275 protein-coding genes, 16 tRNA genes, 1 other RNA gene and 4 pseudogenes (1 of these 296 cut by a window edge) are annotated in these 331,133 nt (G+C 33.9%); 107 read left to right on the top strand and 189 right to left on the bottom strand.

Features of this window, described 5'->3' with window-relative positions; translation table 11 throughout:
* The 3 genes from LKV13_RS04295 to uvrB are packed head-to-tail and all read right to left on the bottom strand — an operon-like array spanning position 1 to position 8,268.
* Positions 1–3,477 (bottom strand): LPS-assembly protein LptD, encoded by a 3,477-nt coding sequence (locus tag LKV13_RS04295; RefSeq protein ID WP_229089636.1) that lies wholly within the window; start codon positions 3,475–3,477, stop codon positions 1–3.
* Positions 3,432–6,275 (bottom strand): excinuclease ABC subunit UvrA, encoded by a 2,844-nt coding sequence (gene uvrA / locus LKV13_RS04290; RefSeq protein WP_229089635.1) that lies wholly within the window; start codon positions 6,273–6,275, stop codon positions 3,432–3,434. The genes LKV13_RS04295 and uvrA overlap by 46 nt, the downstream gene beginning before the upstream one ends.
* 28 nt (positions 6,276–6,303) lie before the next feature.
* On the bottom strand, positions 6,304–8,268 hold the full coding sequence (uvrB, locus tag LKV13_RS04285) for an excinuclease ABC subunit UvrB (RefSeq protein WP_229089634.1): 1,965 nt from the start codon (positions 8,266–8,268) through the stop codon (positions 6,304–6,306).
* A 102-nt stretch (positions 8,269–8,370) separates the two neighbouring features.
* Here uvrB and LKV13_RS04280 point away from each other — a divergent pair, with 102 nt between their 5' ends.
* The 4 genes from LKV13_RS04280 to LKV13_RS04265 all read left to right on the top strand — a co-directional run bounded on the left by LKV13_RS04280 (position 8,371) and on the right by LKV13_RS04265 (position 16,273).
* Complete coding sequence (locus LKV13_RS04280; protein ID WP_229089633.1) at positions 8,371–10,080, top strand: phospho-sugar mutase; 1,710 nt, start codon at positions 8,371–8,373, stop codon at positions 10,078–10,080.
* 94 nt (positions 10,081–10,174) lie between these two features.
* Positions 10,175–12,301: an AAA family ATPase gene (locus tag LKV13_RS04275; RefSeq protein WP_229089632.1), complete on the top strand. Its 2,127-nt coding sequence runs from the start codon at positions 10,175–10,177 to the stop codon at positions 12,299–12,301.
* Between the two features lie 16 nt (positions 12,302–12,317).
* Positions 12,318–15,458: an isoleucine--tRNA ligase gene (ileS, locus tag LKV13_RS04270; protein ID WP_229089631.1), complete on the top strand. Its 3,141-nt coding sequence runs from the start codon at positions 12,318–12,320 to the stop codon at positions 15,456–15,458.
* A complete protein-coding gene (locus LKV13_RS04265) occupies positions 15,446–16,273 on the top strand; it encodes a hypothetical protein (protein WP_229089630.1) in 828 nt (275 codons plus the stop codon). The genes ileS and LKV13_RS04265 overlap by 13 nt, the downstream gene beginning before the upstream one ends.
* Here LKV13_RS04265 and LKV13_RS04260 read toward each other — a convergent pair.
* The 5 genes from LKV13_RS04260 to sbcD are packed head-to-tail and all read right to left on the bottom strand — an operon-like array spanning position 16,270 to position 24,413.
* Entirely contained in the window at positions 16,270–18,720 is a 2,451-nt protein-coding gene (locus LKV13_RS04260) for a glycogen/starch/alpha-glucan phosphorylase (RefSeq protein ID WP_229089629.1), read from the bottom strand. The genes LKV13_RS04265 and LKV13_RS04260 overlap by 4 nt on opposite strands.
* 25 nt (positions 18,721–18,745) lie before the next feature.
* Complete coding sequence (locus tag LKV13_RS04255) at positions 18,746–19,366, bottom strand: copper homeostasis protein CutC (protein WP_229089628.1); 621 nt, start codon at positions 19,364–19,366, stop codon at positions 18,746–18,748.
* A gap of 1 nt (position 19,367) precedes the next feature.
* On the bottom strand, positions 19,368–20,306 hold the full coding sequence (locus LKV13_RS04250) for an ROK family protein (protein ID WP_229089627.1): 939 nt from the start codon (positions 20,304–20,306) through the stop codon (positions 19,368–19,370).
* 47 nt (positions 20,307–20,353) lie between these two features.
* Entirely contained in the window at positions 20,354–23,284 is a 2,931-nt protein-coding gene (locus LKV13_RS04245; protein WP_229089626.1) for an AAA family ATPase, read from the bottom strand.
* The gene (gene sbcD / locus LKV13_RS04240) at positions 23,184–24,413 is read right to left on the bottom strand and encodes an exonuclease subunit SbcD (RefSeq protein WP_229089625.1); all 1,230 of its coding nucleotides are present in this window, start codon (positions 24,411–24,413) and stop codon (positions 23,184–23,186) included. Before sbcD ends, LKV13_RS04245 begins: the two co-directional genes overlap by 101 nt.
* A 73-nt stretch (positions 24,414–24,486) precedes the next feature.
* Between sbcD and topA the strand changes: the two genes are divergently transcribed.
* The 5 genes from topA to LKV13_RS04215 all read left to right on the top strand — a co-directional run bounded on the left by topA (position 24,487) and on the right by LKV13_RS04215 (position 32,463).
* On the top strand, positions 24,487–27,024 hold the full coding sequence (gene topA, locus LKV13_RS04235; RefSeq protein WP_229089624.1) for a type I DNA topoisomerase: 2,538 nt from the start codon (positions 24,487–24,489) through the stop codon (positions 27,022–27,024).
* A 3-nt stretch (positions 27,025–27,027) separates the two neighbouring features.
* Entirely contained in the window at positions 27,028–29,520 is a 2,493-nt protein-coding gene (locus LKV13_RS04230) for an ATP-dependent RNA helicase (RefSeq protein ID WP_229089623.1), read from the top strand.
* Positions 29,521–29,641: 121 nt separating this feature from the next.
* A complete protein-coding gene (locus tag LKV13_RS04225) occupies positions 29,642–31,081 on the top strand; it encodes a PTS transporter subunit EIIC (RefSeq protein WP_229089622.1) in 1,440 nt (479 codons plus the stop codon).
* An 88-nt stretch (positions 31,082–31,169) separates the two neighbouring features.
* Positions 31,170–31,682, top strand: a complete 513-nt coding sequence (locus tag LKV13_RS04220; protein WP_229089621.1) for a hypothetical protein — start codon at positions 31,170–31,172, stop codon at positions 31,680–31,682.
* Entirely contained in the window at positions 31,675–32,463 is a 789-nt protein-coding gene (locus LKV13_RS04215) for a phosphodiester glycosidase family protein (RefSeq protein ID WP_229089620.1), read from the top strand. Before LKV13_RS04220 ends, LKV13_RS04215 begins: the two co-directional genes overlap by 8 nt.
* Here the strand turns inward: LKV13_RS04215 and LKV13_RS04210 are convergent.
* The gene (locus tag LKV13_RS04210) at positions 32,456–32,995 is read right to left on the bottom strand and encodes a hypothetical protein (protein ID WP_229089619.1); all 540 of its coding nucleotides are present in this window, start codon (positions 32,993–32,995) and stop codon (positions 32,456–32,458) included. The genes LKV13_RS04215 and LKV13_RS04210 overlap by 8 nt on opposite strands.
* Positions 32,996–33,076: 81 nt before the next feature.
* Between LKV13_RS04210 and LKV13_RS04205 the strand changes: the two genes are divergently transcribed.
* Positions 33,077–33,436 carry a hypothetical protein gene (locus LKV13_RS04205; protein ID WP_229089618.1) on the top strand — a complete coding sequence of 120 codons (360 nt, stop codon included), beginning with the start codon at positions 33,077–33,079 and terminating at the stop codon, positions 33,434–33,436.
* 170 nt (positions 33,437–33,606) lie between these two features.
* Here LKV13_RS04205 and miaA read toward each other — a convergent pair whose 3' ends face one another.
* Genes miaA through panF form a run of 8 tightly spaced genes read right to left on the bottom strand, consistent with a single transcriptional unit; the run spans position 33,607 to position 40,795 of the window.
* A complete protein-coding gene (gene miaA, locus LKV13_RS04200) occupies positions 33,607–34,509 on the bottom strand; it encodes a tRNA (adenosine(37)-N6)-dimethylallyltransferase MiaA (protein ID WP_229089617.1) in 903 nt (300 codons plus the stop codon).
* Positions 34,496–34,693, bottom strand: a complete 198-nt coding sequence (locus tag LKV13_RS04195; protein WP_229089616.1) for a DNA-directed RNA polymerase subunit omega — start codon at positions 34,691–34,693, stop codon at positions 34,496–34,498. Before LKV13_RS04195 ends, miaA begins: the two co-directional genes overlap by 14 nt.
* A 31-nt stretch (positions 34,694–34,724) precedes the next feature.
* Entirely contained in the window at positions 34,725–35,258 is a 534-nt protein-coding gene (gene cmk, locus LKV13_RS04190; RefSeq protein ID WP_229089615.1) for a (d)CMP kinase, read from the bottom strand.
* A complete protein-coding gene (locus tag LKV13_RS04185) occupies positions 35,255–36,130 on the bottom strand; it encodes a YicC/YloC family endoribonuclease (RefSeq protein ID WP_229089614.1) in 876 nt (291 codons plus the stop codon). The genes cmk and LKV13_RS04185 overlap by 4 nt, the downstream gene beginning before the upstream one ends.
* A gap of 12 nt (positions 36,131–36,142) precedes the next feature.
* Positions 36,143–37,549, bottom strand: a complete 1,407-nt coding sequence (gene murC / locus LKV13_RS04180; protein WP_229089613.1) for a UDP-N-acetylmuramate--L-alanine ligase — start codon at positions 37,547–37,549, stop codon at positions 36,143–36,145.
* Entirely contained in the window at positions 37,539–38,477 is a 939-nt protein-coding gene (locus LKV13_RS04175) for a P-loop NTPase family protein (protein WP_229089612.1), read from the bottom strand. Before LKV13_RS04175 ends, murC begins: the two co-directional genes overlap by 11 nt.
* Positions 38,455–39,408 carry an RluA family pseudouridine synthase gene (locus LKV13_RS04170; RefSeq protein WP_229089611.1) on the bottom strand — a complete coding sequence of 318 codons (954 nt, stop codon included), beginning with the start codon at positions 39,406–39,408 and terminating at the stop codon, positions 38,455–38,457. Before LKV13_RS04170 ends, LKV13_RS04175 begins: the two co-directional genes overlap by 23 nt.
* A gap of 4 nt (positions 39,409–39,412) precedes the next feature.
* Entirely contained in the window at positions 39,413–40,795 is a 1,383-nt protein-coding gene (gene panF, locus LKV13_RS04165) for a sodium/pantothenate symporter (RefSeq protein ID WP_476390610.1), read from the bottom strand.
* 289 nt (positions 40,796–41,084) lie between these two features.
* On the opposite strand from panF, the gene coaBC reads away from it, so the two are divergent.
* Positions 41,085–42,254, top strand: a complete 1,170-nt coding sequence (coaBC, locus tag LKV13_RS04160; RefSeq protein ID WP_229089610.1) for a bifunctional phosphopantothenoylcysteine decarboxylase/phosphopantothenate--cysteine ligase CoaBC — start codon at positions 41,085–41,087, stop codon at positions 42,252–42,254.
* Here the strand turns inward: coaBC and LKV13_RS04155 are convergent.
* From LKV13_RS04155 to mutS, 15 genes are all read right to left on the bottom strand, one after another.
* Entirely contained in the window at positions 42,251–43,660 is a 1,410-nt protein-coding gene (locus LKV13_RS04155) for a HEAT repeat domain-containing protein (protein ID WP_229089609.1), read from the bottom strand. The genes coaBC and LKV13_RS04155 overlap by 4 nt on opposite strands.
* On the bottom strand, positions 43,657–45,177 hold the full coding sequence (gene murJ, locus LKV13_RS04150) for a murein biosynthesis integral membrane protein MurJ (protein ID WP_229089608.1): 1,521 nt from the start codon (positions 45,175–45,177) through the stop codon (positions 43,657–43,659). The genes LKV13_RS04155 and murJ overlap by 4 nt, the downstream gene beginning before the upstream one ends.
* Entirely contained in the window at positions 45,170–46,297 is a 1,128-nt protein-coding gene (gene tgt / locus LKV13_RS04145; protein WP_229089607.1) for a tRNA guanosine(34) transglycosylase Tgt, read from the bottom strand. Before tgt ends, murJ begins: the two co-directional genes overlap by 8 nt.
* 16 nt (positions 46,298–46,313) lie before the next feature.
* Positions 46,314–47,375 (bottom strand): LptF/LptG family permease, encoded by a 1,062-nt coding sequence (locus tag LKV13_RS04140; RefSeq protein WP_229089606.1) that lies wholly within the window; start codon positions 47,373–47,375, stop codon positions 46,314–46,316.
* A complete protein-coding gene (locus tag LKV13_RS04135) occupies positions 47,372–48,661 on the bottom strand; it encodes an LptF/LptG family permease (RefSeq protein ID WP_229089605.1) in 1,290 nt (429 codons plus the stop codon). The genes LKV13_RS04140 and LKV13_RS04135 overlap by 4 nt, the downstream gene beginning before the upstream one ends.
* Positions 48,636–50,120: a ligand-binding sensor domain-containing protein gene (locus tag LKV13_RS04130; protein ID WP_229089604.1), complete on the bottom strand. Its 1,485-nt coding sequence runs from the start codon at positions 50,118–50,120 to the stop codon at positions 48,636–48,638. The genes LKV13_RS04135 and LKV13_RS04130 overlap by 26 nt, the downstream gene beginning before the upstream one ends.
* Positions 50,121–50,129: 9 nt before the next feature.
* Positions 50,130–52,271, bottom strand: a complete 2,142-nt coding sequence (gene pnp / locus LKV13_RS04125; RefSeq protein WP_229089603.1) for a polyribonucleotide nucleotidyltransferase — start codon at positions 52,269–52,271, stop codon at positions 50,130–50,132.
* Positions 52,272–52,284: 13 nt separating this feature from the next.
* Positions 52,285–52,551 carry a 30S ribosomal protein S15 gene (gene rpsO, locus LKV13_RS04120; RefSeq protein ID WP_229089602.1) on the bottom strand — a complete coding sequence of 89 codons (267 nt, stop codon included), beginning with the start codon at positions 52,549–52,551 and terminating at the stop codon, positions 52,285–52,287.
* Positions 52,552–52,694: 143 nt separating this feature from the next.
* Positions 52,695–53,540, bottom strand: coding sequence for a tRNA pseudouridine(55) synthase TruB (gene truB / locus LKV13_RS04115; RefSeq protein WP_229089601.1), 846 nt, complete (start codon positions 53,538–53,540; stop codon positions 52,695–52,697).
* Between the two features lie 8 nt (positions 53,541–53,548).
* On the bottom strand, positions 53,549–53,908 hold the full coding sequence (gene rbfA, locus LKV13_RS04110; protein WP_229089600.1) for a 30S ribosome-binding factor RbfA: 360 nt from the start codon (positions 53,906–53,908) through the stop codon (positions 53,549–53,551).
* A gap of 8 nt (positions 53,909–53,916) precedes the next feature.
* On the bottom strand, positions 53,917–56,265 hold the full coding sequence (gene infB, locus LKV13_RS04105; protein WP_229089599.1) for a translation initiation factor IF-2: 2,349 nt from the start codon (positions 56,263–56,265) through the stop codon (positions 53,917–53,919).
* A gap of 4 nt (positions 56,266–56,269) precedes the next feature.
* A complete protein-coding gene (gene nusA / locus LKV13_RS04100; RefSeq protein WP_229089598.1) occupies positions 56,270–57,715 on the bottom strand; it encodes a transcription termination factor NusA in 1,446 nt (481 codons plus the stop codon).
* A gap of 13 nt (positions 57,716–57,728) precedes the next feature.
* Positions 57,729–58,160 (bottom strand): ribosome maturation factor RimP, encoded by a 432-nt coding sequence (gene rimP, locus LKV13_RS04095; protein WP_229089597.1) that lies wholly within the window; start codon positions 58,158–58,160, stop codon positions 57,729–57,731.
* 113 nt (positions 58,161–58,273) lie between these two features.
* Positions 58,274–58,876 (bottom strand): type I phosphoribosyltransferase, encoded by a 603-nt coding sequence (locus LKV13_RS04090; protein ID WP_229089596.1) that lies wholly within the window; start codon positions 58,874–58,876, stop codon positions 58,274–58,276.
* A gap of 3 nt (positions 58,877–58,879) precedes the next feature.
* Complete coding sequence (mutS, locus tag LKV13_RS04085) at positions 58,880–61,459, bottom strand: DNA mismatch repair protein MutS (RefSeq protein ID WP_229089595.1); 2,580 nt, start codon at positions 61,457–61,459, stop codon at positions 58,880–58,882.
* A gap of 71 nt (positions 61,460–61,530) precedes the next feature.
* Here mutS and LKV13_RS04080 point away from each other — a divergent pair, with 71 nt between their 5' ends.
* Entirely contained in the window at positions 61,531–62,040 is a 510-nt protein-coding gene (locus LKV13_RS04080; protein ID WP_229089594.1) for an STAS domain-containing protein, read from the top strand.
* Positions 62,041–62,054: 14 nt separating this feature from the next.
* Here LKV13_RS04080 and LKV13_RS04075 read toward each other — a convergent pair whose 3' ends face one another.
* The 3 genes from LKV13_RS04075 to LKV13_RS04065 are packed head-to-tail and all read right to left on the bottom strand — an operon-like array spanning position 62,055 to position 69,466.
* Positions 62,055–62,573 (bottom strand): OmpH/Skp family outer membrane protein, encoded by a 519-nt coding sequence (locus tag LKV13_RS04075; RefSeq protein ID WP_229089593.1) that lies wholly within the window; start codon positions 62,571–62,573, stop codon positions 62,055–62,057.
* A 33-nt stretch (positions 62,574–62,606) separates the two neighbouring features.
* Positions 62,607–65,057, bottom strand: a complete 2,451-nt coding sequence (gene bamA / locus LKV13_RS04070) for an outer membrane protein assembly factor BamA (protein WP_229089592.1) — start codon at positions 65,055–65,057, stop codon at positions 62,607–62,609.
* Between the two features lie 17 nt (positions 65,058–65,074).
* Positions 65,075–69,466 carry a translocation/assembly module TamB domain-containing protein gene (locus LKV13_RS04065; RefSeq protein ID WP_229089591.1) on the bottom strand — a complete coding sequence of 1,464 codons (4,392 nt, stop codon included), beginning with the start codon at positions 69,464–69,466 and terminating at the stop codon, positions 65,075–65,077.
* Between the two features lie 67 nt (positions 69,467–69,533).
* On the opposite strand from LKV13_RS04065, the gene tmk reads away from it, so the two are divergent.
* The gene (gene tmk, locus LKV13_RS04060) at positions 69,534–70,142 is read left to right on the top strand and encodes a dTMP kinase (protein WP_229089590.1); all 609 of its coding nucleotides are present in this window, start codon (positions 69,534–69,536) and stop codon (positions 70,140–70,142) included.
* Between the two features lie 26 nt (positions 70,143–70,168).
* On the top strand, positions 70,169–70,786 hold the full coding sequence (locus tag LKV13_RS04055; protein WP_229089589.1) for a hypothetical protein: 618 nt from the start codon (positions 70,169–70,171) through the stop codon (positions 70,784–70,786).
* Here the strand turns inward: LKV13_RS04055 and LKV13_RS04050 are convergent.
* From LKV13_RS04050 to LKV13_RS03965, 18 genes are all read right to left on the bottom strand, one after another.
* A complete protein-coding gene (locus LKV13_RS04050) occupies positions 70,783–71,898 on the bottom strand; it encodes a thymidine kinase (RefSeq protein WP_229089588.1) in 1,116 nt (371 codons plus the stop codon). The genes LKV13_RS04055 and LKV13_RS04050 overlap by 4 nt on opposite strands.
* 24 nt (positions 71,899–71,922) lie before the next feature.
* Entirely contained in the window at positions 71,923–73,560 is a 1,638-nt protein-coding gene (locus tag LKV13_RS04045; protein ID WP_229089587.1) for a S1C family serine protease, read from the bottom strand.
* A 16-nt stretch (positions 73,561–73,576) separates the two neighbouring features.
* A complete protein-coding gene (locus LKV13_RS04040) occupies positions 73,577–75,052 on the bottom strand; it encodes a hypothetical protein (protein ID WP_229089586.1) in 1,476 nt (491 codons plus the stop codon).
* Positions 75,053–75,074: 22 nt separating this feature from the next.
* Positions 75,075–76,979: an ATP-dependent zinc metalloprotease FtsH gene (gene ftsH / locus LKV13_RS04035; protein ID WP_229089585.1), complete on the bottom strand. Its 1,905-nt coding sequence runs from the start codon at positions 76,977–76,979 to the stop codon at positions 75,075–75,077.
* A complete protein-coding gene (gene tilS, locus LKV13_RS04030) occupies positions 76,976–78,292 on the bottom strand; it encodes a tRNA lysidine(34) synthetase TilS (protein ID WP_229089584.1) in 1,317 nt (438 codons plus the stop codon). The genes ftsH and tilS overlap by 4 nt, the downstream gene beginning before the upstream one ends.
* On the bottom strand, positions 78,292–78,861 hold the full coding sequence (pth, locus tag LKV13_RS04025) for an aminoacyl-tRNA hydrolase (protein ID WP_229089583.1): 570 nt from the start codon (positions 78,859–78,861) through the stop codon (positions 78,292–78,294). Before pth ends, tilS begins: the two co-directional genes overlap by 1 nt.
* Before the next feature lie 6 nt (positions 78,862–78,867).
* Positions 78,868–79,413 carry a 50S ribosomal protein L25/general stress protein Ctc gene (locus LKV13_RS04020; protein ID WP_229089582.1) on the bottom strand — a complete coding sequence of 182 codons (546 nt, stop codon included), beginning with the start codon at positions 79,411–79,413 and terminating at the stop codon, positions 78,868–78,870.
* 15 nt (positions 79,414–79,428) lie between these two features.
* A tRNA-Gln gene (locus tag LKV13_RS04015) sits at positions 79,429–79,500 on the bottom strand.
* 65 nt (positions 79,501–79,565) lie between these two features.
* Entirely contained in the window at positions 79,566–79,856 is a 291-nt protein-coding gene (gene spoVG / locus LKV13_RS04010; RefSeq protein WP_229089581.1) for a septation regulator SpoVG, read from the bottom strand.
* 98 nt (positions 79,857–79,954) lie between these two features.
* Positions 79,955–80,305 (bottom strand): ribosome silencing factor, encoded by a 351-nt coding sequence (gene rsfS / locus LKV13_RS04005; protein WP_229089745.1) that lies wholly within the window; start codon positions 80,303–80,305, stop codon positions 79,955–79,957.
* Positions 80,280–81,464, bottom strand: a complete 1,185-nt coding sequence (locus LKV13_RS04000; protein ID WP_229089580.1) for an LCP family protein — start codon at positions 81,462–81,464, stop codon at positions 80,280–80,282. The genes rsfS and LKV13_RS04000 overlap by 26 nt, the downstream gene beginning before the upstream one ends.
* Positions 81,465–81,473: 9 nt before the next feature.
* Positions 81,474–82,040, bottom strand: coding sequence for a nicotinate (nicotinamide) nucleotide adenylyltransferase (nadD, locus tag LKV13_RS03995; RefSeq protein ID WP_229089579.1), 567 nt, complete (start codon positions 82,038–82,040; stop codon positions 81,474–81,476).
* Positions 82,041–82,103: 63 nt separating this feature from the next.
* A complete protein-coding gene (obgE, locus tag LKV13_RS03990) occupies positions 82,104–83,096 on the bottom strand; it encodes a GTPase ObgE (RefSeq protein ID WP_229089578.1) in 993 nt (330 codons plus the stop codon).
* A 24-nt stretch (positions 83,097–83,120) separates the two neighbouring features.
* A complete protein-coding gene (rpmA, locus tag LKV13_RS03985; RefSeq protein WP_229089577.1) occupies positions 83,121–83,366 on the bottom strand; it encodes a 50S ribosomal protein L27 in 246 nt (81 codons plus the stop codon).
* Entirely contained in the window at positions 83,353–83,685 is a 333-nt protein-coding gene (locus LKV13_RS03980) for a ribosomal-processing cysteine protease Prp (protein ID WP_306701186.1), read from the bottom strand. Before LKV13_RS03980 ends, rpmA begins: the two co-directional genes overlap by 14 nt.
* Positions 83,686–83,997, bottom strand: coding sequence for a 50S ribosomal protein L21 (rplU, locus tag LKV13_RS03975; RefSeq protein WP_229089575.1), 312 nt, complete (start codon positions 83,995–83,997; stop codon positions 83,686–83,688).
* Positions 83,998–84,124: 127 nt separating this feature from the next.
* The gene (locus LKV13_RS03970) at positions 84,125–84,655 is read right to left on the bottom strand and encodes an adenine phosphoribosyltransferase (protein WP_229089574.1); all 531 of its coding nucleotides are present in this window, start codon (positions 84,653–84,655) and stop codon (positions 84,125–84,127) included.
* 36 nt (positions 84,656–84,691) lie between these two features.
* Positions 84,692–85,225: a DUF2147 domain-containing protein gene (locus tag LKV13_RS03965; protein WP_373464045.1), complete on the bottom strand. Its 534-nt coding sequence runs from the start codon at positions 85,223–85,225 to the stop codon at positions 84,692–84,694.
* A gap of 224 nt (positions 85,226–85,449) precedes the next feature.
* On the opposite strand from LKV13_RS03965, the gene flgF reads away from it, so the two are divergent.
* From flgF to LKV13_RS03895, 14 genes and pseudogenes are all read left to right on the top strand, one after another.
* Positions 85,450–86,298: a flagellar basal-body rod protein FlgF gene (gene flgF, locus LKV13_RS03960; protein ID WP_229089573.1), complete on the top strand. Its 849-nt coding sequence runs from the start codon at positions 85,450–85,452 to the stop codon at positions 86,296–86,298.
* A 12-nt stretch (positions 86,299–86,310) separates the two neighbouring features.
* Entirely contained in the window at positions 86,311–87,108 is a 798-nt protein-coding gene (gene flgG / locus LKV13_RS03955; RefSeq protein ID WP_229089571.1) for a flagellar basal-body rod protein FlgG, read from the top strand.
* Entirely contained in the window at positions 87,105–87,749 is a 645-nt protein-coding gene (locus LKV13_RS03950) for a hypothetical protein (protein ID WP_229089568.1), read from the top strand. Before flgG ends, LKV13_RS03950 begins: the two co-directional genes overlap by 4 nt.
* Positions 87,750–87,875: 126 nt before the next feature.
* Positions 87,876–88,886, top strand: a complete 1,011-nt coding sequence (locus tag LKV13_RS03945; protein ID WP_229089564.1) for a flagellar basal body P-ring protein FlgI — start codon at positions 87,876–87,878, stop codon at positions 88,884–88,886.
* Complete coding sequence (locus LKV13_RS03940; RefSeq protein ID WP_229089560.1) at positions 88,883–89,218, top strand: rod-binding protein; 336 nt, start codon at positions 88,883–88,885, stop codon at positions 89,216–89,218. Before LKV13_RS03945 ends, LKV13_RS03940 begins: the two co-directional genes overlap by 4 nt.
* 98 nt (positions 89,219–89,316) lie before the next feature.
* Positions 89,317–90,120, top strand: a complete 804-nt coding sequence (locus tag LKV13_RS03935) for a sigma-70 family RNA polymerase sigma factor (protein WP_229089559.1) — start codon at positions 89,317–89,319, stop codon at positions 90,118–90,120.
* 44 nt (positions 90,121–90,164) lie between these two features.
* Positions 90,165–91,091 (top strand): divergent polysaccharide deacetylase family protein, encoded by a 927-nt coding sequence (locus tag LKV13_RS03930; RefSeq protein ID WP_229089558.1) that lies wholly within the window; start codon positions 90,165–90,167, stop codon positions 91,089–91,091.
* Positions 91,057–92,095 (top strand): annotated as a pseudogene (gene tsaD, locus LKV13_RS03925) (tRNA (adenosine(37)-N6)-threonylcarbamoyltransferase complex transferase subunit TsaD). Before LKV13_RS03930 ends, tsaD begins: the two are co-directional and overlap by 35 nt.
* Positions 92,070–92,873 (top strand): pyridoxamine kinase, encoded by an 804-nt coding sequence (locus LKV13_RS03920; protein ID WP_229089555.1) that lies wholly within the window; start codon positions 92,070–92,072, stop codon positions 92,871–92,873. The pseudogene tsaD and the gene LKV13_RS03920 overlap by 26 nt, the downstream one beginning before the upstream one ends.
* A 202-nt stretch (positions 92,874–93,075) precedes the next feature.
* Positions 93,076–94,161: an undecaprenyldiphospho-muramoylpentapeptide beta-N-acetylglucosaminyltransferase gene (murG, locus tag LKV13_RS03915; RefSeq protein ID WP_229089552.1), complete on the top strand. Its 1,086-nt coding sequence runs from the start codon at positions 93,076–93,078 to the stop codon at positions 94,159–94,161.
* Positions 94,155–94,643 carry a CvpA family protein gene (locus tag LKV13_RS03910; protein WP_229089550.1) on the top strand — a complete coding sequence of 163 codons (489 nt, stop codon included), beginning with the start codon at positions 94,155–94,157 and terminating at the stop codon, positions 94,641–94,643. Before murG ends, LKV13_RS03910 begins: the two co-directional genes overlap by 7 nt.
* A 13-nt stretch (positions 94,644–94,656) precedes the next feature.
* Complete coding sequence (locus LKV13_RS03905) at positions 94,657–95,700, top strand: hypothetical protein (protein WP_229089548.1); 1,044 nt, start codon at positions 94,657–94,659, stop codon at positions 95,698–95,700.
* Positions 95,700–96,860 (top strand): two-component system sensor histidine kinase NtrB, encoded by a 1,161-nt coding sequence (locus tag LKV13_RS03900; RefSeq protein WP_229089547.1) that lies wholly within the window; start codon positions 95,700–95,702, stop codon positions 96,858–96,860. The genes LKV13_RS03905 and LKV13_RS03900 overlap by 1 nt, the downstream gene beginning before the upstream one ends.
* Entirely contained in the window at positions 96,853–98,217 is a 1,365-nt protein-coding gene (locus LKV13_RS03895; RefSeq protein ID WP_229089543.1) for a sigma-54-dependent transcriptional regulator, read from the top strand. The genes LKV13_RS03900 and LKV13_RS03895 overlap by 8 nt, the downstream gene beginning before the upstream one ends.
* A gap of 122 nt (positions 98,218–98,339) precedes the next feature.
* Here the strand turns inward: LKV13_RS03895 and LKV13_RS03890 are convergent, their stop codons facing one another.
* Entirely contained in the window at positions 98,340–99,248 is a 909-nt protein-coding gene (locus LKV13_RS03890) for a LysM peptidoglycan-binding domain-containing M23 family metallopeptidase (protein ID WP_229089537.1), read from the bottom strand.
* Positions 99,249–99,336: 88 nt separating this feature from the next.
* On the opposite strand from LKV13_RS03890, the pseudogene LKV13_RS03885 reads away from it, so the two are divergent.
* From LKV13_RS03885 to LKV13_RS03875, 3 genes and pseudogenes are all read left to right on the top strand, one after another.
* Positions 99,337–99,642 (top strand): annotated as a pseudogene (locus LKV13_RS03885) (nucleoside triphosphate pyrophosphohydrolase family protein); the annotation flags it as partial.
* On the top strand, positions 99,640–99,969 hold the full coding sequence (locus tag LKV13_RS03880) for a nucleoside triphosphate pyrophosphohydrolase family protein (RefSeq protein WP_306701199.1): 330 nt from the start codon (positions 99,640–99,642) through the stop codon (positions 99,967–99,969). The pseudogene LKV13_RS03885 and the gene LKV13_RS03880, both read left to right, overlap by 3 nt.
* Complete coding sequence (locus tag LKV13_RS03875; protein WP_229089534.1) at positions 99,959–100,885, top strand: undecaprenyl phosphate translocase family protein; 927 nt, start codon at positions 99,959–99,961, stop codon at positions 100,883–100,885. The genes LKV13_RS03880 and LKV13_RS03875 overlap by 11 nt, the downstream gene beginning before the upstream one ends.
* Here LKV13_RS03875 and LKV13_RS03870 read toward each other — a convergent pair.
* The 3 genes from LKV13_RS03870 to LKV13_RS03860 form a co-directional block, all read right to left on the bottom strand.
* Positions 100,867–100,950 (bottom strand) — tRNA-Leu (locus LKV13_RS03870). The genes LKV13_RS03875 and LKV13_RS03870 overlap by 19 nt on opposite strands.
* A 60-nt stretch (positions 100,951–101,010) precedes the next feature.
* Positions 101,011–101,736 (bottom strand): hypothetical protein, encoded by a 726-nt coding sequence (locus LKV13_RS03865; RefSeq protein WP_229089532.1) that lies wholly within the window; start codon positions 101,734–101,736, stop codon positions 101,011–101,013.
* Entirely contained in the window at positions 101,717–102,307 is a 591-nt protein-coding gene (locus LKV13_RS03860) for an ATP-dependent Clp protease proteolytic subunit (protein WP_229089529.1), read from the bottom strand. The genes LKV13_RS03865 and LKV13_RS03860 overlap by 20 nt, the downstream gene beginning before the upstream one ends.
* 196 nt (positions 102,308–102,503) lie before the next feature.
* Between LKV13_RS03860 and LKV13_RS03855 the strand changes: the two genes are divergently transcribed.
* From LKV13_RS03855 to LKV13_RS03830, 6 genes are all read left to right on the top strand, one after another.
* Positions 102,504–103,601 (top strand): NAD(P)/FAD-dependent oxidoreductase, encoded by a 1,098-nt coding sequence (locus LKV13_RS03855; RefSeq protein ID WP_229089527.1) that lies wholly within the window; start codon positions 102,504–102,506, stop codon positions 103,599–103,601.
* A 227-nt stretch (positions 103,602–103,828) separates the two neighbouring features.
* Positions 103,829–104,791 (top strand): ribonuclease Z, encoded by a 963-nt coding sequence (locus LKV13_RS03850; RefSeq protein ID WP_229089526.1) that lies wholly within the window; start codon positions 103,829–103,831, stop codon positions 104,789–104,791.
* Between the two features lie 18 nt (positions 104,792–104,809).
* Positions 104,810–105,733: an ABC transporter ATP-binding protein gene (locus LKV13_RS03845; protein WP_229089525.1), complete on the top strand. Its 924-nt coding sequence runs from the start codon at positions 104,810–104,812 to the stop codon at positions 105,731–105,733.
* Positions 105,733–106,467 carry an ABC transporter permease gene (locus tag LKV13_RS03840; RefSeq protein ID WP_229089524.1) on the top strand — a complete coding sequence of 245 codons (735 nt, stop codon included), beginning with the start codon at positions 105,733–105,735 and terminating at the stop codon, positions 106,465–106,467. The genes LKV13_RS03845 and LKV13_RS03840 overlap by 1 nt, the downstream gene beginning before the upstream one ends.
* A 6-nt stretch (positions 106,468–106,473) precedes the next feature.
* A complete protein-coding gene (locus LKV13_RS03835; protein WP_229089518.1) occupies positions 106,474–107,973 on the top strand; it encodes a GldG family protein in 1,500 nt (499 codons plus the stop codon).
* A 12-nt stretch (positions 107,974–107,985) separates the two neighbouring features.
* On the top strand, positions 107,986–109,008 hold the full coding sequence (locus LKV13_RS03830) for a DUF4340 domain-containing protein (RefSeq protein WP_229089513.1): 1,023 nt from the start codon (positions 107,986–107,988) through the stop codon (positions 109,006–109,008).
* Here LKV13_RS03830 and LKV13_RS03825 read toward each other — a convergent pair.
* Both LKV13_RS03825 and LKV13_RS03820 read right to left on the bottom strand, forming a co-directional pair.
* Positions 108,944–109,426 carry a hypothetical protein gene (locus LKV13_RS03825; protein WP_229089512.1) on the bottom strand — a complete coding sequence of 161 codons (483 nt, stop codon included), beginning with the start codon at positions 109,424–109,426 and terminating at the stop codon, positions 108,944–108,946. The two genes, LKV13_RS03830 and LKV13_RS03825, sit on opposite strands and share 65 nt — an antisense overlap.
* 91 nt (positions 109,427–109,517) lie before the next feature.
* Positions 109,518–110,933 carry a hypothetical protein gene (locus tag LKV13_RS03820; RefSeq protein WP_229089511.1) on the bottom strand — a complete coding sequence of 472 codons (1,416 nt, stop codon included), beginning with the start codon at positions 110,931–110,933 and terminating at the stop codon, positions 109,518–109,520.
* Between the two features lie 113 nt (positions 110,934–111,046).
* Here LKV13_RS03820 and LKV13_RS03815 point away from each other — a divergent pair, with 113 nt between their 5' ends.
* The 3 genes from LKV13_RS03815 to LKV13_RS03805 are packed head-to-tail and all read left to right on the top strand — an operon-like array spanning position 111,047 to position 113,327.
* Positions 111,047–111,496 (top strand): septum formation initiator family protein, encoded by a 450-nt coding sequence (locus LKV13_RS03815; RefSeq protein WP_229089510.1) that lies wholly within the window; start codon positions 111,047–111,049, stop codon positions 111,494–111,496.
* Positions 111,493–112,473 (top strand): ABC transporter permease subunit, encoded by a 981-nt coding sequence (locus LKV13_RS03810; RefSeq protein ID WP_229089740.1) that lies wholly within the window; start codon positions 111,493–111,495, stop codon positions 112,471–112,473. The genes LKV13_RS03815 and LKV13_RS03810 overlap by 4 nt, the downstream gene beginning before the upstream one ends.
* Positions 112,473–113,327, top strand: a complete 855-nt coding sequence (locus LKV13_RS03805; RefSeq protein ID WP_229089738.1) for an ABC transporter permease subunit — start codon at positions 112,473–112,475, stop codon at positions 113,325–113,327. The genes LKV13_RS03810 and LKV13_RS03805 overlap by 1 nt, the downstream gene beginning before the upstream one ends.
* Here the strand turns inward: LKV13_RS03805 and LKV13_RS03800 are convergent.
* The gene (locus LKV13_RS03800) at positions 113,314–113,961 is read right to left on the bottom strand and encodes an endonuclease III domain-containing protein (RefSeq protein ID WP_229089509.1); all 648 of its coding nucleotides are present in this window, start codon (positions 113,959–113,961) and stop codon (positions 113,314–113,316) included. The genes LKV13_RS03805 and LKV13_RS03800 overlap by 14 nt on opposite strands.
* Before the next feature lie 64 nt (positions 113,962–114,025).
* On the opposite strand from LKV13_RS03800, the gene LKV13_RS03795 reads away from it, so the two are divergent.
* Positions 114,026–114,099, top strand: a tRNA-Arg gene (locus LKV13_RS03795).
* A gap of 6 nt (positions 114,100–114,105) precedes the next feature.
* Positions 114,106–114,178, top strand: a tRNA-Pro gene (locus LKV13_RS03790).
* Positions 114,179–114,219: 41 nt separating this feature from the next.
* Here the strand turns inward: LKV13_RS03790 and LKV13_RS03785 are convergent.
* The 3 genes from LKV13_RS03785 to LKV13_RS03775 all read right to left on the bottom strand — a co-directional run bounded on the left by LKV13_RS03785 (position 114,220) and on the right by LKV13_RS03775 (position 119,656).
* Complete coding sequence (locus LKV13_RS03785; protein WP_229089508.1) at positions 114,220–116,196, bottom strand: P83/100 family protein; 1,977 nt, start codon at positions 116,194–116,196, stop codon at positions 114,220–114,222.
* A 120-nt stretch (positions 116,197–116,316) separates the two neighbouring features.
* On the bottom strand, positions 116,317–117,990 hold the full coding sequence (locus tag LKV13_RS03780; protein ID WP_229089506.1) for an outer membrane protein assembly factor BamB family protein: 1,674 nt from the start codon (positions 117,988–117,990) through the stop codon (positions 116,317–116,319).
* 34 nt (positions 117,991–118,024) lie between these two features.
* Positions 118,025–119,656: an ABC-F family ATP-binding cassette domain-containing protein gene (locus LKV13_RS03775; protein ID WP_229089504.1), complete on the bottom strand. Its 1,632-nt coding sequence runs from the start codon at positions 119,654–119,656 to the stop codon at positions 118,025–118,027.
* A gap of 141 nt (positions 119,657–119,797) precedes the next feature.
* On the opposite strand from LKV13_RS03775, the gene groES reads away from it, so the two are divergent.
* Together groES and mnmC2 are read left to right on the top strand one after the other, a co-directional pair.
* Positions 119,798–120,070, top strand: coding sequence for a co-chaperone GroES (gene groES / locus LKV13_RS03770; RefSeq protein ID WP_229089502.1), 273 nt, complete (start codon positions 119,798–119,800; stop codon positions 120,068–120,070).
* A 170-nt stretch (positions 120,071–120,240) separates the two neighbouring features.
* Entirely contained in the window at positions 120,241–120,918 is a 678-nt protein-coding gene (mnmC2, locus tag LKV13_RS03765; protein ID WP_229089735.1) for a tRNA (5-methylaminomethyl-2-thiouridine)(34)-methyltransferase MnmC2, read from the top strand.
* 114 nt (positions 120,919–121,032) lie between these two features.
* Here mnmC2 and valS read toward each other — a convergent pair whose 3' ends face one another.
* Positions 121,033–123,654, bottom strand: a complete 2,622-nt coding sequence (valS, locus tag LKV13_RS03760) for a valine--tRNA ligase (protein ID WP_229089500.1) — start codon at positions 123,652–123,654, stop codon at positions 121,033–121,035.
* Between the two features lie 9 nt (positions 123,655–123,663).
* Positions 123,664–124,653, bottom strand: a complete 990-nt coding sequence (locus tag LKV13_RS03755) for a tRNA dihydrouridine synthase (RefSeq protein WP_229089498.1) — start codon at positions 124,651–124,653, stop codon at positions 123,664–123,666.
* Between the two features lie 49 nt (positions 124,654–124,702).
* Here LKV13_RS03755 and LKV13_RS03750 point away from each other — a divergent pair, with 49 nt between their 5' ends.
* Both LKV13_RS03750 and LKV13_RS03745 read left to right on the top strand, forming a co-directional pair.
* Positions 124,703–125,533: a purine-nucleoside phosphorylase gene (locus LKV13_RS03750; RefSeq protein ID WP_229089496.1), complete on the top strand. Its 831-nt coding sequence runs from the start codon at positions 124,703–124,705 to the stop codon at positions 125,531–125,533.
* Positions 125,520–127,583, top strand: a complete 2,064-nt coding sequence (locus LKV13_RS03745) for an ATP-dependent DNA helicase (RefSeq protein WP_229089495.1) — start codon at positions 125,520–125,522, stop codon at positions 127,581–127,583. Before LKV13_RS03750 ends, LKV13_RS03745 begins: the two co-directional genes overlap by 14 nt.
* Here the strand turns inward: LKV13_RS03745 and LKV13_RS03740 are convergent.
* Positions 127,573–128,358, bottom strand: a complete 786-nt coding sequence (locus tag LKV13_RS03740; RefSeq protein WP_229089492.1) for a septal ring lytic transglycosylase RlpA family protein — start codon at positions 128,356–128,358, stop codon at positions 127,573–127,575. The genes LKV13_RS03745 and LKV13_RS03740 overlap by 11 nt on opposite strands.
* Before the next feature lie 139 nt (positions 128,359–128,497).
* Here LKV13_RS03740 and LKV13_RS03735 point away from each other — a divergent pair, with 139 nt between their 5' ends.
* Positions 128,498–129,502 (top strand): L-threonylcarbamoyladenylate synthase, encoded by a 1,005-nt coding sequence (locus LKV13_RS03735; protein ID WP_229089490.1) that lies wholly within the window; start codon positions 128,498–128,500, stop codon positions 129,500–129,502.
* A 202-nt stretch (positions 129,503–129,704) separates the two neighbouring features.
* Here the strand turns inward: LKV13_RS03735 and plzA are convergent, their stop codons facing one another.
* Positions 129,705–130,490 carry a c-di-GMP-binding receptor PlzA gene (plzA, locus tag LKV13_RS03730; protein ID WP_229089489.1) on the bottom strand — a complete coding sequence of 262 codons (786 nt, stop codon included), beginning with the start codon at positions 130,488–130,490 and terminating at the stop codon, positions 129,705–129,707.
* Between the two features lie 402 nt (positions 130,491–130,892).
* Here plzA and LKV13_RS03725 point away from each other — a divergent pair, with 402 nt between their 5' ends.
* The 6 genes from LKV13_RS03725 (at position 130,893) to LKV13_RS03700 (ending at position 139,098) form a co-directional block, all read left to right on the top strand.
* Positions 130,893–133,580 (top strand): penicillin-binding protein 1A, encoded by a 2,688-nt coding sequence (locus LKV13_RS03725; protein WP_229089487.1) that lies wholly within the window; start codon positions 130,893–130,895, stop codon positions 133,578–133,580.
* A 5-nt stretch (positions 133,581–133,585) separates the two neighbouring features.
* Complete coding sequence (locus LKV13_RS03720; RefSeq protein ID WP_229089486.1) at positions 133,586–133,984, top strand: ParB N-terminal domain-containing protein; 399 nt, start codon at positions 133,586–133,588, stop codon at positions 133,982–133,984.
* A gap of 35 nt (positions 133,985–134,019) precedes the next feature.
* Entirely contained in the window at positions 134,020–135,597 is a 1,578-nt protein-coding gene (locus tag LKV13_RS03715; RefSeq protein ID WP_229089485.1) for a glucose-6-phosphate isomerase, read from the top strand.
* An 80-nt stretch (positions 135,598–135,677) separates the two neighbouring features.
* Positions 135,678–137,075, top strand: a complete 1,398-nt coding sequence (locus LKV13_RS03710; RefSeq protein ID WP_229089484.1) for an L-cystine transporter — start codon at positions 135,678–135,680, stop codon at positions 137,073–137,075.
* Complete coding sequence (locus LKV13_RS03705) at positions 137,076–138,407, top strand: CoA-disulfide reductase (RefSeq protein WP_229089482.1); 1,332 nt, start codon at positions 137,076–137,078, stop codon at positions 138,405–138,407.
* Positions 138,408–138,552: 145 nt separating this feature from the next.
* A complete protein-coding gene (locus LKV13_RS03700) occupies positions 138,553–139,098 on the top strand; it encodes a hypothetical protein (protein ID WP_229089480.1) in 546 nt (181 codons plus the stop codon).
* A gap of 167 nt (positions 139,099–139,265) precedes the next feature.
* On the opposite strand, the gene LKV13_RS03695 is transcribed toward LKV13_RS03700, so the two are convergent.
* From LKV13_RS03695 to LKV13_RS03680, 4 genes are read right to left on the bottom strand one after another with little or no spacing between them, the layout of a single operon-like run.
* On the bottom strand, positions 139,266–140,609 hold the full coding sequence (locus LKV13_RS03695; protein WP_229089479.1) for an ATP-dependent 6-phosphofructokinase: 1,344 nt from the start codon (positions 140,607–140,609) through the stop codon (positions 139,266–139,268).
* Between the two features lie 36 nt (positions 140,610–140,645).
* Positions 140,646–141,617: a MinD/ParA family protein gene (locus LKV13_RS03690; protein WP_229089478.1), complete on the bottom strand. Its 972-nt coding sequence runs from the start codon at positions 141,615–141,617 to the stop codon at positions 140,646–140,648.
* 10 nt (positions 141,618–141,627) lie between these two features.
* Entirely contained in the window at positions 141,628–142,410 is a 783-nt protein-coding gene (locus LKV13_RS03685; protein ID WP_229089477.1) for a potassium channel family protein, read from the bottom strand.
* Between the two features lie 6 nt (positions 142,411–142,416).
* On the bottom strand, positions 142,417–143,736 hold the full coding sequence (locus tag LKV13_RS03680) for a TrkH family potassium uptake protein (RefSeq protein ID WP_229089475.1): 1,320 nt from the start codon (positions 143,734–143,736) through the stop codon (positions 142,417–142,419).
* Between the two features lie 73 nt (positions 143,737–143,809).
* Here LKV13_RS03680 and cyaB point away from each other — a divergent pair, with 73 nt between their 5' ends.
* Positions 143,810–144,331: a class IV adenylate cyclase gene (gene cyaB / locus LKV13_RS03675; protein ID WP_255643255.1), complete on the top strand. Its 522-nt coding sequence runs from the start codon at positions 143,810–143,812 to the stop codon at positions 144,329–144,331.
* On the opposite strand, the gene LKV13_RS03670 is transcribed toward cyaB, so the two are convergent.
* The 18 genes from LKV13_RS03670 to LKV13_RS03585 all read right to left on the bottom strand — a co-directional run bounded on the left by LKV13_RS03670 (position 144,308) and on the right by LKV13_RS03585 (position 162,995).
* Positions 144,308–145,744, bottom strand: coding sequence for a hypothetical protein (locus LKV13_RS03670; RefSeq protein WP_229089473.1), 1,437 nt, complete (start codon positions 145,742–145,744; stop codon positions 144,308–144,310). The two genes, cyaB and LKV13_RS03670, sit on opposite strands and share 24 nt — an antisense overlap.
* Positions 145,734–146,354, bottom strand: a complete 621-nt coding sequence (pgsA, locus tag LKV13_RS03665; protein ID WP_229089472.1) for a CDP-diacylglycerol--glycerol-3-phosphate 3-phosphatidyltransferase — start codon at positions 146,352–146,354, stop codon at positions 145,734–145,736. Before pgsA ends, LKV13_RS03670 begins: the two co-directional genes overlap by 11 nt.
* Position 146,355: 1 nt before the next feature.
* Positions 146,356–148,107 carry a threonine--tRNA ligase gene (gene thrS, locus LKV13_RS03660; RefSeq protein ID WP_229089471.1) on the bottom strand — a complete coding sequence of 584 codons (1,752 nt, stop codon included), beginning with the start codon at positions 148,105–148,107 and terminating at the stop codon, positions 146,356–146,358.
* Positions 148,108–148,242: 135 nt separating this feature from the next.
* Complete coding sequence (gene rodA / locus LKV13_RS03655; protein WP_229089470.1) at positions 148,243–149,556, bottom strand: rod shape-determining protein RodA; 1,314 nt, start codon at positions 149,554–149,556, stop codon at positions 148,243–148,245.
* 6 nt (positions 149,557–149,562) lie between these two features.
* Positions 149,563–151,362, bottom strand: a complete 1,800-nt coding sequence (gene mrdA / locus LKV13_RS03650) for a penicillin-binding protein 2 (RefSeq protein ID WP_229089468.1) — start codon at positions 151,360–151,362, stop codon at positions 149,563–149,565.
* A gap of 1 nt (position 151,363) precedes the next feature.
* The gene (locus LKV13_RS03645; protein WP_229089467.1) at positions 151,364–151,846 is read right to left on the bottom strand and encodes a rod shape-determining protein MreD; all 483 of its coding nucleotides are present in this window, start codon (positions 151,844–151,846) and stop codon (positions 151,364–151,366) included.
* Entirely contained in the window at positions 151,843–152,688 is an 846-nt protein-coding gene (gene mreC, locus LKV13_RS03640; protein ID WP_229089465.1) for a rod shape-determining protein MreC, read from the bottom strand. Before mreC ends, LKV13_RS03645 begins: the two co-directional genes overlap by 4 nt.
* 2 nt (positions 152,689–152,690) lie before the next feature.
* Positions 152,691–153,740 carry a rod shape-determining protein gene (locus LKV13_RS03635; protein ID WP_229089462.1) on the bottom strand — a complete coding sequence of 350 codons (1,050 nt, stop codon included), beginning with the start codon at positions 153,738–153,740 and terminating at the stop codon, positions 152,691–152,693.
* A 10-nt stretch (positions 153,741–153,750) separates the two neighbouring features.
* Positions 153,751–154,719 carry a tetratricopeptide repeat protein gene (locus LKV13_RS03630; RefSeq protein WP_229089461.1) on the bottom strand — a complete coding sequence of 323 codons (969 nt, stop codon included), beginning with the start codon at positions 154,717–154,719 and terminating at the stop codon, positions 153,751–153,753.
* Between the two features lie 16 nt (positions 154,720–154,735).
* Positions 154,736–155,077, bottom strand: an RNA gene (gene rnpB / locus LKV13_RS03625) — RNase P RNA component class A.
* Positions 155,078–155,089: 12 nt separating this feature from the next.
* On the bottom strand, positions 155,090–155,848 hold the full coding sequence (locus LKV13_RS03620) for a zinc ribbon domain-containing protein (protein ID WP_229089459.1): 759 nt from the start codon (positions 155,846–155,848) through the stop codon (positions 155,090–155,092).
* A gap of 8 nt (positions 155,849–155,856) precedes the next feature.
* A complete protein-coding gene (rpoD, locus tag LKV13_RS03615; RefSeq protein WP_229089456.1) occupies positions 155,857–157,740 on the bottom strand; it encodes an RNA polymerase sigma factor RpoD in 1,884 nt (627 codons plus the stop codon).
* On the bottom strand, positions 157,733–159,508 hold the full coding sequence (gene dnaG, locus LKV13_RS03610; RefSeq protein WP_229089452.1) for a DNA primase: 1,776 nt from the start codon (positions 159,506–159,508) through the stop codon (positions 157,733–157,735). The genes rpoD and dnaG overlap by 8 nt, the downstream gene beginning before the upstream one ends.
* Before the next feature lie 5 nt (positions 159,509–159,513).
* Positions 159,514–160,548 (bottom strand): endolytic transglycosylase MltG, encoded by a 1,035-nt coding sequence (mltG, locus tag LKV13_RS03605; protein ID WP_229089450.1) that lies wholly within the window; start codon positions 160,546–160,548, stop codon positions 159,514–159,516.
* 129 nt (positions 160,549–160,677) lie between these two features.
* Positions 160,678–160,759, bottom strand: a tRNA-Tyr gene (locus LKV13_RS03600).
* Positions 160,760–160,762: 3 nt separating this feature from the next.
* A tRNA-Thr gene (locus LKV13_RS03595) sits at positions 160,763–160,836 on the bottom strand.
* A gap of 69 nt (positions 160,837–160,905) precedes the next feature.
* Positions 160,906–161,229: a hypothetical protein gene (locus LKV13_RS03590; RefSeq protein ID WP_229089449.1), complete on the bottom strand. Its 324-nt coding sequence runs from the start codon at positions 161,227–161,229 to the stop codon at positions 160,906–160,908.
* A 5-nt stretch (positions 161,230–161,234) separates the two neighbouring features.
* A complete protein-coding gene (locus LKV13_RS03585) occupies positions 161,235–162,995 on the bottom strand; it encodes a DUF5312 domain-containing protein (protein ID WP_229089448.1) in 1,761 nt (586 codons plus the stop codon).
* A gap of 118 nt (positions 162,996–163,113) precedes the next feature.
* On the opposite strand from LKV13_RS03585, the gene LKV13_RS03580 reads away from it, so the two are divergent.
* Entirely contained in the window at positions 163,114–164,346 is a 1,233-nt protein-coding gene (locus LKV13_RS03580) for a CCA tRNA nucleotidyltransferase (RefSeq protein WP_306701198.1), read from the top strand.
* Here the strand turns inward: LKV13_RS03580 and rnc are convergent.
* From rnc to LKV13_RS03505, 15 genes are all read right to left on the bottom strand, one after another.
* Positions 164,318–165,034, bottom strand: coding sequence for a ribonuclease III (gene rnc / locus LKV13_RS03575; RefSeq protein WP_229089442.1), 717 nt, complete (start codon positions 165,032–165,034; stop codon positions 164,318–164,320). The two genes, LKV13_RS03580 and rnc, sit on opposite strands and share 29 nt — an antisense overlap.
* Positions 165,035–165,054: 20 nt before the next feature.
* A complete protein-coding gene (gene acpP / locus LKV13_RS03570) occupies positions 165,055–165,297 on the bottom strand; it encodes an acyl carrier protein (protein ID WP_229089441.1) in 243 nt (80 codons plus the stop codon).
* A gap of 22 nt (positions 165,298–165,319) precedes the next feature.
* Positions 165,320–165,502 carry a 50S ribosomal protein L32 gene (gene rpmF / locus LKV13_RS03565; protein WP_229089439.1) on the bottom strand — a complete coding sequence of 61 codons (183 nt, stop codon included), beginning with the start codon at positions 165,500–165,502 and terminating at the stop codon, positions 165,320–165,322.
* 50 nt (positions 165,503–165,552) lie between these two features.
* Entirely contained in the window at positions 165,553–166,050 is a 498-nt protein-coding gene (gene coaD, locus LKV13_RS03560) for a pantetheine-phosphate adenylyltransferase (RefSeq protein ID WP_229089436.1), read from the bottom strand.
* Positions 166,051–166,052: 2 nt separating this feature from the next.
* Positions 166,053–166,583, bottom strand: a complete 531-nt coding sequence (locus LKV13_RS03555) for a hypothetical protein (protein ID WP_229089434.1) — start codon at positions 166,581–166,583, stop codon at positions 166,053–166,055.
* Between the two features lie 287 nt (positions 166,584–166,870).
* Positions 166,871–167,230 carry a 50S ribosomal protein L19 gene (rplS, locus tag LKV13_RS03550; protein ID WP_229089733.1) on the bottom strand — a complete coding sequence of 120 codons (360 nt, stop codon included), beginning with the start codon at positions 167,228–167,230 and terminating at the stop codon, positions 166,871–166,873.
* Positions 167,208–167,927 (bottom strand): tRNA (guanosine(37)-N1)-methyltransferase TrmD, encoded by a 720-nt coding sequence (gene trmD / locus LKV13_RS03545; protein ID WP_229089432.1) that lies wholly within the window; start codon positions 167,925–167,927, stop codon positions 167,208–167,210. The genes rplS and trmD overlap by 23 nt, the downstream gene beginning before the upstream one ends.
* Positions 167,924–168,424, bottom strand: a complete 501-nt coding sequence (gene rimM / locus LKV13_RS03540) for a ribosome maturation factor RimM (protein ID WP_229089430.1) — start codon at positions 168,422–168,424, stop codon at positions 167,924–167,926. Before rimM ends, trmD begins: the two co-directional genes overlap by 4 nt.
* A 3-nt stretch (positions 168,425–168,427) precedes the next feature.
* On the bottom strand, positions 168,428–168,676 hold the full coding sequence (locus tag LKV13_RS03535) for a KH domain-containing protein (RefSeq protein WP_229089428.1): 249 nt from the start codon (positions 168,674–168,676) through the stop codon (positions 168,428–168,430).
* Between the two features lie 9 nt (positions 168,677–168,685).
* Positions 168,686–168,937 (bottom strand): 30S ribosomal protein S16, encoded by a 252-nt coding sequence (rpsP, locus tag LKV13_RS03530; protein ID WP_229089422.1) that lies wholly within the window; start codon positions 168,935–168,937, stop codon positions 168,686–168,688.
* Positions 168,934–170,283 carry a signal recognition particle protein gene (gene ffh / locus LKV13_RS03525; protein WP_229089420.1) on the bottom strand — a complete coding sequence of 450 codons (1,350 nt, stop codon included), beginning with the start codon at positions 170,281–170,283 and terminating at the stop codon, positions 168,934–168,936. The genes rpsP and ffh overlap by 4 nt, the downstream gene beginning before the upstream one ends.
* Before the next feature lie 58 nt (positions 170,284–170,341).
* On the bottom strand, positions 170,342–171,550 hold the full coding sequence (badR, locus tag LKV13_RS03520; protein ID WP_229089419.1) for a host adaptation transcriptional regulator BadR: 1,209 nt from the start codon (positions 171,548–171,550) through the stop codon (positions 170,342–170,344).
* 331 nt (positions 171,551–171,881) lie between these two features.
* On the bottom strand, positions 171,882–172,190 hold the full coding sequence (locus LKV13_RS03515) for a DUF898 domain-containing protein (protein WP_229089418.1): 309 nt from the start codon (positions 172,188–172,190) through the stop codon (positions 171,882–171,884).
* Positions 172,191–172,269: 79 nt separating this feature from the next.
* Complete coding sequence (gene fusA / locus LKV13_RS03510) at positions 172,270–174,279, bottom strand: elongation factor G (protein WP_229089415.1); 2,010 nt, start codon at positions 174,277–174,279, stop codon at positions 172,270–172,272.
* Between the two features lie 125 nt (positions 174,280–174,404).
* Positions 174,405–174,929 (bottom strand): Dps family protein, encoded by a 525-nt coding sequence (locus tag LKV13_RS03505; RefSeq protein ID WP_229089413.1) that lies wholly within the window; start codon positions 174,927–174,929, stop codon positions 174,405–174,407.
* A 69-nt stretch (positions 174,930–174,998) separates the two neighbouring features.
* Between LKV13_RS03505 and LKV13_RS03500 the strand changes: the two genes are divergently transcribed.
* Both LKV13_RS03500 and LKV13_RS03495 read left to right on the top strand, forming a co-directional pair.
* Positions 174,999–175,451: a CAP domain-containing protein gene (locus tag LKV13_RS03500; RefSeq protein WP_229089412.1), complete on the top strand. Its 453-nt coding sequence runs from the start codon at positions 174,999–175,001 to the stop codon at positions 175,449–175,451.
* 42 nt (positions 175,452–175,493) lie between these two features.
* Positions 175,494–175,567 (top strand) — tRNA-Val (locus LKV13_RS03495).
* Between the two features lie 54 nt (positions 175,568–175,621).
* On the opposite strand, the gene mvk is transcribed toward LKV13_RS03495, so the two are convergent.
* Genes mvk through LKV13_RS03465 form a run of 6 tightly spaced genes read right to left on the bottom strand, consistent with a single transcriptional unit; the run spans position 175,622 to position 181,901 of the window.
* Positions 175,622–176,515, bottom strand: coding sequence for a mevalonate kinase (mvk, locus tag LKV13_RS03490; protein WP_229089410.1), 894 nt, complete (start codon positions 176,513–176,515; stop codon positions 175,622–175,624).
* 6 nt (positions 176,516–176,521) lie between these two features.
* A complete protein-coding gene (locus LKV13_RS03485; protein ID WP_229089409.1) occupies positions 176,522–177,460 on the bottom strand; it encodes a GHMP family kinase ATP-binding protein in 939 nt (312 codons plus the stop codon).
* Positions 177,451–178,389: a diphosphomevalonate decarboxylase gene (mvaD, locus tag LKV13_RS03480; RefSeq protein ID WP_229089404.1), complete on the bottom strand. Its 939-nt coding sequence runs from the start codon at positions 178,387–178,389 to the stop codon at positions 177,451–177,453. The genes LKV13_RS03485 and mvaD overlap by 10 nt, the downstream gene beginning before the upstream one ends.
* A complete protein-coding gene (locus LKV13_RS03475; protein WP_229089400.1) occupies positions 178,386–179,639 on the bottom strand; it encodes a hydroxymethylglutaryl-CoA reductase, degradative in 1,254 nt (417 codons plus the stop codon). The genes mvaD and LKV13_RS03475 overlap by 4 nt, the downstream gene beginning before the upstream one ends.
* Complete coding sequence (fni, locus tag LKV13_RS03470; RefSeq protein WP_229089398.1) at positions 179,636–180,694, bottom strand: type 2 isopentenyl-diphosphate Delta-isomerase; 1,059 nt, start codon at positions 180,692–180,694, stop codon at positions 179,636–179,638. The genes LKV13_RS03475 and fni overlap by 4 nt, the downstream gene beginning before the upstream one ends.
* On the bottom strand, positions 180,678–181,901 hold the full coding sequence (locus tag LKV13_RS03465; protein WP_229089396.1) for a hydroxymethylglutaryl-CoA synthase: 1,224 nt from the start codon (positions 181,899–181,901) through the stop codon (positions 180,678–180,680). Before LKV13_RS03465 ends, fni begins: the two co-directional genes overlap by 17 nt.
* A 92-nt stretch (positions 181,902–181,993) precedes the next feature.
* Here LKV13_RS03465 and mnmA point away from each other — a divergent pair, with 92 nt between their 5' ends.
* Positions 181,994–183,073, top strand: a complete 1,080-nt coding sequence (gene mnmA, locus LKV13_RS03460; RefSeq protein ID WP_229089394.1) for a tRNA 2-thiouridine(34) synthase MnmA — start codon at positions 181,994–181,996, stop codon at positions 183,071–183,073.
* A gap of 24 nt (positions 183,074–183,097) precedes the next feature.
* On the opposite strand, the gene LKV13_RS03455 is transcribed toward mnmA, so the two are convergent.
* From LKV13_RS03455 to LKV13_RS03435, 5 genes are all read right to left on the bottom strand, one after another.
* Positions 183,098–184,996, bottom strand: coding sequence for a methyl-accepting chemotaxis protein (locus tag LKV13_RS03455; RefSeq protein WP_229089393.1), 1,899 nt, complete (start codon positions 184,994–184,996; stop codon positions 183,098–183,100).
* A gap of 27 nt (positions 184,997–185,023) precedes the next feature.
* Positions 185,024–187,258 carry a methyl-accepting chemotaxis protein gene (locus tag LKV13_RS03450; protein WP_229089391.1) on the bottom strand — a complete coding sequence of 745 codons (2,235 nt, stop codon included), beginning with the start codon at positions 187,256–187,258 and terminating at the stop codon, positions 185,024–185,026.
* A gap of 160 nt (positions 187,259–187,418) precedes the next feature.
* Positions 187,419–188,345: an ABC transporter permease gene (locus tag LKV13_RS03445; RefSeq protein WP_229089389.1), complete on the bottom strand. Its 927-nt coding sequence runs from the start codon at positions 188,343–188,345 to the stop codon at positions 187,419–187,421.
* Entirely contained in the window at positions 188,317–189,468 is a 1,152-nt protein-coding gene (locus LKV13_RS03440; protein WP_229089388.1) for an ABC transporter permease, read from the bottom strand. The genes LKV13_RS03445 and LKV13_RS03440 overlap by 29 nt, the downstream gene beginning before the upstream one ends.
* The gene (locus tag LKV13_RS03435; protein ID WP_229089387.1) at positions 189,469–191,049 is read right to left on the bottom strand and encodes an ABC transporter ATP-binding protein; all 1,581 of its coding nucleotides are present in this window, start codon (positions 191,047–191,049) and stop codon (positions 189,469–189,471) included. It abuts the gene before it with no gap.
* 219 nt (positions 191,050–191,268) lie between these two features.
* Here LKV13_RS03435 and LKV13_RS03430 point away from each other — a divergent pair, with 219 nt between their 5' ends.
* The 4 genes from LKV13_RS03430 to LKV13_RS03415 are packed head-to-tail and all read left to right on the top strand — an operon-like array spanning position 191,269 to position 194,343.
* The gene (locus LKV13_RS03430; protein ID WP_229089385.1) at positions 191,269–191,931 is read left to right on the top strand and encodes an HAD family hydrolase; all 663 of its coding nucleotides are present in this window, start codon (positions 191,269–191,271) and stop codon (positions 191,929–191,931) included.
* Positions 191,928–192,791, top strand: a complete 864-nt coding sequence (locus LKV13_RS03425; protein ID WP_229089383.1) for a hypothetical protein — start codon at positions 191,928–191,930, stop codon at positions 192,789–192,791. The genes LKV13_RS03430 and LKV13_RS03425 overlap by 4 nt, the downstream gene beginning before the upstream one ends.
* Positions 192,785–193,831, top strand: a complete 1,047-nt coding sequence (locus LKV13_RS03420) for a hypothetical protein (RefSeq protein WP_229089381.1) — start codon at positions 192,785–192,787, stop codon at positions 193,829–193,831. The genes LKV13_RS03425 and LKV13_RS03420 overlap by 7 nt, the downstream gene beginning before the upstream one ends.
* Positions 193,828–194,343 carry a hypothetical protein gene (locus LKV13_RS03415; protein WP_229089379.1) on the top strand — a complete coding sequence of 172 codons (516 nt, stop codon included), beginning with the start codon at positions 193,828–193,830 and terminating at the stop codon, positions 194,341–194,343. Before LKV13_RS03420 ends, LKV13_RS03415 begins: the two co-directional genes overlap by 4 nt.
* A 26-nt stretch (positions 194,344–194,369) precedes the next feature.
* On the opposite strand, the gene LKV13_RS03410 is transcribed toward LKV13_RS03415, so the two are convergent.
* The 8 genes from LKV13_RS03410 to LKV13_RS03375 all read right to left on the bottom strand — a co-directional run bounded on the left by LKV13_RS03410 (position 194,370) and on the right by LKV13_RS03375 (position 202,932).
* On the bottom strand, positions 194,370–194,810 hold the full coding sequence (locus LKV13_RS03410) for a response regulator (protein WP_229089377.1): 441 nt from the start codon (positions 194,808–194,810) through the stop codon (positions 194,370–194,372).
* A gap of 48 nt (positions 194,811–194,858) precedes the next feature.
* Entirely contained in the window at positions 194,859–195,344 is a 486-nt protein-coding gene (locus tag LKV13_RS03405) for a chemotaxis protein CheX (protein ID WP_229089376.1), read from the bottom strand.
* A gap of 11 nt (positions 195,345–195,355) precedes the next feature.
* Positions 195,356–196,690: a CheR family methyltransferase gene (locus LKV13_RS03400; RefSeq protein ID WP_373464044.1), complete on the bottom strand. Its 1,335-nt coding sequence runs from the start codon at positions 196,688–196,690 to the stop codon at positions 195,356–195,358.
* A gap of 7 nt (positions 196,691–196,697) precedes the next feature.
* Positions 196,698–199,274 (bottom strand): chemotaxis protein CheA, encoded by a 2,577-nt coding sequence (locus tag LKV13_RS03395; RefSeq protein WP_229089373.1) that lies wholly within the window; start codon positions 199,272–199,274, stop codon positions 196,698–196,700.
* A 64-nt stretch (positions 199,275–199,338) separates the two neighbouring features.
* The gene (locus LKV13_RS03390) at positions 199,339–200,367 is read right to left on the bottom strand and encodes a flagellar filament outer layer protein FlaA (RefSeq protein ID WP_229089372.1); all 1,029 of its coding nucleotides are present in this window, start codon (positions 200,365–200,367) and stop codon (positions 199,339–199,341) included.
* A gap of 43 nt (positions 200,368–200,410) precedes the next feature.
* Entirely contained in the window at positions 200,411–200,983 is a 573-nt protein-coding gene (locus LKV13_RS03385) for a flagellar filament outsheath protein (RefSeq protein ID WP_229089371.1), read from the bottom strand.
* Position 200,984: 1 nt separating this feature from the next.
* Entirely contained in the window at positions 200,985–202,010 is a 1,026-nt protein-coding gene (locus tag LKV13_RS03380; RefSeq protein WP_229089370.1) for an N-acetylmuramoyl-L-alanine amidase family protein, read from the bottom strand.
* Positions 201,973–202,932, bottom strand: coding sequence for a hypothetical protein (locus LKV13_RS03375; protein ID WP_229089369.1), 960 nt, complete (start codon positions 202,930–202,932; stop codon positions 201,973–201,975). Before LKV13_RS03375 ends, LKV13_RS03380 begins: the two co-directional genes overlap by 38 nt.
* Positions 202,933–202,990: 58 nt before the next feature.
* Here LKV13_RS03375 and LKV13_RS03370 point away from each other — a divergent pair, with 58 nt between their 5' ends.
* Complete coding sequence (locus LKV13_RS03370; protein WP_229089368.1) at positions 202,991–203,626, top strand: hypothetical protein; 636 nt, start codon at positions 202,991–202,993, stop codon at positions 203,624–203,626.
* Here LKV13_RS03370 and LKV13_RS03365 read toward each other — a convergent pair whose 3' ends face one another.
* Genes LKV13_RS03365 through LKV13_RS03355 form a run of 3 tightly spaced genes read right to left on the bottom strand, consistent with a single transcriptional unit; the run spans position 203,627 to position 204,840 of the window.
* The gene (locus LKV13_RS03365; RefSeq protein WP_229089731.1) at positions 203,627–204,034 is read right to left on the bottom strand and encodes a DUF192 domain-containing protein; all 408 of its coding nucleotides are present in this window, start codon (positions 204,032–204,034) and stop codon (positions 203,627–203,629) included.
* 23 nt (positions 204,035–204,057) lie between these two features.
* Positions 204,058–204,471, bottom strand: a complete 414-nt coding sequence (locus LKV13_RS03360; protein ID WP_229089367.1) for a hypothetical protein — start codon at positions 204,469–204,471, stop codon at positions 204,058–204,060.
* A 12-nt stretch (positions 204,472–204,483) separates the two neighbouring features.
* Positions 204,484–204,840 (bottom strand): hypothetical protein, encoded by a 357-nt coding sequence (locus LKV13_RS03355; protein ID WP_229089366.1) that lies wholly within the window; start codon positions 204,838–204,840, stop codon positions 204,484–204,486.
* 101 nt (positions 204,841–204,941) lie between these two features.
* Here LKV13_RS03355 and era point away from each other — a divergent pair, with 101 nt between their 5' ends.
* Positions 204,942–205,814, top strand: a complete 873-nt coding sequence (era, locus tag LKV13_RS03350; RefSeq protein WP_229089365.1) for a GTPase Era — start codon at positions 204,942–204,944, stop codon at positions 205,812–205,814.
* 74 nt (positions 205,815–205,888) lie between these two features.
* Entirely contained in the window at positions 205,889–207,460 is a 1,572-nt protein-coding gene (gene lysS / locus LKV13_RS03345; RefSeq protein ID WP_229089364.1) for a lysine--tRNA ligase, read from the top strand.
* Positions 207,461–207,548: 88 nt separating this feature from the next.
* On the opposite strand, the gene gpmA is transcribed toward lysS, so the two are convergent.
* Positions 207,549–208,295 (bottom strand): 2,3-diphosphoglycerate-dependent phosphoglycerate mutase, encoded by a 747-nt coding sequence (gpmA, locus tag LKV13_RS03340; RefSeq protein WP_229089363.1) that lies wholly within the window; start codon positions 208,293–208,295, stop codon positions 207,549–207,551.
* Between the two features lie 206 nt (positions 208,296–208,501).
* Here gpmA and rpiA point away from each other — a divergent pair, with 206 nt between their 5' ends.
* Positions 208,502–209,188: a ribose 5-phosphate isomerase A gene (gene rpiA, locus LKV13_RS03335; RefSeq protein ID WP_229089728.1), complete on the top strand. Its 687-nt coding sequence runs from the start codon at positions 208,502–208,504 to the stop codon at positions 209,186–209,188.
* Here the strand turns inward: rpiA and psgB are convergent.
* From psgB to groL, 7 genes are all read right to left on the bottom strand, one after another.
* Entirely contained in the window at positions 209,175–210,323 is a 1,149-nt protein-coding gene (gene psgB, locus LKV13_RS03330) for a HemN-related non-iron pseudo-SAM protein PsgB (protein WP_229089361.1), read from the bottom strand. The two genes, rpiA and psgB, sit on opposite strands and share 14 nt — an antisense overlap.
* Before the next feature lie 320 nt (positions 210,324–210,643).
* Entirely contained in the window at positions 210,644–211,804 is a 1,161-nt protein-coding gene (locus LKV13_RS03325) for a hypothetical protein (protein WP_229089359.1), read from the bottom strand.
* A 23-nt stretch (positions 211,805–211,827) separates the two neighbouring features.
* Positions 211,828–212,727, bottom strand: coding sequence for a protein translocase subunit SecF (secF, locus tag LKV13_RS03320; protein ID WP_229089357.1), 900 nt, complete (start codon positions 212,725–212,727; stop codon positions 211,828–211,830).
* Positions 212,711–214,471 carry a protein translocase subunit SecD gene (gene secD / locus LKV13_RS03315; RefSeq protein ID WP_229089355.1) on the bottom strand — a complete coding sequence of 587 codons (1,761 nt, stop codon included), beginning with the start codon at positions 214,469–214,471 and terminating at the stop codon, positions 212,711–212,713. The genes secF and secD overlap by 17 nt, the downstream gene beginning before the upstream one ends.
* A 55-nt stretch (positions 214,472–214,526) precedes the next feature.
* Complete coding sequence (gene yajC, locus LKV13_RS03310; protein WP_229089353.1) at positions 214,527–214,835, bottom strand: preprotein translocase subunit YajC; 309 nt, start codon at positions 214,833–214,835, stop codon at positions 214,527–214,529.
* Positions 214,836–214,850: 15 nt separating this feature from the next.
* Positions 214,851–215,147: a hypothetical protein gene (locus tag LKV13_RS03305; RefSeq protein WP_229089351.1), complete on the bottom strand. Its 297-nt coding sequence runs from the start codon at positions 215,145–215,147 to the stop codon at positions 214,851–214,853.
* A gap of 45 nt (positions 215,148–215,192) precedes the next feature.
* Positions 215,193–216,827 (bottom strand): chaperonin GroEL, encoded by a 1,635-nt coding sequence (gene groL / locus LKV13_RS03300; protein WP_229089349.1) that lies wholly within the window; start codon positions 216,825–216,827, stop codon positions 215,193–215,195.
* Between the two features lie 200 nt (positions 216,828–217,027).
* Here groL and LKV13_RS03295 point away from each other — a divergent pair, with 200 nt between their 5' ends.
* The 3 genes from LKV13_RS03295 (at position 217,028) to LKV13_RS03285 (ending at position 220,324) form a co-directional block, all read left to right on the top strand.
* Complete coding sequence (locus LKV13_RS03295) at positions 217,028–218,707, top strand: histidine kinase (RefSeq protein ID WP_229089348.1); 1,680 nt, start codon at positions 217,028–217,030, stop codon at positions 218,705–218,707.
* A 100-nt stretch (positions 218,708–218,807) separates the two neighbouring features.
* Positions 218,808–219,344, top strand: a complete 537-nt coding sequence (locus LKV13_RS03290) for a ferric uptake regulation protein (RefSeq protein WP_229089346.1) — start codon at positions 218,808–218,810, stop codon at positions 219,342–219,344.
* Entirely contained in the window at positions 219,341–220,324 is a 984-nt protein-coding gene (locus tag LKV13_RS03285) for an alpha/beta hydrolase (RefSeq protein ID WP_229089345.1), read from the top strand. Before LKV13_RS03290 ends, LKV13_RS03285 begins: the two co-directional genes overlap by 4 nt.
* Positions 220,325–220,348: 24 nt before the next feature.
* On the opposite strand, the gene LKV13_RS03280 is transcribed toward LKV13_RS03285, so the two are convergent.
* Together LKV13_RS03280 and LKV13_RS03275 are read right to left on the bottom strand one after the other, a co-directional pair.
* Complete coding sequence (locus LKV13_RS03280) at positions 220,349–221,893, bottom strand: PTS transporter subunit EIIC (RefSeq protein ID WP_229089343.1); 1,545 nt, start codon at positions 221,891–221,893, stop codon at positions 220,349–220,351.
* A gap of 56 nt (positions 221,894–221,949) precedes the next feature.
* On the bottom strand, positions 221,950–222,645 hold the full coding sequence (locus LKV13_RS03275; RefSeq protein ID WP_373464043.1) for an N-acetylmannosamine-6-phosphate 2-epimerase: 696 nt from the start codon (positions 222,643–222,645) through the stop codon (positions 221,950–221,952).
* Positions 222,646–222,788: 143 nt separating this feature from the next.
* Here LKV13_RS03275 and ylqF point away from each other — a divergent pair, with 143 nt between their 5' ends.
* The 5 genes from ylqF (at position 222,789) to LKV13_RS03250 (ending at position 227,444) form a co-directional block, all read left to right on the top strand.
* The gene (ylqF, locus tag LKV13_RS03270; RefSeq protein ID WP_229089726.1) at positions 222,789–223,637 is read left to right on the top strand and encodes a ribosome biogenesis GTPase YlqF; all 849 of its coding nucleotides are present in this window, start codon (positions 222,789–222,791) and stop codon (positions 223,635–223,637) included.
* Between the two features lie 89 nt (positions 223,638–223,726).
* Positions 223,727–224,773, top strand: coding sequence for an ABC transporter ATP-binding protein (locus LKV13_RS03265; protein WP_229089340.1), 1,047 nt, complete (start codon positions 223,727–223,729; stop codon positions 224,771–224,773).
* Between the two features lie 2 nt (positions 224,774–224,775).
* The gene (locus tag LKV13_RS03260) at positions 224,776–225,579 is read left to right on the top strand and encodes an ABC transporter permease (protein WP_229089338.1); all 804 of its coding nucleotides are present in this window, start codon (positions 224,776–224,778) and stop codon (positions 225,577–225,579) included.
* 9 nt (positions 225,580–225,588) lie between these two features.
* Complete coding sequence (locus LKV13_RS03255) at positions 225,589–226,380, top strand: ABC transporter permease (protein ID WP_229089337.1); 792 nt, start codon at positions 225,589–225,591, stop codon at positions 226,378–226,380.
* Positions 226,381–226,406: 26 nt separating this feature from the next.
* On the top strand, positions 226,407–227,444 hold the full coding sequence (locus LKV13_RS03250) for an ABC transporter substrate-binding protein (protein WP_373464042.1): 1,038 nt from the start codon (positions 226,407–226,409) through the stop codon (positions 227,442–227,444).
* A 41-nt stretch (positions 227,445–227,485) separates the two neighbouring features.
* Here the strand turns inward: LKV13_RS03250 and LKV13_RS03245 are convergent, their stop codons facing one another.
* The 3 genes from LKV13_RS03245 to zwf form a co-directional block, all read right to left on the bottom strand.
* Positions 227,486–228,823: a Na+/H+ antiporter NhaC family protein gene (locus LKV13_RS03245; RefSeq protein WP_229089335.1), complete on the bottom strand. Its 1,338-nt coding sequence runs from the start codon at positions 228,821–228,823 to the stop codon at positions 227,486–227,488.
* 29 nt (positions 228,824–228,852) lie between these two features.
* The gene (locus LKV13_RS03240; RefSeq protein ID WP_229089334.1) at positions 228,853–230,187 is read right to left on the bottom strand and encodes a Na+/H+ antiporter NhaC family protein; all 1,335 of its coding nucleotides are present in this window, start codon (positions 230,185–230,187) and stop codon (positions 228,853–228,855) included.
* A gap of 215 nt (positions 230,188–230,402) precedes the next feature.
* Positions 230,403–231,839, bottom strand: coding sequence for a glucose-6-phosphate dehydrogenase (zwf, locus tag LKV13_RS03235; protein WP_373464041.1), 1,437 nt, complete (start codon positions 231,837–231,839; stop codon positions 230,403–230,405).
* A gap of 163 nt (positions 231,840–232,002) precedes the next feature.
* On the opposite strand from zwf, the gene LKV13_RS03230 reads away from it, so the two are divergent.
* From LKV13_RS03230 to LKV13_RS03210, 5 genes are all read left to right on the top strand, one after another.
* A complete protein-coding gene (locus tag LKV13_RS03230; RefSeq protein ID WP_229089332.1) occupies positions 232,003–233,448 on the top strand; it encodes a nicotinate phosphoribosyltransferase in 1,446 nt (481 codons plus the stop codon).
* Between the two features lie 8 nt (positions 233,449–233,456).
* Entirely contained in the window at positions 233,457–236,681 is a 3,225-nt protein-coding gene (locus LKV13_RS03225; RefSeq protein ID WP_229089329.1) for a PD-(D/E)XK nuclease family protein, read from the top strand.
* Positions 236,682–236,686: 5 nt separating this feature from the next.
* Positions 236,687–240,133: an exodeoxyribonuclease V subunit beta gene (gene recB / locus LKV13_RS03220; protein ID WP_229089327.1), complete on the top strand. Its 3,447-nt coding sequence runs from the start codon at positions 236,687–236,689 to the stop codon at positions 240,131–240,133.
* Between the two features lie 16 nt (positions 240,134–240,149).
* On the top strand, positions 240,150–241,976 hold the full coding sequence (gene recD, locus LKV13_RS03215; RefSeq protein ID WP_229089325.1) for an exodeoxyribonuclease V subunit alpha: 1,827 nt from the start codon (positions 240,150–240,152) through the stop codon (positions 241,974–241,976).
* A 47-nt stretch (positions 241,977–242,023) separates the two neighbouring features.
* Positions 242,024–242,097, top strand: a tRNA-Asp gene (locus LKV13_RS03210).
* A gap of 94 nt (positions 242,098–242,191) precedes the next feature.
* Here LKV13_RS03210 and pfkB read toward each other — a convergent pair.
* Positions 242,192–243,109, bottom strand: coding sequence for a 1-phosphofructokinase (pfkB, locus tag LKV13_RS03205; RefSeq protein WP_229089323.1), 918 nt, complete (start codon positions 243,107–243,109; stop codon positions 242,192–242,194).
* A 91-nt stretch (positions 243,110–243,200) separates the two neighbouring features.
* Here pfkB and LKV13_RS03200 point away from each other — a divergent pair, with 91 nt between their 5' ends.
* Positions 243,201–245,045: a fructose-specific PTS transporter subunit EIIC gene (locus LKV13_RS03200; protein ID WP_229089321.1), complete on the top strand. Its 1,845-nt coding sequence runs from the start codon at positions 243,201–243,203 to the stop codon at positions 245,043–245,045.
* A 26-nt stretch (positions 245,046–245,071) separates the two neighbouring features.
* Here LKV13_RS03200 and LKV13_RS03195 read toward each other — a convergent pair whose 3' ends face one another.
* Positions 245,072–245,797 (bottom strand): hypothetical protein, encoded by a 726-nt coding sequence (locus LKV13_RS03195; protein ID WP_229089319.1) that lies wholly within the window; start codon positions 245,795–245,797, stop codon positions 245,072–245,074.
* A gap of 94 nt (positions 245,798–245,891) precedes the next feature.
* Here LKV13_RS03195 and LKV13_RS03190 point away from each other — a divergent pair, with 94 nt between their 5' ends.
* Entirely contained in the window at positions 245,892–247,160 is a 1,269-nt protein-coding gene (locus LKV13_RS03190) for a M18 family aminopeptidase (protein WP_229089317.1), read from the top strand.
* Positions 247,161–247,733, top strand: a complete 573-nt coding sequence (gene rnmV / locus LKV13_RS03185) for a ribonuclease M5 (RefSeq protein WP_306701197.1) — start codon at positions 247,161–247,163, stop codon at positions 247,731–247,733.
* Here rnmV and LKV13_RS03180 read toward each other — a convergent pair.
* The 3 genes from LKV13_RS03180 to LKV13_RS03170 form a co-directional block, all read right to left on the bottom strand.
* A tRNA-Asn gene (locus tag LKV13_RS03180) sits at positions 247,702–247,774 on the bottom strand. The two genes, rnmV and LKV13_RS03180, sit on opposite strands and share 32 nt — an antisense overlap.
* Positions 247,775–247,854: 80 nt before the next feature.
* A complete protein-coding gene (locus LKV13_RS03175; protein ID WP_229089316.1) occupies positions 247,855–249,918 on the bottom strand; it encodes a LysM peptidoglycan-binding domain-containing protein in 2,064 nt (687 codons plus the stop codon).
* Entirely contained in the window at positions 249,875–250,837 is a 963-nt protein-coding gene (locus tag LKV13_RS03170; protein ID WP_229089313.1) for a hypothetical protein, read from the bottom strand. Before LKV13_RS03170 ends, LKV13_RS03175 begins: the two co-directional genes overlap by 44 nt.
* A 94-nt stretch (positions 250,838–250,931) precedes the next feature.
* Between LKV13_RS03170 and mfd the strand changes: the two genes are divergently transcribed.
* Positions 250,932–254,297, top strand: a complete 3,366-nt coding sequence (gene mfd, locus LKV13_RS03165; protein WP_229089309.1) for a transcription-repair coupling factor — start codon at positions 250,932–250,934, stop codon at positions 254,295–254,297.
* Between the two features lie 12 nt (positions 254,298–254,309).
* Positions 254,310–255,503, top strand: coding sequence for an acetate kinase (locus tag LKV13_RS03160; RefSeq protein WP_229089305.1), 1,194 nt, complete (start codon positions 254,310–254,312; stop codon positions 255,501–255,503).
* Positions 255,504–255,552: 49 nt separating this feature from the next.
* Here the strand turns inward: LKV13_RS03160 and LKV13_RS03155 are convergent, their stop codons facing one another.
* Complete coding sequence (locus tag LKV13_RS03155) at positions 255,553–256,098, bottom strand: DJ-1 family glyoxalase III (RefSeq protein ID WP_229089303.1); 546 nt, start codon at positions 256,096–256,098, stop codon at positions 255,553–255,555.
* A 19-nt stretch (positions 256,099–256,117) separates the two neighbouring features.
* Positions 256,118–256,191: transfer RNA gene (locus LKV13_RS03150), tRNA-Met, on the bottom strand.
* 413 nt (positions 256,192–256,604) lie between these two features.
* Between LKV13_RS03150 and LKV13_RS03145 the strand changes: the two genes are divergently transcribed.
* Complete coding sequence (locus LKV13_RS03145; protein ID WP_229089722.1) at positions 256,605–258,149, top strand: glycoside hydrolase family 3 N-terminal domain-containing protein; 1,545 nt, start codon at positions 256,605–256,607, stop codon at positions 258,147–258,149.
* Here the strand turns inward: LKV13_RS03145 and LKV13_RS03140 are convergent.
* Positions 258,139–259,098, bottom strand: coding sequence for a DHH family phosphoesterase (locus tag LKV13_RS03140; RefSeq protein WP_229089301.1), 960 nt, complete (start codon positions 259,096–259,098; stop codon positions 258,139–258,141). The genes LKV13_RS03145 and LKV13_RS03140 overlap by 11 nt on opposite strands.
* A 130-nt stretch (positions 259,099–259,228) precedes the next feature.
* Between LKV13_RS03140 and cdd the strand changes: the two genes are divergently transcribed.
* Positions 259,229–259,690: a cytidine deaminase gene (cdd, locus tag LKV13_RS03135; RefSeq protein WP_255643251.1), complete on the top strand. Its 462-nt coding sequence runs from the start codon at positions 259,229–259,231 to the stop codon at positions 259,688–259,690.
* 5 nt (positions 259,691–259,695) lie between these two features.
* Here cdd and LKV13_RS03130 read toward each other — a convergent pair whose 3' ends face one another.
* Positions 259,696–260,070, bottom strand: a complete 375-nt coding sequence (locus LKV13_RS03130) for a hypothetical protein (protein WP_229089299.1) — start codon at positions 260,068–260,070, stop codon at positions 259,696–259,698.
* Positions 260,071–260,173: 103 nt separating this feature from the next.
* On the opposite strand from LKV13_RS03130, the gene LKV13_RS03125 reads away from it, so the two are divergent.
* The 3 genes from LKV13_RS03125 (at position 260,174) to rpsD (ending at position 262,314) form a co-directional block, all read left to right on the top strand.
* Complete coding sequence (locus LKV13_RS03125; protein WP_229089295.1) at positions 260,174–261,532, top strand: cation diffusion facilitator family transporter; 1,359 nt, start codon at positions 260,174–260,176, stop codon at positions 261,530–261,532.
* 57 nt (positions 261,533–261,589) lie between these two features.
* Positions 261,590–261,662, top strand: a tRNA-Met gene (locus LKV13_RS03120).
* Between the two features lie 25 nt (positions 261,663–261,687).
* Complete coding sequence (gene rpsD, locus LKV13_RS03115) at positions 261,688–262,314, top strand: 30S ribosomal protein S4 (RefSeq protein WP_229089292.1); 627 nt, start codon at positions 261,688–261,690, stop codon at positions 262,312–262,314.
* Between the two features lie 30 nt (positions 262,315–262,344).
* On the opposite strand, the gene LKV13_RS03110 is transcribed toward rpsD, so the two are convergent.
* The 12 genes from LKV13_RS03110 to LKV13_RS03055 form a co-directional block, all read right to left on the bottom strand.
* A complete protein-coding gene (locus LKV13_RS03110; RefSeq protein WP_229089290.1) occupies positions 262,345–262,494 on the bottom strand; it encodes a hypothetical protein in 150 nt (49 codons plus the stop codon).
* 60 nt (positions 262,495–262,554) lie between these two features.
* Positions 262,555–264,963, bottom strand: a complete 2,409-nt coding sequence (gene lon, locus LKV13_RS03105) for an endopeptidase La (RefSeq protein WP_229089284.1) — start codon at positions 264,961–264,963, stop codon at positions 262,555–262,557.
* Positions 264,938–266,215, bottom strand: a complete 1,278-nt coding sequence (gene clpX, locus LKV13_RS03100) for an ATP-dependent protease ATP-binding subunit ClpX (protein WP_229089718.1) — start codon at positions 266,213–266,215, stop codon at positions 264,938–264,940. Before clpX ends, lon begins: the two co-directional genes overlap by 26 nt.
* Before the next feature lie 22 nt (positions 266,216–266,237).
* Complete coding sequence (gene clpP / locus LKV13_RS03095; protein ID WP_229089716.1) at positions 266,238–266,822, bottom strand: ATP-dependent Clp endopeptidase proteolytic subunit ClpP; 585 nt, start codon at positions 266,820–266,822, stop codon at positions 266,238–266,240.
* Positions 266,823–266,836: 14 nt separating this feature from the next.
* The gene (gene tig, locus LKV13_RS03090) at positions 266,837–268,186 is read right to left on the bottom strand and encodes a trigger factor (protein WP_229089281.1); all 1,350 of its coding nucleotides are present in this window, start codon (positions 268,184–268,186) and stop codon (positions 266,837–266,839) included.
* Between the two features lie 38 nt (positions 268,187–268,224).
* Positions 268,225–268,296: transfer RNA gene (locus LKV13_RS03085), tRNA-Gly, on the bottom strand.
* A gap of 6 nt (positions 268,297–268,302) precedes the next feature.
* Positions 268,303–268,383: transfer RNA gene (locus LKV13_RS03080), tRNA-Leu, on the bottom strand.
* A 58-nt stretch (positions 268,384–268,441) separates the two neighbouring features.
* Positions 268,442–268,515, bottom strand: a tRNA-Arg gene (locus LKV13_RS03075).
* Between the two features lie 17 nt (positions 268,516–268,532).
* Positions 268,533–268,607, bottom strand: a tRNA-His gene (locus LKV13_RS03070).
* A gap of 105 nt (positions 268,608–268,712) precedes the next feature.
* On the bottom strand, positions 268,713–270,134 hold the full coding sequence (pepD, locus tag LKV13_RS03065) for a beta-Ala-His dipeptidase (protein WP_229089279.1): 1,422 nt from the start codon (positions 270,132–270,134) through the stop codon (positions 268,713–268,715).
* A 509-nt stretch (positions 270,135–270,643) separates the two neighbouring features.
* A complete protein-coding gene (locus LKV13_RS03060; RefSeq protein ID WP_229089277.1) occupies positions 270,644–271,135 on the bottom strand; it encodes a chemotaxis protein CheD in 492 nt (163 codons plus the stop codon).
* Positions 271,136–271,143: 8 nt separating this feature from the next.
* On the bottom strand, positions 271,144–272,337 hold the full coding sequence (locus LKV13_RS03055; protein ID WP_229089272.1) for a D-alanyl-D-alanine carboxypeptidase family protein: 1,194 nt from the start codon (positions 272,335–272,337) through the stop codon (positions 271,144–271,146).
* A gap of 92 nt (positions 272,338–272,429) precedes the next feature.
* Between LKV13_RS03055 and LKV13_RS03050 the strand changes: the two genes are divergently transcribed.
* Together LKV13_RS03050 and LKV13_RS03045 are read left to right on the top strand one after the other, a co-directional pair.
* Positions 272,430–273,932, top strand: coding sequence for a lactate permease LctP family transporter (locus LKV13_RS03050; protein WP_229089269.1), 1,503 nt, complete (start codon positions 272,430–272,432; stop codon positions 273,930–273,932).
* Positions 273,933–274,194: 262 nt separating this feature from the next.
* On the top strand, positions 274,195–275,985 hold the full coding sequence (locus LKV13_RS03045; RefSeq protein WP_373464034.1) for an integrin-binding adhesin P66 family protein: 1,791 nt from the start codon (positions 274,195–274,197) through the stop codon (positions 275,983–275,985).
* A 67-nt stretch (positions 275,986–276,052) separates the two neighbouring features.
* Here LKV13_RS03045 and LKV13_RS03040 read toward each other — a convergent pair whose 3' ends face one another.
* Genes LKV13_RS03040 through LKV13_RS03025 form a run of 4 tightly spaced genes read right to left on the bottom strand, consistent with a single transcriptional unit; the run spans position 276,053 to position 281,080 of the window.
* Positions 276,053–276,805 carry a J domain-containing protein gene (locus tag LKV13_RS03040; protein ID WP_306701183.1) on the bottom strand — a complete coding sequence of 251 codons (753 nt, stop codon included), beginning with the start codon at positions 276,803–276,805 and terminating at the stop codon, positions 276,053–276,055.
* A 23-nt stretch (positions 276,806–276,828) separates the two neighbouring features.
* Positions 276,829–278,082, bottom strand: coding sequence for a serine hydroxymethyltransferase (gene glyA / locus LKV13_RS03035; RefSeq protein WP_229089265.1), 1,254 nt, complete (start codon positions 278,080–278,082; stop codon positions 276,829–276,831).
* Positions 278,072–279,634 carry a DNA-binding protein gene (locus LKV13_RS03030; RefSeq protein WP_229089262.1) on the bottom strand — a complete coding sequence of 521 codons (1,563 nt, stop codon included), beginning with the start codon at positions 279,632–279,634 and terminating at the stop codon, positions 278,072–278,074. The genes glyA and LKV13_RS03030 overlap by 11 nt, the downstream gene beginning before the upstream one ends.
* Positions 279,635–279,637: 3 nt before the next feature.
* Positions 279,638–281,080 carry a cysteine--tRNA ligase gene (locus LKV13_RS03025; RefSeq protein WP_229089261.1) on the bottom strand — a complete coding sequence of 481 codons (1,443 nt, stop codon included), beginning with the start codon at positions 281,078–281,080 and terminating at the stop codon, positions 279,638–279,640.
* 210 nt (positions 281,081–281,290) lie between these two features.
* On the opposite strand from LKV13_RS03025, the gene murB reads away from it, so the two are divergent.
* The gene (gene murB, locus LKV13_RS03020) at positions 281,291–282,211 is read left to right on the top strand and encodes a UDP-N-acetylmuramate dehydrogenase (protein WP_229089259.1); all 921 of its coding nucleotides are present in this window, start codon (positions 281,291–281,293) and stop codon (positions 282,209–282,211) included.
* Here the strand turns inward: murB and LKV13_RS03015 are convergent.
* Positions 282,208–284,415, bottom strand: coding sequence for a methyl-accepting chemotaxis protein (locus LKV13_RS03015; RefSeq protein WP_229089257.1), 2,208 nt, complete (start codon positions 284,413–284,415; stop codon positions 282,208–282,210). The genes murB and LKV13_RS03015 overlap by 4 nt on opposite strands.
* A gap of 174 nt (positions 284,416–284,589) precedes the next feature.
* Here LKV13_RS03015 and LKV13_RS03010 point away from each other — a divergent pair, with 174 nt between their 5' ends.
* Genes LKV13_RS03010 through argS form a run of 3 tightly spaced genes read left to right on the top strand, consistent with a single transcriptional unit; the run spans position 284,590 to position 289,109 of the window.
* Positions 284,590–286,758: a methyl-accepting chemotaxis protein gene (locus LKV13_RS03010; protein WP_306701193.1), complete on the top strand. Its 2,169-nt coding sequence runs from the start codon at positions 284,590–284,592 to the stop codon at positions 286,756–286,758.
* Positions 286,759–286,777: 19 nt separating this feature from the next.
* Positions 286,778–287,368, top strand: coding sequence for a hypothetical protein (locus LKV13_RS03005; RefSeq protein ID WP_229089251.1), 591 nt, complete (start codon positions 286,778–286,780; stop codon positions 287,366–287,368).
* Positions 287,361–289,109: an arginine--tRNA ligase gene (gene argS, locus LKV13_RS03000; RefSeq protein ID WP_229089247.1), complete on the top strand. Its 1,749-nt coding sequence runs from the start codon at positions 287,361–287,363 to the stop codon at positions 289,107–289,109. Before LKV13_RS03005 ends, argS begins: the two co-directional genes overlap by 8 nt.
* A 20-nt stretch (positions 289,110–289,129) precedes the next feature.
* Here argS and LKV13_RS02995 read toward each other — a convergent pair whose 3' ends face one another.
* Both LKV13_RS02995 and LKV13_RS02990 read right to left on the bottom strand, forming a co-directional pair.
* Complete coding sequence (locus tag LKV13_RS02995) at positions 289,130–291,061, bottom strand: AMP-binding protein (RefSeq protein ID WP_229089233.1); 1,932 nt, start codon at positions 291,059–291,061, stop codon at positions 289,130–289,132.
* A 13-nt stretch (positions 291,062–291,074) separates the two neighbouring features.
* Positions 291,075–291,785: a CPBP family intramembrane glutamic endopeptidase gene (locus LKV13_RS02990; RefSeq protein ID WP_229089231.1), complete on the bottom strand. Its 711-nt coding sequence runs from the start codon at positions 291,783–291,785 to the stop codon at positions 291,075–291,077.
* A gap of 89 nt (positions 291,786–291,874) precedes the next feature.
* Between LKV13_RS02990 and LKV13_RS02985 the strand changes: the two genes are divergently transcribed.
* Together LKV13_RS02985 and rsmA are read left to right on the top strand one after the other, a co-directional pair.
* On the top strand, positions 291,875–293,146 hold the full coding sequence (locus tag LKV13_RS02985) for a ComEC/Rec2 family competence protein (protein ID WP_229089227.1): 1,272 nt from the start codon (positions 291,875–291,877) through the stop codon (positions 293,144–293,146).
* 28 nt (positions 293,147–293,174) lie between these two features.
* Positions 293,175–294,011, top strand: a complete 837-nt coding sequence (gene rsmA / locus LKV13_RS02980; RefSeq protein WP_229089714.1) for a 16S rRNA (adenine(1518)-N(6)/adenine(1519)-N(6))-dimethyltransferase RsmA — start codon at positions 293,175–293,177, stop codon at positions 294,009–294,011.
* Here the strand turns inward: rsmA and pta are convergent.
* Positions 293,982–295,040 carry a phosphate acetyltransferase gene (gene pta, locus LKV13_RS02975; protein ID WP_229089226.1) on the bottom strand — a complete coding sequence of 353 codons (1,059 nt, stop codon included), beginning with the start codon at positions 295,038–295,040 and terminating at the stop codon, positions 293,982–293,984. The genes rsmA and pta overlap by 30 nt on opposite strands.
* 118 nt (positions 295,041–295,158) lie before the next feature.
* Here pta and metG point away from each other — a divergent pair, with 118 nt between their 5' ends.
* Both metG and LKV13_RS02965 read left to right on the top strand, forming a co-directional pair.
* Entirely contained in the window at positions 295,159–297,339 is a 2,181-nt protein-coding gene (metG, locus tag LKV13_RS02970; protein ID WP_229089224.1) for a methionine--tRNA ligase, read from the top strand.
* A gap of 19 nt (positions 297,340–297,358) precedes the next feature.
* Complete coding sequence (locus LKV13_RS02965; protein ID WP_229089222.1) at positions 297,359–298,408, top strand: lipid II:glycine glycyltransferase FemX; 1,050 nt, start codon at positions 297,359–297,361, stop codon at positions 298,406–298,408.
* Here the strand turns inward: LKV13_RS02965 and murD are convergent.
* From murD to LKV13_RS02950, 3 genes are all read right to left on the bottom strand, one after another.
* Positions 298,405–299,760: a UDP-N-acetylmuramoyl-L-alanine--D-glutamate ligase gene (gene murD / locus LKV13_RS02960; RefSeq protein ID WP_229089218.1), complete on the bottom strand. Its 1,356-nt coding sequence runs from the start codon at positions 299,758–299,760 to the stop codon at positions 298,405–298,407. The genes LKV13_RS02965 and murD overlap by 4 nt on opposite strands.
* A 25-nt stretch (positions 299,761–299,785) precedes the next feature.
* Positions 299,786–301,129 carry an MATE family efflux transporter gene (locus LKV13_RS02955; protein WP_229089215.1) on the bottom strand — a complete coding sequence of 448 codons (1,344 nt, stop codon included), beginning with the start codon at positions 301,127–301,129 and terminating at the stop codon, positions 299,786–299,788.
* Positions 301,130–301,319: 190 nt separating this feature from the next.
* On the bottom strand, positions 301,320–302,660 hold the full coding sequence (locus tag LKV13_RS02950; protein WP_229089211.1) for an MATE family efflux transporter: 1,341 nt from the start codon (positions 302,658–302,660) through the stop codon (positions 301,320–301,322).
* 112 nt (positions 302,661–302,772) lie between these two features.
* Between LKV13_RS02950 and LKV13_RS02945 the strand changes: the two genes are divergently transcribed.
* Complete coding sequence (locus tag LKV13_RS02945) at positions 302,773–303,564, top strand: M15 family metallopeptidase (RefSeq protein WP_229089195.1); 792 nt, start codon at positions 302,773–302,775, stop codon at positions 303,562–303,564.
* 4 nt (positions 303,565–303,568) lie between these two features.
* Here the strand turns inward: LKV13_RS02945 and recG are convergent, their stop codons facing one another.
* From recG to LKV13_RS02900, 9 genes are all read right to left on the bottom strand, one after another.
* A complete protein-coding gene (recG, locus tag LKV13_RS02940) occupies positions 303,569–305,629 on the bottom strand; it encodes an ATP-dependent DNA helicase RecG (protein ID WP_229089190.1) in 2,061 nt (686 codons plus the stop codon).
* A gap of 8 nt (positions 305,630–305,637) precedes the next feature.
* Entirely contained in the window at positions 305,638–306,207 is a 570-nt protein-coding gene (locus LKV13_RS02935) for a YggT family protein (protein WP_229089712.1), read from the bottom strand.
* 14 nt (positions 306,208–306,221) lie between these two features.
* Entirely contained in the window at positions 306,222–309,665 is a 3,444-nt protein-coding gene (gene dnaE / locus LKV13_RS02930; protein ID WP_229089186.1) for a DNA polymerase III subunit alpha, read from the bottom strand.
* A gap of 109 nt (positions 309,666–309,774) precedes the next feature.
* Positions 309,775–310,950, bottom strand: coding sequence for a methyl-accepting chemotaxis protein (locus LKV13_RS02925; RefSeq protein WP_229089179.1), 1,176 nt, complete (start codon positions 310,948–310,950; stop codon positions 309,775–309,777).
* Positions 310,951–311,132: 182 nt separating this feature from the next.
* A complete protein-coding gene (locus tag LKV13_RS02920; protein WP_229089171.1) occupies positions 311,133–311,720 on the bottom strand; it encodes a hypothetical protein in 588 nt (195 codons plus the stop codon).
* A gap of 134 nt (positions 311,721–311,854) precedes the next feature.
* Positions 311,855–313,453, bottom strand: a complete 1,599-nt coding sequence (gene pyrG / locus LKV13_RS02915; protein WP_229089166.1) for a glutamine hydrolyzing CTP synthase — start codon at positions 313,451–313,453, stop codon at positions 311,855–311,857.
* A 123-nt stretch (positions 313,454–313,576) separates the two neighbouring features.
* Positions 313,577–314,422: an ABC transporter permease gene (locus tag LKV13_RS02910; RefSeq protein WP_229089158.1), complete on the bottom strand. Its 846-nt coding sequence runs from the start codon at positions 314,420–314,422 to the stop codon at positions 313,577–313,579.
* Positions 314,415–315,230: an ATP-binding cassette domain-containing protein gene (locus LKV13_RS02905; RefSeq protein ID WP_229089156.1), complete on the bottom strand. Its 816-nt coding sequence runs from the start codon at positions 315,228–315,230 to the stop codon at positions 314,415–314,417. The genes LKV13_RS02910 and LKV13_RS02905 overlap by 8 nt, the downstream gene beginning before the upstream one ends.
* Before the next feature lie 52 nt (positions 315,231–315,282).
* The gene (locus tag LKV13_RS02900) at positions 315,283–316,350 is read right to left on the bottom strand and encodes a glycosyltransferase family 2 protein (protein ID WP_229089152.1); all 1,068 of its coding nucleotides are present in this window, start codon (positions 316,348–316,350) and stop codon (positions 315,283–315,285) included.
* Between the two features lie 214 nt (positions 316,351–316,564).
* Here LKV13_RS02900 and pyrH point away from each other — a divergent pair, with 214 nt between their 5' ends.
* Positions 316,565–317,254, top strand: coding sequence for a UMP kinase (gene pyrH, locus LKV13_RS02895; RefSeq protein WP_229089142.1), 690 nt, complete (start codon positions 316,565–316,567; stop codon positions 317,252–317,254).
* Between the two features lie 8 nt (positions 317,255–317,262).
* Positions 317,263–317,345 (top strand) — tRNA-Leu (locus tag LKV13_RS02890).
* 66 nt (positions 317,346–317,411) lie between these two features.
* On the opposite strand, the gene LKV13_RS02885 is transcribed toward LKV13_RS02890, so the two are convergent.
* The 8 genes and pseudogenes from LKV13_RS02885 to LKV13_RS02855 all read right to left on the bottom strand — a co-directional run bounded on the left by LKV13_RS02885 (position 317,412) and on the right by LKV13_RS02855 (position 325,362).
* Entirely contained in the window at positions 317,412–318,755 is a 1,344-nt protein-coding gene (locus LKV13_RS02885; protein WP_229089137.1) for a Sapep family Mn(2+)-dependent dipeptidase, read from the bottom strand.
* A 111-nt stretch (positions 318,756–318,866) separates the two neighbouring features.
* On the bottom strand, positions 318,867–319,241 hold the full coding sequence (locus tag LKV13_RS02880) for a response regulator (RefSeq protein ID WP_229089131.1): 375 nt from the start codon (positions 319,239–319,241) through the stop codon (positions 318,867–318,869).
* A gap of 85 nt (positions 319,242–319,326) precedes the next feature.
* On the bottom strand, positions 319,327–321,096 hold the full coding sequence (locus LKV13_RS02875; protein ID WP_229089126.1) for a BB0569 family chemotaxis protein: 1,770 nt from the start codon (positions 321,094–321,096) through the stop codon (positions 319,327–319,329).
* Positions 321,096–322,247 (bottom strand): chemotaxis protein CheB, encoded by a 1,152-nt coding sequence (locus LKV13_RS02870; RefSeq protein ID WP_229089124.1) that lies wholly within the window; start codon positions 322,245–322,247, stop codon positions 321,096–321,098. The genes LKV13_RS02875 and LKV13_RS02870 overlap by 1 nt, the downstream gene beginning before the upstream one ends.
* 59 nt (positions 322,248–322,306) lie before the next feature.
* A pseudogene (locus tag LKV13_RS04310) lies at positions 322,307–323,962 on the bottom strand (chemotaxis protein CheA); the annotation flags it as partial.
* A 164-nt stretch (positions 323,963–324,126) separates the two neighbouring features.
* Positions 324,127–324,472, bottom strand: a pseudogene (locus LKV13_RS04315) (Hpt domain-containing protein); the annotation flags it as partial.
* Positions 324,473–324,496: 24 nt separating this feature from the next.
* Positions 324,497–324,808, bottom strand: coding sequence for an STAS domain-containing protein (locus LKV13_RS02860; protein WP_229089116.1), 312 nt, complete (start codon positions 324,806–324,808; stop codon positions 324,497–324,499).
* Positions 324,809–324,822: 14 nt separating this feature from the next.
* The gene (locus LKV13_RS02855; RefSeq protein WP_229089114.1) at positions 324,823–325,362 is read right to left on the bottom strand and encodes a chemotaxis protein CheW; all 540 of its coding nucleotides are present in this window, start codon (positions 325,360–325,362) and stop codon (positions 324,823–324,825) included.
* Between the two features lie 208 nt (positions 325,363–325,570).
* On the opposite strand from LKV13_RS02855, the gene LKV13_RS02850 reads away from it, so the two are divergent.
* The 4 genes from LKV13_RS02850 to LKV13_RS02835 all read left to right on the top strand — a co-directional run bounded on the left by LKV13_RS02850 (position 325,571) and on the right by LKV13_RS02835 (position 328,182).
* Entirely contained in the window at positions 325,571–326,146 is a 576-nt protein-coding gene (locus LKV13_RS02850) for a BAPKO_0422 family outer member beta-barrel protein (protein ID WP_229089111.1), read from the top strand.
* Between the two features lie 81 nt (positions 326,147–326,227).
* Positions 326,228–326,743 carry a DUF3996 domain-containing protein gene (locus tag LKV13_RS02845; RefSeq protein ID WP_229089109.1) on the top strand — a complete coding sequence of 172 codons (516 nt, stop codon included), beginning with the start codon at positions 326,228–326,230 and terminating at the stop codon, positions 326,741–326,743.
* Positions 326,744–326,902: 159 nt separating this feature from the next.
* The gene (locus tag LKV13_RS02840) at positions 326,903–327,439 is read left to right on the top strand and encodes a BAPKO_0422 family outer member beta-barrel protein (protein ID WP_229089102.1); all 537 of its coding nucleotides are present in this window, start codon (positions 326,903–326,905) and stop codon (positions 327,437–327,439) included.
* Positions 327,440–327,642: 203 nt separating this feature from the next.
* Positions 327,643–328,182: a BAPKO_0422 family outer member beta-barrel protein gene (locus tag LKV13_RS02835; RefSeq protein WP_229089099.1), complete on the top strand. Its 540-nt coding sequence runs from the start codon at positions 327,643–327,645 to the stop codon at positions 328,180–328,182.
* A gap of 13 nt (positions 328,183–328,195) precedes the next feature.
* Here LKV13_RS02835 and gnd read toward each other — a convergent pair whose 3' ends face one another.
* A complete protein-coding gene (gene gnd, locus LKV13_RS02830; RefSeq protein WP_229089097.1) occupies positions 328,196–329,590 on the bottom strand; it encodes a decarboxylating NADP(+)-dependent phosphogluconate dehydrogenase in 1,395 nt (464 codons plus the stop codon).
* A gap of 119 nt (positions 329,591–329,709) precedes the next feature.
* Between gnd and htpG the strand changes: the two genes are divergently transcribed.
* Positions 329,710–331,133, top strand: partial view of a molecular chaperone HtpG gene (gene htpG / locus LKV13_RS02825; RefSeq protein ID WP_229089095.1) — the 5' portion only. It continues 424 nt past the right edge of the window; only the first 1,424 of its 1,848 coding nucleotides appear in the window; the start codon lies at positions 329,710–329,712; its stop codon lies beyond the right edge, outside the window.

The raw sequence follows: 331,133 nt of genomic DNA, 5'->3' as shown, positions 1-331,133 counted from the left end.
CTACTTCTTAGTATCACGATTAATTAAAAGTTCATAATCCGTGCTTGAATTACTTTCAAATGAAGCCTTAACAGGCTCAAAGAAATTCCATGAAATATAAATTGAAAAATTATTCCTCCATATAGAAGAATACTTACCACTGCTAGCATCTTTTAAAATATCCGGATTTAAATCATATTCTCCTACAAACTTCCAATCATAAAAATTAAACTTGAAGCCTGTGCTAACCTTCTTAATTTTAAATAATGAATCTTTCCTGTCTTGTAACTTAAAGAAATTGAACGATTTAAATAAATCTGAAAAGACATTAACTGCCTCAAGGCCAACCTGATTCATATATCCTCCAAAATACTTAAAAGTCTTTGTATTAATAGAACGTGTAGAAAAGTACAACTCAAAAAATTCAGTATGTTTAAACCTAAGACTAAACTCTGCCCAAAGTTCATTATCATCGATAAACTTTTGCAAATTCATTTTCCATCCAACATCTACTCCTAATCCCACTGAAAATTTCTCATCAAAAAATTTGAAAGTATATAAATCTCTTTTATATCGAGAATTTAGAAGATATGGTACAAGCTTAGTAGTAGTTCCTACCTTTAAAAAATCACCTAGTGCTTTATCATACTTGCACTCAAACTCATCCTTCATTGAAAACGTGAGCTCAAAATCATAAGCATTTAGTTTAAAGGAAAGTTCAGAAACTCTGTTGATCAAAGGATCATAGGCCGCCAACAAGGCAATCTTAAAATAATCTAAATATTTTGGCTCTATTTTATAATACAAAGCAGGATTCATTTCCAAGCCTTTATAAGGAGAAATTGGCCTTGATGATCCTTCTGTACTAACAACCGTCTTAGTAAGTCTAGACTTGTCATTTTCCTTAAATTTTCTATCGTACTTTACCCCAATGCCTACTTCTTGCAACAAATAAGGAAATTCTAAAGAAAATTTAAGTTCAGAAGAAGCATATACATTCTCAAAGGTATTTTTCAACAAACTTGAAAGACTAGTAGTAAAATATCTGTAGTCATAAATCAAATTAATGCCTACCTCCTGATAAAGAGTTTCAGGACTTCTCCAAAAAATACTACTACTCCTTCCATCCAGTACTTTAGCTTCTCTATCGTACTTTTTATCAAATAAATAAAGAGTAATTTTATTCTCGAGCTTAATACTACTTCTAGAAAAAGCAGGATACATAATAAAAGGCAGTAAATCCAAATTTATCTTATTAATAACCGCATGTTCCCCTTTCTTTTCTTTATCTAGCAAATTATAGTCTTTGTCTAGGGGATTATACTCAGCAGTATCCAGATACACAACTTCTTCAAAGGTAATAAGTCGATTATACAAATCAGCATGAAGCTTTAAATCTATTTTATTTTTAATATCAAATAAATAGCTTTTTACATCATATTTAAACTCCTGGGGAGACTTGAAGTTAGAGTCATCAAAAAATATATTATTTTTAAAATAGGGATTAATTCCAAGTCTAATGTAAAAAGAATCTGAATGATTAACCTCATTTGATGCAATTACTTCAGGAGAGATATGTAAATCTTTACTTAAATCATTCTTTTCCTTAAGTTTTTTGGCATTATCTTTATTTTCTTTATCCCCTGCATAGTCACCCTTCTCGTCAATGTTTGTGACTTTGGGAGTTATAATCATTTCTTTTTCTTTATCCCTATTATCAAAAAAAGAACTCCAGTTGTTATTATAAAGATCTTTCTGAAAATTAATGTCAACATAGGGAACGTGAACCCTCTCTAAATAAAACCACTTTCTGGTTGGATCCATAATATCTTTTGGTTTTACTAAAGGGTTCTTACTATAAATATTATCAGAATCTGCCAATTTAAAACTAAACCCGAGGTTATTTAGCTTATAATCAACGATGGTATTATCATCAAAAGTTCGATTATAAAAGGAAGACAAATTCCAATCAAATGTCTTTATCATGTTGTCTACTTCTGAATACTCTTTCTGAGACCCAATGAGGGAGAGAAGAGTTGAGCTTTCCAATCTATTTTTAAAGTCAATCACCACATAAGGGTCTGAATAATGCTCAAAACCCACTGAAAGCAGCGCATCACTTATTAGAAATTCCGCTTTAGTTCTAAATAAATATCTAAAAGGAACCTCAAATCCGAATATATCACCCTTGTTCAAATTATCAAAATTAAAAATAGAATAATTAATACTTTTTTCTTTAAAAGGCCGATAAATCCCAGTACTACTATGTTTGTATAAAGTCCTTGTAAACCCCAAACCAAAACTACCTTCAAAAGTCTTAAAACTACCTAAAGTGGTACTAACATCAAAATCAAGCCCCAAATAAAATCCCAAATTGGAATAGATATCGAAAATCAACTTAACATGGTCTTTACCAACTTTAGAGTCAGAACCCTTAGCAAAAAAATAAGTCAAATAACCATTTCTAATATAAGGATCTTTATTTGAGTTATATACTGAATTAAAGTCAAAATCCAAAAAAGAAGCTTCTTCATTACTAACAGACCTTTTCCCAAATAAATAGACAGTATTAAAAAGAGTAAGCCCTTTCCTTGAAGAATACCCCAAAGACGGACTAAAAAATAAACTATCGCCTGGTTTAAAAAAGAACGGAATATATAGTATGGGTACTTTTCCCATATAAAATAAAGCATTTACAACTCCAAAATCTCCAGAAGGCAAAACCCATATTTTGGAAGCCTTAATAGAATAATAAGGGTCTGGGATTTTACTAGTTGTAATAAAAGCCTCTTCTAGTATATTCGTATCATTATCTAGCCTCTTTAACACCTTTCCACCAAATGAAACAATATGATTAATTAAATTTTTGTACATTTTCTTCTGAATAATTCCATTTTTTAGAATAAAATTCTGGGAATCAAAATCAACAAACAATTCGCTGCCGTAAAAATACAACTTCTCATCAAGGGTTAAATCAAGTGTATAATCAACATTTCCACTGGCAAAAAGCTTTTTAGTATTTCTATTAAAAATGATTTGATCACCCTTGATATTGTGCTTTTTATTATCTTTAACATCCTCAATGGTAAGACTCACTTTCCCTTTAAATACAATATTCTCATCCTTAGTAAGCCCGTAGGTAAAATTCTCAAGATTATCCGTACTTTTAATTATTATTTTATATCTGCCCTTATCTTTGTCTCCATCTTTTGAAAGAAAACTAGAAGACAAACCAAATTTTTTCAAAAGTAACTCTCTTATCCTGTAAACATCTTCCTCTTCAATACCCTCTTTTAAAGCCCATTTTCTTAAATCCTCATCACTAGAAAGCTCAAGTTCCTTTAAGTTAGCTTTTTGCATTAAAGTTAGCTCTCTATCCCCCTCGGATTTACCCCCTCTCTCTTTATCACCCTGAGCAGACAGGACAAAATAATTAACAATAATTAGTAGTATTACAAAAGATTTTTTAAAAACATTCCTGTATAGGAACTCTTGCATTTTGAAACCTCTTCAGGGGTTCCAGATACAACGATACCCCCACCAGACAAACCACCTTCAGGTCCTAAATCTATTATATAATCCGCTTGTTTTATCACATCCAGATTATGCTCTATAAGAACTACCGTATTTCCATTTTCAACAAGAAGCTGCAACACCTCTAATAATTTTCTTATGTCATCAAAATGCAAACCCGTTGTGGGCTCGTCAATAATATAAAAAGTTTTACCCGTACTTCGCTTAACAAGCTCAAAAGCCAATTTGACACGCTGAGCCTCCCCTCCCGAAAGAGTTGTTGATGACTGACCTAATTTAATATACTCAAGCCCAACTTCCTTTAAAATTTTTAAATAGTGTTCTATTTTTGGAATATTTTCAAAAAAATCTTTAGCCTCAATTACGCTCATTTCTAAAACATCATAAATATTTTTGCCCTTATATCTTATTTCTAGGGTTTCTTCATTAAACTTTCTACCCTTACACAAATCGCAAGGAATAAAAACATCTGGCAAAAAGTGCATCTGAATGTTTAAAGAACCAGCTCCTTGACATTTTTCACACCTACCCCCCTTAACATTGAAAGAAAATCTCCCAGCCTTAAATCCCCTTGCCTTGGATTCTGGAAGCCTTGCAAAAAGTTCTCTTATTTCTGTGAAAAACCCAACATAGGTTGAAGGGTTCGATCTTGGAGTTTTACCTATTGGTTTTTGATTCACCTGAATGATCTTATCGACCTGTTCATACCCGATAATATCCTTAAATCCATCAAAATAATTCATATTACCTTTTAACCTACTATCAAGAGCCGGATATAATACCCCATTTAAAAGAGTACTCTTTCCACTACCGGAAACCCCTGTTATTACAGTAAAAAGGCCTAAAGGAATCGTAACATCAATATTTCTTAAATTGTTTCTATTGGCTCCCAAAAGTAAAATTTCCCCCCTACCCGCCTTGCGCCTTATCTTTGGAACATCTATTTTAAGCAGACCACCCAAATACTTCCCAGTAAGACTATTTTTATTGTTTAAAATGTCGGACAAAACCCCCTTAGCAACTATTTCCCCACCATGAATACCAGCTCCAAGGCCAATGTCGACAATATAATCAGCAGTCCGCAAAGTTTGTTCATCATGCTCTACAACAATTACCGTATTTCCAAGCTTTTTTAAATTGATAAGGGTATTTATCAACTTTTCATTGTCTCTTTGGTGTAATCCAATACTAGGCTCATCGAGTACATAAAGCACCCCAGCTAGTGCTGAGCCTATCTGAGTGGCAAGTCTAATTCTCTGGGCTTCCCCACCCGAAAGAGTTCCAGATATCCTATCCAAATACAAATATGAAAGCCCCACATCCATCAAAAATTTAAGCCTATTCTTAATTTCTTTTAAAATTTCCTTAGAAATCTTTGTATCAACTGCATCAAGGTTGATCTTATCAAAAAACGAAAAAGAATCTACCACAGAAAGATTACTAAGCTCCTGAATGTCTTTTCCACATAATTTAACAGATAATGCTGCAATACTCAATCTCTTACCTTTGCAAGAGTTGCACATCTTGCGAGACATTAAACCCTCATAAAACAGCCTAGCACTTTCAGATTCTGTTGTAAGATAACGTCTCTTTAAAATAGGAAGGAGACCTTCAAACTCTTTAGAATAATGGAACCCCGCCTCTACTTCCCTACTATCCATTTCTCTGGACTGATAGATAAACTCTATTTTTTCATTTGATCCATACAAAATCTTTCTAAGCACATCTTCTGGAATATCCTTCACAGGAGTATCTAGACTAAACCCGTAATGATTAGCAAGCCCCCTAAAAATTGCCACAGCCCAGGAAGAACTAGTTTTAAATGTAATAAATGCATCATCATTGAAAGAAAGCCCTAAATTAGGACAAACCTTTTCAAAGTCGAACTCAAGCGTAACGCCAAGACCAGAACACTCACTACAAGCCCCGAAAGGACTGTTAAAAGAAAAAAGTCTTGGCTCTATTATGGGTAGAGAAAATCCACACAAAGGACAACTATTATGCTCCGTAAAAATCTTGTCTACCTTTTCTAAACTATTTTCAATTTCCACACGTAAATACCCATTGGAGACAGACAAAGCAGTTTCAATGGACTCTGAAAGTCTAGTTCTTAAATCTCCAGCCAACTTTATCCTATCTACTATGATTTCGATATTGTGCTTCCTATTTTTATCCAAACTCAAATTAATTGCATCATCTATTAAATAATCTTTAGAATCCACTCTTACCCTATTAAATCCCTGATTTAATATTCTATCAAGCTCCTTTTTGTGAGTGCCCTTTGCCCCCATAACAACGGGAGCAAATAAAACAATTTTAGAACCCTCGATAGCACAACTTAAAACAGTATTAATTATTTTATCTAAAGACTGCTCTTCTATAAGACTCCCATCATTCGGACAATATGGCTTCCCGACTTTTGCGAATAAAAGTCTATAATAATCGTAAATTTCAGTAATTGTCCCAACCGTTGATCTTGGATTATTGCTTATCGTCCTCTGTTCAATCGAAATAGCCGGTGAAAGTCCTCCTATATAGTCAACATTAGGCTTTTTCATGACTCCCAAAAATTGCCTTGCGTAAGCTGAAACAGACTCCATATACCTTCTCTGTCCTTCTGCAAAAATTGTATCAAAAGCCAAAGAAGATTTGCCAGAACCACTCTTTCCAGATATTACTACCAAGCTATTTCTCGGAATATCAATATCAACATTCTTCAAATTATGTTCCCTTGCGCCTCTGACAGTTATCTTTTCACTCAAAAACTCACACTCCTTGTGTACACAAATTTTAGCCCCTAGTCAGCTCTTTTATTTTATCCCTTAAAAAGATGGCATCTTCAAACCTCTCCTCACTAACTGCCTCTTCAAGCTTAAATTTAAGTTTACTGATAAGATTCTTTTTGGACAATTTTTCATCCGAAACAATTTTTTTAATATCATCATTAACCGTTTTGATTTTTAACTCTTTCTCCAAAATATTTTGCACTTTTTTAACAACAGTCCTTGGAACGATATTATTCCTTCTATTGTACTCAACTTGGATCTTTCGTCTTCTATTGGTTTCATCAATAGCCTCTTGCATTGAAAAGCTTACCTGATTATGGTACATGATAACACATCCATTAGAGTTTCTAGCGGCTCTCCCTATTATCTGAATTAGAGAAGTAGAAGATCTTAAAAATCCCACTTTATCAGCATCCAGTATAGCAACAAGAGATACTTCCGGAATATCTAACCCCTCCCTTAATAAATTAATTCCCACAATAACATCAATCTCCGATTTCCTAAGCGAAGTAATAACACCTACTCTCTCAATAGCATTAAGCTCCGCATGTAAATACCTGGCCTTAACATCAAGACTTAACAAATAATCAGTTAAATCCTCTGACATTTTTTTAGTCAAAGTCGTGACTAAAACTTTTTCATTCAAAGCAACTCTTTTTTGTATTTCATTGTAAAGATCCTCTATTTGTCCATCCGAATTCTTAAGAATAATTTTTGGATCCACAAGTCCTGTAGGGCGAATTATCTGCTCAACAACAACGCTACTCTTTTCACGTTCTTCAGATCCGGGAGTAGCTGAAATGAAAACAACTTGATTAATAAGAGACTCAAACTCAGGGTATCTAAGTGGTCTATTCTCAAGTGCTGATGGCAACCTAAATCCAAAATTCACAAGATTCAATTTCCTTGCATAATCTCCATTATACATTCCTCTAATCTGTGGCAGGGTAACATGTGACTCGTCAACAAAAAGCAAATAATCTTTGGGAAAAAAATCAAAAAGACAATAGGGTCTATCTGTTTCACTCCCACTAAAATATTTAGAATAATTTTCTATACCTTGACACGTTCCAGTTTCCCTTAACATTTCAATATCATATTCCACCCTTTGCCTAAGCCTCTCAGCTTCAACAAGCTTGCCGTTTTCTTTAAAATAATGATATTGAATCTTCAAATCAGCATATATTTCAGGAAGAACGTCTAATATACTCTGATAGGGGATAACAAAATAAGACTTGGCAAAAAGAGTAAACTCATCTACAGTTCCTAAAACCTTCTTTGTAAGAGGACTAATTCTGTTGATCTTGACAACCTCGTCAAAGTCCAAATAAATTCTATAAGCAAAGTTATCGCGCTCATTGCTGGGCCATACCTCAACAATATCTCCTTTAATAGAAAATTTATCATGCTCAAGATTCATAAGAGTCCTTGAATACTGCAATCTTACAAAAATGTCGGCCATCTCCTTAATAGAAATCTTTTGTCCTACAAAAAAAGCATGAGCTGAACTTTTAAAAAATTCTGGAGAACCAAGGGCATAGATTGAAGCTACTGTAGCAACGACAATAACATCTCTTCTTCTAGAAAGAGATGTTACCGCTCTTATCTTCTTTATCTCAATCTCTTCATTAATAGTAGCTTCCTTTTCTATGTACAAATCTCTCGAAGCAATATAAGATTCAGGCTGATAATAGTCGTAATAAGAAACAAAATACTCAACTGCATTCTCTGAAAAAAAATCCTTAAATTCTCTATAAAGCTGTGCTGCCAAGGTTTTATTATGACTAATTACCAAAGAAGGTCTATTTAAGTCCCTAATAATATTGGCTATTGTAAAAGTTTTACCACTCCCTGTCACTCCCTTTAAAGTCTGATACTTATTATTAGATAAAATGGACTCTTTAATTTCTTTAATAGCCCTTGGCTGATCACCAGCAGGAGAATAATCAGACTTTAAAAAAAATTTCATTAAAACCTCAAAAAAAACTAACAGATTATTTTACATTTAAACTGTAAAATACTTATGTATAATTTTATATGAAATTCTCTGATATAAAAGAAAGGAAATGGTATGGAAAAAAATAAACTCTTAAGAAAGGTAGAGGAGTACATCTTTCTTGAGAGCAACGAATATTTTAGAGATGAAGCAGTTAAGTTGCTCAATGAAAACAATGAAAGCGAATTACTCAATAGATTTTATAAAGACCTAGAATTTGGCACCGCTGGCATGAGAGGAGTTGTTGGAGCCGGTACTTGTTATATGAATACCTACAATATCAGAAAGGCAAGCCAAGGAATTGCTAACTATATTCTTAAAATAACTGCAAGCCCCAAAGTTGCAATAAGCTATGATTCAAGATATTTTTCAAGAGAGTTTGCATACGAAACTGCTGAAGCTTTTGCATCAAACGGTTTTAAAGTCTATATATATAAACAGCAAAGATCAACACCTCAACTGTCCTATACAGTTAGAGAATTAGGATGTGATGCTGGAATAATGATAACGGCAAGTCATAATTCAAAAGAGTACAATGGATATAAAGTTTATTGGAAAGGGGGTGCTCAGATAATACCTCCTCATGACTCATCTATAATATCCGAAATTCAAAAGATATCAACTATTGAGCCTCTGATTACAAGGGAAGAGTGGACAAACAAGCAATTAATAAAAGAACTTGAAAATGAGATTGATGCTCTGTACATAGAAAAAATAAATGAAGAATTTCCTGACTTCAATGAAAAAAGCAAGAAAACGAAATTAAGAATAGCATACACTCCTTTGCACGGAGTAGGAGGAACAATAATAGAAGAATTATTTAAAGGTAGCAAAGTAGAACTATTGTCTGAACCAAGCCAAACAATCACTGATCCGGAATTTCCTACAGTAAAATATCCCAACCCCGAAGAACAAGCTGCTATGTCCAAAGTGATAGAATTCGCAAAGGCAGAGAAATGCGATGTTGCATTTGCAACCGATCCAGATGCCGATAGAATCGGCATTGCCTTTAAAGAAGGCTCAGAATGGAAAATTTTAGACGGTAATCAAATCGCATGCATTCTAATGAATTACTTATTGTCTAAAGAAAGTAACCCTCAATACACATTTACAATAGCATCTTTTGTTACAACTCCAATGCTGGATAAAATAGTGCAAAAATACAATTCAACATTATTTAGAACATATACAGGATTTAAATGGATAGGGAACTTGGTCAACGAAATGACAATCAAAGAACCAAACAAAAAATTTATTTTTGGCTGTGAAGAAAGTCATGGATATCTAATCGGAAATGGAGCCAGAGACAAAGACGCCTTTTCAGCCATCAAGGGATTTTGTGATCTAATGCTTACCCTCAAAGAAAAGAAAATCACAATAGAAGGTTATCTTCAGGAAATGTACGAAGAATTTGGATATTATGAAGAGGTTACAATCACTAAAACACTTAAAGGAGCGGAAGGAGCTTGTTTGAGAGAGAAATTGATGGCAAGGCTTAGAAATGAAGAACAAAAAATATTTGCAGGCATTAAGGTGATTAAAAAACTAGATTATAAAACACTGAAAGAGAAAGATACTAAAGGAAATATCAATGAAATTTCAGATTACAAACATCCCACAAATGCAATAAGGTTCTTATTAGAAAATGAAATAGCAATAACTGTTAGGCCTTCTGGGACAGAACCAAAAATTAAATTTTACATATCTATACACTCAAGATACAAACAAAAAGGCAATATTTCTGGTATAATTAGCAGCATAAATATGGAGATAGAAGAGTATTAACATAGCAGAGAACCTAGTAAATTTAGTTGAAGTATCCGCTAAAGAAGTTGCTAGAAAAAACAACAATAGGGAAGTTTCGATTTGGCATCTGTTAATGTCTATACTCATTCGTCCTAAAAGATCTGAACTAGAGAACATAGACGCTAAGACCCTGAAAAATATTAAACAAGATGCGTTATATGAAATAGAAAAGCTGGAAAAAATTCTGGCAAATCCCAATGAGATTATAATTCCGAAAATAAGTAAGGAGGTTTTCGTCCTTATTGAAAAAGGGAAAAAGGAATTTAAACCCAAAACTTCAATGGGAATAAAGGAGATTTTTTATTTAATACTGAAGACAAAAAAACTACTAAAAAAGTATAAACTCAATAGATTGAGTTTCGGCTTTCATGAAGAGAGTATAATAACAAACACAGATAAAATAAGATTGATTGAAACATATAAAGAGTTTGAAGACGAAATAAGACTTGAGAGTGACCACTTTGAAATTGGAAAATATGTTAAAAATTTGACAACGCTTGCAAAGGAAAATAAGCTTGAACCATTAATTGGTCGTGAGAAAGAAATTCAGGCGCTAATCAACATACTTGAAAGGCGGAATAAAAATAGCACAATCTTGCTAGGAGAACCTGGTGTTGGAAAGACGGCAATAGTTGAAGGGCTTGCAATCAAAATTGCAAATAAGGAAATAAAAAGTAAACTACAAAACAAGACGATACTAAAGGTTGATACCTCTGACTTGGTGTCGGGGACAAAATATAGAGGAGAATTCGAAGAGAGACTAAATAATATAATCAAATCCATTAAAAACAATAAAGATACAATAGTGTTTATTGACGAAATACATACGCTAATGGGAGCTGGAAATTCCGAAGGCGCTCTTGACGCATCAAATATTTTGAAGCCTGCCCTATCTCGCTCCGAAATACAAATTATAGGAGCTACGACCCATGATGAATATAGGAGACACATCTCCAAAGACAAAGCATTTGTACGCAGATTTCAAACAATATCAATAAAAGAACCCAATGAAGAAGAAACTCTGAATATTCTAAATAACGTAATAAAAAATTTTGAAGACTACCACGGTGTCACTTACAGGAAAGAAGCCATCCAGAATGTCGTCACATTATCGTCAAAATATATAATTAACAAAAGATTCCCTGACAAAGCAATCGATCTGATTGATATTGCTGGTGCTCGTAAAAAGCAAGAGACAATATCTGGGATAATCAATTCTGAAGACATTAAAAATGTAACCGATGAACTGTTAGACATTAAAACAAAGTCTAACATTAGAGAAGAAATTGATAAGCTTAAAGAGGCAGAAATATTAGTCAAAGAAAAAATAATTGGACAAGAATGTGCTATAAGTGAAATGTTTAAAGAAATAGTTAAAACAAAGCTTGAAATTAACGAAAGTGGTAAACCTTTAACGTCAATGTTGCTTATAGGTTCAAGCGGATGCGGGAAGACAATGTTGGCAAACGAAGTATCTTCCATTATTATGGAAGATAAAAATTCGATATTAAGGGCAGACATGTCAGAATATAGAGAAGAAAATTCTATTTCAAAATTGATAGGAACAAACCCTGGATATGTAGGATACACTGATGGGGGTCTGATAACAAATAGATTAAAACACAACCCCAGATCCTTCATCATCTTTGAAAATATCGAAAATGCTCATAATTCAGTTCTCAATATAATCGAACAGATAATTGAGAATGGTGAGCTTGTTGACAGCCAAGAGAACAAAATATCTTTCAGAAATGCTATCATAGTTCTTATTACATCTATTGGCTCTAAAATACTCCTTGGGAAGGGGAGCATTGGGTTTAGTAGGGCAGATGGTAGTATAAATATCAAAAGCGAGATCGGCCATGAACTTAAAAAAAGATTTAAGTCGACGTTATTAGATAAAATACAAAAAAAAGTGATATTTAAGGCCTTGCAAGAAGAAGATGTAAAAATAATCTGCGATAACTACTGTAGGGAACTTGTTGCGAAGTTTTGTTCCAAAAATATTACAGTAGAAATTGATGAAGCTCTTAAGGATCATATAGTTAAAAGTTTTTATGATAAGATCTCTGGGGTAAGAAGTATCTTAAATGCAATAAAAGAAGAGATAGAAGAAAGGATTATCAGCAAAATCTTTAATAACCCCACTATTAATCTAATAAGGCTATATCTAGAGAAGGGCAATATAAAAATAAAATAAAATAAAAGGGAACTTTATGTTTAAAAATGTAGATAGCAAAGTGAATTTTCCTAGTATAGAAGAGAAGATATTAAAGTTTTGGAATGATAATAAAATTTTTGAGAAATCTGTTCAGCAGAGAGAAGGCTGCGAAGAATTCACATTTTATGATGGCCCTCCTTTCGCAACAGGGCTTCCCCACTTCGGTCATTTTGTTCCAAATACAATCAAGGACATAATTCCAAGATATAAAACAATGAAAGGAAAATATGTTAAGAGAAATTTTGGATGGGATACTCACGGCTTACCTGTAGAGTATGAAGTGGAGAAATCTTTAGGAATCTCTGGAAGACATGAAATAGAACAATATGGAATCGAAAGATTTAACGCAGAATGCAGAAATACGGTTCTTAAATATACAAAGGAGTGGGAAAAGACTATTTTAAGATTAGGTAGATGGGTGGACTTTGAAAGAAATTATAAAACAATGGACACAAGCTTCATGGAATCTGTGTGGTGGGTGTTTAAGGCTCTTTATGATAAAGGACTGATTTATGAGAGCTACTATGTATTGCCATACTCTCCAAAACTCGCAACCCCTCTATCAAACTTCGAGGTAAATCTTGGTGAATACAAAGATGTTAATGACCCGTCACTCACTATTAAGTTTAAAATAAAAGATAGGAATGAATACTTACTTGCATGGACAACGACCCCTTGGACACTGCCCACGAACCTTGGAATTTCCGTTGGTAGTAACATAGAATATTCTAAAATATTTGATAAAGAAAGAGGCGAGACTCTAATAATTGGAACAGAAAGATTGAATCACTATTACAAGCGTGAAGAAGCATATACAGTACTGGAACGCTTTAGAGGAGAACATATTGTTGGCATTGAATATGAGCCAGTATTTGACTATTTTTTAAAACAACGCAACAAAGGCGCTTTCAGAATTCACACAGCAGAATATGTTACAACTGATGACGGGACAGGGATAGTGCATATTGCACCCTTTGGAGAAGAAGATTATCAAGTGCTTAAACGCAACACAAAAGTTGATATAGTAACTCCCATAGACGCTGAATGCAGATTTACAAATGAGGTAAAAGATTTTGAAGGCTTGTTTGTCAAAGACGCAGACAAAAAAATAATAGATAAACTAAAATCAATGAATCTAATCTTTAAAAGAGAAAATTTTGTACACAGATATCCATTTTGTTATAGAACAAACTCACCTTTAATTTATAGACCTATAAATTCATGGTTTGTAAATATTGAAGCAATAAAGGAAAAACTCATGGAGTCAAATGAAAAGATCAACTGGATGCCTGCTCATTTAAAAAAGGGAAGATTTGGCAAATGGCTGAAAAATGCGAGAGACTGGGCAATAAGCAGGAATAGATTCTGGGGAAACCCGATACCAGTTTGGGTTTGTTCAAAGACAGGAAACAAGATATGTATAGGCTCTAAAGAAGAACTTGAAAGGTATTCAGGGCAGAAGGTAAGTGACCTACACAAGGACAAAATTGATAAAATAACTTGGCCCAGCGAACACGGTGGGACTTATGTTAGGACAAGTGAAATTCTAGACTGTTGGTTTGAATCTGGTGCAATGCCTTATGCAAGTAATCACTACCCATTCACAAGTGCGGGCAAAGATAATTTAAGTAAAATTTTCCCTGCGGACTTTGTTGCAGAAGGGCTAGATCAAACAAGAGGATGGTTTTATACATTAACTATATTAGGAACTGCCCTTTTTGAAAACACAGCATTTAAAAATGTAATAGTCAATGGCCTTGTGCTATCTGGCGATGGGAAAAAGATGTCAAAATCTCTCAGAAATTACACAGATCCAATGGAAGTGATAAATACATTTGGAGCCGATGCTTTAAGACTTTACCTAATAATGAGTCCCGTAGTAAGAGCAGACGATTTAAAATACAGTGATGATGGGGTTAAAGATGTGCTTAAGAACATTATCATACCTATTTGGAATGCTTACTCATTTTTTACAACTTATGCTACAATCGACAGGTTCGAGGTTAATGGTAACATCAATTTATTTAAGACTAATACCCTTGATCAATGGATAATTAGCGAAATTGAAAGTTTAAAGAAAACGCTAAATGAAGAAATAGATAAGTATAATTTAACAAAAGCAATAGAAGAACTTCTTGAGTTTATTGACCAATTAAATAATTGGTACATAAGACGATCAAGGAGAAGATTTTGGAAATCTGAGAATGATACTGATAAACGGGATGCTTATGAAACTCTATACTATGCACTGAAAAGCTTGATTCTAATGCTTGCACCATTTATTCCTTTCTTAACAGAAAACATTTATCAAAATTTAAAGGAAAAAGACGAAAAAGAATCCATTCACCTAAACGAATACCCAAGAGAAATTAAAGAACTTATAAAACAAGATCTTGAAGACAAAATGCACTTCACAAGGAAAGTTGTGTCAATTGCAAGAGCACTTAGAGCCTCGCATGGCATCAAAATACGAAGACCTATCAGTACGATCTATGTTGTAACTAGGGATCGAAAAGAGAAAGAAATACTAAAAGAAATGCAAGAAATAATACTTGAGGAAATAAATGCAAGAGAAATAAAAATAAAATCAAACGAAGAAGAACTTGTTACTTATAAAGCGAAAGCCAATTTTAAAGAACTTGGAAGCAAGCTTGCAAAAGACATGAAATCTATGTCATTAGAAATAATGAAGCTAGATAATAAGGATATATTACAAATAATAAACGGCAATACGCACACAATTAAAATAGAGGAAAATACGTATGATATCACGATAAAAGACATAATACTGGAGAGAAAAGAAAAGGACAATCTGAGAGTAATAAATGAAGATTCTATCACAATTGCGTTAGACGCACTGATAACAGAAGAGTTATATCTGGAGGGCTTATCAAGAGAACTTGTAAGAAAAGTTCAGAATTTAAGAAAAGAAAATAAATTCAATGTTAGTGACCGAATAATATTGTACACAGGACGCAATGAAAAATTAGCCAAAATAGTAGATAAATTTGAAGACTATATTAAAGCTGAGACACTTGCTTTAGAAATAGAGACAAACGAAGAAAAAGCAACAACGAAGGTAGATCTTGATGATGGCATAGAAATAATGATAGGCATTAAAAAATGCATAAATTAATTACTCAGATCTTCATAATCTTTTTTTTTCTAGGATGTTCAACATTAACTTATTACTCACCCAGAAACAAGGTATCCTCAATCATGTTGCTGGATCCATCCTCAGATGTTTACGCATACGTAAACCTATCCAAGAACAGATTTATATATGACGACCTAGACTTTAAATACAAAATCGGAGTTAATTCCGTCGGAAATCTATACTTCAGTTACACTAAAGATCCGGAAAGCTTTTCATCAGTAATAACAGGAAATTTTCCCAAAAATATCTTCTGGGGAATGCAAAATAATTCAAACTTTAAATCTAAAGGTAACATACTGACGAATCCAAAATGGCAGGTTAAAAACTCAAACGTGTATATAACCCCCACTAAAGACAAAACCGGAATTCTAATAAATCAAAGAGAAATAACACACAAAAACGAAAATATATTGACAACACAAATTGATACGCTTGAAAAGAATGAGATGTTCCTCTGGATAAGGGATGTTGCTTTATTATTGCCAAATAACATAAGCAAAAAAAATCTAATTCCATTCAATAGCGCAACTCTTGTTGTAAATAGCACAAATGCCGTTGATTATCATTTAAAAGCTTATTTAACAACTAATAATCCAACAATATCGTCTATTCTATCAAAAAAATTAATACCGATACTTCTAGAGAACACAACAAAAATAATAATCTCAAGTCCCATAAAATCTAGAGTACAAGACAGAAGCACCGTAGAACTTGAATTTAGCGTTGAAAAAACAAGTGTTAAAGAATTTGTATCAACCCTATTGTATCAAGAAAGCAAGAAGAACAACTGCTAGTGGAGTCGTTCCAACTTCCATATATCTTGAACATAATCCTCAATAGTCCTATCGGATGAAAATATGGAGCTCCTAGCTATGTTAACTAAAGATGAAGAGAACCAAGAATCTGAGTCTCTATATTTAGACTCAACTAATCTCTGAGCGCATACATAACTTCTGAAATCTTTTAATACAAAGTATCTATCTGGAGAACCCCCATAAGACTCATACAGCAAACTATCGTGTATCTCCTTATAAACCTCATAATGCCCCTTAAAAAATTTCCCATCAACCATACTGCTAATAATTTCAAAAAGCTCAGGATCACCCTCTAAAATAGAACTGGGCACGTAAGAATGATTTTTATCATATGCTATAACTTCATCTTTTCTTAAACCAAACATAAACATATGCTCATCCCCTACCTGCTCATAAATCTCGACATTAGCCCCATCCATAGTTCCTATAGTCAAAGCTCCATTCATCATAAACTTCATATTGCTTGTCCCTGAAGCTTCTTTTCCTGCCAAAGAAATCTGTTCAGAAACATCAGACGTTGCAATAATTTTTTCCGCCCAAGAAACATTATAATTTGGGATAAAAATAACCTTAATTTTGTCATTAACATCAGGATCATTATTGACCTTATTTGATATATCATTGATGAATTTAATAATATTTTTGGCCATCCTATAGCCTGGTGCAGCCTTTGCTCCAAAAATAAAGGTTCTAGGATAAACACAAAAATTTTTATCTTTTTTTAACTTATTATAAAGATACAATATATGCAAAGCATTTAAAACTTGTCTCTTATACTCATGCAGTCTTTTTATTTGAACATCAAAAATTGAACCTGGGTCTATTTTAACTCCCAATTCACGATAAATAAGATTGGAAAAATCCACCTTATTTTCATGTCTTATATTTCTAAGGGAAGAAATTACATCCTTGTTGTCCTTAAAAACTAAAAATTTTTCAATATCGTCAAAATTTTTAATCCAAGAATCACCTATTCTAGAACTTATAAACCTTGAAAGTCTAGGATTTGAAAGTAATAGCCATCTTCTCTGCGTTACACCATTAGTTTTATTATTAAATTTTTCAGGATAAAGGTCATACCAGTGTTTAAGTTCGTTCTTTGTCAATATTTCTGTGTGTAATTTGGCAACTCCATTAACAGAAAAACATGAATGAATTGCAAGCCATGCCATATTAATTACGCCATTATTTATTATTAAATAATCATCATAAACAAAATTAAAGCCCTTTTTGTTCTCAGCTTCTATTTCTTCAAAAAATCTTTTATTTATTTCTTGAATTATCTGATAAATTCGAGGCAAAAGTTCTGAAAACATACGCAAAGGCCACTTCTCAAGCGCCTCTGCCAAAATTGTATGATTAGTATAGGCGAAGCACTGCCTTGTAATCTTCCATGCCAATTTCCAATCAAATTTTTCCCTGTCAATCAAAATTCTCATTAATTCAGGAATTGCAACAACAGGATGAGTATCATTAAGCTGAAAAACTACATACTCCGGCAGCCTCTTAAGATCACTGCTGTAGTGCTGCTTAAAATCATGTATTACATCCTGAATTGAAGCACTACAAAAAAAGTATTGTTGACGAAGCCTTAAAAATTTACCTGTAAGGTCTTCATCATTTGGATAAAGTATTTTGGTAATATTTGATACTTCCATTTCCTTTTTAGATGCATCAAAATACTGCATATTGTTAAACAAGTTCAAGTCAAATCCATCCTTAGCATAAGCCTCCCATAATCTTAAAGTATTTATAGTCTTTGAATCATACCCAACTATAGGCGCGTCATAAGCTATAGCATTTACAATGTACGGATTTTTGTGCGTAAAAATCTCATTTCCAGCAGAGTCACGCTCAATTTCAATATGGCCTCCAAAACTAATATCATAAACTCTACTTATATTTTTAATAACCCAAGGATACTCATACTCGCTCCACTTGTCAGGTTCCTCAACCTGATATCCATCAACAAAACTCTGTTTAAAAATTCCATACCTATACTTTATTCCATACCCCAAAGCAGGATAATCAAGTGTTGATAGAGATTCTAAAAAACATGCTGCAAGTCTCCCAAGACCACCATTCCCCAAGCCCGCATCAATTTCTATATTCTCAAGGTCGTTAAAATCAATACCAAGCTCCCTTGCCAATGACTCTACCACATCAAAATAGCCCATGTTAATTAAAGTATTACTTAAAAATCTACCTACCAAAAACTCAGCAGAAAGGTAACACACCTTTTTTTTTCGTTTTTTATCAAAATCCAACTTAGTGTCAGCCCACTTTTCTAAAAAGTAATCAATCACCGTTTTTGAAAAACAATTATAACGTTCGATGCCAGATAAATTTTTAACACTTTCAACCTGATAATAACACTTCAAATTTTTATTAAAATTTACCTTAAAATCTTCCTTATCAATATGCATAAGCAACCTAACCTCCACCTTAAAATTACAAATTTAAATTACCAACAATGAGTCTCCCGTGATAAGCTCTAGCCCCTAAAATAGAATCAAGTCCATCAATATTTTGATCAGTTACCCCTCCTGAGACAATAATCTCTAGCCTATCTCCTGCAATCAATATCAAGTCTTTCAATAAGTCAAGAGCATCCTCCGCCCTCAAAGCCCCACCTGAAGTTAATATTCTATGAACACCAATATCCATGAGTTTTAATACGGAAGCCTTAATATTACAAGTAATATCAATTGCCTTATGAAAGGTTACCCTTAAAGGTTCAGACAAACTTAATAGCTCCCTAGTTCTAGCCATATCAATCTCATCGCCATCTAAAATTCCAAAAACAACACCCTCTACCCCAAGCGCCTTGCAAACCTTAATATCTTCTTTCATAACTTGAAATTCCAAATCAGAATACACAAAATTCCCACACCTTGGTCTAATCATTACCGCAATAGGAATATTCAAATTCTCCTTTAAAATCTTTATGGTACCATAAGAAGGTGTAGTCCCCCCGCAAGTTGTATTTTCACAAAGCTCAATTCTGTTAGCACCAAGTTTGGAAGAATTTATAGCCTCCGATACATTGAAAACGCACGCCTCCCTTGTCATGCTAAACGCCCAAACTGCATAGCAACTTATTTTCAACAAAATAATGGTATAACGCTCCAATTTTGCCAGAATCATTATTAAATCTAGTTGTTTCAATTTTCACAAGATTCCTAATATCATTACCATAGATATTAGCCAATTCCAAAGACCATAAGTTTTCCAATTTTTTATATATGTTATTTAATAAATCGGGTCTTGCGCTCACTCCTCCTCCGATTAAAATTTTCTCAGGGTTTAAAATGAAAGTTAAATTAAAAATTCCGAACGATAGAGTTTCAAAAAAATTTTCAACCTCGTTCCTAGCATGAATATTGCCATTACCAGCCAATTCAAAAATATATTCCCCAGAAACTTCATTCAAATCCATTTCTAAACGCGCAGCTACTCTTTTCCTTAAGGCCGAAACAGAGGCTATAGACTCCCACCTACAGTTAAAAGGAATATTATTGTCAAGACCCCTAGTAATCATAAATCCGATCTCACCAGACATAAAGGAATGTCCTCTTAACAGTTTTCCATTGACAAATATTCCAGCACCAATGCCTGTTCCAAGTGTCAGAGCAATAAAATCATTAGAATGAATAGCATTACCTCTGAATTTTTCAGCTAAAGCCACACAATTAGCATCATTTTCAATCTCAACATTAACACCTGTTAAAGCTTCAAGCTTTTCTTTTAAAGGATAATTAATGAATCCCCTAATGGCATTTACTCTAATCACAATTCCCCTAGGATCAACAAATCCAGGCATGCAAACCGCCACACCTTTAACATTTTTCTCTTTTTTATAAAAATTAATCACATTAACTAAAATATCAACCTGTTCATCAGGAGTAACACCCGAACCAATTTCATGCTTGTCAAGTAAATTGCCGCTACTATCCGCTAAAGAATACTTAGTACTAGTACCTCCAACATCAATTGCCACGTAGTATTCCATATAAACTCCATATTTTTAAAAACTTAAAATAAGTATATAATAAAATTTTAGGAACTTTCTATAACAATACTAGAAATTTTTAAAATTTTACTTACAATTATTCTCGCCTTAATTTCTTCCTTCAAATAAGCAACATGAGAGATTATACCTATCTGACGCCCATCAATACGTTGAAATTCGGAAATTTTTGAAATAACCATTTTTAGAGTATCCTCATCAAGACTCCCAAACCCCTCATCAAGAAAAAATGCCTCTATTTTAAGTTCACTATCTCTTATCATGTCTGAGAGCGCTAAAGAAAGTGATAACGACACAAGAAATTTCTCACCCCCAGAAAGGGTCTTTACATTACGAGTCATGTTTCCATCTCTTTTGCTTTTGACCAAAAAGTCAAAATCTCTACTCTCCGTATTAATCTGAAGCTCAAATTCAGGAAGAATAACGCTTAAATATCTTTTATTGGATATACCTAGAATTTCTTCAATCAAAAAACTCTGAACATAATATTTTAAACTAGGAGAAACGGTAATAACCTTCTTTAAAATTTCAAGCTTTTCATTCCGTTCGTTTACACTGCTTAATTCTCTTTGAATATTCTCTAAATTAGTCTTTTGTTCAATGAGCTCATCTTTTAAAACCTGCAAACTTGAAAAAGCTGACTCATACTTACTAATATCTTTGGATAAAAGTTCAATTTTAGCTATAAAATTGGGTTTCAGATCTAAAAAATAGTCCAGGCTATCTCTGCTGGGTTTTAAAGAATCAAAAGAAAATATATCTCCTTGGACATCAAAATTATCCTCCATTGATCCCTTAAGATCTGAAAAATTAGTATCAAATTTTGTTAATTCATCTTCAAGTTCCCTACTCAAGTTTGCCTTTCTTTGATCCATAAGCTCAATTTGACTTTCAAGTTTCAGCTTTGAGTTGTTTATATCACTCAAAACTGAATCCAATTTTAAATACTCATTCTCTAATTTCTTCTTATTCCTTAAAAAGTTTTCAAATTCTTCCTGCAATAAAACAGGATTTTCTAGGCTTAAATTTAACTTGTTATTGGATGACAAGATTCTTACCTTATCTAAATTTTCCTTAAGTTCTAAATCTTTTAAAGCAATTTTAGAATTCAAATCACTTGAAGCTGTTTTTAAAATCTCAACCTTCCTAAGCTTGTTCTCAAAAATCAAAATCTTATTTTTATCAGAATAATCTATGTACCTGCCAAATAAATCGTTACCAATTCTTTTTAAAATCTCTGCGTTCTTCTTATTAAATTCTAAAATTTGATTTTCCCACCTGATTTTATTTTCCCTTTCCTCTGATATGCATGTCTTAACCGTATCCAATTTATCCTGTAGAACCTGAATCTTTGTATTCAATTCTAAAAGACAATCTAAACTGTTAGTTTTTAAATGCTTCTTTCTTTGATGTGCCCTGTACTCATCTTCCAAAGACTTAAGCCCTTCTATATCTTTTTCAATAGATTCTTTATTATCACCTAAATCCTTTAAGAACTTCTTGTAAAGATCTATTTTCACATTGAGCCCAGCATTCTGCAGCATATCTTTTGACTTTAATAGTAGATCTAATTCACTTCCATATTTTAATATCAACTCCTCATTAAAGCACCTAAATAAATTTAACGCCTTATAATAAACATACTTATCAAGATCAAATGACTCATCGCCCAAAGTAACACTTTTAAGCTCCACACTTTTCCTATCCCGCTCCGTTGATAACTCTTTTATACCTTTCTCCATTTGTCTTTTTTCTACATTCAATTTCTCATAAGCATTTCCGTCAAAACCTATCTCAGAAAAAAGAACATTTTCATAATACAATTCCTTTATATAATCAAAATTAAGCCTGTCTAGATTTAAATATTCTAATTCTCCTAAATCCGTTTGTACAATTGAAAGCTCTGATGAAAATCTACTCTTATCGCTAAGAAGCTCGCTTTGTTTTTTGACACAATCTCCCAAATAAAAAAATTCACAGGAATTGTAAAATTTAAGTCTCTCTTCTACCTTAGCTCTATCGTTTTCATGCAAATAATACTCATAGTCTAGTCTCTTTTTACTCTGAATTTTAGAAAACACTTCCGATTCTAAATTATCTATCCCGTTCTTTATATCCAAATACTTTTGATTTATCGTTATTGTCTTGTCGCACATAAGTATTAGTTTATGAACCTTTTTAAGACTCATCCTTAATCTTTCGATATCAACCGAATTTAAAAAATTAGTTAATTCGTCTAATTTTTTGCTATTAATGTCTATTCTATTTTTTTCTTCTGTCTCTAAAATTTTCAATTTATTTCTATTCAAATTTGTAAATTCAAATTCTCTCTTTAAAAAGATTTCTATATCGTCATACTTTTTTAAATTAAAAATATTATCAATTATCGCTGTCTTACTCTTTGGTTTCGAGGTTAAAAATTCCTGAAAGTTACCTTGAGGCAATATAACTGTTTGACAAAACTGCTCAAAATTTAATCTACAAAGACTATTTATATAAGCTAAAGCATCTTCCCTATTCTCAATATAACCATCAGCCTTAAGATCCTTTAGTATCATATTTGAAGGAGTCTTCTTTTGCTTTGTACTGAGCTCAACAAATGATTCATAAACCTTATCAGAAACAGTGAAAGTAAGCCTAACATATGCATTATCAAACCCTTTAGAAATTGCATCTGAGATGTTCCCACCAAGCCTATACACCCGTGCGTAAAGTGCAAGAGTTATGCAGTCAAGAATGGTACTCTTCCCAGATCCCGTATTCCCAGAGATCAAAAAAATGCCAGAATTTTTTAAAACAGGAACATCAAAATCTATCTCATATTCCCCCTTATAAGAAGCGATATTTTTAAATACAAGCTTATTTATCCTCATATTCCCCTGCTCTTCCCTTAAGTAATACCTCTTCGAAAAGAGCAACGAGTTCTTCTTCTTTAAATCTGATCTCCCTCCTAAAACCATTAATAGTATCTCTTTTTAATTTTTCTTGGAAAAAGTACTTTTCATCCCTACTTAATACCTCATCTTTGCTAACTATCTTACCTTGCTCGTAAAAGTTTTGATCTAGACTCGGAAGATGGTAGTCAATGTCAAATATTTTAATCAAATCCGATCTTGCCAAACCATAGATCTGTTCTTCCAATTCAACGTCTACTCTCTCATTAAGCTCAATTTTTAAGTAACAAATACATGAAAGCTTTTTTTTAATACTATACAAATCATTCATAATCTCTTTAAAAGAACCCTTTAAAGAACGTAACTCACCAAACACAGGAAGCAGATCCTTTTTTTGCAATACTAATTTGCCATCATTAAAAAGCAAAACATTAATATATTTTTTAATACCCTCATCAAATGAATACTGAATCGGCGATCCTGAGTAAACAACATTGCTCTTCAACTTTTTAAAATCATGTACATGACCAAGTGCAACATAGGAGAAACTATCTCCAAAAACACTAACAGGAAGAATAAAACTGCTTCCAATAATATTAACACTTCTGCCACTACAAAAAAAAGAATGCGCAATCAAAATCTTGGGAACAAAGCGGTACTGATCATCAACAGAATTCACAATGTTTGCTATTTTATATCGATAAGCATTCTCAAGTTTTTCAAGAAATATATCATCATTAAGCTCTCCATCTCCATATTTTTGATTTAAAATAAGCCTTTCATTAACATAAGGAACACAAACAACGACAAACTCAACAACGTCACGGTTTTTTAAAAACACTACCTGATCAGTAGATTCCTCCTCCGTGACCAGAAAAAAATTAAACCTTGAGAATATCTTTTTATTAATACTTAAATAGTCCTTCTTATCATGGTTTCCAGAAATAACTACGCACCATTTACAGGAAGTAAAAGATAATTCGTAAAAAAAATCATTTATTAACTTTTGTTCTTCAAGCCCCGGTCTCCTTGAATCGTAAATATCACCTGCAACAAGCAAAAGATCAATCTTCTCATTTCTAATAAATTCCAACAAAAAACCCAAAAACCTTCGTTGCTCCTCAATTCTGGAAAAATGCCCAATCTTCTTCCCAATATGCCAATCAGAAGTATGCAACGCCCTATAGCTACCCATAAATATCAAACTATTTTTACTCAAAATTATAAAATATGCACATTGTATTATACTATGAAAATATAAGGGATTTATGCAAGAAGAAAAATTGATAATAGTAGAGTCGCCTACAAAGGCAATAACAATAAGGAAATACCTTGATAGCTCATTTATAGTAGAAGCGTGTATGGGACACATAAGAGATTTACCAAATAGTGCTAAAGAAATACCCGAAAAGTATAAAAAGTTCGAATGGGCTACACTATCCATAGATTATGAACATGATTTTAAGCCTCTTTACATCATTCCAAACAATAAAAAAGTAGTAATTGAGAAGCTTAAAAATCTCATAAAAGGAAAAGGTGAGATTTATCTTGCCACCGACCAAGATAGAGAAGGAGAAACAATTGCATTTCATCTGAAAGAAGTTTTAAAAATCAAAAATTATAAAAGAATGGTATTTCATGAAATTACAAAGAGTGCGATAATTGATTCACTTCAAAATACAAGAAAAATTGATATGGATCTTGTTAACGCTGGAGAAACAAGAAGAATATTGGACAGACTTTATGGATATACAATATCTCCTTTACTCTGGAAAAAAATTGCTTATGGACTCTCTGCAGGTAGAGTGCAGTCTGTTGGTCTTAAACTAATCATAGAAAAGGAAACGACGAGAATCAATTTCAAGAAGGCCGATTATTACTCAATTTCACTTGAATGTAGACATAGCAAAAATGATATACAGATTAAAACTTTAATAGACAAAATTGAAAATAAGAAAGTAGCTGAAAGCAAGGATTTTGTAAATGATACAGGATTCTTGCAGGATCCTGTTAGAACAACTTTAATAGACAAAGCGTTAATGAGTAAACTTGTAGGAGAGCTAAAGCAGGCAAAAGAAATAGAAGTAATTTCAATTGAAAAAAAAGAGTTAAGACAAGTCCCTCCTAGACCATTCATCACGTCTTCACTCCAGCAAGAGGTAAATAGGCGTCTTAAAATAAGCACGAAACAAATTATGAGTTACGCCCAAAAGCTGTATGAGAATGGATACATAACATATATGAGAACTGATTCCTTTAATATTGCAAAAAGTGCAAGGGAAAAAATAAAAAACATCATAAAAGAAAAATATGGGGAAAAATACGTAGAGATGAATGATAGAATGTACTCTAAAGCAAAAATGGCTCAAGATGCACATGAGGCTATAAGGCCTTCTGAACTATTCACTCCCCCTCAAAACATAAAAGCAGAGAGCGAAACTGCTAGAGAGATATACAAAATAATATGGGACAGAACCATTGAATCGATGATGCCAGATGCCGTAAAGGAAGTTATTAAAATAACATTTCAGTACAAAAATCTAACTTTTAAATCAAGTTTTACAAAAATAATTTTTGACGGCTTTCTTAAAAACAGCAGAGAGCATTACGAAAACAGCACTATAGATTTTTCTCTAATTGATAAAGGGGACAAGTTTGTGATACTAGATATAAAATCAGAAGAACATGAAACAAAGCCCCCATTCAGGTACACAGAAGCATCACTTGTGCAAAAACTTGAAAAAGAAGGGATAGGGCGCCCTTCAACATATTCCACTATCATTTCAACTCTTCTTGAAAGAGAATATGTATTTAGACAAAACAACACACTAATACCAACTATAAAAGGAGCCGCGGTTGTCAATCTTTTGGAGAAATATTTTCCATTGTTAATCGAATTAAAGTTCACATCCCGAATGGAAGAAAACCTAGATAAAATCGCAGTGGGTCAACTAGACAAAGTAAGATATTTAAGTCAGTTCTATAATGGGGAGAGGGGGCTTAAGAATACAATAGATAAAATAGAACCTATCATTAGCGCCGGAGAATTTAGAACAGTTTATGAATATAAAAATGACAAAGAATTCAATTATGCAATAAACATCGGAAAATTTGGCCCTTACTTAATTTCTAAGGGAAATAATTATTCCATCAATATCACAACTCCTCTGGAAAGTCTTTATAAGGAAGAAGAAATCAGAAGAATAATAGAGGAGAAAGAAACCCAGCCCAACATTCTGGGAGTTGATTCTGAAACAGGACTTAATGTAATATACAAAAATTCAAAATATGGAGGTCTTATCCAACTTGGAGAAGACGTTTATGCTCCACAAGAATTCACAAAGACTGGAAAGCCCAAAAAGCCTAAAATAATTAAAGCTAAGAAGGTATCAACCAAAAACATAGAATATGAAAACATAAATTTAACTCTAGCACTTAAGCTACTCTCACTTCCAAAAGTGATCGGTGAGTATCCAAAAACCAGTGAAAAAATAATTGCTGCAACTGGCATTTTTGGGGATTATATTAAGACTGAGAACAACAGCATAATATGCCCACTAAAAAAAAACACAAGAGCATATGAGATAACGCTAGAGGAATCCATAAAACTTTTGGACGCAAAATTAGAAAAGAGCGGACTTATTGTGAAAGCAATATCCTTATCAAAAAATAAAGTTGGCAGCAAAATCTACATTTACAAAAAAAACGATAAATTCTATGCTAAAATTAAGGGAAGGAAGGTTGATTTACCCGCTGATGTTGATCTTGGGCAAGTGGACGCACCTTATGTTTTTGGACTAATGTAGAGAATGGACGATCTTAAGCTTCCTATTTACAAATATAAAGACGAATTGATTCTACTGTTAAGGTCAAACAGCGTTTTGATAGTGGAAAGCCCAACGGGAAGTGGTAAAACAACACAAATACCAAGAATAATATACGAGGCGGGCTTTGCAAAGGTTGGCAGAATTGGTATAACTCAACCAAGAAGAATAGCAACTGTGTCAATAGCGGAGTATATTGCTAGACACATTGGGGTGGAACTTGGGGAAGAGGTAGGTTACAAGATAAGATTTCAGGATGTTGTAAGCCCTAAAACCAAAATTAAATTAATGACTGATGGTGTGCTCTTGCAAGAGCTTAAAAAAGACACCTTACTTTATGAATATGATGTAATCATAATAGATGAGGCACATGAGAGAAGTTTAAACATAGATTTTATATTAGGCCTTATTAAAGATATTTTAAGTAAAAGAAGTGATTTTAAGGTTATAATTTCGTCCGCTACAATAAATACGCAGATATTCTCAAATTACTTTAATAACGCCCCGATACTTAACATAGAAACGATTACTTATCCTGTACAGATAATCTACAACCCTCCTTTACTTAACACATCGAAGGGGATGATACTTAAAATCAAGGAAATAGTTGGCAACATAATTAAAGACAGACAAGAGGGTGACATACTTATTTTCTTATCTGGAGAAAAGGAAATAAAGGAAACAATAAAAGAACTCCATGACTTGAACTTAAAGAAAGACTTGATCATTTTGCCCTTGTACGGACGGATGGCAAAAGAAGCACAGGAACAAATCTTTATGCCCACACCCAAAAATAGAAGAAAAATCATAGTATCAACAAACATTGCAGAGACTTCGATTACGATTGAAAATATCAAAATAGTAATTGATAGCGGAAAAGTAAAAACAAACAAATTTCAGATGAAAACACATACTTACTCACTTCAGGAGGTACCAATTTCAAAATCATCTGCAACGCAGAGGGCAGGTAGAGCGGGGCGGCTTTCTAAGGGGACATGTTACAGATTATACAGAAGAGACGAGTATCAGTTGAGGGACGAATATCAAAAGGAAGAAATATATAGAACAGATCTATCTGAAGTAGTACTGAGGATGGCAGATATTGGAATTAAAAATTTCACAAAGTTTGACTTCATCTCAAGGCCTTCAATTAAATCTATTCAAACAGCAAGTGATATACTGAAGTCTTTGGATGCAATAAATAACAAAAATGAGCTTACAGAAATTGGGAAATATATGATTATATTCCCTTTAGTACCAATACATTCAAGGGCTTTAGTTGAGGCGATGATTAACTATCAGCAGGCCATATATCCAACTACAATTGGTTTGGCATTCCTATCTACAAGTGGAATCTTTTTATTACCTCAGGATAAAGAAATAGAGGCTAGGCAAGCTCATTTAAAATATAAAAACCCGTTGGGAGACTTAATAGGCTTTATTAAAATATTTGAAGACTATAAAAAAGCGTCTAATAAGGAAGACTTCGCTAAAGAGAATTATTTGGATTTACAAGGCCTTGAAGAAATTGTTAATGTACAAAAACAACTTGAAAATATTGTAAGTAGCTTTAACATTCCGATAATACGTAAACCTGAAATTGACAACGGTGAGGGCTATCTAAAATCTATAATGAGAGGTATGAAGGACTATATTTGCTTTAAAACTTCGAGGAATAAGTATAAAACAATAAAAGCGCAAAATGTAGTAATACATCCTGGATCACTTATTAACACAGACTCTGTGAGATACTTTGTTGCAGGTGAAATAATAGAAACGAGTAAAAGATATGCTAGGTCTATTGGAGTGCTTAAAAAAGAATGGATAGATGACGTTGGAGTTGATGAAAATATGCGAAAAAGCCATTCCCAGGAAAACAAAACTTTAAACAAAGCTCACAAGCCTTTACCAAAAAAAGAGGAGAAACCTTTAACAGAAAAAGAAGTCTTTATTGGAGGAAAGAAATTTAGCGTTCAGAATGAAAACAACATTCGCTACATAGAACTTAGCCTAGAGGAAGCTAGGGAGCTAGTATTAAAAGGCCTAACAAATGCAGAAGAACAAATGACTAAAAAAATTCATTTCAAATTAACACACAAAGATTTAATAATATTTAAAAGTAAAAAATTGATAGAAATAATCAACATAGTGGCCAATATGGGACCCGATTGGACCCTTGTGGAGAAGTACGAAAATACTAATGTTAACATTAATGAAGTTCTTCTTATTAAAGACATCCTAGAGCGCACCATGCATTTTGTTAAACATCCAAATAAAAAATCCGTACTCTTTTTATCACTCAGATATGATCACTCTGACAATTTTTGGTTGAAACCTCAAAAAAGCTTCATAATAGCAATTGAAGAATCAATGGATAGCATAAAAAGCCTCATCGATAACCAATCCCATATTAACAAACTTTCTACAATCAAAAAGACAATAAACAAAATCTATAAAAAACTTAATGTTTTTTTCTAAAAAAGACTAGCACATTCTTTATATTGGTTTACCCGTGAATAAGATATTGTAAACACTAGCATCACGTTTAAGATTAGACTAAACTTTACCTAGCAAAGGATACAAAACTAAGGAGAATAATATGATCAACGTAACGAAAAATTTACAAAACCTTGGAAAAGCAGTGCAAACCCCTGCAGCTGTCTTACCAATTGCTGGGATTTTACTTGGATTTGGATATTTAATAATAGAAGCTACGGATCCCTCCGGGCTCTTTAGGCAAATTGGAAAATTGATGGAACAATCAGGAGGAGCCATTCTTGGAAATTTACCAATACTATTTGCAATTGGAACTGGTATGGGTTTATCTAGAGATAATAAAGCTGCTGCTGCCCTTGGGGGAGCGGTTGGATACTTAATTCTGAATGCAGGCTTGGCTACATTTACAATAACAATTAACGGGAAATTAGAACCTGTCAACATGTCTGTATTGGGAGGTATCATTGCAGGTACAACTTCAGCCGCGCTCAGCGATAAAGTGGTAGACTGGAAAATCCCACAATTTTTAGGATTTTTCTCAGGCCAAAGATTAGTACCAATAACAAATGGATTACTTTCAGCATTACTTGCAGTAGTGTTTGGGTTTTTATGGGCACCTTTACAGATAGCAATTAATCAAGTCGGGAATTGGATGGTAGAAGCTGGTCATTTAGGTTTATTTGTATTCGGCTTCCTAAATAGATTACTAATAATAACAGGCCTACATCAACTCCTTAACACTTTGGTATATTTTGTATTTGGGGAATACACTGCACATGATGGAAGCATAGTTCAAGGAGAAATTACAAGATATTTAAATGGAGACCCAAATGCTGGAACATTTACAGCAGGGATGTATCCTATGATGTTATTTGGACTACCCGGTGCTTCTCTTGCCATGTATTTGACATCCAAAAAAGAGCGAAGAGGAGAAGTAGGGGGACTTCTACTCTCAGCATCGCTTACTGCATTCCTTACAGGAATTACAGAACCAGTAGAATATACGTTTATGTTAATAGCACCTTTACTCTACCTAATACATGCTGCCCTAACCGGCCTATCACTAATCATTACTAATATCTTCGGGGTGCACATAGCGTTCGCACTCTCAGCAGGCATAATAGACTATCTCTTAATGTTTCCAAAATCAACAAAAGCTCTCTTAATATTCCCAATAGGACTCGGTATTGGAATACTTTACTTTACTATTTTCCTAGCACTAATAAAAATATTTAAAATCAAAACACCCGGACGCGAAGATGATAATGAAGAAGAAATAGTATCCTACAAGCACTCAAATATCCTTGATGATGAAACCTTTGATTTAATTATTAAGGCACTTGGGGGTCTTGACAATATAAAAAATGTTGATTCATGCTTCACAAGGCTTCGAGTCGACGTGGAAAATCCCAAATTAATAAACAAAGATTTAATGAAAAATCTTGGAGCTAGCGGAACAATACTTGCATCAGGAAACCAAGCCCAGGTAATATTCGGAGCTAAATCTGAAAAAACCGCAACTTATATAAAGTCTAAACTTTAGGTTTTAAAAAGTAAGGATAGGGAGTCAACCTTTTACTTATAACTTCTTATTCTTACGAAAAAATTATATATCGTCTATAATAACCAGGATGAATAAAATCTCATTTAATCTTTCTTTAGCCCTCTTCCTAGTGTCCTCTCTTACGTCAAGTTATAGTACAGATGAAGAACAACTTGAAAAACTAAATAAACTATACATGCTTTATGACTTGAGTAATAATTTAGCAAAAGAATTTGAAGTGATAAATGAAATCAAGAATCTCAATTTAGAGCTATACCACTTACTTATGACAAAATACCTACTTAAAATAAAAAAATACGAAGAGGCTAGTCTTTTTTTTGAAAAAATAAAAGAATCAAAAAACAAAAAAATAACAAACGAAGTTATACTATTGAAACTTAGACTCAACGAAGACAAGATAGGAGAGAAAGAAATTAACGAAACTTTAGAAAAGTATCAAAAAATAGACGCAAAGGTGCTGTATCAATTATATCTTATTGCAAGAAAAAAAATCAAAGCAGTGTCTTTAAAGATTAAAAACGTAATTTTAACAAACTATCCTAAAAGCATTTATTCCTATAAAATAAAGGGAAATGAATAAAAAATTTTCGTATCTAACACTATTGATTCTATCGCTAGGTGCCCTGTATACATCAAAATTTCTCAACTCGAAAGAAGATACATCTAAATACGAAATAATTCAGGGCTCTTTTATGGAAAGCAACTATTTCATTGTCAAGGTTAAAAATAAAAATTTAAAGTTTATAATTTCAAAGCCTATCTTCGATAAAAAAATAAATAATTATTACTTTGAAGGACAAACAACAAGTCAATTTTTAGTTTCAAACGAAGTAGATATTGCAATTAACACCAGCCCATTTGGAATAAAAAAAAACGTGTTCTATCCTCGTGGATTATATATATACGAAAAAAAAATAATATCTAATCCAAGAAAAACCTACGGAGCAATTGTAATTAGGAACAACCAAATAATATTAAATCCTAAAATAGATGAAATAAAAACATCTGATTACGGATTTAGTGGCTTCTTCTCCTTAATCAAAAATGGAAAGTACACTAAAAATTTTAAAAAAAACAAACATCCAAGAACGATAATAGGGACTGACCAAGGAGATAAACATCTATATCTAATAACAATCGAGGGACGAGGCATTAACAAAAGCAAGGGAATTTCCTTAAACGATGCAATAGAATTATCCTTGCAATATGGCATTACCAATTCCATTAACCTAGATGGAGGTGGTTCAAGCACGCTCGTCATAAGATCAAACAACTCACCACACAAACTCAACGCAACACCTAATCTCTTCGGGCAAGAGAGAGTAGTACCATTTCACCTAGGTATCAAGCTACCTAATTGAGAAACTTCCAACCAATATTAACCCCAAGCGTAATTTCCGTTGTCAAGGAAGAATAACCAACAGAGGTAGAAGTTGGCGAAATCGCAAGCATCAACAAAGGCCTGACGTAGAGCCCCCTAACCTCAGGTATAGAAAGGTCTGTAGCAAGTCCTAAAGATAAAAAAAACAGGTCTTGCTTCGCATGACTCAAATCAACTGCATACTTGACCCCAAGAAGAGGAAATAATACCCTAACATATTCTTTAAAAACAATTGGATAAATCCCGTAAAGCTCAATACCAAAATATCTGCTGTTATTTTCAGCCACAAAAGCGTCCTTATAAGACATATTAAAAATGAAATAGTTAGCATCAAAAAATAAATTCAAATTTATTCCGTTATCTACTCTATTAGAATTTTGTGCAAATTTATTTGCATCGCTTTTAATGGTATAATTGGTAAATTGGTAAGAAAAACCTCCCCCAAAAGACAATGGATAGGCTAACAAATTGTTAAAACAAAAAAATAACAACAAGCACACATACTTTTTCATTAATGTTCCTTAAACTTCATAAAAGTATTATATTATATACAACTGTATATCAAGTAAGTTATACAATAAATTAATGAGATTATGAAAAAACAATTATTTTGCGCGGTCTGCATGATGCTCTTGTCGTGTAGTAAAAGGCTGGAGGTTTCATTGGTAGAAGACTTCAAGCTACCCAAAAGTAGCATTTTAGGCTTCTCAAAAAAAGTAGGAATAGTTGTAAAGGACTATGCTCTCTTAACTAGCGAAATCAAAAAGAGCAGTACTGATTATGACTACTTGACAATAATTAAAAAGGACGAAACAGTACGAATTGAAAAAATAATGCACTCGACAGAAAAATACGGACTCAAGGGAAATTGGATACTAGTAAGCTACAAAGGGAAAACGGGCTACATCTTCAGCGGAGACATAAACATAATAGACAACATAATAATTGACTGAAACAACCTACTACCGGAATACCATCCAGGCGAAATACCGTTCCAACATTATTTATTCTTCTTCTTGTGTCTATTCTTTCTCCTCTTCTTCTTTCTCTTATGTGTAGATATTTTCTTCAGTTTTCTTTTTCTTCCACAAGGCACGGCCCCAAATCTCCTTACTAACCAAAATTAATCAAAAATTAAACTCAGAATACTCCCCAAATCATCCTCCGGATGATACCACAAAACACCAGGAATCTTACCAAAAAAAGTCATTTGCCTCTTTACATATGAAAACGAATTCCTAATCACCAAGTTTATTATATCATTTAACATGTAATAGGGTCTACTTTTCCATAACAAAAACTCACGATACCCTATTCCCTTAAAGGCCGGAGTTGACTCATTGTATCCCTTTCCCAACAACCTTTTAATTTCTTCAAGTAATCCACAATCAATCATATTATTAACTCTATCCACTATTCTAGCCCTAATCTCCTCCAAAGGTCTTTTTAAACCAATAAGCAAAATATTTTCAAGCCTCTCCCCCCTTTGTAAAAACTGACTAATAGGAATACCTGTTTGATAATAAACCTCAAGAGATCTTTTAATTCTATAAATATCATTTTCATTTATTGTAATATATCTTTTAAAGTCCACCTTTTTAAGTTTCTCCAGTAGATAATTCTTCCCCTTAACCCTTAAAAGATCTTCCACGTAATGTCTTATCTCAGAAGAAATAGCTGGAGTGCTAGGTAGCCCACATTGTAAATGTTTAAAATAAAACACAGACCCACCTACAAATATAGGAAGCTTTAATTGCTCTTTCAATTTTTTTATTATTTTCAATGATTCTTTATAAAAAATTCCAAGGGTATATTCTCTAACCGGATCCAAGAAATCCACTAAATGATGCCTTATGTGAGTCCTCAATTGCATGCTCGGCTTACAAGAAGCAACATCGAACTCCTTATACACTTGAATGGAATCAACATTAATCACCTCGGCCACGCCTTGAGGAAAATTGAATAGAATATCACTCTTACCCACAGCCGTAGGTCCAAATATAAAAACTATCTTATCTCTCTTCAATTGAATACGTAAACTTACCAGTTAAAATATCATTAAAAGCTTGCCCCACCACCTTTTCATCAGAAACGGCATGCTCCACTATAGAAATTTTATCAATAATCTGCTCTGTACGCATTATGACAGCCGTAACAAGCTCATAATAATTACCATCAAAATCCTGTATCTTCTTCAAAGGCACTTTCATCCTCTAAAGCCTCCTTATTTTATTTTATTTTCTAGATCAAACCCCTCTTTTCTATTTCACCCCTTATTAACTCAAAAACTCTACTTGCAGACTTATCTGTTGAATCAACTATCAAGTCGGCCACACACGAATAATTATCAATATCCACATTATACAGCGACAAGTACCTTTTTGAATCATTAAAATCCCTACTAAAAGTAGCACTTAAAATATCAGAGTATATCCCACCCTCTCTATTAATTATCCTCTCTGCCCTGACCTCTATTTTAGCATAAAGATATATTTTCAAATCAGCATTATCTGAAAGCCAAATTGCAAGACGAGAGGCAAGAACCGTATTATCCTCTTTCGAAAATTCCAATAACTTATTATCAAGATATCCATCCCAATAATAATCAGTTCTACCAACGACTTCCTTCTCATAAAATAAATCAAAGGGCATGCCTTTTTCTCTGGCTATGTCATGAAAGGTATAATTAATAAGTTTTAACCCATAATGCCTTGCAAGCATCCCACTAACAGTCGTATTTCCACAACCACTCTTACCAGACACAGCTATTCTCACTCAATATTCCTTATCTGTTCTTTTATTTTTTCCAAATTTAATTTCATATTTAAAACCAAATTTCTAACATCAAGATCAATCGCTTTACTACTCATTGTTGTAATTTCTCTTTGCATCTCCTGAGCAATAAATTCCAAAACTTTGCCACACATCTCATTTTCAAGGTTTTTATAAAAATTATCTATGTGTGAATATAGTCTAACTATTTCCTCATTAATATCTAGCCGAATAGCCATTTTCGCCGCTTCTTCTGCAATATTGACATCACTAAAATCGTCCATTAATTTCAATAAATTTTCCTTTAGTCTTAAGAAAAGCTTATTATTCATGCTACTTTGAGACTTTTTCAAAAAGTCCAAATCACCCCGTAACAAAAAAAGAGTTGAAATTATATCCTGTTTTGTGTTTTCACCTTCAAAGATCCTACTCTTATCATAACTAAGTAAAACCTCTTCCAATACACTCTTAAAAGCCCCATAAATCATTTCTTGCTTTTCAACGCCACTCCCACCCTCATCAACAATCAAAGCTCCTCTGAAAGACAAAAAATCAGCAAGACTTACCTCATCATTAATCTTTAAATTACAATCTAATAAGCTATCTTTAAGGCGAATCATAGCCTCAATATAGTTAGGGTTTAAAACAAAGTCAATTGTCGGAACTAGTTCTTTATACCCCACAGTTAGAAAGACATTCCCCCTACTAACATAGCTTGAAATGAGCTTCCTTATCTCAAATTCATAAGCACATAAAATCTCAGGCAATTTAAACTTAAAATCCAAAAATTTACCATTATAAGATTTCAAATTAACACTAAACATATAATTAGCCACGATTTTTTCTAAATGAAAAAACCCAGTCATGCTTTTCATCAAAAACTACCTTCACAAGAGGTCATGCAGAATAAAATTATTACCAGCCCCCATGGTAATAAATAAATCATTTTCCTCCAATAAACCCCTTATAAATTCAACAGAATCAATCACATCTTTAAAAAAATAAACATTTGGATTTAAATCCTTAAGAGCCAAAAATAATTTCCCAGAAAGTTCATCGGGATCAAGATCCTCTCTAACCGAAAGATATATATTATGCAAAATCAGTATGTCAACACCAGTTAAAGCCTTAACAAAATCATTAAAAAGAACTTCTGTCCTTGTAACTGTATGTGGCATAAAATCCAAAACAATTCGCCTGTCCTTATAAAAACTCTTAAGTCCTAAAAGCGTGTTTTCAATCTCCTTTGGATGATGTGCGTAATCATCAAGGTATACAACTCCATTCTTACTTTTAATAAATTCTATCCTTCTTTTTATTCCCATATATTCTTTAGCTATCATCTTTATTTTCTCTTCAAAGTTAGAGATCAATTTTTCTTTTTTTTCTAGAGTTAGTTTTAAAGCTAAAAAAGCAGATGCAAAATTTAAAACATTATGAGTCAGAGGAGTCTTTATCATAATATCGGAAATTCCCAAAAAATCAAACCTTAAAAACTCATCCATCACCCCAAGGTTTTGAATCTTAAAATCAGCTAAAGAATTAATACCAAAGCTAAAAATTCGAATATCCTTCCTTACAATCTTATCTTTAAGTTTAATTAAATTAAACTCATCAGAATTTATGATTAACATTCCATTCTGCTTCAAATTATTAATATACTTTAAGAAAACGATTTCAACTGCTTCATAGTTTGAAAAAAAATCGACATGTTCGTAGTCGATATTGGTTAAGACAATGACATCCGGATAAAAATGTAAAAAATGATTCCTGTACTCACAAGTCTCTGCAATAAGTATATTGCTCTTTCCAACAAGACTAGACCTATCTCCAAAATCCTTAACACTTGCGCCAAGGATCACATTAGGTTCAAGACCTAATCCATTAAACAATATACCCAAGAATGCTGCTGTAGTAGTCTTACCATGGGAACCTGCAACTCCGATACTATAATATCTTTTTGATATCTCTCCAAGAAATTCAGGATAGGATAGAACGGGAATTCCAAGTTCACAAGCCTCTTGTAAAACTAACAACTGATCCTTGTCATAAGCGGGCGAATATATCAAAGCATCATACGACTTCTTATTTTCTTTTAATGAAAACTCATAAATATTTTCATAATAAGTTATGCGATTACTGTCAAGTAGATCATCTGTATAAAACTTAGAAGGAACATCAACCCCCTCCACCAACCCTCCTTTAGAATGCAAAAAGCAAGCAAGAGAACAAAGACCAGAACCCTTAATTCCCACTAAAAAGAATCTGCCTAAATTATTCAAATCAAGCTTCATTAATTTCTTCTAACTCACCTTTGTCATAAAATTTATGTATGATAACATCAACGGTAGACATATTAATTACAGTGTATTTTAGTACATTTGCCATAATGTAGTTCCTGAGCATTTCTGCATTGTTAAGTAGGTTGTTCCCAAGAGGAATATCTAGAAAAAGCTTAAAAGAATAACTTCCCTTATTTTTTTTAATCTTTAAATCATAAACAACATAACTTCTATCATATTCAGACACACAGTGTTCAATAATTTGCCGTACGGCACTCTTAGAAACAGACAAAACCCCCTCTTCATGGAAATGGGGTCTCACAATAGAACGAATATAGTTCTTTTTCCTGGAAAAAAACCATTTACTTTTAAAAAAAACTCGAATGGAATCTAATAATAGGCTTGGTTTAACAGATGTTATCTCAAAAGCTGCTGCTGGAACAACATGTTCCCCCATTTGCCTTGAAATTCTAGCCTTTTCCATTTCCTGTCTAGTAGAAACATCTGTTATATAAATAATCTTAAAAGGGCTAGGCAAAAAAAGTCTGGCCACTATTTTATCTATCATTCGAATACTTGTTCCCAATATCAGTATCCTATGAAAATCCTCCCTACGTAGAACTTCAACAACCTCATTTCTATGAAGATCATCCTCAAAAACAGAACGCCTTATTGCATTAAACACATTATCCTCAAATTTGGCAGAACTACCCGCAATAATCTTCATATTCTTTATCAGGACACCATCATCAACTATTAAAGGAATAGCATATTTATCTGCTATTAAGTGAGATCTAAAACTTTTCCCAGTACCAGCTGCTCCTACCAAAGCATAAACCCTTATCTTAACAAACTTATGCCTAATAGCAACCGATAAACCCCTAACAGTATTTAAGATATTACCAAATACGAATCCACTAAATAAACTCTTTAAACCCATACACACCAAAAACGTCAACTATCTGCTGCAAAAAATCCGAACTAGGCTCAACAAAAAATTCATCTTTTAAAAATAATGACTCACTAAATTCTATCAAAAAAGAATGTAAAAAGTAATTAGCTTTTCTGTATTTAGAATGATACTTTTTATCACCGACCAAAGCATGATTGTTAAAAGCACACTGCGCTCTTATTTGATGGGTAAAGCCAGTCTCTATTGAAATTTCAGCAAGAGTAAAAAATTTGGAAATTAAAATTGGTTTAACATGAGTTACAGCATTTACTTTATCCGCTTTTTCGAGCACCAAAGTTTTTCTTGCAACCTTATCTCTATACAAAAAATTTCTATAAACTACAGCCATTTTAACCTCACCTTCTAGCAAGGCTACATACTTTTTAATAACGGTACCACTACTAAACGCACTGCTTAAAATCCTTGCAGAACTCACATTTTTTGCAAAAATAATAATCCCTGAAGTATTTCTATCAATTCTATGCACAGCCGAGGGTTTAAAACTAATAGATTTAAGATTTTCATTTAAGAGATAAAAATTAACCAAAGTATCAAGCGAATTATCTCCATGAACCAAAACCCCCCTCCTCTTATTAATTACAAGCAAATCCTCATCCTCATAAATAATTCTTTCCCTAACCTCCTTTGTTACCGCACTTTCTTCAATCTTGGCCACTCCCAAATCAGCACTTAATTTTTGCATCAAAGGCTTGTATAAATAGATCTCATCACCCTGAAAAACTCTATGGGAAAAAGGAACTTTTGATTTATTTAAAAGGATATCTCCATTTCTAATATGCTTCATTATCCTAGATTTAGGAAATTTCAAAAACTTTATTAATACCGAATCCAATCTCTTCCCATTATCATTCTTAAGAACCTCGACAATGCTATATTTTTGAGAATTTAAGGATCTCATACTATTAAATACTACTATATCGCCTACAAACAAAATTAACTATCAAAAATGAAAGCACAGAGATAGCGAATGAAGGAACAACAGGATGAAAAGAATAAATATCAACTTCACAAAAAATTATGATTAAGTAACTTAAAAGCCCTGAAAACTGAGAAACAAAAGCCGAGACTTTACTTACAAACTTGAAGTAAAGCCCAAAAACAATAACAGAAAAAAATGAAACTTCTAAAGCTCCAATTGCAAAAATATTTATAAAAAGCAAAAAATCAGGTGGTTTTAGAGAGAAAAAAACTATTACTACAATAAAGCAAACATTAGAAACGGTGATAAATAAATTGATCTTGGCTTTATCTTCTATTTTTTTGCTTAACGTCATCGCTGCCTTTACCCAAATCGATGAGATGAAAAGAAAACCCGTGTCTATTGTAGACATTATTGCCGATAGAAGCCCTATGAAAAACAAGAGAAAGACCCCAGGACTTAACACCTCTAATGCTACGCCTACGATAACCTTATCATTTGGTTCAAAATTAGGAAAAATAATAAGAGAAAAAAACCCTATTAAATGCATAATGAGAACTAAAAATCCTATTAAAAAAGTAGCAATAGGGAGGGCCAGTCTAATATCTCTGCTATGTTTGAATGCTATAAAGTTGTTAACAAACTGTGGAAACCCCAATGTTCCAACTCCTGTTAATATCCAGAAAGAAACTATATACTCAATTTTTAAATCCGAATTTGAAGGCGAGAGTAAATTACTCTTAAGATTCAAGATTGATTCCTTGAAGATATTTTCAATCCCACCACCCAAATTAACTAATCTTAAAAATAAAATCACAGACGCTATGATCATAAAAGTTCCCTGAATTAAATCCGTATACGCTACCATTTTAAAGCCCCCTAGACAGACGTATAGGAAAACAAATAAAGAGAAAAAAATAAGAGAATCACGATAATCGACTTTTAAAAAAAACTCTAAAAGCTTAGCCCCCCCAATAAGTTGGGCTGAAATCAAGAATAAAGAGAAAAAAATTATTACAAAACTACTAACAAGTGCTAAAGAATTACTAGCATACCTATATCTAATGTAGTCGATAATATTTATTGCATTAATTTTCCTAGCTTCCGCATTCAATCTCTCTCCAACAATAGTAAACGAAATTATACCCGCAGGAATTTGAATAACCGCTAGGAAGATAAAAGACATTCCATACTTATAGACAGCCGAAGGCCCTGAAATAAAACTACTAGCACTAATATAACTAGAAGCAATAAACAGTGCCATTACAAAAAAATTTATACCCTGATTGGCAAGAAAATAATCACGTAAAAATAAAATCCCTTCTCTTTTTTTCTTAAAAAAAATGCCAAAAATACAGTAAAGAATTAAAAAAAAAGTAAAAAAAATCCTCTATTCATCTTTTGAAAAATAAACAAAAATACAAACCGATAACAAACTTAAAACAGGAAACAAGATGCATGACAAAAAAAACCAAAGAGGGATATTGAATACTACGGTAGAGGAAGCAAAAAAACAATACGACGAAACCCACAAAAAAAACAAAAACAAATATATCAAACTTGAAAAAAATACATTACTCATCACATAAAATCCTGTTTAGGATATAAGATAGAGTTATATAATATCATTGATAATATCATTGCGTGAAGTTAATATGAACAAAAATGTACTAGTAGGTGTATGTGGCGGTATTGCGGCCTATAAATCGGCCTATGTTATTTCAAGTTTGGTAAAAATGGGGTATTCCGTTAAGGTCGTCATGACAAAAAACGCCACTAAATTTATTACTCCACTGACACTAGAGACTGTTTCAAAAAATAGTGTAGTCCATAGCCTATGGAACACAGCTCATGAAGAAGTAGAACACATTAATCTAGCAAGATGGGCAAACTTAATATTGGTTATCCCTGCTACCTACAATATTATTTCTAAAATCGCAGCAGGCATTGCCGATGACGCTTTAAGCACAATAATATCCGCAAGTAACGCCCCCACTTATTTTGCAATAGCAATGAACAATGTAATGTATGCAAATCCTATTCTAGAAGAGAATATTAAAAAGTTAAAAAAGTACAATTATAAATTCATTGAACCTGATGAAGGATTTCTAGCTTGCTCTTTAAATGCTATTGGACGCCTTAAGAATGAGAATGACATTTTAAAAATGATATTGGCAGAGATGAAGGCACATTTGCCATTACAAAACAAAAAAATATTAATAACTGCTTCCAGAACCGAAGAAACACTAGATCCAATTCGCTACTTTTCAAACAAATCAACAGGACAGATGGGATTTAACCTAGGAATTGAGGCAAAAAACCTCGGTGCTAATGTAACAATAGTTTCAGGCCCCAGTAATGAAAGAACGCCCATCGGAATAAATGTCATCAGAGTAAGAACAGCAATGGAAATGTATGAACAAACAACAAAAATATATCAAAAATTTGATGTAATCATCGGAGCTGCCGCTGTTGCTGATTTTAGACCTGAAAAAATTTATGCCAACAAAATTAAAAAAAATGAACTAGAAAATTTTCACATTAAGCTCACAAAAAATCCAGACATAATAGAGTGTATAGGTAAAAATAAAATTAAAAACCAAATTATTATTGGATTTTGCGCTCAAGAACCTGAAAATCTAATAGATAAAGCCAAAGAAAAACTTAAAACAAAGAATTTAGACTATATTATTGCAAATGATTTAAAATATTTCGGATCAACCCTTAATAAGATCTACATAATAGACAGTAAAAACAATATTCAAAAAATTCCTGAAATGTCAAAAAAAGAAATAGCGATAGAGATTTTAAAAATCTTATACTAATAATCTCTTAAAAGTTTTCTTAAATACTCTGAAGTTGTCATCTCTTTTATCTCTTTAAGCCTACCCCTGAGTGCAGAAGATTTGTTGTAAACAGCCCCCTTAATTGCAAGATTTCTTAAATCAACATCTTTGCTATTAATAATCTTGGAATAAAAATCATCAAAATTACCCTTTCTGGCTGCTAGAAGTACAGCAACATCGGTTAAAATTTTTGAAGGTTTATTAATATTTTCCCTTTTCAAAAGATCTAATGCAACCAAAAATGCAAAACCCTTATTTTTGTCCAAAAGATAACTAAACATAGTGAGTTTAAAATTATTTTCAATAGTAGGTTCTAGTATTATATTTTTTATCTCCTGATAACCAGAGCTCATATCAATTAACGCTTTACCTGACGCTTCCCTAACCTTAAAAGAAGGATCGCCCCTAACCTTATAAACCAATGCTTCCTTTGCAGAAACATCACCATGACCCTTAATGGCATTAACAGCCCTAACCCTCAGTGTTTCATCGGAATCTCTTAAAAAATCTTGCAATACCTCTTTTGATTTCAAAGATACATCCCTTGAAAGTGCTTCAATAATGGCAATCTTAATGTTAGAATTGTTATTGCTCCCTTGAAGATAAAGCTCAGCATTCTCTGTCACTTTTTCGGGCACGAGGTACGATAACGCTCTGATTGCAGAAGCCTTGATTGTTGGAGTTTCATGACTGTCCATAGAGATCTCATAAATCTTGTTCTCATACTCAAAAGCATTAGACTTGCCAAGTGCAATAAGTATTGCAGATCTAACACCATCATTACCAGAATATTTATTATAGACGCCCATTATATTCTTCGAATATTCAATGGCAGAAAGTTCACCAAGATAATGCGCAGCCATAGCTACAATGTTTCCTTCTTTATTCTCAAGGATGTCAACAAGAATTTTCTTCAAGTCATCTTTGCTTCCAAGTTCCTTAAGATATAAAATTGCTCCATTAATTAGATTGGTAGGGTATCTCATGGCTTCATAATTGGTAAGAATATAATTAGCAACATCAGCACCGCCTTTATGCTTAAGAGATAAAAATAAATCAAGAATTGCTACCTTGAGATCAATATTGAACGTTTTCTGTAATCTGTTCTCAAGTAAGGAATTGTACTCACCATCCCCCGACCTCTTAAGTCTCTTAACAATCTCAATCACTTGAACATCAAGCCCATAAGAAATACTATCTCTTACTTGATTAACATCTTGGGTAGTAGCACTGCTGTTTAAACTATTTTCTGCATCTTTATTATAATTAAACTCAGGCAGATTAGGTTCTATAGGCTCTAAAGGTTCTGTTGGCAGCAGGGGGTCGTCAACAGCAAAAGCACTAAACACAAAAAAGTACAAAAGAATTAATACCAAACACTTCATACAATCTCCCTATTAACAAGTTTAAAAAAGCTACCAATTCCAAGAAAATAATAACACACCACTAGAATAACAATACTAATGCTACCTGCAAAACCTAGGAGATAAAAATTACTGAAACTAAACCCCATATCCCACTTAAAATCTTTAAAAGCCATATAAACTAAATACAAAGGAATAAGAGATATACATACCTTAAGAAGCACTACAAGAGACCTAACGATTTCAAATCTCATACCTCTCCTTAACCCAACAAAATAAAAAACAATCACACAAAAGGCAAAAGAAATTGATTGTGCCATAGGTAAAATGTTTACCTTAAAGCTGCTAATACCAAAAAATGATATAACGATATCAATAACGGAAAAAAGAAGATTAAAATAAAGAGGGGTTTTTTGGTCACGAATAGAAAAATAATATTTCTGAAAGAATCCAAAAATAGAAGAAAACGTCAAACCAACCAAAAAATACTGTAATACACTAACTGTCCTTTGTGTATCATATATGGAAAATTCACCTCCTGTAAGCAATAAGTTTAAAATGGGACCAGCCCAGATATACATTAAAAATGATATTGGAACTAGAAGCAAAATTAAAATCTCTATTCCCTGATTTAAAATATCATTTAACTTTCCTCTATGACCCAAATAAGCATGTTCTATCATTTTAGGAAAAATAACTGTGGAGATAGAAACATAAAAAATACCAACAGGAAGTTGATAATAAACAATCGCATTGCTTAAAACAGAAACACTCCCAACCTCTAGCGTTGAAGCTAGTGCAAATGAAATCTGCTGCGTAGCTATAGAAAGCAAAGCTGATAAAACCATACATGACCATCTTTTTAAAAACCTCAAAAAGGCATAATCATTAAAGCTAAAAACTGGTATGTATGTAACTCCGATAAAAATACAATTTATTAATTGAACTAAAAATTGAAAAACGCCGCCAACAAGCACTCCAATAACAGCACTGTATATACCATACTGTCCATAAAGGAAAAATATGCTTAATATAGTACCAATGGAAAGCATAACAGGTGAGATGGATGGTATGAAGAAGACCTTATACGAATTAAGCACTGATGCAAATATCGACGCCAGACTTATAAGCAAAATATAGAGTATTAAGTAATTAAACATATGACTTGCCAGTGCTAAATCTTCATTCCTATAGGAAGACACATAATATATAATCTGCTTCGAAAAAATAATCATAATAAGGCTAATAAAACCAATACTTATTATATTAAAGGTAGCAACACTCCTAAAAAAAGAAATAGCATGTCTACTAGATTTATTTCTCTCATAAGTAAACTCGGGCATAAAAGCCGAGGTCATTGCGCCTTCTGAAATAATTTTTCTTAAATTGTTTGGAATATTGAAAACATAATTAAAAATATCTGCTTCAAGATTTGCTCCAAAATAGTAAGAAAATACCTTTACTTTCACAAAACCCATTATTCTTGATAAGAAGACAGAAATCATAACAACAATTGTTGAGATAATATCTTTATTCATGAAAATTACCCTCATCATACCTTTTTAAATAAAGTGTTCTAAATCTTGCAAAATCATCATTAATGATTGCACTCCTAGCCTTTTCAATAAGCCTGAACATATAATACATATTATGTTCACTGGCCAGCATTATTCCAAGAGTTTCTTCTGATTTTATTAAATGCCTTAAATATCCTCTTGAATACCTCTTACATAAAGTACATACACAATCTTTCTCAACAGGAGAAGCATCGTTGCTAAATTCTGATCTCTTAATCCGCAATATTCCGTTATCAGTCAGAAGTGCACCATGCCTAGCAATTCTTGCAGGATGAACACAATCAAAGATATCAATACCATAATATATTGCGTCCAATATATAGTGAGGTGTACCAATCCCCATTACATACTTCGGCTTATCTTTCGGTATTGAAAAAGAATTGTATTCAAGAATTTCTAAATATTTATCCCTTGGTTCTCCAACAGAAATCCCACCTATCGCAATACCTGGGCTATTTAATTCTAAAATCTCTTCTGTACTCCTTTTTCTTAAATCTTTAAAAAAATTACCCTGAGTGATTAAAAACAAAAGACCATCATATCCTTCTTTTCTACTCTCATAAGCACTAAATGTGCGCCGAGCCCAGGAAGTCGTAATATTCGTATATAAATTTGCCTCATTGTAATCAATACCATAAGAACTACAAATGTCAAGCGACATAATAATATCGCTCTCAAAAATTTCTTGCATTCTAAATACACTCTCAGGTGTAAAATAATGCCTAGAGCCATCAATATGAGATTGAAAATGCACTCCCTCAGCTTCAATCTTTCGAAGCCTAGACAAAGAAAAAACTTGAAACCCACCAGAATCTGTTAAAAAATTTTTATCCCAAGAAGTAAATTTATGTAAACTTCCGTATTTCTTTATTACGTCCATTCCAGGTCTTAAATAAAGATGGTAAGTGTTTGCAAGAATTAAATTACATCCCAATTTCTCAAGTACACCATGCTTTAATGCCTTCATCGCTCCCAAAGTGCCAACGGGCATGAAACACGGAGTACTTACCTTTCCATGGGGAAGATCAAGCACCCCAAGCCGCGCATTAGAATTACTATCGTTTTTAGTGATACTAAACATAAATTCCTAAAACCTGCTACTTACGCACAAAACTATAAATAACGACATTGATGACAAGAAACAAAACAGTAGTAAATGAACTTGCAACTGTTATTGGCAAATAACCAAGATCAGCTAGAAAATTAAAAATCACAATTGAAATAACATATATAACTGCAAATGCAATGCTGTTTAACAGGCTGAGTATAAAAATATTTTTTCTTAAAGCAAGACTTATGAAACCAACAGTGAAACTCAGAAGGATTAATCTAAACGAAAAAAATATCCTATTTAAAAAATCAAATAAAGCCTCAGAATAATCCAAATTTTCTATCTTAAGAGATCTAATCCAGTCAGTAAGTCTGGAGAAATTCAATGTTTTTGAAGACAACATCACTATCTTAACATATTCAGGATCTAGGTTAACAACCCCCCTACCATCAAGAATCTCATAAAAATTTTCTATAATCTCCCTGCCAACCCTAGTAAATTCTCTTACATCATAAAGATTCCACTTATTATCAACCCACTCAGCCTTACCCACATCATACCTTTTACTAAAAACATCATTACTATCTCTTAAAATAATTATCAAATTAGAAATGGTATCATTATCAATATTATAATATCTAATATTGTAAATTTCTCTTGCAAAATCCCTTATTATTACAGTTCTATCATTGGAGCCTTTCCCCATATTTTTAAGAAAAGCATCCCTTTGGGTAAGGGTATCTATAACCAAATAATTATCAAAAAAAAAGAGAATTATCGATATTAAAACACTAATTAAAATTATTGGCCTTAATATCCTAGACAAAGAAATCCCACAACTAAAAAGCCCTATTATTTCGTTTCTCATAGAAAGATTGCCAATAAGATTAGAAACAGAAAAAAGAAAAGATAAAGCAACACCATCTGAGAAGGATTTCGGCAAGTAGAGATAATAAATATAAACAATATCACTAACACTAAATTTATTATCAAGGTAACTTAAAAGATTTACAAATAAATCGCCAAGGACAATTAAGATCATGAAAAGAAAGTTCATAAACAGAAAAGTCAATGTTATATTCTTTACGAAAAGTTTATCTACTCTCATTTCTTTAAAAGTCTCAAAAAAAGTATTGCCCCTGAAACAATTAATAATACATTTGGAAAAACAGCAACAAGAAAAGGATTTGGGGCATTCTGAACAGTGTATACTTTTCCACCAATAAACATTACCCAATAGGCAACGCAAATAAGAATTGAAATTACAAGTTCAAGAATAATAGAATATTTTTTATTTGAATACATTCCCATTCCAAAAGCCAAAAAAATAAAAAATAAAACAGACAATGGCAGGCTGATTTTTTGATAAAGCTCCAACGCAAAAAGAGTATAACTTCTCCGAACCGTCATATCCTCATAAGGGCTGTAATTTAAATTTAGATTATACATGTATTCCACATTATCAAGAATAGACATTTCATCTAATATCCTACTCTTATCATACAAATAACTTAAGTAGCTATTTGAAAAATTTAAATTCAAAAAATCCTCTTCTAAATCATTTTGTACATTCAAATCTTCAATTAACTTGGTTTGCTTATCAACAAGTTTAAGAACATCTCTTATACTCATCTGAGAAGGAGTTATGTAGTTTAACAAAACCCCATCGCTAAATGATACCTGATCAATTGAATATTTCATCCGATCCGCATAAAAATAATCATAAAATCCAACCTCATCATCTGTTAAAGCAATTGAGAATACATCATTTAAAATAAAATACACCTGATAATTCTCTTTCTGGATATTAAGATTTTTAGCCATAAATACCCTATCGTAACCTTTAAGTCTAGTATTATCAAAAAAGGTAACATTCTTGTATCCTGTCTCCGCCTTTTCCCCAGATACAAATATCAAATCTCCATACTGTTTGCTTGAATAAGGCTTTAACACTAAATGAGGAACCTCTTCTTTTATTTCATTAAAAATCTTCAACCTACCTATAGACCCAAGAGGAAGTAAAAAATCATTTGAAATAAAAGAAATAAACGCAATAACTATCCCCAATTTTAGAAAAGGAAATAATAAATCTAGAATAGATATTCCAATTGATCTGAAAGCCAGTATTTCATTATTAAGTTTAAACCTATGGACAGTAAGAACCACTGAAATTAAAGCTGCAAAGGGAGGAGAGAGCGCAACCACCATTGGAAGAGAATATATGACAAAAATAAAAGCTTTCAAGAATGGAACGTAATTTTGAAGGAGTATTCTCATAAAAAAAAGTATTTGATTTATGAAAAACACGAAGAAAAAAAATAAAAAAGTAATTAAAAAATACTTAAAAAACTCAGCGATTATATAAGATTCATAATTGTTTTTTGATACTTTCATCCACAAAAACCAAACCATCATTGAGAGTACCAAGTACTACATAGTTATCGAAATTTAAAACTTTAACCAAATTTAAATTGAGAAGTCCATCACGAGGCCCCAGATAATCCCAACTACCACTCACAGTATCATGAACTACCAAACCATGCCCAAAAGTAGCAAACAATAACTTATTGCCTCTAACCTCCATATCAAGGAAATACTCAACGCTAAAATTATTGTCAACCTCACATTTAATATATGTCCTATTTTCCAAATTTAACATGAAAAGACCATGCCCATACGTCCCTACATAATAACGACCATTGTAGCTCTTTATAAAATTAATATTCCTCTCACTATCTTTACTACCAAAAAAGTTTAAATGCCTAATATCTTTAAAATCGGCAAGATTGACAGTATAAATGCTATTGTCAGTCGTTCCCACAAGCAATACATCTTTTCCCTCGTCTAGGTACATCGAAGAGATCCTGTTAGAACCAAGCCCTATGTAAGTCCATTCCCCTAGGTCAGAACAAAACCATAATCCAGAATCCAGAGTCCCAACAAATATTCCATCCCTAACGCCCATTAAAACCTGTATGTTATTAAACCCAATTCCCAAAGGCATCTTAACCTGCTTGATAGAACCTTCAAAATCTTCAATATAATAAAGAACACTACCACCGCCAACGTATATAATACCCTTATGCTCAGTAAATCCCTTAAGTCCATTTAAAACAATACTTTTCTTATCCTTAATAAAAACTCTATAAGAGTTGTTCTTAATATCGTATCTTAAAAGACCACCAAATATATTTGAAACAAAAACATTATTTTTAAAAATAAACATATCAAATATGCTATTATCCAGAAACCCCAAAGTCTCCAGATTTAAATAATTTACCCCAAACTTGTTATTTAAGAAATTATAAATCCCCGCATCGTACTCTAGTAAAATAGAAGATTCAACAACATCTCTTAACGCAGAGACTGCCCCTATTCTATCTCCGGAAAAATACCTCAATTCAGAAGCTCTCAGGCTGGCATGAGAGTATCTGTAATACCTCAAAAAACAATCAAAATTATGTTCAGAAAGATCATAAGCGCCTCTACTGTAGTTCACATAGCCAAAAAACAAACTGGCCTTAGAAAACAACTCCCTACTATAGCTCTTCTTGTCAGCTAATATTTTATTCAAATAAAAACTAGCCATCTCAAGATCTTTTCGAGCGTAACTCTCCCTGGCACTAACAAAATAAGGATTATCTTCCTTTAAAAAAGCACCACTTAAAAAAAAGGACTCATCATCCCTCAACCCTAATAAATAGCCCCTACTCCTAGCACTTAACTCTTCCTCATCTCCTAAAAGACCAGAGTGAGAGCTAGTGTCCCTGCCGGCCGTATGACAAGAGAGCAGCAGAAGCAAACCTAAAAAGATAAGTTTACTTCTGCTAACACTACTTAATATAGGCTCCATAACTACCCATTAATCTCTGACGAATTCAAGTTCAATCTTGCCAAATTTGTCTATCTCAGATACCCTAACCTTAACTTTTTGCCCTTCATCTAATCTCGGAGGACGGACACCCACCCCCCTTTTGCTATCACCATATCTAGCATTTCTACTATCACCATATCTAGGGCTCCTATCGCCAACATCCCTAGTTCTTGGCCGAGTACTTAAAAAACCTTCCTTTGCAGGAGTAAGCTCAATGAAAGCCCCAAAACTGTTGATCTTTTTAACAACTCCCTCATAAATTTCACCAACCTTGGGCTCCCTAACGATACTCTCTATCCTCTCTTTCGCCTTCTGCATCTTTACACTATCAGCTCCAAAAAGGATAATCCTTCCATCTTGCTCAATTTGCACCCTAACCTCAAATTCGTCCGTGATTGCTTTAACTGTCTTGCCAGTAGACCCAATAACGAGAGAAATTTTATCGATATCAATTTGTAATTGAAGAATCTTAGGGGCATTATCGGATATATCCACCCTTGACTTCGAAATTACAGAATCCATAATGGACAAAATATGCATCCTGCCCTCACGAGCCTGCTCAAGAGCATCCCTCATCAACTGTCTCGTAACATTTAAAATTTTAATATCCATTTGAAAACCAGTAATTCCTTTTTTAGTTCCTGCCACCTTAAAATCCATATCACCCAAATGGTCTTCTTCACCCAAAATATCACTTAAAATAACATACTTATCACCCTCACTAATAAGCCCCATAGCAATTCCTGCAACCTGATCCCTAGCGGGCACCCCAGCAGCCATCAAAGACATACTACTAGAACATACCGTAGCCATTGACGATGACCCATTTGATTCAAGCACCTCAGATACAACCCTAATAGTGTATGGGAAATCGTCCTTCTTGGGCAACATAGCCTCCAAAGACCTTTGAGCCAAATGACCATGCCCAATCTCACGCCTCCCAGTCATGAGTCTACCCGTTTCCCCAACAGAAAAGGGAGGAAAATTATAATGAAGCATAAAATTAAGACGCTTATCTCCATCAATATCGTCCATTATCTGCTCATCGATACTTGTTCCTAAAGTAGTCACAGCTAAAGCCTGAGTTTCACCCCTTGTAAAAAGAGCAGATCCGTGTGTCCTATTTAAAAGATCCACCTCTGCAGAAATATTCCTTATCTCCCTAGGAGCACGACCATCCGTCCTAAGGTTATTTTCAAGAATCGACTTCCTAACAATCTCTTGCTCAAAATCATCAAAAGCTTTAAGGAAAAGACGTTCATTCTCATCATTTAACTTATCAATAGAAGAAAAATGATCATGAGCCTTCTTCTTAACCAGCTTAATAGCTTTATCTCTATTAAGCTTCCCCAAAACAAAGCATGCATCCTTAAGCTCAGAATAAATCAAATCTTTAAGCTCATCCCTAAATTCAAACACCCTCTCTTCATAAGCAAGGGGCAACTTTTCTTTATACCCAACAATAGACACGAACTCCCCTTGCATATTGCATATTTGCTTAATGTATTCATACGCTTTATCTATTGCAACAAGCAATATCTCCTCACTGACCTCATTAGCACCACCCTCAACCATAGTAATACCATCTAGACTCCCCGCAACAACGATATCAAGCAAGGAACCTTGAATCTCTTCAAAAGAAGGATTAACCACAAATTCGTCATTCAAATAAGCTATCCTAACAGCCGCAATCGGGCCATTAAATGGAATATCCGATAAAAAAACTGCCGTAAAAGCAGCATTCATACCCACAATATCAGGAGGATTCATCTGATCCGTAGACAAAGTAGTCGGAACAACCTGAATATCCCTGCCAAATCTCTTATCAAAAAGGGGCCTCATAGGCCTGTCTATTAGCCTAGAAACAAGCACCTCCTTATCCTTAGGCTTACCCTCTCTTTTAATAAATCCCCCAGGTATTTTCCCAGCGGCATAATACTTCTCGTTATACTCAACCGAAAGAGGCACAAAATCTAAATCCTCGCGTACCGAATCTGAACAACAAACCGTAGCAAGCACAGCAGACCCACCATAAGTAGCAAGTACCGCACCATTAGCCTGCCTAGCAAGCACTCCCGTTTCCAAAACCAACTCCTCTCTTCCTATTTTCAACCTCAAAACTTTTCTCAAAATTAACCCCTTATTATTTCCTAAGCCCAAGCCTAGCTATCAAGGTTCTGTAAGCTTCCAAATCCTTGCCCTGATAATATCTTAACAAGCTTCTCCTCTGTCCAACTAGCTTCAATAAACCTCTCTTCGAGCTATGATCCTTCTTATTAACCCTCAAATGTTCTGTTAAATATTTTATCCTATTCGTAATCAAGGCTACCTGAACCTCAACAGAACCAGTATCATCCGCATTCCTGCCAAATTCTGAAACTATCATTTGTTTCTGTTCCTTACTAACCACAACCGACTCCTAACACCATCATAGCAAGGCACAAAGACCACTTGCTACAACTAAAATCCTCAAACTAAATTATAATATTTTTTCATCAAAATAACAAAAATGGACCAATAATTTATCAAACAGTAAATAATATTTACAACTTACTAGAATATAATGAGATATTTATATTTGCCCAACCCAATACCACACACGACCGCTAACATCTCTTCTTCTCTGGTCTTAACTATCTTAAATTCATTTAACTTAATAACGATATTAATATAAACACCATTCTTAACAGATTTAACCATATTAGAGTCAACATAAATTACTTCAAAAAGGCTTAAGGAGTCTAAACTTATCAAAGAATTATCATCTAGATTTTCACAAAAGCAAGCATCTTCCAACTTAAAAACTCCAACACCTACTCTTTCAAGGCTCTTAACATAAGCACACGAATTCAAGGCTAAAGCTAAGTCTCTTGCAATACTTCTAACGTAGGTCCCCTTAGAACATTTTATTTTCAATTTTAAAATACGAGAATCGGTATTATAGTTTAAGACCTGCATATAATATATTTCAACTTTTCTAGATTGAAGTTCAAAATCCTCTCCTCTGAGAGCCAATTTGTAAGCTCTATTTCCGTTAACATGCACTGAAGAAAATTTAGGAGGAATTTGATAAATCTCACCCACAAAAGACATAAGCCCAAGATTCAACTCCTCCAAACTTGGAATGTAATCTCTTTTATTCGTTACTCTGCCACCAGGATCAAGAGTATCTGTCTGGATTCCAAATTCAAACTCTGCCACATATTCCTTACTCAAAGATGTAATATAACCCGAAAGACTAGTATACTTTCCAACAAGAACCACCAAAAGTCCACTGGCAAACCTATCAAGAGTCCCCGTATGCCCAACACGACTTCCCGCATAATACTTCCTCAGAGGAGACAGAGCCTCAAAAGAAGTCACACCACTTCTTTTTTTTAATAAAACAATTCCATTCATTAAATCTGCTATTCTTTACCAATACCCAAATTATCAATTATTTTGTTGACATAAAAAGACCTTGCAACAGTGTCATCTTTTAAAAAACTCAATTTCGGAGTATTTCTAACCCTAATCCTCTTTACAATCTCCCCCTGAATAAAGCCCTTAGCATTATTTAACGCTTTAATAGCATTATCAAGAGACGCACCTTCCTTAATAGAGCCAACAAACACCTTGGCATTTATCAAATCACTTGAAACCTCAACCCTTACAACAGTTAAAAACTCATGAACCCTAGGATCCTTAATGCCTTTTGTTACTATCAAATTACCAATTTCTTGAACTAGCAAACTTTCAAGCTTTGTCTTTCTTATCTCTTTTTCCATATCCAAATTCAAGACCCCAAACGTCTTTTTATCTTTTTAATCTCAAATGCTTCAATGATATCTCCTTCCTTAATATTAGAATAATTATCAATTATAATTCCACACTCATACTGTGCGCCGACTTCCTTAACATCATCCTTAAACCTCTTAAGTGAAGATATCTTACCAGAATGTATCTGAAACCCTTCTCTCATAACATTAGTTACAGCATCTCTTTTTATTAATCCTTGTGAAACATAACAACCAGCAACCACTCCGACCCTAGGAACACTAATAACAGCACGAACCTCGGCAAATCCAATAAACTTTTGCTCAATATCAGGTTCAAGCATTCCCTCAAGTACAGACTTAATATCATTTATTGCATCATAAATTATATTATATTTTCTAATTTCAACTTTTTCCTGGTCAGCTAACATTTGAGCCTTCGCCGTAGGCCTTACATGAAAACCAATGATAATAGCCTCACTTGCAGCTGCAAAACTAATATCTGTCTCTGTTATTGCCCCTGCTGACGAATGAATGACCCTAACCCTGAGTTCATCATTAGTCAACTTTTCAAGAGAATACTTTAAAGCCTCAACGGAGCCCTGCACATCAGCTTTTAAGATTATCTTAAGCTCTTTCAATTCTCCATCTTTAATTGAATCATAAAGATTTGATATAGTAATTTTTTTAACATTTTGAGCATTTTCATATTTCTTAAGATCTTGTCTCCTAGAACTAATCAACTTAGCTTCCTTCTCCGTCTTCGTTGCCTGAAACGGATCTCCAGCCTGGGGAATAGAAGAAAAACCTAAAACGCTAATAGCCTTTGCAGGTCCAATGCTCTTTACAGAAACCCCTCTCTCATTTATCAATGCCCTAACCTTACCATGATATATTCCACCTACAAAAGAATCTCCTACAGAAAGAGTCCCATCTTCAATAATTACAGAACAAATGATTCCACGTCCCAAATCAACCCTAGCATCAAGTATCCTACCAATGGCTCTCTTGTTTGGGTTCGCCTTCAACGCCATTAATTCAGCTTGTAAAATAATCATATCAAGAAGTTCTGAAATGCCAATGTTCTTAAGAGCTGAAATCGAAACAAAAATTGTATTTCCTCCCCATTCTTCAGGAATGAGCTCATACTCTGCAAGCTGATGCTTAACCCTATCCAAATTAGCATCTGGTAAATCTATTTTATTAATAGCAACTATAATTGGCACCTTCGCTTCCCTAGCATGATTAATAGCCTCAACAGTCTGAGGCATCACACCATCCACAGATGAGACAACAAGAACTACAATGTCTGTAACCCTAGCTCCCCGACTTCTCATCATAGTAAAAGCCTCATGCCCTGGAGTATCTAAAAACGTTATTTCATGATTATTATAACTAATGGTATAAGCACCAATATGCTGAGTAATGCCCCCCGTTTCTGTTCGATTTATATCAATATTTTGCAAAACCGACAAAAGTCTAGTTTTCCCGTGGTCAACATGCCCCATTATGGTAATAACAGGAGGTTTTTCAACCCTTTGACTCTCGTCCTCTTTCTCTGCCTCTATCATCGTTTCATCATAAATCGACACCAAATTAACCCTAGACCCATATTCTTCAACCAAAATAGTGGCCGTATCAGAATCAAGCTTCTCATTAATAGTTGCCATTACGCCCAAAGACATCAATTTAGCAATCAAGGCTGAAGATTTTAAATTCATCTTCTTTGCAAGCTCCGCTACAGTGATAGTTCCCATAATATCAACTGATTTAGGAATCGGATTTGCCAAATTTTCTTTCTTTTTCTTCTGAAGCTGTTCAAAGACTTTTTGTTCTATTGTCTTAATCTCAGTCTCTTCCTTTTTTCTCTTATAGCTTTTTTGACTCTCCTGCTGTTGCTTCTTCTTCTCTCCAAGCTTCCTATTAATTCCCTTGTTATCAGAATCAACAGGAGCGGATGCAATATTGGGCGCAACCCTAGCTCTTATGACTCTCCTGAAAGTCTGAGGCCCACCGCTAGAGTCCCTACCATGAGTATAATTCCTACCAGGATATCTACTCCTACCTCCTTGCTGCTGACTCCCCAAATTATCTCTATCTCTACCAAAAGCCCCCCTTACATTAGAAGACCTCTCCCCTCCTACATTTCCACTTCCGTAAAAATGCCCACCGCTAGAGTCCCTACCATGAGTATAATTCCTACCAGAACCTTGTCTCCTGTATGAATTTGAAGGACTAACAAAACCACTTCCAGATTCAGCTGGATTCACATTCCTGTCCAATCGAGCTACAACCTTTACCACCTTCTTACGCAACTTGACTACTTTAATTTTTTTCTCATCTTCTTGATCATCGATATTATCTGACAAACTATCACTCCTCTTCAAACTCAAAGCTGAGTCCTATCTTACAGCCTGGGCAGAAAGTCATATCCTCATTAATGACACTTCCACACTCAGGGCAAAGCAACTCTTCTTCCTCTCTTATTCTCTCAATGGACTCATTATCGTTAGAAATTATTACCATTCCCTCCTTCAATATCCTATTAATCTCATCCTGCTTCTCATAACTTATCCCAAGACTTAAAAGCTTTTCCTCATTGGCTCCCAAAAAGTCATCAATACCGTCAAGACCCGATTCAACTATCCTGGAAACAACGTCTTCATCAAGAATCTTGAGTTCGCTAATCTTATTCACCTCCTCAAATTCATCTTCCTGAACAGTCTCCTGAATAATTTTATCAAACATCTCAAAAGTCTCTTTTTTGAACTCCCCACTTGCCTTCATTTCCGCAAATTGACTACTAGTCTTGACATCAATCGCCCAATCGAGCATCCTATTTGCAAGTCTAACATTTTGTCCCATTTTCCCTATCGCAAGGGACAGTTGATCATCGCTAACAACTACTAAAGCTTTATGCAAATCTTCATCAATAAGATACACACTATCTACTTTTGCGGGAGTTAAAGCATCTTTAATAAACTCTTTAACATCTCTGGAATAAGGTATAACATCTATCTTCTCCCCCTCAAGCTCTTTAATTATTGATTGGATTCTCACACCTTTCTGGCCAATACAAGGTCCCACAGGATCAATCTCCTCCTTATCAGTATAAACAGCAATCTTGGTCCTGTAACCTGGATCTCTGACTATCTTGTAAATCTTAATAATACCTTCTTCAACCTCGGGAATCTCAAGAGTAAGAAGTTCTTCAATAAATTTAGGATGAGTCCTTGATAAAACCACTTCTATCCCATTTCTGCCCTTCTTTACACTATGAACAAGCACTCGAATCTTCTCATTAAGCCCATAAACTTCCCTTGGAGATTGATATTTCCTAGGCATAACACCATCTGTGCTGCCTAGGTTAACATAAAGATCTCCATTCCTATTCTGCTGCACATAGCCAATAATGATTTTATTTAACTTGCTTTTAAACTCCAAGTAAAGCTCATTATCTTCGATTCCTTGTAAATCACTTTTGGTTCTCTGCTTGGCAACTTGAATCGAAAGCCTATCGAAAATCCTAGGATCAATCTCAACATATGCATATCCATCCTCTACTACCTTCAACTCCCTAGCATCATCTTCCAATATTTCAAACACATCATCTTGAACTTCTTCCACAATCTTTTTTTTTGAATAAACCACCAAATCCCCAGTGTCTTCATCAAACTTAATTAAAGCATTTTCACTCGTTCCAAAGTACTTCTTATAAGCTACCGCTATAGATTCCTTAACCGTCTTCCGAATAGCGTCAACACTCATACCTCGTTCATTCGCAATATTGCATATCATTTGGCCAGTACCCTTTATCATTGCCAAGACTCCTTTATAATAATCTAGCCTTTCTTACGTCACCATAGAAAACCTTCATCTCTTTACTACCTGTTTTAAAAATAAAACTATCTTCCTCGGCCTTTAAAATAAGTCCTTCCTCAAATTCATTATCCAACATCAACTTAATCTCTTTACCCTCAAAAATCTTAAACTCCCTCTTACTCTTAATTTTCCTATTCACCCCAGGTGTAGACAACTCCAAACTGAACTTACACTTAAGAGCAGACCCTAAACTCAACAAAATCATTTTATGTAAATCACAAAGCTTATCAACTCCAAAATCTCCCTGCCCACAAAGAACCACCCGAACCCTGCCTTGATCCCTTTTTCTAAAAGTGTTAATTTCTAAAATCTCAATCCCCAATCGATCCGTCAGACTCTTTACTAAACTATAAACCTCATCCTCTGCAAAACTTTTACTCAACCAAACCCCTAAAAACAAAAAGGTCCCCAAAAAAGAACCTTATTAAATAAAACAATCCATACACCACAAGGATAGCATCAATGGCAATGGATGTCAATTCTAGGGCTTTCAAACTAAACTTTAGAAATTGACATCTTTACCACACTCCGGGCTCCATGCAGCATCAATACATTCTCACAAAAAAACATAGATGCCCCCGTAGTAACAACGTCGTCAATGAGAACAATCTTCTTGTCCCTAACAATTCTATATTTCAATTTAATCTTATTTTCTAAATTACCAAGCCTCAATCGTCCACTTAAAAACTTCTGGCTCTTTCCCCACCCTCGCTCCAGGACGTTAATGTAGCATATTCCATCCTTTTTTAATAGATTTCCAATATACTCCATATGATCAAATCCGTAAAAAATCTTTCTTTTAATACTACAGGGAATACTAACCACCATATCAAAATCAATTCCTGTCAAAAATTTGGAAATTCCATCCTTAAAAAATTGACCAAAAGCCTTTTGTCCTTCTTTCTTATAAGAAAGAATAATTTTTTTATACCCAAACCTATATTTAAAGAAATAAAAAATACTATCATCAGATTTAATCTTAAAATCTAAAAGTCCAATGCAGCTTTTACAAAGCGCATGAGAGTAAACATAACGCCTTTGGCAACAAACACAAAAAGGGAGAAATATACTTTTAAATATGTTAACCTCAAACGCCAATATCTAAACCCTAGTCTTTAAAATTACTTGATTAAGCAAATCCATTGCTTGATAAGGAGTAGTATTGTTGATATCTATTTTAGAAATTAATTCCTTAATCTCTAGGTAAGCATTGATTTCAGCTTCATAACTTAAAGATTCCTCCATCTCCGACCCTACTTCATCGACAGAAACGTCTAAAGATAGAAGTTCCGCTATACAAACTCTCTCTCTGCTCGTTAAGCTTTTAAGAATAACATTAGCCCTCTCGATAACTTTTAAAGGTATGCCAGCCATTCGTGCAACATAAATCCCATAAGAATTAAGCGACGGCTTTTCCTCCACTTCCCTTAAAAAAATAAGCTCACTACCTTGCCTCTCAATTTTCATTGACAGATTGACAAAAGACTCATGTTTAATAGTTGAAAGCTCATGAAAATGAGTAGCAAACAAACTTCTAGATTTAATATACCCTAAAATGTATTCAACAATGGAACATGCAATGGCAAGTCCATCATTAGTACTAGTACCCCTTCCTACTTCATCCATAATTATTAGACTATTAGAAGTTGCATTCCTTAAAATATTAGCCGTTTCATTCATCTCAACTAGGAAAGTAGACTCTCCTTTAGCAATATTATCACTTGCACCTATCCTACAAAAAATCTTATCCGTAATTCCTATTATAGCTTTAGAAGCAGGCACAAAAGATCCAATATGCCCCATTAGAACAACTAAAGCAGTTTGACGCAAATAAGTTGACTTGCCTGCCATATTAGGGCCAGTAATTAGACAAAAATATTTTTCATTATCTATCCTTACGGAATTTCTAGTAAAAGCTTCCATTCCCTTCATATAGTGCTCAACAACAGGATGTCTTGCCCCCTCAAGAATAATTTCTTTATTGTTAGTAAGCATAGGCCTCACATATTCATTTTTCCTAGCTAAATAAGCGAAGTTGGATATTATATCACTGTATGCACAAAACTCAGATACTTTCTTAATCACCGCACTATGTTTGGCTATCTTTAAAGCTATTCCATCAAATACTTCTTGTTCAAGAGCTGATAAATTATCTTCAGCATCATTAATATCTCTTTCAAGCTCAATAAGCTTGCTTGTCTTATATCTCTTTGAAGTATTTAGAGCTTGACTTTCAATAAAATGAGAGGGTACTTGCCCATAATAACTCTTTGTAACCTCAAAAAACAAACCTCTAGCATTAGTTTTTTTTACCCTAAGACTGTTAATCTTACTAAAATTCCTCTCAAAATTAAGGTAGTCGTCGACATATTTACTTGCATTATTTTTAATTCCTCTTAAGCGATCAATGTTAGGATCATATCCTTGCTTTATAAGTTCATCTTGTTCTCTTGAGATTGAACCATTAATTAAGGAATAAATACCTCTTATGCTATTCTCATCACTAGTATCAAATATCCAATATCCAAAAGAGTACTCGTTAAATAATTTCTTTACTAAAAAAAACGCTATTAAAGCTTCCCTTATAAACAAAAAATCTTTCTTTGCATACTTTCTCATCTGAAGCCTTGAAACTATCCTCTCAATATCCCAAACATTACTGAGAATGTCTCTTAATTTCATAGTCAAATTAACATTATTGTTTAAAAACTCTACATGAGCCAGCCTACCGTTAATTCCGGAAATATCCAGAAGAGGATTTAATATGTACTCTCTTAAAAGTCTTTTACCCATAGGTGTTTTACAATCATTTAAAACTGAATAAAGAGAATAATTAGAAGTTAGATCATTACTATTCTTAACAAGCTCAAGATTTATTTGAGTAACATCATCAAGAAACATATAAGCAGAGTCGTTGTTAATATGAATCGTGTCAATATTACTCAACAAATTCTTTAAATTATTTTTTATATAATCTATTATCAAAAAAGAAGAGATATAATAAGGCTCATCCTCCTTAAAGCCAAGCGCGCTCAAACTAGCCATACCAAAATGTTCTTTCAATGACTTTACTGCAATTTCTTTATCCAAGTGCCAGTCAGGAACCTTATTTACTAAAAACCTATCAAGAACAAGCTTTTCCAGGTATTTATAATAAAAATTTTCTGAAACTATTATTTCCTTTGGAAAATACTTTTCAATATCCCGCCTTAAATTTTCCAAAAAACTATCCTCATAAAAGATTATCCCAAGTCTAGATGTTGACAACTCTATATATGAAAAAGAATAACAACCTTTATAATCGCTAATAGCAACCAAATAATTATTAACATCATCTTCTAAAAAATCCTCATCAACAACAACCCCAGGACTTATAACTTCAACAACCTCTCTATCCAAAGGTCCCCTAGAATCTGACTGTAAACCCTGCTCACAGATTGCAACCCTTTTACCCAGTAAAATTAACTTTTTTATATACTCCCTACTAGTATGGCAAGGCATTCCACACATAGGAACACCTTCCCGTTTAGTCAAAGCTAGACCTAAAAGCCTACTTCCCTCAAGAGCATCATTGAAGAACATTTCATAAAAAGTCCCCACCCTAAAAAACACAATGGCATCTTTATAATTGTTCTTGATTTTTAAATATTGCTTCATCATCGGTGTGACATTTTTTTCCATAAAACAACACTGAATTATAATTGATATTATTAACGTTTTACAATACACTTATTGATGAAAAAGAATGGAATATGAAGGAAAGTGATTCCAGGAGTAATGTTTTTTATTTATTCAAAGATGCATCTGTTTTTATAAGGCTAGTTGATAGATTTACTGCATTGCACGGTGTTAATTTTAAGACATTTGTTGAGAGTATACTGCTGAATAATAGCAGAATTCGGGCGGTGTGCCTAGATCTATCAGAAACGCAATATTTAGATTCAACATTCATGGGGACGTTGGTACATGTTAAGAACATGTGCAGTGGGTTCAAAAAAACTTTTAAAGTGATAAATCCTAGCGAGAAGGTTTTTGAGAATTTAAAATCTCTTGGTCTTGAAAAGATATTAAAGATAGAAAATAGAGAAGAAACATTTAAAAAAAGCGAGATGAGGGGTTTTTTTTGTTATAACGAACAAAAACATAAAATATTTAAATCAGTTTTAGAATCACACATTTTACTCTCAAGCATTAACAAAGAAAATAAAAAAGAATTCTGCAAATTGATCAAAAGATTAAAAAAAGAAGGTCATAAGCCATAAACTGAGGTTCTGTTCTATTGTCTGTTTAAATGCTTAATAACATCGTCTGTCATATCAACAGTGCTATTGTAATAAAGAATGTAAGGATTGTCCTTTTTCATAACCAAAGAAACACCATTGGTCTCTGCGATATACTGGACACCGCTCAGTATTTTACTCCAAAGTGCTCCATCGCTATTTATGCTGTTTATATTAATCTGTTTTTGTTGATCAATATTACTTTTGGCTAAAGTTGTAAGTTTCTTAAGATCATCTATCTTCAAATTATACTGATTACCATAAGATCTTGCATTATCTAAATCATGAACACTAACAGCTTCATCATACATTCTCCTTAAATCTTTAATCTCAGAATTTAAAGCATCTATTTTTTCTTGATAATGCTTTCTTAACTGCTCAAGATTAGACTTTAACTGCGGATTCAAAAATTCAATCACAATCTTTTCAAAATCTACAATCCCCACCTTTGTGACATCTATCGCAAAAACATTTAACCGAAATAAACACACCAACAAAAGAATAATCAAAGGCATACTCTTCCCCTTATAAAAACAAAGACAATTATATCAATATCTCATGTCAATTGCTAAGAAAAATTTAAATCCCGCATAGTAATTGTAGTGCTTATTAATGCCCTTATTATCAAAATAAAATGGATAAGCTACAACCAAAGATAAAGGCAACTGAGGCAACAAACTCCTAACCCCAAATCCCCAACTAAACATAAAACTACCAAATGGAACAAACAAAGCATTTTCTTGCCCTTCCAAAGAACACGCTGCTATGTCTAGAAACAAAACATCCCAAACCAAAATATTCTTAATTAAAGGAATTGATAACTGAATAGTATTAACAAATGAACTATAAATATTTTTTAAAGTTCCCCATCCTCTTGCCATCATAAAGTTTTCACTAATAGTTATAAAGTGATTTGGCTGTATTTCCATCTCAAAACCGTTTCCAAGCGGCGGTAAAATATTTGTATAAATACTTCTTAAAGTCAAGATTAAGTCAAAAAAAGGAGTAAAAACATCTTGATACCCTAAAAGAGAGATATACCTTTCAAACGTAGTAGTGGATTTTGTAAAATGACTCTGGCCAAATAAAAACCCACCAAAGAAATCAAATTGCTGCTTAAGCAAAAAACCATCATTGGATAATGATTGGGAGTTTCTCGTATCCCATGCTACGCTAAGGCCAAGGGAATTTTCAAACCTGATAGTATGATAATTATCCCTTAAATAATAGCTTGAAGGCCTATTAACACTGTCATCATAATGTACATACTTTAAAGCAGATTGTACAGTCCCAGTAAATATTTGCTTTCCAAGGTAATTGGAAAAAGTATATCCAGTAACCAAAGCTAAACTCAATTTTATTAAGGAATAATTCATGATATTAAAATCTGAAAAATTTTTTGTATTATGATATTCTTCCCAACTCTCAAAAGGATCTGGAACTTCTTTTTTACCCGTAAAAATAGGTCCATTAATATCTTGATAGGCAGTGTTTATAGAATGTGAGAAATCAAGAAACCCGCCAACAGTCCATCTAGTCTGCATAAACCAATAATCCTCAAATGAGAATCGCAAACTTTGCTCAGAGAAAGCAAGATTAAGCTTTGTTGACAAAGAATATCCCTCACCCAAAAAATTAGATTGCTCCCATTGACCAAACAACGAAAATGGAAACCAAGAATTACTGAATCCACCAAAATTCAAACCAAACCTGAAACTTGCTGTTTCTCTTTCCTCAACGGAAAAATTTATTTTCATTAAACCATCAATATTGCTCTGTACAATATCAGGAACAACATTGCCAAAATAACCAAGCCTTTGCAAGTTAAGCATTCCCATTCTAAACTTCTCCAGACTAAAAACGTCTCCTTCCATTAGCGGTATTTCCCTAAGTATTACATGAGGAGCCGTCTTTTTGTTACCCGAAACAGTAATAGATTCAATATGAGCCTTATCTTTTTCTACTATATTAATTAAATAATCTACAAATTCTCCTCTCATTTTTCTAGAAGGCACAATATCCGTAAATATGTATCCATCCGAATAATACTTTTCTCGAATTTTTGAAAAATCCTGCTCAAATCTTGAATCATTAAAAATATCCCCTTCCTTAAGAGTAACTAAAGACTGTAATTCCTCTTTGCTAAAAACCAAATTACCAGAGATCTCAAGCTTACCAAACTTAAAAACATCACCCTCTGAAATAAAATATTTCAAAAAAATCTCTTTTAATTTATCAGAATCACTAGGGTCTCGTATATCTACAGTATTATTTACAACCTTAACGTTAATATATCCATTATTCTTATAAAAAGACTCAAGTTGAGCCTTATCCTTATCAACATTTGAACTTAAATACTTGCCATCAGAGAACAAAGATGCTGTTCTTGATGCTAAATATTTTCTGAGAGTACTACTCTTAAAGTTCAAATTCCCCTCAAAATCGACTTCTTTAACAACATACTTAGGCCCTGCATTTATTTCAAATACAATATCTACTAAATTGTTCTCTTCCCTAGTCTCGTATTTAACAGAAACATCAAGATACCCAGCCTCTTTATACATCTCTTCAAGTTTAATAACACTTCTTTTAACATTTGCAATATTTAAAGATTCATTTACCTTAAGATTTGACTTATCACGAAGCTCACTATTCCAAAAAACTTTACTACTATCAACAAAAGAAATAGTCTTTACTATAGACTTTTCCTTTACAAAGAATGTAATAAGAAGCTTTTCGTCCTCTATCCTAAATTCAGGTCTAATAAACCCATCAAAATAATCAAGGGCGTAAAGATCAACTTGTAACTTATCAAAAACTTCATTGGAATAAATCTTCCCCAAATAAGAATTTAAAATGGAAGCAAGATCCCTTTCCTTGATATTTTTAAGTCCATTAAAATCAATGCTTTTGATCATCTTGCCCTCATAATTAGTTTGGGCATAGACCAAACCAACAGAAAACACGAAAAAAAACACAAAAATCTTAAAAGACTTCATCTAAAACCCCTTAGTCCCTAATACTTAAATTTCCAAGAAATAGATATATTATTTCCTATACCGTACAGCCCATTTTTCGTGAAATCATAATCGAAAACATAGTCAACGAAGAAAAACGGCGAATCAAGCTCAATACCAAAATTGACGCTAAAATTTAAATTCTGAGTGAATAGATTCACTTGCTCTTTTAAGAAACCAAAACCCGCTTTACCGAAAACACCATTAGTAAAATACTTACCCACCTCAACACTCGTATTATCAAGAAAACTTGCAAAAGTTGGGTTCCCCGAGACACCAACAACATTCCTCAATATATCCGTCTTTATACTCAACAGGTCTAATTTTAATACGGAACGCACATAATCTTCAATAGGCTGTACTACCAAATCCACAAGAATATCATTAGCTAATCCAATTGCAATCTCGGCCGTGTTGGTACCCGCGGATTGCAATCCACGCTCACCTCCAATTATTGAACTTGACAGAAGGTATTTTATCTCTTGCTCCGTTCGAACAGGGTAAGATATAAACTTAAAATCCCACAAGCTTAAAGGACCATCCATACCCATAGTTACAAGCAATTTCTCACTACCGTCTTTAATTGTATTTGTTGCTTCAATTCTTACCCATGGATCAAATTTAGTCTTATTCTCATTAAAAGAGATATATGAACTACTTTTGAATACAAATTTCTTGTTATTATAATTAACGGAACCACTTGCTATATTTAAATCTCCCTTAAGTATAAAATCATCCGTTCTAGTATCAGACTTAATTGCAAGCTCATTGCCTTTAGCAACAGTAACATTTAAAAATGAAATCTTATTATCCGGCCAATGAAAAGCAACATTGCTATCAAAGTTTATTTTAAGATCTGTAACAATGGCAAAATCTTTAAAATCAATGTCTGCTAGTTTAGATCCCTTTTTTCTCTTAAAAGGATCCATTAAAAAATCAAAAATTGAATTTTCGAGCAAGTAAACCCAAGAGTTTGAAATACTTAAATCTCCACTAAACACAATCTCTTCGACATTACCTTCAATAAAAAAACTACCCGAGACATAACCAATAAAATTTATGGTTACCTTATCAAATTTAATAGGGACTCCAGAACCGCTAGGAACATCAATGTCTATCTTATAATAATCAACAATGGTGTCACTTAAAAAATTAACGTTAAGACTAGCAGAAACATTAACATCAGAATAATAGCCTAAATTAAAACTATTATCTAAAACTATCCTATTGTCCTGAATCAGGATTGGGACGTTAACTAATTCCAAAATTCTGCTCTTCCCATGCTGTCTAGAAGATTTCAAATATTCAGTACTAATTGATCCATTTAATACGTTAATCTCTCCATTAAGATTTGGATTATACAGATCACCATCAATACTCAGCTCCCCTCCCAAATTAATATCATGCAAAACAAAATGCTCCTCAATATTAAAAAGAGCTTCTGAGCCTAGGAAATCTTTTGTAATTAACTCTGAATTAAACTTAATGTCTTGGACAATCCCATTAACTTTATTCTTTAAAATCTTACCCGATGCTTTAAAACTGAGGGGCAAATAATCACCAATCCTAACATTAAAATTACCATCAACATATTCATATAAAACATTAATAAGGTCATATTCAATTGATGCTGCACTAAATTCTTCAAGATTATTTCTAAATTCAATCGTAATATTAGAAAGATTATTACCTTTGTACATTACGTCCCTGAAAGAAACCTCTCCATCGGTCTCTCCCTTTAAAACACCAAGTTCTTCTTCGTCTTTATTCTCAAATTTTTGAAAACTTGCGTCAACTCTTGAAGAGAAAAGATCACTATTAATATTTAAATTAGAAACTCCAATAGAATTTTTAATATCATATCTAAAACTACCTGCAAGAATTTCTCTCTCATTCTGCTTTGCTTTTATGTTATAGATATTAAAATTATTATCGACCAACCCTAACTTAAAAGAAAAATAAGTAGGAATGCCCATTAAAGACATTCCATCTGTTTCAAGGTGTGCACTAAGAGAATAATTGAATAAATCATTTTCCTTAAAATTAAGGATAAAATTGCCATTGGCTTTCCCATTCAAGAAAGATAAAAACTTAAAATTATCAAAATCTAAACCCTGAAACCTTCCCAAAACATAATTGCCATCCTCGTTAGAATTAACTCCTAAAAAATAACGCTCTGTAGTCTCATTTGAAAATAAGTTTATCTCACCTCTAAGTTTATCATTTAAGCTAAAACGACCCTGTCCTTGTAAATTTGAGTACTTATTCACAAATCTAATATTTGAAATATTAACTTCTTTATTCTTATATAAACCATTAAAGCTCATATTAAGGTTATAAGCCGGATTGTCAGAAATCTTATCCAATCTAAATTTGTTGATTGTAACACTTAAATCATCATTTGTTTGGTCATAATTCCCATAAGAACTAATATTTAACAAAATGTCAGATTCTTTATTATGAAAACGGAAATCACCAATGTTTAAGGAGTAGATTATCATAGAATTAGCATAATTTAAATTGGCTTTCGCCCCAGGTGAAAATTCAAGATTAACGTTCCTATCCTTAAAATTAAACTCGATATAAAGAGGATAGTTCTTACTCAAGTAACTAAAATCCGTAGTAATCTTTAGTCTGTCATCAAGCAAATGTATTAAAAAAACAGAATTTACGATAAAATCGTCACTCTTGTAAGTGAAATTCCTTATCTTATAAATACCTTTTTCTCCAACAGCATTAAACATCAAATTAAAATCATCTAACTTTGAATAGATAGAAAAATTAAGACCATTCAGCCTGGACTTATCATGACTTGAGGTGTTTAAATAAAAATCTGAATCTAGGTTAAAATACTTACCAGATAATAAATGTTCGGGAATAAATTTAGTAATCATAGATTCTGGGAGGACATCATTTAAGAAAAGCAAAGGAAATTCTTTAACACCTAAATTAAAACTCAAATTTTCCTTATCAAAATCTCCTTGTAGTAGAACCATAGATCTATTGTTTTTAAAATTTAGCAAATAGTTAACGTGAGTTTTATCTTGCTCGAAAAGAGTTTTAAAGCTCAAATTTTGAACTTCCAGTCTACCAATTCTAAAATCATCAGATTTTACCAAAAAACTTTTATTGTCTTTACCAAAATCTAAATACCCATTAAGATCTTTAAAATTCAGTACTCTTGCAGATCTAAAATCAAGCCTTCCTACTGGCAATAAATCTTTCAAAGAATAGTAACCCTTATAGTTGATAAAACCTCTCTTAAGTTTCAAAAAGGCATTTTGTATTTTTACAACTCTATCATTACCTTTAAGTTGTACTCTTATTCCTTGGATCTCTTTATTTATTGTACTGTCTTTTGAGGATGAATTTAGTAAAAACGAATACCTTAAATCCTCATCTTGAAAATCATAAGAAAATGCCAATTGACCATTCAAAGCTATGTCAAAATAATCTTTATACTCGTTAAAATCTTCATTAAGTCTTATCCAATTTAAAAGATTGATATCGAAAAATAAAGCATCCAATCTTAAAAAATTTTTATTAACATCATAGCTTAAATTAAAATCTAAATTTTCCCTTCTGAGATTGAAAACCTCAAGATTCCCTTTTGAATAATTTATTTGAAAGCCCTGCTCAAGTAGAGAAAAATAATTTGCATTAAATTCTAAAAAACTGACATTAACATACCCATCTTCAAGATCCTTTTTAAACTTACCCTCAAGATAAAACGTAGAACTTAAAGAACTCTCATTACCAACATTTTCCCTAAAATCCGAAAAGGAATTAAAATCGATGATGGATCTAAATAAAAAATCATCATCGATGGTTTTTAATGCAAAACTTTTGACTTTAAATTCTAGGAATTTGTTTGAGCCTAATTTAAGCTTAATATTGATATCTTCTAAATTGATATGAAGCCTATCTAGATAATCAGAAATTTTACCAACGATTGCATGGCTGTTGTATTTATCATCATTTAATTCAAACCTAGTAAACCCTGCACCTGCGGGTTTCAAAAAGCTTAAATCATTTATATCAAAGTTTAGGGTACTACCTTCAATAAAAATATTTAAAATAATGTTTTTATCTCCTAATATTAGCTTAAACAAGTCCAAATTTATCTTAACCGTACTCATTAGTACTTTATCTTGGTCATTTAAACTCAATTCCAAATTATCTACTTTTATTGAAGAGAAAAAATAGGGCGCAATTCGACCATATTTTATTTTAAATCCCGATTTAGATTCAAGATAGCTTATGACCAAATATCTTGCAGAATAAACCTGAACTTGAATAAATAAAACAAAAACTACAAGAATCAATACAAAGGCCAAAACTGAGCAAAAAAATGCTAAAGGAACCCTACTTCTTAAAAAAAACAAATTCATATATTTATGCGTATATTATATAATAGTTCACCGATATCTAGTTGCTCAAAAAGGGAGATAAACATTTGTGGATGAGGTTCTAAAAAATTTCTATTGTATAGAAGGTATCGATGGGAGCGGGAAAACAACCATAATCCAAAGATTACAAAGACTTTGTAATAATGAACTAAAATACTACTTCACAAAAGAACCCTCAGAAGGAGTTGTTGGCGAGTTTATCAGGAAACAATTAACCACTTTTAAAAATCCCATGAAAGAGGCATCATTGGCTTACCTGTATGCCGCAGATAGATATGAACATTTGTACAATCCAAAAAACGGAATAATCAAAATATTAAAAAAATCTAGAATAAAAGTAATAACTGATAGATATTTATTCTCATCCATAGCATACCAAGGAGAATTGGGACGCGAACTAAACAAAGATTTTCCACTTCCTGAAATACTTTTCTTCATACAAACAGATCCTAGGATTGCATATAAACGTATTCAAAAAAATAGAAGACAACCTGACCTCTTTGAGCTTGAAGCAAAAAATCTTAAAAATATCAATTTTAGATACACAGAATTACTTAAAGATTTTGAGCAACTCCTTGATATAGTGTACATTAAAAATTTAAACGAAGAAGACTTGGAAATAGGTGCGAGAAAAATCTTTAATTTGATCAAATTTTAATATAATTAAAAAGAAAGGAATCAGGAATGTATTACAAAAGTTTTTTCACCTTAAGCTTATTTATATTTTTAATGTTCTTTACGGTCAGTGCGAATGCATCATCAAAATTTTTCTACGCCGAACAGTGGTATGTCATACTTAACACACAAATGAAAAACAAACCCCAAAATTTTAAAAGGAATATATTCTTTTTAAAAAATGCGCTAAAGTCTCCATTCGGAAATCCAATATACTCTCTAGCAAAAGTGGAAACAAGAGAAGAATGGGAAAAATACAAACTCTTATTTAAAATGCACGTAAACCTACTTCTTGTTAAGCAATATCTGCATTTGGGTGACTTATTTGACACAAGATATGTTCATTTTTATAAAACCCCAAAAAAGGATGGAATTCTTGAAAACTTAAATAAAGCCACTAATTTTTACAAAATATCTGTCGCTTATTACGAAGATGCTTTAAAACTCCATAAAGAGCTAAAAAAATATAAATCTATCAAAATACAAGGTGATGGGATAACAAACTGGGAAGAAGAGCATCACAGAATTGAAACTAAAAAACTTGACTACCACGACATAATTAAAAAAGAACTGTTGCGGATTGAAAAAACAAAGAATTTCTTCAAATCAAGACCAAATTACTACTAGGTGATATTAAAATTCCCTTTATGTTCTTTTGAAGCTAATATTTTTTGAATATAGCCCCTATTGAGAGAGAACGTGTCAACAAGTTCTTTAAAGTCACCCTTACTGAGGATATTATATTCCAATGCAAGCGTAATTAAAGCCCTTTCAGCCAAAAAAGGTAGTTTAAATAAGTTCTTTAAAACTTCAACCTCGCTTTTACCTCTAGATTCAATTAAAAGCGAATTTTCAAAGTTTGGACTACATTTACCGCTATTTAAACACAATATTTCTTTTTCAAGTGATTCTTTATCACCTTGAGCATATAGCAATGCAAAAGGCTTAAGAACCGTGAAAAAATATTCTCTACCCACGAGATAATGATGTTTAGCGCACCTTGTAGCATAATTTGGATAAATAGCAGACTCAACAATCTCATCTCCACCAACAATCAACAGAGGATCGAAGTAAGGAGCAGCTATTTCTTGTCCTCTGTAAAAATAATATCTGTATGTTAAAAAAGATTCATCCATGCAGTTATCATGCTCACAATAAGCACCAATACTACAAATTCTGTTCGCGTATTCTATTAAAAGTTTAGCAGTATTATTAAAAATCTCTTTTCTAAAATTATAAATTAACGTAGGCAACACAAATAAAATATCCAGGTTTAGGGCGAGCCTATTTAAAACAAAAACCAAGCGTTCTTCGTAAAAACAAGCCTCATCGATAATAAAAGTCCCATGCTGAAAGTTGTCCTCTATTATTTTTTCAACATCAAAAGAGTTGCTAGAACACCCAATGTTACTAATACTATCAATCACACCTCCTCTATAAGGAATAACATTCTCTGGATAATCTTTAAACCTTTTCCTATCAAGGATATTTCTGATAAAAAACACATTAGCTCTATTCCTATTCCCTTTAGTTATAGAATCTAAAATTTTTAAAGATTTACTCTTAATAATAAGAGAGTCCTTATAAATTCTGGCCGCATATTCTGTCTTTCCACTACCCATAGGCCCAATTACAAGCATAAGATTTAGATTACTTCTAAAATCAAAATGACTAACAGAGATCATATTATCCAGCCTGGAATCCCTTTCCCCACTAGCAAAATTCGGATAAAAATTCATCACCAACTACTTTAAAAAAGATTTTCATACAAATGCAAGAGAATCAAATGGAATAATAAGCTGTAAGGGGGATCCTAAATACCCCGCAAATAGCTTTTTAGTATAAAGCAATAAAACAAACACTCTCTTATTTTTAATATATTTAAAATCGTAAATAAAAATCTCATCATTTACCTTAAAATTAAGCTCGCTTCCTATTTTATTGGAAAACACTTTAGTAACTCTATACTTTCTTTGAGAAACTAAATTCAAACCTAACCCCAAAAAAGCTCCCATTAAATTCTTTAAAGAATCTAACTTTAAAATACATTCAATAATATCCTCTGGTCTTTCCTGCGGATAAAGATAAACTTCATAATTTTTATTATCTCTTGTGTAAGAAACTTTTACCATAGATTTTCTTTGTAAGATATAATACTGAAGTTCTCTTAAACTTTCAAACTTTAAAGAATCAACACCAAGGATGGAATCTCCAATTCTTATTCCACCAATATCTGCAGGAGAATTAGGTGCTACATATGATACTTCCAATTTTCCTAAACTTTCAGAAAATATCAAACCCAACCATTGATTTCTTAAGCGCCCCCCCTCATACATAAAGGGCAACACCTTTAAAACCCATTTTGAAGGTATAACGAAATTAAGACCTTGAGTATGCAAAATTCCAGCAAATGTAATCCCAATAAATTCTCCAGATTCATTTACCACAGGGCCACCAGAATTCCCCTGATTAATAGCAGCATCAATTTGATAAGAGTCACCAACAGGCAATAAATCCCTATTCTTCCCAGATATTATCCCTGATGTAATAGTCTTCTCAAATCCCATAGGAGAACCCATTGCATAAATCTTATCTCCAATATTAATATCTAAAGGGTAATTTAAATTAAATTGATTCTCTACTTTAAAAGCAACCTCAATTAAAGCCAGATCCATCTCATGAGAATACGCAACCACCCTTGCAGGGAGCTTCTCTCCCCTACCCCTGGGAAGTCTGACATAAAGACTTGAAACTCCACTATGATCCTTATCAACCTGAGAACTAATTACATGATAATTAGTCAAAGCATAGCCTTTAAGTTTATCAATAACAAAAGCTGTTCCCAAAGCAACATTTGGAATCATGTTTCCATTTAGCAGTTTGGCGCCCATATCGACCCAGACTGTTAAAACAGATGTATTAAGTAATACATTTCTTGAAGGAGATTCTTCCTTAACAATAAAATCTTTTAAAGAACCAAAAGTATTGTCAAACAAATAATGCTTTGCAAAAAAACTTGCAAGCATTGGATCTCTATGCTCCACACTTTCAAGATGTCTTAAAATTAGTCGTTCCTTATTCTCATTAAGCATAATCCCAAAAGAATTTAAAGTTTCAAGCTTATAAAGCGCCTTATCGTACTCTCCTTTTTGATAGAGACTCAAATATTCGCTCTCAATCCCAGATAAAGCCTTGTCCTTCAAGTCTAAAATATCTTGATCAATTTCAAAGCCACCGTTCTTCAGATTATAAAAACTAGAAAGCGCAATCTCAAAATCCTTATTCTTAATATGATTATTTATATTTTCAGATGGTAGATAATAAATCTGCTTATCATCTATTTCCCTTATTAACTTGCACGAAAAAATTAACATGATAACAAGAAAAAATTTCTTATGCATTAATAGTTCTTAAAAGCTAATCAATATAACGGTACACAGCATGACTATCATCTGGAATAACCCTTTTAGCTTTTATTTCCCCTCCATCGTAAATTTCAACATAGTTAAACTTCCTAGACCCATTAACTTTCCTATGAATTGAAATCAAATCACCAACTCTATAACGCCTAACTTCAACAACCTCATTATTACTCAATATTTGCTTCTCTATCAAATTTTCCTTAAACCTTGCAACAGAAACTCTCCTGAGATTTAGATTCAAAATACTGGGAAGAAAAATTTCTAAAACATCAGTCATCAAAAATTCATTAATCCCTATATAATCTACGTTATAAATAAAATTATTAAAAATTTCATATTTAAAGGAATTTAAAGCAAAGGTATATATCTCTTTTTTGTCGGAATAATCAAACTCAATCATGCTTACATAAGGATAAACAGAATAGATAATCTTGTAACCAAATAAATTATTTTCATAATAAACAGGAGCCTTATTCTTAAAATAAACTTTATTAAAGTACTCTTCTTCCTTACTCAATTTCGAAGAATAATCTACTATTTTTGAAAAAAAGCCTACCAAAGTACCACTATCAAACACAGCAGCACCGTTCTTATTGTCAACAAAATACATACCAGATAAATTTTGATAATGACTCAAGAATTCCTTTCTGATCTCAGGATCCGACAATAGTTCATAAAACATCTTGTATTCATCTATAGTCTTTGGGGGATCTTCCTTAAAGTGTAAGTAAGCCTCATCAGAAGTCAAAAGCCTATATTTTAATAAATAAATACTCTGGACCCCATTTAATTTCTTACTCCTAGCCTTCAAAAGAGAAAACAAAGCAACAGAATTAGATTCATTCAGCTCTACGTTCCTGCAAATGTAGTCAATATTATCACGATCAAAAAAAGAATCTTCTTTTGATTTTAGTTTATTAAACAGACTTGGGAAAAATTTATTTTCCTTTAAAAACCATTTAAAAAACTTAAAATCATCACTATATGCCGCAAAAGAAGTTACTAAAATTTCATCAAAACTCTCATCAAAATCACCAAGCCTGCTTGAAGCTTCAAGTCTCATATAAATCAAATCTCTATCATTCTTTAAATCACTATCCAGCTTATCGTATAGAACAATAATTTCTCTATTCCTAGAAATATCTTCATTCTGCCGTAGAATCAGGGAAAAATATTGATAATACAAATCCTTAGATTTAACAGATTCAAAATTATTAATATCCATCGCAGACTTTAGTAAATAAATTCTATCTAGCAATGCAATATCATCCCTCAATGAAAGTTCATAAAGAGCATCCGAGTTTCTCAAATCAAAATCAAGTGAACCATACACCATATCAATCCCTCTTTGAGTACCTGCAAAACTTTTAGCCTCATTAAGAAGGATTCTTGACACATCCCTATCTCCTTTACTTAAGAAAGCATTTAAGTTTACTAGAGGCAAAAGAAGAAAAATCTTCAAGAAATTCATACGAACACCTTAAAAATCCTATTTATCCATTAGCTATCTCAAGTTGAGTCTTTTCTAAACTTTGTTCTTGACTATCTTCAGCCATATCAAATCCCAAAAGCTCCCTTACTTCAATATCTGTCAAAGTCTCTCTTAAAACCAAAGCCTCTGCTAGTTTAACTAACTGATCTTTATGTTTAATCAAAATATCTGAAGCTTCTCTTAAACACCCCTCTAAAATCTTCTTAACTTCCCTGTCTACCCTATCCGCAGTATTCTCAGAATATGCTTTTGATTTAGAAAATTCTTTCGGAAGAAAAATAGGTGCATCGTCATCAACTAAAAATATTGGACCTACATCTTCCCCCATCCCCCATTCCGTAACCATCTTTTTTGCCAAATTAGTGGCTTGCATTAAGTCATTTTGTACGCCAGCCGTAGTAAAACCTAAATTAATCTGCTCACTGGCATAACCACCATAACATATCTTGATTTTGTCAAGGATTTGATGCTTATTAATTGAAAGCCTATCCTCTTTAGGAAGAGAAAAAGCTACACCAAGTGCTCTACCTCTAGGAATAATAGTAACCTTATGTAGGGGATCGGCATGTTCAAGATAATAATGAAGCAATGCATGCCCCGCCTCGTGATAAGCCGTCTCAAGTTTTTGTCTATCAGTAATGGTCATAGATTTCTTAGCAACACCCATTAATATCTTATCCCTAGCTTCCTCTAAATCCTTCATTAAAATTTCAGATTGATTATTCCTTGCAGCAATTAAAGCCCCTTCATTAATCAAATTTGCAAGATCAGCACCACTAGCCCCAGGAGTTGCTCTTGCTATTACCTGTAAATTAATATCATTTGAAAGCTTAGTCTTCTGAGCATGAATATTTAGTATCGCTTCCCTTTCCTTAATATCCGGGAGAGTAACCGTTACCTGTCTGTCAAATCTTCCAGGTCTCAGCAGAGCAGAATCAAGCACATCAGGTCTATTTGTTGCCGCCATTACAATCACATTAGTATATGTTCCAAATCCATCCATTTCAACCAATAGCTGGTTAAGAGTCTGCTCCCTCTCATCATGTCCACCACCAAGACCCGCCCCCCGGCTCCTCCCAACAGCATCAAGCTCATCAATAAATATGATACAGGGGGAATTCTTTCTAGCATTATCAAACAAATCTCTGACACGACTTGCTCCAACACCCACAAACATTTCAACAAAATCAGAACCCGACATATGGAAAAAATTTACACCAGCCTCCCCAGCAACAGCCTTAGCAAGCAAAGTCTTCCCCGTCCCGGGAGACCCAACCAAAAGGACGCCCTTTGGTATTCTTGCACCTATCTTTTCAAACTTTTTAGGGTTCTTAAGGAATTCTACAACCTCATTAAGCTCCTGCTTGGCTTCCTCTTGTCCAGCCACATCCTTAAAAGTAACCTTGTTTTTGCCTGCCTCATATTTTTGGGCATTGCTCTTCCCAAATGAAAAAACCTTTCCCCCTCCTCCTTGAGTTTGACGAAAAATAAAGAAGAAAAAGATAAAAAACAACACCCATGGCAAAGCTTGAAGAAGCACACTAATTAAGGATGCTTGACTCTTACCAGAACTCACCTCAACCTTTTTATTCCTAAGTTCGGCAAGCAAATTTATGTCCAAATAAGGTATGCTAGTCGAGAAGTAAGATTTTCCCAAGTTCGAATTCTTGACAACAAACTGAATCTGACTCTTATCAATTATAATAACAGATTCAATTAACCCACTATCTAGATAAGTCTGGAATGTACTATAAGGAACATTCCTGTATGTTTCCCCTCCTCTCATAAAGTAAGACATGAATATAGCTAAAATTAAGAAGACTATAACAAGACCCAATATCCAATTTTTATTTTTCTTTTTATTATTAGATTTGCCATTGTTCAAATTGTTATTGTTAATATTCATTCTTCTAAAAATCCTCCAATCAAAGATATATTAATTTTCTTAAGAATACTCTTGTCACTCCACACTAAGTCTAAAGTATTTAAATTAATAATTCCAACTACCTTACTTTTTAATACCAATAACATTAAATAGAGAGGATTATATCTTACAAACCTAGAAAAGAACCTCTTTGCACAAAGCTTATTCTTAAAAAATCTATACTTAAATTCATAAGAGCAGAATCTCAATTCCAATATGGAACTATCTTCACACTCTAAGCATTCTAACAAAATCTTACCCAAAGATAAACTATAATGCTCATTAAGTTTCAAGATAAAATCAAAAGGTTCATACAAATCTTCAACCCGTCTAAACACGAGATTGACCCTGTCTTTACGCTTTTCCAAAAAAAAATAACTATTTCTTAACAAGATTACACTCTTCTTTTTAAGGAAATCTACTTTAAAAATCTCTCCAAGGGCTCCATATGATACATTTAAGACAATTCCTTCTAAATTTAAAATCTTAAAAATAGTCCTAAAAACTAAATACCTAGGTAACTCAAAGAACACAACAGCATCAAAAGAATAATAATAATTACCCTTGCTGAAGGGCAAAAAGTTACTTTTGTCAAAAAAAGACACAAATTCGATCGAAAATTCAGATACCCTCTTCAAACTTTTCTGGTATCCTTCAAAAATCTCATCAACAACGGGAATTAGCTTATTTCTAATCTTGTTCCTTAAATGTAAATCCTCACCATTGGTGCTATCAACGGAACAAACAATCTTATTTAAGGAAAGAAACTCCTCGATCTCTTCTCTGGACACATCAAGCAAAGGCCTAATGATACTTCCATTAACGATTGGAATGCCAGCAAGCCCATCTAGGAAAGAACCTTGAAAAAACCTCATAACTAAAGTTTCGAATTGATCCCCCCTATTATGTGCAAGAGCAACATAGATAGCCTCATTTTCTCTTAAAGCTTCCAGGAAAGCATCATACCTATACTTTCTAGCAAGCTCCTCAACAGACATACGAAGCCCTCTGGCTTCCTTCTTTATATCAACACTGCAGTGTTTTATTTGAAAAGAAATGCCGTAAAAATTACAAAACCTTTCTATGTGATCTAATTCCCTACTCTGTTCCCACTCCGGCCTTATGTAATGCGCAAAATAAAGCGCCACGATATCATTATTCAAATACTCTCTCAAGTTTAACAACAAAGCAGTAGAGTCTGCGCCTCCCGAGAAAGCAACAATCACCCTCCCTCTATTCAGCTTATTCTTTGCATAAAAACTTTCTATCCTTTCCTTTATATTGTTCCAAAACATCAAAAACTACTGGAATTAATCCTTCTAACTTTATCTTCAAAATTAAACTCATCAATACTTAATATCTCTTCGCCTAAAAAACTAAATACGTTCTCAACGCATTTTATTTCATTATCGCTAAATTTTGAAAGTACAAAATCCCTCAGACTACCACCCTCACTATTATTCCCGACACCAATGTAAAGCCTGCTATATCTTGTGCTTCCAAGTCTCTCAGAAATAGATCTAAGCCCATTATGGGTGGAAACTCCTCCCACTCTCCTAAGCTTACACCTCCCCAAAGGCAAATCAACATTATCAACTATGACTAACAAATCAGATATCTTTGCAGAAAACCTGGAAAGAACAGAAGGAAAGACACTACCACTTAAATTCATATAAGTCAGAGGCTTAACAAAAACCACCCTCCTGCCTTCGCAATTAAAAACAGAATACCCATACCCCTCAGCTCTACTCAACGAAAGGCGGTGCTTTAAAACTAACCTATCCACAAGATCAGAACCAACATTGTGTCTAGTACGAAAAAAATCAGGCCCAGGGTTCCCCAGTCCAACTACTAACAAACCCACAATTCCCTATTTCACAAGCAAAACAACCAAACTATCATTCTCCTCAGAAAGCTTAACCTTATCAGGGAGTGCAATATCCCCAAAAGTTATCTGATCTCCTCTCTTAACAGGGGATAAATCCACCTCAATAAATTGAGGCAACTCCAAAGGTAAAGATCTAACTCTAACCCTGTTCTTAACCACACTCAAAACCCCACCTTCTTTAACACCAATAGAGGCTCCAACAAATCTAATCTCAACATCCCTCTCAACATCAAGCTCCCTATCAACCTCATAAAAATCAATATGATAGATAAGCTTCCCAGTAAGATTTTCATCAACACTCTTAATAAAAACACACCTATCAACATCTCCATCTCTTAAAATTAAAACAGTATTATCCGTAAACTTACCAAACTTCTTGCCAAACTCAATACTCTTAACCTTTATATGAACAACACCACTCCTCCCCCCATAAACAACAGCCGGTATCTCATGCTTTAATCTCAACCTACGAGCACAAGAAGAACCAAAATCTAACCGTCTCTCGCAATTTAAAACTCTGCTATCCACAAAAACTCCTAAACACTGGGACGGAAGGATTCGAACCCTCGAATGACTGGACCAAAACCAGTTGACTTACCACTTGTCGACGTCCCAAATACTCAAATTAACAACAAGTCAAAAGCATACAAAATACAATACTCTTTGTCAATAAGGTTACATTAACTCAATTCAAGTTCAAGATTTGAAGGATTTTCCTTCACATATTCTTTAAAAATAGAAGTTTGCAAAATTTCTCTAAAATTTTGATTAATAGGGTGTACAATATCCTTGTATTCTCCCACTTTAGTTCTTCTGTTAGGCATGACAATAAAAACACCTTTCTGTCCCCTAATAACCCTAATGTTGTGAAGGACCAAACAATCGTCAAAAGTAACTGTAACATAAGCCAATAACTTAGAACCGGGATTTTTATTATCAACTTTCCTAATTCTTATATCTGTGATATTCACCTCTAAGCCTCCCTAAAATACATGTTCTAAATCTAGAATATTTTTAATTTTTTGTAAATAATTTTTGCGATATTTTTATCTTTTTTAATTAAATACCCTTATGAGTAGACAACCCTCCCACCACTCCATAGCTTTTCAAGCTCATAATACGCCCTAGCCTTATCGCTCATCAAATGCACGATTAAATTTTCGCATGAAACAATCGTCCAATCATAAATAAAACCCTTACCCTGAATACAATAATTAAAACCTTTTTCATCAAAAAAATTAACTAACCCCTCAGAATACAAGGACTCCATATGTTTGAACGACGGACACGACACAATAATAAAAAAATCTGCCCAATTACAAACAGAACTAACATCAATACCTAACACATCAATGCCATCAAAATCAGATATTACTCTGCATAGCCCCTTAACATCATCTATGCTTAACATACCTCCCATCAAAATCATCCCCCAAAATAACTATTACATCAGGACTTATAGCAGATCCATCAAGCCCCAATATATCTGTACGAAATTCAGAAATCGGTTTAACATTCATTGCTCTAATTACATCTCCTACCTTCATAGCTAATTCCAAATTATCTGAATTGTTTATCACTAACGTGTTAGAATAACTGTCTCTATCTGCATTTGCAAACTTTATAGTATTAAATCCCAAAGACTGAAAAATATTAGCCGCCTTTCTTGCAAGACCAGAAATTCTAGTACCATTTAATACAATAATTTTTATTGACTCTTCATTTCTATTTTCACTTATTAAGTCCTTATTCAATTTATCTATTGATTCTTTAAGAACCGCCCCCCCATAATAGGGAAAAACAACCTTTATTGTACTATTATCATCGCTCCTAAATGTTTCTTCTTGTCCCTTAATGTTAACAAAGATAAATTTTTCACTGTTTATTTTGTAATTGGTAAAAATGTACTTAAATACAGTCTCGGAAAGATTGGTATCTAACATAAAATACATTCTAGAAAGATCTTCGTGAGGCTCTTCCAATTCTTCAAATTGTAAAATCACCTTCTTGAAAAACTCTTTAAAGAACTCAAATCTTTCACCAAAATAACTAATATCCTTAAAATAACTCAAATAATCATACGCTTTATCCCCATCAAAAACAGAATTACCAGAGGGTATTAAAATAGAACTCTTCGCACTGTATACCTTAACAGGTCTTTGAACAAGAAGACGCACCCCGCCAAGATAGTCAACAAATTTTACAAAAGCATCCTTTTTAAAACGAATATAATAATCAGGCTCATGATTTAACTGTCTACATACTTTAGCCAAAAATTCATCAAGTCTGTTTGTTTCATATAAATTTTCAAACCAAGATACATTACCTTTTAAATCTTCGTAGCCTGTATAAATAGGGATATCTAAAAATCCAACATTTCCGGTTTTTATATTAATAAAAATCCCCTGCATACTTAAAAGATTGCCTACATCATTTTCTACCAAGAGGAAAAAACTAATATTACTCTTAGTGTTTAACTCAAAATACACCTGTTCTTTTTTAGAACTATCAATAAAAAAAATTACAACACCAAGAACCACTAAAAAGATCAAAATCAAAAAAAACAGTTCTTTTTTCAATTAACTACCTTAAACATATAAGCTGTTATCTTTAATATACCTTAAAACATCAAAGGGAAGCAAATAATCAACAGGCAAACGATTTTTAATCCTATCTCTAATCTCCGAGGAAGAAATAGGAAAAATTTTATTATCGATATAGGTATGTTTAAAAAGGCTAACAATCTCTTCTTTATATATCCTGTGAACCACTACAAGATTAATAGATTCTGTTATTTCCTTTGGATTTTTCCATAAAGCAAAATTTTCGAAAAGATCATCACCAATAACTAAATAAATCTCATCATGAACATATTTCTTTTTAATACAATTAATAGTATCAATAGTATAGGTTATCCCCCCATTTACTATGTCACATTCATCTATAAGCATATTACTCTCGTTTTGTATTGCCAATTCAAGCATTGCAACTCTGTCTTTGATACTCACATTTCCTGCCACAATCTTGTGAACGGGCTTATGCGCGGGAATAAACACCACTTTATTGACATTCAAGCAATGTTCTATCTCCTTTGCTAGGAACATATGCCCAATATGTACAGGATTATAGGTACCGCCCAACACCGCTATCTTCATAGATCTCCAACTAAATAATCAATTTTGAAAAGGATGGAAATTAATTCCTAAAACAAATAAGAATCAACTATGCTTACTTTCTATCAAAACAAAAAATTCCTTAATAAGTTCTTCTATACCTTTGTTTTCATAGATAGAAATCCCCAAAATTTTTTCGCCATCCAAATTTTTTTTCAACTGCTCAAACTTTTCGCCTGCACCCTCTAAATCAAGTTTATTGGCAACAATCATGCGTCTTTTTTCTAAAAGACCTGCTCCATATGCCTCAAGTTCTTTAACAAGAATACGATAGTCATTCAAAAGGTCATCTCTAGATGCATCAATCAAAAAAACCAAGCCAGCCGTTTTTGAAATATGTCTTAAAAACTTAGATCCAAGCCCCGCGCCTCGACTTGCGCCTTCAATGATTCCAGGGACATCGGCTATCACCAAATCATAAAACGCATCCTTAAGAACGCCAAGATGCGGCACTTTAGTAGTAAAAGGATAATCCGCAACCTTTGATCCTGAAGAAGTTACTCTAGTAATAAGCGAAGACTTGCCCGAGTTAGGAAGCCCGACAAGCCCAATATCAGCTACTAAAGATAATTCAAGACTAAGTCTTAAAGTAGAACCCACTTCTCCAGGTTGAGCGTACCTCGGCGCTCGTCTTGCAGAACTCTTAAAATTTGAATTCCCAAGTCCCCCCCTGCCACCCTTTAAAACAATAAATTCATCATCAAAATTTCGAAGCTCATATAAGACAGATCCCGTGGCAGAATCCCGGATACAAGTATTTGGAGGAACAAAAAAAATCAAATCCTCCCCTGCCGCTCCATTCTTCTGAGATCCCATCCCAGGCCTACCATCCCCGGCAGCAAATCTCTGTCCATTCTTGTAAAGAGATAAGGCCTTAAGGTTATCTTTAGTCCTAAAAACTACATCACCCCCTCTTCCTCCATCTCCTCCATCAGGACCCCCCTTAGCCCTAAATCTCTCACGCAAAAAAGAAACACAACCAGCCCCCCCATTACCCGAAGAAACGGTTATACATAGAGAATCCCTAAACGTACGCAAAATTAGCCCCAAATCACTTAAACATCAAACAACATTTACATACTTCCGGCCTCTAGATGTCTTAAACTCTACCACTCCATCCCTTAACGCAAATATTGTATAATCCCTACCTAGTCCAGAATTCTTTCCCTTATGGAACCTAGTGCCCCGCTGCCTTACAATGATCTCTCCCGCTCTAACAAATTGTCCACCGCTCTTCTTAACACCAAGTCTTTTAGATACAGAATCTCTTCCATTCTTGGAACTACCACCACTTTTACTTGTTGCCATCAATTTCCTCCAAAACTAACCTAATATCACAAGGATATTCGACACACAAATCCCCTACTCCCCTAATCAAAAAAGAGGAATAATAGAAAAGGCTCATCCTACTTAAATCCTTAAAAGAAGACCTAAATTCCAAATAACCCTTTAAAGCATTATCAACAACAAAGTCCTCTTTCCCGCAATCAAGAACACTCAAAAACGTTCTTAAAATAAAAGAAAAAGACGAGCAAACCACATTAACACATTCAACCCTCTCAGCATGACCATTAGCCAAAATGTAAACAACCACACCATTCCGAGTCCTGATTAAAACATTAATCACCTAACAAATAATATCATTAACCAATACATAAGAATAAACTTGCCTATGCCCAACCTTCCGCTCACTAGACTTTCTCCTTCTATATCTGTAAGAAACAACCTTCTTATCCTTCCTATCTTCCAGATAAGTGCATTTAACACAAGAACCCAAAATATAAGGCCTCCCTATCTTCACATCCCCATCTATACTTACAAGCATCACACCTTCAAAGTCCACTCTCCCCCCCTCACCGGACTCAATTCTATCTATCTTTAAAACCTCACCCACAACAGCCTTATACTGCTTCCCCTTTATGTCTAACAATGCATACATCGCAACCACCCCTTGATACCCAGGTGGGTATTATAAAATTAACAAAAATTAAAGTCAATCACCTTCAGAGCAAACCAATTAAATACCCAACGTAGATACAGAATACAGATTCTCTGCATCAAATAAATCAGGGATACCTGACAAGAGAATTGATATTATATTCTCTTAAAGCACCCCTACCATTAATCCCCATAAGTTCAATGAAACAAAATATGTCAGACACTACCCCACCAGCTTTTTCAAGTAACATGGCCGCCGCTTTCAATGTACCCCCAGTAGCCAAAATATCATCTACCAGCAAAATATTTGAATGCTTTTTAACATCACCCTTATGTATCTCAATGCTACTAGATCCATATTCAAGCTCATATTCCTCTCTTAAAACTTCCCTTGGAAGTTTACCCCCCTTTCTAATCAGCAAAAGAGGCACCCTCATTCTTAGGGCTAAGGGAGACCCAACAAGATACCCCCTCGATTCAATAGCCGCAACACAATCAATCCGTCTTAACGAATAAAAGGCATACGCATCCTCAATCAAAGACTCATAAGCCTCAGTCTTTAATAAAACACCAGTAATGTCATAAAAAAGTATACCCTGCCTCGGAAAGTCGGGCACTCTTAAAATAAACCTATCATAGTATCCAGTCCTATCTTTCACTTAAGTCTTCCTAAAGATTAAACTAAAATCCCAATATCACTGCCCTACTACAGGAGGATTTGGCACCAATTCCCCCACATCCGATCTCGGTATTTCATTCTCCACAGCTCTTTTCCAAACCTTAGTCCTACCAAAAACCCAAACCTTACCCCTGGTAACAAGATCACCTGTCTTCGGATCTACCCTCATCTCAGAACCGTAAACCTTGCCATTTTTAGGGTCAATTATCTTGCCTCGATCCCATTTTTCATGGTTGGGAAAATATTCAAGCCCCCACATAAAATCAAGACCCTCAATCCCCAAATGATCAAACCCCACAACCCTAGTACCTGAAGGATTATTAACATCATACACCCTCCCCTCCCTTACAACGTTCATTATTCTACCGTACACCTTACCATCGTACTTATACACATAAATTACAGAGTTTTTAACGTTCGTAACCTCATCATACCCAACCCAATATCCCAAAACCTCTCCGCCACCTTTCACATTTTCAGCGTCTCCAGGCTCTGAGAATGCGAAAGACAGAAGACAAAACAAAAAAGCAACCGATAAAGCTTTTCCAATCACACACCAACCCCCAAATCGAACAGACAGCTAAGGGAATTATACATACTATTTTACACTTTTTCAAAAATTTATGACTCCAAGCGATAAACAATAAAACCCGCTTGTTCAACCCTGCTCAAAGCAAATTAGTTATTAAATACCATAGGTCAAAAATTAAATTGATATATCTGGGTTTTGATGATAAAATTGGTTCCAAGGAATATAAGTCAGGGGGGTTTGATGTGGTGAGGGGTATTTACACTGCCGCTAGTGGGATGGTGGCGCAAAGGCACAGGCTTGAGGTTGTTGCTAACAACTTGGCGAACGTTGACCTTGTAGGATACAAGGGAGATTTATCTGTCCAAAAGGCTTTCCCTGAAATGTTGATTAGAAGACTGAACGATGATGGTCTTTACAGATTTTCTAAAGGCTACCTCGAGACAGCTCCAGTTGTTGGAAAGCTTGGAACGGGAGTTGAAGAAAATGAAACATATACCTCTTTCGAGCAGGGTCCGTTAAAGACAACGGGTAACCCCCTTGATATGGCTTTGACTGGTGAAGGATTTTTTGTGGTTCAAACTCCGGAGGGAGAAAGATATACAAGGAATGGTTCTTTTACGCTTGGAAAGGAGGGTATACTTGTTACAAAGGACGGCTACCCTGTTATTGGTGAGAAAGGATATATTCGTCTAAAAGACAACAACTTCAAAATAACAGATCAAGGTCAAATATTTCATAATGGAACGTTTCATGCTAACCCTAAAAGGCTTGTGAGCGAACATGAAAACTCTTGGGAAAATTACGAGCTTCTCGATAGCCTAAAAGTTGTAAGTTTTGAAAAGACAAGGTTTTTGAAAAAGCAGGGTGATTCTCTCTGGAATAGCACAGAAATATCGGGACCTCCTGAAGCCATTGCTCCGGAGTTAAGGCCCAAGATTGAAGTTGGTACCCTGGAGGGGTCTAATGTAAATGCTGTTAACGAAATGGTGTCGATGATTGAGGTTAATAGGGCTTATGAAGCGAATCAGAAGACAATACAAACTGAAGACTTGCTCCTTGGCAAGTTGATTAATGAAATTGGAAAATTTTAAGGAAGTTATTTTATGATGAGATCACTATGGATAGCAGCCAGTGGCATGAGGGCACAGCAATATAACATAGACACGGTTGCTAATAATATTTCAAATGTTAACACTACGGGATTTAAGAAAACGAGAGCCGAGTTTGAAGATTTGATATACCAAACGCAAAAAAGAGCTGGAACCCCTGCTACCGAGGACACGGTAAGGCCTCTTGGGAATCAAATTGGGCATGGGACGAGGGTATCAGCGACACATAGAATGTTTGAACAAGGGAAGTTCAAGACCACCAATTTGAACACTGATGTTGCAATTGAGGGCGACGGTTTTTATAAGATGCTTCTCCCAGACGGAACTTATGGGTACACTAGAGACGGTTCTTTTAGGATAGACGCAAACGGTGATCTTGTAACAAGTCAAGGGTATAGATTGTTACCCGAAATATCTTTTCCTGAAGAATATATTCAGGACTCTCTTACAATATCTCAAGAGGGGATAATATCGGTAAAGATTGATGGTGATTTGGATCCGGTTGAGCTTGGGCAAATAGAAATTTCAAGATTTGTAAATCCAGCAGGTCTTACTGCAATTGGAAGTAATGTGTTTAAAGAAACGATTGGTTCTGGAGAAGAAATATCGGGAACTCCTGGAAGCAACGGAATGGGTCGAATAAGGCAGGGAATCCTTGAGATGTCAAATGTATCAGTTGCAGAAGAAATGGTAACAATGATTGTAGCGCAAAGGGCTTATGAGATAAACTCAAAGGCAATTCAAACCTCAGATAACATGCTGGGTATTGCTAATAACCTGAAAAGGCAGTGAGGACATACGTAAGTAAAATTGTATTTGTCTATTTTTTTACGGCGAATTTGGCGCAAGCAGCAGTCCCTTACGGCACATGTTTTGAAATATCCCCCAGCAGTGTGTATTTCTTGTCGAGGGGGTATTCAAAGATTTGTAGTGGCAGCAATGCATCACAAGTGTATGTGGGTTCGCGTGTTAAGCAAAAGCAAATAATATCTGCAATGATTAGCCATATTACAAAAAATTTAAAAAATAAAAATATTTACATACTTCAGTTCAGTTTTGACGAATCAGAGATTCGTATAGAGAACAGGTTCTCTATAAATGCCAAGTTTAGAGTAATAAAGAGTAAGTCATACAAAAACATACCCATTCAGAAGACTTTGGTCTATTATGCAAAAAAATTCGAAGATTACAAAAGGCATAATAAGATAAATTTATACATCGACATAATAGAACCAATTGTATTTGCAAAAAAAAATCTAAAGGCTGGAAAATATCTAAATGAAGACAATGTTTACTTTAAATACAAAGTAAACACAGCTAGACCTAATGAATTCTTAAGCTTAAACGAGCTAAATAGAGCCAGATATGTAGTCTTGTATGAAACAAACAAGCACGACGGAATAAAATTAGATAAAATACAAAAACAGAAATAACCCTAGAAAGGAAAAAGAGCTAATAAACCCGCCACCTGTCTTGGGTAAGAGTTGAAAAGCTATCGGGATTTGCAATAATATTAAAATAAGGGTAGACTATATTTCCTGTACGAGAGGAACTAAAGCATGGTGAAGTTGGTGGTGTTCGTTGTATTGAGCTTGAAGGCGGTTCTCATTTCATTCTCGCAAGAAGATCGGTCTTTCCTCAAGGGATCTGGTGAAAGCAGAATTCCTAGCCAACCAGTCGGAAGGATAAGGCTAAAAGAAATTGCGAAAATACAGCCTGCACATTCATCTGTCTTAACAGGGGTCGGCATAGTAGCGGGACTTACTGGAAAAGGAGATACCCTAAAGAGGGGTAAAGAGGGTCTAGTCAAGATCCTAGCTCAGATTGGAATAAAGGAAGAAGAAATAGATTTAGACGACATAAGAAGCAGAAATATCGCATTAGTAAACGTAACACTCAGGATAAGTGGCAATATGGCTCAGGGCACAAATCAAAGTGTTTATGTAGCGTCTGTACTAGATTCGAAAGATTTAACAGATGGTATTCTCTTAAGGACAGAATTGAAGGACAAGGAAGGAAGGGTAATAGCAATCGCGGCAGGCCCAATCACCACGCACGAAAAATCAAGAGGGGCAGGGTTCGTAGCAAAAGGAGCCACAGTATATGAGAGCAGGAATTATTCTCAGTACAATATCATTCTAAAGAAAGAGAGTTACACCCTAGTGAATGAAATAAGTGAAAAGCTTAAACAAAAGGATATTAAAAACAACATAAGATCTGGAGACATAATAGAAATCGAGACGGAAGAGGTTAGGCTTCTGAGTGAAATTGAACAGATAGAGATAGAAAATTCTCCCGTTGTTTTAATAAATGAGACAAATAAGGTCATAATGGCAGGCGAAAATGCTAAAATAGGGCCTCTTATGTTTTTAGTTGAAAGGAGTAATGACAACTCATTTAACAGCAAGAATAACGAAAAGTTAAAGATAGAAATACAAAAAATGAATCTAAATGAATTCATATCAAAAAATTCAGACTCACTCACCATAGAAGAACTGATAACAATAATTAAGAAGTCTAAAAAAATTAATAAATTACATGGGGAGCTAATTTTGGAGGAGCAAGGATGACAGGCGAGATTAATCTACAACATTTGGAAACAAAAAGTCAGATAAATCAGATAAAAAATCTAAAGGATAGAGTAAGGCAGGCAGACAAGCACAATAATGAACTCTATGAAGCCTCTTTGGAATTTGAGGCAATATTTATCAATCAAATGCTTAAGAGCATGAGGAGCTCTTTGAAGAAAGAAAATAACTTAATAAGCGAAGGGCAAACGGAAGAAATCTTTGAAGATATGCTTTATTTAGAAAGAGCAAAACAAATAGCAAAATCCAAAAGCTTTGGCCTTGCTGATTTAATTTACAATCAAATAGCAGAAATAAATAGTTTTAGCCGATAATTGATGCTTTTTATTGATCATTGGCATGCTTTTTGCTCTACATTTTAAACGGGGTGCTTACAAGATACGGGCAAATTTAAAAGATAGGGAGAAGTTTTGTGAATATATTTAGTAACGAGGATTTAAATATCTATTTAAAGTCAGTAAGGGAGCACAGACTAATAACCCATGAGGAAGAAATTGAACTTGCTGCACAAATAAAGCGCGGGGACATGAAGGCCAAAAATAAAATGATCAATGCTAATTTGCGTCTCGTCTTGAAAATAATTAAGAGATACGCTGGGAAGGGCTTAAAAATTGAAGACTTGATTCAAGAGGGGAACCTGGGTCTAATAAGGGCTGCTGAGAAATACGATCCGAGTAAAAATACCAAATTTTCAACCTACGCTTCCTTTTGGATTAAGCAATCTCTTCAAAGAGCATTAAACACCAAGACTAGGCTTGTAAAGGTTCCTTATAGGAAAGAGAACTTAATACTGCAAATAAATAAGTATCTCATGGAGGAAGAGAAATATCCTAAAAAAGAGGATATAATGGAAAAATTTCATTTAACTCCTGCTCAGTACATAAAAATCATTCCATACCTTGAAAAAGAATATTCCCTTGATAAAGAAATTGAAGGATCAGAAAATTCTACACTTTTAAACCTTTATGAGGACAACTCCTTTAATCCGGAAAGCACTCTTGAACAAAACTCTACTTTAAAACACTTAAATCATATATTGGACACCAAATTAAACTATAAAGAAAGATATATAATAAGGAAAAGATATAACCTAGACAACAATGATAAAAAAAGCACTCTGAAGGACATTTCCAATGAGCTTGGCATATCTTCAGAAACTGTAAGACAGATTGAAAAAAGGGTGCTGAAAAAACTTAGAGAAGAACTTTATCAATAGACATTGACATTAATGTTGGGTTTTGTTTTACTTAATCATCAAGCATGGGTGTTAAGGGCGTTTCTGCTCTAACGAAGGAGCGTAGAACAAAAATCGCGATATTATTTGTTGCAATTACTTTCATTATCGCAGCAGTCTTACTGTTCTTCAGCCTTATGTACGTTAAAAAAAATGAGGGAATAGTTAACTTGGACCTGCGGAAAAAATTGGAAAAAATTAAAAAAGAGAATTTCGTGAGGGCCAAAGAAAAACTCAAGACTCAAACTTTAAAGCCTAAGTTTTATCTCATCATTGATGATGTTGGATACGATGAGGCAATGTTAGAAAAATTCATAAAAATTAACCTAAAGATAAACTTTGCAATTATTCCTTTTCTGTCTAAATCAATGCATGCCTACAACAGATTAGCAAGCAAAAACAAAATTACAATGATTCATTTTCCAATGCAATCAAGGTACAAAAATCCGATAGAAAAATTTCACATCAACATCAATGACAACAAACATACGGTACGAACGAAAATTGAGAGAACATTTAAAGAATATCCTAATGCAAGAATAATGAATAATCATATGGGAAGTCTCATTACCTCAAATGAAAAAATAATGGAAACCATATTAATTAAACTTAAGGAAGAAAACAGATATTTTTTTGACAGCTTTACTACAAAAGAAAGCGTATCCATAAAAGTCGGAGAAAAAATTGGAATCAGAGTAGAGAAAAGAGATATCTTTTTGGATAATAAAGATAATGAAAGAGATGTCACTGATTCACTTGAGAAAGCAAAACAGATAGCAAGAACAAAGGGATTTGTAAAAGTAATAGGACATATCTGGTCGAAAAATACCCTCAAAATACTCAGAAAAGAATCAGAAAGCTTAAATGAAGAATTTGAATTTAAAAATTTATTGAACCTTTATGAGAAAGAGGAAGGCAATGAAAGTGCTTGGCATAGAGAGCTCATGCGATGACTGCTGTGCAGCCGTCGTAGAAGATGGAAATAAAATCTTAAGCAATGTTAAACTCAGTCAAGACGAGCACAAGAGGTACTATGGTGTGGTACCAGAAATTGCTTCAAGATTGCATACAGAATTTATTATGTCTGTTTGTAAAAAGGCCCTAAAGGATGCCCAAATGAGTGCACCAGATATCGATTTAATTGCAGTCACATCTAGACCAGGACTTATTGGGTCTTTGATTGTTGGAATAAATTTTGCAAAAGGCCTGTCTATTGCACTTAACAAACCCTTAATTTGCATTGATCATATTTTAGGACATCTTTACTCTCCCTTAATGACTGAAAAGATAGAATACCCATTTCTATCCTTAATATTAAGTGGAGGGCATACAATAATTGCAAAACAAGACAATTTTGACTATGTTCAAATACTTGGCCGCACTCTTGATGACGCTTGTGGAGAAGCATTTGATAAGGTAGCAAAATACTACGACATGGGTTTTCCAGGAGGCCCCAATATAGAAAAGCTAGCTAAAAGTGGAAATGAATATGCATTTAATTTCCCAGTTACAAAATTTGAGAAAGAGGAAAATTGGTATGATTTTTCATATTCAGGGCTTAAAACAGCATGCACACACCAAATGAAAAAATTTAAAGACAAATATGGAAAAATAACAAAAAACAACATCGCTGCAAGCTTCCAAAGAGCAGCTTTTGAAATCCTACTCAATCCAATCAAAAGAGCAATAAAGAATACCAATATTAAAAAATTAGTAGTATCTGGAGGAGTTGCTAGCAATCTTTACTTAAGAGAAAAAATTAAAAATCTTGAAATAGAAGCTTACTACCCCCCAATAGAACTTTGTACAGACAACGGGGCAATGATTGCAGGAATTGGATATCATATGTACTTAAAATACGGAGCAAGCCCAATTGAAACCGATGCAAGTTCAAGAATAAAAACATACAAATACATGAAGGAAGGAAAATCATGAAAAAAGTATTGGCAATGCATGATATTTCAACCATGGGGCGCACTTCACTTACAATGTGCATACCAGTTATATCATCGTTTAACATGCAAGTTTGTCCGTTTGTAACCGCTGTTCTCTCAGCAACAACAGCTTATGAAAAATTTGAAATAGTAGATTTAACAAATGAATTAGAAAGATTTATTTTGTCCTGGAAAAAGCAAAATGCAAGCTTTAACATATTCTATAGCGGATTTCTTGGAAGCAATAATCAACAAAAAATAATAAAGAAAATGTTCAAGCTATTAAAATTTGAAAAAATAATAATTGATCCTGTATTTGCAGACAACGGGCTTCTCTACCCTATTTTTGATCAAAAAATTGTAAGTGGATTTCGCAGTCTAATAAAACATGCAGACATCATAACACCCAATATTACAGAACTTAAGATGCTAACTAATACTGAAGAGATAAACAATAAAGATGAAATAATTAAGGCTATATTAAGCCTTAAAATAAATGCAATAACCGTGGTTACCAGCGTAGAAAAGGACGATCTTATTGGCACTGTTGCCTATAACCCAAAAAAAAGGGAATATTCAGAATTCTTCCTAGAAAAATTGGAACAAAATTTTAGCGGGACAGGAGATTTGTTTGCCAGTTTGCTAATAGGGTATCTAGAAAAATTAGAGATAACACATGCTTTGGAAAAAGCAACTCAAGTTATTCATAAGATAATAAAATCCTCAATTGCAGATGGTATTTCAAAAAGAGAAGGCGTGCAAATTGAACAATTCTTAAAAAACAATTTCCATACTATTTAAATGATTCCTATGCTCAATTCAAATAGTATTTTTAAAAATTATAAATTCAATGAAACAGACACCCATTCCTTAAAAGTTTGAACCCATTTCTTATTTTATGAAAGAAATATTTAATATTTGCATTAGAGTGTGATATTGGATAGAATATGGATATAATACGGCTTAAGCTTCCAGAGGTTTAATCGGTACATTAAAGAGGTATATGAGAAACGGAAGGACAATGTTTTTTGCGGGAGGAGGTACGGGGGGGCATGTTTTCCCAGGAGTAGCGATAATTGAAAGCTTAAGGGCGATGGACAAGAATATTGAATTCTTCTGGCTTGGGCAAAAAGAATCAATGGAGGCCAGGATTGTAGGAAAGTACTCTTACATCAGGTTTATTGAAATTCCATCTGGAAAACTTAGAAGATATTTCTCATTACGAAATTTCAGTGATTTTTTGAAAGTTATACTTGGGGTAATCAAAAGTTTCCTTATTATAAAAAAGTATAACCCCCAGATTATATATTCAACTGGGGGTTTTGTATCAAGTCCTCCAATTATTGCAGCATGTCTTTTTAGAATAAAAAAGATAACTCATGAAATGGATCTTGACCCTGGGCTTGCAACAAAAATTAATTCGAAATTTGCAGACACAATACACATAAGCTTTAAGGAAAGCAGAAAGTATTTTAAAAACAAAGATGTTGTATATACGGGATCACCAATAAGACCAGAATTTAAAAACCCAAACCCGAACATCATAAGAGAACTATCTTGCAATACAGACAAACCCATTATTAGCTTGCTAGGCGGCTCTCTCGGGGCGGAGGTTTTAAATAGACTAGCTATCAATATCAGAAACAAAATTGACGCATATTTTATACACCAGTGCGGCGCAAATCTAGACGAAACTAGAGAAAATAACTATCTGAGACGTCAATTCTTTAATGCAGAAGAAATGTCAAGCATAGTCAAATTTTCAAACATCATAATCAGTAGAGCTGGGGCTGGGGCTATTAAAGAATTTGCGAGTGCCGGTGCGTGCGTGATACTTATTCCATTTGAAAAAGGATCAAGAGGAGATCAAGTTAGGAATGCAAAACTACTAGAAGAACATAATGCATGTTTAAAAGTAAAGGAGGGGGATCTAAATGAAAGTGTTGTCACGGATACCATACGAGAAATACTGGAAAACAAAGAAAAATCAGAAGTACTAAGACACAATATAAAAAAGTTCCATGAACAAGATTCATCAAATTTAATAGCAAGTATGTTATTGAAAGAATTTGAGGCAATGGAATGCTAGAACATGATCCTGTTAAAATAACGGGAATAGCTGACATATTAATAATAATAATTTTTATCTCACTAGGTTTTAGGGGCTTTTTAAGGGGGTTCATTAAAGAAATAGGTGGGTTTGTTGAAGTCTTCGCTTTAATATTTTTGCTTTATAATAAAACGCATGATTTTCAAGTCTTCATATCTCCCATTCTTGAACTATCATACATTCAAGCGTTACTGGTATTTTTCTTATTAATACATATAGGTTTTTTGGTATTGCAATCACTAATTGAATCAGTAATAAGTCACCTACAACTGCTGTTCTTTAACAGAATACTTGGCCTAATACTTGGCTTGTTTGAAGCATTTGGAATAATCGCAATTGTAGTTTATATAATTCATTCACAACAAATCTTTAAGCCTTCATACTTTTTAGAGGGAAGTGCACTACTTGAATATCTAAATCCTGGAATTAACTACTTTTTCAAATTATCAAAAATACGGTAAAGAGAAGTGGAACATGGAAATAATACCTAAAATTACTAAAGAAATACTTAATGAATATGAAAGGGGCTGCCTCCCCAATGCAATTCTTTTTTGGGGGGAGAGATTCTCTTACAAAAAGCTAAGTGCCCTTGTGCTTGCAAAAAAAATACTAAAATCACAAATTTTAACAAATCCGAATCTACTGATCTCCTCAAGTCTTAATATAGTAGAAGCAAAGGCATATCTTAATACAGAATCAAAAGAAGTTGTAAATCAGTACCTAAAGTATGTTAAGAATATCATTTTCACTAAATACAATTTCAGTAGCGACAAGAACTTCAAAAAAATAGAAAAGAATATTAATTTCATCAATTACATTTACTACAAAAACGAGTATAGCAAAGCTGTCAAGGAAGAACTTATTAAAAAAATTGAAGAGATAATTAAACACATAAATTTCAACCCTACTATCAATGAGATTAGAAAAATTAGATCTTGGGCATTCTCGGAAAAGAACAAGAAAAAGGTGATCTACATCAACGAAATCGAAAATTTATCCTTTAATGTTTACAACGCTCTTCTTAAGATATTAGAAGAACCACCTTTAAATATTTATTTGATTTTATCCACAAGAAACAAAAGTAAAATTCCTAAAACGATACTGTCAAGACTTAGATGCTATAGGTTTCCAAGAGAAAATAGGGACTTTGAAGTTAAGATCTTTAAGGCAATCTTTAATAAAAATGATGAACTTACAACCGAAGAATACTTAAGTTCATTCTACAGTGAAGAAAGTGAGATATTAAGAGAAGAAGCAAGAAGAATTTTGAATATAATAAAAGAGAAACAGGGATTATTTAACCTTGATACATTTAGTTTCTTAAAAGATGAACTTACATTTGAATCATTTCTGAAAGAACTTGCCACTCAACTCAGATATGATTTCTTGGATCAATCCTTGGATATTAATACTTATCTAGGAAGACTAGAATACCTAAAACATATGTTAAGATACATGCCCTATAATCAAAGCAGAAAGCGAATAATAGAAAATCTAATGCTAACTTATGAGGATTAATGAGTAAGTTCTTTAAAAAAACCTTATCCAAGTTAAATAAACTATCAGGTGAGCAAAAATTTAAATTTATTCAGGATCTGTATAAAAAAATAGAAATATACGAGGGAATCTTTGCATCCATTAATGAAGGGATTCTTGTGCTTGATAAACTTAACAACATAATTTATTTAAACAAAATGTTATTCCAAATACTAACTCTTAATATTGAGTCTAAACTAGAGACCCTTAAAGATATTCAAATTCCAACCCTAACAAACTTGATAGAAGAACTAACCATAAATGAGGACAAAATAATAGGCTATGAATTTCAAATTTCAACAAATATGTTCATTAAAATATCATTTATGCCATATGTTAAAGACCAAAAGCTTGAAGGAAACATTATTTTAATAGAGGACATTAAAGACAGGAAACACAAGGAAGAACTTTTCAAAAGAGCAGAGGCTTTAGCTGCTTTTACAAGACATGCAAGAAATATTGCGCACGAGATTAAAAACCCACTGGGAGCAATCGACATAAACTTACAGCTACTTAAAAAAGAAATAGATAGACAGGAACTTAAAAGCACTAAAGCAGATAATTACTTTAAAATAATAAAAGAAGAAATAAACAGAATGGACAAAACTGTAACAGATTTTCTATTAACAGTAAGACCTATTAAGATAATGGCTGAAAAGAGGAATATCACCGACATCGTAAAGAGTGTGTATAATTTGTTAAATCCAGAGTTAGAAAACAAAGATATTAAACTTCTACTCCATCTCAAAAAAGTAAGCCCTGTTTTAGTTGACGAAAAACTTTTAAGACAAGTAATAATCAACATAATAAAAAACGCAGAAGAAGCCCTACTTGAATCAAGTAAAAGAACAAAAAAAATAGATTTTTCTATCCATGAAAGTAAAGATAAAATATACATCAGCATAAAAGACAACGGAGACGGAATCAAGGACGATACGAAGGATGAAATATTTAAGCCTCAGTTTAGCTCAAAAGAGAAAGGAAGTGGAATAGGACTTACTATTTCTTATAAAATAGTAAAAGAACACGGAGGTGAAATTTTTGTAGAGAGCAAGAATATGAAGGGAACAACTTTTACAATCACCCTTCCAAAATTAAACACAGACAAAATTTTAATTGAAGGATGTTTAGAAAGTGAGTAAGGTGCTTATAGCAGATGATGAGAAAAACATAAGAGAAGGGATAGCAACCTATCTGGAAGAAGAGGGTTTTTTTGTATTTACTGCTAGTGATGGAGAAGAAGCACTTGAAACAATTGAAAATGAAAAAATTGATGCTGTAATATCTGACCTCAGAATGCCCCAATTATCAGGAGAACAGTTATTAAAAATCGTAAAAGATAAAAATTCAGACATACCTTTCATTATTCTTACAGCGCACGGAACAGTTGATTCAGCAGTTGATGCTATGAGAGAAGGTGCCTATGACTTTTTAACAAAACCAGTTGACCTTGAAAGGCTATTACTCATAATAAAGAGAGCCTTAAATGGCCAAAAAGATAAGATTCACGAAAGTATATCCTCAAAGAGTGTTATTATCAGAAAGGATTTAAACTACTACGGGCGTATACTTGGTAAATCTCTTGTTATGCAAAAGACATTGGAACTTGTCAATAAAATTGCTAAATCGAAAGCGTCCGTGCTAATAACAGGGGAAAGCGGTGTTGGGAAAGAAGTAATAGCAGATGCTATTTTTGACCTATCAAATAGAAATGACAAGCCTTTTATTAAGGTAAATTGTGCTGCCCTCTCTGAGAGTATACTTGAAAGCGAACTTTTTGGTCACGAAAAGGGAGCGTTCACAGGTGCCATCTGTCAAAAAAAAGGCAGATTTGAACTTGCCGATAAGGGAACGATATTTTTAGATGAAATAGTAGAAACATCACCTGAAGTTCAAGTAAAACTGCTAAGAGTGCTTCAAAATAAAACATTTGAACGAGTGGGTGGAGAATCCACTATGAAAGTTGACATCAGGCTATTAACAGCAACAAATAAAGATATTGAAGAAGAAATCAGGAAAGGAAGGTTTAGGGAAGATTTATTCTATAGGCTAAACATAATAAATATCAACATCCCACCCTTAAGAGAGAGAAAAGATGACATACAAAATTTAACAAACATATTAATTAAAAGCGTTGCTAATGAAAACAACAGAGAAGAAAAAAGCCTGTCTAGTGATGCAATAAAGGCACTTTATGCCTATGATTGGCCAGGAAATATCAGAGAGTTAAAAAATGTACTTGAAAGCGCCTTAATACTGTCTAGGGGAAAACAAATCGTAAAAGACGACTTGCCTCCAAGAATTAAGAATAACACAAGTCAAATATTTAAAATAACATTACCAATAGGCATAAGCTTAAAGGAAGCAGAAAGGGAAATCATTAAACAAACACTTCTATATTCCAAACACAACAAAAGCAAATGTGCCGAGATACTTAAAATAGGAAGAAAAACCCTTCATAATAAAATAACAGAATACGAAGCATATGATATTCACTAAACAAAGCTTTATTAAAGTAAAATTTTAATTAGCATGTAGTAGAGTTATCTTATTATCCTGCCCCTGTTTATTATCAAATTAGAATTACCATAATGTGGTATCGTATGTTAAAACTTGCTCATCTATTTTAAAATTTTAACAGGATTGATGGGAGTATCTTTCTTTAGTATTTCAAAGTGTAGATGAGGACCTGTTGATCGTCCCGTTTGACCTACTCTACCAATAACGTCTCCTGTTTTTAAAATATCTCCCCTGCTCACAGCATAGGAACTAAGGTGTCCATAAAGAGACTTGATATTGTTTTTATGTTCAACAACAACAAAATTCCCATAAATATCGTTATAACCAACTACAGCCACAATACCATAAGAAGAACAAAAGACTAAAGAATTCATCGGCGCTGCAAGATCTATACCGGTATGAAAACTATCCACACCAGTAAAGGGATCTGCCCTAAAACCAAAATCAGAAGTGACAATAAATTTCTTTAAAGGGAAAATAAAATCAGAATTTAGAAAAAAAAGCATTTCTGTACTTGAGAAAAAACTCAAATTTGGTTGTCTAGCAGAATCAAAAAAATAGAACTCATAAATTTTATTGTCTCTTCTAACCTTTATCTTTTCTGCTTTTGTTAAGTCTCTTGTGGCTAAAAGCAGATTATTAAATCTATGCTTCTTATTATCAAGAATATAAAGACCCTTCTTGCTAGGAATTAAAATTTCTTGCCCCTCTCTTAAGGAAGGAGAGTCCAGTAAATTAACTGTAGCTATACTGGCCTGCCACCCATTCACTTTATTTGCAATCTTAAAAAAAGTATCTCTCTTTTTTACCCTGTATGAATAAATAAACAAGGGAACACCTTCCCTTTTATTGTACTTAGAAATTTTCGTCTTAAGGTCAAAAAAAACGGGATCCTTGTTTGAGAAATTTTCTATCTCAGGATAAGAATAAATACAATTAAAACATAAAAAGAAAAAACAACCCTTAATGCGAGAACTACTCTGTTTACATATAAAACTCCAAAAAAACATTGAGCTAAATATAGTAAAATTTTAAAAAAAAAGATACAACGGGATAAACTTGTAAATAATAAAAAACTGTATTAGACTGGTTCTGGTTATGAAATTGAACGAGTACCAATTACAGGCACGGGAAACTGCTAGATATAGGAGCCGCGGAGAAGAGTTAATTTTAACAACGCTTGGCCTTGCCGGAGAGACGGGAGAGGTCGTAGGAAAAATAAAAAAAGTGATTCGCAATAAGGACTATTTACTCGATGATGAGTATTTATTATCCATTAAGAAAGAGCTTGGTGATGTATTGTGGTATGTTTCAAGCTTAAGTGGTTATCTTGGGGCAACACTTGAAGATATTGCTATTGGCAATTTGGACAAATTGAATAAAAGACATGAAGATGATATTGTGGGATTGAACGAATACCAAGTACGGTCGCGAAAGACTGACAGACATGAGAGCGATAGGGAAAAATTGATATTAACTTCTTTTGACCTTGTCGAGGAGGCAGGGGGGGTTGTAGAAAAACTAAAAAAATTGATTCGTGACAAGGACTATGTACTTGATGATGAATATTCGTTATCCATTAGGCAGGGACTTGGTAATGTGCTGTGGCATATTTCAAGATTAGGTGGCTATCTTGGAGTAACACTTGAAGATGTTGCTATTACTAATTTGGATAAATTAAAGAAAAGGTGCGAAAATAACACTATTAATGGTGAGGGAGATGATCGATGAAAAATCAAGTTACGCATACAGTGAGAATTTGCTGAGCGCTTATCTAAAGGGCTTGTTGATTGGTGTTGCCAACGTGATACCTGGTGTCTCGGGCGGGACATTGGCATTAACTCTGGGGATTTATTATAGAGTGGTCTATTCGTGCTCAGCCCTCATGAAAGCAAGAGGGAGAGGAGATGTGACTTTTCTTACTGTGCTTTCTCTTGGTGTGCTAACCACGGCGGTGGTGCTTTCAAAGCTACTTAAGGTCTACATCTTGGATGGCAAGACGGGAGAGGCGTGCTTAAGTATGTTGATTACGGGGTTGATCACAGAAAGTGTATTTAGCATAAGAAAAGAAATCAAAACAAAAGAGATGAGTGATAAAGGCAGCAAGGCTGTGGCGTATTGCCTTACCTTGTTAGGTCTTTTCTCTGTGTTGTCTGTTTTAATCATAGGAAACCATGGATTATCTATCGATAACAAGTACCAAGACAGGAAATCAATGGAATACTTTCTTTTAATTACAAGCTCAGGTGTAATAAGCGGATCCGCCATGGTTATACCAGGACTTTCAGGCTCATTACTACTACTAAGCCTTGGGACTTACAAAGAAATCATACACATCGTCTCCAGTCTGAGCATTATACCATGTTTAATATTTGGAATATCAGCGGCAACAGGTGCAGGAACTACAACTCTACTAATCAAAAAGGCTATAGACAAACATCTGATTAAATTTCTTCATCTAGCAATAGGACTAATAGCAGGCTCAATACTACAAATATTATCCAGAATGTCAAAACTCAACCTCGAGCCCTCCTTACCATTACTTGTAGCCTCCACAATTCTATTCGGCACAGGATTCTACATAAACAAAAAGCTTAAAGAGACGCAGGACACATCTGAAGTATTTTATACCGAAGACCGGACTTGAACCGGTACGGAGCTTCCTCCTCAGGATTTTAAGTCCTGTGTGTCTACCACTTCCACCACTTCGGCACAGGTAATAGAATCATATAATAATCAAATTACGATGTCAATGACCAAATATTTAAAAGTTTATTTAATAACAATGCTTTTCGGGAAATTGTCCAAATGAAATTCATCATTTAAATAGCTTAAAAGCGTATAAAATAAATAATGAGGGGATAAATGGGCTACAAAATTAGAATAAACCATATAATTAACAATGTTAATTATATGTATAGGAATGCTCGAGTCTTGAATCAAGCTAAAAAACCCTTTTTTAACGATTATATCTAATATAACGAGTTCCGTCTTATCTAGGATAAAAACCAAGTTTTCATATTGAGAATTCAAGTATGCTATCTGTCCATCAACAACAGAAATATCTAAATTATTAATTACCTCATCACTAAAATTAAAAATAACTACCCCATAATTATTCCCTTTAAATATAAAATCAACAACAACGCCTATTTTTTGCCCATAAAACCCTTCAACAAAACTTAAAATTTTAACCCTAACCGTTTCTTTAGCAAGAACACTAATGGAATATCTCTTGTTTTGACTAATAAAATATGCTTTTTTAAAATTTCCAAATGAAACCCTATTATTAATTAAATCCAACTCCTCCTGACCATTTAAGTTCTTAAGAATAACTAGGTCAAAATCCGACAAAAAAACATTGTAGGAAACATCTAACAATGAATTCAGAGCAGCAAGGTTTTGATCAAAACTAGCAACACTAAACTCCAAAATACTAAACTCCGTTCTCGATGTTCTACAAGATAAAATTAGAAGACTAATTAATAAACTTCTCAAGCTCAAGTCTAGTTTCAACAACCTTAAAGACAAGACCATATTTAATTGCATCTTCACTACTTAACCAAAAATCTCTATCAGTATCCTTTTCTACTCTAGAAAGCTTCTGCCCCGTTTCCCTTGCAATAATATCATTAAGCTCTCTCTTAATCTTATTAAGCTCATTTGTATAAATCTCAATATCAGTAGCAACGCCCTTGAAACCACTTAAAGGCTGGTGCAACAGATACCTTGCACGAGGCAAAGAAAATCTACGCTTCGAGTCTGACGCTAGTAATATTAAAGCGCCCGCACTAGCTACAAGCCCAACTCCAATTGTAAAAACTTTAGGCTTCACAAATCGTATCATATTAAAAATAGCAAACCCAGCGTCAATATCACCACCCTCTGAGTCAATATAGACAAATATAGGTTTCTTATAATCTGATGCTTCCAAAAACAATATCTTTTCCTGAAATAACTTTGAAGTATCCTTATTGATCTCCCCTGTAATAACTATTGCCCTACTCTTTAACGCAAACTCCAATACTTGATGCATTCCAGTTTGCACCCCAATATCTTTACAGTTCATATTCTTACCTTTCCAACAAATATAACGTTACATATTATAATTTAAAATTAAAGGTTTTCAAATGTCTAAAATATCAAAAATTGATCGGAAAACCCATACAGAGATAGTCATAAATAACAGAATAGATATCCTGGTAAATAATGCATCAATCTTTTAAACAAAACGCTGTAAAAAATTAAATAAAGGAGCATTATTAATGGAATTTGAATTTGCAGTCATTGGTGGGGGCATTGCCGGAAGTACTTTAACTTACGAGCTAATTAAAAGAAAGAAAAGTGTAATTTTGTTTGATAATGAAAACGAAAAAGCTACAACTATAGCTGGAGGCCTTATTAACCCTATTATGGGAAGAAAAATGAACATTGCCTGGAGGGAACCTGAAGTTTTCAAATTCGCCGTTCAATACTACAAAGATATTGAAGAAAATATTAACTGTAATTTTCTAGAAGAAAAACCTATTTTCAGACCATTTACTACAAAGACACAGAAGGAAGAGCTTATTCTGAGGATGAAAAAAGATAAGAATATAAGAAGCTTCATCCTATCAATAAAAGAAGGAAAAATTTACGATTTTTCCTTCGATAATGATGGAGGTATGCTAACCAAGGGCGCCATAATTAACACGAATTTGTACATAGAAACCATCAAAGAATACTTCATAAAAAAAAATGCATACATTAAAGCAGAAATCGATGACGATACAATTCAAATAAGTGATAAATCATTTAGATTAGAAAAATTTAAATTCGAAAAATTAATATTTACAAGGGGATATAAAGAAATGACCACAGGCCTTTTTTCATATCTCCCATTCAAACCAGCAAAAGGAGAGATGCTAATATTGGAAATCGAGGGATTAAAACTTAAAGAAGTTTATAACAGATACGTGTCATTAATACCTTTACAAGATAATAAGTTCTACCTTGGTGGTACCTATGAATGGGAAAATTTAGACACAAGTACAAATGAATGGGCAAAAGAGGAGCTTGTAGGCAAACTTAAAAAAATTACAAAATTAAGTTACAAAATCATCCAGCACAAAGCACACGTAAGGCCCTCTACCCTTGACAGAGAACCTTTTCTTGGAGAGCATCCAAAATACAAAAATATATTCATATTAAATGGACTGGGAACAAGAGGCATATCAATGACGCCATATTTATCTAAAAGTATCCTAGATTACATTGAAAAAAAATCTAGCCTTCCAACTTATTACGATATTTACAGATACTTAAGTTTTTATAAAGAAACAAGCAATTTTTTTTGCAATATTTCTAAATTTAGAAAAAAATAATATAATACTTAAATGCAAAATAAATCAGATTTTCAAAGACGGAGTGGTGTCTACTTGTGTGTTAATGAAATAAGTATTTTCACTAAAATGCTAAGGAGTATTCACTATTAGAGTCAAAAACAGAAAAAAACTGAGCGCCTACACAAATCATCCGTTCATTTTTGATTCAAGATTTCAATCTTATTGCCGTGCCTTAAAAGCAACAGAGGAGAGATGGGAGAGTATTTTTGAGTTTTAATATTAATATTCTTGGCACAGGGGGAACAAGGCCACTACATAACAGATACCTAACTTCTGTCTTAATAGAATACTGTGGAGATAATTTTCTTTTTGATTGTGGAGAAGCTACACAAATGTCTCTCAGAAAACAAAAAATATCATGGCAAAAAATTAAATTCATTTGCATAACGCATCTGCATGCCGACCACATCACAGGATTACTTGGGATAGTAATGCTTATGGCACAAAGTGGAGAAACAAGAAAAGAACCTCTAACTATCATTGGCCCCGTTGGGATTAAAAGGTATTTAGAAACAAATATCGAACTTTTAAAAGTACATAAAAATTATGAAATAATGTATCAGGAAATTATAGTTAATAAAACAGAAGAGATTTTGTATGAGGACAAGAGGAAGCGAATTGAGTATAGAAAATTAAGACATTCTGTAGAATGTGTTGGATATCTGTTTATAGAAAAAGATAAGCCTGGAAAATTTGACAACCAAAAAGCAGAAATCCTTAATATTCCCAAAGAACATGTTAGAAAGAGGTTACAGGACGGACACGAGGTTATCCTTGATGGAAGAAGAATATTGCCCTCTGAAGTTCTAGGAAAACCCCAAAAAGGTTTGAAATTTGCCTACATTACAGATACAGGCTATTTTGAAGACCTAATCACGCATATTAAAAACTTTAATTTAGTCATAATTGAAAGCACATTTAAAAACGAATTGAAAAGGGAAGCCGAAAAGAAATTGCACCTAACCGCTCAAGCAGCAGCAACAATTGTAAAAAGAGCAGGGGTTAGCCAGACTGGGCTAATTCATTTCAGTGAAAGATATACACTGAATAAAGACTTGTGCGAATTACTAAACGAAGCGAGGCAAGAATACCCAAATGGAGAAATATTTTTAACAAAGGATGGGATGAGGCTTGAAGCAGATAAAAACAGGTTTATCATAAAACATTAGTATCTAAAGGAGGAGTACATGATAAATGTAAAAAATGTCACTAAAACATATGGTTCATTCACGGCTCTCTTTGATGTTAGCTTTAAGGTTAACGAAGGGGAGGTACTTGGCATACTTGGTCCAAATGGAGCAGGAAAATCTACATTGATCAAAATTTTAACATCGTTTCACTACCCCAGCAAGGGAGATGTAAAAATCTTTAAAAAAGATATTACAGAAAGTTCAAAAGAAATACTACAAAATGTAGGATACGTACCCGAAAAACTAGCTCTTTATCCCGAACTATCTGTTAGTGAATATTTAAACTTTATCTCAGAAATTAAATGCATTCAAACTCCTAAAAAAGAAATAGAGAAAGCTATTAGTATTTTTAAACTCGACAGTGTTAAAAACAAATTAATATCTAATCTGTCAAAAGGATTTAAGCAAAGAGTAGGAATAGCTGGGGCCTTATTAAACAATCCCAAGCTTGTAATTCTTGATGAGCCTACAAACGGACTTGACCCAAATCAAATTATAGAGTTTAAAGAATTTCTAAAAGAACTGGCAAAGAATAGTACAATACTCTTCTCATCTCACATCTTAAGCGAGGTGGAGTCCATTTGCAAGAGAATAATTATTATTAATAACGGAGAGGTTATTGCTGATGATACTAAAGAAAACATAGCTAAAAATAGACTAAAAGAAACTGAACTGGATCTAATTCTTTATAAAGATTCTCTAACAAATAAAGAGTGTTTTAGCAGTAATGATATATTTACATTAATAAAAACAGAGGAACATGAAAATGAAATCAATATTTCATTGAAACTTGCACCCGAAAAAACGGAAAAAGAATTATTCAATTACATTGTAAGCAAAGGCGTAATATTGAAGGCAATGATTCCTAAACATGAAAGTTTAGAAAAAATCTTTAGCAAGTTAACAAAGGAGAGAGTATAATGGAGATTAACTTAAAGCAATCTTTGGCTTTGTCAAAAAAAGAATTAAAGGTTTTATTCGGCACGCCAACCGCGTATGTTGTGATCCTATTTTTCTTAATTTTTATAAACTTTTCTTTTATTTTTTTCTCTGGGTTTTTTATTAAAGATAACGCCTCTTTAGTATCTTACTTCTCCTCAATGCCCCTTATTTTAATGCTAGTTTTGCCAGCACTTAGTATGGGAGTTTTCTCAGAAGAACATAAAACGGGAAGCATTGAATTACTTTATGCACTTCCAATAAACCCACAAGAAATAGTAATTGGGAAATTCATTACACTTAAAATATTCACATTAATACTCTTCGCCCTCACGCTGCCCCTTACAACAATGACAATTTCTATGGGCGAATTTGACCTTGGTATCGTATTTCTACAATATCTAGGAATAATTCTTTATTCTTATTCCGTTCTCAGTATGGGGTTATTTATATCTTCCATTACTAAAAGTCAGATAGTATCCTATATATTAACCGTGTTTGTCTTAATACTGATAATATTTTCAGGAAAGTTGGTAATGATATTTGGAAAAGAGAACGTATTTGGAGAAATACTCAACTTCATCTCAATTGCTAATCACTTTAGTTACTTTAATATGGGAATACTAAATCTATCGGATCTTATTTACTTCATCACATTTTCAGCTACGTTCCTTATATTAAGTTCATATAGCATAAGATTGAAAAAATGGAGATAATTACTTATGAAGAAAAAAAATAACGAAATTTTAAATCTAATTTTAAACTTTGCAATAATATTGCTAATTCTTAGTAATATATCTATTTTCGTTTTCAAAATAGATTTTACTAAAAATAAAGCTTTCACAATTTCTTCAGTTACAAAGGATTTATTTTCAAATGCAAATGAAAAGATATACATTACCTACTACAACTCTTCAAGTCTTGGTAATTATTTTGCATTTCCAGAACAAATAAAAAACTTCCTAACAAGTTTTTCTGATGCCTCAAGTGGACAAGTGATTTACAGGGAAATAGATGCTGATAAAGTATCCTCTCCTTTGGAACAAATCGGAATTCCATCTCAACAAATTGACCTCAGAGACATCAATCAACTCTCTATACTTAAGATATATTCAGGAATCGAAATAACTTATGAAGGGAAACGAGAGGTTCTTCCTATTGTCACTGAGATTGGGAATCTAGAATATGAACTTGCAAGTAGTCTAGATAAATTAATCAACAACACAAAAAAGGTTTTAGGACTTGTTTTTGGGGATACAACTTTAAGAGAGACACACAAAAGCTTCACAGAAATAATGAAGAAGGCTTTTAAAACGGATATTCAAGAAGTGGATCTCAATAAGGAACAACTAAAAGATATCAATGGATTATTTATAATTGGTGCTAAGGAAATAAACAATGACTCAATGAAAAAAATTGATGAATTTGTTGTAAACAACGGAAAAGTATTATTTGCTGCAAGTAAAATTGACTACAATCCTCAAAATCCATATGCAACAGCTCCCATTAAATCTCCACTTTTCGATTTAATTGAAAGTTATGGAATTAAATATAATGAAAATATTATACTTGACAAAAGAGCTCCAAATCTTTTCTTGGGAGGATATTTTCAGATTTACCACCCATGGATATTAATCGATAAAAGTAATATTATTGATCCGAAAAATCCTTTATTTAAAAATTTTTATGACACTTTAATACCCTGGAGTAATTCCCTAGAACTTGTAGAAAATAGAGAGAGCGAAACAAAGTACTTGCCTCTGTTTGCAAGCTCTAAAGAATCTTGGCAAGTCAAAGATGAAAATATCTCAAGCATAGCGATGCATTCATTTGATGTGCCAAAAACTTTTGACAAAGAAAACACTCATAAAATTCTTGGGTATTATGTTGAAGGACAAGTTAAAAGCTTATATAATGACAAAAAATCCGAAAATTCGAGATTGATTTTTCTAGGCTCAAGTATGGTATTTAGTGATTATATGTATAACAGTTCACCCTCAAACTTTGAACTTGCCGGTCGAATTTCAGATTACTTAATGCAAAAGGAATCATTTTTTAGCATTAAATCAAGAGAAGTGCGCTCTAAGCTAAAATTTGTAAATTCTTCGCAAGAAATGCTAAATGCAAAATTTTCACTAATAATCGTAAATTTGTTATTATTGCCAATAGCAGTGATAGCATTTGGAATTATCAGATTCACCAAAAAAAGAAGAGTCAACTAATAAGGAGATTTTATGGATAAAAAAGGTATATTTTTAGGGAAAAGAGAATACATGAAGATAGCAATAATTCTTATATTGCTATCTTTGTTTTTGTTGGGAATAATATTTTCAAATAAAAATCAGGTTAACAGACTTTTACAGGAAAAATTAGTTGAAATTGACTTTGGTCAAATTGCAAAAATTGAGACAGAGCTTGAGGGAATTCTTACAAAAACAGAAAAAGGATGGGAACTTAAATATAATGATTTCAATCTTCCAATTGATGAGAGAAGAGTAACCTCCATGATTCAGGCCTTAGAAGATTTACAAAAAAATAAACTTGTTAGTAGAGATCCCAAAAAGCACAAAGAACTGGGTATCAAAGAAAAGCCAGATTTTAAATTTTTTGATGACAAAAATAATTTGATGACAGAAATATTTATTGGAAACTCAGGAGAAGGGGATTCAAGACTATCATATATAAAAAAAAGTGATAATAACGTATACTTAACAAACAACATTTTCCTATCATACAAAGGCAATTCTTACAATACATTTGCAAATACTAAACTTTTCAGAGAAGAGAACTCAAACCTGGAAAAGTTATCTCTGGTAGTAATTAATAAACCAAACAAAGATGAGGAAGATGCAATACAAAATAATTACAATGTATCTAGAAAAGATGGCCTTTATTTTTTTAACGAAGAGCTTTTAAAGAAAGAAAAACCCTTGCAAATTATTAAAGAATACACAACAGATGGATTTGAAATAGATAAAACTAAAATCAATGAGCACAATCTTCAATACAACATTGAAGTCACATGGAGCAACAAAAGTGTAAATAACATCGATGTTTATTTTAGCAAAAATGAAAAAGACAGGGACATTTTGCTTAAAAAAGACACAGATGATTACTACTATATCACCAATAAGTGGACTTTCTTTGATGTATTCAATTTAGAAAAAAATATAAAGACAGGCGATACTCACTCTAATGATGACCATACACACGAGTATAATGATCATCCTCATTCCCATCATGACCACCACCATTAGCATTTCGATGTATGCAGTACAGAACAAAAAGAGAAAAATGAAGATAAAAAAGAGAAATTAGAACAAGATAAGAGTTTAAAACGTACAATATCCTGCTCTTTGGCAGGATATTGTAATATACAACTAAACTAATTAATTCATTACTCAATTCAAAGTTAGCTTTAAACTTCTTTATAAAAACGCTACTCTGTAAAAGCACTGGCTCCAATTTGTCTGAAGATTTATAAATCAAACCATCTTTTGTCTTATAAACCAAAATTCCATTGACCGACGAGAATAAATAGTAAGAACTAACAAGCCCATGTTCTCCCAAAGCCTTATCGAAATACTGTTCCAAATCTAAATCTTTAAAAAACCCCGTATTATAGTTTTTAACCTCATCTATTAAATAAGTAAGGTCAAAATCAATCTGGCTCATAAACTTGCTAATAAAATAAAAAAAAGTCAAAAACAAAAGCAAAACTGCAGTAATAAAAAATAAAAAATAGTACTTTATTAAACAAATAATTCTACTCTCTTATTAACAAACGCTTAATTTTCTGCAAAATCTCATACTCTCGCCTACTCTTAAAGCTACTACCCTTCCTAGAATCAACTTCAATATCCCCTCCAAGCTTATTGATAAACCTAACTAAAACCTCCCTCTCCTCAGAACTTAACTCAAGCTTGCTTAAATAAGCATCATCATCAAACTTGTTTATAACCTTTTCAACCTCAGTAAAGTTAAAACCAGATAAATCACCCCCTTCATTCTGCCTCAATTTCTCCCCCGCTCCCAAACTCTCCGACTGGCTATTATTATAAAGGTTTTTTTCTTCAAAATCTCCAATACAGCCTTGTAAATCCGAACAATCTAAATCTGCCTTTAAAACATCCTCAAAATCATCAAGTTCCTTAAAGTCAGCAGGAGCACCAACTTTCTGTTCCTGAACAAGAGCACTCTCATCTCTTACATTCAAAGTCGAATCACAATCAGCTATACCATCACAAGCCCCATCAAAAATAGCCTCTTGCTCCCCTCCCTTATGCTTCTCATTATTTAAAAGCTTTAAATCACTATCAGAAAACACCATTTCTTCGCCAACGCCCTCTCCTGGATAGCAATCAAGTCCCCCCGCGCTATCCTCTTGATTCCCAACAGCCTTCTCGCTAACAGAAGAAACAACATCGCTATTTATCCCTATATCAAGATCAGCATCATTCTCAGCTACACTAGTTAAACCAAAAGAAGAAACTTCATCCAGCAAACTCTCTTCACTTTTTACGTCAAAATTAACACCTAAGTGCCCCACACCTTCCTCAGTATCTACACATGCAGTGCTCTCCTCTAAAGATCCATTACAAGCATCTTCAACACCCAATCTGTCAAACTTCATATCAAAAAGTTCTTCAACAGAGCCGTCTCTATTTAAACCCTTCTCCAACTCATTACCACTTAACTCATTACCACTTAAAGTTTCCCTACCATCCTTTGAAATATCATTCAGGCCTTCAAGTAAAGCATCTAACTCTTCCTGATCAATTGCAATATTTGGCAAACTACTTTCTTTTCTTAAAGGAACCTCACCTAGTTCATTCTCTGATTTGGTACTAGCCCAGTCGAAAGAGGCCATGCTTTCAGCAGTTTTTAAACTAGATCTACTAAGTTCTTGAGAAAATTCTAAACCACTGCGTATTTCATCCTCAACTCTTGAAATACGAACATCAACTTCTCTTAAATAAGAGACCAACTCAGCATGCCTCTCCCTCAAAGAATCATCCAATTTTAACAGCTTTTCATCCAAAAGCCCTTCAATCCCATCAGAGCGCAAAGCATCAGTACCACCAACAACCGAAGAACGTAAAAAAACACGCTCCATATCAAAATCAACTTCCCCAGGCCCTTCTTTAATAAAAAAAGCACCCCTATAACCTGTCGCACTCATCTATTCTCCAACCTCTACTTGACAAAACTAAAATCGGGCACATCACACAGCCCCCATAGCAAAGTTCACACACTTGTAAATATAGTATATTAGGAATACAATTACAAGGTGATATGTTTTTGGTGAAGAAAATTGTGTTGTCGGTCTATGTGGGTCTGGTGAGTTACTTCATAATCACCCCAGTGTTCGGAGAGAGGGGGGTTGTTAATTACAGGAAGTTGCACAATAGTTCAATCCTGATGAGTAAACACATTACAGAGTTGAAGGAAATACAGAAGAAATTAAAGGCGAAGTACATTAGTTTACAGGTATCTAAACCCGCAATCATAAAAGAAGCAGGAAAGATTGGGTATTATCCCAGGAATTCGGTAGTGATAAAAAATACGGATTATGATGGCAGCTACAGCCAAGGAAAAATTCTATACCTAAAGAATGCACCCGAAGATGGTAACGTAAACAATAATTTTTACCTAATTTCAACATTGATATCTCTCATTTTCTATTTCGTATTAAGTTACCTAGAAACACTCAATATTTTTAACAAAGAAAGGTGGATTTTATAGCTTCGTTTATCTTAAAGAATATACTCCTTACAATAGTCAATATCGCTATGTCAACTTTTTTTTGTGTGTCGTTGCTAGCCGCATTTTCAAATAACGACAGCCCCAGCGTTCCCTTTGTTGAAAAGAATGCATTTAGAGAATATTTGGAATACATTGGATTTCTTGAAAGCATTGTAAGTTATAAGGTGGTGCATGACTTTGATTCTAACATACCTTTGGGCAGAAATTGCTTTGCCAAGCATATTGCAGGCAATTCATACATTGTTTATAGAACAAAATATAGAGGACTTATATGGGGAACGCCTCATTACTCACCACTAACAAAAGGAAAATCAACGATAAGGGTAATTCTCAGCAAGATAAAAAACACATTGAGAATATCAATCCCAGGAATTGTGTTTGCTTACGTAATTTCAATCTCTTTCGTTATCGCTTGTACTTTACTTGTAAAAAATGACGGCTTGAATAATGCTCTTGATTATATAATGTTATTTCTAAATTCAATACCGAGGAATCTGGTTATAATGCTGCTAGTCTCTTCGCTTTACTATCTCAACCTAGATCCAAAGAATTCAATAATGGGGGGTTTCGGATGGTTTTTTTCATTTTTCTTATTTAATGCCGTCATTTTCAAACAATCCCTACACAAAAATCTGTCTGAATGTTATATCACAACCGCAAAATCAAAAGGACTCAGAAGCATAAAGATAATACTGTATCATGCGTTAATTCCCTCATTAATCCCAATAGTTACCAATCTCAGATCTACTCTTGCGACAGCCTTCTTTGGAACATCTATAATTGAAACAATGTTTGGAATCGATGGAATAGGCTCCTTAACAATTAATGCTATCAAAAGTAACGATTATGTTGTTTATAAAGACTTAGTATTCGTTGGGGTTTTCACTATGCTTATAGCAAACCTGGTAAGCGATGTATTGGTATATAAAATCAACCCTTACAGGGGGATTCTGTGATGACAGGAAAATTAAAGAAATTATATCCTATGTTGCTAGGAACCTTCACTTTGATTTTAATAGCACTCCCCCTCTTCGTTAACGAAACTTCGAAATTTGCAATATACAGAAAAGATCCAAATAAGATATACGTTGAGCCAACAGATAAGCTTCCCAAACCACCAACCGTTAACAATCCTTTAGGAACGGATAAGATGGGAAGAGACATAATGGCAAGGCTAGTACTTGCTACTAGGAATTCAATCCTACTTGCGTTCAGCTACTCATCCATCTCTGCGGCAATTGGAATTTTTATAGGAATAATAATTGGAAGCTTTAACTTTAGCACTTGCATGTTAATATCGAAATTAATAGAATCACTGCAAACATTGCCATTTTCTTATATATTGATATTGATTTTTTACTATTTCTCAAAACAAGGAAATTATAACATATTAGAAGTAGCAATTACCTTGGCTTTAATACACGGATGGATTCCGTTCTCATTTTTGACAAGGAACAGCACCATGGTGATCAAAAACCTTGATTATGTTAAGGCAAGTCAGACTATGGGATCAAGCAACTTTAGAATAGCAACACGCCACATATTCCCGGAAATCTTCTCATCAATATCATCATTAATTCCTATGCGGATATCAAAAAGCCTAACCACGTTCGAGGTAGTAAACTACTTGCAAAAAGAAAATAGAAGATTTTATCCAAGCCTTGGGGAACTCTTAAGCTATATGGAAATGGGAAGAGAGTACCTTTGGGTATGGGGAAAACCTCTATTTGTATTGCTAGCAATTAATATAATACTGGCTTTAATAAGCTTAAAACTTAAGAAACACATGAAATATTTCATTTCATCGTAACGTCAAGCCTTGGTGTATACTTTTCCAAAAAACAGTTCTTGCAGTCCTTACCACGAGATGTGCAAATGTCCCTCCCGTGTTTATTGATGGCCATGGAGAATTTATATTGTTTATCAGGCGATATTTTATTTTTCAAATCCAACTCAATTTTCAAAGGTGTCCTCTCAAGTGTAATTCCATGCTTAATGACAACTCTACTAAAATGAGTATCCACGATTATTGCAGGTTTATTATAAACAACTCCAAGAATAACATTGGCTGTCTTTCTACCTACTCCCGGAAGAGATACAAGATCTAAAATATTATTTGGGATGACACCTTTGAAATTCTTTAAAAGCATTCGTGCACAATTTATTATATTCCTGGATTTATTTGCATAAAACCCCAAGCTATAAATTAATTTTTCCACCTCGATCAAATTGGCGTTAGCCAAGCTTTCAAAATCTCCATACCTTTTAAAAAGACTAGGCGCAATTTTATTGACCATATTATCGGTTGTTCTTGCGCTCAAAATTACCATCACTAAAAGTTCATAGTTATTTTTAAAATTTAAAAAAGGCTTAACATCCGGATATCTGGATAAAGTTTCATTTACAATTAAATCAATATCAAGCATAGGAAAATTATAAAACATTAGGCAATAACTACTTTATTGACAAGGATTTTTCAAAATGATATACTCGGCTTTAGTTCTAAAAGCGCTAATAGCTCAATTGGATAGAGCAACAGACTTCTAATCTGTAGGTTTTAGGTTCGAGTCCTAATTGGCGCGTATTGCCGGGACGTGGCCTAGTGGCTAAGGCACCTGCTTTGGGAGCAGGGGATCGTGAGTTCGAATCCCACCGTCCCGATTTTTGTGTCTTCTGCTTGGAAGTCCTCGGTAGGGGGTGCTTTACGGAGCTCTTTTCAGAGTCCCTAAGTGTAGGGTGACAACCTTTCCAGATGAGTTTTGCAAATAGACGTACTCGTCACCAACAGTAAAGCTTGTAAACGGCAAAACCTCGTCTTCTGATAGTATAAAGTCGCTCAAGTCCTTTGAAGAAAACTTTGCTAATTTCCAAACATTATTGTCTCTAACGACTACTAAAATCATTTTTGAATCGACAAAAAGAGAGGAATCTCTACTCAACTCAAATTGTGACTCAGATTCAACTTTTAGATCTTCTGTTTTATCAATTAGCTGAAGTTTTGCAATACCCGAACAGAGCTTTATAACTACCAAATCATCTTCCCTCTCATAAACCCCATACCGTCTAATTCCATACTGAGAAGGCTCCTCTAGTTTATTCCCATCAGGATCAATAAACTGCAACACTCCCAAATTAGTACTAGGATCAAGTACCTCTAGAAAAACGGACTTGTTCTCAGCCCCCCCTCCGGATGCTTTATCTAACGCAGCCTGCTCCCCAGACTGCATTTTAGAATCTAGCAATTTTGTATCCGATTTACCCTCCGCATTATCATTTCCTCTATTATTACCCTCAATTCCCCTGCCCTGCTCATTCAATTCTTCCTTTTCATCTACACTAGGGGAGCCTATATCTCCCGGCTTTGGTAAATTCTTATCCTTATTCTCATCATCAATACCTTCCTGTAATTTATCCTTGACCACACCTCTTTGAGCATCTATCCTATCCTGATCCTTGTCCAATTTCTCCTGAGAACCCTTGAGATCACTCCCCTTTTTCTCCAAAGCATCTCTTTCTTCTCTTTTCTCTTTAATCTGCCTCTCTATTTTATCCCTATCCTCCTCACTAGTGGATTTCTCCAACTGTTCTCTTAAATCTTCTATAGTCTCATTCAATTCTTCCTTTTCATCTACACTAGGGGAGCCTATATCTCCCGGCTTTGGTAAATTCTTATCCTTATTCTCATCATCAATACCTTCCTGTAATTTATCCTTGACCACACCTCTTTGAGCATCTATCCTATCCTGATCCTTGTCCAATTTCTCCTGAGAACCCTTGAGATCACTCCCCTTTTTCTCCAAAGCATCTCTTTCTTCTCTTTTCTCTTTAATCTGCCTCTCTATTTTATCCCTATCCTCCTCACTAGTGGATTTCTCCAACTGTTCTCTTAAATCTTCTATAGTCTCATTCAATTCTTCCTCGATACTCTTTAAAGAATCGGTCTCAATATCAACTCTTTCTTGGTCCATATCATGAATTTCATCCTGGACATCCGTAATATCCCTCGCAAAATCTGTCCCCCCACTATCATTCTCATCTAAAAGAGATGCTATTACCCTCTCTGTGACTATTCTGTCAAGATCAACCTCTGATCCAACATCTCCCGATAAAATATCTCTCCTGAGGGGTATAAAAATAAGGGTTTTCCCGGCCCATTGACTATAAACTCTTGAAAGCCCAACATTATCTTTAGTTGCATCTTTAAGTGAAGGCTCAATATAAGCCTCTCCATAATAACCCAAATCTCCTCGGTAAACAGCGTTGTATATAGTAATAGCCTTAGCCAATAATTCTGCACTATCTCGACTATAACCAAAAGCCTCCATTAAATATCCCATAAGTATTCTTCTAAGGTTTAATATACTATCAAGCACAGACCTATCACCAATAAGAAAAACATCAGCACTACTCTTAACATCCTGATCGTCAATATATCTATTAACGTAATATTTGTTGTAATAATTAGATCTGTCTTTAACCAAATTTCTGGCTAAAAACTCGCCAATTCCCACGATCTGTTCATATGTGTTAGTACTATCATAGGAACCTCGATAATTCACGAATTCAAGATCCATATCAACAAAATCTTTCAATCTCTGCTCATCGATCTCCCTAGAATGAAGAGCAAAGAAATTCAAGAAAGCAAAAAAGGAAACAAACACCACCCATATTCTTTTCATAACAAAAATTCTCCTACAGTTAATTATAACTCTATAATTATCGACTAAATCAGAATAAATTTAAACCTACATTCTAGCGCAACAACAACATTAAAAGTATTCCCAAAACAGCAAAACAGGTCAAAAAATTCCAATAATTTCATCAATGTATTTATTAATTTTTTCAGAAAAATTTTGCCGTTTTATAAACTTTAACAAAGTTAAGCACTTGCCCTTATAAATTTTAAGGCTCTCCTCTGTGGAGTTTAAAATTATCCTCCTCAAATTTAAAAGAACGGCATAAGCTATATCTAAACTTCCCTGATAATTTAATATAACGTACTGTATGTAGTTATATATAAGATCGTACTGCTCATGGTAATACTCAAACCTAGAAACATTTTTAAGTATCTCAGTTATGTTACTAATATCCTTTTCTTCAATCGCTAACCTTATAAGACTCTTAATCGAAGACTCGTCATTAACATAAATAAAATACTTATAAAGCCCCCCCCTTTGTGTTATTCTATCGATTCCACCCCTAGGGAAAAGCCACCTGCTAAAAGCTTTTCTATACAAATCTAAATACTTTTTTGGAAAACTACCACGATTGGCCGCCAGGGAGTCTAAAGTATTTATAAATTCATTATAAGCACCCTTACTATATTCAGAATCTAACATTTTATCAAGAGACGAATAAATCTCATCATCGTCCACTAAAGATCTTGCTTTAAAATCTATTCTATTTTGATGATATCTATTACCTAATGGATGGTTCCAAATCTTAACATTAAGCTCATCCTCATATTCGTAATAATAAGTAGTTAACACCCAATTAAGTCCACCCGTAGCAATAACTCCAAAATTAGCACTAAGCCCGGACACCTCTTTAACGCTATCATACCTGTTAACTGGTCTGAAATGTTCATCAAGTGATAAAACTCCATTCGGATTTAAAGCAATAAAAAGATTCCGATTATTGTAAAGAACAGCTTCTTTAATGCTAAAGCTTAAATCTTTAGTGAATCTGAGCCCAAGATCTCTACTTAAATTAAACAAGGCTCCAACATTCGATATAGCAACATATTCTCCATTAAACTTTTCAAACAAAAAATTAATAGGATAGTTTAAATTAATAGAACCTAAAACTTTTCCAATCTCACCATCATAAATAACAACATCACCAGACTGATACCCAACAATAATGTTATTATTGGTATTTACCATAAACACATTTGGGCAAGACACAAGAGGAACGCTCCATATAATCTCCCCTAACGAACTAAAAGAAAGCATAATATAACTTTCATTTGCAATATAAAAATTGCCATTTTCAAGAACAACAGCAGAAGTTAAGGCCTTTCCTTCTGTATTTACCTCAAAAACTTTCCGACCATCTCCAAGCCTTAGTGCAACAACCCTTGAATCACCCTGAGGAATTAAAATATAGCCATCCCCTATTGAGGGAGCTTTTACAGGAGGAGAGCCTAATCTATGCTTCCAAACAAGCCTACCCCTACTGATCTTTTGAACTTCATCACGTACTGTAATAATATAATATCCGTTATCAAAATCCTTTAAAAGAAAAGGATAAGGAGTCCTATCTATTCTGTAAGAATATTTTTTTTCCAAAGACATGTTATATGTCACTAACCACCTATCCTTAGTCAATACTGTAATCGTATTACGCCTCTCATCCAGAATAGGGTTTCCTACCACTTTCCCTGTCAAAGCTCTTTGAAAATAAAGATTAACATCCGCTGAAAGATAAGAACAAGAAATAAAAAACACAAAGACACAAAAACTCTTATTCAAAATTATAAATTCCCTAAAACAATTACCCCCCCAATTAAAGTTTTAAATTAGCCTGTCCCTCATAAAGCTTATTTCTTAATTCTTTAACTTTAAAATCATCAACATATTCTGAAAAACTCATATGACGATCAATTATCCCATTTGGTGTAAACTCAATAATTCTGTTAGCAATAGTATCAATAAACTGATGGTCATGGGATGTAAACAATACAACCCCTTTAAATCCTTGAAGTCCCGCATTCAAGGCTGTAATAGCTTCAAGATCCAAATGATTAGTCGGTTGGTCTAGCAATAATACATTAGCTCCACTAAGCATTATTTTTGATAGCATACACCTAACTCTTTCTCCTCCCGATAACACGCTAACCTTTTTCAAAGCCTCATCTTGACTAAAAAGCATTCTTCCCAAAAACCCTCTAATATAGGTCTCATCCTGTTCCTTTGAATACTGCCTCAACCAATCTACCAGATTTAAATCCAAACTAAAATACTTCTCATTGTCTTTATTAAAATAGGCAAATTTAACCGTAGACCCCCATTCATAATGTCCTTTATAGTCTCTATCTTCATTAGTAATTATGTTGAAAAGAAAACTTGCTGAAATCGGACTACCCAAAAACACAACCTTTTGTCCAGGTTCCACCACAATGTTAAACTTATTTAGAATATATCGTCCTTCAAATTCTCTAGTTAAATTTTTAATTGCAAGAACATTTTTTCCAAGCTCTCTATCGCTCTTAAAGTTAACGTAAGGAAATTTTCTAGAAGAAGGCTTTAAATCTTCAACCTTAATCTTTTCAATCAACTTTTTCCTTGAAGTAGCTTGCCTAGACTTTGATGCATTACTTGAAAATCTCTGGATAAAAGTTTTAAGTTCTGCAATTTTTTCTTCAGACCTTTTCTTAGCGTCTTTTAATTGTTTATTCAAAATCTGACTAGTTTCGTACCAAAAATCATAGTTGCCAAGGTAGACCTGTATTTTCCCATAATCAATATCAACGATATGAGTACATACTTGATTCAAAAAATGCCTATCGTGCGATACAACAATGACAGTATTTTCAAAGTCAATCAAAAATTCTTCTAACCACTTAATTGATTGAATATCAAGATTATTAGTAGGCTCATCAAGCAGTAATATATCAGGATCACCAAAAAGAGCCTGTGCCAAGAGCACTCTCACCTTTAAAGCTCCCTCAATATCTTTCATTAAGCTGCCATGCATTGATTCCTCTATACCCAATCCTTTAAGAAGAACCGCCGCACCAGACTCAGCCTCATAACCACCAAGTTCAGCAAATTCGGCCTCAAGCTCTCCAGCCTTAATGCCATCCTCTTCACTAAAATCAGTCTTCTCATAAATCTCGTCCTTTTCCTTTTGAACGGCATAAAGCTTCTTATGCCCCATGATCACAGTATCGATTACCTTGAAATCGTCATATGAAAATTGATTTTGTTCAAGTACAGCTATCCTTTGGTCTTTAGGGATAAAAATATCCCCCTTATTAGCCTCAATAGCCCCTCCTAAAACTTTTAAAAAAGTACTCTTTCCCGCCCCATTAGCCCCAATTATTCCGTAACAATTTCCAGGAGAAAACTTAATATTCACATCTTTAAATAAAATTCTCTCTCCAAATGCAACCTCTAAATTACTTACTGTTATCAACCTATTTCCCCGCCTAAACTTGTATTTTTACTAAAAGAATTATCTTTAAAATTAGAAGAAGTTTCAAGCTTATATAAACATATTGACTTAATAACTCATTTTTTCGTAGTATTATACTATCAAATCAAGGAGATGTTTTAAATGAAAAATATTAAACCTTTAGCTGATAGAGTTTTGATCAAGGTGAAAGAAGCTGAAAGCAAGACGATCTCGGGTTTGTATATACCGGAGAATGCGAAAGAGAAGACAAATATCGGAACAGTTATGGCTATTGGCTCTAGTAAGGAAGAGATTACTGTTAAGGTTGGTGATACTGTACTTTATGAGAAATACGCTGGGGCTGCTGTGAAAATTGAGAATAAGGAACACCTGATTTTGAAGGCAAAAGAGATTGTAGCTATTATAGAAGAGTAAGCAGAGAAACTAAGTTTTTGTCTTAGTTTCTCTTAAGGCGAAATTTTGTAACTTGTTTGGGTGATGTCAAGTTAATCCATATTATTCTAGTCAAACAATTCGATGTGGGTGTGGTTTGTGTTGATGTCTTTTAGGTTTGAGTACTCGGAATCGGGGGCTGGTTGAGGTTCATGTCTGAGCTTCTGTTTAGAGGGCAAACTCTATATTCGGATAGATTTAATGATATTTACTATAATCCGTGGCATGGGCTTGAGGAGAGTGTGCACGTATTCATTAAGGGTTGTGGCTTGGATGTGGAGCTTTCGAGTTTAGAAACCGCAAATATTGCAGAGTTGGGCTTTGGCACGGGGCTTAACTTCGTGGCGCTTTTGAAATTCTTGGGTGAAAATTCTATAAGAACAGGGATTAATTATTACTCGATTGAGAAGTTCCCGTTAAAGAAGGAAAAGATCAGGCAGGTATCTAGGTTTTTTGGTAAAGAGGTAGGTTATTTTAGGCTGTTCCTTAGCAGGTATCCGAATACTCCCAAAAGAGATGTAAAGATGAAGGTAACAGATAATGTTAATCTAAAGATATTGGTCGGAGACGCCAGGAAGAGGATTAATGAGATTCCCGGATACATGGACTACTGGTTTCTGGACGGATTCAGTCCAAGCAAAAACCCAGAAATGTGGAGCAAGGAAGTGTTCGACTTAATTCTACAAAAAAGTAAGGTCGGTGCGAAACTTTCAACGTTCTCTTCGGCTAGGGTCGTAAAAGATGGTCTAAAGCTTGCAAATTTTGACTATGCTAGAGTGAAAGGATTTGGCGACAAAAGGCATATGATAAAAGCAGAGAAGAAGGAATAAAGAGAGATAATCTTGAATCAAGCCTTATTATTTTAGGCAACAATCAAACCGGACACGATCTCCCCTGGTAATCACCGTCGTGGGAGTTTCTGCATAAAAATATCTTCTCTCAAATTACCCAAGTTTTTCAATATAACTGGCAATTTTTGAAATAAAGGAATCGAATTCTTCTAATTTTGACTCCTCGGACTCGACAACACTGCTAGGCGCGTTCGATAAGAAATTTTCATTTTTAAGCTTCGCTAAAGTCGAGGATCTAAGCTTCTCATACTTATCCAATTGCCTAGAAAGCCTCAAAAGTTCCTTATCAATATCTATTAAACCCTTAATGTCTGCAAAACTCTCAAAGCCAACATTGGGTACACCTATCATATTTTCATAATTCTCGTCATAAAAAATTAAATCAAAATTAATGAGTTTACTTGCAATATGCTCATGCTCCCTAAAATATCTCTCATATCTGAAAGTATTATCAAATTTTAGGGCAACATTCATCTTAATGTTTGGTACTATGTTAAATTCACTTCTAAGTGTTCTAACAGATGTAATGAAATCCTTAAATGAATTAAAGCTTTCAAACTCTTTCTTAAAATCCCCCTGACCTGCAGCCTCAGGATAATTTGCTAAAGCCAATGTACCCTTTGAAGATGGAAGCTTGGAATAAATCTCCTCAGTAATAAAAGGCAGGAAAGGATGCATCAAAAGTAAAGACTTTTTAAGAAAAAAAATTAACTTAAAAATAGCCATACTTTGAACTTTACTATCTCCACTGTTCAAACTAATTTTACTAATTTCAATATACCAATCACAAAAATCATTCCAGAAGAATTCATATATAGCCTTCGCCGCATCATTATACTTATAATTTTTAAGTGACCAATCTATAGAAACGATAGTAGAATTTAAACTTTCAAGCAGCCACTTATCAATATCGTCTAGGTCTAATTTATCTGGCATAACCTTGCCATCCAAATTTGATAAAATGAATCTGGACGCATTGAATACCTTATTTACAAACTTGGCACCAAACATAAAATCTTTAGTATCAATATTTAAATCATGCCCCTGAACAGATAAAAATGAAATAGTGAAGCGTAAAGCATCGCTCCCGTATTCACTGACAATTTTAAGAGGATCTATTCCATTGCCTAAAGATTTTGACATCTTTCTGCCCTGTTTATCTCTTAAAAGAGGTGTTATGTATATATCCCTAAAGGGAACTTGGCCTGTAAACTCAAGTCCTGCCATTACCATCCTTGCCACCCAAAAAAATATTATGTCATAAGCAGTAATTAATGTATCTGTGGGATAATAATTCTTAAAGTCAATGTTAGACTCCGGCCACCCAAGGGAAGCAAATGGCCACAACCATGAAGAAAACCAAGTATCAAGCACATCGGATTCTCTGGTGAAACGCCTATCTTTATACTCCTCGCTCAATGATGGATTAAGCGCACTAACAATAACTTCTCCTGTATCACAATCATACCAAGCAGGAATTCTATGTCCCCAAACCAACTGTCTAGAAATGCACCAATCCTTAATATTTAATAACCAATGCCTATACGTATTTTCCCACCTCTTGGGGTAAAACCTAATCTCACCCTTCTCTAAAGCCTCTAAAGCACTATCAGCTAAAGGCTTCATTTTAACAAACCACTGATTTGACAAATAAGGTTCAATAATCTCCCCAGACCTATGACAATGCCCAACTTGATGCTTATGATTCCTAACATCTATTAATAAGTCTTTATCCTTTAAGTCTTTTTCTATCCTAGATCTTGCATCAGCTACACTTAATCCCTGATATTCAATGGGAACATTCTCATTGAGTTTTCCTCTCTGAGTTAAAATATTTATTCTAGGAATATAGTGCCTTTTTGCAATTTCAAAATCATTAGGATCATGTGCGGGAGTTATCTTTAAAGCACCGCTTCCAAATTCCATGTCAACATAACTATCCCCTATTATCTTAACCCTCCTATTTACAATAGGAACTCTAACATATCTGCCAATTAAGGCCTTATATCTATTGTCGATGGGATTAACAGCGACAGCCACATCTGCAAACATAGTCTCAGGCCTCGTAGTCGCAACCTCAATAAAATCATCATCATCTAGTAAATATTTGATAAAATAAATTTTTCCAAAAACTTCCTTATACTCAACCTCTTCATCACTAACAACGCTCCCAGATCCAGGATCAAGATTTACAAGATATTCCCCTTTGTAAATTAAGCCCTTATTATATAAATCTACAAAAGCCTTATTAACAGCGCTACAAAACCCGTCATCAAGAGTGAATCTTTCTCGAGAATGATCATAAGAAGCTCCAAGCTTTCTTATCTGGCTAATAATTATCTCTCTATGCTTGTCCTTTAATTTAAAAATTTCATCAACAAATTCTTCACGAGTAAAATTATCTTTATTTTTTCCAAGATCTTTAAGTTGTTTTTCAAAAACCGATTGGGTCGCAATTCCAGCATGATCTGTGCCAAAAAGCCAAAGGGTATCATTTCCCTTCATTCTCTTATAGCGAATCAGGATATCCTGCAAAGCAAAATTAAGAGCATGTCCCATATGAAGAATACCTGTAACGTTCGGGGGAGGCGCTACCATGCTAAATTTAGGCTTAAAGCTACAATTAGGTTTAAATACCCCATTTTCTATCCATTTCTTATAAATTTCATCTTCAAAAATGTTAAAATCATATTTCTTTGAAACATTGCTATTCATTGCTTAACCTCAACATAACCCCCCAGAATCTGTTCGCTCCAGATTTTCAAAAAGCTCCTCATAATTAGTTGAACCCATAATATTGCGAAAATATTCACTATCCCTCTCAAACTCACTAAAATAAATCTTGAAGTACTTCTTAAGTTTATTAAAATCCTTAGTAAAGCCCCAAGTAGAGTAAAAATCTTTCACATGAAATTTTAATATATTTAATCTAAAATCCAAACTATTACTCAAAAAGTTAGGAGAACATCTTTTAAATAAATTTAAATTCTTAAAAATTCCACGCCCATACATTATCCCATCAACAGAATAATTTTTTACAATTTGACCAGCCTGTTTTAAACTTAAAATGTCCCCATTCCCAATAATTAATGTAGAAGAATTGATTTTATTTCTCAGTTTAATAACCTCATCAAAAACGTCAAAATCTAGGTCACCCTCACTCTGATTAATAGCAAGCCTTGGATGAACTGTCAGCATATCAATACCCAATTTCAATAAAAATCCTAACCAATCCTCAACTTCAGAACGAAAAAATCCATGTCTTGTCTTTATACTGAGGGGTAATCCAAATTTTAAACAAGCTTCCCTACTTGCCATAACTATTTCATAAGCCAAAGTTTTATTCTCAATTAAAGCAGAGCACACTCCTTTTTTAATTATCTTTTTCCTAGGACAACCCATATTAAGGTCAATCCCCCAAAACCCTAACCCGCCTAGAATTTTTATGGCATTAAAAAAGTCATCGGGATTCTTGCCCCAAATTTGAGCAATTAAGGGTCGACTCAATTCATCATTTTTTGTTAAAACATGTTGCATTGATTGCCTAGAGCCACTTACAAGCCCCGCAGCAGAAATAAATTCGGTGAAGTAAATATCGGGTTCATCCTTTCCATCACCTATTAAATGAATCAAATTTCTAAAAACAGTATCCGTTACATCTTCCATTGGAGCCAATATCATAATTGGCCGACTAATATTGTTTAAAAAACTCATAAAATAAATATATAATGAGAAAACATCACGGTAAAGAAGGTTATGAGAAATGAATTTCAAAGAAATTAATAAAAGGATAAATAAGGCTTATTCTTCACTCAAGGAAATATCGGCACTTAAGCCCAAAACAGCAATAATACTTGGTTCTGGCCTGAGCGATTTGAGTATAATATGCAACAATGGTATTGAGATCCCTTATAGAAACATAAAAGAATTTCCAGTATCAACTGTGGATGGCCATAAGGGTACATTAAATATTAGTAATGATATAGTTATTTTTTCTGGAAGGTTCCATTATTATGAAGGCTACCATCCTAAAGAAACAATAATGCCTATACTACTTGCAAAAAAAATTGGAGTTAGAAATTTGATCATCACAAATTCCTCCGGAGCAATTAATGGTCAATTTAGAGTAGAAGATCTTATTTTAATAAATAATCACATAAACTTTATGGGAGTCAATCCATTAATAGGAGAAAATGATGATAATTTAGGATCAAGATTCCAAGAATTAAACTCAATTTATAGTAATTCAAATTTAATGGAATTGACAAGAAGTGTTTATAGAAAGATTTTTAAGGAAGATATTAAGGAGGGAACTTATCTTGCTGTTTCAGGCCCCTGCTATGAGACAACAGCTGAAACACATTTTTTTAAAACAATAGGCGCAGACCTAGTTGGTATGTCAACGGTACCTGAAATAATTATTGCAGCATATCTTAAAATGAATACAGTAGCAATTTCAAATGTCACAAACCTAGCATCAGGAATGCAAAATGGTTCTTTAAGTCACGAAGAAGTTAAAATAAACTCAGCAAAAATATCTAGTAAATTCGAAAAATTGTTAAGAGGGATAATTAATAAACTTGAATCTGATTGATTACATACTTAAAAAAACTGAATTAAATATCAAAGGATTTGCAAAAAGAGATCCACAACTCAAAATGATAGAGAAAGTAAGTAAAGCCTTTGAAAATGAAAATTTTTTAATTATTGAAGCTCCAACCGGAACTGGTAAAAGTCTTGCTTATCTAATCTCTGCAATTGACTTCGTCCAAAAGACACAAGAAAAGGTCATAATCTCAACAGCCTCCATTAATCTTCAAGAACAACTAATTAAAAAAGACATTAAATCTTTAGAAAAAATCATTCCCTTCAAAATAAAATTTGGCCTCATCAAAGGGATGAGAAACTACCTGTGCCTTCGTCGACTTGAAGAACTTGAAAGAAGTCTACTGGTATATACACTTAATAAACAAAATTTAGAATCATTACTTTATTGGGTAAAAAATACAAAAACTGGTGATAAAGATGAACTTAATTTCATTGATGATAAAATATGGGAAGAAGTATCAGCTAGTCCTGAAACATGTTCCGGCATTACTTGCCCTGATGAAAATAAATGTTTTTTTAAAAAAGCAAGAAGAAAAACACTAGAATGTGATATCATAATCACCAATCATCATTTACTCCTTAATGATCTTTATATAAGAAATGAAGTACTAACACAGAAGGAAGATTATGAGGATAGCTCTGAAAAGGAAGAGATAGAAGAGGCTCTCAACTTAATCCTACCTAATATAAAAAACATAATAATTGATGAGGCTCATTACCTAGAGGAAGCAGCAAGAACTCTATTTAGCAAAAACTTTTCAAGAGTCGGGATAAAACAACTTTTTACAAAAATAGATAAAATAATCAAAAGACAAAATATAAGAGGCGCATACAAGAAAAATTTTGAAATTGCAACAATGCTGAGTTTTGAAAACATAGATTATGTAGTAAGAACAAAAAAAGATTTCTCTTCCGTTTACAGAATAACCAATAGTACATATGAAACCGATTTTTATACACGAATTAAAACACACTTGAAAGACATCGTTTATAATCTAGAAAATTATCGAACAGCTATGGTGTCAATAACACAAGAACTTGAAAATAAAACAGCAAAAATTGAACTTGAAAGACTAATTAAAAATATAGAAGAAAAAGAAGCATTAATTAAAAACTTTCTATCCAAAAACAAAAATGAGAATCTTTGTTTTTGGATAGAAAATAAAAAAAATACAGCAACATTTAAAGCATCAGAGATTAATTTAGGTCCTGGTCTAAATAGAATTATGCACACAAGAGCAAGAAGAGCAGTTTTTACATCCGCTACCCTACTCATAAATCAATCATTTTCATATTTTATAAATCAAATAGGGCTAAACTTGAGTGACAAAAACATAGAAATAGAAAAACTTCCGTATTCTTTTTCTTACAAAGAAAGATCAATGCTAACAGTTACATCTGACATTGAAAACCCCAATAACGAAGAAAAATTTTTAAGTCAATCAATAAAATATATTAAAGAGCTTGTACTACTCAATAAGGGTGGAACTTTAATTCTTTTAACATCATTTAAAAGCTTAAAATATGCAGAAAAAACGATTAAAAATTTTCTACTTGAAAACGATATAGATCCCTTCATACAAGGATATTTGCCAAAACATGAACTAGTAAACTCTTTTAAAAAATCACAAAAAAAAAGCGTGCTTATAGGTATTAAGAATTTCTGGGAAGGAATCGACATCAAGGGTGACAAACTGACAATGGTAATAATGCCTAAACTTCCATTTCAAACCCCCTCAGATCCTGTCCTAACAGCAAAGAGTGAGTTGGCAGCCAAAACAGGAGAAAACTTTTTCAGAAAAGAAACACTGCCGCAAGCAATAATGAAATTCAAACAAGGATTTGGGAGACTGATCAGAGACCCAAAAGATTACGGAATCATAGTATGCCTAGACAAAAGAATCTTCGAGAAAACCTACGGAAAACTTTTCCTACGCTCCCTACCCAACATCGAAACACACTACTCAAAACTTGAAAACATAAAACTAAAAATAGATGCGTTCTTTCAAAAAATAGAACAAAATACTAATCTATAGTTAAACTCTCCCCTAAAATCCTTGTCTTTCTTACCAAAACATCCTTATACCCTGTAGATTTAATAAGTTCGACATTTTTCTGTACATCATCCGCAGCAGTAGGTATAAAAACTGTAAAAAAAGACCCATGTACATTTATTAAAACATTTAAACCAACTTTCCGCAGCGTCTTATAAGCTCTTTCAGCGTAATCTCTCATTTTATAAGAACCAACCTGTATATAAAAATCAGGCTCAATATCAGATTTATCTAAAGGATTATCTGCAACAACAGCCTCCTTTTTTCCCGCAAGAGCGTCTTTATCCGATTTCGAACTGGACTCAGAAGGCTCTACCCTAGAAGAATCTACCATACCAAAAGATCCATCATTATTCTTTGCTAAAACCTTCTCTTCATCCAATTTTTCCAATATCTCAATTTTTACAGGCGCAACTCCTATTCCCAGAAAATCTAGCTTTTCGGCAGCCGACTTTGACAAATCAATTACTCTATCCTTCCTAAAAGGCCCCCTATCATTAATCCTTACAACAACAGTTCTATTATTTAATAAATTAGTAACCCGAACGACAGTATTAAATGGAAGCTCCTTGTGCGCAGCAGTAAGTGCCGTCATATCAAACCTCTCGCCATTAGCAGTAGTCTTACCATGAAAAGCCTCCCCGTACCAAGAAGCAAGACCCACAGTAGCGCTATCCAACCTAACGATAACAAGAAACAAGAAAGAGAAAATGAAAACAAGGCCACTGGGATTAAGAAAATTCCTCATAATGCTCATTATAATATAAAACCCAAGATTTTCAACAGGAAAATTAAGCTGGGCTTTAACACAAATTGTTTATTTTCAAATTTTTTGTTTTAATGAAAAATATTTAAAGCGTAAAAAAGTTGCAAAAAGAAGTAAACAAAACGGTACAATGAAGACAGAGTTAATAGGGCGTGGAGAAATAGAAAGAGCAGCCTCTTTTATAAAAGAGGGAGGGTTGGTAGCATTTCCCACAGAAACGGTATACGGACTTGGGGCTAATGCATGCGATGATAATGCTGTTAGGCTGATCTTTGCCGTTAAGAGACGTCCCATTGTAAACCCATTAATCGTACATGTTGATTCAATAGAGAAAGCAAGAGAACTTACAAGTTACATTGGCAGAAGTGCACTGCGTTTAATGCAAAAATTTACTCCAGGTCCCATAACATTTGTGCTTAAAAGCGCCGGTAGGGTGTCTAGATTTGCATGTGGGGGTCTTGACAGTGTTGCAATAAGAATACCAAAGAATCCCGTAGCATTGGATTTGATTAAGATGAGTGGGGTTCCAATAGCAGCGCCCTCAGCCAATCTGTCAAGACGCCCTAGTGCTACCAATTTTGAAATGGCATACAGAGAACTTAATGGACTAGTTAAGGGAATAATTAAGTATGATGTGAGTTTAAATATTGGAATAGAATCAACTGTTGTAAGCTTCACCGAATCAGATGATGTATTAATATTGCGTCCAGGAGCAGTTACAAGAGAGGCAATACAGGAATCACTTGGAAAAGAAGTTAGTGTAGACTACGCTTTAGGAAAAGCAGCAGCTGCATCGCCTGGTAATTTACTACAACATTACAGACCACGCATACCTGTTTATTTGTTCAATGGGCAAGATAATATAAGGAAATACATGACTAACAGATACACAAAAGTACTCATTACACGAGATACTCTTAATTCATATTGGTTTAATAAATTTTACAGTATGGTACATAATATTTGTGTATACAACACACTTGAAGAGTATGCTGCCAGCATATACAGGGAATTTGTAGACTCTGAAAAAAGATATAAACAAATACTTGCAGAGTACACACACAACAGCGGGCTTGGTTATTCGATTAATAACAGACTTATGAAAGCTAGCTTGAACAAATTCATTAGCAACTAAATCATCTTTTGTTTGTCCTTTGCTAACCACAACCTGCATCTGCTAGAACAAACATTTCAATGTGATCCTTGATTACAATTTAAAACTTATTCAACTCTTAAAATTCGCCTAACCTACGTCTACCGACAAAACACCCGGCTTCAATTTTCTGTAGGATCAATGCAGAACAACACTCCCAAACACAAGTTTTCAATTAAAAAATCTAATTAAAATAATCATGGATTAGCATAGTATATTCAAGAGGTATTTCCTCCTCACAAAATGCAACCCCTAAAGCCAAAACTTTGCCGTTAGGAGTCTGAATAACACTTAAATTTCTTGACTTTCCCTTAATAAAGACTTCCTTATCTGCAATATTAAAATTCAAAGTCAAATCAATTTCCTTTTCTCCCGCTTCTTCATAATCAAAATAAGAAATCAACAATGCCCCTCCATAAGATAAGTCCTTAATCAAACACTTATGTCTCATCCCATTAAATTCAAGAAAAGTCTTCTCCAAGTTAAGGTTAAGCCTTCTAAGTGAATCTTTATCAACGACAATACGCTCATGTATTCTTTGATTCTGCCCAAGCTTTAAGTCAAGAAGCTTGCCAACCTTAATAGCAAACTCTTCTGGCATAGAAGATAAAAAATCCAGAGTTAGCAAATTATAATTCCTCTCCTGAGAAGGATAATCAGACATGTTTGCTAATCTAACAGCCAAGGGTGGGATAAAAAAAGAATTGTCCTCAAAATCATCAAATCTTCTGAGTTGAATATTTCCCATATTTCTATTTTTAGCTAAATTCGGTAAAACTGTATCATCCTGAAAAATAATCTTAATACAATTCATAGAAATAGAATAAATCACTCCATGCACCATATAACCGCCAACCTTCATCTCAACGGTATTTCTGACATTAAGGAAACTGCTTATCTCAGTACTCATCTTAATTTCTTTACCTTTATACTTAGACTCATAATCTCTTATTTTCCTAGACAAAAGCATAAACTTCTCCTTTCAACCTAACAAACAACAAAAACACAGAATAATCAAAACCGACATCTGACACTTAAGAACCTTACTGAAACACAACTCCAAACCCTTCGGGCTATCACAAATCACCTAAAAATAATTTCATTCAAGACACCAAATACAATCAGCATCCTACAAGTTAATACAACAAACCCAAAAATAAAACTTTTACTCCAAGAATTTGGTCGCATTAAACAAAAATAACAACACAAACACCTCTAAATTCAATACTTTCGCTTATCTCTAACTCGCACTACGGAACCCGCACAACACATATGGGAAGAAAGTATAACAACATTTTCGTGTTATCACAACTAAAGAAAAACATTATTAATTCTATTTTATTTATAGTATAATTGCATATGAGGATACAGCTTGAAAGATCTTAATTTAGATAGTAGAGGCGTCACACTCCTTTATTTGACATGCTTTATTGCCAGTCTTTCCGTTATTATGCTCTCGATTGCGGTGGTTCAAACTATTAACACACAAAAAGACAAAAATTTTGGGGACTCAAACCCCGCTGTACCTTCAAAACTTTTTGATGCTAACGGTAGAATTATTACGCAATTCATATCTGATGAGAACAGAGAATTACTTTCTTTGAAAGAAATGCCTGATAATCTAATAAACACTCTTTTGATACGTGAAGACACTGAATTTTACTCTCACAGAGGTTTCTCACTAATGGGAATGCTTCGTGCTGCTTTTAATATCGCACTTGGTAGATACTTTTCGGGAGGAAGTACTTTAACGCAACAACTGGCAAAGCTTCTTTATACCAATCAAGCAAAAAGATCCGTCTTGAGGAAACTAAATGAGATTTGGTGGGCTATACAACTTGAGAAAAAACTATCAAAGTACGAAATACTTGAGAGGTATTTAAACAAAGTCTATTTTGGGAATGGAAATTATGGAGTAGTAGCAGCCGCCTCTTTCTTTTTTAACAAAAGTGTCAAAGACATTAACACTGCAGAGGCTGTTTTAATGCTTATACAATTGCCAAATGCGAAGCTTTATTCTCCGTTCTACAATCCGGAGTTCTCCAAAAAAATACAAAAAGCGGTTTTAAATCAGGTTGTAGCCAATGGAATAATAAGTTCTGAACTAGCTGAGAGGGAGTTTAATGAATATTGGGAAAACTACGATTGGACTCGTATGGCAGACACATCTGCTATCTCTTACAAGGAGGATAATGCCCCTTACTTCTCAGAATATGTAAGACAGAGAATCATTAAACATCTTCCAGCTGGAGCAAACATATACAAAGATGGATACTCAATCTACACAACGCTTGATCTTGATGCACAAAAATGCGCAGATGAGGTTACCCATGATATGATCTTGAAGGCTCGCAAAATGTACAACTCCACCAAATCGTCTGAAACATTAATAATTAATTCGGAAATAGTTCCTGTAATTGACACAATATCTGATCTGTTTGGGATAACAAGTACTAGAGTAAACGGCAGGCAATACAAAAAGCTTAGAACAAGAAAATTTTATGAGGATAATATTGACTTAATTGCAAGCTTTGCAGCAGTATTGGGCGCCGATTCAATAGATAAGGCAACAAAAGAATACACTATGAAAAATAAAATAAACCCAAGCTCCGTAATTCAACCAGAAGGTGCATTCATAGCAATAGACACCACAACGGGAGCAATAAAGGCAATGGTTGGTGGTAGCGGATATAATAAGGGGAGTGAGTTTAATAGAGCAACACAGGCAAAAATACAACCTGGAAGTGCCTTTAAGTCTTTATACTTTTCAGCTGCCATTGATCTTAAAAAGATTACCCCTGCTACAATGTTCTCAGATTCTCCAGTAGCTTTTTTTAACGAAACAGGAGATGTTTATGCTCCTGAAAATTACGGAGGAAAGTGGAGAGGCAGTGTATTAACACGTAGGGTGTTAGCTTTATCTTTGAATATACCATCCCTTAGGGTATTAGACACATTAGGGTTTGATGATGCAATTAGCTACTCTGCTAAACTACTTGGAATAAAAGATCAAAATGAGATTAATAAAACATTTCCCAAAGTTTATCCCCTTGCTCTTGGTGTTATCTCAACATCTCCAATACAAATGGCAAGAGCGTTCGCAATTTTGGGAAACAATGGTAAAGAGGTAGAGCCTTACGGAATAAGACATATTGAAGATAGGAATGGCAAAATAGTAGCAAACGTGGAATCAAACATTTTAGCTGAAATAAAAAACAGGGGAGCTAGCGCGCAAATAATGTCTCCTCAGGCTGCATACATTATGACAGACATGATGAAATCAACAATTCAATACGGAACTCTAGCAAACCAGAGATATACGAACCTTAAAGATTTCAATTCTGATATTGCAGGAAAATCGGGAACCACACAAAACTGGGCAGATGGATGGGCAATAGGATATTCACCCTACGTAACAGCGGCTCTTTGGGTTGGTTTTGACAAGAAGGGATATTCACTAGGGACTGCCGGTACGGGAACAGGCCTGGCAGGTCCTAGTTGGGGTAAGTTTATGGCAAAATATCATAAGAATTTACCCAAAAAAGTTTTCATAAGACCCACCGGAATAATCAATGTAGCTGTACAAGCAGAGACGGGCTTATTGCCGGAAGGAGTACCAAACGAAAAAGTAATAAATGAAATATTCATAGAAGGTACTCAACCACTTGAGAGATCAAAGTATTACGAAAATAAATCTGATCTTTTAAATAAAATGGAATTTAATGTTTACGGAATTGACAACATCAACAGCAATGATGACTTAAATATTGAAACACAAGAATTTGAGTACATAAATTACGATTTTGATAAGCCTGATGGAGCATACATCAAAAATCAAAGCAGCCCAGATAAGGACAATAGTGATTTGGAAAAAACTTATGATAATAAAGTCGAGCCTCAGGATATAGAAGATAAAATGATGAATGACAATGTTGATTCGGATAAGATAGAGGAAAAAAATGGCTCGGATATTAAAGAAAATGAGACAGAAAAAGAGGGTCCTCTTACTTATGAAAATGAAAACAAAGATGTCAATGGGGAAAACATTCAGTTGGATTAATAACAATGTTAATAGATATAGAGCAAATAAGAATAAAGGATAGAATCAGACAGAATACGGGAGATGTGGCAGCTCTTAAAGAAAGCATAAGAAAACATGGCTTGATTTATCCAATAATAATAGACAAGAACAAAAATTTAGTAGCAGGATTTAGAAGATATCAAGTTTTAAAGGAACTTGGCTACAAAGAAGTTGAGGTCAAGGTGATACCCGTAGAAGATAAAAAAGTTCTGCTTGAGATAGAACTCGATGAAAATAATACTAGAAAATCATTAACAAGAAGTGAATCAAGTGCTGGAGAAGAACAACTAAAAATTTACTTAGAAAAAAATAGAATAATAAAAGTTTTAAAATTTATTATTCTAAAACTAAAAAAATTCTTTAAAAGAATAAAAACACGCTAGAATTTAAGTTATGTAACATTTATTGGAGGAAATTTGTGCTCAATTATCAAAATCTTAATAAGCTTAAAAATTTTCAAGAATTAGCGAAAATTGAACCTGAAGCATTAAAAAAGGCTATAACTTCAGAAAGAATAAAGGAATACGATATCAAAATAGACGGTGATGCTGTAAATTACAACTATGCCACAAAACAAATTAACGAGACTCATCTAAAAATATTTCAACACTTAAGCGATGAAGCAAATCTAGTAGAAAAACATAGAGAGACTGTTAATGGAGTAGATGTTAATATCAGTGAAAAAAGGAAAGTTTTACACCATTTAACTAGAGGCCTTTTGGGTACAGAAGTAACAGAGAATGGTGAAAATATGCGAGAATTCTTCGAAAAAGAGCTTAAAAGAATTTTAGAATTTGCAAAACAAGTCCAAAATGGGACAATTAAAAGCGTAAAAGGCAAATCATTTAAAAACGTAGTACAAATTGGCATTGGTGGCTCGAGTCTTGGTCCTAGGGCATTGTATACCGCAATAAAAAATTATGCTAGGAAGAAAAATTTATATCTGATGAAAGCTTATTTTATTTCAAATATTGATCCAGACGAAGCTGGAGAAGTTTTAAGCGACATAGATCTTAATGAGACCCTTTTTATTGTAGTGTCAAAAAGCGGAACTACACTAGAGACCGCCTCCAATATGCAATTTTTAATCAAAAAATTAAAAGATAATGGGATTGAAGACTATCGGAAACAAATTACAATTATTACTTCAAAGGGAAGCATACTAGCACTTGAAAGGGAATATCTTGAATGTTTCTTTATGCACGATTCAATTGGTGGAAGATTTTCACCAACATCCGCTGTTGGGATTGCTCTTATTACTCTTTGCTTTACAGAACATGTTACAAAAGAAATACTGAAGGGTGCTCATGAAGTTGATAGAAGGGCATTAAACAGGAACGTAAAAGAAAACGCTCCACTCTTGGCTGCATTGATTAGTATATACGAAAGCAACGTGCTCAATTATAGTAGTAATTGCATTATCGCATATTCAAAAGCAATGGAAGATTTCTACCTTCACTTACAACAGCTCGAAATGGAAAGTAATGGGAAAAGTGTAAACCGATTTGGAGAAAAAATAAATTACAAAACGGTCAGAATAATTTGGGGAGGAATTGGAACTGATGTACAACACTCATTTTTTCAAATGCTTCATCAGGGAACAGAGATAGTGCCAATGGATTTAATAGGATTTAGTGAATCTCAACTAAAGCAAGATGTAATAACGGAGGAAACATCAAACAACGACAAGTTAAAGGCAAATTTAGTAGCTCAAATTATTGCATTCTCTCGGGGTAAAGAGGACAAAAATAGAAATAAAAACTTTGAAGGTAATAGGCCTTCCTCATTAATATATTCAAAAGAACTTACGCCTTATGTGGTAGGTGCAATACTAGCTCACTATGAAAACAAAGTAATGTTTGAGGGGTTTTTACTTAACATAAATTCATTTGACCAAGAAGGGGTTCAACTTGGAAAAATAATTGCAACTCAAATCCTAAAGAAAGATGGTGTTGAAAACGAAATAATTAAATCTTATGAAAGATTACTGCAATGAAAAAATTTAGAAAGATTTTAAAAAATATGATAATATCATGATTATTAAATAATTATTTAAGTTTCAACTTGAGAGGCAAAATGAATATAACAGTAATATACACACTATCAAACATAGCGATTATGTTTGGGCTGGTGGGGCTATTGTATTTTTTCCATAAAAAACGTATCTCATTTACAAAAAGGATATTTACAGCGCTAGGACTAGGAGTGATCTTTGGTGTATCTATGAAATACTTTTATGGCTCAGAATCTTTGGTTATAGAGGAAAGCATTAAATGGATTAACATTTTAGGAATAGGCTACATAAGGTTTCTTAAAATGATTGTAATGCCCCTTATAATTGTCTCGATAATATCTGCGATAGTGAAATTAACAAACACCGAAGATGTTTGGAAAATGAGCCTATCTGTAATATTGGTGCTTGTGTTTACAGCAGGGATTGCATCGATAATTGGAATTTACACATCTTTGTTCTTTAATTTAACAGCAGAGTCACTTCAACCCGGTGAAGATGAGATTGCGTATGGAAGGAATTTAAACCAAGGTCTTGACAATCTACACCAAACTCCAATTACACAAAGACTGGCAGAACTTATTCCTGAAAATATATTTGAAGATATGGCAGGAATGAGGCCAAGCTCAACAATTGGAGTGGTAATATTTGCTGCCCTTATAGGAATAGCTGCTCTTAAAGTTTCAAGGAAAAAACCAGAATCAATAGAATTTTTCAAACAAATAATGGCAACAGCACAAGATTTAACTGCAGGAATGCTAATTTTAATTTTAAAGTTAACTCCCTATGCCATATTAGCAATGATTACAAAAATAACGGCGACAAGCGACACTTCAAGCATACTAAAACTTGGAAAATTCGTATTTGCTTCCTATATTGCCATTAGCATTACAATTTTGATGCATATGGTCTTAATTGCACTTAATAGACTAAATCCAATTACTTTTATTCAAAAAGCGTTTCCTGTTCTAACATTTGCATTCATATCTCGTTCTAGCTCGGCAACAATACCTGTTAATATAGAAGTGCAAACTGAACAACTAGGAGTTAGCGAGGGCATTGCAAATATCTCCAGCTCGTTTGGAGCTTCAATCGGACAAAATGGGTGTGCGGCTCTCCATCCTGCTATGTTGGCAATAATGATTGCCCCTACTCAAGGAATTAACCCAACAGATCCCTCATTTATACTCCAACTCATAGGAATAATAATAATAACCTCCTTTGGAGTAGCTGGAGCTGGGGGGGGAGCAACGATGGCATCTTTAATGGTTCTCTCATCAATGAATCTACCTGTGGAACTAGTTGGATTACTAATATCTATTGAACCACTAATTGATATGGGGAGAACGTCTGCTAATGTAAGTGACTCAATGGTGGCGGGCGTAATTACCGCTAAAAATCTTAATCAATTAGATCTCAATATATACAATAGTAGGAATAAAATAGAAAAGGAACTCGTTTGAATGAAAATAATAATTATAGGAGGTACCGCTGCGGGTACCAGCGCTGCTGCTAAGGCAAAGAGAATAAATAAAGAACTAAATATTACTATTTATGAAAAAACTAATACTACGTCCTTTGGCGCTTGTGGACTACCGTACTTCATCGGGGGTTTTTTCGATGATGAAAACAAAATGATAGCCAGAACCCCCAGTGAATTTGAGCAAAATGGAATATCTGTACGTACTGAGCATGAAGTTATTCAATTAAACGCCGAAAGTAGTACTGTTAAAGTAAGAAATCTAAAAACGGAAGAAATATTTATTGACACATATGATAAATTGTTGATTGCAACGGGAGGAAAGCCTATTATTCCCCCTATTGATAATATCAAGCTGAAAAATTTTTACACCTTAAGAAACATGCAAGACGGAATAGAAATAAGAGAACTTTTTAAAAAAGAGGAAATAAATGACATAGTGATCATTGGGGCTGGATACATTGGAATTGAAATGGTAGAAGCCGCTAAGAATAGGGGGAAAAATGTAAGAGTTATTCAGCTGGATAAGCGAATACTTACCGAGTCATTTGACGAAGAAATTACTGATATGATGGAGGCAGAATTAACCAAAAACAATGTTTTACTTCATACAAATGAATTTGTAAAAAGTTTAGTAGGGAAAGAAAGAGTTGAGGGAATAATTACAAACAAAGGCGAATATAAGGCTGACCTTGTAATTCTTTCTACGGGGATACGTCCCGCTACTGAATTTTTAGAAGGGCAACTTGAAACCTTAAAAAACGGTGCCATCGTTGTAAACGAGTACGGTGAGACTAGCATGAGGGGTGTTTATTCCGCAGGGGATTGTGCTACGGTGTACAATATTGTAAGCAAGCAGCATGATTACATTCCCCTTGCCACAACGGCTAGTAAACTGGGGAAAATAGTAGGTGAAAATTTAGCAGGACAGCGCGTCCCTTTTCGGGGAACTCTGGGATCTGCATCCATTAAGGTTTTATCCCTTGAAGCAGCAAGAACTGGTCTAACGGAGGAGAGTGCTTTAAGGCTTGGGATGAAGTGTAAGTCGGTGTTTATAAAGGATAAAAATCACACAAGCTATTACCCATCTCAGGAAGACTTATACATTAAATTGATCTACAATGAAGCAACAGGGGTAATCGTAGGAGCGCAAATAATCGGAAAAAACGGAGCCGCAATAAGAATGCATGCACTATCTCTTGCAATTTATTCGAAACTTACAACAAGGGAACTCGGAACAATGGATTTTGCATATTCCCCACCCTTCTCAAAAACTTGGGACGCGCTAAATATTGCAGGCAATGCAGCAAAGTAGATCAACTAAATAACCACCATCAATACAGAAAAAGAAGTCTAGAGAAATTATGTTATAATTAACCTGTGTCGATTGATGCGATGTCTGTTGAGATTGCAGTAAAAATTGGGATGTCGCGTTAACAGAGACATAAAGGAGAATTTTAGTGAATAAAATGGTTAATGGTGTGTTAGCTTTGCTGGCTTTCGCGGTTCTGTCTTGTGATCTTTTAAATCAGGTCGGGTCGGGTGCATCTGGGGGTTCAGTACCGGTTAAAGGCAATGAGGAACCAAACAGCAATGAGGTATCATCGGACAGAAATGATGAATCAGACAAAAGTGATGCTGTAACAACAGATGATAAGGTAGTAGGTGCGAAAAAGAAGGTGGATGTAGTAGCGGACGAGACCCAGGAACTTCAAAATTCGCCAAAAGGAAATAAACAAGAAGAAGAATCTGAAAGCAATACAAACCCGACTCTGGGTGTTCCCAGTGCAGCTGGTGACGATGGCTCTACAAGAAATGTAGATGAATCCGGTTTTGGTATTTCAATGGATGAATTTATAAGGGTGGATGTACTTCCCCCCCCAAAAGAAGAGAAAAAACAAGGGGAATCTGTAGATCCTTTTACGCGTGTTGTAAGCGGTGGTTCTTTCCTAGTTACGGAAGACCTACACGATCCAGACACAACAGAGACAGAAGAAGAAAATTAGCCTTTGGCAACGGAGAGGTCTTGAGAAAGTCAAGGCCTTTCTCTTTTTACAACGAACAAGGCAACTCCCTGCCACACTCAACCAAGTAGAGGCAACTTGCTGCACGAACACACAAAACCCTTGCCCAAACAAAAATTTCTGTCTTTAGGTTTGTTAGATTTTATATTCTAGTTCTTCATACTAAATGGCTGCCCAGTACTTGCAAGAACATCTCTCCAAAAGGAACCATTGATATTTACCTTATTTCTATCAATTACTGCCATTTCTATTGGGATGTGTACAAACTTCGTACTCCATAAGCTAATCAACAACTTTGTTTTACCAACCATCGCAGCATGAACAGCGTTTGAGCCAAGACGAGCACAATAAAGAGAATCGCTAGCATTAGCCGGCGAACTTCTAATGATATAGCTAGGATCAATGTACTTAAGAGTAATTGGAATTTTCTTAATGTTAAAATATTCTGTAATCTTATCTTTAAGATAAAGTCCAATGTCCTCGTAAAGCAAATTACCAGAATCATCTCTCCTACGGCTGCTAGGATCAAAGTACTTTTGCCCTGCTCCTTCTGCTATCAATATTACCGCATGAGGGATTTCATCTAAACTCTCTTTAGCCAAAAGCCTTCTCTCAAGATGAGTAAGAAAACCATTGGGTCCTTCAATGTCAAAGTCCAGCTCTGGTATTAAACAAAAGTTAACATCATTGGACGATAAAGCAGTATAAGCAGCAATAAAACCAGAATCCCTGCCCATAACCTTAACAAGACCAATTCCATTATAAGCGCTGTTTGCCTCAAAATGCGCCCCCGCAACAGCTGCCACTGCCTGCTCCACTGCCGTTTCAAATCCAAAAGATTTTTGAACAAACATAAAATCATTATCAACTGTTTTAGGTATTCCAACAACAGCTATCTTTAAATTTCTCCTAGCTATCTCCTCAGCAATCAAAATAGAACCCTTCTGAGTCCCATCTCCACCTATATTGAAGATCATATTAATATTCATTCTCTCTAAAGTATCAACTATTTCAACAGGTCTAATCCCTCCCCTTGAAGATCCAAGTATCGTACCACCAAACTGGTTAATATCATCCACCATATCTGGATTAAGTTGAATAAAAGGTGAGTTAGACTCTGGCAAAAGACCCTGATATCCAAATTTAACACCATAAATATTACGAACTCCATATACTTTCCAAAGAGTTCTTACAATCGAACGAATAACATCATTAAACCCTGGGCAAAGCCCCCCGCAAGTAGTAATCGCCGCCTTGACATGCTTTGGAGTAAAATATATCTTATCCCTAGGACCAGCTTTCTCTAAAAGGATATCCTCATACTTATCACAGATCTCTTCATTTTTATAAACACTAAACCTAATTTTATTGACCTCGCTGGCAAAATGTACATGACTCTCACTGGCATAAAAATCAATTAAAGGATTATTTTGCTTACATTCCCCCAAGCTCTCTATCCTGAAATCTAATTCCTTATCTCTAATCCTATACATTATCTCATTCCTCCATCGTAACTCATTATAATCCAACTAATTTCTAATAAACTGACTTTGATCTTTAATCATATCGTATATGTCATCGTAGATATAGGGCGATCCTTCAAGAGGAGACTTAATCAAATTGTGGGAAATAAACTCGAAATACTTATTAAGTTTTGAATTTTTATCAAAATCAATAAACGGAATCCTACTATTAACAGATTCTCTAAAACTCCTTGCAAACGGAACAAATCCAATAAATTCTATTGGTATATTAATATTGTTCTTAACAACATTAATCAAACTTTCACACATACCTATTTCTTCACTAGATTCTATCCTATTAAGTACAACCCTAGGATAAAAATTATTCATCATCTTTTTTACCTTAAGAGATGAACTTAAAGATATAAGCTCAATTCCTGTAACTAAATCTTTAAACTTAACACTAGCGCCCTCTATTCGTTCCTTAAAGAAATTACTAATATATTCGCGTTCAGCACTTTTTGAGGGAAAGCCTAAATACAAAAGACGATAAAGTGCATTTTTTAAAAACGAATACGCATTAAGTATAGAAGGAGTCTCTGGTACAGTAACAACAATACCACTGTAAGCTGCCAAATAAAAATCTACAGTATTATATGACGTACCCGAACCTAGATCTATGAAAACAAAATCCGCAACAAGATCTCTTTGAATTGAGTCAATTATCTTCTTCTTTATAGGAAAAGGAAGATTGGCCGTCCCCGCGTAAAGAGCGTCACCTGGTATTAAATAAAGTTTACTGTAAGGCGTTTCAACAATTAAATTTGAAAAATTCTTTTCGCGCTTATTAATAAAAGAACCTATACCAACCCCCGTATTTTTAACCCCTAAACATGTATGTAGGTTAGAACCACCAAGATCAAGATCAACCAGTATTACGGTCTTTCCTAAACTTGAAAGTTTATAGCCAATATTAGCAACAAAAGAGGTCTTGCCAACACCACCTTTTCCGCTCGCAACAGGAATAATCTTAGTCATCCTAAATCCTCTAATCGCTTTTCTTATCTTTATTAAACTTTTTCATGAAATCAAAAAATCTTAAAAAACCCAACTTCCTAGCCTCTTCCTTAAGCGAAGCCTCTTCTTCCTTAGAAGCCGCAATTAAGTCTTTAATCAAATCTTTGTTGTTTGTAAAACTTTCAATACTATCGGGTTTACCACAGATCACAACCTTATCGTCTTTTAAGAAAAAATAATCCCCATCTACAAACTCATACCTAGAATTACTTAAATTCCTAACAGCAATCACCGTAATGCCCCTTTCCCTTCTCAAATCAGCCTCAAGAAGGGTCTTTCCCACATACTCATTAGGAATGACAGTTTCAGCGACAATAATATCATACCCAATAATACTATATGTTGAAAGATTGGGAGAAACTAATAGTGGAGTCAATCTTCTTGCCGCATCCTTACTCGGAAATATAATTCTCGTAGCTCCAAGGGTTTTCAATATCTCAGCATCATCCCTATCCTCAGTCTTAACACATATTTCCCTTACGCCTAAAAGATTACAATAATGCGTAACAAGAGCACTCTTTCCAAGGTCATCATCAAAATCAATAACTACAGCATCCGTGTCTGCAGGAATTACCTTCTTTAAAGCATTTTTAGTAAATTGATCAAGAATAAAACTTTCTGTAGCAATAACATCATATTCTTCAACCAACTCCTTTGATGTATCAACAATAATAATTTGACAATCAAGTTTGCTCAAGTCCTCAAGAAGATGCACGCCTAAATTACTAAGACCAATAATAACAAACGTCTTCACTTTTATTTAACCCACTAAGATATCCTGTCTTGGTCTTGTAAACTCTTCAAAACGAGATCTCCGTGAAACAAAAATCGCCATAGAAAAAAGACCTATTCTACCCGCAAACATAGTAAAAATTATAATTATTTTACCCAAATATGACAATTCTTGAGTAACGCCTACCGAAAGCCCAACAGTACCAAAAGCAGAAAAAACCTCATATCCCAAGTCAATTACTTTCCAATTACCTCCGCCCTCAGTTGCAAGAAGCATGAAAAATGAAAAACACAGAATAAAAACAGCCCTTGTGAAAAATAAAAGAGCGAACCTAATGCTATCAATTGATACCTTATACGATCCTATAATATAGCCATTACCATCTTGGGTCTTTATTACCGCAAGAATAATTAAAAAAAATGTAGTTATCTTGATTCCTCCAGCGGTGGAGCCCGGAGCACCCCCAATAAACATGAAAGGCAAGGTAATCATCTGAGTCCTACTTGTAATAACAGAATTTTCAAGATAACTAAATCCTGCTGTTCGAGTACTTATTGAATAAAATATTGAATTTAATATGAGAGTTCCAAGCGAATAACCTTCATCCAACTTATGAATTTCAGACAAAAAAAACACGACCGCTCCAAAAAAAATCAAAAAGAAACTAAAACTAAACACGACCTTAGCATGAAGAGATAGTTTTTTTTTGTCTCTGACGGTATTAGTAACATCCCGATATACCATAAATCCAAGTCCCCCACAAATAACCAAAACAGCAACGACAACTATCGCCTCAGGTACCTCCCGCCAAGCATAAATACTCTCAGAATGCATAGAAAACCCCGCATTACAAAATGCTGAAACCACAGTAAACAGAACTTCAAACAACGAAATCCTAACACCTCGAAATTTAAAACAAACTAATATCAATATTAGTCCAATCAGCTCAATTAAAAAAGTTACAAGAAGTATACTTTTCAAAATCTTAATGGGATTATACTCAATATTTGAAAGAGAATATTGCTTAATGATTCTAGCATCCGTCATTTTCAACTTGCGCTTAGGGATAAGTAAATAAAAGGTAGTAATAGTTATAAACCCAAGACCCCCAAATTGAATTAACAACATTATAACAACAAACCCAAAAGTAGAAAAATTTTCTATCCTAACAGTAGCAAGTCCCGTAATACTAACAGCGGATACAGACGTAAACAGAGCATCGATGTATTCCAGTTTTTGGTCTCCCTTCCAAGAGATAGGCAACGACAACAAAAGAAATCCAAAGAATATAATTAATACAAAATAACTAAAAAGGAGGAATCTATCACTAAACCCAAACTTTAACATAGGATACAAAGACACTACTTAAATCTAACTGCAAAACATTGAAATACTATCACAATTTTACTATTTTTAATACATGTTAGAAATCGAGTCTAAAGCCTTCATTCCAAAAGGAAAAGTTAAGAGGATTTTAAAATTGGCCAATCAGAAATTCAAATTTATCAAGAAAGAACTTAAAGAAGATGTGTATTATTGTAACAAAAAAAAAACAATTAGAATAAGAAAGTTTAATTCCTTAACAGACGTTGTAACATTTAAGACCAAATATTTAGACAATGATACAGAAGTTAATAAAGAGATTGAATTTAGAGTTGATAACACAAACGATTTTGTACGGCTTTTAGAAGAAATGGAATTTAAAATTCTGTACAAAAAAATAAAAAAAAGTATAGTTTATAAAAAGGAAAACTTAACTATCGAAATCAATGAAATTGAAAACCTTGGATTCTTCCTAGAAGTAGAAAAAATTATTAAAAATAGAAGCGAACTTGCCTTGGCCAAGGCAGAGATTCACGAAATAATAGAGGATTTTCAATTAGAAAACAATATTGAAAAAAAATCGTATTTTGAACTATTAGGTGATCAATTTAAGATATAAAGTTTTAAGATCTGAGCTCAGATATGACAATATGAATCCTTCTCTTCCGTAGTGTTCAATTTGAGGTCTGACAGCGGATTTCTGAAAAATCTCAGCTCCATTTACAAAATACCAATTATTATCATCAAAATAAATGAGTCTAACATCACTATCATCTTCATAAACCAAGAACAAATTATTTCGATATTCTATAATATCACTACTTATGCCATCTTTTACCTTAATATTTGGACTTATGTTATGCCACTTATCAAATTTCAAGGTAGATACACTAACAATGGGCCTACCTTTTGTCACATAACTTAAAACAACTTGGTTAGAATCAACGTTGGAAAGAATTTTTATAAAATTTGCCTCAATGGCGGATTGCGTATTCGTATTTGCCCAAGACTTACCCTTATCAATAACAAACTCAGACTTCATATGCCCATCTATTTGATAATTATAAAAAATTCCCAAGAAAGGTTCAGAAATAATACCAATGTTTGCAACATCAACATCAGAATTTCCTTTGGAAACGTAAGCACCGTCGGCATTATTCCAAATGCGTCCATATCCTTCATTTGTAATAAAATTTACTTTATATTCTTTTCCAACCTCCCTCAAGTAAGCCAAATACAAATTATCTCTTCTGTCAATACTAATATTTACCAAAAACCCAATGTTATCCTTAAACCTAGGACTAATATCAATCCACTTCCTGCTATTAAATTTCTTAACTATAAGTTCCCTAGAAAAATTATTAGTTCCCCTAGTAGTAAAGGCAACATACAATTCCCCCCCAGAATTGATTGCAAAATCAAAACAAGCAACACCAGTAATATTCTCATTAACGGCAGAATTAATATCAAACCAACCAATATTTTCAATAAATGCAGATATTTTGATATTATCACCCGTTTCCATCTGATAAGCAATGTAAATATTGTTTTTGTGTATTCTTAAAATATACCTTTTAATCTTCGAGTCTAATTTGAAGATTGGAAACTCCCTTAATAAAAAAGTTTTATCTTGCGTTTTTATATTAGATGGATTCGCTTTCAAAGAATTATCACTTATGATTGATAAATCAAGGTCTGTAAGATAAAAATCAATGTCTGAATTCTCAGAAGTAATGTAAATCACCGCATAAAGAACATCTTTCTCTAATTTAATTCTAATATCCCTCTTTTTTACCTTATCTGTTATATAGCTCTTCTTTGCAACATCATAAATCATATAAACAAAATCTGACTTTAAGGAATTATTAAAAGTTAGGATGTAATTGGAAGATTTACCAACTCTTAAATAAACACTTCCCTTTCCACTCTTGCTTGAAATACTTAAAGGAGTTATTTCCGTTAATATCTGCTTCTCTTGAGCATAAGAATAAAAAACAATTAATAATAAAACCAATAGTATTTTAATTTTCATATTTATTAAGATCCAAAAATACCAACACGTAATCAATAAAAGATACAATAACTAAAACGGTAGATACAACGTATATTATTCCGATAAAAAAAGAAAAATTAAAGTTCACATTTAAAACAGACCCTAAATATTTTTCAATCAACACAGTGACTTTTAATTTATCTAGGCTATAAAGAAAAAGACTGGCAAATGTTGCAACAGCATAAAATAACGATTTTAATTTACCCGAAATTTTAGCTTGTTGTACTATGTTAAATTGAATAATTAAATTTCGGATAAAACCAATAGAAATCTCACGATACACAAATACAACAAAAAAATAATAAGGAGTAATACCTTTATAAAAGAAAAAAACAAAATATGTTAAATGTTGCAACACATCTGCATAAGGATCTAGAACCTTTCCCATATTACTAATCAACCCATATTTTCTAGCAATATACCCGTCGACAATATCTGTCATTTCATTCAAAATAATTAAAACCCAAATCAAAATTAAAAATGGATAAGGATCCCAAAAATCCTCAAGGAAAAATATAAACAGTATAATGAAAGACAAAACAATCCGAAAAAAAGTTATTTTATTTGGACTAATTCCAGCATGATTCAACTTACAAAAGCTCCTTGCACTTGATTTTTGATTTCACAAATTCAAAAGCTTCCTCAAGGCCAAGACCATTAATCTGTTCATTAGTTCTAGTTCTAATGGAAACTCCCTTTGCTTTTACTTCCCTATCCCCTATTATAAACATATAAGGAACCTTTTTAACTTGATATTCTCTAATCTTAGCATTCATTCTTGTATTGCAATCATTATCAAGTTTTATCCTAATGCCTTCTTCCTTAAATAAAGAAAAAACCTTTAGTGCATATTCTTCCACAATGTTATTCACAGGGATAATGACTACTTGAAGAGGAGCTAGCCATACAGGAAACGCACCCCCATAATGTTCTACTAAAATTCCAAAAAATCTTTCAATAGAACCAAGAAGAGCGCGATGAATCACAAAAGGTCTCTTTTCCCTACCCTCTTCCGTCGTATAAGTCATTTTAAATTTTTCAGGAAGATTAAAATCAAACTGAATTGTACTCACCTGCCATTCTCTTTCAAGAGAATCTACTATTTTAAGATCAATCTTAGGGCCATAAAAAGCCCCACCTCCATCATCAACCTCATAAGAAATATTAAAATCAATCAAAGCCTCCTCTAATTCCCTTACAGCCATGTCCCAATCATCCACACTCCCAACAGATTTTTCCGGTTTTGTAGAAAGATATGCCTTTAAATTTGTAAAACCAAATTTATTCCACATATAAAGTGCAAATCTTAAGACTTCTTTGACCTCTGTCCTAACCTGTTCATAAGTACATATAATGTGCGCATCGTCTTGAGTAAACCCCCTAACACGCATAGTGCCATGAAGAGCACCTATTCTCTCATAACGATACACTGTGCCAAGCTCAGCCCACCGGAAAGGTAAATCCCTATAAGAATGCCTCCCCTCATTATAAATTGCAATATGAAACGGACAATTCATAGGCTTAACATAATAACTACTCTTATCCATTTCGATCTTCTCAAACATATTCTCCTTATAGAAATCCAAATGTCCAGAAGTTTCCCAAAGCCAAGATTTACCCAAATGAGGCGTAAAAAGGATATCATACCCATTCTTTAGATGTTCTTCTCTCCAAAAATCTTCTACTGAAGCTCTTACTCTGGCGCCATTAGGATGAAACAGTACAAGGCCAGGACCTATATCTTCATGAATGGAAAACAAATCGAGATCTCGCCCAAGCTTTCTGTGGTCTCTTCTTTTTATCTCTTCCCTCAATTTAAGATGCGCCTTAAGCTCTCCCTCATTATTCCACAAAGTCCCATAAATACGAGTAAGCATTTTATTTTTTTCATTACCACGCCAATAAGCACCGGCAATACTGGTCAACTTAAATGCGCTTGGATCAATTTCACTCATATTATCTACATGAGGGCCCTTACAAAGATCAACGAAATTGTGGCTCCTATATATCGAAACCTCTTCTTCAAACCCGAAGTTATTAATTAAATCCGTTTTGTAAGGCTGTTCTTTAAATAAAGAGAAAGCAAGCTCCCTCGTAATCACTTCCCTTACAAAAGAACTACCCGTCTTTAAAATTTCTCGCATTTTTTGCTCTATTAACAAAAGAACATCTTCAGTAATATGATTTTCAAAATCAAAATCATAGTAAAATCCATCTTTAATTGGAGGTCCTATCGCGAGTTTGGTACCTGGAAATAAATCCAGCACCGCTTCTGCCATAACATGAGCGATTGAATGTCTTTTTTTATACAAAATACCATCACTGTCTAAATCTTTACCCATAAATACCTTCTTAAGGCTCAACCTTCTGTGCACGACACACCAAACACCTAACAAAAATACACACAAGGAACCCCCAGATAAAATATACAAAAAAACTTACTAAAAAAATAGACAAAACAAAAAGTACAAAAGCATTTAGTCTACAGTCACTATAGACTCAATGTTAAAATAAAGGGCCATAGCCAGAAAGAAAGTAATACTAGAGGAACCCCCATAGGAGAGAAAAGGCAAAGGTATTCCTGTAATTGGTAAAAGCCCCAAGCACATCCCAACATTAAAAGAAGTATGAAAAAATAAAAGACCCAACACACCCGATAGAACCAAAGACATATATCTATCCCTACTCTTATTCATTATTATTAAAATCCTGAAAAAAATAAGGAAAAACAATATTAAAACTACACCAACCCCCAAAAATCCAAATTCCTCAGCAAGAATTGAAAAAATAAAATCTGTACTCTGAGATGGCACATAATTTGCGTGTGTGTAAGGTCCCTTCAAAAACCCCTTGCCAAAAACACCGCCAGAACCAATAGCAATCTTTACTTGATTTAAATTCCACCCAGCCCCCTTAAGATCAATATTTGGATCCAGGAAGACCAAAAATCTCTTAATTTGATAAGGCTTCATCATCCTAGAAAGAAACCTAGACGAAAGAGCAGCAATTATCAAAATTGAACTCACAAACATAATATAAAAATAAGTAAGTCTAATGTTTAAATTGTATTTTGAAATAAAAAAACCTATAACGGAAGATACAAATACTGAAATTAATACCAAAAAAGCTACTTGAAAATAAAAGTTATTTGAAAAAATTAAATACACTATATTTCCCATCTCTGTCTTATATTCATACCAAACAGGTAAAATTACGAAAAGGAATGAAAGAAAACCCACCAAAGTAAAATACAAGATATAATGCACGCCCACACCAGCAAAAAAGGAAACGAATACAAATATACTCAGGTAAACCACAGCAGTTCCAAAATCAGGCTGTAAAAATACAAGCAAAACAACAGGAAAAATTAAAAGAAAAGCAAAAATAAACCCGCTACCATTATCTCTCCTACTACTGTAAAACTTAGCAAGAGCTAGGATAGTAACGATTTTGCCAAATTCTGAAGGCTGCCCACCCAACCTCCAAATCCCAATCCAAGACCTAGCCCCGTTAACAGTAACACCAAAAAGGGCAGTAAAAATCAAGGAAGCTATCAACAAAAAATATAAAGGGTAAATCATCCCCTGTATGATCTTAAGATCATATCTTCCCATTACAAAGATTAAAAAAAATCCAATAAGAACCCATATAGTTTGTTTAAAATATTCGATTTTAACCAAAGAACCGTTAGAAGCATAATCACTAGAATATATAAGCAATATCCCAACAAAAGATATAACCGCTAAACTAATTAATGCCAAAAAGTCATACCCTTTTCTAAAAACCGCCACTTTACCCTACCTAATGTACCATGGTCTGTATACTTTAAGAATATCCTCATAACTTTGATTAGCAAAAATACCCTGCATGACTAAATCCACCGCTTTAGCAGGCCACATATCAGCGTTACTCCTTCCTTCAACCAGACTAAAAACAATAACTTGTTCACCCGGCGTACCATTGTAAGGCGCAAGCCCTACAAAAGAACTATTCTCAAACCCAATAACACCGGTCTGGCCTGTCCCTGTTTTTCCTCCAACTGCCACTACCCTAGTAAGAACTGAATTTCTTGCAGTGCCATAAGTTATAACACTTCTCATATATTTTTTTAAAAGCTTAAAAGTACTCTTACTAATAAGATTAGTCTTTCTGAGAACCTCTGGGGCATTTTCAAGAACAACCTCATTAGTATTTCCATCCAAAATCCTATTAACAACTCTTGGCTTATAAACGACACCTTCATTTGCAATCATAGCTATCATGTTAGCAATCTGAACAGGAGTGGCATTTAAAAATCCTTGCCCTATTGAAAAATTTACAGTATCTCCACCAACCCAAGGTTGCTTAAAAATTTTTTCCTTCCACGCTGGACTTGGCAGAAGACCTGGCACCTCATTTGGCAAATCAATACCCGTTTTCTCTCCAAATCCATATTCCCTTGCATATTTAAAAATCTTCTCGGCCCCAAGATACTTAAGCCCTAATGTGTAAAAATAAACATTACAAGAATGTGCAACAGCTTCCTCTAAATTGACATAACCATGCCCACCACGCTGCCAGCAATGAAAAGTTCTATTGCCCACCTTAAAATACCCCGGACAATGTATCTTTCTGTCTTTATCTAAAACTTTTTCTTCCAGTAATGCGGTAGCCATGACCAATTTAAAAATAGAAGCCGGAGGATAAACTGACTGCACCGCCCTATTTAGAAAGGAATAATCTTCTCTGGAATACTTATTATAAATATCTCTCATTGAATAATAAGGATAATTATGAAGAGCCAATACACCCCCTGTTGAAGGCTTTAATACCACTACAGTCCCATACCTCTCTCCTAGGGTATTTTTGGCAAGCATTTGAACATCCCTAATAATATTTAACACAATATTATTACCAGGAGTCATATTCTCTATAATAGAGCCACTGTCTATCCTCCTTTCCCTAGAATCCACCCTGTATTTAATCAAGCCTTCCTTCCCCCTAATATAGATATCATAAATTTGCTCAATACCCGACTTGCCTATTGTAGAGTTATTATCATATCCCTTAACATTATAAAACGCACGAAGTTCTCTTTGATTGATCCTGCCAACATACCCAATAGGATGAGAATAGGAATCATCCCCCAAATAATTTCTTTTAAAAGAATATGACCATAAAAGTGCAGGATAATAATTCCTTTTCTCAGATATTCTAAACAACATTTCAGGACTAAGCTCAATTATCTCTACATCTTTAAGATATCCCCTAGGAGCTTCAATTTTAGAAAGAATAAGCCCCCGATCTATTCTTAAAGTCCTTGATAAAAACTCTAGCATCTCTTCTCTATCTTCAAGAGGCATTTCATAGTATTGCTCCAAGCTAATTTTTAAAACAAACGCTGTAAGGTTATTTGCAATAACATTCAGATTTGAATCTAAAATTTCACCCCTTGAGGCATTAATTTTTTCAACCCTAGATAAAAGCACTATTGCTTCTCTATCGTAAAATAAGTGCTTCCCAATTTGCATCTTAAATAAAGTAAAAAGGTAAATAAAAAATACCAAAGATACAAACAATAATCCAAATCTATATCTTTCTTTCAAAATAACCCTCATCTTAATATTCCTCCCTGAAAGCATAAAGATTTCGAGTAAAATAACTTAAAATTGGATACAAAAAATTTATAAATACTATGTTTACAACAATATTAAGATTAAATATTTCGTAATTAAATCCTTTAAGATCCACAAAATCTGATAACACCATTGCAACAAAACAAATTATGAACTTTGAAAAAACAAAAAATAACGTTATACTAAGCATACTTTTGGGAACTAAAATTTTAATTTTTCCAAGTATATAAAATATTAAGACATAATTGAAGACAAAAAATCCAAGCGGCAATCCAGTAAAATAATCCATAATAAGTCCATGCAACACGCTCGAGAACAGGCTTACATTAAAAACAAAATTCAGAGAATTAAAAATTAAAATTATTAGAAATATATCTATCGAAAAGGAAAAATTAACCGCAAAATAATATTGAAAAACTTGACCCAAAAGTACGCTGCTAATATAATACAGAACGAAAGATATCAATCTTGTATCCTCCCTCCTCCCTTCACCAAAAAAACATACTCCAATTTATCCAGGACTATCATAGGTTCCACTTTAATACTTAAAAGAGAATTATATTCAAGAATATTAAAACTAGTAATCTTACCTATGTAAATCCCACCAGGATCTTCGCCAAAACCCGCAGTAACCACAGAATCCCCTATCTTTAAATCGCTTTCAGCCAATTTGTTAACATAATTCATCTCAAGAAACTCCCCATACCCTTTACCCTCCACAAGACCAATAAATTTGCTATTTTGAATTCTTGCAGAAACAAAATTCTCGTAACTGGTCAGGGGCAAAACCCTAGCGGTATGTGCGTAAACCTTAACAACCTTGCCAACCAAACCACTAAACCCATCCTGATAGGCAACAGCCACCATATCTTTTTGAACACCATCATTGTAGCCCTTGTTAATTGCCATTAAAGAAGAAACATTTGAATAATTCAAATAAATTATTTCGGCCGAAACAAACTCGCTAGAATTCGACGAATAAAATCCAAGCTGTTCCTTAAGTCTAGAATTCTCCTGTCTCAGCATCTGAACATTTTGGGTAACTACCTCAAGTTGCTGTATTTTCTTCCTATACTCCTCTATCTTCTCGCCATAGTCCCTATATTCATTCATTGCCTTAAAAACACTGGCAACAAAACAAAAAAAACCATGAATATTATCTTGAACATAAGAAGTCAAGGTAAAAACAAAAAAGTCATCCTTCCCCTTACCTCCATAACCACCCGAATCGTACACCATAAGAACAACTGAAACTACCAGTATACCCAATACCTTAATAAAATTCTTGAACCTAACAAGAAGCTTCATACCTACTCATTAATAAAGCTATATATGTTCTTACTAATATCTATTCTGTTAGCATAATCATAAAACAAGCCCGCCCCAACAGCCACAGAAAGAAGAGGATTATCTGCAACATAAACCGGAACCCCTGTTTCTTTTGATAAAAGTCTATTAAGCCCCTTAAGAAGCGCTCCGCCTCCTGTTAGTATAATACCACGCTCAACAATATCTGTCGCAAGTTCTGGAGGAGTCGCCCCAAGGGTTCTTTTAACCTCATCAACAACAGTACTAATAGGCTCCTTTAAAGATTCCCTTACTTCCATAGAATCAACAATCTGCTTCCTAGGAAGACCTGTAACAGCATCCGTTCCCTTAATATCTATTGTCTCCACCTTCAAATTATGTGTATCCGGATAAACATTACCTATCCTGATCTTTAATCTTTCCGCAGTCTGCTGCCCAATAATGATGTTATGGGCATTTCTCATATACTTTATTATACTCTCGTCAAACTCATCTCCACCGGTTCTAATGGCTCTGCTCACCACCATACCACCAAGCGAGATAACAGATATCTCAGTAGTGCCCCCCCCAATATCACATACCATATGACCTGTCGGCTCGAAAATGGGAATATCAGACCCAATCGCAGCGGCAAGAGATTCCTCAATAACCTTAACCTCACGAGCACCAGCATTCATTGCGCTCTCTTTAACGGCTCTCCTTTCAACTTCCGTAATACAAGTAGGCACACCGATTACCATTCTAGGCTTAAAAAACAACTTCTTTCGAGAAAAAATATAATTTATAAAATACTTAATCATCTTCTCTGTATTTTCAATATCAGCAATAACACCATCGCGAAGAGGCCTCACTGCCTTAATATTCTCCGGAGTCTTCCAAAGCATCTTTTTAGCGTTTCGTCCAACAGCAACAACTCTACCACCCTTAGTAACATCAATAGCTACAACCGAAGGCTCACTCATCACTACACCATAATCCTTGATGTAAACCAAAGTATTACACGTACCAAGATCGATGCCAATATCTATCAAAAAAGACTTAAATAAATTCAAACCAAGCCCCCTAAAAATCTTCTAGGCCAATTCCAAGCCTCTCCCTCGCCTCCTCTAAATAAGGATTAATACTCAACGCTTCTCTCCAATATTTTCGAGCCTTAGGGTAATCTCTATCTCTCCTTCTATATATGTCTCCCATTCTAACATAAACATTAGGATTTAACCTATTAATTTTTAAGACTTTATCATAGCAACTAAAGGCCATACCGTAAGCACCCTGATCCAAGTATATATCCCCATACAACAAATACACCTTCTGCATTAAATTATCATCGTTTTTTTCATTCCTAAACGACTCATCTTCTCCTTTTACAAATTTGTTTATATATTCAACACTCTTGTCAATGTTTCCTATTTTGTAATTAATATATGCCAAGTTCCAAAGAACAAGATCTGACTTATTTTCCTTATAAGCTCTAGTAAAAAACGTCAAACTGGATTTATAGTCTTTTAAAAGCTGGTAAGAGTACCCTAAATATTCAAAAATATCTTCCTTTATGCTCATAAAATCAAAACTATTTAAATGTAAGGCCTTATTTAAATACTTAACAGAAAGCTCACTGTAATACTCGCCCTTATGAGAATAAGCTTTACCCAAAATATAATAGAGTGAACTCATAGGAATATCGTCATTTATTGACATCAAAAACCTTAGCCGCTCTATTGAATTATCCAAAAAACGGGTTCTCAAAGAGCTATCATTTAGCATTAAGGAGTAGTAAAAATACGAGAACCCAAGAAGCAAATTCAAATTAAAATCAAACTTGTTTGCCTTAAGACCATTCTCAGCATAATCAATTATTTCCTTATACTCTTTATTCTCCCAAAGGGCAAGCAAATTTACCTCAGTGGGCCCTGCTCTTAAATAAGAATTGGAGAAAGCCTTAAAATAAGACAGGACGTGAAAAATAAATAAAGAAAGCATTAGAACTACAAAAAAACAAAAAGCAACACGCCTTACATACCCTACTACCATAAAACTCCCTACAAAAATTAAGTTAATACCCATAAGCCGAGTTCTGTACTACGTCATCATCTATCTTGTTTTTCCATCACTGGAAAAATCATGCAATCCACCCGCAAGTTCCCAAGAGCAAGGAAAACCTGCATACTTGATTTTGCTCCTAATGAGGTTTGTCCTGACCTTATTTATCACTAAATAAGCGGTGAGCTCTTACCTCACCTTTTCACCCTTACCCTAAGGCGGTAATTTTCTGTGACACTCTCTTAAGTCTAAAACCCCTAGGCATTACCTAGCATCATGCTCTTATCGGAGCTCGGACTTTCCTCCTAAAACACCTCAACGTAAATTAGGCGATGACTGGGTATTAACTTAATATAAATTCTTACTCAATAAGATCCGCTAAACTTCCAGGCATCATTCCCAAGCCAACCTCAAACGCCTCCTGATAATAAAGTATTCTACTACAATAAGGACAAAACTTAACATCATCGGGCTCACGCCTCACCTTGTTTGCGAACTCAACAGGAAGTATCATGTTACACCCCTTACAAACATTTTCAACCAGAGGAACAACCCCACTAGATTTGTTCCTAATAATCCTCTGGAATTTAAACAAAAAATCCTCATCCATTCTAGAAGCATACTTCCCCTCCTCATCTGTAATATCAAGAAGTTTTTGTTTAACACTTAAAAGCTCCTCCTCAAGATTAGCACTTTCAGTGGCATAAATACTTTGCTCACCCTCAAGCTTACCCTTTAACTCTGTTATTTCTCTATCCACCCTTGTCTTAAGGCCAGTAACATGTGTCATCTTTTTCCTAATAGCAACCTCATCATCAATAATAGCCTGCAACTCTTTCTCAAGAGCCTCATATTCTCTTTGAGTCTTAATACTATCTATTTTTTCCTCTGCTTTAGTTTTTCTCATATTAATGTCCTGAATGCCCAATTTCAAAGACGAATCTTCTTTCTGACACTCTTTAAACTTGACCTGTAACTCATTAAGTACTCCAATAAGCTCATCAATTTGAGATTTCTTAACCTGTAAATACCTAGGAATACTCTTTTGCCTTTCTTCAAGGCTAAACTTAGCCTTGTATATGCCTTCAAGGTTTTTTAATATATCAATATTACTTTCCACACCCCCCCCTAATTTAAATCTTCTAAATAATCTTTAAGTTTCTGAGTCTTCTTAGGATTTTTAAGTCTCCTTAAAGCCTTAGATTCAATCTGCCTAATCCTTTCCCTTGTAACATTAAAATGAAGCCCAACTTCTTCAAGAGTCAAAGAATAACCATCCTCAAGCCCAAATCTCATCTTAACGACTTCCTGTTCCCTCTCCGGAAGAGTACCAAGAATTGATCTTATTTGATCTTGTAATACTACAAAAGACGTATGCTTTGCTGGATTTTTTATTGCCTTGTCCTCAATGAAATCGCTCAGAACAGAATCTTCTTCTTCCCCGATTGGAGTTTCAAGCGATACAGGTTCCCTTGAAACATTCTTAACAGTCTTAACCTTTTTCAGTTCCCACCCAAGTCTAACCGCAAGCTCCTCGTCTGTTGGATCTTTACCTAAAACCTGCACCAAATATCTTGTTTCTCTATTTAACCTATTTATTTGCTCAATCATATGTACAGGAACACGTATCGTACGTGCCTGATCCGAGATTGACCTTGTTATCGCTTGTCTAATCCACCACGTAGCATAGGTCGAAAATTTAAATCCCCTCTTATACTCAAATTTTTCAACAGCTTTAATTAAACCAATATTGCCTTCCTGCACAAGATCGAAAAAATGCAGTCCCCTATTAGCATACTTTTTAGCTATACTTACCACAAGTCTCAAATTAGCCTTAATCAACTGATCCTTCGCATGTTGCATCATCTGCTTCCCCTTAATAATCTCTTCCGACATCCGTATTATCCTATCTACTGGGTACTCATAATACATCTCAATTCTTTCAAGCTCCTTTTGCGTAAGCTGAGCTTCTGTAATCTGCTCTTTAATAAGATCTTCTCGCATATTTAAACATTTTTCTATCTTCTCCCGTCTCTCAGGGATAGCCAAATCCCTGCCAAGAATCCTAAGATTCCTAATTTTATCCACCTTCAATCGATCTAATATGGACTTCTGCTGTCTCTTTAGATCCCTTATCTTACTGGCAGAATCAATATAATCATCTGAAAAAACCCTCAATTCTTCCTGATACAAAGGAACAGATTTAAGAATTTCTTTTATATCAAGTCTTTCATTATTAACGCTTTCCTCAAAGATATCCTCCCCAAGCTCGTACAATTTATGCTTATTTTCAATATAACTTACTATACGATCCTGAAAAGGTTTTAATGCGGCTTTATAAAAAGAAGTGATTCTTTTTTTTTTGTTATAGTAATCCGCATTATTATCCTTCTCCCTTTCCTTTTCCCTTTTAAAAAACTCTTCCCTATCTCCTCTTGAATAAATAGCATTAATCAAATTATAGTAGTTCTCTATAACAAGGCCCTCGCTCTTAAGAATGTTTTCAATTATAGACTCCCCAGAATCCATTTGTTTTGCAAGTTCAACTTCCTGATTTCCGGTTAATAAAAATTCCTTTCCTATTTCCTTTAAATAAAGCCTTATTGGATCCTCAGTGTTGTTATCTTTTAACAATCCGCTTCTAATACACCCTGAAAAATCTTCCTTTTCTAAAATATCGTCAAATTCTTCTAACTTATCATCAGCCTCATCATCACAATCACTTAAAACCATAAATTGACTATCCATTTTACTCACTTCTTCTAACTCAGAATCACTGGCATCAGAGCTTCCAGATTCCACTCTTTTATCAATCAAGCTTACTCCCTCATCTTCAAGTATCTCATAAATAAAATCAATGTTTTCAGGTTCCAACATATCTCCTGAGAGTAAGGTAGACAAATCCGAAAAAGTAACCTCTTTCCTATCCCCCAAATACTCTAATATGCCCCTTATTACTTTCGCATTCTTTTTCCTAAAACACTGCAATTCTTTGCTCTCCATGCTATCCATCCAAATATATCCTTAAACTCTCTCTTTGCATATTCAAAAACATTAATTCCCTTATTTGAGTCCTAGCATCTACCAAAGAATTAGGCCCGATCATCTCCTTAAAGGCCAAAACACGATCTTCCAATTTTCTTTTCTTGATTGCAAATAAAATCTGCATAACCATCTCATTATCTACTTCAAATTCTATCCCCAACATATCTTCAAAAAAAGTTTCACTGACGCCATACTTATCCTTTAAAAGCTCTTTTAAATTAAGCAATGAAAAAATCTCATCATTGTCAAACAAGTTTTCAAAGCACACAAAAACCTTCCTCACATCAACGTCATGCAAGTCGCTATCACTAATATTGCGCCTCATTATATTAAAATAATTAAAGTCTTTCAATAAGGCGATCACTAAATACCTCTCATATGTATTTGGTTGATAAGAAGATGCACTTTTCCTAGAATTCTCAATTGCATTTCTTTCTCTAACATCATAGTAATCCTGTCTTAAGGTCTCCAATCTAATACCAACCTTACCTTCTAGTTTCTCTAAAAGAATATCTCTTTGCGTATTAGTGCTTGACAGGCTTATTAACTTAATAAAGATACTAATCATAATATTTAAACTCGACGTTTTACTCAAATCATACTTAAGAGAATATCTTTCCAAAAGATATTCAAACGCATCACACTCATTACCAACTAAATCTCCCAGATAAGACATCCCTCTACTTTTTAAAACATCTGCAGGGTCAAACCCATATTCCATCTTAATCACACTCACATCAATACCAAAGGGCAAACAAACTTGATATGCCTTAAAAGTAGCTACAAGTCCAGCATCATCACCATCAAAACATATTGTTATTTTATCAGCATACCTCCTAATTAAAGCAAGATGCTCCCTCGAAAAAGATGTACCGAGCGTAGACACCGCAATCTTCACGCCGGCTGTAAAAAAAGAAAGAACATCCATATACCCCTCTGTTAGTATCACCGACCTACTTTCCTTAATCGCAGAGAAACCCTCATAAAACCCATAAAGTAACTCTCTCTTCTTAAAAAGATCCGTTTCGCTCAAATTGATGTATTTGGGCCCGTTACCCACACCCAAACTCCGCCCCCCAAAACCCACCACATTCCCCTTAAAATCTCTGATCGGGAAAATCAGTCTACCAGACAAAATAGAAAACCTTTTCCTTTTCTTTGAAAAGAAACCACTTTTGACTAACAGCTCAGCAGAATATCCTTCTGAAATCAAAAAATTATAAAAACTAAATCCACCCTCCACATCACATTGCAAATACCCAATATTGAATAAATTAACGACTCTCCTTGATATACTCCTCTCTTTAAGAATATAATTCAAAACTTTCTTATTATTACAAAAAGAAGATAAAAAAAAACTAACCAACCTAGAATTTAAGCTGTATATTTTCGAAACTATTTCCCTATTTTGAGCTCTGTCCTTAACATAACCATCGGGTCTCTTAATATCCTCATACAAAATTCCCACTCTGCTACACAAAGACTTAACAGCATCATTGTAGCTAAATTTCTCAATATCCACCAAAAACTTTATAACATCCCCACCTTTTTTACACCCGAAACAATAAAAAAAACCTTGAGAAGGATTCACAAAAAAAGAGGCTGTTTTCTCTGCATGAAAGGGACAAAGACCCTTATAAGACGATCCTGATCTGACTAGCCTAACACGCTCCCCTATAAAATCGACGATATCTACTCTACTTTTAATCAAATCTATAACTTTAGCATGCTCCATGTTCTTTAATCCTTGGTAACAAAATTGTGCATATAACTACTTGCCGATAATAGATGGTCACTATAATCTGAAGAGAATTTATGAGCTCCAGTCTTGGGATTTTTTAAAACAAAAAACAAGTAGTCCGTATTATCGGGGAAAAAGGCCGCACACAAAGACACAGCACCAGCATTAGAGATTGGAGTTGGAGGATAACCCCTATTAACATAAGTATTATAGGGGGACTTAATCTCTAAATCTGAAAAATAAATCCTCCTAGGATGAGGCTTTTTCAATTCTTCAGTGATAACATACTCGATTGTAGCACAAGATTGCAACGCCATATTAAACTCTATCCTATTGTAAAAAACAGATGCCATTACCGCTGCTTCGCTCTTAACCCTATACTCTCTCTCTACAATAGAAGCAATAATTACCCTACTATAAAGATCCTCACTAGAATAAGACTTATAATCTATTCCCATTGAAACGAGTCTGCTAAAAAAATTACCAACAAATGCTTTAATTATCTCCCTCATATCCATCCCCTCATAAAATTTATAAGTATCTGGAAATAAAAATCCTTCAAGAGAATAATAATCAAGCCCAAGCTCACTGATAAATCTAGCATCATTTATCAAATCAATAAAACTTTGAGCATCACCAATAATACCAAATTCATTAAGTTTTAAAGCTATTCTTCTAACCGTATACCCTTCCGGTATAGTAACGCTAATATCAAGGGCGGGGTTACCCTTCAAGAGCTTCTTATACACCTCAAAAGTTGAAAAATTTTTACCAATTAAATGTTTGCCTTCTTTAAAATTCCCATCACTACCAAAAACATAGGAAATAACCATCAACAGTTTTTCAGACCTAATAAAGCCTTGTTTTTTAAGCTCTCCAGCTATTCTCTTGACCCCCCATCCTCTTTGCACCTCAAATTCACACAACGCCTCAGACGCGGAAGGAGAAGAGTTTAGAAAACAGACAAAAAACAACAAAACACAAACCACAGCAACAAAGATGATAGAGGAAACAAAAACTTTTTTTATCTTCATAAGAACTCAAATCCTACCCAAGAGAGAGTAACATCAACAAGCCCTGCTCAAAATTCAAAAAAACCCACCGCCTCTTTGCGAAAAGGACACCACCTCCAAGAAAAACAAATCCCCCATAAGACCCTCTACTGGGGAGGGTGGGATTCGAACCCACGTAGGCAATGCCAACAGATTTACAGTCTGCCCCGGTTAACCACTTCGGTACCGCCCCAAAAGCCGACTGTCGGATTCGAACCGACGACCTGCGGTTTACAAGACCGCTGCTCTGGCCAGCTGAGCTAAGTCGGCATAGCACTAACGGCTAGTCTATAATAAACAAAGTATATTAGTCAATAGTGATTTTTAAAAATCAATAACTTACATGCCAATAGAAAGAAAAATTTTTATAAAAAAAGAAAAAAAACAAACCAAAAAACTAGAAACCAAAACTAAATAATACTTAGTCTTTTTCCCAATAATCAGATAAAGAAATACTAATCTAGTAGCCTCTATCCCAAAAGAAACAGAGCTTAATGCAATTGCAAAATCAAGAGAAAATTGCTGAAAGGAGTGCATAAAAACATTGTAAGCTCCCGCTAAAAACATTAACAGACTGAGCAAAGAATTGAGAAATAGCGTTATTACTAAACCTCTAACAAAAACTGACAATAATCTAAATTTATATACATTAAAAGACCTCATAATAATTACAAACTCCCAAGTATAAAAAGAGTTTGATCTATAAGAGGTACTACATTACTAATAACGTGAGCTAGACTAATTTTTTCGTTATCTCCTATAGACAATTTATAAGAAACGCCTAGAGCACTCTGTATGAAAGCATTATTATTCTCCAAGAGGAGAATATATTTTTTTCTGAGGTCAGTAAAAAAATCTACAAAATTAAGAACTAATTTTTCAAGATAGCAACTTTCATTCAAGCACCACTCCAAAATCTCGCTTCTACAAGAATCGTCAATTCCTTCTTGCATACATCTCTCATACTCTTCATTTTTATTATTAATTTTAAAATAAAAATCACAGACCTCTCTTCTTAAAGCATCAATACCCTTCTCAAGAGCGACGTAGGAGCTTCTTATCTCAACACTAGTTACTAGTACCACGTTATTCACGGCTTTTAACACCTCAATCATTCTTACGTCATAAACAGTTTTAAAAAACTCATTAAGAAAGTAAAGTTTCTTGAAATTAGAATATCCAATTTCAAGACCTACAAAGATTGCACTACTTAACTCCGTAATGACGCTATGATTCTTAATTAAATTTTTAATTTCTTTATTAGCAAGATTCTTTAAATCCATAACATGATTTCTAACAATTTGACCACTAACGTTTAAGAACAAAATATTTTCATAAAAACTTTTCAAATCTAGAGAAGAAACACACTTATTAGGCTGTAAAATCGGATTTTTATAATAAAGTTTAAATATTTCCAAATAAGGCAAAGATTTTGCCAGACTTATAACCTTTGACATAATGCTTAAAACATTTTTATAAATTATATCAAACTTTAAAACCCCCTCTTCCCCAAAAACATTAACCTTATTTGAATCTATTGTTAAAAAATAATTTCTAACAATAATCTTCAAGATTTCTTCATTTACCTCAATACGTCCTAAAGTATGCAAAAGGTCAAAGAAACAATTAAAATACTTATCAACACTTTCAAAACTAGCACTGCCTGAACCATTAAAGTTAGTAATGTTTAAATTTGCATCATCTAAAAACTCTATATCAAAGAAAGAAAAAAAAGACTTGTAAGGAAAAAATGCAACGCTGTTTAGTACATAAAAAAACTCAAATATATCTTCCACAGTTTTATAGGTTTGCAGAGGAATTGAGTTAAGGTAAGCATTAATTTTTGTTTTAATGCTATCCTCTAGTTCATTCAGACTTTTGTTTTTTTTCAAATACTTCTCATATTCTTCTTCATCCACAAAATCCTTGATTTTATGCTCAAAATTAGGGATTTTACTATTAATAACTTCAAAAATTGCCTGTTCAACAACATTTCTATCATCTAAAATCTTAAAAAATTTCTTAAGCTTCACAGAATAACGATAAAATCCAAAAAACATTTCTACAAAACCCATATACAGAATGCCCCTCTTAAAATCTATTACAGGATTTTTGCAACTCTTATTTACTTTATTTTCTAAATTTTTTAGAAAATAAGTCTTATAGATCTCTTCTCTACTAACTTCTCTTTGGAAAAAGTGTAAAACATATATCCATATCCTTATCAAAAAAGGCTCTCCCACCAAGTGATCTGATAGAAAACTTTCAGCCCGTGATACAGAATCTGAATCCAAACGATCGAAATTATTTATGAATAATCCAGAAGAATTTAAGCTTAGGTTTTTTTTAATTTCTTTTATTAGCCTCATCCTCGTTTCCTTAGAAAGCTTATCAATGGAATCATGTATATCAATCTCAATCTTACTCATAAAACCTCATTTATAAAAACTAAATCAAAATCCAACAAATACTTCTTATAACTTTAAAGATAAATTAGAATTGCAGTCTGCTCTCGAAAAGTAGTATCTCAACATGGTATATTTTGATATGAATTTAGGTTCCAATAGCAAAGACATAATAAGAATTGGTAAAATTTTTAGTAATAACAACTATGAATTTTTCCTAGTAGGAGGGGCCTTAAGAGATCTGCTTCTTAAGAGGACACCTTATGATTTTGATTTTACAACTAATGCAACCCCGGAAGAAATAATGAAACTATTTCCAAACAACATAAAAACAGGTGTTAAGCATGGAACAATAAGTATAATCTTTAATAAAAAAATTTTTGAAGTTACAACCTATAGAATAGATAAAGAATATAAAAATAAAAGATCTCCCCACAAAATAGAATTTACAAAAAACTTAAACGAAGACCTAAAAAGAAGAGATTTTACAATAAACTCAATTGCAATGAACATACTCAACAAACAAGTAATAGATCGTTACAATGGTAAAAGAGATATTAACAAAAAAATAATCAAGTGCATAGGTGACCCTAACAGAAGGTTTGAAGAAGATGCTCTCAGAATATTAAGAGCATCAAGATTTGCATCTACTCTTGGCTTTAAGATAGATAAGCAAACATTAATATCTATGAAATACAAAAAAGAAAACGTTTTATTCTTATCGAAGGAAAGAATAAACAACGAATTTATTAAACTTTTAGAAGGAAAAAATCCAATAAAGGGCATTAACTACCTACAAAAAGTAAATTTTTTCAAGTACTTCTTTAATATGGAAATAAATAAAAAATTAAAAAATAAAATTAAACTTTTAGACAAAAAAAATTTTTATCTAAAAGCAATAGTTGTTCTTACGATCAAAAAAGACATCTCATCCTTAAGAGAAACTTTAAGATTCTTAAAATTCTCAAACAAAGATATAAAATTAATCTTGTTCTATAAATGCATCTTTAATGAAATTCAAACTCTTAAAATAAAAACGCCAGGAGATATCAGAATACTCTTAAGCAAAGCAACCAAAGAAAGCTACAAAGAAATACTTGATATATACAAAGCTCTTAGGGGTAAGAACCATAAGCTTAAACTCATATTGAGTAAAATAAAAAGCAAAAACCTAACAAACAACCCTCTATCTATTAAAGAACTAGCAATAAATGGCCACGAAATCAAAAAACTCAAAACAACAGACGACAAAAACATCGGTCAAATCTTAAACGACCTATTAAAAAAAGTGTTAAACAACCCTGAGCTAAACAGAAAAGAAACTCTAATAAAATATGTAAAAAAAGTTAAAGATCAATACTATCAACATTCTTAAGCGCCATCTCAGCAGCTCTCATCTCAGCTTCTTTTTTAGATTTCCCTCTGCCATTTGATATAAACTTATCGTTGACGTAAAGCTCCACGCAAAAAACCTTATTATGGTCTGGTCCCACTTCTTTAGCTAATTTGTAACTGGGTGAAATTTTATATTTTTTTTGAACATATTCCTGAAGAAGACTTTTATAGTCCTTAAAATCCCCACGATTAAACATCAACTTTATATGAATATCAAAAAGCCCTACAACAAAAGCTGAAGCTTTTAAAAACCCACCATCAAGATAAAGAGCACCAACAAAAGCCTCAATAGCATCAGCAAGAATACCCTTCTTATTACGCCCATCATTGCTCTCCTCCCCTCTGCCAAGCAATATATAACTTCCAAGATCAAGCTCCCTAGCAATACTAGAAAGAGACTCCTCACTGACAATGTAAGACCTAGCTTTACTAAGCTCCCCCTCGCTCTTATCGGGGTATAACCTATATAAGTAATCCGTGATAATAAGGTTGAGAACAGAATCCCCCAAAAATTCCAATCTTTCATTATTAATGGATCTTTGATCTAGCTCATTAGCATATGACGAATGACTTAAAGCCGTATTTAGCAAACCAAAATCACTAAAGTCAATATGCAAACTTACCAAAAATTCATCTAATTGCTTCCTCCGCCCCTCCTCAAACTTCATCTTAACAGAACCCCTTTTAGTCAATCCTTCCTCTTCTCGATAAAGGTGACAACATCACCTACCGTCTCAAATTCACTGGCCTCATTTTCTGGAATCTTATCATCAAACGCTTCCTCTAGTAAATACAAAAGCTCATAAATGTCAAGACTATCCGCCCCAAGATCTTCAACAAATCTAGACTCCATATTGATCTCATCTTCTCTCTTATCAAGCTGCTCAGATATAATAGACCTAATCTTCTTAAAAATTTCACTTTGTTCCATAAATATACAATCCTCGTCCTACCTATAAACCCAACTCTAGGTACTGATTATTTCTGTAATAACCACACTTCAAGCAAAGTCTATGCCTCACCCCAAGGTTGCCACAGTTCGAACATTCCTGCAGCTGTGGCACTTTTTTTCTCATATTTATACTACGCCTCGTCCTACTTCTAGACTTTGAAGGCTTAAACTTCGGAACGGCCATTTTCTTGTCTCCTCACAAACAACAAATTTATCTTAATAATATATATATTATTAAGACCATTTGTCAACAAACTTGAATTTTAACTTATTTTGGACTAGCTCCGGAACAAAGCTAGAAAGATCAAAATTTTTATTTTTTATTAATTCTTTAACAAAATCCGATCTCACAAATAAATACTTAGTGCTGCTTGGCAAAAAAACTGTATCCACCGCAGAGCTAAGTTTGCTATTAATAACATATCTCTCAAACTCACACTCAAAATCATGAAAAGCCCTAATACCTCTTACAATAAAACCAACACCATTCCTTAGAGCATAATCAACAACCAATCCATCGTGTCTATCCACAAATACCTTCGAAATGGATAAAGATCTCATAACCTCACAAGTAAGCTCATACCTCTCAGCATCGCTAAACAAATAACTTTTATTACTATTTTTAGCGACAAGAACAATAACCTCATCGAAAATAAACGATGCCCTTTTGACTAAATCAATATGCCCCCAAGTAATGGGATCAAATGAGCCAGGAAACACTGCTATTCTCATAATCAATAAAATCTAAATCCTTTACTCATCTCCTCAAAGACTTTTTTTCGCCAAACAGGACGATCCTCCAAATTTTCAAAATCAATTTCCCTAATTATTTTAAAAGGTAAATTATTCCCTCTAATAAGCCTGTTTACAACAAAAAACTTACCAATACCCCTGTATACCAAATCTTCACCCTTTAAGAGGTTATTATCCGTTCTTATCTTATTAACAGCACAATTAAAATGTATAGGCTTGCATTCATTGTCAAAACTCACAGACATACAAGAAGCAATATCCTTGATTTGCTTCTCACACATAGGACAAACCTTTTTATCAACTAATCGAGTTCTAAATCTCTTTTCTAACGGCCTATTAGTCTTGTGATTTCCCATTTTGTTAAAATGAGCACTACCAGACTTGTCACTATCACCAAAAGACCTACTCTTTTGTTTCTTAACACCAGACTCGGATCTTTTTCTCTTCCAGTATGGGATCCTACTGGTTTTTCGAAAATCTGCCCGATTTCCCTTAATTCCCTCAGACTTCAACTACTATCTCCTAAATCACCACAGCAGAACAAGCACCCTTCTTATTAAGACCGACTAGGGCAGCATAAAATCAATACACCATGAACCAGAGCCACCACTCCCTTCCTATCACTCAAACACGACATCCCAGTCTAACACAATCCCAAAAACCTCGAACAAGAACAAACCCAAGCACAAGTGAAAAATGACCCGCAACTAACCCCATAAGACAAACTGAATCAAATCAAGAATGAAAGAAAACCAAGGTACTTATTCCACAAAAATTCAATAGTATCTTTTATCAATTTTTATATGTTCTTAACATAAGTACGCTCCTTTACCTTCATAGCAGCCTTACCAATCCTACCCCTCATATAGTAAAGTTTAGCTTTTCTCACCTTCCCTCGCTTTAAAACTTGAACCTTCTCTATAATAGGAGAATGAATCGGAAACATCTTTTCAACTCCAATCCCCGAGGAAATCTTTCTAACTAAAAAAGTCCTCCCAATACCCTTGTTTTGAATAGAAATAACAAGACCTTCAAAATTCTGTGTCCTCTCATTACTTCCCTCAATAATCCTATAAACAACACGTACAGTGTCTCCTACTCTGAAACCAAAAACTTCCGTTCTCTTCCCTCTAGCCTCAATTTGCCTTATTAGATCCATCATCTTCTCCCCTAATTTCTAAATACTTAAGGTACAAATCATACCGATTCTTCCTCGTCTTTTCGACAGCCTTACCAAACCTCCACCTCTTTATTTCCTCATGATGCCCCGAAAGAAGAACGACAGGGACCTCCAGTCCCCTAAATTCATAAGGCCTAGTATAATGAGGGTATTCAAGCAAACCATATACACCGCCAAAAGACTCCTCAACCAAGGATTTCGGGTTTATTACACCATCCAACAACCTATATATGCTATCTATTAAAACAAGAGCAGCAACTTCACCCGAAGAAAGCACATAATCTCCAACTGAAATTTCAAGATCAACATACAAATCAACCACACGCTGATCAAGTCCCTCATACCTCCCACAGATTATAACAAGTTCCTTTTCTCTTGACAAGTCATATGCCAATTTCTGACTATATTTTACCCCAGACGGAGTTAAAAATATCGTAGTTTTTTCCCTTGAATTCACATAATCAAGAGCATCCGATACAGGCTGAGCCTTTAAAACCATCCCCGCCCCACCGCCATAAGAGGTGTCATCACATCTTTTATGCTTATCATTAGAAAAATCACGAATAGAGACAAGCTCGTACCTCAAAATACCCCTATCCACAACTTTCCTCATTATTGAACTTTCAAAGAACGGAGTAATTATCGACGGAAACAAAGAAAGAATTGTAATTTTCATTCTAAAAGTTCTAACACTTTAAGCTCGATAGTTTTCAACCCCATATCAATCTCACCAAGGTAAACATCTAAAAAAGGTATAAAAAACAGTCTAACTCCTGTATTAACTTCAAGAAGAGCGCAGTTCCCGCACTCCAAAAAAGAAACAACAACCCCCAACTCTTTCCCATCGTTGACAACGCTATAGCCAATAAGTTTTCCAAAATAATACTCACCTTCCTCCAATTGAGATGCAAGCTCATCACCCACCCACAACTCAAAACCAACCAAATTCCTAACGCTCTCAGGAGAATCAAATCCCTCAAACTTTAACAACGGCACACCATTAGCTAGAGTCACATTTTCAACCCTAACCTCGATTGAAGAACAAAACCCCTTCCTCAAAACTAAACTATTCCCCTTTAATCCTAAAAACTCCTCAAAACCATTGGACACATTCTTAACCTTGACATAACCATTAATTCCATAAGACGACATTATTACGCCTTTTACAAACATAAATTAGTCCAAAATTTCTAGCTGAACTCTCCTATTTGTCTTTGCAGCACATGCACTGAGTAGCGTCCTTATAGCCCTTGCAATGCGACCCCTTCTTCCTATTATCTTTCCAACATCACTCGTAGCAACCCTTAATTCCAAAATAGTTGACTTCTCGCCTTCGACCACATTCAGCTTAACCTCATCCCGCTTATCCACAAGAGATTTTACAACAAAATCTATAAGTTCTATTTCATTACCGTACTCTTTCATCAAGTCCTCCTAATCCTCCACCTTAAATCTATTTTTATTTAAAAGTCTCTTAACTGTATCGCTTGGAATAGCCCCCTTACTCACCCAATCTTTAAATCTATCCTCGTTTATTTTAGTCTGATTTTGCTTTTCAACAGGATGATAGTAACCAAGTTCCTCAATAGCCCGTCCATCTCTGGGCGAAGCAGAATCCATCACTACAATCCTATAATAAGGCCTCTTCTTTGCGCCCATCCTCTTCAATCTTATCCTAACACTCAATTTATCATTCCTCCTTTTCCTCCCAAAAGAGATGCTATCTTATTCTGAAAGCTTTTATTTTTCATTTTTTTCATCGCCAAAGTTGTCTGACTAAACTTTTTAATAAGTCTATTTACCTCAAAAACTGTAGTCCCACTTCCTAAAGCTACTCTCCTCTTCCTCGAAGGATTATTTAAAAAAACAGGATTCAATCTCTCCTTCCTAGTCATAGAATAAATAATAGCCTCCTCCCTCTTAAGCTCCCCTTCACTAATCCTAGAACCCAATATTTCAGAAGAAACACCCGGAAGCATCCCCATCAAACTAGAAACACCCCCCATATTTCTTAAGTATTTAAATTGACTCAAGTAATCCTCAAAATTAAATCCAGATTTTCTAATTTTCTCTTCAAGCTCTAAAGCTTCTTCTCTATCTATAACAGACTGGGCTTTCTCCACAAGACTCACAACATCTCCCATACCCAAAATTCGTGAAGCAACCCTATCTGGATAAAAAATATCAAGATCTTCTGGCCTCTCCCCAACACCCACAAATTTGATAGGAGCCCCACAAATAGTCTTAAGAGACATAACCGCCCCACCCCTAGAATCAGAATCAAACTTTGTAAAAATTACACCCGTAATCCCTACACTATCATTAAACTCCTTTGCAACATTTGCAGCAACCTGACCCGTCATAGCATCCGCCACCAAAACTGTCTCCACAGGAAGCAGCATTTCCTTAATTTCTTTCACTTCCCTTAACAACAGCTCTTCAACCTCAAGACGACCCCGAGTATCTACTATAACAGTATCAAAAAGCTTCACTTTAGCATATCTAATAGCTCCTCTTACAACCCTAACAGGATCCGTCTCTCCTTCAAGAGAAAAAACAGAAACACCAATCTGATCTCCCAAAATCCTTAACTGGCTAGCTGCGGCTGCCCTAAAAGTATCCCCAGCCACAAGAAGAACCTTCCTATTTTCTTTCTTAAGTCGCATCGCAAGTTTCACACAAGTTGTAGTCTTCCCAGACCCCTGAAGCCCAACCATCAAAATACACGATTGCCTGTTAACAGGATTTAAAATAAGTTCAGAATGCCTATCCCCCAAAAAATCTACAAGCCTATCATTAACAATCTTAACAAACTGAGACCCAGGATCAACATTCCTTAAAACCTTAATTCCCCTCGCCTCTTCGGCAATGGAATTTATAAAACGCCTCACCACCCTCAAATTGACATCCGCATCAACCAGAGCATTCTTAATAGTGCGTACCGCCTCCTCAATATTCCTCTCACCTATTACAGATCTTCCAGAGATATACCCTACAAAATTCTTAAAACCTATCCCTAGCTCACCAAACACTAAAAACTATCCTCATTCGCAAAATGTCACAAGGTATAAGATACAAAAAAAGAAAACATTAATCAATATCTCCTCCTGTTAAATAAAACTTATTAAAAATAACGCTAGACGCGGGCCCAATAACTGACACTTCTGTATCAAGAGAGCTAAGCTTTAATACAATACTCTCTTTATTTAACTTCTTTATTTCCTCCTTTAATAAGTCAAAAAAACTTTTAAGCTTAAAACTTTGTCCATAAAGCACCAAATAATTAAAATCAAGAATCCTTTGAATATTGATTATAACTATCGCTAAATACTTTACTGTATCCTCCATTATTTTCCGCACAAATTCATATTTTTCATGAAGAGAAAAAATATCATATATAGTAACTTTCTTAAGTCTGCCTTCATACTTGTCATAAAGTTCAGGGATCTCTCCATTCATAAACTCTTTCGATATTAAACGCTGGAGAGCAAAATTGGATATTAACATATTAACACACCCCTTATTTCCACAAGTAGGACAATTTTTCTCACCCCCATAATCAATGACCATGTGACTAACCATACCAGATTTATTATTAAATCCAGAGTAAACATTACCCTCAGACCAAATGGAGAGCTCAGCAGTATCCGTATAATCAAAAAACATGATATTATCAACATTTTTGCCCATAAATTCAGCAAGAGAAAGGTTTTTAACATAACTTTCAAGATATACTGTGAGTGAAAAATATTCCTCCAGTATAGCTTTAACAGGGACATCTCTTTCAATCCATGCTCCATGGCTATCATTAACAATCCCAGATTCCCTATCCTTAATTATTCCAGTAATACTAAACCCTAATCCAATAAACTTATCTCTTGAAAAATTATGCTTCCATATAATCTCGATCATGTGATCTTTAATTTTTTCTAAAATTTCATAAGCACTGACCGGCGGTTCAAAAGAATAAGTTTCGCTTATCAAAACTTCACACTTAAGATTTGCAATTCCTATTTGAAAATAATTACTCGAGATAATTACTCCCATCGAATATGCAAAATCCTTGTTAATATCAAGAAGTATTTCTTTTCGCCCATGTTTTTTAATATCCGTTTCCTTTGAACCAACCTCAACTAAAATATTCTCCTTAATCATCTGATTAGTAAGAATTGTAACAGCAGCATTCGTTAATGATAACCTACGGGCTAAATCTGTTCTTGAATACTGCATATTCTTCAAGCTAAGGAGTATTTTTTTCCTATTTCCACCTCTGATTGAAACCATGTTCTCACCTTGCATAACATAACCTCCTTTATTTTTAAAATAAAAAAATATTAATAATAAGACATGATATCAAAAAATCACCATAATATTCTAGTAGAACTTAAAAGACAAAAAATCTCTTTTTTAAAGACTAAAATTATATTCTAATTAATTATTAATCCCGGCAAAATACTCAAACACTAAAGCCCACTATCAAGCATAAAGTCCTAGTGCTCCAAAAAATAAAAAACGAGTACACAAAAAAACACGAACCGTGCACACTAATTTGGGCACACACGGAACATACCTTAAACAATAAAACCAAAACTAAAATGGAAAACTAAACCTACATTTTTGCAATTAAAAATCAATCTGCAAAACGTGTATGTTCAACTTTCCATTTTTCAACCTTAACTCCCATCCACAAAGCATAAATCCCAAGAGTAATAACACAAAAAACCCACCAGATGATCCAATGCCCCAAAAGATTTGCACCATCTTCTTCAAACTTCAAACGACGTCCTTCAATAACAGTGTGATCAACATGAAACTTGCACACCATACAATAAGCCCAAGGAAAACAAAATCCGAGGGTAAAACAAGTAATAACGGCCGCACCAACATATACACAAATTGATTCACAAACGCCCCCATCAAAATAAGACTTACTTGACATACTAAAACGCTCCTTAATTGATTATTTTTAATAAAAACAAAATGTTTTACCCTAATAGATACAACATTTTCAACAATAATCAATCCCACTTCTCCCTAAAGTAAGAAAATTCCATAGTAAAGGTTCCCCTTCCCTTAGTAGAGCTTCTGAGAGTAGAAGTATATCCAAAAAGTTTTTCAAAAGCTGCCTCGGCCTTTATTATCTCACAATCCTCAGTACTACTAATGGCATGAATAATTCCACCAACATAATTTAATGTAGAAACCACTTCTCCGGTATATTCAACGGGAACTCTAATCTCCAGCATCATTATAGGTTCTAGCTTAATAGGACTCGCTTTTTTAAAAAATTCATGAAACGCAAGCCCTGCTATTGACTCAATAGCAAACTCACTAATCTTACCCTTATCACAATTTAATGAAGTAATCTTAACTTCTGTGTCTATAATAGGATATCCAATAACGCCACTTGAAAGGGAAGAAGTAATCCCTTTAAGTATTGCGGCCCTGAACAAAGGCTCAATATCACATTCAAAATCAATTCTATTACCCGAGCCCCTGTCTAGAGGCGCAACAGCTATGCCAATTTTTAAATCAAGCTCTTTACCTGCAAAAATATTGCTAAACTCAAATACATCATCAATCTTTAAACTCAAACTCTCCCTATAACTCACCTGAGGTTTTCCCATATAAACGTTAAGTTTAAACTCATCTCTAATTCTTGTAATAATGATATCAAGATGTAATTCACCCATCCCGGATATAAGCAACTGCCCTGTTTCCTTGCTTTCTCTATAACTAAAAGTAGGATCTTCCCTGGCTATTATCTCAAGAACTTCTTTAAGCCTGCAATCATCAGATGTCCTTTCTGGCTCAATAGAGATTAATACAACTGGCTCTGGAAACACTAAAGGCTCAAGTAAAATTTCGTTCCCTTCCTCAACAAGAGTATCTCCTGTTACAGAGTGCTTGAGTCCAATAACTGCTCCAATATCCCCTGCTCTCACCCCATCAATCTGCTCATTTTTGTTTGAAAAAACCCTAAAAATTCTTGTAAACTTTTCGATCTTATTCCTAACAGCATTAATAACCTTTTTCGATGAATTAATTTCTCCTGCATACACCCTAATGAAATAAAGATGTGCAGCAATCGCACTAAAATATTGAACTTTAAATACGAGAGCCGATAACCTTTCCTCATTCCTAGGATCAATTAGTATATCTTTCTTCTCTTTTAAAGAATACGCATTAAAACTTTTCTCGAAAGGACCTGGAAGATAATCCACAATCGCATCCATTAAAGGCTCTATTCCAATATTCTTAAGGCTAGTTCCTATTAAAACAGGAATAATGGATCCATTAATAGTGTTCTTTCTGATCTCTTCTACTATAATAGAATCGTCAATCTCACAATTTTCAAGGAAAAGATCAGCAATCCTTTCACTAAAATCACCAAGGGAATCTATTAACCTCTCTTTAAAAACTCTAACATCTTCCGTAAGCTCTCCGCGAATTTTACTCTCAATAACAACCGGCCTACCTTCTTCAAACTCAAAGCGTAATTCCCTATTTCGAATAATATCTATTATCCCTTCAAAATTATTTTCACTTCCAATTGGAATCTGCAAAATTATTGGAATAATATTAAACTTGCTTTTTATATCTTCGACAACTTTTAAAAAATCAGCACCTACCCTGTCCATTTTATTAATATAAGCAAGTCTCGGGATATTATATTTTGAAGCTTGCTTCCACACCGTTTCCGTTTGTGCCTGTACCCCATCAACAGCACTAAAAATAACAACCCCTCCATCAAGCACACGAAGAGATCTTTCTACCTCAGCCGTAAAATCAACATGTCCAGGAGTATCAATAATATTTATCTGATGCTGCCGCCAATAACAAGTAATAGCAGCAGAGCTGATTGTAATACCCCTATCTTGCTCCTGTGCCATCCAGTCAGTAATGGTATTGCCAGAATCAACATTTCCTATCTTATGAGTTTTTCCAGTATAATATATTATCCTCTCCGTAGTAGTAGTTTTCCCAGCATCAATATGCGCCATAATCCCAATATTCCTAATTTCCATAACGACCTCGAACAAAAGACTAAAGCTATAGACTTACTATAGCTTTACATAAATTAAATACGATTATACTACCAATCAACACATATAAAACAATTCTAAACTTACCCCCGTATCATACCACAAGACTAATGCTTTTCCTTACAACATTTATCCTCACAGCATGAACATCCACAATGCCCCAGCAAAGATCTATACATCCATAAATATTTTTCAAGAGCGGCCATAATATCATCTAAAATATTAGCCGATCCATAATCAGATGCATCTTCAACAATACCTCTTATCTCAAAGATAGTTCCAAGAATGACTTCAAGATCATTAACAATGCTCTTTACTGAAAGATCAAAATTTGAGGTTGATTCTATGCTAAGTTCCTTAATAAAAGAGCTTTTAGCAAATTCAGAGTATCTAAATTCAGAATCACAACCCAATGCTCTAGATCTCTCAGCTAAAACATCAATAACCTCTGCAATGTACTCATAAAGCTTTTGTGTCCTCTTATGCATAACAAAAAAATTAACACCCTTTATATTCCAATGAATACCCCTTAAATTAGAATAAAAAACATGAAGACCCGATGACAGTTCTTGAAGCTTCCGGTTTATCTTTTTCAAGTAATCTTCTTTTAAATAATCTAAATGATTTAACATGTTGTCCCCCTATTAAGATCAGTTAGATATATGGTATGATAGTACCATTTTAGTATAGGTAGGGTAATTATGCAAAGAAAATTTATTTTAATTGTTTTAACCCTTGCAACCCAATCTATACCATTAAGTGCGGATAAAAACCTACAATTTCTGTACTCTTCAATTCATGAATTAAGGGACAGTCTAGACTTGAAAAAATTAGAAATAGATAAAACTCTTGAGATAGTCGCAAAAGAATACGTGACAAACCTTAGCAAACATAATGTATTAACCCACACTCTTTTTAGCACAACTCCATTGCAAAGAGTTAAAAAATACGACAAACATTTTTGCAGGACAAAAGAAATCCTAGCGGCGGGTATGGGTGTTAGAGATATAATAGATGCTTGGCTTAGCAGCCCACCCCACAAAGAAGCTCTTCTAAATAAGGATACAAGCAGAATGGGTGGCCACATTGTAAGTACGCAAAACAATAAAAACATATTCATAATCATCTTTGGAGAAAAATTTCAAACAAATTGACATGAATAAAACATATCCTTTATAATGTCTATTAATGTAGAGGGGTTCATAGCTCAGTTGGTCAGAGCGCCTGCCTTACAAGCAGGATGTCGGGGGTTCGACTCCCTCTGAACCCAAAGTTCCCTTTTAAGACTTGTTTTGATGGCGGCTGGGGTACCCTTGGCTGGGGCTTAAAACTTAAAAACTCTGAGCTTTAAAATTGGACTAATGTTGTTTTTCTCTAGGTCCTTGCCTAGTTCTTTTAAGGCCGTTCTAGTGTCGTGTTCATCTTTAAAGGCCAAAATAAAAGCTCCGCCTCGCCCTGCACCGCTCAACTTGCCAGCGAGAGCTTTAAATTCTTTCCCTCTTTTTATTATATAATCAAGAATATCTGAGGATACACCCAAAGACGTTAAGCAATCATTTGCAGTATTTATGTTATTTACTAATGAAGAAAAATCTCGCCTACAAAAAGCAGAATAAGAATCCCTAGCAACAGATCCTAATTCTTCAATAATCTCAAATAGCCTGTTATTAAGAGCTATTTTATGATTTAAATCAGATATTATTCTACTCGTTTCAACCTCTCTTCTTACTGCTCCTACTAGAAAGTAGAAATTACAAGGTTCTATTTTTTCAGTAATCAAAGTATTATTCTCATTTTCTAAATAAAAGGATCCATTTGACTCAATTAGCAAAATATCCATACCAGAAGACCTGCCATGGAAAACATTTTCAATTTCACGTGCCAACAAAATTTTATCGCACTTCCTATATTCATCATGCGTTAAAACATACTCGGCAAAGCATAAACTAAGACTAGCAGAAGACCCAAGACCAACTCCAACTGGAATCTCTGAAAATATTAAAAATTCAATGGGTTTAACTTTACTAAATCTATTTTTAATAAAATGCACTACCTTATCTATTTTTAAAGAAGAAACCCCTAAATACTTCCAAGAATTAGAAAAGGTATATACTAAATGCATATAAAGAGGTATTGTTGTGCCAATAACTGGAAAACCATAAACAGCACTATGTTCGCCTATTAACAATATTTTAGAAGGTTTTTTTATTACAAACATTCACTTTTAAAGTCTTACACCATCCAAATCTAAATTTATTGAACTGAGATTGAATTGATCAAAAACTTCAAAATTTGGTTTGTGAACTAAAAAAGTTTCGTTACCAGCTCCCAAAGCCTTAATTAAAGCACACTCATTTTCAAGATAAGCAAGATTTAATGGTAAATCAGCTGAAACTCCTATCCTTTTGCCAATTTCTAATCCTATTTTCTTTGCTTTCTCTAAACTAGACAGAAAACAAGAATAAGAATTACTAGAGCTAGGGACAATTTCCCTCATCACATTATTCATACTTTCTATAAAATCAATCAAAGAGGCTCTATGCTCGCCGTATTTAATAATCGCACTGGTGGTTTTCACTCCCTTACTGCCCTGCATTAAATAAAAATCACTAAGGTCCATCTTCTTTAAAAACTTATATGTGGGAATATTCCCTCCTTTAAATTGAACAACACCACCAAAGATGCTAGTGACAATATCGTATCCACTGCCCATACCCCCTTGGGCATATCTATAAGCTTCTAGACAACAAGTAAAAATTTTATCCTTTTTGGGATAAATAACGTCACCCGTCAGTAAAAAAATACCACAAACAACTCCAACAGCAACAACGGCACTAGACCCAAATCCCTTCTTCACGCCACCAGCTAAAAAAAAAACACTAGTGTCAATGTAAACATCACAAGGAACATCTTCTAGGTCAATAAAATACCTTTGTTTTAAATATCTAAACATTTTAAAAACGAAATCATCTTCATTTTCTACTAGAACAAAATCCTCTGCTTTGGTTTTTTTGCTAAAAAAGCGCCACTTATTACTCCTTTTAAGAGTAAAATAAGCCCTCTCACTAATCGCTATTGAGAGACCCAGACCACCCTCTTCCAAAATAGAATACTCACCCATTAAGAGTAAATTACCAGGTACAGAGAAATTAATTAAATCCATTTTAAACCACTGCCAACTCTTGAGACAATGAAATCAACATCTCTAAAATTTTTACTAAGTCCATCTAAAATCAATTCTAAATCTTTTTTCAAGCAAAATATCTTCACCTGTGGTCCAGCATCCATTGTCTCAAAAACAGGAATACCACTATTCCTAAGAGCATTAACATATTTTATCAACTCTATAGTATTACTTTTAAAATAAATGATAGAGGATGACAACATTAAAGCAAACATACATTGATAACTCTTCACAATATTGGGTCCAAGTCTGCAAAAGTCACCTTTTAAAAAAAAATACAAGGCTTCCTTAAATATCTCCCGGCTAGACTCAATCCAGGCATCCCAATAAAACTTGTTCTGCATGCAAAGCTTCATGGCAGCTCTTGAGGAAATCTCCTTTTCGCTCCTATCAACTATAGAAAATATTATACACAAATCATCAAAATGGTTTGAACTATTTACATGAAATGCACTTCTAGCTCCTTCCTTAAAAATCGTAAATCCACCATAAATAGCCCTGGCTCCTGAAGCCGACCCTATTCTTGCAAGTTCTGAAGCTTTTTGATGAGAATATTGATTAAAATACTTTAAAATACAGGCAGAAATAGACGCAAACCCAGAACTTGAACTTGCAAGCCCCGCGGCTGTTGGGAAATTATTTTCACTACTAACCTTAAAACCAACAGACGGCTCATTTAAGATTTTTCTTGCATAATTGAAAAATCTCTTCTCCCTCTCTTGTAAGACAACCATCTTTGAATTTAAAACTATCTCATCCCTATTTGAAATCTCAAGCTCACTTGTTGAATAAAATTTATCAACACTCACAGCAATACTGGACGTAGCTGGCAAATTAAAGAAATTATCCCTTTTCCCCCAATACTTAATTAATGCTAAACTAGCATTAACCCTACACCCAACCTTCATATTCCCCTTAGTTCCTTCAAAATCTTAAGACCAAAATCAAGAGAATAAATCTCACTACGCTTCATCCTCAATAATATTTTTTCTCTCTCATCACTGGAGATATTATAATCCCTTTCAATCATATATAAAATTTTATTAACATGTAATCTCATATGCCCACTTTGAATTCCATCAAGAGCAAGAGCCTTTAAGGCTGCAAAATTACTTGCAAGCCCTACACAAGAGAGAACCCCCATAAACTCCTTTTTACAATCTATTCCCATAATCTTAAAGCTCAGCACACCCGCTTCATGGGTACTTACAGCTCCTCCCTTAACCCCAACTTGCAAAGGAAGTTCAATCTCACCAACCAAATTATCACCCGAAACATAAAATTTACTAAGAGGTAGATACTTGCCGCTCTTTGATGCAAACTTATGTATGCAAGCCTCAAGAGCTCTTGTATCATTAAGCGTTGCCATACACAAACCCGTAATGCCATTCATAACACCCTTATTGTTAGTAACAGCACGTTCTTCTTCAAAAAAGCCTATCCTGGAAATAAGAGAAATATTTTGAGCCAAAATTAAAGACTTTTGCCTATCTTCAAGCAACTCCCCAATATTTAACCTGAAATTAGCCTTTACAGTAAAATCATCTAAATCATTGCTTAAAATTTTTAAAATACACTCATATCCAAACTCTAAAGTAAGATGATAAGCCACCCTCTCAGCTACTGAATTAAGCAAATTTGAACCCATACTATCGCAAACATCAACGTAAATATTTAACTTTTGAATACCAATTTCACCAATAAACCTAGTTGAAATCCTTCTAAATCCTCCACCCCTCTCATTCATATTGCGTAAAATAGAGCTAGACCAGGCATCAACTTTATCAAAAAGGGCAAGCATTGCATTGCTTAAATCTTTATCTGTCTTGATATAAATTTGAGCAATTCCTAATACCTCACCCACAGAATACTCCAAATTAGCATTTCTGAACACTTTAGCTGCTCCATTTAATGCAGCTATAACTGAAGATTCTTCTGTGGCAATGGGGATAGCGTAACATTTACTATTTATCCTTAAATTCTTAACAATACCAACGGGCAGGGATAAATAGCCAACATAATTCTCTATCATGCTGAAAAGAAAATCTTCATCAACAGAATCATAGAAAAAATCACCCCCACCTATCTTTAAAAGGCTTTTTATTTCTTCTTTTTTTTCTGTAGTACTTTTCTTCCTAAAATTTTCACTAAGTCTCATATAAAATCTTTGAATTGTTTTAAATTCAGTGATAAGGGATAACTTAAATAATATTTGTTTGCCCTAAGCTCTGTTGTATTTTTGCTATTACTTAAAAGCATGGCCATTTTTAAAACATATTCATAATCTCTTAAAAGCTTATACAAACCATCTTCACCACCAGCACAAAAAGCTCTAAGGATAGCAGATGCGACTCCCACTAATTTAGCTCCAAGGGCAATTCCCTTTGCAATATCTATTCCAGATTCATACCCACCCGACGCAAAAACTTTATCCTTATGGGAGTCATTAATACTCATTAATGTTAAAACTGAAGCTATGCCCCAATTAGAGAAACAAGAAGAAACACCTAAATTTTCTTCTTTAATCCCCTCAACCAAAACCCAATTAGTTCCACCGCTACCCGCAAGATCTACATAAGACACTCCAAGGTTTAACAAGCTAACAACTGATTCAGGTAACATTCCAAAACCCGTTTCCTTAACAATTACTGGTAAATTTGATGAAGAACAAAGCCTAGCAATCGCATCCTTTATTCCCTTAAAACTCCTCTCTCCCATAGAATTCATTAATTCTTGTCCCGTATTCAAGTGGACAACCACAGCGTCAACCTCAAGCCTCTTATTCATTTCAGTTATTTTCAAAGTTCCAAATTCTCTTACCTGAGTGGCACCAATATTTGAAAATAACGGAATATCATCAGCATATTTTCTTAAAGTAAAATCTTTAATATATTCGGGATATTTAAACAAAAGTTTAAAAGAGCCTAAACTCATTGGAATTTTTAAATCATTTGAAATTTTAACAAGAGACCTATTCAGTATATTTCCTTCTCTAACGCCTCCTGTCATCGATGACACAAAAACGGGCATGGCAATCTTATAGCCAAATATGCTCTCACTAGTATCTATCTCGTCAAAATCAAGCTCACTAAGCGCATCATGTTTCAAATTAACAAGACCCAAAAGGCTATCACTTTTGCTAACATCTAACTTATTTAAACAAATCCCAATATGTCTTCTCTTATTCTTTAATATATTAGGCTCGATACCCATAAACTCGGTATCCATCTTCTCTAATTTCTTTTAAATAAAACCCATCAGATTCGCTGGGAACCATCTTATTTTCCAAAAAATCCTTATATTCATCAAAATTCGCATCGTGCCTTATGGACAAAATTTTATCGACATTCCAAGTCTTAACAACAGAATAAGCATCTTCCTCAACCATAAGCTCATAAACAACCATAATATTACCAGAACCATAGGAACAAAGGAGTATTTTTCCTCCACTAATATCTTTCTTTGAAAACACTCTATTTAAATAAGAAACCAAAGATAAGAATATTGAACCTGTATACAAATTTCCAACTTCTCTGGAAGCCTCAATAGAATCATAAAAATCTATCGAATCCAAATAAGCATTACATATAGACTCATCCTCACTATAATATTTCCTCAAAATATAGTGCATTGAATCTATAGGCATCTTTGCAAAAGGCACATGTAAAATAAATCTATACCTAGAAAATAGGTCTTTAATACTCATATTTTTCTTATACGCAAAATTCGCCAAGGCCTCTTCATTTGCTCTATTGTAGCATTCAATAGAATAACGCCCTTTTACTCTTGCCTCAAGGCTTCCAAAAGGCCTAAAAAAATCATCGACATCATCCGTATAAACCCCAAATTCGGACAAATTAATAGATAACACCCTAGGATTCTGTTCAACAAGAACAGCCACAGCCCCAGCTCCCTGAGTAATCTCAGCTGTAGTAAGCCTACTGTAATGTGCAATATCACTAGAAAATATCACCCCATATTCAGACTTGTCTAGATGACTTAAAATACTTGCAGCGCTGTGCAAAGAAAGCACGGCACCTGCACACGCATGCTGTACTTGATAGCTTAAAAAATTATTCTTCAAGTAAATACCAGCAGACTCAAGAGACCCCTGAACGTAAGACGAAATTGATTTTGAATAATCTACTCCCGTTTCAGTTCCACCCAAAAACACCCTTAGCTTTTCCAAATCAAGATCATTATTGTCAAAAATAAGTTTAACAGCAGAACTAGCCATAGTAACACTATCTTCATTAGGACTTGTAAATCTAAATCCTCTCTGAAGGGTCGAATCTATTGCCATATTGAATTTTCTAAAAAAATTACTATCAGCCCTATATAGGGGATTCTCTAAAAGAACAGAAAACCCCAAATAATTAAGAGGCAAAAAAACTCTAATATCACTTATCCCTACTCGCATCGCCCCCCCTAACAAAGTGGATTTGCAGACATTATACTATAGATCATAAAAACATCAAAATCAATGTGATATAATTCGAAAAGAAATACATTATGAGAATAGCAGTACTTTTGTCTGGCGGAGTAGACAGCTCTGTGGCTCTTTATGAAATGATAAAAAGAGGGTGTAAGCATGTGACATGCTTTTATATAAAAGTATGGCTTGAGGATGAACTTTCCTACATCGGAGAATGTCCTTGGAAGGAAGACATTGATTATGTGGAGGCCGTGTGCAAAAAATTTAATGTACCGTACGACGTTATCAATCTACAAGATGAGTATTACAAAAGGGTAGTAACTTATGCTATCGAAGAATTAAGAATCGGAAACACACCTAGTCCGGACATATTTTGTAATACGAGAATCAAATTCGGTGCTTTTTTTGATAAAATCAATAAGAGTTATGATTTGGTGGTCACAGGTCATTATGCCAAAATTGAGAATAAGAACAATCATTACATACTTAAACAGGCCAAAGACAAAATAAAAGATCAAAGTTACTTTTTATCTAACCTATCCGGAGAACAGCTATCAAGACTACACTTCCCCCTAGGAGATCTGACAAAGACTGAGGTAAGGGAGTTAGCACAAAGAATAGACCTTCCCAATAAAAACAGAAAAGATAGTCAAGGGATTTGTTTTCTAGGAAAAATAAAATACGATGAATTTGTCAAATATCATTTAGGAGAACTTGAGGGTGACATCATCGAACAGGAAACGGGTAAAATACTTGGAACTCACAGTGGTTATTGGTTCTTTACGATCGGACAAAGAAAAGGTATAAAGCTGGGCAACGGTCCATGGTTCGTGACGGAAAAGGATATTAAAAACAATATCATTTACATATCCAACAGTAAAAATCACCCAAAGCAGGGGAAAAAAAATTTTCTGATCCACAGAACGAACTGGATAAATAAACCACCAGATTTTGAAAATTTGAGCGTCAAAATAAGACACGGAGAGAACAAAACGAAATGCAGAGTAAACATGCTGGAGGACGATATCATACAAGTATCCCTACAAGAAGAAGACCACGGAATCTCTCCAGGGCAGTTCTGTATATTTTATCAAGAAGACGAGTGCCTGGGGGGAGGCAAAATCCTTAAAGTTTTAAAAACACACTCCCCCACGTAGCAGATAGCAGCACCAAAACAAACCCTATTTATCAACCTTAAAGTAATCAACAGATTCTTTCAAGTCTTTAACACTTTCTAGCATCTTTTCAGACATTGCTGACAATTCCTCACTACTTGATGCTGTTGTTTGTACCAATTGACTAACCTGCTCTATCGCATTCTTAAATTGTCCTATCTGATTACTCTGATTAGAACTCTCTTTAGTAATATTCTTAACAAGTCTGGCTGTCTCTTCCATGCCAGGAACAATCTGCTCAAAATTGTTGCCTGCTTTACTTGCAATAGTCAAGCTCCTGTTTGCTATATCAATAATTTCCCTAGCAGAATCTTTGCTCTGGTCGGCAAGCTTCCTAACCTCTGCGGCAACAACTTCAAAGCCCTTACCCTTCTCTCCTACCCTAGCAGCCTCAATAGAAGCATTTAAAGCAAGCAAATTAGTTTGTCTTGTTATCTCATCTATAATCCCTATCTTATCTGTAATAACCTCCATTGCTTTAATGGCTTTCACAACAGATTTATGCCCACTCTTTGTCCTTTCATTGGTATTAACAGCAATATTCTCCGTAGTAGATGCACTCTCAGTATTCTCAGAAACACCTTGAGATATTTGTTCAATGTTTGCCGTCATTTCTTCCAATGTAGAAGCTTGTTCTACCGCCCCGGAACTTAAATTTTGACTTGCATTTGCTATCTGAATTGCATTCTCATAAAGATAGTCAAGATTTTCAATAACTCCCTTTGCTATAGATGAAAAACTAGTTCTTAAAAGCTCTAGGTTCTCATATAGCCTATGAAGCTCTAAAGTTTCCCATTTTAAAGGATTATCTGTGGCAGTAAAATCTCCAGAAGCCAACCTTTCAGAATAGCTCAAAACCCCATTTAAAGAGGAACTAAGTTTAGATACAAGATAAATTGTAACCAGGCCAAGCGTCAACAAAGTCACTACAAAACCCACTCCCAAAATCAAAGTAGTCAGTCTACTCATATAGTAAAAATCATCAGAGGTAACCCGTAAAAATATTATAAAGGGTAAATGAGACAGCCGGCCTTTCAACTTTTGAGCAAGCCCAACAAACGGCCTCCCATTATTAGGATCAAAATAATGCATAACAACAAGCTCTTTATTCTTCTGAATTAAATCATCAGCCGTACCCTTAACCACATTACCATAATAAGGATTAACGGTGGTCAAATTATCACCCGGAAGCCAAGTATGATGCATGAGAAACACACCTGTCCTATCGTACACCATTGCTCTCCCGGTTCCCAATGCTCCAAAACTAATCCCTTTAAAAGAGTTATAGACATAATCGGTTGCATAAAAAAGCATGAAGTAACCAAGGATGTCACTGGTTTCATAATCCCTCAAAGGAACTCCTATCATTAAGTAAGGGATTTGACCCACCTTGTTCCTTATTTTGGAAACACCTTTAACCAAACCTTCCTCAATAGAACCAGGTTCTGCTAAAAGCACAGAGGAGTTATAAACAGAACTGGATTCCTTTAACTTAATAAAGTATTCCCTATCGGCAACAGAAATGCCATAATCACTATTATCTTTAACAGCAGTAGTAAAAACTATGGCGCCCTTCTTATCAGTTATCATCATGTTGCTACCTGTTTTAACCAACATCTCAGTCTGTTCCATAATGAATTCCATTCTCTTCGACTTGAGCGCAGAAATTGATTCAAATCTAGAAGAGGAGTTTAAGTACGTTGAATTAATTTTCACTCTCTCTTCCATTGAAGAAATATAAATTGCTAAAGAATTCCTTACATTTCCAATCAGATTCTTCATAAGATTCAGCTGTTGATCCGTCAAGTTATTACTAATCAACATTCCAAATACAAAAAACAATACAGAAATAAAAATTGATATAAGAACACTAACAAGAAGCAATATCCTAGCTCTCAGTTTCATACATTACCACCTCTTACAAAAATAATTCTAAAAGTCTGAAAAATCTTCATCAAAATTTAGTTTCTTACCGACCACATCAATAGCCTTATTCGGATCCACTCTCTTGTTAATAGACTTATCGCCTACAGTTAAGTTACCATGTACATCATCCTGCCTATCTCCCAAAGACAAACTATCATCCTTACTCAAAGAAGTAACACCCTCAGACATAAGACCGCTATCTTCCTCAGCAAAACCAAAATAGTCTTCAGAACCAGAAACATCCATATCTTTAACTTTGAAAAAAGAAACTGCACTTTTGAGCTCTTTGGACTTTTCAAGCATTTTCTCAGCCATACTTGAAAGTTCCTCACTACTTGATGCTGAAGCCTGGACAACTTCTCCAACCTGATCAAGAGCCATCTTAAACTGAGTGATCTGCTCGTCCTGGTTAGAGCTTTCATCAGAAATTTTCTTAACAAGATTAGTGGTTTCCTCTATCTCAGGCAACATATCCCTAAATATTAAACCCGCTTCCGTAGCAACTCTAGAGTTTTCTTCAACTAGCTCACCAATCTCAAGAGCAGAAATCTTGCTCAAATCTGCAAGCTTCCTGATCTCACTTGCCACAACGGCAAAACCTTTACCCTCATCCCCAGCTCTCGCAGCTTCAATTGCTGCATTTAAAGCAAGCAAATTGGTCTTCCTAGCTATTTCCTCGATAACACTGACCTTCTCAACAATATCCTGCATAGCTATAACAGATTCCTCAACAGCTTTGCCCCCTATCTGTGAATTCTCATTAGTCTTTAAGGCAATTTGCTCCGTTTGACGAGAATTATTGGCACTCATTTTGACCCCAGCAGATATCTGTTCAATGTTTGCTGACATCTCTTCGAGCGTTGAAGCCTGTTGTAGTGCACTAGAACTTAAATTTTGACTCGAATTGGCAACCTCAACACTTGCCTTATTAACATAACTAATGTTGCGAAGAACACTCCTAATGGCACCTGCGATATTATCCCTCATTTTAACAATTTGCATACCCAAAGAAGCAAGCTCATCAGAATATTTCTCATCAAGATTATGTTCTTTATTCAAATTCCCCTGAACTATCTCACCTACTAAATTTCTAATCAAATCCAGTCTGTGACTAATAATTACATCTATCCTCATAGCCAAAACAGCTACTATTGCAACAATACCCAAAATAGAAGCTATAACAAATCTTAAAGACAAACTTTCAATAACGCCATAAATATCCTCATATGGAATTCTTGCAAGCAAAAGCCCACTTTCCTCTCCAAGCTTACTGTCAATCGGCAACATAGCATAATAATTATCCAATCCCATCTCTGGAAAGTAAGTCCTCTCAATCTCGTAAACTGGAACCTCAGTTGCCACAACGGCTGGCCTTGGGGGCTTAGACAAAGAGCTCTTTATAGCGCTAATAAACCGAGAGCTCATCTTCGAGCCCTCATTGTACTCCATTAAGGGGTTAACACCATGATTACTTGGGTCTAGGTAAAGTAAATTTCCCCTATTGTAAAAACCAAATCTAGATCTATCCAAAATATTACTTATAACATCGTTAACTAAATAACCCACCAAATAACCAAGAACCACTTTATCCTCCGCTGAGTATACAGGAACCACCACTGCAAAAGCCCTTTTCTCATTTTGACGAGACCTTAAGGCCACCTCCCCCGCTATACCCTCAGTAAGACCTGTATACCAACCAACAAAATTCAACTTATCCCTTTTATAACCTTCTAAAGTTCTTTTAAAATATCTGGTTCCCGACTCAGATTGTCCAAAGTCCATATTATTTTCATGTCTTGTAGTAACAATTACCCTCCCCTCAAAGTCAAGAAATGCAAATTCCTCATAAACGGTATCTATCTTCAAATCCGCCAACGTCCTATACACCCGCTCACGGTATCTCTTATTTAACTTAACAGTATCAAGCACTACTTTAGAATAATCCCTCATTTTAACTATCTCGGCTCCCGAAAAAACACGACCACCATTTTTCAAAAAAGAATACTCATAAAGAGCATCAAGGGCTAGGGTAGATCCCGTACCATCGACAATAATGTAAAATGTGTCCAACAAAGCTTGAATAGCAAAGGCAGCTCTTCTAACTTGACCCCTTGTAAGTTGCTTGTAATAGCTTTCAACGTAATTACCCAAAACAAATTTAAAAATCCAAGAAAAGAACAGTATAATCACCACCAGAAACACGAATAAAAATCCCACAAACTTGTATTTAATTTTCAACATAAAACTACCTCGCAAAACAACCGGTTATTTAATAACTTTAACAAACTTAAGATCAACAGACACCATCCATAACTCTAGATCAAAAAATATAATTCCCAAATAAACCTTAAATAATTTCAACAGCGTTTCAAAAAGGATTCAAATCAATGCAATAATAAAATTAATCTCGTTTGTAAGGCAAACCTAAAGACCTAGGAGCGTAATTCTTTTTTGAAAAAAACATAAGACTTAAAATCACAACAACATAAGGCAATATGATCAATAATTTAGGAGGTATAATTGAGGGGAAAAAAGAAACCTGAGACATTAGAACGACTAAAGTTCTTACAAAAGAAAATAAAAAACTACCCATTAAAATGCCAAAAGGCTGCCACTTCCCAAAAATTAGCATAACAATAGCCATAAAACCTTGCCCACCAATAATTCCTTGCATATAGCTTGATGTAATTACAGTAGAAATCACAGCTCCCGAAACTCCAGCAAACAAGCCGCTTAAAAGTACGCAAAAAACCCTAATCATAACCACATTTACCCCAAGGGATTCTAAAACCTCTGGATCTTCACCGCTAGCTTTAATCCTGAGTCCAATTTTAGTACGTTCAAATACAATATGAAAAATAACAACACACATCATTGCCACATAAAGTGAATATCTTTTCCCAAAAATTTGAAACATAAGAGATTTTTTATCTAAAATTCCATCAAAAAGTATGGGCAACTTAGTGTCTATCGGAGGGGTTGAGGAAGAACCAAAAATAAAAACACCAAACAACATAGCAATGGCTGGTCCTAAAAAATTAATAGCCATTCCAGTTATTATCTGATTCGATTTAAGAAAAATGGTAAAAACCATATGAAGACTTGAAAGAATAATTCCAGAAAACCCTCCAACAAAAATTGCAATTAATGGATAGCCATAAAAATATGCGACCGTAGCACCAACAAATGCACCAAGAGCCATTGTTCCCTCAAGGCCAACATTTATTATTCCACTTTTCTCACTTATAAGCCCCCCCAACCCTGCTAAAATTAAAGCCTGAGAATTCACTAAAGTTTCACTAATTAGAAATACTATCGCGCCCAACACCCTTTATACCCTCCAAAACCATCTTATTTAAAAAATGACTAGCAGAAATTACAAGTACTACTATTCCTACCATCAAAGATACAATCGAGGAAGATAGCCCCATTAAACTCTGAACCCTACTACTCCCATAAAGCAAAATCGAGAATAAAATACTTGAAAATATTATTCCAATTGGTGAATTATTTGCCATTAAAGACACAGCTATCCCATTAAGACCAGTCCCTTCCATGTAAGAGAGCTTAAATATTGCCTTATTGACACCCATAACTTGCACAGCTCCCGCAAGCCCTGAAAGGGCTCCTGCAAGGAACATAGAAAATAGCAAAACTTTTCTAATGTCAATCCCTACACGATAAGACGCCTCTATATTATGACCTACAGAGCTAATCTTAAATCCAAGTATTGTCTTACTTAATAAAATCCATATTAAAATGGCAAAAAAAATTCCAATGATTATCCCAAAATTAAGAGGAGCTTTTAGCAAATCATTAATAAATGGGTTCTCAGCTCTATAAGCAAGTCCCTCAGGTGACAACTTCCAAGAACCAAAAAAATCAATAAAAGCACTCTCTCTGATTGACCTAGATAAATCACTATTTTCTTTCTTGATGAAAGATAAATCTAAAATTATGTTATTCATATGAAATATGATCCAATTAAACATAATTCCCGAAATTACTTCACTTATATTAAATTTAACCTTCAAATATCCAATTAAAATTCCCAAACTCCCTGAGACAACGAAAGATACAAGAAAAACACAAATCACATGCAACAAAGGAGGCAATTCTAAAAAAACCCCAGCTATTAAAGCTACAATTGAACCAAGTATAAATTGACTTTCAACTCCAATATTAAAAAGTCCCGCTTTTAAAGCAATGCCCACAGAAAGACCCGTAAAAACCAACGGAGTCGCATAACTTAAAATGTAACCTAAATGTTTAGGAGAAGAAAACATAATTTCTATTATTATGTAATACATTCTAAAGGGGGAATAACCAAGAAAAGATACCACTAAACCAAGAACCAAAAATCCCAAACACAATGCAAGAAAGTTAATAAAAGCTGGCGTATTTAAAAATTTCAGTGCTACCTTCTTGCACTTACAGCTACCAAATTCCATCTAGACCATACCACCCGTCATCATTTTACCAATAACATTAACATCGAAATTGTCCTCCAAAATACCCACAATTTGCCCATCATACATCACAGCTATTCTATCACAAACACTCATAAGTTCTTCAAGCTCAAGAGAGACAAGAAGAACGGCCGTCCCTGCATCTCTTTGCTCCAATATCTTCTTATAAATGTTTTCAACTGCGCCAATATCAAGTCCTCTTGTGGGTTGCACCGCCAGGAGAACCTCAGGCTCCAAATTGATCTCACGAGCAACAATTACTTTTTGCTGATTACCTCCAGATAAATTTTTAACTTTACATAAAATGTCTCTTGGCCTAATATCAAACGAATTCGTAAGTTGTCTACTTACTCTTTTAAGAAAACCTAAATTAAATCCAACAAACTGTTTTTTAATGGTATCTAATATCTTAAAACTTAAGCCACCACTCTTGCTTTTATTTTTAATGTTTAAATACTTAACATCATCAAAGCTCTTAATCCCAATATTTTGCAAAACATTGAAGTCCAAAATAAGACCGTGTTTTTGTCTATCAGATGGAATATTGCCAATTTTTCTGTCTATTATTTGCTTTACACTAAGTCCCTTTATAGATTCAAGATCACCACCCGTCTTCTTAAATATATCCCCACTATATATTTCTCTTACACCAAGAATCGCTTCAACTAATTCCTCCTGCCCACTCCCTTCAATCCCAGCTATCCCCAAAATTTCACTATCTCTAATATTGAAACTAACATTTCTAACCTTAAGTAAACCCCGCTCATCTTTAACATTTAAATCCTTAATCTCAAGAACATTTGCACTGTTAACACACTGTCTTCTAGATACATCAAAAACCGTTTCCTTGCCTATCATTAACCTGGTAAGGAATTTTTCATCAACTTCAGAAACATCAAAAGTTCCCATAACCGTCCCAAGACGCATAATTGTACACCTTTGCGCCACAGCCTTTATTTCCCTTATTTTATGTGTAATAAGTATCACAGTATGTCCCTCTGAAACCAACATTTTTAAAATCTTCATAAATTCATCAATTTCACTCGGAGCAAGTACTGCCGTAGGCTCGTCAAAAATAATAATGTCCGCATTCCTATATAAAACCTTGATTATCTCTATTTTTTGCCCCATTCCAACACTCAAGTCTTGAACCTGCTTGTCAGTATCTATTTCCAAGCCATATTTTTCAGAAATACTGAGTATCTTCTTTAATGCTTTTCGATAGTTAATAAACCCAAACACTGAATCCTCATATCCTAAAATGATGTTCTGTACAGCTGTAAACTTTGGTATTAACATAAAATGTTGAAAAACCATCCCAATACCGTTACGAATAGACTCACTTGAATCTTTAAGTTTTAATTCCCTTCCCCTTAAAAAAATTCGCCCACTAGTAGGCCTATGCACCCCATAAATGGTTTTCATTAAAGTGGTTTTGCCGGCACCATTCTCACCAAGAATTGCATGTATCTCACCTCTTTTAAAATTTATAGAGACTTCATCGTTAGCTACAAAATCTCCATACCGCTTAGTTACCCTGTCCAAAATTAGCACATCTTGCACAAACTAAAACCTATCCTGAAAATAAACAAGAGAGAAATACTGCTCAATCATAACTATTACAAGATATAATAAAACTTAAATAGGAACATTGGCAAGAACATTGAGAAAAAATTAAAAGACAACTTAAAATGTTTCAAATCGTGAAATAGAATTAATGAAAGACAAGAAATAATGATAAAATGGGAGCGTGGTACGCAACTAATTTTGAGGGATTAAATCATGGGAATAAGGGCTTGCATTTTTGACATGGACGGGACTTTAGTAAACAGTATTAAAGATATTGCGTTTTCGATGAATTCTGCGTTAAAAAATTTAGGTTACAAAGAAATCAAAGCAGAAAAATTTAGTAGCTTTGTTGGAAGAGGATTCGATAAATTCGTAGAGAAAACCCTAGACTATCTTAGTATTAACTTTAATGACAAAAGCCTTAAGTATGATCTTTATAAAGAATTTGTAAGAGAATATAATCAAAATCTTTCCTCTCAGACAAGAGCATACGACGGCATACCGGAACTTCTGGCAGAACTCAACAAGCTTAATATTCCTATTGGAATTTTAAGCAATAAAAACCATGAAGAACTCCTAGCATTAACAAAGAATATGTTTGGGGATATAAAATTTTTTGAAATTAGAGGCTACTCTTCAAGGTTTGAAGCAAAACCAGATCCTGCAAACGCCCTTGATATGATAGTAGAGCTTAATGTAAAAGCTGAAGAGGTCGCATATATAGGAGACAGTGATGTTGACATGATAACTGCTAGAAATGCTGGGTTTTTGCCAATTGGAGTTTCATGGGGGTTTAGAACAATAGAGGAATTGAAAGCAAATGGAGCAAAATACATCATAAACGCACCCTTTGAACTTTTGAGCATAATAAAATGAATACAAAGATGTATTTTCCTCACTTGTATCACTACTTATTCAATCATGAGCACATAAAGAGCCTTTCCGTCTTTGAAAAAGAAGTCGAGATAATTAAGTATTTGGAAGAAAATAGTAGAACTATTTCAACGTTTATAGATGAAAATTTTAAATCCGATATTAACTTGCTCATTAAATACGTTAAAGAAAAAACAGATACGATAGTTACTCCCCTGGTTTTGTCAAGCATTGAATCCATTGATTTCAACATTATAAGAGAACTTTTTGGAAAAGAATTTGGTAAAAATGATTTGGAATCAACATTCCACTGCATAAAAAATAATTCATGTCTCAGAAAAGAATTTTTATACAATTTTAATGCTATAAGTAGTGGTCTTATCACATTTTACATAAATAAACTTTTTGAAGACAAAAATTCTTACACAATACATCTAATTAAAAAAGAAAATAATCTTCTTGATTCCTCAAAAATTATAAAAAACTACATAAAAGTTTTACTCTTATTAAGAGCTTTAATAATTAAGATTTGCTTTAAGAAGGCTATAGACTTGAGTTCGAACAATATCAAGGATATAGTGAGCTTGGTAAGCCTAGAAGTTGATTTTTTGGACGAAAATACGGCTAACCTAGTAACTCAAAGCCTATTTAAGTATGAGAACTTGGGCAATATGTCACCAGTTGCGACATTAGTATCCATTTTTTCAAATAGAACAAGAATTCCAAACATTAAAAACAATAAAACAAAAGGGTTTTTAGGATATGATGAAAGCTGGTTCTCAATAAAACAATCAAGCTCAAGGGATTATGATCCAAGAGTTATTAAAGAACTTCTAGAAATAGCTAGGAAAAATAAATGGTGAAGATATTTGCAAATGTTTTAAAAGCTACTTTGATTGTCTCACTACTTGCATTCTTAATAGAAGAGTTGTCAATAGTACTCTTCCTACCCTATAAAATCCGATTTGGTCTTATATCCATCGGATTCTTGTTCGATTTGATTTTTATATTAATTTTTTTATGTAAAATTTCAAAGGCCTACTTTTCACGAAAACTACAGGTATATGTAAGGAATAACTTATTTTTTGATATATTTCATTGCTTAATTCCTCTTATATTCTACAGTTTGAGTCAAATTGAAAATATAATTGACCCCCATGAAACTATCTTAAATCCAATCATACTTTCTCTTTTTAAATTAAGATTTCTAAGGCTCCTTAGATTCAATGATTTAATGATTGAAATTTACTATAACGAAAAAGAAAAAAATCTAATAATAATAGCATTCGCTAGAACATTTTCAATAAGTCTTCTAATTCCATTCATATTTTTTATAATATTTTCAAGTTTAAGCTTTGCAAATACAATTCCAGAAAAACAAGAATTTAATATCATAAAGAACATCTCGATAACAACTGAGAAAAATTATATAAAAGAAAAATATCCCTTTATATTAATGATTAAGGATATGGAAAATACAATATATTCCAAATCCAACGACATGTTCCTTTACTATAGCCCCAGTGAATATAAAATTATTGAAATGGATCAAACAAAATTTTATATAGATAAGTATTTACAAAGAAAAAATGATTCCATTCTTGGAATATTTTTATTTTCTCTCTTTATCTCGTTTGCCGTTTTTTTAATGAATTTTTACAAATTCTTCAAGGCAAGCTTTCTAAATCCAATCATACTGATGCAAAAAGTATTACAAGACCCAATTGAATATAGAAAAATTCAAATCCCATTTCTGTTCAGCGAAGAAAAGATATATGAGCTGGCAAAAAAATTTAACAACATTTTGCTAAAAGACAAGCTAAGTACAAAAAGAAGGACTAGAATACCCCTAGAAATAGAGAAAGTTAAAAAAATAATGAATATTAACAGAGAACAGACATGATAAGAAGGATATTTCTCTTACTGCTTGCTAATATTCAAATAATTAATGCACGATTAATAACAACTTCAATTGAAATGCGATCCTCTGAGAGGATGAGAGAATATTCCGCTTTTAATTTAATTTCGGAAGAAGAATACTACCTCAAATATCCTAAAGATCAAAATGAAGTGCAAGCGTACGAATTAACAGAAAGTTTTGTAAAAAGCATCATGGAGAACAGAATTAACTATGCCAAGCTAACTCCAACCCACAGAGAAATCAATAAATACCTGCTTAAAAGCGAAATTGTTGACAAAAGCTTCTCCAAATATAAAATATTTAAAATCAAACCCATAGACACTGCTTTCAAAAGCACGGCACTGCTCTACACGAAAAGGGGTTTCTATAAAACTGAATTATACATAGGAAACAATAAGGAAGACAAATTGGAAATCTTTAACCTAAACATAACCTACTCCACCAAAGCCATGGGCGAGATAAAAAACGACATGATTTTCTATAAAGCGAACTAAAATTCTGTATTTCTCAACCAAACAAATTATTTAACAAATACAGACATAACTCTCTGGAGAACTTTAGTTCTATCGAGAGGCTTCACAATAAACGTCTTCGCACCCTTAATTAAACAATCCTTAACCAACTGCTCTTTGCCCAATGCAGAAATCATTATCACTCTAGCATTCTTATCAAATTCCATAATACTAGAAAGACAAGTTATCCCATCCATCTTAGGCATAGTAATGTCAAGAGTAACAATATCAACATTAGGATAATGATTCTTATACTTAATCACAGCCTCTTCGCCATCAGCAGCGGTATCAATAACATTAAACCCTTCAGAAGTAAAAATTTGAGTAAGCTGCTTGACGGTAAAAACCGAATCATCAACAATCAAAACATTAAAAGGAATCCCAGTATCATAGTTAATGCCCTTTGGTTTAACCGAAGAATCCATAGAAATAGTAGTCTTTTGGATCATATCAAACCCTCTCTTCTAGTAATAAATAAGTTTAACTCTGTAATCATATCAAACCCTCTCTCTTATTGCAATATTAACTTCTATAATTTTGCCGTCTGGCAAGGTAAAAGGCACAATCAAAGCCTCAGAACCTTTATTGCTTATTTTAATATTCTCCCCATAAATAAAGGCCGGTGGAGTTATATCGAATATGAACCCCTTAGCATGCAGCGTAGTAACAAAATTGCCGGCAATAATATTGCCAACCTCAGTAAGAGTAGCAGCAACCATCTCCTTAGTCTCTTCATCCTCAAAATCAACATACTCCTCAAAATTCAACTTAGAAGCAACAAAAAGAGCTGTACTAACATCCATATCAATGGCAATACTACCCTCAACAGACCCCGCAAGTCCTACAATTACAGAAACCCCTTTTATTTTCTGATTGATTGATTTAAGCCCTGGACTTCCCATCTTGATATCTTCAACAAGTAACATATCTCTTAAAACCGAAGAAGCAGCATCCAAAAATGGCTCTATGTAATCTATTCTCATTCGTTTCTCCTTTAGACCTTTTTATACAAGTTAAAATGTTCCACAGATCTATCCTTTACAAAAATATCATTATTCTTAAGCTCCTCATTATCTCCCAAAATCAAAAGAGCCCCACTAACGGTCTTTTTTGCAATTGTATCCAAAATCAAAGCTTGCTCCTCGCTCTTCAAAAAACATAAAACATCCCTTAAGAAAACAATCCCCAAATCCTCAGGAAACTCCGACAAAATGGCATCCGAGTACTCAAACAAAATATTATCCATAATCTCTGCCTTAAACTTGTAAATCCCTTGGCTTTGTTCAAATGAATTCTTTCTATAAATCCCGCTCAAACTAATCTCAGATTCCGAGAAAACCAAACCAGAGGTACCAATCACCCTAGTCAAATCATTATCAATGGCTATCACTCTAAACAGTTTTTTACAAGATTCACACAAGGCATTCACAAAAGATACTGTCTCCTTTCCATCTCCACACCCAACCTCAAAAACATTTAAAATAGAACCAACACCGCCAATGCCATTAACATGCCTCCCAATAACCTCATCCTGAAACTCCCTTAAATACTCACCATCCCACAAGCACCCCGATGACCTTGAATAAAACTCACCCAAAAAACGCCCGTAAGACCCATCATTAACATTGATTAAATCCAATTTTATCCCAACTTCTCTTAAAAACTCATCATTTACCAAAGACGTGTTGAAAGAATATTGAAAAAGATTATCCCCAATGCTCTTCAGCACCTCTGCAGAATCATTAGATGGCGCATTAAGCTCAGTCAGATTCTGCTCTGCAGAAGGCAAATCAATATTTGTGTCATTTTTTAATAAACCCTCATCCTCCCCCTCCTCGTAACTAAAAACCTTATCTATATCAAGAAGTATGTACAACTTACCCTCATGCTCAACTACTCCCTTTATGTACTTTATAAGCGTATCCTGAGCTAAAACGGGATGAGGATCTTGTATCAAAGAAGAGTCAATTGAGAAAACATTATTAACCCTGTCAACAATAATGCCAATTAATAAATCTTCATTCCTGAGCACCATGATATCCTCAAGTTCCTTTTCACTAGTCTTTAAATTAAACATTATTCTTAAATCAATAATAGATATTATTTCTCCTCTCAAATTATCAAGCCCAACCACGTACCTCCTAGCATTTGGGACATACGTAAAATTACTAGATTTCCTTATTTCTTTGACTTTCATAATATCTATTAAGTAATTATCATCACCAATATTAAAAGACACTACTTTAAAATCCAAGTTAATAAAATTAGACTCTCTAACCTTATACCCACCCAACTCGTCATCTCCCAAATGAATCTCTTTTATGTCCATCATAAGTCTATCCCTTCATATCCCTCAGCTCAAAAAGCCTAAAAACATCAATAATTAAAACAACCTTACCATCTCCAAGTGTAGTAGCCCCAACTATCCCAGGGCTTGAAGCATACCTATCCTTAATAGGCTTTACAACAAAATCCTCTTCTCCAAGAATGAAATCTACAACTATTCCCGCTTTTTTGTCATCAACGTTAATAACTATTAAAAATTTCTCGGATAAGTCCTCACGACTCTCTATATTAAAGAGCTTATCAAGTCTAAGCACGGATACAATTTCTTCCCTTAAATTGTAAACTTCGTGTTCATTTTCAAGCAGTTTGACGTTTTCTTCGCTAATCCTGTGCGTCTCAAGGACACTATTTAAAGGAATAACATAAATTTCACTTCCTGATTTCACAAGAAGCCCTTGAACAATTACCAATGTTAAGGGTAACTTGATTTTAAAAGTTGTACCAACATCAATTTTTGAATCTATTAAAATGGTTCCATTTAACTTTTCAATACTCTTTCTTACAACATCAAGGCCTACTCCTCTACCAGAAACATCTGTAATCCGACTAGCCGTTGAAAATCCAGGAGAAAAAATCAAGTTAAGAACCTCGCTCTCGGAAAGAAGCTCATCCTTTTTAATTATCCCCTTTTCAATTGATTTTTGTCTAATAATATTTGGGTCTATCCCCTTTCCATCATCTACAATGTCTATTGATATTATATTGCCTTCATTCCTAGCACGCAAAAGTATATGACCAACCCTATCCTTACCCTTCCTAAGTCTCTCATCAGCAGTTTCAAGCCCATGATCCATAGAGTTTCTAACACAGTGCATCAAAGGTTCTACAAGATCATCTATAACGGATTTATCGACCTCAGTATCCCCCCCTTCAGTATCAAGCTCTACAACCTTTCCCAATTTCCTTGATAAATCCCTTACAACTCTCGAAAATCTCGAAAAAATACCAGAAACTGGCAACATTCTTGTCCTTAAAACACTCTCATGCAATTCAGTAATTATCCTTGAAAGTCTACCGGAAGCAAATTTTGAATCTTGAAGAATTTTAAGGAAAGAATCCCTTAATTCCCCCATATCATGTAAAGTTCTCTCAATTTTATGGTTCATCAAATTTTTTATTTGAGTTTCAACATCATTTTCCAACTCCAATCCCATATCTTTAAAAACAACTTTCAAATCTATTAAAAAATTCCTCTGAAAACTCTCTTGATAATCATAAAAATAATTAAAACTGTAAAGCAAAGATGCCATATCGGAATTTATTTGATTATAAGCCGACTTATTTATAACAGCCTCACTTACGAGATTTAATATAGAATCTATCCTTTTGCTATCAATCCTAATCAAATTTACGTTTAAAGGAGCTCCCCTCTTAAAATGCTTAACAGCTACATCTTCATCGCCTTCCGCATCCAAAACCAGGCCCTTAGCACTTTCTAGGACTACCTCTTTAATCTCAAAACTAACAATAACATCTTCTAAATTTACCTTTCTAGCAATGCTATCCGTTGAAGTATTTGCTACTAAATAATATACAACCACATCAAAAAATTTATCCGCCAATAAATCAACATCGTCAGGAATAGACTTATAAACCTCTCCCAAGCTTTTCAATGCTTGCATCATCTGTATTCCAGAGATTGTAGCCATAGGGTTATCCCTGTTAAAATTCAATTTCACTTCAAACAACTTAGCATCCCCAATACGATCTCTTAAGGTTACAAGCTCATCGCCGGAAAGCTGCACTTCATCTTTAGATACAATACCAGACCCAGCAATATTTCTTCTCTCCCTTGTCTCTGCTTCTTCCAACTCATTATCAACGTCAAGCTCCTCAATCTTGTAACTTAAAACGACATCGGATATATTTATTTTCCTCTCAACATTATCGGTATCTGAATATATCAGATAATAATCCACCCTGGGCAAATATTCATCGGCAACAATTTGCTCATAACTGGGAACAGTATGAAGTATTGGTGCCAAATCTTTTAAAGCTTGAAACATTTGTATGCCAGAGATTGTAGCCATAGGATTATCCTCGTTAAAATTGATAACAACTCTTAAAACCTTCTGGCCGGGTCCTAAGCTTTCTCGTATGTCATGAAGGTCAAAAGACGAAAGCAAAAATCCATCATCACTAGCCCCCTTTAAAGGCATCATAGATGTTTTTTGATCACTCTTGCCCAAAAACCCCATTAACTTTCCTTTAAGTTCACTTACATCCTCTAGATAAACATTTCCATTAAGGCGTGCATCCAGCATACCCTTCACAACATCAAGTGAATTTAAAAGCAAATCAACAAGATTACGACAAATTTTCAGCCCATTGCCTCTAATAGCATCAAACACATCCTCGACAACATGAGTAAATTCTGAAAGTTCCATCATATCAACCGAGGCCGAACTACCCTTAAGAGTATGCGCTGCCCTAAATATCTCATCAATAGTCCCAGCATTATCAGGGTCATCTTCCAATGACATAATATTCTCTTCAAGGGTATCTACAAGATTTTGAGCCTCCTCAAAAAAAATACCCAACAGCTCCTCATTCTCTGCATCTAGCATCAGTCTATTTTCCCCATCTTAAGATTAATAGGGCTAATTCAAGATTAGCCCTCCATAATCAAATTTATCTTGCTTGTGTGCCTGCCTCAGGCTTTTTATTATCTTTTTCTAAAAAATCTTGGAAAGAACCTTCTGGCATTGACACATTTTCCCTAATTCTTAAAACCCTTTTAAAAGTCTCCTGTGCTTTTAACTTCCGAAGAGACTCTGCACCCTGTTCCTCATAAACCTTAAAAACAGCCTCATTATCAATATCGGAGTCAAGTGAAACATTCAACTTATCATAAAGAACCCTTACATCTTTAACATAAAAAATAAAATTCTGATTCCTTGAACTATGTGACTTTGATACCCTAAAGGCCTTGAATCTCATTTTACTTGAGGCAATAGGATAATTTGGAACATCATCCCTAACTATTCTAGAGTTTATATTTGGAATATAGGTAGGATTTGACCACACCAAGTCAGCCCAACCCTTAAATTTCAAAGTCCCCAAAGGATAGGCATATTCCATACCGCTCATATCTTCAAATAAAACTTCAAGATCCACTTCGTAACCCAAGCTATATACGGTTACCTTAACTTCTTTCATAGTCTTAACGTTGTCAATAACCCCCTTACCTAAAAATTGATTTCCATCCTCCCCAGAGTAAAAGGGAATCTTAAATGGAGGTAAAACCATGGCAGAAGACTGAGAATAACTAGGAAATAAAACTCTAACTCCCAATACAGTATCACCTGAATATCTCCTAGAATCACTCTTAACAACAGCTGGTGCCACAAGAGAGTTTCTCACATAAGCCTGCATTCTTGCAGAAGGAGCCAAAAGAACGCTCCAATTACTTATTCCGAGGTCTACAACCATATCCTCCGGTTTAACAATGCCTGAAGCCCCAGAATAAACATAATCAACATAGTTTGAAAGATCTAGCTTGGTTGAACTTGGATCTTTTTCAAGTTCTGTAAAGTCAAGAACCAAAACACCAGGCTCACTCCCCTGACGATCTCCTGCCTCAAAGGTAGCCTCCTGTCCAAAAACAGAACCGAAAAGCAAAAAAAACAATAAAACAAAAACAAATCTTAATTTTGTCATAATACACAACTCCTTCCCTAAAAATCACTTAAATTCCTCTTTTTTAATTATTCCCTAATAAAACAACTCCCAAATCTGAAGAATCATCGCTCCCATCATTTAGGACATATCCTTCAATAAAAACGACAAGCTCTCCTACACAACCAGGATAGTTAAAATCAATCGTTTCTTTCAAAGATTTAATAAATAAACCTACCCCAAGCTTACCAGAACCATAATAACCACTACCCAAAGAATCGTAAAATTCCTTTGATATGTTTACGAAATATACACCATCACCCATAAAAGAGTGTAAAAACCTGGCAGTTCTCGTGTCCAACAACAGAGAAAACCCCTTGCTATTACCCAACAAAAAATCTTTAACTAAAAAGTCCAAATTTTCCTTGAGAGTCTTCCTTTCTCTTAAATACCTTAAATCAGAAATCAACTCACGATCAGAGTAAAAATAAAAAACCTTTCTAAAAAAGATATTATCATAATTTAAAAAAATCATACATGAAGAATAAAAAAAACTTAAAAACAGGAATAGACAAAATACAAAAACCGACCACCCCCCCTTTTTAAGATTAAGACGTCTAAAATAAAAAGATCTACATCTTACGAGTATACCCAACACACTACTTTTCATAAAATTCAATAAATTTAATTAAAGACTTGAGTATCAATATATTCACCTTACTCATGTAATTGTAATCCAAAATTAAACTAGCGTCAGAAATGTTCGATAAAAATCCAATCTCAATTAACACAGCTGGCATACTACTATTTTTTATAACAAACCACTGCTCTTCCCTAATCGACCGCACCCTAGTTTCATCTACAACATCGACAAAAGTTTTATATAAAATCTCAGCCAATTTTTTTGACTCAAATTTATACTTAACATCCAGTATATCATTAAGTTCTCTTAAGTACCTATTACCTTTAATATCGTATCCCTTAAGATTTTTAACAACTTCCCTCTTTGAATTCTCGGGAAGATACCAAAACTCAATTCCCCTAGCCACAGGATTTGGAGCATTATTCGCATGTATTGACAAAAAGATTACATTGTGAGGAAAATCTGGTTTAATTGCATTTGCAAACTCAGCTCTATCCTTTAGTGGGACAAAAACATCATCAACACGAGTTAACAAAATATTTCTATCCAAAAAATAATTACTCAACACCTTATAAAGATGTATGGAATAAATTAAGGCAAAATCCTTCTCTAAAAGGGTAACATCATTTCCATCTATCTTGTGAGTAACAACAGCTCCTCTATCATGCCCGCCATGGCCAGGATCAATCACTATCGACATTATCCTTGGCTTACTATAATCTTTCAAGGACTTAAAGTAATTTTCAATGCGCCTCAAAGCCCTTAAAGTTATTAAAACCTCCCCCTTCCTTAAAAGGATAGGATCGACTTGAATATAGTATCCAGTGGAGGAAAGACAATACTCAAATCCTATCTTAAACTTAAGATATCCCCTCTCGTGCTTAACAGTCAAAATATCACTTTCAATATTAAAATCAAATCTAAATCTCTTCTTGTTAAGTGCATCAAGTATGTTAATGTAGGAAACTTCTTGTGCTTCCACGTGCACACAAACAAAAATCAAATTAATAAATGATATTATTTTCCCAAAGTTCAACTGCACTCTTTAAGTCACCCTTAAACCTTAAGCTATTTTTAATGGTTTCGTTCTTTATCTCTCTAAATTCTCTGCTAAACCTCAAAGGATTGATGCCATGTCTTAAACAAACTGTAAAAAATCTTAAAAACGAAAACTTAATTCCATTCCCAATAAAAATAGGGACGTGATTTTTAAGCAAAAAAATCAAAAAACTTCTATTTTTTGTTAAATCTTCTGGAGAATTTAAAGCGGTATACTGTATTCTAAGCTTTCTGTAAATAAAAATATTTTCTCCAAAATAAACGGCTCTGAGACCAAAATCTAGTCTTTGAAAATATTCATTCTCAATTCTCCTATCGAAACCCCCAAGCTGGATAAACTTTTCCCTGGAGTAAAGACCACAATAGTCCGTAGTAATCAAGGTCTTCTCATAATCTTTCTCAGAATTTACTAAAATAATATTTAATTTTTGATGTTTATCAATAGTGGGAAGAAAAACTGAGGGAACAATCTCTTCCTCCTTATCAAAAAATTCACCACCGACGAGAAGCACATTCTTTTTAACTATCTCGTTGAATATATTGGGAATCCAAAAGGGATTTAGTAAATACATGTCACTTTGCAAAACAAAAACAAAACTACAAATGGATTCCTTCATTGCCAAGTTAACCTTTTCCCCAGAATTCAAATCTTCGGAGAGCAATACAAACTTTAACTTGTCATAGGTATCTGAAATAGACTGAAGAGAGACTCTATTACTCTGCCTTTCAATAGAAATAATCTCCCTTATGAAATCAAAATTAGAGAGAAACTCAAACAAATCCTCCCTAAAAATTTTTGTACCCCTATTTAAAATCACAAAAGAGATCCCAAAAGTAGATCTTTGTACATAATTACTCTTAGACCGAATAACCGTATAAGAATAGTCACTACCTGTAAAGTACATAAGCCTACTTCAAAAATCCCCACAATTAAACTATAATGATCACATGATAAGCACTAGAATGTTAAAAACAAGCGTCCCAGGCATCAGTGTCCTAAAATATACCATAATTTTTGTTATTTTAATACTTATGAGTTGTAAAGATAAGAGCATAACCTACGATAGGAGAATAAAAAAGATACTTGATAGCAATAAAATCGAATACAGGATAGACAAGGAAGGTGATTTTATTGTATTGAAACCTTTAGGTGAAACTACGGTAGAGATAATAGTTAGGTCGAAATTAAATTCATATCAAAATTCAAAAATAAGAGAAGTGTTTGGAGTTGTTGAAACTTTTGATGTAAATTCAAACAGGATTAGCGAAATATCGGAATCCTTGATGAGTGATAGCCACAATAACCGAGTTTTCGGGTCATGGGAAATCATTAATGACCCTGAAAGAGGTAATAACTCTTTAGTGTACATTGTAAAAACTGAAGAGAACGCCAAAGAAGTTTTTCTGTTTGACGTGTTCGAGGAAGTTGCGTCAACAATATCTATTTTTAAAAAAGTAATCAAATCCAATGGCGCAGAAACTAGTAATATTAATAATGACCCCGGTGAGCTTGACGATGATTTGCAAGAAGAGACAAAAAAAGACAGCATGAAGAACAAGATTGTCGAGGAAGAACTTCAAAAAATAAAGGCAAGGTAGTTATTCTATTCTTACAGAATCAATATCAAAACCGAATTTAACCCTGTCACCCACCTTGATGTCGAATTTGGCAAAAGAACCCTCAGGAACCTCAAGGGCATATTTAACCTTATACATAGATCTTACGCTCTTTTCTGAAAACGGAATAAGACTATAAATTTCCTTGATAATGCCCTCAGTATTAATATAGGCAATTTCAAGTGGAACAGGAGTGTTTTTCATCCAAAAAGATAAATTTTTCTCTTTATTAAACATAAAAAGGATGCCGTTGTTTTCATTTACAAATTTTGTCCCCATGTAACCCTTGGCTCTACTAGACTCATCAAAGGCAAGCTTAACAAAAAATTTAACATCTTTAATGACAATTCCTTTATCGTAAGCATGTTCTACACAGGATATATAAAAAATCAAAACAAAAAATAAAAAAGCTTTCAGGGTTTCTTATCTCCACCCACATAAGACGTTAGTGTCATTCTTAAGACATTACCATTTAAAGCAATAACAAAATCACCAATATTCCAAATATAATTAAAAGGAGTTACAACACTAGCCTCTCCAAATTTTTCTTTAACACTGAGGAAGATAGCATATTGAGAAATCAACTTCTTATCAAAAACAAAAGTATATGAGTAGAGCTTATTTCCATCAAAATTAAAATAAGCATACCTTATGTGCGTTTTGCCCTCAAATTTCAAAGTCTGTGTTTTGGCATAAAAAAATTCAATCTCTTCAACATCATAATAAAAGATAGAGTGTCGCCGAACATTCTCTTCCACAGACGCAACACTATCTCCCAACTGAAAAGATAAAAAAACGGAAAACAAATAAAAGACTGTAATTCCCATATTAAGTTATCCTTAACAAAAGAAGACATACACAAAGAACAAAACTATTAAAAAACTTGAGAACAAATAAAGCATAACATTAACTGTAAGCTCAAAATTAAATATTGGCCTAAAAAGGACAACATTGTTCCAAGAACGCCTGACACTCACCCTCTGTTTTCTTTTAAAAGGCGCTTCTTTAAGTTCTTCAAAAGGACTATAATTACATTTCGGGCACCCCTCCCCAAATTCAGAGACGATCCCAACATACCCACAATTAGGACACTCAATATCTCCCAACTTGGAGCGGCAATTAGGACACTCAGATCTATTAAGTCCAACTTTCTCTCCACACTGCTCACAAAAAACCTCAAAACCGCCCTTTTTCAAAAAAAACCCTTTAAAACAAAGTCTTAAACAAAATAGCTTAAGGATAAGTATACATTAATTGTAATAAAAAATATATTATTGTATCTAATAGGAATGTTAAAATGAAATCAGGCTTTGTAGCAATAATAGGTAGACCCTCAACAGGAAAGTCTACTCTTTTAAATTCAATATGTGGGAAGCAAATATCAATTGTTTCACACAACCCACAAACTACTAGAAATAAGATAAAGGGAATATTTACAGATGCAAGGGGTCAAATTGTTTTTATAGACACGCCCGGTTTTCACTTAAGTAAAAAAAAGTTCAATATAGCTTTGATGAATAATGTGTATTCTTCAATCACAGAGGCAGAATTAATCCTTTACGTAATTGACATTCAAGACACGCCTGCTGATGAAGAAAATGAGATATTAAAAATCATTGTCAAATCCAAAGTCAATTTTTTAGTGGTGATAAACAAAATTGACATTAAGAAAACAAAGATAGAGGAGATAATGCTATTTTTGGAAAAAGAAGGTATTAAGAGAGAAAACATTATCAAAATATCCGCTGAGAAAAAAATTAATATTGAAGAGCTAAAAAGTAAGATTTATGAAAATTTCAAAGAAGGGCCTCTTTATTATCCAGAAGAATATTATACAGATCAAGAAATGAATTTAAGAATTAGCGAAATAATCAGAGGAGTGACAATTAAAAATCTTAAAGAAGAATTACCATATTCTTTATATATAGATATTGACACTTTAGAAGAAAGAAGACGAAGTCTTTTTATCAGAGCAAATATCATTGTAGCCGGAGAGAGTCAAAAGGGAATAATAGTCGGTAAGGAAGGGAAAGGAATAAAAAAAATCGGAGAAGAAGCTAGAACAAAAATATCAGAAATATTTGAAAGGAGATGCAGTCTCTTCTTGCAAGTCAAATTAAAGAAAAACTGGAACAAAGAAACTAAGCTAATTCAAAGGTTAATAAATTAGGAGAATGGTATTTTTAAAAACTTGAAACAAAAAAAACAGAATGATAGAATTAGTGTCCAGGCAGGAGTGATATTATGAAAACAGCTCACTGGGCGGATTTTTATGCAAGAAAGATCGTAGAGGAAAAGGGCGGGAAGGAGCACTACACGGTTGCATCAGGTATTACTCCGTCAGGAACTGTGCATATTGGAAACTTTAGGGAAGTTATTTCTGTTGATCTTGTAGCAAGAGCTCTGGAAGATATGGGACAAAATGTTAGATTTATCTATTCTTGGGATAATTACGATGTGTTTAGAAAAGTACCCAAGAACATGCCGAATCAGGAATTACTTGCTTCTTATTTAAGACAGGCTATCACTAGAGTTCCTGATACTAGAACTAATGAGTCAAGCTATGCGAAAGCAAACGAAGTTGAATTTTCACATTACTTACCCATAGTGGGAATTAATCCAGAATTCATAGATCAATCCCTGAAGTATATGTCAGGCGACTATGCGAGTCAGATTAAGTTTGCTCTGGACCATAGAGATGAAATAGCGAATGCTTTAAATGAACACAGAACAACAAACCTTGATGACAATTGGTATCCTGTTAGCATCTTTTGCACTAGATGTAACAGGGATACTACAAGCGTAGAAGGTTATGATTGCTGCTATTCTATTGAATATCGCTGCGAATGCGGGAATAGCGAATCTCTTGACTTAAGAAAAACATGGGCTGTAAAGCTTCCGTGGAGGGTTGACTGGCCAATGCGATGGAAATATGAGGATGTTGATTTTGAACCTGCCGGCAAAGACCATCATAGTAGTGGAGGAAGTTTTGATACCTCGATAAAGATTGTAAAAATTTTTGGGGGAACTACGCCTATAACATTTCAATATGATTTCATATCAATTAAGGGACGAGGGGGTAAAATATCTTCATCTTCTGGTGACGTTGTGTCTTTAAAAGACGTACTTGAAATATATACTCCTGAGGTAACGCGATTTCTATTTGCATCAACAAAACCTAACATAGAGTTTTCAATATCGTTTGATCTTGATGTAATAAAAATATATGAGGACTATGACAAATTTGAAAGGGTATACTATGGAATTGAGACCATTAAGGAAAGCAAGCAAAAAGCTTTTAGAAGAATTTACGAGCTATCTCAACCAAAATTACCAGATAAGAGAACCCCTTATCAAATTGGCTTCAGACATTTAAGCGTTCTTTGCCAAATTTTTGAAGGAGATAAAGAAAGAATTTTAAAATATTTAAAAGACGTACAAGATTATCAAAAAGAAAAACTCACCAACAAAATTGATTGTGCCTTAAACTGGATAAGAGACTACGCCCCCGAAGATTTTAAGTTTTCATTGAGGTCTAATTTCGATAGTATCTCGCCACTGGAACATGAAAACAGACAAGCAGTAGAACAATTACTAGAATTCCTAAAAAATGATTTCAAAAATATAACTGAAAAAGATATTCAAAACGAAATTTATAAAATTGCACGTAGCAATAACATCGAGCCTCCCTTACTATTCAAACAGATTTACAATATATTAATTAACAAAGATAAGGGTCCAAAACTAGCAGCATTTATCAAAATTATTGGTCTTGGGAAATTCGAAGAAATTGTAAGACAATTTACTGACCCTTAATAAGAATTTTACAAAGAAACACAAAAAGAAATACAAGAGGCAACCAAACTGTCAACCCCTTACATTAGCTATAAGTACAATGAATTCTTTATTTTGCCTTCCCCTGGTTAGCCACAGACTCCATAGCAGCTTTGATCCTATCTTCATCTCCCAAGTAGTAGTGTTTAATAGGCTTTAAATCCTTATCAAGTTTATATACTAAAGGAATACCGGTGGGGATATTGAGCTTTAAAATATCGTCCTCACTCATATTATCAAGATATTTAACAAGCGCCCTTAAAGAATTCCCATGAGCAGCAATAATAACCCTCTTTCCCTCAAGAATAGCCTTGGCAATTTTATCTGTCCAATAAGGAATAACTCTTGCAACAGTATCTTTTAAACACTCCGTTGAAGGAAGTTCACTCCTGGGAATACTCTTGTATCTTAAATCATGAACCGGATGTCGCTTATCGGACTCTTCCAAAGGCATAGGAGGGACATTATAACTACGTCTCCAGATCAACACCTTATCTTCTCCATATCTAGCAGCTGTTTCAGCTTTATTTAATCCCTGTAGGGCTCCATAGTGTCTCTCGTTAAGTCTCCAAGATTTCTCAATATCAATGTAAGATCGACCCAATTCACCTAAAATAATGTTTAAAGTATCGTTTGCTCTTACTAACACTGAACTAAAAGCGATATCGAAAGAATAGCCCTCTCGTTTAAGGATTCTACCACCATCCAAAGCTTCAGCGACACCTTTTTCAGAAAGTTTAACATCAGTCCAACCTGTAAAAAGGTTTTCCCTATTCCACTCACTCTCCCCATGCCGAACTAAAACTAATTCACACATAAAATCTCCTACGAAATGTTTTTATTTTTAACAAACCTTTAAGCTATAAGCTATCACAAAATGAAACTAATGTTAATATCAAGCAGTACTGACCACATACAAGTGTGGAGTAAAACATTGAATGCTTATATTCTATGATGCAAATTACCCTTAACCAAATGATATAATTAATACCATATCATTTGGTTAAGAGTAATTTGATGAAAGTGGAAGAGCAAAAAAAATTGGTTGCGCAATACGCCGTTGAACATTATGTGAAAAACGATATGCATTTAGGAATTGGAACTGGTACAACTGTTTTTTATGCAATTAAGTACTTAAGCAAAAAAATAAAATCTGGGTCTTTAAAGGGTTTAAAACTTTATCCAACAAGTAGTGACACTAAATATTTACTTGCAAGAGAAGAAATTTCATATGTATCTGAATTTACGAAATTTAAAAAAAATATAGATATCACAATTGATGGAGCTGATGAAATCCTACTAGAAAAGAAAGCTTTAATAAAGGGCGGCGGGGCGGCTCATTTGATGGAGAAGGTAATAGCTTATAATTCTGATGAGTTGTTAATTATTGCAGATGAAACAAAGATTGTAAAATCTTTAGGAGAAAAAACTTCCGTACCAATTGAAGTGGCTCCGAATTCTATTGAATTTATTATGGCAAGACTAGAAAAAATGAACTTTAATCCTATATTGAGAACTTGCAAACTCAAAGCGGGAGCAGTAATAACTGATAACAATAACTATATCCTGGACGTAGCAATGGATGTTGAAAATCCTGAGGGAGTAGAAAAATATTTCAAACTATTTCCGGGAATACTTGAAATCGGTATTTTTAATCACAAAAACACCAAAGTTATATGTTACCAAAATGGACAAATTAAAGAAATTTAAGGCTCACTTTAAAAGAGGTGTCAATCAAATATTCTCTAATTAATCGAAGGTAAAAATCCAACTTGAACCTTTCGTGTCCATCTAAATAGAGGAAATTATTTTTGAGAACAACTGCCTTATTTAGATTTAAAAGATAGTCAATAAATTGAGCAAAATCTTCTTGCTCATAGTTAAACTTAAGCTCTAAAAGAGAGACGTCAAGCCCTTTCTTAATACCGAAATTTGTCATAAAATGGTAGACGAAAAAATCTAGACCACTCAATATCTCAAAGGTAGCAAAAGATACTTCTCCGCTTAAGAAGTTGTTACCCTTCCTTATGATAGCCTTAAGCCCACTCCTATAAATTCCAGAAAGCAAACTCACGGAATTTATCCCAACGCCTAAATATGGCTTCAGTTCCCAATATCTTAAATTATGCTTACTTTCATATCCCTTTAAGGCAAAATTTGAAATTTCATAATTTATATATCCACTAGCTTCTAAAAGATCAAGAGCATAAAACCAAAAATCCTCAGCTTTGTCCCTGCTATTATCACAAACATCATCTTTGAAAACATCATTACTAATAAAATTACTCTCATCAATCGTAATTTCTGAAAGACATATATGCTCGGGTGCACATCCCACCAAGCTCATTAAATCAAGCTTTAGATGCCTTTTTTCTTGATAAGGAATATTAATATTTAAATCAATATTTAAATCAAAATTAAATTTACGAATATTGTCTATTGCCAAATTTATATTCTTAAGGGATACGTTGGACACACCCATAATCCCTAAAAATTTTGGAGAAAAACTTTTTACATCAAGGCTCACTCTGCTAACAAAAAAATCATTTAAAATTCCCAAAAGCAAAGGCGTAATATCTTTGGGATTAACTTCAAAGGTAAACTCATCCAATTCAATAAAATTAAGTCTCTCGGACAAAGATGTTAAAAAAGACTTTAAATAAATATTATTTCTAATTGTCAAAACTTCATATTTAAAATAACTTGTCTTAATTTTCGGGTATCCTAAATTTTTTAAATAACAACACAATTCACACAATACTTTAGCAAAGTGTGAAGACTTATAGCAGTTGGTAAGGTCAACGTAAATACTTAACTCATCTAGAGGCAAAAGCTTAACTACCATATAAATCATACTTAAAGACTTTAAGCTTGATTATAACATCTAAAAACACCAAAATGAGTTACAATGAACTTAAATAACTTCAAGATAAAGAGAGCAAAGAACAGGCTTTTTAGCGACTGAATACCGCTGATATATACTTGCATGGGAAAGAAAATTTGTAAGTAGCAATCAACGAAAAAATTGAAGTTGATATTCCAATATTAAAAACATAAAATTAATCCAATTTTGAAAACTGGAGGCAACCCTGTTTCGAAGTTTAAAGTGACCGTTTGTCAATAAAGATCCAAAAATAGAAGATGAAATAAAAATTTATGAAAGACTTAAAAAGTATAACCAAATAAATGTCCGAATTTTTTCAAATTTTTTTCACACTCAAGCTTAAAATTTTTCAGTCTGTTTATCTTAAGCTCATACTCTTTAATACCCTCTTCAAAGTTAACAAAACTTTTATTAATATCTATTGAACACTGAACAATATCTCCCTGACGAGGAGCAAGAGTAAAAAATGTAAACTTCCATCCTCCAGAATTTATCGTAGATACTATTCTTTTCTGAAAAACATAATCTGAAATCAAAACAAGTTTTTGAAATTCTTTCCTACGCAAATAAATAAACTCATTCCAATCATTAAAAATAGCATCTGGCAACTCGTCTAATCCAATTTCAATAATATTATTTATTGACAACAGTATGTGAAGTGTTTCTAGTAAATTTAAATAATAAGTCTCAAAACACTGAATAGTAATGTCTAGCAAAGAAATCTTAACAAGCAATTTAGATATGTCAAGACTATGCTCCTTCATAATTTTTGATATTTTCTCTTTGGTATGCTCTATTATAAACTTTTTGTGTGTTTCTTTAATATTTTCACTTACTTTAATCTGCTCTACTTTTTCATAGTAATTACCAATTTCCTTGTTAATTAAATTCAAATTATTGTTATTAGCTTCATTAGAAAAGAAATCAAGTGTACTTGCAAGCCTTTCTAAAAATTCTTGCTGAATAAAAAAAGTGGCAATCCTTATGCAAGAACATGGGGTCTTGCTTTTCTTGTCAAATTCTTCAATTTTTTGCCTAATATCTACTCTAAAATTCAAATATCTAAGCCTACCTAAAAACTCGTTAAAAATATCTTCGTTACTTAAAAGCGCCTCACATCCTAACTCTAAAAACTCTAATTCCGGATAATATTTTTTTATTAAACTTTTAGTAAGATCTAAAGCATCATGAAAGATTTCCTTATTAAAATCCAGGCTCTCATTTGATTTTGAAGAATTGTTAACAGTCTTAATTATATCTTTATATATCTTATCCAAAAATACAATCTTATCTTTAAGTAAATTAGCATCATTAATAAGACTTGACTGCTCCCTATAAGAGTAATAGTTTATTAAACTGTACCTAAAAATACTGAAATTTAAATGTTTTTGAAAATCGAAAAACCGATAAAACCCCAATGATCCAAAATCAAAAAACTTCATATCACCATATTATAACAAAAACGTTATTTAATCTTCTTGTAAAGAGTTAAAAGAACAGGAGACGCTATAAAAATTGAAGAATACGTGCCAACAATCACACCCACCATAAATATTAAAGAAAAATCTCTTATGGCTCCCTCGGTAAATATATAAATAGACAGAACAGCAACGAAAGTGGTAATAGAAGTCAAAATAGTCCTTGACAAGGTTTGCCCGATACTCACGTTTAAAACACTCAAAAATGAAGTACCAGAAAGCTTCCTAGAATTTTCCCTAATTCTGTCAAAGATAATTATAGTATCGTTCAGAGAATATCCAATAATAGTTAATATTGAAACAACTATTGAACTGTTTATTTCTATCCTAAATACCCCCAAAAAAGCAACTACAAAAAATATGTCATGCATTGTTGCAAATATTGATGCAACAGCATAGCTCAATCTAAACCTTAGCGCCACATAAACCAAAACAAGCGCAAACGTCAGACAAACCAACAAAGTTGACTTCGTCCTTAAAGTAGCCGAAAAACTTGAATCGATAAAATAAGAATCAAGAATCTCAACATCAACTTCATACTCCGCCTCTAATTTTTCAAGCAAGGCGTCTCGTATGTCCTTATTAAGAGCATAATCAGTAACATCTGATTTTATTGTAACGGAAAAATGACTCCTAGACTCATCGCTTGATATAATCTCACTAACTTCAAATGTCTTATAAGCAGATGCTAATACCTTCTTAATCTCATTATCCTTAACCCCCCCTTTACCTATGGAAAAATTGATATTAACCCCTGAAGAAAAATCTATTCCCCAATTATAGCCCCCATGATACATAAAGGTATAAACAAGACCAAAAAAAATCACAAGAATACTAATCACCATCAATCTATTCCCGTATCTCAAAAAATTAAACACTTTTTGCATAACGTGAACTCCAAGAAATACTTACAAACTTGCTCTTATTGTAAGAAACTATAACTTCCAAAATAAACCTTGAAAAAATTAAACTACTAAAAAGAGATGCTACAATACCTACAGACAAAGACCAAGCAAATCCCTGGATAACTCCCGTTCCAAGTAGAGTTAAAAATAAAACAGCGATAAAGGTTGTAACATTTGAATCCATTATTGTCCAAAAAGCCTTTTTAAATCCATCCTCAAAAGCCCTTTCAAACTTACGGCCATTCCTCATTTCTTCTTTAATTCGTTCATAAATAATTATGTTAATGTCAACAGCCATACCCATAGTCAACACAAGACCTGCAATACTTGTAAGAGTTAAAGTGAAATTAAAAGCAGACAGAATTGCCAAGATTAGAAACAAATTATAAAAAACCAGAGAAAATCCCGCAACAAGACCACTAACCTTGTAATAAACCAACATAAATAGGAAAATTAAAACAAGAGCAAGTAGAAATGCCTTTATTCCAAGCTCAACTGTCCTCTGCCCGATAGTAGGGCCAATAACCCTGAGATCATCTACTTTTATTTCAACCGGAAAAGCCGCAGTCTTAAAAACAAGCGCAAGCTCATTAGCTTCTTTCTTATCAAAAGAATCTCCCTGAATTGAAACATTTCCACCAGCAATAGCATAACTAATACCCGCTACAGATTTAATTTTGCCTTCCATAACCACAGCCAAAGCCTTCCCAATGTTCCTTTGGGTAAACCCAAAAAACTTTTCGCTTCCCTCATTATCTAGGCTAAATGTAACCATATCCTTACCGGTCCTGTGGTCACTTGAAACACCAGCATCACGAATATGTGCACCATCAAAAGAATTTCCAACACCAGAATCAACAACATAATAACGAACACTGGATTTATCATCAACACCATAAGAATCCTTAACATACCAGGGAAAAATTTTCTTACCTTCTCCAAGATTTATACTACCCTCAATCTCAGAAACGGAAAAAAGAGGCCCAGCTTCCAATATTTTAGCATGAAGCACAGAAGTACTTTCATCGTCAACAACATAAAATGTCAAATTACCTTTGCCACTCAAAAGAGAATCAACACGGCTCTCATCCCTTTCCCCAGGAATGTCTAGGAAAATTTTACTCCCACCTGCCTCTCTCGCAATTTTAGGCTCTGTAAGTCCAAAGGTATCTACTCTCTCTTTCAATATCTGCATTGTACGCTCGACGGATTCTTCTTTTTCCAAAGAACTCAAGCTACGTCCTAACTTTTTCTCAAGACTTGAATAATCAAGAGAGATAGTAACACTCATCCCCCCAGATAGATCAAGACCAAGCTGTATTATTCTACTCTTATCTCTCTTTATATTCTCATAATGCCCGTAGATCTCAAGGCCAAGTTCTTCAATGTCAGAATCGGTTAAGAACCCATCTCGCAAAGATTTAACATCCAAAGGCACAGGCAAAGTCTTTCCATAAACCTTATAATTCTTCTTTGCAACCGGAATTAAATACCTTAAATCATCAGGGATCTGCGCATCTGGATCCTTTAGATACAACTCCTTAAGCCTAACAAGAGCCCCAAAGGCCTCCTTCCTAGAATAATCCTTCAAGGCTTCTTTTGAATACGAACTGACTATTTTATCCCTATCTCCAGTAAAGAAATACCACTTCAAAGTAGGGGACACCAAAAGATAAGAAAAAAAAGTCACCAACACTATCAATACAAACTTAGAAAGCTTATTCATTTCAACACACCTTATACCTTAAGCTAGAAGGCAACATCGAATCGACTCTACCATCTTAATTTTTATCCTCAACCTTCTCAGAAATAACCTTCTCGATCGAAGTTTTTACAAATCTAACATCGGAAGCTGAACCCAGTTCAAGCACAACATCAGTATCACCAATCTTTTTAACGACGCCAAAAATCCCACCCACCGTTAAAACCCTATCACCCTTTTTAAGATTTTGTATCATTTCCTTCTTCTTCTTCTCTTCCTTACGCTGAGGAGATATTACTAAAAACCAAAATATGGCAACCACAGGAACAAAAACCAACAAGCTTCTAAAAAAACTACCGCTATGGCTAAATTCTTGCAATATAAACATACGATCTCCTACACTTTAAACGTAAACAACTCTTATCTTGGAAATGTCATCCGGATAAACCACTCCGTAGAGGAGACTGAACTCCTCTACTTTACTGTAGTTAGATCCACTAATTTTATTATACCCTTCAATCAAATATTTAATAAGAGCATCATCTTTCCTGTAAAGAGCCTTACCGAAAGCACTCCTATAAAGACCAAGCTCAAAAAGCTCCCCAACGCCTTTGTCTCTATGCTGCCTTAAAAGCTCCCCGTCTATTATTGCCCTAGAGCCATCATAGCCAATGCAAAAAACAAACTCACTTTCACTCAAATTCAGCCCCTCAACATCATGCTCTTACTAGAGAAACACAAGCCCCTACATCATCCCCATTCCAGGATCCATAGGATACCCACCGCCAGCGCCACTCTTCTCTTCCTTAACCTCAGTAATAGCGCATTCAGTTGTTAACAGTAGCCCTGCAATTGAGGCTGCATTCTGAAGAGCACTTCTTGTGACCTTAGCAGGATCAATTATTCCACTCTCAATCATATCCACCCATTTAAACCCAGCTGCATCAAAACCAAGTCCCTTCTTTTCCGTCTTAATCTGATGAATATAAATAGATCCTTCAAATCCAGCATTAGAAATTATCTGTCTCATTGGCTCTTCAAGGCTTCTCTTCACAATCTCAAACCCCTGCTTCTCCTCATAACTAAGCTTGCTTGTATCAATAGTATCAAGATACATAGCCACCTCAATAAGAGTTGCACCACCTCCAGGAACAACACCCTCCTCAACAGCAGCACGAGTAGCAGACAAAGCATCCTCAACTCTATGCTTCTTCTCCTTAAGTTCTACCTCAGTAACAGCCCCCACATTAATAACAGCAACACCACCAACAAGTTTTGCAAGGCGCTCCTGAAGCTTCTCCTTGTCATATTCAGAACTTGTTTCCTCTATTTGCTTCTTAATAAGCTCTGCTCGCTCCCTTATTTGCTCTTTATTCCCAATATTAATGATAGTAGTATTGTCCTTATCCACCTTCACAGACTTAGCCTGACCAAGCTGCTCAAGCTCGACATTCTCCAAAGTAAGCCCCAATTCTTCACTAACAAGCACCCCTCCAGTAAGTATAGCAATATCCTCAAGCATAGCCTTACGTCTATCGCCAAACCCAGGAGATTTAATTGCACAAACTTTCAATGCCCCACGTACACTATTTAAAACAAGAGCAGCAAGAGCATCCCCCTCAATATCCTCCGCAATAATTAACAAAGGTTTATTCGTATTTAAAACTTTTTCAAGAACAGGTAAAAGTTCCTTAATAGTGCTAATCTTCTTCTCGCATATCAAAATAAGAGCATCATCAAAGCTAACACTCATGTTTTCCTTATTTGTAGAGAAGTAAGGGGAGAGATACCCTCTATCAAACTGCATCCCCTCAACGTAAGAAATTGTAGTATCAAAAGTCTTTGATTCCTCAACAGTAATAACTCCATCTTTTCCAACTCTATCCATAGCCTCAGCAATCTTTTCACCTATCGAAGTATCATTGTTAGCAGAAATAGATGCAACCTGAGCAATTTCCTCCTTAGTGGTAATTTTCTTCGCAGCTTTACGGATCTTATCAGCAGCCAAAGACACAGCATGATCTATACCTTTCTTTATTCCAATCGGATTAATTCCAGAAGAAACATTCTTAAGTCCCTCTCTAGCTATTGCATAAGCAAGTACAGTAGCAGTAGTAGTCCCATCCCCAGCCACATCATTTGTCTTAATAGCAACCTCTTTTAAAAGCTGTGCCCCCATATTCTCAAATGCATTTTCAAGCTCAATCTCGCGAGCAACACTAACCCCATCCTTAGTAACCGTAGGAGACCCAAACTTCTTATCAATTAAAACATTCCTACCCTTAGGCCCAAGAGTCACCTTTACAGCATTCGACAATTTTTCAATGCCGCTGAGCAAACCCTTCCTAGCATCTTCACTAAAATACATTTCTTTAGCCATAAACTTCACCCCTCTTAAGTATCAAAATTAAATTTAAGCCTAACACCGTAAATGTTAGCATAAACCTCATACATATCAATATAAGAATATAAAATTTTTTATTCATTAATCAAGACTCAAATCACAGAATCTACCCAATAATCTACTGTAAAACAAATACCATTTATGCCAATCTCATATATACTTGTATATGGTTCTTTATGTTGTTTAGAAAGTTTAAGGGTCCAACTACCTACATTGTCATTATCTCGATAACCGCGTTCGCTGAGAACAAATTACATTCTATCTTATCAAATACAAAATACTTGATTGAAAATAAGAGGCTATATTACAAGATACATTGGACGTTTCCGACATACTTTTTTGAAATTATGAAATTGAATCCGGAGTTAAATGAATGGTTTTTTAAAAGACTTAAAAATAATGAAGATATATATATCCCAAGCACTTACAGCGGAAATCCTCATGAATACATGCTACACGATGAGATCCATGTAGACCTATATTGGGCTTTAAAGAATCCATTTGGTAGTGGATATAAAGATTTATTCAAAGATAACCCTCCTATGTTTTATATATACAAGATGGAAAAACTGAGGAAGAAGGTGCTTGAACTATACAGAAAACTTAATTTCAACTACATAGAAGGAATAAGATATGCAAAAAATAAAAAGAAGTATTTGGTTTTTTATAAAAACAATTGTCAGTTCCTATCCGAAATTCAAGATCCCGAAATACACAAAAAAAATATAAATACACTTCTTTACTTTCACGAAATTAAAGAAGTGTATAATAATCAGGAGTTGAAAAATTTCTTACTCTCCTTGAAGGAGTTAGATACGAACCTTTATAGCATCAAGTTACAAAATCTAGAAGGAACCAAAATAGCTACAGATTTTCTGGAAATCCCAGAGTTTAATTCATTAAAAGAGCAAGCACTGATTTTACAGTTTCAAAACAAGAGACTAAAGGAATACCAAATAAATGAAAATTCCTTAAAAGAATTTTTAACAAGTAAAAACTTTGAAAAATATTCAAACAATCCAGAATCTATTACAGGCAAAAATCTTGAATACAACATGGAGGGTAATTTCACGCTATCCCACTTGAAATATAATGTGAGGTTTGAAAAAGGAAAACTCAGCAAAATAAAACACAAGGAAAGGCATGCTGAATTTTTAGGCTCTTGCAGAACTTACCTTAAAGTTTTATCAAAAAAGAATGTTATTATAGAACCAACTATTGAAAGCTCATTCTCGTTTTCAAATGACAAAATTTTGGGGGTCAGACAGTACTTAAATTTCAATACAAAAGAAAAGTCGATAATTGATTTCTTCCTAGATGAAAATCTTGCAAGCTTTTTTATATCAATCAAAATAGTGTGGCCTTCCGATTTAGCGTTGGATAGCAAAACTCTAAAGACAGTCGAAACAAATTATTTGCTTGAATATTCAAGTTTAGAAATACCCATCTTTGAAGTTGATAAAGAAACAAACCTGAAGATTACTGCAAGATACAGCGACTATGACACTTACGAAAAAATTATTGAAACAAAAAGAGATATTAAGGGGTACATTAACGGCACAGAATTTTTAATCTCTAAAGGAAGTGATCAAAACAGCAATTTCTTTATTAGTTTTCTACATATCGAAAAGTACATCATATACACAATTAATTACAAAATCGAGAAAAGAAGCAACAAGAGATGGTTCATTTTAAACATAGGGGGCTCTTACAATATGGTAAAAACTGAAGATTTGAGTAATTACTCTTTGAGCCTGAATTTATTATTACTCCCAATGAACAACAACTTTGATAACAAAATAAAGATAAATTCAAAAATAAAAAATCTGCTCTTTTATCCAAGCATAAAAATATGAAAATAAATAATTGACAGTAGTAAAATATCAATAAATCGTTATAAAATTATTCCATAAGGACGTTAAAGTACTTAATCTTAAATAATAAAAGGTTTATTATATGAATAATGACATAATGGAAGTGCATTCCGCCTTGGAAAAGGTAGGAATTACTAATGACCCTGTCTTGTTGAAGGCGTTAACAACGGAGTTGGGAATGAAAGCTTCTCATTCAAGGAATAGAATAATTTTACATATAGCATCAAATCCAAGGGAATATTTCACAGCAAAGGAAATTTATAATAAATTAATAGCGGAAATACCAAGTTTATCAAAAGCAACAGTGTACAATACCCTGAACATTCTGAAAGAACGAAATATCTTGAAAGACATAAAAACAACTGACCAGAAAGAAACAAGATTTTATCTGAGTTTGTCTTCTACAATAGCTCACTTTAAATGTAATAAATGCAACCAAGTATATCCTATAGAACTTGATGAGATTAAAGATATTCTGAAAGACAAACTTGGGGAAGAATGGAGAACTAAATCTATTGAAATCATTTATTCAGGATCCTGTAACAACTGCTCCCAAGAATTGAGTGAAGAAGATGAGGATATTATTTGCGCCTCCAGCCATGAGGAAAACAAGTTATGACCATAAAGAATGCTATTTTCATTTCTGTATTCTTGCTTCTTTTAGTACTGGTCGGCCCAAGAGTGAGGTTTAGGAATGAATTTATAAAAATCAAAATTCCTAATAGAATTGAAGAAATAGACCAATACTTGTTGATTGAAGAATCCAAATTCAATTTAGAAGAAAATACAAGAAAAGAGATCATATGGAACAAAAAGAAGGAAAAGACGGGATATTCCGTTGTTTATTTTCATGGATTTGGATCATCCAAAAACGAAATCTATCCCGTTCCGCACAACATAGCTAAGGCTTTAAATGCAAATACTTTTTTTACAAGATTTAAGGGGCACGGAATTGAGGATAAAGATGCGCTCAAAGGCATTAAAACTCAAGACTGGTTAAGGGATATTGATGAGGCTATTCAAATTGGAAAATTAATAGGAGAAAAATTAATAATCATTGGAACCTCAAACGGTGGGGCTGCCGCTATTTGGGCGCTAGAGAACTATCCAAACGATATAAATTCTGCCGTCCTAATATCTCCCAATATTTATCCTAAAGACAAGAGAACAAGCTTAATTTACTATCCCTGGGGACGACAAATTGCATATCTCGCAACGGGCGGGTACAATAAATTTGGAACAAAAGAAAGCAAAAGGATAGAACACGAGGTGATTAAAACCTTCCATTCAAAGTTGCAACAAGTAGATTCAATAATTGCAATGATGGGACTTGTTAAGTTAATAAACTCATATGGATTTGACAGGATAAAAACACCTATGATAACAATTTATCCCACCAAGGATCCAACGGTAGATTCTAGTAGAATAAATAGGTTTATAAGCGAGTACGGAGGAGATAAAGAGGCGATACCTATGATCCTCATTGAAAGTCGTCACTCTCACGTTCCGGTCGGAAATCACAGCCATAGGAGCGCTCAAAACACATCCTATTTTACAAAATACGCCGTTGACTTCATTAAAGGCATAAAAAGCAAGTGACAACACTTGCCTTCCATTTAAACTCTAATTACCAAGAATTTCTTCTATCTCATTCTTAAGAACACTAACCCCAGGGCCGTAAACCACCTGAATTCCGTTGTTCTTAATGATCACTTTCTTTGCTCCAGTGTTATCCAGAGTAGTCTGTAAAACTTTCATAGAATCTTTTACAGTAACCCTAAGCCTTGTAGCACAACAATCAAGCTCAATAATGTTCTCAGCACCGCCAAGCCCTGCAATCACTTCAGTTGCAGCAGTTGTACCCCCTGATTCTTTCAAGGAGAGGGATGAATCACTAGAATCTGGACTCTCTTCCCTTCCTGGAGTCTTATAATCAAATCTAGATATAAAGAAAGCAAAAGCAAAATAATACAAGAAAAACCAGAAAAAACCTACCATTGGAACTAATATCCAATTAGTTCTTGAATTCCCTTGCAAAATCCCAAAAAGAATAAAATCAATAAATCCCCCAGAGAAAGTCTGCCCTATTGTAATTTGTAAAACATGTGAAAGCATGAATGCAAAACCATCGAATACAGCATGCATAACATAAAGAAATGGTGCTACAAAAAGGAAAGAAAACTCAAGAGGCTCCGTAATCCCTGTTAAAAACGAAGTTAAAGCTGAAGACAGCAAAAGACCAAAAACTTTTGTCTTTTGACTAGGTTTTGCAAGTCGATAAAGTGCAAAAGCAGCCCCAGGCAATCCAAACATCATGGTAATAAACCTTCCACTCATAAAACGACTTGTTCCGACAAAAAATCTATTAGTATTTTGAGCTGCAAGTTCAGCAAAAAAAATGTTCTGAGTTCCCTCAACTAATTTACCATTAACAATCTCAGATCCACCAAGACCAGTTGTCCAAAAGGGTAAATAAAATATATGATGCAAGCCAAAAGGACCAAGCATTCTTAAAAACACACCATAAATCAGCGTCCCAACATAACCTGTTGAATCTACTAAACCACCCATTTTACTAATTCCAGACTGCATAAATGGCCAAAAGACGAACATAAACACAGCAAGAAGAATACTTGAAAAAGAAACCACTATCGGTATAAACCTAGAACCTGAAAAAAAACCAAGAACTCTTGGTAGCTCAACCTTATTTAACCTGTCATGAAGACAGTAAGTTAATATACCAACAACAACTCCTCCAAAAACGCCCGTTTCTAAAGTTCTAATCCCAAGTATTGACCCAACAGCTCCACTTGAAAGAACTTCAGCCTTTCCTGACATATCAACCAAAATACCAATGGTGGCATTCATAACAAGATATCCAATAAAAGCCGCAAGCCCCGCCGTTCCCTTGTCTGATTTTGCAAGTCCAACAGCAACCCCAATTGCAAAGATCGGAGCCAAATTAACAAAAATTATAGCACCCGCTGTACTCATTATTTTAAAGGCTGACTGCAAGAAAAATATATCCAGAAAAGAATATGCATTAACAGTCGCCGGATTAGATAAAGCCCCCCCAATCCCTAAAAACAATCCTGATGCAGGCAGAATGGCAATAGGCAACATGAAAGAGCGCCCAAATTTTTGAGCATTTTCAAAAAATTTTCCCATAAAAACTCCTATTTGTCCAAAAGGACAAAATAAACATTGCAAAGTTACAAATATTTTTAAACTTTCCCCACTTCTTCTATCCTCTCAACAAAACTTTTTGTAATTTCCATAGGCCTTGTAATAGCGCTACCCACAACAACAAAAGAAACTCCTAACTCAAAGCATCTTTTAGCCTTAAGAGGCGTATCAATCTTGCCCTCAACTACCAATTTTGATTTAAGATTACATCCAAGCAACTTCTTTAAGAAAGAAAAATCGTCATCTGCAATATTTAGCCCCTCAGTATCCTTTGTATAGCCATGCAAAGTTGTACCAATAAAATCAAACCCAAGTTTATCCGCAATAATAGCTTCTTCCAAAGAGCCAATATCCGCCATTAAGAGCTGATTGGGATATTTTTCTCTAATCTTATTAAAAAATTCAGATAGCAAGATCCCATCGGGACGCTCCCCTAAAGTAGCATCAAGGGCAATAACATCAACCCCTTCCCCATGTAGTTCATCAACTTCCCTAATGGTAGGTGTAATAAAAACGGAAGAATTACCATAAACCTTCTTAATAATGCCTATTATTGGTAAATCAACTTCTGATTTTATCTTGCTAATATCTGAAATCCCATTGGCTCTAATTCCAACTGCCCCCCCCATCTTTGCCGCTAATGCCATCCTAGACATAATAAAACTGCTATACAACGGCTCACCCTCAAGCGCCTGACAAGAAACAATTAAACCTCTTTCAATCCCTTTACTAATACGCAAACCTCCTACACCAACTTTTTATAAAAATCTTAAATGTTAAGATGTACAATTCTCTAGTAGACACTCCATTATAGATTTAAGAATACAAAAATACAAAAATTTTATTTGGCATGCGTAAGTTAAACTATAATTTAGGTATGCCAAATAAAATAAACTGGTTTCCCGGCCACATGAAAAGAGCTTTAGACCTAATCAATGAAAATCTTAAAAGAACAAACATTGTATTAGAAATCCTTGACGCCAGAGCACCACTCAGCACTAGAAATCCACTAACCGAAAAAATAATTAAAGATGCAAAAAAAGAACAAATAATACTTCTAAATAAATCAGACCTCACAATTGAACGAGAAATTTTAAAATGGAAAGCATATTTCGATTCTGTTGGGAATAATGTAATAATTGGCAATATTTATAAAAAAGGAATGAGAAAACAAATTATAGACAAAATCAAGAAAGCAGCGAACGTGAAAAAAATTAAAACTTATACAGAAAAAATAAAGGTGTTAGTAATTGGAGTACCAAACGTTGGAAAATCATCAATAATGAACCTATTGGTAGGAAAAAAAAGTGCAAGCGTTGCAAATAAACCGGGGCACACAAAAAATATACAAATCGTTAAAATAAACGAGGAAATTAATATTTTTGATACGCCGGGTCTGTTATGGCACAACCTAGAGGATCAAGAGATTGCAAAGAAGCTTGCAATCCTAGACATGATAAAAGAGAAAATAATAGACAATACGGAACTTTCTCTCTATTTACTTAAACAAATGCACAACAATAACAAAAAAAAATTATTGGACAAGTGTAACATAGTCTCAACGGATTCACTTCAAATTTTGAAAGAATTTGCAAAAATGAGGGGATTTATAAACAAAAACTGCGAAATAGACATCGAAAGAACATCAAAAACACTAATAAAAGAATATAGAGAATGTAAATTTGGAAAAATAATACTTGACCTTAAAATACCAAAACAACACTAAATTAAAATTATTTACATAGAAATTAATATAAAGTATAATCTACTCCTGTGCATTCTATGGATGCTCGCATGAAAGGGGGGTTCCATTAGTTGAATAGTTTTATCCTGGAGATTAAAGACTTAAGTCATTACTACACTGATAGTAGTAATAAAACTCTGGATGCGATTAATTTAAAAGTTAAAAAAAATGAATTTATCACGCTGCTTGGTCCTTCGGGTTGTGGAAAGACCACGCTTATTAAAATATTGGGGGGCTTTTTAAATCAAAAGGAAGGCGATGTTTACTTCCTGTCAAGAGAGATTTCAAGAATCAGCCCTGATAAGAGAGAACTCAATACTGTATTTCAAAATTATGCGCTATTCCCACACATGAACGTTTTTGACAATATTTCATTCGGACTTAGAATAAAGAAAATGAGCAAGGACTTGATTAAAGAAAAAGTAAAATCATCTCTTTCTTTAATTGGAATGCAAAAATACGCTTATAGAAACATCAATGAATTATCTGGGGGGCAGAAGCAAAGAGTTGCTATTGCAAGGGCAATAGTTATGGAGCCCAAACTTTTACTATTAGATGAACCACTCTCCGCGCTCGACTTAAAGATGAGACAAGAAATGCAAAGAGAGCTTAAGAACATACAAAGAAAGCTCGGAATCACTTTTATTTATGTAACTCATGATCAGGAAGAAGCCTTAACAATGAGCGACAGAATAGTCGTAATGAACGAGGGTATAATTCTTCAGATTGGAACACCTGAGGAAATATACAACGAACCTAATACGAAATTTGTAGCTGATTTTATTGGAGAGAGTAATATTTTTGATGGAATATACGAAAAAGAGTTTGTTGTTAGCATGTTTGGCAAAAATTTTGAGTGTCTTGATAGGGGGTTTCAAAATAAAGAACCTGTTGACCTTGTAATACGACCGGAGGATGTAAAGATACTCCCCAAAGGAAGAGGACACTTGAGTGGAGTTATAACCTCGGCAATATTTCAGGGCGTTCACTACGAAATGACACTAGAGATTGAAAAATCTAACTGGCTAATCCAGAGTACGAAGCTTACAAAGGTCGGCGAAGAGGTTGATATATTCCTAGAACCTAACGACATCCATGTAATGGGTAAAAAACAATAATGATGAATAAAGTGACGTTGATTTTATATGTTCTATTTTTGTCAATTTTTGTTGTAATCCCACTTCTCATAGTGATAACCCTCGGCTTCCTTAATGAGAATAACGAATTTACATTTGCGAATTTTAACAGGCTGCTGGAACCAAGTTACTTAAGAATTTTCTCAAGAAGCACCAAACTCGCATTAATTGCAACCATTTTCTGTATTCTAATTGGGTATCCTACAGCATGGTTCATATCGATATCGAAAAAAAGTATTCAGAACATACTCATAATAATGATAATACTTCCCATGTGGGTTAATACCCTACTCAGAACTTACGCTTGGATAAGAATATTAGGGAAAAATGGAATTATTAATAACTTGCTTGAAACAATAGGGCTTTCAAGTATAGATTTAATCTACAACGAACGGGCTGTTACAATCGGCATGGTATACAATTTTCTACCATTTATGGTGTTGCCCGTATATACGGGACTTCTAAAAATTAAGCCTGAATACATTGAAGGAGCAAGAGACCTTGGGGCAAGAATGTGGCAGATTTTGCTATACATAAAGATACCATTAACATTATCCTACCTTGCAACAGGAATAATAATGGTATTTATTCCCTCAATTACGGTATTTATTATCTCAGACTTGTTAGGCGGCTCTAAACAGATTTTGATTGGAAATTTAATCGAAAAACAATTCTTATTTGTAGAAGATTGGAATACTGGAGCTGCTATTTCCTTTATTGTCATGATAGTAATACTAATGTTTAATCTAACAATACTTAAGTTGATGCATAAAAACCATTTGGAATAAGGACTCAATATGCTTAACATACTAAAAAACACTTTTTTGTTCTTCACATTTGCATTTATCTATGCACCCATAATAATTTTAGTAGTTTACTCTTTCAATGCAGGTGATCATGGCTTTTTTTGGCAAGGATTTAGCTTAAGATGGTACAAAGAAGTTTTCGAATCACAGCAAATAAAAATCGTGATATACAATACTTTATCTGTGGCAATACTATCATCTTTGGTTTCTGTTACAATTGGCGTTCTGGGTGCTTATGGTATCTATAAAACTAAAAATAAAAGAATAAAAACAGTTTTGTTATCAATCAATAAAATACCAATAATTAATCCTGACATAGTAACTGGCATTAGCCTGATGACATTTTACTCAGCTATAAAAATACAACTAGGATTTCCCACTATGCTAATGTCGCACATCATGTTCTCAACGCCCTATATAGTGATAACGATCCTACCCAAGCTATATTCACTTTCAGAAAATATCATTGATGCAGCTCGTGACCTTGGAGCATCAGAGAGTCAAATATTTAAAAACATAATATTCCCAGAAATAATTGGGGGAGTGGCAACAGGCGGGCTTATTGCATTTACATTATCCGTTGATGACTTTTTAATATCCTTTTTTACCACAGGACAAGGTGTTAACAATTTATCAATACTTATAAATTCTTTAACAAAGAGAGGAATAAAACCTATAATAAATGCAATTTCTTCTATTTTATTTTTCGTAATACTTGGTCTTTTATTCATAATCAATAAATTTGTAGGAATTAAAAAATTAACAACAGACACAGAAATTTAGATAAAAGGAGTTTAATTTTGAAAAAAATATTAACAATATTAATTTTAATAATTCTATCTTGTTCTTCCGGAGAGAGAAAAGACACCCTTAATATTCTTAATTGGGCAGAATATATTGATGAAAACTTGTTGGCTCAATTTGAAAGAGAAAATAATATAAAAATAAACTATGAAATTTTTAATAACAACGAAGAAATGATGGCAAAGTTTAATAGCACAAAAAAGTACTATGACATAATAGTACCCTCAGAATATTTAATTGGTGAATTAGCAAGTGAGAATAGAATTGAAAAAATAGATCATTCAAGGTTGCCAAATGTAAGAGATAATATCTTGAAAGAACTTACAAACCTAGAGTATGATCCTGGAAATACTTATTCTGTACCTATGTTTTGGGGAGTAATGGGGATACTTTATAACAAAACAAAAGTTGATATGCAAGATATGAATGGATTTGATGTACTGTTTAATGAAAAATACGGCAAAGAAATTGCAATGTTAGATTCTCCAAAAGAAAATATTGGAGTTGCGCTTAAGCAACTTGGTTATATGTTTAATGAACACGACATATCTAGAATAAGGGAAGCGGGAAAGATATTGAAAAAACAAAACCCCTTGCTAGTAGGTTACTTCTCAGATATTGCTGCAAAATCGCTAATACTTAGCGGGGAGGCATCTATTCAGTTAACATGGAGTGGAGAAGCCCAAGACGCTATGATAAAAGATGCAAATCTAGATTTTTACGCCCCGGAGGATACAAATCTTTGGGTTGATGTAATGGCAATCCCATCAGATGCACCTCACAAAGAACTTGCCTATAAATTCATAAACTTTCTTTATGAGAACGATGCATCTTATGCAAACTTTCAAGAGACAAGATATAATTCACCAAACAAAAATACGCTGGATCGCTTAAAAGAGGAAACAAAGAGTAACCCTGAAATGAAAATATATTTGGAAGAAAAATTTGTTCCAAAAGATTTCTCAAAATTAGAAGTATTTAAAACAGTACCTAAAGAAGTAAAAGAGGAACAACTAAGGATATATGTAGAATTAGCTTCATAAGATCGTCTAAAAGGAAACAATCATTTAAGAAAGATTGTTTCCTAGGTTTTAGCAAAACTAAAAATATAATTTTTCAAACTAATGCCAACTATAGACAGAATAATGATGATACCCAAAAAGGCTTGGTAGAACAAAAAGGAGATTATTTCAATTGGAGATATAGTTCCCTTGGCAAGATTTATCACACTTATCATGTGCATACCATACGGCAAAACCCCGATTAAAGCACAGGAAGAAACAGAAAGCAAGGCCGCGCATCGTTTAGGACATACCGAATTATTCTCAGATATTCCCCTAGTCACAGTCCCATTAACTAAAATCGCAAGACCACTATTTGCAAGAAATCCTGTCACTATAACTATCAAAAAAGTAATTGTAAACTCAGCGCTCCTCTTACACCTAGCGAACCGCTTCATCTTATTTAAGACCCACTCAAATCCTCCGTGCCTAATGGTCATATAAGACACGCCTCCTGTAAAAACAACAAGAATAATCATATCACTTAAACCCAGTAAACCTCCATTAATACTTTTAGAAACTGAAAGTAAAGTTAATTCACCATATAAAATACCAATACCACCGGCAATCAATATCCCAATGAATAAAACCAAAAAAACATCTACACCCAGGAACGCAAAAATTATAACAAAAAGGTAAGGAAAAACCTTTAAATAACTAATCTCATCAAGCTCACCAAAATTAATACTTTCAACAGATGAACCCACAACAGCGAATGCCACAGTTGCTAAAGCAGCAGCCGGAATTGCAAAACAGGCTCCACCCTTAAAAACGTCTCTAATCTTAACTCCCTGAGTACGACTTGCAATAATAGTTGTATCTGATATTAAAGACATACTATCTCCAAAAGCACCACCCCCAAGTACAGCGCCTGCAACCATTGCCAAAGGAATTCCACTTTTATTTGCTATCTCAAGTCCAATTGGAGTAATAGCTACAACAGTACCCATAAAACTACCAGTTGAAGTAGAAAGAAAAAGGCATATTAAAAATATACCTGCTACCAACAAATTAGAAGGTATATATTTAAGTCCAATGTTTGCTACAGTTTCAACACTACCTATCTCCCTACAAACGGAAGAAAAAGCACCTGAAATCATAAATATTAAATAAATAAACGCGATATCAAACTGCGCGCATCCCCTAATAAATTCATTTATTTTATCTGTAAATGAACCCTTAAACAAAAGAAATGCTGAAACAGCGCCTAGCAGCATAGCAACTATAGGTGGCATCTGATAAAAAGCCATCTTAACACCTTGAACTTCTAAAACTATCCCCGTTCCAATATAGACAGCAATAAAAACAAGGAAGGGAACGAGTCCTAAAAAATTCGGTGTCACGCATTTATTCGTATCCATTTAAAACCTCCTTTATAAGCCAAATAAACTCAATTTCTAGAAAAAGCCCAAGAAAATCTCTTAATATCAAGACCAACCATAGATAAAATCACAAAAAGTAACAAAAATAAATGATAAATTAAAAATGACATAACACCCATAGGAGAAACAAGTCCATCAAAAAATCCTATCAGGATGATCATTTGAGCCCCATATGGAATAAAGCCCTGGAAAACACAAGAAAAAATATCCAAAAGTGAAGCACTTCTACAGGGAGATATCTTATTCTTAAGAGATATTTCCTTTGCAAATTTGCCACAAATAAGAATAGCAATCGTATTATTAGCCAGAAAAACATCAACTACAGATGCAAGAGATGCTATTGCAAATTCTCCAGAACGCCTGCCTCGTATTAAATACTTAAGCTTAACTAAAACCCACTTAAACCCTCCATTTTTAATCACAATAAAAGACACCCCTCCCGTAAGTATTGAGAGAAAAATTAAGTCACCCATACCAAGAAATCCCTCGCTAATTTTTTTCATCACATATAGAAATTGCAAATTTTCATAAAAAATACTAATAACGCTTACAAATAAAATGCCTACAAATAAAACAAAAAAAACATTTAACCCTAGAAGAGATAAAACAATAATGGCAAAATAAGGTACTACCTTAACTAAATCTATTGAACTGTCAACCAAAGATTCCAGATTAACCAAGTCGTTTGATAGGAAATAAAATCCAAAGAAAGCAAATACAGCTGATGGGAATGCATAAACAAAACTGGCCTTAAAAACATCTACAATACTGCTCCCCTGAGTACGACTTGAAACAATAGTTGTATCTGATATTAAAGAAAGGTTATCGCCAAAAACAGAACCACACATCACGGAGGCCGCCATTAAACTTAAATTAACGCCAGCTCTACTTGCAATCTCAAAAGCAATAGGAGCAACTGCTACAATCGCCCCAACAGAAGTCCCTGCTGAAAAAGAAATAAAACAAGTAACCAAAAATATGCCCGAAACGACCCATCTGGATCCTATGTATTTAAGGCCAACATTAGCAACAGCTTCAACACTTCCTATTTCTTTACAAAGAGAGGAAAAAGCACCCGCTAATAAAAAAATAAGACACATCAAAATAATGTCATACTGAGAAGCCCCTTCAACAAAACTGTGAATTTTATCCTCTAGCTTTCCCCGAAAACCCAAAAACCCCGTAACAGATGCAACAAACATCGCAACACTTGCAGGAAACTGATAAAAAGCCATCTCCACACCCCTAAACTCCAAATAAACCCCAGTCCCTAAATAAACCATTACAAAAACAACAAAGGGCAACAGCCCTAAAACACTCGGTTTAACTTCAATATTCCCCATACAAAACATCCCCAAACACAAAAGAGCAAGCTAAAAGACACTAACCAATTATGCCCCCCAATAGGCATATTGCTGTAAGTCTACCACAAATAAACCAATATCTCGGTATTCCATTAAGAAATAACAAATCTTGGTTCAACACAAAGAAAAAACCACAACCATGTTTTCTTAAGTTAGTCTCCATTGTTAAATTAATAGGCGCATAAATTTACTGTTTACATACTTCGCCAAAAATGACCCTTCTCTAAAATCATATTTGCCTCTTGTGGCCCCTCGGATCCATAAAAATAGTCCCAATTCTTAACCTCCCCCCACTTATTAAGAATATCTGATACAAATTCCCAAGAACTATCAATCTCGTCATTACGGGCGTATAAAGTCCTATCCCCTAAAAAAGCATCAAGGAGTAAACGCTCATAAGATTCTCCAAAAAATTTACTAAATGAAGAATGATAAGAAAATTCCATATTAGCTTTCTGAATCTCATAATTATATCCTGGTCGCTTAGTATTAAACTTAAACTCAATCCCATCTCTTGGTTGAATTCTGAAAATCAAAGCATTTGACATATCGTTCAAAGCGGTGTTAAAAAGAGTAAAATCAGGCTTTTTAAACTGAATATATATTTCCGAAAATTTCCTTGCAAGTGCTTTTCCCGTTCTTATATAGAATGGGGTGCCAGACCAACGCCAATTATTAATAAAAACCTTCATTGCCAAATAAGTTTCGGTATTTGAAGCCTCTAAAAATTTCGCTTCTTCTCTGTATCCTTTTCTTAAAAACCCCTGTACTCTAGAACTTACATATTGCCCTTTAATAACATGAGTTCCAATTTCCTCCTTATTGAATTTCTTCAAGCTCTTTAAAACCTTGACCTTTTCATCATGAATAAAGTCCGAATTAAATCCGATAGGTGAATCCATTGCAACAAGACTTAAAAGTTGCAAAATATGATTTTGAAACATATCTCTTAAGGCGCCAGCAGAGTCATAATACTCAAACCTACCATCAATACCCATCTCCTCAGCAACCGTAATTTGAACAAAATCTACATAACGATTATTCCAAATACTCTCAAAAACAGAATTCCCAAATCTGAATGTAAAAATATTTTGAACCGCTTCCTTGCCCAAATAATGATCTATCCTATAGATTTGATCCTCTTTGAAAACAGAGTAAAGAAGCGCATTTAGACACCTAGCCGTATCAAGACTGCTGCCAAATGGCTTCTCAAGAACGATCTTAGAACGTGAAAGAGTATCCGTTGATGAATATGGCTTTAAATTTTCAATTATTGCCCCATAAAACTCAGGAGCAGTAGAGAGATAATATAATCTCTCTCCTGTTTCGCCCAGTAGATTAAAGAGTCTAACGTAGGCTTCCTTTTCTTTAAAATCTCCTGACAAATAAACGAAAAACCTTAAAAAATTTTCTACTAAAGCCAGTTCCTCTTCTTGCCACAAAGCATCTTTAATATGAAGTCTGAACTCTTCTTCGTCATTAAAAATCCTACGTGAAAATCCAATAACCCTAAAATTGCTAATATAGCCATCTTTATACAGACTAAAAAGGGAAGGAATAAGCTTCCTTCTTGATAGATTTCCAGTAACCCCAAATATTACAATATCGAAACCAGATACATTCTTTTGCATCACAAAATATCTCCAGTGAACAATTATACTATTATCATTAAGTCAAAACCTATGGAGCAATTTTCATAAAAACAGCTTCCCTTATTTTAAGTTCACTTTAAGCACATAAAAAGAGTATTTCTGGATTAGAAATCAAATATTGAAATAATGTATAATGTGGTAAATGGATAATATGTCCTTGTTTACAGACTTTTATGAACTTTCAATGATGAATGCCTATTTTGTTAAAGATATCAACCCGAAGACAAAATTTGAAATGTTTTTCAGGAAAACTCCCTTTAAAAACGGCTATATAATTTTGGCAGGGATGCAAACATTGGTTAGCATTCTAAAAGAACTTCATTTTGAAGAAGAAGAAATTGAGTACCTGGAAACACTGAAATACTTTGATAGGGGATTTTTAAAATACCTAAAAACACTCAAGCTAAACATAAAAATAACATCAATAGAAGAAGGAAGAATTGTTTTCCCCTTTGAACCCATATTAATTATTGAAGGAAAACTCATCGAACTTTTACTCATAGAGGGATTGGTACTAAACATAATAAATTTTGAAAGTCTAATTGCCACCAAGACGGCAAGAATCAAGGAAGCAGGAGCTAAAACTATAGCTGAATTTGGCCTCAGAAGAGCTCAGGGGATTAATGGAGCTCTCTCGGCAAGTAAAGCCGCCTACATAGGAGGGGCTGACTTTACAAGCAATGTACTTGCAGGATACAAATACAACATACCTGTTACTGGCACAATGGCTCACAGCTGGGTGATGAGTTTTGAAAGCGAAGAAGAAGCTTTTTGGGAATACGCAAAGACATATCCAAATAATGTAAGCCTACTTATTGACACTTATGACACGCTTAATAGCGGACTTAGGAACGCAATCAAAGTTTTTAAATCACTGAAAACAAATGGAAATCAAAATTTTTCTGTCAGAATTGACAGCGGAGATCTTGAATACTTAAGTAAGGAAGTAAGGAAAGAGCTTAATAGGAATGGACTATTTGAGGTCAAAATAATTGTATCTAACGAACTCGACGAAGATATTATTATTTACCTAAACTCAATTAATGCTCCCATTGATTATTGGGGAGTGGGCACACATTTAGTTACTGCAAAAGGAGACCCTAATCTTTCAGGAGTATATAAAATGATATCAATTAAAAAAAATGGCGAATTTATTCCTAAAATGAAAATATCAAATAATATCGAAAAATCAACCCTACCCTCTCATAAAAGAATTGTTAGAGTGTACTCTGACGAGCAAATGATTTTTGACCTCATCTTTTTAAAGGAAGAAGAAGAGGAGGTAAAGAAAATATTAAATTCAAGAAAAAAATTCACAATTTACCATCCTTTACAAGAAAACGTATTTAAAACAATAGCGTCCTATGAGACTTTCGAGTTTTTAATGGACACCACCTTTGAAACCAACAAAATTGATCAAGCTTCAGATAGAAGCTTGGAAAAACTAAGGTACAGAGTTCAAAGTGATCTTAAAAAGATTGATCACACATACAAGAGAATAATAAACCCTCACATATACAAAGTAAGCATCACAGAAAACTTAAGAAGCTTAAGGAACAAACTAATTAAGGAAAGCAAAATTGTGTAAACTAATTTATGTATAAAATATATAAAACGAACAAGGTTTGTGCAATTTATAATAAAATCCAAGAATTGATTAAAGACGATAGTGTCTTTAAAAAAGAAACCATCCTGGTTTTAAATAGCAATGTTCTGGAAGATGCAATTAAAAAATATTTAGCAACTCTAAATGGGGTTTCATACAACCTCAATGTAAAAAAAAACATAATGAAGGTGATATACGACCTTTTAGTAGAAAACCAGAATATAAAATACTTTCTAGAAAACAACACATTACTTCTTTATTCGGGAACAGAAAAGTTTATTCTCTACAACATACTAAAAGAAAACAAAATCAAAAGCATTAAACAATTCAAATCGACAAAAAACAGATATATTTTCGCATCAAAAATAGTAATCTTATTTCACGAATATTACGATAAATTTTTTAAAATTATTGAAAATTGGAAACAGGATAGAGTCCTATTTCAAGGCAAAATCAACTCTCGATACGAATCAATGCAAAAGGAGATGTTTAAAAAACTATTTAAGAACCGAGTCAATATCCTCGACCTACATAAACAGATAGAAAATGAAATAAAAGATAATCCCGAAAGTATTGAAACGAAAAGACTAATCATTATTGGAAAAACAAGAGAAGTTGACAAAAAAATACTGTACTATTTGCAAAAAATTTTCAAACTGGATGTGCATGAACTGGTTTTAGAAGACATTACTCAATACAAATCTATCTTAATAGAAGAGCTTCTTCCAATAAAAATAGAGAACCACGATTTAGGAATACAAACAGAGGAGGAAATTGACACTAAATTATTTAGAGAAAAAAATTTTCTAGCAAGCTTTAAAAACAGCATAATAGCAAAGACCTCTCCATTAAGCCTAGATAACAGTTTTAAAATAATAGAATCAACAATACAAAAGCGAGAAGTAGAAATCCTAGTAAACAATATTTTACACTCAACACAAAATAGTAATTTAAAACTAAGTGACATTATAATAACCTGTCTTCCAAATGAAATAGATGTATACCTACCATACATAGAAGAATTTTTAAACAAACACGATCTTGATTTTGATGTACTAGATTCCAAAGACATTTCAAAAAATAAAAGCGTAATTGCCTTAAAAAAATTAATGGAGCTGTTCACCTCAAACAGGGGTAATATTAGCAACTTTAATAGAAAAGAAATAATAGACTTTTTAAGTAATACTAGGGTCATGAATAAATTCAATATCTCAATGAATGAATTGCAAAATCTAATAACATTTAGCGACATTATGAATATTAACTTTGGAATGAATGATACTCACAAAGAAAACCTATCATACGACAAAAACTTTTTAAACTCATGGGAAGACGGGTTTAACAGATTCCTAACGTCTGAAATTTTTGATGAAAAATATGAAAACGAAACCTTTCAAGAAAACATAAGCTTTCAGGATCCAGACTCAATAATACAACTGACAACCATAATAAAAAGTTTGTATGAAGATATAATTTACTTTAAAGGAAGAGAATACACAATATATGAATGGGCAGAAATAATAGAAATGTTTATAAATAAATACATTAAACTTGAAGACGATGACAAAATTGACGAGTATATAAAAACAAGAGTGCAATATCTCAAAAATTTTTCAAGAGATTTTAATGAGAATCTTCACAAAGACTACATGAAAAAAGTAAAAGATACAAAAGTCGAATTTGCACTTTTTAAAATAATGTTTGAAGAAAGTTTAGAACAACAATCATCTCAATTAATGAACCAAAACATAGGAATACTTGTTGCAAGCTCTGATAGAATTGAGTATTTACAAAAATCTGAAATCCACTTTCTGGGAGCTGACAAATTAAACTCAAACATCTCCTTCGATAACATGAATTTATTAAATGAATATTATGATTATGCCAATGTAGAGCAAAAAAAGATCTCAAACTTAATTAATATAATCTTTGCAGCATCAAATAAATTTTATCTTTATTATTCACTAGGCAAATCTTTAAATACTGACATTAACAGACCCAAAGTAATACACAAGTTAATAAATTACATAAAAGATATGGGACAAGAGATAGAAATTGAAACACACCCAATAGAAAACTATGATTTTGAATATTTTAAAGAGCGAAAAGCTAATCACCTAATAAGTTATGACACAAATGCCTTCAACATTGCAGAATCACTAAAAAATGGCAACCATAAAAAGTTTACACAAAAAAGAATAAAATTGAGAGGACCAATCCCATTAGAAATAAAAGATATCAATAAAGCCATCACCAATCCGTACAAGCACTTTTATGAAAAAACATTAAATATATATATTAAAGACATAAGTCACATTAATGAAATAAAGGAAAAACAAGAAGAACAGATTATAGATGTTATTAACTTTAACTATAATCTGATGAATAATTTCTTTCCAATACACAAGTATATAAAAGATGAAATTAGTGAACATCAAATAATTGAAAGAATAGATAGAATAATTGAGCACAAAATTCAGAGGGGAATGGTTCCCCTTAATTTCAAAAAAGAGATGATTAAGGAAGAATTCATGTCAAAATTTAATGAAATAAAAAATAACATTGAAATAAATTTTAAAGAATTTTCCAAAATGAAAAACGCCGATATCAAATTAAATAAAATAATACCTATTAACTTTGAAGATGAAACACTAGAATTTAAATTAAATGGAAAACTTGAAAACATATACAAAATCGATAATAGGTATTATTACTTCCATTTAGAAAAAAAAGAATATAGCACAAACACTATCACTAGGAAAATAGATCTATACATAATGGGATTAATTTTAAAGAGCGAAGTCGAGAACATGCACTCAATTCAGGAAATAAAAATCTCTTATGAAACTGCTCAATTATCATTTGAAAATGCCTATGAGGACACAGAGATAAACCCTTTAGGGCTTGAAAATCTACTAAAACAAATCGCGTATATTTCAAGCTACCCCACCCCCATTTACAAAGACTTAATAAGTAAAAGCTTAACCAAAATAAAAGACATCAACGAATTTTCTACCGCACTAAAAGCACAAATAAAATGCCCTCAAAAAAGCATTGCCACCACAAAAAATATGGAGTATTTTCTTACACAAAAAGACATCACATGGTGTCCTTACTACAATAGATTTAACGACACCAATGAGCTAGAAATAGACGAAGGTCTAGAAAAGCTACTAAAAGACTTTTATAATAAATTTGTTAAAATGCAAAGCTAATTTTTATGCAAGAAATAATAGACAAAATTGAACGCAATGGAAAAATACTAATTGAGGCATCAGCAGGTACTGGGAAGACATATGCGCTAGAGCAGACCATTACAGGCCTACTCATAAACAAAATATACTCCCCAGGAGAGGTATTGGCACTGACGTTCACAAAAAAAGCAACAGAAGAAATGAATGTCAGAATATTAAAATCAATTGAGAATACATACAATAATTCAAAAACAGACAAATCACTAAAAGAAATTTACGCACAATCAAATAAAATTTTCATATCAACTATACATAAATTTGCACTATATTCCCTGAATAATTTTCAAATTGAAACAGAAAATTTCTCTCAACACAGGGTAAAAGAAAATTTCACATCAGAAATAGACGAAATAGTCTATGAACTTTTAAGAAAAACAGAAGTACTTAAAAAAGAATTAAAAATAAATAATTATGAATTTGATATCTTTAAATCCAATTTCGGAAACACAGAAGAGATGCTTAGAAACATAAGAAACGCTTATAAAAGAGACAAGACAGAAGAGCTTGGAGATTGGATAAAAAAACAAACCATTTTTCAAAAAATAATTACCAATAAAGACAGACTAATTCACGAATACAACCTAATAATAAAAACACTAGACACTATGAATATGGAAGAAAAAAGAACCTTCATTAACAAACATAATCAAGGAACTAAAATCTCAGAAATCAAATACAGACATGAAGAGGACATAGTAAAGATAACAGAAATACTTATAAGCAATCAATTCTTACGCAAAATAATAACATCTAATATTAACAAAAACACTATCCTTTCGGATAAGGAAATACGGATTAAAAACTCTTTAATAGAGCTCAGCCGCAAGACAAGCACAGACAGGGACATAACCTCTGACAAAAAAAGCAACCTTAGAAAATATATCAAATTAAGTGTAGAACATAAAATTCTTAAATACATAGAAAAAGAGATTGAAAACTTTATTAATGCAACAAATACAATAGACCAAAGGCACGTGGTATTAAACTTTAGAAAACACCTGAAATCTCACGACGGAAACCTATTAAATTCAATAAAAAGTAGATATAAAATAATACTAATTGATGAAGCACAAGATTTAGACCTTGTACAAATGGAAATATTTGAAATTCTGAACTCCTGTGGCATAAAGTTAGTGTTTATAGCCGACCCCAAACAAATAATTTATGCATTCAGAAATGCCGATGTCTCATTTTATAACCAGGGAATGAGTCATAAAATAAAGGATGATGCAAGGATAACTTTAGGGACAAACTATAGATCAAATAAAAAATTAGTTAAACCTTTAAATGTTATCTTTAGCAACATCTATAGCAAGACTTGGACATCAAAAATCGAACAGATTGAATTTAGTAGCTCAAAAACAGAGCCCAAAAATGACAGCAATATCATTTTTATAAATGATAAAGAAATAGAGGGAATAAACATAATAGAGGATGAAGAGAACAAAAATATTATACAAAAAACAGCACTTACAATTAAATATTTACTAACAAATGGCAAAATATACGAAAATGACAAACCTAGAAAAATTAAAGAATCCGATATTGCAATACTCTGCAGAACATCAAAAGAAATAAATTTAATAGATGAGGCTCTTAAACGCCAAGATATCAAAACAAACAAAATTGAAAAATCATTCTTTAAAACGAAAGAATTTAACGAAATATTTTATTTAGTAAAATGTCTAGACAGAAATCAAGAATTTAAAACCTTAAACTATATATTAACAAGCCAAATAATAAATCTTCCATGGGAATCGCATATAAGTTTCATGGAAAAAAATGAGATGCACTACATAGAAGAATCCATTAGCGACATCATATATTTACTTGAAAATAAAGAAATAACACTAACGAAAGCAATAGATATGATTATATCAAACAAAGATTTTTGGATAAAACTGGCAAAAAACTTTAATAATCCAACTTTTACTGAATTTGCAATCACAAAAAAGAGCTATAGAGAAACGCTAATAAATGAGAAAAAATTTGAAGAACTTAATAATCATGAGGCAAGCCTAGACCTTATTTCCAAAATTTACTACCAAGAAAAGGATGTAGCATCGGTAATATCTACCCTAGAGAATCTCATAATCAACAAAGATTTTGAAGAAGATGAAGATAATAGAAATGGTAAAGACAGCAAATCAATAGAAATACTCACAATCCACAAATCAAAAGGACTAGGCTTTAATATCGTCTTCTTAATAGGGGATCTTCAAGATAACAAAAATAAAACCTTACTCAAACCATCTGAGCCATTTTATAAATTTTGTTCGGAAGACAAAATAGAATATGACTTTCTAAAATTAAAAGAAAATCAAGAATTTGCTACACTTAAATTCTTAAACGAAGAGAAAAACCTTTTTTATGTAGGAGCAACAAGAGCTCGATTTGCTCTCTTTATTATCAATAAAGGGAAAATAACAAAAATAATGCTTGCGTTAGCAGAAATAAAAACAATCCTGGGTATAAATTTAGATTTCAATGTATACAACTTACTACAAACCCATCAATTCAATGAATGGGATACAGATCCCAACGCAAATGTGACTCTAGTACCCCCATCACCAATAAATAAAAATCTATTCAAAAAAGAATATACACACAGCTATACGAGCCTTGCAGCAATTCATAAGTCTATATACCGTACAAATGAAGAAATAAGAAATGAGGCAGATTATGATGATGATGACTCTGGCAAAGAAACACTTCCAAGAGGTAAAGATATCGGAAATATTTTGCACTCTATTATGGAAGATATAAATTTTAGCTATGCAAAAGGTACTTTTGAAAATTTTCAAGAAATGAACATCAATCTTATACAAAAAAAAATAAGATATTTTAACTCAAATCTAAACACGTCTGAGATACAAGAAGCACTTGCACAGATGATTTACAATATACTAAATATAAAAATTGAATTTATTAACGCAAGATTATGCGATGTCCAAGAATTACAAAAGGAAATGGAATTTTTAATTAAAATAGATAGAAAAACTAGCGGAGAAAGGAATCTTCTTTTGAATTGTAAAGAACCCAATGTAAGTTTAAAAGACGGATACGTCAAGGGTATAATCGATCTTACATTTAAAATTGACAATAAGGTATACATTCTAGATTACAAAACAAATTATCTTGGACAAAGCATACAAGACTATAGCCCAGAAAACTTAAAAAAAATAATGAAACAAGAACGCTATGACTTACAATACAAAATTTATGCACTAGGAATAAAAAAAATACTCTTTAAAAACATGGACAAGTACAATAAAAGCTTTGGAGGAATAATCTACCTTTTTACAAGGGCTTTTAGGAAAGGAACAAAAAATCAATCTGGCGCTCAGAATGGAATCTACACAGCCCTACCAAACTTTAAAGAATTGGATCTAGAACAAATAGTTACAAATTGAATATTGAAGGGAAAATATGAGAAATTATTTAGTCTTAAGAGAATTCTTAAAAGATGATAAAAGAAATTACTTATCTCCCGAAATCAAAATTTACGAACTACTTGAAACGTTGAATATAAACATAGAAAATTATTGTAAATCTCATCTCCTTGTAGGTAAAATCAGAGACAAAAAACATAAAGAGCTTACCATATTCTTAATATTTTTGTTCGATTATTTTTCTAAAGGACATTTAAGAGCTAATATTGACTTACTAACAGAAAATATTAGAAAGACAATAGAGGGTGCCTACCTTGGTCTTGAAGAAGAGGATGAATTTCATAGAAAATCAATAAAAATACTAGAAGAGCTTAAACAATTTACAAGAATAACTAAAATCAACGAAATGGTGTCATTGTTAAAGCAACGTAATGTAATAAGAGATTTTAAGTTAGGTGAAAAAATAACAACCCCATTAATACTGGAAAATAATATTAATATCTACACTCAAAAAAATTTCAGGGAAGAAGAAGAATTAATTAAAAAGATAGACGAAAGACTTAAAAATAGCAGAAGTAAAATTAGCGAACAAAGAGTACAAAATATAATGACAAATTTAAATACTGAAGGCTTAAGTAAAGAGCAAGTAAGCTCAATTGAAAAAGCTTTAAAAAGTAACTTTTTTATACTCAGCGGCGGTCCTGGCACAGGAAAAACAACAACTATCAATTATATTCTAAAAGCAATTGATATTAATTTAGAAGCTAGACAAAAAGTAGCCTTGATGGCGCCAACGGGGAAAGCAATTCAAAAGCTAAAATCAAGCTTAAAATCTATATTTAAAAACCTTGAAACAGAACATGGTACGGTGCAAAAATTACTAAAAATTTCATTTATCAACAAAGGTTACAAATACAATGAAGAGAATCCTTTAGAATTCGACATAATCATAATTGACGAGACATCTATGATAGACGCAAGCACTTTCTTAAAATTACTCAAGGCAATCAATATAAAAACAAAACTTATAATAACGGGAGATAAAAATCAACTTCCATCAATATCTGGAGGTAATGTATATGAAAGCCTTGTTAAAATAAAAGACATAAGCAATGAAGCTGTAGAAATACTTAAAAAGAATTTCAGAAGCAATCGTGAGATTGTCTTACTAGCAGAAGCAATATACAAAGAAAATGAAGACTTAATCTTTAATCAAATTAATAATAGTAACAGCATAGTCTTAAAGGAAATAAACAAAATAAGCATTGAAAATGAACTGCTAAATTACACAAAAACCCTATACAAAAATACTTACAGTTTTAACCTTAACTTATTAACAGATGACAAAATAGAATCAATTCTTGATGTTCTAACTAAAAAAACCATCTTATGTTCAAGAAATTTTGGAAAATTTGGGACAAAAAGGGTAAACGAAAGCATAAAAATGTATTTAAAAAGAATTCATGGTAATTTAGTTGGACAAATCATTCTTATTACTCAAAATGACTATAAAAATGATTTATTTAACGGAGAAAGGGGTATTCTATTTAAGAAAAATTCCAAAATTTACGCCTTGTTTAAAAGAGAAAATGAACAATATAAAAAAATAAATTTTAACTTGTTAAATAAATATGAACTCAGCTTTGCCACAACAATACACAAAAGCCAAGGCTCTGAGTATGAAAATGTAGTAACCATAATAGAGGATCATCCTTTCTTAACAAAAGAGCTGCTCTATACCGCAATAACAAGAGCTAGGAAAAGCATAGAAATAATATCAAGCGAAGGTATCATTAAGAATGTTAGTCGAAAAACAATAGATAGAGATTCAAAAATATGGGCACAACTATACGCATTAAAATAAATTGACAAAGAAAAATAAAAACAATATACTTCTAGAGTGTTGTTTTTGGGGGTGTAGTTCAGATGGTTAGAACGCCTGCCTGTCACGCAGGAGGTCGCGGGTTCGAGACCCGTCGCTCCCGGTATTTGAAGATGCTTGCTCTTGTGTTTGTTTTTGTGTTGGTGAAAGCGCGTGTGTGTGATCTGCCGCACAGCGCTCTTGTGAGTCTGATGTTTTTACGGTAAGATCTGCTCGACTTTAACGTTAGCCAGAATTTTTTTGACATCCTCAAGGCTACAGAGTTGCCCCTTAAGTGCTGTCGCAGTACCCGATGTAACCCCGAACTTAAAAGAATGATAGAGGGACTCCCCGTTACAGTAGGCATATACAAACCCTGCAACAACAGAATCTCCTGCCCCAACTGTACTAGGTGAGGCAAATATTGGAACAGTAGCCAAATAGGAATCTTGAGCCCTTAAAAGAACAGCTCCTTTATTTCCCATTGATACTATGATATTTTCAACACCCTTATCTATCAACCCATATCCAGCCCTGATTATATCCCCAACAGAACTTAACTTGATACCTAAAAGCCCCTCAAATTCCTTAATATTCGGCTTTATTAAAAAAGGTTTAAGCTCCAAAGCTTCCTGCAAGGCCATACCACTGGTGTCAACAATTAAACTAACATTGTCAGAAATATGCTTACCTATTTCGTTATACGCCCTATGACCAAGTGAATCTGGAACACTACCAGACATTATCAATATGTCATTATTATTTAATTGCTCCAGTTTTGAAATCAAAAGCTGAAAATCACTCTCAAGTATTACAGGTGAATTTCCGTTGATTTCTGTTTCTTCTTTATTAGACATCATTTTGATATTTACTCTAGTATGCTCAGCTATTCTAACAAAGTCATGTTTTATTCCTTTCAAATCAAGAAAATGTTCTATATAACTACCGGTAAATCCACCCAAAAACCCACACGCTATACTTTCCGTATCAAAATTCTTAAGTACACTACTGACATTTATACCCTTACCACCAGCAAAAAAGCTGCTCATAAGAGTGTTATTAAGACGCCCCTCCTGAAATCCATCTACAACTATCTTATAATCAACAGCAGGATTAAGAGTTAAAGTATATATCAAGCCAGCCTCCTCATAATTAGATAAAATCATTAAATAATTATATGGTTTACCATCATGTATTATATACTGTTTATGACAAGGAGTCTTTTCTATGAAACATTTATTCTTTGAAAACCTAATTTTATTGGACTATGAGACTAAAAACAAGGATGATGTAATTGAAAGAATGGCAACTATGCTTAGTGAAAACGGATATCTGAACGACAAAGAAACTTTTATAAAGAGTGTAAAAAAACGAGAAGAAACAAATGGAACAGGCCTTGAGGAACACATTGCGATGCCGCATGCAAGGGGCAGTTTTGTCAAAAAACATGGCATCGCTATATTGCGAGTTAAGGGAGAGGGATTTGACTTTAATGCTTCTGACGCGAAGCGTTCAAAATTATTCTTTATGATGGCTGTTCCTGAAGAGGTTACAGGAAATGCACATATTAAAGTAATTTCTGCTCTTAACAGCATATTTAGTAACAGAATATTAAGAGAAGAAATTATGAACACAAGCGATAAAAGTAGGCTCACAGAAATTCTTTTAAGTAATAAAATAGACGAGGCAATCAATAAATCTAACTCTACAGACTTTATCCTCGCCGTAACGGCTTGTCCTGTGGGCATTGCCCACACATACATGGCAGCCGAAAGCCTAAGGCGTGCTGCTGATGAACTAAATGTAGAGATAAAAGTGGAAACTAATGGTTCCAGTGGAATTGATAACCCAATAACAACAGAAGACATAATAAGAGCAAGGGGTATAATAATTGCTTCTGGAAAAACTGTCCAAAAGGAAAGGTTTAATGGCAAACCATTAATTGAAGTTGACGTAAAAGATGGCATACACAAGGCAAAGGAGCTTATTCAAAATATCCTTGAAAACAAAGCACAAATTTATAAAAACAAAACTGTAGGCACAAAAAACGAACAAGTCACAAAAACAATTGGAGCATATAAACATTTAATGAATGGTGTTTCCTTTATGCTTCCTTTTGTAGTATCAGGAGGAATAATAATTGCAATATCATTCATGTTTGGAATTAAAGCATTTGATAAAAATGATCCAAACTATAATAAAATAGCAGATATTTTGATGAAAATCGGGGGCGAAAATGCCTTTTTCTTAATGATTCCAATGCTCGCCGGCTACATTTCATTCAGCATAGCAGAGCGTCCCGGTCTTGCTCCTGGAATGATTACAGGGCTCATGCTGAGCAAAGAAAACGCCGGTTTCCTTGGTGGAATATTGGCGGGATTTATTGCAGGATATATAACTTTGGGCGTAAAGTCAGTAAGCCGTAAGGCCATACCTCAAACTTTAAGCGGAATAAACCCTGTTTTAATCTATCCCTTTTTTTCAGTACTTATATCAGGGTTTCTGGTGCATATCCTACTAGCACCAATTTCGTTTATCAACATATCAATAACCAATATGTTAAACACACTCAGTGGGACAAATATGGCATTGCTTGGTGCCCTGCTAGGAGGAATGATGGCAATAGATATGGGAGGGCCTGTAAACAAAGCGGCATACGCATTTGGAATCGCAATGATAACTGCCCACAACTATATCCCCCACGCAAGCATAATGGCAGGTGGAATGATTCCTCCACTTGGGGTAGCGATTGCGACCAGTATTTTCAGCAATAAGTTTTCAAAAGAAGAGAAAGAAACTGGTAAAATTTGCTATTTTCTGGGGGCATGTTTTATTACAGAAGGCGTAATACCCCTAGCAGCAGCAGACCCCTTAAAGGTAATACCTGCCTGCATACTAGGATCATCAATAGGGGGCTTTTTGTCTGCATTATTTGAGGTAAAACTCATGGCTCCACATGGAGGAATTTTCATCCTTCCAATAGTAACCAACCCCCTAATGTGGATAACATCCATACTAATAGGAAGCGTGGTAACAGCAATATCACTGGGACTTATGAAAAGGGAGAATTGACTACTACTTCTTTTAATATGGAAGCCTTAATAGACCAATCTTAATTTTATTGGATTTTCTAGGCTCAAGCCCTCAACCATATTCAATTCAAATTCTAGATTATTTAAATTAGTTTGCTTAAAGCCAAATTGTTCCTGAATTTTCCTTGAAGTTTTTATCTTAATCTTAAGATTAGAACCATCTATGAGCTCACCTGCCCTGCTAGTAAAATCTGATAAAAAGTAAACCAGAACATCTCTATATTCCTTTCCAGTCATTGGGACTTCCTCTGATGGAAGAAGAGCTGCAAGGACGTCGTTTATTGATTCTTTATTCTCATTAATAATCTTTGTAACGTTTTCTATATTAATATCAATATCAATAATATTTTTGCCATTCTTGTTCTCTACCTTTAATAGTGGCATTTTTTCCTTTTCTAAATAATTCTTCAGAACCTTAACCAAACTATCAAACCCAATAACAAGTTTAAGAGAATCACCCTTCTCCTCAATCTCCAAAAGACTGAGGCCTGATTCTTTTCCCATATCTTTAAAATATTTTCTTATCTCATCGACAGGAAAAAGAGGCATCCTGGCTACTTCCTCCCCTCCAAGAGTAGCCACAAGCTCTCTCTTTATCCTTTCAAACTCCGGGTTAACATTAAACACCACTGAAACTGTTCCGCTCATATTATCCCTTAAAGCAACTGTTGTACTGGCTGTACAAGCAATAAAAGTTAAAGACGCGAACCACAATTTACAAAAATTCTTCATTAAATCTCCTTACCAATATATACACATATCGACTATTATAATAGTATATAAGTTATAAAAACAATAAAAACAAAACATCAGGAGGACACTGACAGTGAACGAGCGAACTCTAGATATATCGCATTTCCAGAACCTATTAGATGCAAGCCTAACTCCTTACCATCTAGTAAATTACATTGAGCAGAAATTGGTACATTACCTTAATGCTCAGGAATTAAAGCTTACTGAGAAATGGAAATTAGAAGCAGGATATTACTATATTAAAAAAGAAGGCACTTCTCTTATTGCATTTAACATAAATACCGATAAGATACACGAGCCGTTTTTGATAGCAGGTGCGCACTCTGACAGCCCCGGATTAAAACTTAAAATAGAGTCTATAAAGAACAAAGGAAATGTTTTTTCAAATCATATCGAAGTTTATGGAGGTCCAATTATTTCGACTTGGACTGACAGAGATTTAACTTTGGCAGGTATTGTGTACTTTAATAAAGATGGAATTATTAATTCGGAACTAATAACAATTGAAAACATTGGAATTATACCAAATGTTGCAATTCATTTAAACCGAAAGATTAATGAGGGATTTGCATATGATACCCATGAAAATGTTGTAGTTATTACCAGTCTCAAAAAAAGCATTAAAGAAATAATTCTGAATAAACTCAACATATTGGAGAAAGATTTTCTATCCTGCGACTTAATCTTTACAGCATCCGAGGTTTCTAAAATAATTGGTAGCGAGGGTGAATTTTTAGCATCAAAAAATCTTGATAACAAATCTGGATGTCACGCCATCATGAATGCATTTGTGCACACAAACAACGACAAGAATAAAGTAGCTGTGTTTTTCGACAATGAGGAAATTGGATCTTTAACTTCAAGAGGAGCTGATTCACAACTATTGACAGAAGTATTGGAAAGAATTAATGAGGCTTTAAATTTAAAGAGAGAGGAACACTTAATAAAGCTAAACAAATCTTTCCACATTTCAATGGATGGTGCACATGGGGTTCATCCAGGATATATAGACAAACATGACCCAAAATACGAAGTAAGCCTAGGAAAAGGTGTAACTATTAAAAGTAATGCCAATTTCAAATATGCAACAACAGCACACGGATATGCAAGACTTAAGTCATTGGCTATGAAAAACGACATTCAAGTCCAGGAAATAATATTGAAAGCAAATGTCAATGCTGGAACGACAATTGGACCTATTACTAACGCCCAAACGGGTATTGAAACCATAGATATTGGGACTCCAATGTGGGCAATGCACTCTTTAAGAGAAACAATCGCGATATCAGACCACAGAGATGCAATCAAATTGCTTAGATCATTTTTTGAAAATTGGGACTAAATTCTGGAAATAATAAAAGAAATCATTGTAGTTGAAGGCAAGGACGATGCTAGGAGGATAAAAGAATTATTTAGGTGTGCCGTAATTGAAACTGGAGGTTTTTATCTCAAATCAGAAACTATCAATGTGCTAAGGCGCGCTGTGGCGACGCATGGAATAATTATTTTCACTGACAGTGATAGAGCTGGGAGCTTAATTAGAAAACAAATAGTTAAGAGACTAAAGTGTTCAAATAAAGACAGCATTAAGCATGCTCATCTTGAAAGTAAAAATAAAGAAGTTGAAATGTCCTCTAGACTTGAAGTAACAAAAGTGTTAGCAAATGTAGCAACTTTTTCAGACAGAAGAGACAAAGAAGATCTAACCTTAAATGATTTAATAGAACTTGGTCTTACGGGACTACAATCCAGAGAAAGAAGGGAAAAGGTACAGAAACATTTTCAACTGGGTAACGGCAATAACAAAAGGCTACTTGAAAGGATCAACTACTTTAAAATAAAACGGAAAGAGATAGAAGAGCTAACCAACACAGAAAACAGAACTCCCCCAGAAGGACTTGAACCTCCGACCTAGTGGTTAACAGCCACCCGCTCTACCGACTGAGCTATAGGGGAAATACACTAAAGGTATTATCCTAAATTGATTTTTTTTTGTCAATTAAATCGCAATCTTTCCTGGGAAGTAATTGATCTTTTCAAGACAAGATTTTCAAAATAGTATCAGCAAGTATCATAGAATCTTGATCTCTCAGCCTAGCAAACCTAATCGCCCAAGCTTCCTCATCAAACGCCAAATTCCTAACTTCAACCAAAAATTTGGTCTTAACAATATTATTTTTTAGCACATAAAGATTTTGTCCCTTAACGTAAACACTCCTTTTAAAACCCTTTGTAATTTTTTCAAGAACAGCCCTAGAATGTGAATCTGAATTCTTTCCATCTTCATGTTGGTAATAAAACCCCATACTCCTGGGTGCCCCTACACTATTGTCGGCATGCAAGCTAATATAAAGCATGTCTTTCTCGTCAATATTTTTATACTTGTTTACAAATTTACGGACAACGGCTAATCTTTTTTTTAAACCTTCTTGGGTTCCACTTATCCAAGAATCAACTGTATCATTTTTGTTTAAACTATAGTCGTTGTAAACTTCATTCTTAACATTAACAAATGTATTATTGGCGGATACGCTATCTCTGATCAGATGATCGGGAGCCAAAATGGTAAGCTCAACATTGGCTCCATACTCTTTAAGATAAACATAAAGCCTTAAGGCAATATCATAAACGTATTCATCTTCAACAACAAAAATTTCATTTCCAAGGCCATCTCTGGCTTTAACAATAGCACCAGGATCAAGGCCCCCATGACCAGGGTCAATAATTACTAATTTATTCTTAAGCCTATTATTCTTAACTGGTCTAGATCTGACAAGACTTTCAAAACTTTTAAAAAGCTGACTTGCCTTCTTGTAAGCATTAAGAGGTGAGCGCCAATCCTCTGAATAAAATTCACTCGGTTGGCTTATCTTTTTAGGTTTATACCAATAATAAAAATCTCCATTAACTTCAAATATCGGTATTCTAGGATCCAGAACAACTAGGGCACTTATATCAAAAGAATCCCCCCTCCCTAAAACACTGGAAACGTTTAAATCCAACTTTTTATTCTTAGCAGAATTAACATTTGCAAGAGCTCTAACCTTACTCCCAGAGTTACTGACCTTCTCCGCAGGAGCTCTTAAATCTTTACTAGCAATATCAGAATCTTTTGGTTTGTCATAAATTTTAAGTTCTTGCTTATAGGAAATATTATTTCCACCTAACTTATTCCATCTCTTAAGTTCTTCAATCAAAACCCCATATTTACGAGCAATACTATATAGGGTCTCTCCAACAGACACCTTGTGCAGAAGAAAACCTTTACCACTACTCTTTTCTACCTTTGGGCTCGCATTCCCAAGGCTTAACAAACTCCCTTCAACAATCTTTGAAACCTCTAAAATCGAATCTGCTTTCAAATTTATCGCCTTCTCGCCATTAAGATTAACAAGATGCTTTGAGGTCACACCGTAAATATATGCAATCTTACCAAGAGTTTCACCCCTCTTTACATAATGAAAATTGATATCATTGGAGGCCTTCTTTAAATACAATTTCTGACCAACAATTAAATTTTCGCCCACCAAAGAATTTAACCTTATAATATCTTTATTACTAATATCAAAATCCGAAGCTAACCTAGAAAGCGAATCACCCTTCCTAACCACATATGGCTTTAAAAAATCGGGCTCATCCACCTTTAGTTTAGAGTCAACTTTCAAACGCCTAGAACTTAAATTATTCCAAGCAAGCAATTCCTTGTCTTTAATCCCATACTGCTTTGCTATCCCCTCAATAGTATCATTTGCTTTAACAATATGAACCTTTGAGTTAGAACCATTATCGCTAATCCCAGTCCTTTCAAGGCTCTTCTTCTTGCCGATTTCACGTCCACCAGAGGCTTTTGGAATAATCAACGCACGTCCCAATTTAATATTATCAGAACTCAGCTTATTTATCCTTTTAAGATCCCCTATTGGAACCTTGTACTTAAGAGAAATAGAATACAGGGTATCCCCTTTAACCACCTCATGTTTAAAATCTGCATACAAACTTAAGGAACTTACGATCCCAAAAAAAATACTAATTCCTTTAATCGCAAAAATTAAGCAACTAATATTTCTCCTTAACTCCGGTATTCTGAACAGCATAATCATAAATTATCCAATAAAAATCATACTTTTTAAAGAAAAAGGTATAGCGTTTAACTATATAGAAATGACTATCATCAAAATACAAGTCAGCAATAACTTTCCCTGTAGAGTCTGTGTAAGTTGTTTCAACAATAGAAAATTTACTAGGAATTTTTGAAATATCAGCACCACTACCGCTCCATAAATATTCCTTATACTCCTCCAACATATTACTAGAACCTGATTTTAGTTCTTGTTCATAAAGGTATGCCTTATTTTGATCATTTAAGATGAAACTCTCAATATCGATATACAAGAAAAACTTCTCTTTCTCCCCAAGACGCAATGCCTCAAATAAATACTCAACAATCTTATCAGGAGACAAATTTACTCTTTTTAAAACGCCCTGTATCTCACTATTGGATGCAATATTGGAAAAATCTACCTTCTCAGCAATATCATCCATCCTAGGTTTTAAAAACAATGTGATAACATTAGACTCTATACGTTTTTGCAAATCCGAAATATCTGGGAAAAATACACCCTTTACAAAATAAACTCCATCCTTATCAAACTGTACAAATTGATTTAAACTCATAACTACAGAAAATTTCTCATTAGGTCTTAAAGTCAGCGTTCTGACAGGAATTGCAACATTTTTTGATCTATCCTTGACATACTCAATAGGTCTCTTAACTCTCATATTGGTAGTACCTGTAACATCAAAATCGAACCCAAAAGTATTAATGTCCCCCATCTCAAGTGCAATCAAATCATCAGATGAGTTGGCAAGTGAAACTTCAACAGAAATATTACTATTAATACGATAAATTGACTGATTGAAAAATCTTATCTTAAAATCAAGACCTTTGTAATCTCTAGAAAAAAGAATAACAGGAACAAACACAAGCAACAAAAACAAAAATAACCTTCTAAATTCCATAAACTCCTCAAAACCCTTACATTATGCGTAAAGAAACCGATGGTAACTATAATATATAATATTATACTAAACTACAGAAACAAAAAGGTAAAAGATGGATATTGAAAAAGAATTAACTGCCAGACTAGGGGGTAGTAGTGATTTAAAAAAAATCAAACAACTGGTAGAACAAAAAGTACCGTATACATTATTGGGATGTGAAGGATTTTTCAAGGCTTTCTTAATAAATAAAATCAAGGAATACAGCAAGCACAAAAGTGTTATTCTAATAGTTAAAAATGAACACATATCAGACGAAATCAAAGCCGATTTAATGCAAATCACAGATCAAATATACGAATTCAATTACTTCAGTTCTCTTGCATATAAAGGAATCAGTTCAAAAAGCAAAGTCTTTAATGAACGAGTAAAATTCTTGGTCAACTTTTATGAAAATAATCCTGGCATCTATCTTGTTGAAATAAAATCTCTTCTTGGCAAAATTCCTAATAAGAAACAACTGTTCAAAAACATCTATAAAATTCAGAAAGGAAAGACAATCAACGTAAAGGAGTTGGGGAAAAGCCTCATAAAGCTAGGCTATGAACAAACAACAAGAGTTACACTACCCGGAGAGTTTACCATAAAGGGAGAGGTGATAGATATATACTCGTTTGTTAAAACAGATCCAATAAGAATCACATTAGAAGTTGACAAAATAGATGAGATAAAAGCATTTAATCCCCTTACTCAACTAAAAGAAGGCAATGAAATTTCTGAGTTTGAAATCATACCTAGGAAGGAAATTATATGGAACGATTCAAACATGAACAGACTAGGGCAAAAAATAAAAGAAAATGAATATAAAGAATTATTTGAAGATCTTAAGACAAGACATGCTGCAAAAGCAGAGGAACTTTTTTATTCATTAACAGGAGATACGTATCTGGGCCAAGAAATCAATCAAGATATCCCCATTATCAATTTCGAGATCTCAAACTTGCAAGAAGAGATAAAAAAAATTCATAAAGAGCATGAAAAGCTTTACAGTCAAGCAATAGAGACAGGAAGAAAGACAATTACACCAAAAGAAATTTTCACAAATTCAAAAGACTTAAAGTTGGAAACTAATGTCTTCTTTTCAAAACCCAAACACATTCAAACGGAAGAAGTTATAGAATTTCAAATTGAAAGCAAATCTAGCTTTTTTTCAAACATTATACTCGCGAAAAAAGAAATGACTAACTGGTTAAGGGAAGGATTTAGCGTAATAATCGCATCAGAATCTAGTTCACAAAAAGAAAAACTCAAATATCTCTTCAAAGATCTTCCGGAAATAAAAATTAAAGTTCTGAAAATATCTAGCTCACTTATAATAAACAAGGAAAAAGTAGCCATTATTCTTGAATCTGACATATTTGATAGAAAACAAAAAATAAATAAAGATTTTGAATCGTCAAAAACAAAAATTATTGACTCATTTATTGAAGTTGAAAAAAATAGTTATGTTGTTCATATAAATCACGGAATTGGAATATTTAGACAGGTAAAAAGAGTCAAAACAAGCTTCCTTGAAAAGGACTATATTGAGATTGAATATGCTGACAATGAAAAATTATTTATTCCAATTGAACAAACACATCTTATCCAGAAATATATTGGGAATAACATAGAAAACATAAAACTGGACAAAATTAGTTCAAAAACATGGGAAAAGAAAAAAGCTTATGCAAAAAAAAGGATTGAAGATATAGCGGATAAACTTGTTTCACTTTATTCAGAAAGAGAAAGCATTAAAGGATTTAAATATCCTAAAGACAACGAGTGGCAATTGTTATTCGAGTCAGAATTTCCATATGATGAAACACCGGATCAGTTAACTGCAATAGCAGAAATTAAAAAAGACATGATGAGCTTTAAGGTAATGGATAGACTTTTGTGCGGTGATGTTGGATTTGGTAAAACCGAAGTAGCAATGAGAGCCGCATTTAAAGCTGTAATGGGCAAAAAACAGGTAGCAATACTTGCTCCAACAACAATTTTGGCAGAACAACACTTTAATACGTTTAAACGAAGATTTAAAAATTTTCCAATCAAAATTGCAATGCTGAGCAGATTTATAAAAAAATCAACAGAAAGAGAAATTATTAAAAACCTAGCAATAGGAAAGATTGACATAATGATTGGAACACACAAAATACTATCTAGGAATCTTGTATATCAAAACCTAGGACTCATAATAATTGATGAGGAGCAAAGATTTGGAGTAAGAGAAAAGGAAAAATTAAAAGAAATAAAGGTATCTGTTGATTGCCTTGCACTATCAGCAACTCCAATTCCAAGATCTCTCCATATGTCGTTAATCAAACTCAGGGACATATCCGTCTTAAAAATCCCACCCAAAAACAGGATTAAAATAGAAACTTATGTAGAAGAATTTAACGAAGCTTTAATTAAGCATGCCATTGAAAACGAGCTTTCTCGCAATGGACAGGTCTTTTTTGTACATCATAACATTAAAGAGCTAGACTCAATAAAAGCAATCCTGGAGAAAATAATTCCCTATGCAAGAATTGCAACCGTTCATGCAAAGCTTACAGGTGATCAAATTGAAAACATTATGCACGATTTCATAAATAAATCGTATCAAATACTCCTAGCTACAACAATAATTGAAAATGGAATAGACATTGAAAATGTAAACACAATAATAATTAACAATGCTAATAGATTCGGACTTTCGCAGCTATACCAACTAAAGGGAAGAGTCGGTAGAAGCTCACAAAAAGCTTTTGCTTATCTTTTGTACAAAGAAGGCTCATGTTTAAATGAAAGTGCTGTTGAAAGACTGAGGTCAATATCTGAATTTTCCGAACTTGGAGCTGGCTTTAAGGTTGCAATGAAGGATATGGAAATAAGGGGTGTTGGAAATTTACTTGGAAGAGAACAACATGGAGAAATTGAATCTATTGGATTAGATTATTATCTAACGATGTTAAACAGGGCGATTGAAGTTCGCATGGGAAAAAATACCCAGGAAAATGAAATCACAGTTGAAATCAACTACAATGGGTTTATCCCCGATAGCTATGTGGATAACGAACAAGACAAAATGTTGATATATAAGAAAATCTCAGAAATTCAGAGTGAAGAGGAAAATAAAAAAATAAGAGCTGAAATTTATGACCGATTTGGCTCCATTCCCAAAGAGCTAAACGTTCTACTTACACTAGCAGAAATGAAAATACTTGCAAAAAAACTCAATATATTAAGCCTTAAAGAAAGAAATAAATTACTGGAAATCGAATACTTAAATACAGAACTCATTCCTGTCAGAAAAATAATGGAAATAATAAAAGACAATCCTACCACACTAAAAATAAATCCGGAATGTAAAAACTCAGTTTTCTTAAACCTACAAAATACTGAAGAATCAAATAAAATTAATTACATCTATAAGAGTCTTAACTTATTGCTTTAGAACAGGGAAAATATGAAAATATTAATACTTAATACAGGAAGTTCATCATTAAAGTTTACGCTTTGCGAGTACGCAGAGGGGCAAGTTTTAGTATCTGGAGCAATTGAGAAAATAAAAGAAAGTGAGTCAATAGTTAGGATTAAAACTAGCAGTCTGGAGGAGAAAAGAGAGGCTGGTATTAAATCGCATAGGGAGGCATTAAAAAGATTGGTTAAGATTTTAACCGAGTTAAAGGCCAACCCGGATGAAATCCAGGCAATAGGGCACAGGATTGTACACGGAGGTTCACATTTTAAAAACTCATTACTACTGGATAAAAATGTTTTATCTAAATTAAAGGAAATATCTCAACTTGCTCCTCTTCATAACCCAGTTGCAATTAGAGTCATAGAAGCAGCAATTAAGATATTCCCAAATGCAAGACAAGTTTTATGTTTTGATACATCATGGCACCAAAGCATGAATGCAAATGCATTCATGTATGCCACCCCATATTCCTGGTACAAAGACTATAACATTAGAAAATACGGATTTCATGGCTTATCCTATTCATATATAACAAAAAGAGTTGCAAGAATACTTAAAAAGCAGTGTAGGGATTTAAATTTAATCATATTACACCTGGGCAATGGGTCAAGCATTAATGCGGTTAAAGGAGGCTTTTCGTATGACACAAGTATGGGTCTTACTCCACTTGAAGGGCTGGTTATGGGAACAAGATGTGGGGACATTGATCCTTCAATTATTCCTTTAATGAGTAGGTTACTTAAAAAAACAACAAGGGAAATAGAAAATATTTTAAATAATGAAAGTGGGATGCTTGGAATCTCTTGTAAATCAAATGACTTAAGAGATATTTGGAAAGAAGTAGAGGCTAATGACTATAATTCTAAACTTGCAGTTGAATTAATGGCCTACAGAATAAAAAAATACATCGGATCATACCTTGCAGTTTTGGACTTTAACGTTGATGCCATCGTTTTTACAGCTGGTGTTGGCGTTACAGACTATGGAATAAGAGAACTAGCATTGAAGGGATTTGAAAAAATAGGAATAGAAATAGACACTGAAAGAAACAACAGAGCGTGCATAAAAGACGTAGAGTCTGACATCTCAGCAAAGGGAAGTAGGATAAAAGTACTTGTAATACCAACAAACGAAGAGCTGTCTATCCTTGAAGACACCTATAACCTGTGCCGAGACTAACCGGAGAATCCCAAATCTAGAGCAACGTTCTTGTTTTAACAGATTAACCTTAAAACAAAGCTTTCTGCCTAACATCCTCAACCACTTTAGATCCCTTAACAAGTCCAAGTAAAGCAAAAGCAAATTCAAAAGCTGTACCAACTCCCCTAGAAGTAATAAAATTATCGCTAATAACAACATTTTCATCCACAAACCTACCGTCCGTAGTACCATCTTCGAAACCTGGATAGCATGTAAATCTATTCGCCCCCAAAAGCCCTTTGGCAGAAAGTACAACAGCCGGAGAGGCACAAATAGCTGCAATAAACTTGCCCCCCAAGTTCATATCTCTTAAAATCTTATCCAAATCCCTAGACTCAAAAAGATTGCTAGCGCCAGGCATTCCCCCAGGAAGTATTATTAAATCAAAATCAGCTGCACTACAAGCCGTTATTTTCTCGTCCGCCAAAAAAGCAACTCCCCTGGAACCTGAGACAACTCTATCACCATTTATACTAATAAGCCTAACATCAACACCGCCCCGTCTTAAAATATCAACAGGAACAATAGCCTCGATTTCCTCAAAACCATCTGCAAGCACAACAGCCACTCTCACAACAAAACTCCTCGACCGATGCTGATGGAGGGACTTGAACCCACGACAACTCGGATATGAGCCGAGTGCTCTAACCAACTGAGCTACATCAGCTTGTAGCCCTTAAAGTGTATAAATTCAAAAATATTTTGTCAATACAAAATTCATATACCCCCAGGCTAACCTTGTCACCCTTAATAAAATAATTATTTTTCATTTTTTTAAAAATATAGTAGAATTGTAGCTGATGGCAGATTTAAAACCTTGCCGGAAACATGTATTGGGGTCATACGTAAAAGGTCTAGAAACCGCCCGTTTTTTTATTTAAGCGTTACTGAGTCAGTAAGAATACTGTCTTAACTGGGCGACTTGATGAACTTACGCACCATGAAAGGCAAAAGATCAGCGCGACCTGGATGAAAAAGATTATTTGTTTTTATCTCATTTTTGCCAATAGTAATTGCTTCTCGTACGATTTTTGGTATGCAGAAGACAGAGAAAAATTAATAAACAAAATAGTCCACCAAATGAGCGACAAAGAACTACTGGGACAAATGTTTATGATAAGTTATCCAGGAGAAAAAATAACAAATTTTACTCTTGACTTTATTAGAGAGAAAAACTTAGGAGGAATAAAAATTTTTGGGTGGAATTCTGAAAGTCTATCCTCGTTAATAGAGAGCATAAATAAAGCACAGACAATGTCTCAAAAAAATAGATTTAAAATCCCCCTATTCATTGCTACAGATCAGGAAGGCGGATGGACACAGCATATAAAACTAAAAACATCAAGAACAATAGGAAATCTTGGTCTCACAGCTACTCTCTCGCCAAACGACTCTTACCTTACGGGATATCACATAGCAAATGAGTTAAATCGCCTTGGAATCAATCTTAATTTCGCACCCATAGTAGACATCTACACCCATGAAGATAATTTCACAATAGGCCCAAGGGCATATTCTAACAATCCACAAATAGTAGCTTTATTTGCTCTGGCATTTTATAAGGGACAAAAACAAGCCGGGGTAATCTCAACAGCAAAACATTTCCCAGGACATGGAAACACAGTTGTTGATTCTCATATAAAAATGCCAATAATAAATTCAAATTTAAAAGAGGTACTTGAAAATGAACTATTACCTTACAAAGTATTAATACAAGAAAATATTCCAGTCATTATGAGTGGACATCTAGCATATCCAATGCTCACAGATGGCGAAGCGATACCTGCCTCATCATCAATTAAAATTTTAAAAAAGATTCTCAGAGAAAAGCTAAAATATAATAATTTGATCATAACAGATGATTTATTAATGAACGCCGTAACGCATAAAGATGAAAGTATTTATGACACAATTGAAAGAATCATCAGAACAGATACGGATGTCTTACTAATATCATTAAACGAAAACTTACAAGAAAACGCTTACAATAGACTATTAGCTCTCATGCAAAAAGATAATGAAATAAGAGAAAATATTATTAGATCCAATAAAAGAATACTTAGAATCAAGTTGCAATATTTAAAGGAGAGAAAAAATAAGGTAGAAATTTATCCAAACTATAAAAAGGCGCAAGAAATACCCACAAGGGAAGCTAAAAGGTTTTTTGAGCAAAGCACATTAAGAGGGATAACAAAAATTAGATTAGAGAGAAAAGTTTCAAGGAATAAGAAAACACTTCTAATATCACCTTATTACCAAATGATTTCAGAAGGAAGAAAATTATTTCAAAACAGCTCCGGTTATTACTACGATTACTATCCTTTAAATGGTATCAATTCCAAAAAACTTCAAGAAATCAAGAAACTAATCGAAAATCATGAACAAGTTATTTTTAACCTTTCGACCCCCGGGAGCCTTAAATACATAGAAAATTTAAAAAAATACAAAGATAAAATAAGCATTATCGTATCTCTTACACCCCAACACATCAAAAAGCTAGACTGGATAGGAAATATAGCAATAGTCTATGGAACAACGACACTAGCATTTAAATCGGGTTTCTTAACTCTAACAGAAAGATTTAATCCAAAAGGAACAATTCCTTTAGTAAATTTCAAGTCTTAATATGTTCCCTTATATATGAGATTACCTGATTCTCTAAAAGGTTTAAAGAGCTCATCTTGATTTTAAATCCACTAGCATGCTTATGCCCCCCTCCGCCAAAAGCTTTAGCAAGCTCACCAACATCAAAATATTCCCTTGACCGAAAACCTGCTAAAATAGAACCATCTTCAGCTTCCTTTAAAATGACCAATACTTCATTATTTTCAACATTATTAAGAAGTGCATAAAATAGTTCATTAACGCCACTAATATTATTGTCCCTCCTGGAATCGAAAGGCAAAACAGTAACCAACACTTTTCCATCAAAATAAGATTTAAGGTTATTCAACATTAATCTGAGAACATCTATTGAAGATAGAGTCTTAACAGCCTCAATATAACTATAAACATCCTTAAGGCTTAAACCCTTAGAAACAAGTCTAGCTATCATTTCAAAAGGCTCAGGATCACTGTGTGATAAAAACCTAAAAAACCCCGTATCTGTGCAAAACCCAACCAGAATATACCAAGCCTCTTCTTTTGTAACATCATACCCAAATTCCCTAATTAATTTCTCAATTAAAAAAGTGGTCGAGGGGGCCAAAGAATCGATATAACTAGGAACATCAAGTTTATCACCCGATGCATGATGATCAATAACAAGAATAGGCATATCCTTTACATAAAAAACAAATTCATCTCCTATTCTATCAAAAATGGAACAGTCCAGAATGATTACAGCATAATCTGAAGAGTCAATATTAGGCCATTGAGCCAAAAACCTGTCCTTAAAAGGAATTATTTCTCTTCTAACGAAAGGCCCCTCATTGAGCATGATAGACCCCTTACCCATTCTAGCTAAAAAAGAAGCCAACGCTAGGGATGAGCCAATACAATCAAAATCAGGATCCTTATGTCCGATGATAATAAAATTATCGTATTTTCTAATAAATTCAACAGCAACTATCATAGAAGAATATTAACAAACTTTCATAGAAAAGTATTAACAAACTTTTGACACAACTAAAAATTGAAAAGTTTTTGTTCAAAAGCATAAGCAAGTGTTATAATTGAGCAAGACCATGAAATAGGGATTTTGTTTGAAAAATATCGATCTGGCTCAGATTAAGCAGGCGTTTCAGATGGCCGAAAATGCGAGGAACAATTCGTATTCACCTTACTCAAACTTTAAAGTAGGGGCTTGTCTTAAAACTAGGGAAAATTTATTTTTTCAAGGCTCAAATGTTGAAAACGCGAGCTTTGGTGCCACCCGATGCGCAGAGCAGGGTGCTATTATGAATATGGTAACTTCTGTTGGTATACAAAAGATAGATTTTATTCTACTCACGACAATTCCGGAAACTATTCCATGCGCAATATGCCTTCAAGTAATGTCAGAGTTTTTTGATAAATACACTAGAATACTCATAACAAATCCCCTCAGATTCAGCTCTAGCCAGACAATCTTAAAGACTTATATGCTTAAGGATTTACTTAAAATTCCATTTGACAAAGAAGAAATGCTAAGGATTTCTATTAAAGGAAAGGGAGAGCCAAACTAGAGGGCTCAATTTAGAATACCAAAAGAAACAATAGCACTGGCGAGGGCTTTCAATTTGCTGGCCTCCAGAGTACCCGCGGAGGAGTCAAAAACTTCCAGTATAAGCTTTTTCTCGCAAGGATTAAACTCATAACCTACATCCTCGCTATCTAAAGACAAAAAGCTGATAATTGGTAAAAACTTATCGATAAAAGCATATATTCCCTCATCAAAATCAAAGTTTTCATAATAATAGCTAAACACACTCTCTAAAGATTTCTTATTAAAGACTTTAAAAAAATCATAAAAAACACTCTCAACGGCTTTCACATCATTGATTAAAACTTCATCCCCAGAAATCGCTCTTTTACATTTTTTAACAAAAAACTGAGCTTGTAACATAAATCTCCCAATTTAAAACATTATTAAATTCATTGAACATAAAAAAAAATACTGTTATACTCACAGGTAAAATTATGCAACAAAAGCAAGGGAAGGTGCAAGTATGGTTAAGGTCATTAATAATAAAAATATTAACAGATATGTAAATTTAAATCTTGAAGGCCTAACACAAGATGAGTTCTACATAGCTTATATAGAAAGTCATGACAAAGCCATTTCATACATTAAAGCAAAAACGAAAGACAGGGAAATCGAAGTTAACGATTTTTATATCGATCCAAATTTTAAAGCAGAAGGAATAGAAAAAATAACATTTAACAATTTGATTTACTATGGGAAAAAAAACAAACTACAGGGAATTTCCTGCGAAATTACTGAAGTAAAGGAAGAGCTTAAAAGCCTAGGATTTATCAATAACAACGGGATATACAAAAAAGACTTAACACCTGAAATCAGAAAAGATAAGTTCATAATGGGAATTGGACTTGCATCAGTATTAGCAGAGGTAGTATCAATCGCTTCCAAACTTACCGTAGGAATACTTTTCAATTCATTTGCACTCATAGCAGACGCATTTCATGTGCTCTCAGATTTTGTATTATCATCAATTACCTATTTTAGCCTCAAAATCACAAATAAACCCGAAACAATTTATTATCCTTATGGATACAAAAAAATGGAAAATTTAATATCATTTATCATAGGAATAATTATAATAGCAGCAGGTTTTACAATATTTCTAAACTCAACAGGATTGAATAAGTTAATTAGCCTTGGCGGCGAATCTGGATTTCACATTCATTACCATCCCAATCAACCTAGCGGTCATGAACATGACCATGATCATTTTCATGACCACGAACACAGCCATTCTAATTCACATTCACACAATCATCAAGAAGATGATAAAAACAATATTCTTGAAATATTTTCCAATAAATCTTTCAAAAAAAGTATTTGGATACCATTAATACCCTTCATATTTTTCATAGTAAAGATGATTGAATATCTAGTAAAGTTTCAAATTGGGAAAAGGTATAACAACTACTTACTTCTAGCGCTATCGTCTGCTGATAAAAACTGCATATTCTCCCATGGGGGTACTACGTTAAGTTTATTACTTGCAAATTACGTATGGACAGGTTTTGATAAGATCATATCTATATTTATTAGTTTTATAATTATTAAAGAAGGTCTGCATGTAATACTAAAAAATGCCAATAACCTTCTTTCAAAACAAGACATAGACTTAAAAAGAGAGATAAAAGATACACTGAAAAGTATTGACATAAACTTGAAAGAGCTTAATTTGTCTCATGAGGGAAACCATCTAAATCTTTATGCAAAATTAGATTTAAATCATGAAAGTGACTTAAAGAGTTTGATACGACAAATAGAAACAACAAAAGAAATTATTAAAAAACAACACAAGGAAATATATGAAATGTATATTTTAATATGAGGAAATAAAATAATTGACACTTCCAACAAAGTTGTGTTAATATGCTAGACTGTAAGGCGCAGGGTAGAGCAGTTGGTAGCTCGTCGGGCTCATAACCCGAAGGTCATAGGTTCGAGTCCTATCCCTGCTATATCGCTTTAACGGATGGAGAATGGATGAATAGGAAAAGTATAGCTAAAGGTAAAATGGTTAGAAGGTTTGGTGTCAATATTTTTGAACAGCCAAAGTATGATAGGCTGCTTAAGAAGAAGCCCAACCCACCCGGAATGCATGGGAGATCTAGGAAGGGTAAGGTTACGGAATATGGAAAACAGTTGGTGGAAAAGCAGAAGGTGAAATTCACTTATGGTGTGAATGAGAGACAGCTGACCAATATTTTTAAAGAGGCAAGAAGGCATCATGGAGTTACTGGTCACAACCTTTTGGCTTTGCTTGAGAGAAGAATCGATAATATTGTGTACCGAGCTGGATTTGCGATTTCAAGAGCCCACGCGAGGCAAATAGTTTCGCACGGAATGATCGTACTTAATGGAAGAAGGGTTACGATTCCGTCCATTACTCTGAGGGCGAATGACGAGTTGTGGGTAAAGGAGAAGGATAGCTTGAAAAAAATGGTCCGGTTCAACATAGAAAGGACATCGGCTCTTAGGAAGCTTCCGACATGGATAGAAGTGAACGCTGATGCTTTAAAAGTGAAGGTGGCTCGCACCCCAGCAAGGGAAGAGATACCTACTCTTGCTAACGAACAAATGGTTGTTGAGTACTATTCTAAGAGAGCTTGAGGTGGGTGTGGCTTGCACACACCGCCGTTGCTACTTGCCCTTCTTTTTTCCCTTGTTAAAGTTTTTCCCAAGACTAGCCTTGGTGAAGGAAGGAAAGCTACTCCTAGGCGAGTTTTTAGCAAGGCTCTGAGAATTGAACGAAGCCCTACTACCTGAAGGCTTCCTGACCCCATCTTTCATACTACTCCTCCTTAGTTTGATATTATTAGACCTGCTAAGCAGGTCTAATAATATCAAATTCTAAATAATATTTAAATAGTCAAAAACCTCTTCCAAATGTGACACGTACTTAACGGACATACTATCCCTAATCTCTTCAGGTAGTCTAGCGTAATCTCTTTTATTGTCTTTTGGAATTATGACCCTGTTTATACCATTTCTGTAAGCCGCAAGTACCTTTTCTTTAATACCTCCCACAGGAAGAATAGAACCCTTAAGAGTAACTTCTCCCGTCATTGCGAGATCCAAAGGAACTTTTTTCTCAGATAATATAGAAGCTATTGCCGTTGCAATAGTAATTCCAGCAGAGGGCCCATCTTTTGGAGTAGCACCTTCTGGAAAATGTAAATGAATTTCAGGACTTTCATTTATATCAAAATTAAGCTTAGACGAATAAGCCTTAACCACAGAATAAGCAAGTTGAACGCTCTCCTTCATAACAGCCCCAAGACTACCCGTTAAAATAACATCCCCCTTCTTTGCAAACTTAATAGCTTCAACAGGGAGTATATCACCACCATAGTTTGTCCAAGCAAGGCCATAAACAAAACCAGAAGAATCAATCTTAATTAGGTTGGAGATATGCTCACAATCCATATAAACATGAAAATTATCCATACTAATTATTTTATAAATACCAGGAACATCGGGGTCATGGGTAAAAATTGAATTATTCCCATGTATCAAGGAACTAGGAAAATAAAAATTACCCTCAATTATATCTTCTTTAGAATAAACATGAAGTAATTCCCTTACAATCATTCTGACCAAATTTGTTAGAACTCTTTTCAAATCTCTAACTCCAGATTCCATAGTATATTTCTTGATTATGTGCAAAATAACATCATCTTCTATCTTTATATAAATCTTGTTCAAAAAACTCTCTCTAATTATGCTGGGGATTAAGAATTTTTTTGCAATCTCCAACTTTTCGATATAAGAATACCCCTCTACTTTAATGATCTCCATTCTATCAAGAAGAGGTTTAGAAATTCCATGAAGCGAATTAGCCGTTGCAATAAACAATACGTTGGAAAGATTGTAAGGAATTTCCAAATAATGATCAACAAATTTGGAATTCTGCTCAGCATCCAAAACCTCTAAAAGCGCTGCTTCTGGATTCCCCCTATGAGAGTTATCAATCTTATCTATTTCGTCAAGCAGAATCACAGGATTGGATTTCCCCGCCACTCTAATAGCATTAATAAAAACACCTGGAAGCGCACCAACATAACTCCTCCTATGCCCTCTAATCTCTGCTCCATCCCTTATTCCCCCAAGAGAAATTTTTGCAAACTTCCTTGAAAGAGAAGTGGCAATTGAGGAGGCAATAGAAGTTTTACCAGTTCCAGGTGGCCCCACAAGACATAAAACAGGCGCCTGAATTCTAGAATTAATGTGATAAACAGCCAAAAAGTTCATTATTTTCTCTTTAGCTTCATTCATCCCATGATGAGCATTTTTTAAAATAAACTCAATATCATCTAAAGAATTCTCCATAACAGTATTTTCATTCCAAGGCAATTCAAGCAATAACTCAACGTAATTTCTAATAATATTGGCATCTGGAGAACTTGTGTTCATAAAAGACAGTCTAGATATTTCTTTCTCAATTCTTGGCCTAATATCATCAGGTATTTCCTTGGAGTTTAATCTATCAAGATAATCGGCCTCATCCTTTCCCAGTCTTTTCTGTATTTCTTTTATTTGTTCATTTAAAAAATACTCTCTCTGCCCCTTATTAAGCCTATCTTTGACTTTAGATTTAATGTCCTTCTTAAGGCTTAAAAGGTCAATCTCAATATTTAAATTTACAATTAGCTTCTCTATCCTAATTTGAACATCCAATTCTTGTAAAAGCTCCAACTTTACGACATATTCCAATTTAACATTAGATGCTAATACATCAACAAGTTTAGTGGGTTTATCAAGAAAATTGATATTCTCATCACTACCCTCCAATTCTTTGGTAGACAAACAAGACTTATAAGTCTCATAAGCTTCTCTTAAGAACTTAGAATAAATAAAAAGCTTACTACTAAACTCATTCTCATCAGGTATAAAATCAACTTTTGCCCTAAAACAAACACTTCTTTTAAGAATACTTTTTACAATAACTCTATCTTGACATTCAACCAAGACTTTTACTAGACCTTTAGTAACATTTACAACCTGAACAACTTTACTATAAGTACCAACAGGATATACATTTTTTAAACTAATTCTTCCAGAAGTAACAGAGCTAGCACTGTTGACATAGACAAACAAAACCAACCTACTCTCCAACATAGACTGATAGATTGCATTGATGGCATTAATATCATCAAAAACAGTCCATAAAGTTACACCTGGAAAGAAAACATTTTGTCCTAAAAAAACAACTGGAACATCATCTTTTCTGGCACTAATTAGATTCAGAATTGATTTCATAAAGTTCTTTTGACCAAATATTGTTAACCTGCTTCCCCGTCAAAATCAAGGGCTCAATATCTTTATTCAAAACAGACTCCCTTGTAACAATAACCTTTTTTACCTGGTTAATCGAAGGTATTTCAAACATCGTATGCTTAAGCAACTCTTCCAAAATAGAGCGTAAGCCCCTCGCACCTGTATTTTTATTCATTGCCTCTTCCGCAATAGCATCAATTGCATCCTTTTCAAACACAAGCTCAACATTATCCATCTTAAACATATGATGATACTGCCTCAAAACAGAATTATCCGGCTCAATTAATACTCTAACTAAATCCTGCTTCCCTAGTCTCTCAAGATAAGAATGTACAGGAAGTCTACCCACAAATTCTGGAATTAATCCAAATTTAACTAAATCCTCCATCTCTAAATATTTTAGAAAATTATCATCTCTCATCTCTTTTTTAGCATCAGAAGAAAAACCAATGGAACTCTTGCTAATTCTCTTCTGAATAATCTTTTCAAGTCCCACAAACGCCCCACCACATATAAAAAGTATATCTTGCGTATTAATTTCAACAGTATCTTCATGAGGATGCTTCCTGCCACCCCTTGGTGGTACATTAGCAACAGTGCCCTCAATGATTTTCAACAAGGCTTGCTGAACTCCCTCTCCAGATACATCTCTAGTGATTGAAACATTCTCACCCTTTTTTGCAATCTTATCTATCTCATCTATATAAATAATACCCCTCTCCGCAAATCCTATATCCCCATTAGCAGCATGAATCAACTTAAGTAAAATATTTTCAACATCCTCACCCACGTAACCAGCCTCAGTAAGCGTCGTAGCGTCCGCAATCGTAAAAGGAACATTCATCTCGTCGGCCAATTTCTTAGCAAGCAAAGTCTTGCCACTGCCAGTAGGCCCCACAATCAATATGTTAGCTTTTTCAAGCTCAATTCCCCCACCTCTAAATATCCTCTTATAATGATTATAAACAGCAACAGACAACACCTTCTTCGCATCTTCTTGCCCAACAACATATCTATCTAGGTGGCTTTTAAGTTGCCTAGGAGACGGAAGGCCCCCAGAAGGCTTGCCACTTACAGACCTTTCCGCTTCTTCTTGAAAAAGATTGTAACAGATCCTAGAGCACTCAAAACAAATAGCAACAGACTTTGCTGTAATCATTTTCCCCTCAACCTCAGACCTAACACGACCACAAAAAGAACATGCCTCATGTTTTTGATTCTTACTTCTTGCCATACAAAACACTATCCAAATTAAATCAACTCCTCTCCAAGATATTATCAATAACACCATAAACAAGCGCATCACTGGGCGTCATAAAATAATCTCTTTCAATATCAAGAGATAGTTTCTCCCTAGAAACCCCTAGCCTCCCAGACATAATATCTATTATCAACCTCTTAAGTCTCATGATTTCGTTTGCCTGTATGCTAATATCACTAGCCTGCCCTCCTATCCCGCCCCAAGGCTGATGGATCATTATTCTTGAACAAGACAATGATCCCCTTTTGCCCTTAGTGCCTCCTGCAAGCAAAAACGCAGCCATCGAAGCCGCCTGCCCAATACAAATGGTCCTCACATCCGGTTTGATGTACTGCATAGTATCATAAATTGCAAGCCCCGCAGTAATACTACCTCCCGGAGAATTTATATAAACATGAACATCCTTATCAGAACTCTCAGATTCAAGGAAAAGAAGCTGTGCAACAACCGTATCCGCCTTAACATCATTAATCTCACCGCTTAAAAAAATTATCCTATCCCTTAATAATCTTGAATATATATCAAAGACCCGTTCGTAATTTCCTGTATGCTCTACAACAGTAGGCACCAAATTATGCATGTACTCTCCTAGCATTAACCACCTATTTCACGGTTGAAAAAATCTCTAAAAGGAATCTTTTCAACTCTAACTTCCTTAACATCTTTTAAAATCCTACTCTTAACCTTTCGACTCTTAATTTCATTTCTTAAAACATGCAACAAATCTCTTTCTTCATAGAATTTTCGAATCTCTGCAAGTTCCATCCTAGCACTCTCAGCCTGTCTGGCCAGCTCTTGATCCAAATCAACGTCCGTAACTTCCTCGCCATCATTAGCCACCATCTTTTGTAAAATTAACCTAGACTTCAAGTTCTTAAGTACTTCTCCCTTAAAAACGTCATCCACACCAACTTCCAAATCATTCAAAGAACCTCCAAACTGATTAGCACCAATCTTATTCTGCTCTGAAAATCTACTTAACGCACTATCAAGCTCAGCTTTAAACATAGAAGGTGGCACCTCTATGTTTAACCTTTCTGCAATACCAGATAACAGTTTTGAAAGTTTTAAAGCTTCTTCCTTTTCCTTAACAAGTTCCAACATATCTAATTTTATACGATCCTTGAGTTCCTCTAAAGTATTCAAGCTATCGCTAATATCCTTCGCAAAATCATCATCAAGCTTAGGAACATCCCGTCTTTTAATGTCTGTAACAGCAATCTTCAACCTTTTGTCAGAACCGGCTAACTCCTTAAACCTATAATCCTCTTTGTAACTCTTCTCCACTACCCTCTCTTCGCCCTTACCCATTCCAACAATATCTTCATCAAATCCATAATAATTATTGGACTCACCAACAGTGAAAACAAAATCTTGCCTTCTAGTTGACGAAATCTCACTCAAAGAATCATCAAGTTCAACAAAATCGACCCTAACAATACTACCCCTCTCAACACTCCCCTTATCCTCAACAACAATCGAGTTTTCAGCCTGCAATTGCTTAAGCCTATCCTCAACATCAAAATCATCGATAATAACTTCAGGCATTTCCACAACAACATCATCAATATCCGGTATTTCAAATTCAGGATAAGCCTCGTACAAGACAGTAAATTCAAAATCTTTCTCAAAGTCTATTTCCAACTTCTCTTCCAGTATCCTAGGAACAGCATAACTTAAGGGCTTATAAACAGCACTCTTGAAAAAATTCTCTAAAGACTCATGGATAACCTTTTCAACAGTCAGAGCCCTCAAATTGCCAGAATATTTGCTCTCAATAACAGCCAACGGAACCTTTCCCACCCTAAATCCTTGAACCTTGAGTCGAGAAGAATAATCCTTTAAGAATTCATCATACTTACACTTAACAAAATCCCTCGAAATCCTAATAGCAGCCTCAACCCTAGAGCCCGAAAGCAACTTCACACTATCACTTAATATCACGCTATCCCTCTAACGAAAACAAACTAAAGCAACAACTAAGCGAAAGACGGGATTTGAACCCGCGACTTTCACCTTGGCAAGGTGACACTCTACCCCTGAGTTACTTTCGCATTTCTTGCAGAAGGTGGGAGTCGAACCCACACGCCAAAGGCACTAGATCCTAAGTCTAGCGTGTCTGCCAGTTCCACCACTCCTGCATTCCTAGGTAGTATACAAAACTTAAAAAGCTTTTTCAAGCATACACACCCGGTATTTCGCACCCAGCAGGACTCGAACCTGCAACCTCTGGATTCGAAGTCCACTGCTCTATCCAATTGAGCTATGGGTGCATCATAAAACAAAACCAAGGTGATTGACGGGGCTCGAACCCGCGACAGCCGGAACCACAACCCGGAGCTCTACCAACTGAGCTACAACCACCAATTACATCCAAATTGTAAGTAAGTTCATTTTATATACATTTAAAAAGTATGTCAACAAAACTGTACGTCCAAAATAAGCAAAAATAAGCAAAACAAATAGAGATTTACAAGCTCTCTAAACTAGTTTTTAAAAAATTATAAACTCTAACAGTTGACTCAATATTGACTCTCTCTCTTGGCGTATGGGGTGCCTCTATCCAGGGGCCAATTGTAACTGAATCTATTCCCCCAAACTTTGAGGATATTATTCCAGTCTCAAGGCCAGCATGAATCACTATAGTTTTGGGCTCCTTTAAATACATATCTTTGTAAACCGCCTTAAGATGATTTAAAAGCTTACTATCCCCAGCTGGACTCCAAGAAGGATAATCATAAATTACTTCAAAATTAGCTCCTACAAGTCTACTAATTGCCCTTAAATGGCAGGAAACATATTCCTTCTCCACATCTGACAACGATCTTATTGTAAAAACAAACTGATATTCATTATTTAATTTCAACAAGCTAGCAAAATTCAAAGAGGTCCTGACAAGCTGCTCATCATAATCTTCAACCTTCTGAACCCCATGTAAAAATGCCATACCCATATTTAAAATCACATCTTGATCCACACTTTCTAAGGCAATTCCAGAAGAATCTACCCTCTTCAGCTCAATCTCAAAATCACAATCAAGAGTATACATTCCCTTTGCCTTAAGCTTAAATGATCTCAACTCTTCCTCTAGAAAAGCATAATTCTCAGTATTAATCAATATGAAAGCCTTTGCTTCCCTAGGAATCGCATTGCTTTTGTCTCCACCAGATATATGTTCAATCTCAAATTTCATCTTGGAGTTAAGTTCGCTTAAGGCAAAAAACATCAACTTTAAGGAATTGCCTAAATCAATATGAATATCTGCACCAGAATGCCCCCCTTTAAGTCCTGTAAACAGGATCTCAACCCCCATACTTTTTTTGCTTACTCTGTATTTCGGCGTAAAGCTAACATTAACAAGACGAGAACCAGCACATCCAACCAAGAAATAACCCTCCTCTTCTCCATCAAGATTAATTAACATCTTTCCAACACATAAATTGGGATCAAGCCCAGTGGCTCCTATCAAACCTATCTCCTCATCAACAGTAAATAGAAGCTCTAATTCAGGATGTCGAAAATTATTGGACTCACGCATAATGGAAAGCATCATAGCAACTCCAATTCCATTGTCAGCGCCAAGAGTAGTACCCGATGCATACAAATACCCATCATTTTCAATTATACGAATGGGATCTTTCTTAAAATCATAAACAACTGATTCATTTTTCTCACAAACCATATCTGTGTGAGCCTGGATAATAATAGGTTCTGAATTTTCAGAGCCATTAGCCCCAATCCTGACCACTATATTACCCACACTGTCTTCCTTGAAAGAATAACCAAATTTTTTGGCCTCATTTTTGATATAGTTACTAATACCTTCCATATTCCCTGAACATCTAGGTACTTGAGATATTCTTCTAAAATAATCAATTACAACATGTTGCATACTCACCCCCTAATCAAATTAACAAAAATTAAAATTGACTGCGCCCAATAGGCCACATAATACCAAAAATGCAGTCTAGAATGCAAAATATCAAATTATAAATATTACCCTTGCTTAATTAAATCATCACCACCCAGTCTTAAATGGTCTCTCGAAAGCTGTGAAATAAAGCTATAAGGAACCTGCTTAACCATTTATTCCGCTTCCTATCAGAAATAATCGAATTATAATAGGGTTTCTAGTTATAGGAACATACAAGGTAGTAATTGTAAAGCTACTCTGAGCCCCCAGTCTTTCGTTTCATTGACAGCCCCACTGCCAGATATGTTTTAAAATTCACTTTCGTGCAACGTCATTCACAAGAAGATAAAATAAACCATCCTATAAGTAACAACCCCCCTTCATCTTCCCAGCTTCAACACCAGCAATTATTAGAAATAGTCCATCAATGAATAACAGTTTTATATTAAAACTCATCAAAACCGCTTAAAAATCAATCTTAAGCAAGACTAAAAAATCTTAGCCCCATCCGGATATTCAACCACAACCTTAAAGTTTTCAGGATAAGCAAAAATCTTCCTAGACTTAGATTGATCAAAATCTTTACTCAAAATCGGAATACCATACCTAGATAGTGTATTAACTGCAAAATCTGCATTCTCAGATCCTACTTTTACCGCTCCCTTCGCCATGAAATTAGCACCCCCAAAAAGTTTCGCCTTAAGATTATTTTTCAAGGAACCGCTATCCAACATGGCATCGATTAGCATGGGAATAGCGTAAACACCATACCTGCCCTTTTGGGAAGAAGCCACAACTGAATCAGACTTCACTAAAACGTAATGATTCACCCCAATAACATTACGCATCCCATCATGAAGCACGACAGAAACACAAGATCCAAGTATTGTAGAAATAACTCTATTGCTTGACACAAAGGCCTCACCTGGCACTATTATTGTAACATCTCTTTTTAACTTAAAATTAAAATGATTTAACATAGATCCTATCACTCTCTTTTAAAAAAACTTGCAACAAACTTATAAAGGCTACTGAAAAATCCTAATCTCTTAACACACTGACTAAACAAACTCAACTCACCCAACTTACTGTTACCCAAAAAAAATTCGACTTTCCCGACTGCGTCATCCTCACTAAGCGGCGCAACCAAATCCCTTATGTGGGACGCCACTCTTACTCTGCTCACCTCATCTCCTGAAAAAACGTATCCAAAAGGCTCTCTAGATGCAATATCAACCGTATCCCTCTCCCCATTGTAAACTTTCTCTTTCGATTTTACCACGAAAGAAAATTTATAATAATTACCAAACCCATATTCAAATAATTTTTCAGCAATTAAAGCACGCCTCTTCTCTCCTTCATTGCCAATTCCCTTACCAACTCCCAAAACAACAGCTATTAGCCTCATTTCATCCCTTTTGGCTGTGGCAACCAAATTTAAACCTGATTTTCCAATATAACCAGTCTTAAGACCATCAGCATAAGGATAACTGTGTATCAAAAGATTCTTATTACGCTGCTTCAAATTTAGCATCTTTGAAGAGGATGTACTTCCCAAATTTTCGGGTCTTGGATAACTAAAACTGTCAAGAGAATGTATACTGAGCATAAATTTAAATTTTTCTATGTAAGATCTTGCAAAAAGTGCCATTTCCATCGCTGTAATTTCATTAGCATCGCTATGCCCTGATGTATCAACAAAATGCATATTCAAAAGACCCAAGTTTAAAACATTAATATTCATCAAATTAATAAAATTGCTTAAATCTCCCCCCGCCACAAATTCGGCAATAGCAACAGCAGCATCATTCCCCGAGGCAATCACAAGTCCTTTGAGCAATTCTTCAAAATTCACTCTCTGACCTTCTTCTAAAAACATCAAAGAAGAATTTGGTGGCGCATTACGATATGAAGCAGCTCTACTGATTGGAACAACACTCTTAAAATCCATATTCTTTTTCCTTGCCTCAATTAAGGCAGTATAGATCGTGACAAGCTTGGTAAGAGATGCTGGTGGAAAAACTAGATCAGGGTTCCTTGCATAAAGGACACGCCTGGTATCATAATCAAGAAGAACAACCGACTTTGCGTTCTTTGCTACCCTTTCAACTTCAATCAGACCAATCGAGAAAAGTTCGCCAGATAAAATTAAAATTTGCAGCACAGTAGAGACAACTTTCATGCAGTAACATTATATATTATTGTTGCATTGAAATTTATTATAGAATTGAAAGGTAAATTGTAAATGGCAAACTTTAAAGGAGCGAATATACTATGAATTCTTACGATTTCATGAAGGCCCTGACGCCAATCATACTAATAATCTTTGGACTTGGGGTGTTAAAAAAACCAGCTTATTGCGTGGTACTAACATGCCTAGCGGTAACTGTTGCAATAGTTCTATTTGATAAAAACTTAGGAATAACCAATACAAGTCTTGCAATACTTGAGGGAGCAATAATGGGGGTATGGCCAATAGTTACTGTGATTATTGCTGCTATTTTTACCTACAAAATGTCTGAACACCAGAATGACATGAAAATTATAAAGTCTATGCTATCAAACGTATCCTCTGATAAGAGGATCATTGTTTTACTTGTAGCATGGGGATTTGGAAACTTTTTAGAGGGCGTTGCGGGTTACGGTACTGCTGTTGCAATCCCAGTCTCAATATTAATAGCAATAGGATTTGAGCCACTCTTTGCCTGTCTTATATGCCTAATTATGAATACATCCTCAACAGCATATGGCTCTGTAGGCATACCTATCATATCTCTGGCTCAGTCAACAGGATTGGATGTTAAGGTAGTATCATCCAATATTGCACTGCAATTAGTGCTTCCAACTATTCTCATACCATTCATATTGGTAATGCTAGTGGGGGGGGGAATTGCCGGCCTTAAGGGTATATTTACACTCACACTCCTATCGGGGCTATCAGTGGCGTTGTCTCAGATTTATGTATCAAGGGCATTAGGGCCAGAGCTTCCCGCAATACTTGGAAGTATGTTTTCAATGATAATAACTATGATTTATATAAAATTTTTTGAAAAAAAAGATACAACTCGTAACACCGCAAAAGTATCCTTAAAACAAGGTTTCTTCGCATGCCTCCCCTACATTTTAATAGTTTCATTCATAATAATCGTTTCACCACTTTTCCACAGCATAAATAAGTACCTGTCAAGCTTTAAAACTATTCTTGAAATTTATCCAGGTGCATCTCCCCTGTATTTTAAATGGATAACCTCACCAGGAGTACTAATTTTCCTTGCAACAATATTATCATACTCAATAAGAAGCGTTCCTCTGATTGAACAATTAAAGGTATTTATGCTCACTGTAAAAAAAATGGCATTATCTTCATTCGTAATCATTTGCATAGTATCAATATCAAGGCTAATGACACATAGTGGAATGATAAAAGACATCGCAGACGGCATCTCAATTCTAACAGGTACACTCTACCCACTATTTAGCCCACTAATAGGGGCCCTTGGAACCTTCTTAACAGGAAGCGATACTGTGTCAAACATTTTATTTGGACCCTTGCAGACACAAATTGCAGAAAACATCAATGCTAACCCTTATTGGCTTGCAGCTGCAAACACAACAGGAGCAACAGGAGGGAAAATGATTTCACCTCAAAACATTACAATAGCAACCACTACTGCAGGACTTATTGGACAGGAAGGAAAACTACTATCAAAAACTATCACGTATGCTATTTGTTACATCGCCATATCAGGAGTGTTGGTTTATCTTATTGTAAGATAAATATTAAATTAAAAATTTAAATAAATGAAATTAACAAAATATTAATGAAGGAAAATATTTTCAAATAAGGCTGAAAAGGTGTTAATTTTTTGGTCTTATTTGAAAAATGAGCAGCGCAAACTAAAAAATACTTGAATTTTGGTTCAAATATTAATATTATAAGTGCAGAGATGCTTGATTTTTACTTACATTCTGGTGTCTCAGGATGAGGTATTATTTAAAACTTATAACAAACCTAAGTCTTGCAATAAAGGAGATACAGATGAATAAAAAGTTGATATTATGCGTTTTTGGTCTGTTGCTGGCCGCCTCCATGTCGGGTTTTGCGCAGGAGACGACACAAAACACAGAAGAAGAAAAGGATGCATTTGACTTAAACCCATGGAAGCCTAAATTTAGCTTTGAAAATATCAGTGAGTTTAGGCTAGACATGGATGAACAAGTTCCTGGCTTGGAAAATAAAAGTAAAATAGGAATTAAGTTTTTACCATTTAAAAAACATGCGGAAGTGGGGAAAGACGATCCTTTTTCGGCTTACATTAAAGTGGAAGATTTAGCTTTAAAAGTTGAAGGACAAAAGGATGCCACTTTTAAACTTGATGTAGGCGACATAATAGCAAAGATAAATGTATATGATTTTTACATTAAAATGAACTCAATGACCGACTTTGACTTTAATCAAGAATCACTGTTTAGCTTTGCTCCAATGACCAGCATTAAGAGTGATTACTATGGTTTTCCAAGTGATGACAGAGCTTTGAGAAAAACAATTCTTGCAAGAGGTACGGATAAAAAGGTAGGAACACTTCAATTTGGATACAACATCCCTCAATTGGAGCTTGTACTCGCAGTTGGCGCAACAGGAACGGGTAATAGAAATCATGCAAAATTTAATGACAAAAATAAACCTTATAATAATACCTATACTGGTATGCTTTACGGTACCCAATTAAAATGGAAGCCAATAAAAAATGAACTGGAAAAAGACAGTACTACCGTAATAGCAGAAACTCCAATTGAATTAAATTTAGGGATCTCAGGAGCATTCGGTAATAGAAGGTTCAACAAATCATCTATAACATACGGATTGAAAGACAAGGCTACTATTGGATCAGATCTAGTTGTTCCAACCTTATCAAATACATCTGTTATGGCCTCTCTGGGTTTTCAGTATAAACTTGGACTTACAAAGATAAACAATAAAAATACCTATTTAATCTTACAGACAGGATCTGATTTCGGAATAGATCTTTTTGCTAGTGATTTCTCTACATTCGGACACATTTCCAAAAAGGCAAATACGCCAGATGATAAGGATGCTGTGTTTAATCCAGCAGAAAATAAGCTTGGATTTAATCAAGACAAAAAAACCAATTTTGCATTCTCTGTAGGTGCTAACATAGGGTTTGCTTGGAATAAAGATGAGGGTGAAAAGGAATCATTGTCCATTAAGGGAAAAGATTCTTACAGCACAAGAGTATTTGGAGAGCAAGATAAAAAATCCGGAATTGGAATTGGGGTCAATTATGGTCAAAATTTATACAGACCCAACTCTGAAAAGAAACTAGTAAAGGACATTGCAAATAAGTCGTTTAAAACTTTAAATGTTGAAATATCAACCTATGAGGACAATAAAAAAGGAATTCTTCCTGGCCTTGGTTGGATAATTTCAGGGGGAATTTATGACTTATTAAAGGAAAAACCTAATGTAGATGACATAATTACTGTTCTCAACCACACTAATCCTGAAGAATCTGCTCCTTCTGTAGCATTTGTAGACGCTGCTAAAATCGGAGCTGCCTTGTATGTTGACTACGCAATACCTTTGGCGTCCATATCACCAAAGACATACATAACTCCATATGTAGGTACTCACATTTTAGGATCATTTAAGGGTTCAGATAAAAAACTATACTTAAAAGCTGGACTTGATCTAGAAAAGATAGTAAAGTTTACAACAATTACGCTTGGTTGGGACTCCAACGACATTCTTGCCAAAAAAGACAAAATGGGAAGTGTATTCCTAGCATTTAAGGTAGCTTTTGAAGAATAAAAGCAAAGTACAAATCCTTCTGAGTAATCAATTATATTCAGAAGGATTCTTTAAAATCTAATAATCTTTACTTCAAATTTCTCTCTTTACATATCTTCTCATAAGCGTCTCGAATCCTAATGAATTTCTCACTGGCCTCCTTTTGCTTAACGGGTTCGTTCGTGAATCTATCTGGATGAAATTGAATAACCAATTTTTTATACGCTCTCTTTATATCATCGTCGCTAGAATTGTATTTTAAACCCAATACATCATAAGGATTAATAATCTCTATATTGACATTTTTGTATGTATTGTAACTTTCAAACTCAAGCTCAAGAAAAGAAATGACATAAAAAATAAATTTATCTCCCTCTGGATTTTTATATCTAGCCAAATTGTTTATTTCTTTAAGCACTGAAACAAGCCAAACAAAAAGATCTTTATGCTGAAAATACCCAAGCTTTAATGTATACAATATCTTGTCTGCATTTCTGTTCTTATTAATGGAAAAATGAAATATGTTATAAAGCTCTGTTTTATGTCTCTCAGATAAATTTAAAGAGTTGATAATAAAGTTAATATAATTTAACTGCTCCCCAGCCATTGACCCTAAAATAGAAATCAACTTAGCCATCAGCAAAAAAGACAGCCTATAAAACTCAAACTCTCTTGCCCTAGAATAAGCGTAATCCCTTGTTGTATACACCCTAAATCCACCCGAAAGACTGGAAGCTATTAAAAAAACAATAAACATGAAAAATGCACTTAAAATAAAAGGATTGAAAACAAAAAGAAACAATATCAACAAAAAGAAAACTCGAAATAAATTGGATAGCAAAACAAATAACCTGTAAATTAAAATCAAGGCATATTAAAACTACTAATAAATTCTATAACTTCTTTCTTTATGCCCATAAGCTCACTCTCTGATTTAGTCTTTAAAGCTCTGTTAATAAAACTTGCAACCCTAAAAGAATCATCTTTATTTAAGCCTCTTGAAGTAATAGCTGCTCCTCCTATTCTAATTCCAGAGGCTACAGAAGGGATTTTTGAATCGAAAGGAATAGCGTTTTTATTAAGCGTAATGTTTACTCCCTCAAGGATTTTTTCAGCTTCAGCCCCTGTCATACCCAAAACACCAAGATCAAGCAAAAATAAATGATTGTCTGTCCCCCCACTCACTATTCTAAATCCCTCTGCACTAAAATAGTCAGCCATCGCTTTAGTATTTTCTATGACTTTAGAAATATAATCTTTAAATTCTGCTCTTAAAGCCTCTCCAAAGGCCACTGCTTTACCCGCAATAACATGCATCAAAGGCCCCCCCTGTGTTCCTGGAAAAACACAAGAATTAATAGCACTCTCCAAAGCCCTCTCCTTCTTATTAGACTTAACTATTTTTCCAGATTCCTTACCTGAAAGAATTAGCCCCCCTCTAGGTCCTCTTAATGTCTTATGAGTAGTGCTAGTAGTAATATGGGCAACATTAATAGGAGAGTTATGCAACTCTGCAGCAACAAGACCCGCTGTATGCGCAATATCACATAAAAGATAGGCAGAAACCTCATCAGCTATTTGTCGAAACTTCTTAAAATCAATTTCCCTTGAGTAAGAAGAAGCCCCCGCTATTATTAAATTGGGCCTACATTCCCTAGCTATCTTTCTAACCTCATCGTAATCAATAGTCTCAGTGTCCCTCGATACTCCATAGGCATACGCGTCAAAAAATATCCCAGAAAAACTAACTTTACTTCCATGAGTCAAATGACCACCATGGGACAACTCCATTCCAAGAACTCTATCTCCAGGATTAATAAGCGACATTATTGCAGCCATGTTTGCCTGAGAGCCGCTATGAGGCTGCACATTGGCATAATTTGCACCAAAAAGCTCCTTCACTCTTGCTATGGCTAAATTTTCAACCTCATCAACAACAAAACACCCCCCGTAGTACCTCTTTAAAGGATACCCTTCAGCATATTTATTAGTCAAAATGCTCCCAACAGCTTTTCTTACATTTGACGATACAAAATTTTCTGAAGCAATAAGCCCAATATTTTCCTTCTCCCTCGTATACTCTTTTTCAATTAAATCAAATAGATCCTTATCTAACATTAATACCTTCCTCCAAAGCAAAACTATAGTTCAGAGAATAACTACGATTTGTTAAGCTTTTATATCTTAACAACCCCAAATCTATATATTCATTAAGGGGCAGATGGTCTTCAAAATCTTCCTTGTATCCATAATGAATATAATTCTCTGACATATTCAAAAAATATTTAGCACTATTTTTAAATGACACCGCCTTTATTATATCAAAATAAATAAACCCAATGGGGGCTAAAAAAAACTCAAACCAAGTATGTCTCTTAAGGCTAGAAGATCCAGAATCGAAATAAAACCCAATCGCCGTTTTTAACGGTATCCCTTTTCTTAAAAACAATAAATTAGTAAGCGTAATCAGATTATCTTCCGAAATCTCTTTTTTCCTAATGGACTCACTCAAACTCAAACTGTTATCTGTAATCGTAAAATACAATACTAAAGCATCAATAACAGACTTGGCCAACTTATAAGCTGACTCATCATCTGTCTCGTTGGTCCTTACAGTAATTGGACTTAAATCGAGTAATTCGTACGATAAATACCTGTTCCTTTTGTCTGAAACATATCTCTTAAACTCATACATATCATTATGTTTATTTATCCTAGTACCATACAAAAACTGTTCGTTATCCAAAATCTCTAAATTCAACCCATAAGCTTCAACATCAAACTTCAAATAATATTTATCAACTTTCAAACTTTCGAAAAATAAATTATTCAACCCAAGACCAGTGCCACTATTACTTAAAAACTTAATCTTTTGCCTTTCATTCTCAATTGGACCCAAATAAAAAACATTAAAATTAATGTCATCCAACTTAAACCTAGAATCTTTATCAGAATTTTGCACAAAATAAATTTCTTGAGATATCTTAAAATTTTTAATCTTGCCTAAAGTCCACTTAAAAAAATTTGATTTAAAATCAAAAGAAATCTTATTGCTCTTGACGCCATCAACCAACAAGAAGATCTCACCTTTGTGATTTAAGGTTCTTGGGGGAATGAATTCGATCTCATCTCTGGATAACCTTAATATATTTTGAGGAAGAACTTTATGAAGTCGTTGCTTCGTTTGCACAAATACCTCAACAACAGAAAAATCTGATGCCAAATTTCTGCCTCTTAATGTAACGGGAACATTGGTCATTAAAACCAAACTCTCGGTATCAAAAATCAAGGGCTTATTATCCCGTCCAAGTCTAACTGGAACTTGCCTACTAATTACAAGAAAAAGTTCGTTACTAAGTCCCTGTTCACTTCTTATGAAAAGAAGTCCCGAATTTATCTCATCTGTAATCCTAAAAATTATTTCCTCATCCCTCCAGCTAATAATGCTACTCTTCGTCAAATAGTGATCATTAATATTAACATCTCCCACTTTATTGCCTAAATTGTACCCCCTAATTACAATTACATTTTCATGTGAGGCAGGGATTGGGGATATTGAATAAATTACAGGTTTTAAATAGAACAAGAACCCAGAAAAAATGAATAAACCTAAAAAAACTATGAAAATCAAGACTAAAACAAAATATTTACCACTAAAAAATTTTGCCAATACCTAGCCTCTTTTAACTCTAGTCCCCTCTTTAGTATCAATCAAGACGAACCCTTTAGAAGCAAAATACTCCCTAATCTCATCAGCACGACTAAAATCCTTTCTTAATTTTGCAATTCGTCTCTCTTCCAGCAAAAAATTCATCCAATCATCAATGTGTACATTATCTCTCTTAATAGCTTTCATTACTTCCTCTCTTAAACTTAAAGAAAAAATTTCATCAAACCTAAATGCAAGCCTAAGTTTTAAAAGAGCCTCTAACCTAGAGTCTTTCATAACATCCCAAAGCAAAGCCAAACCTTGAGGAATGTTTAAATCAAAAGCTATTTTTTCTAAGAAATTATTATAATATTTACTCCCCAAGGAGGAATCAATATTTTCATTAATCTCATCTAGCAATGAGATGTCAGATTGAGTTAAGGAAGAATAGAGAGACGTTAACTTACTAATCATATTTACTCTGGTGATCCTACAAGCTTCCAGACTATTTAATGTGAACTTAAGTTGTGTTCTATAATGCGTCGTTAAACAAAGATATCTGAAATCTAGAGGAGAAAATCCACCATCTTCTAAATCCTTAACAGTAATAAAACCCTTCCCTGATTTTGACATCTTTTCGTCTCCCATAATCAGAAACTCACCATGAACAAATATTTCACACCAATCCTTCTTCAAATAAGATTCCATTATAGCTATCTCATTTATGTGATGAACTCCAATATGATCAACGCCTCCTAAATGGATACCAAGAGTGTCGTTGAAACAATCTAAATTCATAGCAGCACATTCTAGATGCCAACTTGGATAACCAAATCCCCAAGGCGAATCCCATTTCATTTCCTGATCTTTGAATTTCGAATTCGTAAACCACAAAACGAAGTCTGTTTTATTCTTCTTTGATGTATCTGCCTCAATTCTGGAAACAGAATTACAAGCATTAACCAGATTAATTCCAGCCATTTGCCCATAATTCTTAAAACGAGAAGTATCAAAATAAACATTACCATTAATAAAGTAAGTAAAATTATTCTTTTCAAGAACTTTGATAATTTTTATCATGTTAGCTATATATTCGCTTGCAACAAGCACATTGTCAGGGCGCACTATATTCAATTTCTCACAATCACAAAAAAATGCTTTCGTGAAAAACTTGCTAATCTCATAAACTGTAAGACCCCTCTCTCTTGCAGCCCTAACTACCTTATCTTCACCCTCGTCAGAATCACCCGTTAAGTGGCCAATATCGGTAATATTCATCGCATAATTAACACTGTAACCTAAAAGCCTTAAAGACTTAATAAGTAAGTCTTCAAAAATATATGTCCTAAGGTTGCCGATATGTGCATAATTGTAAACAGTAGGACCACATGCATAGACTCTGGTTTCTCCCGCTCTCTTTACCTCAGATAAATCCCTTGTCCTTGTATTATATAACGTAAGAATCATACACCCTGTGAGAAGCCAATTTACGCACAAACAAATCAAAAACTCTCGCTTAAAAATCTCAAATCAGCTTAACGTACAAAGTCTATTATAAAAACCCAAATTTGACAAACTTATAAATAACGAAATCCAAAAAATTCTTATAAATCATTTATTCCAAAATTTTCAGTTTAAATTTGTAAAAAGCAATTATTTAATGTAAAATCGGGGAGAATGTTCAAGGAAAGTATCAATAATTTTCTCAGTAGGATTAATTCCCCTCCTACTTCAGTAAGCCTCGCAGACTATACTACCTACAAGATAGGGGGAGGCTCTAGATTATTTTTAACACCCACAACAACTAAAGAAGCGGAATATATATTTAGGACGGCACTAGGAGAGAATATCAAAATATTTGTTCTGGGGGGCGGCTCAAATTTATTAATAAACGACGAAGAAGACATTAATTTTCCCATAATGTACACTGGTTATCTGGATAAAATCACACTTCAGGACAACAAGATTACTGCTGAATGTGGAACTAATTTTGAAAATTTATGTAGTTTTGCGTTAGAAAATGAATTAAGCGGTCTGGAGTTCATATACGGAATCCCTGGTACGCTTGGGGGCGCCATTTGGATGAACGCTAGATGTTTTGGAAGCGAAATCTCTGAAGTACTAGATTTAATCGTTTTTGTAGATGAAAACGGCCAAACCATCTGCAAAAAATTCGAGAAAAATGAATTTTCATACAAGATTTCGCCATTTCAAAGAAAAAATATTTTGATATTAAAAGCAACTCTAAACCTATCAAAGGGAAATAAGACACACATCTTAAACGCTATGAAGAAAAATAAACAAAATAGGATAGACAGGGGTCACTATCTCTTCCCAAGTAGTGGAAGCACATTTAAAAACAATAAAAAATTTCTCAAACCCACCGGAAAAATAATTGAAGAATGCATGTTAAAAGGTCTCGAAATCGGAGGGGCATCTGTCTCTCCCCACCATGGAAACTTTATAGTAAACAAAAACAACGCCCGAGCCAAGGACATTAAAGCCCTAATTGAAAAGGTAAAAAATGAAGTAAGGGCAAAAACAGGATTTTTACTAGAGGAAGAAGTACTCTATATCGGATTTCAAAACAAAACTTAAAACCAAACATCCTCAAGCTCATTATTAATGCTTTCAATAATATTTTTTATTCTAATAACTTTTTCTCTAGACTCACCAACTAAAGCAATGTGCTCACGCAAAGGTTCTAATACCTCCAAACTCATCTTAGAAACCTCGAACTCGCCTAAATCATTGTTTAAATTGTTAAACTTTCCATTAATGAAAAAGTAACTATTGAATATCTCCTTATACATATTCTTAGTATCTTTAATCTTAATATCATTAGACAAATATTTATCTTTAAAAGCTCCAATTTCTTTTACATGTCTAGAAAGAGTAGAACTTATCCTTTCGTGCTGAGCAGAATTGTTATTAACGCTGTCCTGAATATCCATAAAATTTTTATAAACGGTGTCTATCTCTGTGCTTATAGACGAAATAATGCTATTTACTATCTTAAGCTCGTCTTTGATGGTTGTTGAATATTTACCAGAATTTATGGCGAGTTTCCTAATCTCCTCCGCAACCACAGCAAAACTTTTGCCAGCTTCACCGGCCTTTGCAGCCTCAATAGCCGCATTCATTGCAAGCATATTTGTCTGACTTGATATTGAAACTAAAAGCTTATTTGCACTCTGAAGATTATTTGTCTGAGACAAGAGCTCGGAAAAATTCATATTTACATTTTCAAAAACAGAATTTAACTCAAAAACCTTACTCCTTATACTTTCAATATTTGCAGAATTTGCTCCAACCACCTTATTGAAAATCTCCAAATTCTTATCTATACCATAAAAAGCAGTAGCATTCTCCTCAAACCTAGTAGCAATGTCTGATATATTCTTATTGTGCTCACTAATTGGCTCAGATATCGACCCAAAATCTTTTAAAATATCGATGATTGCCTTTTCAAACCTAGAAAAAGTATCTCCTATCCTTTCATAAGTAAAAAGGCTATTATTGACCCTCTCTATTCCCTCCTCAGTTATATTTACCTCATTTAAATGCCGACCCAACTCCTTTGCGTAGCCCCTAATACTGCTTAAAGCATTGGTAGCCTTCAAAAAAAGGCCATCAAACTCAGAATTAACATAAGAAAAAATAAAAGACTTATATTGAACTCCTGCAGGAGAATCAATACCTAAAACATCCTCCTTCACCTTTTTGTGGTTAAGCATCATCCCAACATCCTCCATAACGGGTAAAACCAGGTGATTACAAAGGTAGAATATAAAGATCAGCGAGACGAACAAGAAACCCAGGAAAAATACGGCACCTGATTGAAACATAAGTGGAAGGGAGTGCATATCCAAAATAATACCCTGAACCACATTTCCATCAATCTGGGCAGAATTTAGTAAATAAGAGGAACTTTTATTTTTGAAAACATATTTTGAAACATTAGGATCTGTTTTAATGTAGCTTACAGCTCTCCTTAACGCGCTGCCCTCATAAGTTTCCGAAAAATTTGCAATATTTATGTCATTAAGGCTTAAAAGCAGAGGATTAGAGTCTCTATCAATAATGAAAAATTCATAATTCTTGTTGATAGACTTAAGATGGGAATTAACTTGATATGCTATATCGTTCAGTAGATCGTCAAAACAAACCACAAAGCAAAGCACACCCAAAGTAGTGGAATCACTGCTGACAGCTGGAATGCTGACAATAGAATAAAACTTGTTCTTAATTCTTTTATAGCTTGAATAGTAGGCAACATTATTCCTTGCAGGAACAAAATAAATCGGGTCTTCCATGATATTGTTTATACCCAAGAACGAAAAACTTTTATCGGAAATTAAAACATTTTGCCCAACAGGAACGTAAAAAATTCCCTCTAACGAATTCTCCGTGAAAGATATGCCCCGCAAAATCTTACTTACCTCATCAAACCCCTTCGAATTTAAAAATAAAGTACTACTCGTATTCAAATCATGCATAGACCTTAATTCTATACCTGAAATGAAACTGCTTGAAGCAGCATGCAAAACACCTAAAAAGTCATCGTCCCTAACAAAATCATCAAGAACACCTCTAGCATATTCGTACCTACTCTTAAACCTGGAAGCTACACTACTTGAAAACAGCACAAAATCAGACTCCACACGAGCCACGTACTCATTTTTGTAATTCAAATAGGCCTGTCCCACGAGCAACGCACCGAAGCAGACAAAAACAAAAAGCATCAGATAGAGAAACAAACTCATCTTTTTTAACTTAACGCTTACTAAATCACCATCCATAAATTCTCCAAAACTAAACCCATAAAAAAAGCTCCCTACCTTATTACAAACCGCACGAACACCCGAATAAAAACAACTATTTTATTATTCAGATATATGTATATAATTATATAGTAAAACATATATAATACTAGTTGGTTGTGATGTTTTGTGAGAAGTTTTGTGAGGATTTGCGTGAAAAGAAAAAGTTCCAGTTTCACTCTTTTTTATAAGTTTAATATTGCTGTTTTGCTGTACACGATAATTATCGCCACGACTACTTTTTTGCTACTAAATTACGGGTACAGGAGAGTAATAACTAAAGAGCTTAAAAATTTTACAAAATTCGTCAATCATGCCATGACAAAAGGCTTCGTTGATGACACAAAGAACGTGTTGCTGGTTATCGACGAGTTTATCATAAATTACAATAACTCATCTGGTGCGCAAAGAAATCAACGACTCAAGGGTATAGTATCTGTTAATAACTCTAATTTATTCCCTTCCTACATAAGATTAATAGAATATGTAAATCGAGACGGGGAGATCTTGCACTCAAGTGATGGAAGAAGAGTGGGTTCCCAGGTAAACTTGAGAGGATTAAAGGCAGAGAATTTCATAAACAAAACCCAGATCATCTCACTGCATAAGAACTTAATGAAGATAAACAACAAGCACTACATACCCATGGTTTACAAGGTTTCCGCAGGAGGTAGGGAGAACGCTAGCAGTACTGGATATGTCATTTTATACCTAGACATAATAGAGCAAATAAGACAATTAAGAAAGGGCATATTTATGCTTTTGGAAAGATCCTTGCTAGAGGCAGGGGGTCAACACAAAAGCAACCATTATTTCAAAATATATGCTATTAACAACCAAGGTGAAGTTTTTGGAGAACAAAACGAAGACACATTCGAGCATATTAAATTATCTGTAAATAATTTATTCGAGGACGACCCAAAGATAGCGAACCAGTTGCTAAACTCGATATCTAGGAAACAAAACAATATTATTACCAACCACAATAATAACATAATCTCTTTAGCAAGACTTGCAACTTCATCTTGGTATCTAGCCATACAAATGAACTATGACAATATATTTTCAAATGAACTGCGCAATATTAAGTTAATGTCAATATCAGTAATAACAGCACTTTTAATAGTATTTATTTTAATAATGATAGGCATCATTAAAAGACTGATAGTAACGAAAATAGAACATTTAAAAGAAGTCATTCCAAAAGTGAAATACGGTGATTTGACAGTCAAGATTGAGTCAAAAGGAAAAGACTCAATCAGCTCTACAATAAACCACTTTGGGTGTTTCGTTGAAAACTTGAAGAATGTAATAAACTCACTACAAGACAGAGTTAGGTTGTTAAAGGACAATGGAGACCTGCTATTCAATGAGATAAACAAAGCCCATGATACGATAACGAATTCGAACAAGTATATAGAGAAAACACAGGGAGAGGTAGAGAAACAGGTTGAATTTATTTCAAACACGACAAACACGATAGAAAGTTTATCTAAAAACATTGCGTCACTTGACAACTCCATTGAAACTCAGGCTGCCAGCGTCGAAGAGTCGTCCTCTGCTATTGAAGAGATGATAGGAAGTATACAATCAGTCACAGAGATAACACAAAAAGCTGCAAAGAGCACGGAAGAACTTAAAGTGTTCTCAGACGATGGCCGGAAGAAGCAAGAAGAAGTTATTATGCAGATTAAAGACATTTATAAAAACTCAACAAGGCTTCAGGAAGCAAATGCTTTAATATCGTCCATTGCTAGTCAAACGAACCTGCTTTCAATGAATGCCGCTATTGAAGCATCTCATGCTGGGGAAGCTGGAAAGGGATTTGCAATTGTTGCAGAAGAGATCAAAGACCTTGCAGAACAGGTTACTTCACAATCAGAATCGGTTGCGGCCTCAATAAATGAAATAATGGATTCTATTAACAAAACAGTAAAAACATCCGAACTAACGAATAAGGCGTTCAACCAAATATTTGATTCAATAAACCTAGTGGTTCAAGTTATAGAAGAAATAAACCATACCATGCAGGAACAGTCAATTGGTAGCCAAGAAATTTTAAAGGCTTTAAACACAATGAGAGAAATAACATATGAGGTGAAAATCGGTTCAAATGAGATGTTTAGAGGAAATAAAGAGATTATTAATACCGTTTCTCTTTTAGAAGAGATTAACATGACAGTCTCAAATTCAATGAGAGGCCTTAAGGAAGAAATCAGAAAATTAATGGGAGCAATTGAGAGTATTAAAACTTTTGGAACAGTAAATTCAAATCACATTGTAGATATCAATACAGACACAAATCAATTTAAAACAAAATAAAACGGTTAAAGGGGCGCTTATGCAAAAGAAAACATTTTATGTTACAGAAATGTACTTAAGGTCTCATTTAATGCTTTTCCCCATTTTTGCTTATACAAAAACTTTCCTAGAGGGGGTTGTGATATCGGGTTGGATATCCCTTTGCATATTGTTACCTGCGATAATCATTAACCAAATAGAATTAAGAAATCAAATATTGGGGATTTACTTGCTTGTAATCGGAATTTTTGTTAGTTTGACTTACCTCTTCATGTGTTATGCAACTCCTAGGATTTATGATAGCTTAAAATTTTCAATTCCTATTTTAATAGTTATGATAATATCATTTCACAGAAATGAACCTTTTAAAAACCTAAAAGACCCGCTTAGAATATTGCAATATTCTAGACTGCCAATAATAACATTCATATCATTAAGCTCAATAATTTCGCTTTTTAGAGAAGTACTAAATACTGGAAACTTACAATTTTTCAATACAAAAATATCAATAATTAAAGAGATCAACATAAGCAAAACACCGGCTTATAGCTCGAATGTTTTCCTAGTAGCATCTTTACTCTTTTTATTGATTAATACATTAACAAATATTAAAGGGAAAAAGAATGATTAGTAAAATAAAAAGAGATCTAGAAGATAGAATTTGTGAAACGATAAAAAAACTCGCCTTAAGAGAGAATATTAAGCTGAACAAAGTGACTACGGTAATTCAAAAACCTCCAAAGAGCGAACTAGGCGATTTATCGATCTTGATATTCGAATTTAGCAAAATACTGGGGCTTGACGCATCTGTCATTGCTGAAGAGATAATAAAAGGGATTGGAGTGGAGTATGACGCCAAGCCAATGGGACCTTATTTAAACATTAAGCTTAAGAGAAAAAGATTCGTTCGAGATACAATTACGAAAGTCAATGAAGAAAAGGAAAAATATGGGACGAATAATTCCCTTAATAATAAAAAAATAGTTATAGAATTCTCAGCTCCAAACACAAATAAGCCACTTCATGTAGGTCACCTTAGAAATGACATTATTGGGGAGAGTTTATCAAGGATATTAAAAGCTTCTGGTGGCCAGATAATAAAAATAAACCTAATAAATGATAGGGGAGTACATATTTGCAAATCCATGCTTGCTTACAAAAAATTTGGGAATAACATCACTCCAGAGCTTTCTTTAAAAAAAGGAGACCATTTAATCGGCGACTTCTATGTAAAATACGGTGAATACGCTAAAGATAATGCTATAGCAGAAGAAGAAATACAAGAATTGCTGTGTAGATGGGAAGAAGGGGAGACAGAAACGGTTCAACTCTGGAAAAAGCTCAATCAATGGGCAATTGAGGGGATAAAGGAAACTTATGATCTTACAAATATCACATTCGATAAGATTTATCTTGAAAGTGAAATATTTGAAATTGGACGCGATGTTGTACTTAAGGGATTAAAAGACGGTTTATGTTACAGAAGAGAAGATGGGGCAATATGCATAAAAATACCCACAAATGAAAACGCAGATGAAGAACTTAAAGAGAAAGTCCTCTTAAGGGCCAATGGAACGTCTATCTATCTTACTCAAGATTTAGGGAATATAGTAGCCAGAAAAAATGAATACAATTTTGATGAAATGATTTACGTCGTAGGTAGCGAACAGATCCACCACTTTAAAATTTTGTTTTTCGTCGCAGATAAATTAGGCATTGCAGAAGAAAACAATTTAATACATTTGTCTTACGGGATGGTAAATCTACCTGAAGGAAAAATGAAATCGAGGGAGGGGAATGTGGTTGACGCCGACAATCTAATTAATGATTTAGTAAATTCAACAATGGTGGAAATGAAAGAAAGAAATTCGGATGAGAAAGACTTAAAAAAGACTGCCCTGGACATATCACTGGGAGCTATTCACTACTATCTATTAAAAACGGCCATACAGAAGGATATTTTATTCAATAAAAAAGAAAGCTTGTCATTTATCGGCAACTCGGGTCCTTATATTCAATATGTGGGAGCAAGAATAAACAGTATACTTAAGAAATACAACACATTAAACTTATCAAGAGAAACCTCTAATCTAGATCTATTGAATCAGGAAAAAGAATGGGAAATAACTAAGGTTGTCTCTGAATTTGGAGAACATGTAATGAAAGCCGCAAGAGACTTGAATCCCTCATTAATAACTCAGTACTCATATTCTCTTGCGAAAAGCTTTAGCGCATACTACCAAGATACGAAAATAATAGACATAAATAACCTCGAGCTCACAAATGCAAGAATAAGTCTATCCAGAGCAGTCCTACAAACAATAAAAAACTGCATGAATTTGTTAAACATTCCCTACATGAAAAAGATGTAAAGTTAAGAACCATCTCTACATCATACCAATTCAAAATCGTCCTTACTGAATATCGACATTATCTTTTTGTGATACTTTTCAAATATGTAGTACCTTTTAAGCTTCAAAGTACTGGTAAGTTCCTCACCAACAACAAAAGAATCTTTTAATAAAACGAACCCCACTATTCTCTCAAAACTCTTAAAACCAGACCTAGGATTAACTATATCCGAAATACATTTGGAATAAAGCTTGTTAACAGCGTCACTAGACAACAAATCATCCCGAGAAGAAAAGATTGTTCCATTAGACTTCGCCCATTGCTCAAGTGATTCAAAATTAGGGACAATAACAGCTCCCAAAAATTTCTGGTCTTGCCCAACAATCATAACATTTTCAATGAGTAAAGATTTCGATAAAGCCCTTTCAATGGGCTCAGGTTCAATATTTTCCCCGCCCCTCAGCACAATCGTATCTTTACTTCTACCAACAATTGAAACCTCATGATTAATTGTTACACGAACCAAATCGCCCGTATTAAACCACCCTTCCCAAGTTAAAACATCTTTTGTAACCAATTCATTTTTAAAGTACCCACTCATAACTTGAGGAGATCTTACCCAAAGCTCTCCTTTCTCACCAGGGGGCAAACAATTCCCATCACTATCAACCACTCTGTACTCAACGTCTGGAAGGAAAGACCCAACAGTCTTGGCAACAGGATGTCTTAAACGCCTGACACTTAAAACAGGACCTGTCTCTGTAAGTCCATACCCTTCAAGAACCACAATACCCAACGCTTTGAAAAAATAATCTACATACTCTACCAAAGCTCCCCCACCAGAAACACCAAACTCAAACCTTTTCCCTAGTGCTTTCCTTATTTTTCTGAAAACCAAAAGATCTCCCAAAAATTTAAAAGGGAAAATCAAAATCAATCCTGAAAGAAAAATAAATTTCATAAAAAAGGAAACCAACAAATTTGATTTCCTATAAACAGGGATAAGACCTAAAAATTTCTCCTTAAGCTTTACATAAAAAATTCCAATCCTCAGGAAAACGCCAAATAAAGCCCTCTTTAAAAGGGATTCCGATGCTTTTTTAATGATACCAATCCTTATTCCTTCCCAAATTCTTGGAACAGAAATTATTGCATGGGGATTTAAAGCTGCAAAATCCTTAAGCAAAACAGGCCCAATAGGTTTAGAATAAGCAATTGACATTCCTCCAAGAGCAATTATGTACTCACAAGCCCTCTCAAAAGAATGCCAAAGTGGTAGAATGGATATCATTATCTTACCCGGTTTAAGCGATGGAATATAATCGTAAATCCTATCTATTTGAAAAATAAAAGATTCATGCCTAAGCATTACACCCTTTGGAAACCCAGTTGTTCCTGATGTGTATATTATAGTAGCAATATCCTTCCCCGCCCCCTGCTCAAGCTCGGCATTAAATACCATAGGATTATTATTTAAATAAACATTCCCCCTACTTAACAATTTCTTATAAGAGATTACCGTAATAAACCCCAGCTTTTCCTCATAAAGTTTATCGTCATCTATAACAAAGATACACTTAACAAATCTAAGCTCTTGTTTTTTAGCAAGCACCTTTTGAAGCTGCTTATCGTTCTCTACAAAGACGAAAACAGACTCAGAGTGATTAATGATATATGATATTTCATCTTCAGGCGAATCATTCCCCCTTGGAACATCAACACAACCCAAACTCATAACAGCAAGGTCAACAATGATCCACTCCCTTCTTGAATCAGAAACAAGTGCCACCTTCTCTCCCCTCTTAATGCCATAATGCAGTAACCCGGATGCAACTCCCTTAACCTCATTCCAAAAATCAGAATATATTTGCTTCTTATACTCTCTAGATTCATTCTCCCTATAAATAAAAATATCAAGATCACCATAAAGTTTCACAACTTCATTAAAACGCTTAGGTATAGTATCCAGCATAAACCCTCCTTAACTAACTTAACACAAAGATTACAGCACTAACAGCAGTATTATAAATACTATGAACTAAACTCACGTAATATACATTGTTATATCTTAAATAGATAAAAGCCAGCAAAAGGCCAAGGATAAACGTAATAAATGCGCCAACAAATCCATAATAAACGTGTCCAAAGGCAAAAATAATACTACTGAAAATAGCGGAAACAAACGAACCAAACCCCACCTGTTTAAGCTTAGTAATAACGAAAGATCTATATAACAACTCCTCAACTGCTCCCGTAAAAAGAGAAGTAATAGCCATCAAATAAAGCGATTCCTTACTACTCATGTTCCATCTAAAACTACCAACATCTGCCTCAACCCAAGATCTCCATGACTTTGGGAAAAAATATTTAAAACATAAATAAAGAATAAGTAACAGAACAACAATAAAAATGACTAGCTTAATAAAAATTAAAAATGATTCCCAAATAAAAATTAACCTAAATTTAGGTATACAAAATTCATCTCTAAAGTAAGTAGCACTTGTTAATCTGGCAAAATGTAGGATAAAAACAATCAAGAAAGCACTATACAACCAATAAACATAATGATTTCCACTAAAATTCCAAAGATTCTCATCAACACTTACAAAAGGAGACACGTGCGTACAGACAAAGCAAGCCAAAAAAAGCTCTAAAAGAGCGTACCTGGCAGGATATTTATTATTCAATAATTTCATAGTAAATTATTAAACATATATGCAATATTGTCAAATCTTGTCTGATTTACCTAAAGATGATCTTATATATACTTAAAAAGAGATTACTGGTGATTTTGTTATTTATTATAGGCTCATTAAACTTATTGATACGATATTACTTTAAATTTAACCTAATACATTTAAATTTAGCTTTAATATTGATTTTTTTAGCAAAAAAAAATTATCATCTCTTGCTTACATTTGTTCTTAACATAATATTATTATCGGCCTTTGAAATTAGTCTAGACTTTAAAAGACTTGAAGATGATTCCTATAAAATAACAAATATTACTTATTTGCCCAAATATTCAAAAATCAAGATTGAATCGATAGATGGCTTTGGCATACAACATGAATTTATGTTTAAAAATATTAAAAATCATCACGAAATCGGAGACATATTTAAAATTGAAACAGGCAGAATAAAACTTATTAAAAGACCGATACTCGTAAAAATCAGAGAGCAATACGGTAAATTATTAGACCCATTTTTCAATGCCATAAATCCCTATTACTCCCATTTTTCAAAAGCAATTTTAGCAAACAACAAATCAGAAATAACAAAATATGAGCGTAACTTATTTCAAAAAGCAGGCCTATTTCACATACTAGTGATATCTGGGCTACACTTTTACCTAATTTACACTATATTTTATCACCTACTCTTATTGATAACAAAAAACGAAATGCTAAAGTTATTAATTATGAGTGCAATAATGCTCAATTATTTAATCTTAACAGGATGCTCTCCCTCCGCCCTGAGAGCATTTATCATGACAGAAGTACTTATATTGTACAGATTAATTTATGGAAAAATTAATTTATTAAGTGCATTATCTATTAGTTTCATAACAAATGCTATGATTTTACCACACACACTAAATTCAACAGGATTTAAACTATCTTATCTTTCAGTACTTGGTATATCAATTGCCCTTTTTATTAAAGACAGATATAACCTAAATGGATTCATATCCTCTGTTCTTGCAACACTTTTGATTCAAATTACTACAGCTCCCATTGTTTATGCTAACAATTTCAACCTATCGCCTATCTCAATCTTGTCAAACCTAATAGTTGCCCCTCTTATGCTATTATTCCTAATAATGAAAATATTAAGTTTGGTATTTTACACCCTGAACACACATTTATTTTTATTATTTGACCTAATAAATACCTATATTTTTAAGGCAATAAAGGAGACAGCAATTATTTGCAGCAAATTCCCGATAATTCAAAACCATAATATAGGTATTTTTGCGATCCTAGGCATACTAACAATACTTTACATAATTTTCAAACTAGAAAAAGAGACAATAGAAAAGCAAAAATACTCTTAAGATCGTCTATATGCTATTATTAGTGTCTATGGGGATAAATTATAATAGCATAAACAGTATAAAAACTGAACTTGAACGAAAAAATATAGCTCCAAGAAAAATATGGGGGCAGCATTACTTAATAAATGGACACATAAGAGAAGCAATAATAGATGCTCTTGGGGCAAAGGAAAATGAAAAAGTCTGGGAAATAGGGCCAGGTCTTGGTGCAATGACAGTTATTTTACTCAAAAAAATAAATTTTCTAACCGCTTTTGAAATTGACCCCAAGTACTCAGAAATTTTAAACGAACAATTTGGAAAATTTGAAAACTTTAAGTTAATAGAAGGGGATTTTTTAAAGACATATAAGAGAGAAAAAACAAATGTTAATAAAATATTTTCAAATCTACCCTATAACATTGCATCGAAAGTAATATACACGCTTATTGAAAGCAAAATTTTAAAGCAAATGGTATTTACAGTACAAAAAGAACTGGCAGATAGAATGCTTGCAACAAATGGAAACAAAAATTACTCTTCATTCACAGTTTTAGTACAATCACACTTTAATGTAACTAAAATCATGAACATCGACAAGGGTAATTTTTATCCAACTCCTAAAGTGGAATCTACAACCCTCAAGCTTGTCCCTAAACGGCAAGAAATTAAAGATTTTAAGGAATTTAATAAATTAGTTAGAATAGTGTTTACAAGCCGAAGAAAAAAACTAAAGAATACAATCATAAACTTTGTTAAAAACGAAAAGATCCTTGAAAAAGGATTTTTAAAAATTTTTCTAGATAAAAGACCGGAAGAGATTTCTATTCAAGAATTCATTGAAATTTCAAACAAATTAACCACCTATCATCAGAGCACTTATTAATACAATATCATCCACAGAGCAACCCCTTGAAAGATCGCTAACAGGCATTTGAAATCCTTGCAAAAAGGGTCCATAGGCCTTGGCAAAGGCCAATCTCTCAACAAGTTTATATCCAATGTTTCCAGCCGCCAAATTAGGAAAAATCAATATATTTGCGGCGCCGGCAACTAAAGAATCACTACATTTTCTATCTGCAATACTTTTAATTAAAGCTGCATCAACTTGAAGTTCTCCATCAATGAGCAAATCTTTATACCTACTCTTAGCAATTTCTAAAGCATGCTGTACCTTTTCAACTTCCGTTGAATAAGCGGATCCTTTTGTAGAAAAACTTAATAGGGCCACTTTTGGCTCTATCCCAAAAATATTCTTAAAAGAACTTGCACTCTGTATCGCAATTTCTGCAAGCTCTGTAGAGGTAGGATCAACAACTACGGCACAATCAGCAAAAAGTAGAATACCCTCATGCCCAAAACAAGTTTTATTCATGCCGCAACTATAACCAGTATCCATAATAGTAAAAGACGATACAAGTTTAGTATCCTTAAGCATAGGAAGAATGGTTAAAGCACTTCGTAATACCCTACTTGAAGATAACAAAGATCCGCATACACAGGTCTTAACATCCCCAAGTCTTACCATCATCATAGAAAAACAAACATCGTCTAAAATCTCCATCATAGCTTTACTTAAAGCCAATCCCTTATTTTGCTTCAAAGTAAAATATTCATCCAAGTATCTATTTAAACCATCAAACGAATTAGGATCTATAACTCTTATCATTTCTAAAATATCCTCCCCAAATCCTACAAGTTCTCTTAATTTTTTAAAAATCTTATCTCTTTCTCCAATAAGAACCACAGAACCCGCCAACCTCTCCTTTAATATTTCAATCGCTGCCTTTAAGATTCTTACATCACTACTCTCAGGGAAAACTATGCTAGCTCTGTCTCCAATTCTTAACACCTCTTCTCTTGCCTTACAAAACACATAATCTTTAAAATTAAAAGAGCTCACAACAACCCCCATATATTCATCCTCAATGAATACATATACATTTATTAAAATTTATAATCAATGTATAATATACACAACTTGCATTAGCATTAAAATATAGACATCTTATAGTAAGAGGTAAGTAGTACGAGTGAAAAAGAGAAACCTAGTTACAGCTGCACTGCCCTATGTTAATAACATACCTCACCTTGGCAATCTGGTACAAGTTATATCAGCGGATGCTTTCGCAAGATATTCAAGAATGGTTGGAATAGAAACACTTTATGTCTGTGGTACGGACGAATACGGAACAGCTACAGAAATTAGAGCTTTGATTGAAAAAGTTAGCCCCGAAGAACTCTGCAATAAATATTATGAAATACACAGATCAATCTATGAATGGTTTAATATTAAATTTGACATCTTCGGACGTACAACTAATAAACATCACAATGAAACTGTACAAAATCTATTCTTGAAGCTGGAAGAAAATGGTTATGTTACAGAAAAAGAAAGTGAAAATTTTTTTTGTAATCATGACCTTATATTTTTGGCAGATAGATACGTAACAGGAGAATGCCCAAATTGCGGAAATAACGCAAAAGGAGATCAATGCGAAAACTGTTCTAGGCTACTAGCTCCCTCTGATTTAATAAATCCAAAATGCATGATTTGCAAAAGTGTACCCACTTTAAAAAAAACTAAGCATTGCTATCTTGACCTACCAAAAATAAAAGACGAACTTAAAAATTGGATACAAACAAGCTCAAGAAATGCTAATTGGAATACCAATGCTATCAAAATGACAAACGCGTTTTTAAGAGATGGCCTTAAAGAGAGAGCAATAACGAGGGATTTAAAATGGGGTGTGCCGGTACCCAAAAGGGGATATGAGAATAAAGTATTTTATGTGTGGTTTGATGCGCCGATTGGATATGTTTCAATTACAAAAGGAATCGTAAAAAACTGGGAATCTTGGTGGAAAAACAACGAGGAAACAAGTTTAGTGCAATTTATTGGGAAAGATAATATCTTATTCCATACCGTTGTCTTTCCTGCTGTAGAGCTTGCAAGCAGGGAAAATTGGACAATGCTCAGCAAAATATCTGCAAGCGAGTATTTAAACTATGAAAACCTCAAATTTTCAAAATCCGAGAGTACTGGAATATTTGGCAATGACGCTATTACTACTGGAATACCTGCTGATGTTTGGAGATTTTATATATATTACAATAGGCCTGAAAAATCTGACTTTCAATTTATGTGGGACGATCTCTTGGAGAGAACGAATACTGAGCTCATAGGTAATTTTTCAAATTTTGTCAATCGAGTTTTAGCATTTTACAGAAAATTTTTTGGAGACAAAATAGATAAAATAGACATAAAAAATGATTTTTGGGAAGAAATAAATCTCAAATATGAGAAAATTCTAGACTTTTTTAATAAAACGGAGCTAAAAGCAGCATTAAAGGAAATTCTTAATATCTCAAGCATGGGCAATAAAATATTTCAAGACAGAGAGCCATGGAAAACAAAGGATATTGACCCTGGGGCAACAAAAGAGCTCTTGTTAAATCTAGTATACCTAATAAGAGATTTGTCAATTTTAATATCACCGTTTATGCCCCAAACAAGCGACAAGATAAGAAAATTTTTTGGAGATAGCTACGATATTTCCAAAAAATTTTTAGGAACAAATTTAGGATTAAGCACAATTAATACTACTGAGGTTTTATTTACAAAGCTAGAAAAAGAATTAATCGATAACTTAAAATTAAAATATTCAGGAGGTAAAAGGGTGCAAGAAAAACAAACAGAAGATCCAGTAAAATTATTTAGTGAAAAAGTGTTTTTAAAAGTTGTAAAAGTAAAGGCAATAGAGCGAAACCCAGATGCAGAGAAATTATTCATTTTAAAACTTGACGATGGAACTATGGATGGCAAACAAATTGTAAGCAGCCTTGCAGACCATTATAGGGAAGAAGAGTTAATTGGAAAACACATAATAATAGTTGACAATCTAAAACCTGCTAAATTTAGAGGAATAAAATCTGAGGGAATGTTAATTTCAACCGAGGATAGGAATAAAAACTTTAAAGTAATAATCATGGAACATTTTAAAGATAATCCTATTCCTGGCAAGCGAATCATACTTGAAAGCGATATTGACAAAGACTTAAATTATCCAGCAAAGATTAGTATAGATAAATTTATGCAAACTCAAATTGTGGCAGAAAACGGAGAGCTTAAAATAAATGGTATTAACCTAGTACTGGAACGATCTAAAGACAAAATACTATCTAGAGAAATTCTGAATGGAATAGTGTATTGACTCCATTGTGGAACAATAAGTGAATATTAAAAAAACTGAAATAGAAAGTCTAAACGATAGCTATCTTCAAAGTAGGTTGTGGACGTTTGTAAAAAAAGTTTCAAGAGAAAAGAGCCCATGGGAAGCAATAGCAGTAAGCAGTGAAAACTTTAATAAAGTTCTTGTGATGCAAAGAAGGATATTTGGAAATTTTTACCTAGGATATATTGCCCATCCAGAATTTTCAAACAAAAAAATTGAAGAGATTAACATAAACGAAATTAATGCTCAACTTAAACAATTTAGTGAGATCATAAAGAAACATTTACACAAGAACACCATCTTTTTAAGATTTGACCTAATGTACTACACCGCAAGAAGCTTAAAAGAAAGCTATATTCCATTAAAGATCAAATTGAAAGGATTTGAAAAATCATTTAATGATATACAACCTTCAAATACAACAATAATAGCCTTAAACGATCCATTAGATGTTATTCAATCTAAAATGAAAAAGAAAACAAGATATAATATCCGGCTTAGTACTAGAAAAAATATCAAAGTAATCATAGATGATGAGTTTAAGTATTTTGACGAGTTTTACAAACTTTATCAGGAAACGGCTAAAAGAGACAAATTTGCCATTCATTCAAAAGATTACATAAAAGATCTAATAAAAGAATTTAGGAGAGATACAAACTCAAGCATAAAACTAATAATCTCACTATATAATGAAAAACTCATATCAGGAATAATCGTTGGACTCTACAAAGACAGAGCTACTTATCTTTATGGTGCTTCAAGCAGAAAAAATAGACATTTAATGCCCAATTACGCAGTACAGTTTACTGCAATACAAATGCTTAAAAGTTATTCAATTAAAGAATATGACCTTTTAGGTATCCCCCCTACCGCTGATGAGAAACACCCTCTATTTGGGCTTTTTCAATTTAAAACCGGATTTGGGGGCAAGATCATTCACAGAATTGGGTGCTATGACTTCGTTTATAAAAGGTTTTTATATAAAATTTATAAAATTCTTGAAATGATAAGATACTTGTACTACAAAATCATAAAAAAAAGGTATTAAATCATATTATTTACTAATTTCTTAAATTGAAAACCCCTATCAAACTCATTCTTAAAAAGCTCAAATGAGGCGCTAGCCGGTGAGAACAAGACTATATCATTTTGAACAGAAATCTTTCTCGCATGAGAAACACATTCCTCTATTGAAGAGAAGATAAAGTAATCAACATTATTATCTTCAAAAAATTTAATAATCTTTAAAGTAGCACTACCCCTTAGTAAAATCCAAGTTTTCACCATGTTTAAAATCTCACCAAAAATCATAAAATTAAGTTCCTTATCAGTTCCACCCACAATAAGATTAATACAAACTTCTTCTTTCTTTAAACTCTTAACGGATAGGACTGTAGAGTCAGGAATCGTTGATGTTGTATCGTTGTAATATCTAACACCATCAATTTCCCTTACAAGCTCCAGCCTATGCTCAATGCCGTCAAACCTATCCACAATATCGGATACAAGCTTCAAGTCTAATTTTAAGTAATTTGCAACAAAAACAGCTACTAACTTACTTATTAGTAAAACAAGCCTCGTTTCACAAAGAGTAGTAATTAAATCCTTGTTTAAATAAACTTTTCCATTCTTTAAATAAAGGATATCATTTTCAAAGTTTAACGGGACATCTTCTGAGAATAAAACAACTTCTGATTTGGTCTTAAATCTATAAAAATAATCATAGTAAGACTTATCTTGAGATATAAAAATTCCCGAATCCTGATTTATAAAAATTCTTGATTTATCCTCTATGTAATCATCAAAACTTGAATAGTAATTTTGGTGATCATGATAAACATTAGTAATAATGCTAATAATGGGATTTAAATTTTCAAGATCATGAAGTTGCCAAGAAGAAAGCTCCAAAACAATAGGCGAATTAGAATCAAGATCGTCTAAAAAGCTTAAAGGAGATATACCAATATTCCCTCCGATTCTAGTCCTTGGATACCTGGTAACCAAAGTTTGATGCAAAAGAGATACCAGGGTTGATTTCCCCTTAGTCCCTGTAACGGCGATTATCGGATTCTTATTAAACATTAAAAACAAACTCAGATCGGTCTCAATTCTTTTTGCAAGCTTTAAATATTTATTATTAAAGTTCACTCCTGGATTCTTAATAACAATATCTGCTTCCCTAAAATCATCTTCACTATGACAACCTAAAACATATCGAATCCTATTCCTAAACTCTTCTAAAGACTTTATGCTTGAAGCCAATTCTAATTCACTCTTCAAATCGGTAATCACTAGACTAGCCCCATGTCTTAATAAGAACTTTGCAACGGCTAGACCTCCTCCGTGAAGCCCCAAGCCCATAATCAAAAACTTTTTACTGCCTATCTCATCCAACCGCACAACACAGCCAATTATAACAAAACAACTAGCCCGTTTTAACAGATTTAATCCACTTGGTGCTATAAAAATAAGGCAAAGAAATGCTGAGCTTAATTACATCCTCAAGAGATGGAACGAAAACAATAATTTCAAATGGAAACTGAGTATAATTCGCTAAAAAGTATGCGACAGGTATTGTGTAAATCAAAGTTACAGAACCTTCCATGATGGCACCAAAGTTTGGTGATGCACCCGCACGGAAAAATCCAAATAAATATTGAAACGCAAGTGATGTAAAAAAAGCCGAAATAGCATAATACCTGAGAATAACTCCCGTAAGATCTGCATACTCTAACTCATAAAAAACATAAGGTGAGATGAAAGATAGAGCTAATAATATAAAAGCTGTAAGAACAGCAAGAACAAAGCCTATTTTTTCCAAATAAACTGCAACAGCCATTATTTCCCTCTTATCATTGTGCATCTCATGACCCATTACAATATTGACAGAAAAACAAAACGCATTAATTACATTAAATCCCATAAAATAAGTAGAAAAAGTTATGCTATATGCAGCATATTTAGCAGTGTCAATTCTTGCAAAAATAGCAATTAAACCAAAATATCCCAAATACCAAACAAACTCATTTAAGAATATCGGAATAAAAAATTTAATTAACTGAGAAAATATTACAGGATTGATTTTCAAATTTTTAGCATTGAGGTAAAAATGAGAATTTTTGTTAAAAACGGTATACAAGAGGTAAAAAACAAGCTCAATACCACGAACCAATGTAGTTGCAATAGCAGCTCCCGTTACCCCCATGGCAAACTTAAAAATAAACAAGTAGTTAAATACTACATTTAAAATAACTGAAATGGTAGCAGTAATAACCTGAATCCTGGTAATCTTAACAACCTTTAGCGAATTTGCAATAATCCCCTTAACTACTGCAAATACAAAAGAATAAACAGCAACATCAAGATAAGATACCCCGTAAGAGATAGCCCTCGGATCATCGGACAATAATCCAAGGAAAAAATACGGATAAAAAAACGAAACAAATATAAACACAAAGGAAAACAATAGAAGAATTAAGATGCTAATAAAAAACGTATTTTTAAAATCTTCAGTATCTCCCCTAGCATATTGTCTTGTTGCCAATATGTTATATGCCCCCATCACCGCAAAGGCAATAGTAGTAAAGAGCTCAAAAAATTTATTAGCAAGAGAAACCCCAGCGACGGGATAATCTCCAAGATAAGATACCATAATATTGTCTGTAAATGAAATAACATTAAATAGGAAAAACTCAATAACCGTTGGGATTGCAATATTTAAAAGATCTCGATAAACCTCACTCCTTTTAGTTTTGTTTAACAAGTACATGACACCTCCTCAGCGCAAAAACAACAAACTTTAAGATCCTAAATACAGAAGTATTTAATTAAAACAAAACCACTACAACAACGCGAAAGGAATTCCTTTATTAAATAAAATCAAAATGAACCTGAAACCCGTACTGTTCATAAATACCCAATCACTGGTAATTATAATATATTTTTATAACACGAATCTGTTATTCATATTGAATTTCCCTTATCCAATCATCTTTAAAAAACTCTATTAAAATAAATATATTCTTAATAACCTCCTCAAGATTTACAATAAAAACTATCAACGGGAACTTAAACTCTGTAAAAAAAACCAAAAAATAGGCGACAGGTAATGTATAAAAAACTATTACTCCCACCTCAATATAAAAACAAACATTGGGTATTCCACTAGTTCTAAAGACACCAACAAGTACCTGTGATGTAAGCCCTTTAAAAACAACAATGCTAGCAAAGACGGAAATAAATACACCAACAAGCTCAGGAGAATCTAGATTGCCAAAAATAATAGGAGCAACTCTGGCCATTAAAAGAAGAATCAAGGCTACAAAAAATCCCGAAATAACTCCAATAACCGATAAAAAAATTCCAATCGACCTAACATGATCTTTATCATTCACCATCAAATGTCCAACAACAACACCAGTCGCAACTCCCATCCCATGCATTAAAACAAAACACAAGTCCAATATATTAGATGCAACTGCAAAAGATGAATATTCACTGCTTCCAAGTCGAGCATAAAAAGCATGTAAAATGGTTATACTTAAAACCCAGCCAACCTCATGTAACAGTACAGGAATAAGTATCCTTAAATTGGCTACTTTTACACCCTTTGAAACAAAAAAATCATTCAGCCTGAGGTGATAATAAGACTTTATGTTAAAGAAGTTGTAAAACAAATAAAACAGAAATTCAATAACTCTGGAAAGCAGGGTAGCATATGCTGCTCCACTTATTCCCATACCAAGAACAAAAATGAATGTGTAATTAAAAACAATGTTAATTAACACAACAATTGTGGTCACAATCAAGGGTATTCTTACATCCTTAGAACTCTTAAAACCCATCGCAGATAGGAAAGAATAAGTCATAAAGATGTAGGAAGAAGAGATAACTTTTAAGTACTCTATTCCAAAGTTTAAAGAATCCTTCTCCTCTATGAAGAAACTAATAATCTCTTTTGAAAAAATAAAAGACACAAAAAAGAAAATAATCCCAATGGTTGTGCCTATCATTAAGGCATACGCAAATGCTTGTCTTACATGACCAAACTTGCTCTTAGAAAATGCCTGAGAAGCATATGCGCTAAGGGTAGTACCAAGTCCAAATACTACAATAAAGAAAAGAAAATTTATTCTACTTGCAAGAGAAACCCCAGTCACCTGAGAAGATCCTAAATAAGCAATCATATAATTATCAAAAAACGTCACCAACTGAAACAAGAAGGACTCGAAGGCCGTAGGAATAGCCAATACAAACAGCTCTTTTAGCACAGAATTATAATTACCAAACTTCTTAAGCATATTCCACCTATTTTACCATTTTTATAAACAAAAAAATAACTTAAACTAAAACTCATACAGGCGACAATGTTAATATAACAACTAAAACAAAGTATATTATAATTGCACTTATATGAGTTTGTTATGTATTTTTTTGTTACTCTTGACACAAGGATTAAATTTACAAGCAAGTAGCATGTCAAACAAGGATCTAGCAAGCTTGCTTAATATTGTCCAAGATATGGAGTTAAATTATCGAAAACAAATTAAGACAAATCCCATTCAATTTCTAGAAGAAATAAAACCACTCCTTGTAGCGGAAAAGAATAGCCTTTTAATACATGTGAATAAAAAAATCCCAATTCCTAGGGGATACAGTCCACCCGACTTGGTCTATTTGAAAGATTTTAAAGAGCTGAAGGACATAGGGAAAAAAGGCTTACAATTAAGAAAAATATTAATAGACGATCTAATTAGCTTTGTAAAGAAAGCAAGGGAAAATGGGCTTACTATTAAAATAGTATCAGCTTACAGAACAGAAGAGTATCAAAGATTTTTATTTGAACATAATGTTCAAAACTATGGATTAAAGATCGCAGAAAAACAATCGGCTGTGCCCAATCATTCCCAACATCAATTAGGAACAGCCATTGATTTTATAAAAATAGACGATAATTTACTTGACACAAAACCCGGAAAGTGGATTTATGAGAATTCGTTAAAATATGGATTTTCTTTATCATACCCAAAGGGCTATGAAAAAGAAACCGGATACAAGTCAGAACCTTGGCATTACATGTATATTGGAAAACAAGCATGCCGTATTCAAGAAAAATATTTTAATAATCTGCAGCATAAATTTCTTAAATTTTGGAATGAACATAAAACAGAAATTTCAAATTTAATTAAAAAATATACAAGTTGAACACCTATTCTTTACCAACAGACTTTAAGTATGAAGACAAAAGCCTATCAAGCAACACAACATCTGACACATCATACAAAGATTTATTTAAAAAAAAGAAATTAAGTTCTTCCCTCATCAAGCTCATGATATCTTTATGTTCAGCAAAATCAGCCATCTTAAGCTTTAAATAACCGGTCTGCTCAAGTCCAAACAAATTGCCAGGACCTCTTAATTTAAGGTCTTCCTCTGCTATTTTAAACCCATCCACGTTCTCTTTTATGGTCTTAAGTCTAAACTTTCCTGCTTTTGTTAGAGGCTCTTTGTAAAGTAAAAATAAAAAAGATTTCAAGCTACCTCTACCAACACGCCCCCTTATTTGATGTAAAGTAGAAAGTCCAAAACGCTCAGCGTGCTCTATTACCATACAAGTTGCATTTGGACAATCAATACCTACTTCAATAACGCTTGTGGCAACTAAAATATCTACCTTCTTTGAGTAAAAATCATTCATGATATCTTCTTTAACACGTGCCTCAAGCTTGGAATGAATCATTTCAACAGAGTATTCGGTAAAAATATTCTTAAGCTCCAAGCACATACTGGTTGCATCTTTTAGATCAAACTTTTCAGAAGATGTTATTAATGGATAAACAAAATAAACTTGATGCCCTCTAGCAAGTTCATTCTTTAAAAACTCATAAACCTTTTCTTCATTGCCATGTCTGGCCAAATAAGTAGTAACAGGAACTCTACCTGAAGGACCTCTTTTAATTAAAGACACTTCAAGATCGCCAAATAGAGTTAAAGCTAGGCTTCTGGGTATAGGAGTTGCTGACATTAAAAGAACATCTACTTCTTCTCCTTTATTTTTAAGCTCTTCTCTCTGTTCAACACCAAATTTATGTTGTTCATCAATAATAACATAAGCTAATTTTTTAAATTCTGTCCCTTGAGAAAAAATAGCATGAGTGCCAACCACTAGGCTTGCCGTTCCATTTCTAATTTTCTCCAAAATATCTTCCCTGTCTCTCTTTTTCAATCCGCCCGTTAAAAGAACTATTGAAACACTAAAGTTGCTTAATATTTTTGCCAAATTATTATAATGCTGCCTTGCCAAAAGATCAGTCGGAACCATAAATGCCACTTGATATCCAGCCTCGATTAAAGGAATGCTTGAAAGAAAGGCAACAAGGGTTTTCCCACTTCCAACATCGCCCTGAAGTAATCTACTCATTGGTCTACTGCTTGCAAGATCACTAATTATCTCATCAATTGCAAATCTTTGATCCCTTGTAAGCTTAAACGGAAGAACTGAAACAATTCGATCAAGCAAATTTCTTGACAACTGTTTTCTATTTCTCTTAAAATCCCCAATATTTTTCCCTCTTGAAAAAAACTGGAGCAAGAAAACTTCCCTATAAATTAAAGTTTTCTTTGCCTTATCAAGCATTTCCAAAGAACTTGGGAAATGGATCTCATTTAAAGCCTCATGAAGTGTTAACAATGAATATTTCTTTATTAAAAATTCAGGAATGTCTGAATGCCCAAACTTCACAAAATAAATAATAGCTTCCTTTACGTAGGAAGATATCTTCCTAGAGGTAAGACCTTCACCAAGAGAATAAATCGGCATAATCTTTTTAAATCTCTCAGGATTGTAGCTAAAAGGTTCACTATCAAAATTAGAACAACTCCACATTTGACTATAGTCGCTGTAATTAAATTTAGAGTAAATATAAAATTTTTGACCTACTTTAAATACCCCTTCTAGAAATCCTCTATTAAACAGAAGGATTTCAAATATCTCGTCATTTTCACTTTGAGCAATGAGTTTTAAATTTTTTTTAAAATTACCTCCAAGATTTCTATGCTCTAAAACAGTAAAAATTGTCATAAGTTCACAATTTCTAACTTCCAAAGGATCAGGAAAAGTCTGTACATTTTGACGATCTTCATATTTTTTCGGGAAATATTCTATGAGCTCTTTAATATTCGTAACATGAAGACTATTTAACTTATCAATCCCCTTCTCGCCAAGCCCGTTTATGCCCTTCAAGTCATACTGGAATTCATGCAAAAACATCAAAATTCCTAAAAAGGCAAATAAGAGGCTAGAATACTAACAGCAAATATGGCTTGCTCAAAAATAATTATAAATGCCACAAGTAACGAGGGCGCTACCACTAGATTAAGAACATAAGACATATGCTTGTCTGTAACTATATTATTTATCTTAACAGATAAGGGAATTAACAACGAATCAACACTTCTCATGAAATCGGTGCCATCAAAGAGATGAAGAAGCAAAAAGACTAATCGCAAAAGAAAGAAAAAAATAAGAGCAAAGAAAATGCTTCTAAATATTCCCCAAACCTCAATAATGAACAATATAATAAATGTGGAAAGTTTATAATCACCATAAGACAACATTCTCTCAATTATCGTAAGAGTAATTAAAGCCGCAATTGGTGAAAAATCATGCATCCCGAGCCTGAAAAATTTAATTCTCCTAAAGATAGACAAAAATGGCTCTGTTGCATTATACACGAATCTAAAAAATGCATTAGTGTTAATTCCTGAGGACACAAGCCAACTGAGAATAATTCTAATTAAAATCAAAATTCTATAAATGTTTAAAAAGATAGTTAAAGTTTCCACCATCAAAATCAATCCTCCTAATCAAACCAAACATCCTCTACTATCTCATGACTCTTCAACTCATTAATCATAACTTCATCCGGCTTAAAATTTAAGATTGAACTCATTTTTAGCTTCAAATCTCTATCATTACTGCCCAGATGAAGATAAATCTGCACAAATCCAGTATTATTTTCAAACTCAAAGAGCCTATCCTTTAAGGAATAAAGGAGACCAGAATTACTTAATCTTTCATTAAAAAATTTAATATGAAGACTATTAATCCTATTAACAGACAGTTCTTCAATCCCTAACACTTTCTCAGCAATTATTGAAAATTTATCTCTACTAAAATTAAGCTTACCTACAACCCCAACCACACTACCTTCAATAAGCAAATGCTTGTACCTTTCATAGTTTTCAGCAAAAATCACAATTTCCATTACACCTTTAAAATCTTCAATAGCTCCAAAGGCCATCCTAGCATTACTCCTCTTGGTATGTATAACCTTTATTGAATTTAAAGCGCCAGCAAATTGGACAATGCTATTTTTTTTAACAGCAAGTTCCTCTAACACATTTAAGGTTGTAAAATTTTCTATTTCAACTTTATAGGGATCAAGAGGATGTCCAGATACATAAAAACCTAAAAGTTCCTTCTCAAATCTTAAAAGATCAGAATAAGAATATTCCTCAAATAAATCATAATGAAAAACCTCCTGAACAGCCTTATGAACTCCAAAAGATCCAAATAAACTACTCTGCCCCATTTTCTTATCAATCTTATCTTTAGACACAACCTCCAACAATCTATCAAGATTTTCAATAAGCGTTCTTCTGTTTTGGTCAAGACTATCAAAAAGGCCAGACTTTATTCCAGACTCAAGAAATTTTCTGTTTATAACCTTGTCATCCACCCTTCTGATAAAATCTTCAAAAGATTGATACCTGCCATTTTTATCTCTCTCAGCAACAACAAAATCAACCATAATCCCCCCAATGTTCTTAATTCCATTAAGACCATAAGATATGCTTGACTCTGTTACACGAAACTCTTTAAAAGATTGATTTACATCAGGTTTTAAAACATTGATCCCCATAGATTTTGCTTCTTCAATATAATACGAAAGCTTTTCACTATTATTAATCTCATTTGTTAAGTTGGCTGCCATAAAGCTTTCAGGGTAATTAGCCTTAAGATATGCTGTCTGATATGCTATTAAGGAATACGCAGCTGCATGCGATTTATTAAAACCATAGCCTGCAAAGGGTTTTAAAAGTTCAAATATATTACTTGCAATATCCTCACCATAGCCCTTAAGAAGTGCTCCTTTTAAAAAGTCGACCTTCATCTTATTCATTTCATCTTCTTTCTTCTTTCCCATTGCGCGCCTTAAAATATCTGCTTTTCCAAGAGAAAACCCCCCAATAATCCTTGCAACCTCCATTACCTGTTCCTGATAAACAATAACCCCGTAAGTTGGTTGTAGTACTTCCTTTAAATCTGGATGAGGATACTTAATCCTCCTAGCTCCCGTCTTGGCCGCAATAAATTGAGGTATAAACTGCATAGGACCCGGTCGATAAAGTGCATTTAAAGCTATTAAATCCTCAATACTGTCAGGCTTAGCCTCCCTTAAAACCTGTTGCATACCCTCCGACTCAAATTGAAAAACAGAAGCGCTACGCCCTTCAGAAAGCATACTAAAGGTCTTAGCATCACTGTCAGAAATAGTATCTATTTTAAAATCAGGATTAACAATCCTGATCAGATTCTCTGCGTTTTTTATCAAAGTTAACGTTTTAAGTCCAAGAAAGTCCATCTTCACAAGCCCACAATCTTCCAACAAATCCATTGTATACTGCGTAGAAACAGTATTTTGTTTATAATCTTTGTAAAGCGGTACATACTCTGTTAAAGGCGCTCTTGAAATCACAATACCTGCCGCATGAGTTGAAACATGCCTATTCATGCCCTCAAGAACAAGAGCTGCATCCATCATTTCCTTGTATAAAGGATTCTTATTAAAAAGTCCCTTTAAAGCCTTGTCTGCCAAGACCTCTTTTAAAGAAACCTTTGGTCCATCGGGTATAAGCTTGGTAAGCTCATTGGACTCAGCAAAGGGTATATCCAGCACCCTTCCAACATCTTTAACTACAGCCTTGGGTTTTAAGGTTCCAAATGTAATTATTTGAGCAACTCTGTCCTCCCCATATTTTCTTGTAACATACTTTATGACTTCGTCTCTGCGCTCAAAACAAAAGTCAATATCAAAATCAGGCATAGACACACGCTCAGGATTTAGGAATCTTTCAAAAAGAAGATTATATTTCAAAGGGTCAATATCTGTAATTCTTAAAGCATAAGCGACAATTGAACCCGCCCCAGACCCGCGTCCAGGCCCGACGGGGATATCGTTATCATGTGCAAACTTGATAAAATCCCAAACAATTAAAAAATAAGTCTCAAATCCCATCCTAATTATTGTTGATAGCTCGTACAAAGCACGCTCTTTAATACTCTTCGTTAGGCTTCCATATCTAAACTCTAGCCCTTCAATGGTTAAGCTCTCCAAATATTGACCTAACGTATTAAACCCATCAGGCACCCCATACTCAGGAAAAATAGGGCCCGGGAACGTTATCTCAAAATAATTACATTTTTCCGCAATTCTGACAGTATTCTCCAAAGCTTCTGGTAAATCTTTAAAAAGTTCACACATCTCTTCCTGAGACTTAAGATAAAACTCATTGGTCTCCATCTTGAGTCTATTAGAATCGCTTCTTTTAGCCCCTGTACCAATGCAAACAATAATATCCTGAGCAGTTGATTCCTCCTTATTCACATAATGAGAATCATTAGACACAGTCAGCGCAACATTAAGTTCCCTAGAAAAAGCAATCAATTTTTCATTAACAATGTCCTGCTGCCTAATCCCATGTCGCTGAAGTTCTAGATAAAAATCATCCCCAAAAACGCTTTTAAACCAAAGAATTTCATTCTTTGCATCTTCAAATCTATTTGCCATAATTAACTGAGGAATAATCCCACCAATACAAGCAGATGTACAAACAAGGCCTTCAGAATACTTCTCAATGTCACCCTTATCTATCCTGGGACGATAATAAAATCCCTCCAGATAAGAAATACTTGTAAGTTTTAATAAATTCCTATAGCCTATCTCATTTTTAGCAAGAAGAATTAAATGGTAAGAAGGCTTTCCTAAATCATCGTTCTTTCTTATATGCTTCGACATGCTAGACATATACGCCTCAATACCAATTATAGGTTTTATCCCCACCTTCCTTGCTTCTTTGTAAAACCTAACAGCACCAAAAAGATTGCCATGATCCGTTAATGCAATATGCGACATACCATGTTCTTTTGCCTTTGCAACGATACCCGTAACATGAGCAGCACCATCTAAAAGAGAATAATCCGAATGAACATGCAAATGAACAAATTTAGCCCTCAAACTCATACCCAACTCATTCCACAAAAATCTAACCTTTAATAGATTATACTCTAACCCGAAAAAACATCAACTAAATTACCCAACACATTCATGCAGGAACATTAAGGAAACCAAATTATATAAAAATATTAATGCCTCTGTTATCCAATTCAAATACTTTATTTTTAACATACTCAAGTTTCTTAATAATTTCCTCTGAGATACCCTCCGCTTGAGATAAAAATTCTCCCGCTTTCTTCAAATCATCATCGTCAAAATCATCTCTTGTAAATATCTTCAGTATATCAACGGCCAACTTATGCATATTTAAATAATAAGAATAAACATCCCCCCAAATTACCTTAATATCGGCATGTTTAGGCGAAAGTCCCTTATAAAATAACCCAAACCCATGCTTCATGGGTTCTGTTTGAATAGCCATACACCTCCTATTTTCTACAATCAGCTTTAAAACATCAATCCAGGACATCTGTTCTGAAACTATAAATTCCAACTCCTTCAAAAATTCGTCATTAGAATACATAAAAGTATCAGAACAAGACAAAGAATCACAGCTTCTTGTTAAGCAATAAATACTAGCTTCAATACTTTCAAGGTCATCAACCAATGTTGAAAACTGAACCTTCTGCTCAACAAAATGCTTAAACAAACTATTAAGGGAACCAAGTTCTTCAAGAAAACTTGAGAAAAATTTATCGATATCCAACTGTAGATCCCTAACATTCTCAGAAATTAAATCTCTGGAAACCGTCTCAATTTCCTTAACAGAAATCATATTCACAAGGCTCTTTGCTTGATCTGATAGACGCTTAATCTCATCAGCAACAACGGCAAAGCCCTTACCATACTCCTTTGCTCTAGCTGCTTCAAGCTTAGCATTAAGAGAAATCATATTGGTTGCCCCCAAAAAGCTATTTATTGTCTCCAAGCTTTCCTGAACACCCACAATAATAGCAGTAATCTTTTTCAACTTCTCCTTGCTGATATCCTCGATACTGCTAAAAACAAGACTCACCTGACTACGTGCTTCGTTAGTCATTTTAATAAGCACCTCAAACATTTCATCAAGATTATCAAAATTAGCAAAGATATTTTTGTATAAAAACCCCATACCAAGCACCACACTACTAACAGAAGCCTTAGTATGATAAAATCCCTTTACTAACTCTTTAACCGGAGCCTTGTACTCATATACATGAAGATCTTTCTTCTTGTCCGCAATACCTCCTGAAGAACCAGGCTCCTCAACTGAACTAGCTTTTTTTTTATTAAAAAACGAAAATTTTTGCATAAAAGAAATTCTACCGCAAAAACAATTTTTTCCTACAAATGCTAAAATAGCTCACCCCAACGATTTTTAAATAACACAGCAACCTCACAAGCTAGCCACACCGACCAACTCATGAAGCAATATCCATCCAAAACATATGATAATATTCTGCAAAAAACTTTATCCTCGTTAAGTAAGATATCTCAGTTATTCTTGGCTAAAGAATATTTGCCCTTAACTTTATTAAATTCAAACAAAACATCTTCATAGGAAAAAAACCGCATAAAAACACCAATGAAATCCTCTAGCTTCGCTTTCACTTCTGGTAAATAAAAATCGTTATCAAATCTAAAAATATCATCTGATTCTAACGTAATCAATTCCTCATTCTGCTTCAAGACAACTCTTTTTGGCTGCCAAAAAAGGACATTAACTTTATTGCCCTGAAGGAAAAATCTCTCAAGATCATAGTCAAGGTCACTCTGATCCGTTTTGGCTTCAACAACACCAATAATAACGCACCTTTCATAATCCAATCTCTTAATAAGAGCTGCGTCAGTCTGCACTATTTTCCCAGCAATATCAAGAGGAAGCTGTTCTTCAATTTCATATTTTTTATTAAACGGAAGATTTGCTATCTTCCTGAAAAGGTTAAGAAGTATGTATTTTGTACTCATCTCTTTATTGATCTGCCTCAAGCAGGGTATTTTCATTCTATATTTAAGCTCATCAAAAAAGTATTTGACTAATCTTTTCACTGCGATTGCCTTCTTGATATCTTCCTCTTTCACACTACCCCCTAATAAATATTCTCTGAAAACATATCCTACAGATTATATTAAATCTCTGCAATATATTAAAGGAATAAATGAGTATCATACTTACCCTAAATTGCAAGTACTTTACAATGAATTGTTAAAGATCATTAAAGACAAGCTTCAACTAATCCCAAAAAGAGCTTCGAAGGACTTTCCAACCTTGTAATAAGCTCAGGATGAAACTGACAGGCCACAAAAAACTTATTCTTTTGTATTTCCACTATTTTTACCATTTTAAAATCCTCAGAAAATCCAGAGACAATAAGTCCATTACTCCTAAACACATCAAGATAGTCATTATTGACTTCATATCTGTGTCTAAACCTTTCAATAATTTTATCCTTTCCATAAAGTTTAAAAGCTATCGTATCCTTTTCCAAAACCACAGGATAACCTCCAAGCCGCATCGTAGCTCCTTTATCTTTTAATGCTTTTTGTTCAGGCAACAGGTGAATAACAGGACTTCCTGTAAAATTACCCTCAAAATTTTCCTCAGTATCAGCATCAAGTATTCCACAAACATTCCTAGCAAATTCAATAACTGCAAGCTGCATGCCAAGACAAATACCAAGAAAAGGAATATTGTGTTCTCTTGCATATCTAATTGCAAGAATTTTACCATCATACCCCCTACTCCCAAAACCACCAGGAACCACAAGACCATCTACGCCTCTTAAAACTTCTTCATCAAAATTGGTACTATCAATTATAGTTGTTTTAATCAAAACATCTAAATTCGCAGATACATGAGTTAAAGATTCAAATATTGATGCATAAGAATCCCCAAGTTCGGCATATTTGCCACAAATAGCAATCTTGATTATTCTACTAGGAGATACAAGATTTCCCTTTATTACACCCACCAATCTATCAAGCTCTTCTATCTTAGGATTAATATTGATTTTAAACCTAGCCCCCAAAATTTCATGTAATCCCTGTTTATAAAAAGAGAGAGGAATTTCATAGATAGTTGCAACATCTGTATTGTCAATAATAGAGGTAGTATCTACGTTACAAAACATAGCTATTTTTTGTCTTATTTGCTTTGTCAAAAGCTGAGAACTTCTTGCAATAATTAAATCTGGAAAAATTCCAGCTTTGTTAAGTGTCTTTACACTTTGTTGAGTAGGTTTAGATTTTTGCTCATTAATCCCCACAGGACTTGGCACATAAGTTAAATGAATGAAAGCAATACTATCGCTCCCAAGTTCATATCTTATTTGTCTCATAGCCTCAATAAACAAAATATTTTCCATATCTCCTACGGTGCCACCTATTTCGATAACTAAAAGTTCACTGCACTCCTCTTTGGCAATTGTAAAAATTGTATCCTTTATTTCATCAGTAACATGGGGAATAAGCTGTACAGTTCGCCCCAAATATTTGCCACGTCTCTCATTCTCAATAATATTTTTATATATTTTGCCCATCGTAATGTTCCAATTAGACCTAGCATTCAAATTCAAAAATCTCTCATAATGTCCAAAATCCATGTCAACCTCTCCGCCATCATCAAGAACAAAAACCTCTCCATGTTCAACAGGATTAATAGTGCCAGGATCCGTATTTAAATACCCATCACATTTAATTGGTGTTATCTTTAAATTGTCCCTAAACAACCTTGCAATACTTGCCGAGGTAACCCCCTTCCCTATACCAGAGATCACGCCCCCTGTTATCACTAAAATCTTTAGATTATTTTTCATTAAAACTCCCCCTAAAAAAATTAAAACGCTAAGTTCTCATGTAACACCTTGACGTAGCACATTTTTGAGTATATATAATCGTAAAAGATTATATATATACTCAAAGATTAACGAGTTGGGCATCTAGTGTAGTAGTGCTAGAGACGCCACTATTAAAAGGGATAACAAGAAGAAAAGAGAAATTAATCCCAACAAAATTACCAAACTGGTTTTACTGTTTGGATTTCCCAAATTATTGAGCACGAAATACGCAAGGAAGTATAACAAAACTGAAAAAAACATGGAACTAACCCTAAACAAAAATAGATAGCCCCCCTTATTTGAAACACTAAACTTATATGCTACTTTAAACAAATTTTTGTCCGTAAAAAATATAACAAAACTGAAAAAAGCTTCCAATAAGATATAAAACAAGACACTTATAACTACAGCCCTTAAAAAGGGATAACTTTTAAATAAAAGCCTGGACATTAAAAATATAGGAAAAGCCATTAAATAATTGACATAAGTTATTCTTAAAAATCCAAAAAGAAAACCTAAAGAAAAAAAATCCGCCTTAATCTCTTTAAAAAAAACATTATCCAGTAACACAGCAAAATTGAGACTTAAGTAATAACAAAGAATTAAAAACAACGGAAACGCAAATAAAAACTTAAACAAAACAAAAAAATACCTCTCTGGAGTTGATACGGGCAGAGATAAATAAAACACACTTGAGAGTGGATCATGAATCAACCTATAATGATCAAACATCATATATATAGACACAACGTAGGAGGAGGCAAAAAATAAAAACATGATTCCATCAATAGTCGGAATATCAGTTAAACTAAAATCATAATAAAACCTTAAAAAGAGATGTATCAAATTGAAGACACAAAAGATTGACATAGAGTAGTAAAGATATAGTCTTTTGTTATAAACAAAATCCATATTAACAAGCATAGAAAATCTTTTCAAACTAAACATCTGCCAACCCCTTACTACTGGTCACGTATAGAAAGAAAAACTCAAGGTCAACCTCATTATTAGTACAAGTCTCACTTTCAAAATAAAGTGCTTTAAATCCATCCCTTATTTCCTCATAATAAAGCTCTTCCCCACTTAACTTATCCACGCTCTTAACCCTATAGTTCTCATTGATATAAGAAACTGAATTTGAAAAAAGAACATTTTTATCATCAATAATAGTTAAATGGTCTACTATATCAACCAAATCTCTGACATTATGTCCTGTAATAAAGACCATCCTATTTTTTAAACCACCTATAACACTTCTGAAAACATTCTTCGAAGCGATATCAAGCCCATTTGTGGGCTCGTCAAATATCAAAACAGGAACATTGGTAGCAATAGCTAAAGCAATAATGCTCTTTTTCTTCTGGCCATATGAAGAAGATGAAAACTGAAGATTAATGTCTAGCTCAAATTTCAATAGACATTCCCTAAAACTTTCTTCTTCAAAGTTTGGATAAAATCTATGTAAAGAACTACGATAGTCATCCAAAGAAACATTTGGTAACTTAAATTCTTCAGGAACAAAAAATAAATTTTCTAAGTTTAAAGGATTTCTTGGAAAAACATTTAAAGAATTAAACATAATACTTCCTTTAGTCGGATTTAAAAGGCCACTAATAAGTTTTAGCAGAGTAGTCTTACCCACTCCATTTTTACCTAGAATTAAATAAGTCTGCGGCTTTGAAAAAGCCAAATTCAAATCTGAGTAAACCTCACACCTGTCATAAGAAAAGCATACATCCAAACACTCCAGCATCACCTAAATTCTCCTACCATTAATCAAGACAAATTGAAGCTGACTACAAGAAACATTAATTTTTTAAAAAAACTCTATAGACAAATATAGCAAAATTAACATAGAATGCTGAGCTAACATCCCACACCCTCAGCATAACTCTTGGCAAGATTTGAATACCGTTCAATCCTGAAGAACTCTGAAGGCTTGCATAATACTCCCTAAACTCTTCATGACATTTGACTTCATTAAGAACAGAGACAAGTTTTGCCTTATAGGCTCTATATACAAGCCGATCCTTAATGCTCCAGACCACAATGTAAATCTGTTTAAAGGAAATAAAATAATAAAGCTGTAAATAAAATTTTTTATAAAGCTCAAAATATTTTTCAAAAATTTTCTCATCTCTTAGTAAAGTTTCTATCGCCTCAAAAGTACTACCAGCTCTACTTATTACACTAATTGAAGAACTGGCACTTCCTATCCTTTGAAAATTAGTGTAGAAATAATTATTAACAAAAGAAACCCTACCCGCCTTTAAAAAAACATGAACCAAAAACACTATATCTTCTAACACTACGCTGTGTAGTCTAATATTATTATTTAAAATCAAATCCCTTCTGATGAGTTTATCCCACAAGGTACCCACAACGAAATTTTTCCTAGAAAAACTAGCAAAGACAGTCGATAATAAATTTTCAAAAGCTTCTCTCCCAGTTATTGGATAATTGGGAAAGGGTAGTAAAGATTTTCTTTTAATATTTCTGGCAAGAAAATAAATGTAGAATTGAGAACAAACAACATCTGAATTATCTGCCTTAGCCCTATTGTATAATACTTCAAGCATGGTACTTTCAACTGAATCGTCACTATCCCAATAAACTACATATTCTCCTTGAGCATTTTCAAACCCATTATTCCTAGAGGCAGCTATTCCCATATTTTTTTGATTAACAATTTTTATAAAATCATACCTGTCTGTATACTTTTGAGCTATTTGTAAACTATTATCGTAAGAACCATCGTTTACCAATATAATCTCTTTATCCCTTAATGTTTGATTAACGGCATCTTTGATTATCGATTCAAGAGTTTTATCTGAATTAAAAAAGCAAATAATCACAGAGACCTTGTACTTATGCATAACATCCTCCCAAACAAACACTACCCTACAGAAGCCTGCATAGAATGACTTACCATTATTAAATAACATTCCACATCACAAGTTCAAACAAATATTGTACAGTATAGTTAATGAATTTACATTATTTTAACCCTATTTTCAAATAAACCCAAAAATAATATATAATACAGGTTAAAATGGAAAGGCGAATTCCTATCGGAAACAAGGAGTTTAAATGCTTAAAATAATTAGCCTTGGGGGCGGGGTAATTAATCCGGATAAAATCAACATAGAATATATTAAAAACCTTAGAAATCTTATTTTTAAGTGGATAAAAGAAGACAATAGAAGAAAAATAATATTAATAACAGGTGGGGGTAAAACAGCAAGAGAATATCAAGACTCTTACAAAAAGATCAACCCCGAATTCGAAAATGACGACCTTGATGAGATTGGAATACTGGCAACTAAACTAAATGCCATTTTTATTAGCAAGTCAATGAAGCCAGTTTGTATTGATGCGATTGTTAGTGATCCATCTAAAGATTTTCATTTCAAGGGAAATATACTAGTTGCATCGGGATGGAAACCAGGCTTTTCAACGGACTATATTGCCGTAAAATTTGCTGAGAAATTCAAATCGAATGAGATAATTAACCTAACGAACATAAACCAGATTCATGATAAAGATCCAAAAAAATTTAAAGATGCAAAGGGACTGAGCAAAATCACTTGGGGCGAATTACAAGACATTGTTGGAAACGACTGGGAACCTGGCTCAAATTTACCGTTTGACCCAATAGCGACCAAATTAGCTCTAAATCTTGGTCTTAAAGCTTATGTTCTAAATGGACTTGACATCAAAAACCTAGAAAAAGTTTTCAATAAAAATGATGATTTTTTAGGAACTATTATAGTAAAATAGAACTCGTTGCCGGTATGGCGGAATTGGTAGACGCGTCAGTCTCAAAACCTGATGAGGTAACCTCGTGTCGGTTCGACCCCGACTACCGGTATTTGCAGTGTTTGTAAAGCGTTGCGGTCTTACTGAACGGTAAAAAGGGGTCAGGCTTGAGCTCTCTCTACCCGTTGAGCCTGCTGATGGCCTCCTTGTAGATTGAAACAAGCCTTAAAAGATCGGTTTCCTTCATGTGCTCATTGGTCTGATGAGCAGTGTTATTTGCCCCCTTAAACAAAGGACCAAAGGCAACGCAGTTCTTCAAAGCCCTCGAATAAGTTGCGCCGCCAATAGCAATGGGTCTAGCATCAGATTCTCCTGTAAAGTCTTTATAAACTTCAACTAAAGTCTTAACAAAATCAGAATCGGAATTAACATAAATAGGGTCAAGATAAGAGACTTCACTGTAGTTTAAAGAATATGAATCCAGCACATCCCTTATTAAACTTACCAAGTCCTCTCTCTTAAAGTCCACAGGATATCTCATATCAAAAGACAAAACTTGATTAGAAGTTTTAGACAAACTAACCTTTGTCAAACAAAGGGTGAGCTTTCCAGATTTTGAATCTTCCAAAACTTTGTCAAACAACTTTTCACCATTAACAGTAAACCCAATCTTTTCCTCAAAAAAGTTAATAAAATTAGCCTCCATCCCCAAGCTCTTAATTATACTTAACGCATAAGGAGCAACATTAACTCCAGCCTCAGGCAATGAAGCATGCGCCGAAACACCCTGAATTAAAACATCATTTTCGTGAAATTTATACCTAATCCTATCCCCAAACCCATCAAGTAAAATTCTAAATTCATCCCTATTAGAGTTCCCCAATTCAAAAGAACATTCCCCAGGGATCACATTATATCCAATCCCAAGATTGAAATCCATAAAACCCTTCTCACCACTAACAACATCAAACTGTAACAAGCCCTTCTCAGCATTAACAACCGGAAAATCAGCATCAGGAGTAAAAGAAAAATCAGGAATTACCTCCCTTTTTTTATACTGCTCAATGCACCGCCACAAAGTTTCCTCATCCGTTCCAAAAATCATCCTAAATCTCTTCTTAAAAGAAAATCCATCTAAAACTAAAGATTTAAAAGCATAAAGAACAGCCATCAAAGGCCCCTTATCATCTAAAACGCCCCTACCATAAACATTTCCATCCCTCAAACTAAGGGTAAAGGGATCCGAATGCCACTGAGATAAATTTCCAACATCAACAACATCAACATGCCCCAAAATGCCTATAAGCTCAGATCCTCTACCTATCTCAGCAAAACCATAATACCCATCCCCAGCCTTGTAAACTTCAAAACCAATGTCTCCAGCCACTTTCAAAACTTTATCCAAACACAAATCAATCTGCTCTCCAAAAGGCTTATCCCTTAGAGGAGAAACAGCCACACTATTAAACCTGATCAGTTCCCCTAGATCAGAATAAAATTGTTCCTTCAACTTAAGATCCATAAAGAGCCCCCCTCTAGAATCAAATCTCTATGTTTCACATCCTGGAATACAAAACATAAACAACCGATTGTACCCAAAAGCAACTTTCAATCGCAACTTTAAAAACACAAGTTAGAATATTTTCGATATCGTTTGCATAAGAGTATCGGGATTAAAAGGCTTAACAAGCCACCCAGTAGCACCCGCCTTACGACCCTCATCAACTTTTGACTGCTCAGACTCAGTTGTAAGAACAAGTATTGGAACAAAACTCCCAAATTCTCTTATCTGTTTAATTACCCCTATTCCATCCAAATTGGGCATATTTATATCAGTAATAATAAGATCAAAATCCCTGTCACTTTGCCCAACAGCCTCCTTAAACTTGGTCACACCATCCAGCCCATCCTCTGCCTCAGAAACCCCAAAACCATTTTGCTCCAAAATATAAGCGACACTCTGTCTGATGGCTCTATTATCATCTATAACTAAAATTCTCTTCTTCATCAAACTCTCCTGAATCCATCACTCTCACATAAACCCCCTCAAGACTATTTCAAAATTTAAGAATTACTCGATAATTATATAAAAATTAAAATAAAATTACACTACCCTCATCCAATGATTGGACATCTTTTTCGTCCTCAATAAGAGATAACAAATGCTTTTTGTGTATAAACAAAGTAAATCTATTAGCAATTCTTCTAACAAATTCCTTGTCTTCAATCTCAACAGAGTCAACACCACTCCTAGATAACTCCAAATCAAGCGCACGGTCGACATCACCTCCCATACTAGCTATAAGCTCTTCAATATCCAAAAGTTTACCTTTTAAATTTTTAATATTGTAAACTTCCATTTTTATCTCTTCAAATATTTCTAAAAAATCAACCGAAAACATCTCGTAGGACAAAATATTATTAACGGCAATATTTTTTATCTCATAAATGTTATTCTTTATCTCCATAAACAACTTTTTAAATTTTTTAAAATAATTCTTCTCAAGATAAAACCTATTGTCATAATCCTTTACAACTTTCTCAAAGAAAAATATTATTTGATCTAAAAACTCTCGACCTTTATTAATGTTTAAATCAATATTACCAATAATCTTTGACATTTCAGAAATATTACCTTCCATATCTTCAAGTTCAATTCTTTTTACAACCTCTATTTTAGAAGCTATATTGATATTTTGGAACCTAGCGGAGATAGCTGAAATATTTGAGAACATAAACTCCAAAGACTTAACAAACTTAATCTGTTCATAGTAAAGGCCTAAAAAATTAGAATTATTCTTCTCTACATCGTCTATTCTTTTAAGTAAATTCAATAAAATAACTGAAAAAGACTCCACTGTTCTTGCAATATCGATGTATAAAGAGTTTTCCGCTTTCAAACCATTAATAGTCTGAATAGACGAAATAGACGTATCAACAAACTTTTCAAACACAGTCAAATTTTCATCTAATTTATCAATAACGTCCCTAACTATCATTCTGGACGTACCTGTAAAAATAGACAAAAATTTCAATCGCTGAAGCTCACTTATGTCCCTAAATTTAAAAACATCAACATTTGAATACATAATGTTTAAATGATACAAGGATTGAGTAAGCCTGTCCTGAAATTGAAGATAGGAAACGGCATTCACAAATTTGAATTTAAACTCATTCAGCATATCCAATATGCTGTCATAAAAGGCAATAACCTCACCGATCTCTCCCGAAAATTCATCTATATTTTTCATCAAATTATCTTTAAATTCTTCAAGGATTTTATTCTCGGCGGTATTATTTTCACGCACCTGTTCCTTAGCGCGATCAAGTCCAACCTTAATGTCCCTTCCTCTACTAGTAAGCTGATCTGCTTGCTTAATCATAGATTGAGTCAAAATTTTAATCTCATTTGTAATATAAGAAAAAGCTCCCCCTGCTCTCCCAGCCCTTAAGGCAACTGTTAATGTATTAATAGACATTATTTCCATATCAAGAGAGCTTTTCTTCATCTTCTCAATGACATCTTCAAGTATTTCTATGTCCTTAACCTTATCCTTTATAATGCTAAACTGAGTTTCAAGTGAATCGGTTGAAGCATTAAAATAAGACACAAAATCATTCAATACTCTTATTGCCTTATAGATGAAATTATTCAAAGAATAATCATTTTCAATATCAAGATCGGAAATAATCCCGACACTAAAAGACAAATCTTTAATATCTTTTGAAAGTTTCTCTATTAATTTAGGAATTGATTTGCTTAGATTCGAATAAATTTGCCTCGATCGAGCATCAAAATTTCCAAGCTCAGCAAACAATCTACCAATGTAAAGGTCAAAGTCAAAACGCTTATCTTCGCTCATTAAGATCTCCTTAAAACAAACTCTGATATTTTATTTAAAGGAAGAACCTTGTCCACAGCACCTATTTTTATTGCCTCCATAGGCATTCCAAAAACCACAGATGTAGCCTGGTCTTGAGCAATATTATACGCGCCATTGCTCTTCATCTCAAGCATACAAGCAGCACCATCATCCCCCATTCCCGTAAGCATAACCCCGATAGCATTCTCCGCAGCATACATAGCAGCAGAACGAAATAACACGTTAACAGACGGCTTGTGCCTACTAACCAAAGGCCCATCTAGTAAATTAACAAAATAATTACCATTGCCATATTTTACAATCAAATGATAATTACCATTTGCAATTATTACAAGACCCGGCCTTAAAATATCTCCGTCCTCAGCCTCTTTTACATCAATTTCAAATTCACTATTTAGGCTTCTTGCAAAAGATGTTGTAAATCCCCCTGGCATGTGTTGCACAACAACAATCGGAGGAGAATCTTTCTTAAAATACCTTAAGAACACTCTTAAGGCTTCAGTACCTCCTGTTGAGGATCCAACAAAAATCACTTTCCCCGTCCTTTGTCTATTAATAACACCCTGATATTTTAAAACAACATCTGGATCATTCTTGGGAGCAACATTAATAACATCCGAAGCTTTATAGCTCTTCGTTACACCAGAAAAATCCACACTAGATTTCTTAAGACCAGACTTAAGAGAAAAATCAGGAGCTTTAATCCTTTTAACATCAAAAGAAACAGAAAGTTTGTTGTCTCCAAGCTTTCTAATCTCAGATTTTACCAAGCCCAAATAATCACTTCTAAATAAGTTAACAACAAGCTTAAAATTAAGTTTGTTTATTATTAATTTGATCTTGTCTTTCTTATTTTCAAGAAATCCAAAACTTGGATTATCCTCATCTTCTGCTATAAACACAACAGGAAGCGAAATATTATTAAGAACATTTTCAAGAGCGCTTCCAAAATTAGACCTAGCCGTATTCTCATCAATGATAACCAAATCGGGAAATCTCTGTAAGAAAACCTTAATAAGGTTTAAAGAATTAGATCCTGGATTTAATATCTCAACATCCAAATCCTGCTTAAAAGCCCTAACAAAAACCTGCCTCACTAAACCCTGATTATCAACTACCAATATCTTCATCGCTATCTCTTAGTATACCCTACATTACCGAAACCCAAAATATGCAATACTAAAACACACTACTTTATAATTTTAGTTATAGTATCAATATCTATCACCAAGGCCAAACTACCATCTCCAAGTATTGTAGCCCCAGACACCCCCTCCACTCTAGAATAAACTTTACCTAAAGCTTTTATGACAGTCTGATGCTGCCCCAATACTTCATCAACCACAATCCCTATCTTACCACTGTTAGTATTGACAACAACAACATGTTCACTAGCATTTCTTTCATTAGATATCTCAAAAAACTCCCGCAGACGTATGTAACTAATCATGCTCCCTCTATAATTCATAACACTATTATTGGAATCAAGGCCGCATTTCCCAGAATTCAACTTATCAGCCTCAAGACAGGATTCAACACTAGAGAGAGGAACAATAAAATGCTCCTCTTTTACTCTTACCAACCAACCCTCAATAATTGCCAAGGTCAGAGGAAAAATTAATTTTGTTCTAGTATATTTACCAAGTTCACTCTCAAGAATAACATTACCCCTTAGGGACTCTACCTGCTGCCTAACAACATCCATCCCAACACCACGCCCAGATATATTTGTCACAACGCTAGCCGTTGAAAATCCAGGCTCAAAAATTAAACTATAAGCATCAGCTTCCGATAAAGTTTTTGAAACAGTTTCAGATACTATGCCTTTTTCTACAGCTTTTTTAATTATTTTAAGCTTGTCAAGGCCCCTACCATCATCCTCAATAACCACAATAACAGAATCCCCCGATTGATGCGCAGAAAGCTTAATTACACCTCTGGGATCTTTCCCCGCCTTTACCCTCTCATCAGCTGACTCAATACCATGATCAATTGAATTCCTTATTAAATGAACCAAAGGCTCATTTAACTTCTCAATGATACTTTTATCAAGAACGGTATCCCCGCCCTGAGTATTATAAAGGATTGATTTTCCAAGCTGAGAAGACAAATCCTTAACTATTCTTTGAAATTTTACAAACAAAATTTCAATAGGAACTGTTCTAAGCGCCGTTGTATAATCTCTGAGTTCATTAATAAGCAAAGAAAATTCAGCTGAAATCGAGTTTAAAATATTACTACTCCTATTCTCAGCTTCTTTTGAAAGCTTAGATTGAATTGTCACAAGTTCACCAACAAGATTCACCAAATGATCTAACTTTTTCGAATCAACCTTAATACTTGCAATATTTACCTTGCTCTTTGCGGTAGCATCGTTAAAATTAAAATGACTTACTTCTCCCTTGACAACCGTTTTATTTTCAACTTTTCCCGCTTTTGACAATGCGTTCTGTTTTACAGAAGAAATATCGTCACTCGCCTTATCTTCCCCAGTCTCATCCGTATCTACTGCCAACAAATGAGGTTCTTCCTCAGGTATTTCATAAAACCCGTCAACCTCTTCGACAATAACATTTGACTGCTCATTTAAAAACACAAAAACATCTTTTATGACACTTTTACTCTCTTCCGTCTCTAATTTCATCTCCCATCTAACATAAACATTATCCGGAGAAATTAACTCTAAATCAGGAATACTGCTCACCCTGGCTCTAACTTGGCCATTGCCCAAGTCCAACACTTTTTTTAATAAATTGATCGGTTTGTGCCCATGAAACAAAACACCCCTTGCAGGCAAAAAAAGAATTTTATAAACTCTAGTTGCAATATTTAAAGCCTCATCATCAAATCCATCTTCTGGCGAGGAACCGGACGTAGACTCCTCCTCAGCATCATTAGATGAGTCTACATGAGCTTCACAATTAGCACTAGACTCACCATCGCCAAGCTTAACATCAACAGCAGCTCCTATCCCCATTTTAATTCCCTCTATCAATTCTCTTTCTCGAGTTTTAAATTCGATCTCATCAATAGCTTCATCTCCTTCAACTAACTCGCGAATAAAATCAACTGCCATTAAAGTAGAATCAATAGTAGCTTGCCCAAATTCGTCAGAGCCCTCCTTAATAGGATCGAGCACAGTCTCTATCTCATGAACAAGAGAAGCAGTAAAATTAAAGCCAAACATCCCAGCACTGCCCTTTATTGTGTGAAGGTTTCTAAAAATAGAGTTAATAATTTCCTGCCCCGATTCAAACTCAATGTTAAGAAGTGCTTGTTCAATATCCGAGATGTTTTCTATAGACTCCTCTTTAAAAGAATCCTTAAATTTATCAATCATATCCCTACTGTTCATAAGTTTCCCTTTAAATACATAAAACTAAAATTCAATTAAACCAGACCCTAAATCCAAATTATCAACATCTTCAATATCATTTAAAAACCCACCATACAACAACGAACTCAAAACTTCATCTGATGGATACTCTATCTTTAAAAATAAATTTTTACTCTTAGCATACTTATTGGAAGCGTACAAAATTTGTACGAAAGTAATATCGATCTTTTCCACACTCGAAAGATTAACAGTAAGAGTATCACCCTCCTGCATATCTTTAAAAATATTTAAAAGATCCTCCTTAACTCTAAAGATATTATTTATTACAAGTTCCCCCTCTGGCTTATAAAGCATAATACTTAAAACTCCTATTGCTCGTTATTAGGATCATATATCGTAGTGTTTCTAAACTTGGAAAGCTCCTTAATATCAAACAAATTCTCTATATTAAGAATAATAATAAACCTATTCTTACTCTTGCCAATTCCCGAAATAAACCTAGCGTTAAACCCCGTGCCAATCTTAGGAGTATCATCGATACTCGCTGGGTCTAATTCAAGAACTTCATTAACATAATCCACCAAAATTCCAAGGTTAAATTCATCCCCCTCATATGTCAGAGTCAATATGATGATATTTGAAACATCAACCCCCTTATTTTTCTTAACTTCCTCTTCACTAATCTTACGATCATCCATGCCGAATTGCCTTCTGATGTCGATTATAGGAACTATCTTCCCCCGATTATTAATTATACCTGCCATATAGTCAGGGGTTCTTGGTATTTTAGATATTTTAGTGTACTCCAACACTTCAACCACGTATTTAATCTCAATGGCATAAAGTTCATCCAAGCTAAACAAAAGATACTGACTCAACATGCCCTGCAAATCTGTCTCTAATTCCATAAATGCCTCTTAATGATAGAACTAATAAACAAGTGGAATGTCATAATGTCAATTGATCCAAACCCCACATTATTTCATACACCGCTGAACACCAATTATAAATCAAAAATTTGAATACTAAATGAATATGAAATAATGTTTAAAACATTATTTATAATAAGTATGTAAGCTATTGTTAATTAGCTTCTTGAAATAAAGAAGAACGCAAATGTTGGATAAAAAATTGCTATTCGTATTGTCATTTTTGGTATTACTTTCCCACGGATATCTCTTTTCAAAAGAAACCCCAAAGAGCACCCTTACCACGACTAAAATGGAAACTCCCCTTAACTTTCAATCAAGAGGAAAATTCGGTTTTGGGCTCTTCCTCCCCTTTCCAACGGGAATAGAATTCAGCATAAAAAATTTTGACATCAGTGTAGGAATAATACACATCAGTATCTCAAATCTTTTCTCAAAAGAATTCATGTTTTATACACATGCTCATTATATATTTTCGGATTTACGCATTGTAGATACTTTCTTCTTTTTTATGGGTATTGGTCTGTTTTTAGAAATTGGCAAAACAACAGAAATATATGAACAGAAATCTTATTCGGGGACTAACTATAAAATTGGGTTATCAATTCCTTCTGGTCTAAAATACAAAATGCTAGGTGACAATTTCGAAATTAACATAAGGACTTCTCCTTCTCTTTTTGTCGGTCAAACTCCTAGTAAGCAATTTGTATTACCAATAAGGGGGGATCTTTCTATAGGAATAAAGGTTTGGATTAAGAGTTAGGTTACCTAGGATATTCGCCTTAACACAGATTTGTTGAATTTCTACAATCTAGGGTTAAACATTTCTGTAGGGGGAATTGTTATGAAAAAAAAGATTATAGTCATTTTGATGTTGGTGCTGGGTTTAAACTCTGTTTTTCCAAGCTCAGCATCAACAGCAAGGGGTAAATTTGGGACGGGGATTTTATTACCGTTTCCTATTGTATTGGAGTTAAGCCTTGGAAGTGTAGATATAGATTTTGGCCTTTACAATGGTGCAAACAATTTATTTCAAGATTGGAAAACTCTGTTTCTTGCACTAGATTATCTCTTCTATGCATATACCTTCCCAGGGGCAGCTAGCATTCTAGAATTTGCTGTCGGGGGCGGTGCCTACGGAACCATATGGTTCTCAAGATGGAGTGGTAGCCAGGCAAACAATGGCCCGATGAGCATAGGAGCAAGATTGCCTCTAATTTTAAATCTGGCAGTGTCTAGGCAAAGATTTGATTTGTTTTTAAAAGTGGCACCTGGTCTTGGGATGAACATTTGGAGCAAAGGAGTGGGGTTTAGGTGGGAAGTATTTGCAGGAATTGGCGCCAGATTCTGGTTCATGTAAACAGCAATAATCTGGTTCATGTAAACAGCAATAAACAGCAAACAAGAATATAAGCGAAGAAAAGGTATATCTTTATTTTTAGTGCACTATTCAAAGTATAGAACGGTGCTCCTAGTTTCCATTTTAGGGGCTTGGGTATATACTTAACAGGCGGAGGTTATGGGTATAAAGAGGGGTATGAAAAAAACAGTATTGATCTTAATCCTTATATTAATGGTCGTTATGAATGTTTCGGCAGAAGATTTGTATACAAGTCGGGGTTCCTTTGGTGTTGGCGTGATGGGTCCTTTCCCAAGCACGTTGCAACTGATCTTGGGACCCAATGTTGAGATAGAGATTGGACTTTACAATGGGCTGAGGAATTTGTTTCAAAACGCTAGTACAATATTTTCCTCTTTAGAATTTGTTACCCCCACGTACAATCTATTAGAGGATTCAAGCTTCATAGATATTGCACTTGGAATTGGTGTTTATGGGGTGTGGTGGATGTCGAAGTGGCACAAAAATCAAGCAGTTTACAGTTCAATAACTATTGGAGGAAGGCTGTCTTTTATATTAAATTTCTCAGTTAGTAAAAGATCAGTTGACATCTTTTTAAAAGCAGGACCTGGTGTCAATATTTGGGGTGGGGCTGTCAGCTCAACTCAAAAATGGGAACTATTTGCAACGATGGGGCTTAGATTTTGGATTGCATGAAATACTTGAACGACATGCTATCAAACTAACACTTTATGTAATGCAATATTGAGATCCTTAAAATGTTTAAAATGTTTCGCTTAATTTTTAAGTTAAATTCAGAATAGCAAGCTTACTGTATATTCAGAAAAGCTTTGTTTAATTTTTAAAACTAATATTATGGTATTATAATATTATAACGAGTGCTATTTATTGGAGGCTTAATGAAGAAATTAGTGATAGTGATGTCGTTACTATTGATCACGTGGACTAGTGGGAATGGGAGAAATTCATACCTGGACAGGGGGATAGGATTTGGGCTGAATATTGGGAACCCTATCCTTAGTTATGTTATGTCCTTTCCTTTTATTGATATTGAGATAGGATACGGGGGCACTAATGGAATAAATTTGTCCAACCGCAGAATTAATTCAAAAAAATACGACTTCCATCTATTTTCACTTGCAGCTCTAGATTTAATCTTTACAATACCCTTAATAGAAAGGCTATCGATTGGATTGGGTATTGGGGGGAACATACACATAGCATCCAACAAGTCAGATTTAATAAACATCCAACTGGGTTTTGGAGCTAGAATACCAGTAATCCTTTCCTACGACATAACAGAACAGGTGGAAATAGGTTTCAAAATAGCACCTTCAATAGAATTTATATCAAGCACAAGATCTCTTGCATACCATCATCTTTACGCGGGGCTTAAAACAAACATAATGGGAGGAATATTCGCAAAATATTATGTTTAACGTAAAACTTAAACTACTGCCAAGTGCTATGGAAGAATTCACCTAGCTTTGAATCCAGTCTTTCGAATTTATGTGCACCAAAAAAGTCTCGCTGAGCTTGGATTAAATTGGCTGGCAGATAATTGGTAGAATAAGAATCCAGAAAGGAAAGACTTGCATAAAATACCGGCAAGGGTATTCCGATTTCGCTAGCTTTTGAAACTATTCGTCTTAAAGATTTGTGATGTCCTTTAATTATCTCTAAAAAGTAATCATCAAAAAGTAGATTAATAAGATGAGGGTTTTTATCATAAGCTAACTTAATCTTTTCCAGGAAAACACTTCTAATTATGCAGCCCTCTCTCCAAACTAAAGAAATTTTTCCCAAGTTCAAATCCCAATTATAATTAACAGATGCCGTCTTAAGAAGCATAAAACCCTGCGCATAAGCCAATATCTTCGAAACCAAAAGAGCATAATAAAGATCTAAAATCCAATCACTGAGTTCTAATTTAAAAGAGCCTACGTCCATTTTAAGGATATCGCTAGCAATTACTCTCTCATGTTTTAATGTAGACAGAAACCGCGCAAACACAGATTCAAAAATCAAATTTGCTGGCACACCTGTCTCAAAAGCCTCAATTGAAGCCCACTTTCCAGTACCCTTTTGACTTGCAACATCCAAAATCTTATCAAGCAAATACTCATTATTTTCCCTATATTTTAAAATAATAGATGTTATTTCTACCAAATAACTAGAAAGCTCTCCTTCGCTCCACTTTTCAAATACTTCTGCAATCCTTAAATTATCTAAATTAAAAGCTTTTTTCATAAAGAAATATGCCTCACCAACAAGCTGCATGTCGGCATATTCAATTCCGTTATGAATCATTTTTACATAGTGTCCAGCCCCATTCTCACCAATGTAGGAAGAACAAATATCCCCCACTCGTGTCCTAGCCGCTATCTTGTTCAAAACAGGCTCAATCAACTCATATGCCTTTTTACTACCACCATACATTAATGAAGGCCCAGACCGTGCTCCTCCCTCCCCTCCTGAAATTCCAAGTCCAACAAAATAAATGTCTTTAGAAAACAGTTCTCTCTCTCTTCTCATTGTATTCTTGTAGTGAGAATTCCCACCGTCAATAATAATATCAAGTTTTTCAATTAGAGGGAGAATTTGTTCAATTACTTTATCTACAGCAGAACTCGCTACCATTAGAATGATTTTTCTAGGTTTTTCTAAACTTTTAACAAAACTCTCAATGTCTTTAAATCCACTAATCTTCCTATGGGCATTTTCCATAAGAAAAGCCTCAGTCCTATCGCTATCTCTATTGTAAACGGAAACATTAAATCCATTATCAGCAATATTTAAAGCTAAACTACTGCCCATAACACCTAGCCCATAAATACCAACATCCATCGTATTATCCTCTACCTCAACTTTTTACTCCAAGTAAAGTCACTTTATTTATTATTTTCAGATTATGTTATATCATAGAAAAAGTAAAGATTAAACCAAACGAAAGAGGGGAGATTTTCATGAAAAAACAATTTGGCACAGAAGTTAATGATCTGCTTTATTTAATCATACACTCACTTTACTCCCATAAAGAAATATTTTTAAGGGAATTAATATCAAATGCTTCTGATGCAATTGACAAGCTTAAATTTTTAAACTTAACGGATGAAAAATTTAAGGATATTAACCTAGAGCCAAGAATAGAAATAAGATTCGAAGATAAAATCATTAAGATCAAAGACAACGGCGTTGGAATGAATAAAGAAGATCTAATTAATCATCTTGGGGTAATTGCAAAATCAGGAACCAAGGAATTCATAAACAACTTAAAAAAAGATGAAAAAAAAGCCTCAAGTTTGATTGGGCAATTTGGAGTTGGTTTTTACAGTGCTTTTATTGTATCGGAGAAAGTTGAAGTTAGAACAAGAAAAGCTTTAGAAGATAATGCTTATATCTGGTCTAGTGATGGCAAAACGGGGTATGAAATAGAGAAAACAGAAAAGGATGACATGGGCACCGAGATAACCCTTTACCTTAACGAAGAAGGAACCGAGTATGCCAACAAATGGAAAATTCAAGAGATTATAAAGAAATATTCGAACCATATCAACTATCCTATATTCATTAAATACAGAGAACCCTTAATGAAAGACGGAAAACAGGAGGGGTTCGAAGACAGAGAAGATAAAGCAAACGAAACTACTGCAATTTGGGTAAAAAATAAAAATGAAATTACTGCTGAAGAATATAATGAATTTTATAAAAACCTGACTTTTGACTATGAGAACCCGCTTATCCATATTCATACAAAAGCTGAGGGGAGTGTTGAATATATCAACCTTTTCTATGTACCAAGCAAGGCTCCCTATGATCTATATTATCCAAATCCTAAACCCGGTGTACGGTTGTTTATAAACAGAGTCTTCATAACAGATTCTGAGGGTAGTTTACTCCCAAATTACTTAAGATTTGTAAAAGGGGTAATAGATTGTCAAGACTTACCGCTAAATGTAAGCAGGGAGATTCTGCAACAAAATAAAATACTATCTAAAATAAAGTCATCCTCTGTAAAAAAGATACTGGGTGAGCTTGAAAAATTTAGTGAATCTGATTCTTCCAAGTTTGCTGAATTTTCAAAAGAATTTGGCAGGTGCTTGAAGGAAGGGGTTTATTCTGACTTTGATAACAGGGCAAAACTTATATCTTTGATTAGATTTAAGTCTTCTAACGTAGATGGGATTGTATCCTTGAAAGAATATGAAAATAGAATGCCTGAGGGACAAAAAAGTATATATTACATAACTGGAGGGAGAGAAAGTGTATTAAAAGCCAATCCGATTGTATCTGCCTATAAGGAAAGGGGATACGAAACCCTTATTATGGATGACGAACTTGACGAAGCCATTTTAAATTTCATTACAGAATATGACGGAATGAAGTTAAA

It is taken from the genome of Candidatus Borrelia undatumii (assembly GCF_020882015.2).
Taxonomy (GTDB): Bacteria; Spirochaetota; Spirochaetia; order Borreliales; family Borreliaceae; genus Borrelia.
Note: the sequence above shows the minus strand (reverse complement) of the source record. Positions and strands in the feature narration are given on the sequence as shown.

What these genes read in the sequence shown, in the direction of transcription:
- LKV13_RS04295 (WP_229089636.1), bottom strand. Translation starts at nt 3,477, where the DNA reads ATGCAAGAGTTCCTATACAGGAATGTTTTTAAAAAATCTTTTGTAATA.
- uvrB (WP_229089634.1), bottom strand. Translation starts at nt 8,268, where the DNA reads ATGAAATTTTTTTTAAAGTCTGATTATTCTCCTGCTGGTGATCAGCCA.
- LKV13_RS04280 (WP_229089633.1), top strand. Translation starts at nt 8,371, where the DNA reads ATGGAAAAAAATAAACTCTTAAGAAAGGTAGAGGAGTACATCTTTCTT.
- LKV13_RS04275 (WP_229089632.1), top strand. Translation starts at nt 10,175, where the DNA reads ATGTCTATACTCATTCGTCCTAAAAGATCTGAACTAGAGAACATAGAC.
- ileS (WP_229089631.1), top strand. Translation starts at nt 12,318, where the DNA reads ATGTTTAAAAATGTAGATAGCAAAGTGAATTTTCCTAGTATAGAAGAG.
- LKV13_RS04265 (WP_229089630.1), top strand. Translation starts at nt 15,446, where the DNA reads ATGCATAAATTAATTACTCAGATCTTCATAATCTTTTTTTTTCTAGGA.
- LKV13_RS04260 (WP_229089629.1), bottom strand. Translation starts at nt 18,720, where the DNA reads ATGCATATTGATAAGGAAGATTTTAAGGTAAATTTTAATAAAAATTTG.
- LKV13_RS04255 (WP_229089628.1), bottom strand. Translation starts at nt 19,366, where the DNA reads ATGACAAGGGAGGCGTGCGTTTTCAATGTATCGGAGGCTATAAATTCT.
- LKV13_RS04250 (WP_229089627.1), bottom strand. Translation starts at nt 20,306, where the DNA reads ATGGAATACTACGTGGCAATTGATGTTGGAGGTACTAGTACTAAGTAT.
- LKV13_RS04245 (WP_229089626.1), bottom strand. Translation starts at nt 23,284, where the DNA reads ATGGTTTTAGGAGGGAGATCAGATTTAAAGAAGAAGAACTCGTTGCTC.
- sbcD (WP_229089625.1), bottom strand. Translation starts at nt 24,413, where the DNA reads ATGGGTAGCTATAGGGCGTTGCATACTTCTGATTGGCATATTGGGAAG.
- topA (WP_229089624.1), top strand. Translation starts at nt 24,487, where the DNA reads ATGCAAGAAGAAAAATTGATAATAGTAGAGTCGCCTACAAAGGCAATA.
- LKV13_RS04230 (WP_229089623.1), top strand. Translation starts at nt 27,028, where the DNA reads ATGGACGATCTTAAGCTTCCTATTTACAAATATAAAGACGAATTGATT.
- LKV13_RS04225 (WP_229089622.1), top strand. Translation starts at nt 29,642, where the DNA reads ATGATCAACGTAACGAAAAATTTACAAAACCTTGGAAAAGCAGTGCAA.
- LKV13_RS04220 (WP_229089621.1), top strand. Translation starts at nt 31,170, where the DNA reads ATGAATAAAATCTCATTTAATCTTTCTTTAGCCCTCTTCCTAGTGTCC.
- LKV13_RS04215 (WP_229089620.1), top strand. Translation starts at nt 31,675, where the DNA reads ATGAATAAAAAATTTTCGTATCTAACACTATTGATTCTATCGCTAGGT.
- LKV13_RS04210 (WP_229089619.1), bottom strand. Translation starts at nt 32,995, where the DNA reads ATGAAAAAGTATGTGTGCTTGTTGTTATTTTTTTGTTTTAACAATTTG.
- LKV13_RS04205 (WP_229089618.1), top strand. Translation starts at nt 33,077, where the DNA reads ATGAAAAAACAATTATTTTGCGCGGTCTGCATGATGCTCTTGTCGTGT.
- LKV13_RS04195 (WP_229089616.1), bottom strand. Translation starts at nt 34,693, where the DNA reads ATGAAAGTGCCTTTGAAGAAGATACAGGATTTTGATGGTAATTATTAT.
- LKV13_RS04185 (WP_229089614.1), bottom strand. Translation starts at nt 36,130, where the DNA reads ATGAAAAGCATGACTGGGTTTTTTCATTTAGAAAAAATCGTGGCTAAT.
- murC (WP_229089613.1), bottom strand. Translation starts at nt 37,549, where the DNA reads ATGAAGCTTGATTTGAATAATTTAGGCAGATTCTTTTTAGTGGGAATT.
- LKV13_RS04175 (WP_229089612.1), bottom strand. Translation starts at nt 38,477, where the DNA reads ATGGGTTTAAAGAGTTTATTTAGTGGATTCGTATTTGGTAATATCTTA.
- LKV13_RS04170 (WP_229089611.1), bottom strand. Translation starts at nt 39,408, where the DNA reads ATGAGATCCTTAAATTCTCAAAAATATAGCATTGTCGAGGTTCTTAAG.
- coaBC (WP_229089610.1), top strand. Translation starts at nt 41,085, where the DNA reads ATGAACAAAAATGTACTAGTAGGTGTATGTGGCGGTATTGCGGCCTAT.
- LKV13_RS04155 (WP_229089609.1), bottom strand. Translation starts at nt 43,660, where the DNA reads ATGAAGTGTTTGGTATTAATTCTTTTGTACTTTTTTGTGTTTAGTGCT.
- murJ (WP_229089608.1), bottom strand. Translation starts at nt 45,177, where the DNA reads ATGAATAAAGATATTATCTCAACAATTGTTGTTATGATTTCTGTCTTC.
- tgt (WP_229089607.1), bottom strand. Translation starts at nt 46,297, where the DNA reads ATGTTTAGTATCACTAAAAACGATAGTAATTCTAATGCGCGGCTTGGG.
- LKV13_RS04140 (WP_229089606.1), bottom strand. Translation starts at nt 47,375, where the DNA reads ATGAGAGTAGATAAACTTTTCGTAAAGAATATAACATTGACTTTTCTG.
- LKV13_RS04135 (WP_229089605.1), bottom strand. Translation starts at nt 48,661, where the DNA reads ATGAAAGTATCAAAAAACAATTATGAATCTTATATAATCGCTGAGTTT.
- LKV13_RS04130 (WP_229089604.1), bottom strand. Translation starts at nt 50,120, where the DNA reads ATGGAGCCTATATTAAGTAGTGTTAGCAGAAGTAAACTTATCTTTTTA.
- truB (WP_229089601.1), bottom strand. Translation starts at nt 53,540, where the DNA reads ATGAATGGAATTGTTTTATTAAAAAAAAGAAGTGGTGTGACTTCTTTT.
- rbfA (WP_229089600.1), bottom strand. Translation starts at nt 53,908, where the DNA reads ATGGAAAAAGAGATAAGAAAGACAAAGCTTGAAAGTTTGCTAGTTCAA.
- nusA (WP_229089598.1), bottom strand. Translation starts at nt 57,715, where the DNA reads ATGATAAAGGGTACTGGCCAAATGATATGCAATATTGCGAATGAACGA.
- mutS (WP_229089595.1), bottom strand. Translation starts at nt 61,459, where the DNA reads ATGGAAAAAAATGTCACACCGATGATGAAGCAATATTTAAAAATCAAG.
- LKV13_RS04080 (WP_229089594.1), top strand. Translation starts at nt 61,531, where the DNA reads ATGAAGGAAAGTGATTCCAGGAGTAATGTTTTTTATTTATTCAAAGAT.
- LKV13_RS04075 (WP_229089593.1), bottom strand. Translation starts at nt 62,573, where the DNA reads ATGCCTTTGATTATTCTTTTGTTGGTGTGTTTATTTCGGTTAAATGTT.
- bamA (WP_229089592.1), bottom strand. Translation starts at nt 65,057, where the DNA reads ATGAAGTCTTTTAAGATTTTTGTGTTTTTTTTCGTGTTTTCTGTTGGT.
- LKV13_RS04065 (WP_229089591.1), bottom strand. Translation starts at nt 69,466, where the DNA reads ATGAATTTGTTTTTTTTAAGAAGTAGGGTTCCTTTAGCATTTTTTTGC.
- LKV13_RS04055 (WP_229089589.1), top strand. Translation starts at nt 70,169, where the DNA reads ATGTATTACAAAAGTTTTTTCACCTTAAGCTTATTTATATTTTTAATG.
- LKV13_RS04050 (WP_229089588.1), bottom strand. Translation starts at nt 71,898, where the DNA reads ATGAATTTTTATCCGAATTTTGCTAGTGGGGAAAGGGATTCCAGGCTG.
- LKV13_RS04045 (WP_229089587.1), bottom strand. Translation starts at nt 73,560, where the DNA reads ATGCATAAGAAATTTTTTCTTGTTATCATGTTAATTTTTTCGTGCAAG.
- LKV13_RS04040 (WP_229089586.1), bottom strand. Translation starts at nt 75,052, where the DNA reads ATGAATTTCTTGAAGATTTTTCTTCTTTTGCCTCTAGTAAACTTAAAT.
- ftsH (WP_229089585.1), bottom strand. Translation starts at nt 76,979, where the DNA reads ATGAATATTAACAATAACAATTTGAACAATGGCAAATCTAATAATAAA.
- tilS (WP_229089584.1), bottom strand. Translation starts at nt 78,292, where the DNA reads ATGTTTTGGAACAATATAAAGGAAAGGATAGAAAGTTTTTATGCAAAG.
- rsfS (WP_229089745.1), bottom strand. Translation starts at nt 80,305, where the DNA reads ATGGGAGGTATGTTAAGCATAGATGATGTTAAGGGGCTATGCAGAGTA.
- nadD (WP_229089579.1), bottom strand. Translation starts at nt 82,040, where the DNA reads ATGAAGATAGCGGTGTTGGGCGGTACCTATAATCCTGTACATATTGGG.
- rpmA (WP_229089577.1), bottom strand. Translation starts at nt 83,366, where the DNA reads ATGGCAACAAGTAAAAGTGGTGGTAGTTCCAAGAATGGAAGAGATTCT.
- rplU (WP_229089575.1), bottom strand. Translation starts at nt 83,997, where the DNA reads ATGTATGCATTGTTAGACATAAAGGGGAAGCAGTATAAGGCTGTTGTG.
- flgG (WP_229089571.1), top strand. Translation starts at nt 86,311, where the DNA reads ATGATGAGATCACTATGGATAGCAGCCAGTGGCATGAGGGCACAGCAA.
- LKV13_RS03945 (WP_229089564.1), top strand. Translation starts at nt 87,876, where the DNA reads ATGGTGAAGTTGGTGGTGTTCGTTGTATTGAGCTTGAAGGCGGTTCTC.
- LKV13_RS03940 (WP_229089560.1), top strand. Translation starts at nt 88,883, where the DNA reads ATGACAGGCGAGATTAATCTACAACATTTGGAAACAAAAAGTCAGATA.
- LKV13_RS03930 (WP_229089558.1), top strand. Translation starts at nt 90,165, where the DNA reads ATGGGTGTTAAGGGCGTTTCTGCTCTAACGAAGGAGCGTAGAACAAAA.
- LKV13_RS03920 (WP_229089555.1), top strand. Translation starts at nt 92,070, where the DNA reads ATGAAAAAAGTATTGGCAATGCATGATATTTCAACCATGGGGCGCACT.
- murG (WP_229089552.1), top strand. Translation starts at nt 93,076, where the DNA reads ATGAGAAACGGAAGGACAATGTTTTTTGCGGGAGGAGGTACGGGGGGG.
- LKV13_RS03910 (WP_229089550.1), top strand. Translation starts at nt 94,155, where the DNA reads ATGCTAGAACATGATCCTGTTAAAATAACGGGAATAGCTGACATATTA.
- LKV13_RS03905 (WP_229089548.1), top strand. Translation starts at nt 94,657, where the DNA reads ATGGAAATAATACCTAAAATTACTAAAGAAATACTTAATGAATATGAA.
- LKV13_RS03900 (WP_229089547.1), top strand. Translation starts at nt 95,700, where the DNA reads ATGAGTAAGTTCTTTAAAAAAACCTTATCCAAGTTAAATAAACTATCA.
- LKV13_RS03890 (WP_229089537.1), bottom strand. Translation starts at nt 99,248, where the DNA reads ATGTTTTTTTGGAGTTTTATATGTAAACAGAGTAGTTCTCGCATTAAG.
- LKV13_RS03875 (WP_229089534.1), top strand. Translation starts at nt 99,959, where the DNA reads ATGATCGATGAAAAATCAAGTTACGCATACAGTGAGAATTTGCTGAGC.
- LKV13_RS03860 (WP_229089529.1), bottom strand. Translation starts at nt 102,307, where the DNA reads ATGAACTGTAAAGATATTGGGGTGCAAACTGGAATGCATCAAGTATTG.
- LKV13_RS03855 (WP_229089527.1), top strand. Translation starts at nt 102,504, where the DNA reads ATGGAATTTGAATTTGCAGTCATTGGTGGGGGCATTGCCGGAAGTACT.
- LKV13_RS03845 (WP_229089525.1), top strand. Translation starts at nt 104,810, where the DNA reads ATGATAAATGTAAAAAATGTCACTAAAACATATGGTTCATTCACGGCT.
- LKV13_RS03840 (WP_229089524.1), top strand. Translation starts at nt 105,733, where the DNA reads ATGGAGATTAACTTAAAGCAATCTTTGGCTTTGTCAAAAAAAGAATTA.
- LKV13_RS03835 (WP_229089518.1), top strand. Translation starts at nt 106,474, where the DNA reads ATGAAGAAAAAAAATAACGAAATTTTAAATCTAATTTTAAACTTTGCA.
- LKV13_RS03830 (WP_229089513.1), top strand. Translation starts at nt 107,986, where the DNA reads ATGGATAAAAAAGGTATATTTTTAGGGAAAAGAGAATACATGAAGATA.
- LKV13_RS03825 (WP_229089512.1), bottom strand. Translation starts at nt 109,426, where the DNA reads ATGAGCCAGATTGATTTTGACCTTACTTATTTAATAGATGAGGTTAAA.
- LKV13_RS03820 (WP_229089511.1), bottom strand. Translation starts at nt 110,933, where the DNA reads ATGAGTGCGACAGGTTATAGGGGTGCTTTTTTTATTAAAGAAGGGCCT.
- LKV13_RS03815 (WP_229089510.1), top strand. Translation starts at nt 111,047, where the DNA reads ATGTTTTTGGTGAAGAAAATTGTGTTGTCGGTCTATGTGGGTCTGGTG.
- LKV13_RS03805 (WP_229089738.1), top strand. Translation starts at nt 112,473, where the DNA reads ATGACAGGAAAATTAAAGAAATTATATCCTATGTTGCTAGGAACCTTC.
- LKV13_RS03800 (WP_229089509.1), bottom strand. Translation starts at nt 113,961, where the DNA reads ATGTTTTATAATTTTCCTATGCTTGATATTGATTTAATTGTAAATGAA.
- LKV13_RS03785 (WP_229089508.1), bottom strand. Translation starts at nt 116,196, where the DNA reads ATGAAAAGAATATGGGTGGTGTTTGTTTCCTTTTTTGCTTTCTTGAAT.
- groES (WP_229089502.1), top strand. Translation starts at nt 119,798, where the DNA reads ATGAAAAATATTAAACCTTTAGCTGATAGAGTTTTGATCAAGGTGAAA.
- mnmC2 (WP_229089735.1), top strand. Translation starts at nt 120,241, where the DNA reads ATGTCTGAGCTTCTGTTTAGAGGGCAAACTCTATATTCGGATAGATTT.
- valS (WP_229089500.1), bottom strand. Translation starts at nt 123,654, where the DNA reads ATGAATAGCAATGTTTCAAAGAAATATGATTTTAACATTTTTGAAGAT.
- LKV13_RS03755 (WP_229089498.1), bottom strand. Translation starts at nt 124,653, where the DNA reads ATGAGTTTTTTAAACAATATTAGTCGGCCAATTATGATATTGGCTCCA.
- LKV13_RS03750 (WP_229089496.1), top strand. Translation starts at nt 124,703, where the DNA reads ATGAATTTCAAAGAAATTAATAAAAGGATAAATAAGGCTTATTCTTCA.
- LKV13_RS03740 (WP_229089492.1), bottom strand. Translation starts at nt 128,358, where the DNA reads ATGAGCATTATGAGGAATTTTCTTAATCCCAGTGGCCTTGTTTTCATT.
- LKV13_RS03735 (WP_229089490.1), top strand. Translation starts at nt 128,498, where the DNA reads ATGAAGACAGAGTTAATAGGGCGTGGAGAAATAGAAAGAGCAGCCTCT.
- plzA (WP_229089489.1), bottom strand. Translation starts at nt 130,490, where the DNA reads ATGCTTTTGTCTAGGAAAATAAGAGATTATGAGTCTAAGTATAAAGGT.
- LKV13_RS03720 (WP_229089486.1), top strand. Translation starts at nt 133,586, where the DNA reads ATGTTAATAGATATAGAGCAAATAAGAATAAAGGATAGAATCAGACAG.
- LKV13_RS03710 (WP_229089484.1), top strand. Translation starts at nt 135,678, where the DNA reads ATGAATATAACAGTAATATACACACTATCAAACATAGCGATTATGTTT.
- LKV13_RS03705 (WP_229089482.1), top strand. Translation starts at nt 137,076, where the DNA reads ATGAAAATAATAATTATAGGAGGTACCGCTGCGGGTACCAGCGCTGCT.
- LKV13_RS03695 (WP_229089479.1), bottom strand. Translation starts at nt 140,609, where the DNA reads ATGTATAGGATTAGAGATAAGGAATTAGATTTCAGGATAGAGAGCTTG.
- LKV13_RS03690 (WP_229089478.1), bottom strand. Translation starts at nt 141,617, where the DNA reads ATGACTAAGATTATTCCTGTTGCGAGCGGAAAAGGTGGTGTTGGCAAG.
- LKV13_RS03680 (WP_229089475.1), bottom strand. Translation starts at nt 143,736, where the DNA reads ATGTTAAAGTTTGGGTTTAGTGATAGATTCCTCCTTTTTAGTTATTTT.
- cyaB (WP_255643255.1), top strand. Translation starts at nt 143,810, where the DNA reads ATGTTAGAAATCGAGTCTAAAGCCTTCATTCCAAAAGGAAAAGTTAAG.
- LKV13_RS03670 (WP_229089473.1), bottom strand. Translation starts at nt 145,744, where the DNA reads ATGAAAATTAAAATACTATTGGTTTTATTATTAATTGTTTTTTATTCT.
- thrS (WP_229089471.1), bottom strand. Translation starts at nt 148,107, where the DNA reads ATGGGTAAAGATTTAGACAGTGATGGTATTTTGTATAAAAAAAGACAT.
- mrdA (WP_229089468.1), bottom strand. Translation starts at nt 151,362, where the DNA reads ATGAGGGTTATTTTGAAAGAAAGATATAGATTTGGATTATTGTTTGTA.
- mreC (WP_229089465.1), bottom strand. Translation starts at nt 152,688, where the DNA reads ATGAAGCTTCTTGTTAGGTTCAAGAATTTTATTAAGGTATTGGGTATA.
- LKV13_RS03630 (WP_229089461.1), bottom strand. Translation starts at nt 154,719, where the DNA reads ATGGTAGTAGGGTATGTAAGGCGTGTTGCTTTTTGTTTTTTTGTAGTT.
- rpoD (WP_229089456.1), bottom strand. Translation starts at nt 157,740, where the DNA reads ATGGATAGCATGGAGAGCAAAGAATTGCAGTGTTTTAGGAAAAAGAAT.
- dnaG (WP_229089452.1), bottom strand. Translation starts at nt 159,508, where the DNA reads ATGGAGCATGCTAAAGTTATAGATTTGATTAAAAGTAGAGTAGATATC.
- mltG (WP_229089450.1), bottom strand. Translation starts at nt 160,548, where the DNA reads ATGAAGATAAAAAAAGTTTTTGTTTCCTCTATCATCTTTGTTGCTGTG.
- LKV13_RS03590 (WP_229089449.1), bottom strand. Translation starts at nt 161,229, where the DNA reads ATGAGGTCTTTTAATGTATATAAATTTAGATTATTGTCAGTTTTTGTT.
- LKV13_RS03585 (WP_229089448.1), bottom strand. Translation starts at nt 162,995, where the DNA reads ATGAGTAAGATTGAGATTGATATACATGATTCCATTGATAAGCTTTCT.
- LKV13_RS03580 (WP_306701198.1), top strand. Translation starts at nt 163,114, where the DNA reads ATGAATTTAGGTTCCAATAGCAAAGACATAATAAGAATTGGTAAAATT.
- rnc (WP_229089442.1), bottom strand. Translation starts at nt 165,034, where the DNA reads ATGAAGTTTGAGGAGGGGCGGAGGAAGCAATTAGATGAATTTTTGGTA.
- acpP (WP_229089441.1), bottom strand. Translation starts at nt 165,297, where the DNA reads ATGGAACAAAGTGAAATTTTTAAGAAGATTAGGTCTATTATATCTGAG.
- rpmF (WP_229089439.1), bottom strand. Translation starts at nt 165,502, where the DNA reads ATGGCCGTTCCGAAGTTTAAGCCTTCAAAGTCTAGAAGTAGGACGAGG.
- coaD (WP_229089436.1), bottom strand. Translation starts at nt 166,050, where the DNA reads ATGAGAATAGCAGTGTTTCCTGGCTCATTTGATCCCATTACTTGGGGG.
- rplS (WP_229089733.1), bottom strand. Translation starts at nt 167,230, where the DNA reads ATGGATCTAATAAGGCAAATTGAGGCTAGAGGGAAGAGAACGGAAGTT.
- trmD (WP_229089432.1), bottom strand. Translation starts at nt 167,927, where the DNA reads ATGAAAATTACAATTCTTTCTTTGTTTCCGTCGATAATTACTCCGTTC.
- rimM (WP_229089430.1), bottom strand. Translation starts at nt 168,424, where the DNA reads ATGTTTGTAAAAGGCGTAATAATGTCGTCTTATGGAATTAATGGTTAT.
- LKV13_RS03535 (WP_229089428.1), bottom strand. Translation starts at nt 168,676, where the DNA reads ATGAAAGAGTACGGTAATGAAATAGAACTTATAGATTTTGTTGTAAAA.
- badR (WP_229089419.1), bottom strand. Translation starts at nt 171,550, where the DNA reads ATGCAAGGTGAGAACATGGTTTCAATCAGAGGTGGAAATAGGAAAAAA.
- LKV13_RS03515 (WP_229089418.1), bottom strand. Translation starts at nt 172,190, where the DNA reads ATGTCAAGTAAGTCTTATTTTGATGGGGGCGTTTGTGAATCAATTTGT.
- fusA (WP_229089415.1), bottom strand. Translation starts at nt 174,279, where the DNA reads ATGGAAATTAGGAATATTGGGATTATGGCGCATATTGATGCTGGGAAA.
- LKV13_RS03505 (WP_229089413.1), bottom strand. Translation starts at nt 174,929, where the DNA reads ATGTTAAATCATTTAGATTATTTAAAAGAAGATTACTTGAAAAAGATA.
- LKV13_RS03500 (WP_229089412.1), top strand. Translation starts at nt 174,999, where the DNA reads ATGCAAAGAAAATTTATTTTAATTGTTTTAACCCTTGCAACCCAATCT.
- mvk (WP_229089410.1), bottom strand. Translation starts at nt 176,515, where the DNA reads ATGTTTGTAATAAAAAAACCTTCTAAAATATTGTTAATAGGCGAACAT.
- LKV13_RS03485 (WP_229089409.1), bottom strand. Translation starts at nt 177,460, where the DNA reads ATGGATTTAATTAATTTCTCTGTACCTGGTAATTTACTCTTAATGGGT.
- mvaD (WP_229089404.1), bottom strand. Translation starts at nt 178,389, where the DNA reads ATGAAGGTTGGGTGTAGGGTTAATGCTAGTTTAGCATTAATTAAGTAT.
- LKV13_RS03475 (WP_229089400.1), bottom strand. Translation starts at nt 179,639, where the DNA reads ATGAGACTTAGTGAAAATTTTAGGAAGAAAAGTACTACAGAAAAAAAA.
- fni (WP_229089398.1), bottom strand. Translation starts at nt 180,694, where the DNA reads ATGGGTATCGAGCCTAATATATTAAAGAATAAGAGAAGACATATTGGG.
- LKV13_RS03465 (WP_229089396.1), bottom strand. Translation starts at nt 181,901, where the DNA reads ATGCGAGTAGGGATAAGTGATATTAGAGTTTTTTTGCCTCTTAATTAT.
- mnmA (WP_229089394.1), top strand. Translation starts at nt 181,994, where the DNA reads ATGAGAATAGCAGTACTTTTGTCTGGCGGAGTAGACAGCTCTGTGGCT.
- LKV13_RS03455 (WP_229089393.1), bottom strand. Translation starts at nt 184,996, where the DNA reads ATGAAACTGAGAGCTAGGATATTGCTTCTTGTTAGTGTTCTTATATCA.
- LKV13_RS03450 (WP_229089391.1), bottom strand. Translation starts at nt 187,258, where the DNA reads ATGTTGAAAATTAAATACAAGTTTGTGGGATTTTTATTCGTGTTTCTG.
- LKV13_RS03440 (WP_229089388.1), bottom strand. Translation starts at nt 189,468, where the DNA reads ATGGAATTTGGTAGCTGTAAGTGCAAGAAGGTAGCACTGAAATTTTTA.
- LKV13_RS03430 (WP_229089385.1), top strand. Translation starts at nt 191,269, where the DNA reads ATGGGAATAAGGGCTTGCATTTTTGACATGGACGGGACTTTAGTAAAC.
- LKV13_RS03425 (WP_229089383.1), top strand. Translation starts at nt 191,928, where the DNA reads ATGAATACAAAGATGTATTTTCCTCACTTGTATCACTACTTATTCAAT.
- LKV13_RS03420 (WP_229089381.1), top strand. Translation starts at nt 192,785, where the DNA reads ATGGTGAAGATATTTGCAAATGTTTTAAAAGCTACTTTGATTGTCTCA.
- LKV13_RS03415 (WP_229089379.1), top strand. Translation starts at nt 193,828, where the DNA reads ATGATAAGAAGGATATTTCTCTTACTGCTTGCTAATATTCAAATAATT.
- LKV13_RS03410 (WP_229089377.1), bottom strand. Translation starts at nt 194,810, where the DNA reads ATGATCCAAAAGACTACTATTTCTATGGATTCTTCGGTTAAACCAAAG.
- LKV13_RS03405 (WP_229089376.1), bottom strand. Translation starts at nt 195,344, where the DNA reads ATGAGAATAGATTACATAGAGCCATTTTTGGATGCTGCTTCTTCGGTT.
- LKV13_RS03400 (WP_373464044.1), bottom strand. Translation starts at nt 196,690, where the DNA reads ATGGACATAAAAGAGATTCATTTGGGAGATGACGAGTTGGGTGGGTAT.
- LKV13_RS03395 (WP_229089373.1), bottom strand. Translation starts at nt 199,274, where the DNA reads ATGCTAGATGCAGAGAATGAGGAGCTGTTGGGTATTTTTTTTGAGGAG.
- LKV13_RS03390 (WP_229089372.1), bottom strand. Translation starts at nt 200,367, where the DNA reads ATGACAAAATTAAGATTTGTTTTTGTTTTATTGTTTTTTTTGCTTTTC.
- LKV13_RS03375 (WP_229089369.1), bottom strand. Translation starts at nt 202,932, where the DNA reads ATGTACTTTACAGGTAGTGACTATTCTTATACGGTTATTCGGTCTAAG.
- LKV13_RS03370 (WP_229089368.1), top strand. Translation starts at nt 202,991, where the DNA reads ATGTTAAAAACAAGCGTCCCAGGCATCAGTGTCCTAAAATATACCATA.
- LKV13_RS03360 (WP_229089367.1), bottom strand. Translation starts at nt 204,471, where the DNA reads ATGGGAATTACAGTCTTTTATTTGTTTTCCGTTTTTTTATCTTTTCAG.
- era (WP_229089365.1), top strand. Translation starts at nt 204,942, where the DNA reads ATGAAATCAGGCTTTGTAGCAATAATAGGTAGACCCTCAACAGGAAAG.
- lysS (WP_229089364.1), top strand. Translation starts at nt 205,889, where the DNA reads ATGAAAACAGCTCACTGGGCGGATTTTTATGCAAGAAAGATCGTAGAG.
- gpmA (WP_229089363.1), bottom strand. Translation starts at nt 208,295, where the DNA reads ATGTGTGAATTAGTTTTAGTTCGGCATGGGGAGAGTGAGTGGAATAGG.
- psgB (WP_229089361.1), bottom strand. Translation starts at nt 210,323, where the DNA reads ATGGTAGTTAAGCTTTTGCCTCTAGATGAGTTAAGTATTTACGTTGAC.
- LKV13_RS03325 (WP_229089359.1), bottom strand. Translation starts at nt 211,804, where the DNA reads ATGAAGTTTTTTGATTTTGGATCATTGGGGTTTTATCGGTTTTTCGAT.
- secF (WP_229089357.1), bottom strand. Translation starts at nt 212,727, where the DNA reads ATGCAAAAAGTGTTTAATTTTTTGAGATACGGGAATAGATTGATGGTG.
- secD (WP_229089355.1), bottom strand. Translation starts at nt 214,471, where the DNA reads ATGAATAAGCTTTCTAAGTTTGTATTGATAGTGTTGGTGACTTTTTTT.
- yajC (WP_229089353.1), bottom strand. Translation starts at nt 214,835, where the DNA reads ATGTTTATATTGCAAGAATTTAGCCATAGCGGTAGTTTTTTTAGAAGC.
- groL (WP_229089349.1), bottom strand. Translation starts at nt 216,827, where the DNA reads ATGGCTAAAGAAATGTATTTTAGTGAAGATGCTAGGAAGGGTTTGCTC.
- LKV13_RS03295 (WP_229089348.1), top strand. Translation starts at nt 217,028, where the DNA reads ATGTTGTTTAGAAAGTTTAAGGGTCCAACTACCTACATTGTCATTATC.
- LKV13_RS03290 (WP_229089346.1), top strand. Translation starts at nt 218,808, where the DNA reads ATGAATAATGACATAATGGAAGTGCATTCCGCCTTGGAAAAGGTAGGA.
- LKV13_RS03285 (WP_229089345.1), top strand. Translation starts at nt 219,341, where the DNA reads ATGACCATAAAGAATGCTATTTTCATTTCTGTATTCTTGCTTCTTTTA.
- LKV13_RS03280 (WP_229089343.1), bottom strand. Translation starts at nt 221,893, where the DNA reads ATGGGAAAATTTTTTGAAAATGCTCAAAAATTTGGGCGCTCTTTCATG.
- ylqF (WP_229089726.1), top strand. Translation starts at nt 222,789, where the DNA reads ATGCCAAATAAAATAAACTGGTTTCCCGGCCACATGAAAAGAGCTTTA.
- LKV13_RS03260 (WP_229089338.1), top strand. Translation starts at nt 224,776, where the DNA reads ATGAATAAAGTGACGTTGATTTTATATGTTCTATTTTTGTCAATTTTT.
- LKV13_RS03255 (WP_229089337.1), top strand. Translation starts at nt 225,589, where the DNA reads ATGCTTAACATACTAAAAAACACTTTTTTGTTCTTCACATTTGCATTT.
- LKV13_RS03245 (WP_229089335.1), bottom strand. Translation starts at nt 228,823, where the DNA reads ATGGATACGAATAAATGCGTGACACCGAATTTTTTAGGACTCGTTCCC.
- LKV13_RS03240 (WP_229089334.1), bottom strand. Translation starts at nt 230,187, where the DNA reads ATGGGGAATATTGAAGTTAAACCGAGTGTTTTAGGGCTGTTGCCCTTT.
- zwf (WP_373464041.1), bottom strand. Translation starts at nt 231,839, where the DNA reads ATGCAAAAGAATGTATCTGGTTTCGATATTGTAATATTTGGGGTTACT.
- LKV13_RS03230 (WP_229089332.1), top strand. Translation starts at nt 232,003, where the DNA reads ATGGATAATATGTCCTTGTTTACAGACTTTTATGAACTTTCAATGATG.
- LKV13_RS03225 (WP_229089329.1), top strand. Translation starts at nt 233,457, where the DNA reads ATGTATAAAATATATAAAACGAACAAGGTTTGTGCAATTTATAATAAA.
- recB (WP_229089327.1), top strand. Translation starts at nt 236,687, where the DNA reads ATGCAAGAAATAATAGACAAAATTGAACGCAATGGAAAAATACTAATT.
- recD (WP_229089325.1), top strand. Translation starts at nt 240,150, where the DNA reads ATGAGAAATTATTTAGTCTTAAGAGAATTCTTAAAAGATGATAAAAGA.
- LKV13_RS03200 (WP_229089321.1), top strand. Translation starts at nt 243,201, where the DNA reads ATGAAACATTTATTCTTTGAAAACCTAATTTTATTGGACTATGAGACT.
- LKV13_RS03195 (WP_229089319.1), bottom strand. Translation starts at nt 245,797, where the DNA reads ATGAAGAATTTTTGTAAATTGTGGTTCGCGTCTTTAACTTTTATTGCT.
- LKV13_RS03175 (WP_229089316.1), bottom strand. Translation starts at nt 249,918, where the DNA reads ATGATTATGCTGTTCAGAATACCGGAGTTAAGGAGAAATATTAGTTGC.
- LKV13_RS03170 (WP_229089313.1), bottom strand. Translation starts at nt 250,837, where the DNA reads ATGGAATTTAGAAGGTTATTTTTGTTTTTGTTGCTTGTGTTTGTTCCT.
- mfd (WP_229089309.1), top strand. Translation starts at nt 250,932, where the DNA reads ATGGATATTGAAAAAGAATTAACTGCCAGACTAGGGGGTAGTAGTGAT.
- LKV13_RS03160 (WP_229089305.1), top strand. Translation starts at nt 254,310, where the DNA reads ATGAAAATATTAATACTTAATACAGGAAGTTCATCATTAAAGTTTACG.
- LKV13_RS03145 (WP_229089722.1), top strand. Translation starts at nt 256,605, where the DNA reads ATGAGCGACAAAGAACTACTGGGACAAATGTTTATGATAAGTTATCCA.
- LKV13_RS03140 (WP_229089301.1), bottom strand. Translation starts at nt 259,098, where the DNA reads ATGATAGTTGCTGTTGAATTTATTAGAAAATACGATAATTTTATTATC.
- LKV13_RS03130 (WP_229089299.1), bottom strand. Translation starts at nt 260,070, where the DNA reads ATGTTACAAGCTCAGTTTTTTGTTAAAAAATGTAAAAGAGCGATTTCT.
- LKV13_RS03125 (WP_229089295.1), top strand. Translation starts at nt 260,174, where the DNA reads ATGGTTAAGGTCATTAATAATAAAAATATTAACAGATATGTAAATTTA.
- rpsD (WP_229089292.1), top strand. Translation starts at nt 261,688, where the DNA reads ATGAATAGGAAAAGTATAGCTAAAGGTAAAATGGTTAGAAGGTTTGGT.
- LKV13_RS03110 (WP_229089290.1), bottom strand. Translation starts at nt 262,494, where the DNA reads ATGAAAGATGGGGTCAGGAAGCCTTCAGGTAGTAGGGCTTCGTTCAAT.
- lon (WP_229089284.1), bottom strand. Translation starts at nt 264,963, where the DNA reads ATGAAATCAATTCTGAATCTAATTAGTGCCAGAAAAGATGATGTTCCA.
- clpX (WP_229089718.1), bottom strand. Translation starts at nt 266,215, where the DNA reads ATGGCAAGAAGTAAGAATCAAAAACATGAGGCATGTTCTTTTTGTGGT.
- clpP (WP_229089716.1), bottom strand. Translation starts at nt 266,822, where the DNA reads ATGCATAATTTGGTGCCTACTGTTGTAGAGCATACAGGAAATTACGAA.
- pepD (WP_229089279.1), bottom strand. Translation starts at nt 270,134, where the DNA reads ATGCAACATGTTGTAATTGATTATTTTAGAAGAATATCTCAAGTACCT.
- LKV13_RS03060 (WP_229089277.1), bottom strand. Translation starts at nt 271,135, where the DNA reads ATGTTAAATCATTTTAATTTTAAGTTAAAAAGAGATGTTACAATAATA.
- LKV13_RS03055 (WP_229089272.1), bottom strand. Translation starts at nt 272,337, where the DNA reads ATGAAAGTTGTCTCTACTGTGCTGCAAATTTTAATTTTATCTGGCGAA.
- LKV13_RS03050 (WP_229089269.1), top strand. Translation starts at nt 272,430, where the DNA reads ATGAATTCTTACGATTTCATGAAGGCCCTGACGCCAATCATACTAATA.
- LKV13_RS03045 (WP_373464034.1), top strand. Translation starts at nt 274,195, where the DNA reads ATGAATAAAAAGTTGATATTATGCGTTTTTGGTCTGTTGCTGGCCGCC.
- glyA (WP_229089265.1), bottom strand. Translation starts at nt 278,082, where the DNA reads ATGTTAGATAAGGATCTATTTGATTTAATTGAAAAAGAGTATACGAGG.
- LKV13_RS03025 (WP_229089261.1), bottom strand. Translation starts at nt 281,080, where the DNA reads ATGATTCTTACGTTATATAATACAAGGACAAGGGATTTATCTGAGGTA.
- murB (WP_229089259.1), top strand. Translation starts at nt 281,291, where the DNA reads ATGTTCAAGGAAAGTATCAATAATTTTCTCAGTAGGATTAATTCCCCT.
- LKV13_RS03015 (WP_229089257.1), bottom strand. Translation starts at nt 284,415, where the DNA reads ATGGATGGTGATTTAGTAAGCGTTAAGTTAAAAAAGATGAGTTTGTTT.
- LKV13_RS03005 (WP_229089251.1), top strand. Translation starts at nt 286,778, where the DNA reads ATGCAAAAGAAAACATTTTATGTTACAGAAATGTACTTAAGGTCTCAT.
- argS (WP_229089247.1), top strand. Translation starts at nt 287,361, where the DNA reads ATGATTAGTAAAATAAAAAGAGATCTAGAAGATAGAATTTGTGAAACG.
- LKV13_RS02995 (WP_229089233.1), bottom strand. Translation starts at nt 291,061, where the DNA reads ATGCTGGATACTATACCTAAGCGTTTTAATGAAGTTGTGAAACTTTAT.
- LKV13_RS02990 (WP_229089231.1), bottom strand. Translation starts at nt 291,785, where the DNA reads ATGAAATTATTGAATAATAAATATCCTGCCAGGTACGCTCTTTTAGAG.
- rsmA (WP_229089714.1), top strand. Translation starts at nt 293,175, where the DNA reads ATGGGGATAAATTATAATAGCATAAACAGTATAAAAACTGAACTTGAA.
- pta (WP_229089226.1), bottom strand. Translation starts at nt 295,040, where the DNA reads ATGGGGGTTGTTGTGAGCTCTTTTAATTTTAAAGATTATGTGTTTTGT.
- LKV13_RS02955 (WP_229089215.1), bottom strand. Translation starts at nt 301,129, where the DNA reads ATGTACTTGTTAAACAAAACTAAAAGGAGTGAGGTTTATCGAGATCTT.
- LKV13_RS02950 (WP_229089211.1), bottom strand. Translation starts at nt 302,660, where the DNA reads ATGCTTAAGAAGTTTGGTAATTATAATTCTGTGCTAAAAGAGCTGTTT.
- LKV13_RS02945 (WP_229089195.1), top strand. Translation starts at nt 302,773, where the DNA reads ATGAGTTTGTTATGTATTTTTTTGTTACTCTTGACACAAGGATTAAAT.
- recG (WP_229089190.1), bottom strand. Translation starts at nt 305,629, where the DNA reads ATGTTTTTGCATGAATTCCAGTATGACTTGAAGGGCATAAACGGGCTT.
- LKV13_RS02935 (WP_229089712.1), bottom strand. Translation starts at nt 306,207, where the DNA reads ATGGTGGAAACTTTAACTATCTTTTTAAACATTTATAGAATTTTGATT.
- dnaE (WP_229089186.1), bottom strand. Translation starts at nt 309,665, where the DNA reads ATGAGTTTGAGGGCTAAATTTGTTCATTTGCATGTTCATTCGGATTAT.
- LKV13_RS02925 (WP_229089179.1), bottom strand. Translation starts at nt 310,950, where the DNA reads ATGCAAAAATTTTCGTTTTTTAATAAAAAAAAAGCTAGTTCAGTTGAG.
- pyrG (WP_229089166.1), bottom strand. Translation starts at nt 313,453, where the DNA reads ATGAAAAATAATCTAAAGATTTTAGTGATAACAGGGGGCGTGATCTCT.
- LKV13_RS02910 (WP_229089158.1), bottom strand. Translation starts at nt 314,422, where the DNA reads ATGTTTAGTTTGAAAAGATTTTCTATGCTTGTTAATATGGATTTTGTT.
- LKV13_RS02900 (WP_229089152.1), bottom strand. Translation starts at nt 316,350, where the DNA reads ATGCATAAGTACAAGGTCTCTGTGATTATTTGCTTTTTTAATTCAGAT.
- pyrH (WP_229089142.1), top strand. Translation starts at nt 316,565, where the DNA reads ATGCTTAAAATAATTAGCCTTGGGGGCGGGGTAATTAATCCGGATAAA.
- LKV13_RS02885 (WP_229089137.1), bottom strand. Translation starts at nt 318,755, where the DNA reads ATGGATCTTAAGTTGAAGGAACAATTTTATTCTGATCTAGGGGAACTG.
- LKV13_RS02880 (WP_229089131.1), bottom strand. Translation starts at nt 319,241, where the DNA reads ATGAAGAAGAGAATTTTAGTTATAGATGATAATAGAGCCATCAGACAG.
- LKV13_RS02875 (WP_229089126.1), bottom strand. Translation starts at nt 321,096, where the DNA reads ATGAGCGAAGATAAGCGTTTTGACTTTGACCTTTACATTGGTAGATTG.
- LKV13_RS02870 (WP_229089124.1), bottom strand. Translation starts at nt 322,247, where the DNA reads ATGAAGATATTGGTAGTTGATAATCAGGGTTTAGTGAGGCAGGTTTTT.
- LKV13_RS02860 (WP_229089116.1), bottom strand. Translation starts at nt 324,808, where the DNA reads ATGCTTTATAAGCCAGAGGGGGAACTTGTAATAAATAATATCTTTAGA.
- LKV13_RS02855 (WP_229089114.1), bottom strand. Translation starts at nt 325,362, where the DNA reads ATGGAATTAGAGACAGATTTGCAGGGCATGTTGAGTCAGTATCTTTTG.
- LKV13_RS02850 (WP_229089111.1), top strand. Translation starts at nt 325,571, where the DNA reads ATGTTGGATAAAAAATTGCTATTCGTATTGTCATTTTTGGTATTACTT.
- LKV13_RS02845 (WP_229089109.1), top strand. Translation starts at nt 326,228, where the DNA reads ATGAAAAAAAAGATTATAGTCATTTTGATGTTGGTGCTGGGTTTAAAC.
- LKV13_RS02840 (WP_229089102.1), top strand. Translation starts at nt 326,903, where the DNA reads ATGGGTATAAAGAGGGGTATGAAAAAAACAGTATTGATCTTAATCCTT.
- LKV13_RS02835 (WP_229089099.1), top strand. Translation starts at nt 327,643, where the DNA reads ATGAAGAAATTAGTGATAGTGATGTCGTTACTATTGATCACGTGGACT.
- gnd (WP_229089097.1), bottom strand. Translation starts at nt 329,590, where the DNA reads ATGGATGTTGGTATTTATGGGCTAGGTGTTATGGGCAGTAGTTTAGCT.